423 protein-coding genes, 3 tRNA genes, 2 pseudogenes and 1 riboswitch (2 of these 429 only partly in view) are annotated in these 456345 nt (G+C 68.6%); of the genes and pseudogenes, 254 read left to right on the forward strand and 174 right to left on the reverse strand.

The annotated features are described in order from the left end of the window. From nadE to LC041_RS05200, 3 genes are all read left to right on the forward strand, one after another. Positions 1-534: the 3' portion of an ammonia-dependent NAD(+) synthetase gene (gene nadE / locus LC041_RS05190; protein ID WP_226531896.1), read on the forward strand. Its footprint begins 285 nt before the window's first position; only the last 534 of its 819 coding nucleotides appear in the window; its start codon lies beyond the left edge, outside the window; its stop codon occupies positions 532-534. Positions 535-619: 85 nt separating this feature from the next. Next, positions 620-4090 carry a TM0106 family RecB-like putative nuclease gene (locus LC041_RS05195; RefSeq protein ID WP_226531897.1) on the forward strand — a complete coding sequence of 1157 codons (3471 nt, stop codon included), beginning with the start codon at positions 620-622 and terminating at the stop codon, positions 4088-4090. Then, positions 4087-4866 (forward strand): GNAT family N-acetyltransferase, encoded by a 780-nt coding sequence (locus tag LC041_RS05200; RefSeq protein WP_226531898.1) that lies wholly within the window; start codon positions 4087-4089, stop codon positions 4864-4866. The genes LC041_RS05195 and LC041_RS05200 overlap by 4 nt, the downstream gene beginning before the upstream one ends. Before the next feature lie 45 nt (positions 4867-4911). Here LC041_RS05200 and upp read toward each other — a convergent pair whose 3' ends face one another. Beyond that, the gene (upp, locus tag LC041_RS05205) at positions 4912-5544 is read right to left on the reverse strand and encodes a uracil phosphoribosyltransferase (protein WP_047520553.1); all 633 of its coding nucleotides are present in this window, start codon (positions 5542-5544) and stop codon (positions 4912-4914) included. Positions 5545-5624: 80 nt separating this feature from the next. On the opposite strand from upp, the gene tadA reads away from it, so the two are divergent. After that, positions 5625-6080 (forward strand): tRNA adenosine(34) deaminase TadA, encoded by a 456-nt coding sequence (gene tadA / locus LC041_RS05210; RefSeq protein ID WP_226531899.1) that lies wholly within the window; start codon positions 5625-5627, stop codon positions 6078-6080. Positions 6081-6108: 28 nt separating this feature from the next. Here the strand turns inward: tadA and LC041_RS05215 are convergent, their stop codons facing one another. Further along, positions 6109-7080 carry a cation diffusion facilitator family transporter gene (locus LC041_RS05215; RefSeq protein WP_226531900.1) on the reverse strand — a complete coding sequence of 324 codons (972 nt, stop codon included), beginning with the start codon at positions 7078-7080 and terminating at the stop codon, positions 6109-6111. Between the two features lie 60 nt (positions 7081-7140). On the opposite strand from LC041_RS05215, the gene proC reads away from it, so the two are divergent. Beyond that, complete coding sequence (gene proC, locus LC041_RS05220) at positions 7141-7980, forward strand: pyrroline-5-carboxylate reductase (RefSeq protein ID WP_226531901.1); 840 nt, start codon at positions 7141-7143, stop codon at positions 7978-7980. 43 nt (positions 7981-8023) lie between these two features. Here proC and LC041_RS05225 read toward each other — a convergent pair whose 3' ends face one another. From LC041_RS05225 to LC041_RS05240, 4 genes are all read right to left on the reverse strand, one after another. Then, positions 8024-9616, reverse strand: coding sequence for a hypothetical protein (locus tag LC041_RS05225; protein WP_226531902.1), 1593 nt, complete (start codon positions 9614-9616; stop codon positions 8024-8026). Next, positions 9598-10374 (reverse strand): ABC transporter ATP-binding protein, encoded by a 777-nt coding sequence (locus LC041_RS05230; RefSeq protein ID WP_226531903.1) that lies wholly within the window; start codon positions 10372-10374, stop codon positions 9598-9600. Before LC041_RS05230 ends, LC041_RS05225 begins: the two co-directional genes overlap by 19 nt. A gap of 78 nt (positions 10375-10452) precedes the next feature. Then, complete coding sequence (locus LC041_RS05235) at positions 10453-11124, reverse strand: potassium channel family protein (RefSeq protein WP_021198064.1); 672 nt, start codon at positions 11122-11124, stop codon at positions 10453-10455. Next, a complete protein-coding gene (locus tag LC041_RS05240; RefSeq protein ID WP_226531904.1) occupies positions 11117-12547 on the reverse strand; it encodes a TrkH family potassium uptake protein in 1431 nt (476 codons plus the stop codon). Before LC041_RS05240 ends, LC041_RS05235 begins: the two co-directional genes overlap by 8 nt. A 106-nt stretch (positions 12548-12653) precedes the next feature. Between LC041_RS05240 and LC041_RS05245 the strand changes: the two genes are divergently transcribed. The 10 genes from LC041_RS05245 to LC041_RS05290 all read left to right on the forward strand — a co-directional run bounded on the left by LC041_RS05245 (position 12654) and on the right by LC041_RS05290 (position 17978). Then, the gene (locus LC041_RS05245) at positions 12654-13070 is read left to right on the forward strand and encodes an ArsR/SmtB family transcription factor (RefSeq protein WP_226531905.1); all 417 of its coding nucleotides are present in this window, start codon (positions 12654-12656) and stop codon (positions 13068-13070) included. A gap of 404 nt (positions 13071-13474) precedes the next feature. Continuing rightward, entirely contained in the window at positions 13475-13666 is a 192-nt protein-coding gene (locus LC041_RS05250) for a helix-turn-helix domain-containing protein (RefSeq protein ID WP_047520567.1), read from the forward strand. 123 nt (positions 13667-13789) lie between these two features. Further along, the gene (locus tag LC041_RS05255; RefSeq protein WP_003792170.1) at positions 13790-13888 is read left to right on the forward strand and encodes a 30S ribosomal protein bS22; all 99 of its coding nucleotides are present in this window, start codon (positions 13790-13792) and stop codon (positions 13886-13888) included. 78 nt (positions 13889-13966) lie between these two features. Next, entirely contained in the window at positions 13967-14269 is a 303-nt protein-coding gene (locus LC041_RS05260; RefSeq protein ID WP_226531906.1) for a rhodanese-like domain-containing protein, read from the forward strand. Continuing rightward, positions 14266-14562: a glutaredoxin family protein gene (locus LC041_RS05265; protein WP_226531907.1), complete on the forward strand. Its 297-nt coding sequence runs from the start codon at positions 14266-14268 to the stop codon at positions 14560-14562. The genes LC041_RS05260 and LC041_RS05265 overlap by 4 nt, the downstream gene beginning before the upstream one ends. Beyond that, positions 14559-14861 (forward strand): Dabb family protein, encoded by a 303-nt coding sequence (locus LC041_RS05270; protein WP_226531908.1) that lies wholly within the window; start codon positions 14559-14561, stop codon positions 14859-14861. The genes LC041_RS05265 and LC041_RS05270 overlap by 4 nt, the downstream gene beginning before the upstream one ends. Positions 14862-15157: 296 nt before the next feature. Further along, the gene (locus LC041_RS05275) at positions 15158-15355 is read left to right on the forward strand and encodes a hypothetical protein (protein ID WP_226531909.1); all 198 of its coding nucleotides are present in this window, start codon (positions 15158-15160) and stop codon (positions 15353-15355) included. Positions 15356-15581: 226 nt separating this feature from the next. Then, positions 15582-16394 carry a basic amino acid ABC transporter substrate-binding protein gene (locus LC041_RS05280; protein WP_226531910.1) on the forward strand — a complete coding sequence of 271 codons (813 nt, stop codon included), beginning with the start codon at positions 15582-15584 and terminating at the stop codon, positions 16392-16394. A 34-nt stretch (positions 16395-16428) separates the two neighbouring features. Continuing rightward, positions 16429-17226: an amino acid ABC transporter permease gene (locus LC041_RS05285; RefSeq protein WP_226531911.1), complete on the forward strand. Its 798-nt coding sequence runs from the start codon at positions 16429-16431 to the stop codon at positions 17224-17226. Next, complete coding sequence (locus tag LC041_RS05290; RefSeq protein ID WP_226531912.1) at positions 17223-17978, forward strand: amino acid ABC transporter ATP-binding protein; 756 nt, start codon at positions 17223-17225, stop codon at positions 17976-17978. The genes LC041_RS05285 and LC041_RS05290 overlap by 4 nt, the downstream gene beginning before the upstream one ends. A 138-nt stretch (positions 17979-18116) precedes the next feature. On the opposite strand, the gene LC041_RS05295 is transcribed toward LC041_RS05290, so the two are convergent. The 6 genes from LC041_RS05295 to LC041_RS05320 form a co-directional block, all read right to left on the reverse strand. Continuing rightward, positions 18117-18296, reverse strand: coding sequence for a YegP family protein (locus LC041_RS05295; RefSeq protein WP_226531913.1), 180 nt, complete (start codon positions 18294-18296; stop codon positions 18117-18119). An 86-nt stretch (positions 18297-18382) separates the two neighbouring features. Further along, a complete protein-coding gene (locus tag LC041_RS05300) occupies positions 18383-19474 on the reverse strand; it encodes an ABC transporter ATP-binding protein (RefSeq protein WP_226531914.1) in 1092 nt (363 codons plus the stop codon). Then, the gene (locus LC041_RS05305) at positions 19471-20265 is read right to left on the reverse strand and encodes an ABC transporter permease (RefSeq protein ID WP_226531915.1); all 795 of its coding nucleotides are present in this window, start codon (positions 20263-20265) and stop codon (positions 19471-19473) included. Before LC041_RS05305 ends, LC041_RS05300 begins: the two co-directional genes overlap by 4 nt. Further along, positions 20262-21164 (reverse strand): ABC transporter permease, encoded by a 903-nt coding sequence (locus LC041_RS05310; RefSeq protein ID WP_374197654.1) that lies wholly within the window; start codon positions 21162-21164, stop codon positions 20262-20264. Before LC041_RS05310 ends, LC041_RS05305 begins: the two co-directional genes overlap by 4 nt. A gap of 32 nt (positions 21165-21196) precedes the next feature. Continuing rightward, positions 21197-22336, reverse strand: a complete 1140-nt coding sequence (locus tag LC041_RS05315) for an ABC transporter substrate-binding protein (protein ID WP_226531916.1) — start codon at positions 22334-22336, stop codon at positions 21197-21199. A gap of 135 nt (positions 22337-22471) precedes the next feature. Beyond that, positions 22472-22987 carry a GNAT family N-acetyltransferase gene (locus tag LC041_RS05320; protein ID WP_226531917.1) on the reverse strand — a complete coding sequence of 172 codons (516 nt, stop codon included), beginning with the start codon at positions 22985-22987 and terminating at the stop codon, positions 22472-22474. A 66-nt stretch (positions 22988-23053) separates the two neighbouring features. Between LC041_RS05320 and LC041_RS05325 the strand changes: the two genes are divergently transcribed. Further along, positions 23054-23884, forward strand: a complete 831-nt coding sequence (locus tag LC041_RS05325) for a sulfite exporter TauE/SafE family protein (protein ID WP_226531918.1) — start codon at positions 23054-23056, stop codon at positions 23882-23884. Positions 23885-23994: 110 nt separating this feature from the next. Here the strand turns inward: LC041_RS05325 and aspS are convergent, their stop codons facing one another. Beyond that, entirely contained in the window at positions 23995-25776 is a 1782-nt protein-coding gene (gene aspS, locus LC041_RS05330; protein WP_226531919.1) for an aspartate--tRNA ligase, read from the reverse strand. Between the two features lie 143 nt (positions 25777-25919). Between aspS and LC041_RS05335 the strand changes: the two genes are divergently transcribed. Both LC041_RS05335 and LC041_RS05340 read left to right on the forward strand, forming a co-directional pair. Next, positions 25920-26294 (forward strand): DUF5684 domain-containing protein, encoded by a 375-nt coding sequence (locus LC041_RS05335; RefSeq protein ID WP_226531920.1) that lies wholly within the window; start codon positions 25920-25922, stop codon positions 26292-26294. A 1-nt stretch (position 26295) separates the two neighbouring features. Then, positions 26296-26925, forward strand: a complete 630-nt coding sequence (locus LC041_RS05340; RefSeq protein WP_226531921.1) for a histidine phosphatase family protein — start codon at positions 26296-26298, stop codon at positions 26923-26925. Between the two features lie 73 nt (positions 26926-26998). Here the strand turns inward: LC041_RS05340 and LC041_RS05345 are convergent, their stop codons facing one another. After that, positions 26999-27904: an NAD(P)/FAD-dependent oxidoreductase gene (locus LC041_RS05345; RefSeq protein ID WP_226531922.1), complete on the reverse strand. Its 906-nt coding sequence runs from the start codon at positions 27902-27904 to the stop codon at positions 26999-27001. 54 nt (positions 27905-27958) lie between these two features. Here LC041_RS05345 and LC041_RS05350 point away from each other — a divergent pair, with 54 nt between their 5' ends. The 5 genes from LC041_RS05350 to ccsB all read left to right on the forward strand — a co-directional run bounded on the left by LC041_RS05350 (position 27959) and on the right by ccsB (position 32675). After that, complete coding sequence (locus tag LC041_RS05350) at positions 27959-28363, forward strand: MerR family transcriptional regulator (RefSeq protein ID WP_226531923.1); 405 nt, start codon at positions 27959-27961, stop codon at positions 28361-28363. 64 nt (positions 28364-28427) lie between these two features. Then, the gene (locus LC041_RS05355; protein WP_226531924.1) at positions 28428-29078 is read left to right on the forward strand and encodes a TlpA family protein disulfide reductase; all 651 of its coding nucleotides are present in this window, start codon (positions 28428-28430) and stop codon (positions 29076-29078) included. 16 nt (positions 29079-29094) lie between these two features. Continuing rightward, on the forward strand, positions 29095-29877 hold the full coding sequence (locus tag LC041_RS05360; RefSeq protein ID WP_226531925.1) for a cytochrome c biogenesis CcdA family protein: 783 nt from the start codon (positions 29095-29097) through the stop codon (positions 29875-29877). Positions 29878-29929: 52 nt separating this feature from the next. Continuing rightward, positions 29930-31696 carry a cytochrome c biogenesis protein ResB gene (gene resB, locus LC041_RS05365; RefSeq protein WP_226531926.1) on the forward strand — a complete coding sequence of 589 codons (1767 nt, stop codon included), beginning with the start codon at positions 29930-29932 and terminating at the stop codon, positions 31694-31696. 4 nt (positions 31697-31700) lie between these two features. Beyond that, entirely contained in the window at positions 31701-32675 is a 975-nt protein-coding gene (gene ccsB, locus LC041_RS05370; RefSeq protein WP_226531927.1) for a c-type cytochrome biogenesis protein CcsB, read from the forward strand. A gap of 367 nt (positions 32676-33042) precedes the next feature. Here ccsB and LC041_RS05375 read toward each other — a convergent pair whose 3' ends face one another. Then, complete coding sequence (locus LC041_RS05375; protein ID WP_226531928.1) at positions 33043-35016, reverse strand: YhgE/Pip domain-containing protein; 1974 nt, start codon at positions 35014-35016, stop codon at positions 33043-33045. Continuing rightward, the gene (locus LC041_RS05380; protein WP_226531929.1) at positions 35013-37868 is read right to left on the reverse strand and encodes an efflux RND transporter permease subunit; all 2856 of its coding nucleotides are present in this window, start codon (positions 37866-37868) and stop codon (positions 35013-35015) included. Before LC041_RS05380 ends, LC041_RS05375 begins: the two co-directional genes overlap by 4 nt. A 131-nt stretch (positions 37869-37999) precedes the next feature. Here LC041_RS05380 and LC041_RS05385 point away from each other — a divergent pair, with 131 nt between their 5' ends. Then, complete coding sequence (locus LC041_RS05385) at positions 38000-38623, forward strand: TetR/AcrR family transcriptional regulator (protein WP_226531930.1); 624 nt, start codon at positions 38000-38002, stop codon at positions 38621-38623. 166 nt (positions 38624-38789) lie between these two features. Here LC041_RS05385 and LC041_RS05390 read toward each other — a convergent pair whose 3' ends face one another. After that, a complete protein-coding gene (locus LC041_RS05390; protein ID WP_226531931.1) occupies positions 38790-39773 on the reverse strand; it encodes an o-succinylbenzoate synthase in 984 nt (327 codons plus the stop codon). Between the two features lie 132 nt (positions 39774-39905). Between LC041_RS05390 and LC041_RS05395 the strand changes: the two genes are divergently transcribed. From LC041_RS05395 to LC041_RS05445, 11 genes are all read left to right on the forward strand, one after another. Then, positions 39906-40238, forward strand: a complete 333-nt coding sequence (locus LC041_RS05395) for a PadR family transcriptional regulator (RefSeq protein WP_226531932.1) — start codon at positions 39906-39908, stop codon at positions 40236-40238. Between the two features lies 1 nt (position 40239). Beyond that, complete coding sequence (locus LC041_RS05400; protein ID WP_226531933.1) at positions 40240-41238, forward strand: permease prefix domain 1-containing protein; 999 nt, start codon at positions 40240-40242, stop codon at positions 41236-41238. Positions 41239-41285: 47 nt separating this feature from the next. Further along, the gene (locus LC041_RS05405; protein ID WP_226531934.1) at positions 41286-42206 is read left to right on the forward strand and encodes a 1,4-dihydroxy-2-naphthoyl-CoA synthase; all 921 of its coding nucleotides are present in this window, start codon (positions 41286-41288) and stop codon (positions 42204-42206) included. Between the two features lie 13 nt (positions 42207-42219). Further along, positions 42220-43380 carry an AMP-binding protein gene (locus LC041_RS05410; protein ID WP_226531935.1) on the forward strand — a complete coding sequence of 387 codons (1161 nt, stop codon included), beginning with the start codon at positions 42220-42222 and terminating at the stop codon, positions 43378-43380. Between the two features lie 36 nt (positions 43381-43416). Beyond that, entirely contained in the window at positions 43417-44208 is a 792-nt protein-coding gene (locus LC041_RS05415) for a class I SAM-dependent methyltransferase (protein WP_226531936.1), read from the forward strand. Positions 44209-44268: 60 nt separating this feature from the next. After that, complete coding sequence (locus LC041_RS05420) at positions 44269-45447, forward strand: sensor histidine kinase (RefSeq protein ID WP_226531937.1); 1179 nt, start codon at positions 44269-44271, stop codon at positions 45445-45447. Next, positions 45444-46079: a response regulator gene (locus tag LC041_RS05425; RefSeq protein ID WP_226531938.1), complete on the forward strand. Its 636-nt coding sequence runs from the start codon at positions 45444-45446 to the stop codon at positions 46077-46079. The genes LC041_RS05420 and LC041_RS05425 overlap by 4 nt, the downstream gene beginning before the upstream one ends. A gap of 118 nt (positions 46080-46197) precedes the next feature. After that, the gene (locus LC041_RS05430; RefSeq protein WP_226531939.1) at positions 46198-46959 is read left to right on the forward strand and encodes an ABC transporter ATP-binding protein; all 762 of its coding nucleotides are present in this window, start codon (positions 46198-46200) and stop codon (positions 46957-46959) included. Then, positions 46956-48416: an ABC transporter permease gene (locus LC041_RS05435; RefSeq protein WP_226531940.1), complete on the forward strand. Its 1461-nt coding sequence runs from the start codon at positions 46956-46958 to the stop codon at positions 48414-48416. Before LC041_RS05430 ends, LC041_RS05435 begins: the two co-directional genes overlap by 4 nt. Before the next feature lie 18 nt (positions 48417-48434). Next, complete coding sequence (locus tag LC041_RS05440; RefSeq protein ID WP_226531941.1) at positions 48435-49094, forward strand: 2-phosphosulfolactate phosphatase; 660 nt, start codon at positions 48435-48437, stop codon at positions 49092-49094. A 64-nt stretch (positions 49095-49158) separates the two neighbouring features. Next, a complete protein-coding gene (locus LC041_RS05445; protein ID WP_226531942.1) occupies positions 49159-49581 on the forward strand; it encodes a DUF3054 domain-containing protein in 423 nt (140 codons plus the stop codon). A 7-nt stretch (positions 49582-49588) separates the two neighbouring features. Here LC041_RS05445 and LC041_RS05450 read toward each other — a convergent pair whose 3' ends face one another. From LC041_RS05450 to LC041_RS05465, 4 genes are all read right to left on the reverse strand, one after another. After that, a complete protein-coding gene (locus tag LC041_RS05450; RefSeq protein ID WP_226531943.1) occupies positions 49589-50077 on the reverse strand; it encodes a SprT-like domain-containing protein in 489 nt (162 codons plus the stop codon). A 46-nt stretch (positions 50078-50123) separates the two neighbouring features. Continuing rightward, positions 50124-50651, reverse strand: a complete 528-nt coding sequence (locus LC041_RS05455) for a hypothetical protein (RefSeq protein WP_226531944.1) — start codon at positions 50649-50651, stop codon at positions 50124-50126. Between the two features lie 113 nt (positions 50652-50764). After that, complete coding sequence (locus tag LC041_RS05460) at positions 50765-51625, reverse strand: spermidine synthase (protein ID WP_226531945.1); 861 nt, start codon at positions 51623-51625, stop codon at positions 50765-50767. A gap of 29 nt (positions 51626-51654) precedes the next feature. Next, positions 51655-52911 carry an LCP family protein gene (locus LC041_RS05465; RefSeq protein WP_226531946.1) on the reverse strand — a complete coding sequence of 419 codons (1257 nt, stop codon included), beginning with the start codon at positions 52909-52911 and terminating at the stop codon, positions 51655-51657. 149 nt (positions 52912-53060) lie between these two features. On the opposite strand from LC041_RS05465, the gene LC041_RS05470 reads away from it, so the two are divergent. Genes LC041_RS05470 through LC041_RS05490 form a run of 5 tightly spaced genes read left to right on the forward strand, consistent with a single transcriptional unit; the run spans position 53061 to position 58555 of the window. After that, complete coding sequence (locus tag LC041_RS05470; protein ID WP_226531947.1) at positions 53061-54347, forward strand: sugar ABC transporter substrate-binding protein; 1287 nt, start codon at positions 53061-53063, stop codon at positions 54345-54347. 15 nt (positions 54348-54362) lie between these two features. Further along, the gene (locus LC041_RS05475; protein ID WP_226531948.1) at positions 54363-55337 is read left to right on the forward strand and encodes a carbohydrate ABC transporter permease; all 975 of its coding nucleotides are present in this window, start codon (positions 54363-54365) and stop codon (positions 55335-55337) included. Continuing rightward, positions 55334-56167, forward strand: a complete 834-nt coding sequence (locus LC041_RS05480; protein ID WP_226531949.1) for a carbohydrate ABC transporter permease — start codon at positions 55334-55336, stop codon at positions 56165-56167. The genes LC041_RS05475 and LC041_RS05480 overlap by 4 nt, the downstream gene beginning before the upstream one ends. After that, positions 56164-57675: a glycoside hydrolase family 3 N-terminal domain-containing protein gene (locus tag LC041_RS05485; protein WP_226531950.1), complete on the forward strand. Its 1512-nt coding sequence runs from the start codon at positions 56164-56166 to the stop codon at positions 57673-57675. Before LC041_RS05480 ends, LC041_RS05485 begins: the two co-directional genes overlap by 4 nt. A gap of 13 nt (positions 57676-57688) precedes the next feature. Next, on the forward strand, positions 57689-58555 hold the full coding sequence (locus LC041_RS05490; RefSeq protein ID WP_226531951.1) for a MurR/RpiR family transcriptional regulator: 867 nt from the start codon (positions 57689-57691) through the stop codon (positions 58553-58555). A gap of 27 nt (positions 58556-58582) precedes the next feature. Here LC041_RS05490 and LC041_RS05495 read toward each other — a convergent pair whose 3' ends face one another. Beyond that, on the reverse strand, positions 58583-59503 hold the full coding sequence (locus LC041_RS05495; RefSeq protein ID WP_226531952.1) for a sugar kinase: 921 nt from the start codon (positions 59501-59503) through the stop codon (positions 58583-58585). Between the two features lie 163 nt (positions 59504-59666). Between LC041_RS05495 and LC041_RS05500 the strand changes: the two genes are divergently transcribed. The 8 genes from LC041_RS05500 to LC041_RS05535 all read left to right on the forward strand — a co-directional run bounded on the left by LC041_RS05500 (position 59667) and on the right by LC041_RS05535 (position 74326). Then, positions 59667-61340 (forward strand): ABC transporter substrate-binding protein, encoded by a 1674-nt coding sequence (locus tag LC041_RS05500; protein WP_226531953.1) that lies wholly within the window; start codon positions 59667-59669, stop codon positions 61338-61340. Positions 61341-61426: 86 nt separating this feature from the next. Beyond that, positions 61427-62431, forward strand: coding sequence for an ABC transporter permease (locus LC041_RS05505; protein ID WP_226531954.1), 1005 nt, complete (start codon positions 61427-61429; stop codon positions 62429-62431). A gap of 34 nt (positions 62432-62465) precedes the next feature. Then, positions 62466-63431, forward strand: coding sequence for an ABC transporter permease (locus LC041_RS05510; protein ID WP_226531955.1), 966 nt, complete (start codon positions 62466-62468; stop codon positions 63429-63431). Further along, complete coding sequence (locus LC041_RS05515) at positions 63428-65134, forward strand: ABC transporter ATP-binding protein (protein WP_226531956.1); 1707 nt, start codon at positions 63428-63430, stop codon at positions 65132-65134. The genes LC041_RS05510 and LC041_RS05515 overlap by 4 nt, the downstream gene beginning before the upstream one ends. Before the next feature lie 441 nt (positions 65135-65575). After that, the gene (gene rpoB, locus LC041_RS05520) at positions 65576-69079 is read left to right on the forward strand and encodes a DNA-directed RNA polymerase subunit beta (protein WP_226531957.1); all 3504 of its coding nucleotides are present in this window, start codon (positions 65576-65578) and stop codon (positions 69077-69079) included. An 81-nt stretch (positions 69080-69160) separates the two neighbouring features. Then, positions 69161-73036 carry a DNA-directed RNA polymerase subunit beta' gene (gene rpoC, locus LC041_RS05525; RefSeq protein ID WP_226531958.1) on the forward strand — a complete coding sequence of 1292 codons (3876 nt, stop codon included), beginning with the start codon at positions 69161-69163 and terminating at the stop codon, positions 73034-73036. A gap of 189 nt (positions 73037-73225) precedes the next feature. Beyond that, the gene (locus LC041_RS05530; RefSeq protein WP_226531959.1) at positions 73226-74155 is read left to right on the forward strand and encodes a PfkB family carbohydrate kinase; all 930 of its coding nucleotides are present in this window, start codon (positions 73226-73228) and stop codon (positions 74153-74155) included. An 86-nt stretch (positions 74156-74241) separates the two neighbouring features. Beyond that, positions 74242-74326, forward strand: a tRNA-Tyr gene (locus LC041_RS05535). A gap of 653 nt (positions 74327-74979) precedes the next feature. Here LC041_RS05535 and LC041_RS05540 read toward each other — a convergent pair. Together LC041_RS05540 and LC041_RS05545 are read right to left on the reverse strand one after the other, a co-directional pair. Further along, on the reverse strand, positions 74980-77400 hold the full coding sequence (locus LC041_RS05540) for a hypothetical protein (RefSeq protein WP_226531960.1): 2421 nt from the start codon (positions 77398-77400) through the stop codon (positions 74980-74982). Continuing rightward, positions 77397-78764 carry a hypothetical protein gene (locus tag LC041_RS05545; RefSeq protein ID WP_226531961.1) on the reverse strand — a complete coding sequence of 456 codons (1368 nt, stop codon included), beginning with the start codon at positions 78762-78764 and terminating at the stop codon, positions 77397-77399. The genes LC041_RS05540 and LC041_RS05545 overlap by 4 nt, the downstream gene beginning before the upstream one ends. 180 nt (positions 78765-78944) lie before the next feature. Between LC041_RS05545 and LC041_RS05550 the strand changes: the two genes are divergently transcribed. The 3 genes from LC041_RS05550 to LC041_RS05560 all read left to right on the forward strand — a co-directional run bounded on the left by LC041_RS05550 (position 78945) and on the right by LC041_RS05560 (position 83312). Continuing rightward, positions 78945-80197, forward strand: a protein-coding gene (locus LC041_RS05550; RefSeq protein ID WP_226531962.1) for an IS3 family transposase whose coding sequence is annotated in 2 segments (ribosomal slippage) — positions 78945-79227 and positions 79227-80197 — 1254 coding nt in all. Because the reading frame shifts where the segments join, the coding sequence is not laid out codon by codon here. Between the two features lie 668 nt (positions 80198-80865). Then, the gene (locus LC041_RS05555; RefSeq protein WP_226531963.1) at positions 80866-81867 is read left to right on the forward strand and encodes a hypothetical protein; all 1002 of its coding nucleotides are present in this window, start codon (positions 80866-80868) and stop codon (positions 81865-81867) included. A 314-nt stretch (positions 81868-82181) separates the two neighbouring features. Beyond that, positions 82182-83312: a toll/interleukin-1 receptor domain-containing protein gene (locus tag LC041_RS05560; RefSeq protein WP_226531964.1), complete on the forward strand. Its 1131-nt coding sequence runs from the start codon at positions 82182-82184 to the stop codon at positions 83310-83312. 82 nt (positions 83313-83394) lie between these two features. Here LC041_RS05560 and LC041_RS05565 read toward each other — a convergent pair whose 3' ends face one another. Together LC041_RS05565 and LC041_RS05570 are read right to left on the reverse strand one after the other, a co-directional pair. Next, on the reverse strand, positions 83395-84567 hold the full coding sequence (locus tag LC041_RS05565) for an ATP-binding protein (protein WP_226531965.1): 1173 nt from the start codon (positions 84565-84567) through the stop codon (positions 83395-83397). Positions 84568-84955: 388 nt separating this feature from the next. After that, a complete protein-coding gene (locus tag LC041_RS05570) occupies positions 84956-86209 on the reverse strand; it encodes a RusA family crossover junction endodeoxyribonuclease (RefSeq protein ID WP_226531966.1) in 1254 nt (417 codons plus the stop codon). Between the two features lie 57 nt (positions 86210-86266). Here LC041_RS05570 and LC041_RS05575 point away from each other — a divergent pair, with 57 nt between their 5' ends. The 3 genes from LC041_RS05575 (at position 86267) to LC041_RS05585 (ending at position 89647) form a co-directional block, all read left to right on the forward strand. Beyond that, the gene (locus LC041_RS05575; protein ID WP_226531967.1) at positions 86267-87043 is read left to right on the forward strand and encodes a hypothetical protein; all 777 of its coding nucleotides are present in this window, start codon (positions 86267-86269) and stop codon (positions 87041-87043) included. A 684-nt stretch (positions 87044-87727) separates the two neighbouring features. Further along, the gene (locus LC041_RS05580; RefSeq protein ID WP_226531968.1) at positions 87728-88411 is read left to right on the forward strand and encodes a hypothetical protein; all 684 of its coding nucleotides are present in this window, start codon (positions 87728-87730) and stop codon (positions 88409-88411) included. A 6-nt stretch (positions 88412-88417) separates the two neighbouring features. Then, positions 88418-89647, forward strand: coding sequence for a hypothetical protein (locus tag LC041_RS05585; RefSeq protein ID WP_226531969.1), 1230 nt, complete (start codon positions 88418-88420; stop codon positions 89645-89647). Here LC041_RS05585 and LC041_RS17430 read toward each other — a convergent pair. Both LC041_RS17430 and LC041_RS05595 read right to left on the reverse strand, forming a co-directional pair. Then, entirely contained in the window at positions 89556-89825 is a 270-nt protein-coding gene (locus LC041_RS17430) for a glycoside hydrolase family 30 beta sandwich domain-containing protein (RefSeq protein WP_226532584.1), read from the reverse strand. The genes LC041_RS05585 and LC041_RS17430 overlap by 92 nt on opposite strands. A 156-nt stretch (positions 89826-89981) precedes the next feature. After that, a complete protein-coding gene (locus tag LC041_RS05595; RefSeq protein ID WP_226531970.1) occupies positions 89982-90242 on the reverse strand; it encodes a hypothetical protein in 261 nt (86 codons plus the stop codon). Positions 90243-92047: 1805 nt separating this feature from the next. Between LC041_RS05595 and LC041_RS05600 the strand changes: the two genes are divergently transcribed. Beyond that, the gene (locus tag LC041_RS05600) at positions 92048-92419 is read left to right on the forward strand and encodes a hypothetical protein (RefSeq protein WP_226531971.1); all 372 of its coding nucleotides are present in this window, start codon (positions 92048-92050) and stop codon (positions 92417-92419) included. 58 nt (positions 92420-92477) lie between these two features. Here the strand turns inward: LC041_RS05600 and LC041_RS05605 are convergent, their stop codons facing one another. Continuing rightward, positions 92478-92789: an MmyB family transcriptional regulator gene (locus LC041_RS05605; RefSeq protein ID WP_226531972.1), complete on the reverse strand. Its 312-nt coding sequence runs from the start codon at positions 92787-92789 to the stop codon at positions 92478-92480. On the opposite strand from LC041_RS05605, the gene LC041_RS05610 reads away from it, so the two are divergent. Then, positions 92697-93113 carry a DUF2255 family protein gene (locus tag LC041_RS05610; protein ID WP_226531973.1) on the forward strand — a complete coding sequence of 139 codons (417 nt, stop codon included), beginning with the start codon at positions 92697-92699 and terminating at the stop codon, positions 93111-93113. The genes LC041_RS05605 and LC041_RS05610 overlap by 93 nt on opposite strands. Before the next feature lie 229 nt (positions 93114-93342). Here the strand turns inward: LC041_RS05610 and LC041_RS05615 are convergent, their stop codons facing one another. After that, positions 93343-95649: an arylsulfatase gene (locus tag LC041_RS05615; protein WP_226531974.1), complete on the reverse strand. Its 2307-nt coding sequence runs from the start codon at positions 95647-95649 to the stop codon at positions 93343-93345. Positions 95650-95764: 115 nt separating this feature from the next. Here LC041_RS05615 and LC041_RS05620 point away from each other — a divergent pair, with 115 nt between their 5' ends. The 13 genes from LC041_RS05620 to LC041_RS05680 all read left to right on the forward strand — a co-directional run bounded on the left by LC041_RS05620 (position 95765) and on the right by LC041_RS05680 (position 106501). Further along, entirely contained in the window at positions 95765-96100 is a 336-nt protein-coding gene (locus LC041_RS05620) for a hypothetical protein (protein ID WP_226531975.1), read from the forward strand. Positions 96101-96241: 141 nt separating this feature from the next. Next, positions 96242-97363, forward strand: coding sequence for a LacI family DNA-binding transcriptional regulator (locus LC041_RS05625; protein WP_226531976.1), 1122 nt, complete (start codon positions 96242-96244; stop codon positions 97361-97363). A gap of 9 nt (positions 97364-97372) precedes the next feature. Then, positions 97373-98665, forward strand: a complete 1293-nt coding sequence (locus tag LC041_RS05630) for a sugar ABC transporter substrate-binding protein (RefSeq protein WP_226531977.1) — start codon at positions 97373-97375, stop codon at positions 98663-98665. 82 nt (positions 98666-98747) lie between these two features. Further along, positions 98748-99689: a carbohydrate ABC transporter permease gene (locus tag LC041_RS05635; RefSeq protein ID WP_226531978.1), complete on the forward strand. Its 942-nt coding sequence runs from the start codon at positions 98748-98750 to the stop codon at positions 99687-99689. Next, the gene (locus LC041_RS05640; RefSeq protein ID WP_374197655.1) at positions 99689-100639 is read left to right on the forward strand and encodes a carbohydrate ABC transporter permease; all 951 of its coding nucleotides are present in this window, start codon (positions 99689-99691) and stop codon (positions 100637-100639) included. Before LC041_RS05635 ends, LC041_RS05640 begins: the two co-directional genes overlap by 1 nt. A gap of 11 nt (positions 100640-100650) precedes the next feature. Next, complete coding sequence (locus LC041_RS05645) at positions 100651-101619, forward strand: glycosyl hydrolase family 32 (protein WP_226532586.1); 969 nt, start codon at positions 100651-100653, stop codon at positions 101617-101619. Between the two features lie 9 nt (positions 101620-101628). Beyond that, positions 101629-102120, forward strand: a complete 492-nt coding sequence (locus LC041_RS05650; protein WP_226531979.1) for an FBP domain-containing protein — start codon at positions 101629-101631, stop codon at positions 102118-102120. 46 nt (positions 102121-102166) lie between these two features. Further along, positions 102167-102967 carry an enoyl-CoA hydratase/isomerase family protein gene (locus LC041_RS05655; protein WP_226531980.1) on the forward strand — a complete coding sequence of 267 codons (801 nt, stop codon included), beginning with the start codon at positions 102167-102169 and terminating at the stop codon, positions 102965-102967. 115 nt (positions 102968-103082) lie between these two features. After that, positions 103083-104081 carry a hypothetical protein gene (locus LC041_RS05660; RefSeq protein WP_226532604.1) on the forward strand — a complete coding sequence of 333 codons (999 nt, stop codon included), beginning with the start codon at positions 103083-103085 and terminating at the stop codon, positions 104079-104081. Beyond that, positions 104078-104872 (forward strand): inositol monophosphatase family protein, encoded by a 795-nt coding sequence (locus LC041_RS05665; RefSeq protein WP_226531981.1) that lies wholly within the window; start codon positions 104078-104080, stop codon positions 104870-104872. Before LC041_RS05660 ends, LC041_RS05665 begins: the two co-directional genes overlap by 4 nt. Positions 104873-104993: 121 nt before the next feature. Further along, positions 104994-106253: a M23 family metallopeptidase gene (locus LC041_RS05670; protein WP_226531982.1), complete on the forward strand. Its 1260-nt coding sequence runs from the start codon at positions 104994-104996 to the stop codon at positions 106251-106253. Positions 106254-106321: 68 nt separating this feature from the next. Next, a tRNA-Thr gene (locus LC041_RS05675) sits at positions 106322-106393 on the forward strand. Between the two features lie 34 nt (positions 106394-106427). Further along, a tRNA-Met gene (locus LC041_RS05680) sits at positions 106428-106501 on the forward strand. Between the two features lie 195 nt (positions 106502-106696). Here LC041_RS05680 and LC041_RS05685 read toward each other — a convergent pair. Then, positions 106697-107233: a hypothetical protein gene (locus LC041_RS05685; protein WP_226531983.1), complete on the reverse strand. Its 537-nt coding sequence runs from the start codon at positions 107231-107233 to the stop codon at positions 106697-106699. 269 nt (positions 107234-107502) lie between these two features. Between LC041_RS05685 and LC041_RS05690 the strand changes: the two genes are divergently transcribed. Next, entirely contained in the window at positions 107503-107838 is a 336-nt protein-coding gene (locus LC041_RS05690; RefSeq protein ID WP_226531984.1) for an L-rhamnose mutarotase, read from the forward strand. A 21-nt stretch (positions 107839-107859) separates the two neighbouring features. Here the strand turns inward: LC041_RS05690 and LC041_RS05695 are convergent, their stop codons facing one another. Beyond that, positions 107860-108168: a hypothetical protein gene (locus LC041_RS05695; RefSeq protein WP_226531985.1), complete on the reverse strand. Its 309-nt coding sequence runs from the start codon at positions 108166-108168 to the stop codon at positions 107860-107862. A 186-nt stretch (positions 108169-108354) separates the two neighbouring features. On the opposite strand from LC041_RS05695, the gene LC041_RS05700 reads away from it, so the two are divergent. From LC041_RS05700 to LC041_RS05740, 9 genes are all read left to right on the forward strand, one after another. Beyond that, positions 108355-108798 carry an Asp23/Gls24 family envelope stress response protein gene (locus LC041_RS05700; RefSeq protein WP_226531986.1) on the forward strand — a complete coding sequence of 148 codons (444 nt, stop codon included), beginning with the start codon at positions 108355-108357 and terminating at the stop codon, positions 108796-108798. Then, positions 108795-108986: a DUF2273 domain-containing protein gene (locus tag LC041_RS05705; protein WP_226531987.1), complete on the forward strand. Its 192-nt coding sequence runs from the start codon at positions 108795-108797 to the stop codon at positions 108984-108986. The genes LC041_RS05700 and LC041_RS05705 overlap by 4 nt, the downstream gene beginning before the upstream one ends. Next, positions 108983-109324, forward strand: coding sequence for a hypothetical protein (locus LC041_RS05710; protein ID WP_226531988.1), 342 nt, complete (start codon positions 108983-108985; stop codon positions 109322-109324). Before LC041_RS05705 ends, LC041_RS05710 begins: the two co-directional genes overlap by 4 nt. Then, the gene (locus LC041_RS05715; RefSeq protein ID WP_226531989.1) at positions 109321-109887 is read left to right on the forward strand and encodes a DUF6286 domain-containing protein; all 567 of its coding nucleotides are present in this window, start codon (positions 109321-109323) and stop codon (positions 109885-109887) included. Before LC041_RS05710 ends, LC041_RS05715 begins: the two co-directional genes overlap by 4 nt. Continuing rightward, positions 109884-110501 (forward strand): hypothetical protein, encoded by a 618-nt coding sequence (locus tag LC041_RS05720; RefSeq protein WP_226531990.1) that lies wholly within the window; start codon positions 109884-109886, stop codon positions 110499-110501. Before LC041_RS05715 ends, LC041_RS05720 begins: the two co-directional genes overlap by 4 nt. Positions 110502-110590: 89 nt before the next feature. Then, positions 110591-110764, forward strand: coding sequence for a CsbD family protein (locus LC041_RS05725; RefSeq protein ID WP_226531991.1), 174 nt, complete (start codon positions 110591-110593; stop codon positions 110762-110764). Positions 110765-110888: 124 nt separating this feature from the next. Then, on the forward strand, positions 110889-111455 hold the full coding sequence (locus LC041_RS05730) for an RNA polymerase sigma factor (protein ID WP_226531992.1): 567 nt from the start codon (positions 110889-110891) through the stop codon (positions 111453-111455). Then, positions 111452-112072 (forward strand): hypothetical protein, encoded by a 621-nt coding sequence (locus LC041_RS05735; RefSeq protein WP_226531993.1) that lies wholly within the window; start codon positions 111452-111454, stop codon positions 112070-112072. Before LC041_RS05730 ends, LC041_RS05735 begins: the two co-directional genes overlap by 4 nt. Further along, complete coding sequence (locus LC041_RS05740; RefSeq protein WP_226531994.1) at positions 112069-112428, forward strand: hypothetical protein; 360 nt, start codon at positions 112069-112071, stop codon at positions 112426-112428. Before LC041_RS05735 ends, LC041_RS05740 begins: the two co-directional genes overlap by 4 nt. Positions 112429-112480: 52 nt before the next feature. On the opposite strand, the gene LC041_RS05745 is transcribed toward LC041_RS05740, so the two are convergent. Then, the gene (locus LC041_RS05745) at positions 112481-113326 is read right to left on the reverse strand and encodes an SDR family oxidoreductase (RefSeq protein ID WP_226531995.1); all 846 of its coding nucleotides are present in this window, start codon (positions 113324-113326) and stop codon (positions 112481-112483) included. A gap of 93 nt (positions 113327-113419) precedes the next feature. On the opposite strand from LC041_RS05745, the gene LC041_RS05750 reads away from it, so the two are divergent. From LC041_RS05750 to truA, 4 genes are all read left to right on the forward strand, one after another. Next, positions 113420-113788 carry a winged helix-turn-helix transcriptional regulator gene (locus LC041_RS05750; RefSeq protein WP_226531996.1) on the forward strand — a complete coding sequence of 123 codons (369 nt, stop codon included), beginning with the start codon at positions 113420-113422 and terminating at the stop codon, positions 113786-113788. Between the two features lie 130 nt (positions 113789-113918). Then, positions 113919-114566 (forward strand): hypothetical protein, encoded by a 648-nt coding sequence (locus tag LC041_RS05755; RefSeq protein WP_226531997.1) that lies wholly within the window; start codon positions 113919-113921, stop codon positions 114564-114566. 73 nt (positions 114567-114639) lie between these two features. Beyond that, positions 114640-116178 (forward strand): APC family permease, encoded by a 1539-nt coding sequence (locus LC041_RS05760; RefSeq protein ID WP_226531998.1) that lies wholly within the window; start codon positions 114640-114642, stop codon positions 116176-116178. Between the two features lie 92 nt (positions 116179-116270). Next, positions 116271-117125, forward strand: a complete 855-nt coding sequence (gene truA / locus LC041_RS05765) for a tRNA pseudouridine(38-40) synthase TruA (RefSeq protein WP_226531999.1) — start codon at positions 116271-116273, stop codon at positions 117123-117125. A gap of 79 nt (positions 117126-117204) precedes the next feature. Here truA and LC041_RS05770 read toward each other — a convergent pair whose 3' ends face one another. Further along, positions 117205-117492: a WXG100 family type VII secretion target gene (locus LC041_RS05770; RefSeq protein WP_226532000.1), complete on the reverse strand. Its 288-nt coding sequence runs from the start codon at positions 117490-117492 to the stop codon at positions 117205-117207. Between the two features lie 229 nt (positions 117493-117721). Here LC041_RS05770 and LC041_RS05775 point away from each other — a divergent pair, with 229 nt between their 5' ends. From LC041_RS05775 to glmM, 4 genes are all read left to right on the forward strand, one after another. Continuing rightward, positions 117722-118390, forward strand: a complete 669-nt coding sequence (locus tag LC041_RS05775; protein WP_226532001.1) for an endonuclease/exonuclease/phosphatase family protein — start codon at positions 117722-117724, stop codon at positions 118388-118390. Between the two features lie 204 nt (positions 118391-118594). After that, complete coding sequence (gene rplM / locus LC041_RS05780; protein ID WP_045263678.1) at positions 118595-119041, forward strand: 50S ribosomal protein L13; 447 nt, start codon at positions 118595-118597, stop codon at positions 119039-119041. 27 nt (positions 119042-119068) lie between these two features. Next, positions 119069-119554: a 30S ribosomal protein S9 gene (gene rpsI / locus LC041_RS05785; protein ID WP_226532002.1), complete on the forward strand. Its 486-nt coding sequence runs from the start codon at positions 119069-119071 to the stop codon at positions 119552-119554. Between the two features lie 14 nt (positions 119555-119568). Continuing rightward, a complete protein-coding gene (glmM, locus tag LC041_RS05790) occupies positions 119569-120927 on the forward strand; it encodes a phosphoglucosamine mutase (RefSeq protein ID WP_226532003.1) in 1359 nt (452 codons plus the stop codon). Positions 120928-121005: 78 nt separating this feature from the next. Here glmM and LC041_RS05795 read toward each other — a convergent pair whose 3' ends face one another. Both LC041_RS05795 and LC041_RS05800 read right to left on the reverse strand, forming a co-directional pair. Then, a complete protein-coding gene (locus LC041_RS05795; protein ID WP_226532004.1) occupies positions 121006-122457 on the reverse strand; it encodes a hypothetical protein in 1452 nt (483 codons plus the stop codon). Next, the gene (locus tag LC041_RS05800) at positions 122454-123239 is read right to left on the reverse strand and encodes a glycosyltransferase family 2 protein (protein ID WP_226532005.1); all 786 of its coding nucleotides are present in this window, start codon (positions 123237-123239) and stop codon (positions 122454-122456) included. Before LC041_RS05800 ends, LC041_RS05795 begins: the two co-directional genes overlap by 4 nt. A gap of 54 nt (positions 123240-123293) precedes the next feature. On the opposite strand from LC041_RS05800, the gene LC041_RS05805 reads away from it, so the two are divergent. Then, entirely contained in the window at positions 123294-123737 is a 444-nt protein-coding gene (locus LC041_RS05805) for a GtrA family protein (RefSeq protein ID WP_226532006.1), read from the forward strand. Between the two features lie 19 nt (positions 123738-123756). Here the strand turns inward: LC041_RS05805 and LC041_RS17310 are convergent, their stop codons facing one another. Together LC041_RS17310 and LC041_RS05815 are read right to left on the reverse strand one after the other, a co-directional pair. Next, positions 123757-125217 (reverse strand): polysaccharide biosynthesis tyrosine autokinase, encoded by a 1461-nt coding sequence (locus tag LC041_RS17310; RefSeq protein ID WP_226532007.1) that lies wholly within the window; start codon positions 125215-125217, stop codon positions 123757-123759. Between the two features lie 107 nt (positions 125218-125324). Beyond that, the gene (locus tag LC041_RS05815; protein ID WP_226532008.1) at positions 125325-126674 is read right to left on the reverse strand and encodes a polysaccharide biosynthesis tyrosine autokinase; all 1350 of its coding nucleotides are present in this window, start codon (positions 126672-126674) and stop codon (positions 125325-125327) included. Between the two features lie 69 nt (positions 126675-126743). Here LC041_RS05815 and LC041_RS05820 point away from each other — a divergent pair, with 69 nt between their 5' ends. The 10 genes from LC041_RS05820 (at position 126744) to LC041_RS17320 (ending at position 140227) form a co-directional block, all read left to right on the forward strand. Then, on the forward strand, positions 126744-127934 hold the full coding sequence (locus tag LC041_RS05820; protein ID WP_226532009.1) for a hypothetical protein: 1191 nt from the start codon (positions 126744-126746) through the stop codon (positions 127932-127934). Between the two features lie 73 nt (positions 127935-128007). After that, entirely contained in the window at positions 128008-129882 is a 1875-nt protein-coding gene (locus LC041_RS05825) for a polysaccharide biosynthesis protein (RefSeq protein ID WP_226532010.1), read from the forward strand. 52 nt (positions 129883-129934) lie between these two features. Continuing rightward, a complete protein-coding gene (locus tag LC041_RS05830) occupies positions 129935-131920 on the forward strand; it encodes an NAD-dependent epimerase/dehydratase family protein (protein ID WP_226532011.1) in 1986 nt (661 codons plus the stop codon). 46 nt (positions 131921-131966) lie between these two features. Further along, entirely contained in the window at positions 131967-132902 is a 936-nt protein-coding gene (locus tag LC041_RS05835) for an NAD-dependent epimerase/dehydratase family protein (protein WP_226532012.1), read from the forward strand. Continuing rightward, on the forward strand, positions 132902-134056 hold the full coding sequence (locus LC041_RS05840; RefSeq protein ID WP_226532013.1) for a glycosyltransferase family 4 protein: 1155 nt from the start codon (positions 132902-132904) through the stop codon (positions 134054-134056). The genes LC041_RS05835 and LC041_RS05840 overlap by 1 nt, the downstream gene beginning before the upstream one ends. Then, positions 134053-136389 (forward strand): glycosyltransferase, encoded by a 2337-nt coding sequence (locus LC041_RS05845; protein ID WP_226532014.1) that lies wholly within the window; start codon positions 134053-134055, stop codon positions 136387-136389. Before LC041_RS05840 ends, LC041_RS05845 begins: the two co-directional genes overlap by 4 nt. After that, positions 136379-136996 carry an acyltransferase gene (locus LC041_RS17315; RefSeq protein WP_308012751.1) on the forward strand — a complete coding sequence of 206 codons (618 nt, stop codon included), beginning with the start codon at positions 136379-136381 and terminating at the stop codon, positions 136994-136996. Before LC041_RS05845 ends, LC041_RS17315 begins: the two co-directional genes overlap by 11 nt. Next, entirely contained in the window at positions 136986-138425 is a 1440-nt protein-coding gene (wzy, locus tag LC041_RS05855) for an O-antigen polysaccharide polymerase Wzy (RefSeq protein ID WP_226532015.1), read from the forward strand. Before LC041_RS17315 ends, wzy begins: the two co-directional genes overlap by 11 nt. Then, positions 138418-139677: a lipopolysaccharide biosynthesis protein gene (locus tag LC041_RS05860; protein WP_226532016.1), complete on the forward strand. Its 1260-nt coding sequence runs from the start codon at positions 138418-138420 to the stop codon at positions 139675-139677. Before wzy ends, LC041_RS05860 begins: the two co-directional genes overlap by 8 nt. 97 nt (positions 139678-139774) lie before the next feature. Further along, positions 139775-140227 carry an acyltransferase gene (locus tag LC041_RS17320; RefSeq protein ID WP_308012752.1) on the forward strand — a complete coding sequence of 151 codons (453 nt, stop codon included), beginning with the start codon at positions 139775-139777 and terminating at the stop codon, positions 140225-140227. A 26-nt stretch (positions 140228-140253) separates the two neighbouring features. Here the strand turns inward: LC041_RS17320 and LC041_RS05870 are convergent, their stop codons facing one another. Together LC041_RS05870 and LC041_RS05875 are read right to left on the reverse strand one after the other, a co-directional pair. Then, entirely contained in the window at positions 140254-141525 is a 1272-nt protein-coding gene (locus tag LC041_RS05870; RefSeq protein WP_226532017.1) for a nucleotide sugar dehydrogenase, read from the reverse strand. A gap of 120 nt (positions 141526-141645) precedes the next feature. Further along, positions 141646-143610, reverse strand: coding sequence for a DUF4012 domain-containing protein (locus LC041_RS05875; protein WP_226532018.1), 1965 nt, complete (start codon positions 143608-143610; stop codon positions 141646-141648). Between the two features lie 177 nt (positions 143611-143787). Between LC041_RS05875 and LC041_RS05880 the strand changes: the two genes are divergently transcribed. Both LC041_RS05880 and LC041_RS05885 read left to right on the forward strand, forming a co-directional pair. Beyond that, entirely contained in the window at positions 143788-144678 is an 891-nt protein-coding gene (locus LC041_RS05880) for a nucleotidyltransferase family protein (protein WP_226532019.1), read from the forward strand. Between the two features lie 59 nt (positions 144679-144737). Further along, a complete protein-coding gene (locus LC041_RS05885; RefSeq protein ID WP_226532020.1) occupies positions 144738-145904 on the forward strand; it encodes a PqqD family protein in 1167 nt (388 codons plus the stop codon). A 22-nt stretch (positions 145905-145926) separates the two neighbouring features. Here the strand turns inward: LC041_RS05885 and lepB are convergent, their stop codons facing one another. Next, positions 145927-146607, reverse strand: a complete 681-nt coding sequence (gene lepB / locus LC041_RS05890; protein ID WP_226532021.1) for a signal peptidase I — start codon at positions 146605-146607, stop codon at positions 145927-145929. 47 nt (positions 146608-146654) lie between these two features. Between lepB and LC041_RS05895 the strand changes: the two genes are divergently transcribed. Continuing rightward, on the forward strand, positions 146655-147725 hold the full coding sequence (locus tag LC041_RS05895) for a heparan-alpha-glucosaminide N-acetyltransferase domain-containing protein (RefSeq protein ID WP_226532022.1): 1071 nt from the start codon (positions 146655-146657) through the stop codon (positions 147723-147725). Positions 147726-147731: 6 nt separating this feature from the next. On the opposite strand, the gene LC041_RS05900 is transcribed toward LC041_RS05895, so the two are convergent. The 3 genes from LC041_RS05900 to LC041_RS17325 all read right to left on the reverse strand — a co-directional run bounded on the left by LC041_RS05900 (position 147732) and on the right by LC041_RS17325 (position 150427). After that, positions 147732-148733 carry a MauE/DoxX family redox-associated membrane protein gene (locus tag LC041_RS05900; RefSeq protein WP_226532023.1) on the reverse strand — a complete coding sequence of 334 codons (1002 nt, stop codon included), beginning with the start codon at positions 148731-148733 and terminating at the stop codon, positions 147732-147734. Between the two features lie 94 nt (positions 148734-148827). Further along, positions 148828-149334, reverse strand: a complete 507-nt coding sequence (locus tag LC041_RS05905) for a hypothetical protein (protein ID WP_226532024.1) — start codon at positions 149332-149334, stop codon at positions 148828-148830. 196 nt (positions 149335-149530) lie between these two features. Further along, entirely contained in the window at positions 149531-150427 is an 897-nt protein-coding gene (locus LC041_RS17325; RefSeq protein WP_226532025.1) for an AraC family transcriptional regulator, read from the reverse strand. Between the two features lie 374 nt (positions 150428-150801). Here LC041_RS17325 and LC041_RS05915 point away from each other — a divergent pair, with 374 nt between their 5' ends. Beyond that, on the forward strand, positions 150802-151893 hold the full coding sequence (locus tag LC041_RS05915; RefSeq protein WP_226532026.1) for a hypothetical protein: 1092 nt from the start codon (positions 150802-150804) through the stop codon (positions 151891-151893). 24 nt (positions 151894-151917) lie between these two features. Here LC041_RS05915 and LC041_RS05920 read toward each other — a convergent pair whose 3' ends face one another. The 3 genes from LC041_RS05920 to LC041_RS05930 all read right to left on the reverse strand — a co-directional run bounded on the left by LC041_RS05920 (position 151918) and on the right by LC041_RS05930 (position 155300). Continuing rightward, entirely contained in the window at positions 151918-153375 is a 1458-nt protein-coding gene (locus tag LC041_RS05920) for a polysaccharide biosynthesis tyrosine autokinase (protein ID WP_264188988.1), read from the reverse strand. Between the two features lie 94 nt (positions 153376-153469). After that, positions 153470-154240 (reverse strand): arsenate reductase/protein-tyrosine-phosphatase family protein, encoded by a 771-nt coding sequence (locus tag LC041_RS05925; RefSeq protein ID WP_226532028.1) that lies wholly within the window; start codon positions 154238-154240, stop codon positions 153470-153472. 85 nt (positions 154241-154325) lie between these two features. Further along, complete coding sequence (locus LC041_RS05930) at positions 154326-155300, reverse strand: Ppx/GppA phosphatase family protein (protein WP_226532029.1); 975 nt, start codon at positions 155298-155300, stop codon at positions 154326-154328. A gap of 28 nt (positions 155301-155328) precedes the next feature. Between LC041_RS05930 and coaA the strand changes: the two genes are divergently transcribed. From coaA to LC041_RS05970, 8 genes are all read left to right on the forward strand, one after another. Next, complete coding sequence (gene coaA, locus LC041_RS05935; protein ID WP_226532030.1) at positions 155329-156282, forward strand: type I pantothenate kinase; 954 nt, start codon at positions 155329-155331, stop codon at positions 156280-156282. A gap of 65 nt (positions 156283-156347) precedes the next feature. Beyond that, positions 156348-158195 carry a glutamine--fructose-6-phosphate transaminase (isomerizing) gene (glmS, locus tag LC041_RS05940; RefSeq protein WP_226532031.1) on the forward strand — a complete coding sequence of 616 codons (1848 nt, stop codon included), beginning with the start codon at positions 156348-156350 and terminating at the stop codon, positions 158193-158195. A 94-nt stretch (positions 158196-158289) separates the two neighbouring features. Further along, entirely contained in the window at positions 158290-158649 is a 360-nt protein-coding gene (locus tag LC041_RS05945; protein WP_047524761.1) for a holo-ACP synthase, read from the forward strand. Continuing rightward, positions 158646-159752, forward strand: a complete 1107-nt coding sequence (gene alr / locus LC041_RS05950; RefSeq protein WP_226532033.1) for an alanine racemase — start codon at positions 158646-158648, stop codon at positions 159750-159752. The genes LC041_RS05945 and alr overlap by 4 nt, the downstream gene beginning before the upstream one ends. Next, positions 159749-160231 carry a tRNA (adenosine(37)-N6)-threonylcarbamoyltransferase complex ATPase subunit type 1 TsaE gene (gene tsaE, locus LC041_RS05955; RefSeq protein WP_226532038.1) on the forward strand — a complete coding sequence of 161 codons (483 nt, stop codon included), beginning with the start codon at positions 159749-159751 and terminating at the stop codon, positions 160229-160231. The genes alr and tsaE overlap by 4 nt, the downstream gene beginning before the upstream one ends. After that, positions 160228-161031 carry a response regulator transcription factor gene (locus LC041_RS05960; protein WP_226532040.1) on the forward strand — a complete coding sequence of 268 codons (804 nt, stop codon included), beginning with the start codon at positions 160228-160230 and terminating at the stop codon, positions 161029-161031. Before tsaE ends, LC041_RS05960 begins: the two co-directional genes overlap by 4 nt. Positions 161032-161236: 205 nt before the next feature. Beyond that, complete coding sequence (locus tag LC041_RS05965) at positions 161237-162835, forward strand: sensor histidine kinase (RefSeq protein WP_226532047.1); 1599 nt, start codon at positions 161237-161239, stop codon at positions 162833-162835. Continuing rightward, complete coding sequence (locus LC041_RS05970; protein ID WP_226532049.1) at positions 162832-163983, forward strand: hypothetical protein; 1152 nt, start codon at positions 162832-162834, stop codon at positions 163981-163983. Before LC041_RS05965 ends, LC041_RS05970 begins: the two co-directional genes overlap by 4 nt. Here LC041_RS05970 and csrA read toward each other — a convergent pair. The 15 genes from csrA to LC041_RS06045 form a co-directional block, all read right to left on the reverse strand. Continuing rightward, on the reverse strand, positions 163980-164231 hold the full coding sequence (gene csrA / locus LC041_RS05975; RefSeq protein WP_226532050.1) for a carbon storage regulator CsrA: 252 nt from the start codon (positions 164229-164231) through the stop codon (positions 163980-163982). The two genes, LC041_RS05970 and csrA, sit on opposite strands and share 4 nt — an antisense overlap. A 4-nt stretch (positions 164232-164235) precedes the next feature. After that, a complete protein-coding gene (locus LC041_RS05980; RefSeq protein ID WP_226532052.1) occupies positions 164236-166302 on the reverse strand; it encodes a flagellar biosynthesis protein FlhA in 2067 nt (688 codons plus the stop codon). After that, a complete protein-coding gene (locus tag LC041_RS05985; RefSeq protein WP_226532054.1) occupies positions 166299-167390 on the reverse strand; it encodes an EscU/YscU/HrcU family type III secretion system export apparatus switch protein in 1092 nt (363 codons plus the stop codon). The genes LC041_RS05980 and LC041_RS05985 overlap by 4 nt, the downstream gene beginning before the upstream one ends. Next, the gene (locus LC041_RS05990) at positions 167387-168148 is read right to left on the reverse strand and encodes a flagellar biosynthetic protein FliR (RefSeq protein ID WP_226532056.1); all 762 of its coding nucleotides are present in this window, start codon (positions 168146-168148) and stop codon (positions 167387-167389) included. Before LC041_RS05990 ends, LC041_RS05985 begins: the two co-directional genes overlap by 4 nt. A gap of 4 nt (positions 168149-168152) precedes the next feature. Next, entirely contained in the window at positions 168153-168425 is a 273-nt protein-coding gene (fliQ, locus tag LC041_RS05995; RefSeq protein WP_047524786.1) for a flagellar biosynthesis protein FliQ, read from the reverse strand. Beyond that, a complete protein-coding gene (gene fliP / locus LC041_RS06000) occupies positions 168422-169237 on the reverse strand; it encodes a flagellar type III secretion system pore protein FliP (protein WP_226532057.1) in 816 nt (271 codons plus the stop codon). The genes fliQ and fliP overlap by 4 nt, the downstream gene beginning before the upstream one ends. Next, complete coding sequence (fliO, locus tag LC041_RS06005) at positions 169234-169731, reverse strand: flagellar biosynthetic protein FliO (RefSeq protein WP_308012758.1); 498 nt, start codon at positions 169729-169731, stop codon at positions 169234-169236. Before fliO ends, fliP begins: the two co-directional genes overlap by 4 nt. Continuing rightward, on the reverse strand, positions 169728-170387 hold the full coding sequence (gene fliN, locus LC041_RS06010; protein ID WP_226532059.1) for a flagellar motor switch protein FliN: 660 nt from the start codon (positions 170385-170387) through the stop codon (positions 169728-169730). The genes fliO and fliN overlap by 4 nt, the downstream gene beginning before the upstream one ends. Then, complete coding sequence (locus LC041_RS17330) at positions 170384-171316, reverse strand: flagellar motor switch protein FliM (RefSeq protein ID WP_226532061.1); 933 nt, start codon at positions 171314-171316, stop codon at positions 170384-170386. Before LC041_RS17330 ends, fliN begins: the two co-directional genes overlap by 4 nt. 48 nt (positions 171317-171364) lie before the next feature. Then, a complete protein-coding gene (locus LC041_RS06020; RefSeq protein WP_226532062.1) occupies positions 171365-172174 on the reverse strand; it encodes an OmpA/MotB family protein in 810 nt (269 codons plus the stop codon). Then, the gene (locus LC041_RS06025) at positions 172171-172983 is read right to left on the reverse strand and encodes a motility protein A (RefSeq protein WP_226532063.1); all 813 of its coding nucleotides are present in this window, start codon (positions 172981-172983) and stop codon (positions 172171-172173) included. Before LC041_RS06025 ends, LC041_RS06020 begins: the two co-directional genes overlap by 4 nt. After that, positions 172983-173234 (reverse strand): flagellar FlbD family protein, encoded by a 252-nt coding sequence (locus tag LC041_RS06030; RefSeq protein ID WP_226532064.1) that lies wholly within the window; start codon positions 173232-173234, stop codon positions 172983-172985. Before LC041_RS06030 ends, LC041_RS06025 begins: the two co-directional genes overlap by 1 nt. Positions 173235-173408: 174 nt before the next feature. Then, on the reverse strand, positions 173409-174209 hold the full coding sequence (locus tag LC041_RS06035) for an ABC transporter permease subunit (RefSeq protein WP_226532065.1): 801 nt from the start codon (positions 174207-174209) through the stop codon (positions 173409-173411). After that, positions 174202-175140: an ABC transporter ATP-binding protein gene (locus tag LC041_RS06040; protein WP_226532066.1), complete on the reverse strand. Its 939-nt coding sequence runs from the start codon at positions 175138-175140 to the stop codon at positions 174202-174204. The genes LC041_RS06035 and LC041_RS06040 overlap by 8 nt, the downstream gene beginning before the upstream one ends. A gap of 50 nt (positions 175141-175190) precedes the next feature. Next, positions 175191-175880, reverse strand: coding sequence for a TetR family transcriptional regulator (locus tag LC041_RS06045; protein ID WP_226532067.1), 690 nt, complete (start codon positions 175878-175880; stop codon positions 175191-175193). 78 nt (positions 175881-175958) lie between these two features. On the opposite strand from LC041_RS06045, the gene LC041_RS06050 reads away from it, so the two are divergent. Genes LC041_RS06050 through LC041_RS06060 form a run of 3 tightly spaced genes read left to right on the forward strand, consistent with a single transcriptional unit; the run spans position 175959 to position 178041 of the window. Then, entirely contained in the window at positions 175959-176516 is a 558-nt protein-coding gene (locus tag LC041_RS06050) for a TetR family transcriptional regulator (RefSeq protein WP_226532068.1), read from the forward strand. A gap of 20 nt (positions 176517-176536) precedes the next feature. Then, positions 176537-177277 (forward strand): ABC transporter ATP-binding protein, encoded by a 741-nt coding sequence (locus LC041_RS06055; protein WP_226532069.1) that lies wholly within the window; start codon positions 176537-176539, stop codon positions 177275-177277. Then, on the forward strand, positions 177274-178041 hold the full coding sequence (locus LC041_RS06060) for an ABC transporter permease (protein WP_226532070.1): 768 nt from the start codon (positions 177274-177276) through the stop codon (positions 178039-178041). Before LC041_RS06055 ends, LC041_RS06060 begins: the two co-directional genes overlap by 4 nt. A gap of 32 nt (positions 178042-178073) precedes the next feature. On the opposite strand, the gene nhaA is transcribed toward LC041_RS06060, so the two are convergent. Further along, the gene (gene nhaA, locus LC041_RS06065) at positions 178074-179372 is read right to left on the reverse strand and encodes a Na+/H+ antiporter NhaA (protein WP_226532071.1); all 1299 of its coding nucleotides are present in this window, start codon (positions 179370-179372) and stop codon (positions 178074-178076) included. 216 nt (positions 179373-179588) lie between these two features. Here nhaA and LC041_RS06070 point away from each other — a divergent pair, with 216 nt between their 5' ends. After that, positions 179589-180974 (forward strand): TrkH family potassium uptake protein, encoded by a 1386-nt coding sequence (locus LC041_RS06070; RefSeq protein WP_226532075.1) that lies wholly within the window; start codon positions 179589-179591, stop codon positions 180972-180974. A 24-nt stretch (positions 180975-180998) separates the two neighbouring features. Here the strand turns inward: LC041_RS06070 and LC041_RS06075 are convergent, their stop codons facing one another. Continuing rightward, positions 180999-181385 carry a MerR family transcriptional regulator gene (locus LC041_RS06075; protein WP_226532588.1) on the reverse strand — a complete coding sequence of 129 codons (387 nt, stop codon included), beginning with the start codon at positions 181383-181385 and terminating at the stop codon, positions 180999-181001. Between the two features lie 182 nt (positions 181386-181567). Between LC041_RS06075 and LC041_RS06080 the strand changes: the two genes are divergently transcribed. Next, the gene (locus LC041_RS06080) at positions 181568-183091 is read left to right on the forward strand and encodes a SulP family inorganic anion transporter (RefSeq protein WP_226532077.1); all 1524 of its coding nucleotides are present in this window, start codon (positions 181568-181570) and stop codon (positions 183089-183091) included. Positions 183092-183120: 29 nt separating this feature from the next. Here LC041_RS06080 and LC041_RS06085 read toward each other — a convergent pair whose 3' ends face one another. The 17 genes from LC041_RS06085 to LC041_RS06165 form a co-directional block, all read right to left on the reverse strand. Beyond that, complete coding sequence (locus LC041_RS06085; RefSeq protein WP_226532078.1) at positions 183121-184587, reverse strand: alanine/glycine:cation symporter family protein; 1467 nt, start codon at positions 184585-184587, stop codon at positions 183121-183123. Between the two features lie 60 nt (positions 184588-184647). Beyond that, a complete protein-coding gene (locus tag LC041_RS06090; RefSeq protein ID WP_226532080.1) occupies positions 184648-185808 on the reverse strand; it encodes a flagellar hook protein FlgE in 1161 nt (386 codons plus the stop codon). 31 nt (positions 185809-185839) lie between these two features. Beyond that, positions 185840-186277 carry a flagellar hook assembly protein FlgD gene (locus LC041_RS06095; RefSeq protein WP_226532081.1) on the reverse strand — a complete coding sequence of 146 codons (438 nt, stop codon included), beginning with the start codon at positions 186275-186277 and terminating at the stop codon, positions 185840-185842. A gap of 15 nt (positions 186278-186292) precedes the next feature. Continuing rightward, on the reverse strand, positions 186293-187669 hold the full coding sequence (locus tag LC041_RS06100; protein ID WP_226532083.1) for a flagellar hook-length control protein FliK: 1377 nt from the start codon (positions 187667-187669) through the stop codon (positions 186293-186295). Next, positions 187666-188088, reverse strand: a complete 423-nt coding sequence (locus LC041_RS06105; protein WP_226532084.1) for a hypothetical protein — start codon at positions 188086-188088, stop codon at positions 187666-187668. Before LC041_RS06105 ends, LC041_RS06100 begins: the two co-directional genes overlap by 4 nt. Continuing rightward, positions 188085-189380: a FliI/YscN family ATPase gene (locus LC041_RS06110; RefSeq protein WP_226532085.1), complete on the reverse strand. Its 1296-nt coding sequence runs from the start codon at positions 189378-189380 to the stop codon at positions 188085-188087. The genes LC041_RS06105 and LC041_RS06110 overlap by 4 nt, the downstream gene beginning before the upstream one ends. Beyond that, positions 189377-189982: a FliH/SctL family protein gene (locus LC041_RS06115; RefSeq protein ID WP_226532089.1), complete on the reverse strand. Its 606-nt coding sequence runs from the start codon at positions 189980-189982 to the stop codon at positions 189377-189379. The genes LC041_RS06110 and LC041_RS06115 overlap by 4 nt, the downstream gene beginning before the upstream one ends. After that, positions 189972-190976, reverse strand: a complete 1005-nt coding sequence (gene fliG, locus LC041_RS06120) for a flagellar motor switch protein FliG (protein ID WP_226532090.1) — start codon at positions 190974-190976, stop codon at positions 189972-189974. Before fliG ends, LC041_RS06115 begins: the two co-directional genes overlap by 11 nt. Beyond that, a complete protein-coding gene (gene fliF, locus LC041_RS06125) occupies positions 190973-192598 on the reverse strand; it encodes a flagellar basal-body MS-ring/collar protein FliF (protein ID WP_226532091.1) in 1626 nt (541 codons plus the stop codon). Before fliF ends, fliG begins: the two co-directional genes overlap by 4 nt. Further along, complete coding sequence (fliE, locus tag LC041_RS06130) at positions 192598-192900, reverse strand: flagellar hook-basal body complex protein FliE (protein ID WP_226532092.1); 303 nt, start codon at positions 192898-192900, stop codon at positions 192598-192600. Before fliE ends, fliF begins: the two co-directional genes overlap by 1 nt. Further along, entirely contained in the window at positions 192900-193292 is a 393-nt protein-coding gene (locus LC041_RS06135) for a flagellar basal body rod protein FlgC (protein WP_226532093.1), read from the reverse strand. Before LC041_RS06135 ends, fliE begins: the two co-directional genes overlap by 1 nt. Beyond that, positions 193289-193630 (reverse strand): flagellar basal body rod protein FlgB, encoded by a 342-nt coding sequence (flgB, locus tag LC041_RS06140; protein WP_226532094.1) that lies wholly within the window; start codon positions 193628-193630, stop codon positions 193289-193291. The genes LC041_RS06135 and flgB overlap by 4 nt, the downstream gene beginning before the upstream one ends. 112 nt (positions 193631-193742) lie before the next feature. Next, the gene (locus LC041_RS06145; protein ID WP_226532095.1) at positions 193743-194039 is read right to left on the reverse strand and encodes a hypothetical protein; all 297 of its coding nucleotides are present in this window, start codon (positions 194037-194039) and stop codon (positions 193743-193745) included. Continuing rightward, complete coding sequence (gene fliS, locus LC041_RS06150; RefSeq protein ID WP_226532097.1) at positions 194036-194422, reverse strand: flagellar export chaperone FliS; 387 nt, start codon at positions 194420-194422, stop codon at positions 194036-194038. Before fliS ends, LC041_RS06145 begins: the two co-directional genes overlap by 4 nt. 2 nt (positions 194423-194424) lie before the next feature. Next, entirely contained in the window at positions 194425-195813 is a 1389-nt protein-coding gene (gene fliD / locus LC041_RS06155; protein ID WP_226532100.1) for a flagellar filament capping protein FliD, read from the reverse strand. 75 nt (positions 195814-195888) lie between these two features. After that, positions 195889-196719, reverse strand: coding sequence for a flagellin N-terminal helical domain-containing protein (locus LC041_RS06160; protein WP_226532102.1), 831 nt, complete (start codon positions 196717-196719; stop codon positions 195889-195891). A gap of 109 nt (positions 196720-196828) precedes the next feature. Beyond that, entirely contained in the window at positions 196829-197629 is an 801-nt protein-coding gene (locus tag LC041_RS06165; RefSeq protein ID WP_226532104.1) for a sigma-70 family RNA polymerase sigma factor, read from the reverse strand. A gap of 196 nt (positions 197630-197825) precedes the next feature. Here LC041_RS06165 and LC041_RS06170 point away from each other — a divergent pair, with 196 nt between their 5' ends. The 10 genes from LC041_RS06170 to LC041_RS06215 are packed head-to-tail and all read left to right on the forward strand — an operon-like array spanning position 197826 to position 205972. Next, entirely contained in the window at positions 197826-198308 is a 483-nt protein-coding gene (locus tag LC041_RS06170) for a flagellar protein FlgN (protein WP_226532106.1), read from the forward strand. A 13-nt stretch (positions 198309-198321) separates the two neighbouring features. Continuing rightward, entirely contained in the window at positions 198322-199731 is a 1410-nt protein-coding gene (gene flgK / locus LC041_RS06175; protein ID WP_226532107.1) for a flagellar hook-associated protein FlgK, read from the forward strand. Between the two features lie 13 nt (positions 199732-199744). Next, entirely contained in the window at positions 199745-200626 is an 882-nt protein-coding gene (flgL, locus tag LC041_RS06180; RefSeq protein WP_226532109.1) for a flagellar hook-associated protein FlgL, read from the forward strand. After that, positions 200623-200994 carry a flagellar assembly protein FliW gene (locus LC041_RS06185; RefSeq protein WP_226532111.1) on the forward strand — a complete coding sequence of 124 codons (372 nt, stop codon included), beginning with the start codon at positions 200623-200625 and terminating at the stop codon, positions 200992-200994. Before flgL ends, LC041_RS06185 begins: the two co-directional genes overlap by 4 nt. A gap of 59 nt (positions 200995-201053) precedes the next feature. Continuing rightward, positions 201054-201671, forward strand: a complete 618-nt coding sequence (gene tsaB / locus LC041_RS06190) for a tRNA (adenosine(37)-N6)-threonylcarbamoyltransferase complex dimerization subunit type 1 TsaB (protein WP_226532113.1) — start codon at positions 201054-201056, stop codon at positions 201669-201671. Next, positions 201668-202156: a ribosomal protein S18-alanine N-acetyltransferase gene (gene rimI / locus LC041_RS06195; RefSeq protein ID WP_226532119.1), complete on the forward strand. Its 489-nt coding sequence runs from the start codon at positions 201668-201670 to the stop codon at positions 202154-202156. The genes tsaB and rimI overlap by 4 nt, the downstream gene beginning before the upstream one ends. Then, positions 202153-203220: a tRNA (adenosine(37)-N6)-threonylcarbamoyltransferase complex transferase subunit TsaD gene (gene tsaD / locus LC041_RS06200; protein WP_226532123.1), complete on the forward strand. Its 1068-nt coding sequence runs from the start codon at positions 202153-202155 to the stop codon at positions 203218-203220. The genes rimI and tsaD overlap by 4 nt, the downstream gene beginning before the upstream one ends. Next, positions 203217-203705, forward strand: coding sequence for a hypothetical protein (locus LC041_RS06205; protein ID WP_226532124.1), 489 nt, complete (start codon positions 203217-203219; stop codon positions 203703-203705). Before tsaD ends, LC041_RS06205 begins: the two co-directional genes overlap by 4 nt. Before the next feature lie 4 nt (positions 203706-203709). Beyond that, the gene (locus LC041_RS06210; RefSeq protein WP_226532125.1) at positions 203710-204813 is read left to right on the forward strand and encodes a hypothetical protein; all 1104 of its coding nucleotides are present in this window, start codon (positions 203710-203712) and stop codon (positions 204811-204813) included. After that, positions 204797-205972: a hypothetical protein gene (locus LC041_RS06215; RefSeq protein ID WP_226532126.1), complete on the forward strand. Its 1176-nt coding sequence runs from the start codon at positions 204797-204799 to the stop codon at positions 205970-205972. The genes LC041_RS06210 and LC041_RS06215 overlap by 17 nt, the downstream gene beginning before the upstream one ends. Positions 205973-205979: 7 nt before the next feature. Here the strand turns inward: LC041_RS06215 and LC041_RS06220 are convergent, their stop codons facing one another. Then, the gene (locus LC041_RS06220) at positions 205980-207185 is read right to left on the reverse strand and encodes a class I SAM-dependent methyltransferase (protein ID WP_264189040.1); all 1206 of its coding nucleotides are present in this window, start codon (positions 207183-207185) and stop codon (positions 205980-205982) included. A 159-nt stretch (positions 207186-207344) separates the two neighbouring features. Here LC041_RS06220 and groES point away from each other — a divergent pair, with 159 nt between their 5' ends. From groES to LC041_RS06235, 3 genes are all read left to right on the forward strand, one after another. After that, entirely contained in the window at positions 207345-207641 is a 297-nt protein-coding gene (gene groES, locus LC041_RS06225) for a co-chaperone GroES (RefSeq protein ID WP_226532129.1), read from the forward strand. Between the two features lie 110 nt (positions 207642-207751). Further along, the gene (gene rarD / locus LC041_RS06230; RefSeq protein ID WP_226532131.1) at positions 207752-208684 is read left to right on the forward strand and encodes an EamA family transporter RarD; all 933 of its coding nucleotides are present in this window, start codon (positions 207752-207754) and stop codon (positions 208682-208684) included. Positions 208685-208828: 144 nt separating this feature from the next. Continuing rightward, the gene (locus tag LC041_RS06235; RefSeq protein WP_226532133.1) at positions 208829-210088 is read left to right on the forward strand and encodes an ABC transporter substrate-binding protein; all 1260 of its coding nucleotides are present in this window, start codon (positions 208829-208831) and stop codon (positions 210086-210088) included. Positions 210089-210152: 64 nt separating this feature from the next. Here the strand turns inward: LC041_RS06235 and LC041_RS06240 are convergent, their stop codons facing one another. The 4 genes from LC041_RS06240 to LC041_RS06255 form a co-directional block, all read right to left on the reverse strand. Further along, positions 210153-210926 carry an ABC transporter ATP-binding protein gene (locus LC041_RS06240; protein ID WP_226532135.1) on the reverse strand — a complete coding sequence of 258 codons (774 nt, stop codon included), beginning with the start codon at positions 210924-210926 and terminating at the stop codon, positions 210153-210155. After that, complete coding sequence (locus LC041_RS06245) at positions 210923-211900, reverse strand: ABC transporter ATP-binding protein (protein WP_226532589.1); 978 nt, start codon at positions 211898-211900, stop codon at positions 210923-210925. The genes LC041_RS06240 and LC041_RS06245 overlap by 4 nt, the downstream gene beginning before the upstream one ends. Before the next feature lie 67 nt (positions 211901-211967). Further along, positions 211968-212945, reverse strand: a complete 978-nt coding sequence (locus LC041_RS06250) for a branched-chain amino acid ABC transporter permease (RefSeq protein ID WP_226532136.1) — start codon at positions 212943-212945, stop codon at positions 211968-211970. A gap of 5 nt (positions 212946-212950) precedes the next feature. Next, complete coding sequence (locus tag LC041_RS06255) at positions 212951-214234, reverse strand: branched-chain amino acid ABC transporter permease (RefSeq protein WP_226532590.1); 1284 nt, start codon at positions 214232-214234, stop codon at positions 212951-212953. Positions 214235-214553: 319 nt separating this feature from the next. On the opposite strand from LC041_RS06255, the gene guaB reads away from it, so the two are divergent. Continuing rightward, a complete protein-coding gene (guaB, locus tag LC041_RS06260; RefSeq protein ID WP_226532144.1) occupies positions 214554-216056 on the forward strand; it encodes an IMP dehydrogenase in 1503 nt (500 codons plus the stop codon). Between the two features lie 66 nt (positions 216057-216122). On the opposite strand, the gene LC041_RS06265 is transcribed toward guaB, so the two are convergent. Further along, on the reverse strand, positions 216123-216518 hold the full coding sequence (locus LC041_RS06265) for a DUF4190 domain-containing protein (protein ID WP_226532145.1): 396 nt from the start codon (positions 216516-216518) through the stop codon (positions 216123-216125). Positions 216519-216675: 157 nt separating this feature from the next. Here LC041_RS06265 and LC041_RS06270 point away from each other — a divergent pair, with 157 nt between their 5' ends. The 14 genes from LC041_RS06270 (at position 216676) to LC041_RS06335 (ending at position 234038) form a co-directional block, all read left to right on the forward strand. Further along, the gene (locus LC041_RS06270) at positions 216676-216990 is read left to right on the forward strand and encodes a DUF2277 domain-containing protein (RefSeq protein WP_226532146.1); all 315 of its coding nucleotides are present in this window, start codon (positions 216676-216678) and stop codon (positions 216988-216990) included. A 143-nt stretch (positions 216991-217133) separates the two neighbouring features. Continuing rightward, positions 217134-218177, forward strand: a complete 1044-nt coding sequence (locus LC041_RS06275) for a response regulator (RefSeq protein ID WP_226532148.1) — start codon at positions 217134-217136, stop codon at positions 218175-218177. After that, on the forward strand, positions 218177-219166 hold the full coding sequence (locus LC041_RS06280) for an ATP-grasp domain-containing protein (RefSeq protein ID WP_226532150.1): 990 nt from the start codon (positions 218177-218179) through the stop codon (positions 219164-219166). Before LC041_RS06275 ends, LC041_RS06280 begins: the two co-directional genes overlap by 1 nt. Further along, the gene (locus LC041_RS06285) at positions 219163-219879 is read left to right on the forward strand and encodes a PHP domain-containing protein (RefSeq protein WP_226532152.1); all 717 of its coding nucleotides are present in this window, start codon (positions 219163-219165) and stop codon (positions 219877-219879) included. Before LC041_RS06280 ends, LC041_RS06285 begins: the two co-directional genes overlap by 4 nt. Continuing rightward, positions 219876-221363 carry a glycosyltransferase family 2 protein gene (locus LC041_RS06290; protein WP_226532153.1) on the forward strand — a complete coding sequence of 496 codons (1488 nt, stop codon included), beginning with the start codon at positions 219876-219878 and terminating at the stop codon, positions 221361-221363. The genes LC041_RS06285 and LC041_RS06290 overlap by 4 nt, the downstream gene beginning before the upstream one ends. Further along, positions 221360-221503, forward strand: coding sequence for a hypothetical protein (locus LC041_RS06295; protein ID WP_226532155.1), 144 nt, complete (start codon positions 221360-221362; stop codon positions 221501-221503). The genes LC041_RS06290 and LC041_RS06295 overlap by 4 nt, the downstream gene beginning before the upstream one ends. Continuing rightward, positions 221500-221847, forward strand: a complete 348-nt coding sequence (locus tag LC041_RS06300) for a response regulator (protein ID WP_226532156.1) — start codon at positions 221500-221502, stop codon at positions 221845-221847. Before LC041_RS06295 ends, LC041_RS06300 begins: the two co-directional genes overlap by 4 nt. Next, the gene (locus LC041_RS06305) at positions 221844-223649 is read left to right on the forward strand and encodes an ATP-binding protein (RefSeq protein WP_226532157.1); all 1806 of its coding nucleotides are present in this window, start codon (positions 221844-221846) and stop codon (positions 223647-223649) included. The genes LC041_RS06300 and LC041_RS06305 overlap by 4 nt, the downstream gene beginning before the upstream one ends. A 93-nt stretch (positions 223650-223742) precedes the next feature. Next, positions 223743-225431, forward strand: a complete 1689-nt coding sequence (locus tag LC041_RS06310; protein ID WP_226532159.1) for an ABC-F family ATP-binding cassette domain-containing protein — start codon at positions 223743-223745, stop codon at positions 225429-225431. Positions 225432-225514: 83 nt separating this feature from the next. Continuing rightward, positions 225515-226630: a GuaB3 family IMP dehydrogenase-related protein gene (locus tag LC041_RS06315; RefSeq protein WP_226532591.1), complete on the forward strand. Its 1116-nt coding sequence runs from the start codon at positions 225515-225517 to the stop codon at positions 226628-226630. Positions 226631-226688: 58 nt separating this feature from the next. After that, positions 226689-227447, forward strand: a complete 759-nt coding sequence (locus tag LC041_RS06320) for an SURF1 family protein (protein WP_226532592.1) — start codon at positions 226689-226691, stop codon at positions 227445-227447. Positions 227448-227714: 267 nt separating this feature from the next. Next, on the forward strand, positions 227715-232304 hold the full coding sequence (locus LC041_RS06325; protein WP_226532161.1) for an ExeM/NucH family extracellular endonuclease: 4590 nt from the start codon (positions 227715-227717) through the stop codon (positions 232302-232304). A 181-nt stretch (positions 232305-232485) separates the two neighbouring features. Next, the gene (locus tag LC041_RS06330; RefSeq protein WP_226532163.1) at positions 232486-232767 is read left to right on the forward strand and encodes a helix-turn-helix domain-containing protein; all 282 of its coding nucleotides are present in this window, start codon (positions 232486-232488) and stop codon (positions 232765-232767) included. Continuing rightward, positions 232764-234038, forward strand: a complete 1275-nt coding sequence (locus LC041_RS06335) for a HipA domain-containing protein (protein WP_226532164.1) — start codon at positions 232764-232766, stop codon at positions 234036-234038. Before LC041_RS06330 ends, LC041_RS06335 begins: the two co-directional genes overlap by 4 nt. Before the next feature lie 10 nt (positions 234039-234048). Here the strand turns inward: LC041_RS06335 and LC041_RS06340 are convergent, their stop codons facing one another. Beyond that, positions 234049-234672 (reverse strand): glyoxalase, encoded by a 624-nt coding sequence (locus tag LC041_RS06340; protein WP_226532165.1) that lies wholly within the window; start codon positions 234670-234672, stop codon positions 234049-234051. Positions 234673-234740: 68 nt separating this feature from the next. Beyond that, complete coding sequence (locus LC041_RS06345; protein ID WP_226532167.1) at positions 234741-235547, reverse strand: DeoR/GlpR family DNA-binding transcription regulator; 807 nt, start codon at positions 235545-235547, stop codon at positions 234741-234743. Between the two features lie 229 nt (positions 235548-235776). Here LC041_RS06345 and LC041_RS06350 point away from each other — a divergent pair, with 229 nt between their 5' ends. From LC041_RS06350 to LC041_RS06400, 11 genes are all read left to right on the forward strand, one after another. After that, complete coding sequence (locus LC041_RS06350) at positions 235777-237075, forward strand: ABC transporter substrate-binding protein (protein WP_226532169.1); 1299 nt, start codon at positions 235777-235779, stop codon at positions 237073-237075. Between the two features lie 80 nt (positions 237076-237155). Beyond that, positions 237156-238079 carry a carbohydrate ABC transporter permease gene (locus LC041_RS06355; RefSeq protein WP_226532171.1) on the forward strand — a complete coding sequence of 308 codons (924 nt, stop codon included), beginning with the start codon at positions 237156-237158 and terminating at the stop codon, positions 238077-238079. 2 nt (positions 238080-238081) lie between these two features. Beyond that, positions 238082-238927 carry a carbohydrate ABC transporter permease gene (locus LC041_RS06360; RefSeq protein WP_226532173.1) on the forward strand — a complete coding sequence of 282 codons (846 nt, stop codon included), beginning with the start codon at positions 238082-238084 and terminating at the stop codon, positions 238925-238927. A gap of 49 nt (positions 238928-238976) precedes the next feature. Next, positions 238977-239840 carry a ketose-bisphosphate aldolase gene (locus tag LC041_RS06365; RefSeq protein ID WP_226532174.1) on the forward strand — a complete coding sequence of 288 codons (864 nt, stop codon included), beginning with the start codon at positions 238977-238979 and terminating at the stop codon, positions 239838-239840. A 36-nt stretch (positions 239841-239876) separates the two neighbouring features. Beyond that, a complete protein-coding gene (locus tag LC041_RS06370; protein ID WP_226532177.1) occupies positions 239877-241085 on the forward strand; it encodes an ADP-dependent glucokinase/phosphofructokinase in 1209 nt (402 codons plus the stop codon). Beyond that, a complete protein-coding gene (locus LC041_RS06375) occupies positions 241082-242059 on the forward strand; it encodes a carbohydrate kinase (protein ID WP_226532179.1) in 978 nt (325 codons plus the stop codon). The genes LC041_RS06370 and LC041_RS06375 overlap by 4 nt, the downstream gene beginning before the upstream one ends. A 52-nt stretch (positions 242060-242111) precedes the next feature. Next, positions 242112-242624: a DUF3817 domain-containing protein gene (locus tag LC041_RS06380; protein ID WP_047524182.1), complete on the forward strand. Its 513-nt coding sequence runs from the start codon at positions 242112-242114 to the stop codon at positions 242622-242624. Then, positions 242621-244207, forward strand: a complete 1587-nt coding sequence (gene guaA / locus LC041_RS06385) for a glutamine-hydrolyzing GMP synthase (protein WP_226532181.1) — start codon at positions 242621-242623, stop codon at positions 244205-244207. Before LC041_RS06380 ends, guaA begins: the two co-directional genes overlap by 4 nt. An 8-nt stretch (positions 244208-244215) precedes the next feature. Further along, entirely contained in the window at positions 244216-245604 is a 1389-nt protein-coding gene (locus tag LC041_RS06390; RefSeq protein ID WP_226532183.1) for a glycosyltransferase, read from the forward strand. A 93-nt stretch (positions 245605-245697) separates the two neighbouring features. Then, positions 245698-246123, forward strand: coding sequence for a YciI family protein (locus LC041_RS06395; protein WP_226532185.1), 426 nt, complete (start codon positions 245698-245700; stop codon positions 246121-246123). Between the two features lie 18 nt (positions 246124-246141). Then, positions 246142-247437 (forward strand): RNA polymerase sigma factor, encoded by a 1296-nt coding sequence (locus LC041_RS06400; protein ID WP_226532186.1) that lies wholly within the window; start codon positions 246142-246144, stop codon positions 247435-247437. Positions 247438-247501: 64 nt separating this feature from the next. On the opposite strand, the gene LC041_RS06405 is transcribed toward LC041_RS06400, so the two are convergent. Continuing rightward, entirely contained in the window at positions 247502-248428 is a 927-nt protein-coding gene (locus LC041_RS06405) for a Bax inhibitor-1/YccA family protein (RefSeq protein WP_226532187.1), read from the reverse strand. Between the two features lie 90 nt (positions 248429-248518). On the opposite strand from LC041_RS06405, the gene LC041_RS06410 reads away from it, so the two are divergent. Continuing rightward, positions 248519-249505 (forward strand): glycerophosphodiester phosphodiesterase family protein, encoded by a 987-nt coding sequence (locus LC041_RS06410; protein WP_226532189.1) that lies wholly within the window; start codon positions 248519-248521, stop codon positions 249503-249505. Positions 249506-249535: 30 nt separating this feature from the next. Here LC041_RS06410 and LC041_RS06415 read toward each other — a convergent pair whose 3' ends face one another. Next, entirely contained in the window at positions 249536-249934 is a 399-nt protein-coding gene (locus LC041_RS06415) for a YccF domain-containing protein (protein ID WP_226532190.1), read from the reverse strand. 88 nt (positions 249935-250022) lie between these two features. Between LC041_RS06415 and LC041_RS06420 the strand changes: the two genes are divergently transcribed. The 6 genes from LC041_RS06420 to ligD all read left to right on the forward strand — a co-directional run bounded on the left by LC041_RS06420 (position 250023) and on the right by ligD (position 260181). After that, complete coding sequence (locus LC041_RS06420) at positions 250023-251012, forward strand: ABC transporter ATP-binding protein (protein WP_226532191.1); 990 nt, start codon at positions 250023-250025, stop codon at positions 251010-251012. After that, a complete protein-coding gene (locus LC041_RS06425; RefSeq protein ID WP_226532192.1) occupies positions 251009-252031 on the forward strand; it encodes an ABC transporter permease in 1023 nt (340 codons plus the stop codon). The genes LC041_RS06420 and LC041_RS06425 overlap by 4 nt, the downstream gene beginning before the upstream one ends. 141 nt (positions 252032-252172) lie before the next feature. Then, on the forward strand, positions 252173-255247 hold the full coding sequence (locus tag LC041_RS06430) for a lamin tail domain-containing protein (protein WP_226532193.1): 3075 nt from the start codon (positions 252173-252175) through the stop codon (positions 255245-255247). A gap of 72 nt (positions 255248-255319) precedes the next feature. Further along, positions 255320-257800 (forward strand): ATP-dependent helicase, encoded by a 2481-nt coding sequence (locus LC041_RS06435; RefSeq protein WP_226532196.1) that lies wholly within the window; start codon positions 255320-255322, stop codon positions 257798-257800. Between the two features lie 51 nt (positions 257801-257851). Further along, positions 257852-259039 carry an SseB family protein gene (locus tag LC041_RS06440; protein ID WP_264188990.1) on the forward strand — a complete coding sequence of 396 codons (1188 nt, stop codon included), beginning with the start codon at positions 257852-257854 and terminating at the stop codon, positions 259037-259039. 68 nt (positions 259040-259107) lie between these two features. Next, positions 259108-260181 (forward strand): non-homologous end-joining DNA ligase, encoded by a 1074-nt coding sequence (ligD, locus tag LC041_RS06445; RefSeq protein WP_226532200.1) that lies wholly within the window; start codon positions 259108-259110, stop codon positions 260179-260181. 6 nt (positions 260182-260187) lie between these two features. On the opposite strand, the gene LC041_RS06450 is transcribed toward ligD, so the two are convergent. Further along, positions 260188-261231, reverse strand: coding sequence for an ATP-dependent DNA ligase (locus LC041_RS06450; protein WP_226532201.1), 1044 nt, complete (start codon positions 261229-261231; stop codon positions 260188-260190). A gap of 150 nt (positions 261232-261381) precedes the next feature. Further along, the gene (locus LC041_RS06455; protein ID WP_226532202.1) at positions 261382-262833 is read right to left on the reverse strand and encodes a phytoene desaturase family protein; all 1452 of its coding nucleotides are present in this window, start codon (positions 262831-262833) and stop codon (positions 261382-261384) included. A 72-nt stretch (positions 262834-262905) separates the two neighbouring features. Between LC041_RS06455 and LC041_RS06460 the strand changes: the two genes are divergently transcribed. After that, positions 262906-263394 (forward strand): hypothetical protein, encoded by a 489-nt coding sequence (locus LC041_RS06460; protein ID WP_226532203.1) that lies wholly within the window; start codon positions 262906-262908, stop codon positions 263392-263394. 81 nt (positions 263395-263475) lie between these two features. On the opposite strand, the gene LC041_RS06465 is transcribed toward LC041_RS06460, so the two are convergent. After that, entirely contained in the window at positions 263476-264711 is a 1236-nt protein-coding gene (locus LC041_RS06465; RefSeq protein ID WP_226532204.1) for an acyl-CoA dehydrogenase family protein, read from the reverse strand. A gap of 63 nt (positions 264712-264774) precedes the next feature. Then, complete coding sequence (locus LC041_RS06470) at positions 264775-265437, reverse strand: TetR/AcrR family transcriptional regulator (RefSeq protein ID WP_226532205.1); 663 nt, start codon at positions 265435-265437, stop codon at positions 264775-264777. Positions 265438-265496: 59 nt separating this feature from the next. Here LC041_RS06470 and LC041_RS06475 point away from each other — a divergent pair, with 59 nt between their 5' ends. The 3 genes from LC041_RS06475 (at position 265497) to sucD (ending at position 268053) form a co-directional block, all read left to right on the forward strand. Continuing rightward, on the forward strand, positions 265497-265850 hold the full coding sequence (locus tag LC041_RS06475) for a DUF2510 domain-containing protein (RefSeq protein ID WP_226532206.1): 354 nt from the start codon (positions 265497-265499) through the stop codon (positions 265848-265850). Between the two features lie 115 nt (positions 265851-265965). Continuing rightward, on the forward strand, positions 265966-267132 hold the full coding sequence (gene sucC, locus LC041_RS06480) for an ADP-forming succinate--CoA ligase subunit beta (protein ID WP_226532207.1): 1167 nt from the start codon (positions 265966-265968) through the stop codon (positions 267130-267132). 18 nt (positions 267133-267150) lie between these two features. Next, positions 267151-268053, forward strand: coding sequence for a succinate--CoA ligase subunit alpha (gene sucD, locus LC041_RS06485; RefSeq protein ID WP_226532208.1), 903 nt, complete (start codon positions 267151-267153; stop codon positions 268051-268053). Between the two features lie 95 nt (positions 268054-268148). Here sucD and LC041_RS06490 read toward each other — a convergent pair whose 3' ends face one another. Further along, on the reverse strand, positions 268149-268727 hold the full coding sequence (locus LC041_RS06490) for a TetR/AcrR family transcriptional regulator (protein WP_226532209.1): 579 nt from the start codon (positions 268725-268727) through the stop codon (positions 268149-268151). A gap of 72 nt (positions 268728-268799) precedes the next feature. Between LC041_RS06490 and LC041_RS06495 the strand changes: the two genes are divergently transcribed. Beyond that, positions 268800-269204, forward strand: coding sequence for a VOC family protein (locus tag LC041_RS06495; RefSeq protein ID WP_308012755.1), 405 nt, complete (start codon positions 268800-268802; stop codon positions 269202-269204). Here the strand turns inward: LC041_RS06495 and LC041_RS06500 are convergent. Both LC041_RS06500 and LC041_RS06505 read right to left on the reverse strand, forming a co-directional pair. Then, positions 269195-270133, reverse strand: a complete 939-nt coding sequence (locus LC041_RS06500; protein WP_226532210.1) for a homocysteine S-methyltransferase family protein — start codon at positions 270131-270133, stop codon at positions 269195-269197. The two genes, LC041_RS06495 and LC041_RS06500, sit on opposite strands and share 10 nt — an antisense overlap. 150 nt (positions 270134-270283) lie before the next feature. After that, a complete protein-coding gene (locus LC041_RS06505; protein WP_226532211.1) occupies positions 270284-271759 on the reverse strand; it encodes an NCS2 family permease in 1476 nt (491 codons plus the stop codon). Between the two features lie 90 nt (positions 271760-271849). Between LC041_RS06505 and LC041_RS06510 the strand changes: the two genes are divergently transcribed. From LC041_RS06510 to LC041_RS06545, 8 genes are all read left to right on the forward strand, one after another. Then, a complete protein-coding gene (locus LC041_RS06510; RefSeq protein ID WP_226532212.1) occupies positions 271850-273247 on the forward strand; it encodes a cell division protein PerM in 1398 nt (465 codons plus the stop codon). Positions 273248-273310: 63 nt separating this feature from the next. Next, on the forward strand, positions 273311-273898 hold the full coding sequence (purN, locus tag LC041_RS06515; RefSeq protein ID WP_226532213.1) for a phosphoribosylglycinamide formyltransferase: 588 nt from the start codon (positions 273311-273313) through the stop codon (positions 273896-273898). 35 nt (positions 273899-273933) lie between these two features. Beyond that, positions 273934-275541, forward strand: a complete 1608-nt coding sequence (gene purH, locus LC041_RS06520; protein ID WP_226532214.1) for a bifunctional phosphoribosylaminoimidazolecarboxamide formyltransferase/IMP cyclohydrolase — start codon at positions 273934-273936, stop codon at positions 275539-275541. A 163-nt stretch (positions 275542-275704) separates the two neighbouring features. Then, positions 275705-277225: a DNA-3-methyladenine glycosylase 2 family protein gene (locus LC041_RS06525; RefSeq protein WP_226532215.1), complete on the forward strand. Its 1521-nt coding sequence runs from the start codon at positions 275705-275707 to the stop codon at positions 277223-277225. Then, positions 277222-277719, forward strand: coding sequence for a methylated-DNA--[protein]-cysteine S-methyltransferase (locus LC041_RS06530; RefSeq protein WP_226532216.1), 498 nt, complete (start codon positions 277222-277224; stop codon positions 277717-277719). Before LC041_RS06525 ends, LC041_RS06530 begins: the two co-directional genes overlap by 4 nt. A 314-nt stretch (positions 277720-278033) precedes the next feature. Beyond that, a complete protein-coding gene (locus LC041_RS06535; RefSeq protein ID WP_226532217.1) occupies positions 278034-279965 on the forward strand; it encodes an ABC transporter ATP-binding protein in 1932 nt (643 codons plus the stop codon). After that, positions 279962-281776, forward strand: a complete 1815-nt coding sequence (locus LC041_RS06540) for an ABC transporter ATP-binding protein (protein WP_226532218.1) — start codon at positions 279962-279964, stop codon at positions 281774-281776. The genes LC041_RS06535 and LC041_RS06540 overlap by 4 nt, the downstream gene beginning before the upstream one ends. A gap of 121 nt (positions 281777-281897) precedes the next feature. Then, complete coding sequence (locus tag LC041_RS06545; protein WP_226532219.1) at positions 281898-282713, forward strand: hypothetical protein; 816 nt, start codon at positions 281898-281900, stop codon at positions 282711-282713. A gap of 103 nt (positions 282714-282816) precedes the next feature. On the opposite strand, the gene LC041_RS06550 is transcribed toward LC041_RS06545, so the two are convergent. Continuing rightward, on the reverse strand, positions 282817-283275 hold the full coding sequence (locus LC041_RS06550; RefSeq protein WP_226532220.1) for a GNAT family N-acetyltransferase: 459 nt from the start codon (positions 283273-283275) through the stop codon (positions 282817-282819). Positions 283276-283451: 176 nt separating this feature from the next. Here LC041_RS06550 and LC041_RS06555 point away from each other — a divergent pair, with 176 nt between their 5' ends. Beyond that, on the forward strand, positions 283452-285671 hold the full coding sequence (locus LC041_RS06555) for an NADP-dependent isocitrate dehydrogenase (protein WP_226532594.1): 2220 nt from the start codon (positions 283452-283454) through the stop codon (positions 285669-285671). A gap of 167 nt (positions 285672-285838) precedes the next feature. Here LC041_RS06555 and LC041_RS06560 read toward each other — a convergent pair whose 3' ends face one another. Then, complete coding sequence (locus LC041_RS06560; RefSeq protein ID WP_226532221.1) at positions 285839-287335, reverse strand: L,D-transpeptidase family protein; 1497 nt, start codon at positions 287333-287335, stop codon at positions 285839-285841. A 96-nt stretch (positions 287336-287431) separates the two neighbouring features. Next, positions 287432-287836 carry a RidA family protein gene (locus LC041_RS06565; protein ID WP_028504004.1) on the reverse strand — a complete coding sequence of 135 codons (405 nt, stop codon included), beginning with the start codon at positions 287834-287836 and terminating at the stop codon, positions 287432-287434. Positions 287837-287861: 25 nt separating this feature from the next. Between LC041_RS06565 and LC041_RS06570 the strand changes: the two genes are divergently transcribed. From LC041_RS06570 to nagB, 5 genes are all read left to right on the forward strand, one after another. Then, positions 287862-289079 (forward strand): amino acid deaminase, encoded by a 1218-nt coding sequence (locus LC041_RS06570; RefSeq protein WP_226532222.1) that lies wholly within the window; start codon positions 287862-287864, stop codon positions 289077-289079. Further along, the gene (locus LC041_RS06575) at positions 289070-292336 is read left to right on the forward strand and encodes a family 20 glycosylhydrolase (RefSeq protein ID WP_226532223.1); all 3267 of its coding nucleotides are present in this window, start codon (positions 289070-289072) and stop codon (positions 292334-292336) included. The genes LC041_RS06570 and LC041_RS06575 overlap by 10 nt, the downstream gene beginning before the upstream one ends. 79 nt (positions 292337-292415) lie before the next feature. Continuing rightward, positions 292416-293603: an ROK family transcriptional regulator gene (locus LC041_RS06580; protein WP_226532224.1), complete on the forward strand. Its 1188-nt coding sequence runs from the start codon at positions 292416-292418 to the stop codon at positions 293601-293603. A 37-nt stretch (positions 293604-293640) separates the two neighbouring features. Then, the gene (locus tag LC041_RS06585) at positions 293641-294606 is read left to right on the forward strand and encodes an ROK family protein (protein WP_226532225.1); all 966 of its coding nucleotides are present in this window, start codon (positions 293641-293643) and stop codon (positions 294604-294606) included. Then, the gene (nagB, locus tag LC041_RS06590) at positions 294599-295378 is read left to right on the forward strand and encodes a glucosamine-6-phosphate deaminase (RefSeq protein ID WP_226532227.1); all 780 of its coding nucleotides are present in this window, start codon (positions 294599-294601) and stop codon (positions 295376-295378) included. Before LC041_RS06585 ends, nagB begins: the two co-directional genes overlap by 8 nt. Before the next feature lie 15 nt (positions 295379-295393). On the opposite strand, the gene LC041_RS06595 is transcribed toward nagB, so the two are convergent. From LC041_RS06595 to LC041_RS06620, 6 genes are all read right to left on the reverse strand, one after another. Next, the gene (locus LC041_RS06595; RefSeq protein ID WP_226532228.1) at positions 295394-295801 is read right to left on the reverse strand and encodes an NUDIX hydrolase; all 408 of its coding nucleotides are present in this window, start codon (positions 295799-295801) and stop codon (positions 295394-295396) included. Further along, the gene (locus LC041_RS06600; RefSeq protein ID WP_226532230.1) at positions 295794-297158 is read right to left on the reverse strand and encodes an FAD-binding oxidoreductase; all 1365 of its coding nucleotides are present in this window, start codon (positions 297156-297158) and stop codon (positions 295794-295796) included. The genes LC041_RS06595 and LC041_RS06600 overlap by 8 nt, the downstream gene beginning before the upstream one ends. 10 nt (positions 297159-297168) lie before the next feature. Further along, complete coding sequence (locus LC041_RS06605) at positions 297169-297540, reverse strand: YrdB family protein (protein WP_226532231.1); 372 nt, start codon at positions 297538-297540, stop codon at positions 297169-297171. A gap of 9 nt (positions 297541-297549) precedes the next feature. Beyond that, positions 297550-299565: a sigma-70 family RNA polymerase sigma factor gene (locus LC041_RS06610; protein ID WP_226532233.1), complete on the reverse strand. Its 2016-nt coding sequence runs from the start codon at positions 299563-299565 to the stop codon at positions 297550-297552. 700 nt (positions 299566-300265) lie between these two features. Beyond that, positions 300266-301435 carry an N-acetylglucosamine-6-phosphate deacetylase gene (locus LC041_RS06615; protein WP_226532235.1) on the reverse strand — a complete coding sequence of 390 codons (1170 nt, stop codon included), beginning with the start codon at positions 301433-301435 and terminating at the stop codon, positions 300266-300268. Continuing rightward, a complete protein-coding gene (locus LC041_RS06620) occupies positions 301432-302943 on the reverse strand; it encodes a family 20 glycosylhydrolase (protein ID WP_226532236.1) in 1512 nt (503 codons plus the stop codon). Before LC041_RS06620 ends, LC041_RS06615 begins: the two co-directional genes overlap by 4 nt. Before the next feature lie 105 nt (positions 302944-303048). Then, positions 303049-303133: riboswitch (ZMP/ZTP riboswitch) on the forward strand. A 40-nt stretch (positions 303134-303173) separates the two neighbouring features. Between LC041_RS06620 and glyA the strand changes: the two genes are divergently transcribed. Beyond that, positions 303174-304448 carry a serine hydroxymethyltransferase gene (gene glyA / locus LC041_RS06625; RefSeq protein ID WP_226532237.1) on the forward strand — a complete coding sequence of 425 codons (1275 nt, stop codon included), beginning with the start codon at positions 303174-303176 and terminating at the stop codon, positions 304446-304448. Next, complete coding sequence (locus LC041_RS06630; RefSeq protein WP_226532238.1) at positions 304445-305323, forward strand: bifunctional methylenetetrahydrofolate dehydrogenase/methenyltetrahydrofolate cyclohydrolase; 879 nt, start codon at positions 304445-304447, stop codon at positions 305321-305323. The genes glyA and LC041_RS06630 overlap by 4 nt, the downstream gene beginning before the upstream one ends. Before the next feature lie 26 nt (positions 305324-305349). Here the strand turns inward: LC041_RS06630 and LC041_RS06635 are convergent, their stop codons facing one another. Continuing rightward, complete coding sequence (locus LC041_RS06635) at positions 305350-305907, reverse strand: hypothetical protein (RefSeq protein ID WP_226532239.1); 558 nt, start codon at positions 305905-305907, stop codon at positions 305350-305352. Between the two features lie 83 nt (positions 305908-305990). On the opposite strand from LC041_RS06635, the gene LC041_RS06640 reads away from it, so the two are divergent. From LC041_RS06640 to LC041_RS06665, 6 genes are all read left to right on the forward strand, one after another. Next, a complete protein-coding gene (locus LC041_RS06640) occupies positions 305991-306755 on the forward strand; it encodes a helix-turn-helix transcriptional regulator (RefSeq protein WP_226532243.1) in 765 nt (254 codons plus the stop codon). A gap of 84 nt (positions 306756-306839) precedes the next feature. Beyond that, on the forward strand, positions 306840-307826 hold the full coding sequence (locus LC041_RS06645; protein WP_226532248.1) for an ABC transporter substrate-binding protein: 987 nt from the start codon (positions 306840-306842) through the stop codon (positions 307824-307826). Continuing rightward, a complete protein-coding gene (locus LC041_RS06650; protein WP_226532249.1) occupies positions 307823-308863 on the forward strand; it encodes a FecCD family ABC transporter permease in 1041 nt (346 codons plus the stop codon). Before LC041_RS06645 ends, LC041_RS06650 begins: the two co-directional genes overlap by 4 nt. Then, entirely contained in the window at positions 308860-309882 is a 1023-nt protein-coding gene (locus tag LC041_RS06655; RefSeq protein ID WP_226532250.1) for a FecCD family ABC transporter permease, read from the forward strand. Before LC041_RS06650 ends, LC041_RS06655 begins: the two co-directional genes overlap by 4 nt. Next, positions 309882-310703 carry a siderophore-interacting protein gene (locus LC041_RS06660; RefSeq protein ID WP_226532252.1) on the forward strand — a complete coding sequence of 274 codons (822 nt, stop codon included), beginning with the start codon at positions 309882-309884 and terminating at the stop codon, positions 310701-310703. Before LC041_RS06655 ends, LC041_RS06660 begins: the two co-directional genes overlap by 1 nt. Then, a complete protein-coding gene (locus LC041_RS06665) occupies positions 310700-311488 on the forward strand; it encodes an ABC transporter ATP-binding protein (RefSeq protein WP_226532254.1) in 789 nt (262 codons plus the stop codon). Before LC041_RS06660 ends, LC041_RS06665 begins: the two co-directional genes overlap by 4 nt. A 31-nt stretch (positions 311489-311519) precedes the next feature. On the opposite strand, the gene LC041_RS06670 is transcribed toward LC041_RS06665, so the two are convergent. From LC041_RS06670 to LC041_RS06705, 8 genes are all read right to left on the reverse strand, one after another. Further along, the gene (locus LC041_RS06670) at positions 311520-312242 is read right to left on the reverse strand and encodes a DUF6882 domain-containing protein (protein WP_226532255.1); all 723 of its coding nucleotides are present in this window, start codon (positions 312240-312242) and stop codon (positions 311520-311522) included. A 22-nt stretch (positions 312243-312264) separates the two neighbouring features. Next, positions 312265-313512 carry an MFS transporter gene (locus tag LC041_RS06675; RefSeq protein WP_226532257.1) on the reverse strand — a complete coding sequence of 416 codons (1248 nt, stop codon included), beginning with the start codon at positions 313510-313512 and terminating at the stop codon, positions 312265-312267. Positions 313513-313623: 111 nt separating this feature from the next. Continuing rightward, on the reverse strand, positions 313624-314424 hold the full coding sequence (locus LC041_RS06680) for an HpcH/HpaI aldolase family protein (protein ID WP_226532259.1): 801 nt from the start codon (positions 314422-314424) through the stop codon (positions 313624-313626). After that, positions 314409-315194, reverse strand: a complete 786-nt coding sequence (locus LC041_RS06685; protein ID WP_226532263.1) for a fumarylacetoacetate hydrolase family protein — start codon at positions 315192-315194, stop codon at positions 314409-314411. The genes LC041_RS06680 and LC041_RS06685 overlap by 16 nt, the downstream gene beginning before the upstream one ends. A 9-nt stretch (positions 315195-315203) precedes the next feature. Continuing rightward, positions 315204-316370 (reverse strand): 3,4-dihydroxyphenylacetate 2,3-dioxygenase, encoded by a 1167-nt coding sequence (hpaD, locus tag LC041_RS06690; protein ID WP_226532264.1) that lies wholly within the window; start codon positions 316368-316370, stop codon positions 315204-315206. A 23-nt stretch (positions 316371-316393) separates the two neighbouring features. Next, positions 316394-317893, reverse strand: coding sequence for a 5-carboxymethyl-2-hydroxymuconate semialdehyde dehydrogenase (gene hpaE, locus LC041_RS06695; protein ID WP_226532265.1), 1500 nt, complete (start codon positions 317891-317893; stop codon positions 316394-316396). Beyond that, positions 317890-318576, reverse strand: a complete 687-nt coding sequence (locus LC041_RS06700) for a GntR family transcriptional regulator (RefSeq protein WP_226532267.1) — start codon at positions 318574-318576, stop codon at positions 317890-317892. The genes hpaE and LC041_RS06700 overlap by 4 nt, the downstream gene beginning before the upstream one ends. Next, the gene (locus LC041_RS06705) at positions 318573-320039 is read right to left on the reverse strand and encodes a fumarylacetoacetate hydrolase family protein (protein WP_226532269.1); all 1467 of its coding nucleotides are present in this window, start codon (positions 320037-320039) and stop codon (positions 318573-318575) included. Before LC041_RS06705 ends, LC041_RS06700 begins: the two co-directional genes overlap by 4 nt. A 154-nt stretch (positions 320040-320193) precedes the next feature. Between LC041_RS06705 and LC041_RS06710 the strand changes: the two genes are divergently transcribed. Beyond that, complete coding sequence (locus LC041_RS06710) at positions 320194-321573, forward strand: MFS transporter (RefSeq protein ID WP_226532271.1); 1380 nt, start codon at positions 320194-320196, stop codon at positions 321571-321573. A gap of 111 nt (positions 321574-321684) precedes the next feature. Here LC041_RS06710 and LC041_RS06715 read toward each other — a convergent pair whose 3' ends face one another. After that, entirely contained in the window at positions 321685-322395 is a 711-nt protein-coding gene (locus LC041_RS06715; RefSeq protein WP_226532272.1) for an IclR family transcriptional regulator, read from the reverse strand. 143 nt (positions 322396-322538) lie between these two features. On the opposite strand from LC041_RS06715, the gene LC041_RS06720 reads away from it, so the two are divergent. The 5 genes from LC041_RS06720 to LC041_RS06740 all read left to right on the forward strand — a co-directional run bounded on the left by LC041_RS06720 (position 322539) and on the right by LC041_RS06740 (position 328152). Further along, positions 322539-324410: an FAD-dependent monooxygenase gene (locus tag LC041_RS06720; RefSeq protein ID WP_226532274.1), complete on the forward strand. Its 1872-nt coding sequence runs from the start codon at positions 322539-322541 to the stop codon at positions 324408-324410. Positions 324411-324647: 237 nt separating this feature from the next. Continuing rightward, positions 324648-325622, forward strand: a complete 975-nt coding sequence (locus tag LC041_RS06725) for an ABC transporter ATP-binding protein (RefSeq protein ID WP_226532275.1) — start codon at positions 324648-324650, stop codon at positions 325620-325622. A 1-nt stretch (position 325623) separates the two neighbouring features. After that, positions 325624-326379 (forward strand): ABC transporter permease, encoded by a 756-nt coding sequence (locus LC041_RS06730; protein WP_226532277.1) that lies wholly within the window; start codon positions 325624-325626, stop codon positions 326377-326379. Positions 326380-326407: 28 nt separating this feature from the next. Then, entirely contained in the window at positions 326408-327526 is a 1119-nt protein-coding gene (locus LC041_RS06735; RefSeq protein WP_226532279.1) for a sensor histidine kinase, read from the forward strand. Then, entirely contained in the window at positions 327520-328152 is a 633-nt protein-coding gene (locus tag LC041_RS06740; protein WP_226532595.1) for a response regulator transcription factor, read from the forward strand. Before LC041_RS06735 ends, LC041_RS06740 begins: the two co-directional genes overlap by 7 nt. A 15-nt stretch (positions 328153-328167) precedes the next feature. Here the strand turns inward: LC041_RS06740 and LC041_RS06745 are convergent, their stop codons facing one another. Genes LC041_RS06745 through LC041_RS06755 form a run of 3 tightly spaced genes read right to left on the reverse strand, consistent with a single transcriptional unit; the run spans position 328168 to position 331114 of the window. Then, positions 328168-328557, reverse strand: coding sequence for a VOC family protein (locus tag LC041_RS06745; protein WP_226532280.1), 390 nt, complete (start codon positions 328555-328557; stop codon positions 328168-328170). A gap of 25 nt (positions 328558-328582) precedes the next feature. Then, positions 328583-329437 carry a PhzF family phenazine biosynthesis protein gene (locus LC041_RS06750; RefSeq protein WP_226532282.1) on the reverse strand — a complete coding sequence of 285 codons (855 nt, stop codon included), beginning with the start codon at positions 329435-329437 and terminating at the stop codon, positions 328583-328585. Positions 329438-329464: 27 nt separating this feature from the next. Then, positions 329465-331114, reverse strand: a complete 1650-nt coding sequence (locus tag LC041_RS06755; protein ID WP_226532284.1) for a thiamine pyrophosphate-binding protein — start codon at positions 331112-331114, stop codon at positions 329465-329467. Between the two features lie 163 nt (positions 331115-331277). Here LC041_RS06755 and LC041_RS06760 point away from each other — a divergent pair, with 163 nt between their 5' ends. Next, positions 331278-331787 carry a phosphoribosyltransferase gene (locus tag LC041_RS06760; protein ID WP_226532286.1) on the forward strand — a complete coding sequence of 170 codons (510 nt, stop codon included), beginning with the start codon at positions 331278-331280 and terminating at the stop codon, positions 331785-331787. Positions 331788-331794: 7 nt separating this feature from the next. On the opposite strand, the gene LC041_RS06765 is transcribed toward LC041_RS06760, so the two are convergent. The 7 genes from LC041_RS06765 to paaA form a co-directional block, all read right to left on the reverse strand. Next, positions 331795-333318 carry an ATP-dependent DNA ligase gene (locus LC041_RS06765; RefSeq protein ID WP_226532288.1) on the reverse strand — a complete coding sequence of 508 codons (1524 nt, stop codon included), beginning with the start codon at positions 333316-333318 and terminating at the stop codon, positions 331795-331797. 173 nt (positions 333319-333491) lie between these two features. Next, complete coding sequence (locus LC041_RS06770; RefSeq protein WP_226532290.1) at positions 333492-334262, reverse strand: enoyl-CoA hydratase/isomerase family protein; 771 nt, start codon at positions 334260-334262, stop codon at positions 333492-333494. 12 nt (positions 334263-334274) lie between these two features. Next, complete coding sequence (gene paaE / locus LC041_RS06775; RefSeq protein WP_226532292.1) at positions 334275-335441, reverse strand: 1,2-phenylacetyl-CoA epoxidase subunit PaaE; 1167 nt, start codon at positions 335439-335441, stop codon at positions 334275-334277. Position 335442: 1 nt separating this feature from the next. After that, positions 335443-335937 (reverse strand): 1,2-phenylacetyl-CoA epoxidase subunit PaaD, encoded by a 495-nt coding sequence (gene paaD / locus LC041_RS06780; protein WP_226532294.1) that lies wholly within the window; start codon positions 335935-335937, stop codon positions 335443-335445. Continuing rightward, positions 335931-336782 carry a 1,2-phenylacetyl-CoA epoxidase subunit PaaC gene (gene paaC / locus LC041_RS06785; RefSeq protein WP_226532296.1) on the reverse strand — a complete coding sequence of 284 codons (852 nt, stop codon included), beginning with the start codon at positions 336780-336782 and terminating at the stop codon, positions 335931-335933. The genes paaD and paaC overlap by 7 nt, the downstream gene beginning before the upstream one ends. Then, positions 336779-337084: a 1,2-phenylacetyl-CoA epoxidase subunit PaaB gene (gene paaB, locus LC041_RS06790; protein ID WP_017828375.1), complete on the reverse strand. Its 306-nt coding sequence runs from the start codon at positions 337082-337084 to the stop codon at positions 336779-336781. Before paaB ends, paaC begins: the two co-directional genes overlap by 4 nt. Further along, positions 337084-338058: a 1,2-phenylacetyl-CoA epoxidase subunit PaaA gene (paaA, locus tag LC041_RS06795; RefSeq protein WP_226532298.1), complete on the reverse strand. Its 975-nt coding sequence runs from the start codon at positions 338056-338058 to the stop codon at positions 337084-337086. Before paaA ends, paaB begins: the two co-directional genes overlap by 1 nt. Before the next feature lie 145 nt (positions 338059-338203). Between paaA and LC041_RS06800 the strand changes: the two genes are divergently transcribed. Beyond that, the gene (locus LC041_RS06800) at positions 338204-340324 is read left to right on the forward strand and encodes a RecQ family ATP-dependent DNA helicase (protein WP_226532299.1); all 2121 of its coding nucleotides are present in this window, start codon (positions 338204-338206) and stop codon (positions 340322-340324) included. Positions 340325-340344: 20 nt separating this feature from the next. On the opposite strand, the gene LC041_RS17335 is transcribed toward LC041_RS06800, so the two are convergent. Continuing rightward, a complete protein-coding gene (locus tag LC041_RS17335) occupies positions 340345-341112 on the reverse strand; it encodes an IclR family transcriptional regulator (RefSeq protein ID WP_226532300.1) in 768 nt (255 codons plus the stop codon). 156 nt (positions 341113-341268) lie between these two features. On the opposite strand from LC041_RS17335, the gene dhaK reads away from it, so the two are divergent. The 8 genes and pseudogenes from dhaK (at position 341269) to LC041_RS06840 (ending at position 349419) form a co-directional block, all read left to right on the forward strand. Next, positions 341269-342261 (forward strand): dihydroxyacetone kinase subunit DhaK, encoded by a 993-nt coding sequence (dhaK, locus tag LC041_RS06810; RefSeq protein ID WP_226532301.1) that lies wholly within the window; start codon positions 341269-341271, stop codon positions 342259-342261. After that, positions 342261-342902, forward strand: coding sequence for a dihydroxyacetone kinase subunit DhaL (gene dhaL, locus LC041_RS06815; protein ID WP_226532302.1), 642 nt, complete (start codon positions 342261-342263; stop codon positions 342900-342902). The genes dhaK and dhaL overlap by 1 nt, the downstream gene beginning before the upstream one ends. Next, a pseudogene (locus tag LC041_RS17435) lies at positions 342902-343630 on the forward strand (HPr family phosphocarrier protein); the annotation flags it as partial. The gene dhaL and the pseudogene LC041_RS17435, both read left to right, overlap by 1 nt. 105 nt (positions 343631-343735) lie before the next feature. Continuing rightward, positions 343736-345394, forward strand: a complete 1659-nt coding sequence (gene ptsP / locus LC041_RS06820; RefSeq protein WP_374197658.1) for a phosphoenolpyruvate--protein phosphotransferase — start codon at positions 343736-343738, stop codon at positions 345392-345394. A gap of 146 nt (positions 345395-345540) precedes the next feature. After that, a complete protein-coding gene (locus LC041_RS06825; protein ID WP_226532304.1) occupies positions 345541-346827 on the forward strand; it encodes a hypothetical protein in 1287 nt (428 codons plus the stop codon). A 113-nt stretch (positions 346828-346940) separates the two neighbouring features. Further along, positions 346941-347369 (forward strand): hydroxyphenylacetyl-CoA thioesterase PaaI, encoded by a 429-nt coding sequence (paaI, locus tag LC041_RS06830; protein WP_226532308.1) that lies wholly within the window; start codon positions 346941-346943, stop codon positions 347367-347369. A gap of 12 nt (positions 347370-347381) precedes the next feature. After that, entirely contained in the window at positions 347382-348719 is a 1338-nt protein-coding gene (gene paaK / locus LC041_RS06835) for a phenylacetate--CoA ligase PaaK (protein ID WP_374197656.1), read from the forward strand. Between the two features lie 79 nt (positions 348720-348798). Then, positions 348799-349419 carry a TetR/AcrR family transcriptional regulator gene (locus LC041_RS06840; RefSeq protein ID WP_226532597.1) on the forward strand — a complete coding sequence of 207 codons (621 nt, stop codon included), beginning with the start codon at positions 348799-348801 and terminating at the stop codon, positions 349417-349419. A gap of 109 nt (positions 349420-349528) precedes the next feature. Here LC041_RS06840 and paaZ read toward each other — a convergent pair whose 3' ends face one another. From paaZ to LC041_RS06880, 8 genes are all read right to left on the reverse strand, one after another. Next, positions 349529-351613: a phenylacetic acid degradation bifunctional protein PaaZ gene (paaZ, locus tag LC041_RS06845; protein ID WP_226532309.1), complete on the reverse strand. Its 2085-nt coding sequence runs from the start codon at positions 351611-351613 to the stop codon at positions 349529-349531. A 14-nt stretch (positions 351614-351627) separates the two neighbouring features. Further along, complete coding sequence (locus tag LC041_RS06850) at positions 351628-352494, reverse strand: 3-hydroxyacyl-CoA dehydrogenase family protein (protein ID WP_226532311.1); 867 nt, start codon at positions 352492-352494, stop codon at positions 351628-351630. Then, complete coding sequence (locus tag LC041_RS06855; protein ID WP_226532313.1) at positions 352491-353246, reverse strand: enoyl-CoA hydratase/isomerase family protein; 756 nt, start codon at positions 353244-353246, stop codon at positions 352491-352493. The genes LC041_RS06850 and LC041_RS06855 overlap by 4 nt, the downstream gene beginning before the upstream one ends. Further along, complete coding sequence (locus tag LC041_RS06860; RefSeq protein ID WP_226532315.1) at positions 353246-354433, reverse strand: acetyl-CoA C-acyltransferase; 1188 nt, start codon at positions 354431-354433, stop codon at positions 353246-353248. Before LC041_RS06860 ends, LC041_RS06855 begins: the two co-directional genes overlap by 1 nt. Before the next feature lie 131 nt (positions 354434-354564). Continuing rightward, a complete protein-coding gene (locus LC041_RS06865) occupies positions 354565-355884 on the reverse strand; it encodes an MFS transporter (RefSeq protein ID WP_226532316.1) in 1320 nt (439 codons plus the stop codon). A 134-nt stretch (positions 355885-356018) separates the two neighbouring features. Further along, a complete protein-coding gene (locus tag LC041_RS06870; RefSeq protein ID WP_226532317.1) occupies positions 356019-357416 on the reverse strand; it encodes a dihydrolipoamide acetyltransferase family protein in 1398 nt (465 codons plus the stop codon). Further along, positions 357413-358441: an alpha-ketoacid dehydrogenase subunit beta gene (locus tag LC041_RS06875; RefSeq protein WP_226532318.1), complete on the reverse strand. Its 1029-nt coding sequence runs from the start codon at positions 358439-358441 to the stop codon at positions 357413-357415. Before LC041_RS06875 ends, LC041_RS06870 begins: the two co-directional genes overlap by 4 nt. Beyond that, positions 358438-359556: a thiamine pyrophosphate-dependent enzyme gene (locus LC041_RS06880; protein WP_226532319.1), complete on the reverse strand. Its 1119-nt coding sequence runs from the start codon at positions 359554-359556 to the stop codon at positions 358438-358440. Before LC041_RS06880 ends, LC041_RS06875 begins: the two co-directional genes overlap by 4 nt. 154 nt (positions 359557-359710) lie before the next feature. Between LC041_RS06880 and LC041_RS06885 the strand changes: the two genes are divergently transcribed. The 3 genes from LC041_RS06885 (at position 359711) to LC041_RS06895 (ending at position 363326) form a co-directional block, all read left to right on the forward strand. After that, entirely contained in the window at positions 359711-360148 is a 438-nt protein-coding gene (locus tag LC041_RS06885) for an Lrp/AsnC family transcriptional regulator (protein WP_226532321.1), read from the forward strand. Between the two features lie 271 nt (positions 360149-360419). Beyond that, positions 360420-361859, forward strand: a complete 1440-nt coding sequence (locus tag LC041_RS06890; protein WP_226532323.1) for an aldehyde dehydrogenase family protein — start codon at positions 360420-360422, stop codon at positions 361857-361859. 3 nt (positions 361860-361862) lie between these two features. Further along, the gene (locus tag LC041_RS06895) at positions 361863-363326 is read left to right on the forward strand and encodes a GMC family oxidoreductase (RefSeq protein ID WP_226532325.1); all 1464 of its coding nucleotides are present in this window, start codon (positions 361863-361865) and stop codon (positions 363324-363326) included. A gap of 92 nt (positions 363327-363418) precedes the next feature. Here LC041_RS06895 and LC041_RS06900 read toward each other — a convergent pair whose 3' ends face one another. Beyond that, positions 363419-364030, reverse strand: coding sequence for a TetR/AcrR family transcriptional regulator (locus tag LC041_RS06900; RefSeq protein ID WP_226532326.1), 612 nt, complete (start codon positions 364028-364030; stop codon positions 363419-363421). A 150-nt stretch (positions 364031-364180) separates the two neighbouring features. On the opposite strand from LC041_RS06900, the gene LC041_RS06905 reads away from it, so the two are divergent. The 5 genes from LC041_RS06905 to LC041_RS06925 are packed head-to-tail and all read left to right on the forward strand — an operon-like array spanning position 364181 to position 369907. Further along, positions 364181-365185: an ABC transporter substrate-binding protein gene (locus LC041_RS06905; protein WP_226532327.1), complete on the forward strand. Its 1005-nt coding sequence runs from the start codon at positions 364181-364183 to the stop codon at positions 365183-365185. A 5-nt stretch (positions 365186-365190) separates the two neighbouring features. After that, positions 365191-365970: an ABC transporter permease gene (locus LC041_RS06910; protein ID WP_226532328.1), complete on the forward strand. Its 780-nt coding sequence runs from the start codon at positions 365191-365193 to the stop codon at positions 365968-365970. Next, positions 365970-366806 carry an ABC transporter permease gene (locus LC041_RS06915; protein WP_226532329.1) on the forward strand — a complete coding sequence of 279 codons (837 nt, stop codon included), beginning with the start codon at positions 365970-365972 and terminating at the stop codon, positions 366804-366806. The genes LC041_RS06910 and LC041_RS06915 overlap by 1 nt, the downstream gene beginning before the upstream one ends. Next, entirely contained in the window at positions 366803-367591 is a 789-nt protein-coding gene (locus LC041_RS06920) for an ABC transporter ATP-binding protein (RefSeq protein ID WP_226532330.1), read from the forward strand. Before LC041_RS06915 ends, LC041_RS06920 begins: the two co-directional genes overlap by 4 nt. After that, the gene (locus LC041_RS06925; RefSeq protein ID WP_226532331.1) at positions 367592-369907 is read left to right on the forward strand and encodes an arylsulfatase; all 2316 of its coding nucleotides are present in this window, start codon (positions 367592-367594) and stop codon (positions 369905-369907) included. It abuts the gene before it with no gap. Between the two features lie 42 nt (positions 369908-369949). On the opposite strand, the gene LC041_RS06930 is transcribed toward LC041_RS06925, so the two are convergent. From LC041_RS06930 to LC041_RS06950, 5 genes are read right to left on the reverse strand one after another with little or no spacing between them, the layout of a single operon-like run. Beyond that, the gene (locus LC041_RS06930) at positions 369950-370327 is read right to left on the reverse strand and encodes a DUF202 domain-containing protein (protein ID WP_226532332.1); all 378 of its coding nucleotides are present in this window, start codon (positions 370325-370327) and stop codon (positions 369950-369952) included. A 13-nt stretch (positions 370328-370340) separates the two neighbouring features. Continuing rightward, a complete protein-coding gene (locus tag LC041_RS06935; protein WP_226532333.1) occupies positions 370341-370697 on the reverse strand; it encodes a YidH family protein in 357 nt (118 codons plus the stop codon). 27 nt (positions 370698-370724) lie between these two features. Further along, on the reverse strand, positions 370725-372368 hold the full coding sequence (locus LC041_RS06940) for an amidohydrolase (RefSeq protein ID WP_226532334.1): 1644 nt from the start codon (positions 372366-372368) through the stop codon (positions 370725-370727). Position 372369: 1 nt separating this feature from the next. Continuing rightward, on the reverse strand, positions 372370-373209 hold the full coding sequence (locus LC041_RS06945; protein WP_226532336.1) for a molybdenum cofactor biosynthesis F family protein: 840 nt from the start codon (positions 373207-373209) through the stop codon (positions 372370-372372). A 43-nt stretch (positions 373210-373252) separates the two neighbouring features. After that, positions 373253-374710: an APC family permease gene (locus LC041_RS06950; protein ID WP_226532337.1), complete on the reverse strand. Its 1458-nt coding sequence runs from the start codon at positions 374708-374710 to the stop codon at positions 373253-373255. Between the two features lie 245 nt (positions 374711-374955). On the opposite strand from LC041_RS06950, the gene LC041_RS06955 reads away from it, so the two are divergent. Both LC041_RS06955 and LC041_RS06960 read left to right on the forward strand, forming a co-directional pair. Continuing rightward, the gene (locus LC041_RS06955; protein ID WP_226532338.1) at positions 374956-375702 is read left to right on the forward strand and encodes an SDR family NAD(P)-dependent oxidoreductase; all 747 of its coding nucleotides are present in this window, start codon (positions 374956-374958) and stop codon (positions 375700-375702) included. Positions 375703-375757: 55 nt separating this feature from the next. Further along, a complete protein-coding gene (locus LC041_RS06960) occupies positions 375758-376573 on the forward strand; it encodes an SDR family NAD(P)-dependent oxidoreductase (protein WP_226532340.1) in 816 nt (271 codons plus the stop codon). Between the two features lie 13 nt (positions 376574-376586). On the opposite strand, the gene LC041_RS06965 is transcribed toward LC041_RS06960, so the two are convergent. From LC041_RS06965 to LC041_RS07000, 8 genes are all read right to left on the reverse strand, one after another. Continuing rightward, positions 376587-377237 carry an HAD-IA family hydrolase gene (locus LC041_RS06965; RefSeq protein WP_226532342.1) on the reverse strand — a complete coding sequence of 217 codons (651 nt, stop codon included), beginning with the start codon at positions 377235-377237 and terminating at the stop codon, positions 376587-376589. Between the two features lie 41 nt (positions 377238-377278). After that, on the reverse strand, positions 377279-377971 hold the full coding sequence (locus tag LC041_RS06970; RefSeq protein WP_226532344.1) for an ABC transporter ATP-binding protein: 693 nt from the start codon (positions 377969-377971) through the stop codon (positions 377279-377281). Then, positions 377968-379740, reverse strand: coding sequence for a branched-chain amino acid ABC transporter ATP-binding protein/permease (locus tag LC041_RS06975; RefSeq protein WP_226532346.1), 1773 nt, complete (start codon positions 379738-379740; stop codon positions 377968-377970). The genes LC041_RS06970 and LC041_RS06975 overlap by 4 nt, the downstream gene beginning before the upstream one ends. Next, entirely contained in the window at positions 379727-380587 is an 861-nt protein-coding gene (locus LC041_RS06980) for an ABC transporter permease subunit (RefSeq protein ID WP_226532348.1), read from the reverse strand. The genes LC041_RS06975 and LC041_RS06980 overlap by 14 nt, the downstream gene beginning before the upstream one ends. A 70-nt stretch (positions 380588-380657) precedes the next feature. Then, positions 380658-381830, reverse strand: a complete 1173-nt coding sequence (locus LC041_RS06985) for an ABC transporter substrate-binding protein (protein WP_226532349.1) — start codon at positions 381828-381830, stop codon at positions 380658-380660. Between the two features lie 52 nt (positions 381831-381882). Then, a complete protein-coding gene (locus LC041_RS06990; protein WP_226532350.1) occupies positions 381883-382272 on the reverse strand; it encodes a nuclear transport factor 2 family protein in 390 nt (129 codons plus the stop codon). 24 nt (positions 382273-382296) lie between these two features. Then, positions 382297-383085: a MoaF C-terminal domain-containing protein gene (locus LC041_RS06995; RefSeq protein ID WP_226532352.1), complete on the reverse strand. Its 789-nt coding sequence runs from the start codon at positions 383083-383085 to the stop codon at positions 382297-382299. 239 nt (positions 383086-383324) lie between these two features. Further along, positions 383325-384281 (reverse strand): AraC-like ligand-binding domain-containing protein, encoded by a 957-nt coding sequence (locus LC041_RS07000; RefSeq protein ID WP_226532354.1) that lies wholly within the window; start codon positions 384279-384281, stop codon positions 383325-383327. 102 nt (positions 384282-384383) lie between these two features. Between LC041_RS07000 and LC041_RS07005 the strand changes: the two genes are divergently transcribed. Further along, complete coding sequence (locus tag LC041_RS07005) at positions 384384-385490, forward strand: DUF998 domain-containing protein (protein ID WP_226532356.1); 1107 nt, start codon at positions 384384-384386, stop codon at positions 385488-385490. A 21-nt stretch (positions 385491-385511) separates the two neighbouring features. Here LC041_RS07005 and LC041_RS07010 read toward each other — a convergent pair whose 3' ends face one another. Next, positions 385512-386369 carry a MurR/RpiR family transcriptional regulator gene (locus LC041_RS07010; protein WP_226532358.1) on the reverse strand — a complete coding sequence of 286 codons (858 nt, stop codon included), beginning with the start codon at positions 386367-386369 and terminating at the stop codon, positions 385512-385514. A gap of 134 nt (positions 386370-386503) precedes the next feature. Between LC041_RS07010 and LC041_RS07015 the strand changes: the two genes are divergently transcribed. Continuing rightward, positions 386504-387397, forward strand: a complete 894-nt coding sequence (locus LC041_RS07015) for an N-acetylglucosamine kinase (protein WP_226532359.1) — start codon at positions 386504-386506, stop codon at positions 387395-387397. Beyond that, a complete protein-coding gene (gene murQ, locus LC041_RS07020) occupies positions 387387-388322 on the forward strand; it encodes an N-acetylmuramic acid 6-phosphate etherase (protein ID WP_226532361.1) in 936 nt (311 codons plus the stop codon). The genes LC041_RS07015 and murQ overlap by 11 nt, the downstream gene beginning before the upstream one ends. Before the next feature lie 30 nt (positions 388323-388352). Here the strand turns inward: murQ and LC041_RS07025 are convergent, their stop codons facing one another. After that, positions 388353-390338 (reverse strand): primary-amine oxidase, encoded by a 1986-nt coding sequence (locus LC041_RS07025; RefSeq protein WP_226532363.1) that lies wholly within the window; start codon positions 390336-390338, stop codon positions 388353-388355. A 92-nt stretch (positions 390339-390430) separates the two neighbouring features. Next, entirely contained in the window at positions 390431-391015 is a 585-nt protein-coding gene (locus LC041_RS07030) for a TetR/AcrR family transcriptional regulator (protein WP_226532365.1), read from the reverse strand. A 66-nt stretch (positions 391016-391081) separates the two neighbouring features. On the opposite strand from LC041_RS07030, the gene LC041_RS07035 reads away from it, so the two are divergent. Together LC041_RS07035 and LC041_RS07040 are read left to right on the forward strand one after the other, a co-directional pair. After that, complete coding sequence (locus LC041_RS07035) at positions 391082-391639, forward strand: hypothetical protein (protein ID WP_226532367.1); 558 nt, start codon at positions 391082-391084, stop codon at positions 391637-391639. A 39-nt stretch (positions 391640-391678) separates the two neighbouring features. Next, positions 391679-392344 (forward strand): SDR family oxidoreductase, encoded by a 666-nt coding sequence (locus LC041_RS07040; protein WP_226532368.1) that lies wholly within the window; start codon positions 391679-391681, stop codon positions 392342-392344. 9 nt (positions 392345-392353) lie between these two features. On the opposite strand, the gene LC041_RS07045 is transcribed toward LC041_RS07040, so the two are convergent. From LC041_RS07045 to LC041_RS07070, 6 genes are all read right to left on the reverse strand, one after another. Further along, positions 392354-393574, reverse strand: coding sequence for a multidrug effflux MFS transporter (locus tag LC041_RS07045; protein ID WP_226532369.1), 1221 nt, complete (start codon positions 393572-393574; stop codon positions 392354-392356). After that, on the reverse strand, positions 393571-394554 hold the full coding sequence (locus LC041_RS07050; protein ID WP_226532370.1) for an alpha/beta hydrolase: 984 nt from the start codon (positions 394552-394554) through the stop codon (positions 393571-393573). Before LC041_RS07050 ends, LC041_RS07045 begins: the two co-directional genes overlap by 4 nt. After that, complete coding sequence (locus LC041_RS07055) at positions 394551-395549, reverse strand: alpha/beta hydrolase (RefSeq protein ID WP_226532371.1); 999 nt, start codon at positions 395547-395549, stop codon at positions 394551-394553. Before LC041_RS07055 ends, LC041_RS07050 begins: the two co-directional genes overlap by 4 nt. 35 nt (positions 395550-395584) lie before the next feature. Further along, the gene (locus tag LC041_RS07060; RefSeq protein ID WP_226532372.1) at positions 395585-396547 is read right to left on the reverse strand and encodes an aldo/keto reductase; all 963 of its coding nucleotides are present in this window, start codon (positions 396545-396547) and stop codon (positions 395585-395587) included. A gap of 7 nt (positions 396548-396554) precedes the next feature. Continuing rightward, positions 396555-397655 (reverse strand): zinc-binding dehydrogenase, encoded by a 1101-nt coding sequence (locus LC041_RS07065; protein ID WP_226532373.1) that lies wholly within the window; start codon positions 397653-397655, stop codon positions 396555-396557. Positions 397656-397749: 94 nt separating this feature from the next. Then, on the reverse strand, positions 397750-398484 hold the full coding sequence (locus LC041_RS07070; RefSeq protein WP_226532374.1) for an SDR family NAD(P)-dependent oxidoreductase: 735 nt from the start codon (positions 398482-398484) through the stop codon (positions 397750-397752). Positions 398485-398584: 100 nt separating this feature from the next. Between LC041_RS07070 and LC041_RS07075 the strand changes: the two genes are divergently transcribed. The 9 genes from LC041_RS07075 to LC041_RS07115 all read left to right on the forward strand — a co-directional run bounded on the left by LC041_RS07075 (position 398585) and on the right by LC041_RS07115 (position 408913). Beyond that, positions 398585-399547, forward strand: a complete 963-nt coding sequence (locus tag LC041_RS07075; protein ID WP_226532376.1) for an aldo/keto reductase — start codon at positions 398585-398587, stop codon at positions 399545-399547. Positions 399548-399704: 157 nt separating this feature from the next. Then, positions 399705-401057, forward strand: coding sequence for an HNH endonuclease signature motif containing protein (locus LC041_RS07080; RefSeq protein WP_226532378.1), 1353 nt, complete (start codon positions 399705-399707; stop codon positions 401055-401057). 260 nt (positions 401058-401317) lie between these two features. Then, complete coding sequence (locus LC041_RS07085; protein WP_226532379.1) at positions 401318-402847, forward strand: ABC transporter substrate-binding protein; 1530 nt, start codon at positions 401318-401320, stop codon at positions 402845-402847. A 76-nt stretch (positions 402848-402923) separates the two neighbouring features. Next, complete coding sequence (locus LC041_RS07090) at positions 402924-403865, forward strand: ABC transporter permease (protein WP_226532380.1); 942 nt, start codon at positions 402924-402926, stop codon at positions 403863-403865. Further along, positions 403862-405652 (forward strand): dipeptide/oligopeptide/nickel ABC transporter permease/ATP-binding protein, encoded by a 1791-nt coding sequence (locus tag LC041_RS07095; RefSeq protein WP_226532381.1) that lies wholly within the window; start codon positions 403862-403864, stop codon positions 405650-405652. Before LC041_RS07090 ends, LC041_RS07095 begins: the two co-directional genes overlap by 4 nt. Next, positions 405649-406482, forward strand: coding sequence for an ATP-binding cassette domain-containing protein (locus LC041_RS07100; protein ID WP_226532386.1), 834 nt, complete (start codon positions 405649-405651; stop codon positions 406480-406482). Before LC041_RS07095 ends, LC041_RS07100 begins: the two co-directional genes overlap by 4 nt. A 47-nt stretch (positions 406483-406529) precedes the next feature. Then, positions 406530-407117 (forward strand): TetR/AcrR family transcriptional regulator, encoded by a 588-nt coding sequence (locus LC041_RS07105; RefSeq protein ID WP_226532388.1) that lies wholly within the window; start codon positions 406530-406532, stop codon positions 407115-407117. Positions 407118-407151: 34 nt separating this feature from the next. Then, on the forward strand, positions 407152-407850 hold the full coding sequence (locus tag LC041_RS07110; protein ID WP_226532394.1) for an alpha/beta fold hydrolase: 699 nt from the start codon (positions 407152-407154) through the stop codon (positions 407848-407850). Positions 407851-407923: 73 nt separating this feature from the next. Further along, positions 407924-408913: a methyltransferase family protein gene (locus LC041_RS07115; RefSeq protein ID WP_226532395.1), complete on the forward strand. Its 990-nt coding sequence runs from the start codon at positions 407924-407926 to the stop codon at positions 408911-408913. A gap of 128 nt (positions 408914-409041) precedes the next feature. On the opposite strand, the gene LC041_RS07120 is transcribed toward LC041_RS07115, so the two are convergent. Beyond that, positions 409042-410385, reverse strand: a complete 1344-nt coding sequence (locus tag LC041_RS07120) for an amidohydrolase (RefSeq protein ID WP_226532397.1) — start codon at positions 410383-410385, stop codon at positions 409042-409044. 160 nt (positions 410386-410545) lie between these two features. Between LC041_RS07120 and LC041_RS07125 the strand changes: the two genes are divergently transcribed. Together LC041_RS07125 and LC041_RS07130 are read left to right on the forward strand one after the other, a co-directional pair. Then, positions 410546-411994 (forward strand): glyceraldehyde-3-phosphate dehydrogenase, encoded by a 1449-nt coding sequence (locus tag LC041_RS07125; RefSeq protein WP_226532399.1) that lies wholly within the window; start codon positions 410546-410548, stop codon positions 411992-411994. A 44-nt stretch (positions 411995-412038) separates the two neighbouring features. Beyond that, positions 412039-413094 carry a winged helix DNA-binding domain-containing protein gene (locus tag LC041_RS07130; RefSeq protein ID WP_226532401.1) on the forward strand — a complete coding sequence of 352 codons (1056 nt, stop codon included), beginning with the start codon at positions 412039-412041 and terminating at the stop codon, positions 413092-413094. Here LC041_RS07130 and hisC read toward each other — a convergent pair whose 3' ends face one another. After that, positions 413095-414192, reverse strand: coding sequence for a histidinol-phosphate transaminase (gene hisC / locus LC041_RS07135; RefSeq protein WP_226532403.1), 1098 nt, complete (start codon positions 414190-414192; stop codon positions 413095-413097). Between the two features lie 143 nt (positions 414193-414335). Between hisC and LC041_RS07140 the strand changes: the two genes are divergently transcribed. The 5 genes from LC041_RS07140 to LC041_RS07160 are packed head-to-tail and all read left to right on the forward strand — an operon-like array spanning position 414336 to position 419423. Continuing rightward, complete coding sequence (locus LC041_RS07140) at positions 414336-415304, forward strand: PDR/VanB family oxidoreductase (protein ID WP_226532408.1); 969 nt, start codon at positions 414336-414338, stop codon at positions 415302-415304. Between the two features lie 16 nt (positions 415305-415320). Beyond that, positions 415321-416523, forward strand: a complete 1203-nt coding sequence (locus LC041_RS07145) for an aromatic ring-hydroxylating dioxygenase subunit alpha (RefSeq protein WP_226532409.1) — start codon at positions 415321-415323, stop codon at positions 416521-416523. A 1-nt stretch (position 416524) separates the two neighbouring features. Continuing rightward, positions 416525-417046 (forward strand): hypothetical protein, encoded by a 522-nt coding sequence (locus tag LC041_RS07150; RefSeq protein ID WP_226532410.1) that lies wholly within the window; start codon positions 416525-416527, stop codon positions 417044-417046. Continuing rightward, the gene (locus tag LC041_RS07155) at positions 417043-418236 is read left to right on the forward strand and encodes an amidohydrolase (RefSeq protein ID WP_226532411.1); all 1194 of its coding nucleotides are present in this window, start codon (positions 417043-417045) and stop codon (positions 418234-418236) included. Before LC041_RS07150 ends, LC041_RS07155 begins: the two co-directional genes overlap by 4 nt. Continuing rightward, on the forward strand, positions 418233-419423 hold the full coding sequence (locus LC041_RS07160; RefSeq protein ID WP_226532413.1) for a M20 metallopeptidase family protein: 1191 nt from the start codon (positions 418233-418235) through the stop codon (positions 419421-419423). The genes LC041_RS07155 and LC041_RS07160 overlap by 4 nt, the downstream gene beginning before the upstream one ends. A 69-nt stretch (positions 419424-419492) precedes the next feature. Here the strand turns inward: LC041_RS07160 and LC041_RS07165 are convergent, their stop codons facing one another. Then, the gene (locus LC041_RS07165) at positions 419493-420221 is read right to left on the reverse strand and encodes a FadR/GntR family transcriptional regulator (protein ID WP_226532414.1); all 729 of its coding nucleotides are present in this window, start codon (positions 420219-420221) and stop codon (positions 419493-419495) included. A 156-nt stretch (positions 420222-420377) separates the two neighbouring features. Here LC041_RS07165 and LC041_RS07170 point away from each other — a divergent pair. The 7 genes and pseudogenes from LC041_RS07170 to LC041_RS07200 form a co-directional block, all read left to right on the forward strand. Then, positions 420378-421928 (forward strand): annotated as a pseudogene (locus LC041_RS07170) (thiamine pyrophosphate-binding protein); the annotation flags it as partial. A 118-nt stretch (positions 421929-422046) separates the two neighbouring features. Next, positions 422047-423486: an aldehyde dehydrogenase family protein gene (locus LC041_RS07175; RefSeq protein WP_226532416.1), complete on the forward strand. Its 1440-nt coding sequence runs from the start codon at positions 422047-422049 to the stop codon at positions 423484-423486. A 106-nt stretch (positions 423487-423592) separates the two neighbouring features. Then, positions 423593-425164 carry an ABC transporter substrate-binding protein gene (locus tag LC041_RS07180; protein ID WP_226532417.1) on the forward strand — a complete coding sequence of 524 codons (1572 nt, stop codon included), beginning with the start codon at positions 423593-423595 and terminating at the stop codon, positions 425162-425164. A 7-nt stretch (positions 425165-425171) separates the two neighbouring features. Then, on the forward strand, positions 425172-426185 hold the full coding sequence (locus LC041_RS07185) for an ABC transporter permease (protein WP_226532418.1): 1014 nt from the start codon (positions 425172-425174) through the stop codon (positions 426183-426185). Beyond that, positions 426185-428122, forward strand: a complete 1938-nt coding sequence (locus LC041_RS07190) for a dipeptide/oligopeptide/nickel ABC transporter permease/ATP-binding protein (protein ID WP_226532419.1) — start codon at positions 426185-426187, stop codon at positions 428120-428122. The genes LC041_RS07185 and LC041_RS07190 overlap by 1 nt, the downstream gene beginning before the upstream one ends. After that, on the forward strand, positions 428122-428925 hold the full coding sequence (locus LC041_RS07195; RefSeq protein WP_226532420.1) for an ABC transporter ATP-binding protein: 804 nt from the start codon (positions 428122-428124) through the stop codon (positions 428923-428925). The genes LC041_RS07190 and LC041_RS07195 overlap by 1 nt, the downstream gene beginning before the upstream one ends. Next, entirely contained in the window at positions 428925-430130 is a 1206-nt protein-coding gene (locus LC041_RS07200) for a M20 metallopeptidase family protein (RefSeq protein ID WP_226532421.1), read from the forward strand. The genes LC041_RS07195 and LC041_RS07200 overlap by 1 nt, the downstream gene beginning before the upstream one ends. Before the next feature lie 36 nt (positions 430131-430166). On the opposite strand, the gene LC041_RS07205 is transcribed toward LC041_RS07200, so the two are convergent. From LC041_RS07205 to LC041_RS07215, 3 genes are read right to left on the reverse strand one after another with little or no spacing between them, the layout of a single operon-like run. Next, on the reverse strand, positions 430167-431558 hold the full coding sequence (locus tag LC041_RS07205) for a S10 family serine carboxypeptidase-like protein (protein WP_226532422.1): 1392 nt from the start codon (positions 431556-431558) through the stop codon (positions 430167-430169). After that, positions 431558-433024 carry a S10 family peptidase gene (locus tag LC041_RS07210; protein WP_226532423.1) on the reverse strand — a complete coding sequence of 489 codons (1467 nt, stop codon included), beginning with the start codon at positions 433022-433024 and terminating at the stop codon, positions 431558-431560. The genes LC041_RS07205 and LC041_RS07210 overlap by 1 nt, the downstream gene beginning before the upstream one ends. Before the next feature lie 46 nt (positions 433025-433070). After that, complete coding sequence (locus tag LC041_RS07215) at positions 433071-434513, reverse strand: helix-turn-helix transcriptional regulator (protein ID WP_226532424.1); 1443 nt, start codon at positions 434511-434513, stop codon at positions 433071-433073. Between the two features lie 111 nt (positions 434514-434624). On the opposite strand from LC041_RS07215, the gene LC041_RS07220 reads away from it, so the two are divergent. Continuing rightward, a complete protein-coding gene (locus tag LC041_RS07220) occupies positions 434625-436487 on the forward strand; it encodes a phosphoenolpyruvate carboxykinase (GTP) (RefSeq protein WP_226532425.1) in 1863 nt (620 codons plus the stop codon). A gap of 263 nt (positions 436488-436750) precedes the next feature. On the opposite strand, the gene LC041_RS07225 is transcribed toward LC041_RS07220, so the two are convergent. Together LC041_RS07225 and LC041_RS07230 are read right to left on the reverse strand one after the other, a co-directional pair. Then, positions 436751-438637 (reverse strand): ABC transporter ATP-binding protein, encoded by a 1887-nt coding sequence (locus LC041_RS07225; RefSeq protein ID WP_226532426.1) that lies wholly within the window; start codon positions 438635-438637, stop codon positions 436751-436753. 77 nt (positions 438638-438714) lie between these two features. After that, the gene (locus LC041_RS07230; protein WP_226532427.1) at positions 438715-438921 is read right to left on the reverse strand and encodes an AsnC family protein; all 207 of its coding nucleotides are present in this window, start codon (positions 438919-438921) and stop codon (positions 438715-438717) included. A 73-nt stretch (positions 438922-438994) separates the two neighbouring features. On the opposite strand from LC041_RS07230, the gene LC041_RS07235 reads away from it, so the two are divergent. Beyond that, a complete protein-coding gene (locus LC041_RS07235) occupies positions 438995-440026 on the forward strand; it encodes an LD-carboxypeptidase (RefSeq protein ID WP_226532428.1) in 1032 nt (343 codons plus the stop codon). Here LC041_RS07235 and LC041_RS07240 read toward each other — a convergent pair whose 3' ends face one another. Together LC041_RS07240 and LC041_RS07245 are read right to left on the reverse strand one after the other, a co-directional pair. Next, positions 440027-441487, reverse strand: coding sequence for an MFS transporter (locus tag LC041_RS07240; protein WP_226532429.1), 1461 nt, complete (start codon positions 441485-441487; stop codon positions 440027-440029). A gap of 179 nt (positions 441488-441666) precedes the next feature. After that, positions 441667-442518 carry an IclR family transcriptional regulator gene (locus LC041_RS07245; RefSeq protein WP_226532430.1) on the reverse strand — a complete coding sequence of 284 codons (852 nt, stop codon included), beginning with the start codon at positions 442516-442518 and terminating at the stop codon, positions 441667-441669. A gap of 118 nt (positions 442519-442636) precedes the next feature. Here LC041_RS07245 and LC041_RS07250 point away from each other — a divergent pair, with 118 nt between their 5' ends. The 10 genes from LC041_RS07250 to LC041_RS17340 are packed head-to-tail and all read left to right on the forward strand — an operon-like array spanning position 442637 to position 452806. Further along, on the forward strand, positions 442637-443302 hold the full coding sequence (locus LC041_RS07250; protein ID WP_226532431.1) for an ABC transporter permease: 666 nt from the start codon (positions 442637-442639) through the stop codon (positions 443300-443302). Further along, positions 443295-444332, forward strand: coding sequence for an ABC transporter ATP-binding protein (locus LC041_RS07255; protein ID WP_226532432.1), 1038 nt, complete (start codon positions 443295-443297; stop codon positions 444330-444332). Before LC041_RS07250 ends, LC041_RS07255 begins: the two co-directional genes overlap by 8 nt. A 2-nt stretch (positions 444333-444334) precedes the next feature. Continuing rightward, positions 444335-445126: an ABC transporter permease gene (locus LC041_RS07260; RefSeq protein ID WP_226532433.1), complete on the forward strand. Its 792-nt coding sequence runs from the start codon at positions 444335-444337 to the stop codon at positions 445124-445126. A 32-nt stretch (positions 445127-445158) separates the two neighbouring features. Further along, positions 445159-446100: a glycine betaine ABC transporter substrate-binding protein gene (locus LC041_RS07265; protein WP_226532434.1), complete on the forward strand. Its 942-nt coding sequence runs from the start codon at positions 445159-445161 to the stop codon at positions 446098-446100. Beyond that, a complete protein-coding gene (gene fae / locus LC041_RS07270) occupies positions 446100-446636 on the forward strand; it encodes a formaldehyde-activating enzyme (protein WP_226532435.1) in 537 nt (178 codons plus the stop codon). The genes LC041_RS07265 and fae overlap by 1 nt, the downstream gene beginning before the upstream one ends. After that, the gene (locus tag LC041_RS07275; protein WP_226532436.1) at positions 446633-447586 is read left to right on the forward strand and encodes an NAD(P)-dependent oxidoreductase; all 954 of its coding nucleotides are present in this window, start codon (positions 446633-446635) and stop codon (positions 447584-447586) included. The genes fae and LC041_RS07275 overlap by 4 nt, the downstream gene beginning before the upstream one ends. Beyond that, entirely contained in the window at positions 447583-449055 is a 1473-nt protein-coding gene (locus LC041_RS07280) for an NAD-dependent succinate-semialdehyde dehydrogenase (protein ID WP_226532437.1), read from the forward strand. Before LC041_RS07275 ends, LC041_RS07280 begins: the two co-directional genes overlap by 4 nt. Positions 449056-449081: 26 nt before the next feature. Next, entirely contained in the window at positions 449082-449858 is a 777-nt protein-coding gene (locus tag LC041_RS07285; protein ID WP_226532438.1) for an SDR family oxidoreductase, read from the forward strand. Positions 449859-449900: 42 nt separating this feature from the next. Next, positions 449901-451385 carry an FAD-binding oxidoreductase gene (locus LC041_RS07290; RefSeq protein WP_226532439.1) on the forward strand — a complete coding sequence of 495 codons (1485 nt, stop codon included), beginning with the start codon at positions 449901-449903 and terminating at the stop codon, positions 451383-451385. Beyond that, positions 451382-452806, forward strand: a complete 1425-nt coding sequence (locus LC041_RS17340; protein ID WP_226532440.1) for an FGGY-family carbohydrate kinase — start codon at positions 451382-451384, stop codon at positions 452804-452806. The genes LC041_RS07290 and LC041_RS17340 overlap by 4 nt, the downstream gene beginning before the upstream one ends. Here the strand turns inward: LC041_RS17340 and LC041_RS07300 are convergent. The 5 genes from LC041_RS07300 to ribD form a co-directional block, all read right to left on the reverse strand. Further along, positions 452793-453146 carry a Fe-S protein gene (locus LC041_RS07300; RefSeq protein ID WP_226532441.1) on the reverse strand — a complete coding sequence of 118 codons (354 nt, stop codon included), beginning with the start codon at positions 453144-453146 and terminating at the stop codon, positions 452793-452795. The genes LC041_RS17340 and LC041_RS07300 overlap by 14 nt on opposite strands. 175 nt (positions 453147-453321) lie before the next feature. Further along, a complete protein-coding gene (ribH, locus tag LC041_RS07305; RefSeq protein ID WP_226532442.1) occupies positions 453322-453795 on the reverse strand; it encodes a 6,7-dimethyl-8-ribityllumazine synthase in 474 nt (157 codons plus the stop codon). Beyond that, positions 453792-455060 (reverse strand): GTP cyclohydrolase II, encoded by a 1269-nt coding sequence (ribA, locus tag LC041_RS07310; protein ID WP_226532443.1) that lies wholly within the window; start codon positions 455058-455060, stop codon positions 453792-453794. The genes ribH and ribA overlap by 4 nt, the downstream gene beginning before the upstream one ends. Continuing rightward, on the reverse strand, positions 455057-455686 hold the full coding sequence (locus LC041_RS07315) for a riboflavin synthase (protein ID WP_226532444.1): 630 nt from the start codon (positions 455684-455686) through the stop codon (positions 455057-455059). The genes ribA and LC041_RS07315 overlap by 4 nt, the downstream gene beginning before the upstream one ends. Then, on the reverse strand, positions 455686-456345 hold the 3' portion of the coding sequence (gene ribD, locus LC041_RS07320) for a bifunctional diaminohydroxyphosphoribosylaminopyrimidine deaminase/5-amino-6-(5-phosphoribosylamino)uracil reductase RibD (protein WP_226532445.1). It continues 384 nt past the right edge of the window; 660 of the gene's 1044 nt are visible here — the last part of the coding sequence; the start codon falls outside the window, past its right edge — the gene reads right to left on this strand; it ends in the stop codon at positions 455686-455688. The genes LC041_RS07315 and ribD overlap by 1 nt, the downstream gene beginning before the upstream one ends.

Consider the following 456345-nt stretch of genomic DNA (forward strand, 5'->3'; position numbering starts at 1 on the left):
GACTTCATCGCTCCGGATTCGTCGGTCGAGGTCAACATTCAGAACGGCGTCGATGGTGTCGAGGAGGACATCGAGTTCGCGGTCACGAGTGACATCAGCGACTTCAACCGCGGCAATATCAAGGCGCGCGTGCGCATGGTCACGCAGTACGCGCTCGCCGGACACGACGGCCTCCTCGTGATCGGCACGGATCACGCTGCGGAGGCGGTGACCGGTTTCTTCACGAAGTTCGGCGACGGCGCGGCCGACATCCTCCCGTTGTCCGGGCTCAGCAAGCGGCAGGGGCGCTCGCTTCTGCACTTCCTCGATGCGCCGGACCGACTCGCGTTCAAGGTGCCCACAGCCGACCTGCTCGACGGGCAGCCCGGTCGGGCCGACGAGGAAGAACTCGGGCTCACGTACGAGCAGATCGACGACTTCCTCGAAGGACGGGCTGTCGACGCGGACGTGGCGGGCCGCATCGAGGCGAGGTACCTGGCGACGCAGCACAAGAGGCACCTTCCGGTGGCCCCGGACGACACCTGGTGGCGTTGACCGCAGTCCCTTCCCGGGGGCGTCCCGCTTCGTCCGTGTCGGATGCCGCGGATAGTGTCGAAGCATCCGACAGAACGGGAGCATCGTGCGGATCGACACTCAGGCGCAGCGCGTCATCTGGAGCGCGAGCGACCTCAAGGCGGCCGCCGAATGCGAGTTCGCCTGGTGCCGGGCGATCGACGCGAAACTGGGACGCGTGCCGGCCGTGGAGGAGCCGGAGGACGCGACGCTGAAGCGCGCCGCGGAGCTCGGCGACATCCATGAGCAGAACGTGCTCGCCCGCTACATCGAAGACCTCGGTGACGAGAGCGTGCATCGCGTCGAGAAGGTGTCCTCGGTCGACGCCGAGGCTCTGACCGCGGCGATCGAGGAGACCGTGAGGGCGCTGCGGTCCGATGTCCTGGTCGTCTTCCAGGCGGCATTCGCGACCGAGGAGTTCGTCGGGTTCGCTGATTTCCTGCGCAAAGACGATCAGGGGCGGTGGCGGGTCCAGGACTCCAAGCTGGCACGCAAGGCCCGGGTGACGGCGCTCATGCAGCTTGCGGCATATGCCGATCAACTCGATCGGCTCGGTATCCCTCGCTCCGATGAGGTCGACCTCATCCTCGGCGACGGCACGCTCAGCACGCACGCCGTCGACGATCTCCTCCCGCTGTTCCAGGTGCGACGCGCGCGACTGCGTGCGCTCATCGCCGATCGTCGTGTCGCCGACGGCGCGGCAGGTGCTCCTCTCGCTTGGGGTGATGATCGCGGCGACCTCCAGATCGTGGCCTGCGGTCGGTGCGCGACCTGTGAGGAGCAGGTGCTCGCGCATCGAGACCTCCTCATGGTCGCGAGGATGCGACCGGTGCAGCGGGCGCGGCTGCGGGCGGCCGGCGTCGAGACGATCGACGCCCTCGCCGCCGCCGTCGATGCCCCGGTGGGCATGAACACCGACACGTTCGAGACGCTCCGCGCTCAAGCCCGCCTGCAGCTGCGTGCAGATGCGGACGGCGAGCCGACGTACGACGTGCACTACGCACCGGCGATCCATACGCTCCCGCTGCCGAGCCATGGCGACATCTTCTTCGACTTCGAGGGCGATCCCCTCTACACGGAGCCGGCTGCCGACGGCGAGGCGCATTGGGGGATCGACTACCTCTTCGGCTGGGTCGACAACGCGGACCATTATTCGGCGCTGTGGGCGCACACCTTCGCCGACGAGAAGCGTGCGCTCGAGGCCTTCCTCGACTTCGTCAGCCTGCGCAGGGCGGCGCATCCCGGCATGCACATCTATCACTACGCGCCCTACGAGACGTCTCACCTGGTAGCGATGGCCGCGAGACACGGCGTGCGTGAAGGCGAGGTCGATCGGCTGCTCCGAGAAGGAGTGTTCGTCGACCTCTACCCCCTGGTGCTGCGCACCGTGCGGGTCGGGTCCCGTTCCTACTCGATCAAGAAGCTCGAACCGCTCTATATGGGCGAAGACGTGCGTACCAGCGATGTGCAGAAGGGCGACGACTCGATCGTGCAGTACGTCGCCGCGCGCGAGTTCGCCGCGGCAGGCAATCAGCCCGAGGCGGATGCGGTCCTCGCCGACCTCGCCGACTACAACCGCTATGACTGCGTCTCCACGAGAAGGCTGCGCAATTGGCTCATCGACATCGCACGGCAGAAGGGGGTCGTACCGGCCCCGCCGGACGCCGCCGACGAGGTCATCTACGAACCGTCACCCCGTTCCGTCGCGCTCCTCGCGGACGCGGAGCAGGCCGTGGAGGGTGGCGGCGACGGGCTCGTGCACCGCATCGCGGCCGCGGCCATCGACTACTTCCCGCGAGAGGCGAAGAGCTTCTGGGTCTCGCATTTCCAGCGGCTGCGGGAGCCCGTCACGATGTGGGACGGTACGAGAGATGTCGTGCGGATCGATCGTTCCTCGTCTTCGGTTCGTCGAGACTGGAGCATCGGGGAAGGTCGCAGGGTGATGTCACGCGACATCGAGATCCGGGGAGAGGTGTCACCGGGAACGACACTCGGTGCGGGTTCGCAGCCGTTCGCGCTCTACGAGGTTCCGGCCCCCTTCGACACCGAGGTACCGTCGCGGGCGGTCCATGTGCCGCATGCCGTCACGATTGCCGAAGTGCTCGACGACGGCTATCTCGTCACCGAATCGGCGGTGCAGGGCCAGACCTGGGATGAGCTTCCCCTCGCGCTCACTCCCGCCGCGCCACCGCGGGTCGTGTCACTTCAGGGGGCGATCGACGAGTGGGCCGACTCCGTTCACGCTGCGGCGCCGGGATACCCGCACGATGCCGCGACCGACATCCTGCGCCGTATCCCTCCGCGCACGACGTCGGGGAATGCGCTTCCTCCCGCGGACGATGACGCGATCGATGCGATCGTGCGCGGAGTGCTCGACCTCGATCGCAGCTACCTCGCCGTGCAAGGGCCCCCGGGAACGGGCAAGACCTACACGGGATCTCGCGTGATCGCGCGGCTCGTGAACGAGCACGGCTTCAAAGTCGGCGTGGTCGCACAGTCGCACGCCATCATCGAGACGCTCCTGGAGCGGATCGTGTCCGACGGCGTCCCACCTGCTCACGTGGCGAAAGCGCCGAAGGACCCCGACGCCGAGCCGTCGTACACCGCGATCGCGAAGACCGGCATGGCGTCCTTCCTCGCCGAGCACGCCGGAGAGGGCGCAGTCGTCGGTGGCACGGCATGGGACTTCAGCAATACCCAGCGCGTCGACAGGGCGGGACTCGATCTGCTTGTGATCGACGAAGCCGGACAGTTCTCGCTCGCCTCGACCATAGCCGTCGCCGCGAGCGCGAAACGCCTCCTGCTGCTCGGTGATCCGCAGCAGCTCCCGCAGGTGAGCCAGGGCGCTCATCCCGAGCCGGTGGACACGTCGGCGCTCGGGTGGGTGATGGACGCCGATCCGGTGGTCCGACCGGAGTACGGCTACTTCCTCGCGCGATCGTGGCGCATGCACCCGGCCGTGGCGGCTCCGGTGTCGAAGCTCGCGTACGCCGGACAGCTCGCCTCGGCCCCCGGTACGGAGCTCCGATCGCTCGACGGTGTCGACCCCGGGCTGCACGTGGTTCCACTCCGGCACCGCGGCAACGCCACCCAGTCACCGGAGGAGGCCGCCGAGGTCGTTCGGCTCGTCGACGATCTGATCGGTCGGACGTTCACCGACAACGATCCCGATGCCTCGGCGCGGCCGTTGACGCAGGCCGACATCATCGTCGTCACGCCATACAACGCTCAGCGACAGCTGGTGCTCGATGAGCTCGCCGATGCAGGCTTCCCCGAAGTTCCGGTGGGGACGGTCGACAACTTCCAGGGCAAGGAGGCGGTGGTGTCGATCACCTCGCTGGCTGCCTCGAGCGGTCGGGACGCGCCTCGGGGGCCGGAGTTCCTCCTGCTGCAGAATCGTCTCAACGTCGCGATCTCCCGCGCCCAGGTGGTCGCCTATCTGATCCACTCACCCGCGCTCCTCGACGATCTGCCGCGCACCCCCGAAGGGGTCGCCCGACTCAGCGCCTTCGCTCGTCTGGTGGGTGCGGTCGAGTGAGGGTCCACACCACCGAGGACATCTTGCGGGCCTCCGCTGCCTGGGTATGGTTCCCCCGTGACAGCGATCATGTGAACGAAGAGGTGCAGCTCGTACGGTACCCGGCGCGCTTCGGCGGCGGCGTTCGCGCATCGCAGGTCCGCTCGTCGGTCGATGCCGCTTCGGTGCTCGATCATGCGATCGCACACACCCGCGACTGGGGCGAGGTGCAGCTGACATTCTGGACCAGCCCGTCGGACTCTCCCGATCTCGAAGACGAGCTGCGTCGGCGCGGCGCTGAGCACATCGATACCGTCGCCGTACTCGCGAGCGCCATCGATGAGCTCGTCGTCGATGTCCCCGACCTCGTCACGGCCGAGATCGTGCGCACGCTCGAACAGGTGCGGGAGGTGGACGCGATCACTGTGCCGGTCTGGGAGCAGGAACCACTCGATGAGGACGGAGTCCGCGTCGAGAGGGACGAGGTCGTCGCCGGACTGAACGCCGGCCGCGACGTTCGCGTCCTCGGCAGGCTGAAGGGGCGTGCCGTGAGTACCGGCGGATGCACGATCGTCGATGGCTTCGCGCGGCTGTGGGGCGCGGCGACGCTGCCGGATGCGCGCGGGCAGGGGGTCTATCGGGCGGTCCTCGCCGAGCGCCTGCGCGCCGCCGTCGAGCGGGGCGCGACGACCGCTGTCGTGAAGGGGCGCGTCGCCACCTCCGCGCCGATCCTCCGTCGCGTGGGCTTTCGGCATTACGGCGACGAGCGCGCCTATCGACTCGTTCTCGCGGGCTGAGACCCCGTCCGGGCTGCTGCCGCGTCCGGAGAAGCCCGCGCGCGGTCAGACCGTCCCGTAGAGGCGATCGCCGGCGTCGCCGAGGCCGGGGACGATGTAGCCCTTTTCGTCGAGACGCTCATCGAGCGCGCCGAGCACGAGCGTCACATCACGATCGCCCGCCATCGCCTCGATCGCGGCGACGCCTTCGGGGGTACCGAGCAGGCAGATCGCCGTGACGTCCTTCGCTCCGCGGTCGAACAGGAACTGGATCGCCGCGGCGAGCGATCCACCTGTGGCGAGCATCGGATCGATGGCGAAGCACTGGCGGTCGCTCAGGTCGTCGGGGAGACGCTCGGCATAGGTGGTCGGCTCGAAGGTCGTCTCGTCGCGCACCATCCCGAGGAAACCGACCTCTGCGGTCGGGAGCAGCTTGACCAGACCTTCCAGCATGCCGAGTCCCGCGCGCAGGATCGGCACCACGATGGGACGCGGCTCCGAGATCTTGACGCCCGTGGTCGTCGTCACGGGCGTGGTGATCTCGATCGGGCTGACCTTCACGTTGCGGGTCGCCTCGTACGCGAGCAGCGTCACGAGTTCCTCCGTGAGCTGGCGGAACACCGGCGACGGGGTGCGCGCGTCGCGCAGCACCGAGAGCTTGTGAGTGACGAGAGGGTGGTCGGCGACGTGAACACGCATGGATACAGGGTAATGCGCCGGGGAGCCCGGCACGACATCCGGGCCAGGGGTACCGGGTGCGGCTGTCGTAGGCTCGACGCATGACTGCCGCCGACGACCTCGCGATGCAGCGGGCGCTCGCGCTCGCGGACGAGGCGGCGGCAGCGGCGGAGATCCCGGTCGGAGCGGTGGTCCTCGACGACGAGGGGAGGATCATCGCCGAGGGGCGGAACACCCGCGAGGCCACGAACGATCCGACCGGTCATGCCGAAGTGGAGGCCTTGCGTCGTGCGGCGGCGTCCGTCGGCTCCTGGAACCTCGAGGGGCACACACTCGTGGTCACTCTCGAACCGTGCATCATGTGTGCCGGCGCGATTCTGCAGGCGCGCATCGGCCGTGTGGTCTTCGGCGCGTGGGATGACAAGGCGGGCGCAGCCGGCTCCCTGTACGACGTTCTGCGCGACCGGAGGCTTCCCTACCGTGCAGAGGTGATCGGCGGTGTGCAGGCGGACGCCGCGGCGACGCAGCTGCGCGCCTTCTTCGAACAGCGGCGGTGAGTCCTCGCCGCCCGCACGGACTGCCCGCTCAGTCCGAGGACTTCAGCACGAAGACGTCGGTCGACGGCTCGGGGTCGATCGAGGGGCGGTAGACGTCCGGCTCGATGTAGACGATGCGCGCGACCGGAACGGCGTCGCGGATACGCGCCTCGATCGCGTTGATGTCGTCGGCGGCTTCACGCAGCGGCTTGTCGGCGTTGAGGGCGATCTTCGCGGCGACCATTAGCTCGTCCGGTCCGAGGTAGAGCGTCTTCATGTGGATGATCTTCTCGATCTCGTCGCCCGCGTTGATGGCATCGACGATCCGGTCGTGATCGGCGGCCGTCGCACCTTCGCCGACCAGCAGGCTCTTCGTCTCGACCCCCAGCACGATCGCGATCAGTACCAGCAGCACACCGATCATCACGGTCCCGAGCGCGTCGAACACCGGGTTGCCCGTGAGGAGCGTGAGTCCGACCCCGAGCAACGCGAACGTGAGACCTGTCAGCGCACCGACGTCCTCGAGCAGTACGACCGGGAGCTCGGGAGCCTTCGAACGGCGCACGAACGAGACCCACGACTGGCCCTTCTCCCGCACGATGTTGCTCTCACGCACTGCAGTGCGCAGCGAGAAGGACTCGAGTCCGATGGCGATGAAGAGGACGACCAGGGGCAGCCACCACCAGGTCTTGTCGAGCTCATGGGGGTTGGTCAGTTTCTCGACGCCCTCGTAGATCGCGAAGAGGCCGCCGACGGAGAAGAGGATGATGGAGACGACGAAGGCGTACACGTAGCGCTCCCGGCCGTAGCCAAACGGGTGGGCGCGGTCGGCCTCGCGGCGTGCCTTGCGTCCGCCGAGCATGAGCAGCAGCTGGTTGCCCGAATCGGCGACCGAGTGGATGGCCTCCGCGAGCATCGATGCGGAACCGGACAGTGCCCAGGCGGTGAACTTCGCGAGCGCGATGCCCAGGTTCGCCAGGAACGCCGCGACGATGGCCTTGTTGCCTCCGGATGCACTCATGGAACGAGTCTAGAACCGCCCACCCGAGGATGCGGGGAGTGCCCGCCGTAGGATGACGACATGGCTGACTCGCTTCCTTCCCTCGCTTTCCTCGGTGCCGGCTCGATGGGCGGTGCGATCCTCCGTGGCGTGATCGCCTCGGGCATCCGCATCGACGGAGGGGTCACCGCGACGAACCGCACCGCGGAGAAGGCCGAGGCCTTCGCGGGCCTCGCCGGCGTCACGAGCATCGCGCTCGCAGAGCGCCCGGACGGCAATGCCGAGGCCGCTGCGGGGGCGCGCATCGTCCTCGTCGGCGTGAAGCCGGCGATGGTGCCGGACCTTCTCCGCGAGATCGCTCCGCACCTCGCCGCCGATGCGATCGTGGTGAGCGTCGCCGCCGGCGTCACACTGCAGACCTTCGCCGATGTGCTCGGCCCGGACGCCCGCGTGATCCGGTCGATGCCGAACACCCCGTCGACGGTGCGCAAGGGCGTCACAGGCCTCGCTTCGGGGGCCGCCGCCACCGCGGACGATCTGGCGCTCGTACGTCGTCTGTTCGAAACGGTCGGCGCGGTCGTCGAGGTGCCGGAGTCGCAGATCGACGCGCTGTCGACGATCTCGGGGTCGGGCCCCGCCTACGTGTATCTGCTGATCGAGGAGTTCACGAAGGCGGCCGTGGAGATGGGCTTCGAGGACGCCGACGCCCGCTTGATGGTGGAGCAGACGTTCATCGGCGCGACCGCGCTGCTCGACTCATCGGGTGAGGATCCTGCCGAGCTGCGTCGTCGCGTCACGAGCCCGAAGGGGACGACGGAGCGGGCGGTGGCCGTCTTGCAGGATGCGCACCTCGACCGCACCTTCTCTGCAGCGGCCGCCGCAGCCCTCGCCCGGGCGAAGGAACTCGCCGCGGGAGCCTGAGCCGGGGCCTGGCGGACCGCCCGGGACAACCGCGGCAGACACCTCAGCTCTCGCTGGCGACCTCGGCGAGAACCTCGGGCCAGCGACGGTCGAGGATGCTGCCGCCGAGAACCGTCCCGCCCCACAGGGCGAGTGCGCCGAGCACGACACCGCACGCGAGGCTGACCCAGCCCAGCACGGGATTCCAGATCCCCGCGATCGCGAATCCGAGGGCGGGCGCGCCGACGAACAGCGTGATCGGACCGATGATGATCATCGCGAGAAGGGACTGTACGCCACCCGAGGAGCCGCGGCCGAGCGGGTTGGCCTCGGGGGCGGGAGCGCGCCCCGGGAGAAAGCTGCCCACCCACGCTCCCGCACCGGCCGCGACCGCTGTGAGTCCGAAGGCGGCCCCGAGGCTCCCGGGGAGCAGGTCCATCCGGCCGGCGAGCAGGCAGGTGGCGATGCACAGCACCGCGGTCAGGGGCACGGCGATCAGCCCGAATCCGAGCAGTCGCCCCGCCCGATCCGCGGCGCCGCTCACTCCTCCCAGGATGTGGGCGGCGACCGCGTCGTTGTCGTAGGCGATGGCCATCTGGACGATGGTGCCGGTGAGGAGCGCATTGATCGCCGGGATCAGCGTGAGGGCGGGGCCGAATCCGACGGACTCGTCCTGCAGCCCGTTCATGAGGGCGAGTCCGATGAAGATCGCGGTCAGGAGCAGCATCATCACCACGTTCACGACCTGTCGAGGGTCGCGGCGGAAGTATCGCAGTGTGCGTGCGGCGATCGCACCGGCGGGAGTGGCGGGCAAGACCCGATCGAGGAGCCCGCCGGAGCGCACACGCCCCCCGCCGCTGTTCTGGATCGGAGCGACGAGGCGTGCGGCGAGCAGCCCGCGTGCCGCGAACCAGAGGGCGATGACCGTCGACAGGGCGATGAGGAGGCGGAGCGCGGCGAAGAGGTACTCGCCCTGCGCGATCGATGCGGAGACGCCGAACACCGCGCCGACGGGCGTCCAGCCGACGACGTCGGAGACGGCGGTGAACGCCCCGCCCACGTCGTTCACCTGGAACAGGGCACCCATGCCGATGTTGAGCAGCAAGCCGGAGGAGGCGACGAGCACCACCCCCAGGATCACGACGAGGTCGCGCGTGCCACGACGGGCCAGCCACCCGGCGAGGACCCCGCTCACCACGCGGGCTCCCAGCACGCACGTGACGACGGCGACGGGCGCGAGGATCAGAGCGCTGAGCAGAGCCGGAAGGCTGATCGACCAGCCGAGGAGCATGAGGAGCAGGGCCGTGGTCGTACCGAGGCCGCCGATGGTCGTCCCACCCGCGACGACCATGCCCGGGAGCAACGCGCCGGCGGTGAGGGGGAGCAGGGCGAACCGCTCCGGGGCGAGCGAGTCATCAGCACTCACCAGGATCGACCCGACCCACCACCCGACGATCAACACGGCGCCGGCGAGGACCATGACCGTGACCGCGGCTTCTGGCGCGGCGAAGCGCAGCGCCACGAGCCCCGCCGTCAGCCCCGCGAGCATGCCCAAGGCGATCATCCCGGTGAGGACCAGTGTCACGATCATCCAGGGATTGCGCGAGAGCTGGTGGCCCAGCTGCCGCCAGCGCAGGCCTACGAGGAGCGCAACCACGCGAGCGTCTCCGTTCCGAGATCGTGTGCACCCACCAGCGCCAGGAACCGCTGCTGAAGCGTGAGGCCGGCGCGCACCTCGTCCAGCGTGCCGTGCGCGAGCAGACGGCCCTCCGCGACGATGGCGACCCGGTCGCACATCGACTCGACGAGCTCCATGACGTGGCTGGAGAGCACCACCGTGCCGCCGCCGTCGACGAACGCCCGCAGGATCTGACGGATCGTCTCGCCGGATACGGGGTCGACGGCCTCGAGGGGCTCGTCGAGGATCAGGAGGCGCGGCGCATGGATCAGGGCGCAGGCCAGGCCGATCTTCTTGCGCATGCCCGCCGAGTAGTCCACGACGAGCCGATCGCGCGCGTCGGTGAGGCCGAGGGCGGCGAGGAGCTCTTCGGTGCGCGAGGCGACCTCGGCTTCCGCCATGCCCCGCAGCAGCCCGGTGTAGCGCAGCAGCTCCGCACCCGAGAGCCGGTCGAGCATGCGGATGCCGTCAGGGAGCACACCCATGCGTGCCTTGGCTTCGGCGGGGTTCTGCCACACGTCCGCGCCGAGGACCCACGCGTTCCCGGCGTCCGGACGCAGCAGTCCGGTCGCCATGGCGAGGGTCGTGGTCTTGCCTGCGCCGTTCGGGCCGAGCAGTCCGAGCATCGATCCGGCGGGCACGTCGAGGGAGAGGTTGTCGACGGCGACCTTCGGCCCGAACTGCTTGTGAAGCCCGCGGAGGGCGAGGACGGGCGGGGCCGTGGTGTGGTCGGTCATGCGTTCCATCCCACCACGGTCGGGCCGTCTGCGCGTCCGCCGTGAGGGGGAGTCTTGTAGCCGGGGCGTACCCCGTGATCAGCGGTCGAGTCCGGCGAACCGCTCGATGTCGCTGTTGGTGCCCGACACGATGATGAGGTCGTGGTTGGTGACGATCGTGTTCGCCTCGGCGTAGCGGAACGGCTTGCCGGGGCTCTTCACCCCGACGACGGTGACCTTGTACTTCGAACGGACGCCCGACTCGTTCAGGCCGACGCCGCGGATGAACTTCGGGGGGTACATCTTGGCGAGCACGAAGTCGTCATCGAAGCGGATGAAGTCGAGCATCCGTCCGCTCACCAGGTGCGCCACGCGCTCGCCGGCCTCGCGTTCCGGATAGATGACGTGGTTCGCGCCGACCCGGGCCAGGATCTTGCCGTGGGACTGGGACACGGCCTTCGCCCAGATCTGGGGCACCTTGAGGTCGACGAGGTTGGCGGTGATCAGCACGGACGCCTCGATCGACGAGCCCACGGCGACGACAGCGACCTGGAAGTCCTGCGCGCCGATCTGGCGGAGGGCATCGATGTTCTTCGCGTCGGCCTGCACGGTGTGGGTCACCCTGTCGGACCACTTCTGCACGAGCTCGAGGTTGTCGTCGATCGCGAGCACCTCGCGGTCGAGACGGTCGAGCTCGCCGGCGCAGGCAGCGCCGAAGCGGCCGAGACCGATGACGAGGACGGGAGCGTCGCCCCGGAGGACTTCAACCAACGATCGGCCTTTCCACGGGCAGTGAGTAGTACTGCGTTCGCGATGTCGCGGCGACCGCCGCGGCGAGAGTCACTGTACCAACGCGCCCCATGAAGATGGTCGCGGCCATGACGTAGGAGGCCGAATCGGGCAGATCCGCGGTGAGCCCTGTGGACAGCCCGACGGTGCCGAACGCCGAGATCACATCGAACAGGACGCGGCTGATGTCCTCTTTGGTGAGCTGGGCGATCACGATGGTCGACAGCGCGACGATGGTCGCACCCCATGCGACGACGCTGAGGGCCACGCGCTGCACGTCGCTCGGGATGCGCCGTCCGAACGCCTCGACGGACTGGCGGCCCTTCGCCTCCGACCACACGGCGATCGCGAGGACGGCCAGGGTGGTGACCTTGATCCCGCCTGCCGTCGATGCCGAGCCTCCGCCCACGAACATCAGCATGCTCGCCGCGAGCAGGGAAGAGCCGTTCAGATCGTCCATCTCGATAACGCTGAAGCCCCCCGATCTCGTCATCGCCGAGAGGAAGAACGCCTGGAACGTCGTGTCCGCGGCATCCATCGATCCGAACGTCTTCGGGTTGTCGAACTCCAGGACGATGAACACGGCGGCGGCCAGGAAGAACAAGAGGACCGTGGTGACGAGAGTGAGCTTCGTGTGCAGCGACCAGCGCTTGACATGCCAGACGTGTTTGGCCAGCGAGTAGATGACGGGAAAGCCGATGCTGCCGAGGAACACGCCCACCATGAGCAGGGAGAGCACGAGGTAGTCGTCGGCGAACACGGCGACGCCGCCGTCATTCGGTGCGAACCCGGTGTTGGTGAAGGCCATGGCTGCGAAGTACGGGGCCTCCCAGAGCGCGGCGATCGGGTTGACCTCCGCCATCACGAGGGCCGGGTAGAGGAGGAGGGCGAGCGTGGCCTCGATGATGAGGGCGGACACGGCGACGGTCGTCAGCAGCTGACCGACCTCGCCCAGACGCACCGTCTGGCTCTCGTTGACCACGCCCCCGTGTGCACGCAGTGGGTTCGTGTCGCCGGCCGCCATCAATTTGGCCCGCAGTCCCAGACGCTTGGAGATGAGCATGCCCATGAGGGAGGCGAGGGTGAGCACGCCGAGCGCCCCGATGTTCACACCGAGGAAGACCACGACGTGCCCGAACGGCGACCAGTGGTTCGCCATGTCCACCGTCGAGAGGCCGGTCACGCAGATCGTGGACATCGCGGTGAAGAGCGCGTCGCTCAGCGGTGTGACCGTGCCGGTGGCGGACGCGATCGGCAGTGAGAGCAGCACCGTGAACACGAGGATCAAGAGCGCGAAGACGACGATCGCGAAACGAGAGGGCGAGGAGGTGACGATCTGCTTCGCCCGCCCGGCGACGCCGGACAGGCCCTGCCCCGGGGACGACGCCGAAACGATGCCCGACATCGCAGCCCCCTCATCTTCTCTCTCGGACGTGCCCTGCGGTCGCACGGCTCCGGTCGGCCGAGCCTCCGTCATGGTACTCCGGTCCGGAGCCGACTACCCTGATCACATGACGGACATCTTCGACGTGATCGCAGACGGTACGAGGCGCGACATCCTCCAGCTCCTGCTGCGACACATGTCCGAAGGGGAGACCGGCACGAGCGTCAGCCAGATCGTCGCAGATCTCGGCATCAGCCAGCCCACCGTGTCGAAGCACCTCAAGGTGCTCCGCGATGCCGAACTGGTGTCCGTGCGCGAAGACGGACAGCGTCGTTTCTACAGCCTCGCGGTCAAGCCGCTCGAAGTCGTCGACGACTGGCTCGTTCCGTTCCTGGTCGACGCCTACGGTGACGCGGCCCCGGACATCGACTACCCCGCCGGTCCGCTTCCCGACGGTGCTGCGCACGCCGCCGAGGTCGTCGGGCGCGCGGCGGCATCGGCGAAGCACGCCGTCACGACGGCGTTCAAGCGGCTCGGCGGTTGAGCCCCTTCGACGGGTTGCCGGTCGGGTGCGGCCGACTCGACGGCGCGGTCGTGAGGGATGACTCCCCGTCGCGCGGCGCCGCTGGGAGTCGTGGGGCGTAGCCCGGAAACGCCTCGCCCCTGACGGCCGGGGGGGCATGTCGTCAGGGGCGATCCGCGGATCCCCAGATCCGCGGGGACTCGGCGGTGCCGGCACGAGTCCTGCCCTGACAGTGGCAGTCCCTGCTGAGCGAACGGCGAGCGACGCCTATGCCTCAGCTGGACGATCGCAGCGGAGATCCCTCGTCGGTACCGGCCTCCGTGCGCCCGAACAGCTCGGGAGCGCCCTGATCACATGCGCCACACGGGTTTACAGGTGTCCCAGCTACCCCATAGAGTGTGCACATCGAGAAAGGGGTACGTGGGATGCCCGAGGTTCCAGATGTCCGATTCCTCACGGTGGCCGAGGTCGCCGAAATCATGCGCGTGTCCAAGATGACCGTGTATCGGCTGGTGCACGCCGGGGAACTGCCAGCCGTCCGCTTCGGGCGGAGCTACCGCGTACCGGAATCGGCCGTGGCCGACGCCCTGCAGCGGCCCATCGCCGACGTCGGGTGAGTCGGTTCGAGGCCGCACGGCGCACGCCGTCGGGTTTGCTAGACTGATCCGAGGCATTTTTCCGTGCCCGTACCCGGGTGTCCGATTTCGGGGACACCCAGCCCCTGACTTAGTGAGGTTTCCGTGGGTTCTGTCATCAAGAAGCGCCGCAAGCGCATGGCGAAGAAGAAGCACCGCAAGCTGCTTCGCAAGACTCGCCACCAGCGTCGCAACAAGAAGTAAGCGACCAGACACGAGCGCCTGTCTTCGGACGGGCGCTTTGTGTCTCCGTCCACGGATCCGAACCGCCGAGAGGAAGTCATGAAGTCGATCACCGTCACCGAACTCGCCGAGCGATCCGGTGTCCCGCTCATCGATGTCCGGGAGGTCGACGAGTTCGCCGCGGGCCACGTGCCCGGCGCTGTCAACATCCCCATGTCCGAGATCGGCAATCGGCTCGAAGAACTCCCCGCCGAGGCGTTCGATGTCATCTGCCAGGCGGGCGGCCGTTCGGCACGCGTCGTCGAGGCGCTCGAGTCCCGCGGTTACGACGTGACGAACGTCGAGGGCGGCACCGGTGAGTGGATCTCGCAGGGTCGCGCGGTCGAGGTGCCGTCGGCGTGACCACGCTGACGCTCATCCGCAAGCCCGACTGTCATCTGTGCGAGGTGGCGTCTGACGTGATCGACGCCGTCGTCGCCGAACTGCCTGATGCCGCGGCGGAACAGATCGAGATCGTCGAGGCATCGATCCAGGACGACCCCGCCCTCTACGAGCTGTGGTGGGAGAAGATCCCGGTCGTGCTGATCGACGGTGAGCTGCACGCGCACTGGCGTGTGACGCCGGACCGTCTGCGCGACGCGCTGGAGACGGCTGTCCGCAGCGATGCGAAGTTCGAGTCGGAGGAAGCCCTGTGACCATCCGCCATGTCGTGACGTGGAAGCTCGCCGCGGAAGACGCCTCCGTGCGCCGGGAGCAGGCGGCTGAGGTCGCTCGTCGCCTCAATGCGCTCGACGGCGTGGTGCCGCAGCTGCTGTCGATCTCCGCCGGCGCCAACGTGGCCTACCCGGAGGTGAACTGGGACGTGACACTCGTCGCCGATTTCGCGACGGTCGAGGCGATCGACGAATACCAGGTGCACCCCGCGCACGAAGAGGTCGCGGTCTACATCCGCTCCGTCGTCGCCTCGCGCGTCGCTGTCGACTTCGAGGTCTGAGACCGCGTCGACTGCTTGCAGATGTACGTGGTTTCCACATTGCTGAGCCAGATTCTAGCGTGGGTGCGCTCCGCTCGATACAGTCGTCGCCATGAGCCGCTCAGCGGAGAGCGGCAGTGACGAAAGGAACCCTTCGGATGCGGAAATGGAAGGCAATGCTCGGGGCAGCGGCAATTGTTGCGCTCGTAGTGGGAGCTTCGACCCCTGCACAAGCAGCGGGCTCGGTAGGAACTTACTGTGGAACCTCAGCGACGACGTGCGTACTCACTATCAAGACGCATACGAGTTCTGGCAGCGTGACCATCAACTGGAACAACAGCAACGCCACCTCGACGCTGAAAGTCACGCTTTTCGGGCCGTACAACTATCAGTGCACTCTCGAGGGCGCAGGTTCATCAAAGTCGAAAGTCTGCCCGAGCGTGCCGGGTGGCGACATGAAGCTCACCGTGTACAAGCCCTTGAACAAGTACGCGTACTACGGCGCTGCTTGGTAAGAGGCTCGGTCAAAGACAGTGGCTGCCGCCCGGGTGGCAAGGGTTCAGAGATGCCCCTGTCGCCGGGGGCGCACGGATCCCGGTCGTTGGGAGCACGCCAACGCACCGCAATGCAAACGTGATACACGGCGATGCCGATGTCATTGGTCACGCGACGATCCGCATGTTTAGATGTTCTCCTACCGTCACCGGGCGTCCTCTTCGCCCTCGACTCACAGGAGCCGACATGCCTCGTCGTAACCTCATCGCCGGACTCGCCCTCGTGGCCACCGCCACCTTCGCTCTCGCCGGTTGCGCCACCGGATCGTCCGACGCCGGAGGCGGCGACACTCCGGCAGCGGGTGACGACTATGGCTTGATCGAGGCGGGCACGCTCACCGTCTGCTCCGACATCCCGTACAAGCCCTTCGAGTTCGAGGATGAGAACGGGGAGTACACCGGCTTCGACATCGATCTGCTCACCGCGATCGCGGAGAAGCTGGACCTGAAGATCTCCGTGCAGGATGTCGGCTTCGATGCGTTGCAGTCAGGCACGCTGCTCGCCGCCGGCAACTGCGACGTCGGCGCTTCGGCGATGACGATCACCGAAGAGCGTCAGGCGAACATCGACTTCTCCGACCCCTATTACGACTCGCTGCAGTCGTTGCTGGTGCGCACCGACTCGGGCATCACGTCGATCGACGACCTCGACGGCAAGAACGTGGGTGTGCAGCAGGGCACCACGGGCGAGGCCTACGCCGGTGAGAACGCGCCGGGCGCGCAGCTCGTGCAGTACCCGTCCGATGGCGAGCTGTGGCCGGCGATGCAGGCCGGTCAGATCGACGCGATCCTGCAGGACCAGCCGGTGAACATCGAGCACGAGAAGGCCGACTCCGCGTACAAGATCGTCGAGACCTACGAGACCGACGAGTCGTACGGCTTCGCCTTCGCCAAGGGTGAGAAGGACGCGCTGCTCGAGGCCGTCAACGGAGCGCTGCTGGATCTGCGTGACAGCGGGGAGTATCAGACGATCTACGACGAGTACTTCTCCGCGAAGTAATCGGCGGCGTCAGTAGATCGGGAGGTCCTTGACGATGGCGTTGAGGCGCACGACAAAGAGCAAGCTGTATCGGTATTCCGTCTACGTGGTCCTAATCGCGATCGCCGTCTGGGTGATCGTGGCCACCGACTGGGCACGTATCGCGCAGCTCTACTTCAACCCGGAGATCGCCGCGAAGATGCTGCCGGGGATCATCACGACCGCACTCGTGAACACGCTCTGGTTCACCGCCGTGGCCTTCGTCGGTGGCCTTCTCCTCGGCATCGTGCTCGCGTTGATGAAGCTTTCGGAGATCGGGCCGTTCCGCTGGATCGCGACCTGCTGGATCGAGTTGTTCCGCGGCCTTCCCGCGATCCTCACGATCTTTGCGATCGCGTTCATCGTGCCGATCGGTTTGGGAGTGCCCGGCACGAAGCTCGGCGGCCCGGTGGTCCTCGGACTCATCGGTCTGATTCTGGTCGCCTCGGCGTACATGGCCGAGACGATCCGCGCCGGCATCCAGGCGGTTCCGAAGGGGCAGACGGAGGCGGCGCGTTCGCTGGGCATGTCGCCGATGAAGACGACCTTCTGGATCGTCGTGCCCCAGGGATTCCGGATCATCATCCCGCCGTTGACGAACGAGTTCGTGCTGCTGCTGAAGGACACCTCGTTGCTGTTCGTGGCAGGATCCTTCATCTGGTCGAAGGAGCTCACGAACTTCGCCCGCGACGCGAGCACGCAGAACGCGAACGGAACGCCGCTGATCATGGCGGCGATCCTCTACCTGATCGTGACGATTCCGCTCACGCGCTTCAGCGCGTGGCTGGAGCGACGGATGTCGAGGCAGCGATGATCACCGAACTTATCGATGTCCACGCCCCGGCGATCGACGTGCAGGGGCTCGTGAAATCCTTCGGCGACAACGAGGTGCTCAAGGGCATCGACCTCACCGTCACCAAGGGCGAGGTCGTCTGCGTGATCGGGCCCTCGGGCTCGGGGAAGTCGACGCTGCTGCGCTCGGTGAATCTCCTCGAAGAACCGACAGACGGCAAGGTGCTGATCGAGGGGATCGACATCACCGACCCCGACGTCGACATCGACCGCGTGCGCACGCGGATCGGCATGGTGTTCCAGAGCTTCAACCTGTTCCCGCACCTCGACGTGCTCGGCAACCTCACCATCGCCCAGCAGCGGGTGAAGAAGCGCTCCAAGAAGGAGTCGGAGCAGATCGCCCACGCGATGCTCGAGCGGGTCGGCCTCGCCGAGAAGGCGGACGCCTTCCCCGGACACCTGTCGGGCGGGCAGCAGCAGCGCGTGGCGATCGCACGCGCCCTGTGCATGAACCCCGACATGATGCTGTTCGACGAGCCGACCTCGGCGCTCGACCCCGAGCTGGTCGGCGAGGTGTTGCAGGTCATGCGCTCGCTGGCGGACGAGGGGATGACGATGCTCGTCGTCACGCACGAGATGGGCTTCGCGCGCGAGGTCGGATCCCGCCTGATCTTCATGGACGGTGGGCACATCGTCGAAGAGGGCGATCCGCGCGAGGTGCTCGGCAATCCGCAGCATCCGCGCACGAAGGACTTCCTCTCGCGCGTGCTCTGACTCCGCACCGGCCCCGTCTGGGCGTCGGCACCCCGTCTGTGCGTCGAGACCCCCGGTGACAGACGTCTGCCACCGGGGGTCTCGACGCTGAACGGGGGCGTCGAACTCAGTCGGACGCGAGGGCGGACGGACGCGTGCTCAGCCGGCCTCGACGACCTCGGCCTCGGCGGCGTTCCGGCGGACGGAGTCGATACCGTTCAGGGCGGCGGACTTCGAGGAGTAGCCCTCGCTGGTCGCGATGACCTCGCCGTTGCCGGCCTTCAGGCGGAACCGGTACTCGCCGGACCTGTCGGTGTACAGCTCGAACTTGCCTGCCATGAGGCGTCCTTTCTCTCGGATGAGGGCAGCCCGCCCTCTCGGGCCTCACGCTAGCGTCCGGCGAGCATCCGCGGAAGAGCGGGGGATCAGCCGCGGGGATGAACCGCGACAGGCTCGGGAGCCACCGCGATGCGGACGCGGTCCCCGAACGACGGATGGATCCCGGGGGCGTGCTGCACGCGCACGAGCTCGCCCGACTCGGTGCGCACCAGGGTGCGGCGCATGCTCCCGAGGAAGGTGCTCTCCTCGACCAGGGCATCGGTCGAGGAATCCGCCTCCGATGCGAAGTACACGTTCTCCGGCCGAAGATACACATCGACCGGCCCATCCGCCGGTGACTGCAGGGGGAGTCGCTGTCCCCACACCAGCACGTGGTCGCCCTCGGCGACACCCGAGACCACGCTCGAGAGTCCCACGAAGGCGGCGACCCCCGCCGTGGAGGGCAACGTGTACAGCTGCTCCGGCGTGCCGATCTGCTCGATGCGGCCCGCGCTCATCACGGCGATCCGGTCCGACACGGCGAGTGCCTCCTCCTGGTCGTGCGTGACGAAGACGGTGGTGATGCCGAGTCGTAGCTGGAGGCGGCGGATCTCGTCGCGCAGCTGCACCCGCACCTTCGCGTCGAGCGCCGAGAGCGGCTCGTCGAGCAGCAGCACCTTGGGCTCGGTCACCAGCGCTCGCGCGAGGGCGACACGTTGCTGCTGACCGCCGGAGAGCTGATGCGGGAACCTGTCGGCGAAGTCGCGCAAACCGACCAGTGCGAGCGCGTCGAGGGAGCGCTTCTCCGCCTCCGCTCGGCCGATGCCCCTCCGCCGCAGCCCGAAGGCCGTGTTGTCGGAGACCCGCAGGTGGGGGAACAGCGAGTACGACTGGAAGACCATGCCGATGTCGCGCTTGCTCGTCGGTACCCGCGACACGTCCCCACCGCCGAGCAGCACGGCGCCCGCGTCGGCCCCTTCGAGACCGGCGAGCACCCGCAGCAGGGTCGTCTTGCCGCACCCGGAGGGGCCGAGCAGGGAGACGAACTCGCCGGGAGCGATGTCGAGGTCCACGCCGTGCAGGACCTGTGTGCCGGCGTAGCTCTTCACGATCCCCTGCAGTTCCACGCGGGTGCCCTCTCCGGCACGGGCGAGCAGCAGGTTGTCCTTGGTGCGCGGCAGCGCGTGGTCGACGGTCATGAGCGGGCCTTTCGTGAGCCGCGGGCGATGCGGCCGATGAGGAGGAGCAGGAGGAACACGAACGCCAACGCGAGCAGGGTGAAGATGGCCGGCGCGTACGGATCCTGTTTGTTCACCACGACCATGGCGGTCTGGAACACCTGGCGGTTCAGGAGGGAGGCGATCGTGAACTCCCCGAGCACGACGGCGATCGAGATCAGCGACGCGGCCAGGAGTCCTTGACGGAGGTTCGGAGCGAGCACCTTGAGCACGACGACGGGCCAGCTCGCTCCGAGTGAGCGCGCGGCCTCGGCGAGAGTGCGCAGGTCGGCTGCGTCGATGGAGGCCTGGATCGAGCGGAAGGCGAAGGGCAGCACGGTGATGCCGTATGCGAAGGCCAGCGTCCACGTGCCGGTGCCGAGCGTGCGTCCGATCTGCAGGTAGATCGGGGCCAGTCCGACGACCAGGACGATCGCGGGGATCGAGATCGGCAGGAGCACCGCGAACTCGAACGCCGGCCGCAGTTTCGGGAAGCGCAGGTTCACCAGGATCATGGTCGGTGCCAGCAGGAGCAGCACGATGACCACGGTGACGACGGCGAGCACCAGCGAGTTCCCGAGCCCCGTCCAGATCGGCTTGAGCGTGGCGGCGGTTGCGGGATCGAAGAGTGCGATCCAGCGGGCGAACGACAGCCCGCCCTCGGGGTCGCGCAGCGTGAAGAGGAACGTCGAGACCAGAGGGACGGCGAAGAACGCGCCGACCAGGATGCCGATGATCCAGCGGGTCGCGAGGGACGGGCCGAGCCGGTTCACGATTGCCACCTCGCCGCGCGGCGCTGCACCAACGAGTACAGCGCCATCACGATGCCGACGACCACGATCATGCCGAGCGCGAGGGCACCGGCGAGGTTCTCCCGTCCGAGCACGGTCTCGCTCGTGAGGGCGGTGCGGATCTGGAGCGGCACGATCTGCGCACCCTGGCTCGCGAGGGCGGCGGCCGTGGCGTACGACGAGAACGCGTTCGCGAACAGCAGCAGCAGACTGGCGAGGAACGAGGGAGCGAGCACCGGGATGCCGATGCGCCACCAGAAGCTCGCGCGGGTGCCGCCGAGGGTCAGGTTCGCCTCCGCCCACTGCGGTTTGAGGGCGGCGAGCGCCGGCATGAAAGTGATGACCATCAGGGGGATCTGGAAGAAGAAGTAGGGGAGGATCAGACCCGGCAGCTCGTACAACCAGGTGCCGTTCGCGAAGATGTCGATGCCGAGGGAGTCTCTCAGGAAGACGGTGACCACGCCCTGGATGCCGATCGTCGCGATGAACGCGAAGGCCAGCATGACGCCGCCGAACTGGGCGAGCACTCCGGCAGCGGCGTCCACGGCGGAGCGCGTGCGGCTCTCGGGGCCCATGCCCAGCAGTGCGTAGCAGACGAGTGCTCCGATCACGGCGCCGACTACGGCGGTGAGGAGCGAGAGTCCGGCGGAGTTCGCGAAGGTGCTCACCACGACGGGATCGGCGAGGGCCGCGATGTTCGACCACGTGAAGGTGCCGTCCTTCGTGAAGAAGCCGGAGCCGATGGCGAGCACGGTCGGAACGGCGAGGAACAGCACGACATAGGCGGTGAAGGGGGCGAGTCCGAGCCAGGCGAAGGACGGCGCGGACCGCCGGATCCGCGCGTGGGGCGAGGATCCGGCGGGGAGGGCGGGGGCGGACACCGCAGCATCCGCCCCCGTTTCGGCGAGGGTCGTCACTGGACCGCCGCGGCCCACTTCTCGCCGAGGAGGGTACCGGCGTTCGTGGACTGCTCCTCGGTCGGGACGACGGTCTCCTCCGGGGCCTCGGGGAGCGCAGCAGCGAGGTCGGCGTCGATCGTGCCCGCGTCGGTCATGGCCTCCATGCGCACCGGACGGGCGCCGCCCTTCAGCCACAGGTTCTGAACCTCGTCACTGTAGAGGAACTCCTGCCACAGACGGGCGGCCGCGGGGTGCGGGGCGTCGATGTTGATGGCCTGGTTGTAGTAGCCGGCGTAGCCCGTGCCGTCGAACACGACGACCTTCCAGTCCTCGTTGTCGGCCGAGTGGGAGGCGTTCAGGTAGTCCCAGTCGAAGACGACCGGGGTCTCCCCGCTTACGATGGTCGCTGTGGTGACGTCGACCTTGAGCAGGTTGCCGGCCGCCTGCAGGTCGGAGAAGAAGTCGATGCCCGGCTGGAAGTCGTCGAGTGTGCCGTCGGACTGCACGGTCGCCAGCCCCACGGCCGCGAACGCGGCACCGGCCTGAGTGGGGTCGCCGTTGATCGCCACGGCGCCCTTGTAGTCGGACGAGAGCAGGTCGGAGAGCTCGGCGGGAGCGTCGAACTTCGACGAGTCGTAGCCGATCGACATGTAGCCGCCGTAGTCGCCGACGAAGAGTCCGGTGGGCTCCTTCAGCTCGTCGGGGATGTCGTCCCAGGTCTGCACCTTGTAGGGCGCGAACGTGTCGGTGTTCTGCAGTGCGACGGTCAGGCCGAGGTCGAACACGTCCGGGGCGGTGTCGAGACCCTTGTTGGTCTCCGCCGCCTGAATCTCCTCCGCGCTGGAGACGTCGGGCGAGGTCTCGTTGATCGTGATCTCGGGGTACTTCTCGGCGAACAGATCGATGATCTCGCCGTAGTTCGCCCAGTCGCGCGGAAGGGCGATGACGTTCAGAGAGCCTTCCGCCTTGGCAGCGGCTTCGAGATCGGCGAAGGTTCCGAAGTCGGCCACCGAGGTCGCGGCCGAGGCATCGACATCGGAGTCGCCTCCTCCGGTCGCGTCGGCTGCGCCGGAGCAGGCAGTGAGTGCGAGTGCGGCCGTGGTGGCCAGGGCGATGCCGGCGCCGATGCGCGCGCGACGGGTGATGCGGGGCATGAGTGTCCTCTCGGTGTCCGGCGCTGTGAGCCGGTGTCGGGTTGCGAGAGGACACTATGAGGCGCAGGTTGCCGACCGTCGCGGTGCGGGTGAACGGACGGTGGCGAGGGAGTGGCCGAACAGGGTGGCCGTGCCTCAGCCCTTCGGAACGCTGTACTTGAAGCCGCGGTGCGAGCCGACGTAGCCCAGTCGCTCGTAGAAACGGTGCGCGTCGGTGCGGGCGGCATCGGAGGTGAGCTGCACCATGGTCGCGCCCACCGCGGGGGCGGCGACATCTCCCACCCAGCGCATCACCACGGAACCGATGCCCGACGAGCGAAGGCTGCTGTGCACGCGCACCGCCTCGACGAGCAGACGCCGTGCGCCACGACGCGCCATCCCCGGGATCGAGGTGAGCTGCAGCGTGCCGACGACCTCGCCGTCGAGCTCGACCACGAGAAGGTCGTTCGACGGCTCCGCCAGGATCTCGACGAGTCCCCGTGCGTATGCGGGGCGGTCTTCATCGGAAGCCACGTCGCCGCGCGCGGCACTGATCGGGTCGTCGGCGAGGAGAGCGATCACGGCGTCCGTGTCGTCCACCGTCGCTCGGCGCAGGATCGCGGTTCCGGCACGAGATTCGAACGGATGCGGCAGCGGCAGGGCATCGAGCATGCCCTCAGTCTGCCAGCGCCCGGTGCGGATTCCAGCGCACCGGCTCCTCTCTGGAATCATGGCCGGGTGGATATCGGCGCCGTGCTCGGACTGGAGCAGCTCACCTGGGGGATTCTGCTGCTCGTCGTCATCGCAGCGTTCTGCGCAGGCTGGATCGACGCGGTGGTCGGTGGGGGAGGGCTGCTGCAGCTGCCCGCACTCCTGTTGATCCCCGGCATCTCCCCCGTGCAGGCTCTCGCGACGAACAAACTCGCCTCGGTCTTCGGCACCGCCACGAGCAGCGTCACCTACTACCGGCGCGCGAAGCCCGACATACGCACGGCCCTGCCCATGGCGGCGATCGCTTTCATCGGGTCGTTCGGTGGTGCAGCCGTGGCGACCGTGCTGCCGCCCGCCGCCTTCAAGCCCATCATCGTGATCGCCCTTCTCGTGGTCGCCCTGTTCACCGCGTTCCGTCCCCAGATGGGCGCGGCGACGCAGCTGCGCTTCCACGGCCACAAGCACCACATCATGGCGGGAGTCGCCGGTCTCGGAATCGGCTTCTACGACGGGATGATCGGTCCCGGCACCGGCACCTTCCTCGTGATCACGCTCGTCGCGCTGCTGGGCTATGACTTCCTGCAGGCGAGCGCCAAGGCGAAGATCGTGAACCTCGCCACGAACGCGGGGGCACTGATGCTGTTCATCCCACACGGCGCCGTGCTCTGGGTGCTCGGGGGCATCCTCGCGGTCGCCAACGTCGCGGGCAGCTACCTGGGTTCGCGCATGGCCATCTCCCGCGGCACCACCTTCATCCGCGTGGTGTTCCTCGTCGTCGTGGTCGCCCTGATCGCCAAGCTCGGTGTCGACGTGTGGAACGAGAACCTCATGCCCGCGTTCGCGTCCTTCTCGTCCTGAGGCCCGCGGGAGACCTCACCCCGCATCAGGCAGAAACGCCGGATCAGGCAGTTCCACGAGGAATCTGCCTGATCCGGCGGGTTTGCCTGATCTCGGGGTGGCGACGGGCGTCAGGCCTCGTCGTCCTCCGGCTCGAAGTCGACGCCGGCCTCGGCGCGCTGTGCCGCGGTGATCGGTGCCGGCGCGGCGGTCAGCGGGTCGAAGCCGTTGCCGGACTTGGGGAACGCGATGACTTCACGGATCGACTCGGTCTTGGAGAGGTGCTGCAGCACGCGGTCCATGCCGAGCGCGATTCCGCCGTGGGGCGGCGCTCCGAACTTGAACGCGTCGAGGAGGAAGCCGAACTGCTCGTCCGCCTGCTCGTCGCTGATGCCCATGACTTCGAATACCCGCTTCTGCACGTCTTCGCGGTGGATGCGGATCGAGCCGCCGCCGAGCTCCGAGCCGTTGCACACGATGTCGTACGCGTAGGCGAGAGCCGAACCCGGGTCGGTGTCGAAGGTGTCCTGGAACTCCGGCTTCGGGCCCGTGAACGCGTGGTGCACGGCGGTCCAGGCTCCGGCGCCCACAGCGACGTCGCCCGAGGCCACGGCATCTGCGGCGGGCTCGAACATCGGGGCGTCGACGACCCAGGTGAAGGCGAACTCATCCGGGCTCAGGTAGCCGAGGCGGCGGCCGATCTCGACGCGCGCGGCGCCGAGCAGCGCGCGGCTCTCCTTGGCGGAGCCTGCCGCGAAGAAGACGCAGTCCCCCGTCTCCGCGCCGACGAGGGCGGCGAGTCCGGCCTGTTCCGACTCGGACAGGTTCTTCGCCGCCGGGCCGCCGAGCGTCCCGTCCTCGTTGAACAGCACGTACGCGAGACCACGGGCTCCGCGCTGCTTCGCCCAGTCCTGCCATGCGTCGAGCTGCTTGCGCGGCTGGCTCGCGCCGCCGGGCATCCGCACAGCTCCGACGTACTCCGCCTGGAAGACGCGGAACGGGGTGTCCTTGAAGTACTCGGTCGCGTCGACGAGTTCGAGGCCGAAGCGCAGGTCGGGCTTGTCGGAGCCGTACTTCGCCATGGCGTCGGCATACGTCATCCGGGGGAGAGGGGTCGCGACCTCGACGCCGATCGTCGCCCACATCGCCACGATGAGCGACTCCATGAGGGCGATGACATCTTCCTGGTCGACGAAGCTCATCTCGATGTCGAGCTGCGTGAACTCGGGCTGGCGGTCGGCGCGGAAGTCCTCATCGCGGTAGCAGCGCGCGATCTGGAAGTACTTCTCGACACCACCCACCATCAGCAGCTGCTTGAACAGCTGCGGCGATTGCGGCAGGGCGTACCAGCTGCCGGGACTCAGACGCGCTGGTACCAGGAAGTCGCGGGCGCCCTCGGGCGTCGAACGCGTGAGGGTCGGGGTCTCCACCTCGGTGAAGTCCTCTGCGTGCAGCACATCGCGGATCGCCTTGTAGACGTTCGAGCGCAGACGCAGGTTCGCTGCCTGACCGGGACGACGCAGGTCGAGGTAGCGGTACTTGAGGCGCGCTTCCTCTCCGACCGTCTCCGTGTCGGCGAGCGCGGTCGACACCTGGAAGGGCAGCGCAGCGGACTCGTTGAGCACCTCGACCTCGGTTGCGATGACCTCGATCTCACCGGTCGGCAGGTTCGGGTTCGCGTTGCCCTCGGGGCGCAGCGACACCTCCCCGGTGACCTTCAGCACGAACTCGTTGCGCAGCGGGTGCGCGATCTCCTCGTCGCGGATGACGACCTGGGCGATGCCCGAGGCGTCTCGCAGATCGATGAAAGCGACTCCTCCGTGGTCACGACGGCGATCGACCCAACCCGTGAGGGTGACGGTCTGACCGATGTGCTCGGCTCGCAGAGAGCCTGCCGAGTGGGTGCGAAGCACGGAGTATTCCTTCTGATCTGGGAAATGGGGACCGCGCCCATTCTACGGGGGTGGTCCGCGCGTCTCCGGCCCCGTCAGCGGCGCCGGAGCCGCCGGATCAGTAGGATCGCCACGACACAGCTCTTACACAGAAAGGGAGCACCGTGGACAACAACGGCATCTCCGACCTCTACGCATCGATCTTCTCCGGCACCACGGGGCTGATCGCGCTCGTCTTCTACATCCTCGTCGCCGTCGGACTCTGGAAGGTGTTCACGAAGGCCGGATACCCCGGGATCCTCGCGATCATCCCGATCGTGAACCTCGTCTTCCTGGTGAAGATCGCCGGCATGTCCGGCTGGTTCGCACTGCTGTATCTCATTCCGATCGCGAACCTGGTCCTTGCGATCATCGTGGCGTTCAAGCTCGGCGCGCGCTTCGGCAAGGGCGGAGTGTTCTCGTTCTTCCTGCTGTTCGTCTTCCCGTACATCGGGTACCTGATCCTCGGCTTCGGGGATTCGCGCTACAGCAAGGCGTGACATGACGGCATCCCGGTTGCACCTCGTCCGACACGGTGAGGTGCACAATCCGGCCCGCGTGCTCTACGGTCGGCTGCCCGACTATCACTTGAGCGCGGCGGGCCGGGGGATGGCCGCGGCCGCTGCCGAGCACGTGGCCGGGTTGGCTCGGCCGGTCTCCGCGCTGTACTCCTCTCCGTTGGAGCGCGCGCAGGAGTCCGCCGAGCCTTTCGCCGCGGGGTTCGAGCTCATGCCGGAGATCGACATCCGCCTGATCGAGCCGACGAATGTCTTCGAGGGCACGCAGATGCGTCGTTCCCTCATGAACCCGCTGAACTGGTGGCATCTGCGCCAGCCCGCGCTGCCGAGCTGGGGAGAGCCGTACTCTTCCATCGCGGAGCGGATGCTCAGCGTCATGGATGAAGCGTGGGATGACGCGCCCGACGGCGATGTCGTGATGGTGTCTCATCAGGCACCGATCTGGATCACGCACCTCCGCGTCGCGGGGCTGCCCCTGCGTCATGACCCGCGCACCCGCCGCTGCGCCCTGTCGAGCGTCACCTCGTTCGAAAGAGTCGGCGATGTCTGGCGTGAGGTCGCCTACGCGGAGCCCGCTGCGACCGGCGGTGCCGTGGACGTCGGGGCCGTCTGACCCCCGTTCGAATCGCGCAACGTGCTCCATTCCGGCGACGGAAGCAGCCAGTTGCGCGATTCGAAGGGCGGGATCAGTGCTCGGCAGCCAAGAGCGACTGGATGATGCCGACGGCTGCGAGCTGACCGGCGGCGGCTGCGAGCAGAACGGAAGCCATCGGACCGGGGAGCGAGGCGCGGTGTGCGAGGTCGCCCGCGGCGAAGATCCCGGGGAGTGAGGTGCGGCCGAACTCATCGACCTCGATCGCACCGGACTCGAGCATCCGCAGGCCGAGGTCTGCGGCGAACGGCGCCCGCTGTCGCATCGTGCCGGACGCCACGAAGACGCCGGCCACCACGTCCTCCCCGGAGTCGGTGACGATCCGGACCCCGCCATCGATCCTCTCGACGGACGCCACCGATGCGGCGCTCACCCGCGCTCCTGCCGCTTCGAGCGAGGTCCGTTCGTCGTGGGTGAACTCTTCGGCGAGGGGGAACACCGTGACGTCTCCGACGATGCGCCCGAGCAGTCCGATCAGATGGCCGGCGCGTGGGGCGGCGCCGAGGACGCCGATCGGCTTTCCCGCATGCTCGTGTCCGTCGCAGAAGGGGCAGCTGAAGGCGAGGGTGCCCCACAGGCCCTGCAGCCCGGGTACGACGGGGAGATCGTCGGCGACGCCGGTGGCCAGGACGACCCGCCGGCCCTCGACGGTCGATCCATCGGCGAGCGTCACGGCGAACGCATCTTCGGAGCCGGAGACCCCGGTGGCGGCACCGTCGCGGATCTCGACGTCGGTGTAGGCCGCGAGCTCGTCTCGGGCCCTTGCGCGGAACTCGGAAGGGGGAGTGCCGTCCGCACCGATCATGTTGTGCATGTGCAGCACGGTGCCGTTGCGGTACTCGCCCGAGTCCAGCAACAGGGTGGAGCGGTGCATCCGACCGAGGGTGAGCGCGGCCTGCAGCCCGGCCGGGCCTGCGCCGATCACGATGGCGTCGTACATGGGGATCCTTCCGTGGAGGTTGCTTTCCCGAACAGTCTGTGAGTTCATGTCAACATGAAGTCAAGCGCTGAGCATCCCTGGTCCGTGGGCGATGTCGCCAGCCGGTTCGACCTGCCGACGAACGTGTTGCGGCACTGGGAGTCGGTGGGGCTGCTCACCCCTCCCCGCGACTCCTCCGGGCGGCGGCGATACGGCGAGGATGAGGTCGTGCGCATCGCCGTGATACAGCGCAGCAAAGCTGCGGGGATGAGCCTCGATCAGATCGCGGTGCTGCTCGACGACGGGAGCGCCGGCAGGCACCAGGTGCTGCAGCAGCACCTGGACGACATCGATCGACGCATGGAGGAGATGCGCCGATCGCGGGAGATGACCGAGCACGCGATGGGGTGTCGAGCGCATGACATCGCGACGTGCCCACGGTTCCGAGCCGGCGTCGACGACGTCCTGGCGCGGTTCTGAGGCGCGCTCAGGGAGGGCTCCGTTTCCATCTCGCGCATAGGAACCTCTGCGTAAACTCGGAGTCGTGCCAAGCGATTCGACGCTCCGTCAGATCCGCAGCGGCTGCTCCTCCCGCACCCGGCGCTCGCGTCGTGCGGTCGGTGCCGCGCTCGCTGCGGTGCTCGCCATCGGTCTGAGCGCCTGCGCTCCCGATCCGGTGAGTGAATCGTTCCTGAACGGCGAGAACACCGGCTATGTCGCGGCCGACGGTGCGATCGTCGAGATCCCCGCTGCCGAGCGCGACGAACCCGTGTCGTTCAGTGGCGTCACCGAGTCCGGTGAGAAGTTCGACAGCGCCGACATCGCCGGACAGGTCACGGTGGTCAACTTCTGGTACGCCGGCTGCGCGCCGTGCCGTCTCGAAGCGTCCGACCTGGAAGCCGTCTGGCAGAAGTTCGCCGACGAGGATGTGTCGTTCGTGGGCATCAACACCCGCGACCAGGCCGACACCGCCGTCGCGTTCGCCGAAGAGTACGGCATCACCTACCCGAGTCTGATCGACGTCGACACCGCTGAGGCCAAGTTGGCGTTCGCCAAGGTCGTGCCGATCGCGGCGACACCCACCACACTCGTCCTCGACAAGCAGGGTCGTGTCGCCGCCAAGATCATCGGTCCGATCGACGGCCCGTCGATCCTCTCCACGCTGGTCAAGGACGCGCTCGCGGAGGACTCGTGAGCACCTCGGGAGCGTTGTGAATCCCGACGCGATCATCGGCTCCGGAGCCCTCTGGCTCGCGATTCCGGTCGCGATGCTCGCGGGACTCGTCTCGTTCCTGTCCCCGTGTGTGCTGCCGCTCGTTCCCGGGTACCTCGGGTTCCTGGGCGGTGCTGTCGCGCCCCGGTCCTCCGCGGCGGGCTCAGGGGTGCCGGCGCAGACGACGATCCAGGCGACGGCGACCCGCGGTCGGCTCGTGATGGGCGTGCTGCTGTTCATCCTCGGCTTCACGGTCGTCTTCATCGCCTACACGGTGCTCGGAGGCACGGTCGGTGTCTTCCTCCTGCAGTGGGGTGACCTGATCACCCGGATCCTGGGCGTGGTCATCATCGGAATGGGATTGGTGTTCCTCGGCCTGTTCGGGTTCGCGCAGAAGGAGCTCCGCTTCCACGTCGACTCGAGGGCCGGGACCGTCGGAGCCCCGCTGCTCGGTATCGCGCTCGGCATCGGCTGGGCTCCGTGCATGGGGCCGACGCTCGCCGCCATCATCGCCCTCTCCTTCAACGCCGGAGATCCGGTGCGCGCAGGGTTCCTCGGCCTCGCCTACTCCCTCGGACTCGGCATCCCGTTCCTCCTCGTGGCGCTCGGGTTCGGGTGGGCGACGAAGACGGTCGGGTTCCTCCGCAGGCACATCCGTGTCGTGAACATCGTCGGCGGCGTGATGCTGATTCTGCTCGGCGTCCTGATGGTCACCGGCCTCTGGACCGACATCATGTCCCGATTGACGGCGGTGATCGGCAGTGTCATCCTCCCGCTCTGATCGCCCAGAGAAATCCATCAGCTCCGAGAAGAACCCCCGCACTGAGAAGGCCATGACCGAGAACAAGGGTGCCGTGAACAGCGACTCCAGCGATCCGCTCCGCCCGTCCGACCACGTCGACGGCGACGACACGATCACCCAGCCGCGTCTCGGACTCGTGGGATGGCTGCGGTGGGGCTGGCGCCAGCTGACCTCGATGCGCACGGCTCTCATCCTGCTGCTGGTGCTCGCCATCGCGGCGATCCCGGGCTCGATCTTCCCGCAGCGGATGGCCGACCCCAACGGTGTCACGCAGTGGGAGCGCGAGAACCCCGATCTGTTCCCGGTTCTCGATGCCCTGAAGCTGTTCGACGTGTACCTGTCGCCGTGGTTCTCGGCGATCTACCTGCTGCTGTTCGCCTCGCTCGTCGGCTGTGTGATCCCGCGCATCAAGCACCATGCGAAGGCACTGCGCGCGCGTCCGCCTCGCACCCCCGCTCGCCTGCAGCGCCTCGAGGACTACCGCGCGGTGACGCGCGACCCCGCAGCGGAGTCCGGGACGAAGACCGGCGATGCCGACGCCGAGGCGGCCGCGTCGATCGACGTCGCGACGAAGCAGCTCAAAGCCCTCGGCTACCGTGTGGAGCGCTACGACCGGGGCCGCACGTTCTCGGTGTCCGCCGAACGCGGCTACTGGCGTGAGACCGGCAACCTCCTGTTCCACCTCGCGCTGGTGGGGGTGCTCGTCACGGTCGGAGTCGGCGGCGGCTTCTCGTACACCGGGCAGCGCGTGCTGGTGGAGGGCGAGACGTTCGCCAACACGCTCCTCGACTACGACTCGATGAACCGCGGACGCTTCGTGGGGGACGATGCCTTCGCCCCGTACTCGATGCGCCTCGACTCGTTCGACGTGACGTACCAGCCGTTCGGCGAGCCGGGGTCCGGTCAGGCGGGCGACTTCTCGGCGAATGTGACCGTGCAGGAGAACGGTGAGGTGCGCACCGGTGCGGTCAAGGTGAACGAGCCGCTCGCGGTCGCCGACGACGACGTGTTCCTGCTCGGCAACGGTTATGCGCCGACCGTGACCGTGCGCGACCCCGAGGGCAAAGTCGTCTTCACCGGCAGCACGCCGTTCCTCCCGCAGGACACCAGCATGACGTCGCTCGGTGTGCTCAAAGTGCCAGATGGTCTCGCCGAACAGGTCGGCCTGGTCGGGTTCTTCTATCCGACGACGGGCGTGCTCGACACGGGGGCGTTCTTCTCGGCCTACGGGGATCTGACGAACCCGACGCTCACGCTCGACGTCTACACCGGCGACCTCGGCATCAACGAGGGGGTGCCGCGCTCGGTCTACGTGCTCGACACCACGGGGATGACCAAGCTCACCGGCCGCACCACGAATGTCGAGTCGATCGAACTCACCCCCGGACAGACCGCGCAGCTGCCGAACGGCCTCGGCTCGGTGACGTTCGAGGACGAGTCTCCCGCCGGGGCCACGGACGCGTCGCAGTCGGTGAAGCGCTTCGCCTCGCTGCAGATCCACCGCGACGAGTCCGGCGTCTGGGTTCTCGGCTTTGCGCTGCTCGCCCTCGGTGGTCTCATGATCGCTCTGTTCGTGCCCCGTCGCCGCGTGTGGGTCAAGGCCACCGCGCGCGACGGCGAGATCGCGCTGGAGTACGCCGCACTCGCCCGTGGTGAGGATCCGACTCTCGCCGCCGCCGTGGACGACCTCGTCACCGGCCACGCTCGTCTGCTCGACGCCGCGGGTGGAACGACCGCGCGCCCGACAGAGGCCGCCGAGCCGGAAGCCCCGGCACCCGACACCCGGAAAGTAGACTGACACCATGCTCGAGCTCAACGTGATCTCGCCGGTCCTGCTCTGGACGGCGATCGCGATCTACGCGGCGGCCTTCGTGGCCTATGCCTTCGATCTCGCACGGCGCTCGCAGGCGACGGCCGACGCGCTGACCGTCCGTGAACCGGCGCTCGTGGGAGCCGGCGGGGGGAGCGTTCCGGCATCCGGCGGTGCCCCCGCCGCGGACACCGCCCCGCAACGGTTCGTGATGGCCCGGATCGGCACCTCGCTGACGGTGCTCGGGTTCCTCTTCCAGCTCGCCGCGACCGTCACCCGAGGCATCGCGGCGGGGCGCGTACCGTGGGCCAACCTGTATGAGTTCGCCATGATGGGCACGTTGCTCATCATCGCGGTCTACCTCGTGGTGCTCACCCGCATCGACCTGCGGTTCCTGGGCACCTTCATCACGGGCCTCGTCGTGGTGCTGCTCGGCCTCGGGGCGACGAACTTCTACGTCGATGTCTCTCCGCTGATGGATCCGCTCAAGAGCGTGTGGCTCGTCATCCACGTGTTCGTGGCCTCGCTCGCTACCGCGTTCTTCGCCCTGGCGTTCGCGCTCTCGGTGATCCAGCTCATGCAGTCGCGTCGCGAGAGGCTCCTCAGCGAAGGCGCGACCAAGACCGGTCCCGGCTTCCTCCGGACCTTCCCGAACGCGGTGCGCCTGGAGAGCCTCGCGTACATGTTCACGATCATCGGCTTCATCCTCTGGACCTTCACCCTCATCGCCGGATCGATCTGGGCGTACTACGCCTGGAGCCGGTTCTGGGGCTTCGACGTGAAGGAGACGTGGACCTTCGTGATCTGGGTCCTCTACGCCGGGTACATCCATGCGCGAGCGACCCGTGGCTGGCGCGGCAATCCTTCCGCGTGGCTGGCGATCGTCGGCTTCTCCGCCGTGATCTTCAACTTCACGATCGTGAACGTGTTCTTCAAGGGCCTACACGCTTACTCCGGCCTGAGCTGACCGCCGGCCGCGAGAGCCCGGCCGCGAGAACCCGGCTGCGAGAACCCGGCTGCGAAAACGGAGACCGTCCGCGCTCGGGCCGGCGTGTCTTGACAGGACACGCGGGCCGGGGTGCGGGAGGTCTCCGTTTTGGCGGAAGTGGGGGTGGTGCGGGTCAGCAGGGTCAGCTGCCGAGCGGCAGAACCTCGGCGTGCTCGACACCGTCCTCGTACCAGACCAACTCGGCCTCGAGCGAGGCGCCACATGCGAAAACGGAGACCTTGGCGCGCATCGCCCGGCGCGTCACATGCTGACACGCCGGACCCGGGGCGGATGGTCTCCGTTTTCGCAGGGAAGCAGGGAGCAGGGGCAGGGGCAGGGGCAGGGGTCAGGCGTTGGCGAGGAGGGCCTTGGATGACGTCGTGCGCCGCAGCGTCACGGCGAGTGTCGTCGCCACGAGCGCCAGCACCCCCCAGACGACCAGAGCGGCGACAGCCGAACCATTGGCGGTGATCAGGCCCGCGAAGGCGGGAGCGGTCGGGAGGACCGCCCCGAGCCCCGCCAGCCAGTCGGGCACGGTGGATACCAGCCCTGTGGCGACCGCGAGCACACCCACAACCGCGGAGACCCAGCGCCCCACACCGCCGAACAGCGCGACGAGCGCCTGGTTCACGGCGGCGAACACCACGCCGGCAAGCACGGCGGTGCCCGCGAAGGCCCACCAGGCCGCGGCGTCGTAGCTCGCGACGATCTGCACGATCAACGACACGAGCAGACCCTGTCCTGCCCCGATCAGGGCGGCAGGAGCGAAGGCGCGCAGCGTGAGCACGGCGGACGAGCGGCGAGAGGTGAGGGTGCGTTCCGTGTGGGCACGCATCACGATGAAGGTCGCGAGTGAGCCGAACCACAGCACGACGGCGGCGAGCAGCGGGATGGCGGTCGGACCGAAGATCGTGTTCGTCGACGAGTTCGACGACACCGGGTCCGCGATCACCGAGGCGAGGGACTTCGACTCCGTGTCGCTGAAGGACGGGAGCGAGTCGGAGGCCGTGCGCAGCCCGCCTGCAAGGTCACCCGTGCCGGTCGCCAGGGTGTCGAGCCCGGTGGAGAGCTCGGTGGCGCCGTCGGCGAGGGCGGTCGCGCCGGCTGACAGCTGAGTCGCGCCGGATGCGAGGCCCCGTGCGCCCGTGGCGGAAGCGCCGATGCCCTGGTCCGCGAGCTGGGTGAGTCCGGAAGACAACTGCGTGACGCCGGCGCCCGCCTGGGACATGTTGGATGCCAGGGTGCGGAAGGTACCGGGGAGGGCGGCGACTCCATCGGACACCTCTTCGCTGTTCAGGATGCCGGATGCGGTGCCGGCGTCCTTCGCCACCGTTCCTGCTTCTGCCGCCAGGGCGGAGAGCTGCTGGCATTCCGCTGGGTCCGAGACCGGGGGCGTGCACGCCGCGGTGGCTGCGGCGCCGAGCTTCTGAGCGAGTCCTGCCGATCCGCTCGCGGCAGCCTGCGCCGACGATGACGCGCTCTGGAGCGTGCCGACCAGCAACGTGGAATCCTCGGCTCCGGTCTGAAGCTGAGCGGCGCCGGCCGTCAGCCCCGACCCGATCTGCGCGGCACCCGCAGCAGCGTCCCGTGTCTTACCTGCGATCGTGTCGAGTCCTGTGGCGAGCGACGACGTCCCGGTGCTGAGTTCACCCGCGCCAGAGGCGAGTTCCGTGGCGCCGTCGGGAATCGCGGCTGCTCCGGTCGCGGCATCCCGAGCCCCGGTCGCGAGTTCCGCCGCACCGTCCGCCGCCTCGCCGATCTGGTCGCCGATCGTGGTGAAGCCGACCAGGATGTTCTCGGTCGTGGCCTCGGACAGCATCGTGCCCATGGTCGAGGCAGCGACATCGGCGATCTGCCCGGTGATGAGGTCATCCGCGACGAGGCCGTCGTCGGGTGTTGTCACGGTGATCGTGGCCTGTTCCGCGTTCCCACCGCCGTCCGAGATCGCGGTGCCTGCGGACGTGGCGGCTGCGGAGAACTCCTCGGGGATCGTGATGACGGCCTGGTAGGTACCGTCGGCGAGTCCGTCGGTGGCGTCGTCCTCGTTGGAGATGACCCAGGTGAGGTTCGAGTCCAGGTCGTCCGATCCGTCCACGAGACCTGCGGCGAGCTGTCTTCCGAGCGGGGTCACCTGTCCGTCGATGGTCACCGGATCGTCGAGATTCACGATCGCCGCCGTCATCGCGTCCAGACGCTCGGTCGGGTTCTGCAGAGCGGCTACCAGGATGCCGCCCACCGCGGCAGGCAGCAGCAGGACGCCGAGGATCGTCAGCCAGGTGATGGGTTTGCGCGAGCGGGCGCGCTCGATGGGGAGGGTCATGCGGTCACCTCGGTGGCTTTCGTCGTGTCATCTTCGGGCCGAGGCCCCTCCTCGTCGTCGACGCCCCCGTTCAGTTGTGGTGATTCGAGGGGGTGCCGACGCTCGGAGGGGGTGTCGACGGAGAGGAGGTCGGGGGTGGAACGCCCCGCGTTGGCGAGGAGGTCGCGCGCGACCTCGGGCGCGGTCGTGGTGAGGATCACCGCGGTGGCGGCATCGGCGTCCCGCAGCCGGGCGGCGAGCTGATCACGCGCGGCGAGGGACAGCCGCTCGACGCCGTCGATCACGACCACCGCCGGACGATCGCGCAGCGCCTCGGCGAGCTCGGATGCCGGGAGTCCGGCATCCGTTGCGATCACGGCGCCGACGTGCGCACGCACCCAGGCGGCGCGACCGGGGAGCAGATGCCCCGCCACCCGGAGGCGGCCCGCATCGGGCGTGACTCGTCCGGCGATCGCCAGAGCCAGTACCCGCAAGGCAGCTCCGGAACGCCCGGTCAGCAGCACCGCTCCGCCGGGCCTGACCCGGAGATGCAATCCCTCGATCCCGGCATCCGCGAGAATCAGGTCGTCCGCCGCGACGATCGAGTCGTCTCCCGGCCACGCAGCCAGGTGGCGCTCGCGTTCCACGGCTTCTCCCTCGACGTCGACCCGCGGGAGGACCCTCTCCAGCCAGGCCGGGAGCTCCCAGGCTCGCTCGCCGAGGATCGCCATCAGTGCGGGGATCAGGGTCATGCGCACCAGGAAGGCATCGATCGCGATGCCGGCAGCGAGGCCCAGGGCGATGGGTTTCAGAGACGAGTCGCCCTCGGGCACGAACGCCACGAAGACGGCGAACATGATGAGGCCGGCTGCCGTGACGACCTTCGCCGATCCGGTGAACCCGCTGCGCACGGTGCGCAGTGCGGCGGCGCGTCGTGTCGCGCGGTCGGGGCTCTTCGAATCCGGGTCGTGCACGAAGTCCTCCCGCATGCGCGAGACGAGGAAGACCTGATAGTCCATCGCGAGACCGAACAGCACGCCCATCAGGATGATCGGCATGAAGCTGATGATCGGGCCGACCTTGGCGACGTGCAGGAGGTCGGCGAACCAGCCCCATTCGAACACGGCTCCGACGACGCCGAAAGCGGCCACGATCGAGAGCAGGTATCCGGCCGCGGCGGTGATCGGCACCCACAGCGAGCGGAACACGATGGTCAGCAGGACGAGTGAGAGGCCGATCACGAAGATGCCGAAAGGCAGCAGGGCGTTGCCGAGTTGATCGGAGATGTCGATGCCGACGGCGGTGAAGCCGGTGACCTTGAGGTCGATGCCGAACTCGTCGAGCCATTCGTCGTGGTGGCTGCGCAGTTCACGCACGAGATCGGCGGTTGCCGGGTCGTCCGGGGCCGTCTCCGGGATGATCTGGACGATGCCGGTGTCGGCGGTCTCGTTCGGTGTTGCGAGGGCGACTTCGTTGACGCCGGGAACCTTCGCGACGGCATCTCCGAGGTCTTCCATCAAGGTGAGCGGGTCGGTGGACGTGACGATCGTGCCGGTGAGGATCAGCGGGCCGTTGAACCCGGGGCCGAACTCCTCTGCGACGAGGTCGTAGTTCTGACGCGCTTCCGAGTCCTTCGGCAGCACACCGGCGTTCGGGAGGGCGAGGTTCAGGCTGAGGGCGGGGACGGCCACGATCCCGAGGCCGATCACCACGGCGAGCGAGACCAGGATCGGGTGCTTCGTGACGCCGTTCACCCAGCGCGCGCTGCCCTTGGTGCGGACGGGGCGAGCGGGTGCGTCGTCGGATCCTTCACTCGCGTCCTTCTTCTTCGCCGTGGGTACGCGCTTCGGTCGGCCGACGACCTTGCCCTTCATGAACCCGAGGAGCGCGGGGGTGAGGGTCACCGCGATCGCCACGGCCACGGCCACGGCGACCGAGGCTGCGATGCCCATGGTGGTCAGGAACGGGATACCGGCGAAGCCGAGGCCGATGAGCGCGATGAGCACGGTGACGCCCGCGAACACGACGGCGGAGCCGGCCGTCCCGACGGCGCGCGACGCGGATTCCTCCGGATCGACACCCGCGCGCACCTGATCCTGGTGCCGGGCCATGATGAACAGCGCGTAGTCGATGCCGACCGCCAGCCCGAGCATGAGCGCCAGCAGCGGCGTGGTGGAGGAGACGGTCGCGAAAGCGGTCGCTGTGAAGATACCGGCCATCGAGATGCCGACGCCGAGGATCGCCGTGAGGAGGGGGAGTCCGGCGACGACGAAAGAGCGGAAGGTCACGATCAGGACCAGCAGCGCGATGAGCAGACCGACCGCCTCGGTGAGTGTGACCCCCGGGATCGAGATCGCGAACAGGTCGCCCCCGAGCGACGTCTGTGCGCCATCAGGGAGCTCGGCGTCGAGGTCGCTCACGACGGTTCGCAGCGCGTCTTTCGTCTCGTCCGACACATCGGTGGATTCGCCATCGAACTGCACGCGGACGATCGCGGCGGTGTCGTCGTCGTTGATCATGCCGCTGACCATCTCGTCGTACGGCGAGGTCGCCGCGAGAACGCCGTCCAGATCGGCGAGCTCGTCGACGGCCTCTTCGATGTGGTCGCGGTAGTCGTCATCCGTGATCTGATCGCCGTCCGCGGCCACCACGATGAACTGCGCGTTCGTGCCGCTCACCTGCGGGAACGATCGCGAGAGCTGTTCCAGGCCGGCCTGGGATTCGGTTCCGGGGATGGAGAACGTGTTGTCGGTGCCTGCGCCGAGCACGAGAGCGCCGGCCCCGGCGATGCCCAGCGCGAGGAGCCAGGACACGAGGACTCGCCAGGGGTGCCGGAACGACCAACGTCCGAGTGAGGACAGGAGTGTGGACACGCGTTCCTCCGAAGGGTGCGGGGTGGATACACAGGTGTATCCGATACATAGATGTATCGTAAAGTGACCCGCCCGGCCAAGCCTGTGTGCGGGGTGTGAATCATGCGAGAGTGAAGGGTCAGGAGGTTTCGATGTCGACACCCGCAACCCGCAGTCGCGAGAACACGCGTGCCCGTCTGCTCGAAGCGGCGGCACAGGTCTTCGCCGAGGTCGGGCTCGACGGAGCCTCCGTCGAGGCCGTCTGCGAGCGAGCCGGCTTCACCCGCGGCGCCTTCTACTCGAACTTCGAATCGAAGGACGAGTTGTTCCTCATGCTCGCCGCCAGCGTCTCCGCGGTGCGCGTGAACGCGGTACGGACCCGAGTCGAGGAGCTGACCGCCGCCGGCGCGCTCGTCGAGGGGTGCGACCCGATCGAGCTCGTGCAGCAGATCATGGAGCTCGGAGGAGATGACCGTCTCGGTGTGATGCTGCTCAGCGAGATCCGCATCCGTGCCTTGCGCGATGCGAAGTTCGGCGAGGCGTATCTGGCCCAAGAGCGGGAGATGGTCTCGAGCATCGCCCAGATCGTCGACGACATCGTCTCTGCCGGGCTGCTGCGTCTGCGCCTACCTGCGGAGACCGCCGCGCGCATGCTCATGATCATCTGGGAGGGCATGACCGTGCGCGGGGCCATGGCAGGACTGGATGACGTGCAGCTGCGGCATTCAGGCGGCGAGCAGCTCGGCCGTCTGGTGCAGCTGCTCCTCGAGCCGTAGCCAGCCGGTGCGCCCGCCCCGGGTCCCGGGTCCCGACCGTGCTCGCACCGGTCCCGACCCGTGCTCGCACCGTGCTCGCACTCTTCGGCCGACACGCCAGATGTCGGACCGCGCGGGGCGAAGCGTCCGACATCTGGCGTGTCGGCGGGTAGTTCGTCGCGCGCGTTCAGGGTGAGGCGACGGAGAGCTCGTGGTGGCAGCGAGCGAGTCGGGCGAACCACCACTCGCGACGCTCGTCCGGTGCGGCCAAGCGGGTCAGGGCTTCAGCATCCGCGGTCACGCGTCCGACCGGGATCGAGCCGTCGGCCGGGCGCAGGTCGGCCACGTCGTCGAGGAAGAGTGAGGCCGTTCCGAGCCCGCAGTCGTAGTCCAGTGTCGGGAGGGCGGCGGCGAGCGCGGCACCCTGGGACAAGCCGATCGCCGTGTCCAACGCGCTCGATACCACGCAGGGGAGCCCTGTGGCGGTGACGATCTGGAGTGCGTGGGTGATGCCGCCGAGGGGCTGCGCCTTGATCACGAGCAGGTCGGCGGCGCCGGCACGGGCGACGGCGAGCGGGTCCGAGGACTTGCGCACGCTCTCGTCGGCGGCGACCGGGATGCCCATGTACTTCACGCGTCTGCGGAGATCCGCCAGCTCCGGCACGGTCGCGCACGGCTGCTCCACGTACTCGAGGTCGTATTCGCCCAGCGCGTGCACGGCGTGTTCGGCTTCGTCGACGTTCCAGGCTCCGTTCGCGTCGACCCGGATGCGGCCTTCCGGGCCCATCGTCTCGCGCACGGCGCGCACGCGCGCCACGTCGTCGGCGAGGGTCTGCCCCGGCTCGGCGACCTTGACCTTGGCGGTGCGGCAGCCGGCGAACCGCGACAGCAGCTCAGGCACGCGCGACGCCTCGAGCGCGGGCACCGTGGCGTTCACCCCGATCCTGTCGCGCAACGGCTCCGGCTGTTCACGCCAGGCGAAGTCGATCGCTGCCGCGAGCCATGTAGCGGCCTCCGCGTCTTCGTACTCGACGAAGGGTGAGAATTCGGCCCAGCCCTCCGGTCCCTCGAAGAGGAGCGCCTCCCGCACGTCGACGCCGCGGAAGCGACTGTGCATCGGGAGGGCGACGACCCTGGCCGAGTCGAGCAGGTCTGCGAGCGGCGGGATCATGTGCCCATTCTGCTCCGTGGATCACGCGGAGCAGCGTTCGCCGTTCGGGTGAGTCGTCAGAGATCGGACGAGGCGCGTCGATTCGGAGTGCGCGATTGCCAATAGTGTGTGACGCACAGTATTGTGTTGGCTATGAATGAGACGCTCGACACGCATCTGCAGGAATTGCGGCGAGGCACAGTGGTGCTCGCCTGCCTGCAGCTGCTGCGCACGCCCGGGTACGGCTATTCGCTTCTCGAGCAACTCGAGCGGAGCGGCTTCGCGACCGACGCCAATACGCTCTATCCCCTGCTTCGCCGCCTCGAGAAGCAGGAGTACCTCACAAGCGAGTGGAACACCGACGAGACCCGACCGCGCAAGTTCTACCGCACCTCGGAGTCCGGCGTACGCCTGGCCGACACCCTCACCGACGAATGGCGGTCCCTCACGACCGCGATCACCTCTCTCACCGCGGAGGAGAACTGACATGACCACGACGACCACGCTCACCGAGCGCTACATCAGCGCCACGATCCGCAGTCTCCGCCCTGATGTCCAGGATGACGTCCGTGCCGAGCTCGAGGCCTCCATCGCCGACGCGATCGAGGCGCGGGTGGAGCAGGGCGAAGCGCCCGAAGACGCCGAGCGCGCGGTCCTGGTCGAGCTCGGCGACCCCGGCATACTCGCCGCCGGCTATGCGGACCGGCCGCTGTATCTCATCGGTCCGCGGTTCTACCTGACCTGGTGGCGGCTGCTCAAGCTGCTGCTGATCGTCGTTCCGGTCTGCGTCCTCGGAGCGGTCGCCCTCGGGCAGACCATCTCGGGCGCTCCGGTCGGCGAGATCGTCTCGTCGTCGATCCTCGCCGCGGGGGGAGCGATCCTCCACATCTGCTTCTGGACCACGCTGGTCTTCGTCATCCTCGAGCGCACCAACAGTGCGACGGCGATCGAGAAGTGGGATCTCGACCGGCTCCCGGAACCGGCCGAGAACGGTGCAGCGGGGCGGAACGAGCTGATCGCATCGCTCGTCTTCCTCGGGATCTCCCTCGGTGCGCTCTTCTGGGACCGCTTCCGAGGGTTCGTCATCGTGGATGGCACCGTCGTGCCGATCGTCGACCCGCAGCTGTGGCCGTGGGGGATCAGCATCCTGTTCCTCCTCATCGCCGCGGAGGCCGTGTTCGCCGTCGTGCTGTTCCGCACGGGACGGTGGACGGTGGGCTTGGCCGTGGTGAACACGATCCTCGCTCTGGCGTTCCTCCTCTGGGTCGTCGCCCTGCTGCTCACCAATCAGCTCGTGAACCCGGACTTCCTTGCGCGGATCGCCGCCGCTGGTGGCGAGGGCTTCGCCGCCGGGCAGGCGGAATCCGCCGACGAGGGCGGGGTCTTCCGCATCCTGGCCGTGCTGCTCGGGTTCGGATTCGCGATCGGTGTCGGGTGGGACATCGTCGACGGCTGGGTCAAGACGGTTCGCGCACGCCGCGCCTGACAACACGGAACCCCCCACCAAGTGGGGCGAGGAATAGGCTGGATGCCGTGACCAGTGCATTCGTCTCCGACCTCTTCGACCCGGCCGAATGGGTGCTCGCGCCCGGCGCGGAGGGCTACACCGACATCACTGCGCACGTCTCGCACGACGGCGGGGTCGCACGCATCGCCTTCAACCGGCCGGAGGTCCGCAACGCGTTCCGTCCGCACACCGTGGATGAGCTCTACCGTGCGCTCGACATCGCCCGACAGGATGCGCGTATCGGCGCGGTACTGCTCACGGGCAACGGCCCGAGCCCGAAGGACGGCGGCTGGGCGTTCTGCTCCGGCGGTGACCAGCGCATCCGTGGTCGCGACGGCTACAAGTACTCGGACGCCGAGACGGCGATCGTCGACGGTGCGAGCCGTGCCGCGGTGGGTCGTCTGCACATCCTCGAGGTGCAGCGCCTCATCCGCTTCATGCCGAAGGTCGTCATCGCGGTCGTCCCTGGGTGGGCGGCGGGCGGCGGGCACTCCCTCCACGTGGTCTGCGACCTCACGATCGCATCTGCGGAGGAGGCCCGCTTCAAGCAGACGGACGCTGACGTCGGCAGCTTCGACGCCGGCTACGGCTCCGCCTACATGGCACGCCAGACCGGGCAGAAGTTCGCTCGTGAGGTGTTCTTCCTCGCAGAGGAGTACTCCGCCCAGCGTGCGTACGAGATGGGCGCCGTGAACCGTGTCGTCCCGCACGCCGAACTCGAGCGTGAGGCGCTGAAGATGGCGCGCACCGTGCTCACGAAGTCGCCCACGGCGATCCGCATGCTGAAGTTCGCCTTCAACGCCGTCGACGACGGTCTGGTCGGGCAGCAGGTGTTCGCGGGAGAGGCGACCCGCCTGGCCTACGGCACGGACGAAGCCGTCGAGGGCCGGGATTCGTTCCTCGAGAAGCGCGACCCCGACTGGTCCTCCTATCCCTGGCACTACTGAGCCGGAGAGCAGCATGGTCGCACTGATCCCGACGGATGCCGAAGACCCGGTACAGCTGCGGGATGCCCTCGTACGCGCGTTCGACGGCGGCCCCGCTCTGGGGCTCGGGATGGTGTCCGGAGCGCCCGAAGGCGTGGCCGACGGCATCGCGGCCGTCATCGCGACTTCCGGTTCGAGCGGTATCCCGAAGCGAGTCGCCCTGAGCGGTGAGGCGTTGCGGGCGAGCGCTGAGGCCACGGCGGCGCGGATCGGCAGCGGACGCTGGTTGCTCGCCCTCCCCGCCGGCTACGTCGCGGGGCTGCAGGTGCTCGTTCGCTCGATCCTCGCTGGCACCCAGCCGATGCGGATCGAGGGCCGCTTCTCCCCGAGCTCGTTCGCTCAGGCGACCTTCGAGATGATGCGCCCGTCGCCGTCGCCGTCGTCGGGGATTCCGGACCTGTACACCGCGCTGGTCCCTGCCCAGGTCGCGACCCTGCTCGATGCCGCCGACGACACCGCGGTGTGTGCCGCGCTCATGGCGTATCGCGCGATCCTGGTCGGTGGACAGGCACTCCCCGAGCCCCTCCGTGAGCGGGCGGCGGACCTCGGGGTCCGTCTGGTGCGCACCTACGGCTCGACGGAGACCAGCGGTGGGTGCGTCTACGACGGCGTGCCGCTCGACACCGTGGGGGTGCGCGTGGTCGACGGCGAGCTGCGGCTCGCGGGTCCGATGCTCGCCGAGGGATACCTCGGCGACGGATCGCTGACGGCCCGGACGTTCGTCCACGACGAGCACGGCATCCGCTGGTACCGCACCGGTGATCTCGGCCTCGTGGAGGACGGGATCGTGCGGGTGCACGGCAGGGCGGACAACGTGATCGTCTCGGGCGGGATCAACATCTCGCTCGATCGGGTCGAGCGCATCGTCCGCCGGATCGCGGGACTTCACGAGGCCGTGGTGGTCGGGGTGGAAGACGAGCGCTGGGGCGAGGCCTCGGTGATCGTCGCGGTCCGGGGCGAGGCGCTGCGGCGCAGCGAGTCCGAGCAGCTCGCGCACGCGCGCGACGCCGTCGAAGCGGAACTCGGCAGGCACGCTCGTCCGGCCCGCCTGGTCCTCGTCGATGAGATCGACCTCCTGCCTTCCGGGAAGCCGGACCGGGAGGCGATCCGCCGCGCCGTCGTCGAGTTGCACTGATCGTCGCTCCGTCTGCGCTCTGCCAGACTGATCGGCATGGCCTCGTACACGCATGGACACCACGAATCCGTCCTCCGCTCGCACAACGTGCGCGACATCGCGAACTCCGCGGCCTACCTTCGCCCGCATCTCACCGCTGCGACGCGGCTTCTGGACGTCGGGGCGGGGCCGGGCACCATCACCGCCGACTTCGCCGGGATCGTCGCCCACGTCACCGCCACCGAGATCGATGAGAACGCCCTCTCCCTGTCGCGCGGACTCGCCGCCGAGCGCGGTCTGACGAACCTCGCCTTCTCGATCGAGGATGTGCACTCCCTGGGTTTCCCCGACGACTCTTTCGACGTCGTGCACACGCATCAGGTGCTGCAGCATGTCGGCGACCCGGTGCAGGCACTGCGGGAGATGCGCCGAGTCACCGTTCCGGGAGGGATCGTCGCCGCTCGCGATGCCGACTACGCGGGCTTCATCTGGTTCCCGATCCTGCCCGAACTCGACCGCTGGCTCACGCTGTACCAGACAGCCGCGCGGGCGAACGGCGGGGAGCCCGATGCCGGACGACGGCTGTTGTCCTGGGCGCGCGCCGCGGGCTTCGAGGAGGTCACGGCGACGGCCTCCACGTGGTGCTACGCATCTGCTTCCGAGCGTGCGTGGTGGGGAGGGATGTGGGCCGACCGCATCCTCGAGTCCGCGCTCGCACGGCAGCTCGTCGACAGTCAGCTGGCGACGCGTACTGATCTGGAGCAGATCAGCGACGCCTGGAAGCGCTGGGCCGACGACGGCGACGGGTGGTTCCTGGTGCCCCACGGCGAGATCATCGCGCGAGCCTGACCTCGCGGGATACATCCGACGACGGATGCCCGCTGCCATGCCCTCGCGTAGCGTGGGGGAGTGATCCGCCCGCTCTCCCGCACGGCGCTGACCCTCGACATCGTCGGGGCGGCGCTGCTCTTCCTCGTCTTCGTCCCGATGTCACTCGTGTTCTACGGTCCGGGAACCGGGAACAGCGCGATCGGGGGCGTGGCGGTGGTGGCCGTGGTCTTCGCCGCCGTCCTGATGTTCGGAGGGGTGGCGATCGGGCGGCTCGCCCCCGGGCTCTCCCTCGCCGCAGCCTGGGCCGGTGCGATCCTCCAGATGGTGGCCGGATTCGGTCCGCTGCCGATCGACGTCGCGATCCTGCTCGTGCTCTACGCCACAGCCGCGTGGGGCACGCGGCGTGTGCTCTGGTGGGGTTTCGGGTCCGTGATCGTCGGCGGCGTGATCGCCGCGCTCTACATGGTCGTCGTGAACGGTGTCGCCTTCGGCACCGGAAGCGGCTGGGAGAAGGTGACGACGGGCACGCTGCTGCTGGTCGTCTCGCTCATGGCCCTCGGCTTCGCCTGGGTGTGCGGGCTGCTGTGGCGGGTCGTGCTGCGTGCGCGTCGTACCCGTGCGGCGCAGTTGCAGGCCGAGTCGCTCGCCGTCGAGGAGCAGGAGCGCGTGCGCATCGCGCGGGACATGCACGACGTCGTGGCCCACTCCCTGGCCGTCGTCATCGCCCAGGCGGACGGAGCACGATACGCGGCCGCGGCGAAACCCGAGATGGCGACCGAAGCACTCGGCACCATCGCGCAGACCGCCCGCGGGGCCTTGAGCGATGTGCGGATGCTGCTCACGCAGCTCCGGCACCGGCAGGGCGATGGTCCGCAGCCGACGCTCGCCGACCTCGAAGCCCTGTTCGCGCAGGTCCGCCACGCGGGGATCGAGCCGCGGGTCACGGTCGATCCCATGCCACCGGGAGAACCACCGGGGGCTATCCAACTCGCGGTGTACCGCATCCTGCAGGAGGCGCTCACGAACGCGATCCGGCACGGCGACGGAGCGGTCGACGTCCACCTCGCGTGGCTTGCCGACCGCGTCGAGCTCGAGGTGCGCAACACGGTGCAGCGCGATGCCGCCGTCGGTGTCGGAGGCCACGGCGTGATCGGGATGCGGGAGCGGGCGCAGCTCGTCGGCGGTAGTCTGCAAGCCGAGCGCCGGGGGGCGCAGTTCGTCGTCCATGCCACGCTTCCGATCGGAGCCTCCGAATGATCAGAGTCGTGCTCGTCGACGACCAAGCGCTGTTCCGTGCCGGTATCCGCATGCTCGTCGCCTCGCAGCCCGATCTCGAAGTGGTCGGCGAGGCGGGCGACGGGCAGGAGGCGCTCGAGGTCGTGCGGTCGACGCGGCCCGACGTGGTGCTGATGGACATCCGGATGCCGGTCATGGACGGGCTCACCGCGACGGCCGAGATCCTCGCCCGCCCGGAGCCGCCGCGCATCGTCATGCTCACCACTTTCGACCTCGACGAGGCTGCCGCGCGGGCGATCCGCCAGGGTGCGAGCGGCTTTCTGCTCAAGGATGCCGACCCGGAGTTCCTGCTCGCCGCGATCCGCACGGTGCATTCCGGTTCGAGCGTGATCGCGGCCGCGGCGACCCGTGACCTGTTCGCGCACTTCGCGCAGGCGCCGCGCCCGGTGCCCGCCCAGTACGACACCCTCACCGATCGCGAGAAGGAGATCTTCGCTCTCGCTGCACGAGGGTTGTCGAACGCGGAGATCGCCGGCCGGGAGTTCCTCAGCGAGGCGACCGTGAAGACGCACATCAGCCGCATCCTCACCAAGCTCGCGCTGCGCGATCGGGTGCAACTGGTGGTCTTCGCGTTCGAGCACGGCCTCGCCTGACCACCGCCCTCCGCACCGTCCAGCGGCGATCGTCATCGACCGGATCATCCTTGCGATGTAGGGGGATGATCCGCCCGGGCGATGATCCGCAGGGGACCGTCGAAATAGCGTCGAAGGCATGGAGATCACGACCACCGACATGGGGCTCGCCGCCCGCGTCCAGCACCTGAAGAAGACCTACGGCTCGGGCGAGGGCACCGTCCGCGCGCTCGACGACGTCAGCGTGGGTATCCGGCGCGGACAGTTCACCGCGATCATGGGGCCATCCGGCTCCGGCAAGTCCACCCTCATGCACATCATGGCGGGCCTCGACAGCCCCACGGAGGGACGTGCGTGGATCGGCGACACCGAGATCACCGGACTCGGCGACCTCGACCTCACCATCCTGCGCCGCCGCCGTGTGGGCTTCATCTTCCAGGCCTTCAACCTCGTTCCCACACTCGACGCGCGCGCCAACATCATGCTGCCGTTCGAGCTCGACGGTCGCCGTCCGAGTGCGCTCGAACGCGCCAGGATCGACGGTCTCATCGACACCCTCGGTCTCGCCCCGCGCTTGAGCCACCGGCCCCATCAGCTGTCGGGCGGGCAGCAGCAGCGGGTGGCCATCGCTCGCGCGCTCGCCACCGCGCCCGACCTCGTCTTCGCGGACGAGCCCACCGGAAACCTCGACTCGAAGACCGGGCGCGAGGTGCTGCGCCTGCTCGCCACCGCGAGCCGGGAGCACGGACAGTCGATCGCGATGGTCACCCATGACGCGATCGCCGCGAGCCACGCCGATCGCGTGCTCTACCTCGGCGACGGCCGCATCGTGGCCGATCACCCTCGCCAGACCGCGGAGGAGATCTCCGCGTACATGCTCGCCGCCGAGGTGGCCGCATGAGCGCCGTCGCCGCGGTCGTCCCCGAGACCCGGGCGACGGGACCCCGTCTGGCCTGGTTGCGTGATCGCGGCATGGGGGCCAGCATCCTGGTCGCGGCGCTGTCGGCCGCGTTCGGCGTGCTGCTCGTGGAGATCACCGCGTACATCGGCGCAGTGCTGCAGGCAGACCCCTTCATCGGCGACAGCGGGACGCTCGCCTTCGTCGTCGCGCTCCTGTCAGTGCTGCTGACCGTGGTCGCGATGTATGTCGCCGCGATCGTCACGGCGAACACCTTCTCCACGATCATCGCCGGACGCACCAGGCAGATCGCCCTCCTCCGCCTGATCGGAGCGACGGTGCGCTCGCAGCGGGGCGAGGTCGGGAAACAGGGACTCGTCGTCGGGCTTCTCGGGGCGGCGATCGGTCTTCTCGTCGGCCTCGCGCTCGCGGTGATCGGGGTGCAGATCGGTGGGCAGCTGATCGACAACGCTCCCACCGACTTCTCCCTCGCCCAGCCTTTCGTGGTGCTTCCGGCGATCGGCGTGGCGCTCACCACCTGGGCCGCGGCCTGGGCGGGCTCTCGAAGGGTCCTCTCGGTCACCCCGCTGCAGGCACTCGGCGGCGCCGTGGAGCGCACGCACGAAGAGGTGTCCGGCAGGCAGGGGCGCCACATCGGTGCCTGGATCCTGCTCCTCAGCGGTGCGGCTCTGCTGGCCGGAGGGGTGCTGCTCGGCCTGATGACACCGCTCGGGGTCGTGGTCGCCTTCTTCGGCGGGGTGCTCTCGTTCACCGGTCTGGCACTCGGCTCCGTGCTGTTCATGCCGCCCGTGCTGAGGGTGGTGGGGCGGATGTTCGGGTCGAGCGCCACCGCGCGACTCGCCGCCGAGAACGCGCTGCGGTATCCGGAGCGTTCGTCGCGGATGGCGATCGGCGTGGTAATGGGGGTGACCCTGGTGACGATGTTCGCCGTCGCTCTCGAGTCCGCGAAGCGACTGATGATGAGCCAGGTGACGGGAGAGGTTCCCGACGAGTTCTTCGCCCCGATGGACGCCTTCGCCGCGATCATGATGGTGCTGGTGGCCGTCTCCGCCGTGATCGCCGCGGTCGGACTCGTGAACCTGCTCACGATCGGCGTCGTGCAGCGTCGTCGCGAGCTCGGTCTGCTGCGCTCGATCGGGCTGTCCAACGGGCAGGTTCGACGCATGGTCCTCCTGGAGGCGACGCACATCACCGTCGCGGCCACGCTGACCGGCCTCGTGCTGGGCGTCGTGTACGGCTGGATCGCCGCACAGTCCCTCCTGGGATCCGTGCCGACCCTGCCCGACTTCGTCCCCGCCGGTCTCGTGGCACCGCAGATCCCGTGGGTTCCGGTGGCGATCATCGTCGCCTCCACGGCCGTGCTCACCCTGGTGGCCGCGGCGACGCCCACCCGCCTGGCCACCCGCGTGGCTCCGGTGGAGGCGCTCGCGGCGGACTGACGGCTCTAGGCTGGTCGGATGCCGTCGCCGTTCGATCAGTCCACATATCAGGTCCGTCTCGACTGGGGAGCCGCTGGCCTCGCTCGCCTCGCCCCCACCGACATCGTCGTGGTCGTGGACGTGTTGCGGTTCTCCTCCACGGTCATCGATGCGGTGGCGTCCGGCGCGGAGGTCGCGCTGGCGGAGGCGGTGGGCTGGTCGCGGAACGGCGCGGCCGTGGCCGCTGCCGCAGCGCCGGATGCGACCGTGCTGATCGGCGGCGTTCGCAATGCCTCGGCCGTGGCGCGCGCGGTGCAGACCATCCAGGAGCGGCGACAGGCGCGCACCTCTGTCGCGGTCATCGCTGCGGGAGAGGTCGATACCGAGGGGACGCTGCGGTTCGCGGTCGAGGACCAGCTCGGCGCCGGGGCGATCGTGCTGGCGCTCTCGGATCGTGGCATCGACCACACGGCGCCGGACGCGGCCGTCGCGGCTGAGGGGTTCCGTGCCCTGCGAGGCGCTCTGCGGCACATGATCGGCGCGAGCGGGTCAGGGCGCGAGCTCGCCGGGGGCGTCGAGGCGACCACCCGCATCCAGGCGGCCGGTCTGGCGCCGACCTCGACGACGGACGCTGCCGCGCTCGATGCCGTCGACGTCGTTCCGCTGCTGCACGCAGGGGCGTTCGTCCCGTTCGCCTGACCCCGGCACCGACTCCTGCGGCGAGGGAGCCTCCGGTTCCGCGCGGGGCACGTAGGGTCGTGGCATGAGGTACCTCCCCGCCGTCATCGTCGACACCGTGCTCGTGCTGGTCTTCGCTGCGATCGGCCGGGCCTCGCATGACGAGGACCCCGCCGGGTTCGTGCTCACCGCCTGGCCTTTCCTGGTCGCTCTGCTCCTCGGACATCTCGTCGCGGCCCTGCTCCCCGGCAGACCGCGTCGTCCATGGTCCCTCCTGTGGGGCGTGGTCGTGTGGATCGTGACGGTCGCGGGCGGCATGCTCGTCCGGGTGCTCTCCGGCGACACGGCCGAAGTGCCGTTCATCATCGTCGCGACCCTCGTCCTCGGGGCGTTCCTCGTCGGCTGGCGTGCGATCGCGGCGCTGCTTCGCCGCCGACGAGGGACGACGGCCGATCACGACCTGCCGGACTCGGCCGAGCCCGGTGCGGGGGACGATCCGGCCCCCTGAGCAGCGGTCAGCGCGGCATCTGCGCGGCGAGGCGCACGTCGGACGATATCTCGCGCCGCGTCCATGCGAACAGGTGCCGGGCATCGTAGGTGCGCGAGCAGCGCGCGCACGAAGTGGGTCGTGTCGGTCGACGGTGACGGTAGGTCACGTGGCCAGCGGGGCAGCTCCCCACCCACGGCGCGAGCTCGACCGCGGTCTCGCCGTGGTGCGTCGTGCCGCCGACGTATCCGAGGTCGCGGGCGACGCGCTTCCAGGTCGGTCCGTGCGCCGCCGCGTGGCCGGCGAGGGCGTGCGCGACCTCGTGCAGCAGCACCTGATGGATCTCGTCGTCATCGAACCGCGCGGCCAGATAGCGCGAGACCGTGATGCGCTGCTTCGTGTAGTCGCACTGCCCGGCGCGGCGCTTGGCGTTGTCGAAGCCGAAGGACCAGCCGTCATCGAGATGCAGCGTGATCAGTGCTTCGCCCCAGACGCGCACACGGTCGAGTTCCGCCATGCGATCAGGGTAAGCCATGCGACCGACATCGTGGTCGCGGCAGGTCTCAGCCCGCGATGAGCTGCGATGGACGATGCCGTTCGGCAGCCTCGATCGCGAGCAGCGCCGTCTCGAGTTCGCTGTCCTGCGCACCGGACTCGCGGCGCAGGAAGAGCGACTGCTTGAAGCTCTCCCTGGCGGTCTCGAAGTCCCCGGCGTCGTAGGCGTTCTTTCCGTGGTGCTGATACGCGAAGGCCGCGATCGACAGCCAGCGCTGTCCCTCGGCCTCGGTCGCACAGGTCGCCAGCTCCTGTTCGGCAGCGGTGTGCGCTCCCCGATACTGCAGGATCGTCGCGTGGAGCACGCGTGCGCGGAGCACGTCCCTCCGGGTGCCGGCCATGCGCGCCTGGCGCACGGTCTCGTCGGCCAGCGCGAGCGCCTCATCCAGGCGATCGAGCACCTTCAGCAGCCACACCCGCTCCAGCAGGGCGGGCAGGCTCCGCTGTCCCTCGATCTCCGCGAGACGGGTCGCGCACTCGTCGAGATCGACCATCTCGCGGAGGGTCTCCTGGTCGTATCCCCGGATGAAACTCATTGCTCTCCTTCCGCAGCGTCCCCGTCCAGTCTGCCTTCCGGCCGCGGGGTCCTCCCGGCGGCGCGCCCTGGTCGCCGCAACCGACGTCGCGACCGTGCCGGATCGGCGCGGATTCAGCGCAGGAACAGCGAGGAGTCCGGGCGGGGCGAGGCGACGGCATCCGCATCCGTGACGATGCGGGCGCCCTGGGTGAACGTCTCCACCTCCGCACCCTGCGCGATCTTCGCGGGGTGGGGGCCGGCGGCGAGCATCCGCGGCAACCACTCCGTCGGCAGGGGAGCGGCAGACGCTGCGATCACGAGGTTGCCGAAGCGTCTGCCCTTGAGCACCTGGGTGTCGGCGAGCACGGCGACCTCAGGGAGGACCTCCGCGATCGTCGCCGTCTGGCGTCGGGCGAAGGCGAGCCCGGGACCGTCGGCGACATTGACGAGGAGCACGCCGCCGGGAGCGAGCAGCTCCGCGAGCTCGCGGTAGAACTCGACGCTGGTGAGGTGCGCGGGCGTCTGCGCTCCCGAGTAGACGTCGGAGACGACGAGGTCGCAGTTCGCCCGCAGTGCGTTCGGGAGCTTGGTGACGCCGGCCCGGGCGTCGCCGATCCTGATCCGGATCGATGCGCCCTTCGGCAGCGGGAGGTGTTCCCGGACGAGTTGCGCCAGCGGAGCCTCGAGCTCGATCACCTGCTGGCGGGAGCCGGGGCGAGTCGCTTCGATGTAGCGGGGGATCGTCAGCGCGCCGGCGCCGAGGTGCACGGCGGTCAGCGGACCGGCGGGGAGCTGATCGATCACCGCACCCATGCGCACGATGTACTCGAAGTGCAGATGCGTCGGGTCGTCGAGGTCGACGTGCGACTGGGGGGTGCCATCGACGATCAGCTCGAAGCCCGTCGTGAACTCCGAGGGCATGACACCGGCGATGCCCCCGTGATCGAGGCGGGCCTGCGGGTGCTCGGTGTCGCGCGATCTCGTCCGGCCCATGGGCACGAGCCTACGCTCCGGGGAGGGGCTCAGCGCTGCTTGCCGTTGGCGCACGTCTCCTGCTCGACCGTCTGGCCGGAGATGGCCGGGTCGAGCGTGGCACGCGGCGAGGGTGTCCCGGTGGGGGGTGCCTCAGAGGCCGGTGCCTCCGGGTCCGTTCCCGGGGCCGGGTCGACGAGTTCGACCCCGCCGTTGTTGCTCGCCTTGCCCGTCAGCTGCACCGACTGGCCCGCCTTCAACGCATCCCAGATCGTCGCGGCAGCCTCACGGTTGGGGATGACGCGGTCGGAATCGTCCGGGTCCTCGAACACGGGGTACTGCACGAAGACGAACTCGGAGAACGGCACGTCCTTGATGGAGAGCGCGAGCTGTGCCAGACGCACCGGGTTGGCCAGCTGGTCGCTCGGGTCGATGTTGTCGACGACGGTGTTGGCGAGTCCGAGCACCTTGCCGGGGTCGGTGAGGACCTCGTCGCTCATGATCTTCTTCACCAGGCGCGACATGTACTGTTGCTGGTTCGAGACCCTCGCCATGTCGCTCTCGTCGCCGACACCGTGGCGCGTGCGGATGAACTGGAGGGCTTCGTAGCCGGACACGGTGCGCGGCCCCGGCGCCCAGTCGAGGTCGGTGTGCCGGTCGCGGATGCCGTCGCCGCCGATGCACACCTCGACGCCGCCGATCGCGTCGGTCACCTCCATCACCCCGTCGAAGTCGATCTTCGCGGCGAAGGGGATCTCGATGCCGGTGAGATCGGTCACCGTCTTCGCCACGCAGGAGAGGCCGGCGCGTTGGAAGATCGAGTTGATCTGCGTCTTGCTCGTGGCTGAGGCGACGGACCCGTCGGGCAGCGTGCACTCCGGCGTCTCGATCATGAGGTCGCGGGGGAGCGAGATCGCGGTGACCTTGCGCGGTTCGGCCGACACATGCACCAGCAGGTTCACGTCGTTGAGGACGCCGCCGTCGGCCTCGGAGCAGCGCTCGCCCAGCAGTCCCGTCGAGACCGCGCCGCACTCGTCGGTGCCGATGATGAGCATGCTGAACTCGCCGGGGAAGGCGCTGATCGAGGGAGGCTCGACCTCCGGCGCTCCCTCGAGCGTCACGGCATCCTCGTTGAAGCGGTTGAAGTAGTCGGTCACCACGAACGCGGCGACGGCGACAGCGGAGACGAGGACGACGCCCAGCGTGATGCCGGCGATCTTCAGGAATCCTCTCGCCGGTCCGGGGGAGGGGAGCGTCGCGTGGCGGGCGACCGTCGAGCGGCCCTTGTCAGGAGTGCGGCGAACCATCCGGGGAGCCTACCGGGGGAAGCTGATGTTACGGCCATATGACGATTGTGGGAGCAACTTGCAGGGAATTAGTTAGTCGTGGATACTTTTTCCTAAACCCCGGTGAGTACCCGATGCTTTCCAGGACTTTCAAAGAGGAGATCCCCGCAATGCACAAGCGCATTCTCTCGGCTGTGGCGCTCGGCGCCGTGGCCACGCTCGCCCTCGCCGGCTGCGCCGGCGGCAGCGACACCGGTTCGGCCGACGGTGAGGGCAAGGAACTCACCGTCTGGATCATGAAGGGCACCAACCCCGACGCGACCGCCTTCTATGACGACGTCTCGGCAGCCTTCGAGGAGGAGACCGGTGCGACCGTCAAGATCGAGGAGATCCAGTGGGCCGACGCCCACGATCGCTTCGTGACCTCCATCGCCGGTGGCACGACCCCCGACATCGCGGAGACCGGTACCACCTGGACCGCCGAGTTCGCCGACGCCGGCGCGCTCCTCCCGATCGACGAGTACGTCGACGGTGAGGACGGGCTGCGCGACGACCTGGTCGAAGGCCTCGAGGTCGCCGGCACCTACGGCGACGAGCTCTACGGCATGCCCTGGTACGCCGGAGTGCGCTCGCTCGTCTACCGCGCCGATGTGTTCGAGGAGCTCGGTCTCGAAGCCCCGAAGACGTGGGACGACATCGTCGCCGCAGGTGACGCGATCAAGGCCGCCAAGCCCGACATGCTGCCGTTCCCGGTTCCGGGCGACGCCGAGTTCCAGGTCTACCCCTGGGTCTGGGGCGCCGGCGGCGAGATCGCCACGAAGGACGGCGACACCTGGACGAGCGAGCTCGACAGTGCCGAGTCGCAGGCCGGCATCGAGTTCTACACGGGCCTGGCCACCGAGCACGGCTTCTCCTCCGCAGGTGCCACCACCTGGAAGGAGACCGACCTTCGGGACGCGTTCACGCAGGGCAACGTCGCCATGATGCTCTCGGGCTCCTGGACGCCGAACTCGCTCATCGAGGCGAACCCCGAGCTCGAAGGCAAGATCGGCGCCGCGGTCATCCCGGGCGAAGACGGCGGCATCGCCCCGTCCGTGCTCGGCGGATCGCACCTCTCGATCTTCAACACGACCGAGAACGCCGACCTGGCGTGGGAGTTCGTGAAGCTCGTCACCACCGGTGAGTTCGCCGAGCAGTGGTCGAACGAGACCGGCTACTTCCCGGGCGTGCAGTCCGCGATGGAGGAGGCCCTCGCCTCGACCGACCCGCTCGTCGCACCGTTCGCCGAGCAGATGGTCGACGGCGGCGCATCCGTGCCGGTCACCCCGAACTTCGGCGCCGTGCAGGCGAAGAAGACGACCAACTCCATGATCCAGGCCATCCTCAGCGGGCAGAAGGACGTCGCGACCGCGACGAAGGACGCCGCCGCCGAGATGACCGAACTGCTCAACCAGTAAGGAAGCATCCCTTCCATGTCGATGGTGCAAGCGCCACTGCCGGCCACGAAGGCGGAGTCCACCTCCGCCTCCGTGGCCGGCGGCCGGAAGCGACGCGGTCTCTCGATCGTCGCGGCCCGCCCCTGGCTCCTTCTCGCGCCCGGGCTGGCCATCCTCGCGGTGCTCATGCTCTGGCCGCTCGTCCAGGTGTTCATCTACTCGCTGCAGGACTACGGCCTGCGTGAGATCAACACCGGGGAGAACAACTGGATCGGTCTCGACAACTACGTCGAGGCGCTCACCAACCCGACCCTCTGGACGGTGGTGCTGCCCAACACGGTCGGGTTCGCCGCCGTCGCAGTGTTCGTCACCGTGGCCGTCGGCACCCTCGTCGCCCTGCTCCTCGCGCGCCTCGGCACGACCTGGCGGGTCATCGTGTCCAGCTGCATCATGGTCGCCTGGGCGATGCCCGCGGTGACCGGCACCTACGTCTGGACCTTCATCTTCGATGCCGACCGCGGCATCTTCAACCAGGTCCTCATGGATCTGGGGCTCATGAGCGATCCGGTCAACTGGTTCACGAACCAGTGGTCGTTCTATGCCATCGTGCTCCTCAACGTCGTCCACCACGGCTTCCCGTTCGTGGCGATCACCGTGCTGGCCGGCCTCCTCGGCGTCTCGAAGGAGATGCTCGAAGCCGCAGCGCTCGACGGTGCCGGTGCGTGGCGTCGTTTCTGGAAGATCATCTTCCCGACGCTGAGGCCGGTGTTCTCGGTCGTGATCATCCTCTCGACGATCTGGGACTTCAAAGTGTTCGCCCAGGTGTACCTGATGCCCGGTGGTGGGGGAGGCAACCGTCAGGTGCTGAACCTCGGTGTCTGGTCCTACGTCGAGTCCTTCGGCCAGAACCGCTACGGTTTCGGTGCCGCTCTCGCCGTGCTGCTCACCCTCGTGCTCATCGGCATCACGATCGTCTACATCCGCTCCCTCATGAAGGAGGACGAGCTGTGAACCCGCGTCCGAGACTCCGCTCCCGCATCGGCACCGGCATCGCGGTCGCCGCAGTCCTGATCTTCACGCTGTTCCCCGTGTACTGGATGGTCTCCAGCGCCTTCGACGCCAAGGCGTCCAGTGGCGGGCAGTCGTTGGTCCCCCAGGAGTTCACGTGGGACAACTTCGCCTTCGTGCTCACCGAGGGCGGCTTCGGCACCTACCTGCGCAACTCGGCGATCGTGGCCCTCGTCACGGTTCTCGTCAGCGCGCTCGTGTGTCTGCTCGCCGCTGTCGCGGTCGCGCGGTTCAAGTTCAAGTTCCGCACCATGATCCTGATGATGATCCTCATCGTGCAGATGGTGCCGCTCGAGGCCCTCGTGATCCCGCTGTTCCTGCAGGTCAAGAGCCTCGGCCTGCTGAACAGCATCATCGGTCTGATGGTCGTCTACGTCGCGCTGTCGCTCGCATTCGGCATCTGGATGCTGCGCGGCTTCGTGGCCGCCGTGCCCGTCGAACTCGAGGAGGCGGCGTACATCGACGGCGCGAGCTGGTGGCGGATGTTCCGCTCGGTGCTGCTGCCCCTGGTCATGCCCGGTCTGGTCGCGACGAGCATCTTCAGCTTCATCACCGCGTGGAACGAGTTCATCTTCGCGATGACGATCCTCGGTGCGCAGACCGACCAGTACACGGTCTCGATCGGTCTGAAGTCGTTCTTCGGCCTGTACTCCAACGACTGGGGCAGCATCATGGCGGCCTCGACCATCATCACCGTCCCGGTCATGATCTTCTTCGTCCTCGTGCAGCGCAAGCTCGCCTCGGGCATGGTCGCAGGAGCGGTGAAGGGATGACCGACGAGCTCGAGCGACTCGCGAACGGCGTACTGTGGCCGGGGTTCTTCGGCACGGAAGCACCCGAGTGGTTGCGCGCAGAACTGCGTGACGGTCTGGCCGGTGTCGTGTACTTCGGTCAGAACGTCGGCGAAGGGCTCTCGGCGCTGAGCGCCGAGATCCTCGATGCGAACCCCGATGCCCTCATCGGCATCGACGAGGAAGGCGGCAGCGTCACGCGTCTCGAATCCGCCACGGGTTCGACCATCCCCGGAGCCGCACAGCTCGGCCTTCTCGACGACCTCGTCGCCTCCGAGCGGACGGGCGCCGAACTCGCCCGACGAGTGCGTGCGGTGGGAGCCAACGTGGTGCTCGGTCCGGTCGCCGACGTCAACACCGACCCCCGCAACCCGGTCATCGGCGTGCGGTCCTTCGGCGACGACGAGGCGCTCGTCTCCCGTCACGTGGTCGCGACGATCGACGGCATCCAGGATTCGGCGATCGCCGCGTGCGTCAAGCACTTCCCCGGCCACGGCGACACCCACCTGGACTCGCACCACTCCCTCCCCGAGATCACTCTCGACGTCGAGGAGTTCGAGCGGGTGCACCTCGAGCCGTTCCGCGCGGCGGTCGATGCCGGTGTCGATGCCGTGATGACGGCTCACATCGTCGTCCCGGCGTGGGGCGAGGAACCCGCGACGCTCAACCCCCGTGTGCTCGGAATGCTGCGCGACTGGGGATATGAGGGCGTCATCATCACGGATGCGCTCGACATGGCTGCCATCCGCGAGACCGTCGGACTCGGTGGAGGAGCGGCACGCGCCCTCGCCGCCGGGGCCGATCTCCTCTGTATCGGCAATCCGACCAATCCGGGCGATGCTGCGCTCCCGGATCAGGACGAGCGTGACTTCCACGCGGCCAGGGACGGGATCGTCGCCGCGCTGCGCGACGGCTCGCTCTCCCGTGCGCGAGTGGAGGAGGCGGCCGCTCGCGTCGCCGCGCTCGCGACCAAGCTCCGTGCCGCCGCCGAGCTCCGGCGCGACGACACAGACGATTTCGATGCCGCGGAGATCGTGCGTCGGACGGTGACGGTCTCCGGTGACGCCCCGGAGGCGGCCACGGCGCTCGCGGTCGTCGACGCTCGCCGCCGGTCGACCCTCGCGGTCGACAGCGCCGGATCCTACGTCGCGAACGCGCTCGCCGCCGACGGCGTGCGTGTGCGACTCGATGTGGCGTCCGCCGGGCTCCCGGAGCAGGACCGCGTGCTCGACGAGGTCGCGGCGGCACCGGGGACGACGGTGCTGCTGATCGACAGGCCCGATACGGATGCCGCCCAGCGTTCTCTCGTCGAGAGGGCGGCTGTCCGCGATCCGCGAGCGGTCGTGGTCAACGTGGGTCTTCCGACGCGGAATCCACTTCCCCTGCCCACCATCGAGGTCGCCGCAGCCAGTAGGCTCGGTGCCCAGATGGCAAGGGAAGCACTCCTGGGGCGCTTCGCCGTGCAGCAGAGGTTGAACAGCGCGGGCTGAGACAGGATCCCCCATGGACGATGACGTTCTCACTCGGGTCCGGCGCTCCCTTCCCAAGGTGAGCGCAGCGGAGGCGCGGGTCGCGGAGACGATCCTCGGTGACCCCACGCTCGTCGTGGACCTGGCGATCAACGACCTCGCCCAGCTCTCCCACACGTCCCTGTCGACCGTCGCGCGCTATGCGCAGTCCCTGGGCTACACCGGGTATCGGGAACTCCGGGTCGCTGTCGCGCGTGCCATCACTCTCGCACAGGCGCAGCAGGCGCGCTTCGGCCTGGACACCACGGCGATCGACCGGGAGGACGGACCGACGGCGATCGCGGCCAAACTCGCCGCGCAGGAGATCGACGCGATCGAGAAGACCGCGCTCGCCCTCGACGCCGACGCCCTCGACCGGGTTGCTCGCGCAGTGCTCGAGGCGCGGCACATCGATCTCTTCGGACAGGCGGCATCGTCCTTGACGGCGCAGGACCTGCTGCTGAAGCTGTCGCGCATCGGATGCTCGGTCTCCCATTCGCCGGATCCGCATCTCGCGGTGACCACCGCCGCGCTGCGGACCACGGGTGATGTGGCGATCGCGTTCTCGCACGGCGGGGAGACCGCCGAGACGATCCGGGCGCTCGAGGTCGCGCGGGATGCCGGAGCTCTGGCTGTCGCGGTGACCAGTGTCGCCGATTCGCCGGTGGCACTCGCTGCGGATGTGGTGCTGCTCACGCACGCACGGGAATCGCCGTTCCGGATGGCGGCGATGTCGAGCCGCATCGCTCAGCTCGCCCTGGTCGACGTGCTCTTCGTCCGCGTCGTGCAGCACAGCGGCGAGCCTGTGGCCGTGTCGTTGCAGCGCACGCACGATGCGGTTCCGTCGCGGCATCGCCGCTGAGCCCGGCCGGGTAGACCGAACCCCGTTTCAGTCGACGTGGTCGCGGGTGCTGATCAGCGCACGGGTCGCGATGCGGTGTCCGCGGGCGAGGCTTCCCGTCAACGACAGCCCGGTGAGGACACCGGCGAGGAACCCCGCGGCGAAGGCATCGCCGGCACCGATGGTCTCGACGACGGGGGTTTCGAGCGCTTCGCTCTCGGCGCGCTCGCCGCCGTCGTACGCGATGGCACCCCCGGAGTCGGTGACCAGGAAATACCGGGGCTCAGGGAAGAGGGCGCGGAGCTCCTGCGGGTCACCAGTGCCGAACACGGCCTCGGCGTCGGGACGTGTGCAGAACACGATGTCGGCGCGGCGGGCGAAGTCCGACACGATCGCCCTTCCCTCCGCCTCGCGACCGCGCCAGAGGGCGGGTCGCCAGTTCAGGTCGAAGCTGAGCAGCCTGCCGGGACGTCGGTCGGCGAACACCGCTTCCTGCGCCGCGAGCGCCGATTCGGACAGCGCCGGGGTTATTCCGGAGGTGTGCACGAGTGCCGCCTCGGCGAGAAGAGCGGATGCCCTCGGCTCGGCCAGCGTCTGCGGGGACATCGCCGCGGCGGCGGAGCCTGACCGGTAGTAGTGCATCGTCCCGTCGACGGTGCCGTCGGCTCGGGGAGCGAGTTCCTTCACATACAGTCCGGTCGGTGCGTCGGCGTCGACCTGCACCGCGGAGTCGTCGACGTCGTGAGCGCGCAGTTCCGCAGTGAGGAACCGGCCGAACCCGTCGTCGCCGACCCGCGAGAGGACGGCCGTGCGGATGCCGGCTGAGGCCAGCGCGATCGCAGTGTTCCACTCGGCTCCGGCCAGCGAACGGTGGAAGGTGCGGCAGTCCTCCAGTGGTACGGCGGCGGCGGCGACCAAGGCGACGAGGCCTTCTCCGAAGCAGACGGCGAGCGAGGGGGAGTCGGGCACGATCTGGACACTACCGGATCGACGCCGGTCGCGCCGATATCGGATTGCAACCTGGAAGCGTTTGGTATCTAGGGATCCGCTGGGTACCGTCTAGTCATCACCGTCCCCGAGGCGAAGAGGCCTCGGGACGCGCAACGTAGCGCCCGACAGGGAAGGTCACACAATGCACCAATCAGTCAAGCGTCGGCGAGGACTCATCGCCGCAGCCGGAGCCACGATCGCCGCTCTCGCCCTCGCCGGGTGCGTCGCGAGCGAGCGGGGGGATGATGGCGCCGAGGGCTCAGGCGACGTCGACGGGACATTCGTCTTCGCGGCGTCCTCCGACCCGGCGAGCCTGGACCCCGCATTCGCACAGGATGGCGAGAGCTTCCGCGTCTCGCGTCAGATCTTCGAGGGTCTCGTCGGCACCGAGCCGGGCACGGCGAACCCGGCACCGCTCCTCGCCGAAGAGTGGGAGTCCTCCGAGGACGGCATGTCGCACACGTTCACCCTCAAGGAGGACGTGACCTTCCACGACGGGACGCCGTTCAACGCCGAGGCCGTGTGCGCCAACTTCGACCGCTGGTTCAACTGGACCGGGCTGGCCGCCTCCGAGGCCTTCGGCTACTACTACAACAAGCTCTTCAAGGGATACGCCTCCAACGCGGCGGACGCCGTCTACAAGTCGTGCACCCCGGACGGCGACTACTCGGTCACGATCGACCTGAACAAGCCGTTCGCGGGCTTCGTCGCGTCGCTCTCGCTGCCGTCGTTCGCCATGCAGAGCCCGTCGGCCATGCAGGAGTTCGGAGCAGACGAGGTCGGCGGCTCCGCCGAGGCCCCGCAGCTGTCCGAGTACGCGATGGGGCACCCGGTCGGTACCGGCCCCTACCAGTTCGACGAGTGGGCACCGGGCGAGCAGGTCACGCTCAAGGCCTACGACGGCTACTGGGGCGACGCCGGACAGATCGACGAGATCATCTTCCGCACCATCGATGACCCGACGGCTCGCCGTCAGGCTCTCGAGTCCGGCTCGATCGACGGTTACGACCTCGTGGGCCCTGCCGACACCCAGGCACTCGACGACGACGGATTCACGATGGTCTCGCGCCCGCCGTTCACGATCCTGTACCTCGCGTTCAACCAGGCCGTCCCGGAGCTCCAGGACCCGAAGGTCCGCGAGGCCCTGTCGTATGCGGTCGACAAGGACGCTCTGATCAGCCAGGTACTGCCCGAGGGCACGCAGAAGGCGATCGAGTTCGTCCCCGAGGTCGTCAACGGCTACAACCCGGACGTGACGACGTACGACTACGACCCCGAGAAGGCGAAGTCGCTGCTGGCCGAGGCCGGCTACGACGAGGCGAACCCGCTGAAGCTGACCTTCAACTACCCGGTCAACGTCTCGCGTCCCTACATGCCGGACCCCGAGCAGATCTACACGGTCCTGTCGTCGCAGCTCTCCGAAGTCGGCGTCGAGACCACCCCGGTCTCGGAGGAGTGGGTCGAGTACCTCGACCGCACCACCGGTACGGCGGACCATGGCATCCACCTGCTGGGCTGGACCGGCGACTACAACGACACGGACAACTTCGTCGGCGTCTTCTTCGGCCAGAAGAGCTCCGAGTGGGGCTTCGACAACCCGGAGCTGTTCCAGAAGCTGACGGAGGCGCGCGGCGTCTCCAACCTCGAGGAGCAGACCGCGCTGTACGAGGAGATCAACGAGATGGTCGCCACGTTCATCCCCGGTGTTCCGCTCGCGCACCCGGCGCCGACCCTGGCGTTCGACCCGCGCGTGGAGAGCTACCCGGCCAGCCCGGTCAACGACGAGGTCTTCACCGACATCGTCCTCACCAAGTAGGCCTGACCGCGTGATGCGCCGAACCCCGGTCCCGCGTACTCCGCGGGACCGGGGAACGGCGTACCTTCCGATCGACGGAGATCTTCGTGCTGCGCACCATCGGCAGGCGACTGCTGTTCCTCATCCCCACCCTGTTCGGGCTCAGCATCCTGCTGTTCGCCTGGGTCAGGGCCCTTCCCGGCGGCCCCGCGGTCGCCCTCCTCGGCGAGAAAGCCACACCCGAGGCCGTCGCCAGGGTCAACGAGCTCTACGGCTTCGACGAGCCGATCATCCAGCAGTACTTCACCTGGATCGGTCGCCTCCTGCAGGGCGACTTCGGGACATCCATCCAGACCAACCGTCCGGTGACGGAGGAGTTCCTCCGCCGGTTCCCCGCGACACTGGAGTTGAGCGTCATGGCGCTCATCTTCGCGGTCGGCATCGGTATCCCGCTGGGCTACTGGGCGGCCCGCCGTCACGGGAAGTTCACCGACCACGCGTCGGTCGTGCTGAGCCTGGTCGGCATCACCATCCCGGTGTTCTTCCTGGCGTTCATCCTGAAGTACGTGTTCGCCGTGCAGCTGGGCTGGCTGCCGTCGGACGGACGACAGGATCCACGAATAGACGCCACCCATCCCACCGGGTTCTATGTGTGGGACGGGATCATCACCGGCGAGTTCGACGCCGCGTGGGACGCGATCCTGCATCTGATCCTGCCGGCGCTCGCGCTCGGCACGATCCCCCTCGCGATCATCGTGCGCATCACCAGAGCGAGCGTCCTCGAAGTGCAGAATGCGGACTACGTGCGCACAGGGCGGGCAAAGGGCGTCGGGTCGCCCACGCTGCGAAACCGCTTCATCCTGCGCAACGCCATGCTCCCGGTGATCACCACGATCGGTCTGCAGACCGGACTCCTGATCTCCGGGGCGGTGCTCACCGAGACGGTGTTCGCCTTTCCCGGTATCGGCTCGTTCCTGGCGAGGGCGATCTTCACCAGGGACTTCCCGGTGCTTCAGGGATTCATCATCTTCATCGCGATCGCGTACGCGTTGATCAACCTGGCGGTCGATGTCTCCTACAGCTTCATCGACCCGAGAGTGAGGGTGCAGTGATGTCCCTCTCCATCGTCCGAAAGGAGGCGGTCGCATGAGCATCCCGCTCCCGCCCGCCCAGGGGCCGTCGGCCGAGAGCGGCGGCGGCATCGACACCGTCGCGATCGCGCAGGCCGATCTGAAGAAGAGCTCCGGCGGATTCTGGCAGGACGTGTTCCGCCGCCTCCGCCGCAATCCCACGGCCTGGGTCGGCGCCGTCATCGTGCTGCTGTTCCTGCTCGTCGCCGCCCTCGCCCCGTGGCTCGCTCCCTACCCGGAAACGGCGCTCCCCGGGGCGAAGTACATCACGCCGACCCACATCCCCGGACCGGGGGAGCTGCCGGAGTTCCCGCTCGGGCTCGACCGTTTCGGCGGGGACGTGCTGTCGAAGCTGATCTGGGGAGCGCAGGCGTCACTCCTGATCGGTGTCATCTCCACCGCGATGGGCCTCCTCGGCGGCATGATCCTCGGCCTCCTCGCCGGGACGTTCGGCGGCTGGGTCGATACCCTGATCATGCGTGTCGTCGACATCATCCTCTCCGTGCCGAACCTGCTGCTCGCGGTGTCGATCGCCGCGATCCTCGGGCAGACGCCGTTCGCGGTGATGATCGCCATCGGTGCTTCCCAGGTGCCGATCTTCGCCCGGCTGCTCCGTGCCTCGATGCTGCAGCAGCGTTCGAGCGATTACGTCCTCTCGGCGCAGACGCTCGGCCTCGGCCGCGGCAAGATCACCATGTCGCACGTGCTCCCCAACGCCATCGGCCCGGTGATCGTGCAGGGGACTCTGACGCTCGCGACCGCCGTGATCGATGCGGCGGCGCTGTCGTTCCTCGGACTCGGCGGCGGTGGCCCCGCGACGGCCGAGTGGGGCCGCATGCTCACCTACGCACAGTCCGAACTCGCGATCGCCCCCTGGCTCGCGTTCCTCCCGGGCATCTGCATCGCCGTCACCGCGCTCGGCTTCACCCTGCTCGGTGAGGCGTTGCGCGAGGCGATGGACCCGCGGACGAGGGCACGATGAACGCCGGCGATGAAGGCGCGACGCGCGCCGTGAAGGAGAACCAGATGTCGACCGAGCCGCTGCTGTCGGTCCAAGGACTCGCGGTGGACTTCGCCACCATGGACGGGGTGGTGCACGCCGTCGAGGGCGTCGACCTCGAGATCCGCCCGGGGGAGACCGTCGCGATCGTGGGAGAGTCCGGTTCGGGCAAGTCGACCACCGCGATGGCCATCATCGGACTGCTCGCGGGCGGCGGGAAGGTGGCCTCCGGCAGCATCCGCCTCGACGGGAAGGAGATCGCCCACGCCTCCGAGAACGAGCTGCGCACGATCCGGGGGCGCGACATCGGCCTCGTGCCGCAGGATCCGATGTCCAACCTGAACCCGGTGGCCAAGATCGGCACGCAGGTGGCCGAGACGCTTCTCGCGCACGGTCTCGCGACTCGTCAGGACGTGCAGGCCAAGGTGGTGGAGGCTCTCACGGCTGCTGGTCTCCCTGACCCGGAGCGGCGTGCCAAGCAGTACCCGCATGAGTTCTCGGGCGGCATGCGGCAGCGTGCGCTCATCGCCATCGGACTGGCGTGCAAGCCGCGACTGCTGATCGCCGACGAGCCGACCAGCGCCCTGGACGTGACCGTGCAGCAGACCATCCTCGATCAGATCGGTCAGATGACCCGGGACCTGGGAACCGCGGTGCTGCTCATCACACACGATCTCGGGCTCGCCGCCGAGCGCGCCGAGCGCGTGATCGTGATGCACCGAGGCAAGGTCGTCGAGCAGGGGGCCGCGCGGCAGATCCTGGAGAATCCGCAGCATCCGTACACGCAGTCGCTGGTGAAAGCCGCACCGTCGGTCGCCGCCGCACGGCTGCGGCCGGAGGCCTTCCAGGTGCAGGAGCGCGCCGCGGAGACGGACGCCAGGGCCACGGCCGCTCCCGCCGACAACATCGTCGAGATCGAGAACCTCACCAAGGTGTACCCGGTGCGGGGTCGCGGCGAGGACTTCGTGGCGGTGGACGACGTGTCGCTGGTCATCCCGCGCGGGGAGACGGTCGCGATCGTGGGGGAGTCCGGCTCGGGGAAGACCACGACCGCGCGGATGCTGCTGAAGGTGATCGAGCCCACGAGCGGACTGATCCGCTACGAGGGCAAGGACATCTCGACGCTCTCGCGGGCCGAGACGCGCGAGTTCCGCCAGCAGGTGCAGCCCATCTTCCAGGATCCCTACTCGAGCCTGAACCCGATGTTCACGATCGAGCGTCTGATCGCCGAACCCCTGGAGTTCTACAAGAGGGGAAGCAGTGCCGACCGACGAGGGCGCGTGCGGCAGCTGCTCGACGACGTGGCGCTGCCGCAGTCGATGCTGCGGCGCTACCCGTCCGAGCTGTCGGGCGGGCAGCGGCAGCGCGTCGCGATCGCGCGGGCGCTCGCGCTCTCTCCCGACGTGATCGTCTGCGACGAGCCGGTCTCGGCACTCGACGTGCTGGTGCAGGACCAGATCCTCACCCTGCTCGGCGACCTGCAGCGGGAGTACGGGCTGAGCTATCTGTTCATCTCCCACGACCTGGCTGTGGTGCGGTTGATCAGCGACTACGTCTGCGTCATGAAGGACGGCAGGCTCGTCGAGGCGGCGACGTCGGAGGAGATCTTCACCAACCCGCGCGACCCCTACACGCGGCGGCTGCTGGCCTCGATCCCCGGCAACGAGCTGAACATCGCATCCTGAGCGGCCGCAGCGCTCGCCGTCCGGAGCCGTGAGCGCACGCCACTTCTCCGCCGACGCGCTCTCCGCCGACACGCCAGATGTCGGACGCCGCGCCGCATCCGGTCCGACATCTGGCGTGTCGGCCCCTCCGTTGGGGGCAGGGGGCGGTGCCGGGGCGGGAACGGGAGAGGGGAGGTGCCGGGGAGGTGCCGGGGAGGTGCCGGGGGCCGGGGTGGGAACGGGAGAGGGAGCCTGGAGGTGACCGGATGCTCATACCGCAGCATCTGAGATTGGTCAAGGACTGCGCTTGCCATGTCGCACAATCGTGCGTATAGTTGGTAGTTGCGCTCGCTCCTCCCTGCCCTCATATGGTGGTCGGCATTTCGTTGAGTTCTCGAGCGCACACTCCACCTGACGACAAAGGAATCGAGAAGCCCTGCGGGGCTCACGGAGGTTATTCCCTTGGCTGCTGCTCGCAACGCATCCACATCCACCACCACCAAGAACGGACGCGGAGCTTCCCGTCTTTCGTTCGCCAAGATCTCCGACACGCTGACGGTCCCTGACCTTCTCGCTCTGCAGACCGAGTCCTTCGGTTGGCTGGTCGGCAACGACGCCTGGAAGGCGCGCGTGGCCGAGGCCAAGAAGCAGGGGCGCACGGACGTCAACGAGAACAGCGGTCTGGGCGAGATCTTCGAGGAGATCTCTCCGATCGAGGACCTCGGCGAGACGATGCAGCTGTCGTTCACGAACCCCTACCTCGAGCCCGAGAAGTACTCGATCGAGGAGTGCAAGGAGCGTGGCAAGACTTACGCCGCTCCGCTGTACGTCGAGGCCGAGTTCATGAACCACCTCACGGGTGAGATCAAGACCCAGACGGTCTTCATGGGCGACTTCCCGCTGCAGACCGACAAGGGCACGTTCATCATCAACGGCTCCGAGCGCGTCGTCGTCTCGCAGCTGGTCCGCTCCCCGGGTGTCTACTTCGACAAGACCCCCGACAAGACCAGTGACAAGGACATCGTCTCGGCGCGCGTCATCCCGAGCCGCGGCGCCTGGCTCGAGTTCGAGATCGACAAGCGCGACCAGGTCGGCGTTCGTGTCGACCGCAAGCGCAAGCAGTCGGTCACCGTCTTCCTCAAGGCGCTGGGCATGACCAGCGAGGAGATCCTCGCCGAGTTCGCCGGCTACACCTCGATCGAGGAGACGCTCGCGAAGGACACGATCGTCACGAAGGAAGATGCGCTCCGCGACATCTACCGCAAGCTCCGTCCGGGTGAGCAGGTCGCCGCTGAGGCAGCCCGCGCGCTCCTGGACAACTTCTACTTCAACCCGAAGCGCTACGACCTCGCCAAGGTCGGTCGTTACAAGATCAACCACAAGCTGGGCCTGGACCAGCCGCTGACCTCCTCGGTGCTCACCGTCGAGGACATCGTGGCCACGATCAAGTACCTCGTTCGCCTGCACGCGGGCACCGAAGAGACCTTCACGGGCATCCGTGGTGGCAAGAAGGCCGAGATCCGTCTCGCGACCGACGACATCGACAACTTCGGCAACCGTCGCATCCGCGCGGTCGGCGAGCTGATCCAGAACCAGGTCCGCACCGGTCTGTCCCGCATGGAGCGCGTCGTCCGCGAGCGCATGACCACGCAGGACATCGAGGCGATCACGCCGCAGACCCTGATCAACGTGCGACCCGTCGTCGCCGCGATCAAGGAGTTCTTCGGAACGTCGCAGCTGTCGCAGTTCATGGACCAGAACAACCCTCTCGCTGGTCTGACGAACAAGCGTCGTCTCTCCGCGCTCGGACCCGGTGGTCTCTCGCGTGACCGTGCCGGCGTCGAGGTTCGCGACGTCCACCCCTCGCACTACGGCCGCATGTGCCCGATCGAGACGCCGGAAGGCCCGAACATCGGTCTGATCGGTGCGCTCGCGACCTTCGCGCGCATCAACTCGTTCGGTTTCATCGAGACCCCGTACCGCAAGGTCACAGACGGTGTCGTTACCGAGCAGATCGACTACCTGACCGCGTCCGAAGAGGTCGACTTCAACATCGCGCAGGCCAACGCGCCGCTCGACGCGAAGGGCCGCTTCATCGAGAGCCACGTCCTGGCGCGTCCCAAGGGCGGCAGCGGCGAGGTCGACATGTTCCTGCCGGAGGACATCGGCTACATCGACGTCTCCCCGCGCCAGATGGTGTCGGTCGCGACCTCGCTCGTGCCCTTCCTCGAGCACGACGATGCACAGCGCGCCCTCATGGGGGCCAACATGCAGCGTCAGGCTGTGCCGCTGCTGCGCAGCGACTCGCCGCTCGTGGGAACCGGTATGGAGGGCTATACGGCCATCGACGCCGGTGACGTGCTCACCGCCGAGAAGGCCGGTGTCGTCTCCGAGGTCTCCGCAGACCGCGTCGTCGTCATGCTCGACGAGGGCGGCACGCAGGAGTACCACCTCCGCAAGTTCGACCGCTCGAACCAGGGCACCTCGTACAACCAGAAGGTCGTCGTCAGCGCCGGTGAGCGCGTCGAGGTCGGAGAGGTCATCGCCGATGGCCCCGCCACCGAGAACGGCGAGCTGGCCCTCGGAAAGAACCTCCTCGTCGCGTTCATGACGTGGGAGGGCTACAACTTCGAGGACGCGATCATCCTGAGCCAGGACCTGGTGAAGGACGACACCCTCTCCTCGATCCACATCGAGGAGTACGAGGTCGACGCGCGCGACACCAAGCTCGGCAAGGAGGAGATCACCCGTGACCTCCCCAACGTCAGCCCGGAGCTGCTGAAGGACCTCGACGAGCGCGGCATCATCCGCATCGGTGCCGAGGTCCGCCCCGGCGACATCCTCGTCGGCAAGGTCACCCCGAAGGGTGAGACCGAGCTGTCGGCCGAGGAGCGTCTGCTTCGCGCGATCTTCAACGAGAAGAGCCGCGAGGTCCGCGACACGTCCCTGAAGGTGCCCCACGGTGAGCAGGGAACCATCATCGCGGTCAAGGAGTTCAACGCCGAGGACGGCGACGACGAGCTCGGCTCCGGTGTCAACCGCCGCGTCGTGGTCTACATCGCCCAGAAGCGCAAGATCACCGAGGGTGACAAGCTCGCCGGCCGTCACGGCAACAAGGGTGTCATCGCGAAGATCCTGCCCGTGGAGGACATGCCCTTCATGGCGGACGGCACCCCGGTCGACATCGTCCTGAACCCGCTCGGCATCCCGGGTCGAATGAACTTCGGCCAGGTGCTCGAGACCCACCTCGGGTGGATCGCGAAGCAGGGCTGGAAGGTCGAGGGCACCCCGGAGTGGGCTGTCCGTCTGCCGGAGGAGGCCTTCGAGGCGGCTCCCGGTACGAAGGTCGCCACCCCGGTGTTCGACGGCGCGAGCGAGGAGGAGATCGCCGGTCTCCTCGACGCGACCACCCCGACCCGCGACGGTGTGCGCCTGATCGACTCCAGTGGAAAGGCCCAGATGTTCGACGGCCGCTCCGGCGAGCCGTTCCCGGCCCCCATCTCGGTGGGCTACATGTACATCCTGAAGCTGCACCACCTGGTCGACGACAAGATCCACGCACGTTCCACGGGTCCGTACTCGATGATCACCCAGCAGCCGCTCGGTGGTAAGGCGCAGTTCGGTGGACAGCGCTTCGGTGAGATGGAGGTGTGGGCTCTCGAGGCCTACGGCGCCGCATACGCGCTCCAGGAGCTCCTCACGATCAAGTCCGACGACATCCTCGGCCGCGTCAAGGTCTACGAGGCGATCGTCAAGGGCGAGAACATCCAGGAGCCCGGCATCCCCGAGTCCTTCAAGGTGCTCATGAAGGAGATGCAGTCGCTCTGCCTGAACGTCGAGGTCCTCTCGGCCGATGGCACACTGGTGAACCTCCGCGACACCGACGATGAGGCGTTCCGCGCCGCGGAAGAGCTCGGTATCAACATCTCCAGCCGCTTCGAGGCCGCCTCGATCGACGAGATCTAATCCGCAGGTGTGCCCGGGGACGCAACTCCCGGGCACACCGAAGCAGACTTCTCAAACAGAATTTCCGACACAGGAGAACTAGTGCTCGAGTCCACAACTTTCGACGAGCTTCGCATCGGCCTGGCGACCGCAGACAACATCCGCGCGTGGTCCTACGGCGAGGTCAAGAAGCCCGAAACCATCAACTACCGCACCCTGAAGCCGGAGAAGGATGGTCTCTTCGGAGAGCAGATCTTCGGCCCGTCCCGCGACTGGGAGTGCGCCTGCGGTAAGTACAAGCGCGTCCGCTTCAAGGGCATCGTCTGCGAGCGCTGCGGCGTGGAGGTCACCAAGAGCTCCGTCCGTCGTGAGCGCATGGGTCACATCGAGCTCGCCGCTCCGGTCACCCACATCTGGTACTTCAAGGGCGTGCCCTCGCGCCTCGGTTACCTGCTCGACATGGCGCCGAAGGACCTCGAGAAGGTCATCTACTTCGCCGCCTACATGGTCATCTCGGTCGACGAGGAAGCTCGTCACCGCGACCTGGGCACGCAGGAGAACAACATCCGTCTCGAGCTGAAGACGCTCGGCGACCGCCGCGACGCCAAGATCGCGGAGCGCCTGGCCAAGCTGGAGGAGGAGCTCGCGGCTCTCGAGGCAGAGGGTGCTAAGGCCGACGCCAAGAAGAAGGTCAAGGACGCCGCCGAGAAGGAGATGTCGCTCATCCGCAAGGGCGCAGACGACGCGATCCTGAAGCTGGAGCGCGTGTGGGAGGACTTCCGCACCCTCGAGGTCGGTGCCCTCCGTCCGGAGGACGACGTCTTCCACGAGCTGCAGGACCGTTTCGGCCAGTACTTCGAGGCCTACATGGGAGCAGAGTCGATCCAGCGTCGCCTTGCGTCGTTCGACCTGCAGGCCGAGGCCGAGAACCTGCGTCTGCAGATCTCCGAGGGCAAGGGCCAGCGCAAGATCCGTGCGATCAAGCGCCTCAAGGTCGTCAGCTCGTTCCTCGAGACCGGCATGAGCCCGGCCTCGATGGTCCTCGACGTGGTCCCGGTGATCCCGCCGGAGCTGCGCCCGATGGTCCAGCTCGACGGTGGTCGCTTCGCGACGTCGGACCTGAACGACCTCTACCGCCGTGTGATCAACCGCAACAACCGTCTTCGTCGTCTGATCGACCTCGGTGCCCCCGAGATCATCGTCAACAACGAGAAGCGCATGCTGCAGGAGGCCGTCGACGCCCTGTTCGACAACGGTCGCCGCGGTCGTCCCGTCACCGGTACGGGCAACCGCGCCCTGAAGTCCCTCAGCGACATGCTGAAGGGTAAGCAGGGTCGTTTCCGTCAGAACCTGCTCGGAAAGCGCGTCGACTACTCCGGCCGTTCGGTCATCATCGTCGGCCCGCAGCTGAAGCTGCACCAGTGCGGTCTGCCCAAGCAGATGGCGCTGGAGCTCTTCAAGCCGTTCGTCATCAAGCGCCTGATCGACCTCGGTCACTCGCAGAACATCAAGGCGGCCAAGCGCGCCGTCGAGCGCACCCGTCCCGAGGTCTGGGACGTTCTCGAGGAGATCATCCGCGAGCGTCCGGTGCTGCTCAACCGTGCACCCACCCTGCACCGTCTGGGTATCCAGGCCTTCGAGCCGCAGCTCGTCGAGGGTAAGGCCATCCAGCTGCACCCGCTCGTCTGCGCGGCGTTCAACGCCGACTTCGACGGTGACCAGATGGCCGTGCACCTGCCCCTGTCGGTCGAGGCTCAGGCCGAGGCCCGCGTGCTGATGCTCGCGTCGAACAACATCCTGAAGCCGTCTGACGGCCGTCCGGTCACTCTGCCTTCGCAGGACATGATCATCGGTCTGCACCACCTGACCACGGTCAGGGAGGGTGCGGACGGTGAGGGTCGTGCGTTCGGTTCGGTGGGTGAGGCGATCCTGGCCAAGGACGAGGGCACCCTCGACCTGCAGGCGAAGATCCGCATCCGCATCCCCGGTCTGACCTTCCTCGAGGGCGAAGCTCCCGAGGGCTACGAGCGTCACGGTCTCGTGGACGCTTCGCTGGGTCAGGCGATCTTCAACGACACGCTGCCCAAGGGCTACCCGTTCGTTCGCGAGCAGGCCGACAAGAACAAGCTGTCGCAGATCGTCAACAAGCTGGCCGAGGAGTACCCGAAGGTCGAGACGGCTGCGTCGCTGGACCGCATCAAGGACGCCGGCTTCTACTGGGCCACGCGCTCCGGTGTGACCGTCGCCCTGAGCGACATCCTCACCCCGCCGAGCAAGGGCGAGATCGTCGCCGGCTACGAGAAGCAGGCCGCGAAGGTCCAGTCGCAGTACGAGAAGGGTCTGACGACCGACGCCGAGCGTCGCCAGGAGCTCATCAAGATCTGGACCGAGGCGACCGATGAGGTTCAGGCCGCCATGCGGGCGAACTTCCCGGAGAACAACACCATCAACCGAATGGTGTCCTCTGGTGCTCGTGGTAACTGGCTGCAGATCCGGAACATCGCCGGTATGCGTGGTCTGGTGAATAACCCCAAGGGTGAGATCATCCCGCGTCCGATCATCTCCTCGTACCGCGAGGGTCTGTCGGTGGCGGAGTACTTCATCGCGACGCACGGTACCCGTAAGGGTCTCGCCGACACCGCTCTGCGTACCGCGGACTCGGGTTACCTGACCCGTCGTCTGGTGGATGTCTCGCAGGATGTCATCATCCGCGAAGAGGACTGCGGCACGTCGAAGGGCCTCGAGCTCCCGATCGCCGCTCCGAACTCGCAGGGTGAGCTCGTGCGCGACGCGAACGTCGAGAACTCGGTGTTCGCTCGTACGCTGGCCTCCGACGTCGTGAGCGAGTCGGGCGAGGTGCTCGCCGCCGCCGGTGACGACGTGGGTGATGTGCTGATCGACAAGCTCGTCGGTCTGGGTGTCGAGAGCATCAAGGTGCGCTCGGTCCTGACCTGCGACTCCGCCGTCGGTGTCTGCGCGCAGTGCTACGGCCGTTCGCTCGCGACCGGCAAGACCGTCGACATCGGCGAGGCCGTCGGCATCATCGCGGCCCAGTCGATCGGTGAGCCCGGTACCCAGCTGACGATGCGTACCTTCCACACGGGTGGTTCGGCATCGGCGGATGACATCACGCAGGGTCTTCCGCGTGTGCAGGAGCTCTTCGAGGCGCGTACCCCCAAGGGTGCGTCGCCGATCGCCGAGGCCGATGGTCGCATCACGATCGACGAGACCGACAAGGGCAAGAAGGTCATCCTCACGCCCGACAGCGGCGACGAGCCGGTCGTCTACCCGGTGCTGAAGCGCGCGACGCTTCTCGTCGAGGATGGCCAGCACGTCACGGTCGGTCAGCCCCTGCAGGTCGGCACGCTCGACCCCAAGGAGATCATGCGTGTCATGGGTGCTCGCGAGGTGCAGCGTTACCTCGTCGGCGGCGTCCAGGGCGTGTACCGCTCGCAGGGTGTGCCGATCCACGACAAGCACATCGAGGTCATCGTCCGTCAGATGCTCCGCAAGGTCACCGTCGTCGATCACGCCGACACGACTCTGCTCCCGGGCGAGATGGTTGACCTCAAGCGCTACCAGTCGATCAACCGCGAGGCTGTGTCCGAGGGCAAGCGCCCCGCGTCCGGCCGTCCGGAGCTGATGGGTATCACGAAGGCGTCGCTCGCGACCGAGTCGTGGCTGTCGGCCGCCTCCTTCCAGGAGACGACCCGCGTGCTCACCGAGGCTGCGATGCAGGGCAAGCGCGACCCGCTGGTCGGTCTCAAGGAGAACGTCATCATCGGAAAGCTCATCCCTGCCGGGACCGGTCTCTCGAAGTACCGCGACGTCACGGTCGAGGCCACCGAGGAAGCCAAGAGCGAGCGCTACCCGAACCGGATCTTCGCGTCCGACGGTGCGTACGCCGACGGCGACTTCGGCTACGTCGACTTCGACGCGTTCTCTACGGACGACATCACGCCCGGTACGTACAACTGAGTACTGAGTGAGTGAGAAGGCCCCAGGCGATTCGCCTGGGGCCTTCTTCGTGTCGGTGGGGTGGCCCTTCGAATCGCGCAACTGGTCGCATCTCGGCCCGAGATGCGACCAGTTGCGCGATTCGAAAGGCTGTCAACGGAAGACGCGCTCGACGATGCCCGAGGCGTGGCCACTTGGTAGTGTCGGCGGGTGAGCAACGAGACTACTTCTGCCGGTTCCGTGGTCGTGATCGGCGATGCGCTGATCGACGAGATAAGGGACGACGCCGGCGTACGAGAGCTCGTCGGCGGCGCTGCGCTCAACGTGGCTGTCGGGCTGCGGCGCCTCGGTGTTCCGACGACGCTGATCGCGATGGTGGGCGACGACGAGGCCGGTGGGCACATCCGCGAGTACTTGGCTGACCACGGGGTGCGCCTGATCGCGAGCGTGGCCCCGCTCGGCTCGTCCCGGGCGATCGTGCAGCGGGCGGCTGATGGTGAGCCGCAGTACGTCTTCAACGAAGCCGCACAGCAGCGCAGCATCCGCTACTCCGACGAGGCGCGTCAGGTGATCGCCGATGCCGGTCTGGTCGCGATCAGCTGCTTCCCCTTCGACGTGCCGACCGAGGTCAATGCGCTCGTCGACGCGCTGGGCGATTCGCGCGTGGCGGTCGATCCCAATCCGCGAACGGGCATGCTCAGCGACCGGGAGGAGTTCGTCCGCGGGTTCGAGCGCCTCGCGGCTACGGCGGCCATCGTCAAGGTCGGAGCGGACGATGCGGCGATCCTCTACGACGGTGACCTCGACGCGTTGCGCGTGCGTTTGCGAGGGCTCGGTGCTGCTGCAGTCCTTGCAACGGCGGGTGCCGACGGCGCGACGGTCGATGCGGATGCAGGCATCGTGTCCGCGCCGATCGCGCAGCTCCCAGGAGCCGTGATCGACACCGTCGGCGCGGGCGATGCGACTCTCGCCGCCGTCTCCGAGGGCCTGGTCGACGCTTCTCCGTCAGACGCGGGGGAGTGGCGTGCGCTGCTGCAGCGGGCCATGGACGTCGCCGCCGCGACCTGTCGCGCGGAGGGTGGTCTGCTGCGGACACCGGAGTCTCTCGCGGACGCTGGGCGCGGTGTGAACGGCAGCTGACGGTTCGATTTCTTGCACCCGCTTCGGGCAGGTATGCTTGTCTTTCGTGCCCCCGGTTGGCTGTTCAAGTCGGACGGGTGCGCTCTGGCGAGTTACCCAAGCGGCCAAAGGGATCTGACTGTAAATCAGACTGCTCTGCATTCGGGGGTTCGAATCCCTCACTCGCCACCATGGGCCATTCCCGGATCTCGAGGATTTTGTTCTCGTATCTCAGAAGGCCAGGTCACAAGAAGAAAGCCACCGGAATCCCGGTGGCTTTCTTCGTTTCCATTGAAAATCCGGTCGGCGCCGTCGGTGGCGCCAGGTGATGACAGGATGAGGGGGTGAACGAGCTAACGCTGCGAGACGCTATCGCGATCTGGGACCTCCGTCCCAACGACTGGGCGGGTCCGTACACAACCACGAGGAACGTGCCGTTAAAGTCTCCCGGCGACCTCAGCGACCACGAGGTCGGGGCGCTTCGAGGGATCGACCTGAGTCTCCTCGGCTGTCGCGAGCGCATCCGTCTACTCGACATCATCGCGATCCGTGATTCGGGACGCGAGCGCGCTGAAGCGGCGCCGCGCTGGCGCTACGTGAAGTACATCGACGCCTTCACCATGGTGAGGGCCCCTGTTCGCGGCTCTCGCTCTCATGGTTTTCATCGCATTGTCGTCGGATGTCAGAGCGCTGCAGGACGCTGCCGAGCAGTCGCTGCATGAGTGGAACACGTTCCTTGGTTCGTCCTCGCTTCGGCTGAAGGGAGAGAGGGGTGAGGGGCGACCGCACGATTACCCGTCCCGTTTCGCGGTGACCTCTGACAACGAAGTCCGTCGTCCGCATGTTCACTCCGTCCGTGCGATGTGGCCGCCCAGGTACAGCAGCAGCGCCCGCACGTGAGGTGCCGACTCGTTAAGCGATTCGAAACCGTCTCCGTACATCTCTCTCACCTGGATGAGCAACGAGGCCAGCGGGCGCTCCTTGACCCGCAGCCCCGATGAGCCACCTTCATCAAGCCCCTCGGCCAACGCGAGAAGAAACTCATAGGCGGCATCTCCAGCTTCCCCGCCGATGTTCGACAGCACGAACCACAGGAGGTCGGCGACAGCTCGACTGGCATCCTCATCGGTGGTGTAGTTCAGCTCCCCAGGCTCAGATGCGCGGATGAGGGCTGCTTGGATGACTGGATCGTTGAAGCGGTCGAACACCGCGGGATGGAGTGCGTAACCGTGCCTGCGAGCGGTGATCGTGCGACTCTCGATGTGCGGACTGCGGCGTCGAGACTCATAGAGTAGATGTGCGACGGTGGCGTAGATCTCCGCGTGGGTGGGAACCGCATCGCTGTCGTGAGTCGTCCAGTCGAACGGCCAGAGAGCAAACTTCGCGTTCACCTGCGCAATCACACCGGTCTCGCCTGCGCCCATGAACAGGGTTGACCCGTTCAATAACGCGAGTGCCTCCAAGCGTCGTTCGAGCGCGGCGAGAAGGTGCGCGTCGCTGTTGTTGGCGAGGAGCCACGCGCCGACCGTTCGCAGCGTGGCGTCCTCGCGGCCCCATGGTGTCTTCGACCCAGGAAAACGCGGCTCACGTGGGAGCTTCCACACATAGTTGAGCTTGCTGGTTTCAGAGTCGCTCACGCGCTTAAGAGTTTTCTCCAGCATGTCCCACGTTGTTGAGGATTCCGGGTGCGCCGCCGCGACGAAGTACCGGAGGTGGAACTTGCCGGTGACCTTTCGTAGGTCCCGGCTGACAGACGTGAACTGCCGGCCGGAGCCGAGAACAGCTGCACACACCAAAATGGTCCCGCCGTCGAGATCGTGGAGGCTCGCTGCTCCGGCTTGGCGCCATTCCCGCCAGGTCGCAGGCTCGTCCTTGACGACTTGGAGATTGTTCTCCGATTCGGCCCCGATCAGCTCGTCGGCGAGCATCTGCCCTAGAGCGGTGGAGTCGTCATCCAGGAGCGAGACGACGGCAACGACGTCGCCCTCGGCGGCGTGCTTGGCAGCTGCGATGATCTGCTGCGATACCGGCGAGGTGGAGTCTGTGAAGAGATGCCCTAGTCGGGTAGACACGCCATGTGGCGACGGGCCGGCGGATGTGCCGCGGTCGAAGGTGATGGCATCAAGACCGAGAAGGTCGTCGAAGTAGTTTGAACCGTCGAAATGGGTGATCTCGCTCGGCTTCCGTCCTGGGCCAGATACCCCACGTAGGGGACGTTCTGTGAACGACGGCATACGCAGGTCCAGCTCGCTGGTGGCAGGGAAGAACGAGTCTCCATCGAGGTGAATCTCCCCGCTGCCGATGTTGCAGGCTTGGCAATCGCCGGTGTTGAAAGTCTTGTAGGGAGCGATGCGGGACGCTCGAACGGAGGGGTGGGCCTTCAGGTCCCGGTCACTGAGGTCGCACAGCACGAGCCCTGACTGCCCAGGCCAGTGATCGGCTGAGATGTAGAAGAGCGTGATCACCTGGTCATCGGTGACCTTCTTCTTCGATATCACGCGACGCGCGAGCGACCCACTCGTAGAACCGGATACGAGAACGATGTCCTGCGGCTCTGGTCGAAGGTTGGGCTCCAGGCCGTTGTAGCCACCGAAGGTCTCGATGCGGTGGCGGCCGGTGATGCCCGCGCGACGAAGGAGGTCCGCGTAGGCGTAACCGACAACGGAGATCGCAGCGGTATCGACCCAGATGGTCGAGTCTCCGGTAGGAGCTGCGAGCCTGCGGAGGAGAGCCATCGCCACAAAGTACGCGTGGTGAACACGGGACACTGCCTGGGAGGTCCGGATGAAGTGCTCGGAGTGGCTCCCGCTGGGATGCGTGAAATGGAACCCGGCGGCAGCGGTAGCAAGAGCTTCGGAGTCTCGGAAGAGCTGCCGAAGGCCGTCTTGCACGACGTCGTGCGCGGTGTCTGCCGTGACAGGGTGAGGATGTGTGTCATCACGTAACTGCTCGTGGAAGGTGCCGTGCACATCGATGCTGAAAAAACGGTACTCACGGGGTGCGGAGGCGTCGCCATCGTCTCCGAAGCGTTCAGAGGCGCGCAACGCGGTGACCAGCGGTAGGAGGTCCTCAGGGAACACGAACCACACTTCCGACACCTCATGCCGCGGTCTCAGGTAATCGCGCAGTGGGCCAAGGAATGTGTCGGCGGCGGAGAAACTTAGACCTGTCCAATGGACGGCGATAAACGTGGGGAACCCATCCCGGTCGACTTCGGTGGTGAACAGGTAGCGGTGCTCGTCGACGGCAGTTCGCTTCTCGCTCACGGCGCCACCTCGAAGTCGACGGGGTACGCGATGGTGACAGCTGTTCCCACCCGCGGGCCAACCATGAAGTCCTCGGCGGCGGGGATCCAATCGAGAATCAGGGACGGAGGTGGCGTCGCACCGGGTTTCAACGGTTCGAAGGGGCGGACAATGAAGTTACGGAGCATCTCCACGGTCCCCGTGCGGACGGACATGAAACCGTTGAGGTTCGTCAGGCTCTGCTGCACGCGAGCTAACCCGATGTCGCCAAGATCAACACGACGTCGCTTGAGGTTCTTCGCCAGAGCAGCAGTCAGGTAACGGATCTCGGTCTCCTTCGTCAGGAGATGCCTCTCGTTGAGGCTCTCTGCGACGGAGCGGGCAAGACCAATCCCGCTGTCGATGATGGTGGCGGTGCCGAACACCGCGCGTGTGACGTTGTACCCGGTCTCGCGCTCAGCGAGGCGAGCAGCGTCGCGCACGTAGGCCACAAAGTTGTGGTCGAACGTCGTTGCGGCGGTGATCTCGTTCGGGTCATAACTGTATTCGCGGAAGGTGAACGAACGGCAGTTCGCCCCGGTCCGTCCGCCGGCGAGGTCCGAGGCGTGCCATTCGGTGTTCTGCACGAGTTCGAACAGAATCTCCCCAACCTCGTCCTGGATAGGCTTCGGCTGCTGTCGTACCTTGGTGGCGAGAGATAGAGCGACGCCGCGCACTTGAGGAACGCGCTGCGCAAGGTTGCGGAACTCATCTCCGAACTCTGCAGGGTGGCCGGACGGGTACCGGGTTCGGGTGATGTGCGTGGGGTTGGTCGCAGGTACTGCTTCCTCGGCCAGCTCTGTGAGTGGACCGCGCACGGGCGCAGTTCGTGTCGGCCACAGGTCGTGATACAGGGTGCGCGCGGTTTCCTCGATGCTCGGCTCACCCTCCCATTCCGCGTGCAGTTCGGGGCTGGTGCGGTTAGTGAGAGTCTGTGCCGCGAGCAGGATGCTTGATGTTTCTGAGCCATCTCCGTAATGGGTGGCGAGTATGTTGCGGGCAGCGAGTTGCTCCCTCCCCAGCGCCTTCATCTCGCTCGTGACGTCTTCGCCATCTACGGTGATGCGCTCGGCGAGGTAAAGCGCAAACAGCTCTACGTCCGACAGCGCGTGCTTGCCTTGAGCGCGAGCCACGGCAGCGGGAGTCACCTGCAGTACACGCCCTGTCATGTTCTGACCCCAGGTCAGCACGAGCTGCACCCACATGCTGTATTGCCCAGCGGTGAGGGGGCGGAGTGCGTCGTCCATGGAAAGCGTGGCGTCGGAACCCTCGTCGCTGTCCATCTGCTCATGCCACTCGCGCAGTTCAGCACGGGACGTCCTCGGAGTAAGTCGGAACTGCAGCATGCGGTCTCCTGATCTGCGCATTCGGCCAGCATATTGAGGGCGAGCGTCGAGGCTCAAAGTACACGTTCTCGGGGTTCTATGGCGCTTGCCTACGTGCTCTATGCGCTTAAGGATCGGCAATCCTCACGGTGACTCGCCCCGGCGTGTCCGGAGACATGATTCCTTGGAAGGATCTGTCTCATGGGACGTCCCAGCAAGTACCCGCGCGAGCTTCGTGAGCGCGCTGTCCGTATGGTCGCCGAGCTGCGGCCCGACTATCCGAGCGAGTACGCGGCGATGACCGCGACCGCGCAGATGCTCGGCATCGGCTCGCCAGAGACGATTCGCACCTGGATCCGCCGCAATCAGGTCGACACGGGCGAACGCCCCGGCGTGACCACCGAGGCGTCGGAGGAGATTAAGCGACTAAAGCGCGAGAACGCCGAGCTTCGGCGGGCAAACGAAATATTGAAGGCGGCCTCGGCTTTCTTCGCGGCCGAACTCGACCGGCCACTGAAGCGATAGTCGCGTTCATCGACGCGCATCGGGAGCGATCCGATGGTGGGCTGCGATGGGGTGTCGAGTCGATCTGCGACGTGCTGACCCAGCACGGCGTGAAGATCGCCCCATCGACCTATCACGACGCGCGAGGGCGCGGGCCCTCCCCTCGGGAGGTGTCTGATGAGCGGTGGAAGCCGATCATCCTGGCCACCTGGCAGGGCCACCGGCGGGTGCTCGGCGCCCGCAAGCTCTGGCTGCGGTTGCGTCGCGACGGACACGACATCGCCCGCTGCACGGTAGAACGCCTCATGCGCGACCTCGGCATCACCGGCGTCGTCCGCGGGAAGCGGAAGCGCCCGGTCGATACGGATCTGCGGGAGACCAGACCGGCCGACCTCGTCGACCGACACTTCGCCAGGTTCCGCACGAACCAGCTCTGGGTCGCCGACTTCACCTACGTCTGGACATGGTCCGGATGGGTCTACGTCGCGTTCGTGTTCGACGCGCACTCCCGCCGCATCCTTGGCTGGCGCGCCGCCACCAGCATGGCCACCCCGCTCGTGCTCGACTGCCTCGACATGGCGCTCTGGACACGGAGGCGTGAGGGCATGCTCGGATTCGCCGGGCTCACGCATCACACCGACGCCGGCAGCGTCTACACCTCGATCACCTTCACCAACCGGCTCGTCGACGAGGGAATCGACGCGTCGGTCGGGTCCGTCGGCGACGCATACGATAACTCGCTCGCGGAATCACAGATCGGGCTCTACAAGTCCGAACTCATTCACCATGACGGTCCGTGGCGGGACGTCGTTCAGGTCGAGGCGGCGACCGCGTCGTGGGTGCTGTGGTTCAACACCCACCGCACCCACGGCTCCATCGACGACCTAACGCCCCTCGAGGTGGAGCAGCTCGACTACGCTCGCAACGAACCGGTCGAGAGAGCCGGCTGACACCAGCAATTCGCTCTCCGGACATGCCGGGGCGAGTCAGTGTATCGACTTGCTGTGTCCGGTGTGGGGCTTGAGAATCCGATTGTGAGATCCATCGTCTATGCGACCGGGTCAATGGTGCGGGCCCCAGCCTCTTATACCAGATCGCCGAGCGCTGAAGGCATCTTTCGATGCCATCTGAGGTGTTCGCTGCCACACGTCGAATGACTCGATGGAGCCGAAGTGATTGACGCTGCCGGGGTCCTATCTGTTGAAGTTTGGATGCAGCTCTGGGAGGGGATAGTTCTCGCCCAAACTCGATACGCCGATCCATGAGCCGCCTATGAGACCGAGAAGAAGTGCACGACAATAGGTCGCCAGGGTGAGTTGGCTGTCCCGGCCACCTGCCCTCAAGGACGAGTTCAAGGCAAGTGCATGAGACGAAGCGCGGGCTGCGTGTTCTACGTTGAGAAAGTGGGGGATGGAAACGAGTGGTTGAGCTGAGAGCGATTGTCGGGCCAGCGCCCGGCCCGGGGCATGGCGAGTGCTTCATCTGGTCCCGCGACACTGACCGTCGCGTAATCGCAGTGGATGCCGGCGGTGCGGCCTCGGTTGGCAAACACGCGGGTTCACATAGGCCGAACATCCTCATCCTGAGTCACGACGATCACGACCATATCAACGGGGCTGTGGCGCTCATCGAAGCAGCGCGCGGAGCTCTACAGGAGATGTGGGTACCTGCGGAATGGGCAATCTTGCTCGCCCAAATCGCCAAGACGACACAGGACGCGCTCCTCGATGGTGGGGACACCGTCGTCAGTGTCGACGCTGTCAGTGAGTACATAAGGGCCCAGATCGTGGAGCCCGCCGCCGAGGGTGACGGAGAAACTCCGCGCTTGGACGATGTTCTGAGTGCGGCGAACCGGAACATTGAGTCGTGGAGGGAAGAACCAGGCTCGTCCCAGAAGGGGATTCTGATCCGTGAGCAATCTCGTCGTGCAGGGGGATGGTACGGCGCGAGGAGCATTGAAGAGATAATCAATCGCGTGAAAAAGCGTGCCGGGGCACTGCTCAAGATCTTTAATACGGCGTACGCCAACGGTGTACAGCCGAGGTTCTTCTCCGTCGACCTCGCTCGTTCCGCTGCGGCGCATGGTGGGAGACGACAGTCTGGAATTAACGGGACGGTCACCCTGGTGAACGCGGACGAAGCGCCGCGGGCGCTCGCGGTGGCAGTGCCCGCCGGACTGCCCTACACCTACGCACTCACTCGGCTGACCGTACAAAACCGCCGAGCACTCTCCACACTGCTGTGGAGCGACGTCCTGATGCCGTACGGCGGCGTCGTGATCTGGAGCGATACCGACGGAGACTGGCTCAAGGACCCCGGCCAGGGCGGATTTCGTAAGCTCACGCGAACTCTCGCCGCCTGCTCAGCTCCGCACCACGCCTCGGGGAACACAGCCCACGATGCAGTGTGGGATGAGCTTCGACACGCTCCCGACGATCTGCTCGTTGTGAGCGCCGGTGGCCAATGGAATCAGTCGTATCACAAGGACTACACGGCGTTGCAGACGAGACGGTGCTGCACCCGATGTCGCAACGTGTCCTGGAACTATCAAGAGGTAAGGCTCTCGTCATCCGCCGGTGGGCGAATGGTTCTGCATCAAGCATGCCTAGGGGTTCATTAAGGCTCCGCCCAGCAGGCATCGTACGCTCCACGCCGGGATTCAACCTGACCCGTGCAGTCCACGCAGGAATGTCGCCTGCATCGGTCATCCGACGTTCCGCTCAGCCGTGGCGCGAACTTATACAGTCGCGATGTATAAGCCCGCGCCACAACCGACGCCTGGTCCGGTCGCACAGCGCGATTGTCGAGGAGGCCGCCCATGCTGCACTCGTGGTACCGATGCCTCTCTACTCGAGCTGTCCCTCCGCTACCTCTCAGCGGTAGCCGTCTGAGGAAAGCGTCCGGCACTATCGGGGGGTCTGAAAGGATCGGGTCATGAGCGCTACTCCCGACTTCTTCATCAGCTACAACTCTGCCGACCAGGGGTGGGCGGAGTGGATCGGATGGCAGTTGGAGAAGGCGGGGTACATCGTTGTCATCCAAGCCTGGGACTTCCGGCCGGGGTCGAATTTCGTCCTGGAGATGGACCGCGCCGCGGGTGACGCGAAACGCACCCTGGTCGTGCTCTCCCCACACTTCGTTGCCAGTCGCTTCACACAGCCGGAGTGGGCGGCAGCGTTCGCGAAAGACCCCACGGGCACCCACCGAACGATTGTTCCCGTCCTCATCGCGGAGACAGAGATCCCCGGTGGCCTGTTGGATCAGATCGTGCATATCAACCTCATCGGCCTCGACCCGGACGCGGCTGCCTCGACGCTTATCGCCGGCTTGAACCCCGGACGGAGCAAGCCGTCCAGCGAGCCAGCGTTCCCCGGCGCCGCAACCGGTGTCCCCCGGAGCGCATCAGCTTTTGACCCGGGCCTCGACTGGCGGACGGTGGGGGAGGACCTACGGGCGGATACTCGCGACAGTATCCTCCCTCGCGGATGGCCCACTAGCGGTCCGGCCACCCTAGAGATCTCCCTTATTCCCGTCGAGGGCCAGGCGATGCTCGTCAGCCACCTGCAGACGATTTCGACGGAACTGGTGGGCGTCGGGCGTGATGGTGGCCTGTTCCCGCCGACTGCCGCAGTGGACGCGGGCTATGACTCATCGGTTGCATACGCTCGTGCAGCCGGAAGTCGAGACGGTGATGCGGCGGGGCTCCTCGTTACCCGGGGTGGGCAGCGGACGGCATGGATCACACTGCCCCACGATGGGCTGGGAAGCATCGTCGATGCCGACCAGCTCATACCGCGCGTGTCACAGGTACTGCACCTGTTGATGGTGGTCGAGGCTCCCCTCGCCGAGCGGTACGCGTTTACTGTGACGGTACAGCCGGAAATGATGGTCATCGTCGGAGACTCGTCGACCATAGGCAGGCGGAACTCCGCATCCATGCGGACAGGACGCGGAGCATCCTTCCCCACGTCGATGCCGGATAGTGTGCGCGGCGGTGCCATCTCCACGCACGCGGATGAGCTCGCCGGAGAAGTCGTGGCGCGCGTCCTGACTGCGTTGCGGTAATACTCCGCAGCCGCCCGGACCGGTCATCCGGCGTTCAAACTCGCGGAGCCGGGATTGGACATCCTGGCGAGTGCTGTTGGCGCTATAGGGCGTCGCGGCGGGCAATGAAGCTCGGCATTCCAGGCATGGTGAACGCGACCGCGCCGGGCTCAGGCACGAAGATGATGCCTTTGCGGACGAGCGAGGTGCGGGCGTCCTCGGCGACCGAGTCGGGGAGGTTATGGAGCTCGGGCAGAGCGGACGTGGGAGGCTGCGGGGTGTCACACGCGACCATCGCTCGGAGGTAGTCGCGCTCTTCGAGAGTCGTGCGATCCCACCGAGCCCGGAAGATCCCCTGATCCATCTCTCGGAGCCCGGCAACAAGCGCATGGTTTGCCACGTCGAGATCGATTCGTCTTTCGGTAGCAGCCAGCCACAGCTCTCGGCCGAAAATCTGTAAGAAGAACGGGTAACCTCCCGACTCCGCGAGCACCAACTGCAACGCGGCCTCGTCGATATGGAAGTTGTAGGGCGCGAGCGGTTCGACGATGGCGCGTCGTGCCGCGTCCGGGGACAGAGGACCCACTTCGAGGAACTGGAAGAGGCGTTCCGCGTAGCTGCGTGACCGCGCGAGGAGCGCAGGCAGGGTGGGGAGGCCGGCTCCGACGACATAGAAGGGGATGCCGTTCTGTCCCGCGCGGTTCTGTACCGTGAGGAGTGCGGACAAGAGCTCGTCATCCAGGTCTTGCATCTCGTCGATGAACACGCCGATGGCTGAGTTCGTCTCTCGCAGCGCGTCAGCGAAATCCTCCACGACGATTTCCAAGTCCACCTCGATGTTGCCGGACAGCTTCCGGACGCCAGCGGACTTGCTGAAGCCGAGCGATGCGGCTCCCAGGGTCAGCGAGAAGCTCTCCAGCGTACTCAAGGCGCTCTTGACGGCTTTCGTGTACTTCTTGCCCCGCCGGAACCCTTCGGCCGCGGCGCCCAGCCGTCGTCCCAGCTGCTGCCGAATCGACTGGGTTCCGCTCTCCGACGTCTGTGCTTCCAGGTCAATGCACAACCAGCCGGATGTCGTCGCTTGAGCGCGCATCGCGTTCAAGAGCGTTGTCTTGCCGACGCCACGGTAGCCGTAGAGGACGATGCTGGAGGTCGCGCGGGCGTTGCGGGACTGAGCGACAAGGAGGTCAAACGCCGCGATCTCCGCTTCACGACCGGCGAGAGTCGGGGGCTTCAAACCGGATCCGGGAGTGAAAGGATTGAGTTCGGGGCGCACGCTCGCAGTCTATTGATGACCGCGGACTTTCCTCGAGCCCTTGGTCGCTGACCCACGCGAAGACGCGTCGAGCCCGGTTGCTGCATCTGCTACATCAGCTGATTCCCGCGTCGGCTCTGAGGCGTCGGAGCGTCGAGGGGCCCTCATCGGGCCAGAGCACGCACGCATAGCATCTCCTTCCGTCTGGTCGAGGGTGAAGCGCCAGAACCGCGGGCTCATCACATATCGAAAGTCCGCGGTCGTGATCATGAAGTCACGAAAGACTCGAGCGCCGACTACGTCGGAGAAGAGCCGCTCTCAGGCGACGAGTTCGAGCGGGCCGTCGAGAGTGTCCACGAGGGTCGTACCGACGCCCTAGGGCGCGGGGTCGAACCTGCGGGCTTTGCGGTCACTCCTGTTCGTCTTCGAGGACAAGCTCCAGATGGTCGATAGCGCGGCTCCACCAACTGCCGTAGCGGTCAGCGGACGACAGACCAAAGATGACGGACCCTGGCGGCATGTCCGTCAGATGCGCCGGGTATGCGGCGACTTCGATGAACGGGATGTCGGCGACCGCGTCGTCTGGGTTCACATCGTCAGCGACCCAGCCCGGGAGATCGTGTTGTTGTGGGCGGAGGATCTCGAGAACGTCGGGAAGGATGGTGCGGATCAGGTTGTCGAGATCCTTGCCCCCACGCTGCTCCTCGAACAGGATCATCGTCACCCCACTCCTTGCGCGCATCGGAAACAAGCCCGGGTAGCTCTCTCGCCTATCTCTCAGCGTGGCGCGCAGACGCTCCTGGAACTCATGACTGCCGCCATACGTGGGAAGGACTCCGAGGTTGAACATGTAGGGGCTGTATTGGAGGCGGTCGCGCACTCGGCTCCACACTCCGAAGCGGTCCACCGGCATGTCCGTCAACAGCGACGAGAAGACCATGTCCACGAGGTGCTGCTGGTGGGACTGATTCTCGTAGTCGATTCGATTCGTCACGAGCTGGTGTTGGAGGCGGCCTTCCTCGGAATCGTTGGCGAACATCGACTGGTAGTCCAGAAGCTCGTCAAGCTCCCAATCAAACTCCTGCGGGTCTCGATGGCGGACACCGTGTTCCTTCTCGAACGGATCCCACCTTTCCTCCAAATCGGACACTGCACGCAAGTCTTTGAAGACGTTTGCTCTCGTCTGGGCGGTTATGTACAGGGCGGGCTCCTTGTCGCTGTCGGGCTCCGGCCAATCGAAATCGAATCCGGCATCCCAAGGGTTCTCCGCAGGAGCGTCCACCTTCTTGCGTGACCGCGACCGTGCGACCTTGGCGTACAGCAGCTTCACCTGACGGTCGTCGGAGTACACGTGGCCGCTCAACTCATCGAGGAGCCACTTGCAGATGCTGTCGACGCGCGCACCGTTCCGGGCGGAGCTGAACAACACAATGTCCAAAGCGATAGCCGCCTGAAGTTTCGGCCAGGCGGTGAGCTCGCGGGCCCACCGAGCCCGAACGTCCGACTGGAACGCAGACGCGAGCGCCGCACGTGCCTTCTCCTGTGTTCCCCGCCGTGTCTTCTTCGTCGGTGGTTCCAACGCCAGCGCTACATCCAGGGCCTCGCTGCGGCGTCGATGGAACTGGGTGAATTTCCCCTCGGGCGAATCCCAGAACTCGTGCATTGTCAAACCCCGGAGGCGGAATCCAGATCACCGAGGAACCCGCGCAGGAGAGCTCCCATGTCCGGTGCACGGGTAGGCGACGATGGCGACGGGAGGAGGAGGGGGTCAGCTTCGCCATCAACGCGGACGCTGATGTGTGGGATAGCCGGCCACGTCGCACGTGAGGGCGAGAACAGCCGTCCCGCTTCGAGCGCCTCCACCGCGGTGATACGACTCCTCGAGAATGTCCGAGCCGAGATCTCACGGGCCGTGTCCGCCGACGCGCGAATGATCCGTGTCTTGGCGATGACGCTCACCGACACCGGCCCGGCTTCGCCGTCCGTCTCGCTGAACACAGCTTCGATCTCGGCACCATCAACGAGGAGTGTGATTGTGGACAAGAGCCGTCCGTACCAGGCCGGGATTTCATCGGTCGATCCGATAGCGGCCTGCATCCTCACGTTGCTCCACATCCAATCGTGGAGGTCTTCCGCGACGGCGCGGTCTGAGTCAGCGAGCGAGGTGTTCCACGAGGTGCGCATATGTCTCCGTTCGTCACTTCTCACCGTAGCGACCGGGTACGGGGGGCCTAGGATCGGTGACATGGCTGACTCTCGACCCCGTTACTTCGTCACCTACTACGCCGACGGTGAGTATCTGGACCAGGACGGGTTCGCAGAACTCCCACCTGTCATCGGCCAGGGCGTTGCGACAAATGGACGGTTCTATCGGATTGTCGATGTCTGGAACGTTCGACACAAGCACGAGCCAGTGACGCACGGCATCGCGGTGTTCCTTGAGACAGTAGAGACGCCTGCGGTGTTCAAGAACGTCGAGCCTTCGTTCTACGTCTAGGTGGTGGGTTCCCGTACACCCGCGGCATCATGCTGGGGTTCCGTTAGCCGCCCCGGTGTCGGTTGTGCGGACGCGTCCGAGGCGGCCGGATCTTCCTGTACGCCAGGAGGTCTTCGGGAGTGCAGCCCGCGTCTGGTGCCGCCTCACGGTTGAGTTGAACGTGGAAGCGAACGCCGGGGAAAAACAGCGAGGAAAAGTTCGCGAGAAGAACGACGAGTTGTATCAGGGCAACACGCATAGCTAAGATGGATGCGTAGAGATGGAAACCTTGCTTGCAAGGCACAAACTTCAGACGCACGGACACAGGGTCTGCGACTTATTGGCTGGGTTGCTGGACTGAGGTGTACGACCCTCGAGGTACAGGGTGGCTGGAGGATCTTCGTCAACCGTTTCTTGCGTAGCTTCACTTGAAGCTCAGTAACCATACGCGAGGAGCTTGGCATGACCAATTCGTCGAGAGAGACCGACAACAACCGCACAGACGGATCTGACCCCGTCGCTTCTCCTCCGAAAACTGGGACCCAAGTTCTTCGTACTGATCTTTCTAGCGGGACTGCCGGGGACGCGACTACTGTCGCACCCCGGCAGTTCACCGCGACAGAGGTCTTCGAAGCGCTGGTCGCGACCATCGCGGAGTTCGAATCCGCAGGTAAGAGCGCGACCGCCGCCGGGGTTTCCGCCCGCATGCGTCAGCTTCTTCCCGGGTTCTCGGTCTCAGCGACAGAGTTCAAGACTTTCCGCGACCTCACTCAGGCGGCTGAAGAGGTCGGCGTCATCACCGCCGCACGCACGTCGAGCGACTACGTGCTGAGCCTCGTACGCTCCGACGATTTCCGCGGCGAGACGTTGCTCCCCGACCTATGGCGTGCTATCCAGGACTGGACCGAGGGCGTCAAGTACGCCTTCAATCGAGTCACGCGCAAGACCGAGCCTGTCGGTGCGTCCCTACCCGCTGGCACAGTCGCCGTGCCCTCGGTGGACAAGACCACAAACACCCAATGGAAGCGTGACTTTGCGGCCACGCAGCACGGCGACATCGCGGCCAAGCTCGAGGCGGCCCTGGGCGAAGAGGACCCGGTCGCTGGATTCCTTCGCATCGCCAAAGACAACGACAGCGTCAAGCGGCGGTGGAGAAAGTACCTGCGCTCCCGAGTGCTGGACACGGCCGTCACGTGGGCGACGGCGAACGGCATCCCTCGTTCGGACATCTTCACCACGCCCGTGGCGCCGCCGGCTGCTCAGCCGACCGCGGTCGAAACGTCTAACGATGAGGACGCGCGTCGCCGAGTCCTCGACATCCTCAGCGCGATGCCGCTGCACGAGCTTCTCCGCCTGCCCATCCCGCTTGAATACGCGCTGAAGCGGTAGCGGGCGATGCCCGCGGTAGATCTCCGCGAGCTCGTCAAGGCGCCAATCGAGTTGACGGGCACGTTCGCGGCGCCCTCGAACTCGCATCCGATTCACGATGGCATCAACCAGAATCGGCAGTACACCTCCAACAGTGCCGCGCCTATCGCCCTGCCCCGGGGCGGGCGCGGACTGGAGCGATTGAAAGTGGCCATCCACGACCCCGTATCCGGGATGGATGCCGAGCGTGCCCTCGAGTCGCACGTGAAGCTTCTCACCGAAGCCCCGTTTCATCACATGCTGCCCGGGACGGCGCTTCTCGGCCCGGAAGGGGAGGAGCTAGACCCGCAACTGGCTGCGCGCACGCGTGGCATCCTCTTCACTGCCGTGTTCCGTGACCCTGATGAGACCTTCGAGGACCACATGTTCTCCGCACCTCGCGTCGGAGCGGTGGCGACCCTCACTGTGCTTCCGGACCCCAACGACAAGCGACGAATGGAAGACGCATGGCTACAGGTGCAGTGGGTGCGCTCATCGAGCTCGATGCTCGACGCTCTGTTGCGTGTGTCCGGTCTTCACCTCGACGTGCCCCACGTCCATCGTCGCATCGAGATCCTCATCGCCGAAGATCTGGCTGCCCAACAGCCCAGCCTGCCGGACGAGGTCTCGCGCGTCGCGATGATGCTCGGCGGTAACCCGCAGATCCACGTGGTCGCTCACTCCGACTGGGGTAAGACAGCGACGAAGGTACGGGCTAGCAACCCCTTCGAACTCGTGGTCCTCGGCTCTGGTGTGCATGAGAAGGTCGTGGCCGAGTTCACGAGCCGGCACGGGGAGCAGAACCTCCACCGCGCGAACGTAGATACAGCTGACCGGGCGATCCCGTGGCTGCTGGACTTCCTTCCGCACATCATGGGCGTCACCCCGGCCCTGATGAGCTACCCGCAGACCGAAGCCGCGGCCGGTCGGCCGCGCATGCCCGTGAAGCGGCCGGTGAGGTGCCTGCACCATGGTGACAACCGTTATGTCCTGGATGGGGACAGCGGCGAGTGGTGGACGCGGGACTTCGCCCAGCATGGGTCCGCGGAGAAGACCATCTTCAAGACCTACGAGATGATTAGCGGCGATTTGTTCTGGGCCTCGGACCGCGACGCTCAGGGCGCGGTCATCGCAGACAAACACAAGGGCCCGAAAGGCGACAAGATTCTCCTCCGCGAGACCGGCGCCTGCGGGCATCCCGCCATCCACCTCCACTAGATGCGTGTGGATCGTGTTTTAGGGGCTGGAACTCTGCAGCGAGCAGGAACGTGCTGAACGAGTCTGGCGGCAGAATGGTGGACAGCATACGGTTCCCCACCATGACGTTGAGAGGCGTCTCTTCGCCGGAGTCGTTCTGCATGACGACGACCATCGACCCGTCGGTGTTTCGGAACATAAAGAGGTGGTCGTAGCCGGCCAGGGGCGAGGTGGGGATGAGTAGCGCGCCGGGCCTGACGAAGGCTGCGATGTGCTTGACGACGTAGTGCTCGTGCGTGAACCGGTGAGTGCGCGTCTCCGGGTCGACGACCACCAGAGAGCTCTGCGCCCACCCCTAGCGGCTACTGTCGCCTTCGTCGAGGGCGAGGTTCCAGTACATGTAGGCGTTCGCGCCGTTGCGGAGATAGTGCCGGAGCAGCGACCATGCGTAGCGGGCGTGCGTGGCCCGCGGCTGTTCGCCGAAGATGACGGAGCCGCCCCAGATGATGGCGCTTGTCACCAAACCCGCCGCGACGGCGGCGCTGAACGCCACCACCCCATGGATGATGCCCTTTCGATTCCTCGCCCATCGCCACTCCCCAGTGCTTACGTGCACAGCGAACCTATCGCATGGACGATCTTGGTCATCCCCACATGCTGGCAGACGCTGTGGCCGGATCTGGCCAACCGGAGCTCCACTCCCATTCGGCAACGAGCTCTGGGAATCGATATCGACGATGGCCTCCGGTCTCGATGTCTCCAAGCAGATTATCGACTTCGAGGTGCAGCGAACTCATGCACTCAGCGAAGGCCTCGGAGAGTAGCTGAGCGCTAGAGTGATGTCGAATGCCGTGGCGCGTCAGACGCTGGTTCTGCACCTGAGAGGCGGCAGGAGAACTGGTCACTGGCGCACCCCTGCCAATACGAGACACACAGGTCGGAGTGAGGCGGCGCGTGCAGGGATGCGCTGAGCGAGCGACGCCCACTGTTCGCTACCGACGATGCCTGGCGATGGCTCGCCTCCACGCGTCGCTAGGTCTTCGACCTCTACGCTCCTTAGAAACCTACCGACCCGCGGCCACCCGAATCTTCCAAGCGACGAGGGCCCGCAGTTCCGCGCCAATGCATCTATTCTCGTCGACGATCTGTAGCGGAGGAAATCGCCGACGCGCCACCACACGAGTGAATAGGATCGTGATGTGGCGAACAACGCATCCTCAGTGAAGCATGAAGAGGACCGCGTTCGGGACCTCGGCGAGATTGCGGGATCCGTACCGCACCTCATACCCGTTGTTGGCCTGGTCGTCGACGATTAGGGGGCAGAGGTCTTTCACTCAGCGACTCTGAGCTATCGCCGCGGTGTCGACGCCGCAGCGATCATATGCGCCCACGCTAGTTGCGAACGCGATCTGCTCGCAGACCTCGACCACTGGAGCATTGGCCGCTTTGATGAGCCACCGAAGCGGTTCAACATGTGGGGACTCGGGGCGATCCTGAACCACGTGGAGAAAGACCTTCCACCCGCGCTCCATACACAGCTCACCCAGCTCAATGACCGCCGGAAAATTCTGTACCACTACGGCCACTCAGGCACCGCGTCAGGCATCCACCAAAGCGTTCTGGAGTACGCGTCCGTGCACCAAAACACTGTGGCTCAGGAACTAGTGCGTGAACGTGGCGGACTCGTCGACCCGAAGGCGGTCTACGACGAGTGCAAAGAGAGACTTCTGCGCCTCTGGGCGAAAGAGTCGGTCGCTGCTGCATTCGCCCTGCATTCGTGGCTCTTCACAGGCCCGTCCTCGTGAACCGTTGGTAGGTGCGCCATGCGGGTAGAGAGGTAACGCCCGTAGCGGAGGCAGTGTGATCACCGACTTGATTCCGCTATCCGACGAACGCGGTGAAAACCGTCTATAGCTCAGCACGTCGCGATGCGGCTCCGTGGTCACCGGTATCGACGGGGATCATGGGGTTGGGTGACGGGTCGGGTTTGTCGTCGGGCTACTTCGAGTCGGAGTTCAAGTGAGAGTAGGGGAGACGGAGATCTCTGTGGGAATAGCGAAAGGATGGGGTGGGAAACGCGTAGGAATAGCGATTCGCGCGTCCTGTAGAGAGTAGAGCGAAAAGAGATACGGGATCAGCCCACCATTGTGATGTCCCGCGACGTCCAAGGTCTCCCGACGGGGTTTGGACGATGACCCGACGCCGCGGCACAATTCAGGAATGGCACAACGACGCGCGGTCGCGGCAGCAGGCGCTCTCGTGTGCGTCCTGACCACTGCAGTTCTTTCCGGATGCTCGATCCGGGAAGCGGAAACCCCGGCAACGGCGGCCGCGGAATCGTCCCCGGAGCCGGCCGCATCCCCGCTCCCTGGGCCCGCCCCCGAGCCCACGCCGGTCTGTGTTCGTCCAGGTGGCGACGGCATGATCTCCAACGGCGAGCCGCTCAACGTGGAGCTGTACTCAGCGCTCCATGACTACGGCGCCCGTGACGGAGCTAACGGCACGGTGGAGTACGCCGATGATGGAACCCTCGCCGCCTACGAGGTCGCATCCGGCGACTACGTGGACGCGATACTCGAACGGCTCTGCGTGGGCTTCTACTCGTTGCAGGCTCTCAACGCGGTGCGTCGCGGAAGCGTCCACTCCGTCGACCCGACCAGTCAGGCGTATCTGACCGGTCTCTATGTCGGGGACACACTGAACCTCAGCCCCTACACGATCACGAGCGTCGGAGACGTCAACGGCGAGGTCTTCAGTTACGAAGCGTCCTTCATCGTCCCGCCGCAGAGATGAGCTCCGGGCTCCGGGGAGGACCGAGAACCGGATGCACCAGGACCGGCCGGTGTGGAGGTCAGAAGCCGCCGGCGTCGTCCACGGGCAGCGGGGTGATCTCGGACTTGTGCGTCGCCGCCCAACTGGCGAGGAGACGGAGCTTCTCCTCGGCCGGGCTGCCCTGGTCCGCGGCGTAGATCATGAGCGAGAGGTTCGGGTCGGCGATGAGCTGAGTACCCACCATGTGCAGCGTGATCTCGCCGACCGCGGGGTGCACGGCGAGTTTCACGCCTGCGTCGTGCTTGTGCACGATGGCGTTGGCCCAGCGATCGCGGAAGACCTCGCTCCGCGTGGACAGCTCGACCGGATCGCTGCGACCGACGATCTCCATGTCTCGCCGTTCCGTGAGGACGGCGTCACCTACGGCACCCCGACCTGGATCTGGTCGGTCGTGGTCGACGGCAACCTCTATGTCCGCGCGTGGAATGGGCTTGCCTCCCGGTGGCACCGAGCGGCCGCAACCCAGCACGCCGGGCGCATCACCGCGGCGGGGGAGACGTTCGACGTGCGCTTCGACGCCGCGGACCCCGCCGTCAACGATGCCGTCGACGCCGCATACCGCGCGAAGTACGAGGGCAGTTCCTACTTGCCGCCGATGGTCGCCGCCCGCACGCGTGCGACGACGACGGTCATCACTCCGGCAGAGGAGCACTGAACTCCTCGGCGACGGATACCGGGAGCCTCAGCCCAGTGCCAGCAATGTGGTGTGCGTGGGCCGCGCCGGGGCTCCCGGTACAGCATCGCGGAGCTCTCCACGGTGTGCGGCGCGTGACCGTCACGGCCGAGAACGGGCCCCGCACGGTCACACATGACATCGGGACCTTTCTCGGCCATTCTGAGTTCCTGCCGGGAAGACTCGTTGCGACATGACCGTCGAACCGTGACTATGACGAAGGTTCGAGCTCGATCGTGACCTTCTCGATCCTGCCGGTGAAGACGAACGGGAGCTGATACGTGAAGTCGACAGGAGACCCCACGTCCATGCCGATGTCGAGTCCCTCCGAGAGCGAAAGCTGCGCGGGGATGGACCGCTCCATGCGCCCCTCGGCGACGACCCTGCCATCGACCGAGAGCGACACCGCGCCACCCTTCCCGACTCCACCCCCGTCATACCGGAAGTCCACGACGATCTGCCTCGACCCGGCGGCGAGGGGTTCCTCCGCAGCAAAGGTCGGCCGATCGAGGGCGAGGAAGTTGTAGACGAACGTCGGCTTGCCGTCTCTCAGATACAGCCCGTAGCCGCCCTCGAGGCCGCCATGGGTCACGATCATTCCCTCGGCACCTTCCGTGGGGATATCGACATCGGCCGTGATGCGCCAGGACTTGTTGAGCATCGGCAAGCACGCCGCGTCCGGGAGGCCGATCATGCCGGGGTAGTAGGTGGCGCTCTTTCGGCCACCGGTGAGAGACGGCCGCCCCATCGCTTCGGAGTTGAAGCGCTCGGTCGCGCGCCAATCGAGCGGAAGCACCTGGTACTTCGACGCCTCGGCCCACCACAGATCCTGCAACTGGCGCAGGCGCTCCGGATGCTCGGCAGCGAGATCCTTCGCCTGGGAGAAGTCATCATCGACGTTGTAGAGCTCCCAGACCGCGTCATCCGGATCCCAGTTCTGCCGGTTCGGGTTCCACGGCACGAAGCTCGGCGCAGAGGCCATCCAACCATCGTGGTACAGGCCGCGGTTGGCTCCCAGCTCGAAGTACTGGGTGCGGCGAGTCTCAGGGGCGTCGGCATCGATCAGCGCCCGGGCGAAACTGTGCCCTTCGATGGGCTTCTGCGTGGTGCCGTTCAGCGAATCCGGCGGTGTGATGCCGCACACCTCGTAGAGCGTCGGCACGATGTCGATGACATGCAGGAACTGCTCGCGCAGTCCGCCGCGGTCGGTGATGCGATCCGGCCACGAGATGATCATCGGATTGCGGGTGCCTCCGAAGTGCGACGCCACCTGCTTCGTCCACTGGAACGGCGCGTTCATCGCGTGCGCCCACGAGGAGGGGAAGTGGTTGAAGTGCTTCGGGCCGCCGAGCTCATCGATCGCGAGCAGGTTGTCCTCCCAGTGCTCGCTGATGCCGTTGAAGAACAGGTTCTCGCACAGCGAGCCCTCGAGCCCACCTTCGGCACTGGAGCCGTTGTCGCCTGCGATGTAGATGATGATCGTGTTGTCCGCGTCCGGCAGCTCCTTGACCGCATCGATCACTCGTCCGATGTGGTGATCGACGTGGGCACCGTACGCCGCGAAGACCTCCATCATCCGCGCGTACAGTCGGCGCTGGTCGTCGTTGAGCTCCGCCCAGGATGGCAAGCCCTCCGAGCGCGCTGTGAGCTCGGTATCGGACGGGACGACGCCGAGCGCCTTCTGCCGTTCGAGCGTCTGCTCACGGTAGACGTCCCACCCTTCGTCGAACTGGCCGCGGAACTTCTCGATCCATTCCTGCGGGGCATGGTGCGGCGCGTGCGTCGCCCCGGTGGCGAGATAGAGGAAGTACGGCTTGTCCGGCGCGATCGACTTCGCCCGACGAACCCAGTCGATCGCTTTGTCGGCGAGGTCCTCGGTGAGGTGGTAGTTCGGGTCGCTGGATGCGGGAACGAGGTCGCGGTTCTCGAACAGGACCGGGTTCCAGTGGTTCATGTCGCCCGCGTTGAACCCGTAGAAGTAGTCGAATCCGAGTCCGTTGGCCCAGCGGTCGAACGGGCCCACCGCGCTCGTCTCCCACGGAGGTGTGTTGTGGTTCTTCCCCACCCACGCCGTCATATAGCCGTTCTGGCGCAGGACCTCACCGATCGTGCCGCAGTTCTTGGGCAGCACGCAGGTGTAGCCGTCGTAGCCGGTGGCGATCTCGGTGATGCCCGCGAAGGAGGCAGAGTGATGATTGCGGCCTGTGATGAGGGCCGCGCGCGTCGGGGAGCACAGTGCCGTCGTATGGAACCTGTTGAACGCGATGCCCTCCTCGCGCAGGCGATCCATCGTCGGCGACGGCACACCTCCTCCGAAGGTCGAGAACTGACCGAAGCCCGCGTCGTCCAGGAGCACGAGCACGATATTGGGGGCACCCTCCGGAGGGCTCACGGGCTGCGGGAACGTCGCAGGATCAGAGTCCAGGAAGGTGCGACCGACTTCGCCGGCATACCGGAAGTCGGGGCGAGGGAGAACCTTCGGGGTCGAAGGGGCAGAGAACGCAGACGAGTCAGACATGGAACTCCTTAGTGCGGTGATGCGGAGCATTCCAGCAGGGTCGGGTCGATCGTGTCTACCGCGTATCACCGAATACGGGTGACACCGAGGTCGCTTCTCGGCCACACTGAGTGCCATGGGATCAGCGTTGACCACCATCGGACTTCCCGTCGCCCTCGGCATCATCATGCTGGGGCTCGGGCTCAGCCTCACCCTCGCCGACTTCGCCCGGGGGCTGAAGCAGCCCAAGGCGGTGATCATCGCCCTGCTGTGTCAGCTCGTACTGCTGCCGGCCATCTGCTTCGGCCTCGTGCTTGCGTTCCAGCTGCAGCCGATCCTCGCCGTCGGCATGATGATGTTGGCGGCATCGCCGGGCGGCACTACGGTGCTGTTCTGCCTGATCAGCCTCACGATCGGGTTCCTGATCCGCGAACGGAAATCGGACCTCGCGCCCGTGGCCCCCTCGGCCTAGTCATTCCGGGCGCCACCGTGCGTCGCCGCGCCACAGGAGGGGCTTGACCTTCGACGCGAGCGTGGTTTAGCATCTGATAAATCGATTTAACAGTGGCCCAAAATGATGTGGGTCGCCACACGACGGAGTGAGGTGAGAACGATGGGCCGAGCGCGGATCTCGGATGTCGCCGCTGCTGCCGGTGTCTCCGTCACGACTGTGTCGCTCGTGCTGAACAATGCCGAGTCGCGCATCTCGGAGCAGACCCGCATCCGTGTCCGTGAGGCGGCGGAAGCCGTCGGGTACGCGCCCAGCGCCGTCGCCCGCGGGTTGCGCACGCAGCGCACACGCATCGTGGGACTCCTGTCGGACCAGATCGCGACGACCCCGTTCGCCGGCCGCATGCTCGCCGGAGCACAGGACGCCGCGCGCGAGCACGATCACCTCGTGCTCTTCATCGACACCGGGGGCGACGCCGACATCGAGGCGGACGCCCTCCGCGCTCTCGCGGCGCAGCAGGTCGACGGCATGATCTACGCCTGCATGTGGCATCGGGCTGTCGATGTTCCCGCCGGGCTTCCCCGCGGATCGGTTCTGCTCGACTGCTACCCCGAGGATGGCGGCTTCCGCAGCGTCGTACCCGATGACCGCGTGGGGGGTGCCGCTGCGGTACGGGAGCTCCTCGCGGCAGGTCACCGCCGCATCGCCTATCTCGACACCGACGACCCGGAGCCCATCGCGTCGCGACTGCGTCACGAGGGCTACCTCGAGGCGCTCGCCGAGGCAGGAGTCGAGGCCGACCCCGCACTCCACGTGACCGGCGAGACGTCGGCGCAGGGTGGACGCGCGGCAGCCGGTGGACTGCTCGATCTGCCCGAAGGCCAGCGTCCGACCGCCATCTTCTGCTTCAACGACCGCATGGCGATCGGGGTCTACGCCGCGGCACACCATCGCGGCCTCGAGATCCCGCGTGACCTCTCGGTCGTCGGCTACGACGATCAGCAATTGGTCGCGGCGGAAATGGATCCGCCTCTCACCACCATCGCACTGCCCCACTACGAGATGGGGCGTTGGGCGATGGAGGTCGCGCTCGGCGTTCGCGCGGAGGGGGACGAGGACGCCTCTTACCGAATGAACTGTCCCGTCATCCGACGGGATTCCGTGGGCCCGCCGCCGGCGCATGTCGGCAAACAGAACCGACGACGGGCTTCACACTCAACCGAAGGGCCGCACTCGGCGGCTCCCGATCAGGTGCTCGACGTGGGCGTCGGGCACCAAGAATAGGAAACCACAATGACGCGCAGAACGTCGCCGATCTCCGTGGCGGCCGGGTTGGTGACAGCCCTCGCCCTCGCAGGATGCGGACAGGCAGGTCAAGGCAACACGACCGGAGAAGACGGTCGCACGCAGCTCACGATGTGGACGCACTCCGCCGGCAACGCCGCGGAGCTCGCCGTCTACGAGAAGATCATCACCGATTTCAACGCCTCGCAGGACGAGTACGAAGTCGTACACGAGTCGTTCCCGCAGGGGGCGTACAACGACGCGATCGTCGCCGCGGCGGCCTCGGGAGACCTCCCGTGCCTTCTCGACCTCGACGGCCCGATCATGCCCAACTGGGCATGGGCGCAGTACCTCCAGCCGTTGAACATCTCCACCGACATCACCGACAGCCTCCTCCCGACGGCCGTCGGTGTCTGGGACGGTGAGATCTACTCGGCCGGCTACTGGGACGCGGCGCTGTCGATCTTCGCACGCAAGTCGGTTCTCGATGCCAACGGCATCCGCATCCCCTCGACCGATCAGCCGTGGACGGCATCCGAGTTCGATGCCGCACTGTCGACGCTGCAGGATGCCGGCTACGACACCCCGATCGACATCGGCGCGGAAGACACCGGCGAGTGGTGGCCGTACGCATACTCGCCGCTGCTGCAGAGCTTCGGCGGCGACCTGATCGACCGCGACACGATGCTCACCGCCGACGGCGCACTGAACGGCGACGATGCTGTGGCGTGGGGCACCTGGTTCCAGAACCTCTTCGCCGAGGGCTACGCGAGCAACGCGGGCACGATCGGCAACCAGGAGTTCGTCGACGACGAGGTCGCCCTCAGCTACACCGGGGTGTGGAACGCGCTGGAATCCGTCGAGGCGATCGGCGACGACCTGCTGATCCTGCCGCCGCCCGACTTCGGAAACGGGCCGAAGATCGGCGGAGGGTCGTGGCAGTGGGCGATCTCGTCGAGCTGCAACGACGCCGAAGGCGCGAGGCAGTACCTCGAGTTCAGCTTCAACGACGAGTACATCACCGAGTTCGCCGACAACCAGATCGTCATCCCCGCGACGGAGGCCGCCGCTCAGGCGTCGGAGTACTTCGGCGACGACGGCGTGCTGCGCCCGTTCGTCGAACTGTCGCAGAAGTACGCCGTGCTTCGGCCGGAGACTCCCGCCTACGCCGTGATCTCGACCACGTTCGAGACGGCGGCGAAGAACATCATGAGCGGCGCCGATGTCACGGCGACCCTCGACCAGGCCGTCGCGGACATCGATGCCAACATCGCGTCCAACGACGGGTACGGATTCCAGTAGACGGTGACGGCGAAGGTGGGAGCGCGGGCGACCGCGGTCCCACCCCGCCGTGCTGTCCACCCCGATCCTGAAAGACGTATCGATGACCGTCACACCTCCGACGGCGGAGGCCGAGACCCCTCGGCGCTCCCTTCGTTCCTTCCGCTCCAGCCGCGGGCGCGAGACGTGGGCAGGGCTCGGCATGGTCGCGCCGGCCGCGCTCCTGCTCACGCTCTTCCTGATCATCCCGGTGGTCCTCGCGTTCACCCTCTCCTTCACGAACGCGAGGCTCATCTCGCCCAACCCGCCGCGCTTCGTCGGGTTCGACAACTTCATCCGAGCGTTCACCGCCGACCCGCTCTTCGTGCAATCGATCGGCAACACGGCGATCTTCGCGCTCGTCGTCGTGCCCGTGCAGGCCGGACTCGGTCTCGCGCTCGCGGTGCTGGTGAACCGAAAGCTCCGCGGCACGACGTTCTTCCGCGTCGTGTTCTTCGTTCCCGTCGTGACGTCGATCGTCGTCGTCTCGATCCTGTGGAAGTTCCTCTACCAGGATGATGGGCTCATCAACTCGATGATCGATGCCGTCACCTTCGGGTTGTGGAGCGGAAACGACTGGCTCAACGATCCCTCGACGGCGCTCGGGGCGATCATCGTCATGTCGATCTGGCAGGCCGTCGGATTCCACATGATCATCTGGCTGTCCGGGCTGCAGACGATTCCCGAGGAGCTCTACGAAGCGGCCCGCATGGATGGTGCCAGCCCCTGGCGCCAGTTCACGAGCGTCACCTGGCCGGGGCTGCGCCCGACGATGGTGTTCGTGCTCGTCACCATCACGATCGCCGCTCTCGGGCTTTTCGTCCAGATCGATGTGATGACGCAGGGCGGCCCGCAGGGTGCGACCTCGACGGTCGTCTACCACGCGGTGCGCAAGGGCTTCGGTCAGCAGGAGATCGGTTACGCGGCCGCGATCTCGCTCATCTTCTTCGTGGCCGTGCTCATCATCGCGCTCATCCAGCGTCGCATCACCCGGGAGAAGGACTGATGACCGCCACCGTGGACAACCACACCGGGACGAGGCGCGCTCCCTCGCGCTCCGCTCGCGTCTCGAAGTCGACTGCGGCGAGCCGCCGATGGGGCACGACCGCGACCTACATCGCGATGTCCGTGCTCGCCGTGATCTTCCTCTTCCCGCTCGTGTTCATGTTCGTGTCGAGTCTCAAGCCCGACGCGCAGATCCTGCAGGATCTCGACTCGCCGCTCGCCTTCCTTCCCGTCGGAGACATCAGTCTCGACAACTACTTCGGTGTATTCGATCGGGTGCCGGTCGCGCAGTTCATGTTCAACTCGGTGCTCGTCACCGTGCTGACCGTCGGGCTTGGACTCATCGTCAACTCGATGGCAGGGTTCGCGCTTTCACGGCTCGCGTGGCGCGGCCGGCTCGTCGTGCTCGCCGTCATCATCGCGACGCTCATCGTGCCTTTCGAGACGATCGCCGTCCCGATGGTCTACTGGGTCGCCCAGTTGCCCACGCTCGTGTTCGAAGGCGGCGTGCTCAAGTACGACTTCGGCTGGTTGAACACCTACGAGGTGCAGATCGTCCCGTTCATCGCGAACGCGTTCTCCATCTTCCTGTTCACGCAGTACTTCTCCACGATCCCGAAGTCGCTCGACGAGGCGGCGCGGATCGACGGGGCGAGCTGGTTCATGATCTATCGCCGCATCATCGTGCCGCTGTCGGGGCCGGCGTTCGCCACGGTCGCGATCCTGACCTTCCTGCCCGCGTGGAACCAGTATCTGTGGCCGCTCATGGTCGTCCAACGAGAGAATCTGCGTCCCGTCATGGTCGGCATGCAGTACTTCTTCCAACTCAACACCGCCTGGGGTGAGGTCATGGCATACACGTCGTTGATCACCGTCCCCGTGCTCATCGTCTTCCTGATCTTCCAGCGCGCGTTCGTCAGCTCGATCGCCGCGAGCGGAGTGAAGGGGTGAAAGGAAACACCGTGTTCGACCTTCCCGACTCCTGGGTATGGGACTACTGGTTCGCCGACGACGGTGAGCGGTACCACCTCTTCTTCCTCTATGCCTCGCGCGCGCTGCACGACCCCGAACGGCGCCACTACCGTGCGTCGATCGGGCACGCGACCTCGACCGACCTCGTCGAGTGGACGCGTGGGCCCGACGCGCTCGTGCGCGGTGACGCACCCGCCTTCGACGACCTCGCCACCTGGACGGGTTCGACGGTGAGGCATCCGGACGGTACGTGGTTCCTCTTCTACACCGGCGCCAGCCTGAGCGACGGGGGCAAGAACATCCAGTCGATCGGGTACGCCACGTCGGATGACCTCGTCACGTGGCACAAGGCGCCCCATCCTGTGCTGAACGCCCGGGCGCCCTGGTACGAGACGATCGACAGCGGGGCCTGGCACGATGAGGCCTTCCGCGATCCGTGGGTCTTCCCCGACCCCGACGGTGTCGGGTGGCACATGTATGTCACGGCACGCGCCCCCCACGGCCCCGTCGAGGGCAGGGGAGTGATCGGCCACGCGTGGTCGGCCGACCTTCGCGAGTGGGAGCTGCGGGAGCCGTTGAGCGTGCCCTCCGACAACGGGTTCGGGCAGCTGGAGGTCGTGCAGGTCGAGGTCGTCGACGGTCGCCCCGTCCTCCTGTTCTCCTGCCTGGCGGAGCATTCGATGCCGTCGCGACGGCCCGTCGCGGGAGGCACGTGGGCGGTCGCCGCCGACAGCGTCCTCGGCCCCTTCGACATCTCTCGTGCCGAAGCCGTGACCGGCGACGACCTCTACGTGGGCAGGCTCCTGCGCCGCCGCGACGATGGCCAGTGGTTGCTCTTCGCCTTCCGCAACCGTGGTGCCGACGGGCGCTTCGTCGGGGGAATCACAGATCCGATGCCGGTCGAATGGGTCGAGGGGCGTCTTGCCGTGCGTGAGCCCGTGGCCGGCAGCCGTTCGTAGACTGGGGCGATGCGACCGCTCACCGAAGCCGACGTCCGCGCAACGTTCGTCAACGCGGACCCGGAGGAGCTGCGGATCATGGAGATGCCGCACGATTTCCTGCTCGTCGATTGGGACTACCTCGACTTCTTCGCGTGGTCGGATCCGAACGCCAGCCGTCGCGGCTACGTCCTGATCCCGTTGGAGGAGAGGGTCGTGGGGATCGTGCTCCGGGCCACCGAGCCAGGACGAGGGCACGCAGGCATGTGCGACATCTGCCACACGATGCAGCCCGGCAACCAGGTCTCCCTGTTCTCCGCGCGTCGCTCGGGCCAGGCCGGGCGTCGGGGTGACTCGGTCGGCGTCTACCTGTGCGCCGACCTCTCCTGCCACGAGAACGTGCGCCTCGCGCATCCGCTGGCGCCGAACGAGGTCAGGGCACCGGGGCAGGCCGATCTGCGGCTGGACGGCACGCGCCGCCGCATGGAGCGCTTCGTCTCGCAGGTCTGGCAGCGCATCTGATCGCGGCTACGCTGGACCCACACGTCCTGTGCTCGAAGGAGACGCCATGAGTGATGCCATCCTGTTCGCCGTCGAAGAGGGGATGGCCAGGCTCACGCTGAACCGCCCCGCCCGCCTCAACGCGTTCAATGCCGACCTCGCGCACGCCTGGAAGGATGCGACGGCCGAGGCGACATCGCGGGCCGACGTGAAGGCGATCCTGATCGATGCGTCGGGCCCCGCCTTCTGTGCAGGAGGAGACGTGATCGACATGGCGACGTCCATGGGGGCATCCGGTGCGGAGATCACCGCGCTCGCCGAGGTCATCAACTCCGGCATCCGCTCCCTCACGGAGTCGACGGTTCCCGTCGTCGCCGCCGCGCACGGCACGACGGCGGGCGGCGGTCTCGGCATCCTGCTCTCCAGCGACTACGCGGTGGTCGGCTCGCGGTCGAAGCTCGGCAGCCTGTACGCCAACATCGGCCTGACTCCCGACCTCTCCGTGTCGGCTCAGCTCGCACGCGCGATCGGCCAGAGGCGCGCCCTGCAACTGGTGCTGCAGGATCGTCTGCTCTCGGCCTCCGAAGCGCTCGACTGGGGGCTCGTCGCCGAGGTCGTCGAGGGAGAGGACTCCGCGGCCGAGGCCGCCCTGGTCCGGGCGCGAGGCGAGGAGATCGCCCGCTTCTGGCTGGCCGGAGCCGCCGACGCGTACGGTCAGGCGAAACGACTGGTCCGTTCCCAGCCCGAGCGCTCCTTCGCCGAGCAGCTGAGCGAGGAGGCCCGGTCGATCGGCGCAGCGCTGGAGACTCCGGACGCACAGGCGCGGGTGTCTGCCTTCGCCGCCGCATCCGCCAAGAAGGGCGGCTGACTTCTTCTGCTCCGCCGCAGCACGGAGGCGACTTTCCCCAACCCGTGCGGTGCCCGCGGCATCCGTCGGTGGCCGTGGCAGGATGAAGGCATCGCCGCTCGACGAGAGGATCGCCATGTCCCAGCCGGACATCACCACCCCGCAGCCGCAGGGTGAGAAGAAGAACATGTCGCTGCTGATCCGAGGCTCCCTGTGGATCGCGATCGGCGCCCTGATCGCTGCCGCGCTGGTGTGCGTGGTCTGGGTGCTCATCGGCGATCAGGACGGCTTGATCGGCCGAGCGTTCCTCACGATCCTCCTGTTGGCGGCCTTCGCAGGGATCGCGATCGCCGAAGCAGGACTCGCGCCGAACCGTCCTGACTGGCTTCAGCTGGCCAGCATGGTGAGCTGGATCGTCGCGCTGCTCGTCGGCGCCGTCAAGATCTGGCTCCCCGAAGACGGCATGTACTTCGGAGCCGAGCGCTTCTTCCAACTGCTGCTCGTGATCGGCATCCTGCAGCTCGCGCTCGTGCACGTGCGACTGTTCACACCGGCCGCCCAGCGCTACGTCACCACGTTCACGCGCGTCATCTACATCGTCACGATCACTTTCCTCGCCGGGCTCGTCGGCATGCTCGTGTTCTTCCTCGCCTTCCCCAACACCTTCGAGTACGGCGCCCTCTACTGGCGGATCGTCGTCGCGCTCACGATCCTCGTCGCCGTCGGCACCACGCTCATCCCGCTCCTGAACGCGCTCTTCGCGCCGAAGAAGGCACCCGCCGCGCCGGGCGTCGGGGCTGCGCCGTCCTGGCCGACCTATGCCGACGGCATCACGCCGCTGCCGGTGCTGCCCGACTCGTCGCCCGATTGGACGGCCTACTACACCGGGTACCCGACAGTCACCGCGCAACAGTCGCTCCCGGCGGCTCCGGCGGCGAGCTTCCCCGTCGTACCGCAGCCGGTCGAGCAGGCGTACGCGAACCCCGCGCCACCGCAGCCGGCCCCCGGTGTGCACACGCTGCCGCCCACGCCCGGAGCTGTGGAGCAGCCCCCGGCACCGAGACAGGAACCCTCCGCGTTCCCTCCGCCTCCGCCCGCGCCGCAACCGCCCGCACCGCAGCAGCCCGCACCATGACCCTCGTCGGAGACCTCGGCGAGCTCGCGACGGAGATCGCGCGCGAAGCGGGGGAGCTCGCGCACAGGCGGCGGCAAGAGGGCGTGCGCCTGGCGGCGACCAAGTCGACGCTCGCCGACATCGTGACGGAAGCCGACCGTGAGGTCGAAGCGCTCATCCGCCAACGTCTGCGCGCCGCCCGTGCCGAGGACGGCTTCCTCGGCGAGGAGTCAGGAGCCGAAGCCGGGACGAGCGGGATCACCTGGGTCGTCGACCCGATCGACGGCACCGTGAACTACGCGTACGGCATCCCGGCCTACAACGTCAGCATCGCCGCCGTCCGGGGGGAGCCCGACCCGGAATCCTGGGAAGCCCTCGCCGCCGCGGTCAACGCACCCGCGCTCGGTGAGATCTTCACCGCGGCACGGGGGCATGGGGCGTGGTCCGAGGGCGCTCGGCTCGCGGTCACACAGGAGACCCCGGCCGGAGCGCTTCTGGGGACCGGGTTCGGCTACGACCCGGCAACCCACGAGGGCGACCTCGCCACGGTGGCGCGGGTGATGCCGATGGCGCGTGACGTCCGTCGTATGGGAGCGGCCGCTCTCGACCTCGCGTATGTCGCTGCGGGTCGACTCGACGGATACTTCGAGCGCGGCTTGCGCCCGTGGGACCATGCCGCCGGTGCGCTCCTGGTCTCGGAGGCGGGTGGAGTCGTGTCACGCATCGAGGTCGACTCTCCGCGGCCGATGATCATCGCGGGTGGCCGCGACGTGCACGACCGACTGCTCGCGATCCTGGACACCGAAAAGTGAATGATCCATGGCTTTCCCAGGGTGGCCAGGGTAGTGTTTTATCCGATCGTTATTCTCACCACCCGAAGGTGAGAGTCTGAGTTTGCGCCCCCGAGCTGACGCACGACCCGAGAGAAACGCTTTGCCCTTCGAAAATCCTGAGGCTACCCCTGCGCCCACGCGCCGGTCGAGCCGACTCCGCAACGCGGCCTCCGAGGCCTCTGCGGCGGGAACGACGGGACCCCTCTCCACGGCGGATGCCACGGCCGTCGCCCTCGCCGCTGTCGCTCCTCTTTCTCGTCGCGCTGCTCGCCAGCGTCAGGCGGCCGGCGCGGACGTCGCCGAAGCGCCGGCTGAGCCGTTCATCGCCGAGACCCCCGCTCCGATCATCGCTGATGTCCCGGCATCACCGGTCGTCGTCGACACCGCCGACGAGCCCGTCGAGGCTGCAGAGCCCCTCACGGTCGCAACTCCGGTCGAGTCGACGGAATCCATCGCAGACGCCGCGCCCGAAGATGACATCGACGAGTTCGAGCGCGCCTCGCGCGCCTTCCGCACCGGCTCGGTCCCCGTCGTACCCGCCTCCGTCCGGACGTCGGAGCCGGCGCCGTCGGAGCCGGAGGGGGCCGGTGTCCCCGCGCACGTCGCCCCGCGCCGCCCGCGCAACATCCGCAAGATCGTCACCGTCGGTGCGACCGTCGGTGTGATGAGCCTCGCCGGGCTCCTCGCCGTCTCCATGACGCTTCCCGCCGAGGCTGTGGCCGCGGTGCAGGGGCGTACCGCGATGGCGCCCACCTCGCTGGTTTCGGCCGCGGCATCCGACGCGAAGGAGTCCGCCGCCGCAGAGATTCAGGCGTTCGTCGCGCCGGGCGCGGTCGAGAACGAGCCCCTCGCTCGTTCGGACGACTTCAGCACGGTCTCGCTGGTCGAGGTCGCCGCTGAGCAGGGCATCAACTACTCGGGCGAGGTGTTCACGAACGACCCGGATGCCGCCATCCAGTGGCCGTTCCTCGTCGGGGTCGGCATGAGCTACGGCTATGGCATGCGCAGCGGGCGTCTGCACGAGGGCATCGACTTCGTTCCCGGTGACGGCGCCCCCATCCAGGCGATCGCCGACGGCACGGTCCGTATCGCGACCGAGCAGGGTGCCGCCTACGGCGTCACGGTCTACATCGACCACGTCATCGACGGTCAGGTCATCACGAGCCACTACTCGCACATGCAGTACGGATCTCTGCAGGTCAAGGCCGGCGACACCGTGAAGGTCGGCGATATCGTCGGCAAGACCGGCAACACCGGACGCTCCTACGGAGCCCATCTGCACTTCGAGCTCATCGTCAACGGCTCGACCATCGATCCGATGCCGTGGCTCAAGGCGAACGCCGGTCGCACCTCGTATTGACCCGGCTCGATTTCATGGGGACGCCACAGTGATGGTATTCTCGTACGGTTGCCCCGCGCGGGCAGCACGCCCCGATAGCTCAGTGGCAGAGCACTTCCATGGTAAGGAAGGGGTCGTCAGTTCAATCCTGACTCGGGGCTCGCAGCATTCCTCCCACACGGACGGATGCCGTGCGGCAGGGTAGCTCAGTTGGTGAGAGCGCACGACTCATAATCGTGAGGTCGCGGGTTCAAGCCCCGCTCCTGCTACAGATTCAAACCCCCGGACTTCCGGGGGTTTTGTCGTATCCGGGTGAGTCCGGGAGGTTGTGCCGCTTGAGGGGTCGAGAATGCATCGCGCTGGCCAGATGCGGACCCGCCGAGGTACGATTGAAGCACGGCGGGCATTAGCCCTCGGAGCCTGGCAGTCTTCCGGACGGTATGACGAGCCAGGCTCACGTGTTTCTACAGTCGGGTGACCCGAGACTCGACGATCGCCTCGACGCGACGGATCCAGTCGCCGCCGTTCGAGTAGCACCAGGCGACGGCATCACTCACCCAGAGCAGCGGATGTTCGTGCGGAGCGACATGCCGATACTGCATCTCCGATGATCCACCATGGCGGATGGCTTCCGCGATCAGTCGGCGGTCGGCGCGTTCGAGGGACTCGTCTCGTTCGATGATCAGCTGTGCCACACCAACGCGGGCGGCCTCCTCAGTGAGTGCGCCAAGGGATAACGGCCGCGCTTCTTTGTCCGACCGCTGCTTGACGACCCACACGGACACGCGCACGCCGAGAGTGCACATTCGGGAGAGGATCTGGCGTCGTCGACTATCGCTCTCACTCTTGAAATGGATGCGTCGCTGACCCGGCTTGAGGAGACTGCGCAGTGCCCGTTCGGATGCCTCAACGTCGCGGACTGCGGAGGCAGTAGCAACGACGTAGTACCCGCGGGCCTTCGACTCGTCGACGTAGACACGATCGGCAGAGCGGAAGATCACCGTTCAACCGTAGACCGCACTTCGGACGCATCGATTTGGTCGTGTGAGTTTCGTGGCCCGGCTGCTGATTCAAGTGTCGCGCTGTGAGAACTTTCTATCCTCTTTCAAGGCCGGCCTAGCGGCCGGTTGCGCCGTCGGGACTTCCGGGGGGGTTTTGTCGTATCCGCTTCCGCTCCCTAGCCGTCGACACGCATAAACATCCGACCTTTCTTGACACGGCTCCCGGCGCGCGGTCATCATGTCCTGTGAACGTCGTCACGAGGAGAAGTATGCGCGTCGCCCTGCATTCAGTGATCGCCGAGGGAGCAATCGAGGATTACCGGACCCATCACGCCCGGGTCCCCGAATCCCTCCGCGAACTCTTCGGCACCGCGGGCATCCACGACTGGACCATCTGGCGCTCGGGGCGCAACCTCTTCCACCTCGTCGATTGCGACGACTTCGAGGCGGCGATGCGTATCGTCAACGCTTCGCCGGCGAACGATGCCTGGCAGGCTGACATCGGGCGGTTCGTCGAGGGCTTCCACGGCCCGGATGGTGAAGAGGCGTTCGCACCCATCGAACAGGTCTGGGCGCTCTCGGAGCAGCGCGCAACCGGCGGCTGAGCAGACCAGGGCGGTCGCGTGTCACCGGGAGGAGTCCCGACCGGGGCCCGACCGCCGTGGCGGGAGATGCGGGATCTGGATCGGTCGCGTCGCACGTGACGCGTCCTGGAACCGTCGCACCGCGTGCAGGACCTCCTCCGCGGACGAGTAGCGCAACGCGAGCGGAAGATCGCGCCGCCACAGGACCTCGACCTCGGTCGGAGCGTCTTCGAAGATCGTGCAGACGACACGGCGATGGTCGTCTGCCGGGTAGTGCAGATCGTGGATCGCCCAGTCCGTCGTGCTGACCTGCACCAGGCTGAACCTTCGGTCCGGATCGTGCTCCATCATGCTCCTAGCTGTCCCCACCGTGAAGCATGCGCGATCGGCGCTCGGAGCGGGAGCCCCTTGACAGACGCCCGAGACTTCTTCGGATCATTTTGTGACGTTCGTCGGCCGATATCCGTCCTAGTGGTGTCGCTGACCTGCGGCCCGCGCTCTGCAACGGAGGCGGACACATGGATGAAGGAGCTCAAGATGGCGAACGTGACTGGTGGCGCCCAGCCCAAGGCTCAGGCCGTCGCACCGCAGCCGGGGATTGCTGCGGGAAAGACGACGATCGAGGATGCGGTGGTGGCGAAGATCGCCGGGATCGCCGCCCGCGAGGTGGCGGGTGTCCATGCGCTCGGCGGGGGTGCCGCCCGCATGGTCGGCGCGATCCGTGACGCCCTCAACACGACCGACCTCTCTCAGGGGATCAGCGTCGAGGTCGGTGAGACGCAGGTCGCCGTCGACGTGACGATCGTCGCGGAGTACCCGGTCTCGCTGCAGAAGGTGGCGGACGAGGTTCGTGCGGCCATCCACCGAGCGATGGTGGAACTGGTGGGCATGGAAGTCGCCGAGGTCAACGTGACCGTCAACGACGTGCACATCCCCTCCGACGACGAGGACGAGGGCACGCAGGAGGCGCGAGTCCAGTGAGTGCCTCGGTGATCGGCGCGGCGGCCGCCGCAGTGCTGGCGCTCACCTGGGTGGTCCTGGGGTTCTGGGCGTTCCTGCTCGTGGCGCTGGCGATGCTGCTCGGAGCGGTCGCCGGCCGCATCATCGACGGTCGGCTCGACGTCCGCGCGCTCGCCGAGGTCTTCCGGGGCCGGCGTTCCTCGTCATGACCGACGGGGTGGTACCTCCGGCACCGGAGGACGCCGTCGCGGGGACGACGACGATCACGGCCCGCGCGCTGCAACGACTCGCCGTCGGCATCGTGCACGACGCCGCCCGGGTGTCCACCGGAGACGTCGGGGTGCAGCTGTCCGATCGGCGTGGCGCAGTGCGGATCGCGGTCACCGTCCCGGTCACTCCGGGGCAGGCGCGGAATGTGATCGACAGCGGGGAAGAGCTTCGGCGGGACCTGATCGAGAAGATGCGGATGCTGGCCGCCCGAGAGGTCAGCACCGTGGACATCCAGTATTCCGGCGTCCGACGCAGCACGGAGAAGAGGGTGAGATGACGAACGAACAGGCGACATACCGGCGGGTGCTCCGCCGGGAGACGCACGCGCCTCGCACCGTTCCGGCTGCGGTGGTCGCAGTGGTCGGGGTCGTGTCGGCCCTCGCCTTCCTCACGGGCGGAGCGTGGTGGCTTGTCGACGCCGCCTTCCGCGACAGGGTCGCTCGAGAGCTCGATGCGCTCGCCGCAGGAGCGACGGCGCAAGCGGCGCCCCTCGCGTCGGGCGCTGTCCTCGTGCTTCTCGCTTTCGTGCTCCTCGCGCTCGCCGTGCTGCCGGGCCGTCGCCGCCGTCGTGCACGCACGACTGAGCGAACGGCCCTCCTCGTGGACGACGGCGTGATCGCCGACTCGGTCGCGGAGGCTGTGGCTCGGCGCGCCGGAGTCGATCGCGCACGCGTCGCCGTGACCGTCGGCAGGCGGGACGTCACCGTCAGGATCACGCCGACCAGTGGGGTCCCCGTCGATCGGTTCGGAGCCGAGAGGGCAGCGAAGGATGTTCTCTCGGGAATCGGATTCCCTGCGATTCCCCGCGTCAGCGTGGACGAGCACGGGGTGATCGCATGAACCTCACGAACCGCCTGGCCAATCGACTGCTCCTCTTCGTCGCAGGCATGTTCCTGCTGGCGATGGGTGTCGTCGCGCTCGCCGCGGGGATGCTCCTCGGCGGGCAAGCGCCCGGATGGCTTCAGCAGCGGGCATCCGCGGTGCCCGCTGCGGTGGAAGCGGCTGCAGGGTGGACGTGGCAGATCCCGGGCGTCGGGTCGGTCTCCGCTCTCCTGCTGCTCACGGCGGCAACGGCGGTGCTCCTGATCGTCGCCCTCATCGCGTTCCTCGCCACGCGGAGACGCGGGAGGTCGAAGGCCGTGCTCGAGGTCGACGTCGCGGGTGGGCGGACGACAGTCGATCGGAACGTGGCCGAGGAGGTGCTGACGGCGCCGCTGATCCGCCGCCACGACGTGCTCTCAGCCCGTACGGCTGCCTACCGCGTCGGAAGGAGGCATGCCGTCGCTTTGGCGATCACCGTGCGGCCTGGTGCCCCCCTCGGTGTGATCATCGCCGCGACCGAGAAGGCCGTTCGGGAGTGGGACGAGCTCCTGGGCGCGCGCATCCCGATCCTGGTGCACCTGTCCGATCGCCGGTGGCGTGATGCCTTCCGGTCGCCGACGAGGGTGCAGTAGGCCGTGCGATCGCCGAAGAGACCACCACGCGGAGGTACCGCGTGAGGATCCGACCTCGAGACCCGAGGTCGCTGAGGAAAGGAGACGCCATGGGCGCAGAAGACAAGATCAAGGCCGCTGCGGAGAAGGTCGCCGGGAAGGCGAAGGAGACCGTCGGCAAGGTAATCGACGACGACAAGCTCGTTGCCGAGGGCAAAGCCGAGCAGGCCAAGGGGAGCGTCCGCGACGCAGCAGAGGACGTCAAGGACGCCTTCAAGAAGTGACGGGAGCGGGGGAGAGGCTCGCGCGGGCCTCTCCCCGATCTCTCCCAGACGGGTGCGAAATGATCCGATCTGATCGGGTGTCCGCTCCGAATCTCTTGGAGGAGCGGATCGAGGGGTGGGGTGAATGGAAGACGAACGCTTTCGCAGAGCGCTCGAGCACGCGGACGATGCGATCGTCGCCGGTCGCGCGATGGACGGAGACGTCGAGGCATTCGCGGTGCTCGTGCGTCGGTACTCGCCGATGATGCGGGCGTACACGCAGCGGATGCTGAACGCCTCGGCCGATGTGGACGACATCGTGCAGGAGACGTTCGTGACCGCCTGGCAGCGATTCGGTGAACTCGAGGACCCGGCGAAGGTGAAGAGCTGGCTGATGAGGATCGTGAGTCGGAAGGCGGTCGACCGCATACGCGCGATCCGGCCGGCGGTCGACATCGATTCGATCGACCGACCGGCGCCGCTGCACGCCTCACCGTCTGCGGTGGTCGAGGTGCGAGCGGGCGTCGCGGCTCTGGGGGCGGCCCTGCGGGAACTCCCCGATGCTCAGCGAGAGTCCTGGATCCTCCGGGAGATCGGCGGCTACTCCTACGAGGAGATCGCGGAAGAGCTCGACATTCCGGTCTCCACGTCAAGGGGGCTGCTTGCAAGAGCCCGCAGATTCATGATCGTACGGATGGAGGAGTGGCGATGACCGACGACAGAGAGACGCCGAAGGCCCGCAGGCTCAGCCTGGCACCGACCGATCTCGACGGGCACACACTCGACGAGCTCACCGACTACCTCGAGGCGGGAAGGCAGCCCGCCGATCGCTCGATCGATGAGTCGCCCGGCTGCCAGCTGGCGCTGGACGCACTGGAGCGCCTGCAGGGGCTCGGTGCCGAGCTGATCGCCGTGGAGACCGCGGCCGAACCGGAAGTCGACCAGAACTGGGTGGACCGCATCCTCAGCGGTATCGCGATCGACGCCCGTGCGGGCCGACGCATCCCGTTCGCATCCGCCGCCCCGTCGGCGGACCTCGGGATCACCGAGGGTGCGGTGCGCGGTCTCATCCGCACGGCGGAGAAGGTGGTGCCCGGACTGCTCATCGGGCGCTGCCGACTCGAGGGTGATGTCACGATCCCGAACGCACCCATCCGTGTCGAGGTCGACGCGAGCGCGGTGCACGGGCAGTCGATACCGCTGGCGGCCGAGCAGCTGAGGACCGAGATCGACCGCGGTCTCCGCGTCCACACCGAGTTGAACATCGTCGCGATCGACATCGCGATCCGAGACATCCGGGAGGTGTCGTCATGGACCGAGGAGGGATGATGACGCCAGAGGCACGCGCGCAGCTCGCGACGTCGATCGAGGAGACGGTGCGCGCGACCCCGGGTGTCCGGAGCGTCTATCGGTCCGGATCGCTGATCTCCAACCTGCTTCGTGTCGGGGCGGCGGCGCTGGGGGTCCGCAAGGACGACGAGCCGATCGTCGCGGTCGTCCCGTCGGGCGACGGCGTCGCGGTCGAGGCGTCCATCGGCGTCGACGAGGACACGCCTGCGGGCGAGACGCTGCGTGCCGTCCATGCCGCCGTCGATGCGCTGCTCGCCGCACACGGTGTGGGGAGCGACAGCATCACCCTCACTGTGGTGCACGTCCAGTCCCGAGAGGCGACAGAGCGGCCATGAGGCGTCCGAGTGTCGCTCCCGGCGAGAGCGGCACTCGGAAGCGCGGCGCCGCTCAGGCGACCGCGCGCAGACCCTCGAGGAGCGGAGTGGTCGGGCGGCCGATCAGGCGGGCGAGTGTGCCGTCGGTGTGGGCGAGCGCGCCACCCTTGATCCCGGCGTCGAGCGCGGCGACGAATCCGGCCGTGTCCTCGTCGAGGCCGGCCTCACGGAGCGCCGCGACCTGATCGTCGAACGAGATCGGGACGTAGGACACCGCGCGTCCGGTGATCTCGGCGGCGGCCGCAGCGAGATCGGAGTACGTCCATGCGACATCGCCGCCCAGCTCGTAGACCTCTCCGATGTGGCCGTCTTCGAGTGCCACGACGGCGGCAGCCTCCGCGAAGTCCTTGCGGCTGGCCGAAGCGACTCGTCCGTCTCCGGCACCTGCGGCGAGCACACCGGTCTCGGCGGCCCGTGCGAGGTCGGCCGCGTAGTTCTCGGTGTACCAGTTGTTCCGGAGGATCACCGCGGGCAGTCCCGCCGCGGCGATGAGTTCCTCCGTCGCCTTGTGCTCCGGTGCCAGGACCAGATCACTCGAGGTCGCCTTCGGGGCGCTCGTGTAGACGAACTTGGTGACACCGGCGGCCTTCGCCGCGTCGATGACCGCTCGGTGCTGGGGCACGCGCTGGCCGACTTCGGATCCGGAGACCAGGATGACCGTGTCCGCACCGTCGACGGCGGCGGTCACGGACGCGGCGTCCGTGTAGTCGAGGTGCACGGTGCGTACGCGCGGATCGGCGACCTTCGCCGTGTCGCGGGCACCGGCGATGATCGACTGCGGGTCCGCGCCGCGCTGGAGAAGGCTGTCGATGATGAGGCGGCCGAGGTTGCCGGTCGCGCCGGTGACGAGGATGGTCATGGGAGTCCTTTCGTTGATGACACCTTCGACAACCGCGGGGCGGCCTTTCCGCATTCCGATCTGCAGGTACCCACTTTGAAGTAAGGTACCCACATGACGGTAAGTTTCGCTCAGATCAAGGAATCGACGCCCTTCGCCTTTGATCAGAACTGCGGCACACGTGTCGTCCTCGACCACATCATGAGCAAGTGGGGCGTCCTGGTGCTGTCGTGTCTGTCCGATGGCACCCACCGCTGGGGCGCACTGCGTCGTGAGGTCGACGGCATCAGCGAGAAGATGCTCGCCTCGACGTTGCGCACCCTCGCCGACGACGGACTCGTGCACAGGGAATCGCTGCCGACCGTGCCACCGCACGTCGAGTACAGCCTGACGCCGCTCGGGCGCGACCTGATGGAGCGGATGCTGCCGCTGATGGAGTGGGTCGCCGCCCATGCCGACGGCATGCTCGGGCGCTCGGGGTGATACGCAGTCAAAACCCGCAGTTCTAGGGGTCGCCCACCGTGGGAATCGAGTGCTTTGCTGGCAGCACCCGTGGCCATCGGCTGGCGATAACTTCTCCGTTCGGGGCGCTTGGTCAACTGCGAGGAACCCGATGGACAGCGCATTCGAGACCCCCAGGTCACCGGACCGGCGAAGTGCGATCGTGGGGGCGGCCTGGTCGCTTCCCGTCATCGCGGCGGCGATCTCCACGCCGCTCCTGGCGGCCAGCGTGATCGCCCCGTGCCCGGTCGTTGCGGAAGCAGACTGGGGAGGGTGGGTGAATCAGGGCCAAGGGCTCGTAGCGCCGGGCGGTTCGAACGGGACGAACGGGTGGTTCCGGTCAATGGCCGGGGTATCGGGGTTCGTTTCGATACAAGACAGCATTGCTGTCGCGCCCTCGTCGAATACCCCGCTCGCCTACGTCATCACCGATGTAATGATCCCCGTGACGCCAGGGACCACGTACTCCTTCGCGTTGCAGGGCGTGGGGCGGTGGGGCAACGGTGTGAACAACGCGAACACGCGGTTCCAACAGGTCCAGATCAACATCGACGGTGTCCTGCAGTGGCAGGGCGATACCCGCACGAACCTGCTTCCGAGCCTCGGCCCGCAGGAAATCGGATTCAGCTATGTGGCGCCGGCGGCAACGACCATGATCACGTTGACCTATCGCTTCCTCATTCCGCCTCGGCCGCGCGGCGATGCCCTCGGCGCCAATGACGACATCGCGCTATCGAATCCGATCATCACGTGTGCGTAGGCCAAGACGACGAGCCAGGGACTGCGCGCGCAGACTCTTGACCCGGCCTCTCTCACAGCCCTAGGTTCACATCATGTCGACAACGCCGATTCACCTGGAACGACCCGATGGCAAGGGTCTCGCTGCGGGAACGCTGGGCTTGTGGGGATCGACCGTCATCGGTCTCGCCTCCACCGCCCCCGTCTACTCGCTCGTCGCGACGCTCGGATTCGTCGTGCTCGCGGTGGGAGCACAGGCTCCGATCGCCTTCATCATCGCGTTCGTGCCGATGCTTCTGATCGCCTTCGCGTACCGCGAGCTCAACAACGCGGTGCCCGATTGCGGCACCACCTTCACCTGGGGCACCAAAGCCTTCGGGCCGTGGGTCGGCTGGATGGGCGGCTGGGGCGTCGCGGTCGCCGGCATGGTCGTCCTGGCCAACCTGGCCCAGATCGCCTCGGTCTACTTCTGGTCGCTGATCGGTCAGGACCTGGAGAACAACGACTGGCGGGTGGTCCTCGTCGCCGTCGCGTTCATCGCCGCCATGACATGGGTCAGCTGGCGCGGCGTCGAGATCGGCGAGCGCATTCAGAACATCCTGCTCGGCATCCAGTACCTGGCGCTGGCCATCTTCGTCGTCACGGCGCTGTGGCAGTTCTTCGCCGGCACGGCCCCGAACCCGACGCCGTTCGACTGGGACTGGCTGAATCCTTTCGCCTTCACCGATTGGTCGGGTTTCACCGAGGCGATCCTGCTCGCCCTCTTCATCTACTGGGGGTGGGACACCTGCCTCGCGCTGAACGAAGAGACCAAGGACCCGAAGCGCATTCCCGGTCGCGCCGCACTGCTCACGACGGTCATCCTTCTCTTCACGTACGTCGCGGTCACGATCGCCGCGATGATGTACGCCGGACTGGGGGAAGACGGTACGGGGCTCGGCAACGAGGCGAACGCGGACGACTTCTTCCTCGCGATCAAGGACGGCCTCCTCGGGCCGTTCGGGTGGGTCCTGGTGGTGTCGGTGATCATCTCGGCGGTCTCGTCGACGCAGACCACCATCCTGCCGACGGCCCGCGGCACGCTCGCGATGGGGGTCTACCGTGCGCTTCCCGCAAAGTTCAAGGATGTGCACCCGACCTACAAGACGCCGTCGTTCTCGACGATCGTCATGGGCGTGGTCGCCTCCCTCTACTACATCGGCATGACGCTGATCAGCGACAACATCCTGCAGGACTCGATCCTGTCGCTCGGCCTCGCGATCGCCTTCTACTACGCCATCACCGGGTTCGCCAGCGTGTGGTACTTCCGCAAGGACCTGACCGCCTCGCCGCGGGAGTTCTTCTTCAAGGGGCTCTTCCCCCTCCTCGGCGGGCTCATGCTGACCTGGGCGTTCGTGCAGTCCGCGATCGACATGTGGGACGTGGATTACGGCTACACCGTGCTGTTCGGCATCGGCGGCACGTTCGTGATCGGCGTCGGCTCGCTCGCGTTCGGCCTGGTGCTGATGTTCGTCTGGTATCTGTTCCCCCGGTCCAAGAGGTTCTTCCGTGGCGAGAGCCTCAACCGCGACACCGAGGTGATGGTTCCCGATGAGCCTGCCGTGACGATCCGATCGATCGACGGGGGCATCTGACACGGACAGACCTACCCGCGACGAGAAGGCGATCCTGGTCGAGCTCTGAGCGGTGCCCGGTGGGTTCTGGGCGCTTGTCCTAGGCTTGCTGCGTGCGCATCCGGCTCGACATCGCCTACGACGGCACCCACTTCCGCGGGTGGGCGAAGCAGCCGACGCTCCGCACCGTGCAGGGGACGCTCGAGGCCGCGCTGGCCAGGATCGTCGGCTCCGACGTGCAGTTCGTCGTCGCCGGACGCACCGACGCCGGCGTGCACGCGAGCGGTCAGGTGGCGCACGTCGACCTCGACGAGAAGCAGTGGTCACGCATCGAGTCCCGTCAGGGGCGCGCGCCGCTGGAGCCCGCTGAGACCATCGCGGGTCGCATGCGGGGCGTGCTCGGTGCGTACTCGGATGTGACGGTCACGCGCACGTCCATCGCCCCGGAGGGGTTCGATGCGCGCTTCTCGGCCGTCTGGCGACGATACCGCTACCGTCTCGCCGACGCGGTGGCGGGGTTCGATCCCCTGCGTCGCCTGGACACGACGACGATCCGCGGTCGTCTCGACGAGCAGGCCATGGACGCCGCTGCGCGCACGCTCATCGGCCTGCACGACTTCGCGGCGTATTGCAAGCCTCGCGCGGAGGCGACGACCATCCGCACGCTGCTCGACTACCGGTGGGAGCGCGACGCCGAGGGCGTGCTCGTCGCCGAGGTCAAGGCCGACGCGTTCTGTCACAGCATGGTGCGGGCGCTCGTCGGCGCCTGCGCGGCCGTGGGGGAGGGGCGCCTCGACGTCGACGACCTCGTGACGCTGCGCGATCGCCTCACCAGGACCAGCGAGTTCAAGGTCCTGGCCGCGCGCGGACTCATCCTCACGGAGGTCGGGTACCCCGCTGACGATCTGCTTGCCACCCGAGCCGAGCAGACGCGGGCGCGTCGCGACGGGACGAGCGGCAGCGACTGACGCACGGCGGCACGCCCCGTGAACGACGGAAGAGGGCCGACCGTCCTGGTCGACCCTCTCCACGAAACCCTGCTGTGTGTCAGCTGCCGGCGAGCTGCTGATCCAGATCCTGGATCGCCCGCATCATGCCCAGCAGTGACTCCGACATGTCATTGATACCGTCCACCGCGGTCTTCAAACCCGTCGTCAACTCCGTGTACCCCTCACCGAACTTCCCCGACGCATGCTGCGTCTTGAAGTCCTCACCCAGAAGAGTGTCCACCTGACCCTTCAACGTATCCAACTGCCCCTGAATGTCATCACGAGCCTGCGACAGCGAACCCGCCACCTGCTCCATCTCCGCATAAGACGCACCGAAATCGGCCATCGCCCACACCTCCGCAAATCAAAGAACCGGACCCCTCCGGCCCGAACACCACCACCCTACGGGCCCACCACCAACACCGTCGATGGGCACAACTCCCCATCACGAGAGGCGCGCATCGACGCGATCCCGTACGCAGGCTCTTCGAGCGCATTGCCCGTCGCGGTGCCACAGCACCACCTTCGGCGATCCGGAGCAGGGGCACAGCAGGGGCGAGTAGCGTGGAACGGTCATGAAGGTCATCTCGTACAACCTCCGCAAGCACCGCGCCGCCGTCGAGCTCGCCGCGCTGGTGCGCGAGCACGACCCCGACATCCTGTGCCTGCAGGAGTGCGACGTGGCAGACCTTCCAGACCGCATCGGCGATCTCGTGCTCGCGGACGCCACGCAGGGCAATCGGCTGGGCATCGCTCTCTTCTACCGCGCGAGCACCTACCATCTGCAGTCCATCCGGATGCTCGGGTTGAAGAAGTCGCTGCATGATCGCATCGCCAAGCCCGCGCACGAGCGCGTGCTCGGGGCGAGACTGCGCGACATCGACGACGGCCGGGACTTCATCGTGGCCTCGTTCCACGCCGCGCCGCTGACCGCGTTGAACTCGCTGCGTCGTCACCAGATCCGTGCCGCGCTCACCGAGCTCGCCTCGCTGGGCGAGGGTCTGCCCCAGCTGATGGTCGGGGACTACAACTACCCGGTCTTCAAGGAGAACCTCGGTCAGGCCGTCCGCAACCACGGCTACGCCCTGTCGCTCAGCGATGACCACACCTACACGCGCTATCGGGTCTTCCGCGGGCACTACGACTTCGCGACGTCGACCGGATTCGAGATCGAGCGCATCACCACACTGCCCCAGGGGGCGAGCGACCACCGGCCGATCCTCGTGACCGTCAAGCCCGACTGAGCAGTGCGGTTTGGGCATACCGCACCACGTGGCGTATGATTTCCCTTTGGTGCCTTTGCCCGCGTGCGGGAGAGGGCATCGTCCGAACGTGAGCCCTCCACTGGCGTGTTCCCCTCTCTGCCCGCTCGATGAGCCTGAGAGGAAGAACCACCCCGGAGTGGGATTCACGAACTTCTCCGTTCGACACAAGAAAGCAGCACTATCGTGACGCGCACTTACACCCCCAAGGCTGGCGAAGTCCAGCGCGATTGGGTCGTCATCGACGCCACCGACGTCGTTCTCGGCCGCCTCGCCTCGCACGCCGCCACTCTTCTGCGTGGCAAGCACAAGCCGACCTTCGCCAACCACATCGACTCGGGTGACTTCGTCATCATCGTGAACGCCGACAAGGTCGCGCTCACCGGTCAGAAGCTCCAGAAGAAGCTGGCTTACCGTCACTCCGGTTACCCGGGTGGCCTGAAGTCGGTCACCTACGCCGAGCTCCTCGAGAAGAACCCGGTCCGCGCCGTGGAGAAGGCCATCCGTGGCATGCTCCCGAAGAACAGCATCGGGCGCCAGCAGCTGTCCAAGCTCAAGGTGTACGTCGGTGCAGAGCACCCGCACGCCGCGCAGCAGCCGACGCCGTACACCCTCGACCAGGTCGCCCAGTAAGCGCCGTAAAGACTTAAGGACATACTCGTGGCTGACATCCAGGACACCACCGAAACCCCCCAGAACTTCTCGACGTCGACTCCGGAGACCGAGACGGTCGAGGCGGCTCCCCGCCCCGTCCTCAGCGTCCCCGGTGCCGCTGTGGGCCGTCGCAAGCAGGCCATCGCCCGCGTGCGCCTCGTCCCCGGTTCGGGCACCATCACGGTCAACGGCCGTACGCTCGAGGACTACTTCCCGAACAAGCTGCACCAGCAGCTGATCAACGACCCGTTCACCGCGCTCAACCTCGCCGGTGCGTACGACGTCATCGCCCGTATCTCGGGTGGCGGCGACTCGGGCCAGGCCGGTGCGCTGCGCCTCGGCATCGCCCGCGCCCTGAACGAGATCGACGCGGAGAACAACCGCCCGACCCTGAAGAAGGCCGGCTTCCTCTCGCGCGACGCTCGCGTCAAGGAGCGCAAGAAGGCCGGTCTCAAGAAGGCCCGCAAGGCGCCTCAGTACTCGAAGCGTTAAGGTCCACTGCTCCGATGCCGATCTTTGGCACGGACGGCGTGCGAGGACTCGCCAATGGCATCCTCACCGCCGACCTGGCGCTCACCCTGGCCCAGGCGACTGCTGTCGTCCTGGGCCAGGGCCGTACTGCGGAGGCTCGCAAGGCCGAGGGCAAGCGACTCACCGCAGTGGTCGCCCGGGACCCCCGGGTCTCCGGACACTTTCTGACCGCGGCCGTCTCCGCAGGTCTCGCCTCTTCGGGGGTCGACGTGCTCGAGGCGGGGGTCATCCCCACGCCCGCGCTCGCGTTCCTGGTGGCCGATCGTGACGCCGATTTCGGTGTCATGATCTCCGCATCGCACAACGCGGCGCCCGACAACGGCATCAAGATCTTCGCGCGGGGCGGGCGCAAGCTGCCCGACGTCGTCGAACAGCGCATCGAAGAGGCCATGCACGGGGAGATGCTGCGTCCCACGGGCGCGGGCGTCGGCCGCATCGACCGGTTCTCGGATGCCGAGGACCGCTACGTCGTTCACCTGCTCGGCTCGCTGCCGAATCGCCTCGAAGGCATCCACGTCGTGCTCGACTGCGCTCACGGTGCGGCCTCCGGAGTGTCTCCCGAGACGTTCCGCGATGCGGGAGCCGAAGTCACCGTCATCGGCGCGGATCCCGACGGGTTGAACATCAACGAAGGTGTCGGCTCGACCCACCTCGACAACCTCGCCGAGGCCGTCGTGCGCCTGGGCGCCGACATCGGCATCGCCCATGACGGAGATGCCGACCGCTGCCTGGCCGTCGATGCCGATGGCAAGGTCATCGACGGGGACCAGATCATGGCGATTCTCGCGCTGTCGATGAAGGAGCGCGGTCACCTCACCGACGACACGCTCGTCGCGACCGTGATGAGCAACCTCGGACTGCACGTCGCGATGCGTGAGCATGGGATCACCGTCCGGCAGACCGCTGTCGGCGACCGTTACGTGCTCGAGGACATGAACGAGGGCGGCTACGCGCTCGGCGGTGAGCAGTCCGGCCACGTGATCATGAGCGAGTACGCGACCACGGGCGACGGTCTCCTCACGGGGCTGCACCTGGTGGCCGAGATGGCGCGGCAGAAGAAGACGATCGCCGAGCTCGCGTCGGTGATGACCGTCTACCCGCAGGTGCTCATCAATGTGCGCGATGTCGACAAGGACCGTGTCTCCGAGGACGAGGTCGTGCAGCAGGCCGTGCGCGACATCGAGATCGAGCTGGGGGACACCGGTCGCGTGCTATTGCGCAAGTCCGGCACCGAGCCGCTCGTCCGCGTCATGGTCGAGGCGGCCGACGCCGAATCGGTACACGCTTACGCAGGGCGCCTCGCTGAGGTCGTCCAGGAGCGTCTCGCGCTCTGAGCCCTGAATTCCCTCGGATCCGGCCGGTCGCTGCTTTCAGCGCCCGGCCGGTTCTTCGTTCGCTGTGAGGGCCTTGCTCTAGGGTGCCGCGCAGATCCGGTAGAGGTCGCTGGCGACGAGAGTCTCCGTCGAGCACTCGAGACCGGTGAGCCGGGGAACGCCCGCCATCGCCGGTGCGTCGAAGAGGCCGACGTGCGCGCCGGTGAGCACGATCGGAGGGACCGCCGCACCCCACGGCTGCGCGGCGAGCCACTCGACATCGTTCTCGGTGACCCAGGCGCTCAGGGGTGCCACGGCCGCCCGCTGACGGTCCAGCGTGAGCGTTCGCGGTTCGAACGACGACGCGACGTGTGCGGCAGCGCCTCCGGCGACGACCACGGTCAGGAGCGCAACCGCGACGACCCCGATGACGCGCACGGCGCCGCGCCGAGGGAAGCGCGCCACGGACCAGACGGCGACCGCGGCGATGACAGGGAAGAAGGCGTAGACGGCGGGAGCGGGGTGCCGTACCCACAGCGGCAGCCGCGATGCGGTGGCCCACCACCCGATGAAGGCGAGTGCGCCGACGAGCGCCGCGAGGGCGTACGCGATCACGACGCGCTCGGCCTCCGTCGCCGTGCGCCACCTCCGGAGGATGCCCACGACGGCGAGCACGACGGCGAGGAGGGCACCGAGCGTCGCGAGCACCGGTGGCAGGGACCAGGACCCCGCGAGGGTGTCGAGCTTCTGCAGCACGGTGGTCGCCGCATCGCCTTGCCCGCCGCTGCGGACGAAGTACACGAGGGCGCGCAGGTGCTCCACGTAGCCCGAGAACCCGAGCGAGACCAGCGCGGTCATCTCGACGAGCAGCGTCGGCGCGGCGACCACCAACAGCGGCAGCCATGATCGCCGCAGTGTCTCCCGAACGCGTGCCCACCCCGCGCCGTCCGAGAGCGCCCACAGGGCGACCGCGAAGGCCGGGAGGGCGAGGAGCGCGATGAACTTCGCCTGGATCGCGAGCCCGAGGAGGAGACCGGCCAGCCACGCCCGGCGGGGGAGCACGATGAGCGCCCACACGATGAGGGCCGCGGCCGGGATCTCGCCGAGGAGGTCGGCCGGTCCTTGGATGGGCGATACGCCGGCACCGGCGGTGAATGCGAGGGGCACGGACACGGCGAGCAGCGCGGCCCAGCGACCGCCGATCCGTCGTCCGAGAACCGCGAGGCCGGCGAGGAGCGCCACCCAGAAAGCCAGGGGGACCAGTCGTGCCGCCAGCACCGGGTCCATTCCGGTCGCGAGGAGCGCAGCGACGGGCAGGAGCACGACCGGTCCGGTCGAGATGCGGGGGTCGAACGGGGTGATGGTCGAGCCGGAAAGGGCTCCATCGCTCGAGTATCCGAGTCCGTCGAGCAGGTTGCGAGGGACGGTGAGGTTGAACGCCTCGTCCTCCCAGAACGGCCACACCACGAGGCTGTGCCAGGCGACGATGACATGCCCGCCCAGCAGGGCGACCGCGGCCACCCAGAACACGATGGTGCGTGCGCGGGTCATCGCGCGACGGCCTCCGGTCGTTGAATGGAGCGCAGAGGAGCCGACGGACGCAGGGAGAGCGTCCACGCCTCGACGAGCGCGATGCGGACGAACCGGCGCAGGCGCTTCGGCGGGAGAGCGACGGTGCCGCCGCGTCCCCACATCGTCCCGGTGGTCGAAGCGCCTCGGCGGGGGATGCTCTCGACCCGCAGATAGCGCACGGTGAACCCTGCGCGAGCCTCCGCGAGCGAGAAGTGCACGTGCGGCACCGTGGCGTCGGCGGGCGTGGCTTCGACCAGGGCCCGCAGCGCCGACGTGCGGTAGGCCCGCAGCGGCGTGTTCACATCGGGGATTCGGCGCCCGGCCGCCAGCGCGATCAGAAGGCCCACGGACCCAGTGAGAACCTTGCGATACCAGGGGTCCGTGCGACCGTCGCGGACGCCGTGGACGACATCCGCGTTCTCGCCGTCGAGTGCGGCGATCAGCCGCGGGAAGTCGCGGCCGTGGAACTGCCCATCGCCGTCCACGTGCACGAGCACGTCGGGGTCTGCGGCGAGACCGGCACGATAGGCCGCCAGAGCGGTAGGACCGTGCCCGCGGTTGAGGGGCTGCACCTCGACCGCGACGTCCTCGACGTCCTCGAAGACGGCCGCGGTCCCATCGGTGGAGCGGTCGTCCGCGATGTGGAAGGTGACGCGGTCGACCACCGGGGACAACGCCTCCCGGATCTCGTCGATGAAGCTCTGGATGCCCTCGGCCTCGTTGTAGGCGGGCATGACGACGGCGAGATGGCGGAGGGTCACGGGATCCTTGGGGTGGCGGGCTGCGCGGGGAACAGCAAGTAGCCTAGTTGAGCTATGGATCTTCCCACCCGACTGCGTCGGCTCGCCGGCGTCGGCAGCCGCTTCCTGGTCGTGGGCGCGGTGAGCACGCTCATCGAGGTCGGTGTCTTCAACCTCTTGGTGTTCGTATGGGGCTGGGATGTCGTCGCCGCGAAGATCGCGGCCTCGTTGGTCGCGCTCATCAACGCCTACATCGGCAACAGGGAGTGGACCTTCCGCCACCGTGATCGCCGCGGACGGGTCGCCGAGGTCGTGCTCTTCCTCGCCACGAACGTCGTGTGCACCGCCATCGGCGCGGCACTCGTCTGGGTGGGAGTCGAGATCTTCACGGTCGTGCTCGACCGTCAGCCGGGCGCGGTCGCCGTCAACGTCGTGAACCTGACGAGCATCGTGATCGTGGTCATGCTGCGCTTCGTGCTCTACCACGGCATCGTCTTCCGGGTCTCGCCCCCGAAGTAGCGGGGCGCGGGCGAACCGGTCAGGCTCGTGCCTTGACGCGCTTGCCGGCGGTCTTCGGCTTCTTGGCGCGCTTCGTCCGCTTCTTCTGGTGCGGCGAGGAGCCGCTGTCGGCGTCATGGGTCGATCCGTAGGTGTAGGCGCCGTAGCCGTAGCTGTCGGGGCCCTTCGTGGGGAGCATCGTGACGACGATGCCGAGCATCGGCACACCGGCGTTCTCGAGAGCGCGGAGCGCGCCTGACAGTTCCTGCTTCTTCGTCTTGCCGGAGGCCGCGGCGAGGATGACTCCGCGGGTCTTACTGCCCACCACGGCCGCATCGGTCACCAAGAGCAGCGGTGGTGCGTCGATGAGGACGTAGTCGAAGTAGTCGCCGAGCGACTTCAGAACCTGATCCATCGCGGCCGAGCCCAGCAGCTCGCTCGGATTCGGCGGCACCTGGCCGCTGGGCAGCACGTAGAGGTCCGTGGCGCCCCACTTCCGAAGCACGTCCGCGACGTCCACGCGGCCGATGAGGACGTCGGTCAGTCCGACCCCGCCTTCGATGCCCAGGTAGTCGGCCACGCGTGGCAGACGCAGGTCGCCGTCGAGCAGCGCGACGCGCGCGCCGGTCTCGGCGAGGGCGATGGCGAGGTTGGCGGTGGTCGTCGACTTGCCTTCGCCCGGGCCCGCGCTGGAGACAACGAAGATCCGCGGACCGGAGTCGAGGTTCAGGAACTGCAGGTTGGTGCGCAGGCTGCGGAAGGACTCCGCGCGTGGACTGCGCGGATCGGCGTGCACGATCAGCGGGCGCTTCGGGGCGTCCGGATCGAAGGCGATGCCACCCAGTACCGGACCGTCGGTCAGTGTCTCGATGTCGTGGAGCGTGTGGATGCGGTTGTCGAGCACGGTCCGCAGCATCGCGATCGCGGCACCCAGCGCGAGGCCCACGACACCGCCGAGGACGATCAGCAGGCGGACGTTGGGGCTGGTCGGCGTGGACGAGGCGACGGCGGGCTCGGTGACCGTGATCCGCACCGGGCTGACGGCGTCTTCGCTCGTGGGCTGCTCGAGCGTCTTCTGCACCGCGTCCTGGAAACTCGCCGCGACGGCGTTGGCGATGGCCGCAGCCTGCTCGGGATCGCCGTCGGTCACGCTGACGTCGATCAGCACCGTGTTGAGGGGCGTGGTGGCCGTGACGCGACTGCTCAGCCCCGCGACGGAGTCATCGAGATCGAGCTCCTCGATCACCGGCTCCAGCACCAGCGCCGTGTCGACGACGTCGACGTAGCTCGTCACCATCTGCCGCGCGAACGTCGTCCCCTGGACGAGGTCGCCGGTGGCGGCGCCCTCGGTGCGGACGGACACGTACAGCTGCGTGGAAGCGACGTATTTCGGCTGCTGGAGCGCGGCATAGCCGGCGCCGCCGGCGAAACCGAGGATCAGCAGGACCAGGATCAGGATCCAGTTCCTGTGCAGCACACGCACATAGTCGCGAAGTTCCACGCGGCGATTCCCCCTGTTGCAGAGCGACGTCGGCCGAGGGGGCGAGCCGCGAAATGGTATCCCGATATTCTTTCACAGCGGCGGCCGAGGGCCGGCGTTGCCGACGATCAGCGCGTCTGCGCGGTGGCGGCGCCGTGCGTCGTCGTCGACGACGGGGGCATCGGTACCTTCGTGAGCACGGTGCCGAGCACCCTCGCTCCGACCGACTCGATGCTCTTCGCCGCGTCCGTCAGATGGTTCGCCTGTGAGGAGCCGGAGGCGGCGATCAGCAGAGCACCGGTGGTGACGCGAGCGATCACCGCCGCATCCGTGACGAGCAGCAGCGGCGGCGCGTCGATGATGATGATGTCGAAGGCCGCAGTCAGGGTCTCGACCAGGTGCTCCATCGCCGGTGCGCCGAGCAGCTCGGCCGGGTTCGGCGGGACCGTGCCCGACGGCAGGACGAACAGGGCGCTGCGCCCCCAGCGCTGGAGGACGTCGCTGACCCCGACCCGTCCGGCGAGGACGTCACTGAGCCCGATGCCCCCTTCGATGCCGAAGTATTCGGCGACACGGGGTAGGCGTAGATCGCCGTCGACCAAGGCCACTCGTTGTCCTGCATCCGCGAAAGCCAGAGCGAGGTTCGCGGCCGTCGTCGATTTCCCCTCGCCCGGGCCTGAGCTGGAGACGACGAAGACGCCCTTCCCTCCCATCGTGAAGAACCCGACGTTGGTCCGCAGGCTGCGGAAGGCCTCTGCCCTGAGTCCGTGGGGGGCCGCGCTGATCGCGAGCGGGTGGTCACCGGTGTCGGCGTCGAGGGGGATCTGCCCGAGCACGGGAACGGGGACGGCGGCCTCGACGTCGGTGGCGACCCGCACCCGCCGGTCGAGGGTCGCGCGCAGGAGCGCCACGCCCACACCGGCGGCCAGGCCGAGCACGCCGCCGAGGGCGAGCGACAGCCGCAGGTTCGGGGCGACGGGTGTCGTCGGCACCTGGGCGGGTTCCAGGGTGACGACGCGGATCGTGAAGGCGGCGGCCTGCTCGCGCTTCTCGAGCGTGTCCGTGACGACGGTGGCGAAGCTCTCGGCGACGGCGTTGGTGATGCGCGCCGCCTGACCGGGGTTGCGATCGTCGACCGTGATCGTGATGATCGCGCTGTTCAGCGCGGCGGAGGCGCGGATGGCTACCGGCGCCGCAGCGAGTCCCAGATCCTCGACGACGGGTTCCAGCACGAGCGAGCTCGTGATGACCGCGCGGTACGTCTCCACCGCCTGCTTGGCGTAGCCGGTGGCGAGAGCGCGTTCGGCGGGTGTGGCGGTGTCGGCGACCTGCGCGGTGATCATCACCTCGGTCGAAGCCTGGTAGCGCGTAGGAGTGAGCATCGCGATGAGGGCGCCCGTGGACAGACCGATCAGAACGCCGGCGACGATCACCACGATCTGCCGGCGGAGCACCCGAAGGTAGTCGTGGACGTCCATGGCTCTCCAGCGTGGTCGGTGCGATCGACGGTATCGTCTCCTGAGACTACCGATTCCCCTGAAGGTGACATGAGTGCCCTGAGCGATCTCTTCCCGGACGGCCCGCGCGCGGGCGACGCCGGAGCAGCGGTGCTCGACGACCACCACACCGCCCAGCGGCTGCGGCAGATCATCGGCGAACCGCGGGAGGCCGAAGTCGCGACGCGTCCCCTCGCCGACCGGAGCGAGCTGATCGACATGGTCGAGGCGGCCAGGCGCACAGCGGTTCCGGTCGCGGCAGGCGCGGACGCGCCCGGGCGTGCGAGCCGCCGACCACGACGGAGGTTCGATGCGGTGACATTGACCGCCGCTGCGGTCGCAGTCGTGGCCGTCGCGACGGCGACTGTCGTCGGAGGGATCCAGATGGCCAGCGCCAGCCCGGCATCGAGCGCGCTGGAATCCTTGGAAGCCGACGAGGCCGTGGCGCAGAACGCGTACCAGTCGCTGAAGATCGCGCGGGACCGCCTCGTCTCCGACCTCGACGCGCAGACCGTCGACGCCGCACAGCTGCGCGCTGCACTGGTCGAGACGGCCACGGCGCCGGACCCGGCGGGCCGTGCGGACGATGCTCCCCTCTCCGTGACGGATGCGGATGCGCTCGCCGCCGCACTCGCTGCGCTGGACGCTTACGTGTCGGGACTCGCGGCGATCACCGTTGCGGAGTTGCCGGCCGAGTATGCGCGCGGGCAGATCGACGAGGATTCTCTCGTGCAGGTCGGCGGTGCGATCGACGGGGTGCAGGAGCGACTGGTCGCATTGGATGAGGCGACGGCGGAGGCCCGCGCGCTGCGCGGTCAGCTCGATGCCCTGCGACCCGCCGCGTCGCGCGCCGTGGACGCGTACGCCGCGTCCTTCGTCACCGCTGCTGATGCAGCCGTCGGCCGATACCCCGATGGTGAGGAGGCGCTGCGCACGGCAGTGTCCGATGCGGCCGCCAGGGTCGTCTCGGCGGACCTGTGGTCGGCCGAGGGGCGGTCGGCGCTCACGGCCTATCGGGACGCGTTCGTGTCGCTCGTCGCGGATCAGCTGCGGTTCGAGATCGAGCGGGAGAACAGGGAGAACGCGCAGCAGTCGTGGCCACAGCAGAACGGCACGCAGGATCCGGGGCAGGACGGATCGACGGGCCAGAACCCGGTGGATCCTGCCGACCCCGTCGATCCTGTCGATCCTCCGGATCCGGTCGATCCGGAGACACCGCCGGAGGACGGCGGAACCCCGTAGTGGAGAAACCTGCTCGTTCCCTGTGAGAGCATATCTCCAGGGGAGTGAAGAAAGCCGGAGGGGGCATCAGATCGTGAATCAGCAGGATGGATTCATCGACGTGTCCACCGGCGGCATTCCGATAGCGGCTGAGGTTTCGGTCCAGCAGCGCCGTCGGCGCCTGCTGTCGGCCGTGGTCGATGGACTCGCGTGGAGCTTCGGTGTCTCCCTCGCCATCGCCCTGCGCTTCGAGTTCGTCATGGATGCGCAGGGGTGGATCTCGACGGCCGTGCTCGCCGTCACCGCAGGCATTATCCAGATCGTCGTCGGGTACGCCACCACGCTGTACCGGGGCCGGTTCAGCTACGGTTCCTTCGACGAGGTCCGTGCAGTCGCGCTGATCGTCGTGCTCGAGGCGATCTTCCTGTCCCTGATCGTGATCCCGGTCGGCCCGTTCGTCGGCATCCCGCGCGGCACGCTGCTGCTCGCCTTCCCCTTCGTGCTCCTGTTGATGTTCGGCGTGCGCTACCTGGCGCGGCTCCTCATCGAGCGCGCCCGCAAGCCCGGCGAGGACGCCGAACCCGCGCTGATCATCGGAGCCGGGTTCCTCGCCGACAAGCTGCTCGCCAACATCACCACCGATCCGAGCTCGCCCATCCGCGCCGTCGGACTGCTCGACGACGATCCGGCCAAGCGAAACCTGCGGCTGCGCGGCGTCGCCGTCGTCGGAACGACCCGCGACCTGGCGGATGCCGCACGGCGCACCGGTGCGCGGCTCGCGGTCATCGCGATCCCGAGTGCCGACAGCTCGCTGCTGCGCGCGCTCAGCGACCGTGCCGAGGCCGCGGGCCTGCGCGTCGCCGTGACGCCCACCCTCGCCACCCTGGCGTCGGGGGAGCAGGCGGTCACCGATGTGCGCGACATCAGCATCGAGGATCTGATCGGTCGCCACCCCGTGGACACCAACGTCGAGCTGATCGCCGGCTACGTCACCGGGCGACGCGTGCTCGTGACCGGTGCTGGCGGCTCCATCGGCTCGGAGCTGTGCCGGCAGCTGGCGAAGTACGGTCCGAATGAACTGATCATGCTCGACCGCGACGAGACCGGGCTGCAGGTCGCGCAGCTCGGCACCGCCGGACACGGGCTGCTCGACACGAACGACGTCGTGCTCGCCGACATCCGTGACGTCCCCACGCTCGATCGGGTGTTCGACGAGCGGAGGCCCGAGGTGGTCTTCCACGCGGCAGCCCTCAAGCACCTGCCGATGCTCGAGCAGTATCCGGACGAGGCATGGAAGACGAACGTGCTCGGCACGCTGAACGTGATCAACGCCGCGCGGCGCGTGGGCGTCACGACCTTCGTGAACATCTCCACGGACAAGGCCGCCAACCCGACCAGCGTGCTCGGGCACTCCAAGCGCGTGGCGGAGAAGCTCACCGCCTGGGCGGGGGAGGACACCGGGATGCGGTACCTCTCCGTGCGGTTCGGCAACGTCATCGGCAGTCGTGGGTCGATGCTTCCGACGTTCCAGCGCCTGATCGCGGAAGGGCGACCGATCACGGTCACGCACCCCGAGGCGACGCGCTACTTCATGACCATCCCCGAAGCCTGCCAGCTGGTGGTCCAGGCCGGTGGCATCGGACGCACGGGGGAGGTGCTGATCCTCGACATGGGTCAGCCGGTCTCGATCCTCGAGGTCGCCAAGCGCATGATCGCGATGTCGGGCAAGAGTGTCGAGATCGTCTTCACCGGACTCCGTCGCGGCGAGAAGCTGCATGAGGAGCTCGTCGGTTCGCGCGAGAACCTGGAGCGCCCCTTCCACCCGAAGGTCTCGCACACGAGAGCGGACGTCATCACGCCGGAGCGGCTGGACGAGGCAGGGTGGCTGGATCGGATGTACGCGAGCCCGCGGGACAACGACACGACCGTCATCGAGCCCATCCGCATGAAGAGGGCGGCGGACGCATGAGTGAGCCGCAGGGACCGGAGCACGTCGGCACCCGAGGAATGAGCGGGAGCGAGTGACTCCGTTCGTCTGGATCGCCGCGACGGTATCGTGCACAGTCAGCCTGGTAGCTGTCATCGGGCTCCGCCCGCTGTTGCGCCGGTACGCCGTCGTCGACACGCCCACTGATCGGTCGTCTCACACGCAGACGACTCTCCGCGGCGGAGGAATCGCCCCGATGCTGGGGGTGTTCGTAGGCACGCTCGTCGCTGTGCTCGCGCCGGACGGCCTCGCGGCGAGCGTGATGATCGCCGTCGTCGCCGGATCACTCCTTTCAGCGGTGCTGGGCCTGATCGAGGATGTGCGCGGGCTCAGAGTCCCCGTCCGAGCGTTCGGACAACTCATCGCCGGCGTGGCCGTCAGCCTCCCGCTCGCTCTGATATTCGAGCAGCCGTGGTGGCTCGCCGTCGGAGCAGCAATCGCCATCGCCGCATTCATCAACATCGCCAACTTCATGGATGGAATCAACGGCATCTCCGGCGTGCACGCCATCCTGATCGGCGGAGCCTATGCCATCGTCGGTGCGCTTGCCGGCCTGCCATGGGCGACCGCGCTCGGTCTGATCGTCGCCGGTGCATTCCTCGGGTTCCTTCCTTGGAACATCACGAAACCGGGACTGTTCCTCGGCGACGTCGGCAGCTATCTCCTCGGCGCCGTCATCTGCGCGATCGGCATCGCGATCTGGTGGGCCGGTGTCCAGCCGGTCGTCGCAGTCGCTCCTCTCTCGATCTATCTCGCCGACACGCTCTTCACGCTCGGCAGGCGCGCATCGCGGGGCGAGGCCATCCTGCAGTCGCACCGTTCCCACCTCTATCAGCGCCTCACCGACACGGGCCTCGGTCACGCGGCGGCGACGGGCATCGTCGGCTGCTTCACCCTTCTCACGAGTGCGGTCGGCGTCGCCGCAGTGGCAGGGGTCATCGCCGAATGGCTCGCGTGGGTCCTGCTCATCCTGCTCTGCGCGCTCTACATCGCACTACCGCGTTTGCGCGGAAGTCGCATCGCACCGCCGACGTCCATGGCGGTCCCCGCGATCGCCGCGCCGGAACCGGCCGTGATGCGCCCCGACCACGCACCGCGCGTGTGGGCGGTGACCGGCTCGACCGGATTCGTCGGCGGGGCGGTCGTCGCGCGCCTGCGTCGGGACGGCGTGGAGGTGCGCACCGTGCAGGCGCCGCGCCTGCGGTTGCCCGTCGAGGTGGACTCGCCGAGCGCCATCGCAGACCACGCAGCGCACAGCGAGACGCGCGTGGAACTCGCGGCGCAGCTTGAGGGAGTCGACGTGGTGATCAACGCCGCCGGGCTCGCCACTCCGGGCGCGCCGCCCACTGCGGAACTCTACGGAGCCAACGCGCTCCTCCCTGCGGTGGTGCTCCAGGCCGCAACCGACGCGTCGGTGCAGCGCGTGATCCATCTCAGTTCAGCGGCGGTGCAGGGCCACCGCCCTGTGATAGACGAGAGCATCGAGGCACAGCCGTTCTCACCGTACTCGCGCTCCAAGGCCCTCGGCGAACGCGCTTTCTTCAGTGTGCCGAGGGCGGATGACGTCGACGCAGTGGTCATCCGGGCGACGAGCGTGCAGGGGCCCGGCAGGGCGACGACGGACTCCCTCCGCCGCGTCGCGCGATCAGCACTCGCCTCGGTCGCCGGCGACGGCAGCCGGTCCACCGTCGTGAGCAGCATCGACGGGTTGGTCGACTTCATCGTCGATGTCTCGACGTCCACGAGTGTCGTCGGGCCGATCATGCTGCAGCCGTGGGAAGGCCTGTCGACCGCCGACGTCCTCCGCGAAGCCCGCGGCTCCGAGCCGCGGCACCTGCCGCCCTGGTTATGCCATATGGTGCTCGGCTCCGCGCGACTGGTCGGGCGTGTGGTGCCGGAGGTCGCCGGCATCGAACGCCGGGTGGCCCTGATGTGGTTCGGACAGGCGCAATCCTCGGCCTTCGCTGCGGAGTTCTCCGCGGACTCGGACAGGCTGCGGCGGATTCTCCGCGGGACCTGACGCCGATTACGCTCGAATCGATACACACACGACGGAAAGAGGACGCATGACCGTGCTGATCACGGGGGGCGCCGGCTTCATCGGCTCCAACCTCGCTCGCCACATCAACCGGGTGTCGCCCGACACCGAGGTCCGGGTCTTCGACGACCTGAGCACGGGTCGCAGAGACAACCTGGAGGGCGTCCGCGCGGAGTTCGTCGAAGGATCGCTGACCGATGTCGACGCCGTCGTCGCCGCCGCCGACGGCGTGACGGCGATCGCGCACCTGGGCGCGCTGGGCAGCGTCCCCCGCTCGGTCGACAACCCGCTCGGCAGCCACGACGCCAACCTCACCGGCACGCTGAACCTGCTCGAGGCCGCCCGCTCGCACGGAGCCTACGTGACCTTCGCCTCGTCCAGCTCTGTGTACGGCGCCAACACGACGCTGCCGAAGTCGGAGTTCGACTGGACGCGCCCGATGAGTCCTTACGCTGTCACGAAGCTCGGTGCCGAGGCATACGTGCTCGCATACAGCCACTCCTACGGACTGCCGACGCTGGCCTTCCGCTTCTTCAACGTGTACGGTCCCTACCAGCCGGCCGACCATGCCTACGCCGCGGTCATCCCTCGGTTCCTCGACGCGGCGCTCAGCGGTAGGCCGGCGGTGATTCATGGCGATGGTCAGCAATCGCGCGACTTCACCCACGTCGACACCGTGTGCCAGACGCTGTGGTCGGCCATCGAGCGCCGTCTCGACCTCCCCGACCCGGTGAATCTCGCCTTCGGCACGCGCACGACTCTGCTGGAGCTGCTCGACGTGATGGAAGACGAACTCGGGCAACCGATCGCGCGCACCCACGTCGAGCCGCGAGCCGGCGATGTCAGGGCCTCGCAGTCCGATGGCGTGCGTCTGCGGGAGTTCTTCCCCGACGTGGCTTCCACGCCCCTCCGGGAAGGGATCGCGTCGACCGTCGACTGGTTCCGCCGAACGACCGCGCCCTGATGCCGAAATCCATCGTTCTGGCGACGACCGTCGATGTCTCACTCGGATTGCTCAAGGGCTATCCGTCCTTCCTGGTGGCACAGGGGTGGGATGTTCACGTCGTCTCCTCGGGGGGAGAGCGCCTCGCGGCGCTCGGCGAGCTCGACGGGGTGACCGTGCACGCGATCCCGATGCGCCGCGCTCCTTCGCCCTTCGCCGACGCCGCCGCGCTGCTGGCCTGGGTGCGGCTGCTTCGGAAGCTCAGCCCGGACGCCGTCTCGCTCGGCACCCCGAAAGCGAGCCTGCTCGGGCTCGTCGCGGCGAGGATGCGGCGTGTTCCCGTGCGGCAGTACATCCTCCGTGGGCTCCGTCTGCACACGACGCGCGGCCTGCTGCGGAGGATCCTCTGGTTGAGCGAGCGCGCCGCGATCGCGATGTCGACCGACGTGGTGGCGGTGAGTCGAAGTCTGCGCGATGAGGCGGTGGACCTCGGCCTCGACCGCCGCGGCAGGATGAGCGTCGTCGGGGAGGGGAGCTCGAACGGCATCGACCTGGAGCAGTTCGACGCCGGGCGGTTCACCACTGCGGAGACCGAGCAGCGTGCGGCGTCGCTGGCGCTGCGACCGGGAGTGCCGACGATCGGGTTCGTCGGCAGGCTCACCAGGGACAAAGGCATCGACACCTTGCTGAAGGCCGTCGAACGCGTCCAGGTCGCCACTCCGGTCGATCTGCTCCTCATCGGCGGGTTCGACGATGAGGAGGCGGAGTCGTGGATTGACGGTGCCCGCTCACGCGGCGTGCACGTGACGGTGGTCGACCATGTGGCCGACCCGGCCCCGTACATCGCCATGTTCGATGTCGCATGCATCCCCTCGCTGCGGGAGGGATTCTGCAATGCGGCGGCCGAAGCATCGGCGATGGGTGTCCCCGTCGTGGGAACGCGGGTCACCGGAATGGTTGATCCCATCCTCGACGGCGAGACGGGTCTGCTTTCCGCACCGGGCGACGATCGGGCGCTGGCGGCGCACTTGTCCGCGCTGCTGACGGACCCGGAGAGGGCGGCGGACCTCGGGCGCGCAGGCGCCGTCTTCATCCGCGACAACTACGAACGCTCCTCCGTGCAGAGCCGCTACGAGGCACGGCTGGCCGCCTCGACGACAGGGACGGATTCATGACGACCGCGCAGGATTCACCCGGAGGGCGATCGTCCACCTCCTCGTCGCGGCCGATCATGCAGGTCTTCTCTGCGCTCGATCGTGGGGGAGCGGAGCTGCGGACGATCGACATCCTGCGTGCAAGCGGGACGTCCGTGCAGTTCCTCGCGGCATCCGGACGTGTGGGTGCTCTCGACGAAACGCTCGAGCGCGAGGGGCACACGATCCACCGGCTGCGCGTGCGCGGACCGGTCAGCGCTGTCAAGGCCGCGCGCTTGATTCGGCGTCAGGGTATCGAGGTGGTGCACGCGCACCTCGGCGGCGCATCGGGAATGATCCTCGTCGCGGCGTGGGCCGGTGGTGCGCGCGTGCGCATCGCGCACAGCAGGAGTGATGGGGTTGGGGGGCGATCTACCCCGCTCAAGCGCACCTATCTCGCACTCTCGCGTGCGCTCGTCCGCGTCTTCGCGACCGACATCGTCGGTGTGAGCCCGTCGGCGCTGGAGGGCTCAGGACTCCTCCGGGGAAAGTGGCGGACCAGGGCGACCGTGATTCCCAATGGCCTCGATGCCGCCGCACTCCGCCTGCGTGCGGAGCAGGGGAGGGGCGATCGTGAAGAGGCCGAGGGGACGCTGGTGGTCGCCAGCGTCGCTCGCGCCGAGCCGGCGAAGAACCGGATGCGCGCGATCCGCGTGTGGAGCGAGCTGGCTCGCGGGACGACGACCACCCTGCGACTCATCGGAGGGTTGCACCCATCCGAACGCGAGGAAGCCGACCGGGTGGCGCTCTTCGACCACGTCGCTGCCACCGGCTCACGCATCGAGTTCGTCGGTGAGACCGTTCAGGTCGCCGAGGAGATCGGTGCGTCCGACGTTCTCCTGGTCACATCGATGCGCGAAGGGCTGCCCGGCGTGGTGCTGGAGTCACTGGCGTGCGGGACCCCGGTCGTGAGCACCGACCTGCCCGGGGTCCAGTGGATCGCGGGACAGGTGGCGGGCGTGAGCATGCTGTCCCTCGATGCGAAAGACCGGGCCTGGGCCGCTGCTCTCGAGGCTGCCCCGCGCGATCGTGACGCGATCGCCCGTTCGTTCGCCGACAGCCGGTTCCAGCTCGATACGGCGACCGCAGCGCACCTCGCCCTCTGGCGGATGTCCGGCTCTCGGCCCTTCCCCCGCGTGCTGAAGTTCTTCAGCCTCGTCAAGTTGCACCGCGACGAGTCCGGCGCGTACCGCGCCCTCACGCCGCTGATGTCCAACGAAGAGTGGGCTCCGTTCCTCGAGGTGTTCGACCGGGTGGAGATCTTCACCAGGGTCGAGGAGTCGGTGGTGAGCGGAGACGGCTATCTTCTCGACGACGAGCGCATCCGTGTGACTCCTCTGCCGTTCTACGACGGCTGGCGATCCTATTTCCGGCAGGCGCGTCGTATCCGCACGGCTATTGATGCGGCGACCCGGGACAACGGGGCCGCCTACGGCGTGTGGGCCCCCAACCAGATCGTGGCGCACGTGGCTCGGCGCGCGAAGGCGAAAGACGCCGAGCTGCTGGTCCGTCTGATCGGCGACCCGGAGGACGTGCTGACCGCCATCGTCCCCCGGCCGTTCGGCGCCGTGCTCGGGCGGTTCTCCCGCGCATCCACGGCGGCAGCCGTCCGCAAGGCGACGGCGGTGGTCTACGTCACGCTGCGCGCTCTCCAAGCGAAGTACCCTGCCGCGACCGGAACGGCGGTCCTCGCGCGCACGAACCTCAGACTGTCGCCGGAGATCCTCGAGATCGAGAAGAAGGAATACGCCGACTTCCTCGCCGGTGGACCCGTGTCGGTCATCGCCGTCGGCAGCCAGCAGCAGAACTACAAGGGACACGACCTGCTGATCGACGCGGTTGCCGCCCTCCGACGCAGCGGCAGGGAGGTGAACTTGACCCTGGTCGGGCAGGGCGCGTTGCACTCCAGGCTGGTCGATCAGGCGGAGCTGGCGGGCGTGCCGGTCAACTTCGTGCCCAGGGCCGGGAGCACTGTCGATGTCGCGCGATTGGTCGTGAGTCACGATATCCTCGTGATGCCCTCGAGGACCGAGGGGATGCCGAAGGCGCTTCTGGAAGCGATGTCGGTCGGGGTCTTCACCCTCGGCTCGAGTGTGGGAGGCATGGTGGAAGTGCTCGACTCGTCGTTCCGGTTTGAGCCCGATGACACCGAGGCACTCGCGAAGCGCCTCGGTCACTTCATCGACCACCGCGAGGACGTTCCCGCCGCGGTCGAGAAGCAGCGGGCGGCATTCGAGAAGATCTGGCACGAGCACTCCGGTGCCGAGGTCATGCAGCGGTTCCTCACAGGGTGGTCGGGTCATCGTGACGCATGAGAGACACACCGAAAGCGCCGCCTCTCCGCTCCGTGGCGCACGCCGCGGGAGAGATCTGTACCAACAGGCGCTACCGCTGATCCGCGCACTCGACCGAGTCGTCTCCGCGCTCCCCCGCGGCATGCGTCTCCGACTCATCAACTTCCGGCCGACATCGGATGGCAAGATCGCCCGACTGGTGCGCTTCGTGGCGCTGCGCACGGTTGCTGCATCGTGCGGCGATCTCGTGGACGTGCATCGCGACTGCGATTTGCTCGGCGTGAGCACGCTGCATCTCGGTTCGCGGGTCAGCATCCATCCGAAGTGCTACATCGATGCCTCCGGGAGCATCACCATCGGCGACGACGTCTCCATCGCCCACCACGCGACCATCCTGTCGACGACCCACACCTGGGCGGACGCCGATCTCCCGATCAGGGATCAGCCGCTGACCGCGGCCCCGACCCGGATCGCGTCGAACGTGTGGATCGGGGCGGGTGCTCGCATCATGGCAGGCGTGACGATCGAGGAGCGGGTCATCGTCGCAGCCGGTGCAGTGGTGACGCGCGATGTGCCGTCCGGCGTCATCGTCGGGGGAGTGCCAGCGAGGGTGATCCGTGCGATCTGAGACGTCCACGGTCGACAGCGCGGTCGACACGCCAACCGCCGAGGTGTTCGTGCTCGCCGGCGCCGACCGATCGCGTGCCACCCGGTTCCTGTTCGTCTGGGTCGCGATCCTGGTCTTCCTGTTCGTGCAGTCGGAGCTGGCTTCCCCCGAGCGGAATGTGCTCGCCGTCGAAGCTGTCGTGATCTTCGCGTTCGGGGTGTATTGCCTGAGCCGGAGCATGGCGGCAGGGTTCTGGTCTCCCGCCGCGCTGTTCCTCCTGGTGCTCGCGATCTTCCATATCAGCCTCGTGGTGCACATGCTCACCGGAGTCGACCCGGAGCTGCCCAGGCTCGCGGACTACGCCTGGTTCGACGGACCGGCTGGGGCCGCGGCGCTGCATCTCACCTCGATCGGGATGGCTGCGTATACCGCGGCTGCGCTGCTGCGGGTGGCACTGCACCACGACCGGGTGCGCGTAGCTCGCGACGACGACGACCGATTGGCCGCACGCTTCGCGGGAATCGGTGCCTTCGTGCTGCTCGTGGGTGTGCTGGGCTGGTTCTGGATCGCGAGCAGCACCGTGGGATTCGGTGGCATCACGGGGTCGTACCAGAGCTTCCTCGCCGCGACGCAGGCCACTGACATCCACTTGACCTATCCGTTGATCGCTGTGGGGCTGGGCCTTGCCGTGATGACACCGCTCCGCGCGCTTCAGAAGGTGGCGCTCGTGCTGTTCGCGGTGTTCGCCGTGTTCGGCTTCTTCCTCGGTTTGCGCGGTGAAGTGCTCTTCCCGCTCGCGGTCGCCGTCTCGATCATGGCGACCAGGCGGAAGATGCCCAACTTCGCCCTCGTCGCCATCGGCGGACTCCTGCTGCTGACGCTGATCAACGCGGCGAAGCAGATTCGGCAGGCGGGTCTCGGGGAATCCGGCTTCAGCTTGCAGGACGCGACTCCGCTTGCGGCGCTGTCTGAGCTCGGCCAGACGATGCGGGTGGTCGCTACTGTCGTGAACTGGCACGAGTTCGGCGGCGAGCCGTTCCGCGGTGGCGACACCTACACCGTCGCGGTCTCGCGACTCGCCGAACAGCTGTTCCTCTCGGAGCGCCCGTCAGCCGCCACCGACTTCCGTCTGTTCAATGTGGAGATCTCCACGCGGGCGGGCAACATCGGCGGATCAATGATCGGTGAGGCGTATCACAACCTCGATGTCGGGGGAGTCGCGCTGGTACTCGCGCTCGCCGGGCTGCTGTTCGCGAGCTTCTCCCTGGGCCGCAGGTCTCCGCTGGAGCTCGCGCTCTACGTCGTGATCGCGGTGCCGCTCTACAACCACATCCGCAACTCCTTCGTGCCCGTCATCCCCAGCATCGCCGTCGGCGTCATCCTGGTGCTGGTGATATATGCCACCCGTCGGATGACGGTGTCGAGGAGCAGGGCCGGCGCGCGTGCGTAGGGTGCTGCGACTGATCCGCGCCGGGGTTGGCAGCAGAGCCGGCCGCACCACCGCGTGGTCGTTCACGAACGTGGCTCTGGCGACGGTGGTTGGGGTCCTCACCGCGCGGATGCTCGGCGTCGACCTTCGAGGTGTACTCGGCATCTTCGTTTCGGTCGCAGGACTCGCCGTGCTCGTCGGCACGCTGGGAACGAACGTGGCGATCCGCAGACTGCTGCCGCGCAACGAGGTCGGGCCGAAGCAGTACATTCGGGTCAGCGCCCTGCTGTTCGTGTGCCACCTCGTTCTGCTCTACGCGATCGTGTGGGGACTCAGCGTGTGGGTCGATGCGACCTTCGCCGAGCCGTTCGTGGCCGCGGCCTTCCTCGCCTACGGCGGCGCGTACTTCTGGTCGAACCAGCTGCTGGACCTGATGAACGCCTCAGGGCTGATGTCGAGATCGGCGGCGACGAACGCGTTCGGCACGGCGGTGTGCGTGGCGGCCCTGGTGGTCGCAGCGCTCAGCGGGGCGGGCTTCGAGGGCATCGTTCTCTGCTACTTCGTGTCGATGGTCGGGCAGATCGGGATCGGACTGTTCATCCTCCGCCATTCGTTCGAGCGCGAGTCGCAGCCGGGCGGGGGCGGTCGCCTGCTCCGGCTGGGGCCGAAGCTGCTAGGTCTCAACCTCGGACAGGCAATCGCGTATCGTGCCGATACTGCGCTCATCGGTGCGCTCGGCTCGGCGAGCGCGGCGGGCATCTACGCGGTCGCGACGACACCGGCCTCGGTGCTGACCATGCCGGCGACGGCGCTCAGCCAGGTGATGATGCACGACGTTGCCGCAGGCAAGGTCTCGTTCCGCGGCGTCGTCCGCCGCGTGCTGCTGATGATGGCAGGACTCGCTGTGCTCGTCCTCGTCGGCTGGGCGCTCGCCGATCTGCTCATCGGCATCCTCTATGGGGCGGCGTTCGCCGAAGCCGCGGGCGTGCTGAGAGTGCTGTTGCTCGCTCAGCTGCTCCTCGTGCCGTTCATCGTCCTTTCGCGCGTGGTCGTGGCCTGCGGGGCCACCTGGTCCGCCAGCGTGCCCGGTATCGTCGGGGCCGTCGCATTGATCTTCATCGGAGTGTTGTTGATTCCCGACCTCGGGGCGTTCGGTGGTGCCTGGGCGAGCGTCTGCGCGTACAGCATGATGTCGATAGTGAGCTTCTTCCAGGCGTATCGGCGTCGCGAGAAGCTCGTGCGTCCGAGGTCAGAGGACGACGGAGCAGCGTGAGGGGAGCGGGAGACCGATGGTGAGAAGGTTCAGCAGGTCGGTGCTGAGATGGTGGCAGTTTCGTCGAGACCCGATCCGGGCCGCGCGCAGAATCGGGGTGACGGTCGGGTCGCGGTGCCGTTTCCTCGGCGTCTCGGCGTCCACTTTCGGATCGGAGCCCTACCTGATCTCGATCGGCGACCACGTCACGATCACCGGTGAGACCCGTTTCATCACGCACGACGGCGGCGTGTGGGTGCTCAGGGATGCGCACCCCGACCTGGATGTGGTCGCTCCCATCACCGTCGGCGACAACGTCTTCATCGGGCTTCGTGTCACGATCCTCCCCGGAGTGACCATCGGCGACAACGTCGTGATCGCGGCAGGCAGCGTGGTGACGCGATCGTTCGACGGCGACGTCGTGATCGGGGGAGTGCCGGCGCGTGTGCTGCGCCCTCTCGACGAGTACGAGAAGACCGCGGTCGCGACGGGGATCCGTGTCAAGGGACTGAACCCGGAAGAGAAGCGAGCCGCACTGATGGAGCGCTTCTCCACCGAGCGCGCGGACTGAGGTCCTCTGCGCACAACGGATGCTCTCTAGAGCAGCGACACGTTCTCGGTGCGGCGCACCCGGTTCCGGGTGTCGAGCACGCTCGTTCCGGAGTCGGCGACCACGTCGTAGTCGAAGTCATCGTGGTCGGTGACGACGATCACCACATCCTGCTCCGAGATGAGCAGTTCACTGAACTCGGCGCGTGCGACGCTCATCGGCCAGTTCGCCGCCGAGACGTGCGGGTCGACGGCGGTGAGGTCGGCTCCGTACCGGTTCAGGAGCTCGATGATGCGGATGGACGGCGATTCGCGGCTGTCGCCGGAGTTCTTCTTGTAGGCGATGCCGAGTAGCAGCACCTTGGCGCCGTTCAGGGCCTTCTGATCGTTGTTCAGCAGCTCGATGGTGCGCTGGACGACATAATCGGGCTGGTGCTCGTTGAGGTCGTTCGCGAGCTCGACGAAACGAAAGCTCTGGCCGAGCGTGCGGCGCACTTGCCAGGAGAGGTAGCTCGGATCGACGGGCAGGCAGTGCCCGCCCACGCCGGGTCCCGGCGTGAACTTCATGAACCCGAACGGTTTGGTGGCCGCTGCGTCGATGGCCTCCCACACGTTGACGCCGAGCTGATTCGCGAAGATCGCGAGCTCGTTCACGAGCGCGATGTTGACGTGCCGGAACGTGTTCTCCAGGAGTTTCGTCAGCTCAGCCTCCTTCGGCGTCGTCACCGGGACGGTGCGCTCGACGAGCGAGGAGTAGAAGCCATCGACGTGCTCCAGTGACGTCGCGTCGATGCCGGAGACGACCTTGGGCGTGTTGACGAAGGAGTAGACCTTGTTGCCCGGGTCGATGCGCTCCGGGCTGTATCCGGCGTAGAAGTCGACGCCGGCACGGAGACCGGACCCCGATTCCAGGATCGGCACGAGCAACTCCTCCGTGGTGCCGGGGTAGGTCGTCGACTCCAGGATGATCGTGGCCCCGGGTGAGAGGTGCGCAGCCAGCGAGGCGCCGGCACTCTCGATGAACGTGAGGTCGGGCAGCGTTTCGCGCAACGGGGTGGGAACCGTGATCACCGCGATGCCGAAGCCGTCGATGCCGTTGTAATCCGAGGCGACGCTGTAGCGGCCGGAGGCCAGCGCGGCCTGCAACTGCGCATCGGGGATGTCCTCCACGTACGACGTTCCCGCGGCGAGAGAGGAGACGCGGGACTTGTCCAGATCCACCCCGATCACCGTGTAGCCGACTTCGACGGCTCGCATGGCGAGCGGAAGACCCACGTAACCCTGGCCGACGACGACGACGGGACGAGAATCAGTATTCATGTGGGGGTTCCTGTTGGTCTGTTCGGGATTCGGCGGGGATCCGGATCGTCGCCGATCGTCAGCGACCTCGGGCCGCTACCAGCTTGGCACATCGGTTGACGGTGAGACGACCGGCCGGGCTCAGCTGCTCGCGCACTCCGTCGAATGCGATATGGCGGTCTCCCTCGTCATGGGCGTGTGCCAGACGTCGATCGCCGCGTCGGGATCGCTCTCGGAGGCGAACGCGAAAGCAAGCGTGTGCGCCTCGGCGAGATGGTGGAAGACCTCGACCTTGTACGCCGGTCGCCCGAGATGCTGGCCCGACGCGAATGCCGACACCGGTTCACCGTCGAGCGTGAGCGACTGCAGAGTGGAACCCTGGGGTCCGTAGATGACGACATAGCTGCTGATATCGCCCTCGGGGTAGTTCACGCCGAGGATGTGATCCGGAAGGCGTGCTGCTTCGGTCTCATCCAGCGACGAGGTCAGGGTGACGGCACCCGCCACGACGCCGGGCGCGCGACAGGTCTCCACACCCATATCCAGGTAGTACGACTTCTTCGATCCCGTGTTGTCGTTGACGAAAACGCCGACGGTGGTGGCCTCGTCGCTGTCCGCAGGCATGACGCCGGCCATCCGCGATCCCGCCATCAGCTCGGTCTCGTGCGGGTCGCGACTGAAGTACAGGAGTCGTCCCTCGGCACCTGCGCGATCGAGTGCGGCGACGAACTTGTCCGGCGCGAACGCCCCGCTCACGATCTTCGCGAAGATCCCGGCTGCGGCTGCGCCGAAGAACACGTTCTGCTCGTCGGGGTTGTAGCGGAAATAGACCTCGTTCAGCAGCAGCGGAACCGCGTTGTCTGCGGTGAGCGTCTCACCGTCGGGGAGCGCGACGGGACCCGTCGCTTCGAGCAGGTATGCCAGCGCCACGGGGTCCAGCGAGATCACGGCGTCGAAGTCGGCGCCGTAGTACTCCTTCCACCAGCCTTCGGCGATCGAGACCGCCTCGGGGTAGTCGGGGACCATCGTCAGATCGGGCGTGAAGCGGCCGATCTTGTCGCCGTAGATGGCGACGGATTCCTCGGACAGGGGGATGATCGGGTCCTGTCGATTCTGCAGGAAGTCGCGGCTCTGAGATTCGCCGCTGATCCCGATGGCACCGTTGTCGGTGCGAACGGTGAGGAAGACGGCGGGGTTACCGCCGAGGCTGCGGGCCTCCGAGTTGCCCTGGAACATCAGCAGGTACTCGCGGGGTCCGCTGCCGCCCAGCGCGTTCGGCAAGATCGAGACGATGTCACGGGCCGGAGCGATGAGCGGCTGGATACCTTCGACGGCGTCGGTGAGCTGCGTCACACCGGAGGCGACCTCGCCGATGAGCCCGGTGCGGTCGATCTGGCCCAGGGAGGCTGTCGACGCGGCCAAGCCCCCGTCGATGGTCTCGAGGAGAGGGCCGAGCGCGGTCACGGCCGCCAGGTCGATGCGACCGTCCACGGGTCGGAACGCGTCGAGGCTCACCGTGCTCGCCGGTGCGACCACGTCCTGCGCCAGACTGTCCGTTGTCTCTGCGACGATCCGGATGGCCCGGAAGTTGTTGCCGAGGACGGGCACCGCCTCGGCGATCGCCCACATCCGCCCGTCGGTCTTCCCGACGGCCGCCTTCGTCTCGGAGGAGAGGTTCGCGCTCGCCGTCGCCGCGGTGTCCGCATCTCCCGCGAAGATCGCCTTTCGCACTGCTGTCACCTCGGTGATCGCTTGCTGGAGGTGGCCCCGGACCGACATCGCCCGGTCGTACAGCGTCTTCGCCGTGAAGGCTCCTGCGGCGGCGATCGCGAGGACGCAGATGATGATGATCGCCCAGGTCCATCGACGGCGTCGTGGCGATCTCTTCCGGCGGCCTCCGTCACGGTGACCGGAACCATCCCGACTCGATCCGGGTCCTGGCGACTCACTCTGACCCGCCGGGGAGGCCTCGGAAGCCGAGGAGTCTTCGGCATCCGCCGGCGTCTCGAAGAGGTGGGCGAGAGTCGGCTCCTCGCCGTCGGCGGGTGCCGTCGCCCGGAGTTCGCGAGCTTCTCGTCGACTCTTCGGGCGCGGAGCATCAACCATGCCTCCATTGAATCACCCCTCGTGGGGGCACTTGTCCGAGCCGCCGTGCCGCTCTCCGTCGCCCTCGGCCGGCGGCCACCGTTGCACGGAAGTATGAGAGAGTCTTCCCATGGTCGTTCTCGCCGAACTTTCGCTCGGCGCGGGAATCGTTCGACGCTCGGCGATTGCGGGTCGGCGTTGACCGTTCTGGTGTCGCATGTCGCCGCCGTGACCCTCGCACACGCGCTGGTTGCCGAACTCACCACGCGCAGCGGAATGCGTGCGCTGATCATCAAGGGGCCCGTGGCGATCACGCAAGGGCTCCGCGCTCCCCGGGGGTCCGCCGACGCCGATGTGCTGGTGTCGCCGCAGGATTTCGCCCAGTTCTGCGACGAGCTGACCGCGCACGGCTGGCACCCTCCTCTGTATCGGGAGGCCCCGCGAGTGATGTCGATCCATTCGAAGACGTTCATGCACGACGACTGGCCGTGTGCGATCGACGTGCACCACTATTTCCCCGGGCTGTTCGGGCCCCCGGACGAGGTATTCGATCGGCTCTGGATGACCCGCGAGGTTGTGATGATGGGCCACCGGCCGGCTGTTGTGCCGTCGAGGGCCGGTATGTCGATCTTCGTCGCACTGCACGCGCTGCGCGCGCCGAGCGATCCCCGCAGTGCTGGCGATCTCGATGTTCTGGGCTCGGTGATGGCGCAGGAGTTCCGGCCAGGCGATCAGGCCGAGTTCCTGGAGGTTGCACGGATCGGGCGGGCCCAGTGGGTGCTTTCACCACTGCTGGAGGTGCTCGGCTGGGAGTGGTCGGATGACGCCACAGAGTCCGAGAAGGCGATCTGGCGTGACAATCAGCTGGACGCCTTGAGCAAATCCGCGCTGGTGTGGGAGCGGGAGTTCCGTAGCGCTCTCACGGGCGGGGCGCTTCGCCGCATCGTGCAGGCGATCTGGGTGCCGAGGGCCGCGATGCCACGACCCCGTGAAGACACGCTGCCGACGGTCCGGCAACACTGGCGTTACCAGATCGAGCGCTGGAAGCGGGGGGTCAAGATCGCGCGCGCGCGCAGGACCGATCGGTGACAGGCGCCCCGGGGCGCGGCCGTCGCCTCGTCGTGGCAGGCGCTCGCTAGGCTGGCGCAATGACAGACGCGGTGCTGATCGACGCCCTCGCCGACGATGTCGCTGTCGATCGGCCGGAGTTGTGGCACGTGCGTGCAGACGGCATCGCCGGTCCGAACGGCCGCGTCGTGGTGTTCGTCGCGGAGGACGGCGAGGACGTCACGAAAGCGGTCGAGCACGTGTCGCGACGGTTCGCCTCTCTCGGCGGCGACATGCTCGGCATCGACAGCCAATGCGGTGTCCGCACCCAGAGCGGCATGACCGTCACCGGATCCGAACCCCCCGGCGAAGCGGCATCAACCACCGAGGGGGATGAACCTGCCCAGCGGTTGCGCCTGTGCGGAGTGGTCGTGCTCACGAGAACCGACGACGGGCCGACATCGCCGAATGCGAGGCGCCTGACCATCGATCATGCGCTGCCGGCCCTCATCGCGCAGAGTTCCCAGCTGAGGAGCATGCGTGCGCCGCTGCGCGGGATCGCCTCTCTCCTCGAGGCGATCGGCGGCGTCGTCGGTGTGGCTTCCGGTGACCTGGTCGCGATCGATGAGGAGGTTGATGCTCTGATGCGCGCGCGGCCGCCGCATCGGGTTCCTGGTCACGTCGCTCCCGTCGACAGGGTGGCGGCCGCCGAGGTGGACCGCCAGGGCGCTCGGCTCTTCCGCGCGGCGACCCTTGACGCGATCGCGCTTTCGGGCGACCGGATCGCAGTCCTCCGAAAGCAAGGCGATGGGGAGGAGCTCCGCATCCTCGGCGCATCCGCGGCCGCGGTGTGGCGTGCTGCCGGCGGTCTCTCCTTGGCCGACGTCGTCGACGCTGTCGATTCGATGCAGGGGCCTTCACGTGATGACGTAGCCGACAGGAGTCCGACCGAGGTGGCGACGGATCTCCTCGCGCAAGGGCTCCTCGCCGACCATCCGTCCTGGGCGATCAGCGACGGTGCGGCCTGGACGTCGGCCCACGGGCGGACCACGGTTGTCGACCTCTGGGCCGCTCGTTCGCGGTTGCTCGTCCTCGAGGGGTCGGCGCACTGGGTCTGGGTGATCCTCGCGGAGCGGTCGCCTCTCTCGGAGGAGGAACTGATCCGCGAGTGCGCGCGTCTCTTCCAGGTCTCCGAAGACACCGTCGCGGAGGACGTGGTGGGCCTGCTCGCTCAACTTCGGCTCGAAGGCCTTCTCGACCTGCTCTGAGCACTGCCTACCGCTCGGCTCGTTAAGGCCCGCCCCACCGATTGACGGGCCACAGGATCGGGCCCGCCTGGCCGAACAGGTCGTCCCTGGTCATCCACCGCGCGCAGCTCTCGTCGGCATCGGGGTTCCCGCGGCAGGGATAGACGGAGTCGGCGGAGTTCGCTCGGTTGTCGCCGAGCACGAGGTAGGAGTCGTCCGGCACGGTGAGGGTGGGGAAGCAGCGCGAGGAGATCGTGGCGGTGTCGCAATCGAGCGTGCCGGGGGCGAACGGCAGGTCGTGCGCCACATAGGGCTCATGGATGGCGACGCCGTCGACGAGCACGGAGCCACGGGCGTCGCAACACCCCACAGTCTGTCCCGGTTCCGCGATCACACGCTTGACGAGGACGTAGGGCCGCAGACCGGTGGTCTCCCCGATGCCGTTGAAGAAGGCGGCGAGGGGATTCTCGCTGACTGCGGGTCTGTTCCATCCGTCTCCCGGGCGGAACGCGACGATGTCGCCGGCGGTGGGCTCGGCTGCGACGTAGGCGAGGCGATTGACGACCAATCGGTCGCCCGGCTGAAGGGTCGGCGACATGGAGTTCGACGACGGCTGCCCGACGAACGCGAAGACGAGAAGTGCGAGCGCCAGGGCCACGGCCAGGTGGAACCATACGCTGTGGAGGGTGCGACGGCGCGGTCGTTCCCTGCTGTTCGTCGTCATCGCTTCTCCGGTCGCGCAGTCGGGGGCACACCCAATAGTGTCAGGGAATGGGTCGAGAAGCCGAGGTCGACGTGCTGCCAGCCGTGTCTTCGACGAGACAGCCCGGATACGTGCGGCTCGTCGTCCCCGACGTGCTCCGCGGCATCGCGATCGTCGCCATGCTGATCGCTCACGCGGCTCCTTTCGTGCCCGAGCGGCCCGCTGCCGTCAGCTTCGTCACGGCCATGTTCAGCGAGCTCGCGTCGCCCCTGTTCGCGCTCGTGATGGGGATGTCGGCGCAGCTCGTGTGGCAACGGTCGCCGCGGGTGCCGGTGACGTTGCTGCAGCAGGTGATCCGCGGTCTGTTCCTCGTTGCGCTCGGCGTGTGGATGGCCACGTGGGGTTCGTGGGTGGCGGTCGTGCTCGCGCACCTGGGGGTCCTCTTGATCGTCGGGGCTCCGCTGCTGCTCGCGCGCACCCCCTGGGTGATCGCGATCACAGCGGCGGTGCTGATCGCGAGCGACCCGCTCGTACGCCTCGCACGGGGGTGGGAATGGGCGCACGGCGCCGCTGTCCCGCTCCGGGACGTGCTGGACTGGGCCATCATGAGCCCGCACTATCGCCTGATCAATCTGCTGCCGTTCTTCCTCATCGGCGGACTGCTCATCCGGCACGGGCTGCGCCGTGACCGTCTTCTCGTCGTCACCGTCGCCGTGGCGGTGGTCTCTTACCTGGCGTGGGGAGTCGTCTCCCGCACGGATGTCGTCCAGAGCGAGTCCGGTTACTACCTCGACACCCTCAAGGATGTGGGCCTCGTGTTCGCCGTGTACGTCCTCGTCGTCCTGGCCGCGACGGCGCGACGCGAGGGGGCGAAGCGCTTCTGGCATCCGATCTTCGTGCCGCTGATCGCCTGCGGCCAGGTGGCGCTTTCGCTCTACCTGCTCCACGTCGGAATCATCGCGCTGTATGCGCGCGCCTATGGCCGCCCGACGGAGAACTTCTGGCCGGGGTGGCTGCTGATCGTGCCGGGGATGGTCCTCGTCGGCTGGCTCTGGTGGCGCTTCGTCGGTACCGGTCCCGTCGAGTGGGTCATGGGGTGGCTCACGGGGCGACGCAAGCCGCTCCTGCGCCACCGGTGACTCCGATCAGGCGGGTGCCGCGTCGCGCAGTGCCCGGATGCTCTCGATGAGCACCCCGATCTCCGCGCTGCCCATGGCCAGTGGGCCCGCCCTGGTGCCGTCCGTGCCGATGAGCGCACCCACGGGGGTCGCCGGGCCGATGCCGAGGACGGCCCCGACGGAGCTGCCGATGTCGAGAGCGAAGCGCGCAGAAGCCGGGACGGCGTGTGCCGGTTCCGTGCCGATGAGTCCCCTCGCGATCCCCTGTACGACATAGACGTCCACGACGGCACCCAGCGCTCCGTGGGCGGCCTCCAAGGACGCCAGCGCGGTCGCACACGCATGACAGCCGGGTGCGACGAACACGAGAAGCCTGGCTCGGGTGGTGGGAACGAGCACGTCGACGATCTCGCCGGTCTCTGGGATGAGCAGCGCGCCCGAGCCGTGGGAAGACGCCGCCGGTGCAGAGAGCGGCTCTACGGGGCGTGCGTTCGAGGCCCGGGCGATCGCCCAGACGGCGGAGGCGATCAGCGCGCTCGCGCCCAGTGCACTCAGCGCCACGGCCGCTGACGAGCCTCCGAGAAGGGCAGCCGATAGCCCGACCCGGCCGGATGCGGCGGCATCGACCAGCGCTGCGGCGAGGACGGACGCGGCGACGACCGTGACGAGCAGGTTCCGCACGATGAGCCGTGGCCCGATCGGGGAGGGGAGCCAGTCGCCGAAGCATCCGCAGTCATCCGTCGCTCCGAGTTGGTCTGCGCGGATGACGGCGACGAGAAGCCCCGCGGTCAGCACGAGCGCGCCCCCGGCGATGCCGACGAAGAGCCAGCCGGTGGTGAGCAGCAGGCCGATGGCGATGAGCGCCTCGGCGACGATGAGCACGATGGCGGCGGCATCCGGATGCCGGACCGTGATGCGCAGGGCCGCGAACGCTCCGCGGCCGCGATCGGCGGCGCGCAGCTTGCCGATGGTGCTCAGGGCGAAGACCGCGGCGAGGAACGCCGCCAGCGGCGCGAGGAAGGCGCTCATGAGGTCATTCTCCTGGATCGGAAGAGCGGCCGAACCCCGCGTGGGATCCGGCCGCTCTCGCTGTGACGCTATCCGACGTCGATGCTGCGGGCGATCACGTGGCCGAGCAGAGGACCAGCGTGGAGTTGACGCCACCTGCGGTCTTCGCTCCCGTGCCCACGTAGCCGGCCGGGACGGCGGCGGTGGCGCTGAGCGTGAACGCGACCGAGATCGAGAGCGTCGTGCGGAAGTCGATCGTCGCGCCGGCGGCGAGCGGGGCGGTCAGCGTGATCTGGCGGCTGGTGGCGGAGAGGACTGAGACATCCGCCGTGCCCCCGGTGACGCTGAAGACGCCGATGTTGGCCACTCCCGAGCCGGTGACGGTGACGGTCGTGCCGACGGGCAGCGGGGTCGAGGGGCCTGCGGTGAGCGTGAAGCCGGGGCCGAGGACGCCGAGCACGCCACAGGTCCCGTTGAGAGCGAATGCGCCGACCTCGATGTCGCCGGAAGCGGCGGCGAGCGGCGTGGCCACGGCGGCGGCGATGACGGGAACCGACCATGCCGCGCCCTTGACGAGCGTGCGGCGCGAGACGCCCTTGTTCTTCTGGATTTCCTCGGTCACGAAAGTGCCCTCCCTGTTCGATGCAGATGCGGTTTCCCGCGGTGTCGTGACGAGGCGACACGATTTTCTGCATCCCCCAGGAGCCCCGTCGTGGACCTCAAGCTAGGGCGATGGAGAGGGGAGCGATGGGGGTTTCGGTGAACTTCGCGCTCCGTGCGCGCAACCTGCGCGACGTGTGCTTTTCGACGGTGAGGAGCTATGCCCGGCGCGTGGCCCGCAGCGCGCGTGGAGTCGCCTGATACGCATCGTCGAGCGCTCGCCGCATGCTCATCGGGGAGTGGAATCCGGCGCGCTGGGCGATCTGATCGATGCTCAGCACGTCGTAGCGGCTGTCCACCAGCAGGGAGTGGGCGAGGCGGGCTCGCTGTCGGCGGATCTCGGCCGCGACGCTGTTCCCGGACTCCGAGAAGACGAGCTGGAGCTGCCGCAGCGACGACTGCACCTCGTGCGCGACCTGGGCCGGGTTGAGTGCCGGATCACCGCACTGCTGAGCGATCACCGCGATCGCCCTTTCTCGCAGCACGGCATGGGGCGAACCCTGGCCACTGACACCGCCGATCCGATCCAGGAGCACGGCACCGCTCATCTCCATCACGAGTTGCTCGATGGCGTACTGCTCGATCGCGGATGCCTTGTCGTCGGTGTCCAGGAGACAGTCGAGGAACTGCTGCATCGACGTGTCCAACAGTCGGCGTTCCGCGTACACGGTGGCATCGGGCGGCAGCGACGGCACGAACGACGCGACCGCCGCCCGGGGGACGAGCGCCGCGACGAACCGCCAGCCGCCTGCCCAGCGCAGGCGGCGCGTGAAGCCGTGCGCAGCGATGACCAGGCCGTCCGTCGCCTGGACCCAGGGCTCGCCGTCGAGCCGCGACCACAGTGCGTGCGCCTGCACGAAGGCGAACACCGCATGATCGGGGTAAGCGGAGACGGTGTCGACATGGAGTTCGGAGGTTCCGCCGTTCGTGCTGAGCAGGACGACCTCACCGGAGGTGCGCTGCCGGGAACGCAGGCCCGGCCGGTCTCCGATGCGCCGCACCCCGTGCGCGGCGAGCGTCCGATCGTCGATGACCTGAGCGGAAGAATGTGTCACGGGACGTCACTCCTCGGGGTGTCAGCGTGCGGCACCATTGCCTCTGTGACCGACCGTTTCCTGCGCGGCCGATCACCGCCTCGTGCGTCGGTCTCCTCCCCGACGCGTCGATACAGCAGTGAATTGAATACAGGTTCAATGATCACGGGCCTCCTGTCAACACAGATCGCGAATTCGTGTGGCGAGACGACACGAAACCCATCTGCATCCCCCAGGAGCCTCACCTTGCGAGCCACCGTAGAGGCCTCGTCCCGGCTTGTCCGGTGAACGACGCAAAAGCGCGCACTGCGCGTTATTCCTGCGCGTTCTGTGCTTTTCCGAACCGGTTGTGCCGCGGTGGCCCCGTCGGTGAGATCGTGGATAGGCTTGCCGTCATGCCCGATCGCTTCTTCGTCAACGCGGTCGGCGCCGTCGTCGAGGTCGACGTCTCGCGACGCTCGGCAGGCTTCCGTGCCCTGGCCTTCGAGGCCTGGGCCGATGCGCGGATCGAGGCGGCAGACACCCCCGACGCCACCGCCGTGGTCCCCGCGGAAACCGGCGACGCCGAAGCACTGTCCGCGCTCTCGACCGACGTGACGATGAAGGCCCTGGCGCACCGCCGGCACGATCCCGTCTGGATGCTGCACGCTGCCGGGCTCGCTGCGCGCGACGGTCGCGTCGTCGTGCTGAGTGCGGCCTCGGGGACGGGTAAGACGACCGCTGCGCGCCATCTGTCACGGCGCTACGCCTACGTGAGCGACGAGACCATCGGCATCGACGATGCGGGCCGGGTCGTTCCCTATCGGAAACCGTTGTCGATCATCCAGCGTCGCGATGCGCCGAAGGCCCAGATCGCGCTCTCCAGTCTCGACGGAGGCCGGGCGCTCCCCGACGACCTCCGCGTCGCGAAGATCGTCGTGCTCGATCGGTCGGACGACGGACCGGAGGAACCCGAGGTCGATCCGCTCGACATCGCGGAAGCGCTGGCGCTCTTGGGGCCGCAGACGAGCTATCTCGCCGACGGCCCGGCGCCGCTGCGACGGATCGCCGCGCTGCTGGCAGCGACCGGCGGTGCCGTGCGCGTGCGCTACCGCGAGGTCGACCGCATCGACGAGGTCGTCGACGACCTCCTGCGCACGCCTTTGCAGCCGGTCGCTGCCGTCGTCGCCGAATCGACCTCGCCGGTCGTCGGCGCCCCGCAGCCCGACGGTCTCGCGCGGGCGGAGATCATCGACGCACTGGCTCTGGAAGGTCGGACGGTGCTGCTGCAGCGCACACCGACCGGCGGGAAGGTTCAGGTGCTCGACGGCATCGGCCCCGACATCTGGGCGGCCGCAGACGGACAGCCGCTCGACGGCATCGTGCGAGCAGTCGTGGCCGCGCACGGGGAGCCCACAGGAGAGGACGCGCACACGATCGTGGAGCGCGCGGTGCAGCGCCTGCTCGCCGACGGGATCCTCAGAGCGGCCGAGGCGCCGCGGTCCTGAGAGCGGAACCGCCGTGGGGTCGGGTCAGCCCCCGGAACCCCGGCGACGCACTCCGGGTTCGGGAGCGGTGACGGGCTCCGCCGTGCCATCGTCCTTGGTGTAGCGGTCGTAGGCGCCGTAGTACTCGCGGCCGTAGTACGCCGACTCCGCGCCCTTGCGGGGCACGCGGTTCAGCACCACGCCCAGCACCCGACCCGTGGTGCGGGTGATGTTGGCGATCGCGCGCTGCAGCATGTCGAAGGTCGTCTTCCCCGAGGACACGACGATCAGCACGCCGTCGGCACCCGCAGCCAGCACCGCCGCATCCGTCACCGGCAGCACCGGCGGGGAGTCGAGGATGACGATCGCGGACTTGCTGATCTCGGCGAGGAAGTCGCGCATGCGCTGCGACCCGAGCAGTTCGCTCGGGTTCGGCGGAATCCGACCGGCGCCGACCACGGCCAGGGGCACATCGCGCGACGGGCGATGCGCCACGTCCTGCAGTTCCGCCCGCCCCGCGAGCACATCGGTGAGGCCGACCTCGTGTGACATGCCGAAGATGTCGGCGATCACCGGACGTCGCAGGTCGCAGTCGATCAGGATCGCCCACTGGCCGGCCGCAGCCAGGCTCGAGGCGAGGTTCACCGACACCGTCGACTTTCCGTCACCCGGCACCGAGCTGGTGACCACGATGACGCGCGGCGGGTTGTCGACATCGATGAACTGGAGGTTCGTGCGCAGCTCGCGCATCGACTCGGTCGTGTGGTGGGACACGCCGTGCTGGGACTCGAGGGAGAAGTCGATCACCTGACGCTCGTCCGCCATCGACTTCTCGAGGGGGAGCGTGCCGATCACGGCGACGCCCGTCTCGCGCTCGATGTCGCGCGGGTGGCGCACGCGGCGATCGACGGTGTGCCGCACGAAGGCGTAGAGGAGACCGAGGGCGAGCCCGGCGAGAGCACCGATGACGACGTTCAGACGCGTGTTCGGCGACGACGGGGCGCTGGGGAGGCGAGCCGAGTCGCCGACGATCAGGGAGATCGCGGCGGGGGTGGTCTCGGTGCCGCCCTCGAGCTTCTCGATCTCGATCGCCATGCCGTCGAGCCACGCCTGAGCGAGCGCCTGTGCCGACTCCGGCGTGGGGCCCGTGGCGGTCACCTTGAGGGCAGTCGTGTCGATCGGGTTGGTCACGGTGACGCGGTTCACCAGCACATCGGGCGAGGCGTCGATGCCGAGCTCGTCGATCGCATGCTCGGCGACCGCGCGCCACGATCCGAGGTTGAGGTATGACTTGACCCTGCTCTGCGCGAGCTGGTTGCCCACGAGTGCGGCCCCGCTCGTCCCGTCGCCGCCCACCGCCGTCACGATGCCGGTCGTGTCCGCTGAGTACACCTTCGGCTGCAGCGCGCTCCACCCGAAGGCCGCGACGGCGCCGACGAGCGTGGCGACGACGATGACGATCCAGTGCGCGCGCAGGATGCGCACGTAGTCTCTCAGTTCCAACTCTTCATCCCCTCGCACATCCCGCGGGGAGCTCGGGATGCAGACATGATGATGAGCATACGGTGAACACCCGCTCCCGGTGGTCGCACGCGGGTCAGGTCAGGGCATCGTGCACGATGCGTTCCACCTCGATCAGTGCGGGGGTCAGCTCCGCTGCCGATCGGGCGTACGTCTCGCGGGACCGCCGGTAGGGGTCGATCACGTCGTCCTCTTCACCGGAGGCAGGGGTGATGCCGCGCTGGTCGTTGACCGCCTGCAGCACGGCCGCGAACCGCTCGCGCGGGGCGTCGCCGGCGGCCTCTGCCGCGGCCTGCGCTTGCGCGCTCGGCAGCGTCGACGCGAGGCGTGCGAACTCCCGGACCGTGAACGTGCGACGAAGCCGATTCGGCATCATCTTCACCACGTGCGAGCGATGCTCCCTCGCCATGGTCAGGATGAGGTCGGCGTCGGCGAGGAGCGGCTCGACCAGGTAGCGGGCCCGATGGGCGGCAGCCACGTCGGCGTCGACGCCCTCCTGGACCGCGAGTTCGAGCGCGGGCTCCGGCATGCCGTGGCCGACCAACGCGTGGGTGCCCGCGCTGTGGACTCTCACGCCCAGAGGCTCGAGTTCGGCTCGGAGCAGCACCTCGGCCAGCGGCGATCGGCAGATGTTGCCGGTGCACACCGTGAGGATCGTCAGTCGCGACGACGGTTCCGTCTCGTTCGTCGAGCCCAGGAGCTCGGCAAGGGGAACGGGGGAACCGGCGGGGGACTGTGCAGAAGAAGACGAGGAAGGGGGAACGGCGTCGGCGTCGGAGCGTCCGCGCTCGCGCCACTCCCGGCGGCTCATCCCGGCTGGTGGGCCCTCTGCAGACTGCGCGTTCACGCCACCAGCCTAGAGCTCCGGGACGGCGGCCGCCCCGTGAACGGAAGATCTGCCAGTGGGGGCGCTGACGGTGGGAGGCGAGTCGTCAGGGGAGCCGCGGCGGCTCCTCGATGCTCTCCGCGTCGATCGCGGTTCCGTTCAGATGCTCGATGTAGCGCAGCAGCACTCCTTCGCGCAGCGCCCACGGCGACACCTCGAGTTCGTCCAGCTCGAGCGCGGTCATCGCCACGTGCAGGGAGACGGCAGCAGCGACGATCTGGAAGGTCCGGTCCGGGGTGATCCCCGGCAGCTCCTGCCTGGCCGACGCGGGCAGGCGCGCGAGCCGGGGGATCCATGAGCCGAGCGATGTGCGCGGGAGCAGCATCCGTTCGCTTCCCGACCACCCCGGCACCGGATAGCCGACCAAGCGGGCGAGCGACCGGATCGCCTTCGAGGAACCGACGACGTGGTCGGGTCGGGGGAGGCCGGTGAATCGCGGCAGCACGGTCGCGATGGTCGCTTCCGCGTGGGCGCGCAGTCGTTCGACGTCCGCCTCGCCAGGAGGGTCGTTCGGGAGGTACTGCACGGTCATGCGCCCGGCGCCGAGGGGCACGGACGCGGCGGCGTCGGGCATCTCCTCCGCGCCGGCCGCGATCTCCAGAGAGCCGCCGCCGATGTCGAGCAGCAGCAGCTGTCCGGCCGACCAGCCGAACCAGCGCCGCACGGCGAGGAAGGTCAGCTCCGCCTCGGTCTCCCCGTCGAGCACCTGCAGGGGCTGCCCCAGAGCGGCCTCGATGCGGGCGATGACCGCCGCGCCGTTGCGGGCATCGCGCACCGCACTGGTCGCTGTGGCCAGCAGCGCGTCGACGCGCTCGGCCTCGGCGACGCGTCGAGCCTGGGCGACCGCGGCCTCGAGCGCCTGCACCCCCTCCTCCGAGATCGCGCCGTCGGGTGTGAGGTAGCGCATGAGGCGCAGCACCGTCCTGTCACTCGTGGTCGCGAGCGGACGTCCACCGGGGCGGACGTCGGCCGCCAGCATGTGAACGGTATTGGATCCGATGTCGAGGACTCCCAGGCGCACGGAAAGAGACTACTCGCGCCCGGATACGATGTACTGCGTGACCACCGTCGACCCCACGCTGCCGCTGTCGCCCTACCGGGAGATCGGGCGCGCGGAATGGGCACGTCTCGCCGCAGGGCTCGATCAGCCTCTCACCGAGACCGAGGTCGTCGAGCTCCGCGGTATCGGGGACCGGCTGTCGCTCACCGAGGTCCGCGAGGTGTACCTGCCCCTGAGCCGTCTGCTGAGTCTCTACGCGACCGCGACCAAGCGCCTCGGCGCCGCCACCTCGTCGTTCCTGCAGGAGGACGACACGACGACGCCCTTCGTGGTGGGCGTGGCCGGCTCTGTGGCGGTCGGCAAGTCCACGATCGCCCGTCTGCTGCGCGAGCTCATGAGCCGGTGGCCCGGAACCCCGCGTGTGGAGCTGGTGACCACCGACGGCTTCCTGTACCCCAACGCCGAGCTCGAGCGCCGCGGGATCATGGACCGCAAGGGCTTTCCGGAATCGTATGACCGACGCGCGCTGATCGAGTTCCTGACCGAGGTGAAGAGCGGGGCCGCCGAAGTGCGCGCACCGTTCTACTCCCACATGCGCTACGACATCGTCCCCGACGCGAACGTCGTGGTGCGCCGTCCCGATGTCGTGATCGTCGAGGGGCTGAACGTGCTGCAGCCGCCCCCTGCCCCGAACGACGTCGCGGTGAGCGATCTGTTCGACTTCTCGATCTTCGTCGACGCCGAGACCTCGCACATCGAGAAGTGGTACGTCGATCGCTTCCTCGCTCTGCGGCAGGCGGCGTTCAGCAACCCCTCGTCCTATTTCAACGTGTTCGCGCATCTCACCGACGAGGAGGCGATCACGACGGCCCTCGGGTACTGGAACGAGATCAACATGCCCAACCTCGTCGAGAACGTGATGCCGACCCGGCACCGGGCGCGGCTGGTGCTGCGCAAGGGCGCCGACCACGACGTCGAGAGCGTGCTGCTGCGCAAGCTCTGACGCGGGTGTCCCGACCGCAATATTGTTCGGACGACTCGCAAAAATCCCGGCTTACTCTTGTTCGCATGTGTGGAATCGTCGGATACGTGGGCCCGCGCCCCAGCCAGGACATCCTTCTTGCCGGCCTCGCCCGCCTCGAGTACCGCGGCTATGACTCCGCGGGCGTCGCCGTGATCGACGGCGACGGATCCCTCGGCATGCGGAAGAAGGCGGGCAAGCTCGCGAAGCTGCGCGACTCGCTCGCCGACGCGCCGCTCCCCGACGGGTCGACCGGTATCGGCCACACCCGCTGGGCGACGCATGGCGGACCGACCGATGTCAACGCCCACCCCCACCTGGCGGACGACGACAGGCTCGCCGTCATCCACAACGGCATCATCGAGAACTTCTCGGCCCTGCGTGAAGAGCTGCTCGCCGACGGGGTGGCGTTCCGCAGCGAGACCGACACCGAGGTCGCAGCCGCCCTCCTCGGGCGTGAGTACGCCGCCAACGGCGGCGACCTCCAGCTCGCCTTCCGCAACGTCGTCAACCGACTCGAGGGGGCGTTCACTCTTCTCGCGATGCACCAGGACCACCCGGGGCTCGTCGTCGGCGCCCGCCGCAACTCGCCGCTCGTGATCGGTCTCGGCGAGGGGGAGAACTTCCTCGGCTCCGACGTGGCCGCCTTCATCGAGCACACGCGCAAGGCGCTAGCGATCGGCCAGGACCAGATCGTCTCGATCACCCCCGACTCCATCAGCGTCATCGACTTCGCGGGCACACCCGTCGAGCCCGAGCCCTTCGACGTCTCCTGGGACGCCGCCGCCGCCGAGAAGGGCGGATGGTCGAGCTTCATGGCCAAGGAGGTGTCCGAGCAGCCCGAAGCCGTGGCGAACACGATCCGCGGCCGCATCCAGGACGGCCAGGTCGTCATCCCCGAGCTCGACGGCCTCGACGACCTCTTCACCGGGATCAACCGCGTCATCATCACCGCGTGCGGCACCGCGTCGTATGCGGCCCTCGTCGGCAAGTACGCGATCGAGCAGTGGGCGCGGGTCGCCGTCGACGTCGAGCTCGCGCACGAGTTCCGCTACCGCGACCCGGTGATCGGTGCCGACACCCTCGTCGTGTCGATCAGCCAGTCGGGCGAGACCATGGACACGCTGATGGCCGTGAAGTACGCCCGTGAGCGCGGCGCCCGCACCCTCTCGATCTGCAACACCCAGGGCGCGACCATCCCGCGCGAGTCGGACGCGGTCGTCTACACCCACGCCGGCCCCGAGGTCGCGGTCGCCTCGACCAAGGCGTTCTCGGCGCAGATCACCGCTCTGCTGCTGCTCGGCCTGCACATGGGGCGCGTGCGCGGCGCCGTCGCCGATGCCTCGACCGACGTCGCGGAACTCACCGAGCTGCCCGCGAAGATCGCCGAGGTCCTCGAGAGGGAGCAGGAGCACGTCACCCAGCTCGCCGGGTGGATGGCCGACACCCGGTCGGTGCTGTTCCTCGGTCGTCACGTCGGCTTCCCGATCGCTCTCGAAGGCGCGCTCAAGCTCAAGGAGATCTCCTACATCCACGCGGAAGGCTTCGCCGCGGGCGAGCTCAAGCACGGTCCGATCGCGCTGATCGAGCCGGGGCAGCCGGTGTTCGTGCTGGTGCCGTCCCCGCGTCACTCGGCGCTCGTGCATTCGAAGGTCGTCTCCAACATCCAGGAGATCCGTGCCCGCGGTGCCCGGGTGATCGTGGTGGCCGAGGAAGGCGACGCGGCCGTGCTGCCGTTCGCCGACGAGGTCATCCACATCCCGCTCGCCGGCGCGATGTTCGAGCCGCTGCTCTCGGTCGTGCCGCTGCAGATCTTCGCGATGGCGCTCGCCACCGCGAAGGGCCTGGACGTCGACCAGCCCCGGAACCTCGCGAAGTCGGTCACGGTCGAATAGGACCGGCTTCGAATCGCGCAAATGGCTCCGTTTCCCGGTGAAACGGAGCCATTTGCGCGATTCGAACCGGATGCATGCTCGGTAGGCTGAACGGATGATCATCGGCACAGGCATCGACCTCGTGGACATTCCGCGGTTCGAGCGCACGATGACCCGGACGCCCCGCCTCCTGGAGCGGCTCTTCGCCCCCTCCGAGCGTCCGCTGCGCCTTCCCTCACTGGCCGCACGGTATGCCGCCAAAGAGGCGCTGATCAAGGCGCTCGGCGGCTCGGACGGCGTGCACTGGACCGAGATCGAGATCGCCTCGGAGGCGTCGGGCCGCCCGCACTTCGTCCTCTCCGGATCGACCGCCGCTGTCGTCGAGGAACGAGGCATCCGCACCTTGCATCTGACCCTCACCCACGACGCGGGCCTCGCTGCTGCGTTCGTCGTCGCCGAAGGAGCGCCGCTGTGACCGTCCCGTTCCGCGAGGCGACCGTCGACCTCGATGCCGTCGCCGACAACGTCCGGCACTTCCGCCGGCTCACCGGTGTCGACGTGATCGCGGTCGTCAAGGCCGGAGCCTACGGGCACGGTGCGGCCGCGACCGCTGTCGCAGCGCTCTCCGCCGGGGCGACACGCCTCGGCGTCGCCGAGATCCCCGAAGCCCTCGAACTGCGCAGGCAGGGCGTCCGTGCGCCGATCATGGCATGGCTGCATGCGCCGGGCGAGCGATTCGAGCACGCGGCCGCGCAGGATGTGGAGATCGGTGTCTCCTCCTTCGATCAGCTCGAGGCCGCGGCTGCTGCGGCCGCCGTCGACCGTCCGGTCGGAGTGCACCTGAAGTTCGAGACCGGGCTCTCGCGCAACGGCATCGCCCCGGCCGACTGGGGGCGGGTGCTGGCGGAGGCCGCACGCCTGGAGCGGATCGGGCGGCTGCGCATCGTCGGACTCTTCAGCCACCTCTCCAACACCTCCGCGGAGGACGACCGGGCCGCGCTGGCGAAGTTCGAGGAGGGCGTCGCCGCGGCTTCCTCGTTCGGGATCCACCCCGAGATCAGGCACATCGCCGCCACCGCCGCAGCGATCGATCTGCCCGAGACGCGGCTCGATGCCGTCCGGATCGGCATCGGGCTCTTCGGCCTCTCACCGTTCGACGACCGCAGCTCCGCCGAGCTCGGCCTGCGTCCGGCGATGACCCTGCGCGGAGCGATCGCAGCGGTCCGCCGGGTGCCGGCGGGCACGGGCGTCTCCTACGGTTACGCGCACCGCACCGATCGAGACACCACGCTGGTGCTCGTGCCCCTCGGCTACGCCGACGGCGTGCCCCGGAACGCTTCGGGCAGGCTCCCGGTCTCCATCGGCGGACGGCGTTTCGTCAACGTCGGGAGGATCGCGATGGATCAGTTCGTCGTCGACGTCGGCGATACGCCCGTCTCCGTGGGGGACGAAGTGGTGCTGTTCGGCGATCCCACCCTGGGCGTGCCCTCGGCGGCGGACTGGGCGGCTGCGGCCGGCACGATCAACTACGAGATCGTCACGCGCATCGGACCCCGCGTGCCCCGGAGGGCATCGTGAGCGTGGACCCCGCATTCCTCGGTCGACGGGAGATCGCGACGTCCGAGGAGATGGAGCAGCTCGGCTTCCGGATCGGCGAACAGCTGGAGGCGGGGGATCTGCTCATCCTGACCGGGCCGCTGGGCGCGGGGAAGACGACGTTCACCCGTGGTCTCGCCGAAGGGCTCGGCGTGCGCGGCCCCGTGCAGAGCCCGACCTTCGTGATCGCGCGTACGCACCCTTCACTGGTCGGGCGTGCGCCGCTCGTGCACGTCGACGCGTACCGACTCGGATCGGCTGCAGAGCTCGAAGACCTCGACCTGGATCTCGAGCGCTCGGTGGTCGTGATCGAGTGGGGGAGGGGGATGGCCGAGGAACTCGCGGACTCGTGGTGGGACATCGAACTCGAACGGCCGGTCGGCGCCTCCGACCTCGACCCGTCGGAGCTCGACGCGGACGCCCCACGGATCGTCACCGTCGTGCGCGAGGGAATCTCATGAGTGCGTCATCGGCCTCCCCCCTCGTCGCCGTGATCATCGACGACGACCCGGGGGTCCGCTCCCTCCTGGACGAGGTGTTCCTCGCGGCTGGATTCGAGACCTTCCTCGCAGAGTCGGGTCCGGAAGGAATCGCGGCCGTCGAGCAGCACCATCCGGTGATCACCACCCTCGACATCAATCTGCCGGGGATCGACGGATTCGAGGTCGCGCGCCGCATCCGGCAGGTCAGCGACACCTTCGTCATCATGCTCTCGGCGCTGTCGGACGAGTCCGATGTGGTCCTCGGCCTGACCTCCGGCGCGGACGAGTACCTGGTGAAACCGTTCCGGCCCCGCGAGCTTCGTGCGCGCATCCAGGCCCTCCTGCGGCGGCCGCACCCCGCGGGCCCACCCCCGACGCCCGAGCCGCGCCCCGTGGCCGGACACGAGCCGTCGTCCGACGGCGCGACGGTGCTGACCTGGCGGGGCCTGGTGCATCGCGATCTCAGCCTCGATCTGGACACGCGTCTGGTGCTCGTCGGTCAGAAGCGGATCGATCTCACCCCCACGGAGTTCGACCTGCTCGCGGCGATCCTCGAGGCGAACATCCGCGTGTGCAGCAAGGCGGAACTCGCTCGCGGACTGCGCGGGGCACCACCGGGGTCGAACGACTATGTCAGCGAGCCTGACAAACGGGCCATCGAGACGCACATCGCGAATCTGCGGCGAAAGCTCGGTGACAGCTCGGCGAGACCGCGCTACATCGAGACCGTGCGCGGAGTCGGGTATCGTCTGACTCGCGCCGATGACACAGCGGACTGACCGGGGCGGGGCCGCGGCTCCCCAGCCGCAGCCCCGATGCCTGCGAGTCCCCACTCGCGTGGCCCCGGCGTCTGCGTTGTTCCCCAGTCGCAGTATCGGCCCCACTCAGAATGCTAGGGGTGCGGGGCCGCCTGAAGAGCGGGCTTGACGGATCTTTGAGTAATCTTGCGGGAAACCTGAGCTTCGAGCGGAAAGGCGAGCGTCGATGATCCGCACCGTGTCGATCTGGCGCTGGCAACTGGTCTTCACCGGCAGCGTGGTCGCGATCGTCGTGATGATCACGGCCTTCAAACCCCAGACCTTCGGCAACGCCTTGGTCGTCGCGGGGGCCGTGCTCGTCCTCGTCACGAGCGTGCTCACGCTGATCGTGCCGTGGCACCGTCTGCCGCGCTCCGCCGCCGCCGTCGTGCCCCTCCTGGATGCGCTCGCGATCGGGTTCACCACCAGTGCGCCGGATCTCCGTCTGGGGTTCCTGTGGGTCTTCCCGGTCGTCTGGCTGGCCACGTACTTCACCCTCCCGTGGGTGTTCGGCGGCATCGTCTTCATGGGCGCCACGCTCGTGCTGTTCGCCGAGCAGCGCGGCTCGCCGGCGGACATCCTGCTGCGCCTGCTGACCCTCGTCATCACCCTGGGGTTCCTCGGCGTGACGGTGCGCATCGGCGCGCAGCGCTCGCGGGCCGCGCGTCGGCTTCTGCAACGTCGCTCCGAGCAGGTCAATCGTGCGGCGGAACGGGCGGAGGCGAATCAGCGGCGGGTGATCCAGATCGTCGACGCCCTGAGCGTCGCCCTCGTCGTCGTCACGGCGGGAGGGCGGATCCTGCAGATGAACGACGCCTACCGTGCGCTCTACGGCCGCGATCGTTTCGGCGCGGAGCTCTCCACGGCCGCGGTCGAGTACGACGCCCGACGGGGTGTCGCACTGCCTCCCTCGCGCACCTCGCTCGCCCGCGCCGCCGCCGGAGAGAAGCTCGACGCCGAGCGCGTGTGGCTGTTCGACGGCGCCGGGCACTGGCGGGCGCTCGAGGTGAGCACGGAGCCGATGGCCGGCGTCGGCGGAGGCGAGGCGATCACCCTGGTCGTGATCGACGACGTGACCGCTCGGCTCGAGGTCGACGAGGAACGTCGGGCCTTCAACGCCATGATCTCGCACGAGTTGCGCAATCCCCTCACGGCGATCATCGGCCACGTCGACCTGCTCCGTGAACGCGAAGACCTCCCCGGGCGAGTTCCGGCGCAGCTGGAGATCATCGCGAACTCGGGAGAGCGCATGCAGGATCTGGTCGCGAGCATCCTCCGGCAGACGAGTCGCACCGCTCAGGATCCGTTCGAATCCGTGGATCTGCGCGAGATCGTCGAATCGGCGGCGGCATCGTACGCACCCGTCATCGCGGGCAACAGGCAGACGCTCCGGGTCGAGGGCGCCGCGAGCCTCGTCATCTCCGGTGATGCCTTCCGGCTGCGTCAGGTGGTCGACAATCTGCTGAGCAACGCCGCGAAGTACACCCCCGCGGGCGGAAGCATCGACGTCGAGCTGAGCGTCGCGACGAACGGTCAGGCTGTGGTCACCATCGTCGACGACGGATTCGGTATCGCCGCAGATGACGTGGCCCGCGTGTTCGAGCCCTACTTCCGCACCGATGACGCCGTGCGCGCCGGTATCAGCGGTACCGGGCTCGGCATGGGTATCGTGCGGGAGATCATCGCCGCACACGAAGGCAGCATCGACCTCGCCAGTGAGGTCGGTGTCGGCACCCGAGTGACTCTGCGCTTTCCGCAGCGTCGAGTGATGGAGGCTCAGGCATGACCCCGCTCGTTCCCGTCAACGTCGACATCACGACCAGCATGGTCGCGGTGGTCACGGTGCTCACCGCCATCGTGATCGGTCTCGGCACCCTCGCGCGCCCGAGCAGGGCGACCGTCACCTGGGGAGCGGCGTTCGGTCTGGGGATGCTCGGTGCCTACCTCTGGCTCGCCGGGCAGCAGATGACGGAGACCAGGGTCCTGCTCGCCGCGGCCTCTGCTCTGCTGCTCTGCTTCGAGCCCCTCGTGTGGGTCGGACTGCGGATGCACTTCCGGCGCCGCGAACGGTGGTGGCTGGTCGTCCCCTACCTCGTGATCGCGCCCACGCTGCTGGTGACGACTGCCGACACCCCGTGGTACCTGCCGTCGTTCCACCTCGTCTTCCTGGGCAGCGCCGTCTTCGGCGGGCTCGTGGCCTACGAGCTGCTGCGCGACCGGCCGGCGGCCAGGGACATCGTGCTCCCGCTGGCGCTCGCCTCCTGCGGACTCGTGGTGGTCGCGGTCGTGAGCACCTTCTCGGCACTGCTGTCGGGTGGCGTGTCGGTCGGTGCGCAACTGAGCGCCCTGCGCGGCATGAACGCCGTCGGGACCGTGGTGGTGAGCACCTGTGCCGCATTCACCCTCGTCCTGATGGTGCGCGTGGAGGCGAAGAAGAGCGATGCCGGCGATTTCATGGAGCGCGCACGTCGTCGGCTCCGCAAGGCCGAGGCGCAGAACGATCTCCCGTGGTCGGTGCTCGATATCCGACTCGACGACCCCACCGATCTCCGAGAGGCATCGACGGGTGCCGCGTTCGCGTTCATCGTCGACCGATTCCACCATGACATCCAGGAGGCCCTGCCCGCGTCGGCCGACGCCGACCGGGTGGAGGACGGTCGGGCGATCGTCGTGATCCGTGGCGGCGACGAGTCGGTACGTCACCACCTGCGCGGGATCTTGACGCGCATCTCGATGATCGACCGGGAGACGACGACCGGGATCCGATCGTCCGCGAGCATCGGCTGGGCGACCGCTTCGGTGGTCGGTTTCGACTTCGACATGCTCACGGCTACCGCGGGGCAGGCGGCCGCGCGAGCCCGTGCCGCAGGCGGCGATCAGTGGAAGCGCGCCGACGAGACGGATCTGGAGCGGGCCGCGTCCATCGTCGGCTAGGAGGTTCGGGACTCCCGACCCCTGGCGAGCGCGGTCGCGATCGCGCCCTCCGCCTCCGCCCCGGTCTCGGCCGCGGCCGAGACGTTCTCGGCGACGACCGCTTCGATGATCTCGGTGCGCTGGATGCGTGTCTCGCGCGGGGCCTTCACACCGATGCGCACACTGTCGCCCTTGATCTCGAGCAGCGTGATCTCGATGTCGCCGTCGATGCGCACGCTCTCACCGATCCGCCTCGTCAAAACCAGCATTCGTTCAGCCTACTGCCGCGGAGACGGCGCCGACCGCGGCCGAGGGCGCGGGGGCATCGCGAACCACGCCGACGGTCTCGATCGTGAGCGCGGCGGCCGTCGCTTCGGTGTACGAGAGCACCGGAAGGCCGTCGGTCTGCGCGGAGACGAGCCGCCGCACCGCCGGTCGCAGCGTCGGCGCGCATACCAGCACCGGTTCGCCACCCTCGCGTACCGACGCGACCGCCTGCTTCACCGACTCCACCACGGCCTCCATCCGCTGCGGGTCGAAGACGATCTGGCTGCCCTCGTCGCCGGTCCGCAGGCTCTCGAGCATCGCCTGCTCGAGAAGCGGGTTGATCATGACCACGCGCAGGACGCCGCCGTCCGCGAACCGCGCCGCGATCGCCGGGCCGAGAGCAGCTCGTGCGGCTTCGATCAGGCCCTCCGGATCGGTCGAGGTCCTCGCCCGCAGCGCGAGCGCTTCGTAGATGCGGCTGAGGTCGTTGATCGGAACCCGTTCGGCGAGGAGTCCCTGGAGTACGCGCTGCACCTCCGCGAGGGACAGCAACGCCGGGGTGAGCTCCTCGACCGCCGCGGGGGAGGCCTGTTTGAGCGCGTCCGTGAGCTGGCGCACGTCCTCGCGACTGAGCAGCCGCGCTGCGTGGGCGTGGATCACGCTGGAGAGATGCGTGATGATCACGCTCGCGCGGTCGACCACGGTCGCTCCCGAGAACTCGGCGCTGTGGCGCATCTCGAGGGGGATCCACTTGCCGTCGAGCCCGAACACCGGGTCGAGGGTCGCTGCACCGGGAAGCGATTCCAGGCCCTGCCCGAGCGCGAGCACGGAGCCGGCCGGCGCGGTGCCCCTCCCGGTCTCGACCCCGGCGATGCGGATGACGTAGGTGGCCTGCGGCAGCTCGATGCTGTCCCTGGTGCGCACCGGCGGGGCGATCAGGCCCAGATCGAGGGCGATCCGCCGGCGGAGGGCCTTCACCCGCGCCAGGAGATCGTCGGGTCCTCCGGTGACCAGATCGACGATGTCGGGGGAGAGCAGGATCTCGAGCGGGTGCACGCGCATCTTCTCGATCAGCTCCTCCGGTTGATCCGCGGGAGCCGGCGCAGGGGTCTGCGCCGCGATGGCCTCGTCGCGCTTCTGCGTCGCCTTGATGCGCTGCGCGATCAGCAGCAGAAGGGCGCCGATCGCCACGAACGGCAGCATCGGCATGTGCGGGATCAGCGACAGGACGATCGCGGCGCAACCGGCGATGATGAGCGCGTTGCGGGACTGGCCGAGCTGTGCGGACGCGGCGGTGCCCATCTCCGCCTCGGCCGTCGAGCGGGTCACGATCATGCCGGTGGAGACCGCCATCAGCAGCGCGGGGATCTGGGTGACGAGCCCGTCGCCGATGGTGAGGAGGCTGTACGTGCTCACGGCCCCGTCGATCGTCATGCCGTGCTGGACGATCCCGATCGCGATGCCGCCGACCACGTTGATGATGATGATGACGAGCCCGGCGATCGCGTCGCCCTTGACGAACTTGGAGGCACCGTCCATGGCGCCGTAGAAGTCGGCCTCGGCGGCGACCTCCGCGCGACGTTCCCGGGCTTCGGCGTCGGTGATGAGTCCCGCATTGAGGTCGGCGTCGATCGCCATCTGCTTGCCCGGCATGGCGTCGAGCGTGAACCTCGCCCCGACTTCGGCCACGCGCTCCGCTCCCTTGGTCACCACGACGAACTGGATGACGACGAGGATCAGGAAGACCACGGCGCCGATGATGAGGGAGCCACCCACAGCGATCGCGCCGAACGCCTCGATCACCTGGCCGGCGTAGGCCTCGCCGAGCACCAAGCGCGTGGAGGCGACGTTGAGCCCCAGCCGGAACAGCGTCGCGACGAGCAGCAGCGAGGGGAACACCGAGAAGTCCAGGGGCTTCTTGACGAACATCGACGTGAGCAGGATCACGAGCGCGAACATGATGTTCAGGATGATGAGGATGTCGAGCAGGAACGGCGGCACCGGAACGACCAGCAGCATGATGATGCCGACGACGCCGACGGGCACCATCAGCTTGAGGAAGAGCTGTCTCATACGGTCCTCCGATAGGGAAGGGAATGGATGCCACGAGCGGCCCCGCGCCGCCGCAGGGCGTCGACGAACACGAGCACTCGGGCGACGGCGTTGTACAGGTCCTCGGGGATCTCCTGGCCCAGATCGCACGCAGCGTGCAGGGCGCGCGCGAGCGAGACCTCGCGCACCATCGGGACACCGGTCCGCGTCGCCTCGTCGCGGATGCGCTCCGCGACGACGCCGCTTCCCTTCGCGACGACCTTGGGCGCAGCGCGTCCGACCTCGTACCGGAGCGCGACGGCGACGTGCGTGGGGTTGACGAGGACCACATCGGATCCCGCGACCGCGGAGATCATGCGGTTCCGGCTGATGGCCAGCTGTCGGGAGCGGCGTTGCTGACGGATCAGGGGGTCGCCCTCGGAGTTCTTGTTCTCGTCGCGCACCTCGCGTTTGGTCATGCGAGTGTGCTTGCGGTTGCGTCGCATCACGACGAACATGTCGATCGCGGCCAGCACCAGCCCGACCGCGATGGCGGTCTGCAGCAGGGCCGCCGTTCCTTCGCTCGCGGTGCCGAGCAGGCGTGAGATCGAGTGGGCGCCGCTGGCGGTCAGCACGGGCATCAGGCTCGCGACCACGAGCCACAGGGCGATGCCGATGGCCGCGGTCTTCATCAGGGCTTTCGCACCCTCCCAGAGAGCCTGCATGCCGAACACGCGGCGGATCCCGGTGACGACGTTGAACTGTTCGAAGCGTCCGGTCAGCGGCTTCAGGTGCACCCCGCCCTGGATCACCGCGCCGATCAGCGTGACGATCGCGACGGCGGCCAGCATCACGGCGATCGTCGGCAGCACGGATGCGAGGCCACGCTCGAGTGCCGCGAGCGCTGCGTCCGGCGTCGGAGCGTCGACCAGGGACGTCAGCGTGAGCAGCTGCTCGGTGCCGGCCGATGCCCCGAGGGCGATGGCGGCCGGCATGGTGACGGCGGCGGCGCCGATGCCCAGCCACGCGGTGAGATCCTGGCTGCGCGAGAGACGCCCCTTCTTGCGAGCCTCGCTGAGATGCTTGTCGGTCGCCTTCTCGCTGCGCTCGCCGCTGTCCGTGCCGCTCACTCCTGCACCCCCTGCATCATCTTGAGGGCCTGGACGGCGAGGGCATCCACGATCCCGGGCAGGACTGCATACACCGCTCCGGCCAGCAGGAGCGTCAACAGGATCTTCACCGGGAAGCCCATCGCGAAAGCGTTCAGGGCGGGCGCCACGCGCGTGATCAGGCCCAGCCCGACGTCGGCGAGGAAGAGCACGAGGACGAGCGGTCCGGCGATCTGCACGGCCGCGAGCACCATCTGCGAGACGCCGTCGACCAGGAGCTCGGCGGGACCGGCGACCTCGAACACCCCGTCGATCGGAACGGCGTCGAAACTGCGCGCGAGCCCGGCGAGGATCAGCTGATAGCCGCCGGAGGCGAACAGCAGCGTCAGCGCGGTCAGGTGGAACAGGCGCGTGAACTGGGCGCCGTTCACGAGGGAGTGCGGGTCGAAGGCCTGGGCGAGCTGGAATCCGCCGAACACGTCGATCAGGCTGCCGGCGGCCTGGAGTGCCGAGAAGCACAGCAGCACCAGGAAGCCCAGGAGCGCGCCGGTGAGCAGTTGCAGCACCAGCGCGCCGAGGAAGGGGCCGGTGTCGAGGTTCTCGTACCCGGGTGAGACCGCCGTGCCCACGGCGAGCGAAAGGCCGATCGCGAGCATCGCCTTCACACGCACCGGGATCGCTCCGTAGGAGAAGGGCGGGGCGATCATGATGAACGCGGTGATGCGGACCGCGGCGAGCATCGTCGCCTCCAGCCATGCGAAATCGATGGGGATGAACACCGCGTCATCCGCTCAGGAGCGAGGGGATGCGGGCGAACATCTCGGTGGTGAAGGCGATCATCTCCGCGATCATCCAGTTCCCGGCGATCAGCAGGGCTATCCCGACCGCCACGATCTTCGGCACGAACGACAGCGTCACCTCCTGCACCTGGGTGATGGATTGCAGGAGCGAGATCGCGAAACCCACCACGAGGGCGGTCACCAGCACCGGAGCAGCGAGCTTCGCGGCGATGATCAGCCCCTGGGTGCCGATGTCGATCACGGCTTCGGGGCTCATCCGACACCTCCGTAGCTCTCCAGGAGGGCGCGGATGATGAGCCCCCACCCGTCGACCAGGATGAACAGCAGGATCTTGAACGGCAGCGAGATCATGACGGGCGGCAGCATCATCATGCCCATCGACATCAACGCCGCGGCGACGACGAGGTCGATCACGAGGAACGGTACGAAGATGACGAAGCCGATGATGAACGCGGCGCGCAGCTCGGAGATCATGAATGCCGGGATGAGCGTGTACATCGGCACGCTCGTCGGGTCCTCGGGATTGGGCTGACCCGCCATCCGGGTCATGAGGGCGAGGTCCTCTTCGCGCGTGAACCGCAGCATCCACTCCTGCAGCGGCAGCTGGCCGACGTCGATGGCCTGGGTGAACGTGAACGTGCCGTCTATGTACGGCTGCACGGCGACGGCGTTGATCTCGGTCAGCACCGGCCACATGATGAACAGCGACAGGAACAGGGACAGCCCGGCCAGCACCTGGTTCGGGGGGATGGTGGGCAGGGACAGGGCGTTGCGTGTCATCGCGAGCACGACGAAGATCTTGGTGAACGACGACATCATCAACAGCAGGGCGGGCGCCACCGAGAGCAGCGTGATGCCGAGCAGCGTCAGGATCGAACCCGAGGGCGAACCGTCGACACCGTTGATGTCGATCGTGACGCCGTCGCCCGGATCGTCGGGTGTCACGGCCGCGTGCGCCGGGGAGCCGGTGGCCAGCGTCAGCACGACCACCACGGCGAAGGCGGCGGCGACGAGCAGCGCGACTCGTCGCAGCGCGCGGCCGTCGGCGGTCCCACCGGGCATGCTCATCGTGTGCGCCGGATGGCCTCGGCGGTCTGCCGCCAGGTTTCGGGCGAGAGGATGGAGCCGCGAAGCGGATCGTTCCGATGGCGGATGCGCCGCTGCGGCACCGGCTCCGTGGCCGCGGTCGTGCTCTCGGTCCGGGCGGTCGCGGCGAGGATGCGGTCGAACTCGGCGGCGTCGGAGGCTGCTTCCGACGTCGCGGCCGACCACGCCGGCGTTGCCGCGTCGTCGGGCACGGCTGCGGCCTTGACGGGCAGACGGTCGACCACGTTGACGCCGTGTTCGGTGACACCCAGCACGTAGCGGGCGTCTTCGGTCTGGACCACGACGATCTGCGCCTTCGGCCCCACTCCCTGGCGGCCCAGCACCGTGATGGCCTCACCGTCGCGTCGCCGGGCGGCGGTGCGGGATACCCGACGCTGCAGGAACCAGAGCAGCCCGAGCACCGCTGCGAGCGACAGCGCGACCCGCAGCGCGAGCAGGAGGTCGTCCAGGGTCAGGCCTCGACGTTCTCGAGGATGCGGGTGATCCGCACCGCGTAGTCCTGATCGACGACCACGACCTCGCCGTGCGCAATGATGCGGCCGTTGAGCTTGACGTCGGCGGGGGCACCGGCGGAGCGATCGAGTTCGACGACACGCCCCGGCTCGAGGTCGAGGACGTCGCGCACGGCCATCCTGGTGCGCCCGATCTCGACCGTCAGCTCCATCTCGACCCCGGCGATGCGGTGCAATCGGCGCGACGAGCTCGACGTACCGGCCGGAGTGCGCGTGACGATCACGGCGAGGCGCCCGATCGTCCGTTCGGTCCCGTCCTGCAGATCGAAGAGCTGGGCGGCGGGGTCCGCGAAGAGGGCGGAGGCGTCGCCGATGGTGGCGTCACCGAGCGCGCCGGCACCCAGCGCGCTGGCCGCGGCCTCGAGGGCATCGCGCAGTCGTTCGGTCAGAGGGGCACCGCCGAGACCGTCGACTAGGGCCTCGGAATCGAGCAGCTGCACCGCCAGCTGCGCGCTCGCCTCACCGACGAACTGCACGATCACGGCATCGCCGGTATCGCCCGACACCTGGGAGGCACGCGCGGAGGTCGCGGTGGCGGTCGGCAGTTTCGCCGCGAACGCGGCAGCGACGGCGGACTCATAGGTGGTGGTGCTGGTCACGCGGGCTCCTCGGCGATGGCGGGATCGGGGGCGGTGGTGGCGACGACGCAGGCCAAGCGCGCTCCGGCGCTGCCGACGGCCGCAGTGGCGACGGTCTGATCGCCCACGGCGAGGATCATCGGCCGGTCCGCGGAGTGCGGGAAGGAGACGATGTCTCCGACGGCGAGATCGAGCACGTCGCGGGGAAGCACGGCGCGGGGTGCGAGCCTGAGTGCCACGTCGACGGGGGAGACCTCGACCTGACGGCGGACCATTCCCGGCGCCGCCGACCGGTCTGCATCCGAGGTGCGCACCGTGAAGCCGGCGAGGACCGAGGCGGGCAGCATGACGCTCGCCGGGACGGCCCGGCCGGCCAATCGCATCGAGAACCGCGCGACGATCACCGGTTCCCCCGAGGCCGCGACCTGCGCGAACTGGGAGCTGTACTGAATCCCGCTCACCGTGATCCCGGCGGGCAGCAGCCCGTCCAGGGCGCCGGTGAGGTGATCGAGAGCATCGACGATCAGGGAGCGGATCAGCGCCTGCTCGATCGGGGTGAACGTGCGGTCTTCCGAGGTGTGGGACGAGCGCCCGCCGACCATCTGCACGATCCAGGTGGTGGCGGCGGAGGTCGGCAGCTGCACGATGAGGCGTTCGTCCGAGTCGGGCAGCGCGCACACGATCAGGGTGGTCGTCGTCGGGAGCGACTGCGCGTACTCGCCGTACGTCAGCATGCCGACATGCTCGACGGCGATGGTGGCGCGGACGTGGATCTTCGCCGACAGCTGGGTCGACCACTGCCGGGAGAACGTCTCGAAGGCCAGTTCCAGGGTGCGGGTGTGCTCGCGCGAGAGGGTCGCCGAACGGCCGAAGTCGTACACCTCGACTTCGGCGGCCTTCGTCGCCGTCGCTGCGCGCGCTTCGGAGCGCACGCTGTCCTGGATCACCACGAACCCGACTATCGGGCGGTGATCTGCGTGCGTTAGGAGAGGACGAGGTCAGGAGGACGGCTGCGCCGCCTGCGCTTCGGGCAGGAGGGCACGCACCTCCTCGTTCGCATCGGACAGGACGACGATGTCGACCCGTCTGTTCTGGGCCAGTGCTTCGCTGCTGTTGCCGGCGGCGACCGGGCGGGTATCACCGAACCCGACCGACTTCAGATGGCTCGGCGGCAGCCCCGACGACTCGACCAGATGCCGCAGAACCTGGGTGGATCGTCCGGCCGACAGCTCCCAGTTCGTGGGGTAGGGGGCCACGGAGCCGCGGACATCGGCATGGCCCTCGACCGAGATCTCGTTCGGTGCGGTGACCAGCACCGAGCCGAGCGCGTCGAGGACCAGTACGGCCGTCGGGCTGAGCGCGGTGCTGTTCGTGGTGAAGAAGGTCTCCGCGCTGACGAGGCCGATCGTGAGTCCGCGCTCGTCGATCGTGAAGGTGACGTCTGCTTCGAGGCCGTTGTCTGCGAGGACACGGCGCAGCCGCTCCCGGAGCGCGGAGAGCTCGCTGAACTCCGTCTGCGCGGCGGCCAGGTCGACATCGGCGAAATCGTCGCCGTCCTCGTCGACCAGTTCCGGCGGGACCACGACGCCCGTGACCGCATCGATGTCGTCGGACGGTTCCTGGCCGAACCCGGTCGCGAGGGAGGCGCTGAGGGCCTCGAACTTCTCCTGGTCGACGGTCGACATCGCGAACAGCACGATGAACATGCACATGAGCACGGTGACCATGTCGAGATACGAGGCCATCCAGCGCTCGTCCGGTCCGCTGTGCTCCTCCTGCGGCACCCGCCGGCGGGCGCGCACGCTCATGGCGAGGGCTCCGTCTCCTCTGCGGCGCGCGTGCGGGTGCGCGACCGAGCCGATCGCGCCGAGGGGCGCTCGGCGACGAGTGCGCGCAGGCGTTCCCCGACGAACTGCGGCGGAGCGCCGGCCTGGATCGCGAGCATCCCCTCCATCAGGACGGTCATGCGCTCCAGCTCGAGCTCACCGAGTCGCTGGAGTCGTCCGCCGATGGGGAGCCAGATGAAGTTCGCGGACAGCAGGCCCCACAGCGTCGCCACGAATGCGGCTGCGATCATCGGGCCGAGCGTGTCCGGCTTGTCGAGCTTCTCGAGCACGTGGGTCAGCGAGACGACGGTGCCGATGATGCCGACGGTCGGCGCGAAGCCACCGAGGGTCATGTAGAAACGCGAGGCGGTGCGGTTGCGGGCGGCGGTCGAGGTGAGTTCGTCCTCCAGCAGGGTCCGCAGGTCTTCGGCATCCGTGCCGTCGGCGATGCTCTGCAGTGCCTGGCGGAGGAAGGGATCCTTCTCCTCGTCCAGCCCCTGTTCGAGGGCGAGCAGCCCTTCCGCGCGTGCCTTCTCGGCGTATCCGATGACCGTGTCGATCGTGCTCGCGGCGGTTCGACGCTCGCCGCGGAAGGCGCGGGGGAGGGACTTGAGCGCGTGCAGGGCGTCACGCAGGGTGCCGCTGGCGAGACCGACCGCGATCGTCGCCCCGAACACGAGCACCATGGGGGCCGGCAGCAGCAGGGAGCCGACGGTCGCGCCCTCGATGTTGATCATGGCGACCAGGGCGCCGAAGGCGAGGACCAGTCCGAGGATGAGCGACGGATCCATCAGAGCTCCGCCTCGGTGGGGGCGTCGACGGCGGGCGTCTTCGCATCCGCGGCGATCATGGCCGCGGCTGTCGCGAGCACTCGGGCACGGAACCGGGCGATCTGAGCGATCACGTCGTCCATCGTCTCGGTGACGACGAAGGTCGCCCCGTCGACCATGATGAGCGTCGTGTCCGGCGTGGCCTGGACACGTTCGATCAGGTCGGGATTCACCGCGAACCGCGAACGGTTCAGGCGCGTGAGGACGATCATGGGCTCCATCCTGGAAAGATCCGTCCGCGTTCCAGGGAACGCGGACCCGACGGCCCGTCCTGGGCTGTCGGGGGTGACTGTCGGACGGAGTGCGCCGGGCGTTAGCCGGGGAGGAGCCGCGACGTGTGCAGGTGTGCGCGCGCAGACGGCGCGAAGGGCGTCGCGCGCCGCCGCTCAGCCGATCACGTCACGCCGCCGCAACGCCCCTGCGCTCCCCGCGATCAACACGAGAGTCAGCACCCACAGGGCGATCGCCCCACTCGGGTTCAGCCCTTCTGCGAGCGGAGGCTGGTGGAAGGCCCAGGAGTAGGGGGAGACCGTCCGGAGCCACTCCGCCTCCTCGACCTGGTTCGCGATGGCGTTGAAGGCGTATCCCGCGACCGCGATCCCCGCCCCCGCCGCCACCGCCCACGAACGGCGACCGACCAGAGCGCCCACGAAGAGCGCGGTGCTCCCCGCGAGCGCGGTGAGCCCGACGAAGACGACCGTGGCATCGACGATGTGGATCGGCGTGATGTCGAGTGCGGCGGAATCGTTGAGCAGCGCGACGACGACGCCTGCGAAGACACCCAACCAGGTGAGTCTGACCAGGATGGCGGCGGCGGACTCCAGCGCGTACCTCACCCGCCCGACGCCGTGGGCGAGGTCGAGTTCGAGTCGGCCGGACTCCTCCGCGCCCGCGACGGCGCTCGCGCCCCAGGACGTGGCGGCGATGGTCAGCAGCAGGAAGCCGATGAGCCCGTAGAACGTGCCCTGTGCGTATCCCGCACCGGTGCCGATCTGGTCGTAGCCGAGCGCTCCCACCAGCTCCGGCGGGAGGCTGTCGATGATCTGCTGCATCTGGCCGTTGCCGCCGATGCTGGGGAAGAGCGGCAGGTACATGAACAGCACCGCGGCGACGCCGATCGTCCAGCCCAGGGTTCCGCGCCAGCCTTCGCGCAGCGAACGCCGGAAGACGGGGAGCACGTCACGCATCGCGGCCACCTTCCTCCGAGTGCGAGGGTTCACCGTAGAGCCTCAGCACGGACTCCTCCAGGTCCGGCTCCTCGATCGCCAGGTCGAGCACGCGGTGACCGGCGAGCGCCTTGACCAGCGGATCGATGTCGCCCTCGACCGTGGCGCTCACCCGCACGGCCTCTGTCGTGCTGCGGACCTCGAGGTCGGTGATCTGCGGCAGCGCGCCGAGCTGCTCGCGGATCGTCGATTCTTCCGTCGAGGCGAGGCCGGCCCGCACCCGCCGGACGGCCCCCAGTCGCAACGACGCCACATCGCCTTCCGCGACGACCTTCCCCTGGCTGAGGACCGCGACGACATCGGCGGTCTGCTGGATCTCGCTGAGCACGTGAGAGCTCAGCAGCACGGTCTGGCCCCGGTCCCTCGCATCGGTGACGAGGTGGAGGAACTCCCTCTGCACGAGCGGGTCGAGTCCGCTGGTCGGCTCGTCCAGCACGAGAAGTGGCGGCTCGTGCATGAACGCCTGGACGATACCGAGCTTCTGCTTGTTGCCCTTCGAGAGCGCGTGCACCGGCCGGCTCAGGTCGAGGTCGAGTCGGTCCGCGAGCTCGCCGATCGCGCCGGACCTCACGGGGCCTGACACCTCGGCGTAGAAGTCGAGCATGCGACGTCCCGTCACCCGCCCGTCGAGTCGGAGCTCACCGGGGATGAACCCGATACGTCGTCGAAGGGCGGGGCCGCCCCGCCGAGGGTCTTCCCCCAGGACCCGGATGGTCCCTTCGGTGGGACGGATGATGTCGAGGATCATGCGCAGCGTGGTCGTCTTGCCCGCGCCGTTGGGGCCGATGAGTCCGAACACGGTGCCGGGCTCGACGCTCAGGTCGAGGGAGTCGACGGCCGTGTGCCGGCCGTATCGCTTGCGGAGGCTTGTCAGTTCGATGGCAGGGGACATTTCCCTGCTCCTTTCGGATGGGTGGAGACGAATCGGGTTCGGGTGGCGCCTCAGCGCGGCGGATCCGGGTCCTGATTCGGGTCGTGCTCTCCCTTGTCGGACCGAGGACCGCTGCGCCTGGACAGCGCCTCCTTCGCGGCCACGAGCAGCCGATCATCGGCGTAGAGGCCGTGCGTGTACAGCTCCAGGACCGGGATGGTCGAGCGTTCCAGCAGGGAGGTGGTCAGCGTCGTCTCGCCGAAGGCCCGGGCGAGTTGTCGTCGCAGGATGACGGGGCCCAGCCCGTAGAGCGTCATGTACACGGCCGTCGCTTCGAGGTCGGACTGCGGGCGCATCGTGCCGTCGGCGATCTGCTCGCGCAGCATCTCCCTGGTGCTGGAGAGGAACGAGTCGAAGAGCCTGTCGGATGCTGCGGAGTCGTCGACGAGCATCCGAGCGAGGTAGTCCAGACCGGTGTTGCGCTCCTCCAGCGAGTCCAGGGCCTGCCGCATCAGCCGGGAGGCGTCGGCACCGGTCATCCCCTCGCGCTCGGCGACGAACTCGGTCACGACGTGAGTGTCGCACACCTCCCTCAGTCCCTCCTTGCTGCCGAAGTGATGGAGGATGAGCGCCGGGCTCACACCGGCGTCCTGAGCGATCTGCCGCACGCTCGTGCTCGCGAAACCCTGCTGGCCGAACCTCGAGATCGCGGCATCGCGAATGCGCGCCCGTGTCGTGAGGTCTTCGGATGCTGAACGCATAGTCAGGATGCTAAACGGTTGTTCAGTCGTGCGCAAGAGGCATTGCAGCGAGCGATGTTAGTGACTAACATCACTCGCATGGCCAGCACCGTCTCCACCGCCGCGCGGCTGCGGGCATCCGCACTGCGATTGTTCTCCGAACACGGGTTCGACGACGTCACGGTCGAACAGATCGCCCGTGACGCCGGGGTGTCGCACATGACCTTCTTCCGGCATTTCCCGACGAAGGAGGACGCGCTCCTCGACGATCCCTACGACCCGTTCATCGCAGATGCGGTGGCGACACAACCCGCCGATCTGCCCGCGATGGAGCGGGTGCGAAGAGGCCTGCTGGGCGCCTGGGCGTCCGTGCCGGCGGCGACTCCGGAGGAGACACGCTCCCGGGTGGCGATCATGGCGGGACACCCCCGTCTGCGTGCCAGGGCGTGGCAGAACACGCAGCAGACGGAATCGCTCATCGTGGAGGCGCTCACGGCACAGGGGACGCCGAGACGCGAGGCGGTCGTCGCCGCCGGTGCCTGTCTGGGGGCGGTGATGGCGGCGCTTCTGGAGTGGGGGACGGACTCGTCCGATGAGCCCCTCGGGCAGGCGATCGTCGAAGCGCTCGGCCTGCTCGCCGCCGAGACGAAGCCATGACCCCGAGGAGGATGCATCCGGTGATCCTCGCCGCTCAGCGGGTGCACAAGCGCTACGGGGACGAAGTCGCTCTGCGCGACGTGAGCCTCGAGGTGCGGGCGGGCAGCATCCACGCGCTCGTGGGTCTGAACGGCGCGGGAAAGACCACGCTCATGCGATCGATGCTGGCCATGATCCGGCCGGATGCCGGGCAGGTGAGCATCCGATGCGGAGACGACATGGTCCCGGGGGATCGCCTGCCGCGAATGGACTGGCGCCACGTCGGCCACATGATCGAGACGCCCTTCACCTACGCCGAACTCACCGTCACGGAGACGGTCGTCGCCGCGGCCCGTCTGCACGGGATGGGGCGTACGGAGGCGCCGACAGCGGCGCGCGCCATGATCGAGCAGCTCGAACTCGGTCATTGGGCGCACCGGAGAACGCACTCCCTGTCGCTCGGCAACAGGCAGCGCCTGGGGCTGGCCGGCGCACTCGTGCATCGGCCCCGGCTGCTGATCCTCGATGAGCCTGCCAACGGACTCGACCCGGCAGGGGTACACGTCGTTCGAGGGATGCTGCAGCAGGCCGCGGCAGGCGGTGCCGCGGTCCTGATCTCGAGCCATCACCTCGACGAGATGGCCCGCATCGCCGACACCATCAGCGTGATGCACCGCGGAGCGCTGATCGGAACACTTCCGCCGCGCGGAATCGACATCGAACGGCAGTTCTTCGACATGGTCGCAGCCCACGACGGCCTCGACAGGGGAGGTGCGACATGAGGGCAGCGCTCGCCGTGGAATGGATCAAGTTCCGCAGGGCGACGACGGTGCGGGTCACGACCGTCCTCGTCGCCATCCTCGTCCCCGCGATGAGCGCGGGTTTCCTCGCCGTGGTGCGTTCCGATTCGGACGGCGCGCTCGCGATCAAGGCGGCGGCGCTCCTCACCGACGTGGGGTGGGCGGGCATCACCGGCTTCTCGGCCCAGATCATGTCGGTGGGAGCGCTGCTCGCCGTCGGCGTCGTCGTCGCCTGGGTGTTCGGGCGGGAGTTCACCGACCGGACCTTCGGGGCGCTCTTCGCCGCTCCGACGTCTCCCGGGGCTCTCGCCTCCGCCAAGATGCTCATCACGATGGCGTGGGGCGTCCTCGTGTCGTGCGTCGCCGCGGTGCTCACCCTCGCAGCCGGTGCGCTGATCGGTCTCGGCCTCCCCGATGCCGAGGCCGGGACGGGTGCTGTGCGGATCGCCGTCGTCGGAGTCCTCACCGTGGTGCTCACGCTGCCGCTGGCCGTGGTCGCCAGTGCCGCCCGGGGCTATCTCCCTGCGATCTCCGCACTGCTCGCGCTGGTCGTGTTCACGCAGGTCGTGGTCGCGCTGGGCGCCGGAGCGTGGTTCCCGTATGCCGCGCCCGGCATGTGGGCCGGGCTGGGCGGTGCGAGCCTCGCCGAGACGGTCACACCGCTCCAACTGCTCCTCGCGCTGCCGATCGGTGCGGTCTCAGCCGCCGCTACCTGGCGATGGTGGCAGACGGCCGAGGTGCGGTGATGCCACGGATCATCATGATGGAGGTCGCGAGATCAGGACTGAGCCTCGGCAGCCTCGAGCCGGCGGTAGCGGCGGTTGCGGGTGCCGAGGAGCACGGAGGCGGCGACGGCCGCGACGACGGACGCCGTGAGGATGGCGACCTTGGCATGGTCGTGGTGCTCGCTTCCGGCGGCGAAGCTCAGCTCGGCGACCAGGAGTGAGACCGTGAAGCCGATTCCGGCGAGGAGTCCGACACCGACGAGGTCTATCCACCGGAGCGACGGGTCGAGATTGATACGCCGGATCCTGGTGATGATCCAGGTCGCCGCCGTGATGCCGAGTGGCTTTCCGAGCACGAGGGCCAGGACGATGCCGACCACGACGGGGTCCGTGAAAGCGGAGACGAAGCCCTCGCCTCCGCCGATCGCCACTCCGGCGGAGAAGAACGCGAACACCGGTACCGCGAACCCCGCCGAGAGCGGACGGAAGCGGTGCTCGAACACCTCGGCGAGACCCGGGCCGGCGTCGGGGCCCCGGTCGGCCTTCTTGTGGAGCACCGGGATTGTGAAGCCGAGCAGCACACCCGCGATGGTCGCGTGGATGCCGGACGCGTGGACCAGCGCCCACGCGACCACGCCGATCGGCAGGAGGATCAGCCAGGCCGCAGTGGGGCGCAGATGGAAGAAGTCGCGATACCGCTGGGCGATCACGCCGTAGACCGCGATCACGACGAGAGCGAGCACCAGCGGGAGGATGTCGATCGTCTCGGTGTAGAACAGCGCGATGATGCCTATCGCGATCAGGTCGTCCACCACAGCCAGGGTGAGCAGGAAGATCCGCAGCGCGCTCGGCAGATGGGATCCGATGATGGCGAGCACGGCCACGGCGAAAGCGATGTCGGTCGCGGTCGGGATCGCCCATCCGTGAGCCGCCTCCGCCGAGCCCGCCACGACGGCGAGATAGATCACCGCAGGCACGATCACGCCACCCACCGCGGCGACGATCGGAACCACGGCGGTGCTGAACCGGCGCAGGTCACCGGCCACGAACTCGCGCTTGAGTTCGAGGCCGACCAGGAAGAAGAAGATCGCGAGCAGACCGTCGGCGGCCCAGGCGCCGAGGCTCAGGCGCAGATGCCAGGGTTCGTAGCCGATCTCGAAGTCGCGCAGCGCGAAGTACGACTCGGCCCAGGGGGAGTTCGCCCAGAGCAGCGCGATCGCTGCGAGCGACACGAGGAGAATGCCGCCGACGGTTTCCTTGCGCAGGATCTCACCGATACGGCGGGACTCGTCGCGGGAGGAGGAGGGGAAGACGGCTCGGACTTTGGCGAGGCGTGAAGAAGGCTTGACCATGCGGGAGCTTTCGGGTCGATGAGCGTGTGTTCGTCGACCAGGCTTCCCGACACTCCGTCTCCCAGCCTACCCGAACGGTGAAAGCCGCTGCGCGCACCTGGACCCTTCGCGGGATGCTCGGCCCGTGTCGCCGCCCGCGTCGGGGTCCGACCGCTGCTGTACTGTGAGTGGTCGGTGCGCCGGGAGTCGGTACGGCGACCCGACAAGGAGCCCGTGGTGACCACCAGTCAGCCGAACGTCCGGACCGCGCGATTGTGGATGCCGATCCGCTGGATCGCCGACTTCCCCCGTCGTTCGCCGGCTCGTGCGTCGATCGCCGTGTTCGTGCTCGCGGCGATGCTCTTCACGGTACTGCTGCGCCTCCCGGTCGCGGCGGCCGATGGTGTCGCCGCAGCGTGGGAGGATGCGACGTTCACGGCCTCCTCCGCCGTGACAGTGACCGGACTGACCTCCGTCGACACCGGGACGTCCTGGTCGCTCTTCGGACACATCGTGATCCTGCTCGCCATCCAGACCGGCGGCCTCGGTATCGTGACCGTCGCGCTGCTGCTCACCCAGGCTGTCACGCGCAGGCTGGGGCTCGGCGGGCGCGTCTTCGCGCAGCAGGTGATGGGTGCGACGCCCCTGGGTGACGTCAAGCGGCTTCTCAAGATCGTGGTACTGACCACTTTCCTCATCGAGGGTGCCCTGTGCGCGCTCCTGCTGCCGGCCTTCATCGTCGAGGATGGATGGGTTCGGGGCCCGTGGCATGCCCTGTTCTACAGCATCTCCGCTTTCAACAATGCGGGGTTCGTCCTCGATCCCGGTGGTCTCGCGGTCTACAGCCACAACGTCTGGATCATGGGGGTGCTCATGGTCGGTGTGATCGCGGGCAGCCTGGGCTTCCCCGTGTACCTCGCCGTCATCGCTCATCTGTGGGGGCGCGGACGGTGGTCGCTGCACACGAAGCTGACCGTCACGACGACCCTCGTCCTCTTCCTGGTCGGCGCGGTCAGCTGGGGCGCGAGCGAGTGGGACAACTCCGCGACCATCGGCACACTGAGTCCGCTCGACCGGATCCTCCATGCGCTGTTCGCGTCGACGATGATGCGCTCCGGGGGGTTCGCGATCGTCGACACGGAGCAGTCCACCTCGACGACCCTCCTTCTCACAGATGCCCTCATGTTCGTCGGCGGCGGGTCGATCTCGACCGCCGGTGGTATCAAGGTCACGACGCTCGCTGTGCTGTTCCTCGCCATCGTCGCCGAGGCCCGAGGCACCAGGGATATCGCGATCTTCGAGCGACGGCTCCCCGAGAGCGTTCTCCGCGTCGCGATCTCCGTCACCTTCCTCGGGGCGTCCCTCGTCCTCGCGGGGACGGTGCTCCTCACTCTCACGAACCGGGCGCCGCTGGATCACATCCTGTTCGAAGTCATCTCCGCGTTCGCGACCTGTGGGCTCTCGGTCGGGCTGTCCGCCGATCTCGACCCCTTCGGCAAGTTCGTCCTGTCCGCGCTGATGCTTGCGGGACGCGTCGGCCCCATCGGTCTCGCCGCCGCACTCGCCGTACGACAGCGCACCGAGCACTTCACCTACCCCACCGACCGTCCTATCCTCGGGTAGTCGCCGACCGAGGCATGCGCGGCGTCATCCGGCGCGACGGGGCGGGTCGCCCTCCGCCGAGAACTGCGCGAGCTGGGCGAGGAACTCGTCCGCCATCCCCACCTGGTTCGCGAGTCGTTCGCGGCGGGCCGTCGCTTCCTCTCGAAGCGCGCCGAGACGTTCCTGGAGATCGTCGCGGTCCGGCTCGTCGGCGAGCGCGTCGACCACGTCCAGGACCGCCCGCATCTCATCCAGCGTGTAGCCGAGCGGCTTCATCCGTCGGACGATCATGAGGCGACCGACGTCTTTCGGGGTGTAGAGCCGGAAGCCGCCGTCTGTGCGACCGGTCGGGATCACCAGCCCGACATCCTCGTAGTGACGGAGTGTGCGGAAGGACAGGGACGTCTGCTCGGCGACCTCGCCGATGCGCATCGTCTCTTCGTGCTCCACGGATCGGCGTCCTTCCCCTGACTCGACAGCAAACCTCACGTTACGTTAGAGTCTGCGTGCGCGCATTTCTGCGCATCCCCCATTCTTCCGTGCCGAGCTCCGTGGTGCATGCGCACGGTCCGTGCGCGCCCTCCGCTCCTTCGCACGCCCATCCAGGAGAGCACATGACCGCTGTCGTCCCCGCCCCGGAACGCCCGTCCCGCTATCGCATCGAGCCCACCGTCATGCAGGCGCTGCGGAATCCGCGTCTGCTCACCCGGGAGGTCCTCGCCGGGCTCGTCGTCGCGCTCGCACTGATCCCCGAGGCGATCGCCTTCTCGATCATCGCCGGAGTCGACCCGCGGGTCGGCCTCTTCTCCTCGTTCGTGATGGCCGTCGCCATCTCGTTCCTCGGAGGACGCCCCGCGATGATCACCGCGGCCACGGGGGCCGTCGCCCTGGTGATCGCTCCGGTCGCCCGGGAGTACGGGATGGACTACTTCATCGCCACCGTGCTCCTCGGCGGAGTCATCCAGATCGTCCTCGCCCTCCTCGGCGTGGCCAAGCTCATGCGGTTCATCCCCCGCTCCGTGATGGTGGGCTTCGTGAACGCGCTGGCGATCCTCATCTTCACCGCGCAGCTGCCCCAGCTCTGGGACGTGCCGTGGCTGGTGTACCCGCTCGTCGCCGTCGGCCTCGCCATCCTGTTCCTCATGCCGCGCATCACGAAGGTCGTGCCCGCCCCGCTGGTCACGATCGTGCTGCTCACGGGCGCCGTCGTGGTCTTCGGATGGAGCGTGCCGAACGTGGGCGACCAGGGCGAGCTTCCGCAGAGCCTGCCCGAGCTGTTCATCCCGAACGTCCCCTTCACCCTCGAAACGCTCGGGATCATCGGCCCGTTCGCTCTCGCCATGGCAGTCGTCGGCCTGCTCGAGACGCTCATGACGGCCAAGCTGGTCGACGACATCACCGACACGCACTCGCGGAAGACCCGTGAGGCCTGGGGACTGGGCGTCGCGAACGTGCTCTCCGGAGCCTTCGGCGGGATGGGCGGATGCGCCATGATCGGCCAGACCATGATCAACGTGAAGGCGTCCGGCGCGCGCACGCGCATCTCGACGTTCCTCGCCGGTGTCTTCCTGCTCATCCTCGTGCTCGCCCTCGGCGACGTGGTGGCGGTGATCCCGATGGCGGCCCTCGTCGCCGTGATGATCCTCGTCTCGATCTCGACCTTCGACTGGCACAGCATCCGTCCGTCGACCCTGCGCCGCATGCCGAAGAGCGAGACCGCCGTGATGCTGATCACCGTCGCTGCGACGGTCTGGACCCACAACCTCGCGATCGGTGTGGTCCTCGGAGTGCTCACGGCGATGATCATGTTCGCCCGGCGGGTCGCGCACTTCGTCACGGTGACCCGTACGGTCGCACCGTCGGAGTCGGGCGACGTCGCGCACTACGAGGTCGTCGGGGAACTGTTCTTCGCGTCGAGCAACGACCTCACGACGCAGTTCGAGTACGCGGACGATCCCGAGCACGTGGTCATCGACATGACGCGCTCCCACATCTGGGACGCTTCGACGGTGGCCGCGCTCGATGCGGTGGTCACCAAGTACGAGCGCCTCGGGAAGACGGCCGACATCCAGGGGCTCAACGACACCGCAGCCGCGTTCCGTCGCCGTCTGAGCGGCAACCTCGGCGCCGGGCACTGAGCGCAGGCGCCCCTCTCCCGCTCGGTGCCTCAGCGCCGACGGGCTCGGGGCAGGTCGATCGGACCCGTCACCGAGAGCTCGTTCTCCCAGACCTCGATCCCGCGCACCCCGGGCAGTCGTGCCTGGGTGAAGACCGGGTCCAGTCCCTCGCGTCGTTGCTGCGTGTAGTCCTTGAGGAGCTTGAAGGCGACGCCGGAGAGCAGAGCGATCGCAACGAGGTTCACGATCGCCATGAAGCCCATCGCGCCGTCGGCGAAGTTCCAGACGACGTCGGCCGAGACGAGCGCGCCGGCGAAGACGGCCGCGATAGCGAAGAGACGGTAGCCGAGCAGCACCCCGGAATTCGAGGTGATGAACTCGATGTTGGTCTGTCCGTAGTAGTAGTTGCCGAGGATGGAGCTGAACGCGAGCAGGAAGATGATCACGATCAGGAGGATGTTCGACCAGCTTCCGAGGGCGCTGACGATCGCGCCCTGCGTCAGATCGATGCCGCGTTCGGCGTTCGCGAGGTCCGGGACCGAGACGAGGATGATGAACGCGGTGATCGAGCACACCAGGAAGGTGTCGAAGTAGACGCCCAGCGTCTGCACGAGGCCCTGCTTGACCGGGTGCGTCACGGCTGCACTCGCGCCCGCGTTCGGCGCTGAGCCGAGGCCCGCCTCGTTGGAGAACATTCCGCGCTTGACGCCGGTGAGGATGATGTAGCCGAGCGCGGCCCCGACGATCTCGTTCGGTCCGAAGGCCTGGGTGAAGATCAGGGAGAAGACCTCGGGGAGCCGTTCGATGTGCATCGCCACGATCACCAGTCCGAGCAGCAGGTACAGCAGCGCCATGACCGGCACCAGCGTCTGGGTGACCGACGCGATCCGGCGCACGCCGCCGAAGATGACCAGACCCATGAGCAGGGCGAGAGCCGCGCCGATGGCGACGGGCAACCAGGCGGCGGAGTCGTCGCCGAAGCTGCCCGAGATCGTCGCCTGGATCGTGTTCGCCTGCAAGGAGCTGAAGGCGATGGGGAAGCAGATGATGAGGATGACCGCGAACAGCACGCCCATCCAGCGCGCACCGAGCCCGCGCTGCATGTAGTACGCAGGTCCGCCGAGGAAACCGTCCTTGTCGCGTGTCTTGTACAACTGGGCCAAGGACGACTCGATGAACGCGGATGCTCCGCCGATGAAGGCCATCAGCCACATCCAGAAGACCGCCCCGGGGCCACCGATCGCGATCGCGGTTCCCACCCCGGCGATGTTGCCGACACCCACCCGCGAAGCCGCCGAGATGGTGAAGGCCTGGAACGCGGAGACCGATTGCGGCTCACCGGTGTCGGTGCGTGGCGTCCGATCCTTCAGAGTGCGGAACATCTCCGGGATCAACCGGAACTGCACGACGCCGGAGCGCACCGTGAAGTACAGGCCGAGGAGGACCACGATCGGCAGGACGAGCCACGTCCACAGGTTGTCGCCCCAGGTCAGCAGCCACTCATTCACAGCATCCATCCGCACAGTATGGCAGGACGGAGGCTCGTGACGTCACGAGCCTCCGCGGATACCCGCCGCTCAGCGCTTGAGGTTGGTGAGCTCCTGCAGCACCTCATCGCTGGTGGTGATGATGCGGGCGTTCGCCTGGAAGCCGCGCTGGGCGACGATGAGGTTGGTGAACTCCTGCGACAGATCGACGTTCGACATCTCGAGCGCACCGCTGATGATGCCGCCCAGCCCCTCGGTCCCTGCCTCTCCCAGCGTCGGCTCGCCGGAGTTGCCGCTGGGGCGGAACTGCGAGGATCCGGCCTTCTCGAGACCACCCGGGTTGACGAAGCCGGCCAGCGCGACGCGGGCGAGCACCTCGGTGTCGCCGTTGCTGAAGGTGCCGACGAGGCTGCCGTCGTTCAGGAGCGCGTACGAGCTCAGCGTGCCGGCCGGCTTGCCGTTCTGCTCCTTGATCGCGACGTCGCTGACGTCGGCGAATCCGGTGACCGCCGAGAGGTCGACCGTGACGCCGCCCGAGACGATGGAGGACGCGGCGGCCTGCGTGCCGTCGGTGAAAGCGAGGGAAGTGGTCGCGCCGCCCGGCTCGGTGACGTCCCAGCCCGTCGCGGTGCGGGTGAAGGTGAGACGCAGCGACGTGGCCGTGCCCTCGGCGTCGTAGGTCTTGATGTCGCGCACCAACTGCTCGCCGACGGCGGCACCGGAGGGCAGGTTGCCGGTGACGCGGGCGGTGGTGGTGGCGGTGGCGGGGCTCAGGGCTCCGACGGGAAGACGGATGTCGCCGGTGCCCTGACCGGGGACGATCACGCCGTTCTGCGCTGTCCACCCCTGGACGAGCGCGCCGTCGGCCGAGACCAGCTTGCCGCTCGCATCGAACGAGAAGCCGCCGTTGCGGGTGTACAGGGTCTCGCCGCCCGCGCGCACGACGAAGAAGCCGTCGCCCGCGATCATGAGGTTGGTCGGCACTCCCGTGGGCTGCGGGGCGCCGGAGGCGAAGTTCGTGCTGATTCCCGCGACCTGCACGCCGAGGCCGACCTGAGCGGGGTTCTGACCGCCGGAGGCCTGCTGCGGCATCATCGAGTTGCGGACGAGCTGGGAGAGCGAATCCTGGAACTGCACGGCCGAGGCCTTGAAGCCCGTCGTGTTGACGTTGGCGATGTTGTTGCCCGTGACGTCGAGCATGGTCTGGTGCGAGCGCAGACCCGAGATTCCGGCGAAGAGGGAGCGGAGCATGATGATGCCTTTCTGGGATGTGCGGGGCTGGTCAGGACTGCGGACGGGGAACGAGGGAGACGCCGGAGACGGCATCGAGCGGGATGGACGCTTCGCCGATGGTCACGAGCGGAACGGCCCCGGCATACGACACGGACGTGACGATGCCCTTCTGGGTGACACCGTCTTCGTCGACGTACTGCGCCTCGTGGCCGATCAGCGCGGCGGCCGTCTGGCGCATGCTGAGCGCGAAGTTCTCGGTCGACGTGGCCGAGAGCGCCGTGAGCTGCTCCATCGAGGCCAGCTGAGTGGTCTGCGAGATCATCTCGTTGGTGTTCATGGGGGAGCTCGGGTCCTGGTTGGTCAACTGCGTCACCAGCAGCTTCAGGAAGACCTCGGAATCGAGCGTCTTCTTGCGCTCCGTCGCGGGCGTGGTGCTGCCCGTCTGCACCCCGGAGGAGGGGAGGGTGCCGGAAATCGGGTCGGTCATGGTATTCCTCTCGGATCAGGCGAAGACGTCGATGCCGCCGTGCGGCGAGCTGAGGGGGAGGGGGCCGGGGTGGCTGGGCAGAGGAGCATGCGGCTCCCGGTTCGCCCGGGCTTCGGTGGCGTCCCGATCGGGTGTGACATCGCCGCGGGAGTGACCGCCTCCTGCACCCGGTGCGTTGCCGTTCGGTGTGCTTCCGGTCGGCGTGCCCTGCGGGTTCGCCGATCCGGGCCCGTCCTCCCCGGTCGACAGCATCAGCGTCGCGTGCGGGGCGGCGGCGGCCAGGTCTCGCCGGAGGTCGGCGAGAATCACTCGCAGAGCCTCGCGTCCGAGATCGTTCGGGGCGTGCAGTTCGATGTGGATGGAGCCTCCGGAGATGTGTGCCCGCACGGTCACGGGGCCGAGATTCTCCGGGGACACCGTGAGGGTCAGGCTGTGTTCGCCGTCTGCGGCCTGCGTGAGTGAGACCACCGGTGCGGCGAGCTGCGGGAGCAGGACGGGGCGGGCGATCGCCGCGGCCGCTGCCGGTGTGGTGGGGGCACTCGTGGGGAGGGCCGACGGGGAGCCCGTGGATGCCGGCGCGACGGCTTCGTCGGCCGAGAGCGCGGAAGCGGGCGTCGGAGAGGCCGCTTCCGCAGGCGCAGGCGAGGCGGAGAGGCGGGAGGCCTCCGCTGCCGGCGTCTCCGGGTTCGGGGCGGGGAACGCCTTCGTGTCCGCCGTCGGCGCCGGGGCCGTCGTGGGCGAGGGAGCGAGCCCCCCGGGCGCCTTTACCGAAGCAGACGTGCCGCCGTCGACGCTCGCCCGGCCGGATGCCGTCGCCGCCACGGCTCCACTGGTGTTCGTCGCCCCCTCGGGGTCGGCGGCCGGAATCGCCGCAGTGAGAGGGACGGACGGCGTCGAGACGCGCGAAGACGATGCGGCGGCCGGAGCGGCCGAATCTCCCGTGACGTCGACGATCTGCGGGAGAGCAGGCGTTTCTGCGCTCGTCGGCGCCGCGCCGCTCCGCCCGATCGGAACGGTCGTGCTCGCGCTCGCAGAGGCTTCGGAGACTCCGGTGGCGGCGCTCCCGGCCCGGGCCGCAGCAGCCTCCGAATCCGCGGCGGCGTCCAGCGCCGCGTCCGGCACGAGCCCCACACCCCGGGGAAGGGCGAGCGCACCCGGGAGCGGTGCGGCCGATGCGGAATCGGAGGGCGTGGTCTCCGGAGAAGCCTCGTCGTCCGCGGTGCCGTCCGCTGCCGCGTCCATCGGCAGGGCCTGCCCGCACGGGATGCGTGAGGCATCGTGGATCACGTCGGCGAACGCTGCGGCTCCGGCCGTCGCGGTGCGCGCGGGCGATGCACCGCTCGGACGGGCGGCACGCGGGTCGAGGATCTCGATCATGCCGAGAGCTGTCATGGCTGCCCCTCCGTCGTGGTCCGCGCGCCGATCTCGTCCAACTCGGCCTGCTCGGCGTGCAGCGCGGCCGTCCGGGCCTTCTCGGCATGCGCTGCGGCGAGGCGGTCCAGTCCGCGCATCGCCCTCCGCGCCTCGGCGTGCTCCGCACGGGCGTCCGACACCGTCTGCTGCTGCAGCTCGGACAGCGTCGTCAGGTCCGCGAGCAGCGTCCGTCCGGCCACGCGCGCCGCGGCGAGGGCGGCGAGGGAGCGGACGTCGACGGCCTCGTTCCCGATGCCCGCCAGGTGCGCGCGCAGCGACCGGTCGCGGGCCTCGGTGTGCTGTGCGTCGATCACCGCGCGTGAGAGCCGCTGCGCAGCGGCGCGCTCCTGGATCTCGCGCACACGCAGCAGACCCGCCAAGGAGAAGGAACGGCTCATGCGACAGCTCCGAAGGTCGAGACGAGCTCCTCCAGCCGACGCCACGACTCGTCGATTGCGCTCGTCTCGTCGAGGGACTGGGTGAGGAAGGCGGAGATCGCCCGCTCATGGGCGATCGCGGCGTCGATGCGGACGTCCGCGCCCGCCTGGTAGGCGCCGATGTCGATCAGATCGTTCGCCCGTCGACGTGCGGCGAGTACCGCACGCAGGGTCGCCGCATCCGACCGTTGTCCGGCGGCGGTGATCTTGCCAGCCACGCGGGACACGGATCCGAGGACGTCGATCGCAGGATGGTGCCCGGACAGCGCGAGCGCTCGATCCAGCACGACATGTCCGTCGAGGATCGAGCGCACGGCGTCCGCGATCGGTTCGTTGTGGTCGTCGCCGTCCACGAGCACGGTGTAGATCCCGGTGATCGAACCACCCCGGTCGGTGCCCGCACGCTCGAGGAGGCCGGCGAGGAGCGAGAAGGTCGACGGCGGATACCCCCGGGTGGCGGGGGGCTCGCCCGCGGAGAGACCGATCTCGCGCTGCGCCATCGCGACGCGGGTGAGGGAGTCCATCATGAGGATCGCGTGCGCGCCGTCGTCGCGGAAGGCCTCGGCGATCCTCGTCGCCGTGTAGGCGGCACGGATACGCGCCATGGCCGGTTGGTCGGACGTCGAGACGACGACCACCGAGCGGGCGAGGCCCTCGGCGCCCAGATCATCCTCGATGAACTCGCGTACCTCGCGACCGCGCTCGCCCACGAGGGCGATCACCGTCACCTCGGCGTCGGTGCCGCGCGCGATCATCGACAGCAGCGAGGACTTGCCCACGCCGGACCCCGCGAAAAGTCCGACGCGCTGCCCCCGGCCCACACTGACGAGGGTGTCGAGTGCGCGCACCCCGAGCGGAAGCGGGGAGTCGATCCGATCGCGGCCCATGATCGACGGCGGGGCGTGGTCCAGGCTCACTTCGGTCGCACCCCGCAGTGGACCCTTCCCGTCGATCGGGCGGCCGAGTCCGTCCAGAACGCGTCCGAGCAGGGGCATTCCGGTCGGCACGCGCAGCGGGCCTCCGCGGCTGCGGACCGATGCCCCCACCGTGAGTCCGGCGACGGCACCCAGCGGCATGCACCGCAACCCGCCCTCGCCGACCGCGACCACCTCGGCGTCCACGCCGTCGAGGGCCATCACATCGCCGACGGCGCCCTCGACGCCGCGCACCTGCACGCTCAGCCCGCGTACCTGCGAGACCACGCCGACGCGTTCGGGTCGCACGGCCTCGCGCACCGCGCCCCAGGCCGTCACGTCGCGGCCTCGGCGAGTGCGTGACGAGCGCGATCGAGCGCGCTTCCCACCCGGGCATCGATGCGGCCGTGGTCGAGGATCGCGACCGCGTCGCCTCGGCCGAGCGTCTCGTCGGCGACCAGCCTGAGCCCCGCCACGGGGTCGTCCGTGCCATCGAGGGTGCGGAGGTCGTCGGGGTGCAGGCGCACTTCGCGGATCTCTTCGGGGTCGCCGACCGCGAGGGCACGACGCGCTGCCGCGGCGGCGGAGGCGCCGGCATCCGAGAGTTCCCCGAGAAGGATGAGCTCCGCCAGCTCGATCGCGCACCGCAGCACCTGGTCCTGCGCGGCGGAGGTCAGCTCCTGCTCCCGCTCGCCGAGGGAGCGGGCCGCGGCCTGGAGCGCGGACACGGCGTCCCGGACGCGGCGGGCGGACGCCTCTTCCGCAGCGGCATGCTCGGCGGCGGCGACGCGCTGTGCGGATGCGGCCTCCGCGAGCCCGGCGCGGTACCCCTCCGCATGACCGTCCGCGTAGCCGCGTAGCCGCGCCCGCGCGTGCTCCGAGCCGTCCTCACGTCCGTCGAGACGCGGGAACAGCACGGGCGAGAACGCGTCAGTAGACATACTCGTCCTCGTCGGCGCGCTGCACCGTGATGTCGCCGGCCGCTTCGAGCGCGCGGATGGTTCGCACGATCTCCGCCCTCGCCTCCTCGACCTGCGACATCCGCACGGGGCCGAGCGTGCGCGCCTCCTCGTCGAGGTTCTCGCGGTTGCGCTCCGAGACGTTGCGACGGATCAGGTCCGCGATCCCTTGGTTGGCGCCCTTCAGGGCGAGGGCGAGGGAGCGGATGTCCATGCCACGCAGCACGCGCTGCGTGTCCCGATCGTCGAGCTTGACGATGTCGGCGAAGGTGAACATGCGCGAACGGATGTCCTCCGCGAGCGCGCTGTCGCGATCTTCGATGCTCGCCAGCAGCGCCTTCTCGACGGTCGCTCCCGAGCGGGCGATGATCTCGACGAGTGGCTCGACGCCGCCGAGGGTCTCGGGCGCATCGCGGCTCGCGAAGGTCCCGGTGCGGGACTTCAGCGCCTCGGCCACGATCGCGATCGCCTCCTGAGACGCGGTCCCCATGGTCGCGATGGCGTGTGCCACATCGGTGCGGGTCGGGTCGGGGAGAGCCGCCAGCACAGCGGCGGCGCGCTCGGTGGGCAGATGCGCGAGCACGAGGGCCACGGTCTGCGGGAGTTCGCCGTCGAGCAGCGTCGCCAGCTGGGCGGGATCGACGGAGCCCAGGAAATCGAAGGACGAGTTCATCGCCGTCGAGCCGACCCTGCCGAGGACGGCTGCCGCGCGCTCTGCGCCGAACGAGGCCTCCAGCAGACCGGCGGCGATGTCCCGACCTCCGCGCGCGGGTGGGAGGTGCCCGCTCGCGATGCGGTGGAACTGACCGAGAGCCTGCGCGGTGGTGGCGGCGTCCAGGTCCTGGAGGCCGATGATCTCGGCCGCGACGGCTTCCGCCTCCGACTCCGAGAGGTGCTTCATGACCTCGATCGCCTGGGCACGATCGAGGTTCATCAGGACGACGGCCGCGGTCTGCCGATCGGTCAGCCCGCTCATACGTGCTGCCTGTCGTCGATGAGGGTGCGCAGCAGCTCGGCCGTCCGCTTCGGGTCCTGTCGGGTGAGGGAGTCGATCTCGGCCCGGCGACGCTCGAGACTGACCTGCGCGGGCTCCGGATCGGGCTCGGGCTCGGGGTCCGGGGTCGTCTCCAGGAAGGCGAGCGGGGTCGTGGCCGCCTGGTCGATCGCTGCCGTGGCCGCGCCCGCGCCGATCGCGGACAGGGGAGCGGGCCGGTCGCCGAAGAGCTGGTCGAACTCGGTCGCCGAGTTCGCGCGGCGGCGCATGCGCACGAGAGCGGCGATGACCGCGAGCAGCAGCGGCAGCGCGATCGCCGCCGCGATGATCAGCGTGTTCAGCAGGACGGCCTGGCGCTCGGCGGCCTCCGACTCCTTGGCGGCCTGCAGCGCGGCCTGCGCTGCCTCGGAACTGGTCTGGGTGAACGAGACGAGTTCGACGGCGATCGAGTCGCCGCGCTCGGTGTCGATCCCGGCGGCTGTCTCGACCAGGTCGCTCAGCTGCGCGGTGCTCAGGTCGCCGCCAGCTCCCGCATCGACCGCGACGGAGACCGACTGACGAAGCAGGGAGCCCGCGGGGGTGGAGGTGCTCTGCGTGCTCTTGTTGACCGCGTTGGTCCTCGATGTCTCCGTGGACTCGGAGGTGCCGTCACCGCCGGTGGAAGGCACGGCGATGTTGTCGGGGCCGAGCACTCCGGCATTCGAGCTGGACCCGTCCTGCCGGTCCGTCCTGGTCTGCTCGGTGAGCGGGGGAGCACCCTCTGCCGGGGTGTAGGTCTCTTCGACGCGCTCGTTGACGGAGTGGTCGATCTCGGCGACGACGGTCACCTTGGCGTTGCCCGGCCCGACGACGGTGTCGAGCATCTGCTGCACGTTCGCCGTGACCCGCGCTTCGTAGTCGCTGGCCTGCTGGTCGACGCCTCCGGTGGTCCCGACTCCTGCGGCCGAAAGCGTCTGTCCGCTCTGGTCCACGACGGCGACGTTCTCCGGCTTCATGCCGCTGACGGCCGCGGAGGTCAGGTGCACGATGGCCTCGACCTGCTTCGAGGTCAGCGTCGCATTGCCGGACGTCTCCACGAACACCGAGGCCGTGGCGTCGACGGTCTCCGAGACGAACACGCTCTCCTCCGGGATGGCGAGCTGCACCGAGGCGGCCGTCACCCCTTCGATGGACGAGATGGTGGCGGCGAGCTCGCCTTCGATGGCGCGCTTATAAGTCACGGACTGCTGGAACTCGGAGGTCGTCACACCCATGTCGTCGAGCAGCGAGTAGCCGCCCGAGCTCGTGCCCGGAAGGCCGGCGGATGCGGCGGCGAGCCGTTGGTCGTAGACGTCCTTCTCGGGAACGAGCACGGTCGCTCCGCCATCCGCCAGCTCGTACGGCACGGACGACGACCGCAGCTGCTCGACCACGGCGTTCGCATCGGAAGCGCTCATGCCGGAGAAGAGCGGGGTGTAGGTGGGACGGGTGAGCCAGCTGGAGAGCGCGACGATACCGAGGGCGAGCACGGCGACGCCGATGATCGCGATCGTGCGCTGCGCGAGCGAGAAGCCCGCGATCACGCGTCCGATCCGCTGGAACACGGTGGTGACGGCCTGGGGCATCAGGCTTGCATCCGCATGATCTCGTTGAATGCGTCGACGCCCTTGTTGCGCACGGCGGCGACGAGCTCGAGGGTGACCGAGGCGCGGGAGGAGGCGATCATCGCGGCGTGGATGTCGTCGAGATCACCGGTGACCGCGGCGACTTTGAGGGCGTCGGACTCGGACTGCAGGGAGCGCAGCTCGTCGATCGCGCCGGTGACGCTGCTCGCGAAGGCCGTGTCATCCGTGTTCTTCGCGGGCACGATCGGCGGGGCGAGGGTGAAGTTCGAGGAGATGCCCTCGATGCCGGCGAGCGGATCCATCAGGTGCGTCCGATCTGCAGGGCTGCTTCGTAGGCGTTGCGCGCACGATCGACGATCCCGGCGCTGGCCTGATAGCCGCGCTGGGCGAGGATCAGCTGGCTCATCTGATCGCCGAGATCGATGTCGGGGTAGCGGACGTAGCCGTCGGCATCGGCGAGCGGGTGGTCGGGCTGATGGACGACCCGCCCCACGGCGCTGCCCTGCACGGTGCCGGCGACGTACACGCCGGGCGATTGGTCGCTCGGCTGGGCGAGGATGTACCGCGCCCGGAAGGCCGCGCCGTCGGTCGAGGTGGCGGTGTTGATGTTCGCGATGTTGTCGCTGATGGCGTCGAGCCACTTGCGGTGCACGGTCAGGCCGGTGCTCGCGATCCCGATCGCATCGAAGGTCATGAGGTCCTCATCGCCGTGCGCATCGAAGCGAACGAGCCGTTCACGGCCTGCGTGGCGAACTGGTAGCGCAGCATCGTGTCGACGCTGGAGAGGGTCTCGGTGTCGAGGTTGACGTTGTTGCCGTTCAGCCGGGTCGGCTCGAGCGAGGTGCCGACCGTCGCGCCGACGCGACCGTCCCCGGCATCGACCGAGCGGGCGAGAGCCTCTTCGAACTGCACGCGCTTGGCGTGGTAGTTCGGGGTGTTGATGTTGGCGATGTTGTCGGCGATGGCACGCTGACGCAGCGCAAGGCCGTCGAGCGCACTCGTCAGCGCGGTGATGGTCACAGAATCGAACACGAACCGGCTCCCCGTGTGTAGCTGGTGTGGCCGATCCCTGGCCGAGTCTTGCGAGCTATCCGTGCTCTCCCTGGTCTATCGGCAGCTTCGTGCGCCGCGTTAGGGAGCGGTCTCAGCCGTCCGCATCGAGGTAGGCGGGATCCTCGGTGCGCCGAGCACCCGGGATGCGGCTCACCGCGCCGAGGTGCTGTCGGAGGTCGTCGAGGTCGGTGCGGGTGCGCTCCATGGCGGTGCGCTGCAGTTCGACGACGTGCCGAGCGCGATCCGCGAGCGCGGGGGGAAGCGGCACCGTCGGCGGGGCCCAGGGCGCGAGGTCCGCCGCGTCCGCGGTGCCGGGAGCGGCCGCGAGGATCCGTTCGGCGTCGTGCTCGAGTCGATCGAGCAGCGCGGTCCATTCGTCGATGCTCACGTCCGGCTCTCCGCCACGGCGCGGGCCGCTTCGTGCCAGGCATCGCGCAGGGGGGCGACGATGCCATGGCAGGCGCGGGTGCGCTCGGGGTCGCGGCCGATGTTGGCCCCGATGAGCGTCTGCGAGAGGTAGACGTAGACCGAACGCAGACCGGCGCTGCCGTTCCAGTCGTCGGTGAGCGAGGACGACAGCTCCGAGACGATCGCCTGCGCGTGCTGCAGCTGCGCGTTCGCCTCGGTCCAGTCCTCGGTCCGCTGGGCGGTCTCGCCGCGCTCGATGTCCAGCAGCAGCCGGTCGTAGAGCATGGTCACCAGGCGCTCCGGGGGCGCCGACAGCACGGCATCCTCGCGGTAGCGCTGTTGGGCGCGCAGGGCGGCGTTCATGCTCACTTCCCCGCGTTCGAACTCGAGCCCGGGAGGGCGGCGATCTGCGACGAGAGGTACGTCGACTGCGACTGCAGCTGCGACAGCATGACCTCGAGTCGCGCGTACGTGCGCTCCAGGGAGGCCTTGCGCTGCGCGAGCCGCACGTCCCAGCGTTCCATCTGCTCGCCGAGGCCCTTGACCTCGCTCTCCTGTCCGGTGATGCGAGAGGTGAGCAGTCCGTCGTACTTGTCGGAGTAGACCTTGGCGGTGTCCTGCACGCGCGATGCGACGTCGGAGAAGAGCCCGGCCACGGCATCCGGATCCTTCGCGAGCGCCTCGGCGAACTTCTCCTCATCGAAGCTCAGGACGCCGTACATGTCGGTCGAGATGCCGATGGACGAGGGGGAGACGCCGTCGACGGGGTGCTGCACGGCATCGGCGAGTGCATTGCGCAACCCGCGGACGGTGCTGTCGCCCGTGAAGACGCCGAGGGTGGTCTTGTCTCCCGGCTTCGCGGCGACGGTCGTCTTCGAGCCGTTGTCGATGCGGGTCAGGATGTCCTTGACCACGGCGATGAAGTCTGCGGACGCCTTCGTCCGCGCTTCGGTGTCGACGGCGACGCCGATCGTGACGGGATCGGCCGAACTGGCTGTGACGGTCACGTCCACACCGTCGAACAGGTCGGTGAACGTGTTGCTCGACGAGGTCAGCACCTGTTCGGCGCTGGTCCCAGCCCACAGGCGCAGACGGGCGTCGGCGCCGGTGGCGATGACGGCGGCTCCCGCCTCGGTGGAGAGGTCGGAGGCGGTGCCGCCCTCGACCGCGGCGATGTCACCGCGGTACGCGCGGAACTGTCCTGCTTCTCCCGAGTCGGCGGCGCGCAGCTGCAGGCGGTGCATCACGTTCCCGTCAGCATCGCGCCCGGCAGGAACGGCGGCGGCGACGATGCCGGCCCCGGCGTCGTTGATCGCCTGGGCGACGTCCTGCATCGACGCGGAGTCTGCGGTGACCTGCACGCGCTCGCCCTTCGCGTTCTCGAGCGTCATGACGGGGGGATCGGTGGGCCAGCCGGGCGAGGCGGCGGAGACGATCGTGTGATTCGTGGCGACCCGGTCCACGACGATGTCGGCGGAGAGGGGAGCAGCACCCGCGCGGGTGGCGACGGTGACCGAGGATGAGGAGGAGGCGGTGGTGAAGCGGGCGAGTCCGTCGGGAACCGCGGCCTTCTCTGCGGCGGTCGCGAGGCTCTGGAGGGCCGTGTTCAGGGTCTGCAGCTGGGAGACGATGCCGTTCTTGTCATCCATCTTCGCCTTGAGCAGCGAGCGCGGGATGGCGTGCACGTCCATCAGCGCCTTGATGACCTCCGTGGTCTTCAGGCCGGAGACGAGACCGTCGAGCGAGAGGGACATGATCGCCTTTGCAGGTCGGGAGCGGACAGTGTCCGGGCGACGGGCGGATCCGCCGCCCGGACACTACGGCGTGGTTCAGCGCAGGAGCTGGAGAACGCCCTGGTTGGACTGGTTCGCCTGGGCCAGCATGGCCGTGCCCGCCTGCGACAGGATGTTCGCCGACGTGAACTTGACCATCTCGGACGCCATGTCGGTGTCGCGGATCCGGCTCTCGGCGGCGGCGAGGTTCTCCGCCGACACGTTGAGGCTGTTGATGGTCGACTCGAAGCGGTTCTGCAGCGCACCGTAGCCGGCACGCGCGGTCGAGACCGCCTGGATCTCGGTGTCGATGTCAGCGAGCGCGGCACCGTAGGTGGCTGCGTCGGTCATCGTCGCCGCGTATCCCTTGATGTCGGCGCCGAGGCTGGCGAAGTCGGTCAGAGCGACCGAGATCTGGTCCTCGGCGGCGACCGCGCCCGCACCGACCTGGAACGTCAGCGTCGCGCCGCCCGAGAGCAGCTTGATGCCGTTGAAGTTCGTGCTCTCGGCGATCCGGGTGAGCTCGTCGCCGAGGGCGCCGATCTCGGTCTGGATCGCTTCGCGCGACTTCGCGTTGTTCGAGTCGTTCGCGCCCTGAGCCGTCAGGTCGCGCACGCGCTGAAGGATCGAGTGGACTTCGGTCAGGGCGCCTTCTGCGGTCTGGATGACCGAGATGCCGTCCTGGGCGTTGCGCGCCGCGACGTTCAGGCCGTTGACCTGCGAACGCAGACCCTCGGAGATCGCCAGGCCCGCAGCGTCGTCCGCCGCGCGGTTGATCCGCAGACCGCTCGACAGCTTCTCGAGCGACTTCGACAGGTCGTTCTGCGTGTTGGACAGGTTGCGGTAGGCGTTGAGCGCCGACACGTTGGTGTTGATCTGCATACCCATAAGGGTTCTCCTCCGTGAATGTTGTTGTACGGGTGACCGTCCGTGGTCTCCCGCCCACACCTATCGGCGGAGGTGGCGCGCCCGTTAGCCGGGTGGCGACGAGCGCGGGTCAGGCCGGGGCGGCTTCTCGGAAGATGTCCGCGATCCGCGGGCTGCTCGCATCGGCGATCCGTGCGAAGTAGGCGTCGCGGGCGCCGGCGGACACGCGCGTGGTCGCCGTCGGCACCGCGCCCTCGGCGAAGTACCGATCCAGAGCGTCGCGGAGGAGCCGGATGGCCTCCGAGCGCTGCTGCGACACCGCGGAGTGGGTCACCCCCAGTTCCTCGGCGATCTCCTTCACCGGACGCTCGTCGAAGTAGACGGCCCGCACGATCCGGCGCATCCGCTCGGGGAGCGCCGCGACCGCCTGTTCGAGGATGTCGCGGCGTTCGCCGACGAGGGCGGACTCTTCGGGCAGCGGGATCTCCGCGGCGACGTCACGGGCCGCGGGATCCTCCAGGGTGGTCACGGTCCGTGCGGCATCGCCGAGTGCTTCCACGACGACGTCCTTCGCGACGCCCATGGCTGTGGCGACCTCGGCTGCGGTCGCGGTCCTTCCGAGACCCGCGGTGAGCGTCTCCCGGACGGCGATCGTCTCCTTGATGCGCTTGCGGATGCCGCGCGACGCCCAGTCCATGGAACGCATCTCGTCGGCGAAGGCGCCGAGGATGCGGCGACGAGCGTAAGCGCCGAAGGGGACGCCCAGAGCAGGATCGAACGCCTCGGCGGCGGTCACGAGCGCGAGAGCGCCGACGGCCGCAAGCTCGTCACGGGGGATGTGGGTGGCACGGGAGTGGGTCTCGGCGGCGAGGTATCCGACCAGGGGGAGATTGCTCTCGATGAGGAGATTGCGCTCAGCGCGCGACGACATGGGGGATGATCCACCTCTCTGGATGCACTCCGGAAGCTCCGAGGAGATGGATAGATGCACATATCACATAATTCGAGATTTGTACATGGGGAGAACTACCCACCGCCGTTCCACATAGTAACCTTAGGGGCGCGGCAGCCGATAGTGACCTTTGGCCGCGTTATGAGGCGTGGCGATCACTGGGGAAAAGGGGATCATGGGAGCCAACGAACTATCGATACAGCTGTGGCGCGAGCGTGAACTGCTCGAGATGCTGCTCTTCAAGCTCGACGAGCAGCAGTTACTGCTCGCTGCCGGACGATCTCAATGGATACAGTTTGCCGCGCGTGAGATCGATCAGGTACTCGACAGGCTTCGCGGGGCAGGGCTCGCGCGCGCCGTCGAGGTCGCGTCCGTCGCAGAGGAGTGGGGGGCTCCTGAAGGTGCGACGATCCGCGAGCTGATCGCCCACGCGCCGGAGGGCGCATGGCAGGAGGTCTTCGCGGATCACATGCGGGCGCTGACCAAGCTCGCCGCCGAGGTCGAGCAGATGCGCGACGCCAACGCGGAGCAGCTCAGCGGAGTGCTCCGCGCGACGCAGGAGACGATCGCGGCATTGGGGCACGACACCGGGGAGTACACGACGACAGGTGACCGCGCCCGCGACGACGCCGCGCGCATCATCGACACCGAGATGTGACCGGAAGGGGATCATGTCGACCTTCAGTGGATTGAACACCGCGGCCAGCGGCCTGGCGGCGGCCCGTCGCGGCATGGACGTGGTCGGGCAGAACATCGCCAACCAGAAGACCGAGGGGTACACGCGCCAGCGTGTCCAGACCTCGGCCATCGCCGCCGTCGCTCAGTCCGGTCGGTTCAGCGTCGGCGCCCAGCCCGGGCATGGCGTCTCGATCGACGGCGTGGCCCGGCTCGGCGATGCCTTGCTCGACGCGCGCGTCCGCGATTCCCTCGCCGCGTCCGGCTTCTGGTCCACCCGCGCCGTCGCCGCCACGACGATCGAGGCGTCCCTCGCCGAACCGACCGAGAACGGGCTCGCGGCCCGACTGTCGAAGTTCTGGTCGGGCTGGCAGGACCTCGCGAACACCCCCGAGTCGGGGGCCGCGGCCTCCAGCGTGCTGGAATCCGCGAAGGAGCTCGCCGCGCAGATCGCGGGCGGGTATCGGACGGTCGCCGCACAGTGGAACGATGCCCGCGCCGCGGCCGACCGGACGATCACCCAGGTGAACGCGGCGGCGGACCAGATCGCCGTGCTCAACGGCGAGATCCGTGATGCCCTGGCCTCCGGGCGCTCGGCGAACGAGCTGATGGACCAGCGCAGCGTGCTCGCGCAGAACGTCGCCCGTATGTCGGGTGCCGCCGCCACCCTCGAGCCCGACGGTACGATGACCGTGCGCATCGGCGGCAACGCCCTCGTCGCAGGGTCTGACGCGCGCCATCTCGTCCTGGACGGACCGGCCACCATCGACGCCGGCCAGCGCTTCACGGTCTCCTGGGCGTCCGCTCCCGGTCTGCCGGCCTCGATCGACGGCGGTGAGCTCGGCGGTTCGCTCGCCGTCCTCGCGCCGGCCGCGGATGGCGGAATGCTCGCGCAGCTCGCTTCGACCTACGACGCGGTCGCGACGCGGCTGGCGGAAGCACTGAACACCCAGCATCGCGCCGGGGTCACGTCGTCCGGACAGCCCGGAGGCGACTTCTTCACGATTCCCCCGACCGGTTCCGCAGCACTCGGGCTGAGCGTCGCCGTCGCGGCGCCGTCGGACCTGGCACTCGCCGCCCCGGGCGCCGGTGCCTGGGACGCGAGCAACGCCGACCTGATCTCCCAGATCGGGCGGAGCGCGACCTCGCCCGATGCCCTCTGGTCCGATCACGTCACGCGCTTCGGCGTGGCGACGGCGGCCGACGTGCAGCGCGCGAAGGTCTCCGATGCGGCGGCGGTCGCGGCGGTCGGCGCTCAGCAGTCGGTCGCCGCCGTCGACGGGGACGAGGAGACCATCAGCCTGCTCACCTACCAGACCGCCTATCAGGCGGCGGCCCGTGTGATGACGGCGGTGGATGAGGCGCTCGACGTGCTCATCAACCGCACGGGTCTCGTCGGACGCTGATCGAAGGAGCATCATGATCTCTCGAGTGACATCCTCGGCCATGACGCAGACGGCCATGCGGCAGTTGCAATCCAACCTCTCCGAGCTCGCACGTCTGCAGGAACAGGCCACCTCGCAGCGTGCCTTCGCCGCGCCGTCCGACGATCCGGCTGCAGCTGCCACCGCCCTCGCGCTGCACGCGGAGCAGCGGCGAAACGAGCAGTACGCGCGCAACATCGACGACGGACTCGCCTGGGTCACGGCGGCGGACGGCGCGATCACCGCGAGCACTTCGTTGCTGGGGAGGGTCCGCGACCTGACCGCGCAGGGAGCGAACGACGGCGCGCTCGACGCGACGGCCAAGGAAGCGCTGGCCGTGGAACTCGAAGGCATCCGCGAGGAGCTGTTCGCACAGGCCAACACCCGCCTGCTCGGACGCTCGGTGTTCGCCGGGACGTCGGACACGGCGGCGTTCGCCGCCGATTACACCCACAGCGGAGTGGCTGGCGCGGAGGTGACCCGGCGGGTCTCCGACGGTGCCTCGGTCCGCGTCGACACCGATGGCGCTGCCGTCTTCGGCACCGGCGGCGACTCGGTGTTCGCGCTGGTGGACGAGATCGTCGCCGATCTCCGCTCCGGCGTCAACGTCGGCCCTCGGCTTGCGGAGATCGATGCTCGGCGCACGGCCATGCTCGGCGTCCAGGGGTCGGTGGGAACCCGTCAATCTCAGATCGAACGCGCCAAGGAGGCGGCAGTGCAGAATTCCGTGTCCCTCGAGTCCCGCCGCACGGCGGTCGAGGACGTCGATTCGATCGAAGTGCTCGTGCGCCTCCAGGCGCAGGAGCTCGTATATCGCTCCGCACTCGCGGTGAACGCGCGGGTGCTCCAGCCGTCGCTCATGGACTTCCTCCGATGACCGCGGCGCTCACCTTCCTCGCCCCGCCTCCCGGACTCGCCCCTCACGTCGAGTTCGCCCTGGCCCCGGTCGACGGTGCCGACGGGCTGTTCGCGATGCGTGCCGTGGAGGACGCGGAGCTGCGGCTCTACCTCGTCGATCCGCGGACGGTGCTGAGCGAGTACGCGCCGATCCTGACGGACGAGCAGGCCGATGCACTCGCTCTCCGCGAAGCCGAAGACGCCTTGATCCTCGTGGTCGCCCACCCGTCGGCGGAGGGCGTGAGCGTGAACCTGCTCGCGCCGGTGATCGTCAACCGCACGACGGGGGCCGCGTCGCAGGTGATCCTCGAGGACCAGGACTACCCGTTGCGCGCGCCCCTGGGCTGAGCCGTGTTCCCTGCCGGTCCAGGCCGTTTTCCCAGCGGAACCACGGCTAATCTGGAAGGGTGATCCTCGCCGTCGACACCTCCCTGGGCACCGCCGTGTCCCTCATCGATGCCGACGGGGCCCGGCTCGCCGAGGCGAGTGCAGCGGACCCGCTCGGCCATGCCGAGATCATCGGCGACCTGCTGGTCGAGGTGCTCGGACAGGGCGGAGCCGGAGCGGTGACTCACGTCGTCGCAGGCATGGGACCCGGACCGTTCACCGGACTGCGGATCGGCATCGCCGCGGCACGAGCCTTCGCGCTCGGGCGCGGCATCCCCGTGATCCCGGTGCCCAGCCATTTCGCGGCCGCGCTCACCGCGACCGAGACCGAGACGGGGCCGTTCGCCGTCGTCACCGATGCGCGCCGACGCGAGGTCGCGATCACGGTCTTCGATGGGATCGACGCCGACGGGATCCCGCACGTCGTCGCCGAGACGGTCCTGGTGCGCGCGGCGGACGCCGACGCACACCTCGACGGCATCCGACGCATCGACGTCGCGACGCTCTCCGCGCGGGACCTCGCCCGTGTGGGGGCTCGCGCACTGGCCGCCGGCCGCACGCTGACGGACGATGAGCCGCTCTACCTGCGGAACCCGGACGTGACGCTGCCAGGCGCTCCGAAGAAGGTGGGGACGTGACCCTCCGCGATGCCGTGTCCGAAGACCTCGACGCGATCATGATGATCGAGAACCGCTCCTTCCCGACCGATGCCTGGAGCCGGGAGACCATGGCGTCCGAGCTCGCCGGCCCGCACGGCCGGTACCTGGTCGACGAGCACGAGGGCCGTGTGATCGGATACGGCGGAGTGCGTGCCCTGCGCGGGAGCGCCGATGCCGACATCCAGACGATCGCTTTGCTCAGCGAGTACCGAGGCCAGGGCCGCGGCCGGGCCCTCCTTCGTGCGCTGCTCGCCACCGCTGCGCAACGCGGTGCCCGCGAGGTGTTCCTCGAGGTCAGGGCCGACAATCCGGCGGCGGAGGGCCTGTATCTCGCCGAAGGGTTCGCGGAGATCGGCCGCCGTCCCCGCTACTATCAGCCGGATGATGTGGACGCGATCGTGATGCGCCTGGAGCTGCGCCGCCACCCGGTGACACGGGACGGGTCCGAGGAGGCCACGGCATGAGCGAGCCTCTGGTCCTCGGCATCGAGACGAGCTGCGACGAGACGGGTATCGGGATCGTCCGCGGGCGCACCCTGCTGTCGAACACGATCGCGTCGAGCATGGACGAGCACGCCCGTTACGGCGGCGTCGTGCCCGAGGTCGCGGCCAGGGCGCATCTGGAGGCACTGCAACCGGCCATCGATGCGGCGCTCGCCGAAGCGGGGGTGGGTCTCGACGAGCTCGACGCGGTCGCCGTCACGAGCGGACCCGGACTCGCGGGCGCCCTGATGGTGGGAGTGGGGGCGGCGAAGGGTCTCGCCGTCTCGCTCGACAAGCCGTTGTACGCCGTCAATCATCTCGTCGGCCACATCGCCGCCGACATCCTCACCGGCGGTTCCGCGCCGCTCGAGTATCCGACGGTCGCCCTGCTGGTGTCCGGTGGCCACACGTCGCTCCTGCACGTGCGCGACCTCACGACGGATGTCGAGCTGCTCGGCGAGACCATGGACGACGCCGCAGGCGAAGCGTTCGACAAAGTCGCCCGGCTCCTCTCTCTGCCCTACCCGGGCGGACCCGAGATCGACCGCGCGGCGGTCGACGGCGATCCGGACGCCATCCGCTTCCCCCGTGGCCTCTCGCGCGCCTCCGACCTGGCGAAGCATCGCTATGACTTCTCGTTCTCCGGTCTGAAGACGGCCGTGGCCCGCTGGGTGGAGCGCTGCGAGGCGGACGGCGTCGAGGTACCGGTGGCAGACGTGGCCGCGAGCTTCCGCGAAGCCGTCGTCGATGTGCTCGTGACCAAGGCGCTCGCCGCCTGCGCAGACCTCGGGGTGCCGCGACTGCTCCTCGGGGGCGGGGTGATCGCGAACCGGCGCCTGCGCGAGGTCGCGCTCCGGCGCGCTGCCGACGCAGGCGTCACCGTGCGGATCCCACCCCTCTCGCTGTGCACCGACAACGGCGCCATGATCGCGGCACTCGCCGCAGAGCTGATCTCCTCCGGGCGTCGGCCGTCGCGCCTGACGTTCGGCGCGGACTCGACGCTTCCCGTGACCGAGATCCAGATCGCGGAGGGGGCGTCGGCATGAGCGACACGTCGGGCCCTGCCGAGGCGAAGGCCGCACCCACCCCGCCGACGCGCATCGAGAGCCCGAGCGAGGAAGTCGAGCAGCATCCGGCTGCGGCCGCGCGGCTTCCCGGCGCTCGCCGGGAGGGGTACGCCAAGTTCCCGACCGGTCCCGTCGGTATCGAACCCGTGGTCGTGAGCGGTCCCGACATCGACGCACGAGACGACGTGGAGTGGGAGCCGTCGACCGACGCCGCGCCTATCGACGACACGCGACTCGCCCCGTGGGCGCTGCTGGCGGCGATCGTCGCGCTCGGAGCCTCCTTCTTCGTCGGCTGGGGGATCCCGGTCGCGATCGTCGCGGTCATCGCCGCGGCCATGTCGCTGCGTCGCCCCGTGGAAAGCCGCGCGATCGCGCGGTGGGCGCTCGTGCTGGGGCTCTGCGCGACCGTCTACAGCCTGGGCTGGCTGGTCTGGGCGGGCATGCAGTTCGAGCGGCTCGGGTGATCGGGTGCTCGACGCCGAGGAGTCGGAGGAGCTGCGCTCCCTGCACGCACGGGCCTACGGGCGCGATGCCGCACTGACGGACGCTGAGGCGACACGACTGCGCGAACTCGAGGACCGCCGACGGGTCCCGGCCGTCGAGCCCGAGCACGTCGAGGAACCCGTGCAGGTCGAGGAGGGGGAGGTCCTCGAGCCGTCGACGAGTGACCGCGTGGACGATTCCCCGTCGGAGATGCGCGTCCTGGCGGCCGGGACCGAGCCGACCGCGGAGGCATCGGCATCGGCGGGATCATCGCTGCGGTCGTTGCTCGCTGTGGCGCGGTCGCACTGGCGACCGGTCGCACTCGCCACCGTGGCGGTGCTCCTGATCGGATTGGGGGCGGGGTGGCTCGCCTTCGGCCGCGCCGACAGCGCACCGGTCGCGCTGACCCCCGAGCAGCAGCAATGGGAAGATGACCTCGTCGCCGGCGGCGACTACGACCCCGGCTCGATCCGCGCGCTCGGGGTGGAGCAGGGAGCGGTCATCTGGACCGCGACCAAGGACGGCCGGGAGCGCACCTGCCTGATCCTGAGCACGGGCGATGTGACCCTGCCGAACTGCAACGAGACGGAATCCGTCACGGCGGAAGGGATCTACGGCTCGATCACGGTGCGGACCGACGAAGATCTGCAGAGGCAGGTCAGCGCCCAGATGCTCTTCACCGCGTCGGGTGAGCCTGCGGTCGCGGTGAGCTCCTACGACTACGACTCGCTGCAGACCGGGATCACGTATGCGAATGAGAAGGAGTCGCAGACCGCCGACCGGCTGGTGCGCGAGGGGTACGACATGCATTCCCTCTGGGTCGTCGGCTACGACGGAGACGTTCCGCTCTGGACGGCCGTGCAGCGCGACTCGCAGAGCTCCTGCCTGATCTACGACGGATCCACGGATGATTCCCCGGAGGCGTGCCTCGATCCCGAGACGATGCAGGAGCAGGGGTCGAGTCTCGTCCTCAACCGCGTCGACCCCGACTCCGGTGCCGTCACGCACTTCGAGCTGGCCTCGAGCACGGGGCCCGGCTACCTCGTCATCACCCGCGAAAGGGATGCCACCGGTGCAGCCGAGGACTGACGCCGAGGAGCTTCGGGCACTGCAGCAGCGGGCCTACGGCCGCGGGGCGCAGCTGACGGAGCGGGAGGCCGAGCGCCTGCGCGCGCTCGAGGAGGCGCGTCGCAGTCCGATCGGGTCTGCGCCGCCGGATGATGACGTGGCTGCCGAAGAAGATTCCCCGGCGGAGGGCGGGAGTCCCGCGGAAGAAGCGCCTGCGCCTGCCCTCATCGAGCCTTCCGTGCCGGTCGCACCTGCCGTCAGCGACGAACCCGGGCCGCGCCGGGGTGCGGTGCGCGTACACCTCGTGTCCATGATCGTGGCGGTCGCTGTCGTGCTCGCGATCGGCGTCGGAGCCGGCTGGGCTCTGTTCTCGCCGAGGATCGCGGGCATTCCGCTGACGGGCGAACAGCAGCAGCGCCGCGCGGAGCTCTCGGCCTCGACGTTCGATCCGGGCTCCGTCCGTGCCATCGCCGGGTCGGACGACGCCCTGGTCTGGTATGCGACCAGGGACGACGGCGCCCTGAGCTGCATGATCCTCGATGTGAGCGGTCGCGCGCAGACGGACTGCCTTCCGGGCGAGGAGGTCGGCAACGGCTTGACCGCGGTTCTCCCCGTGGAGGCGGACGGGACGATCGGCGAGGACTCTTCCGGCGACGGGGCCTTCGGCGTGGAGACGGTCATCGCCACGTTGCGCCTGTCGGTCGACGGTGAGCCGATGGCGGGGATCCAGCGCTGGGGCGGACCGTCCTCGCTGGCAGCTCAATTCCCGCACGAGGTGCGCGATCGCGCCGAGGAGCTCGTGGCGGACGGGTTCGGCTTCGGGCTCTCGCTGATCAGCATGTTCCGGGGAGAGCCGGTCTGGCTCGCCGACCGGCTCTCGGCGCAGGGGACGACGGACAGGTGCCTGATCGTGGATGCGGGTGGGCCTGTGGCGTGCGCGCCCTTCGAGACCGCAGTGGCGAGCGGTCTCGCCACGCAGGTCGTGGACGGCGGCTCCGGCGATGGCAGGCAGACGATCACGGCGCTCGAACTGAGGTTCACGGGCCAGCAGTACGCGTATCTCGATATCACCGAGGGCGTCCCCGCGGCCACCGTCACGCCGGGGGAGTCGTTCTTCGTCGAAGCGCCGCCCGGAGACCCGATCGAGATCGCACCGCCGGGCGCGGGCACAGGCGGCTGAAAGCGCGTCAGCCCGCGGCGGAGACCCGGTCGGCGAGGATCGCCACGCGTCGATCACCGATGCGAGCGAGGATCAGCGTCGCCTCCTGGTCGCCGCGCAGCGTGAGCTTCTTCCGGAAGGCAGCCGGGTCGATGTCGACCCCGCGCTTCTTGATCTCGAGTCGGCCGATGCCGTGTGCCTTGAGCGCGGTGCTGATCGCTTTGGGGTTCGCCGGCAGCGTCTCGCGCACGCGGAAGGACTGCACGAAGGGGCTCGTCAGCGCGGCATCGGATGTCAGGTAGGCGATGTGCTCATCCAGCATCCCGGCGTCCAGGCTCCTGGCGACGTCGCCGATCAGACGCGCACGGATGACGGCGCCGTCGGGTTCGTGCAGGAAGGCGCCGAGCTCACGGACCGGTTCGTCGACGGCATCTGCGGCTGCGGTGAGCTCGTGCGAGCGGTCGTCGCGGATGACGAGGGCCGCGCGGCGAACGCCTTCACGGGCGAGGGCGCCGCTCCACACCACGAGTTCGACCACGCTGCCGTCGGCGCTCACCCACTGCGACTCGGCATCGGTCGGCAGCGCGTCGCGGTCGTGCGCCGGACCGAGCTTGATACCCGTGGGCAGACGGCGGGAGACGTCGAATGCCCAGTCGAGGGAGGGCGAGTAGTCATCGGCCGACACCCGCCTCGTCTCACTGTGCCCTGAGGTGCGCCGGGCGGGATCCATCCAGATCGCCCGGTCGTCCGTAGCCGTCATCGCCTCGAGGGCGTTCTCGGCGGTGTCGTGGCGCACCGCCGCGCCGTCACCGAACGGGGCGAGGTTGAAGGCCGCGATCGCGGCGGTGACCTCATCGGCGTCGACGGCCAGGACGTCGAGCCCGGCCCCGGTGAAGGCCAGGGCATCGCCGCCGATCCCGCAGCCGAGGTCGGCGACCGCCGTGAACCCGGCGCTGCGGATCCGCTGAGCGTGGCGGGCCGCGACCCCGAGCCTGGTCGCCTGCTCCAGGCCCGCCCGGGTGAAGAGCATGCGTCCGGCGAAAGGTCCGAACTTGGCGGCGGCCCGGGATCGTAGGTGAGCCTGTCCGACCACCGCGGAGACCAGGTCGGGGGAGTGCCCGGCGGCACGCAGTCGCGAGACCGCATGCGCGACGTCTGCGCTCGATGCGACCGTCCCGACCGCATCGAGGAGTTCGAGACCGGCGGGGGTCAGCAGGGCGCGCAGCTCGGACATCTCCACGCCCTCAGCCTAATTCCCCGCCACGCGGGGAGCGGGTGTGCTGGCACTCGCATTGCGTGAGTGCCAGCACACCGCCTACACTGGCATTAGCACTCTCGGGTTGAGAGTGCGAACAAGTCTTTCGTGTCAGCGTCAAGAAAGAAGAGGTAGACCGTGTCGGTTTCCATCAAGCCGCTCGAGGACCGGATCGTCATCAAGCAGGTCGAGGCCGAGCAGACCACCGCGAGTGGCCTGGTCATCCCCGACACCGCCAAGGAGAAGCCCCAGGAGGGCGAGGTCGTGGCGGTCGGCCCCGGCCGTGTCGATGACAACGGCAACCGTGTTCCGATCGACGTCGCCGTCGGCGACCGCGTGCTCTACAGCAAGTACGGCGGCACCGAGGTGAAGTTCGGCGCAGACGAGTTCCTCGTCCTGTCCGCTCGCGACGTCCTGGCGGTCGTCGTCCGCTGATCTGCGGAACCCGATCCGGTCCCTCCGCGGGGCAGGGTCGAGGTCCTCGAAGGGGCCCGGATGCATCGGCATCCGGGCCCCTTCCGCATTCCCGGCGCTAGTGTTGTGCGGTGACCCCTGAGACGACCCGCGCCACCCGGACCGCGGGGGTCGCCTACGCCGGAGCCGCCTACCTGCTCTGGGGCGTGCTTCCTCTCTACTTCCTCCTGCTCGCACCGACCGGGCCGTGGGAGGTCGTCGCGTGGCGGGTGCTCCTGTCGTTCGTGTTCTGCCTCCTGCTGCTCACCGTCACCCGAGGGTGGAGCGCGTTCGGGGGGATCCTCCGGCAACCTCGGCTGCTCGGCTGGACGGCGCTCGCCGGACTGCTGATCTACGTCAACTGGCAGGTGTTCCTCATCGGAACCCTCAGCGACAACGTGATCGAGACGAGCCTGGGCTACTTCATCAACCCGATCACCACGGTGCTGCTCGGCGTCTTCGTGCTGAAGGAGCGCATCCGCAGGCTGCAGTGGGCAGCGATCGCCATCGCGGCGGCCGCCGTCGTCGTGATCATCGTGGCCTACCGTGCCTTCCCGTGGATCGCGCTCTCACTGACGGCGTCCTTCGGCATCTACGGGCTCATCAAGAAGAAGATCGGCCCGGCGGTCGATGCCGTCAGCGGACTCACCCTCGAGTCGTTCTGGCTGATCCCGATCGCCGTCGCGCAGCTGATCGTGGTGTCGCTGACGCCGGCGGGAATCACGATGGGGACGAACGGAGGAGTGCACGCCGTGCTGCTGGCCTTCGCGGGCGTCGCGACGGCGGTACCGCTGCTGCTGTTCGCAGCGGGAACCCGGCGCATCAACCTCACGGTGATCGGCATGATCCAGTTCATCACCCCGGTGCTGCAGTTCCTCATCGGCGCCGTCGTCCTCAACGAGCCGATGCCGCCGGAGCGCTGGGCGGGATTCATCCTCGTCTGGATCGCCATCGCCGTGTTCCTGGTCGATCTGATGCTCGCTGGACGCCGTGGACGCCGGATCGCCGCGACCGAGCTCGTCTGAACCCGAGTCTCTTCTCGCCCCGAACCCGGTGTCGGATCGTTAACGCACCGAGATACTTGCGATCCCTGCACGCGGGTATCACGGCCTAGTGTTAGAGCACCCGCTTGTGGTCACAATCCACGTTCAGTTACGCAAGGGAGCATCATGAACGCACTGAAGGGCTCGCGCACCGCGAAGGTCTTCGCCGGGATCGCCTTGATCAGCGCATCCGCCATCGTCGTCGCCGGCTGCAGCAGCACGCCGAACGCCGAGCCGAGCGAGGGCGGTGAGAAGGCGGCCGTCGATCTGACGCTCAAGCTCGGCTCGCTGCTTCCGCAGACCGGATCGCTGGCGTTCCTCGGCCCGCCCATGGAGTCCGGTGTCGGACTCGCCGTCCAGGAGGTCAACGAAGCCGCCGCCGGCATCACGATCGACCTGACGGCCGAGGACGAGGGTGACACGGACACCAAGGCGTACGAGACCTCGATCACCAAGCTGCAGGGCGCCGGCGTCTCCGCCATCGTCGGAGCAGCGGCATCCGGTGTCTCCAAGCTCATCCTCGACGGCAACGTCAGCGCGGGCATCCTCCAGATCTCGGCGTCGAACACCTCGCCGGACTTCACCGACTGGGACGACAACGGCCTGTACTTCCGTACCGCGCCCAGCGACCTGCTCCAGGGTGAGGTCCTCGGCAACCTGATCGCCGAGGACGGTGCGAAGACGCTCGGCATCATCTACCAGAACGACGCCTACGGCACGGGCCTGAACGACGCGATCACCACGACGTTCGAGGGCACCGGCGGCGAGGTCGTCGAGTCGGTGTCGTTCAACGTCGGTGACGCCCAGTTCGACGCGCAGGTCGAGTCGATCAAGGCGCAGAACCCCGACGCGGTCGCGATCGTGTCGTTCGACCAGTTCAAGACCATCGCGCCGCTGCTGGTGAACGCCGGCATCACGGCCGACAAGTTCTACATGGTGGACGGCAACCTGTCCGACTACGGCAGCGAGATCCCGGTCTCGCTCGAGGGGGCGCAGGGCACGAAGGCCGGCCCCGCACTCGAGGACGACTTCACCGATCGCCTCCAGGCGTACTGGACCGGTGAGGGCAACGCCGAGGTCAAGGACTTCACCTACGCCGCCGAGGCGTACGATGCGGTGATCCTCGTCGCGCTGGCCTCGCTGGCCGCGGGATCGACGGAAGGCGCGGACATCGCGGCGAAGATGCAGGAGGTGTCCGGCGGGTCGGGCGACGGCGAGAAGTGCACGAGCTTCGCCGATTGCGCCAAGATCATCAACGACGGCGGCACGGCCGACTACGACGGCTACTCCGGCGAGGTCACGTTCGATGAGGCCGGCGACCCGCAGGGCGCCACGATCGGCATCTACAAGTACAACGCCGAGAACACCATCGAGCGCACCAACTGATCGCACGATCACAGACGAAGGCCCCGGATCCGATCCGGGGCCTTTGTCGTTGCGACTCTGCGGCTCAGGCCGCATCGGTGCCGAGCGTACCGAGGTAGAGACCGATCACCTTCGGATCGTTCAGGAGATTCCTTCCCGTGCCCTCGTAGGCGTCCTTGCCCTGATCGAGCACGTAGCCCCGGTCGCAGATCTGCAGGCAGCGCCGAGCGTTCTGCTCCACCATGATGGTCGTGACGCCCGCCTTGTTGATGTCGGAGACGCGGATGAACGCATCGTCCTGTCGCACGGGGGAGAGTCCGGCGGACGGCTCGTCGAGCAGCAGCACCGACGGGTCCATCATCAACGCGCGCGACATGGCGACCATCTGCCGCTCACCGCCGGAGAGCGAGCCGGCCCGCTGCTTGAGGCGCTTGCCCAGCTCGGCGAAGATGCCGGTGACGAACTCGAGCCGCTCGGCGTAGATCTTGGGGTTCTGATAGAGCCCCATCTGCAGGTTCTCCTCGATGGACAGCGAGGGGAAGACGTTGTTCGTCTGGGGCACGAACGCCACGCCTCGGCGCACGAGCTTGTCGGCCTTCAGCCCGACGATGCTCTCGCCCTTGACCGTGATGTTGCCGCTGCGCACGTTGACGAGTCCGAAGATCGCCTTCAACAGCGTCGACTTGCCCGCTCCGTTCGGGCCGATGATGCCGATCAGCTCTCCCTGGCGGGCGACGAGGTTCGCCCCGTTGAGGATGTTCACGCCGGGGAGATAGCCGGCATGGACATCGGTCAGCTCGACGACGACGTCGTTCTGAGACGCGCCCTGTGGTGCTTCGATCGGCGTTCCTGCACTCATGAGGTGCCCTTCCCCTCGTTGTCGTCGTCGTCGGTTGCGGGGTCCGTCACCTCGGCCTCGGCCTCCGCCTCCGCCTCGATCTCCTCGCGCAGCCTCCCGGCCGCGGCGTCGGGCAGCACCGGGATGCGTCCCGTGACGGCGCCCAGGTCGACGTCCTGATGTGCGCCGAGGTACGCATCGACCACGGCAGGGTTCTCCATGACCTCGTCGGGCGGCCCCTCCGCGACGACGCGGCCCTCGGCCATCACGATCACCCAGTCCGCGATGTGGCGCACCATGTGCATGTCGTGCTCGACGAACAGCACGGTCATGCCCTCCTCCTTCAAATCGAGGATGTGATCGAGGAGCGACTGAGTCAGAGCCGGGTTGACGCCCGCCATGGGCTCGTCGAGCATCACCAGCGTCGGGTCGCTCATCAGGGCCCTGGCCATCTCGAGGAGCTTGCGCTGACCGCCCGAGAGCGCTGCGGCGAAGTCCTTCTCTTTGGCATCGAGCTTGAAGCGCGTCAGAAGATCGCGCGCCTTGGCCTCGATCTCGGTGTCCTGAGCGCGCCAGAGGAACGGGAACAAGCTGGACCAGAAGCCCTCGCCACGCTGATGCGGAGCGCCGAGCTTCATGTTCTCGAGCACGGTGAGCAGCGACAGCGACTTGGTGAGCTGGAACGTACGGACCTGCCCCATCCGGGCCACCTTGAAGGAGGGGACCCCTGAGAGGCTCGTGCCGTCGAACGACCAGGTGCCGCTGTTGGGTTTGTCGAAGCCGCAGAGCAGGTTGAAGAGAGTCGTCTTTCCTGCGCCGTTCGGACCGATCAGAGCGGTGATGGCGCCTCGGGGCACTTCGAGGTGGTCGACGTCGACGGCGGTCAGGCCACCGAAGCGGCGCTGCACGGCATCGACGACGAGGATCGGATCGACCTTCGCGACGCCGGGCTTGACCTCGCCCTTGGTCAGACCGGTCGTCTTCGGACGTCGGATGCTCCCCGTGGACGGGGCTGCGGTCGCCGCGCCCTCCGTCGAGTCGGGAACCTGTTCCGGGGTCAGTTCATTTGACAAAGGTCATCTCCCTCTTGTCTCCGAGGATGCCCTGCGGGCGGAAGATCACGAGCAGCATCAGGGCGATGCCGACGAAGACGAAGACGAGGGTCGACGCCTGGCTGTCGGTCATCGGCAGCAGCCCGGATTTAGCCATCGACGGGAGCAGGTTGGCCATGAAGGCGAACACCACCCAGAAGAGCACCGCACCGAGCGTGGGCCCGAACACCGTGGCCGCGCCTCCTAGAAGGAGGATCGTCCACAGGAAGAAGGTCAGCGACGTCGAGTAGCTGCCGGGGACGACCGCGGAGGGGAGGACGAAGACGATCCCACCTGCGGCGCCGATCACCCCACCCACGACGAGCGCCTGCATCTTGTACGCGAAGACGTTCTTGCCGAGCGAGCGCACGGCGTCCTCGTCTTCGCGGATGCCCTTGAGCACGCGGCCCCACGGGCTTCGCATCAGCGCCCACACCAGCAGAATGGCCACGGCGAGGACGATCACGCCGAAGACGCGGTTCCACAGGTCGTTCGCGCTGTACGTCCACGGACCGAACCCGTAGGTCCCGGGCGGGATGGGGTTCGCGTCACGGAACCCGCCGCTGTACTGTGCGAGACCGTCCGCGCTGTTGGTCCACTCGTCGAACAGCTGCGTCGTGAACAGGAGACGGACGATCTCGCCGGCGGCGATCGTCGCGATCGCGAGATAGTCGGCACGCAGCCGCAGCGTCGGGATGCCCAGGATGACGGCGAAGAACGCGCCGCCGAGCAGACCGATCAGCATGCCGATCCACCAGGGCAGCCCGAAGCTGAGGACTGAGATGGCGTATCCGTAGCCGCCGATCGCCATGAACGCGGCCATGCCGAAGTTGAGCAGCCCGGCGTATCCGAAGTGGACGGCGAGGCCCGTCGCCGCGAGCGCATAGGCGATGGTGACGGGGCTGAAGAGGTAGACGGCCGTGTTCGAGAAGATGCTTCCGAAGTCCATGATGATCAGCCCAGCCTTTCCTTGCGTCCCAGCAGCCCCTGCGGTCTCACGAGGAGGATGACGATGAGCACCACCAAGGCGCTCGCATACTTGAGATCGGACGGGATCCAGAGCGTCGAGACCTCGACGGCGATGCCGACGATGAGCGAGCCGACGAGCGCGCCGAACGCCGTGCCGAGACCCCCGAGCGTGATCGCGGCGAAGATCAGCAGCAGCATCTGCATGCCCATGTCCCACTTCACGCCGGGGCGGAAGTAGGCCCAGAGGATGCCGGAGATGGCGGCCAGGGTACCGGCGAGGATCCACACGTAGCGGATGACCTTGTCGACGTCGATGCCGGATGCGGCGGCCAGTTGCGGGTTGTCGGAGATCGCTCGGGTGGCCTTGCCGATGCGGGTGCGCGTCAGGAAGAAGGCGACGGCGAGGATCACGACGATGCTCACCCCCATCGCGATCATGTCGATGTACGACAACGAGATCGGACCGAGCTGGATCGGGGTGGGGCTGGCTCCGGGGAGCTGGTAGGTCCCTCCGCCGATGATGTACTGGAACGCGTAGCGCAGCGCCAGCGAGAGTCCGATGCTGACGATCATCAGCTGGACGACGCCGAGGCCGCGTCGTCGGAGCGGGCGCCAGATCCCGGCGTCCAAGGCCCAACCGAAGAGGCCACCGCCGATGACGGCCGCGGCGATGCCGAGCGCGAAAGGAAGATGCCAGAACGTCGTCGTGACGAGGGCGACGAGGCCACCCCACGTCACCATCTCCGCGTGCGCGAAGTTCGACAGGCGCGTGGTGCCGTAGATGAGAGCAGCACCCATCGAGGCGAGCGCAAGCAGCAATCCGAAGTTGACGCCGCCGACGAGTCGGGAGAGCAGTTGATCGACGAAGGAGACGGTGACTCGCTGTCCCTCGCCGAGGAACAGGTTCATGATCTTGGTCCCGGTGAGTCCGAACTCGACCTCGAAGGAGGCCGTCGTACCGGCGATCGGCTGGGTGCCCTCCGGGAGCTGACTCGCATCGACGATCACGCCGTCGGGGAGCGTCGACTCGTCGACGGTGAGGGTGTAGGTCTCCTTCTCCGGCACGTACAGACGCCACTTGCCGTCTGCGTCCGTCTCGGTCTCGCCTTCGAAGCCGTTGCCCTCGATCGACATCACCACGCCCTCGACGGGCTCATCGTCGAAGGTGACGACGCCGGCGAAGTAGAAGTCGGTGACCTCCTGTCCGTCGTCGGTCGTCTCGGCCGAGGCTGTTGAGGGGGGCAGGAACAGGACGGCGCTGAGCGCCATGAGGATACCGAGGAAGGCGACCAGCCAGGGGCGCTTTCGATGCACGGCGAGTGTTGTGGGTCCCACGCAACCTCCACTTTGAGTGCTGTGTCTCCGCGATCTCGGGTTGGTCCGCGGAGATGGACGACGCACTTGAGCGTAATGCGCGATCGGCGATTCGCCTACGGTCGGGGCCAACGGTCCGGTAACGACGGGGATCTGGGAATGTTCTCGGGCGTGTCTCGCTTAGAATCTTCATACGGGCCGCTGCCCCGCGAACGGCCGACGTCGACCACCCCCTCGCACTCGGACTTGCGCGACACGCGCAGAAGGAGAATCCATGGAACAGCACGATCCCTTCGGCTTCGTCGGACTGACGTACGATGACGTGCTGCTCCTGCCCGGGCACACCGACGTGATCCCCAGCGAGGCTGACACGTCGTCGCGGATCACGCGTCGCATCTCGGTGGCCACCCCGCTGTTGTCGAGCGCGATGGACACCGTGACGGAGTCGCGTATGGCGATCGCGATGGCGCGCGAGGGCGGCATCGGCATCCTCCACCGCAACCTCTCCATCGCGGATCAGGCCGCACACGTCGACCGCGTCAAGCGCAGCGAGTCGGGCATGATCACCGACCCCATCACGACCACGCAGGACGCCACGGTCGAAGAGGTCGACAACCTGTGCGCGAAGTACCGCATCTCGGGTCTGCCCGTGGTCGACGACGAGGGCAGGCTGGTCGGTATCATCACGAACCGCGACATGCGCTTCGTCTCCGGCTTCGAGCGTCAGAGCACCTTCGTCAAAGACGTCATGACGCGGGAGAACCTCGTCACGGCCCCGGTCGGCGTCGCTGCAGGCGAGGTCATCGCCCTGTTCGCGAAGCACCGTGTCGAGAAGCTGCCGCTGATCGACGACGACGGCAAGCTCGCAGGTCTGATCACCATCAAGGACTTCGACAAGAGCGAGAAGTACCCGCTCGCGACCAAGGACGACCACGGGCGCCTCCGCGTCGGTGCGGCCATCGGCTTCTTCGGAGATGCGTGGGAGCGCGCCGAGGCACTGCGCGATGCGGGAGTCGACGTGCTGGTCGTCGACACTGCCAACGGACAGTCCCAGGGCGTCATCGACCTCGTCCGCCGGCTGAAGGCCGACGCGTCGTTCGAGCACATCGACGTCATCGGGGGGAACGTCGCGACCCGTGAAGGCGCGCAGGCTCTGGTCGACGCCGGCGTCGACGCGGTCAAGGTCGGCGTCGGGCCCGGTTCGATCTGCACCACGCGCGTCGTCGCGGGGGTCGGTGTGCCCCAGGTCACCGCGGTCTACGAGGCGTCGCTCGCCGCTCGTCCCGCCGGCGTCCCGGTGATCGCCGACGGCGGTCTGCAGTACTCGGGAGACATCGCGAAGGCCCTCGTCGCCGGTGCCGATGCCGTGATGCTCGGTTCGCTCCTGGCCGGCACCGACGAGTCGCCCGGCGAGATCGTCTTCCAGTCCGGCAAGCAGTTCAAGCAGTATCGCGGCATGGGCTCGCTGGGCGCGATGCAGACACGAGGCAAGCAGACGTCGTACTCCAAGGACCGGTATTTCCAGGCCGACGTCCCGAGTGACGACAAGCTGATCCCCGAGGGCATCGAAGGGCAGGTCCCGTACCGCGGACCGCTCGCAGCCGTGGCCTACCAGCTCGTCGGCGGGCTGCGGCAGTCGATGTTCTACGTGGGCGCTCGCACCATCGAGGAGCTCAAGACGCGGGGCAAGTTCGTCCGCATCACCTCCGCTGGGCTCAAGGAGTCGCACCCGCACGACGTGCAGATCGTGGTCGAGGCGCCGAACTACAAGAAGTAGTCGTCGTACGCGGAGAGGGCCGGATGCCGCGGCATCCGGTCCTCTCCGTCTTCGGTGCGCCCGCGATCAGCCGCAGGTGTAGGTGACCCCGCCGACCTCCCAGACGCCGGGGCCGAGGTCGGCGCACATGCCGATGAGCCCCGCGAACACGGTGACGACGAGGATGATCGCGATGATCTCGAGGATCGTGATGATCGCGCCCACGACGATGCCGGCGATGGCGAGGCCCTTGGGCTGCCCTGCCTTGCCGAGCTTCACCGCGGCCACGATGCTGATGACCAGACCGACCGGTGCCATCAGGAACGCGAGGACCAGTCCGACGATCGACAGCACCCGCCCCGGTGGGGTCGGCGTGGGCTGGGGGTAGGCAGGAGCGGGAGCGGCCGGATAGCCCGCACCCGGGGCTGCCGGAGCGCCTGAGCCGGGGGTCGGCTGCTCGGGGTACGGAGGGGGATTCGTCATGTGGTGTCCTGTCTCTGGGGGTACGAGGAACATGCCCGGTGGCTCCGGACGCCCCGAGCGTAGCGAGGCGTCGATGTTCGCGCCATCCCCTCGCCGGTGGCAGCGGAGGGCGTCATGCCTCTTCCGCCGTTCGATGGAGGGGGCGTAGCGTGCGGGTATGTGCCGAAACATCGTCCCGCTGAACAACCTCGAGCCTGCCGCGACCGACGACGAATGCCACGACGCAGCCCTGCAGTTCGTCCGCAAGATCGCCGGAACGACGGCGCCGTCCCGCGCCAATCGAGCCGTGTTCGATCGTGCCGTCGCTGAGATCGCGCAGGCGACCAGGGTGCTCCTGGACGAGCTCGTCACCACGGCGCCGCCGAAGAATCGCGACGAGGAGGCGGCCAAGCGCCGTGCCCGGTCCGCAGAGCGCTACGAGGCGATCCGGGTCTATCAGCAGGAGAAGCGCGCAGCCCGTGCGGCCTCGTGAACGCGAAGCCGCAGGGAACACCGTCGCGTATGCCAGAATCGACATGCCCCGCTCGACTTTCCCGGCGGTTCCGGTGATGAAGGCACCGAGATCGCAGACCGATCCCCATCGGTCAGGGAACTTCCCCAAGGAGAGCTGTATCCATGCCTGAGGTTTCTCCTCGTGTTCTCGTCGTCGATGACGATCCGGACGTCGCCCTGCTCGTCAAGACCGTCCTCGAGCGACGGGCGGGCTGCACCGTCGACGTCGCGGAAGACGGCCAGGCGGCCGTCGAACGTGTCAGAGCGCAGCGCCCGGATGTCGTCGTCACCGACATCGAGATGCCGGGGCTGAGCGGGCTCGAGCTGCTGGCCGAGCTCCGCCGCACGGTCCCCACCGTGCCGGTGTTGGTGATGACGGCTCACGTCTCCGTCGAGTACGCGGTCTCCGCGCTGCGCGCGCAGGCGGACGAGTTCCTGACGAAACCGCTCGACAACGTCAAGCTGGTCGAGTCCGTCACCCGGCTGATCGAGGAGGGGCGTCGGCGCCGGGAGGATGCACGTCTACCGGAACGGGTGCTCGCGATCGGCGCGCACCCCGACGATGTCGAGATCGGCGTCGGTGGACTCCTGGCCGCGCACGCCAGGGCAGGGGATGAGATCACCATTCTCACCCTCTCCCGCGGCGCCAGAGGCGGTGACGCCGACAGCCGACAGAACGAGTCACTGGCGGCAGCCGAGATGCTCGGTGCCCGGCTCTTCCTCAAGGACCTCGTCGACACGGAGATCTCGGGCGGAGGTTCGACGGTGCGTCTCATCGAAGAGGTGGTCCGGGAGATCGAGCCCACGATCGTCTACACGCACTCCGGTCACGACCGGCACCAGGACCACCGAGCCGTGAGCGAGGCCACGATCGTGGCCACTCGGCGTGTCGGCACGGTCGCCTGCTATCAGAGCCCGTCGTCGACGATCGACTTCCGCCCGACCCGGTTCGTGCGGATCGATCAGTACCTGGACGAGAAGCTCCGGCTGTTGGAGAGCTTCCACTCGCAGACCGCGAGTCGGGACTACCTCGAACCCGAGTTCGTCACGGCCACCGCACGATACTGGTCGCGGTTCGGGGGCGGAACGGCCGTCGAACCGCTCGAGGTGGTGCGTGAGACGGCGGAGTTCATCGGAGCCCACGAACTCAGCCGACGGGAGAGCTGATGACCACGCGCGTACTGGTGACCGGCGCAGGAGGACCGGCCGGTGTGGCCGTGATCCGATCCCTGCTCCGCCGCCCGGACCTGACCGTTTTCGCCGCCGACATGGACGGCTGGGCGAGCGGCATCTATCTGGTACCGGCCGAGCAGCGTCGTCTCGTCCCGCCCGGCCGCGATGACGACTTCGTGCCGGCCATCGCCCGCATGGTTGCGGAAGATGATCTCGATCTCGTGATCTCGACCGTCGATGTCGAGCTCATCGCCCTCGCCCAGCGGCGGCACGAATTGGCCCCGGCCGTGCTCGCCGCTCCCTCGGCGGACACGCTGAACACGGCGCTCGACAAGCTGCTCCTCGCGCAGCGCTGCGCGCCCACCGGACTCACTCCGCGCACGGTTCTCGCCGGTCCCGACGCGCTGGCGGTCGACTGGGAGTACCCGGTCTTCGCCAAGCCCCGGCAGGGAGCGGGGAGCCGTGGCGTGCGCCTGGTTCCCGACCGTGCCGCACTCGAGGCGCTCCCGATCGACGAGGCTCTCATCGTGCAGGACTTCCTCCCGGGGGAGGAGTACTCGGTCGATGTGATCGCGGATGCCGCGGGCACCGTCGTCGCCGCGGTGCCGCGTACACGCGCGCGGGTGGACTCCGGTGTCGCCATCGCGGGGCGGACGGTGCTCGACCCCGAACTCGAAGAGGCTGCGGCGGCGATCGCGCGGGCGATCGGTCTCGTCGGGGTCGCCAACGTGCAGCTGCGCCGCGACCGCGACGGCCGCGCCGTGCTGCTCGAGGTCAACCCGCGATTCCCCGGGGCGCTGCCGTTGACGATCGCCGCGGGCGTCGACATCCCGTCGCTCGTCGCCGACCTCTTCCTCGGCCGGGAGCTGCCCGTTCGGGTGCCGTTCCGCGAGGTCGCATCCGTGCGGTTCCTGGAAGACGTGATCGTCGAGGTCGATGATGTGCTGGTCTCCGACCATGCGGGGCACCAGGAGGAGCTGTGAGCCTCATCGAGCTCCGGGGCGACCACCACGTCCACTCGACGTTCTCGGACGACGCCGTCTCCACGCTCGCGGAGAACGTGGCGGCGGCCGCGGCGGTGGGCTTGACCACCATCCGCCTGGTCGACCATGTGCGTCGCTCCACCAGCTGGGTGCCGGACTACCTCGCGGCCGTTCGCGCCTTGGAGGTACCGGACGGGCTGACCGTGCTCACCGGCGTCGAGGCGAAGATCCTCGACGCCGCGGGCGAACTCGACATCCCCGCGCTTCCCGAGGGGATCGACCGGATCCTCATCGCCGACCACCAGTTCCCCGGCACTGACGGCCCGCTCGGGCCGTCAGCGGTGACGGAGCGGATGGCTGCGGGCTGGGCGGCTGCGGATGTGCTCGATCAGCTCGTGGAATCCCTCGTGGCGACCATGCGCCGATACCCGGGCAACCAACTCGCGCACTGCTTCTCCATCCTCCCGAAGATCGGTCTCTCAGAAGACGATCTCGGAGCGGAGCGCGTCGACGCGTGGGCGCGCGCGGCGGCCGACACCGACACGCTCGTCGAGGTCAACGAGAAGTGGGGTTGCCCCGGCGTCCCCGCACTCCTGGCGCTGCGGCGCGCGGGAGGCACGATCGTGGCCTCCACAGACAGTCACGTGGCGTCGGACGTCGGTCGCTACGAGAGGGTGATCCCGCTGCTCGACGCGGTGGAGGTCTCAGGATGACCGATCTGACCTGGCTGCAGACGATCGTCGTGATCGTCCTCCTGCTCTGCGTGCTGGTCGGAACGCTCCCGGTGGTCAACACCGGGCTGCAGTTCCTGGTGCTGCCGCTGCACGCCTTCCGAAACCACTACGACAAGGCGGCTCCGTACCACCCGAACATCGCGGTGATCATCCCGGCATGGAACGAGGGGCTCGTCATCGGAGCCGCGATCGAGCGGCTGCTCCAGCTGGAGTACCCCGGCGAGCGATTGAGGGTCTTCGTCGTCGATGACGCATCCACGGACGACACTCCCGCGATCGTCGCCGCGAAGGCCGCGGCCCATCCCGGACGCGTCGTGCATCTGCGACGCGAGCAGGGCGGTCAGGGAAAGGCGCACACCCTCAATCACGGTCTCGACGTCGCGCTCGCGGACGAGTGGACCGAGGCCGTGCTGATCATGGATGCGGACGTGATCTTCGCCCGCGACTCGCTGCGCAAGCTCAGCAGGCATCTCGCGGATGAGAAGGTCGGTGCGGTCACCGCCTACATCGCCGAAGGCAGCCGCGACCGCAATTACCTCACGCGTTTCATCGCGATCGAGTACGTGATCGGTCAGCTCTCGGCCCGTCGGGTACAGAACGTCGGAGGCGCGATCGCCTGCCTGGCCGGCGGCGCGCAGCTGCACTCGCGGGCCAACCTCGAGGCGATCGGCGGACGGATCCCGACCGGTACGCTGGCCGAAGACACCATGACCACCTTCGAGAGCCAGCTCAAGGGCCGGAGGATGGTCTTCGAGCCGCATGCCGTCGTGCTCGCCGAGGAGCCGCGGACGATCGACAGTCTGTGGAAGCAACGGCTGCGGTGGGCGCGTGGCAACGTGCAGCTCACCTCGATCTACAAGAAGCTCTGGTTCCGCCCGAGCCGCGAGCACAATCTCGGCAGTTTCGGGTTCGGGCTCGCGTGGTTCACGATCCTGCTGCTTCCGGCGTTCATGATCCTGGCAGCGGCAGGCATGCTCGCACTGCTCCTCCTGCACAGCGACATCGCCGAGTTCGTGTTCCGCTTCATGTGGATCTCGGCGGCCTGCATCTACCTGTTCTCGATCCTGTACTCCGTGCAGCTCGATCCACGCACCGGCAGACATTCCTGGCGCGAGGCGATCATGTTCCCCGGACTCGGTGCCCTGCTGCTGATGGCCATCGCCCTGTTCCCGTGGCTGTTCCTGGAGCTGCTGCAGGTGCTCGGCCAGAGCGCCACCCCGCAGACGCTGTTCACCTGGGCGGTGATCTTCTATCTGTGGGGGCCGATCTCCATGCTGGGGATCTGGCTCGCCCGCGCCGTGGAGCCCCTTCCCGCGGGCCGGTTCTTCGCCGGTCTGCTGCTCTACGTCTGCGGCTACGGATCCCTGCTCTGCGCCATCACCGTGGATTCGTACATCAAAGAATGGCGTCGCGCCGACGCCTCCTGGATCAAGACCGAGAAGATCGGACGTGTGGACTCATGACCGCAGCACCGTCACGCGACACCGAAGCGGAGGAGATCGCCGCGGATGCCCGCCGCGAGCGGCGACTGGTCCCGCAGGCGATCCTCTCCCTCCTCGTCGTCGTCGCCGTCGTCATCGTGCGAGAGCTGTTCCTTCGATGACCGGGAGGCCGCTGGCCCTCGTCGTGGAGGACGCCCCCGATCAGGTCGCATTGCTGCGCCGCTACCTCGACCGCGAGGGCTTCGACGTGTTCGTCGCCCGCGACGCCGAGTCGGCGATCGCCGCGTTCGACGAGATCGATCCCGTCCTGGCGGTGCTCGATCTGCTCCTGCCCGGGATCTCGGGACAGGAGTGCGCGCGTCTCGTCCAGGACCGCTTCCCCCGCTGCTTCCTCGTGATCAGCTCCGTGCTCGACGCGGCGGACTACCCGCCGGCGGATGCCGCCCTGCCGAAGCCCATCACGGGTGCCGACCTGCACGCCATCGTCGAGCGGGTCGAGCGATGAGGGCGACGCCGCTCGACCGCGCGGAGAACCGGTGGTACCGGATCTTCGACAACCCGAGCCCGTTGCTCAAGCAGGCGCCGACGGTGATCGCGACCGTCGTCGCTGGGCTGCTCACCTGGTGGGTACCGGACTTGCCGGTCACCCATGTCGCGTCGGCCGTGGGGGGTGTCGCCCTGGTTCTCGGGGCGACGGTCCTCGCCGGGGTGCTCACGGCGCGGGGGATGTACGACGGATGGGCCGTGCTGCTCATCCCGATCCTCGACATCGTCGGTCTCGGCCTCTTCCGCACCGGCACCGGCGGCCCTGGCGCTCTCTTCTCCGCTCTCATCCTGCTCCCCGTCGTCTGGTTGGCGGCGGCTCCCGGCATCCGCTGGGTCTTCGTGGTCGCGGGACTCACCTGCGTCGCGCTGCTGATGCCGTACCTCACCGATCCGCCTCACACCTCGACGGAGTGGCTCCGCGGCGTGGTGGCGCCCCTGGTGTTCGCCGCCGTCGCAGCGGTCATCAACCAGCTCGCCCGACAGCAGCGTCTGCGCATCGAGCAGGCGGAGGAGCTGGTGGCGGAGCGCACCAAGGCGCTCTCGGAGAACGTCGCGATGATCGTGCAGCTGCGGGACAAGGAGCGCCAGTATCGCGAGCTCCTGGATTCGTTCGAGAGCGTCTGGTCGTCCATCACCGCGCAGGCCGTGATCGCGACGACACGCGCGGGCATCGTGACGGCGTGGAACCCCGGGGCCGAGCGTCTGCTGGGGCTCTCGACCAGCGAAGCGCTCCGAGACGTGCGAGTCGACCGGTTCTTCCCCGCGACGGTCCTGTCGATGCTGGCGGCCGAGCACGCCGACCGGCTGCCGGCGGCAGGTGACGGTGCGTCGGCGTACGGAGAGATCTCCCCGGGGATCCAGGCGTTGTTCGCGCAGGCCGATGCCGGGCTCCCGGTCGACGGCGACGTCGAGGTGAGGACTGCCGGGGGAACGACGGTGCCCGCCCGCGTGACCGTGAGTCCCCACAAGGACGGCGCAGGTGCGCAGCAGGGATACCTGTTCGTGCTCACCGACGAGACCAGGGCGGTCGAGGTCGCCCGCATGAAGGACGAGTTCGTCGGCATGATCTCGCACGAGCTGCGCACGCCGCTCAGCGCGATCATCGGCTTCCTCGATCTGCTCCAGAACGACCCCGGCCAGCCGCTCACCAGTGACCAGCAGGAGTTCGTCTCCATCATCGAGCGCAACGCGCAGCGCCTGCTCAACCTCGTCGGCGACCTCCTCTTCACCGCGCAGGTGGAATCCGGTCGGTTCCCGCTCGATCGCGCGGACGCGGACGTCGCCGAGCTGGTCCGCTCGGCTGTGGCGTCGGCCGGCCCGCTCGCGCAGCGCGCAGGTATCGAGCTCTATGCCGAGGTCGGCCCCGACCCGGTCCGCCTCGTGGTCGACGCCGGAAGGATCGGGCAGGCGCTCGACAATCTCCTCTCCAACGCCATCAAGTTCACGCCCAGCGGTGGCAGGGTCACGGCGCGGGTGCGGGCGGTCGACGCAGGAGTGGAGCTCTCGGTCAGGGACACCGGGGTCGGGATCCCCGAGAACGAGCAGGGGATGCTGTTCACCCGTTTCTTCCGCGCATCGACCGCGACACGCAACGCGGTACCCGGGGTCGGGCTCGGGCTCACGATCACGCGGGCCATCGTCCTGGCGCACGGCGGCACGATGGACGTCACGAGTCAGGAGGGTGTCGGTACCGAGTTCCGCTTCGTCCTCCCCACCGCCCCTCGCACCGAAGTGCTCAAGACCCTGAGCCAGGTCGACTGACCGCAGCGGCTGCATCGTCGCCGGGTTCGAGTCCCGCTTCCCTGATAGCCTGGTCGGCTCGGCACACGCGGGGCGGAAGGACGGACACGCACCGTGGGCTACATCGATGTCTCCGGAGTCTCATTGACACTCCCCGACGGCAGGCCGCTTCTCGACGAGGTGACGTTCCGCGTCGGGTCGGGTTCGACCAGCGCGCTCATCGGCCCGAACGGCGCGGGCAAGACGACGCTGCTGCGCATCATCCGCGGGGATCAGCCGGCCGACGACGGGGTCGTGACGATCGAGGGCGGGCTGGGCGTCATGGACCAGTTCGTCGGCCACGGCGAAGCCGGGGAGACGGTCCACCAGCTGCTCGTGCGCGTCGCCCCCGTGCGCATCCGCACCGCGGCCGAGACGCTCGAAGCGGCGGAGAACGCACTGATCGACCGCGATGAGCATGACACGCAGATGGCATACGCGTCGGCGATCGCCGAGTACGCCGACGCCGGAGGGTATGAGCAGGAGACGGTCTGGGATCAGTGCACGATCGCGGCGCTCGGCTTACCGTTCGAGAGGGCGCGATTCCGTGACCTCACCACATTGTCCGGGGGTGAGCAGAAGCGGCTCGCACTCGAGGCGCTGCTGCGAGGCCCCGACGAGGTGCTGCTGCTCGACGAACCGGACAATTACCTCGACGTGCCCACGAAGCGCTGGCTGGAGGAGCAACTGCGGCTCACCCCGAAGACCGTGCTGCTCGTGTCGCACGACCGGGAGCTTCTGGCACGTGCCGTCGATCGGTTGATCACGCTCGAGCCCGGTGGTGCGGGAGCCGCGGCCTGGGTGCACGGCGGCGGATTCGGGACCTATCAGCAGGCTCGGGCCGACCGGATGGATCGGCTCGACGAACTGCGTCGGCGCTGGGACGAGCAGCACGAGAAGCTGCGCACCCTCGTCGCGAACCTCAAGGTGAAGGCATCGGCGAACGACGGGTTCGCGTCGCGCTACCAGGCGGCGCAGACCCGACTTCGCAGGTTCGAAGAGGCCGGCCCTCCCGAGGAGCGTCCGCCCGCGCAGGACTTCGACATGCGCCTGCGCGGTGCGCGCACCGGCAAGCGCGCCGTGGTGGCTCAGCGCCTCGAGCTGACGGGGCTCATGCGGCCGTTCGAGGCGGAGATCTGGTACGGCGACCGCGTCGCCGTGCTCGGCTCGAACGGATCGGGCAAGTCGCACTTCCTGCGGCTGCTCGCGCGCGGCGGCAGCGACCCCGACGCCACGCTCGGTCACGTCACCTCGACGGGGGAGCAGTTGAGCGCTGTCGCGCACACCGGTTCGGCGACGCTCGGCGCGAGAGTCGTTCCCGGTCTGTTCGCGCAGACGCATGCGCATCCGGAGTTCGTCGGGCGGACGCTCCTGGAGATCCTGCACCGGGGTGACGATCGCCGGGCGGGGATGCCCCGGGATGCCGCGAGTTCGGCCCTCGACCGCTACGGACTCGTACGGCAGGCTCAGCAGACCTTCGACTCGCTGTCGGGCGGGCAGCAGGCGCGGTTCCAGGTGCTGCTGCTCGAACTCTCCGGAGCGACGCTGCTGCTCCTGGACGAGCCGACCGACAACCTGGACCTGGAGTCCGCCGAGGCCTTGGAGTCGGCGCTGACGCGATTCGAGGGCACCGTGCTGGCCGTCACGCACGATCGATGGTTCGCGCGGTCGTTCGACCGGTTCCTGGTGTTCGGGTCGGGCGGCGACGTGTACGAGTCCGATGAGCCGGTCTGGGATGAGCGCCGCGTCGCCCGCGCGCGCTGACGATCGGTGCGAGTGCGGGCGAGGCGGTGCCGGGGCTTCCGCCCGAGCAGACCTCTGCGCCCGGGTAGGCTGGACGGGTGACCATGGAGATCGAGCTCGGCCGAGGAAAGCGCGCACGTCGCGCGTACACGTTCGACGACATCGCGGTGGTGCCATCACGGCGCACGCGCAATCCGGAGGACGTGTCGACCGCATGGACGATCGACGCCTTCGGCTTCGACATCCCGGTGCTCGGGGCGCCGATGGACTCGGTCGTGAGCCCGCGGACGGCGATCATGCTCGGACAGCTCGGCGGCCTCGGCGTCCTCGATCTCGAGGGTCTGTGGACGCGCTATGAGGACCCGGAGCCGCTGCTGGCGGAGATCGCCGGACTCGACCAGGGCGAGGCCACCGTCCGGATGCAGCAGCTGTACGCGGAGCCGATCAAGCCCGAGCTCATCACCCGTCGACTCGCCGAGATCCGTGAGTCCGGAGTCACGGTCGCCGGCTCCCTGACGCCGCAGCGCACGCAGGAGTACTACGACACGGTCGCCGCAGCGGGGGTCGATCTGTTCGTGATCCGCGGCACCACCGTGTCCGCCGAGCACGTCTCGAGCGTGGCGGAGCCCCTCAACCTCAAGAAGTTCATCTACGATCTCGACGTCCCGGTGATCGTCGGTGGAGCGGCGACCTACACCGCGGCCCTTCACCTCATGCGCACCGGCGCGGCCGGTGTGCTCGTCGGCTTCGGCGGAGGGGCGGCGTCCACGACGCGTGCCACCCTCGGGATCCACGCGCCGATGGCGACCGCGGTCTCGGATGTCGCCGCTGCCCGCCGTGACTACCTCGATGAGTCCGGGGGCCGCTACGTCCACGTGATCGCCGATGGCGGCGTCGGCACCTCCGGTGACATCGTCAAGGCGCTCGCCATGGGCGCGGACGCGGTCATGCTCGGGGTCGCGCTCGCTCGGGCCACGGATGCGCCCGGTCGCGGCTTCCACTGGGGTCCCGAAGCCCACCACTCGAAGCTGCCGCGAGGCCGCCGCGTCGAGGTCGGTGGAATCGGCACGCTCGAGGAGATCCTCTACGGCCCGGCCCCCGTCGCCGACGGCACCGCGAACCTCATCGGCGCGCTGCGCAAGTCGATGGCGACCACGGGGTACTCCGACCTCAAGGAGTTCCAGCGGGTCGAGGTCGTGCTCGCGCCGTACGAGGCCTGAGGCCCAGCGCTCGATCGTGACGACTCCTGCTCTCTTCCCCCCGACCCTCCGCGAGGTCATGCTCCGGGGGCGCTGGATCGGGGTGCTGCTGCTCTGCCTCGTCGTCGCGGGGGTGTTCGCCTGGCTCGGTCAATGGCAGCTGGAGCGCGCGATCGACACCGATCCGCCACCGGCCGGCGCGACCGAGCAGGTGCAGCAGCTCACCGATGTCGTCGAGCCGGGCGAGTACCTCCCGGAGCCGCTCGTGGGCCAGCGTGTCGAGACCGCGGGGAGGTGGATCCCCGAGGACTTCATCGTCGTGTCGAGCCGTTTCAACGATGGCGTCCAGGGGTACTGGGTGACCGGACAGCTGCGGGTCGCCGAGCGCGCGTCGATCGCCGTCGCGATCGGGTGGGCTCCGGACGAGGAGACCGCGGAAGCGGCCGTGCGCGAACTCGAAGCCGGCGCCGACGGGTCGGAGGTCGAGGTGAGCGGTCGGGTCATCTCGGACGAAGGCCCCCGGGTCCCTCCGCACTCCGCTCCCGAGCAGCTGGATCGGATGTCGCCCGCCGCCCTCCTCAGCCGTTGGCACGAAATCGAGCAGCTCGACGTGTACCGCCCCTATCTCGCCTCGACCACGGCGTCTGCGGGGCTGGTCGACATCTCGTCGCCCGCGCCCGAGGAGATGTCGCCGGTCAACTGGCTGAACGTCTTCTACGCGGTCGAGTGGGCCATCTTCGCGGGTTTCGCCTTCTACCTCTGGTACCGCCTGGCGAAAGACGCCTGGGAGCGCGAGGTCGAGGAGTTCGAAGACGCGCTCGGTCGGGAAACCACCTGATCATCGCGCGCATCCGCGCGCGCAGCCGTGCGCAATTGTGCGCTCCCGGGCGGCGATAGGGACCTTCGTCAGGGGTCCCTCGGGCCATCCGGTGAGCGCTCGGTGACGAATCGGGAAACTCCGTTGAGGATGTCCTGACCGCTCCGTATGCTCGCACCATGTGAGCGCGCTGGGAGTTTCCCCTGTGTGCCGTGACAGTCCTGAGAAGTGTCGAACCCGACCGAGGAGACAGCACCGATGATGTCCGCCCCAGACGAGAGGAACCGCATGGTTCCCGTCTCGCACCGTAGAAGTCGGGGGCGCATCGGCGCTCTCGCCGTGACCTGCGTCGCCGCGCTGAGCTTCGGCTCGCTGGCCGCCGTCCCCGCCGCAGCCGACACCACGGGCACGGGGGTGGTGATCAACGAGGCGTACCTCTCCGGGGGCAGCGCGGGGGCGGCCTTTAAGAACAAGTTCGTCGAGTTGTACAACCCGACGTCCGCCGCGATCGCCCTCGACGGGATGTCGTTGCAGTACCGTTCCGCCAGCGGAACAGGTGCGTTCAACGGTGTCGCCGCCCTCACCGGGGAGATCCCGGCGGGCGGCTACTACCTGGTGCAGGGCAACAGCAACGGCGCGAACGGTGCCGAGCTCCCCGCGCCGGATGCCGTCACCACGCTCACGCCGAGCGGGACCAACGGCACCCTCGCCCTCGTCGAAGGCACGGCCGCCGTCACTCTCACGCCGGGTTCGACGGTGGGGGTGGACGGTGTGGTCGATCTGCTCGGCTACGGCACGTCGAACACGTTCGAGACGAAGGCGGCCACGTCGCCGGCAGGGAACACCGACGTCAAGTCGTTCAACCGCACGGACGGGATCGACACCGACGACAACAGCGCGGATTTCGCGCTCTCGGCCACGATCACCCCGCAGAACTCCGGTGGCACCGACCCCGGGACCGATCCGGGCGAGGATCCCATCGCCGCCACGATCGCCGAGGTCCAGGGCACGACCGACGTCTCGCCGTTGAACGGTGAGACGGTGAAGGTCGAGGGCGTCGTCACGGCCGACTACCGCACGGGCGGCTACAAGGGCATCGTCATCCAGACCGAGGGCTCCGGCGGCGCGACGGACGCCACGCCGGGCGCGTCCGACGGTGTGTTCGTCTTCCTCAACGCGCTGTCCCCGACACTCGGGATCGGAGACCTGGTCTCGGTCACGGGTGCGGTGAGCGAGTACTTCGGACAGACTCAGATCACCCCGGCCGCTGCGGGCGACATCGCGGTGCTGACCGCGGGAGTCGGCGTCCCCGCCGTCACACCGCTTCCGGACTCCGTACGCGGTGCCGATCGGGAGCAGTACGAGAACATGTACGTGGCCCCGGAGGGAAGCTACCGCCTGGCCTCCAGCCACCAGCTGTACAACTACGGAACCCTCTGGCTGAACGCCGGTGAAGATCTCGCCGTCAAGAGCACCGAGACCACGCGTCCCGGTGACGAGGCTGCCGCGATCGCGGCGGCGAACCGTGCGAACCGCATCCTGCTCGACGACGGCTGGTCCATCCAGGTGTCCAACAGCGGGCACCCCGGCGAGCAGCCGTACTTCACGAAGGACACCGTCGTGCGCAACGGCGACGTCGTGGACTTCGGTGACAACGGCTACGTGCTCCAGTGGGGCTTCGACGACTGGCGTCTGCAGCCGGTCGTGCCGATCGACGACTCCTCCTCGGCCGATCTCAAGGTCGGGTTCGAGGCGACGAACCCGCGCACCGCGTCGGCGCCCGAGGTGGGCGGCGACGTCCAGGTCGCGTCCTTCAACGTCTACAACTACTTCACGACGCTCAAGAGCGAGGACTCGAACGCCCGGGGAGCGGCGAGCGCTGCCCAGTTCGCGATCCAGAAGTCCAAGATCGTCGCGGCCATCAACGGCCTGGATGCCGAGATCGTCTCCCTCATGGAGATCGAGAACTCCGTGAAGCTGGGCAAGCCCATCGACTCGGCGCTCGAGGACCTGGTCGCCGGCCTCAACGAGGACGCGGGCGCCGAGGTGTGGGACTACGTGCCCACGCCCGAGGCGCTCAACGATGCAGCCACCACCGACTACATCACGAACGCCATCATCTACAAGAAGGATGCCGTCACGACGGTGGGTGACAGCGCCACCGTGACCGATGAGAGCGTGTGGGGCAACGCCCGCGAGCCCATCGCCCAGGCCTTCGACATCGACGGACGTGTGGTCACGGTCATGGCCAACCACCTGAAGTCGAAGTCGCCGCCCCAGGGCGCCGGCGCCGAGCCGGCCGATGGCCAGGGCTTCTTCAACGCCGACCGGGTGAAGCAGGCGCAGGCCATCCTCGCCTTCACGGAGGACCTCGAGGAGACGACCGGCAGCGGCGACATGCTGCTGATCGGTGACTTCAACGCCTACAGCGAGGAAGACCCGATCGACGTGTTCACCTCGCAGGGGTGGAGCGACCTCGTTGCCGACACGGCATCGGGACAGTACACCTACACGTTCGACGGTGAGCTCGGTTCCCTCGACCACGTGATCGCTTCGCCGTCGCTGGCCTCGTCGATCACGGGTGCCGGCGTGTGGGGCATCAACTCTCCGGAGTGGAGCGACCGCGGCTACGCGTTCGGAGCCACCGAGGAAGGCACGCCGTATCGCTCCAGCGACCACGACCCCATCATCGTCGGCGTCTCCGCGGAGATCCCGCCGGTGAGCATCGACGTCGTCACGGTCAACGACTTCCACGGACGGATCGAAGCCGACGGCGCCGCCGCAGGAGCCGCGGTGCTGGCGGGTGCCGTGAAGCAGTTCCGTGAGGAGAACCCGAACACGATCTTCGCCGGTGCCGGCGACCTGATCGGCGCCTCGACGTTCACCTCGTTCATCAACGACGACAACCCGACGATCGACGCCCTCAACGCGGCCGGTCTCGACGTCAGCGCCGCGGGCAACCACGAGTTCGACCAGGGCTGGGAGGACCTGCGCGACCGCGTGCAGGACCGCGCGGACTGGGAGTACATCGCGTCGAACGTGTTCGTCACCGAGACCGGCGAGCCGGCCCTTGCCCCCGCATGGGTCAAGGAACTCGACGGTGTGAAGGTCGGCTTCATCGGAGCCGTCACTGAAGACCTCGACTCGCTCGTCTCGCCGGAGGGCATCGCGGACCTCGAAGTCCGGAGCATCGCCGATTCCGTGAACGCGGTGGCCGACGACCTGCGTGACGGCGACGAGTCCAACGGTGAGGCGGATGTCATCATCCTGCTCGTGCATGAGGGCGCTTCCAGCGTCGAGCTGTCGAGCATCACGCCGGATTCGCCGCTCGGCGAGATCGTGTACGGGGTCGATGAAGACGTGGACGCCATCGTGTCGGCCCACACCCACCTCGCCTACAACCACGTGATCGACGGACGCCCGGTCGTCTCCGCGGGGCAGTACGGCGAGAACCTCGGCCTGATGAACATCCAGGTCGACGCCACCACGAAGGACCTGATCTCGATCACCAACGAGATCAAGCCGTTGACCGCGGGAGGCGCGCCTCTCTACCCGGCGGTGCCCGAGGTCCAGACGATCGTCGACAAGGCGAAGGCCGAGGCCGACGTGCTGGGCGCCGTCAAGGTCGGCGACATCACCGCGGACTTCAACCGCGCACGTCAGACCAACGGCTCGGAGAACCGCGGTGGAGAGTCCACCATCGGCAACTTCGTCGCCGACGTGCAGCAGTCGTCCACCGGGGCCGACCTGGCTCTCATGAACCCGGGCGGTATCCGCGCGAACCTCACGTACGCGTCCTCCGGAGCATCCGATCCCGACGGCAACGTCACCTATCGAGAAGCGGCGACCGTCCAGCCGTTCGCCAACACCCTCGTGACGCTCACACTGACGGGTGCGCAGCTGAAGAGCGTGCTCGAGGAGCAGTGGCAGCCGGTGGGTTCGGCACGTCCGTTCCTGAAGCTCGGGGTGTCGAAGGGGCTGGTCTACACGTACGACCCCGCAGCGGCACAGGGTTCGCGGATCACCTCGATGACGCTCAACGGCACGCCGGTGGATCCGGCAGCGGGCTACACGGTCGCCGCCAACTCGTTCCTCGCTGCGGGGGGAGACAACTTCTCCACCTTCAAGGAGGGCGCGGACAAGCGCGACACCGGCAAGATCGACCTGCAGTCGATGGTCGACTGGTTCGACGCGAACAAGACCGCCAGCCCTGACTACGCCCAGCGCGCGGTCGGCGTGTCGGTCAGCCCGGCGGATGCCGACGGGTACCGCGCCGGCGACCAGGTCACGGTATCGCTCTCCTCGCTGGCGTTCAGCGCGGGCGAGCCGGCTCCGGGAGAGGTGTCGCTGTCGTTGGGCGACACCGTCCTGGCGGCGGGTGCGGTGGACCCGACGATCGTCGACACCACGGATGAGGGCGGTCGTGCCGCTCTGACCTTCACGGTTCCGTCGGGTGTCTTCGGCGAGCAGGTCCTGACCGTCTCGGTCGCCGGGACGGGAACGACCGTGACGGTGCCGTTCACGATCGCCGGCGAGGAGGAGTTCGCAGGCACGATCGCCCTGGGGTCGTCCAAGGTGTCGGCGGGCAAGTCCCTCAAGGTCACCGGCCAGGGGTATGAGCCCGGTGAGACGGTGACGATCGAGTTGCGCCCGAAGAAGGGCAAGCCGGTCGAGGTCGGAACGGTCCAGGTGTCCGCGGACGGCACGTTCAGCACGCAGGTGACGGTGCCGAAGAGTGCTCCCTCGGGCAAGTACACCGTCGCGGCTTCTCAGGCCGATGGTGACGAGGCGACCGCCACGGTCAAGGTCAACCGTGCCGGCGGCATCATCGGTGCGATCCTCGACTGGCTCTGGGAACTCCTCACCCGATGGTTCTGATCCACTAGCGGGTGACACGCACGAAGGCCGTCGGGAGCGATCCCGACGGCCTTCGTCGGCTTTTCGCCCGGTTGCGTGTTCCAGACCACAGGCCGAGAAGTGCGTTTAAACACACGACGCCTCGTGTTACTTTTATGACACAGAGGCGATAGTTTGTTTAAACGCACACTATGGAGGCGTCATGGAGAGTCAACCATTCCGCTCAGCGCGACAGCTCGGGGCCGTTCTGAGAACCGCGCGTCTGCGCCAAGGCTGGAGTCAGACGGAGCTCGCTGAGCGGGCGGACGTCGACAGGCCGTGGCTGGTGAAGCTGGAGACCGGGCGCCTCGAGAACCCGACGCTTCGCCGCGTTCTGCACGTGGTGGAGTCGCTCGGACTGCAGCTGAGCGTCCAGGAGCCCGCAGAGGAGGACTCTTCGTTCGATCTGAGTACGTTGTGGAGCGAGGAGGGGGACGGGAGATGAACGCCGCATCCTCTGCGCAGGGCGATCTGGTCGCGTTCGTCGATGGTCAGCGCACCGGCTTGTTCACTCAAAACGCGCACGGCGCGATCAGCTTCACGTATGACGACGACTTGTCGCCCCTGGCGACGCCGCTCTCGATCTCGATGCCCCTCGTGGCCGGTGCGGAGTACGGCAACCGGATAGCACGACCATTTCTGCAAGGGCTGTTGAGCGATAACCCCGCAACTCTGGAGGCCATCGCTGCCGCGCACCACACGAGTCCCCGGAACCCGATGGGTCTCCTCCGACATATCGGACGTGACACGGCCGGTGCACTTCAGCTGTTGCCTCCGGGGGAAGCATCCGACGACGCTGCGGCGCGCACGGGTGACGTGCACTACGTCGACGACCTCGGCGAACTCGTCGCGTCCGTCGTCGACTCCGCAGGGGATTGGTCCGAGAGGTACGACGAGTTCCGTTGGAGTCTCGCCGGAGCTCAACCGAAACTCGCGCTGTACCGCTCAGATGACGGCCGATGGGGTGTGCCGCGGGATTCGACGCCGACCACCCACATACTCAAGCCTGCAGCGCGTGGTGGCCGCCACGACATCAACGAGTTCCTGACGATGAGAGCCGGGCGTCGTCTGGGGCTGCGGGTCGCCGACCACGGGCTCATGGTCACGGATCGCGGCGACTTCGTCTTCGTCGCGAAGCGCTATGACCGTGTCCAAGCCGGCGGTCGGCTCCACCGGCTCCACCAGGAGGATTTTGCGCAGGCGCTCAGCGTCGACCCCGCGCTCAAGTACCAATCCGACGGCGGCCCCGGGCTGGAGAAGTTCGCTCGCGTTGTGCGGGCGTTCGCGCCGTCCGAGCAGCGGCGCGCGGCGAACGAGCTGTTCGAAGCACTCGTCTTCACCTGCGCCGCGGCGAACACCGATGCACATGCCAAGAACTACTCCGTCATCCACGCGGGGACGCAGATGAGGTTGGCGCCGCTCTACGATCTCGGAAGCAATGCGCTCTACAGAGGGGATCAGCCGATGCCCTCAGCGGTGTCGATCGGAGGCGAACGCGTGATGGCACGCATCGGGATGACGCACTGGTTGAAAGCGGCCAAGACACTCGGAGTCGAGGCGCAGACGGCGGGGGATGCTGTCGAACGCATCCGCGGCGGGGTCGCCGCCGCCTTCGCGTCCGCGCGCGCCGATCTCCTGGCGGACGACGACGGACTGGCCTACGCCGATCGGCTCGTCGAGGCCGTCGAGGAGCGCGCTCGCCATCACGGGTGGTGAACGCGTCGTCTCAGGCGGTCACCGTGACCGGAGCCCACACGAACCCGTCGGGGTCCACGGCGGCGCCGAGCGCACCGTTGACCGTGAGCCGATGCGAGCCCGACCCTCCCGCCGGAACACCCGCATCCTTGGCGAGCGAGGCATGCCGGTACAGGCCGAGGCCGATCGGACTCGCACCCGTATCGAACTGCACGTAGCTGCGGCCGAAGCTCTTCGCGACCGGGACTCCTCGGTCTGTGTAGAAGTTCTTCGACACGACCACATCCGCCGCGCCGAGCAGGAGGATCATCTCGTCGACGGTGCGGCTCGGGGGAGCGGTGTCCTTCTTCGCGGACGTCGCGACCTTCCAGATCGCGCCGTCCGGCGCCTGGATGGTGCCGCCGACGCCCCAGAGGGACTTCGCGACGGGCTTGATCAGGGTGGCGCCGGCGGCGACTGCCGCGTCGACGAGGGCATGGACGTTCGCCGGCCGCGACACGACGAGCGACAGCGTGTACCCGCGGAAGCCGGAACTCTCGGCGTCCGCGGTGCGGAAGTGCAGGCGATCGCCGAGGCCGAATGCCTGTGCGTAGAAGGAACGGGCGGCGTCCACGTCCGGGACGTCCAGGGTGAGGGAATCGATCGTGGTGTTCATGCAGGAGACGCTACGGAGGCTCGGCGCGGGCCGCTTCTCGAATCCTGATCGATGTGCGGACGTGGACGTCAGGGAGTCAGCACCTGCACGTCGGCCTGCGCGAGTGCGGCAGCGATGCGCGGGGGCGGAGGAGCGTCGGTGATCAGGTAATCCGCCCGCTCGAGCAGTGCGATCTGGGCGAAGAAGCGCCGTCCGAGCTTGGTGGAGTCGGCGAGGATCGCAGTGCGCTCGGCGCGCTGGATCATCTCCGACATCATCGCGGCATCTCCGAGGTTCGAGGTCGAGTAGCCCGCCTCGTCGACGGCACCGACCGCGATGAGCGCGAGATCGCAGCGGATGTCGACCTCCGGGCCACCGGGCGTCATCGTGAAGGTCACCGGTCCGGTCGTGGCCTGGGTGATCGAGCGCACGGCTCCGCCGAAGACGTAGAGATCGCGGAACGCTGAGGGAGAGAGTTCGCCGGGGATGCGCAGATTGTTCGTCGCGATCGTCAGGTCGTGGTGGTTGCGCAGAGCGCGGGCGACGGCGAGGGTCGTGGTGCCGGCATTCAGCATCACGACCGAGCCGTCCTCGACGAGACCGGCGGCGACACGGGCGATGCGCTCCTTCTCCTCGGTCTGCATGCGCAGTCGCACGTCCAGGGCCCGATCCTTGAGCTGTCCGTTCGCAGCACTGACCGCCCCGCCATGGGTGCGGATCAGTACGCCTTCACGATCGAGTTGATCGAGGTCGCGCCGGATCGTGTCGATCGAGACCGCGAAGTGCTCGGCCAGATCGCTCACCGTCACCTGGCCGGTCTGTTCGACGTACGTCGCGAGATCCGCCTTCCGTCCGGCGGGCAGTCGGCGTCGCTGTCCGGTTGCTGATGCGTCCATGCAGACATCTTTAGCACAGGAACGCGAAGAACGCGGCAGACTCATGCACAAAACGGCAGATAGATGGCCACGGGTCCTTCGGCCTGGAGCGACTCTCCGACACGGAATCCCGGCGATTACAGGAAATCTGATGCTTGACGTTTCGGCAGATCACGGCATAACATGGCTCAAAACCGCATGAACAAGCATTGAAGCGCGTGATGCGGCATTATCTCAACGAGGAGAAGCGATGAGCACAGTGGGACGCGGGCAGCGACGGACCCGAAAGATCGTCGGCGCCGGAACAGCGGCGGTTACCCTTCTGGCCCTGGCGGGTTGCGCGCCCGGCACGGACGGCGACAGCGGCGGGGATGGCGGGGACGTCACGATCGAATTCGCGCAGTGGTGGGAGCCGGAGCTGCCCGACGGCGAGTTCCGAGCACTCATCGACCAGTTCGAGGAGGAGAACCCCGGCATCACGGTCGAGCTGGTCAGCGGCCCGTACGCGTCGACCAAGGAGCAGTTGTTCGCGGGAGCGGCCTCCGGCACCATGCCCGACGTCGTCGGCCTCGACGGCGCGTGGGTGAACGACTTCGCCTCCCAGGGCGTCATCGCCGACCTGAGCGCGCTCATGCAGGAGTACGACTACGACGACAGCGAGCTGGCGAGCCAGATCCAGGTCGATGGCAGCACCTACATGATCCCGGTCGTCAACTTCGTCTACCCGATGTTCACCAACGACGACCTGCTCGCCCAGGCAGGCGTGAGCGCACCACCGTCCACGCGCACCGAGTTCGCAGACGCGGCGTCGAAGGTGGCGGCTCTCGGCGGCGACGTCTCGGGCTGGGTGCTGCCGCTGTCGCTGGAGTCGCCGAACGGCGTGCAGAACGACGTCATGTCGTGGGTGTGGGCCTCGGGGGGTTCGATGCTCAAGGACGGGCAGCCCGACCTCACGAACGACGACGTCACCTCCGCCGTCGAGTACATCGGCGGACTGTGGGACGACGGCGTCATCGCTTCGGGCTCCTTCACGATGAAGGAGCAGGACAAGGTGGAGGAGTTCACCAACGGTCGCGCGGGCATGATGATCGACTCGCTCGCGCACATCAACCTGATCCGTGAGACGAACCCCGACCTGAAGTTCTCGATCTCGGCGATTCCCGCCGAAGACGGCTACGACGGCGAACGCGGGATTCCCTACGCCTCGTGGGGCATCGGGGTGGCGGAGAACTCCGAGCACAAGGAAGCGGCGTTCAAACTGGTGTCGTTCCTGATGAGCGAGCAGACCAACTCCGAGCTCTCCACGATGGCCAAGGCCTTCCCCGGGAACTCGACCTCGGTCCCGGACTTCGTCAACGACGATGAGCTCTTCAAGACGGCGTTCGACATCTACCAGGCGGGATACCCGGCGAACGAGTTCACGGGGCTCCCGGTCGCCGAGGATCTGATGCGCCAGTTCGGGGAGCAGCTCCAGGCCGCGCTCGATGGGCAGCAGTCGATCCCCGACGCGCTCAAGAACGCGCAGGCCTCCTGGGAAGCGGAGTTCTGAGCACCCGCCTCCCCGCCTGAACGGGGTGCCGCATCGCGGGCGCGATGCGGCACCCGACCAACCAAGGAGCTCGTGTTTCCATGAGTCTGAGAACGTCCGACGACACCGAGGTGATCGTCACCGGAGTAGCCCTCTCGCGGCGGCGACGGCAACTGCGCAAGACCACAGAGTCCTACGCCTTCCTCTCGCCGACGGTCATCCTGCTGTTCGTACTGATGATCGTGCCGATCGTGATGGTGATCGGCTACTCGTTCCAGGACAACGTGATCCTGAACAAGTCACCCGAGTTCGTAGGCATCGCGAACTACGTCGAGGTCCTCTCCGACCCGCGCTTCTGGAAGGCGACGGGCAACACCATCCTCTTCACGGTCACGAGCGTCGCCGCCCACCTCGTGCTCGGGCTCGCCTTCGCGATGATGCTCAACAGTCCGCTGCTCGGGCGGGTCTCGCGGTCGCTCTTCCGGGCTCTGTATGTTCTTCCCTGGCTGTTCACCGTCGCCGTCATCGCCGTCCTGTGGCGCATGCTCCTCGCACCCAACGGCGTGGTCAACTTCTTGCTCAACACCGACATCGAGTGGCTGGCCTCGCCGCAGCTCGCGCTGGGCACGATCATCTTCATCAACATCTGGGCCGGCTACCCGTTCTTCATGGTCAGCCTCCTGGCAGGGTTGCAGGGAGTCCCCGCCGATCTGCACGAAGCCGCACGCGTGGACGGCGCCAGCGCGGTGCAGCGCTTCTGGAACGTCACGATCCCGCAGCTGCGGCCCATCATCGTCAGCCTGGTGCTGCTCGACCTGATCTGGACCTCGCAGCAGTTCGCCCTCATCTGGATGACCACGGGCGGTGGCCCGATCGACGTCACCGAGGTGCTCAGCACCTTCACCTACAAGCTGGCCTTCGCCAAGTACGACTTCTCGCTCGCGTCGACCTCTGCCGTGCTGGTCCTGCTCATGTCGATGGTGCTCGCCGTGTTCTACGTCCGTCACCAGAAAGCGAGGGACTGACCATGGCTCTCACCGCTCGCACCCAGCGCCGGGTCGGCAAGACCGGCCTCATGATCGGCCTCCTCATCGGTGCGGTCTTCGCCGCGGGGCCGGTGCTGTGGATGCTGTCCAGCTCGTTCAAGTCGAACACGCAGATCTTCGAGCTGCCGCCGCGTCTGCTCACCGACACGTTCTCCTTCGACGCGTACGTCGCCATCTTCACGAACCCGGAGACGATGCGGTTCTTCCTGAACAGCTACATCGTCGCGGGTTCGGTCACCGTCCTCACGCTGATCGTCGCGATCCAGGCCGCCTACGCGTTCAGCCGCTTCGAGTTCCGGGGCAAGCGCATCCTGAACGTGGTGATCGTGAGCGTGCAGGCCGTGCCGCCGATCACCCTGCTGATCCCGTACTTCGGGCTGATGGTCGCCCTCGGCCTCTACAACTCCTACGCCGGCCTGATCCTCACCTACATGGTCTTCACGCTGCCCTACGCGATCATCATGATGACGGGGTACTTCAACACGCTGCCGAAGGAGCTCGACGAGGCCGTGCGGGTCGACGGCGCCGGATCCATGACCGCCCTCTGGCGCATCCTCGTGCCGATCTCGGTCCCGGGAATCGTCTCCGTCGGCATCTACACGTTCATGATCGCGTGGAACGAGTACCTGTTCGCGCTGACGCTCACGCGCACCATCGACATGCGCACGGTACCCATCGGCATCCAGCTCCTCATGGGGCAGCACTCCTACGAGTGGAACCAGATCATGGCCATGAGCGTGCTCGGCTCGATCCCCGTGCTCATCCTCTTCCTCTTCTTCCAGCGGTACTTCATCAGCGGCCTCACGGCCGGCTCCGTGAAGAGCTGACACCCGTCCCGTACCCGGGGCTCCGACCACCACGAAACAGGAGATTCACGTGCTCTACACCGGCAAATCCATCCTCGATGTCGCGAACGCGAACAACTTCGCCATCCCGGCGTTCAACATCAGCGACTGGGCGATGTTCAACGGCATCATGGACATCAGCGAGGACAAGGCCGCTCCGGTCATCATCGCCATCCACCCGGACGAGGTCGCGCACATCACGACCGACCTCATCGCCGCGATGCACTCCCGCGCGCATCGGTCGAGCGTGCCCGTCGCGATCCACTGGGACCACGGCGGCAGCTACGAGCAGATGATCACCGCGATCAAGGCCGGCTTCACGTCGGTCATGATCGACGCGTCGCTGCTCCCCTTCGAGGAGAACGTCGCGCTGACGCGCAAGGTCGTCGAGGCGGCACACGCCGTCGGCATCCAGGTCGAGGGTGAACTGGGCACGATCGGCGCGAACGACAGCTACGGAGAGTCCGGTGCTGCGGAGATCATCTACACCAACCCGGCCGACGCCGTGCGCTTCGTGGAGGAGACCGGCGTCGACAGCCTCGCCATCGCGATCGGCACCTCGCACGGCCTGTACCCCGCAGAGAAGAACCCCGAGCTGCGTCATGACCTCCTGCAGGAGATCAAGGCCGCCGTCGGGATCCCGCTGGTGCTGCACGGCGGTTCGGCCAACCCTGATGCCGAGCTGCGACGCGCGGTCGAGCTGGGCATCAACAAGATCAACATCTCCAGCGACATCAAGGTCTCGTACCACAACCGCATGCGCGAGATCCTCGGCACCGATGAGCGTCTGCGCGAGCCCAACGCGATCCAGCCCGAGCCGATCGCGGCGCTCAAGGCCACGGCGGCTGAGAAGATCGAGCTGTTCGGGGCAGACGGCAAGGCCGACCTGTACTGACCGGGCGACGGACCTCGAAGGGCGGACGAGCGACGGATGAGCGCAGTCGTTGACAGCAAGCTCGTGCTCGGGCTCGGCGGCACGGTCGACTACGAGCTGCGGTGGGACTCCGCCGTGTTCGACCGGCTCGCCCGCGTGCACGGCGTGCGTCGGCACGAACTGACCGCAGCGAACGCGATCGTCGACGAAAGGTCGCTGCTCGTCGCGATCCTGGCGCTCGTCGCGGCGGGCACGGGCGCTGAGCGCTTCGTCGCGTCGTCCGACGTCATCGAGGCGTTCAGCGCGCACTTCGACTACGACGTGACGCTGGGCGGCACCGGCGTGCGCGCGGGCCTGGTGCTCGACAGCCTGGGGATCCCGAGCCTGCAGCACCTGGTCAGCATCGACGACAACGTGCGCAGGCTGCTGCCCCCGGGGGTGTCGTACGTGTGCTCTGCGCCGGGCGACACCCTCGATCCGCATCTCATCGTGCAGTACCCGGTGGGGGCGCGGGTGCGTCTGATCGACGCCGAGATCCTCGCACCGTCCGCGAACCGGCTCATCTTCGCCAACGACCCTCCCAATCGCGACATGCATCTCGCGGCCGAACTCGGAGAGGAGCTGGCGACGGCCTCCGTCTTCCTCGTCTCGGGGTTCAACACGATGCAGGACCGTGTTCTGCTGGAGCGCCGCCTCGACGAGCTCGTCCACGCCATGGAGAGCCTGCCCGACGACGCGCTCGTGTTCTACGAGGACGCCGGTTTCTACACGCGCGCGTTCTCCGAGACCGTCCGCGCGCGGCTGCTGCCGCGGATCGACGTGTACAGCATGAACGAGGACGAGTTGCAGGAGTACCTCGGGCGCACGGTCGACCTGCTCGATCCGGCAGCCGTGATCCGGGCGCTCGACGAGATCAGGGCCGTCATCCCGGTGCCCGCGCTCGTTCTGCATTCCCGCTACTGGGCGATGGCGGTCGGGCCCGCGGCCGAACGCCATCGCGCGGCTCTGGAGAGCGCCGTCAGGGCCGCGGCGACACGTTACCGGCTCGGCGACGGTTTCACGGCGGCTCAGGCCGAAGAGACCTCCGCGCTCGCACGGCACGAGCGCGGTGCGGCGCTGGTCGCAGCAGTCGAGCACGCGAGAGCCGAGGTCGTCGGGGTGCCCGCCTTTGCGCTCGACGTCGAACATCCGACGACGATCGGTCTCGGAGACACGTTCGTCGGCGGCTTCCTCGCGGTGCATGCCCGAGGGGAGCGGTTCGAATGAGGCCCATCGAACTTCCGGCGAACCGGCCGGCCGAGCGCTTCTACCGCGGTGGTGCGCGGATCTCCGCCTTCCGAGGCGACGCGGCCTCCGCGTCGCGTGAGCCCGAAGACTGGGTCGGTTCGACGACGACCGTGCGCGGCGAGAGCGCGCTCGGGCTCACGCGACTCCCCGACGGGACGCTGCTGCGCGATGCGATCGCGGCGGATCCGGTCGCGTGGCTCGGCGCAGCGCACGCGCAACGCTGGGGCGCCGACGCGCGCCTCCTGGTCAAACTCCTCGACGCGGGTCAGAGACTGCCCGTGCACGCTCACCCGCACGACGACTTCGCCGCCGCGCACCTTGGTCGCGCGCACGGCAAGGCGGAGGCGTGGTACATCCTCGAGGGCGGGACGGTGCACGTCGGACTCCGTGAGGACGTGAAGGTGGCGGTGCTCGCCGACCTCGTGTCCCGGCAAGACGTCGCGGCGCTCCTGGGGTTGCTGCATGAGGTCGTGGTCGCACCGGGCGATGTCGTCTGGGTGCCGCCGGGGGAGTTGCACGCGATCGGCGAGGGTGTGCTGCTGCTCGAACTCCAGCAGCCCGAGGACCTCTCGATCCTTCTCGAATGGGAAGGCTTCGCCCTCGACGGCGCGGCAGACGGACACCTCGGGATCGGCTTCGATCTCGCACTGAGCGCGGTGACGACGACGGCGCGCAGCACGACGCAGCTGGCCACCCTCGTGCATGCCGCCCCGGGGTCGGGGTCGGTGTTCCCGCGTGCCGCCGACGAGTACTTCCGCCTGCAGCGGCTGCCGCTGCACGGAGCGGCCGTGCTCGAACCCGGCTTCGCGATCGTGGTCGTCGTCGATGGCGTCGTCGACATCGCCGGCAGCACCCATCCCGCGGGGGCGACGATCCTGGTCCCCGCCGCGGCGGGACGGGTCGAGGTGAGCGGCGCCGGGGAACTGCTGATCGCGCGCCCGCCCGCGGCGTGAAGGCGATCCGGTGACGACTCGGGTCCTCATCGACGCCGACTAGACTGGAGGCATGCCCGAACCGAAAGTCGCCAGCTTTCCGGCGATCCGCGGTGCGCTGAAGTTCTACCAGATCGCGTCGATCATCACAGGAGTCATGCTGCTCCTGCTGCTGACCGAGATGGTGCTGAAGTACACGCCGATCCACCTCGAGCTGTTCCTGGGCGGCTCCGGAGGCCCGCTCTGGTTCGCCGGCGTGCTCGCCGGGCCCGACTGCCAGTGGTGGTCGCTCTTCGCCCCGATGACCAACTCCTGCGAGATGACCTCACTGGGCGACGGGTTCAACCTGTCGCTGTTCATCCTCGTGGCGCACGGCTGGTTCTATGTCGTCTACCTGTTCGCATGCTTCCGCATGTGGAGCCTGATGCGCTGGCGCTTCCCGCGCTTCATCATGCTCGCTCTCGGCGGCGTCGTGCCGCTGCTGTCGTTCTTCATGGAGGCGGTCGTCGCCCGTGAGGTCAAGACCTATCTCGCCACCAGAGAGGCCGCCGAGGCCTCCGCCCCCGCCCCGGAAGGTGTCCGTTGACCGAACAGTCCGAGACCCAGCAGCGTCCTGCGCTCGTCGTCGACTTCGGCGCGCAGTACGCGCAGCTGATCGCCCGCCGCGTCCGTGAGGCGGGTGTCTACAGCGAGATCGTGCCGCACACCGCCACGGCCGCGGAGATCGCCGCCAAGAACCCGGTCGCCATCATCCTCTCCGGTGGGCCCTCGTCCGTGTACGAGGAGGGTGCTCCGCGCCTCGACCCCGCGGTCTTCGAGCTCGGTGTCCCGACTCTCGGCATCTGCTACGGCTTCCAGTACATGGCGCAGACCCTGGGCGGCGAGGTCGCCAACACCGGTCTGCGCGAATACGGCGCCACCGATGCCGTCGTCACGGGCGACGGCGGAACCCTGCTGGGCGGTCAGCCTGCGGAGCAGAACGTCTGGATGAGTCACGGCGACCAGGTCGCCAAGGCTCCCGAGGGCTTCGACGTGCTCGCGACCACCGAGGCGACCAAGGTCGCCGCGTTCGCGCACGAGGAGCGCGGCTTCTACGGTGTGCAGTGGCACCCCGAGGTCAAGCACTCCGACCACGGCCAGCGTGTGCTCGAGAACTTCCTCCACAAGGGGGCGGGCCTCGCCTCCGACTGGAACAGCGGCAACGTGATCGCCGAGCAGGTCGAGCGCATCCGCGAGCAGGTCGGCGATGCCCGCGTGATCTCCGCGCTCTCGGGCGGCGTCGACTCGGCGGTCTCCACCGCCCTCGTGCACAAGGCGATCGGGGACCAGCTCACCGCGGTCTTCGTCGACCACGGCCTCCTCCGCAAGGGGGAGCGCGAACAGGTCGAGAAGGACTACGTCGAGTCGACGGGTGTGCGGCTGATCACGGTCGACGCGGCGGAGACGTTCCTCGGACACCTGAAGGGCGTGACCGACCCCGAGGAGAAGCGCAAGATCATCGGACGCGAGTTCATCCGTGCGTTCGAGAAGGTGCAGCTCGACCTCGTCGCCGAGGCCAAGGCATCGGGCGGTGCTCCGGTGAAGTTCCTCGTGCAGGGCACCCTCTACCCCGACGTCGTCGAGTCCGGCGGCGGAGCGGGCACCGCGAACATCAAGTCGCACCACAACGTGGGCGGCCTCCCCGACGACCTCGACTTCGAGCTGATCGAGCCGTTGCGCGCGCTGTTCAAGGACGAGGTCCGGGCGATCGGCCGCGAACTCGGCATCCCCGAGGCGATCGTGGGGCGCCAGCCGTTTCCGGGGCCCGGTCTCGGTATCCGGATCATCGGTGAGGTCACCGCTGACCGTCTCGAGATTCTGCGTGAGGCCGACGCCATCGCCCGTGAGGAGCTGACGAAGGCAGGACTCGACCAGGAGATCTGGCAGTGCCCGGTCGTGCTTCTCGCCGACGTGCGGTCGGTGGGCGTGCAGGGCGACGGTCGCACGTACGGCCATCCGATCGTGCTGCGCCCGGTGTCGAGCGAAGACGCCATGACGGCCGACTGGACGCGCCTGCCCTATGACGTGCTGTCGAAGATCTCGAACCGCATCACGAACGGCGTCCGTGACGTCAACCGCGTCGTGCTCGACGTCACGTCGAAGCCGCCGGGGACGATCGAGTGGGAGTAGGGGGCTCCGTGCTCCCCGAGGCGGCGTCGGCACTCCCCGACGCCGAGTACCTGGTGCTGTCGAGCCGGTTGATCCCGGGGCTGGACGGCGGGTACACGATCGCCACGCTCGCGCGCGCTCGGCAGCTCGCCGGGGCCGGAGTGGCCGACGGGGCGGGACCCCAGCTGCTGACTTTCGATCCCGGGACCACCGCAGATCACGCCGCGCATCGGCGTACGTTCGTCGAGAACGGCGCGCTCGGGGATCCGGCGCGCCTGCGAAACCTGTTCGATGAAGCGGTGGACCTCCGCGGGGGAGCGGCAGGATGGTTGCGGGCAGCGGCCGACTCCGCGGTCGCTGCCGACCCGGGAGTCGAGTACCGGGTTCTCCGGGACGACGAAGACTGTCCCTTCGTCGCGCTCCCGGTGATCCCCGGCAACCCGGACTGGCACCTGACGGACGAGCCGGTGCTGGTGTTCGACACCACAGGCGAGGTGGCCGGAGCCCTGCACGGATTCCGCGGTCTGTACCGGGCCTGGCTCGACCACGTCACCGCTGCCTTCGGCGATCGGCCCGTCGTCGTGATCTGCGAGTCCCGCCAGCTCGGTGAGCTCATCGCGGACTGGTCCGATCCGCGGGTGCGCATCGTGCACACGATCCACACGATGCACGTCGAAGCGCCGTATACCCCGGACTCGTCCATGAACACGCTCTGGACGCGCTGGTTCCGGCTCGCCGACCGATTCGACGCCGTGATCTGGCCGACGACGACCCAGCGCGACGATGTGGTCGCGCGGTTCGGGGACTCGGCTTTCCACACGGTCGTCCCGAACCCGATCGCGCCTGTCTCTCCGCGCTCGGATCTGCGGGAGGACGGCCTCGTCGTCGTGCTCGGGCGTCTCGCTCCCGGCAAGCGCGTCGACCACGCGATCCGCGCCTTCCTCGCCGCCGACGTTCCGGATGCGCGGATGGAGATCTGGGGCGGCGGACCGGAGCAGGAGCGTCTGCAGGCGCTGATCGATGAGCTCGGCGCGGGGGATCGCATCGTGCTCGCCGGGTACTCCGACGACCCGGGGACGGTGCTCGACCGGGCGTCCGTCCTGGTCACGTCCACGGCTTTCGAAGGCCAGCCGCTCGGCGTGGTCGAGGCGCTGCTGCACGCGACGCCCGTCATCTCCTACGACGTGCGCTACGGCATCCGTGACGTGCTGCAACAGGGTGGCGGGATCCTGGTGCCGAGCGGCGACATCGATGCGCTCGGTGATGCGGTGCGCGCGCTCCTGACCGACTCCGAGCGTCTCGCGGCGTTGCGCGCGGAGGCGCCTTCGGTCGCCGCGGCCTGGAGCCCCGAATCGTCCCTCGACGCACTCACCGCCGCGATCGGAGCCGCGGTCGCCGCTCCGCCCCGTCGCGCCTGACGAAAAGTGGCGGGGGATGTCGATCCGGGGTATTCCCGTTCGACGTCAGAGGTGAGAGGGTCGAGAGGCGGCTCTGCGAACAAGGAGAACATCATGAAGTTCATGCTCATCATGCGTGCGAACGACGAGGCCGTCGAGGCATACAAGGAGATGCCGTTCGAACAGGTCATCGAGGCCATGGGCACCTACAACGAGTCGATGATGAAGGCCGGTGTGCTCGTCGCGGGGGAGGGGCTGACCGACGCTGCCGAGGGTTTCGTGGTGGATTTCAGCGCGGAGAAGCCCCTGATCACCGACGGCCCCTACGGCGAGACGAAGGAGCTCTTCAACGGGTTCTGGATCATCGAGGTGTCGTCGCGCGAAGAGGCTGCGGAGTGGGCGAGCCGTGCGCCCCTGGGTGCGGGTTCGTTCCTCGAGGTGCGTCGCGTCACAGGCGTCGAGGACTTCCCGGCCGACAACGAGTGGATCGAGAAGGAAGCCAGCTGGCGCGAAGAGCAGGCCAGACGCGCCCAGCGGTGACGGCAGGGATACGCGGCGATGGACGCCTCCGCAGGCGGGAAGCCTCCGCGTTCCGCCCCCGAAGACGGGGCGGTGGAACGCGCGGTCGCTGCTGTCTGGCGCATCGAATCCGCCCGCATCGTCGGCACGCTCACGCGCACGGTCGGCGACTTCGGGCTCGCAGAGGACCTCGCTCAAGAGGCACTGGTCGATGCGCTGAGACAGTGGCCGGTGGAGGGAGTCCCGCGTAATCCCGGGGCCTGGCTCACCGCGGTCGCGAAGCGCAAAGCGATCGACGGATGGCGCCGTGCGGAGCGCCTGGACGCCAGGGTCGCGGCACTCGCGCACGACCTGGAGCAGGATCGGGCCGCCGCGCCCGAGCTGCTGTGGGATCCGGATGCGGTCGACGACGACGTTCTGCGGCTGGTGTTCATCGCGTGCCACCCCGTGCTCTCGAAGGAGGCGCAGGTCGCGCTGACGCTGCGGGTCGTGGGCGGGCTGTCGAGCGAAGAGATCGCGCGGGCGTTCCTCGTGCCGACGGCGACCGTGCAGCAGCGGATCGTGCGGGCGAAGAAGACGTTGAGCGCCGCCAACGCTCCCTTCGAGATACCGCCGCGTGAAGAGCGGGCGGAGCGGCTCGGGGCGGTCCTCGGCGTGCTGTACCTGATCTTCAACGAGGCGCACGCCGCGAGCACCGGTCCGGACTGGATGCGACCGGAGCTGAGCGATGAGGCGATCCGCTTGGGCCGGGTGCTCGCGGCGCTGATGCCGCGAGAGCCCGAGGTACACGGTCTGCTCGCACTGATGGAGCTCACCGCGGCCCGGTTCGGAGCGCGCGTGGATCGAAACGGCGATCCGGTGCTGTTGGCCGACCAGGACCGGCGCCGGTGGGATCGCGGACGCATCACCCGCGGTCGTGCCTCGCTCGCGACGGCTGATGCTGTCGGGCGCGGACGCGGCGCGTACTGTCTCCAGGCGGCGATCGCCGAGTGTCACGCCGTGGCTGCGAGCGTGGAAGACACGGACTGGGACCGGATCGTGCTGCTCTACGAGGCGCTCGGCCGGATCGCCCCCTCGCCGGTCGTCGAACTCAACCGCGCGGCTGCGGTCGCGATGGCCACGGGCCCGGCCTCCGCGCTCAGGATCATCGATCAGCTGTCATCGTCCGGAGCGTTGCGCGGCTATCACCTGCTTCCCGCCACCCGAGGTGAGCTGCTGCGACGGCTCGGACGCGAAGAAGAAGCGCGGAGCGAGTTCGCGGTGGCCGCAGGTCTCGCCGGCAACGATCGCGAGAGGTCGCTGCTGGAGCGGAAGGCGAGCGGAGCGGCGACCTGAGCCGTCGTGGAGACGCGAAGTGGCCCGCCTCCCTGGGGAGACGGGCCACTTCGAGGAACAGCGGTCAGTTGTTGCCGCGGACGATGGCGATGATGCGCAGGATCTCGACGTAGAGCCAGACCACGGTGACCATGATGCCGAAGGCTCCGAGCCAGCCGTACTTGCGCGGTGCGCCGTTGCGGACGCCCTGCTGGATCTGGTCGAAGTCGAGCACCAGCGAGTACGCCGCCATGATCACGACGAGGACGCCGATGATGACGCCGAGCGGGATGCCCATGATGGTGGCGCTCAGCATGCCGAACGCCTGGTCCTGCGGCAGCACACCGGTCCACATCAGGACCACGTTGAGCAGCGAGAAGACCAGGTAGCCGATCATCGCGATCATGAAGATCTTGGTCGCCTTCTTCGAAGCGCGGATCTTGCCGCTCGCGAAGAGCGCCAGCGTCACGCCGACGACCGAGACGGTGGCGAGCGTCGCCTGGAAGACGATGCCGGGGTAGATGACCTCGAAGAACGCCGAGATACCACCGATGAAGAGGCCTTCGAGGGCGGCATAGGCGAAGATCAGCGCGGGGCGCACCTTCTTGCGCGAGGTGAACGTGATCACCATGGCGAGCACGAAGCCGCCGAGCGCGCCGAGGATCCAGGGGAGCATGTTCGGCTGGAAGGTGCTCTGCGGGTTGTAGGCCGGGACATCGACCCCGCCGAGCGTCCAGACCCAGCCGATGGCCGCGGTGACGAGCAGGATGCCGAACAGACCCGCGGTCTTCCAGACCGTGTCCTCGACCGACATGCGATCGGTCTCGATGGCTCCGGCGGGCGGCGCGGCGTACATGCCCTCGAGCTGTGCGTTGGCAGCGGCGTCCATCGCCCCGTGCTGGAGCGAGGCACTCTGTGCGCCCTGAGCAGCCTGAGGTCCGCCCGGGTAGGTCGCGACGTTGCGCGGATCCTGCTGCTGGAAAGCAGGGTTGTTGAAAGCGAAGTTGCTCATTGGTGGGCCTCACTCCAAAGGTGGGTAGTAGGTCTCTTGCCTCTACGATACTCGGGAGGCACCCCTCCCGGGGTGTTCTACGCTGAGAGCGTGCCCAGGAAATCACCCGTCGTCATCGGGCATCGCGGTGCGCCCGGCTACCGCCCGGAGCACAGCCGCTCCTCCTACGAACTCGCGCTCGCGATGGGGGTGGATGCCGTCGAGCCCGATGTCGTCGCCACGAAGGACGGTGTTCTGGTCGTCCGGCACGAGAACGAGATCTCCGGGACGACCGATGTCGGAGCGCATCCGGAGTTCGCGGACCGCAAGAAGACCAAGCGCGTCGACGGGCAGGCGCTGACCGGGTGGTTCACGGAGGACTTCACGTGGGCCGAGCTGTCGACCCTGCGTGGCCGTGAGCGGCTGCCCGACGTGCGGGCGTCGAGCGCGAGCTTCGACGGCTCCCAGGCGATCCTCCGTCTCCGCGACGTGCTCGACCTCGTGCGGGAAGGGTCTGTCGAGCACGGCCGCGAGATCGGTGTCGTGCTGGAGGTCAAACACGCCACGTACTTCGCGAGCATCGGCCTTGCGCTCGCGCCCCTCATCGAGCAGGAACTGCGCGCGGCGGGATGGGCCGACGGCGAGCTGCCTCTCGTGATCGAGTCCTTCGAGTCGACCGTGCTCGGGGAGATCCGCGAACGGGGTATCGCCGCGACCTACATCTATCTGATCGAGGCGGCGGGGCGGCCGTACGACCGCCTGGCGGTCGAGGGCACGAAGGCGCTGACCTACCGGGCGACCGTCACCTCGAAGGGACTCGACGGCCTCGTCGGTCTCGTCGACGGCATCAGCGTGAGCAAGAAACTGCTGCTCGATCGTGGCAACACCATCGTCTCCGACGCCCATCAACGCGGTCTTCTCGTGTACACCTGGACCTGCCGTCCCGAGAATGCCTTCCTGGCAGCGGAGTTCCGCGGTGCGGGCGGCCGTGGCGCGTACGGCGACTACGAGGCGGAGTGGGATGTCCTCGCGCGGCAGGGTATCGACGGGGTGTTCGTCGACCACCCCGACCTCGGCGTCGCCTTCTTCCGCGGCTGATCCACGGGGCTCGACGCTCGGAGTCGTGGCTCAGAGCGTGCGGTCGAAGGCGCCGCGACGGGTCGAGACGATCTCCTTGCCCAGCGGCATGAGTGAGATCGGAACCATCTTGAAGTCGGCGATGCCCATCGGGATGCCGATGATCGTGACGCACAGCAGGATGCCGGAGACGATGTGACCGATGGCGAGCCACCAGCCGGCCAGGATCACCCAGAGGACGTTGCCGAGGAACGACCCGACGCCCGCGGTCGGCTTGCTGACGACCTCACGTCCGAACGGCCAGATCGCGTAGGCCGCGATGCGGAACGAGGCGATCGCCCAGGGGATCGTGATGATCGGGATGCACAGCAGGATGCCGGCCAGGACGTACCCGAGGAACAGTGCCCAGCCGGCCAGGATGATCCAGATGATGTTGAGGATCGTGCGCATGAGCTGATTGTGTCACTCGCGCGACGTGCTGACTGAGCATCCGCCGCGAGCTCCGGGTGCTCGGTGTTCCAGATGCCAGACTGACCGCATGACCGGAATCGTGGTGCAAGACGTCAGCAGAGCATTCGGGACGGTGCAGGCGGTGCGAGCGGCCTCCCTCCGCGCGGACCCCGGCAGGGTGACCGGACTCGTGGGGCCGAACGGGGCGGGAAAGACGACTCTGCTGCTGATGCTCTCCTCGCTCCTCGCCCCCGACACCGGGACGATCAGCATCGGGGGCGTCGATCCCGCGATCGATCCGCTCGCCGCGCGACGCATGCTCGGCTGGATGCCCGATTCGCTGGGAGCCTGGCCGTCGCTCACCGCCCGCGAGACCCTCGTCACCACCGCCCGCCTGTACGGCATCGAGAAGCCGGACGCGCAGGCCCGCGCCGAACAGCTGCTCGCACTCGTCGGACTCGCCCAGCTGGCCGACTCACCCGCCAAGGTGCTGTCCCGCGGGCAGAAGCAGAAGCTGGGCCTCGCCCGCGCGCTCGTGCACGACCCGCAGGTGCTGCTCCTCGACGAGCCGGCATCCGGACTCGACCCGGAAGCGCGCGTGCAGCTTCGCGGTCTGCTGCGTCGTTTCGCCGCGGAGGGGCGCACCGTGCTGATCTCGAGCCACATCCTCTCCGAGCTGGAGGAGGTCGTCGATGACGCGGTGTTCCTCGTCGCGGGGTCCGTGGTGGAGGCTGCGCCCGCCCAGAGCACAGTGCGACCGTGGCGGGTCCGGCTGGCCGGAGCGACGCCCGAACGGATGAACGCCGACACCTGGCAGGTGGCCTCGAACCTGGGGCTCGCTCCGGAGTCGCTCGTCAGCGACCGCGGCGCGGTGCTGGTCGGGTTCGCCGGTGAGGACGCTGCGGCCCAGTCGCTGCGCCGGCTCGTGGATGCGGGCCTTGCGGTGTCGGAGTTCGCCCCCGCGCAGAGCGACCTGGAGCACACGTTCCTGAATCTGCCGCAGGCGCCGATGCCACCAGCCGCACCGCCGGCACCACCCGCGCCCCCGGCGCCGACCGGAACGGAGGCGGGAGCATGAGCCTCGCGAACATCGGGATCATCGCCCGCCTCGAACTGACCCAGCGCCTGCGGAGTGTGGGGTGGTACGTCCTGCTGGGGGTGTTCGCCCTCATCCTGCTCGGGGTCACCGGGCTCGCGTTCGCCGTGTACTCCTGGGGCGACTTCATCGGCGCAGGCGTCTCCTCGATCGTCGTCAACATCGTCCTTCTGCTCGTGGTGCTGGTGTCGCCGACGCTCAGCGGCAACGCCATCAACGGCGACCGCGATGCCGCCACTCTCGGCGCGATCCAGGTGACCGCGGCCTCGACCGGCGACATCATGCTCGGCAAGCTCCTCGCCGCGGTCGCGACCGGCGGCGCGTTCCTCCTCGTCGCCGTCCCGTTCCTCGCCCTGTCGCTGCTCGGTGGGGGAACGAACCCCCTCGTCCTGCTCGTCTCGCTGCTCGTGCTCGCCGCGGAGATCATCGTGGTCGCCGCGATCGGCGTCGGGCTGAGCGGACTCATCGCGCGCCCGCTCTTCTCGGTCGCGGCGACGTACCTCGTGGTCGCCGCCCTCGTGTTCGGCACGCTCATCGCCTTCGGGCTGGGCGGGATGGCGGTGCGCAGCGAGGGGACCAGCTACTCGCGACCGTACGACGCGAACGGCAACGTCGACTGCGACGAATGGCAGGTCAGCACCATGTACGAGGTTCCCCGGTTCGACCTGGTGTGGTGGGCGCTCGCGGCGAACCCGTTCGTGGTGCTCGCGGATGCGACGCCGACCGAGTTCTCCCCGTCGGGATATCCGGTCGACCTGTTCGGCCAGATCAAGTACGGCGTGCGCGGGGCGCAGCAGTCGCCGCTCGAGCAGCGCTGGGACGACTGTGACCGGGACGGCGGCGGCTATCCCACACCGCAGGAGGTGATCGAGTCGTCGGTGCCGAGCTGGTTCGTGGGTCTCGGGGTGCAGGTCGTGATCGCCGGCTCGCTGTTCGCCGGCGCATGGGCGCGCACACGGACGCCTGCCCGGCGCCTCCCGCCGGGTACCCGCATCGCCTGACACCGGCACGGCGTGACGCCGGGGATGGCGGTCGTGGCAGATCGCCATCCCCCGTTCACCTGCTGTGCACCCGGGGGATTCTCCGCGGCCACGCGGGGTCGGTGGTCTGTTCGGGTACCCGACTGAGCCCCAGGAGTCTCCATGCCCCGCCTGCACCGTGCAGCGGCGGTCACGGCGGTGTGCGCCCTCAGCGCAGCCGCCCTGCTCGCCACCCCCGCCACCGCGATCGGTTCGACCGCTCCCCGTCTCGTCCTGAACGAGATCGTCTACGACGACGCGGCGACCGGCCTCGCCGACCAGGTCGAGATCTACAACGCCGGCACCGACACCGTCGACCTCGACGGGTGGACGATCGCCGATGAGAAGCGCGACAGTTTCGGGGCCGCGCCGGAGGGCGCTTCGCTCGCGCCGGGTGAGTTCCTGGTACTGGTGAAGGACGTCGACTTCGACTTCGGACTCGGCAAGGGCGACGAGGTCGTGCTCTTCGACCCGAGCAGCACCGAGGTCGATTCCTACGCCTACGAGAACACCGCGCCGCTGTCCGTGTGGGCGCGCTGTCCTGACGGCACGGGCGCATGGGCGCCGGCGACGACGGTGACTCCCGGCGCTCCGAATGACTGCGCGGTCGCTCCCATCGCGGGCTCGATCGTCATCAACGAAGTCGACTCGCAGCCCGCCGACTGGGTGGAGTTCCACAACCCCGGAACCGAGGCGCTCGACATCTCGGGCTACGAGATCCGGGACAACTCCGACGACCACCGGTGGCAGTTCCTGCCGGGAACGCAGATCGCGGCGGGTCAGTTCCTCGTCGTCGAAGAGGGCACGATCGGGCTCTCCGGAGGCGTCGAGGTCGCCTTCCGGGAGCCGATCGGCATCGGCAGCGCCGACCGCATCCGCCTCTACGACGCCTCGGGTGCGTTGATCGACGACACGCTCCCATGGCAGGGGCATGCGGCGATCGACGGCGACCTCGCCGCCGCCACCCTCGCTCGCTGCCCCGACGGCGTCGGCTCCTTCGTGCTCGCGTACTCGACCCCCGGTGCCGCGAACTCGTGTGTCATGCCCGAGATCGTGATCAACGAGATCGAGTCGAACGGCGACGCCACCGACTGGGTCGAGGTCGTGAACACGGGCAGCACCGCGGTCGACCTCTCCGGGTGGACCGTCATGGACAGCGATCCGACCGGACACGCGGACGAGACAACGCCACTCCCCGCCGGCACGATGCTGCAGCCCGGGGGCTACTTCGTCTTCGACCAGCCGGCGAACTTCGTGTTCGGGCTCGGCAACGGCGACACCGTGACGATCCGTGATGCGAACGGCAACACGGTCGACGAGCACGTCTACGTCGCGCATGCCGCAGGCGTCCTCGCCCGCTGTGCGGACGGCACCGGCGACTTCGTCGACATCGCGGTCTCGACCAAGGGGCTCCGCAACGCCTGCGGCAACCCGGTGCGCATCAACGAGGTCGAATCAGACGGCGGCTCGCCGGACGATTGGGTGGAGCTCGTGAATCCGACGAGCACCGAGCTCGACGTGTCGGGTGTCGTGGTGAAGGACGACGATGACTCCCATGCGTATGCGATCCCGGCGGGGACCCGCATCGGTGCAGGGGAGTACCTCGTGATCGAGCGGGCGCAGCTCGGGTTCGGTCTCGGTGCCGGCGACGCGGTGCGTCTGTTCGACGGCGGCCTGCTCATCGACGAGACCACGTGGGGTGAGGATCACGCCGCCACCACCTGGGGGCGCTGCCCCGACACGACCGGGACGTTCGCCGTCACTGCGGAGTCCACCAAGGGCGCACCGAATGTGTGCGCCGGCGAGGTCGCCGTGTCACCGTGGCCGGGTTCCGCCGAGGTGCGCGTGGTGGACAGCATCCCGACGTTCCTCGAGGACAGCTCCGGGCTCGACGTGCAGGAGACCGCCGACGGTGCGTTCCTGTGGGCGGTCGACAACGGCGAGGGGCGTATCTGGAAGCTCGAGGCGCATGCCGACGGTTCGGTCGAGATGGTCGACGGCTGGGAAGCGGGCAAGCGCGTGCGCTTCCAGAGGGACGCTGCGAATCCGGGTGCCGCGGGTCCCGACACCGAGGGCATCACGGTCGACGGAGACGGCTTCGTGTATGTGGCATCCGAACGCGACAACAGTGCGAAGGGCGTCAATCAGAACGTCGTGCTCAAGGTCGATCCCGAGGCCTCGAACGGCGACCTCCTCGCGCAGCAGGAGTGGGATCTCACCATGCTGCTCCCTGCCGTGGGGGCGAACCTCGGTATGGAGGCCGTGCAGTGGGTTCCCGATACCGCCCTCGCCGGGAAGCTCTTCGACGACGTGTCGGGCGCGGCGTATGACCCGGACGACTACGCAGGTCACGGCGACGGGCTGTTCTTCGTCGCGGTCGAGGACAACGGCCACGTCTACGCCTTCGCGCTCGCATCCGACGGTTCGGCGACGCTGGTGTCGGAGATGGCTCCCGGCCTTCCCGGGGTCATGGCGCTCGACTACGACACCGTGCGCAACACCCTGTGGGCCATGTGCGACGACGGCTGCCAGGGACGTTCGGCCGAGATCACGCTGAACGGCACCGCACAGCCGGACATCGCGCACTATGCCCGTGCCGTCGGTCTGCCCGACATCAACAACGAGGGCTTCGCGACCGCACCGGCCTCGTTGTCGGTCGACGGGCAGCGCCCGGTGTGGTGGTTCGCCGACGGCTTCGCCTCCGAGGCGCTGCGCACCGGCACGCTCCCGGGTGCCGGCGGTGGTACGCCCGGCGGCGAGACCCCGCCGCTCCCGGGGACGGATCTCACGGACGACAACCGCAACGGGCTGACGGTGAACCCGTCGGTCGCGACTCGTGGGCAGGAGGTCACGATCTCGGTCGGTTCCGCGGGCGCGGGCACGGACGTGGCGGTGTGGATGTACTCCGAGCCGATGCGTATCGCCTCGGGAACGCTCACGACCGCGGGGGCCATCACGGCGACCATCCCGGCCGACGCTCCCCTCGGCGCCCACCGGATCGCCGTGTTCGATGCGAGCGGTGGACTCCTCGGCTGGGCGGACCTCCGTGTCGCGGCGGGCGCAGGGGCAGGGGCAGCGGCAGCGGCGGGTGGACTGGCGACGACCGGCTCCGAGCTCCCTCTCGCCGCCGTCGCGTTGGCGCTGATGCTCCTCACGGCCGGCGCGGTGGCAGTCCGCCGCCGGAGACGCGACGCCTGAGCACGCCGGCACGGGGTGCGTCCCGGCACCCCGTGCCGTGGTGTCGGTGCCGACGCCTAGACTCATAAGGCCATGACCGAAGCTCCTCTCATCGTCCCCGGATCCGCCGGCCCCCGCACCTCCGAGGCGGAGGGACAGGACGAACTCCTCGCCGGCCTGAACCCGCAACAGCTCGAGGCCGTCACCTATCGCGGTCCTGCCCTGCTCATCGTCGCGGGAGCGGGGTCGGGCAAGACGAGCGTGCTCACGCGACGTATCGCCTCGCTGTTGCGCTCACGCGAAGCCTGGCCGAGCCAGATCCTCGCGATCACCTTCACGAACAAGGCAGCCGGCGAGATGCGCGAGCGCGTCGAAGGGCTGATCGGCGACGCCGCCCGGGGCATGTGGATCTCGACGTTCCACTCCGCCTGCGTCCGCATCCTCCGCCGCGAAGCCCAGCAGTTCGGCTACACGAAGTCTTTCACGATCTACGACTCCGGCGACTCGCGCGCTCTGCTCAAGCGACTGGTCAAGGAGCACGAGGCGGACGCCTACGGACTGACCCCCGCCTCGGTGCAGTCGCGCATCTCGAAGCTCAAGAACGAGCTGTCCGACGCCGAGTCCTATGCGCGCCAGGCCAACATGAGCGATCCCGCCGAGCGCGTGTTCGTCGAGGTGTTCGCCGACTACCAGCGGCAGCTGCAGAAGGCCAACGCCTTCGATTTCGACGACCTCATCGGTCAGACGGTGTACCTGTTCCGCGCGTTCCCGCAGGTCGCCGACACCTACCGTCGTCGCTTCCGGCACATCCTGGTCGACGAGTATCAGGACACCAACCACGCGCAGTATGCGCTGATCCATGAGTTGACCAGGCCCGTGTCGGGCGCCGGCGGAGCATCTCCCGAACCGTATGCCTCGAACGGCATGATGATCTTCGAGCCCGATCCCGCGCCCGCTGCGGATGCCGGTGAGTCCGGTGCCTCGCTCACGGTGGTCGGCGACTCCGACCAGTCGATCTACGCCTTCCGCGGCGCTGACATCCGCAACATCAGCGAGTTCGAACGCGATTTCCCCGGTGCCCGCGTCGTGCTTCTCGAGCAGAACTACCGTTCGACGCAGAACATCCTCTCCGCCGCGAACGCCGTGATCGGCAACAACTTCGACCGCAAAGACAAGAAGCTCTGGAGCGACAAGGGCGACGGCGATCCGATCATCGGCTTCACCGGCTACTCGCAGCACGACGAAGCCCAGTTCGTCGCCGACGAGGTCGAGGCCCTGCACCGTGCGGGCATGCCCTACTCCGAGATAGCGGTGTTCTACCGCACCAACTCCCAGTCCCGTGCGCTGGAGGAGATCTTCATCCGCTCGGCGGTGCCGTACAAGATCATGGGCGGCACGAAGTTCTACGACCGCGCCGAGATCAAGGACGCGCTCGCCTATCTCGTCGCGGTGGCGAATCCGGCCGACGAGATGTCGGTGCGCCGCATCCTGAACAAGCCGCGCCGAGGCATCGGCGACGTGACCGAGACGGCGATCGCTCGCTTCGCCGAAGAGCAGGGCATCAGCTTCCGTGACGCGCTGTCGATGCCGGCTCAGCTCGGCGTCGGACCGAAGATCCAGTCGGCGATCGGACAGCTCGATGCGGTACTGGCCGAAGCCAGTGCGATCCTGACCCCGGCCAGCGGCGAGCTCCCACCGCCCACGGCCGTCGCCGACGGACTGAGCCTGCTGTTGGGCAAGAGCGGCTACCTCGACGCCCTGCGCGCGAGTCGTGATCCGCAGGACGAGGCGCGCGTCGAGAACCTCGACGAGTTCGTGGCGGTGGCCCGCGACTTCGCACGCAACAACCCCGAAGGCACGATCGTCGACTTCCTCACCGAAGTGGCCTTGGTGTCGGACGCCGATGACCTCGACGACGAATCCGGTTCGGTCTCGCTCATGACGATGCACACGGCGAAGGGTCTCGAGTACGACGCCGTGTTCGTCACGGGCGTCGAAGAAGACCTGATCCCGCATCGCATCTCGGCCGGGGAGCCGGGCGGACCGCAGGAGGAGCGTCGGCTCTTCTACGTCGGCATCACACGAGCGCGCAAGCGGCTGCACCTGTCGCTCGCGATGACCAGGGCCCAGTTCGGCGAAGTGACCGTCGCGATGCCCAGTCGCTTCTTGCAGGAGATCCCCTCGGGACTCATCGACTGGCGTCAGTCACCCGGCGACGTGAACTCGCGCGGGGGGATGCAGTCCCGCGCCCTCAACGCGCGACGCCAGGGCGGATTCGGCGGTTCGGGCTCCGGATCGGGCGATCGCTTCGCCGTCAAGGCGCTTCCCGGTCGAGATTCCCTCAAGCCGCTGTCGACGGCGATGGACAAGTTCCCCAATCGCGTCACGGCCAAGATGCGCGACAACGGCGATCTCGAGCTCGCCGCCGGTGACCGCATCCGTCACGTCGACTTCGGCGAGGGGCGGGTCGATGCGGTGACGGGCGAGGGCGCGAAGCGCATCGCTCATGTGCGATTCGACGCGTCAGGGCAGAAGAAGCTCCTCATCAAGGTCGCACCGATCGAGAAGATCTGACCTCCGGTCCCCGGCGAAACACTGACCGGATTGCCGGTTAGGCTGGCTGATATGGCCCTCTTCTCCCGCCGCAAGAAGTCCGGTGACGATGCCGTCGCCCCCACCGCCGACGCCGTCGAGACGGAAGCAGGGGCGCTCGACTCCGACGCCGTGGTCGCCGACGAAGCCTCGGCTGACGCCGGTGCCGTCGACGCCGGTGCCGTCGACGCCGGTGCCGTCGACGCCGGTGCCGTCGACGCCCCCTCGATCGGCATCTCCGTGCAGGCCTTCCGCGGCGTCGGCGCCGAGGCCGGTCCGGAGGTGGCGCTGCCCAGCGCCGAGACGGCGCCCGCGGCGGCCCCTGCTGCGCCTCGCGCACCGCAGGCCCCGACGGCGCCACAGGAAGAGCCCCAGGAACGACGTCTGCCCCTTGCGTCGCCGCTGCCGCCGGAGCAGACCGAGACCGTCGCCGGGATGAAGGACAACGTCCTGCTCCGGGAGGCGCTCACCGAGATCGAAGCGGGGGCGACCAACGAGCAGCTGTTGGGCGTGATGCGCCAGGCGCTCCAGGGACACCTCTACATCCGCGTGAACGGTGACGCCCGCGCGCAGATCAGCGAGGGCAAGCCCCTCTCCGTCGCCGTCGTCCGCGACAACGACGACCGCCAGTTCATGCTCGCTTTCAGCTCGGCGTCCGCCGTCCGCGACTCCGTGCAGCTCGAGCCGGACCCGGCTGCGACCTCCGCCGTCGCGCAGCCCGTGACGTCGGTGCTGCAGCAGGTCGTGGCGGGGGACTTCGCAGGGCTCATCGTCGACAACGCGTCCGCCCCTCACCGCGTGGTCTTCCCGACCGAGTTGCTGCAGAAGACGCTCGACCAGGCCGACGTCGACATGACCGTGAAGTCGATCCTGGCAGCGCCCCGTGCCCAGGATTCGGCTGTCAAGGTCGGAGAGGCCCTGGCGACCAAGCGCATGTGGGTGGCGGTCAACGACGGCTCCGGCAGCGGCCAGGTCGGCATCGCCGAGGCCCGGACCCCCGACGGGCGACGGTTCCTTCAGCTCTTCTCGCACCCGCTCGAGGTCATCGCGCTCGGCCGGGGTGACCGTCCGCTCCCGTTCGAGCCGACGCAGCTCGCGAAGGTCCTCACGAGTCACTCCGAGATGGGTGGCGTGATCGTCGACCCCGCGGGCCCGTCGATCATCGTCGAGCGGGATGCCCTCACGCCGGTCCTGGTGCTCGCGGTCGACCTCGGCGACTGACCGGCACCGTCGCTCCTGCGGGCGGGCGCGGGGTTCCGTCCGGCTGAGCATCGCTCTAGGGTCGGAGCATGGCCTCAGAACGTGTGACCCTGACCGTGGTCGACTCGGACGGAGAGCGGGAGGTCGCGCTCTCCAGTCCCAACAGGGTGGTGTGGCCGGACCTCGGGATCACGAAGGCCGAGCTCGCCGACTACGTGCAGCAAGTCTCGGTGCCCTTCCTCGCGGCGAACGGGAACCGGCCGGTGTCGCTGGAGCGCTTCCGTGACGGCGTCGGTCCCTCGGGCGGCCCGAAGGCGGAGGGATTCTTCTCGAAGAACCCGCCCAAGGGCACTCCGGACTACGTCGATGCGGTGACCGTGACCTACAACAGCGGACGCCGGCATCCGCAGATCGTGCTGAACCGCTCGAGCGCGATCGTCTGGGCGGTCCAGATGAACACGATCGTGTTCCACCCCTGGGCATCGCTCGCGACCGACGCCGACGACCCGGTCGAGCTGCGCATCGACCTGGACCCGCAGCCGGGGACGGATTTCGCGGACGCGGTGACGGCCGCGCACACGCTACGTGAAGTGCTGCGTGAGGCGGGCCTGGAGGCGTTCGCCAAGACCAGCGGCAACCGCGGACTGCACGTGTTCGCGCCGATCGAGCCGACCCATGAGTTCCTCGATGTGCGTCATGCCGTGATCGCGGCGGGGCGTGAACTGGAGCGTCGGATGCCGGATCAGGTCACGACGAACTGGTGGAAGGAGGAGCGCGGGGAGCGGATCTTCGTCGACTTCAACCAGGCGAACCGCGACCGCACGATGGCCGGTGCCTACAGCCCTCGCGCGCTGCCGGGAGCGACGGTGTCGACGCCGGTGGCCTGGGAGGAACTCGACGGGCTGGATCCGCGGACGTTCACGGTGCGCACGATTCCGCAGCGCCTGGATGAGATCGGCGATCCCTGGGTGACCATGCAGGAGACAGCGGGCCGGATCGACACCCTGCTGGCCTGGTGGGAGCGGGACAAGGAGAACGGGCTGGGGGAGCTGCCGTTTCCCCCGGAGTTCCCGAAGATGCCGGGAGAGCCGCCTCGCGTGCAGCCCAGCAAGAAGGTCGCGGCCAACTGGGAGGACGACGGCACTCCTGCCGAGAAGGGGTGAGCGCGTTCAGCGGAGGACGTCGGCGAGGTCGTAGCCTGCGACGGTGTCGAGCTGGTCGTATGTGCACGAGCGGGCGTCGCGATCCGGCCGCCAGCGCTCGAACTGCACGGTGTGACGGAAGCGGGCACCTTCGAGCTGGTCGTAGCGCACCTCGAGCACACGCTCCGGGCGCAGCCGGACGAACGAGACATCCGTTCCACCGCTGAATCGCGAGCGCTCACCCTCCGCGGTCACCGCTTCGCCCGCGTCGTCACGTTCCACCAGGGGGGCGAGTTCCTCGACGAGCTCGTGCCGTCGCACGTCGGTCCAGGCCGCGACGCCACCGACCTGACGGAGCACACCGTCGTCTCCGTACAGTCCCACCAGCAGTGAACCGACCCCCGAACCCGACTTGTGGACGCGGTAGCCGAGTGCGACCACGTCGGCGGTGCGCGCGTGCTTGACCTTGAACAGCGTGCGCTTGCCCGGGGCGTAGGGCTGCGCGAGCGGCTTGGCGACGACCCCGTCGAGGCCTGCGCCTTCGAACTCCGCGAGCCAGCGGACGGCCGCATCGTGATCCCTCGTCGTCCTGGTGAGGTGAAGCGGATGCTCCACGGATGCCAGGAGCGCCTCGAGGCGCGTCCGCCGGGACTCGAAGGGCTCGGTGAGGAGGTCGTCGTCGCCGGCGGCGAGCAGGTCGAAGGCGATGAACATCGCCGGGGTCGAGGCCGCGAGCGTGGCGACACGGGAGGCTGCGGGGTGGATGCGCTGACTCAGCGCCTCCCAGTCCAGGCGCTGGGATCCCGGCGCGCCGGTGGCGACGACGATCTCGCCGTCGAGCAGGCACGGACCGGGGAGCAGCTCGGGGATGGCCTCGACCAGCTCCGGGAAGTAGCGCGTGAGAGGCTTCGCTCCGCGTGAGCCGATCTCGACGGTCTCGCCGTCCCAGGCGATGAGCCCGCGGAAGCCGTCCCATTTCGGCTCGTACAGGAGTCCGCCCTGAACCTTCTCCGGAGGAGGAACCGTGGGGACCGCCTTGGCGAGCATCGGCGCGGGGATCTCGTAGCGCATGCTCCCATCCTGGTCCTCGGCGGTGCGGGGCGGAAGAGTGGGGTGGGTGTTCACGTCTCCGCAGAAACCGATGATGATTGCGGCGGTTCCCCCATGATTCTCAGGGCTACGGGGGCAGCGCGTCCCGTTCTTGAGGAGTCGTGAACGTGCTCAGTCGAACAGATCGGACAGTGTCGCGGTCGAGCCGGCGTCGTGCAGCGCCGTGCGGGCGGCATGCCAACCGGCCATGCCGTTGACGGACGGGCCCGGAGGAGTCGAGGCGGAGGCCAGGTAGACGCCCGGCATCGGGGTACGCCACGGGGCAGGGGAGAGTATCGGTCGACGAAGGGCCTGACGCATGTCGAACATCCCGCCGGAGATGTCGCCGCCGATCTCCGCGGGATTGATCGCCTCGCGCGACGACGCCGGCACCGCGTGGTGGGCGAGGACGAGGTCGCGGAACCCCGGGGCGAACCGTTCGACCTGCGCGGTGATGAGCTCCGTGGGATCGAGGTCGGAGCTCGGCGGCACGTGGATGTACGCCCAGAGCACGGCCTTGCCCGTGGGCGCACGGGAGTCGTCGAGCACGGACGGCTGCACGGCGAGGACGAAAGGACGCTCGCTGACCCTTCCGGCCGCGACCGCGTTCTCGCTCGCCCACACCTCGGCTCTGGTGCCGCCGAGGTGCACGGTAGCAGCCTGTCCGACCTCGGGGTTCGTCCAGGGAACGGGGCCGTCCAGGGCGAAGTCGACCTTCGCCGCACCGGGCCCGTAGCGATAGGTGCCGATGGCCCGGGCATAGCTCGGCGGAACGTCGGAGTGCGTGAGGGCGAGTCGGGGAGATGTGTTCAGGATCAGCAGGTCGCCCCGCCGCGGGTCGCCCCAGTCCAGCCTCTCGAGGTCCGTGACCCGCGCACCGGTCTCGACGGCCCCACCGTGCGCCTCGAGGTCGGCGACCAGGGCATCGGCGATCCGTTGCGCACCACCGCGTGGAAGAGGCCAGCCTCCGGCGTGCCCCAGGGCAGCCAGCAGGAGGCCGGCCGCGGCCCCCGCGAGGGAGGGGAGCGGCGCGTTGCCGTGAGCGACGGCCCCCGCCAGGAGCGCAGCAGCCTCTTCCGTGCGGAAAGAGGAAGCGGCCAGCGGAGTGCCCTGTTCGAGCATCCGGATCGCATAGCGCAGGGCGGTCAACGGATCCCGGGGGACTCGGAGCAGCTGATCGCCCGTGAAGTCCACGACGCCGTCGATGTGCGCGGTCAACGGCCGGATGCGGGTGCGCCAGGCATCGCCGTCCGCCCCGAGCGCGGTCGCCGTCCGGTCGAGGTCGCGCCAGGCGATCGCCGCCCTTCCGCCGTCGAGCGGGTGCGCATAGGAGGCCTCGGGGCGGAGCCACTCCAGACGCCGTTCGAGACCGAATGCCTGGAAGAAGGGTGAGGCCAGGGCGGTCGGGTGCACGGTGGAGCAGACGTCGTGCCGGAACCCCGCAAGCGTCGACTCGGCCGTGCGGAGGCCGCCCCCGACCGTGTCGGCCGCTTCGAGCACCTGCACCGCGTACCCGGCGCGCGCGAGGGTCACCGCGGCGGCGAGCCCGTTGGGACCGGAACCGATGATCGTCGCCCGCGCCATTCCGCCAGTCTGGCACGCCGCCACCGCCGACACGGTCGAGAACTCCTCTCCCGGCGTGCGATCCTGGAGGAGATGAAAGAAGTTCAGGGGCCGACCCCCGCAGGCACCTCCCGTCCCTACCGCTCCCTCCCCGAAGCGCTGCGCGCGCACCGGATCGACCCGTCGAACCATGCGTTCATCACGGCCATCGTCGAGGCGATCGGGATCAGCTCGTTCATCGACCGCGGGCGCTACATCGAGGCGATCCGTCGCGGCGAGGGCGCATCCCTGCACATCGGTCGCACGTACACGAACGGCTTCACGGAAGATGAGCGGATCGTGGTGGGCGCGGCGCCTCTTCGCCTGCAGCCGAGCGAGGGGCGCGCGCCGTACTTCTACGTGAGCCACCCGAGCGAGTTCATCCCGCTCTCGCCGGCGCGCGCCGCCAAGCGCACGACGACTCCACGCGTCGCGGCGCCCCGCGCCGAGAAGGCACCGAAGCCGGTCGAGGAACGCGACTACGGCGTGTGCGACGAGTGCTTCATGGTGAAGACCCCGTCCGGCGGCTGCGGCTGCGGCTGAGCGTGACGCCGCTTCGAATCGCGCAAAGGGCTCCGAAATCGGCGTCAAACGGGCAACTTGCGCGATTCGAAAGCTGGGGCCTCAGGCGAACGCACTCATCCCGGTGATGTCGCGGCCGAGCAGCAGTGCCTGGACGCTCTCGGTTCCCTCGTACGTGTGGATGGCCTCGATGTCGGCCATGTGCTGCATGACACCGTTCTCGAGCAGGATGCCGTTACCGCCGAGCAGGTCGCGAGCGGTCGATGCGATGCGTCGCGCGGCACGGGTGTTGTGGAACTTCGCGAGCGAGGCCTGGGTCGGGCGCAGCTCGCCCGCCGTCTCGAGGTCGGCCATCCGCCGGCAGTACAACTGCATGGCGGTGAGGTCCTCGAGCATGTGGGTGAGCCGCTCCTGCACCATCTGGAACTTCGCGAGCGGCTTCCCGAACTGCACCCGCTGCATGGCGTAGGCCAGCGCCGCCTCGTAGCAGGCCGTCGCATGTCCGAGCGCGGACCACGCGACACCCGAGCGGGTCGCGTACAGCACGGTCGATGCGTCCTTGAAGCTCGTGGTCCCCGGCAGGACGGCATCCAGCGGCACCCGAACGTCGTCGAGGACGATGTGCGCCTGGTGGATCGCGCGCAGCGAGGCCTTGCCCCGGATCACACTGCCCGTGTACCCGGGGGTCTCCTGCTCGACGAGGAAACAGCGCACGGCGCCGTGTTCGGCGGCGCCCTCGTCGTCGACGCGTGCCCACACGAACGTGATCCCGCCGGAGGCGCCGTTGCCGATCCACTTCTTCGTGCCGCGGATGACCCAGGTGTCGCCGTCGCGGCGGGCCACCGTCTCGAGCGAGACCGAGTCGGAGCCGTGGTCGGGTTCGGTCAGCGCGAACGAGCCGAGCACAGAGCCGTCGGCGAGTGCCGTGAGCCATCGGTCCTGCTGGGCGGGGGAGCCGAACAGGGCGAGGGTCCGCAGCGCGAGGCCGCCCTGCACCGCGAGGATCGTGCCCAGCGATCCGTCGCCGCGCGAGATCTCCATGTTCACGAGGCCGGCGGCGAGCGGGGACAGGCGCGTGAGTGCGGGGTGCTGGATGCCGTCGACCACGAGGTCCATCTCGCCCATCCGGCGAGCGGCGTCGAGCGGGTACTCCGCGCGATCCCACGCGTCCGCCATCTGCGCAGCGACCTCGTCGGTGTAGGACTTCGCCCGATCCCACGCCTCGCGGTCGGCGGTGGGGATGTCGGCGAAGACGGCGTAGTAGTCGCTGTCTCGACGTCCGGTGATGTCGTAGGACGAGACACGCTCGCCGGGGAACGGTGCGGCTTCGATGCTCATGGGGCTCCTTCGTGGACCTGAGTATCGTACTCCTCGACACTCGGTTTCACGACCCTCGGGCGCTCAGTCCAGCTGAGATTGGAGCCTGCGACTGACCTCGGCGATCGGCATGGATCGCGGGAACACCGCGACGACCATGTCGTCCGGCGCGTCGGCCGCTTCATCGCCCGCGACGCCGTAGCGGCGCCGGACGTCGGCCAGAGCCGTCTGCAACGTCGCGAGCGGTACCTTCTTGCGGCCGCGCAGCAGCTGTCGCAGGACGTGGTTGTGCACGGCCGTCACGAGGGCGGCGAATCCGACGGCGTCGAGGGGATCGACGCCGGGGAGGGCCCCGCGCAGGTATTCGTCGAACAGTCGTTCGTAGCGGAAGACGGTGATGATCTCGCGCTCACGCAGTACCGGCACCTGGCGCACGATCTGGTAGCGGCGGCGTGCGAGCTCCGGATCGTGCGCGAAATGCGCGAAGACCGATTCGGAGGCGGCGCACACTGCAGCCCACGGGTCGTCGTGCCCCGCGTCGAGGAACTCCCTGAGGTGCTCGAGGAGTACCTCGTGATCGGCGAAGACGACGTCTTCCTTGCCGCCGAACTGACGGAAGAAGGTCGATCGGGAAACCCCCGCAGCCTTGGCGATCTGCTCCACCGACGTCTGATCGAACCCCTGGGCGCTGAAGAGTTCGAGCGCTGCGGCGACGACGCCCGTGCGCAGTTCTGCGGATTCGTGCATGGCGAAAGCCTAGACCTCGGCGGCCGCCGGCGTCGGTGGACGAGCGTCATAATGAGGGCGTGAGTGAACGTGGGAGAGCGGCCGGATGGTTCCAGACACGGCGCCGCGGCACCCGTCGCTGGTGGGACGGCACGCGCTGGACCGAGCGCATCTCGGTGCGCGGAAGGGAGACGACCCTCGCGGAGCACAGCAGGGCTGTGCGCAGACAGCTGATCCTGACCGAGCTCCTGCTGGTGGCCGTCCTCGTCGGCTCGATCCTCATCGCCTTGTGGAGCGCGCTCCCGGTGGTCGTGATCCGCCCGGTGATCGTCGCCACGGGCACGGCGCTGGTGCTCGTTCCCCTCGTGATCTCGCGGCAGCTCCGCCTGGTCGCGCTGCCGGAGCGTCGGCCGGGCGTGCCGACGCTCCGATGATCGTCCGAGCGGCCGGTGCCGCAGGTGGGCACAGGCGGAGGTAGTAGGCTGGGGGACTGGTCGATGTCTCGACATCGAGAGAATTACCAGACAGCAGCCCAGTGAAGGAACCACAGTGGATCTGTACGAGTACCAGGCACGAGACGTTTTCGAGAAGTACGGAGTGCCGGTCCTCGCCGGCATCGTCGCGGACACCCCGGAAGAGGTGAGGGCGGCAGCCGAGAAGATCGGTGGCGTCGTCGTCGTCAAGGCCCAGGTGAAGACCGGTGGCCGCGGCAAGGCGGGCGGCGTCAAGGTCGCCAAGACGCCCGACGAGGCGTACGAGGCAGCGAAGGCCATTCTCGGCCTCGACATCAAGGGCCACGTCGTCAAGCGCGTCATGGTCGCACAGGGTGCGCGCATCGCTGAGGAGTACTACTTCTCCGTGCTGCTCGATCGTGCCAACCGCTCGTACCTGAGCCTCTGCTCGGTCGAGGGCGGCATGGAGATCGAAGAGCTCGCCGTCGAGCGCCCGGAGGCACTCGCACGCGTCGAGGTCAACCCGCTCACGGGCATCGACAAGGCGAAGGCGGTGGAGATCGCTCGCGCCGCGAAGTTCCCCGAGGACCTCGTCGAGAAGGTCTCCGACGTCTTCGTGAAGCTCTACGACGTCTACAAGGGCGAGGACGCCACGCTCGTCGAGGTCAACCCGCTGGTGCGTACCGAAGAGGGCGACATCATCGCGCTCGACGGCAAGGTGACCCTCGACGACAACGCCTCCGAGATCCGCCACCCCGAGCACGAGGCGCTCGAGGACAAGGACGCCGCCGACCCGCTCGAGGCCAAGGCCAAGGCGTCCGGCCTCAACTACGTGAAGCTCGACGGCGAGGTCGGCATCATCGGCAACGGTGCAGGACTGGTCATGTCGACGCTCGACGTGGTCGCCTACGCCGGTGAGGACCACAACGGCGTGAAGCCCGCCAACTTCCTCGACATCGGTGGTGGCGCCTCGGCCGAGGTCATGGCTGCCGGTCTCGACGTGATCCTCGGCGACCCGCAGGTCAAGAGCGTGTTCGTCAACGTGTTCGGCGGCATCACGGCGTGCGACGCCGTCGCCAACGGCATCAAGGGTGCGCTCGAGACGCTGGGCGCCACGGCCTCCAAGCCGCTCGTCGTGCGCCTCGACGGCAACCGCGTCGACGAGGGGCGTGCGATCCTCGCCGAGTACGCGCACCCGCTTGTCACCCTGGCCGCAACCATGGACGAGGGCGCCGACAAGGCCGCCGAGCTCGCCAACGCCTGAGACTGAAGGACGAGAAGAATGTCGATCTACCTCAACAAGGACTCCAAGGTCATCGTCCAGGGCATCACCGGCGGTGAGGGCACCAAGCACACCGCGCTGATGCTCAAGGCCGGCACCCAGGTCGTCGGTGGCGTCAACGCCCGCAAGGCCGGCACCACGGTCTCGCACACCGACAAGGACGGCAACGCCGTCGAGCTGCCCGTCTTCGCCTCGGTCGCCGAAGCCATGAAGGAGACCGGCGCCGACGTGTCGATCGCCTTCGTGCCCGGTGCCTTCACCAAGGACGCGATGATCGAGGCCATCGATGCCGAGATCCCTCTGCTCGTGGTCATCACCGAAGGCGTCCCCGTCGGCGACTCCGCCGAGGCCTGGGCCTACGCGCAGAGCAAGGGCAACAAGACCCGCATCATCGGCCCGAACTGCCCCGGCATCATCACCCCGGGCGAAGCGCTCGTGGGCATCACGCCGGCGAACATCACGGGCAAGGGGCCGATCGGCCTCGTGTCGAAGTCGGGCACCCTGACCTACCAGATGATGTTCGAGCTGCGCGACCTGGGCTTCTCCACCGCCATCGGCATCGGCGGCGACCCGGTCATCGGCACCACCCACATCGATGCGCTCGCCGCGTTCGAGGCCGACCCCGGGACCAAGGCGATCGTCATGATCGGTGAGATCGGCGGCGACGCCGAGGAGCGCGCGGCCGACTACATCAAGGCGAACGTCACGAAGCCGGTCGTCGGCTATGTGGCAGGCTTCACGGCTCCCGAGGGGAAGACCATGGGTCACGCCGGCGCGATCGTCTCCGGCTCGGCGGGTACCGCGCAGGCGAAGAAGGAGGCCCTCGAGGCCGCCGGTGTCAAGGTCGGCAAGACGCCGTCCGAGACCGCTGACCTGATGCGCGCGATCATCGAGGCGCTCTGATCTGAGCTACGCTTGATCTGAAGGCCCCGGGCTCCACCCCGGGGCCTTCGTCTTGCCCGGGGAGGGTGCTCGGTCGGGAGAGCGCCGTCCGGGGCTCAGATCTGCAGAGCCACGGCGTCCAGGACACGGTCGAGGGCCGCGTGCGCCTTCGACCGGGCATCCTCCTCATCCGGGCGGGCGGCGAGCCAGAGGGCCAGTTCGTTCATCGCCCCGGAGAGAGCGGCCGTGAGCGGGTCCAGAAGCGCGGGGGAGACGCCGGCCTCCCGCAGACCGGTGCGCAGCTCCTGTTCTGGTCCTTCCGCGTCGAGCCGGCGCCACTCCTCCCCGCCGAGCACGGCGGGCCCGTCGACGAGCAGGATACGCGCCGTGGCGTGATGGGTGATCGCGTCGAGGAACGCGTGACTGCCGTCGTGCAGCGCCGTGCGCGGGTCGCTCTCCACTGTCGCGGCCACGATGGCCCCGGCGATCCGCTGCTGCTGTGCGGCGGCGACGGCGGTGAACAGGCCGGGCTTCGACGAGTAGTGGTGGTAGACCGCGCCCCGGGTCACCTGCGCGGCCTGGGCGATCTCGTCGACCGAGGCGGCCGCGTAGCCCTGTTCGGCGAAGTGCGTCGCGGCGGCGTCGAGGATTCGCCGTGCGGTCTCGGCGGCGTCTGCGGCAGAAGCTCGAGGCATGGGGTTCCTTTACGTGCGATGTGTATGTATCCTAGCCGAACCGATACAAACACACTGCATGTAAAAGAGGGCATGATGGAGATCACGAGCTTCTATCCGGTGCTGATGGTGGACGACGTCGCGGCAGCGGCACGGTTCTACCGCGAGGAACTCGGGTTCGAGACGACGTTCGCTGCTGACTGGTATGTGAGCCTGCGCTACGACGGCGGCGAGCTCGCCATCCTCGACCGGGCGCATGAGACGATTCCGGAGGGCTTCCGCGAGCCGGTACGCGGACTGCTGCTCAACGTGGAGGTCCCGGACGCGGCTGTCGAGCACGCGCGCCTGGTGGGGGAAAGGGGGCTTCCCGAACGCCTGACGCTGCGCGATGAGGCGTTCGGGCAGCGGCACTTCATCGTGGAGGCGCCGGGAGGCGTGCTCATCGACGTGATCGAGCCGATCGCGCCGTCGCCGGAGTTCGCCGCGGCCTATGCCTGAGGGACTGCCCCCGGATCCAGGCGCGCCCACATCTCGGCCACGTGCACGGCATCCGTGCCACAGCATCCACCGATCACCCGGAGCGCGGGGAGACGAGCGGCGAGTTCCGCCGTCCGGGTCGCGAGGTCGACCGGATCGCCCTGGTCCAGGGTCTCCGATTCGTCGAGTTCCGCATGGGAGAGGCGCGAGGCGTTCGGACGGATCCCGATCACGCGATCGACGACCGACGGATCGAGCGCGCGGGACAGATGGTCCGGATGCGCGCAGTTGAGCAGGTAGCCGTCCGGCGATGCCTCGGCGTCGACGAGCTCGATGGTCTCGGCGAGCGATCGTCCGGATGCCAGTCTCCCGTCGGTCTCCACCGTGAACGCGATCTCCACCGGGACCTCCGCCTCCCGCGCGGCGCGGACGATACCGATCGCTTCTGCGGCATCCGTGAGCGTGTACGCGGCGACGGCGTCGACGCCGGCCGCAGCGAGGGTTCTCACCTGCGCGCGGTGGTAGGCGAGCGCCTCGTCCGCGCCGGTGTCGTCGTCCCAGGCGCCGGAGCGATAGCCGTCGCCGCGCGGGCCGATCATGCCGATCAGCGCCACGGCCGGCAGGTCCGTGCACTCGGTCGCGACGTCGCGCAGCACGTCCACAGCGGTGGTATTGGCGCGATCCAGGTCCTGCGCAGAGAACCCGAGCCGGGTGCCCCAGTCGCTGCTCGCTCGCCAGGTCGCCGACTCCAGGCGCAATCCGGCGGAATGTCGTCGTGCGATGTCGACGTAGCCGCGGTAGTAGTCGCGCAGCAGTTCGATGCCGTGAGCGTTCTCCACGAGGACGAAGGCGGCGAAATCGGGCAGGTCGACGTCGTGGTGGAAGATGAGGTCGGTCTCGAGTCCGCCGTCGGTGACGAAGCGGACCCCGGCCGCGGATGATGCGGACATGAGGTCACTCCCTGCAGGATGCCTCCGGTCTACCAGAGCGCCGGGCGCCGCGCCATGGCTTCTGCGACGGCGCGCTGCGACCGTGGTGCAGGAAGGGCGGAAGACGCAGAGGGGGCGGATGCCACAGCATCCGCCCCCTCTGCATCTTCGTCAGATCCCGACGCCGAAGAGCGCCTCGATGGGGCCTCGCGCGAAGAAGATCAGGAACCCGGCGCCGACGACCCAGAGCAGCGGGCTGATCGTCTTCGCCTTTCCGGAGAACGCGTGGATGAGCACCCAGCTGACGAAGCCCGCGCCGATGCCGTTGGCGATCGAGTAGGTGAGCGGCATCACCGAGACCGTGAGGAAGACGGGGAGCAGCACGCGGAAGTCCGAGAAGTCGATGTGTCGGATCTGCGCCATCATCATGGCACCGACGATGATCAGGGCCGCGGCGGCGATCTCGGTCGGGACGATCGAGGTCAGCGGGGTCAGGAACATCGCGATGAGGAACACCACGCCGGTCACCACGTTCGCAAGGCCGGTGCGTGCGCCCTCGCCGATCCCCGCACCGGATTCGATGAAGACGGTGCTGGAGGACGACGACGTCGCACCACCGGCGATCGCTCCCACGCCCTCGACCACGAGCGCCGACTTGATGCGCGGGAAGTCACCCTTGTCGTCGGCGAGGTTCGCTTCCTTCGCGAGGCCCGTCATGGTGCCCATCGCGTCGAAGAAGTTCGTGAAGAGCAGCGTGAAGACGATCATCACGATCGCGACGAGGCTCACCTTGCTCAGGTCGAAGCCGAAGTCGACGGCGCCGATCAGGCTCAGGTCGGGGACGCCGATCGGTGATCCGTCGAGGGCCGGCACGGTGAGACCCCAGCCGCCCGGGTTGATCACGTTGCCTTCATCGTCGAAACCACGCGGTCCGATGTGCCAGACCGCCTCGACGATCACGGCGAGCACGGTGCCGCCGATGAGGCCGATCAGCATGCCGCCCTTGATCTTGAGGGCGACGAGGATGCCGGTGAGCAGCAGCGTGATGACGAAGAGCAGGCTCGGCACCGTCGCGACCGAGCCGTTGACACCGAGTCCGACCGGGGGAGACGACGCACCGGTGGCGGTGACGAAGCCGGAATTGACGAAGCCGATGAAGGCGATGAACAGGCCGATGCCGACGGTGATCGCGATCTTCAGCTGGAAGGGCACGGCGTCGAAGATCGCCTTTCGCAGGCCGGTCGCGGCGAGCAGCACGATCACGACACCGTTGATCATCACGAGCGCCATGGCTTCGGGCCAGGTCACCTGACCCACGACCGAGAACGCCACGAACGCGTTGATGCCCAGTCCCGCGGCGAACCCGAACGGCAGTCGCGTGACCAGACCGAACAGGATCGTCATCACCCCGGCGGTCAGCGCGGTCGCTGCCCCCACGGCGTTGAACTCGAGCACGTTGCCGGCGACGTCCGGCTTGCCGGAGAGGATGATCGGGTTCAGGATCACGATGTAGGCCATCGTGACGAAGGTCACCAGACCCCCTCGGATCTCGGTGCCGATCGTGGATCCGCGCTTGCTGATCTCGAAGAAGCGGTCCACGGCGTTCTTGGGTTCAGTGGATGCCGGGGCGGGCGGGGCAGTTGTCATCGGGAAACCTCCGGAGAAACGCTATCGTGTCGCCGACCTCACGCGCGCCCCGGGGGCTTCGTCGGCAACTCGTCGTAGTCTCGAATCGCTATGCAACGCCTCCTCGTCGCGCTCCTCGCCGCCTTCGACGCCGCCATCGCCGCTGCGGTCGGTCTCGTCGCGCTGCTCGCGCCGCTGACGCTGCTGTGGACGCTCGCCTTCGGCGTCACCGCGGACTGGGGCGCGCTCTGGCCGCTCACCGGAACGCTCTGGCAGTTCGGCCACGGAGTGCCGCTCGATGTCACGATTCCGGATGCGCTCCTCGTGGCTCTCGCCATCCCCTCGGAGGCCGCGCGCTTCGCGGTGTCGATCACGCCGCTGGCCTTCCTGATCTTCACGCTTCTCTTCGCCGCGCGCTCGGGAGGAAGAGCGGCGAAGGCAGGCGCATGGCTGCTGGGGCCACTGACCGGCACCGCGGTCTTCGCCGTCATCTCCACCGGCGTCGCACTGACGACCCGATTGGAAGCGGCCGAGACCTCGCTGCCGCTGGGCATCGTCCTCCCCACGGCGGTCTACCTCGTGGGCGCGCTCTGCGGAGCCGTGCGCATCGCCTGGGAAGACGGCGACGGCGGCATCCTCGACCGTCTGCACGACCTGATCGACGCTCGCGAGGACTGGGCACCGGTTCCTGCCGCGATCGTACGGGGCACGGCCATCGCGCTCGTCGCCGTGGCCGGAGCTTCCGCCTTGGCGCTCGCCGTCACGACCCTGCTCCGCGGCGGCGAGGTGGTGGCGCTGTTCCAGGCCGCCAGGGTCGACGCGCTCGGCGCGACCGTGCTGACGCTCGCGCAACTCGCCTATCTGCCGACGCTGATCGTGTGGTCGGCTTCCTGGCTGGCCGGTCCCGGCTTCGCGGTGGGATTCGGGACGGCGGTGTCTCCCGCCGGCACGCAGCTCGGTGTGGTGCCCGGGATCCCGGTGTTCGGCCTGCTGCCCGAGAACAGCTCGATCTGGATGCTGATCGTCGTGCTCATCCCCGTCGCCGCCGGAGCCTTCGCGGGCTGGGCGGTGCGCTCTCGCCTCGTGTGGGAGGGCACGCCGTTGCGCATGCCGCAGCGCGCGGTGATCGCATTCGGTATCGCCGCGGTCACCGCGGGGATCGCGGGGCTGGCCGCTGACCTGGCGAACGGGTCGATGGGGCCGGGCAAGTTGGCGGTGGTGGGACCGGCGGTGGTCCCGTTCATGCTCGCCCTCGGTGCGGAAGTCCTCGTCGGCGCCGCGATACTGCTGCTCTCGCCGCGGCACCGCGACGAGCTCGCGGAAGAGCGGACCGACCGGTGGATCGCCGAGATGACCGCGTACGATCCGGCGCCCACATCGGTGGGCGTCGAGGGGGGCTCCGCCGCGGGCCCATGGACCGGCCCACCCGAGCTCGACGACACGGCACCGCTCGACGACCTCAAGCGATTCGAACGGCCGAGGGACGAGCCAGCGGAGCAGCGCGACTGAAGGGCCCGTTTCGGGCGCGGGCGCCGGGAGAGACCCGGTCGCGCGCCCCGGTAGACTGGGCGCGTGCTCATGGTCGCCGTTCTCATCTCGGGCACCGGCTCGAACCTTCGCGCCCTCCTCGAGGCCGCTCGTCATCCCGATTTTCCTGCCAGGATCATCGTCGTGGGTGCCGACCGCGAAGCAGACGGGCTGGCCCACGCCGAGGAGTTCGGCATCCCCAGCTTCACGGTGCCGTGGCACGAGCACGAGAGTCGTGAGGCCTGGGGCGAGGAACTCGCCCGGCAACTGGACGTCTGGAAGCCGGACCTCATCGTGCTCAGCGGCCTCATGCGTCTGCTGCCGCCGACACTCGTCGCCCGGTACTCGCCGAACCTCATCAACACCCACCCCGCGTACCTGCCGGAGTTCCCCGGCGCACACGGTGTCCGGGACGCGCTCGCCGCGGGAGTTCCCGAGACCGGCGCGAGCGTGATCGTGGTGGATGACGGGGTGGACACCGGCCCGATCCTGGCCCAGGAGCGCGTGCCGATCCTCGCCGACGACACCGAGCACAGCCTCCACGAGCGCATCAAACCCGTCGAACGTCGACTGCTCATCGACGTCGTCCGAGGCATCGCCACCGGCGACCTCGCCCTGACATCTTCCTCCTGACCTCCACCCGACGCCCCCGCACGAAGGAGCCCATCATGGCCGGCCCCCGCCACGACCCCACGCTCTACCGCGACCGCGACACCGTGCCGATCCGGCGCGCGCTCGTCTCGGTGAGCGACAAGACCGACCTGCTCGTTCTCGCCGAGGCGCTCGCCGGCGCGGGTATCGAGATCGTGTCGACCGGATCGACCGCCGCGACCATCCGTGACGCCGGCTTCGCCGTGACAGACGTGGCTGCCGTCACCGGTGTCGCCGAGATGCTCGACGGCCGGGTGAAGACGCTTCACCCGAAGGTCCATGGCGGCCTGCTCGCGGACCTCCGCCTCGAGGAGCACGAGCGTCAGCTCGAGGAGCTCGACATCGCGCCGTTCGAGCTCGTCGTGGTGAACCTGTATCCGTTCGTCGAGACCGTGGCCTCGGGCGCGATCGGCGACGACGTCGTCGAGCAGATCGACATCGGCGGCCCCGCCATGGTGCGCGCCGCGGCGAAGAACCATGCCAACGTCGCGATCGTCGTCTCGCCGCAGTCCTACCCCGCGATCATCTCGGCGATCGAGGCCGGAGGCACCTCCGTCGCCCAGCGGCGGGAGCTCGCCGCCCGCGCGTTCGCTCACACCGCGGCCTACGACACCGCCGTCGCCCAGTGGTTCGCCGAGGGGACGCTCACCGACCCGGGCGACCTTCCCGCGCATCTCACCATCCAGGCTGAGCGCCTCGCGACCCTCCGCTACGGCGAGAACTCGCACCAGCGCGGCGCGATCTACACCCGCGCCGGTGGCCACGGCATCGCGCAGGCCACGCAGTTGCAGGGCAAGGAGATGTCGTACAACAACTACGTCGATGCGGATGCCGCGCTGCGCGCCGCCTACGACATGATCAAGCCCGCCGTCGCGATCATCAAGCACGCCAACCCCTGCGGCATCGCGACGACCGCCCCCAACGCCCTCGACCCGATCGCCAGCGCCCACCTGCGTGCGCACGAGTGCGACCCGGTCTCGGCGTACGGCGGAGTGATCGCCGCGAACGGCACGGTGACCCTCAAGATGGCCGAGAACCTCAAGGACATCTTCACCGAGGTCATCGTCGCGCCGTCGTTCGAGCCGGCCGCTTTGGAGGTCTTCAAGGCGAAGAAGAACCTGCGCCTGTTGCAGCTGCCACAGGACTGGCGCCAGGAGCGGATGGATGTGCGTCTCGTCTCGGGCGGGCTGCTTCTCCAGGACGCTGACCGCTTCCCCGACGACATCGGATCGGTCGCGAAGAACTGGGAGCTCGTGTCGGGTGAGCGTCCGAGCGAGGCGGAGATGGAGAATCTGATCTTCGCGTGGAAGGCCTGCCGCGCGGTGAAGTCGAACGCCATCGTGCTCGCGAAGGACAACGCCACGGTGGGCGTCGGCATGGGGCAGGTCAACCGTGTCGACTCGTGCCGCCTCGCCGTCGAGCGTGCGGGCGATCGGGCTGCCGGTTCGGTCGCTTCCTCCGACGCGTTCTTCCCGTTCGCCGATGGTGCTCAGGTGCTGATCGACGCCGGCGTCACCGCCATCGTGCAGCCGGGCGGATCGGTGCGTGACGAGGAGGTCATCGACGCCGCGCGCAAGGCTGGCGTCACGATGTTCTTCACCGGAGAGCGCCACTTCTTCCACTGAGCAGCTGTCTCCCGCCGAGACCCCCCTTCCCTGCCGACACCCCCGCCTGCCGACGTGTGCAGGCGGGGGTCTCGGCGTTGCGCGGGGGTCTCGGCATCAGAGCGCGCACCGCCATGTCCGATTTCCGCCAGTCGAGGTCGCTGGGACGTGACAGGGTGGAGGCATGAGCTTCCCCGTGACCGACTTCGACGAGCGCTACCGTGCGATCAGCGCGCGGGACACCCGTTTCGACGGGCAGTTCGTCACGGCCGTGCGCTCGACCGGGATCTACTGTCGCCCGAGCTGTCCTGCGCGCACGCCCCGACCGCAGAACGTGACGTTCTATCCGACCAGTGCAGCCGCGCACGAAGCGGGCTATCGGGCGTGCAAGCGCTGCCTGCCGGAGGCCGCTCCCGGGTCTCCGGCCTGGAACCTCCGCGGGGACACCGCGGCGCGGGCGATGCGGCTGATCTCCGACGGCGTCGTGGAACGGGAGGGCGTCCCCGGACTGGCCGCGCGTCTTGGATACTCGAGCCGGCATCTCACCCGTCTGCTCACCGCCGAGCTCGGAGCCGGACCCCTCGCTCTCGCCAGGGCCCATCGGGCGCACACGGCACGGATGCTCCTGGTCGGCACCGACATGCCGGTCTCCGACGTCGCCTTCTCGGCGGGCTTCGCCAGCATCCGGCAATGCAACGAGACGATCCGTGACGTGTTCGGCCTCACACCGGGGGAGCTCCGCGCCAGACGGCGCACACCCGCCACGGCGGCACCGGGAACCATCGATCTCGTGCTGCCGTACCGTGGTCCGCTCGACGCGGGTGGCATCTTCGCGTGGATGGCGGCGCGCGCGGTGCCCGGCGTCGAAACTGTCGGCGAGGCGTCGTTCTCGCGGCATCTGCGCATGGCAGGAGGCGCGGCCTGGTTCGAAGTGCGACAGGACGGCCGGTCGGGATTGCATCTGCGTGCTCGGGTGGCCCGACTCGGCGACCTGGCTCCGCTGGTCTCGACCGTGCGACGCATCTTCGACCTCGACGCCGACCCTCTGGCGATCGACGAGGCACTGTCCACGCATCCCGAAGTCGCCCCCCTCGTGACCCGGACGCCGGGAATCCGGGTTCCCGGATCGGCTGACCCGCACGAGATGCTCATCCGCGCCATGGTCGGGCAGCAGATCACCGTGGTCGCCGCCCGCACGGCTCTGACGGCGCTGACCGAGGCACTGGGGGAGCGGACCGATGACGGACTGCTGTTCCCGACGATGGCGGCCATCGCTGAACACGGCGCAGCGGTGCTCCGCGGTCCGGCCGCGCGTATCCGGGCCATCACGGGCGCCGCTGCCGCTCTCGCCGACGGCTCGCTCACCCTCACCGTCGGTGACGACGGCCCGCGGCAGCGCGAACGTCTCCTGGCGATGCCCGGCATCGGACCCTGGACCGCCGACTACGTGCGCATGAGGGTGCTCGGCGACCCCGACATCCTTCTTCCGGGTGATGTCGCGCTGCGCGCAGGCGCGGCGGCCTCCGGCATTCCCGGAGAGGCGCGGGCTCTCACCGCCTGGGCGGAGCGTGCGGCTCCCTGGCGCAGCTACCTCAGCGCACACCTCTGGCGCGCCGCGCCGGTGCGCCCCTCAGCATCCCGGCACACGGCCTCCGGGCCGCGTGCCGCTCGCACGGAGCACTCGACCTCGAAGGAGACCTCATGACCGCCGTCATCCAGACCATCGACACCCCGGACGGGGCCTTCACGATCCTCGCAGACGACCGGCAGCGCGTGCTCGCCTCCGGGTGGACCTCCGATGTCGAGGCGATCCTCGGTCGCCTCCCGGCGGCGAACCGTCCCGTGGACCTCCGGGAAGGCGAGACCGCTGCCGCCGCCGCTGTTCGGTCCTACTACGGCGGCGACCTGTCGGCGATCGACGCGGTGCCGGTCGCGCAGACCGGCACCGGACTCCAGCTCGCCGGCTGGTCGGCCCTGCGCTCGATCGAGCCCGGCGCGCCACTCACCTACACGGGCTTCGCCGCCCGGCTCGGCAACCCGAACGCCGTCCGCGCTGCGGCCTCGATCTGCGCGCGAAATGCCCCTGCGCTCTTCGTGCCGTGCCATCGTGTGCTGCGCACGGACGGAAGCCTCGGCGGATTCGCCTGGGGTCTGCGCGTGAAGGAGAGCCTGCTGGCGCGGGAGTCGACGGGCGACTGAGCCGACCGCGGTCGCTGAATCGTCCCGATTCGTCGAACCTCCCTCGACGAATCGGGAATGACTCTTGCTTTCAGCTGGTTCACAGCAATAGGCTGGTGGGCTGTCGCGCCGACCGGACGACACCGCCGAGCCCTGAGGAGGACACCATGACATCGATCGCCACCGCGCGGATCGCAGCTCTCGGCTCGAACCCGGCACGGCCGCTCCTCTAGCGCCGCCCCGCCCCTCCCGCACCGGATGCCGGACTCCAGGAGTCCGCTCTCGCATCCGACCCCTTTCGCACTCGCTTTCCCTACGAAACTCATCTGAGAGACATGTCCTCCTCGCCTTCCGCGCAGAACTCCTCGCCGTCCTCCCCTCTTTCCACCCCGGCCGCACTGTGGCGCCTGAAGCCCTTCGTGAAGCCCGTCATCTGGCGGCTCGCCGGCGGTGCGGCCAGCGCCCTCATCGCCGCGCTCATCGCGCTGATGATCCCGATCGTCCTCGAACAGATCATCTCCGGTCCGGTCCGGTCCGGCGAGATCAGCGCGATCGTCTGGGGCGCAGCGGCCGTCTTCGCGCTCGCGCTCGGCGAGGCGCTGATGGTCTGGCTGCGTCGCCAGTTCGTGCTCAATCCCTCGACCGAGGTCGAGTACAAGATGCGCACGGAGCTCTACTCGCGCCTGCAGACCCTTCCGGTGTCGTTCCACGACCGCTGGGGCTCCGGCCAGCTGCTCAGCCGCATGATGCAGGACATCGGTCTCATCCGTCGTTGGCTCGCCTTCGGGCTGGTCCTGCTCGTCGTCAACGTGCTCACGATCATCATCGGTTCGATCCTGCTTTTCCGGTGGCACTGGCTGCTCGGCACGATCTTCCTGGTGACCGCGATCCCGCTGTGGATCCGCGGCTACCTGTTCGAGAAGCGCTACGGCGCCCTGACCCGTCGCAGCCAGGATCAGGCCGGCGATCTCGCGACCAGTGTCGAGGAGAGCGTGCACGGCATCCGCGTCCTGAAGGCGTTCGGGCGCGGAAAGCACGCGCTCAGCCGCTTCAGCCGCCAGGCCGAGACGCTGCGCGAGACCGAGATGAGCAAGGCCGGCGCGATCGCGTCCATCTGGTTCTGGCTCGACCTCATGCCGCAGATCGCGTTCGGTCTCAGCCTGATGTCCGGTATCTGGCTGATCTCCCAGGGGCAGATCGACGAGGCTCAGCTGTTCGCCTTCTTCGCGATGGCGGTCGTGCTGCGCTGGCCCATCGAGTCGATCGGCTTCCTGTTCTCGTTCATGCTCGATGCCCGCACGGCCACCGATCGCGTGTTCGACATCTTCTCCGAGACCAACACCATCACCGATCCGGAGAACCCGGTGCACATCACGCAGCCGCGCGGAGAGCTCGCCTTCGAGAACGCGCACTTCCGCTACCAGGATGCGGGTTCGCACGAGCGGGATCTGCTCGACGGCATCGATCTGGTGCTGCGTCCGGGCGAGACCATGGCGCTGGTCGGGCTCACCGGCAGCGGAAAGACCACGCTCACCACGCTTCCGACGCGTCTGTACGACGTGACAGGGGGGAGGGTCACGCTTGACGGCGTGGATGTGCGCGACCTCCCGCTCTCGGAGCTCCGTCAGCACATCGCCATGGCGTTCGAGGACGCGACGCTGTTCTCGGCGACCGTCCGGGAGAACGTGCTGCTCGGGCGCGCCGAACTCGACGTGCACAGCGAGGAGGGTGAGCGCGTGCTGCGCGAAGCCCTGGAGGTCGCTCAGGCATCGTTCGTCGATGCGCTCCCGGAGGGCGTCGAGACCGTGATCGGCGAGGAGGGACTCAGTCTCTCGGGCGGTCAGCGTCAGCGGCTCGCCCTCGCCCGCGCGGTGGCGGCGAAGCCGAAGGTGCTCGTGCTCGACGACCCGCTGTCGGCGCTCGACGTCGACACCGAGGCGCTGGTCGAGGAGGCGCTCCGGCACGTCCTCGCCGACACGACGGCGATGATCGTCGCGCACCGTCCGTCGACGGTGGCTCTCGCGGATCGGGTCGCGCTCCTCGAGGGCGGGCGCGTGACAGCGGTCGGCACCCACTCCGAGCTTCTGAAGACGAGTCGGCACTACCGGCACGTCATCTCCAGCCTGGAGGCGGAGGAGGCTGCGCGGACCGGAGCGATCCCGATCATCCGCGACGAGCAGCTGGCGGTCGCCGAAGAGGTGCGTGAGGGGCTCGCGAAGCAGGCCGCGGACGAAGACCCGATCATCGAGAAGGAGGTGCAGCGATGAGCTCCGCCATCACCGGAACCCAGAACGAGGACCGTTCCGCGTACACCCGCGAAGAGAGCAGGCAGATCCGTCGTCGGTCCCTCCGACTGCTCGGTTCTCTGGTGCGCCCGTTGAAGCTGCAGATCGTGCTGGCCGCCGTGGTGCTGATCATCTCGACCGCGCTGCAGGTCGCCGGCCCCATCCTGATCAGCATCGGGCTCGACCGTGCGCTCCCGGCCGCGGTGAAGCAGGCCGACTGGATGCCGACCTTCCTGATCGGCGGCGTGTACCTGCTCGCCGGAGCGCTGGCCGCCGTGATGATCGCCTGGTATGTGATCATCGCCGCCAAGCTCACGCAGGCGGTGCTGCTCGACCTGCGCAAGCGCATCTTCCTGCACACCCAGCGCCTGAGCCTGGAGTTCCACGAGTCCTACACGTCCGGCCGGATCATCTCGCGCCAGACCAGTGATCTCGACTCGATCAAGGAACTCCTCGACGGCGGACTGAACGAGCTCGTCTCGGGCGTGCTCTTCGGTATCTTCACCTTCATCGCCCTCTGCATCTGGGACTGGCAGTCGGGACTGATCCTCGCCATCGGCGGCGTGCCGCTGTTCTACTTGATGCGCTGGTTCTACTCCCGCTCGCAGCTCGTCTACCGCGAGTCGCGCGTGATCAGCGCGAAGGTGATCGTGCAGTTCGTCGAGACGATGACCGGTATCCGCGCCGTGAAGGCATTCCGCAAGGAGCCGCGCAACGATGAGGCGTTCCAGGAGATCGCGGGAGACTACCGCGACGTGAACCGTCGGTCGATGCTGCTGTTCGGGACGTTCGAGCCCGGGCTGATGGGGGTCGCCGCACTGGTTCTCGGCATCGTCGTGCTGTGGGGTGGAATCCGTGTCTCCGAGGGAGCGCTCACGGTCGGCGTGCTGTTGTCGGCGGTGCTCTACGTGCGCAACTTCTTCGCTCCGATGCAGGAGATCGCGATGTTCCTGAACTCCTACCAGTCGGCCACGGCCGCGCTGGAGAAGGTGTCGGGTGTGCTCGAAGAGGTGCCGACCGTGCCCGATCCCGAGAAGCCGGTCGATCTCTGGGAGTCGCGCGGTCACATCCGGTTCGACGAGGTGACCTTCGGCTACAACGGCGAGAAGACGATCCTCCCGAACTTCTCCCTCGACATCCCGGCCGGGGAGACGATCGCCCTGGTGGGCACGACGGGTGCGGGCAAGTCCACGCTCGCCAAGTTGATCTCACGGTTCTACGACCCTTCGGAGGGACGCGTCACGCTCGACGGCGTCGACCTGCGCTCGCTGCACCCGAAGGATCTCCGTCGCGCGATCGTGATGGTCACGCAGGAGGCCTACCTGTTCAGCGGCACGGTCGCCGACAACATCGCCCTCGGCAAGCCCGATGCCTCGCTCGAGGAGATCCGTGCGGCTGCCAAGGCCGTCGGCGCCGACGAGTTCATCTCGTCGCTGCCGGACGGGTACGGCACCGACGTGAACAAGCGCGGCGGACGGGTCTCCGCGGGCCAGCGGCAGTTGATCTCGTTCGCGCGGGCCTTCCTCGCCGACCCGGCGGTGCTGATCCTCGATGAGGCGACGGCATCACTGGACATCCCGTCCGAGCGTCTCATCCAGGACGCTCTGCAGACCCTGCTCAAAGACCGCACCGCGATCATCATCGCCCACCGCCTCTCGACGGTCGCGATCGCCGACCGGGTGCTGGTGATGGAGCACGGGAAGATCATCGAGGACGACAGCCCCGACGCGCTGATCGGAGGCACGGGCAAGTTCGCCCAGCTGCACGCCGCGTGGCAGGGCACACTGGTCTGATGACGACGTCACTCCCTCCGCTGCGGACGTGGGCATCCCCCGCGTCCGCAGCGGGGGGAGCGCATCGCGGGACCCTCGTGCGAGCGGTTCGGCGGGAGCGCAGGCTCGGTAGCATCGAGTCATGGACCCGTTGCTGCTCGCCGCCGAGTGGTGGTGGATCGCGCCGACCGCGGTCGCCGCAGGAACGGTCGGATGGATCGGCCTGCGCAGGCGGAGCACCGTGAGCGGGCGGCGCCTCGAGGTCGATGCCGCGCGTCACGACCTCCGGATGGCGCAGGCAGCTCTCGTCGAACGGCGTGCGGCGCTCAAGGTCGCCCGCGCCGATCATGCCAGGGTCGTGGCGGAGCGGGCCGCGAGACGGGCTTCCCCCGATCAGGTGGCGAGCTCCCGCCGCATGCTGCGTGACGTCGAGCGCGACACCAAAGCGTGTGCCGCCGATGTCAAGGCCAAACAGGCCAGGCTCCAGGCGGCACGGGCGGCTGTACCCGCGGCGTCGGCTCCTCGTCCTCTCGACCGGTTGCGTTCCGCGCACGATGCGGTGGTCGCTCGATGGATGCTCTACGAGACCGACCCCGCGCGCCAGATCGCCTATCCCGAGATGACAGACGTGAAGCAGCCGGCGACGGTCGCGTATCTGCGTGCGTCAGAACGGGCGAGCGAGCTCCGGCGCGGGCTGGGGGATCGGCCGACGCCCGCCGAGTTCGCCGCCTACCGTGATGCGGTGGCGGCCCTCGCGAGTGCCTTCGAGGTCGCCGAGCACACCGCTCGGGTGAAGGCGGGGGAGGTGCCGGCGGCACCCGCCTGGCAGGACGCGGCTCAGGACGCCATCGCTCGATCGACCGAGGCGATCGAGCGCGCCGCGGCCTCCGCGGCCTCCGCTCTGACCCACTGGGCATCACGAGGGCGCCGCGGGGATCCGCCCCGCGACGATCGCTGATGGCGCGAGGCACAGGCGGCCCTGAGCGGGGCGTGGGAGCGATCCCGTGCCGAGGGCGACGAGGTCTCGATGGGGGAGGGGATTCGAGACCCCGCCGCCGGTCTTAGGGCGTGACCCGGATCTCGGCGATGACCTCGCCGTAGGCGGTCTCCCCGACGGGGGTGAATCCGACGCGGTGGAAGAAGGTCTCCGGGCCGCCCTCTCCGGCCTCGTAGATCACGTTGACGTGATCGACGCCACGAGCACGGGCTTCTTCGATGAGCGACTCGACGGCATACCGGCCGACGCCGCGTCCCTGATCGTCGGCGTCCACGTTGATGCGCCACAGCACCGAGCGGAAATGCTCCTCCGGCGCTTCGGCGTCGAAGTTCGCGCTGACGAAGCCGACGACCTCGTTGCGGTCGAGGATCACCCGCTGCCAGGACGTCTTCGGATTGATGACCGTGGCCGCGATCCCGTACGAGACGGGAGCGAGGAACTGCTCCTGTCCGGGCTTGAGCGACAGGTTGTTCACGGCGACGATCGTCGCAGCGGAGAGTTCGACCATGCGCAGTTCGGACATGCACCCAGGCTAACCCCTCCGGACCGGACGCACACGTCTCGGGGAACATTTCACCGAGGCGTGGGCTCCCGTCTGCTCTCGGAGCGCGTCCCCGGCGGCGGCTCGGCCACACGGTCAGAGCCACTCAGGTATCTTGGTGTCGAGACAAATTGACTATGAGAGCGGAGAACCACCTGGTGACCGACGACGCCATCATCTACACCCACACTGACGAAGCGCCGGCGCTCGCTACCGCCTCGTTCCTGCCGATCATCCAGGCATACACCGGCCAGGCGGGCATCGAGGTCGAGACTCGTGACATCTCGCTGGCGGGTCGCATCCTCGCCGCCTTCCCGCAGAAGCTCTCGCCGGAGCAGCAGGTCGGCGATGCGCTCGCGGAGCTGGGCGGACTCGCCACGCTCCCCGAAGCGAACATCATCAAGCTTCCGAACATCTCGGCGTCCATCCCGCAGCTCAAGGGCGCGATCGCCGAGCTGCAGGCACAGGGCTACGACATCCCGGACTTCCCGGACGAGCCGGCGTCGCTCGAGGAGAAGGACGTCCGGGCCCGGTACGACCGCATCAAGGGGTCCGCCGTGAACCCGGTGCTGCGTGAGGGCAACAGCGACCGCCGTGCGCCTCTCGCGGTGAAGAACTACGCCAAGAAGCACCCCCACCGCAACAAGCCGTTCGCCGCGGGATCGAAGACCCGCGTCGCGACCCTCGGTCACGACGACTTCAAACACAACGAGCGTTCCTGGGTCGCAGCCCACGATGACGTGCTCAGCTTCCGTCACACGGCCGAGGACGGCACGGTCACGGTGCTCAAGGAGGGCCTGAAGGTCCTGCCGCGCGAGATCATCGATGCCACGTTCCTCTCGGCCAAGGAGCTCGACGCGTTCCTCGCCGAAACCCTGGCGGCGGCGAAGGCCGATGACGTGCTGTACTCGGTCCACCTCAAGGCCACCATGATGAAGGTCAGCGACCCGATCATCTTCGGCCACGTCGTGCGAGCCTTCTTCGCCGACGTGTTCGCGCAGTACGGCGATCAGCTCGCCGCTGCCGGGCTCAGCGCGAACGACGGCCTCGGATCGATCCTCGGCGGACTCGCGAATGTCGCCGGGGGTGAAGAGATCGCCGCGGCGTTCGACAAGGCCATCGCAGAGGGGCCGCGCCTGTCGTACGTGAACTCCGACAAGGGGATCACCAACCTGCACGTCCCGAGCGACGTGATCGTGGACGCGTCGATGCCGGCTCTCGTCCGCAACGGCGGCAAGCTGTGGGGCAAGGACGGGGAAGAGGCGGACACGCTCGCCGTCATCCCCGACTCCTCCTACGCCAGCGTCTACCAGGCCGTGATCGACGACGTGATCGCCAACGGCCCGCTCGACCCCGCGACGATCGGCACCGTTCCCAACGTGGGTCTGATGGCGCAGGCGGCCGAGGAATACGGCAGCCACGACAAGACCTTCGAGATCGCGGCGGACGGCATCGTCCAGGTGCTCGACAGCGAGGGCACCGTCGTCATCGAGCACACGGTTAGCAGGGGGGACATCTGGCGCGCGACGCAGACCAAGCACATCCCGGTGATGGACTGGGTCCGACTCGCGGTCACGCGTGCCCGCGCCACCGGCGCTCCCGCCGTGTTCTGGCTCGACGCGAACCGCTCGCACGACGCGCAGATCATCGCCAAGGTGCACCAGGGTCTCGCGACGCTCGACACCAAGGGGCTCACCATCACGATCCTCGCGCCCGAGGAGGCCACGCGCTACACGCTCGCCCGCATGCGCCACGGTCTGGACACCATCTCGGTGACGGGCAACGTGCTGCGTGATTACCTGACCGACCTGTTCCCGATCCTCGAGGTCGGCACGAGCGCCAAGATGCTCTCGATCGTGCCGCTGCTCGCCGGCGGCGGCCTGTTCGAGACGGGGGCGGGAGGGTCCGCGCCCAAGCACGTGCAGCAGCTGGTGGAGGAGAACTACCTGCGCTGGGACTCGCTGGGTGAGTTCTTCGCGCTGGCGGCCTCGCTCGAGCACTTCGCCGACCGCACGGGCAACGAGAAGGCACGGGTGCTGGCCGAGACGCTCGACGCCGCGACCGGTACCTTCCTCGAGGAGGACCGTTCACCCGGACGCGCGCTCGGAACGATCGACAATCGCGGAAGCCACTTCTACCTGGGCCTGTACTGGGCGCAGGAGCTCGCGAAGCAGACGAAGGACGCCGAACTCGCTGCGGCCTTCGCTCCGATCGCTGCGACGCTCACCGAGAACGAGGAGAAGATCGTCTCCGAGCTCAACGCGGTGCAGGGCGCGCGGGTCGAGATCGGCGGCTACTACCGTCCGGATGACGCACTCGTCTCCGCTGTCATGCGTCCCTCCGCGACGCTGAACGGCATCGTCGACGCACTGCGCTGAGGCAGGAGAAGGGGCGGATGCTACGGCATCCGCCCCTTTCGTGTTCCGGTCGGTTTCGGTCTGCGCACTGCGCACCGGCCGAAACCCAGACGACAGTCTCACCGCACGGCGAGCCCGTCACAGACACGCCGACGGGGAGCCATCCGCTCTCCGTTTTGGCACGCGGATCAGTAGTAGACGGAGATCTCGAGGCCCTCGGGGGACCAGTCGTAGACGTACTTGGCGAGATCGATCGGCAGATTCACGCAGCCGTGGCTCATCCGCTGACCGAAGTTGTTGTGCCAGTAGGTGCCGTGGAAACCGATGTTGGGGGCGAACCACGTGATCCACGGCACGTCCTTCGTGCAGTAGGGCGCGCCTTCGAAGCAGCCCATGTCCTGCATCGCCGTGTGCGCGAACACCCGGAAGTTGCCCGTCGGGGTCAGGGTGCCCGGCAGACCGGTGGAGACGGCCCAGGACTTCACGACTTCGTTGTTCTCGAAGAGGTAGGCGCGCTGCTGGCTCAGATTGATCTCGATGCGACGGAAGAGGTTCACCGTCTCGAAGGCGGTCTCTTTGACGGAGAGCTCGTACACGCCGTCGCCTGCGGCGAGCTGCTGAGCGAACGCCTCGGCGACGCCGGAGGTGTCGTCGAGCGCGCGGCCCGCGGCCCCCTCCCGCTCGGCGCGGAGCACGGTGCCGCCGGAGTCGACGATGTTCGTGGCGTTGACCGGGGCACGGTCGACGAGTCCGGGAAGCGTGTCGACCGTTGCCTGGATGGTGGTGGGATCGGCCTCGATGCGCAGCTGGCCGTCGTCGTCGAGCACGGTGAGCCAACTGGCCGCGACGGCCGGCGCGACCGGGACGGTGCGTTCGTCGCCGACGTAGAAGCCGATGGTCGAGAGCATCGTGTTCAGCGAGGCGGCCGTGGCGGTCGCGTCGTCATCCGAGACAGCGGGCAGGGCTTCTGCGGGACCGCCCGGGTACTCGAACGTCGTGCTCCCACCGGCCACCGCATCGGCGAACGCGGCGTTGAGGTCATCGACATCGATCCCCGTGCCCGCCTCGGACGGGGTGATGACGTAGGTGCCACCGGCCGCGTCGAACACGACCCCGGCGTCGACCGGGTCGTCGAAGCTCGTCGGGACCGCGCTGCGCAGCGCTGCCGAAGCCGTGGCGGCGTCGAGTGTGATCTCGCCGGGAACGGGATCACCCATCCAGGTGCCGAGATTCCAGAGCGGACGTTCCGCGAACGCGGTGTCGGCGAGCGCTGTGGCGTCCACCGTGGCGCCGAGGTCCGTGCCGGTGAGCACGGCGCCCTCGCCCTGCCCCGTGAGGGTGACTTCGGTCTGTGCGATCTGCGTGCTGATGGCTTCGGCCGCAGCACCGGGGGTCATCCATCCGACCGGGATCCCGGCGACGGTGGTACCCGGTGCGATGAGCACGAGGGACGCGGCCCCGGCGCCCAGCGCGATGGTGCCGAGACCGATGCCGATCCAGAGGCCGAGGTGACGCTTCTTGGAGGCGGGCTCGATGGGAGCCCAGGCCAGCGGCTGCTCACCGGTGGTGGGCGGTGCCGTGTCGGTCTGAGCGTCCGCCGGGGTGAGCACGGCGGTCGGGGCGGAGTCGTCGCCGTGCGTCTCGGCCGCGCCCGGTGCAGAAATCAGATCGGTCACGAACTTCACCCCCCGGTTCTCAAACGTGTCCTGGGGATCAATGGTACGGGATGGGAGGTAACGGGGAGGCAACGGTCGTGATATGGTCACCCCCCGCTCCTCGGCTCAGTCGATGATGGCGATGCCGTCGATCTCGACGAGCATCTCCTCCCGCGGCAGCCCGGTGAAGACGGTGGTGCGCGAGGGGAGCACCCCGTTCGTGGTGTGCGCGGTCACGAAGGCGCCGTAGGCGTCGTTCATGATCGGGAAGTCCTCGCGCTTGGTGAGGTAGACGCGCAGCATCACGACGTCGTCGAAGGTCGCGCCGGATGCCTCCACGATCGCCTTGACGTTCTCGAGGGTGCGCGTGGTCTGGGCGGCGACGTCACCCGGGAAGAGGTACTCGTTCGTCTGCGGGTCGACGGGGCCCTGCCCGGAGACCTGCACGAACGGACCCTTGCGGATCCCCTGGGAGAAGGTGTGTGCGGGGGCGGGGGCGGCGTCGGTGGAAACTCGGATCTTCGCGGTCATGCCGCCAGCCTAGTAGCCTTGTTAGATGCCTCTACAAATTCCGGATCCCGTCATCGGCGCCTGGACGAAGGGCTTCCCGGCACGTGCCGCGGGACTCCGTCTCTCGGAGGTGCCCGGCGCCGGCCTGCGCCTCTCCGATCTGGTCACCCCGGTGCTCACGGTGCACGAGGACGCGCTGGCGCACAACGAGGAGACGGTCTTCACCTGGGCGAAGGAACAGGGGGTGCGGCTCGCCCCCCACGGCAAGACCACGATGGCGCCGGCGCTCTGGCAGCGGCTCCTGGAGGCGGGTGCGTGGGGCATCTCGGTCGCCACGCCGTGGCAGGCCGAGGTGGCGGTCGACGCGGGCGTCCCGACCGTTCTGATCGCCAACGCCGTCACCGATCTCGCCGCCGTGCAGCGCCTCAGCGACCTGCTCGCCGCCGACGAGGGCCTGCGTGTCCTGTGCTGGGCCGACTCGCTCGCCGGTGTCGAGATCCTGGCTTCGGGGATGCGCGATGCGGCACGTCCGCTGGACGTCCTCGTCGAGCTGGGCGGCGCCCGGGGGCGCACGGGGGCGCGGACCGTGGTGGAGGGAGAGCGGATCGCCCACGCGATCTCGGATGCCCCAGGCCTTCGGCTCGCCGGTGTCACCGGTTATGAGGGACCGTTCGGACCGGATCGCAGCGACGCGTCGATCGAGGCCGTCGACGCCTACCTGGAGACCCTGGTCTCGTTGCACGCGCGGTTGGAGTACCCCGACGGCCTGCGGCCGGTGCTCAGTGCGGGCGGCAGCGCTTTTCCCGACCGTGCCGCGGCCGTGCTCGCGACCGCGGGAGCCACGGCTGACGTCGTCCTGCGTTCCGGCGCGTTCCAGATCCACGACGACGGCTTCTATTCGCGGATGTCCCCGTTCGGCCCCGTGACCGGCACCGCCCCGCTCCGCTCCGCGATGCACGCCTGGTCTCGCGTCGTCTCGCAGCCGGAGGACGGCCTCGCCCTTCTCGATGCCGGGCGGCGTGATGTGCCGTTCGACCTCGATCTGCCTGTGCCGCAGTCCGTCGAGGGCGATATCACCGCGTTGAACGATCAGCACGCCTTCCTTCGGATCGCGGACGGTGCCGCGGTCGCCGTCGGCGATGTCGTGCGGCTCGGCCTCTCGCACCCGTGCACGGCGTTCGACAAGTGGCGGGTGGTCGCGGTCATCGACGACCCGGACGCGGCCGACCCTCGCGTGATCGGAGCGGTCGCGACATGCTTCTGAGTGCGGAGAAGTCCGCGGTCGGGCTGGTGCGGGTGTATCGCGCGGCGACAGTCGTCGATGGGACCGGCGCCCCCCGCTTCGTCGCCGATGTAGCGGTCGAGGGGACGAGGGTCGTCGGTGTCCTCCCGGCCGCGGAGCCGGACGACGTTCTCGAACTTCCGCAGGGGGCGATCGAGATCGATGCGAACGGTCTCGTGCTCGCGCCCGGCTTCATCGACATGCACGCCCACAGCGAGCTCGCGGTGCTGAGCGGCGTCGCCCACGACGCGAAGATCCGCCAGGGGGTGACGACCGAGGTCCTCGGTCAGGACGGCCTCGGCTATGCACCGCTCGACGACGCCACCGCCGCCGTCATCCCCGGCCAGATCGCCGGGTGGAACGGGATGCCCGCCGACAGCCCCTGGCGCACCATGGACGACCTCCTCTCCGCGATCGACGCGGCGACGGTGGCGAATGCCGCCGTCCTCGTTCCGCAGGGGAATCTCCGGATGATGGTGGTCGGGCATGAGAATCGCCCGGCGACCGCCGCGGAGCTCACCGCGATGACGGAGCTGCTGGGTGCGGCCCTGGACGCCGGCGCCTTCGGGATGTCGAGCGGCCTCACCTATACGCCGGGGATGTACGCCGACGTGGCCGAACTCGAGGCACTGTGCCGGGTCGTCGCCGAGCGCGGCGGATACTGGGCGCCGCACACCCGCAGCTACGGCGGGGGAGCACTAGACGCCTACCGCGAGGCGCTGGACATCGGCCGTCGCACCGGCTGCCCCGTGCATCTCACACACGCCACCATGAACTTCGCCCCGAACCGGGGGCGAGCGGCGGAACTGCTGGCGTTGATCGACGGAGCCATCGCCGACGGCGTCGATGTGACCCTGGACACCTACCCCTACCTGCCCGGTGCGACGACGCTCGCGGCTCTGCTGCCGAGCAGGCTGGCAGCGACGGGCGATCTGCTGCGTGCCATCTCCGACCTCGACCTCGCCGGCCGCGAAGCCGTGCGTGTGGAGCTGGAGGACATCGGCTGCGACGGCTTCCACGGCGAGACGGCGGACTGGACCCAGATCCAGATCTCCGGCACGGCCAACCCCGCGCTCGCAGATCTCGTCGGCCGAACCGTCGCCGAGATCGCCGAGACGACCGGACGACGGGCCGTCGATGTCGTGCTCGACACCGTGCTCGAAGATGCCGGTGCCACGGGGATCCTGATGCACATCGGCGATGAGAACAACGTCCGCACGATCATGCGTCATCCGCAGCACTCGGGGGGAAGCGACGGGATCCTGATCGGTGCCAGACCGCATCCGCGCGGCCGTGGCACCTTCCCGCGTTATCTCGGGCACTACGTGCGTGAGCTCGGCGTGCTCACGCTGGAGGAGGCTGTCCGTCACCTTTCCGGGACACCGGCGCGGCGGCTCGGCCTCGACCGCGGCGATGCGCCGCGGGGCGTCATCCGCTCGGGCGCGATCGCCGACCTGGTGCTGTTCGACCCGGACTCGATCGCCGCGGGCGCGACCTTCGACAGCCCGTTCACCGCTCCGCAGGGCATCGTCGAGGTGCTGGTCGGCGGCGTGGCCGTGGTCTCCGACGGCGAGGTCACGGGGGCGACGCCGGGGCGGGCGCTGCGGATGCCGCCGGCTGCGCATCGATCGACGCTGCCCCGGGTCGCGGCGCACATCGACCACGCGGAGCCCGGCTTCGCCTGGTCGAGCGGGACACCGATCATCGGGTCACCGGAGGTCGCCGCCGCGGTCGCCCGGCTCGGCGGCGGGGGGCACGACGACGCTGCCGCCCCCATCCGGCTGCTCATCGACGCCGACCTCGGCGCGGAGGCGGCGTCGAGTGGCTGCATCGCCGACGAGGCCTTCCGTGTGCGGGTGAACGCCGAAGGGATCGAGGTGCGGGGAGCGAGTGCTGCCGGCGTGTTCCGGGGCGCCACGGTGCTGCGACAACTCCGCGATCCCGATGCGGAATCGGCGCGGATCCCGGCCGGCGTGTGGGAGGGGTCGCCCGCATACGGCTGGCGCGGGGTCATGCTCGATGTGGCTCGCCACTTCCGTCCGGTGGACGAGGTGCGTCGGGTGATCGACCTCCTCGCCGATCACCACCTCAACGTGCTGCATCTGCACCTCACCGATGACCAGGGATGGCGCTTCGAGGTTCCGGGCTACCCGCTGCTCACCGAGGTCGGCTCGCGCCGCGGAGCGACGCAACGCGGTCACGGTCCGCTCGCGACGGTCGAACCGGGCGTGCATGAGGGGTTCTACACGACCACCGAACTGCGCGACCTCGTCGCCCACGCGGCTGATCGCTTCGTGACGCTCGTGCCCGAGGTCGAGCTGCCCGGTCATGTCCAGGCCGCGCTCGCCGCCTACCCGCGACTCGGCAACGTCGATGTCGCTGAACCCGCCGTCTCCGCGTGGGAGCGCTTCGGCGTCAACCCCCGCACGCTCGCGCCGACGGAGGCCGCGCTGGAGTTCGGGCGCGCGGCGATCGATGCGCTGTGCGAGGTGTTCACGTCGGAGTGGATCGGGATCGGCGGCGATGAGGTCCCGGTGACCGAGTGGGCGGAGAGTCCCGCGGCCGCCGCGCGGATGGCCGAGCTCGGACTCGCGACCCCGTACGACGTGCAGCCGTGGTTCACGGCGCACTTCGTCGCTCACGTCCGGGCCAGGGGGCGCACAGCGCTCGCGTGGGACGAGGTGCTCGAGGGTGAGGTCCCGCAAGGGGTGCGGATCCTCGCCTGGCGGGGCCCGGTGGCGATGCGCGCCGCCCTGTCGCGCGGGATCCCCGTGGTGGCCTGCCCCGACCTCGAGGCGTACCTTGACTACCCCCAGTCGGAGTCGGAGGAGGAGCCGATCAGGGTGGGGCCGCCGCTGACGATAGAACGTGCGTACACGCTTCGGGTCGAAGAGGGCGCGGTCGGCGGCCAGGCCAACGTCTGGAGCGAGCATCTGCCCACGCGCGACCGTGTCGACTTCGCGATGTTCCCGCGGCTCTCGGCGATCGCCGAGAGGCTCTGGGAGGGTGGGGAGCCGGCACCGTACGCCGACTTCGCACGGCGGCTCCCGACGCACCTGCGCCGTCTGCGCGCCGCGGGGGTGCGGTATCGTCCCCTGGATGGGCCCACGCCCGACCAGCGTCGCCCCGGAGTGCCCGGCAAGCCCCTCACGATCGAGGCCAGGGAGGGGATCGTCGCCGGCCTGGTCGCCCGTCTCAGGGAGCGCACGGAGAGCGCTCCCGTCGAGCATCGAAAGTAATGTAACGTTTCGGTAACCCTCCCCGCGCGTCTGCGGGGAGAGGTTGCACAAATTTTGTTCGTAAGGTCTACTAACAAACATGTCCGTTTCGGATGAACAGCGCCCCGCCTCGCCGGTGGAGTACCTCGGCGCGAACACGCATGCCTTCGGCCCGGGGCGCCACCTGCGGTCGCGCTCGAAAGTGCTTCCGGAACACGCGCGCGGCCACAACCGCGCCTTGGTCCTGCAGACGCTGTACCACGCCGGAGCCATGAGCCGCGCTGACCTGTCTCGCGAGACGGGACTGACCAGGGTGACCATCTCCGACCTCGTCGCCGAGTTCATCGCAGACGGCATCGTCATCGAGATGGGCGTCCGCGAGGCCGTGGGTCCCGGCAAGCCACCGATCCTCATCGACATCGACCGCTTCGGGCACCAGATCCTCGGTCTCGATCTCTCCGGTCCCAGTGCCTTCACCGGTGCCGTCCTGAGCCTCGACGGCGACGTGCTCGAGCGCCGTGAGGTGCCGCGCCCGGAGTCGCCCGATGGTGAAGCCGCCTACTCCGCGCTGCGTGAGCTCGCCCGCACGCTCATCGCCGCCTCCACTCAGCCGTTGCTGGGCGTGGGGATCGGCACCCCCGGCGTGGTGCGGCCGGACGGGGTCGTGTTGAGCTCGCCGAACCTCGGCTGGACGAACTTCCCGCTGGAGGCGAAGCTCGGCGTCGATCTCGACCTTCCCGTCCTCGCCAGGAACGATGCCAACGCGGCGGTGCTGGCCGAGTACACCTTCGGTGAGGCCAAAGCCGACTTCATGCTCATCAAGATCGGACGCGGCGTCGGCGCCGGTCTCATCACGGGCAGCCAGCCGCTGCTCGGCAGCCGCTTCGCCGCGGGCGAGATCGGACACGTCGTCGTCGGCACCGACGGCGGACCGCGGTGCGCCTGCGGCAAGGACGGCTGCCTCGAGGCCTGGCTGAGCGTCAGCCGCCTTGGTGCTGCGATCGCGGCCGATCCCGGCTCCCGTGACGAGATCCTCCGCGATGCCGGGACGCGCATGGCGATCGCCATCGCCCCCATCGTCGCCGCGCTGGATCTGTCCGAGGTCGTCCTGTCCGGACCAGCCGATCTGCTCGACGGCATCCTGATCGACGCCGCTATCGAGACCCTCCACGCACGCACCCTCGAGGGCGTGTTCGAAGACGTCAGCGTGCGACTGACGCACCAGGAGGACATCGTCCTGCGCGGTGCTGCGGTGATGGTGCTCTCCGGGCAGCTGGGAGTGTCGTGAGGTCCACCGACACCGACACCGCGGGGAACTGCATCCGATGAAGGGTGCAGCAGCCGCCGACCGAGCCGGTCGGCAGATTCGAGTGGGCCTGGATGTCGGCGGCACCAAGATCGACGCGGTGGCCGTCGACGCTTCCGGCGACATCATCGGTCGCCTCCGCCGACCGACCGGATGGGGCGAGGACGCGGTCGTCGAGAGCATCGTGGCCTCGGTCACCGCTCTCGCCGACGAGGCCGGCGTTCCGATCTCGCGCATCGGCTCCGTCGGCATCGGCATCCCGGGACTGGTGGACGCCGAAGCGGGGCGCGTCCTCCACGCGGTCAACCTCGGCGTCGAGTCGCTCGACCTCGCGGATCGCGCCGAGCGCGCCCTCGGGGTGCCTTTCCGCGTCGAGAACGACGTGAAGGCGGCTGCTCTCGGGGCCGCTGTGCTCAGCGGGGTCACCGGGTCGATGGCGTATCTGAACCTCGGTACCGGCGTGGCGGCCGGGATCGTGCTCGACGGGCGCATCTGGCGTGGTGCCCGGGGCACGGCCGGTGAAGTCGGACACATCTCGGTCGATCCGCGCGGGCGGCTCTGCGGGTGCGGGCAGCGCGGCTGCGTCGAGACCTTCTGCGGTGGCGGCGCTCTCGCCAAGGCCTGGGGGCGACCGGGGGCGCTGCCGATCAGGGATATCTTCGACGCGGCCGACGCGGGCGACCCCCTGGCGAGCGCCCTTCGCGACGATCTGTACCACGGCGCTGCGGCCGCGGTGCGTGTGCTCGTGCTCTCGGCGGATGTCGAGACCGTCATCATCGGGGGCGGACTCACCGCGCTCGGTGACCGTCTCGAGACCGGTGTCCGCGCGGCGCTCCACGCGGGCGCGGAAGCGTCACCGTTCATGCGGTCGCTCCGCTTGGATGAGAGAATCGAACTGCTCCCTGCGGGATCCCCCGCTGCCGCTTTCGGCGCCGCTCTGGTCGGCGCCTCCATCACCGAGAAGGAGATCGTCCCGCATGGCTGAGGTCGTCATCGTCGAGAACGCCGAGGCCGCCGGCGCATTGGTCGCCACCGAGATCGTGGAGTTGATCGAGCGTCGTGCCGATGCCGTCCTCGGTCTCGCAACGGGGTCGACTCCGCTGCCCGTGTACCAGGCCCTGCGCACCCAGCTCGCGGGCCGTGATCTCTCGCAGGTGCGAGGTTTCGCCCTGGACGAGTATGTCGGTATCGATCCCGCGCACCCGGAGAGCTACCGGTCGGTCATCTCGCGCGAGGTCGTCGAGCCGCTCGGTCTCGATCCGGAGCGGATCCATGTGCCCAACGGTGCGCTTGCGACGATCCAGCACGCCGGGGACGACTACGAGGCTGCGATCGACGCGGCCGGTGGCGTCGACCTCCAGATCCTCGGGATCGGCACCGACGGACACATCGGCTTCAACGAGCCGGGCTCCTCGTTCGCCTCGCGTACGCGTGTGAAGACCCTCACCGAGCAGACGCGTGAAGACAACGCCCGCTTCTTCGACTCGATCGACGATGTCCCGATGCACTGCATCACGCAGGGGCTCGGCACCATCTTGAAGGCGCGCCACCTCGTCCTGCTCGCGTTCGGCGAGGGGAAGGCCGACGCGGTCGCCCGCGCGGTCGAGGGACCGCTCAGCGCGCTCCTCCCGGGGTCCGCGATCCAGCTGCACCCGCACGCGACGGTCGTCGTCGACGAGGCCGCCGCGTCTCGCCTCGCTCTGGCCGACTACTACCGCTACACCTTCGCCAACAAGCCGGACTGGCAGGGCATCTGACGCCGGAGGAGGCCGTCAGCCGGCGAGCGAGGGCCAGGCGATCGGCAGCAGGTGCTCGATGCTCAGCGGCGCCAGCGGAAGTGTCGCGACGTCGGTGGGGGTGATCCAGCGCAACTCGGCGAGCTCCGCCTGTGCCGCGACGGACCCGGGGTCGATGGAGGCGGCGAAGGCCTCGGCCACGACACGGTGACCGGGCTCGTTCGCGGCCGCGGAGATGAAGGTGCCCAGAGGACGAAGGTCGGACTCGTCGAGCAGCACCCCCAATTCCTCGTGCAGCTCGCGGATCAGGGTCTGTGCCGCCGTCTCGCCGCGTTCGGGCTTGCCACCCGGCTGCATGAACCGGGTCGTCCCCTGTTTGCGCACGACCAGGACTCGGCCCTCGTCGTCAGCGATCACGGCGGCGCTCACGTGGATGTCAGGCATCGGGGGTGAAGACCTTCCCGGGGTTGAGGAGACCGAGCGGATCGAACACCGCGGCGATCTGACGCTGGAGCTGCCACTGGTCGTCGCCCAGCTCCTCGGCGAGCCAGCGGCGTTTGAGGACCCCGATGCCGTGCTCACCGGTCAGGGTTCCGCCCAGCCGGATCGCTGCGCGGAACAACTCGTCGGCCGCTGCCCAGACCTCCGGTGGAGCGTCTGGGCCGTCGAAGACGAAGTTCGGGTGCAGGTTCCCGTCGCCGGCGTGCGCCACGGTCGGGATCGCCAGTGCGTACTCCCTCTCGATCCGCGCGATCTCGTCGAACATCGCGGGCATCGCGCTGCGTGGCACCGAGACGTCCTCGATGAGCGTGGTGCCCAGCGACGCCATCGCGGCGTGCATGGATCGACGGATCGCGAGCAGCCGTTCCCCTTCGGCGCGATCGCGCGAGACGAGCGTCGTCCCCTCGTGGGTGCGGAGGATCTCGGCGATCGTCTCAGCTTCGGCGACGGCGGCGGGGCCGTCGGTCTGGATGGTCAACTGGGCTGCCCCGGGCGTGGGGGAGGGGAGCGAGAGCAACGCGTGCACGGCCCCGAGACTGGCGGCGTCCATCAGCTCCATGATCGCCGGTTGCACGCCGGCGGCGGTCACCGCGGCTGAGGCCGCCGCGGCGGCACGGACGCCGGGGAAGGTGGCGGTGACGGTGCAGGTCTCGCCCGGCACGATCCTGCGCAGTTTCAAGGTCGCTCCGACCACGACACCCAGTGTGCCTTCGGAGCCCACGACCAGCGCGGTGAGGTCGAGGCCCGTCACTCCCTTGACGCTGCGATGCCCGAGATGCAGCAGCCTGCCGTCGGCGAGCACGAGGTCGACGCCGAGCACGGCATCGCGTACGACACCGTACTTGGCGCACAGCAGGCCGCCCGCACCGGTGGCGATGTTGCCGCCGACCGTGGAGATGTCGCGGCTCGCGGGGTCCGGCGCCCACCAGAGCCCGTGCCGTGCGAGCTCGGCGTTGAGGTCCGCGTTGAGGATACCCGGCTCGACGACGGCGAGCAGGTCGTCGGGGCGCACCTCATGGATCGCGGTCATGCGTCGCAGGGACAGCACGATCTCGCCGCTGCCGGCGTTGGCCGCACCGGCGAGGCCGGTCCCGGCGCCGCGGATGACGACCGGCGTGCGAGTGGTCGTGGCGATGCGCATCGTCTTCTGGACATCCTCGACGCATTCGGCGTGAACGATGGCGAGGGGGCGTCCGGCGGACGCGTGACCCGAGCGATCGGCTCTGGCCTCTTCGAGCGAGTCCTCGTCGGTGTCGATGAGCCCGCCGAGCGACTCCCGCAGAAGCGTCAGGACACTCACGACGACACCCTCACGACAGTGAGCGCCGACCGCTGAGGACCCCGGCGACCACGGCCACGAGCGCGAAGGCCGTGCCGATCAGGGCCTGTCCCATCGACCACCAGGCGATCGTCACTCCGACGTAGATGAGCAGCTCGACCGCGGCGCGAAGGAACGGGTGCACGCGCAGGACCGGCCGTGGCGAGAGGAACAGTGCCCAGATCAGGACCACGATGACGGGTGCGCCGATCCCGATGATGATGTTCCACGGGAGGTCCCAGCTGGCGAAGCCCCACAGCGCGAGAGAAGCCACGGCGACGACGAGGACGACGGCGCGGACGATGTCGAGGGCGGAGAGGTTCGGGCGGTCGACACCGGGGACAGGGGCGGAATCCGAGGGCATGGATCCAGTCTATTCGCCGACGGGCGCGTCCTCGGTCGGAGCCGTGGCGCCATCTGCGGCCGCGGTGTCGGGCTCCTGCGAATCCTCTGCGGTGTCGGGCGCGGCGGCCTCCGGAGCCGTCTCCGGTGCCGTGGTCGCCGCAGGTTCGACCTCTGCGGGATCGGTCTCCTGCGGGGTGGACTCCGCGGGGCCCTGGTCCTCAGATGAGGGATCCGCGGGCGCCGTATCGTTCGAAGGCTCTTCTGCCGGTGTCTCTTCTGCCGGGGGTTGCTCGGTGTCGGATGTCTCTTCTGCCGGGGGGTCTTCGGTGTTGGGGTCTTCGGTGTTGGGGTCTTCGGTGTTCGGGTCCTCGGGGTCCGGAACCTCCCAGTCGCCCAGGAACCTGATCCCGATGTAGCCGCCCTCGCGGGTGAAGTCCAGGAGCGTGAGGTCGATCGATCCCGCCGGGTACCCCGAGGGCAGCGTGTGATGGACGGTGACCTTCGTCGCCTCGGGATCGGCGTTCTGTGCGGCTGAGGGCGAGAACACGAGTGTTCCCTGGCCGAACTCATCGAGGACGATGGTGTCGCCGCCCTCCGCGCTGTCGTCGAGGAGGCCGACGACGGTCGCGCCCGGCGCTCCGATGATGATCACGGGATAGTCCCCGACCTCGGGGTCCGCGGGGTCCACCGGAGGTACGGGGTCGACCGGCGGTGCGGGGTCGACCGGCTCGGGAGGCGTCACCGGTGTCACCGGCGTCACGGGAGATGTCTCGACCGGCGGAGCCTCGTCCGCGGCCGGCGTCTTTCTCTCCTCCACGGGCGGGGCGGGTGCGGGCGGCGAGGCGACCGGCTCGTCGATCACGACGGGCTCTTCGAGCGTCATCGACGCATCCGGTCCGACATCGGAGGTGATCGACGACGGGTCGGTGTCCCCGGCGCTGGGCAGGGACGTCTCCGGATTCGCTCCGGCGAGCCCGGGGAGGATCGTCGCCGCAGTCACGACCCCGGCCACGACCAGGGCCGCGGAACCCGCTCCCACGAGCGCGCCCATCCCGGTGAACACTCCGCCGGAGGCACCCGCACCTCCGGCGCCGGCGCCACCACCGGAACCGGCACCGCTGCCGGACCCCGCGCCACCGCCCGAAGCGGCGGAGCCGGTTGTGACGGCCCCGGCCCCTCCGTCGCCGCCGAAGACGGCACCCGGAATGCTGGATGGCATCGCAGCGAGCGCGACGATGGGAGTGCCTGCGCCCTGCAAGGTCGCGAGGTAGCCCGAGGCTCCGGCGACCCCCAGCACGAGAGGAAGCAGGACGAGGGCGAGGCGCTGGGAGACGTCTTTGGCCTCTGCGGCGACGATCATGCAACGTGCGCAGTCGTCGAGGTGCAGCTCGAGTCTCTTGTGATCGCGCGTGCTGAGGTTGCCGCGCGAGTAGGCGCCCAGATGTTCGATGGCCCATCGGCAGTCGGAACCGTCGGCAGCACTGCGCAGGTGCGCCTGGATCCACGCCTCGCGGAGCCCTTCGCGGGCACGGAAGGCCAGCTGCGACACGGCACCGGACTTCATCCCGAGGAGGTGGCCGACTTCCTGCGGCTTCATCTGCTCGATCTCGGTGTACCAGAGCACTTCCTGCCAGCGCGTCGGGAGGCTGCGGAACGCCTGGGCGGTGAGGCTCCGGTCGAGCGCCTCGTTCGCCGCCTGGTCGGTGGTCTCGGGATCGACGACGGTGTCGAGTTCGTCGATCGTGGTCTCGCGTCGCGCCCGTCCCCAGCCGGCCGCGGTGTTGCGGATGCTCGTGAACAGGTAGGCGCGGAACGAGCCGTTCGGTCCGCCACCCTTGACGATCGCCTGGTAGATGCGTGTGTACGCTTCTTGCACCAGGTCGTCCGGGTCGATCGAGGACGTGATGGATCGGGCGACCGCGATGCCCGAGGGGTAGTGGCGTCGCCAGAGTTCCCCGAACGCCCCCGTGTCGCCTGAACGGGCGCGGAGGATCAGGTCGGCATCGCCGATCAGTTCGTCGTGGCTCGAGGTCTCTTCGTGCACAATCATCCATCTGTCGCGGGGCGCGATTACGCCTCTACAGGGGAAGACGCGGGGAGGCGCCGCTCATTACGCGACTTTCCCATCCTCTCGCGAATCTCTCAGGGAAGCCACCTTTTCCCATGAAGTACGCAGAATCCCGGGGCGCGCGGCGGATGATTCGGCCGGCCTCCGAGCGCCGAGCCACTGTTCTTCGAAGAATTTCGGAAACACGCGTAATGATTCCGGGGCGCGGACGTCTCATCCATAGGACAGCCGAATAGGACTCCGGGGGCGGAGTCCAGGCGCTGCAGGTGAGCTGTGCTCGCGTGCGGCAGGGCGGGCCGGGGCCTCGGGGGAGGTATCCCGCCCGTCCGTGTCAAGACGGAGCGGGGCCGCCGTTCGGGGGAACGGCGGCCTCCCGCCCGCGTCGGATGAGCGATGGAAGGAATTTCTCGAAGAATTTCACGAAGTCGCGTAATGAATCGATGAGACGGTCGTCTCATCACTGAGAGACAGCCAAGACGAACTCCTCCGGGGGGCGGAGTTCAGGCACTGGTGCGAGGGGCAAATGCACCGGTGGGCCGGTCGGGACCCTCGGGGGAGGAGATCCCGGCCGCCCGTCTCCGGAGGGGACGGGGCCGCCGATCTGGGGAACGGCGGCCCCCCGTCCCGCACAGGCACGACCGGAGCACAGAGCCGTGCGTCGCGCGCGACACAGGACCTAGGGGAGCCGGGGTCCCGACCAGACGCCCGCGACGCGCAGCTCCGCGTCCAACAGCACGATGTCGCCGAGCATTCCGGGGCGCAGGCCGCCGAGCAGAGCGCCGCGTCCGATCGCCCTCGCCGGGGTCTCGGTGAGCGCCCGCACGGCTTCTTCGAGGGGCACCCCGGCAGCGACTGCGCGCTGCAGCGCCACGTCCTGGGTGAGCGTGGAGCCGGCGATCGAGCCCGTGTCGTCCGCCCTGGCCACGCCATCCTTCACCGTCACACCGACCGCTCCGAGGTCGTAGTGGCCATCCGCGCTTCCTGCCGCAGCCATCGCATCGGTGATCAGCGCCACCCGACCAGGGGCCGCGTCGAACACGAGCTTGACGACGTGCGGATCGAGATGCACGTCGTCGGCGATCGCCTCCAGCACCACGCGGTGATCCGCCGCCGCGGCCAGCACCGGGCCCGGCGCGCGATGGTGGATGCCCGGCATCGCGTTGAAGGCGTGGGTGAGGATCGACGCGCCGGCCTCGAACGCGGCGACCGCCGTCGTGGCATCCGCGTCGGTGTGGCCCACCGCGGCCGCCGCGCCGGCGGCCACGATCTGCCTGACCGCGTCGAGTCCGCCGGGGAGCTCGGGCGCGATCGTCACCTGGCGGACCGTGCCTCGTCCCGCGTCCAGCAGACGGGCGACGTCCGCGGCGACCGGATGGCGCAGCAGCGTCGGCTCGTGAGCGCCGTGGTGACCGGGATCGAGGAACGGGCCCTCGAGATGCGACCCGAGGATATCGGCGTCCGTCTCGGTCAGATCGGCGATCGTCGCGACGCTCCGGGCGAGCGAATCCACCGACGCCGTCACGAGGGAAACCACGGCACGGGTGGTGCCGTGCGCGCGGTGCAGGTCGCGACCGATCCGGATGGCGTCGACGCCGTCGTCGAACGACGCTCCCGCTCCGCCGTGCCCGTGGATGTCCACGAAGCCCGGGGTGAGCAGCGCCCCGGCGCCGGCGATGGACGAGGCGTCGACGATCACATCCGCCGGTGTCCAGTCCGAACCGGTGCCGCGGATCGCGACGGTGCCGTCCTCGATCCGGACCCAGGCGTCTTCGGTGATGGTGCCGCCGTCGACGACGCGCGCCGAATGGATGACCAGCGAGCCGGTCGCGGAGGAGTGGGTGCTCAACGTTCGCTCCAGGGGATTTCTTCTGCAGGGTGGAAGTCGATCCCCTCAGCCTTCCACAGCGGTGCGAGTGCTCCGACACGGACGCGGAAGGAGTCCCAGGTGCGCGCCGGGCCCTCCTGCGGCGACCAGGCTACCTCGGCCTGGGCGGCGGCACGGGGGAAGACGAGCTGCTGCACCTCGTCGAGGGTGCGGGTGGTCTCAGACCAGAGCGGGGCTTCGACGCCGAGGATCGCCGCCTCCGGCACATCCAGGACGGCTGTCGGCTCCCACTCATACGCCGAGCGGACGTCGATGATGGCGGCCCAGGTGAGGCCGAGCGGGAAGTCCTCGGAGTACTTCATGTCGAGGTACGTGACGTTCGCCGCCGACATGATCAGCGCGCCCCCGCGCTCGACGAAGTGGGCGGCCTCTTCGGCGTGTGCGCCCTCGGGCGTGGTCTTGCCCCAGTACTGCCCGACGGTCCCCTCGGCGATCCGCGCGGCGGAGCCCATCTCGTGCCAGGCCACCGGGGTCTTGCCTGCTTCGACGACGATCGCGGTGGCACGCTCGGCGAACAGGTCGAAGTCTGCCTGCGGGGTACCGAGGGACTCGTCGCCTCCGACGTGGATGTAGGGCCCCGGAGTCATCTCGGCGAGCTCGCGGACGACGTCGCGCACGAAGTCGTAGGTGCGCTCCTCGTGGATGCGGACGCTCGAGTGCCCGACGCCCCAGCCCAGGTAGGTCTCGCCCGCGACGGGCAGCGGCTGGCCGAGGCGTGCGGACTCCGCGATCAGCGTGTCGTTCAGCACCGGTGCCTCGACGAGTTCGGGGTAGGCGACGCCGATCGCATGAGTGTGGCCCGGCAGGTCGATCTCGGGGATCACGATCATGTGATGCGCGGCGGCGTGGGCGACGATCTCGCGGTAGTCGTCCTTCGTGTAGAAGCCGCCGGGATCGCCGTTCGCGGAGGTGCCTGCCGAAAGCTCGGTCAGCAGCGGCCAGGAATCGATGTGCACGCGCCACCCCTGGTCGTCGGTCAGGTGCAGATGCAGGTGGTTGAACTTGAGAGCGCTCGCGCTGTCGATGAACTTCTTCACGTCGTCGACACCGAAGAAGTGCCGGGCGACATCGAGCATGACGCCGCGTCGGGCGAAGCGGGGGGAGTCGGCGACGTCGGCGCCGAGCAGTGCCCAGCCGGAGTCGTCCTGGCGCAGCAGCTGCAGCAGCGTCTGGACGCCGTAGAAGAGCCCGGCTTCGTCGGCGCCGACGATGACGGCACGATCGCCGATCTCGAGTGTGTAGCCCTCGGCGGCCGAGGAGGTGGGATCGACGAGGAGCTCGATCTCGGCGGACGCGTCGTGGACGAGAGGGAGACGGATTCCGGTGCGACGCTCGATCGCTTCGATCAGCTGGACGGCGGCGGGGGAGGAGCCGAGCACACGCGTCGTCGCGGTGAGCGGCATCCGTCCTTCCCGTGCGACGGCGGAGACGGGCGCGGGGACGAGCGGAAGCGTATGAGGAAGGACCATGAACAAAACCTACCGGTCGCCGCAGTAGGAGGGAATGGGGGATCGAAACGATTCTGCGGAGCCGATGACCCGACCGCGTGCGTCGGCTCCGGCATCGGCTATGCTCGTAACCGTCGCGACTGGCGTCTGGGTGGACTACCACCGGGGAGCGACTGACCACGGAACTCGACCGCGCGCCTGGGCCGATAGGAACACCCCTTTCGAATCCGTCGTCAAAGGAGCACGTCATCATGACCGACCGTTACTTCAACGCCCCCCTCGCCGAAGTCGATCCCGAGATCGCTCAGGTCCTCGACCGTGAGCTGAAGCGCCAGCAGACCTTCCTCGAGATGATCGCGTCCGAGAACTTCGTGCCGGTCTCGGTGCTGCAGTCGCAGGGCTCGGTGCTCACGAACAAGTACGCCGAGGGCTACCCCGGCCGTCGGTACTACGGCGGCTGTGAAGAGGTCGACGTCGCCGAGTCCCTCGCGATCGAGCGGGCGAAGAGCCTGTTCGGCGCCGAGTTCGCGAACGTGCAGCCGCACTCCGGTGCCTCCGCCAACGCCGCCGTCCTGCATGCCATCGCCCGCCCCGGCGACACCCTGCTCGGCCTCTCCCTCGACCAGGGCGGCCACCTGACGCACGGCATGAAGATCAACTTCTCGGGTCGTCTCTACGACATCGTCGCCTACGGCGTGGACCCGGAGACCTCGACGATCGACATGGCGGAGGTGCGCCGTCTCGCGATCGAGCACCGCCCGAAGGTCATCATCGCCGGCTGGTCCGCCTACCCGCGCACGATGGACTTCGCGGCGTTCCGCGAGATCGCCGACGAGGTCGGGGCGCTGCTCTGGGTCGACATGGCGCACTTCGCGGGGCTGGTCGCCGCGGGCCTGCACCCGAACCCGGTGCCCCACGCGCACGTCGTCTCGTCGACCGTGCACAAGACGATCGGCGGGCCGCGCTCGGGCTTCATCCTCACCAACGACGCCGACATCGCCAAGAAGATCAACTCCGCCGTGTTCCCGGGCCAGCAGGGTGGGCCGCTCATGCACGTGATCGCCGCCAAGGCGACCGCGTTCAAGCTCGCAGGCACCCCCGAGTTCAAGGAGCGCCAGGAGCGCGTGCTGCGCGGTGCCGCTCTCATCGCCGAGCGCCTGTCGAAGCAGGACCTGAAGGACGCCGGCATCGCCGTGCGCTCGGGTGGCACGGATGTGCACCTGGTGCTGGTCGACCTGCGTGACGCCGAGATCGACGGCAAGCAGGCCGAAGACCTCCTGCACGACATCCACATCACCGTGAACCGCAACGCGGTCCCGAACGACCCGCGCCCGCCGATGGTCACCTCGGGTCTGCGCATCGGCACGCCCGCCCTCGCGACCCGTGGTTTCGGGGACGCCGAGTTCACCGAGGTCGCCGACATCATCGCGCTCGCGCTGCTCCCCGGCGCGGATGTGGAGGCGTTGCGTGCCCGGGTCGACGCGCTCGCCGCAGCGTTCCCGCTCTACCCGGACCTGCAGCAGTGACCGCGAAGATCCTGGATGGGAAGGCCGCATCGGCTGCCATCCGTGCCGAGCTCACCGAGCGGGTGGCCGCGCTCAAGGCGAAGGGGATCACGCCGGGGATCGCGACGGTGCTGGTCGGGGCCGACCCCGCCTCCCAGCTCTATGTGGGAATGAAGCACCGGCAGTCCGAGGGCATCGGGATGAACTCGATCCAGCGTGAACTCCCGGCAGATGCCACGCAGGCCGAGGTCGAGGCGCTGATCGACGAGCTCAACGCGGACCCCGCCTGCCACGGGTACATCGTGCAGCTTCCTCTTCCGAAGCACCTCGACACGGACGCCGTCCTCGAACGGATCGACCCGGCGAAGGATGCGGACGGCCTGCACCCGACCAACCTCGGGCGTCTCGTGCTCAACGTCAACGGCCCGATCCACACACCGCTGCCGTGCACCCCGCGCGGCGTGATCGAGCTGCTGCTCCGCAACGACTACGACCTCAAGGGCAAGCACGTGGTCGTGGTCGGCCGCGGGGTCACGATCGGCCGATCGATCGGACTTCTGCTCACCCGCCGTGACCTGAACGCCACGGTCACGCTCACGCACACCGGCACGGTCGACATGCCGCGCTACCTGCGGGAGGCCGATGTCATCGTCGCGGCCGCGGGGGTCAAGCACCTCGTCCGCCCCGAAGACGTCAAGCCCGGAGCGGCAGTGCTCGACGTCGGGGTGACGCGCGAGGCCGATCCCGAGACGGGGAAGAGCATGGTGTTCGGTGACGTGGCGCCCGGCGTCGCAGACGTCGCCGGATACCTCTCCCCGAATCCCGGCGGCGTGGGTCCGATGACGGTCGCGTTGCTCATGACGAACGTGGTCGAGGCCGCAGAACGTCTCGTCTGACGCGGGTGAGCCCGCTTCGTGCGATGTCAGCCGAGTTCGTCGAGCATCCGCCGCTGTTCCGGCGTCAGGCCGTCACGGAGCTCTTCCTGTGCGGCCGCCGTCTCCGGCGACGCCGAGGTGTCTGCGGTGTGGGCGGGGGTCGACCTGCTGCGGCCGGTCACCTTCGCCTGCACGGAGTCATAGACCTCCCCGGCCTTGGCGCGCATCCTGTCATCGACCCGGTCGTAGATCACCCAGCCGACGAGGAGCGCCACCGGCGGCAGCACGAAACCCCAGAATCCCGAGGCCCGCACGCCGCTCAGCCACACCGTGAGCACCCAGATGATGAGCTCGACGAGGTACACGAGCGCGTACTGCACGACCTTCTCGCCGGCCCTCGTGCGCTCGGCGGCGGACTTCGCCGCCGACCTGCGGAACGCGCCGGCCAGGAGAGGCTTGACGAAGAGAGCGGCGAGAGTCAAGACGACGGATGCCCAGAGGGCGTGGAGACCGACGGAGACACCGGGGAGCAGCACGCCGATCAGCAGCAGCACAGCGACGTCGAACACGTAGAGCGCGGCGAACCGGACGAGTACCGTTTTCATCCGATCAGACTCCCACACTCGACCGCTCGGGCACACGGAACCGTGTGCGGCCGGGTGAACCGGAGCCGCTCGAGGCACACGTCATGACACTCGACACCGATCCGCTCCTGGACTCGATCGACATCTTGACGACCGAAGACGGAGCTCGCTGGCCGGCCCACTCGCACGACGATCATGAGCTGCTCTCGGCGATCACCCGTTCGGTGACGGTCGTCACCCCCGATGCCGTGTACATCGCGCAGCGGGGGACGAGCATCTGGATACCGGCGGGCGTCGTCCACGAGGTCACCGCGGCACCGGGCAACAGCATGCGCTGCACCTGGTTCGAGCCGGAAGCGGGTGTCGAGCTCACCCGTCGCGTCGTGGTGACCAGGGTCGTGCCACTGCTCGACCAGGTGCTCGCCGAGCTGGTGCGCTACACGGATCCTGCGCGGCGTGCACGAGCCGAGGCCTTCGCGCTCGACCTGCTCGCGGACTCACGGGAAGCCGAGGCGGGACTGCCCACCCCGAGCAGCTCGTGGCTGCGCGCCGTCGCGGACGCGCTGATCGCGGATCCGGCCGACCGCCGGACGGTCGACGCATGGGCGGCGGCGTCGGCGGTGAGCGTGCGCACGTTCACGAGGCAGTTCGCCGCCGAGACGGGGATGGCGTTCTCGCGGTGGCGCGCCGAGCTGCGACTGCAGATCGCGATGTCGATGCTGTCAGACGGGTCCGAGGTGGGGCGTGCTGCTCGCGCCGTGGGCTTCGAGTCTCTCGCCGCGTTCTCCGCAGCCTTTCGGCGACGGACGGGCGTCTCTCCGCGTGACTTCGTGCGCTCTCACGGGTTCGTGACCGATTCGCGCGCATAGTCGACCGATCCGCGCAAGTCTTGGCATCGAATCGGGCACTTCAGCCGGACATAATTAGGTAACCCTTGCCTAATTGGAGAACCCGTGCGCCTATCATCGCGTCTGCGAATCAGTCTCGCAGCAGTTGCCATCGTCCCGCTCCTCGTCGTCACCGCCTGCTCTTCCGATCCGTCGCCCGACGGCTCGGCGAGCGACGGAGACACTCTGGTGGTCGACTCCGTCTACGGGAAGGTCACCGTCCCCGCCGACCCGGAGCGCGTCGCCGCGATCTCGTACGACACCCCCTGGCAGGTCATGTCGCTGGACATCCCCGTCGTGGCCGCGATCGACTACAGCCAGTGGATCGACGGGTACACCGACGAGCAGCAGGCCTACATCGCCGACGCAGCGAAGGTCGGAACCTACGGCGAGGTCAACTTCGAGGCGCTCGCCGGCGCGACGCCCGACGTGATCGTCGGAGACGCCTACGAAGTCGACGAGGCCACCTTCGAGCGTCTCAGCGAGATCGCCCCCACCGTGATCGTCGGCGGAGACGAGCGCGGCGATTGGCAGACGATCACCGAGGATCTGGCCTCCGCGCTCGGAGCCCACGACACCTGGGCGGAGGCGAAGGCATCGTACGAGGCCCGTCGCGACGAGGTGAAGGAGCAGTACGCGGACGTGATCGCCGCGAACACCTGGGCCAACTTCTCCCTCGGCGATGAGCCCGGCCAGTTCTCGATCCAGCTGCCGACAGGATCCACCGGCAACCTGATCGTCAACGAGATGGGTCTCGCGTACGGCGACGGCATCCCGGCAGCGGGGGAGGGCGGTGCCGGCTACGTGTCCTTCCCGCTGGAGCGGATCGGGGAGGTTCTCGACGGCGTCACCGTGGGGCTCACGTACGAGAACCCCGACGGCACGAAGATGCCCGCGATCCAGGACGTGATCGACAGCAGCCTTTTCCAGCAGCTCGAGATCGCCGAGACCGGCAACGTGTTCGGGCTCGTCGCGAACGTCACCGACTACCGCAGCGCCGAGGAGTGGATCGACGAGCTCACCGCCAAGGTGCTCGAACCGCTCTCGCAGTGACGAGCATCACCGTGGGGGGACGACACCGCAGACGTCGTCCCCCCGACGCGATCGTGCTGCCGATCGTGCTGGCCCTCCTGGTCGCCGTGGTGGCGGTGAGCATCGCGGTCGGTCCGCGTTCGCTCTCCCCGGACGAATTGCTCCGCGCATTCACGACACCGACGGGCACCGAAGCCGATCTGATCGTGCGGGACGTGCGTCTGCCGCGCACGTTCATCGGCATCGCCGCGGGGAGCGCCCTCGCGGTCGCGGGCGTGATCATGCAGACGCTGACGCGCAATCCCCTGGCCGAACCCGGCCTTCTCGGCGTCAACGCCGGGGCCTCGTTCGCGGTCGCCATCGCCATCGTGGTGCTCGGCATCGGCGACTTCGCCTCGACGATGTGGTTCGCTTTCCTCGGAGCGGCCATCGCCAGTGCGGTCGTCGCTCTCCTCGGCGGGGTCGGGCGCGCAGCCTCCATAGGCCGCCTCGCGCTCACGGGCGTGGCGGTCGCCGCGGTGCTCTCCGCGGCGACATCTGCGCTGAGCCTGATCGATCCCGCGTCCTACCAGGCAATGCGCCTGTGGGGAGCGGGAGCGCTCGGCGGACGTTCTCTCGAGGCGGCGCTGCTCACGCTGGCCGTCGTGGCGGGGGGACTCGTGCTCGTGGCCGTCCTCGCCCCGGGAATCGGCCTGCTCGCCCTCGGAGAGGACACCGCCAGAGCGCTGGGCGGACACGTCGGCGTCATCCGCCTGGGAAGCTTCATCGTGATCGCCGTGCTGTGCGGCGCGGCGACGGCGGCTGCCGGACCCATCGCCTTCGTCGGGCTCCTGGTCCCGCACGCCCTGCGCGCAGTGTTCGGCCCCGACACCCGACGGCTGCTCGTCTACAGCGTTCTCGCCGGACCCATCCTGCTGCTGGTGGCCGACCTCCTCGGCGGCATGATCATCGCGCCGCGAACCATCCCCGTCGGCGTGATGACCGCTTTCCTGGGCGCTCCGCTGCTCGTCGCCCTCGTGCTGTCCCGCCGCGTCCAGGCCGATGGAGCGCCCTCGTGACGGGCGCATCGATCGTGGCCCCACCGGCCGCGATGCGCTCGCGCACGGTCGTGATCTGGACGGTCTCCGCTCTCGCCCTCGCCGGCATCGGTCTCGCGGGGCTGATGCTCGGGGACGCGCCGATCTCTGCGGCGGACGCGCTGAGCGCGCTCGTGGGTGGTGGAGATCCGGGAACGCGGCTCATCGTGGTCGGCTGGCGGCTGCCGCGGGTCGTCCTCGGCGCGGCGATCGGCGCAGCGCTCGCCCTCTCCGGGGCTCTGTTCCAAGTGCTCACGCGCAACCCTCTCGGCAGTCCGGACATCCTCGGCTTCTCGGCGGGTGCCTATACCGGGGCGCTGATCGTGATCGTCGGCGGATCCGTGAGCACCGTCGCGCTCACGGCGGGCGCGATCGGCGGCGGCATCCTCGCCGCGGCCCTGGTGTTCGCGCTCGCCGCCTGGCGCGGCGCGAGCGGAACCAGGCTGATCATCGTCGGTATCGCGTTGACGGCCCTGCTCGGGGCCGTCAACACCATGATCGAGATCGCCGCCGATGACGTCGTCGCTCGCAGCGCCGCGATCTGGGGAGCCGGCTCGCTGAACGGGATCGACGGCAGATGGCTGCCGGTGATCCTCGGCGCTCTCGCCCTCGGCGGTGTGGCTGTCGCCGTGCTCCGACCGGCTCTCGCCCTGTATGAGCTGGGCGAGGACCGCGCGGTGTCGCTCGGGGTCACGCCGTCCCGATTGCGGCTTCTCGCCATGATCGCGGGCGTCGTGCTGCTCGCCGTGACGATCGCAGCGGCGGGGCCGATCGCATTCATCGCCCTCGCCGCCCCCCAGATCGCCCGACGACTCTGGAGGAGCGGTCCGATGCCGTTCGCAGCCGCGGCGATGACCGGTGCCGTGCTGCTCATGGTCAGCGATCTGCTCGCGATGCGACTGTTCGCACCCGTCGTCCTGCCCACCGGACTCGTCACGATCGGGATCGGCGGGCTCTATCTCGCGTGGATGCTCTCCGGAGCGAATCGAAGGAGGCGCTGATGCGCACCGATGTCCCCCTGTACACGGCCGAGGTGGTGTCGCGCGCAGTGATCACCCCGAACATGCTGCGGATAAGCCTCGGCGGTGCGCGCACCGCCGAGGGGGTTCCCTTCGAGTCCAGTGGGCGATCGGACGAGTTCTTCGGCCTCTGGTTGCGGGACTCGGAGGGCCGGGAGGTCAAGCGCTACTACACGGTGCGGGCCTGGGATCGGGCGAGCGGTCGCCTGGACATCGACTTCGTCGTGCACGCGCACGGCCCGGCGACCGGCTGGGCGCGAGAGGCCGTGGTCGGCGATCAGGTCGCCTTCGACGCCCCGCGCGGCCACTACGCGCCGCCGACGGGCGTGGAACGGGTGCTCCTCGTCGGAGACGCGACCGCGCTCCCGGCGATCGGGCGGATCCTCGAGGAGCGCGCACCCCACGACGCTCCGGTGTCGGCGATCCTCACGGTGGACGACCCGGTCGACCGGCAGCGCCTGCCGTTCCGGGAAGGAGACGAGGTGCGGTGGGTACCGGCGCAGGAGATGCTCGCCGAAACGGTGACCGCCACAGCGGCTTTCGATGCGTCGAGCTACCTCTGGTTCTCCGGGGAGTCCTCCCTGATGCGCCAGATCAGACGGCACGTCAGGCACACGCTCGGATGGCCGCGGTCGCGGTACATGACCATGGGCTACTGGCGTCGTGACGAGGAGCGCTGGGCGGCGGAGTTCGCACGCCACCCCGGATTGGAGCAACGCATCGCCGCGATCTGGGACAACGGCGGCGACGATGAGACGCAGCGGGACATGGTCGACGATCTGCTGGCGAGGAACGGACTGTGACGGACGACATCTTCGACGTCCGCGGACTCACCGCCGGACACCCGCACGCGCGCCCGGTATCGGTGGATCTCGACCTGACCATCGCACGCGGCTCCTTCGTCGCCATCATCGGGCCGAACGCCTGCGGGAAATCGACTCTCCTGCGAACCATCGCCCGCCTTCTCCCACCTCTCGCCGGTGCGGTGCTGCTCGATGGCCGTGACATCCGCACGCGTGGCGCGAAGGAGCTGGCACGAGAGGTGGGCCTGCTCAGTCAGTCCGCCGAAGCGCCGGACGGTATGCGGGTCGTCGACCTCGTCGCCCGCGGTCGCTACCCGCACCGCCGTCCCTTCGCGAGTTGGAGCGAGGCCGATGAGCACGCCGTCCGCCACGCCATGGAGCGCACCTCGGTCACCGCGCTCGCGGACCGACCGGTGGACGAGCTGTCGGGAGGGCAGCGTCAGCGCGTGTGGCTGGCCATGGCGCTCGCGCAGGAGACCGAGGTGCTGCTGCTCGATGAGCCGACGACCTTCCTCGACATCACGCACCAGCTCGACATGCTCGACCTCTTCCGGGCGATCAACCGCGACCACGGGACGACGGTCGTGGCCGTGCTGCACGATCTCAACCAGGCTGCTCGGTATGCGGACCGCATCGTGGCGATGCGAGACGGCATCATCGTCCGCACCGGTGCCCCCGCCGAGGTGCTGACACCGGAGGTGATGACGCAGGTCTTCGACCTCGAATGCACGGTGATCGACGATCCGGAGACGGCGACACCGATGGTGGTGCCCCGACGGCGATGACCTGCCGACGGGCCGCGACGGCGCGCGGGTGTCAGGCCTGTGCGTTGAGCGTGCTCTCGATGCCGCTGATGCGGGCCTGCTCGTCGAAGCGGAACGTCGCCGTCCCCGAGGCATCCGTCACGATCGCGCCCGAGAAGGACTCGTCGGTCCAGGTGAGGGTCCAGCCCGCGAGCCGCGCGAGGTCCCACACCGCCGTGCGGGCGTCGGAGAGGTCCAGTCCCGAGAGCACGCGAGGCAGCGCGACGACGGCGACCGCGACCGTGAGCGGTGCCAGGGGTGCGTCGAGCAGGAACACCGCCCGGGTGCCGTTGCCGACGGGTGCCGAGTAGTACGGTGAGCGCCCGGTGAGCTCGACCGCGGCGCCTCCGATCGTGTGCGCGGCCTGCGCGATCCACTCGTCGTCGCCCGAGGCCTCGGCGGGGAACGGTACCTCCGGCGTGGTCAGCTCGATGATGCCGTGTTCGGTCCCGTAGGCGTGCAGCTGCGTCGCGACTCCCTGCGGGTCACCACTGGGATGGGCCCACGCCCACAGCAGCGAGCGGGGCCCCGGCGCGATCGTGGCGATCAGGTGTGCGCGTGTGACGAGCTGACGCGAGGGGTCGTCGTTCGCGGTGAAGGTGAGCGTTCCCTGCGCCATGTCCGCGTCCCAGCGGTGCTCGCCGAGGGCATCGGCGGCGGCGGAGAGCGCGTCCTGACGGAGGGCGACGAACAGAGCGGCACGGTCGGCGAGGGGCTGGAGGGCGACGTAGGTCATGCCGACAGTCTCGTCGGAGATGCTATGAATCCGCTAGTTCGGAGGAGGGCTTGGTGACCGCCTCCGGCCGCCCCATCCGCCACACGCTCGGCACCATCAGGGTGAGCAGCGCGACGGACGCGTAGACGATGCCCGAGGTCACCAGCACGGTCTCAGGATCCGCATGCGCGATCAGCCAGCCGTAGATCAGCGTGCCGACGGGCATCACGACGAAGCTGCCGAGCATGTCGTAGCTGGCGACACGGGAGAGCTTCTCGCCCGGGACGTTCTCCATCAGCGCGAGGTTCCATCCGGTGCTGAAGATCTCCGCGCCGGCGCCCGCGATGAACGCGGCCATCGCGAGCAGGACCACGGCGGGATGGACGCCCAGTATCGTCACCGGGATCGCGAACGCGGCGATGCCGATCATGCCGTAGCGCAGCGGCCTCCGCAGCGGGAACCACATCAGCAGCAGCGTCATCAGCAGCACGCCGACGCCCTCGGCGCTGAGCACCCATCCCCAGCCCGTGATACCGAGGAGGTCGTTGTTCTTCGCGATGTAGGGGCCGACGACACCCCAGGCGCCGATGTGGATCGCGTTCATCACCATGAAGGCCAGCACGACCGTCCACAACCAGGAGCGGCTCCAGAACTCCTGCCACCCGATCCTGAGATCGTGGAGCATCCCGGTGCCGCCGGCGTGCGACGGCGGCGGCAGCCTCACGAGAGCGAGCACGGGGATCGCGATCGTCCAGCCCGCGGCCTGGACCACCATCGCCCAGGCGGGGCCGGCGGTGGCCACGAGGATCCCGGCGAGGACCGGACCGCCGATCGTGACGGCGGATCGGACGAACGACAGCATCGCGTTCGCCTGCTGCAGGTGCTCCGGGGTGGTGAGCTGCGGGATGATGCCCTGCATCGCGGGGAGGACGAAAGCGGTCGATGCGCCGTTGACGATCGAGAGCAGGATGAGCAGCGGGATCGTCGCGTTGCCGGTGAACAGGAGCACCGCGATCGTGCCGATGGACAGGATGTCCACCACGTAGCAGGCCTGGATGATCAGGGCACGCGGCAGGCGGTCGGCGATGACGCCGCCGAACAGCACGAAGACGATGTTGCTGACGGTGAAGGCGGTGAGGACGAAGGACAGGGAGCGGGCATCGTTGTCGATCTCCAGCACGGCGAACGCGAGGGCGATCGACGACATCGAGCCGGTGATCATCGTGATCGCGCGCGCCAGGAAGAACCAGCGGAAGTTCCGGTCCTGCATCGCGGCGAGGCCGCGGATCATCTCACCGGCTCGCTCGTGCGCATCCGATCATCTTGCCACGGCGGACACCTTCGAATCGCGCAAATGGTCCCATCCAGGCCGCCGGAGCAGCCGGTTGCGCGATTCGAAGTGTCAGTAGCTGGCGCGGGTGATGCCGTCCGCGCGGATGAAGCGTGCGGCGAGGGCCTCGGAGGCGCGGGCGAGCAGCGCCACGTCCGCGCCGACGGCCACGAAGTCGGCGCCCGCGGCGAGGTAGGCGTCCGCCGCGGCGGGGTCGAAGGCGTTCACACCCACCGGCTTCCCGGCTGCCGTGACGGCGTCGAAGACGGTCTTCACCGCAGCCGTGACATCGGGGTGGGTCTGCTGACCGAGCAGGCCCATCGACGCGGAGAGGTCGGAGGGGCCGACGAACACCGCATCGACACCGTCGACCGCGGCGATCTCGGCCGCGGCTTCGACTCCTGCGCTCGTCTCGATCTGGACCGTGAGAGAGGTGTGCTGCGCGGACTCCTGGAGGTAGCGGTCGATGCGGTTCCACCGCGCGCTGCGTGCGAGCGCACTGCCCACGCCGCGGACTCCCGCCGGAGGGTAGCGGGTGGCGGCGACCGCTGTCCGCGCCTCGTCGGCGGACGACACCATCGGGACGATCAGGTTCTGCGCGCCGAGGTCGAGGACCTGCTTGATCGCGACGACGTCGTTGGAGGGGACGCGCACCACCGGCGTGATGGGGTAGGCGGCGGCCGCCTGGAGCTGCTGGAGCACCGACTCGAGCGTGTTCGCCGAGTGCTCCATGTCGATCAGCAGCCAGTCGAGTCCCGACCCCGCGGCGACCTCCGCGAGGAGCGGGCTGCCCGAGCACACCCACATTCCGGCGAGGGGACGGTCGGAGGCGGTGAGCTTCTCGCGGAACGACGGTTCTAGACGAAGCGGCATGTGATGGTTCCCATCGGTCCGTAGTCGCACAGCACCTCGTCGCCGCGCGACACCCACATCGGGCGTGTGAACGATCCTGCCAGGATGATCTCGCCCGCCTCCAATCGCGCGCCGTGCTGATGGAACTTGTTCGCGAGCCAGGCGACTCCCGTGGCCGGGTGGCCCAGCACGCCCGCCGCCACTCCGGTCTCCTCGATCTCGCCGTTGCGGGAGAGCACCCCGGGGACCCACCGGAGGTCGATCTCATCTGGCCGCTTGTGCACCGTGCCGAGAACCATCGCCCCGTAGGCGGCGTTGTCGCTGATCGTGTCGACGATCGTGCGGCCCTCGAGCTCGATGTGCGAGTTCAGCACCTCGAGTGCGGGGACGGCGTAGTCGATCGCCTCGAGGGCATCCTCGAGGGTGCAGTCGGGGCCTTCGAGCGGCTTCTTCAACACGAACGCGAGTTCGACCTCGATCCGCACGTTCGAGAAATGATCGACCGGGATCTCCGCGCCCGACTCGTGGACGGTGTCGTCGAACATCACGCCGTAGTCCGGCTCGGTGATGCCCGTCGCCTGCTGCATGGCCTTCGACGTCAACCCGATCTTGCGCCCCACGAGGCGGCGGCCCGCAGCGATCTGCGTGTCGCGCCAGACACCCTGGATCGCGTAGGAGTCCTCGACCGTGGCCTCCGGGTACCGTGCCGTGATCCGGGGGATCACAGCGTGGGTGCGGTCGGCCTCGGCCAGCTCCGCGGCGATCCGAGTGATCGTCTCCTCTGACAGCATCCGTGCCCCCTAGAGCTGGTGGCCCAGCTTGTACTCGCCCTGCTTGTACTCCGGCATCGACTTCTCTCCCTCGTCGGCACGCGTGTAGGAGAAGCCGTCGGCGCCGATCGTGACCGCCATCTCGCTGGAGTCGGTGCGGGCCACCACGGGCTGCGGGTTGCCGTCGAGGTCGAGTACGAGCGAGGCGTCGGTGTACCACGACGGCACGACCGGGGTGCCCCACCAGTCGCGGCGCTGGTTGTCGTGCACGTCCCACGTGACGACGGGGTTGTCGGGATCGCCCGTGTAGTAGTCCTGCGTGTAGATCTCGACGCGGTGCCCGTCGGGGTCGCGCAGGTACAGGTAGAACGCATTCGAGACGCCGTGACGACCAGGACCGCGCTCGATCGCGTCGGACCGGCGTAGAGCGCCGAGCTTGTCGCAGATCGCGAGGATGTTGTGCTTCTCGTGCGTGGCGAAGGCGACGTGGTGCATCCGGGGGCCGTCACCGCCGGTCGCTGCGGTGTCGTGCACGGTCGGCTTGCGGCGCATCCACGCGGCGTAGACGGTGCCCTCCTCGTCCTGGATGTCCTCCGTGACCCGGAATCCGAGGTCCTGGTAGTGGCGCACAGCGCGAGGCACGTCGGGGGTGACCTGGTTGAAGTGATCCAGACGGACGAGCTCACCGGGGGTGTGCAGGTCGTAGCGCCAGGAGAGACGCTCGACGTGCTCGGTGGCGTAGAAGAACTCGTACGGGAAGCCGAGCGGGTCGACGACACGGACGGAGTCGCCGATGCCCTTCACGAAGCCGTGCTCGTTGCGGCGGACGTCGCAGCCCAGCTCGGAGTAGAACGCGACGGCGCGGTCGAGGTCCTCCGGAGTGCGCACCCGGTAGGAGAAGGCCGCCACGGCGGCGATCGGGCCCTTGCGGAGAACGAGGTTGTGGTGGATGAACTCCTCGGTCGAGCGGAGATAGATCGCCTCGTCGTCCTCCTCGGTCACGTACAGGCCGAGGATGTCGACGTAGAACTGGCGTGAGGCGGCCAGGTCGGTCACGACGATCTCCATGTACGCGCAGCGCAGGATGTCCGGCGGAGTGCTCTTCGGCGTCGCGACGGGGTTGTCGCTCTGGATCGGCGCCTCCTGGCTCACGTAGTAGCCGGAGGAGGTCAGGGTCTTGGCGGTCTTGTCGGTCATGTCAGCGTCCTTGCTCAGGGATTTCAGTTCTTGCCGAAGGTCGGGTTGTGCGAGTGGGCCGCGAGCGTGATGTGCACGCTCTGCTGATCGGTGTAGAAGTCGATCGAGCGGTAGCCGCCCTCGTGGCCGAGGCCCGAGGCCTTCACACCGCCGAACGGGGTACGGAGGTCGCGTACGTTGTTGCTGTTCAGCCACACCATGCCCGCCTCGACCGACTGCGCGAAGTTGTGCGCGCGCTTGAGATCGTTGGTCCAGATGTAGGCGGCGAGCCCGTACTTGGTGTTGTTCGCGAGCGACAGCGCCTCGTCGTCGGAGTCGAACGGCGTGATCGCGACGACCGGCCCGAAGATCTCCTCCTGGAAGATGCGCGCGTCGGGGGACACGTCGGCGAACACGGTCGGTGCGACGAAGTTGCCCTCCTCGAATCCTTCGGGGCGTCCGCCACCGGCGACCAGGCGGCCCTCGGTCTTGCCGATCTCGACGTAGCTCATCACCTTGTCGTAGTGCTCGGGGTGCACGAGGGCCCCGACCTCGGTCGCGGGGTCGTGCGGGTAGCCGACCTTGACGCGCTGCGCCTGTGCGGCGTAGCGCTCGACGAACTCCTCGTAGATCGACCGCTCGACGAGAATGCGCGACCCCGCGGTGCAGCGCTCGCCGTTGAGGGAGAACACACCGAAGATCGTGGCGTCGACGGCGGCTTCGAGGTCGGCGTCGGCGAAGACCACGGCCGGCGACTTGCCGCCGAGCTCCATCGACAGGCCTTTGAGGAACGGCGCGGCGTTGCCGAAGATGATCTGTCCGGTGCGGCTCTCACCCGTGAAGGAGATCAGGGGAACGTCGGGGTGCTTGACCAGCGCGTCACCCGCGTCCTCACCCAGGCCGTTCACCAGGTTGAAGACGCCCTGCGGGAGGCCGGCTTCTTCGAAGATGCCGGCCCACAGCGAGGCGGACAGCGGTGTGAACTCGGCCGGCTTGAGCACGACGGTGTTGCCGGTCGCGAGCGCGGGGCCGAGCTTCCAGGACTCGAGCATGAAGGGAGTGTTCCACGGCGTGATGAGGCCCGCGACGCCGATCGGCTTGCGGTTGACGTAGTTCATCTGGCGACCGGGCACCTTGAACGCATCATCGGACTGCGCCACGATGAGGTCAGCGAAGAAGCGGAAGTTCTCGGCGGCGCGACGCGCCTGGCCCAGAGCCTGAGTGATCGGGAGGCCGGAGTCGTAGGATTCGAGTTCGGCCAGACGGGCGTCTCGGGACTCGACGATGTCGGCGATCCTGTGCAGCACGCGCGAGCGCTCGCGGGGGAGCATCCGCGGCCAGGGGCCCTCGTCGAACGCGCGCTTGGCCGCGGCGACCGCGAGCTCGATGTCGGCCTTCTTGCCCGCGGCGGCGGTGGTGTAGGTCTCGTTCGTGACCGGGTCGAGGACGTCGAACGTGTCGCCGTCGACCGAGTCGACGAACGCGCCGTCGATGTAGTGCTGGATGTGGTCGGGGAGGTCGGCGGGGATGCGCGAATCGGTCATGACGGTTCTCCTGTCGCGTGAGCGGTACGGGTGTGCAGTGCATCGAGGAACGCGTCCCTCGTGCGCCAACGGTGGTTGCGGGCGGCGAGCTCGATCTCGAGCGGGTCGGCCCCTTCGCGGATGAGTTCGAGGATCTGCGTGTGCTCGTCGACCGAGTGGTGGGCGCGCCCCGGGACATAGGCGAAAGTGGTGTCGCGGATGCCGGAGAGTCGGGCCCAGCCCCGATGGACGAGGTCGAGCAGATGCGGGTTCGGACACGGGGTGAACAGCACCGAGTGGAACTGGCGGTTCAACTCCGTGAAGCTGTGTGCGTCGAAGTGGTCGAGCAGTCGCGTCATGCGCTCGTTCACTTCCGCGGCCTCGGCGAGGGCGTCGGCGTCGAGCAGGGGAGCGGAGAGCGCTGTGGCCGCGCCCTCGACGAGCCCGAGGGTCTGCATGGTGTGCGCGTACTCGCTCTCGTCGACGAGCGTCACCCTCGCGCCGACGTTGCGCTCGAACGTGACGAGCCCCTCCGCCTCGAGACGGCGGATCGCCTCCCGGACCGGGACCACGCTCATGTCGAGCTCCTCGGCGATCGCGCCGAGCACCAGGCGGTACCCGGGCCCGAAAGTGTGCGCGGAGATGCGGGAGCGGATCCAGACGTAGGCCTGCTCCGACTTGCTGGCGCTGGCGACCGTGGTCATCGCGGGTCCCGGTCGGCGACGGCGGCGTCATAGCGGGCACGCCACTCCGCGTTGAGGGGGAACAGCCCGTCGACCGGGTGCCCGGCGGCGACCTGCTCGGCGATCCAGGCGTCCTCGATCTCCTGGGCCACCGCATCCGCGGCGACCTCTTCGGCCAGGGCGGGGGGAATGACGATCACGCCGTCGCTGTCGCCGACGATGATGTCGCCCGGCTGCACGGTCGCGCCGCCGCAGGAGATCGTCACATCCACGTCCCACGGCACGTGCTTGCGTCCGAGGACCGAGGGGTGCGCGCCCTGGGAGAACACCGGCAGGCCGATCTCGGCCACGGCATCGAAGTCGCGGACCCCGCCGTCGGTGACCACGCCGGCCGCCCCTCGAGTCTTCGCGCGGAGCGCGAGGATGTCGCCGAGGGTGCCCGTCGTGGCGTCGCCTCGCGCCTCGATGACGATGACCTCGTCTTCCTCGACAGCGTCGAAGGCGCGTTTCTGGGCGTTGTACCCGCCGCCGTGCGCAGCGAAGAGATCTTCGCGGAACGGCACGAACCGCAGCGTCTTCGCGGTGCCGACGACCTTGCGACCCGGGAGGTTGACCGACACCCCGTCGATGAAGCAGGAGTGGTGACCACGCTTGCGGAGCTGAGCCGAGAGCCCGGCGGTCGGGGCTTCCAGCAGCAGCGTGCGCAGTTCGGGGGACAGGCGGGTGCTCTGGATCGGCGCGAGACCCGCCTCCGCGCGCGAGCCCCAGGCTTCGGTGCGCTGCAGGTCGTCCACCGCGGGCAGCGACCCGAGGTCGCCGTCGAAGGGGACATCGCCTTGAGTCACGGTGGTGAGGAGCCGGCCCGACGTCGGGGCGCCGGGAGCGGTGGGGGCGTCCACCTCGACCTCGACGACATCGCCGGGGACGATGACCGAGGAACCGGCGGGTGTGCCGGTGAGGATCACGTCGCCGGGATCGAGGGTGAAGTGCTGGGAGAGGTCGGCCACGAGCTGCGCGAGGGGGAAGATGAGTCCCGCCGTCGTGTCGTCCTGGCGGAGCTCGCCGTTGACCCAGGTGCGCACGCGGAGGGCTTCGGGGTCGACCGAGCGGGCGTCGATCACGTCCGGGCCGAGCGGGGTGTAGCCGTCGCCGCCCTTGGAGCGGACGTTCGAGCCCTTGTCGTTCGCGCGGAGGTCGTACAGGCCGAGGTCGTTCGCGGCGGTGACGCCGCCGACGTGGGACCAGGCCTCGTCCAGCGGGACCCTGCGCGCGGAGGTGCCGATCACGAGGGCGATCTCCCCTTCGAACGCGAGCAACTCCGTGCCGGCGGGGCGTTCGACGGTGCCTCCGGAGGGAGCGACGGAACTCGTCGGCTTGAAGAAGTAGGAGGGGGAGGCGGGTCGTCGGCCGCGCTGATCGGCACGGGAGGCGTAGCTCAAATGGATCGCGATGATCTTGCCGGGGCGGTCGATGGGTTCCGTCACGGGGGCGCCTCCTCGCGCTCGTCTGCGTTGTCGTGCGGGACGCCTTGTGCGTCGTATTCGAAATCATATATCATCGGTTCACCCCTCGGCAAGCATTTGGATCCGTTCCGCTGCGCGCCGTGACAATGCGGTCACAACCAGAAGGAGACACCCCATGAGCGGGCAGTCACAGGATGGGTTCACGCCCACCGGAACCATCGCGACATCGGCGGATCGGCGCCGCGTCGTCTTCGCCACCGTCGTCGGGACCACCGTCGAGTGGTACGACTTCTTCATCTACGCCACAGCGGTCGGGCTCGTGTTCGGGCAGCTGTTCTTCGAGCCGCTGGGGGCGAACAGCGCGCTGGTCGCGTTCGCCACCGTCGGCGTCAGCTTCCTCTTCCGCCCGCTCGGCGCGTTCCTCGCCGGCCACTACGGCGACAAGCTCGGGCGCAAGGCCGTCCTCATGTGGACGCTGATCCTGATGGGCGCGGCGACCGCCCTCATCGGACTCCTGCCCACGTACGAGACGATCGGGATCACGGCTCCGATCCTGCTGGTGCTGCTCCGCATCATCCAGGGCATCTCCGCGGGCGGTGAATGGGGCGGCGCGGTGCTGATGGCCGTCGAGCACGCCCCGCGCAAGAGGCGCGGCATCTTCGGTGCGTCACCGCAGATCGGCGTCCCCCTCGGTCTGCTTCTCGCCTCGGGCGTGATGGCGCTGATGACCGTGATCGCCCCCGGTGAGCAGTTCATCGCCTGGGGATGGCGTGTGCCGTTCCTGCTCAGCGTGGTGCTGATCCTCGTCGGCTACTACGTGCGTCGCAAGGTCGAGGAGAGCCCGGTCTTCACCGAACTCGCCGCGCGCAAGGAGAAGGCGCAGATGCCGATCGCTCAGCTCTTCCGCAAGCACCTGCTCCTCGTGATCGTCGCCGCGCTCGTCTTCGCGGGCAACAACGCGGTCGGCTACATGACCACCGGTGGGTACATCCAGGGGTACGCCACGAACCCCGAGGGTCCCATCGGCCTCGAGCGCGGACCCGTCCTCTGGGCTGTCGCGGGCTCCGCGGTCACCTGGCTGCTCACGACCCTCATCGCCGGATGGCTCTCCGACCGCATCGGCCGTCGCACGACCTACGTCGCCGGCTGGGTGCTGCAACTGATCGGCGTGTTCACGCTGTTCCCGCTCGTGAACACCGGCGAGATCGGTCTGCTGTTCGCCGGTCTCGCGATTCTGACCATCGGCCTCGGCTTCACCTACGGCCCGCAGGCGGCGCTGTACGCCGAACTGTTCCCGGCGAGCATCCGCTTCTCGGGAGTGTCGATCTCGTACGCGATCGGTGCGATCGCCGGAGGGGCCTTCGCGCCGACGATCGCCACGGCCATCGTGAGTGCGACCGGTTCGACGGACGCCGTCACGTGGTACCTCGCCGGGATGACCGTTCTCGGACTGATCGCCACGCTCCTGCTTCGCGATCGCTCCGGCATCCCGCTCGGCCCGGATCATGAGGAGGAGCAGTCCGTCAGCCCGATCTACGGGCTCGCGAAGGCCTGACCCTCCCACCCCTTCGCCCCCCTTCGCGCTGCGGGGTCGAAAACGCACCTCTACCCACGCGTAGAGGTGCGTTTTTGATCCCGCACACGCTGGTGTGGGCGGGAGGGGAGGTCAGCCTGCGAGCGAGTCGCGGATGGCTGCGGCAGAACGCTGGAGGCGTGCGGCGATCGCGGCGTCGTCGAGCGCGGTCGCCACGTGCACGACGGCGATCGCAGCGGGGCGCTGACCCCGCAGGGCGAGCGGTACCGCCACCGACTGCACGGTGGGGATGACTTCGTCGTGGCTGGTCGCGAAGCCGCGGGCCCTGGTCGTCTCGACGTCCGAAGGGAGTGAGGACGGGGCGCCGGCCGGCCACTCGTTCCGCGGAAGCTGCGCCAGGATGGCCTTGCCGGGTGCGCCCACGGTCACCGGATGCCGGGCGCCGGGGCGCTGTGCGACGCTGGCGACCGCATGGCGGGGCTCGACGCTCGCCAGCGTGATGCACTCTCCGCCGTCGAGCACGGCGAGGAAGCACGTCATGCCCAGCTCGTTGGCGATCGCGGTGATCTCGGGGAGTGCTTCGGCCTGGAGGTCGTGTGCGACGCCGGCTGCGAGCGCTGCCATCCGGGCACCGAGACCAACAGCCCCTGCGGCGTCGCGCGTCACCAGGCGGTGGTCTTCCAGCGTGCGCACCAGGCGGTAGGCGATGGAGCGGTGCACGCCGAGACGCGTGGAGATCTCGTCGATCGTGAGCGAACCCCGTGCGTCGGCCAGGACCTCGAGGATACGGATGCCGCGGCTCAGAGTCTGCGAGGCGGGGGAGCTCGTCGTGGTCTCGGGCATGCGGGTGCTCCCTTGCGATGTACGGCGCCGCGGGCTACGCTGTGTTCAATAGTAGAACAGCTTGTTCGAATATAGAACAATCTGTGTGACGGCGCAAGACCCCAGGCAAGACCGACGAAGAAGTCCGGAAGGAATCGACGACGATGCAGTTCCACCACCACGGATACGTCTCCGCTGACCCGCGCGTGCAGGACGCCGCCGGAATCGGCGCCGACCGGCCCACCGACATCCCGGATGAGATCGACGTCCTCATCGTCGGCTCCGGCCCCGCGGGTATGCTGCTCGCCGCTCAGATGTCGCAGTACCCCGGCATCGCCACGCGCATCATCGAGAAGCGCGACGGACGTCTCCCGCTCGGCCAGGCGGACGGAATCCAACCGCGCAGCGTCGAGACGTTCCAGGCGTTCGGCTTCGCCGAGCGGATCATCGCCGAGGCGTACAACATCGGGTGGATGAACTTCTGGGGTCCGAACCCGGAGAAGCGCGACGAGATCGTCCGCACCTCTCGCACGTCCGACTATGCCTACGACATCTGCGAGTTCCCCCACCTGATCGTCAATCAGGCGCGGGTGCTCGACTACTTCGCCGAGTCCGCTGCGCACGGACCGGGCAGGATCGTCCCCGACTACGGCGTGGAGTTCACCGGGCTCACCGTCCATGACGAGGGTGCGTACCCGGTCGAAGTGGGCATCCGCTACGTCGTGGGAGAGCGCGCAGGCGAGGAGCGGACGATCCGCGCTCGGTTCGTCGTCGGCTGCGACGGCGCTCGCAGCGGGGTGCGCCAGGCGATCGGGCGCACGCACGTGGGAGCGTCCGCCGCGCATGCCTGGGGCGTGATGGATGTCCTCGTCAACACCGACTTCCCGGACTGGCGCACCAAGTGCGCGATCAACTCCGAAGCGGGCAACATCCTGCACATCCCGCGTGAAGGCGGCTACCTCTCACGCATGTACATCGATCTCGGTGAAGTCGCCGACGACGATGACCATCGGGTGCGGCAGACGCCGATCGAGGAGATCATCCGCAGAGCCAACGAGATCCTGCACCCGTACACGCTGGACGTGCGTGAGGTCGCCTGGCACAGCGTGTACGAGGTCGGCCACCGGGTCACCGACGGCTTCGACGACGTGTTCGACGAATCGGGACGCACGCCGAGGGTGTTCCTGACCGGTGACGCCTGCCACACCCACAGCGCCAAAGCCGGCCAGGGCATGAACGTCTCGATGCAGGACGGGTTCAACCTCGGGTGGAAGCTCGGCTCGGTCCTCACCGGCCGCGCCCCCGAGACGCTGCTCGCGACGTACGGCGCGGAACGACGACCGGTGGCACAGCAGCTCATCGACTTCGACCGGGAGTGGTCGAGCCTGATGGCACGCAAGCCGGAGGAGATCTCCGACCCCAACGAACTGGCGACCTACTACCTCGCCACGGCCGAGTTCCCGTCCGGGTTCATGACGCAGTACACCTCGTCCATGATCACCGGGGCAGGCACCCATCAGGCCCTGGCAGCCGGCTATCCGCTGGGCAAGCGCTTCAAGTCGGCCGAGGTCGTGCGGGTCGGCGACGGCAACGTCATCCATCTGGGGCACCACGCGAAGGCCGACGGCCGCTGGCGCGTCTACGCGTTCGGTGACCGCACCGGCGACGCGCTTGCCGCCTGGGCGGAGAAAGCCGAGCCGCTGTTCGCCCGCTTCACCCCGGCCGATGCCGACGTCGACGCGGTCTTCGACATCAAGGCGGTCTACCAGCAGCCGTTTGAAGAGGTCGAGGTCACCTCTGCTCCCGCGCTGTTCCAGCCGAAGACCGGACCGCTCGGGCTCACGGACTGGGAGAAGGTCTATGCGGCGGGCCCCAGCAAGTGGTGCGAGACCGACATCTTCGAGGCGCGGGAGCTGTCGCGCGAAGGGGCGGTGGTCGTCGTGCGACCCGACCAGTATGTGGCGGCCATCCTCCCGCTCGACGACACGGCCGAGCTGGCGGGTTTCCTCGAAGGCGCGTTTCTTCCCGCGCGCTGAGCCGGCCGGGCCTCTCATCCTGAAGGAGAACGCGCGAGAAGAAGGAGCGTTTCGCCGCCCAACTGCTCCTTCATTCCGTGAGTTCTCCTGCATTCCGCGGGAGCGGGAGCGGGGGACAGCAACGGGGAACGCGACCGGATGAAGGAGCAGAGCGGGCGTGGCGACATGACACGTGTCACGTCGAGGAGATGACACCGCCCTCCGGCAGCCGCTGCAGCGAGGGGCGAGGCTGGAGGCATGAACAACTCCGCTGTGGACGAGTCGGCGACGCGGGTCACCGCGCGACCGGCATCCGAGGCCCCGAACGATGATCCCGTGGTGCTCGAACTGAGCGCCGTGAAGCGACACTTCGGCGTGGGTGACCGCCGCGTGCAGGCCGTCGACGGGGTGGACCTGTCGATCCGGCGCGGTGAGGTGGTCGCACTGCTCGGCCCCAACGGTGCAGGCAAGACGACGACACTCGACATGCTGCTCGGACTCACCGAGCCCAGCAGCGGTACCGTGCGGGTGCTCGGTGTCACGCCCGAACGCGCGACGTCGAGCGGGGCGATCGGAGCGGTGCTGCAGACCGGCGGCCTGCTCGGCGACCTGACCGTCGGGGAGACCGTGCGCCTCATCGCCTCGTTGCACGGATCGGACGCGCTGGCGCGGGTTCCCGAGGTCATGGCGCGCGCCGATCTGGCTCACCTCTCGCGTCGCCGTGTCGCGAAGTGCTCCGGTGGCGAGCAGCAGCGCGTGAAGTTCGCGCTCGCGATGGTCTCCGACCCCGACATCCTCGTGCTCGACGAGCCCACGGCGGGCATGGACGTCACCGCTCGTCGTCATTTCTGGGACGTGATGCGGGCGGATGCGGATGCCGGGCGCACGATCATCTTCGCCACCCACTACCTCGAGGAGGCGGAGCAGTTCGCGCGCCGGACGGTGGTGATGCACCGCGGCACCGTGGTCGCCGACGCGCCCACCACTCTGCTGCGCGCAAGCCTCGGCGAGCGCACCGTCTCGGCGACGGTCGCCGGGTCCTCGACGGCACTCGTCGCGACGCTGACGACCACGGAGGGCATCGCGGACGTGCGTCTGGACGGTGATCGGGTGAGCCTTCGTGCGGCGGACTCCGACGCGGTCGCCCGCCTCCTCCTCGACCACGGCGCTCACGATCTCGAGATCGCCGCTCCCACCCTCGAAACCGCCTTCACGGCGCTCACGGAGAACTGACATGCTCGTCTCACCCACCATGCTGCGCATCGAAGGCGTCCGCCAGCTGCGCAATCCCTACACGCTCGCGTTCACCCTGGCCATGCCGGTCGCGATGTACCTGCTGTTCGGCGCCGGGATGGGCTACGGCTCCCTCTCGGCAGGCAACGGCAACGTCTCGTTCTACGTGATGACCTCGATGGCAGCGTACGGTACCGCCGTGGCGATGAGCTCGCTCACCTCCCTTGCCGCGACTGAAGCGAAGCAGGGCTGGGGGCGGCAACTGGCGATGACCCCGCTCACCACCGCCGGCTACGCGCTGACGAAGCTGCTCACCGCCGTCTCCTTCGCGACGTTGGCGTTGCTGGCGGTCTTCGCCGCAGGCATGATGACGGGAGCGCAGGTGGAAGATGCCTGGCGCTGGGTCGCGACCGCCGGCATCATCCTCGGGATCGGCCTGATCTACGGGCTGTTCGGACTCGGGGTCGGTCTGTTCTTCAGCTCGGACTCCGCGGCGGCGCTCGCCTCCATCTCGATGACGTTCTTCGCCTTCTTCGGCAACGTCTTCATGCCGCTCGACGGTGTGATGCTCGACATCGCTCGATTCACTCCTCTCTACGGTTTCGTCGCGCTGAGCCGCTGGCCGCTGACGGAAGGCGTGCTCACCACAGGGCAGACCGACGAGTTGTGGATGCTGTTCCTCAACGTCGCCGTCTGGCTGGCGCTGTTCGTCCTGCTGGTGACGATGGGGATCAAGCGCTCGCGGGCGCGCCAGTAGCGGCGCGCACCGACAGTAGGTTGGACGGATGACGCAGCACTCGACACGCATGGCCGGCCGTGCCGCAGGGAAGGACCCCTGGGCGCGGTTCGGCTGGCTGATGGCCGTGGTCTGGCTGGTCTTCCTGGTCTATCCGGTGATCGCGCTCGTGCGCTCCGAGGCGGCACCGGTGTGGGTGGTGGTCGGCTGGGTGGCCCTTGTCGCCTTCGTCGTGCTCTACGTCACCGGCTTCATGCACGGCATGCGAGGAGGCGGGGGATTGGGGCGTCCGCCGTCGAGACGACAGTGGGCGACCTTCGCGGCACTGATCGGTTGCGCGCTGACCTCCATCCCCGCGGAGGGCGGCTCGGCTCTGAGCTTCCTGCCGTTCATCATGTCGTTCGCCTCGTACGGGCTGACCCGCCTCGTGCACTGGATCACGACGATCGTTGCGGTGGTGGTCACCGCGCTCAGCGTCTTCCTCATCCCTGGCGGCTCCACCTACTTGTCGGTGCTCGCGATCGTGGTGCTGCTCGGTGTCGTGAACACGGTGTCGACCTGGCTCATCATCCGCTCGCAGGAGGCGGAGCGTCTGGGACTCGAGCTGGCGACCAGCGAAGGACGCGAAGCCGTCGCCCGCGACGTGCACGATCTGATCGGCCACTCGCTGACGGTCGTCGGGCTCAAGGCACAACTGGTGCGGCGGTTGATCGACTCCGATCCCGACCGGGCGAAGGCCGAGCTCGCCGACATCGAGCGACTCACCGCCGAAGCGATCGCCGGGGTGCGCTCGACGGTGGCCGGAGCGCGTGCGACGACGCTCGTGGATCAGCTCGCGTCGTCACGGGACTCCTTCCGTGCCGCCGACATCGAGGTGCGGGTCGACGGTGAGCCCGGCGCTCTGTCTCCCGTTCAGGCCCTCACCGCGAGCTGGATCCTGCGGGAGGCGACCACCAACGCGCTCCGGCATTCGCAGGCACGTCGGGTGCAGGTGCTGTTCGCGCCGGGACGGATGATCGTGGAGGACGACGGGGTGGGCGTGAGCGGTGACGAGGGCAACGGCATCCACGGCATGCGGGAGCGCGCGGCGGCTGGAGGAGCGGGGTTCCTCATCGGTCCGGCGGGTTCGTCCGGCGAGCCGGGCACTCGCGTGGAGGTGACCTGGTGAACGCGTCGCACGACGGCAGCACGATCCGCCTGCTGATCGCCGACGACCAGGCGCTGGTGCGCGGTGCCCTCGGAGCCCTGCTCGACCTGGAGCCCGATCTCGCGGTGGTCGGCATGGCCTCCGAGGGTGCCGAGGCGGTCCGGCTCGTGGCAGAGCTGCGGCCGGATGTGTGCCTGATGGACATCCAGATGCCGGGGATGGACGGCGTGGAGGCGACCAGACGCATCCGTGAGGCGAGTTCCGGGACGCGGGTTCTCGTCGTCACGACGTTCGCGCGGCCGGGCTATCTGCGTTCGGCGTTGGACGCCGGCGCGAGTGGCTTCATCGTGAAGGACACTCCCGCCGAACAGCTCGCGGAGGCCGTGCGTCGGGTGCACGCGGGGCTTCGCGTGCTCGATCCCGTGCTCGCGGCGGACAGCCTGTTCGACGGGGCGAACCCGCTGAGCGACAGAGAGCGGCAGGTGCTCAGGCTCGCGGCGGACGGCCGATCGGCCGCGGCGATTGCTGCGGAGGTGTTCCTCTCGGCGGGCACCGTGCGCAACCACTTGTCCGCTGCGATCGGGAAGACGGGCGCAGCGAATCGTGCACAGGCGGTGCGGATCGCCCTCGACAAGGGGTGGATCTGACGATCCGGGTCGCAGCTAGCGTTCCGCGACCACCTCGATCTTGAAGCCGGACGCGTTTTCGAGCCATCCGGCGTAGTGCTGGTCTCCGCCCGCGTGAGGGTAGCGGTCTGCGTAGAGCGGGTGCCAACCGCGGTCGGCTGCCTCAGCCATGATCGCGTCCACATCGCTCCGGTCGCCACCCTGGAACGCGAGGTGGTTGAGTCCCGCGCGTCGGCGGTCGTGCACCGCAGCGGAGAGGTTCGGCGAGGTCGTGAGCGTGAGGTAGGCGTCCCCGCCGGTCCAGGTTTCCCCCTCGGTCCACGCGTCCGCCCTCGTGAAACCGAGCCTGGAGAGGATCCAGCCCCACTCCGACCGAACGGCATCGAGGTCGGCGATCCACAGCTCGACGTGATGGAATCCCGGCATCTTCCGAGTCTGTCAGAGTGCCGGATCATCCGATGCGGGTGGCGCCTCCGGAGACGACGATGCCACCGCTGCTCGGGATCGTGACCAGGAGCTCGCTGGGACGCCCGACGTGCGCGCCCTGGCGGATGCGCGTCACCGACAGGGGGACGCCCTGGTGCCGCAGATACGCTCCCGTCGCTGCCGCCGCGGATCCGGTCGCCGGGTCCTCCGTGATGCGGCCGACCGGGAACAGGTTCCTCGCCTCGATCTCGGCGGGGTCGTCGGCATGGAGCACCGTCACCGTCCCGAGCCAGCCCTGGTCGCGCATCAGGCCGGCGACGTCGGCGGGGGCGAAGCGGAACTGATGGAACAGCTCCGGGTCGGCCACGAAGACGATCGGATGCCAGTTGCCCGCGAACGCTTCCTGCACCGGGAACCGCGGATCCAGGTCGGAGGGGAGGAGGCCGAGAAGCCCGAGCAGCCGGTCGCGTACGCCGACGTCGAGATCTCGCACCTCCGGTTCCACGCTCGTGAAGGACACGGTGACGGTGCCGTTCGCATCCACTTCCGAGCGAAGCGTCACCGGGCCTGCCGCGGTGTCGAAGACCACGGTTCCCGGCCCATCCCGTTCGGCGAGGGCGACAGCGGTCGCGACGGTCGCGTGACCGCAGAAGGGCACTTCCGCCGCCGGAGACCAGTACCGAACCCGGACCCGAGGTGCGCCTTCGTGCGAGCCGCCGCCCACCAGGAAGGCCGTCTCGGAGAACCCGACGTCGGCGGCGATCCGCTGCATCGCGTCGTCGTCGAGGGCGGACGCGTCGAGGACGACGCCGGCGGGGTTTCCTCCGCCGGGCGCAGCCGCGAAGGCGCTGTAGCGCAGGATCTGCGTGTGATCGGGCATGGCGAGGAGCCTACTGGACCGCCGCAGTCAGGAGTTCACGCGGATGATCTCCTGCTGGTACGGTGCGATGACGTCGCCGGAGATGCGCAGGTCGAGGAGCAGGAACCGGCGCGATGACGGATCTTCGGCAGCCCACGTCGCGAGTCGATCGAGGTCGGCGAGCGTGCGCACGACCACACCTTCCGCGCCGACGGCCGCTCCGAACGCTGCGAAGTCCACCTCGGGAATGCGCATCGGTCCCTCCGCGAGTCCCTTGAGGCCGTAGAGGTTCACCTCGGCCCCGTACGCGGCGTCGTTCCACACGACTGCCATACCCCGGCCCCCGGCGGCGCGGACCGCGGACTCCAGGTCGGCGATCGCCATCAGCCCGCCGCCGTCCCCGGAGGTCAGCACCACGGTCGACTCGCGCCGCGCCAGAGCGGCCCCGACGACGCTCGGCCAGCCCTGACCGATCGACTGGAACGCGGTGCCGACCATCATCATGCGGTCGGGGGCCGCGACCGGCCAGTACATGTTCGCCCAGCCGATGAAGTGCCCGCCGTCGGAGACCACGATGCGGTCGTCGGGGAGCAGCTCGGCGATACGGCGGGCGGCGGAGCGCGGGTCGAGGCGTCCGTCGGGGGCGAGCTCGTCGCCGTCATCGTAGGTGCGGGCGGCGGCGACATCGACGCTCTCCCGCCAGGGCGTCGCAGTCTCGGTCCTGCCGATGCGGTCCACGAGTGCTTCGGCAGCGACGAGCGCGTCCGCGCGGACGAAGCCGCCCACATGCGCGTGCGTCGCCGCGGGCGCGATGTCGATCTGGAACACCCGCGTGCCGGGAGCGAACAGCTCGCCGAACCGCATCGTGAACTGGTTCAGCGAGGCGCCGAACACCACGGCGACGTCGGCGGTGCGGATGAGTTCCATGGCACCGTCCGCGCCGAAGCCGCCGGTCACACCGAGGTCGTACTGCGAGTCGGGGAACACTCCGCGGCCGAGGGCTGACGACGCAGTCAGGGCGCCGGTCGCCGCGGCGAGCTTGCCGAGCGCCGAACTCGCCCCCGCGAGCCAGGCACCGCGGCCGGCGAGCAGGAACGGGCGTTCAGCACCGGCCAGGGCCGTCGCGATCTCGTCGAGCATCCCGTCGGCGAACTCCCCGCGGGGGGCGAGAGGGGCGGGGACGCGCGGTGACGGCGCGGGCGGCACCTCTCCGGCATCGAGGGAGGCCACGTCGTACGGGATCGCCAGGACGACGGGGACCCGATACGTGAGGGCGTGCTCGATCGCGATCACGGTGGTCGCGGCGGCATCCGCACGACCGACGGTATAGGTGCGCGCACCGACCGCCGATGCGAGCGCGATCTGATCGACGTCCCACGGGCGAGGCCCCGAGGTGGGTTCATCGCCGACCACGAGAACGAGCGGCACGTGCGCCTGTACCGACTCGGCGAGGGCCGTGAGCGTGTTGGTGAAACCGGCGCCGTACGTCGACGTGCCGGCCGCGATCCGTCCGGAAGCGCGGAAGTGGGCATCGGCGGCGACCACGGCGCCCTGCTCGTGGCGGACGGCGGTGAACGTCGCCTCCGTCTGCTTCTCGAGGGCATCGAGGAAGTAGGCGTTGCCGTTCCCCATCACGCCGAAGACGGCGTCGATGTGCTGGGCGAGGGTGAGGGCGACGTGCGCGGACACGGTGGGCATGCGGAAGCCTTTCGAGACAGGGACGGAGGAACTGCGGGATCCGTATGTGTCTCGCCTCCGCGTCGTCGTGGAGTGCTTCGTGCCTCTTTTTCAGGCACCGGCGTGGCCGGACCCGCCCATTCTACCGGCGCAGCGGTGCAGGCCGATGCGGGAGAATGCTCAGATGACAGATGCATCGATCGAGCGCGAGACGCTCACCTGGGACGGCTTCGGAGCGGCGACGCGTGATCTGGCACGGGTCATCCTCGCCAGCGGCTTCGAGCCGGAGGTGGTCGTGGCGATCGCGCGGGGCGGTCTGCTCCCGGCCGGTGCCATCGCCTACGGTCTCGGCGCGAAGAACTGTGGTGCGATCAATGTCGAGTTCTATACGGGCATCGGCACGGTGCTCGATGCGCCCGAGGTGCTTCCTCCGGAGCTCGACATGGCGTACCTCGACGGACGCCGGGTGCTGCTCGTGGACGACGTCGCCGACTCGGGGCGCACGCTCGCGCTCGCCGTGCAACTGCTGAAGGACAAGGGCGCCGACGTGCGGTCCGTCACGATCTACACCAAGCCGTCGACCATCATCCAGCCCGACTTCGCCTGGAAGGACACCGACCTCTGGATCAACTTCCCGTGGTCGTTCCGCGGCACCGTGCGTGAAGAGGACCTCGGGCTGACCCCCTCTGCCTGACCGCGCGTCACCCGCGCAACAGTGCGCGAAGCTGCTGGATCGTGTCGGCCTCACCCGGCGTCTTGTCGTCTCGGTACCCCTTCACCCGTGCGAAGCGCAGGGCGAGACCACCCGGATAGCGCGGGGACCGTTGCACACCGTCGATCGCTATCTCCACGACGATCTCCGGACGCACGAACACCGTCGACGCCGTGCGGTGCGTCTCGTGCTCGGGGAAGTGCTCGGTCTGCCACCTCAGCAGTTCGTCGGTGAGCCCCTTGAACGTCTTTCCGACCATGACGAAGCCGCCGGGGTCGCCGAACTCGCCGTCCGGATCGCGGGCGCCCAGGTGCAGGTTCGAGAGCCAACCGCGGCGCCGGCCGGACCCCCACTCCGCGCCGAGGACCACCAGCTCGAAGGTCAGCACGGGTTTGACCTTGACCCAGGACTTGCCGCGGCGACCGGCCGCGTAGGGGGCGTCGATCGCTTTGACCACGACCCCCTCGTGGCCCGCGGCGAGGGCTTCGTGGGAGAGCCGCTCGGCGGCAGCCGGGTCGGCGGTGACGAGTCCGGGCATCCGCCAGTCGCCGGCCACGCGTTCCAGCTCGGACAGCCGCACGGAGAGCGGCTCGTCGAGCAGGTCGCGCCCGTCCACGTGCAGCACGTCGAAGAACCACGGCCGCAGCACGAGGTCCCGCGAGAGTTCGGCTCCGAACCGCGACATGGTTTCCTGGAAGGGGCGCGGCCCTCCGTCTTCATCGAGCGAGAGCGTCTCACCGTCGAGGATGACATCGTTCACCGGAAGCGCACGCACGATCTCGACGAGCTCCGGGACGCGGTGGGTGATGTCGGCCAGGCTCCGGGTGTAGACGCCGACGTCGTCCCCATGGCGGTGCACCTGGATGCGGGCACCGTCGAGCTTGTACTCGACTGACGCCATCCCCGTGATCTCCAGCGCGGCGGACGGGGTTGCCGCTGTCGCCGCCAGCATCGGGAGCACGGGCCGCCCGACCTGCAGTCCGACGGCTTCGAGGTCGTCTGCGGTTCCGGTGAGGGCGATGCGGGCGGTCTCCCCGAGGTCGCCCGAGAGCATCGCCGCGCGGCGCACGACGGCGGCCGGGCGGTCGGAGGCCCGCGCGATCGCATCGAGGAGCACTCCGGAGAGTGCACCGGTGCGCAGTTCGCCGAGCATCGCGCGGACCAGGAAGTCCCATTCGGACGCCGTGGCACGCTCTGCCAGGTCGACGAGAACGCCGGTGCGCGCGGCGGCCGAACCGGAACCGGAAGTCGCGGCGAGAGTGTCGAGTGCGGCATCGACGTCTCCGACCGACAGGGTCGGGCTGTCGGCGTGCGTGATGTCGAGAGCCGTGAGTCCGCGCCATCCGACGCCGAGCCGGCCCTGCCGCGGCGAGGCGAGGAGGAGGCCCATCAGCGCGGGGAGCTCGGATGGATCCGCGCGCCCCAGTAGGACGGCGAGGGCGTCGATCTTGGCGAGCCTGGACGACGTCGCGGCGACCGCTTCGGTCGTAGCGACGACCTCGGAGAGCATCATGGCGGCATTCTCGCACCGGCGACCGACGTCCGGCACCGGGTTGCGCACGGGGCGTCACCTCGAATCAGGCCGTCACCTCGAATCAGGCTTTGTCTGAGTGGAACGGCCTGATGTGGCGGAGTTGCCTGATTCGGCGCACTCGGCCCGGGGAGCGGCAGGTGCGTCCGGCGCGCTCAGCGCCCGTGGAACTCCGGCTTCCGCTTCTCCTGGAAGGCGGCGAACCCCTCGCGGTAGTCGGAGGTGTCGCAGAGCGCGGCCTGTGCGGCGTTCTCGATGCCGACCGCGTCCCACAGGGTGAGGCGCTCGTCGCGGATGCGGGCGATCAGGTCCTTGCTCGCGAGGAAGGCTGCGGTGGCGCCACGGGCTGCCGCGGACACAGCGTCGGCCGTCGCCTGCACGACCTCGTCATCGGGGAAGACACGCGAGAAGAGGCCGGAAGCCACGGCCTCAGCTCCGCTCATCAGACGGCCGGTGTAGATCAGGTCGAGCGTCTTATGGGCTCCGAGCCGGTCGAGGAACAGTGCGTGGCCGCCGGAGTCCAGCGTCGCCCCGAGCGCCGCGAACGGGGAGCCGATCTTCGCTGATTCGGCCACGTACACGACGTCGGTCGCGATCAGGAGCCCGAGCCCCACGCCGAGGCAGGCGCCGTGAGCGACTGCGAACGTCGGCGCGGGGAACCGGGACATCCGCTGCAGCAGCGGCGTCACGAGGCCCCCGAGGTAGCCGAGCACGTCGTCGTCCCGGGGATCGACCCCGGAGATGTCGCGACCGGCGCAGAAGGCGCGTCCCTCACCGCGGAGCACGAGCGCTCGCACGCCCGCGGCTTCCGCCTCGACATATGCCGCCTCCACGTCCGCGAGCGCCCGTTCGTCGAGTGCATTCAGCTTCGACGGGGCGTTCAGCACGATCGTGGCGATGTCATCGGCGATGGCGAGGTCGATCATGGATCCTCCAGGTCAGACGTCGTAGTCCACGACCACGCGGTCGCTGGTGGGGTGGGACTGGCAGGTGAGCACGAATCCGCGCTCGAGCTCGTCCGGCTCCAGCGCGTAGTTCTCGGTCATGGTCACGCTGCCCTCGATCACCCGCGCTCGACAGGTGCCGCAGACCCCGCCGGCGCAGGCGAAGGGGGCGTCGGGGCGCACGCGCAGCGCCGCGTTCAGCACGGACTCGTGGGCGTCGACCGGGCTCTCGACCGTGGAGGAGACCCCGTCGAGGGTGACTTCGATGCGCACGGTCTTCTCGCCCTTGCGCACCTCGACCGGGCGCGCGGCGCGTCGGGGCTCGTCACCCGTCGTGAACAACTCGAACCGGATGTGGGAGCGGTCGACCCCGACGTCGGCCAGCACTTCGCGACAGAGGTCGACCAGGGCCAGCGGTCCGCACAGGAACCACTCGTCGACGGTCGACGGAGGGATGAGCGTGCCGAGGATCGTGCGGAGCTTCTCCTCGTCGATCCGCCCGGAGAGCACCGGCGCCGCGCGCTGTTCGCGGGACAGCACATGGTGCAGCACGAGTCGGGTCGGGTAGCGGTCCTTGAGGTCGGCGAGGTCTTCCAGGAACATCACGTCGAGTGTGGCTCGGTTCGTGTAGAGCAGGGTGAAGCGCGACGTGTCCGACCGGGACAGCACGGTGTGCGCGAGCGCCATGAGCGGTGTGATGCCGGAACCGGCGGCGATTCCCACCACATGACGGTCGTCGAGGTGGTCGAGCGCCGAGGTGAAGGTGCCCTGGGGACTCATCACCTCGATCTCGAACCCGGGGTGCAGGCCGGTCTGCGCCCAGGTCGAGAAGAGCCCGCCTTCGTCGCGCTTCACGGCGACGCTCAGTCGGGTGTCCTGTCCGTCGTCCCGATGTTCCGGCGCACGGCACAGAGAATACGAGCGCCGCACCTCGGCGCCGTCGAGCGTGGTGCGCAGCGCCACGTACTGACCGGGAAGGTGGTCGTACTCGTCGGCAAGAGCCGCGGGCACGGTGAACGTCACCTCGACGGAGTCGTCGGTGAGCGCACGCACGTCCTCGACGACGAGGGTGTGGAATCGGGCGCGCTTGCGCGGAGCAGCGGCCTCGCGGGGCGCGGCCGTACGAGGCGCGGGTGACGGGGCGGAGGTGAAGAGCGACATCTCAGTGCACCTTGAAGTGGTCGAAGGGTTCGAGGCAGGCGCGGCACTCGAACAGCGCTTTGCACGAGGTCGAGCCGAAGTGGGAGACTTCGCGGGTGTCGAGTGAGCCGCATCGGGGGCAGCGCACGCTCAACGCGACCCGGATGGGGCCGGTCGACACGGCGGCACGACCGGACGGCGGGGCGATCCCGTATTCCGCGAGCTTGGTCTTGCCGGCCTCCGTCATCCAGTCCGTCGTCCAGGCGGGGGAGAGGACCAGGCGCACCTCGACCTCGGCGAAGCCGGCAGCCGTGAGGGCGAGCACCACGTCGTCGCGGATCGTGTCCACCGCGGGGCAACCGCTGTAGGTCGGGGTGATGTCGACGTGCACACGGGTTCCATCGGCCTCGACCGCACGGAGCACGCCGAGGTCCTCGATCGTGAGGACGGGCACCTCGGGGTCGGGCACGGCGGCGGCGATGCGCCAGGCGGCCTGCGTCGGAGTGAGGGTCACCATGTCGCCCCCGGATGCCGTCGTGCGAGAACCTGCATCTCGGCGAGGATGTGACCGAGAGGGGTGGCGTGGGCTCCCTGCCTCCCGCCGGCCGATGACGACATGACCGCGGGGACCGACAGCTCCGCCTCGGCGAAGACGGTGTCGACCACGCCGTCGAAACCGGCGCGGAGAGCCGACGGACGCACGGCGGCAGCGCCGAGGCGGTCGATGAGGTCGTCGTCGCGGAACAGCTCATCGACATAGGGCCAGACGTCTCCGAGCGCCCGGATGATCCTGGTGCGCGACTCCTCCGTGCCGCCGGCGAGGCGCAGGACCCACTGCACCGCGTGATCGCGGTGGTAGTCGACCTCTTTGAGGGACTTCTCGGCGATCGCCGCGAAGGTCTCGTCGCTGCTGGCGCGTAGCGCGGAGTAGAGCTCGAACATGAAGGTGGCGACGACGAACTGCCGTGCGATCGTCTGGGCGAAGTCGCCGTTGGGCTGCTCCACGATCCATGCACAGCGGAACTCGGACTCGTCGCGGAAGAAGGCGAGATCGTCTTCGCTGCGGCCGTCGTACGACCCCGCGTAGTGGAGGAACGACCGCGCGTGGCCGAGGAGATCGAGGGCGATGTTGCCCAGGGCCACATCCTCCTCCAGCTCCGGTGCTCGGGAGATCCAGGCACCGAGCTGCTGCGACAGGATGAGCGCATCGTCGCCGAGGCGGAGCGCGTACTCGGCGATATCGGCGGATGCGGCGACCGCCCCCGTGCCGGAGAGCTCCTGCGACAGGCGGAGCTCATCGACCGAGACGTCGCCGTGGACGTCGATGTCCTCGTGCGCGGTTTCCGAGTACGGGGCGCTCACAGGTGCGGCACTCCCTCGGAAGCCGTGTAGTACACGGCGTGCCGGTAGTTCTTGCCGGCGGGGCTCTCGAAGTAGGCGCCCTTGGCGTCGGGGTCGCTCGTCGTGATCGCGTCCGCCGGTGCGACCCAGATCGAGACGCCCTCACCGCGGCGCGTGTAGAGATCGCGGGCGTTGCGGATCGCCATCTCGGCGTCCGGCGCGTGGAGCGACCCGACGTGCACGTGGCTCAGTCCGCGGTTCGCCCGGACGAACACCTCCCACAGCGGCCAGGGCTCCCGTTCGTCCGCCCCCGGCGTCGCCATCATGCCACCGCCTTCGTCTTCCGTGCCTGCTTGCGTGCGTACTCCGCCGCGGCCTCGCGAACCCACGCGCCCTCTTCGTGCGCGGTACGTCGCCGTTCGAGGCGCTCGGCGTTGCACGGGCCGTTGCCGCGCACGACCTCGAAGAACTCGTCCCAATCGATCTCGCCGATCACGTACTGGCCGGTCTCCTCGTCGAAGCGCAGGTCGGGGTCGGGCAGGGTCACCCCGAGGATCTCGGCCTGGGGCACGAGCATCCCGACGAAGCGCTGGCGCAGCTCGTCGTTGGAGAAGCGCTTGATCTTCCACTTCATCGACTGCGCCGAGTTGGGGGACTGGTCGTCGGGCGGTCCGAACATCGCCAGGCTCGGCCAGTACCAGCGGTTCACGGCGTCCTGGGCCATCTCACGCTGCTCCTCGGACCCCTGCATCAGAGTGAGCAGGATCTCGAAGCCCTGCCGCTGGTGGAAGGACTCCTCCTTGCACACCCGCACCATCGCGCGGCCGTAGGGGCCGTACGACGCGCGGCACAGCGGCACCTGGTTGCAGATCGCGGCACCGTCGACGAGCCAGCCGATCGCGCCCATGTCGGCCCAGGTCGGGGTGGGGTAGTTGAAGATCGAGGAGTACTTCGCCTTGCCGGTGATGAGCTGATCCATCATCTCGTCCCGCGTGGTGCCCAGGGTCTGCGCGGCGGAATACAGGTAGAGACCGTGGCCGGCTTCGTCCTGGACCTTCGCCATCAGGATGGCCTTGCGCTTCAGGCTCGGGGCGCGCGTGATCCAGTTGCCCTCGGGCTGCATGCCGATGATCTCGGAGTGCGCATGCTGGGAGATCTGCCTGACCAGGGTCTTGCGGTAGGCGTCGGGCATCCAGTCGCGCGGCTCGATGCGCTGCTCGTTCGCGATGAGTTCGTCGAAGAGACGCTCCTCGTCGGAGGGCTCGCTCACCAGGGACAGGTCTGCGGGACTGGTCATCGTCGACTCCTCGGCGTCAGGTCATCTTTACTGACCGATCGTTAGGTAATTCTGGCACACCGAAGCACCGGATTCAAGACGGTGTGCAGCGCGTGCTGTCGAGGAGGAGTCCGACGTGTCGGCGGGGTGGGGCAGAGTGGAGGGCATGTCCTATCCCGTCTCCGCCACCCGCGAGGCCGCACTCGCCGCACTGCGCGAACTCGTCGGCCGCCCCGATGCCGACTTCCACGACGGGCAGTACGAAGCGATCGAGGCGCTGGTCGAGGGTCGCCGCCGGGCGCTCGTGGTGCAGCGCACGGGGTGGGGGAAGTCGGCGGTGTACTTCGTCGCGACGCTACTGCTGCGCAGACAGGGAGCCGGGCCGACCGTGCTCGTCTCGCCGCTGCTGGCACTCATGCGCGATCAGATCGCCGCCGCTGAACGAGCCGGTGTCCGGGCCGTCGCGATCAACTCCACGAACGCCCATGAATGGGCCGAGGTGCTCGCGCAGCTCGACCGCGACGAGGTCGACGTGCTGCTGGTCTCTCCCGAGCGGCTCAACAATCCCGCTTTCCGGGAGCAGCAGCTTCCGGCCCTGGTTCGTCGCATCGGCATGCTCGTGGTCGACGAGGCGCATTGCATCAGCGACTGGGGGCACGACTTCCGTCCCGACTACCGACGCCTGCGGGACCTGATCGCGCAGATGCCCGCCGATGTGCCCGTGCTCGCGACGACGGCCACGGCGAACAGTCGCGTCGTCGCCGATGTCGCCGAGCAGCTCGGTGTCCTGCAGCCCTCCGGGGAAGCAGCCGCCGAACCGGTGCTCACGATTCGCGGACCGCTCGCGCGCACGTCGTTGCGGTTGGGGGTGCTGCGCCTGCGTGATTCGACGAGCCGTCTCGCCTGGCTGCTGAGTCACCTCGACGACCTCCCCGGCTCCGGCATCATCTACACGCTCACGGTCGCAGCTGCGGTCGACACCGCTCGTCTGCTGCGTGAGCGCGGTCACGATGTGCGCGCCTACACAGGCCAGACCGACACCGAGGAGCGCGCGGAGTCCGAAGGGCTGCTCAAGCGCAACGAGGTCAAGGCACTGGTCGCCACGAGCGCGCTGGGGATGGGGTTCGACAAGCCGGATCTGGGTTTCGTGCTGCACCTCGGTGCTCCGTCTTCGCCCGTCGCGTACTACCAGCAGGTCGGTCGTGCCGGTCGTGCGAGCGAGAGTGCGGACGTGCTGCTGCTGCCCGGGGCCGAGGACCGCGACATCTGGCACTACTTCGCCACGGCGTCGATGCCGGACCGTGAGCGTGCGGAGCGGGTCATCGGCGCCCTCGGCGACACCCCGATCTCGACACCGGCGCTCGAGGCGATGGTCGACATCCGCCGCACTCCTCTCGAGCTGTTGCTCAAGGTGCTCGACGTCGACGGTGCGGTCCGGCGTGTGCAGGGCGGGTGGGTCGCGACCGGCGAGCCCTGGAACTACGACGCGGAGCGCTACGAGCGGATCGCCGCCGAGCGGATCGCAGAGCAGCAGCACATGATCGAGTACGAGCAGACCGACGGGTGCCGCATGGAGTTCCTGCAGCGGGCGTTGGACGATGACACGGCTGCGCCCTGCGGGCGGTGCGACAACTGCGCAGGCGGATGGTTCCCGCGTGAGGTCGGGGAGTCCGCGAGCTCGCACGCCGCGGAATCCCTCGACCGGGTGGGGGTTCCGATCGAGCCCCGTCGTGCCTGGCCGACCGGCGCCGACCGGCTCGAGGTGCCGGTCAAGGGGCGGATCCCCGTCGACGAGCAGGCGAGCGAGGGCCGGGCGCTGGCGCGACTCACCGATCTGGGGTGGGGAGGTACCCTGCGTGAGATCTTCGCCGCGGGCGCTTCCGACGCCGAGGTGACCCCGCAGCTGCTGCAGGCGTGCATCCGCGTGCTCGCGGGGTGGGGGTGGGCGGAGCGGCCGGTGGCCGTCGTGGCCACGCCCTCGCGCTCGCACCCGCTGACGGTCGACTCGCTTGCGCGCGGTCTCGCCCAGGTCGGGCGCCTGCCGTACCTCGGTGCCCTCGAGCCCATCGGCGGCGGTCCCTCGGGCGGACCGGGCGGGAACAGTGTCTTCCGTCTCGCCGGACTCTGGGATCGCTTGAGTGCTCAGCATCTCGAGGTGCCGTCGGGGCCGGTGCTGCTCGTGGATGATCTGGTGGACAGCCGGTGGACGATGACGGTCGCGGCCCGTGTGCTCCGGCAGGCCGGTGCGACCGAGGTGCTGCCCTTCGCGCTGGCGCTGCGCGGCTGACGTGGGCCCGTCGGCGGCTGTCAGTCGTCGGCCGGTGCGACGCGCGGCGGCCAGCTGGTGGCGCCGAGCTCGCGTGAGATGTTGCGGGCCGTCTCCCTGAGGGCGTTGAGGATCGCATCTGAGGCCGGGGTCTGCGACGTCGGAAGCACCACGGCGACGGCCGCGACGATGTCGTTCGAGGCGTCGGCGACGGGGGCGGCGAGGGAGGACTCCCCGAGCACGGCTTCGTCGAATTCGCCGGCGGTCCCGCGTTCGGCGATCGACGGCAGCTCCAACGTCAAGCGCGCCACGTCCGTGATGGTGTCGCCGGTGAGGCTGCGCAGCGGCTGTTCGAAGACGCTCTGCTGGAAGCCCTGATCGTAGGCGAGCAGGACCTTGCCCATCGCCGAGGCGTGCGCGGGAATCGCGACCCCGGTCTCCAGCATCTGCTGGCTGTCGTCGGGGCGCAGGTTGTGGTGGATGACGAGCACGTCGGTGAAGTGCGGGGCGCCCAGTCGCACCGAGAGGTTGGTGCGACGTGCGAGCTCCTGCGTCCATCGCATCGCCCGCGCACGCACATCGAGGGTGTCGAGGTAGACGTTGCTCAGGCGCAGGAGGGTCGGGCCGAGCATGTATCGCTGGCCGCCGCGTTCCTTCGCGACGAGCCCATGCGCACGCAGCGACTTGACGATCCCGTGCACCGTCGATGGCGGCAGGCCGAGCGCCGCGGACAGGTCGGTGATGCCGAGATGGCGTGCTCCCTGGAGCAGTTCGAGGATCTTCGCCGCGCGGTCGATCGCCTGGATCACGGGAGTCCTCCTTCCGGTGCGTCGTCGAGCCGGTGTCGGTCGAGCCGGCCTTCACGAATGATCTTGACAACCCGACTGGCTCCGAGCATATTCGACATTAACGAATTCCTTTCGGATTTTGCGCACCAGACCCCAAGGATCAAAGGAGATCGAGTGATGAAGAAGCTCATCAACGCCCCGCAAGATGTTCTCGTCGAATCTCTGAGAGGTGTCGCGCTCGCTCATCCCGAGCTCTCCGTCGACCTCGAGAACCACGTGATCACTCGGGCGACGCCCAAGGCGCAGGGCAAGGTCGCGATCGTCTCGGGCGGTGGCTCCGGGCACGAGCCGCTGCACGGCGGTTTCGTCGGGACGGGGATGCTGGATGCCGCCGTCGCCGGAGAGGTCTTCACCTCCCCGACCCCGGACCGTGTCCAGGTGGCCACCAAGGCCGTGGATCGTGGGGCCGGCGTGCTCCACATCGTGAAGAACTACACCGGCGATGTGCTGAACTTCGAGATGGCGGCCGAGCTCGCCTCGATGGAGGGGATCGAGGTCGGCAGCATCACCGTGGACGACGACGTCGCGGTGCAGGACTCCCTGTACACGGCGGGGCGTCGCGGTGTCGGTCTGACGGTGCTGCTCGAGAAGCTCGTGGGCGCCGCCGCGGAGGAGGGCCGCGATCTCGCCGCCGCCGTGGCGCTGGCAGAGAAGATCAACGGACAGGGCCGCTCGATGGGCATGGCGCTCACCAGCTGCACCGTGCCCGCGGCGGGCAAGCCCACCTTCGACCTGCCCGACGACCAGATGGAGATCGGCATCGGCATCCACGGCGAGCCGGGTCGTCACCGTGAACCGCTGGCTCCCGCAGCGGACATCGCGAAGCAGCTCGTCGAGCCGATCCTCGCCGACCTCGACGCCAGCGGTCCGTCGATCGTGATGCTCAACGGCATGGGGGCGACGCCTCTCATCGAGCTGTACCTCATGTACGGCGAGGTGGCGGCGATCCTCGAGAAGTCCGGGGTGAAGATCGCCAGGAACCTCGTCGGCAACTACATCACCTCGCTCGACATGGCGGGTTGCTCGGTCACCGTGCTCAAGGCGGACGACGAGCTGCTGCGTCTGTGGGACGCGCCCGTGAACACCCCGGGTCTGCGGTGGGGCGCCTGATGGCCGCTGTCGACACCGCCGTCCTCGCCGACTGGGTCGCCCGGTTCGGCACGGTCGTCACCGACAAGCGCGACTGGCTCACCGAACTCGACTCGGCCATCGGCGACGCGGATCACGGCGCGAACATGGCCCGAGGGATGAGCGCCGTCGGCGAGAAGCTCGCTGCGGGCGCACCCGGAACGATCGACGAGCTGCTGAAGACCGTCGGCATGACCCTGGTGAGCTCGGTCGGCGGGGCCAGCGGACCGCTCTACGGGACCTTCTTCCTGCGGATGGGGATGACGGCCGGAGCGGTGTCCGAGCTCGACGGTCCGGCCCTGGCGGCCGCGCTGCGTGCAGGGCTCGACGGCATCGTCGCGCGCGGTAAGGCGGAAGCGGGGGACAAGACGATGTTCGACGCGATGGCACCGGCCGTCGACGCGATGGACGCAGCGCTCGCCGAGGGCTCGACCGTCGCGGCTGCCGTCACCGCCGCCGCGGAAGCCGCGGAACAGGGGCGTGACGCCACGTTGCCGCTCGTCGCACGCAAGGGGCGCGCGAGCTACCTCGGGGAGCGCAGCGCAGGCCACCTCGACCCCGGGGCGGCTTCCACCGCGATCCTCTTCGACACGCTCGCCGCGGCGGTCGCGGGCAGCGCCTGATGATCGGTATCGTCGCCGTCTCCCACAGCGCACGGCTCGGGGAGGCGGCACTGGAGCTTGCCCTGCAGATGGTCCAGGGACCGGCAGTGCGCGTGCGGGTCGCCGCCGGTGCGGGCGTGGACGGCGAGGGCGTGCCGGTCCTCGGAACGGATGCCGTGGCCGTGGCCGCCGCGATCGATGAGCTCGCCGCCGACTGCGACGGAGTCCTGATCCTGATGGACCTCGGCTCGGCGGTGCTGAGCGCCGAACTCGCGCTCGAACTGCGCACGAGCGACGTGCCCGTCCGGCTCGCTCCCGCGCCGTTCGTGGAGGGACTGCTCGCCGCGGTCGTCTCCGCCGCGGCGGGGAGCGACCTGGATACGGTGGCCGCAGAGGCGTCCGCCGCGCTCGGGGCGAAGACCGGCCAGCTCGGCGTCACGGACGGTGACGGACCGGCGGCTGCTCCGGAGTCGTCGGACGCCGTGCCGTCCGCAGAGGGCGAGGACGTCGGGGAGGCGCTCGTGCGCCGCGTGCGGGTCCGCAATCCGCAGGGACTCCACGCGCGTCCTGCTGCTCTGATCGCCGAGGCCTCCGCAGGGGCGGAGGTGCGTCTGCGACGTCTTCCCGACGGGCCCGATGCTTCGGCCGCGAGTCTTTCTCGCCTGCTGGTCCTCGGGGCGCGGCAGGGCGACGAGATCGAACTGACCGTGCGGGGCGCGCAGTCCGCCACCGTGCTCGACCGACTGACGGCGCTGTTCCACGACGGGTTCGGCGAGGGAACGGAGGCGGCACCACCCGCACCCGCCTCGGCCGCCCTGACGGAGAGTCCCGCCGATGACGAGGCGTCGCCTGTCGTGATCGCCCCCGGAGCCGTGCTGCGAGGACGCGGGGTGAGCCCCGGTCGGGTAGCGGCACCCGTCGTCCATCTCGCGCCGCCCGTGGCGGAGCCCGACGCGGCCACCGTCGTCGCGGCGGACGAGCGTGATGCCGAAGTCTCGGCGATCGAATGGGCGGCCGTGGCCGTGGCCGATCAGCTGCGGACCCGCACGGCGCAGGCGACCGGGGAGGCGCGGGCGATCCTCGACGCGTCGCGACTGCTCGCGTCCGATCCGGAGCTGGTCTCCGAGGCGACCGCACTGGTTCGAGCGAAGGGCCGAAGCGCCGCACGCGCCGTGTGGGAGACCGGCCTGGCGCACGAGAAGGGCCTCGCAGCACTGGGCGGTCGGATGGCGGAGCGGGCGGCGGACATCCGCGACGTCCGCGACAGGATCATCGCCGAGATCCTCCAAGTCGACATGCCGGGAGTGCCGGAGCGTGAGGAACCGTTCGTGCTGGTCGCGACCGATCTGTCTCCTGCCGACACGGCGACCCTGGGTGAGGGGCGCTGCGTCGGCCTGGTCACCGAGCAGGGGGGCCCGACCTCCCATACGGCGATCATCGCCCGCTCGCTCGGGCTTCCCGCCGTGGTCGGCGTGGTCGGCGCCGTCGGCATCCCCGTCGGCGCGACGCTTCTCGTCGACGGCGGACGCGGCACGGTCGAGGTCGATCCGCCGCAGTCACGGGTCACGGAAGCGGCGGCTGCCGACGCGGTGGAGTTCGACGGGACCGGGCGGCTCGCCGACGGTCACCACCTCCCGCTGCTCGCGAACGTCGGCGGGGCCGCAGACGCCGTGAACGCGGCGGCGGCCCATGCGGAGGGCGTGGGGCTGTTCCGCACGGAGTTCTGCTTCCTGGACAGGGACGATGCCCCATCGGTGGACGAGCAGACGGCTGCGTACCGGGGTGTGCTCGCTGCGTTCTCCGGCCGCAAGGTGGTCGTGCGGACGTTGGATGCCGGGAGCGACAAGCCCCTCCCGTTCGCGAACGCCGATGACGAGGACAACCCGGCGCTGGGTGTGCGCGGGCTGCGGATCGCGCGTCGTCGCCCGGAGCTCCTCGACGACCAGCTGCGGGCGCTCGCCCGGGCTGCGCGGGCGGAAGCGGCGCACGTCGAGGTGATGGCACCGATGGTCGCGACGGTCGAAGAGGCGCGGGAGTTCGCCGAGCAGGCTCGCGCCGCGGGGATCGAGCGTGCGGGCATCATGATCGAGACCCCCGCGGCCGCGTTGCTCGCCGCGGAGCTGTTCGAGGTGGTCGACTTCGTGAGCCTGGGCACGAACGACCTGGCCCAGTACACACTCGCCGCGGACCGGCTGCTGAGCGACCTCGGAGACCTGAACGACCCGTGGCAGCCCGCCGTCCTGCGCCTGATCGGCATCGTCGGGGAGGCGGGGAGGGCCGCCGGGAAACCCGTCGGGGTGTGCGGGGAGGCCGCGGGCGACCCCGCGCTCGCTCCGGTGCTCGTGGGGCTGGGTGCCACGTCGTTGTCGATGACTCCCCGCTCGCTCGGCCGCGTTGCCGCGGCTCTCTCCGAGATGAGCGAGGACGAGTGCCGGCGCGCGGCGAAGGCGGTGCTCGCCGCTGCCACCGTGGCGGAGGCGCGCGCGGTGGCGGGCCACGCCGAAGACGCGTGATCGCCGCGTGCATGTCCGGTGCGGCATGTTCTTCATCTCATTCCGATCTCGACATGCCGGACACTCCGTGCGGGGCGGCGACTCCTCCGTAGGCTCGGCATTCACGGGGGTGTCGGAGCCGACGCCGAAGACGAATCGGAGGGGACATGTCGCTGAAGCGGTCGGTCGGAAAGAGCGTGATCGGTGCTCTGGCGGTGAGTGCCGTGGTGGCGCTCGCCGGCTGCGCACCCACACCTCAGGCGACGCCGAGGCCTAGTGCCTCTCCCGTCGCTCCGACGCCCGATCCCTATGCGGGTCCGATCTCCTTCGTCGGAGACGAGCTGGACTGGTTCCTGCTGAGTGCCGACGAGATCGCGGCCATGCTCCCCGACGTCGGAGAGGTGAGCCCGGCCGTCTCCTCGCTGATCCAGGTCTCCGACGGAGGTGGGTACGAGCCGGTGCCTGCTATCTGCAGCGCGCTGGCAGCGGAGACGTCGCTCGGATCCATCGGCGCGCGCTCCGTCACGTGGAGCAACGCCGCTCCCGAGGGACGCGACGGTTGGCTCAACGTCCTCCAATTCGCCGATGAAGAGTCCGCGAAAGTCAGGATGGATCAGTACGTCGACGCCGCGGCGCAGTGCGGCGAATTCGAGTTCGGCGGACCTTCCACTTTCGCATCCTCGACCGCAGAGGGCGAGGGCGAGGTCCGGGCTGTCGCCGGATCTCTGATCCTCACCTATCCGACAGGTGGTGGGCACAGCCTCTACAAGGGCTACGCCTCGGCTGGGAACGTCATCGTCGAGGTGTGGCAGCCGTTCACGGGTGAGCCGGTGTTCGATACCGCAGCCGCCGCGGCGCTGCTGCGCGACCGCGCAGCCGAGGCTCGGGGGATGCTGATCGACGAGCTGACAGCGAATCCTCCTGCGCCCGTCGAGACGCCCGCGGCCGATGCGGCCGCGCCGTGGAGCGAATGGCAGATCACGCCGGTGGGCGTCGGGCCGGTGCGGCTGGGCGTCGAACTCGACGAGGCCATCGGGACGGTCCCCGGAGCCCGCATCCAGGAACCCGGGTGGGAGGGTGGACCGACACGACTGATCGCCGCGGATGAGTCCGCGTCGCTCCTGCTCGAGACTCAGGAAGGGGGGACTCTGCTCGCGGCCGTCACGGTCGGTATCGCGAACATCGCAGGCGATCGCGCCGATGACGGAGCAGTACTTCCGTCCGCCGACGGAGTGAGGGTCGGCGATCCGGTGTCCGCCGCGGTCGCTGCATTCCCGCAGGGCACGGCTCTTCGTATCGTGTCGTCGGGGGAGTATTTCTACGAGTGGTCGACCCGCGAGGGCGTGACGCTGCGGTTCCGTCTCGATCGTGACTCGGTCGGCGACGATGGCGCCGTGATCACCGGGATCACGCTGGAGGATGCCACCCTGCGCACCGCGCTGATCTTCGGCTGAGGCGCTTCCGACGATCGATCTTCGCACCGGGCTTCATTACTAACCGATCGTTCAGTTAGTATGGGCCCGTCGGGGCACCGCTGCCGCGGCATCACGCGACGAGGAGGTCGACGATGACGGAAGCGATGACGCACGCCACCGGGGCGGTGCCGGCGAGCCGCGCGATGATGGAGCGCGATCGTGCCTCGGCCTCGCTCGGGCTCGTCGTCGAGCGCGACGACCCCGGTCACGCTGTGGTCTCCATGCGCGTGCGCGACGACATGACGAACGGGTTCCACATCACGCACGGCGGCTTCGTGTTCGCCCTGGCCGACACCGCCTTCGCGATCGCCTGCAATGAGGACGACCGGGTCACGGTCGCCGCGGGTGCCGACATCTCCTTCCTGAAATCCACCGTCTCCGGGCAGACGCTGACGGCGACGGCCGTCCGCCGCACCCGCACCGGCCGCTCCGGCATCTACGACGTGACGGTGACCGACGAACTCGGCGACACGGTCGCGGAGTTCCGCGGTCGCTCGCGCACCACCAACCAGACCTTCTGAACCTCCGAGCCGATGGAGTCTCCCGTGTCGACGACGACCGCAGCATCCTCCCGCATCCACCCGCCCTCAGCCGACGAGCTCGACGCCGAGGAGCGCATGAGCCGGGCGGAGATCGAGCACCTGCAGCTCACTCGCCTGCAGCAGACCGTGCGCCACGCGTACGCGAATGTGCCTCTGTACACGCGCAAGTTCGATGACGCCGGAGTGCATCCCGAGGACATCCGCACGCTCGCCGATGTCGAACGGCTGCCGTTCACGACCAAGGACGATCTGCGCGAGACGTACCCGTTCGGCATGTTCGCCGTCCCGATGGAGGAGGTCGCGAGGATCCACGCGTCGAGCGGCACCACCGGACGACCGACCGTCGTCGGCTACACTCGCGGTGACCTCGATCGATGGGGGTCGCTGGTCGCGCGTTCCCTGCGCGCCAGTGGCATCCGCCGGGGGATGAAGGTCCACAACGCCTACGGCTACGGCCTCTTCACCGGCGGGCTGGGGGCGCACGCGGGCATCGAGGCGCTCGGAGCCACGGTCATCCCGATGTCCGGCGGTCAGACAGCGCGACAGGTGCAGCTCATCCGCGACTTCGAACCGGACGCGATCCTCTGCACGCCGAGCTACCTGCTGACGATCGCAGACGCGATGGTCGCTCAGGGTGTCGACCCGCGCTCGACCTCCCTGCGCGTCGCGGTGCTCGGAGCAGAGCCGTGGACGAACGAGATGCGGCAGGAGCTGGAGCTGCGACTCGGCATCGACGCCCTCGACATCTACGGGCTCAGTGAAGTCATGGGACCGGGTGTGGGCAACGAGTGCCTGGAGACCAAGGACGGCCCGCACCTGTGGGAAGACCACTTCCTGCCGGAGGTCATCGACGCCGAGACCCGGGCCGCGCTTCCCGACGGAGAGCTGGGAGAACTCGTGTTCACCTCGCTCACCAAGGAGGCGTTCCCGGTCATCCGCTACCGCACCCGCGATCTCACCCGACTCCTGCCCGGCACCGCCCGCCCGGGGATGAGGCGCATGGAGAAGGTCACGGGCCGCAACGACGACATGATCATCCTGAGGGGCGTGAACCTCTTCCCGACGCAGATCGAGGAGCTGGTGCTCGGCATCGAACAGCTGACCCCGCACTTCATCCTCGAGCTGTCGAAGGAAGGCCGCATGGACACGATGACCGTGCGCATCGAGAGGCACCCCGAGCTTTCGGTCGAGACCTGCACCAGTGCGGCGGAGGTGCTGGCGCAGCGCATCAAGGTGTTCGTCGGGTCCACGGTCGCCGTCCGACTCGAGGAACCGGGCGCGCTGCCGCGGAGCGAGGGCAAGTACAAGCGCGTCTACGACCTGCGCTGACCCGGGGGAGCGGAGGGTGAGAACGCCTCGCGGTCACCGCTCCCGTCCCACGGCATGATCGGATGCGAGACTGTGCATGATGTCAGAGATGCAGAGCACACGTCGAGGCCGCCCGGGATACGACCAGCAGGGCATCCTCGCGGTCGCCGTCGCCGCCTTCAACGAGCACGGGTACGACGCCACCTCGATCGGCATGCTCGCGGAGCGGCTCGGACTGTCGAAGTCGGCGATCTACCACCACTTCGGCTCCAAGGATCAGATCCTCGACCTCGCCCTCGATGCGGCGCTCAGCGGACTCGAAGCCGTCGTCGAGGACCCTCTGTCGGAACCCGCGGCGGCATCCACCGCCGATGGGCACGCGGTCGCGCGATTGGAGCATGTGCTGCGCGGCGCGGTCCACGTGCTCGTCGAGCAGTTGCCCACGGTCACGCTGCTGCTGCGCGTGCGAGGAAACACCGAGGTCGAGCGTCGGGCGCTGACACGGCGTCGTGCCTTCGACCGGCGCATCACGGCCCTCGTGTCGGAGGCGCAGTCCGAGGGTGCTCTGCGATCCGATGTCGATGCGAGCGTCGTAGCCCGCCTGGTCTTCGGCATGATCAACTCGATCGTCGAGTGGTATCGCCCGGGAGGGCAGGAAGGCGCTGATCGCCTCGCCGACGACGTCGTCGCCGTCGCGCTGGACGGACTTCGCCGCCGCTGAGCCCCGCGCTGCTCGCGACACACCGACACCCCGTCCTACCGTCCGGGCCCCGCCCAGGCGACGTCTGTCAGACGGGGCCTGGACGGCAGGCGGGGGCGTCGGCGCTCTCTCAGGCAGTCTCCACCGGCTCCTTCGCGACGAGGGTGAGCACGTCGTAGGTGGCGACGATCTCATCGCGCTGGTTCTTCAGCACCGAATCCCAGCGCACTTCGCCGTACTCGTCGGTCTCGCGCGGAGTGATCTGCTTGGCGGTGAGTTCGACACGGATCTCGTCGCCCGGGGAGACCGGCGTCACGAACCGCAGGTTCTCCAGCCCGGAGTTCGCGAGCACGGGTCCGGGCGCCGGGTCGACGAAGAGCCCCGCCGCCCACGACACGAGCAGGTACCCGTGGGCGACGCGACCGGGGAAGAACGGATTCGCCGCCGCCGAGGTCTCGTCCATGTGCGCGTAGAAGGTGTCACCCGTGAAGGCCGCGAAGGTCTCGATGTCGTCGAGGGTCACGGTGCGGGAACCGCTCACGACCTGGTCCCCGATGCTCAGCTCGGCCAAGGACTTGCGGAACGGGTGCATCGCGCCGCTCTCCTGGTAGGGACGCGCATCCGCCCCCTGATGCCACACCCCGGTCAGGGCCGTCATCATGGTGGGCGAGCCCTGCACGGCGGTGCGCTGCATGTGATGCAGGACCGCGCGGATGCCGCCGAGCTCCTCGCCGCCGCCGGCCCGCCCGGGGCCGCCGTGGACGAGGGTCGGGAGCGGTGAGCCGTGGCCCGTCGAACTGCGGGCATCGTCGCGGTCGAGGAACAGGACGCGACCGTTGTAGGCGGCCATCCCGGACGCGAGGGCGACGGCGACCTCGGGGTCGTGCGTCGCGACGCTGGTCACCAGCGAGCCGCCACCGCGGGCGACCAGAGCACTCGCCTCGTCGAGGGTGCGATAGCCGAGAATGCTCGAGACCGGGCCGAACGCTTCGATCTCGTTGACGGCGGCGCTCTCTGGATCAGTGAAGCGCAGCAGCATCGGCGCGACGAAGGCCCCGTCCGGGGCCGGTCCCTGGCTGCCGTCGTCGTGACGCACGTCGGGTGCGTCGGTCGACCCGACCACCAGTTCACCGCCGCCGTCCTGCAGCCGGGCCACCTGGCGGAGAACCTCGTCCCGCTGTGCGGTTGAGGCCAACGGCCCCATCGTCACGCCCTCGGCACGCGGATCGCCGAGGACGACGCGCTCGGACAGTCGGGCCTGCACGGCGCGGATGACGTCGTCGACGACCTCGGCCGGCACGATCGCGCGACGGATCGCGGTGCACTTCTGTCCGGCCTTCGTGGTCATCTCGGCGACGAGTTGCTTGACGTAGGCATCGAACTCGGGCGTCCCGGACACCGCGTCCGTTCCCAGGATCGAGGCGTTGATCGAGTCGGTCTCGCTCGTGAAGCGCACGCCCCCGGTCTGCACGGCATCGTGGGCGCGCAGACGCTCGGCGGTCGAGGCCGACCCGGTGAAAGCGACGAGGTCTCCCAACCGGAGCGTGTCGAAGAGCCCGGGGACACCACCGGAGACGAGTTGCAGCGAGCCTTCGGGCAGGAGGTCCGATTCGACCATAATCCGCACCATGGCCTCTGCGAGATACCCGGTCGGGGTGGCCGGCTTCACGACGGTGGGCACGCCAGCGAGGAACGCGGGGGCGAACTTCTCCAGCGCTCCCCAGACCGGGAAGTTGAATGCGTTGATCTGGACCGCGACGCCGGGGAGCCGGGTGTAGATGTGTCGGCCGAGGAAGGAGCCGTCCTTGGAGAGATTCTCGACGCCGCCGTCGACGTAGACCTTCGCGTTCGGCAGTTCCCGGCGGCCCTTGCTGGAGTACGCGAACAACACCCCGATCCCGCCGTCGATGTCGACCCAGGAGTCCTGCCGGGTGGCGCCGGTGCGGCTCGAGATCTCGTACAGCTCCTCCTTGCGCGCCGTGAGGGCGAGTGCGAGTTGCTTGAGGCGCACGGCGCGCTGATGGAAGGTGAGCTCGCCCAGCGAGGCCTGTCCTGCCCGGCGGGCATACGCGAGCGCCGCTTCGAGGTCGATGCCCTCGGTCGAGACGCGGGCGATGACCCGACCTGTCGATGCGTCGCGCACCTCGGTCGCTTCGGCATCGGCGCCGGGCGTCCACCAGGCTCCCTGGAGATAGCTGGGGAGGATCTCGGTCATGTCTGTTCCCTTCATCAGGCGTCCCATTCGTAGAAGCCGCGCCCGCTCTTGCGGCCCAGGTGTCCGTCAGCGACGAGGCGCCGCAGCAGGGCCGGTGGCTCGAAGCGCTCGCCGAGGTGGGCGGCGAGGTACTCGGCGATGCCGAGCCGGACATCGAGTCCGACCATGTCGGTCAGGCGCAACGGGCCGACGGGATGCTTGTAGCCCAGCGTCATCGCGGCGTCGATGTCGTCGGCGGAGGCGACTCCCTCTTCCAGCATCCGGATCGCCTCGAGCCCGATGGCCACGCCGAGTCTCGACGACGCGAAGCCGGGCGCGTCAGCCACCACGATCGGGGTCTTGCCGAGTGCGCGGATCCAGCCGCGGGCGGAGTCCGCCACTGCGGGAGGTGTCATCGCGCCGCGGACGATCTCGACCAGGGTCGAGGCCGGCACCGGATTGAAGAAGTGCATGCCGAGGAACCGGGCCGGGCGGTCCAGCGTCGCCGCGAGCTCATCGATCGAGATGGAGGAGGTGTTGGAGGCGAGTGCGGTCTCGGGGCCGATCACGGCCTCGACGCGGGTGAGCGCATCGATCTTGAGCGCGAGATCCTCGGGCACGGCTTCCACGACGAGGTCGCAGGGAGCGAACAGCGCGGTGTCCGTCCCGGCCTCGAAGCGCGCCCGATAGGCGTCGTCGGCCTCTTTCGCGGTGCCGCGGGAGATGGACGCGTCGACGGACGCCAGCACGCGCGCGGCGGCGGAGTCGGCGGAGACCTCATCGCGCTCGATCACGGTCACCCGGGAACCTGCGAGGAGGAACGCGTGGGCGATCCCGGCGCCCATGCGCCCGCCGCCGAGCACCCCCACGTGGACGGGAGCGCTGCTGCTGCTCTCGGTCATCGGTCTCTCCGTTCCAGGAAGTCGGTCATCCGTCGGAACTTCTCCGGGCTCTCGAAGAGCTCGGCCTGGGCCTCCAGGTCGACGGCGGGATGGCGGTCGCGGGGAGCGCGGAACACCCGCTTCGTCGCGATGGTCGCTGCGGGGTCGTTGCGGCCGATCCGGTCGGCGACCGCTTCGGCCGCGGTCAGCAGCTCGGCACTCTCGTGAATCGCCGAGACAAGGCCGATGCGCAGAGCCTCCTCCGCCTTCACGGTGCGTCCGGTGAGGAGCAGCTCGATCGCTCTGGCGTCGCCGACGATCTCCTTCAGCCTCCAGCTCGCGCCGGCTGCGGCGATGATGCCGAGGCCCGTCTCCGGATTGCCGATCGCGAGGGCGGGCGTCGCGATCCGGATGTCTGCGGCATAGGCGAGTTCGGCGCCGCCCCCCAGCGCGTAGCCGTCGATCGCCGCGATGACCGGCATCGGCAGCTCCGCGATGCGCACGAAGGCGTTCGCGTTGATGCCGCGCAGCGCATCGGGAGCCCGGCGGTCGCGCAGCTGGGCGATGTCGGCGCCCGCGGCGAACACGCCGTCTGCCCCGGTGAGGATCAGGGTCCGCGGCGACTCCTCGAGCTCGGCGCACAGGAGGTGCAGCGCGTCGATGGTCGCCTGGTCGATCGCGTTCCGCTTGTGCGGACGGTGGAGTGTGGCGATCACCCGGTCAGGGCGACGCTCGATGAGAAGCGGCGCTTCGGCGTCGGCTTCGTGGGGCATCAGACCTTCTCCAGGATCATGGCGGCGCCCTGGCCCACGCCGACGCACATCGTCGCGAGTCCGTGCCGAGAGCCCTCGCGCTCCATGCGTCCGAGCAGGGTGAGCAGCAGCCGGGAACCGGAGGATCCGAGCGGGTGACCGAGGGCGATGGCGCCACCGTCGGCATTGACCCGCGCCTCGTCGAGTCCGAGCCGACGGACGCATGCGATCGACTGCGTCGCGAAGGCCTCGTTGAGTTCGATCGATCCGATGTCGTCGATCGACAGGCCGGAGCGGTGAAGCGCCTTCTGCGTCGCCGGAACCGGGCCGAGGCCCATGACCTCGGGGGCGAGCCCGGCGCTCGTGCCGACGACGATCCGGGCGCGCGGTACGAGACCGTATCTCTCGATCGCGGCCGCGCTGGCCACCACGACAGCCGAGGCTCCATCGTTGAGCGCACTCGAATTGCCGGCGGTCACGACCGTGCCCCCGGCGACGACGGGGCGCAACCGCGCGAGAGCCTCGAGGGTGGTCTCCGGGCGCGGCCCCTCGTCGACCAGAACCTCGCCGGTGCCGACCGGGACGCCGACGATCTCGGGCGCGAACCGCCCGGCGGCGATCGCAGCGCTGGCGCGCTGCTGTGAGCGCAGGGCGAACGCATCCGCCTCGTCGCGGGTGATCCCGTCGACGCGGGCGACCTCCTCCGCGGTCTCGGGCATGGTGAAGGTCGCCTTGTCGCGCGCCTGGAGTCGGGGGTTCGGGAAGCGCCAGCCGATCGAGGTGTCGAACGCCGCGCCCGGCTTGGACCAGGCCTTCTCCGGCTTGGCCTGCACCCAGGGCGCCCGTGTCATGGATTCGACGCCGCCCGCGACGATGATGTCGGCGTCGCCGGCGCGGATCGCCTGCGCGGCCATCGTGACGGCGGACATCCCCGAGGCGCACAGCCTGTTCACCGTGATGCCGGGGACCGTGTCGGGGAGTCCGGCGAGCAGCACCGCCATCCTCGCGACGTTGCGGTTGTCCTCACCGGCCTGATTCGCCGCACCGAGGATCACCTCGTCGATCTCGATCGCGGCGTTGATGCCGGCTCGACGCACGGCTTCAGCGACCACGATCGCTGCGAGGTCGTCGGGGCGGACGGACGCGAGAGCGCCCCCGTATCGCCCGACGGGGGTGCGAGCACCTCCGACGAGGAATGCCTCGGTCATGCGGATCTCCTGACTGCGTCGTCTCGGTGCTGGCCGTGCCCATACGATCGGTCAGCGAATTACTGACCGATCGTATGGTAATTATGGCACAGGCGCAGAGTCCACCGCGATGCCGGCGGGCCGGTGCGCGTTCAGACCGACAGGTCGACGCCCTTGGTCTCCTTCACCAGGGACACCCCGATGAGCGAGATCACCGATGCGACGGCGATGTAGACGCCGATCGTCCACGCCGCCTGGAACTGGTTCAACAGCGCCTCGGCGATCATCGGAGCGAACGCTCCGCCGAGGATGGCTCCGAGCGCATACCCGATCGAGACACCCGAGTACCGCACGTTCGCCGGGAACATCTCGGCGTACAGCGCCGCCTGCGGGCCGTAGGAGAGACCGAGTGCGAACGTCATCACGAAGAGCGCCACGAAATACCAGAGGATGTTCGCGGTGTCGATCAGGAACCACATCGGCACCGCCCACAGGGCGAGCGCGACGTAGCCGATCTGGAACGTGCGGATGCGACCGAGTCGATCGGAGAGGTGCCCGCCCCAGAGCGTGAAGATCAGCCAGCCGAACGAGGCGAGCGTCGTCGCCAGCAGCACCGGGGGACGATCCATGCCGAGCGCCGTGACCGCATAGGTGGCGAAGAACGCGATCAGCAGATACCCGGCGGCGTTGTTCGCGATGAAGATGACGGCGGTGAGGATGACCTGCTTGGTGTTCTGGCGGAACAGCCGGCCGAGCGGGGCGGAGGCCTCCTTGCGGCGACGCACCAGGTCCTCGAAGATCGGGCTCTCATCGACGGCGCGGCGGATGACGTAGCCGACCCCGATCAGCACGATCGACAGCAGGAACGGGATGCGCCAGCCCCACTCGAGGAACGCCTCGGGCGACATCGAGCTCGTGAGCACCCACAGTGTGAACGTCGCGAGGATCATGCCGACCGGCACGCCGATCTGCGGGAAGGCGCCGAACAGGCCTCGACGCCCGCGCGGGGCGTGTTCCACGGCCATCAGCGCCGCGCCGCCCCACTCGCCGCCCGCGGAGAAGCCCTGCAGGATGCGGAGCAGGATCAGCAGGATGGGAGCTGCGACCCCGATCGCGGCGTAGGTGGGGAGGACGCCGATCAGCGAGGTCGACAGTCCCATCATGATGAGCGTGAAGACGAGCATCTTCTTGCGGCCCAGCTTGTCGCCGAGGTGTCCCGCGACGATGGCGCCCAAGGGCCGGAAGAGGAAGGAGATGCCGATCGTGGCGAAGGAGAGCACCTGGGCGAAGCCCGGACTCTCCTCGGCGATCGGTGCGAGGAACAGGGGGGCGAGCACCAGTCCAGCGGCCTGGGCGTAGATGAAGAAGTCGTACCACTCGATCGAGGTTCCGACGAGGGTGCCGGCGAGTACCCGTCGCTCCTCGGCGGGCATCCGCGCCTTCTGGATGTCTTCGGACACTGCTGATGTCATGCGAACTCCGTTGTTCTGCGAGTCGAGCTCGACGGCCGGGTGCCGACGAGTATTCATGACCGAATGGTCGGTCAGTTAATCGCCGAGCGTATCGCATCGCGGGGCTCGCCGCGTCGGTGCGCCGGAAATCCGGCTCAGACCCTCCCGAACGCGCGCAGTGGATGTTCCACGAGCTCCGTCACTCGCCGGAGGAACCCCGCCGCGTACCCGCCGTCGCACACGCGGTGGTCGAACGCGAGCGAGAGCTGGGCGATGCGCCGCGCGACGATCGCGCCCTCCACGACCCACGGCCGCTCGATGATCCGGCCGATGCCGAGGATCGCGACGTCCGGGTGGTTGATGATCGCGGCCGAGCCGTCGACGCCGAGGCCGCCGTAGTTGTTGAGGGTGAAGGTCGAACCGCGCAGACGCTCCGGCGGCATCGATCCGGCTCTGGCCGTGGTGGCGAGCTCTCGCAGAGCGGTGTCCAGCTGCTCCACGGTCAGCGTGTGCGCGCGGGGCACGACCGGGACGAGCAGGCCGCGCTCGGTGTCGGCGGCGATTCCGAGGTTCACGCCGTCGAACGAGATCACCTCCTCGCCGTTCTCGCTGAGCCGCGAGGCCAGCACGGGGAAGTCCTCGAGCGCCAGCAGGACGAAGCGCGCGAGCAGAGCCGTCACCGACGGGGCTCTTCCTCCCTCCGGTGCCATCCGGGCGCGGAGGTCCCACAGCTCCGTCGCATCGACATCGACCCAGACCGTCGCCTCGGGGATCTCGGACCTGCTGCGGCTCAGCTTCGCGCTGACGGCTCGGCGCAGGGCGGACATCCGCTCGCGTGACACCACGCCCAACCCGTCCACGCTCTCGCCGGTCCCGGTGGCCGCGCGATGATGCGCTGCGGCACCGTCGACCGCGTTCTCGACGGCCGCCTGCAGCACATCGGCGCGTGTGATCGCCCCGTCCGGGCCCGTCGCGGTGATCGTGTGGACGTCGAGTCCCAGATCGCGTGCGAGTCGGCGCACGATCGGAGAGCGCACGGCGACGGGGCGGTGTGCGCTCGGGGGCGGGGCCACAGCGCTCTCGGGGGCGGGGGAGGGGGGAGCGGTGGCCCTGGCGGCGGCCGCGGCCGGGCGGCGGCGCCCCGTGGCTGCAGGTGCGGTGGTCCCGTAGCCGATCAGTACGTTCCCCGAGCCGGCGCGCTCCTCCTCGCGGTACGCCTCGTGCTCGATCTCCGACGGCGCGTCGCTCTGCGCTTCGCCCGAGGCGCTGGGCGGCTGCGGCGCGGCCGCCGGGTCGACGACTTCGAGCACCGGGGCACCGACCTCGATCGTGTCGCCGACAGTGCCGTGCAGGGCAGTCACGACGCCGGCGAACGGCGACGGCAACTCGACGACGCTCTTCGCCGTCTCCACCTCGGCGATGGGCTGGTCGGTGACGATCGTGTCGCCGACCGCGACGAGCCACTGCACCAGCCCCGCCTCGGTCAGCCCCTCGCCCAGGTCGGGAAGACGGAACACCTGACCGGTCCGCACGGCTTTCGTCGGCGTGCTCATGCCTCGTCCTCCCAGTGCAGCGTGTCGATCGCGTCGAGCACGCGGTCGACGTCGGGCAGATACCAGTGCTCGAACTTCGGAGGCGCATAGGGGGTGTCGAAGCCGGTGACCCGGCGCACGGGTGCCGCGAGGTACTCGAAGCAGCGCTCGAACACGCGCGCCTGGATCTCGGATGCGACGCTCACGTAGCCCGGGGCTTCGGCGATGACGACGGCCCTACCCGTGGACTTCACGGCCGCCGTGACCGTCGCGTCGTCGAACGGCGAGAGAGAGCGGACATCGACGACCTGCACGCTGCGTCCTTCCGCGGCGGCGACGTCGGCGACCTCCAGCGCGAGGGGGACCGAGGATCCGTAGGCGAGGAGCGTCACATCCGTGCCGTCCCGGGCGACACGGGCGGTGCCGAGCTCGACGGTCTGCGCGGTGTCGACCTCGCCCTTGGACCAGTACAGCTTCTTCGGCTCCAGGAAGATCACGGGGTCAGGGGAGGAGATGGCCGCACGCAGCAGCGAGTACGCATCCTGCGGCGTCGAGGGGCTGACGACCGTGAGGCCGGGGGTGTGCGCGTAGTACGCCTCGGAGGAATCGCAGTGGTGCTCGACGCCGCCGATGCCGCCGCCGAACGGGATGCGGATCACCAGGGGCATCCGCAAGCCGCCACGCGTGCGGTTCCCGAGCTTGGCGACGTGGCTGACGATCTGCTCGAATGCGGGTAGCGCGAAGGCGTCGAACTGCAACTCGACGACCGGCCGCAGGCCGTTCATCGCCATGCCGACGGCGGTGCCCACGATGCCGGATTCGGCGAGCGGGGTGTCGAAGCAGCGATCCTCGCCGAAGCGGTCAGTGAGGCCGTCGGTGATGCGGAAGACGCCGCCGAGCGCCCCCACGTCCTCGCCGAAGACCACGACGTCCGGATCGGACTCGATCGCATCGGCGAGAGCACGGTTGAGGGCAGCGGCCATCGTCATCGTGGCCGTCGTCCCGACGTCGTTTCGCGTCGTGGTGTCGTCCTGCGCGATGGTCATCGGTGATCTCCGTTCGTCGCGGTGCCAGCGTCGGCGAGTCGTGAACGTTCGATCTCGTCGCGCAGCAGGTGCCACTGCTCGTCCAGCTGCGACGAGCGGGTCGCGGTCACATGGCGGAACAGGTCTTCGGGATCGAGATCGGCGTCGGTGTTCAGAGCGGTGCGCATGGCTGCTGCGATCTCCTCCGCGCCGGCCGCGAAGCGCTCCTCGGCGTCCGCGTCGAGGTCGCCCGTGGCGGTGAGGTGCGCCCGCAACCGGGCGAGCGGGTCGCGGGCGACCCAGGCCTGCACTTCCTCGCGCTCGCGGTAGCGGGTGTCGTCGTCGGCATTGGTGTGCGCCTGCATCCGGTAGGTGTGGGCCTCGACCAGCGAGGGGCCTCCACCCGTGCGGGCGCGCTCCACGGCCTCGCCGAGCACGGCCAGCACGGCGGCGACGTCGTTGCCATCGACGCGCCGCCCCGGCATCCCGTAGCCGATCGCCTTGTGCGCGAGGGAAGGAGCGGCGGTCTGCCGCGAGAGCGGGACGGAGATGGCGAACTCGTTGTTCTGCACGAAGAACACGACGGGGACGTGGAAGACGGCCGCGAAGTTCATGGCTTCGTGGAAGTCGCCCTCGCTCGTCGCCCCGTCGCCGCAGAGGGCGAGCACCACCGTGTCCTCGCCGCGGTGCTTCGCAGCCTGCGCGAAGCCGACGGCGTGCAGGAGCTGGGTCGCCAACGGAGTCGCCTGGGGTGCGACTCGGTGGGCGCGGACGTCGTACCCCGAGTGCCAGTCGCCCTTGAGGAGCACCAGCGCGTCGGCGGGCTCGACACCGCGGGCGATGACGGCGACCGAATCGCGATACGTCGGGAAGAGCCAGTCGTCGTCCCCGAGGACCATCGCGGCGGCGACCTGGCATGCCTCCTGGCCCTGCGAGGAGGGATAGACGGCCAGACGGCCCTGGCGTACGAGCGCACCGGCCTGATCGTTGATCCGTCGTCCCTCGACGAGCCCCCGGTAGGCGGCCAGCAGCGTCTCGCCGTCGGGCATCCGGTACTGCGCGTCTGCGACGGGCGTGCCGTTCTCATCGATCAGTTGCACCGCGGTGTCTTGCGGGAGCAGGTCGGTGTGCTGCATTCGCTCGCCCTCCTTGCCGAACTCGTTGGAGAAAGCATGCCTCCGTGCGCGACAGTCATCCAAGATCATTCGTCGAATCCTGGATGAAAGCGCATCGAATGGTGCATTCTTGATCGAAGTGTCAGTATTCTCTGGCCGTCGGAAGGGGGGGCACATGATCACGTTGGACGACACGGATCGAGCGATCCTCGAGGAGCTGCGTCGCGACGCGCGCTCCTCGATGACCGCGATCGCGGACGCCGTGCACATCTCTCGCGCCGGCGCGCACGCGCGGATCAAACGCCTCACGGACGCCGGGGTCATCATCGGGTACGCGGTGCGCACCGACCCCGTCCTTCTCGGGCACCACGCGAGCGCGTACGTCACCCTCGCCATCGAGCAGGCGACCTGGCAGGCGGTGAGCGAACGGCTGCGCGCGATCCCGGAGATCGAGCACATGGCGTTGGTCGGCGGCGACTTCGACGTGATCCTGCTCGTGCGGGCGAACGACGCGCGCGACCTGCGCCGCATCGTGCTGGAGGACATCCAGGCGATCCCGTCGATCCGCTCGACCAGGACCACGCTGATCTTCGAGGACTACCCGCGCGCCTGAGTCCCGCCCCTGCCACCCCGCCCCGCCACCCCGCCCTGCCACCTGGAGTGAAGGAGAACTCACGTTTCGAAGGACCGCATTCGGTGGATGCTCTTTCGAGACGAGAGTTCTCCTTCGTCATGAGAGCCGCTCCGGGGCACGGCTTCCTTCGCACTCGGACATCTGCGGCGCGCTCCGCGACAAGTGCCGGGAGGAACGCCGGTCGAGAATGAGGGAACGACCAGCTTCTCGACCGTCGCTGGCCCGCGTCACGCTCGAAGGAGAGTCCCCGATGTCCGATTCCGCCGCTTCCGCAGCCGCCGCGCTGCTCGACCGCATCCAGGCACCGGAAGGCGCAGGCAGGGAGATCCCGGATGCCGCGACCAGGGAGGTCATCGGCCGCGCCCCTGTCGCCACCGTCGACGACCTCGATGCCGCGATCGCTCGTGCCAAGGCGGCCCAGCCGGCGTGGGAGGCGCTCGGTCACGAGGAGCGCAGTGCGCTGCTCCTCGCCGCGGCCGATGCCATCGACGCCAACGCCGAAGGTCTCGCCTACCTGCTCTCCCGGGAGCAGGGAAAGCCGCTCAACGGCCCGAACGCCCGCTTCGAGCTCGGCGCCTGCTCCGCCTGGCTGCGCACCAACGCGACCACCGCGCTCGAGCCGCAGGTGCTGGTGGACGACGAGACCCTGCATGCAGAGCTCGTGTACAAGGCGGCCGGCGTCGTCGGTGCCATCGGTCCGTGGAACTGGCCCCTCATGATCACCGTCTGGCAGATCGGACCTTCGCTGCGGATGGGCAACACCGTCGTGGCGAAGCCGAGCGAATACACGCCCCTGAGCGTGCTCGCGATGATCGCGGTGATGAACGAGGTGCTGCCCGCCGATGTCCTGATCGGTGTCTCCGGTGATCGCGAGGTCGGTGCCCGGCTCGCCTCACACCCCGACATCGCCAAGATCATGTTCACGGGCTCGACCGCCACCGGCCGCCGCATCATCGAGAGCTCCGCCGGCAACCTGGCGCGTCTGACGCTCGAACTCGGCGGCAACGACGCCGGCATCGTCCTCCCCGGCACCGACCCGGCGGCGATCGCGGAGGACCTCTTCTGGGGTGCGTTCATCAACACGGGGCAGACCTGTGCCGCGATGAAGCGTCTGTACGTGCACGACTCGGTCTACGACGAGGTCGTCGCAGCTCTCGCCGCCATCGCCGGATCCGTGCCGATGGGGAACGGCCTCGACGAGAACAACGTCCTCGGGCCGCTGCAGAACCGCGCACAGTTCGACATCGTCAGCCGCCTGGTCGAGGATGCGAAGAGCCGCGGTGCCCGTATCGTCACCGGCGGCGAGTCCGCCCCCGAGCTGGGCGAGCTCTTCTACCGCCCCACCATCGTCGCCGACATCGACAACGACGCGGCGCTCGTGCAGGAGGAGCAGTTCGGTCCCGCACTCCCGGTCATCCGCTACACCGACGTGGACGAGGCCTTCGCCTGGGCGAACTCGCTGGACGTGGGACTCGGCGCCTCGGTCTGGTCCAGCGACCCGGAGGCGGCGCGTGAGGCGGCCTCGCGCATGCAGTCCGGCACGGTCTGGATCAACTCGCACGGTGGACTGCACCCGATGGTGCCGTTCGGCGGGGTGAAGAGCTCGGGCTACGGGCTGGAGTTCGGCGTCGAGGGGCTCAAATCCGTCGCCGTGACCCAGGTCGTCTCGGGGCCGGGCCGGAAGGGCTGACCCGTGCGCTCTGCCATCGTCGTCGGAGCGGGGACCTCCGGAGCCATCGTCGCGCGTCGTCTCGCAGACGCCGGCGTCGCGGTGACCCTGGTCGAAGCCGGCGGGTACGACACGAACCCGGCCATCCACGACCCTTCTCGGGCAGGGGAGCTGTGGCACTCCGCCGAGGACTGGGACTACTACACCGTCCCCCAGGAACACGCGGGCGGCCGCCGACTGCACCTGCCGCGCGGCAAGGTCACCGGCGGATCGCACGCCTTGAACGCGATGATCTGGGTGCGCGGGGCGGCGTCCGACTACGACGCCTGGGAACGCAGCGGTGCGACCGGCTGGAGCTGGGCCGACGTCGAACCCGTCTACGACGCGATCGAGAACGACCTGCTCCCTGTGACCGACGACTATGCGCTGTCGCCCATCCAGGCCTCCATCATCGACGCCGCGGTGCAGGAAGGGCTCCCGCACAACCCAAACTACAACGGCGGGACGCTCGACGGGGTCTCGCAGGAGCAGGTGACCATGCGCGACGGGCGCCGGGTCAACACCTGGACGGCCTATGCGCAGCCCGTCGCCGATCGGATGACGATCCTCACCGGCCGCGAGGTGCACTCGGTGATCGTCCGCGACGGCAGGGCGGTCGGTGTGCAGCTGGGGGAGGGGGACGCTTCCGAGGAGGTCCTCGCCGATGAGGTGGTCCTCGCGGCCGGTGCGATCGGCTCGCCCGTGATCCTGCTGCGTTCGGGGATCGGTCCAGCGGCCGACCTCACCGCGCTCGGGATTCCGGTCGTGCAGGACTCGCCCGGAGTCGGACGGAACCTGCACGACCATCTGCTGTCACCGGTGATCTTCACGACGGGGCGTCCGGTCGGGCCCCCGCAGCCAGGGGTGTCCGTCACCCAGACCCACCTCTTCTGGCGCAGTCGCGACGATCTCGCCGAGCCCGACACGCAGCCGATCCACTTCTCCGTCCCGATGTGGGGGGAGCTCGAACCGCGGGGCGATGACGGGTTCACGCTGATGGCGGGGCTGGTGACACCGCACAGCCGTGGTGCCCTCCGGCTCACCGGCCCCGGACTCGCCGATCTGCCGGACATCGATCTGGCGGCGCTGGAGGATGAGCGCGATGTGGCGTCCCTCGCCGCCTCCGTGCGTCAGGCACGCCGGATCGGAGCGCGCCCCGCGCTCGCCGAGGACTGGGGCGCGGTCGAGGTCTACCCCGGTCCCGAGGTGTCGGACGACGGTGTCGAGGACTGGGTGCGACGCACCGCGATCACCTACCACCACCAGGTCGGCACGTGTCGCATGGGGACCGATGCCGAGGCCGTGGTCGATCCGCAGTTGCGCGTCCACGGCGTCGCGGGATTGCGCGTGATCGATGCGTCGGTCATGCCGACCGTGCCCACCGGCAACACCAACGCCCCCGCCGCGATGATCGGAGAGCGCGGCGCTCACTTCCTCCTGGAGGGCTGAGGGCGATGTCGAGACCCCCGTTCGTCGTCGAGACCCCCGGTCGCGGTCGTCCGCACCACGGGGTGCCGACGATGAGCGGGGGCGTCGACCGCTCAGCTCGAGTGCGGCACAGCCGGGCGGCGGAGGGTGGTCAGCAGGGCGTCGAGTCCGTCGTTCAGCCGGCCGTCGCCCGCCGAGTCCGGCATCAGCACCGAGACCATCTGCCAGCCCGCATTGCGCGCGGCGATCTCGTTGACCGCGGTCTCGATGTCGATGTCGTCGGCGAGCTCGCCGTCGTCACGCGCCTCCGCCAGACACTGACGGAACAGGTCGCGCCAGTGCAGGTTGTTCACCCGGTGGATGCGGGTGACCTCGTCATCCTGCGATGCGTGGTCCCAGAAGGCGATCACCACCTTGGCGTACAGCGGGCCGTTCGGGCTGTAGGGGAGGATCTCGCGGCACATCCGCTCGAGCGCCTCCAGTCCGCGCACGCCTTCGATGCGGGCGTGGATGCGGTCGTTCGCGAGCGTGTACAGGCGCAGGAACGCGGCGGTGAGGATGCTCCTCTTGTCGGGGAAGTATCGCGCGATCGCGCCGTGGGCATAGCCCGCTTCCGTGGCGATCTCCCGCATCGTGAGGCTGTCGAACCCCACCCGGATGATCACCTGCGTCGCAGCGTCCGCGATGTGCGTGCGCCGCTCCTCATGGTCGACGATCTTCGGCATGCTGTTTCCCCCTCGCAACTCACACTATCCGCTTGCCATTTTTAGTCACCAACTGGTGACTAATGTAACCCGATCGTGATCAATCAAAAGCAAAGCAAGACTACGATCTTTAAAATCACCAACTGGTGACTAACTCGCAGAGGAATTCTCATGAACGTCACACGTCTCGCACGTCGGGCATCCGGAGTCGCCGTGGCGGCCGGCGTGCTCGCTCTCGCCGCCTGCACGTCTGCACCCGCCTCCTCGCCCTCGGGCGGCGACGGAGAGCTGACGACGCTCAAAGTGGCGACGATCGGCCTCGTCTCCGACGGCGCCCTGATCGTCGGCCAGGAGCAGGGGTTCTTCGAGGAGGAGGGGATCGCACTCGAGACCTCGGTCGTGGCGAATCCGCCTGCCGGCCTCGCGGCGGCCCAGAGCGGACAGGTCGATGTGGCGTATGCGCCGAGCATCCCGCTGCTCAACGCGCTCTCCAGCGGCGTCCCGTTGAAGGTCATCGCCCCCGCAGACGGTTTCGTGGGCGGGGCCGCGGAGGGGGAGGACCCCGCCTCGATCGATGACACCGGACTGTATGCGTCCGCCGCGAGCGGCATCACCTCCGTCGCCGATCTGGAAGGCGCGACCATCGCGGTGCCCGCGCGCAAGGCGCAGCTCGAGGTCGTCATCTCCGACACGCTCGATCGCGAAGGCGTCGACCCCGCCTCGGTCGAGTGGGTCGTGCTCGACTTCACCTCGGCCGTGGCCGCGCTCCAGAGCGGGAACGTGGATGCGGCGGGTCTGGTCAGCCCGTTCACGGGCGAGGCGGACGCCGCCGGAGCCGTCTTCCTCGCCGCCCCGTCGGTCGGATTCTTCGAAGAAGGTGCCGTCGGACTCTGGACCGCGGGTGACAGCACGATCGCCGCGAAGGCGGATGCGATCGCCGGGTTCCAGCGTGCGGTGGCGAAGAGCAACGCCTATGCGAACGAGCACCCGGAAGAAGCGATCCAGGCCGGCATCGACGCCACCGGCTCGACCCTGAGCGTCGACGACGTGAAGCTGCCCTTCTGGCCCGCCGAGGTCGCATCGATCGACCTCGACCGGGTCAACGAGAAGCTCGTCGCCCTCGGCTACCTGCCTGCGCCGGTCGATCTCGAAGGCGTCATCGTCGGCGTGGAGTGAACACCATGATCCGTTCCACGCTCCTTCCTCCGCTGATCGGGGCCGTCGGCGTCCTCTCGGCGCTGGCCCTCTGGGAGTGGTCGGCGACGACGGGGCCGCTCGCAGGGTCACCGCTCCCCGCGGCGACCGAGGCGATCGGTGCGGCCGTGCGCCTGCTCGGGACCTCGGCCACCTGGACAGCCGTCGGCGACACCCTGACGATGGCATTGACCGGGCTGCTGCTCGCCATCGTCATCGGTGTCGTGCTCGGGGTCGCCATCGGCACCTCCCCGCTGGCGATGCACGCGACCCGCGTGCCGCTGGAGTTCCTCAAGCCCATCCCGCCGATCGTCATCCTGCCGATCGTCGTGCTGGTACTCGGCCCGACGCAGGCCATGGGGATCTTCCTGGTGTTCTTCGGGTGCTTCATCGCGATCGCCGTCCAGGCCTCCGCCGGCGTCTTCGACACCGACCCCGTCGCACGGGCGACGGGGCGGTCCTACGGCATGGGACGCGCCGAGATCCTGGGGCGCATCGTGCTGCCGAGTGCACTGCCCTACATCGGCACCGCGATCCGCGTCGCCGCGCCGACCTCGCTCGTCGTCGCCGTCGTCGCGGGACTCCTCGGCGGCGGCCCCGGACTCGGACAGAGCCTGCTGCTCTCGCAGATCTCCGGCAACCAGGCCCAGCTCTTCGCCTACGTGCTCATCCTCGGCACGCTCGGCCTGGTCGTCCAGGGGCTCAGCCAGTGGGGCGAGCGGCGACTGCTGCACTGGCATCCGCAATACCGGAAGCAGGTCCTCTGATGACGCTCACCACCTCGATCCAGACCCCTGCACGTCTCGCGCGCCGCCGCGGGCAGGGCACGCTTCCCCGCGGCGTCCTCGTGGGGGCAGAGATCGCCGTCCCCGTCCTGCTGCTGGCGCTGTGGTGGTTCGTCTCCGCCGCGTCCACCAACGCCTTCTTCCCGCCGCTCCAGGTGATCCTGCAGCGGCTGTGGCAGCTGGTGCAGACACCCGCCTTCCTGGTGGACGTCGCCTCCTCGGTCGGGAACCTCGTGGTCTCCTTCCTGCTGGCGACCGTGATCGGTGTCCTGCTCGGTCTGGTGCTCGGCCTCATCCGTCCGCTGAGCTGGCTGGTGGAGCCGACCATCCACTTCTTCCGCGCGATTCCGCCCGTGGCGCTCGTGCCGATCTTCGTGTCGCTCATCGGATTCGGCAACGAGACGCGGATCCTGTCGATCACCCTCGCCGCCGTCTTCCCCATCCTCATCTCGACGATCGACGGTGTGCGCGCCGGCGAGCCGACGCTCGAGATGGTGAGCCGCGTCTATCGGCTGAGCGGCCCGGAGCGGCTGTTCTCCGTGGTGCTGCCGTCTGCGAGCCCGCGCATCCTCTCCGGGATGCAGGTCAGTCTCATCACCGCGTTCGTGGTCATGATCGCCAGCGAGATGCTGGGATCCTCCACCGGGCTCGGCGCCGCGACCCTGCTCGCCCAGCAGTCCTTCGCGATCCCCGACATGTGGGCGGGCATCCTCGTCCTCGGGGTCATCGGCTATGCGGCCACCGCCGTGTTCACCCTCTTCCGGCGCCGCGTGCTGCGCTGGTACATCGCCTCCCAGCAACAGGAGAAGAACGCATGACCACCATCGAACAGGCCCCCGTCCGCCTCAGCGTGCGCGGCCTCGCGAAGTCCTACCCGACGAAGAACGGCCTCGTCCCCGTGATCGCCGACCTCACCTTCGATGTCCGCGTCGGGGAGGTGTGCTGCATCGTCGGGCCATCCGGCATCGGCAAGACCACGTTGCTGAAGTGCCTCACCGGGCTGCAGAGCATCACCGCGGGCAGCGCTGCGATCGACGGGAATGTCATCGAGGGACCGCCCGAGGAGATGGCTCTCGTGTTCCAGGAGTACACCCGGTCGCTGATGCCCTGGCTCACGGTCGAGAAGAACGTGCGGTTGCCGCTCAAGCACCTGCGCCTGTCCGCTGCGGAACGCGAGGAGCGGGTGGCGTCGGCACTCACCGCCGTCGGGCTCGCGGGAGCCGAGTCCAAGTTCCCGTGGCAGCTGTCCGGCGGGATGCAGCAGCGCGTGGCGATAGCGCGCGCGATCGCCTATCGGCCCGAGGTGCTCGTGATGGACGAGCCCTTCGCGTCGGTCGATGCGCAGACCCGGTTCGAGCTGGAGGACCTCTGCCTGCGCATCCGCGAGCAGTTCGGCATGACGATCGTGGTCGTGACGCACGACATCGACGAGGCGGTGTACCTGTCGGACCGGGTCGTGGTGCTCGGGGAGCGTCCGGCGAAGGTGACCGAGATCGTCGAGATCGACTTCGGGGCGCCGCGGGACCAGCTGACCACGCGTGCGCTCCCGGCGTTCGCGGAGCTGCGCACCGAGATCTTCGGGCTGATCCGGAAGGCGGGCTAGATGTCGATGCCGATGGATGCGCGCGGCTATGAGCACTTCGCGGGGCACGCCGCGGAGTTCACCTCCGATTCCGAGCCCTGGTGGCCGCAGCCGCAGCGCCCGGGCGCGAAGGCCCCCAACGTGATCGTGATGCTGATCGACGATCTCGGTTTCAGTGACCTCGGACCGTTCGGCAGCGAGATCGAGACGCCGCGCATCGACGGCCTCGCCGACGACGGGTGGGTGTTCACCAACTACCGCACCGCGCCGATGTGCTCGCCCGCGAGGGCGGCGCTGCTCACCGGACTGAATCCGCACCGGGCGGGCTTCGGCTTCGTCGCGCACATCGACCCCGGCTATCCGGGGTTCAGCTGCGAGCTCCCGGAGGACGCCCCGACCCTGGCGGAGTCGCTGCGTGCCGGGGGCTACGCGACGTTCATGGTCGGGAAGTGGCACCTCACGCTCGAATCGCGCCTTCACGACGGTGCCGACCGCAGCACCTGGCCGCTGCAGCGCGGATTCGATCGGTACTTCGGGAGCATGGACGGCTTCACGTCGCTGCACCATCCGCATCGTCTGGTGCAGGACAACTCGGTCGTCGACCTCCGCGAGTACCCCGAGGGTTTCTTCCTCACCGACGAGCTGACGGACCGTGCCATCGGCATGATCGACGACCTGCGGGTGAACGATCCGGACAAACCGTTCTTCCTGTACTACGCGCACACCGCCGTGCATGGGCCGATTCAGGCGAAGGACGTCGATATCGAGAAGTACCGAGGCCGCTACGAGGCCGGATGGAACGTCCTGCGGGCCGAGCGGTTCGCCCGTCAACGCGAGCGCGGCATCGTCCCCGACCACGCGGAGCTCCCCGGGGACGCGATCGCCGACGGCGACCAGATCCCCGCGTGGGATGACCTCTCCGCCGAGGAGAGACGGCTGTTCGCGCGACACATGGAGGTCTACGCCGCGGCCGTGGACGAGATCGATCAGAGTGTGGGGCGACTGCTCGATCGGCTCGACCGCAGCGGCGAGCGCGGGAACACGATCGTCGTGATCGCCAGCGACAACGGCGGGACGGCCGAGGGCGGACCGACCGGCACGCGGAGCTACTTCGCCCAGTTCGGCGCGCACGGTGCGATGCCCGAGGGGTGGATCACCGACGTGCCGCGCCCGGTGGAGGACCTCGGTGGTCCGCAGGTGTTCGGTCAGTACCCGACCGGATGGGCGCGGGTCTCGAACACGCCGTTCCGCTCGTTCAAGGCCACGACGTACGAAGGCGGCGTCCACGCCCCGCTGATCATCTCGTGGCCGGACGCCCCGATGGCGGGAGGCCTTCGCGACCAGTTCGTCTTCGTCTCGGACCTCGCACCGACCCTCCTGGAACTGTGCGGTGTGCCGGCCCTGGCTCAGCGGCGCGGGCGTCCGGCGCTCGAGATGGACGGCGGGAGCGTCGTCGACGTGCTCGCCCGCCCCACGGCGCCGGGCCGCGAGGCCCAGTACTTCGAGTGCGTCGGGCGACGGGCGCTCGTCGATGGACGGTGGAAGGCCCTCTCGACCGTTCCTCCGACGAAGGACGAGGGCCCCGCGGGTGGCGTCTGGGAGCTCTACGACCTTGCGGCCGACCCCACCGAGACCGAGGACGTCGCCGCCGATCACCCGGAACGCGTCGCGGCGATGGCGGCGCGCTGGCAGGCGGAGGCCTGGCGCAACACCGTGTTCCCCCTCGACGATGAAGGTGCGCTGTTCCGCCTGCGACCCGACACCGAGGAACCGTTCTCCGCGGCGATCGACCTGGTGCCCTTCCGTCCTCCGCTGGAGCGGTTCCGTTCGGCGAAGCTCACCGTACTGCGCTCGTTCGCGGTCGAGGTCGATCTCACGACGGAGACCGACGTGGCGGGGGTGATCGTGGCCCACGGGGATCAGGGCGGAGGCTATCTGCTGGCGATCGACCGCGGGGCGCCCCTCGTCGTCTACAACGCCTACGGCGCGATGCACCGTGCCCGCGGGGCGCAGCTGTCGCCGGGGGAGCACCGGCTCGTGCTGCGTGTCGACGAGCACCCCGGGCTGCGCTGGCGACTGACGGTCGAGGTGGACGGGGAACGCGTGGCGGCGATCGGCAGCGTGCCGATGCTCATCGGCATGTCCCCGTTCACGGGCATCAGCGTGGGCTACGACTTCGGCGGACCCGTCGACTGGGAGCTGCACGAGCAGCATCGCACGTTCCCGTTCCGGGGCGGTGGACTGCACCGCGTGCGCTACCTCCCCGGTGCGCGCTCGCCTCAGGACCCGACGGTGTTGCGCGCGGTCGGACGGGCGGTCCTGGCGGTCGCCGACTGATCCGGTGAGCGGCTGATGTCGGTGTCTGAGGGGTCGCCGATGTCAGCCGCCCACCCGCAGCGCGATCGCGACGAGCGCGAGGGCGACGACGCCGAAGCCCGTGCCGAACACCGCGAGCACGACGAGCAGCCCGCCACCCGGGGGCGCACCCGATGCCGCGCCGGTCAGCACGGCGGTGACCCGCCGTTGGCGGCGACGTGCGGCGAACCAGAGCAGGCACGCGGCACCCAGTCCGATCGCGCCGGGAACGAATCCCCAGCCCCCGGCGCCGCTGGGCAGGACCAACGGGAAGATCCGCAGCGAGATCAGGGAGCCGACCGCGATCGCGAGAGCCGTGCGGCGCCAGGCCAGCTCCGTGCGCTCCGGCTGCAGACCAGGGTCGTACAGACGGTCGGGCTCGGCGGCCGGACGTCTCCTCATGGTCGGGGCTCTGTCAGCGCCACAGGACGCCGGCCAGCACGAGCAGTCCGACCAGGACGACGACCACGGCGAGGAGGACGGCGGAGAACGCCCCGGGGAGCGGTCGCGATCGGCGCAGCGCCCGCTCCGCCCGCATCCACTCCCACCAGGCGAGCGGTGCGACCGCGGTCCCCGCGACCATGAGCAGCAGCGACGCGGCGAGTCGGAACCCGGGGTGGAGGTCGAGGCCGAGGACCTCGAGCGCGACTCCTCCCGCGATCAGGGCCAGGCCGGTCCGCGTCCACGCCAGGAACGTGCGTTCGTTGGCGAGCGAGAAACGAGGATCGGGTTCCTCTCCGACGGAGTACACGGATGCCGGGAACCGCTTCATCGCCTCATCGTATCCGCGTGGCATGCGTCAGTCGCCGTGGACGCGGCGGCCGGCGAACCAGGTCGATACCACCGCGGTGTGCACGATCTCGTCCGCCGGGCCGGCGATGGCGTCGCGGGCGAGCACGACGAAGTCCGCCGATTTCCCCGGCGTCAGCGAACCGGTCTCGGCGTCGAGCCCCATCGCGGCCGCGGCGTTGATCGTGAAGACCTCCAGCGCCTCCTCGGGGGTGATGGCCTGCTCGGGCCAGAGGGTGCCCGGGGCTCGTCCGAGCGGGTCGGCTCGTGTCACGAGACCCTGCAGACCCTCCAGCGTGTTCGGCGAATCGCTCACGGGCCAGTCCGAGCCGCCGGCGACCCGGGCTCCTGCGTCGATCAGCGCCCGGTTCGGCTGGGAGTGCTCCGCGCGCTCTCCGAGCACCTCGGTCAGCGCCTGCGGGATGACTCCCGGGTACCAGATGAACGGCGAGATGTCGGCCGAGACATCGAGGGACTTCAGGCGGGGGATGTCCGAGTCCGCCAGGAACTGGCCGTGCGCGATCTGCACCGGGGTGGTGAAGCCCTCGGCGCGCAACTGCTCCGTGGCGTCGAGCACGAGGCGGGCGGAGCCGTCACCGGTGCAGTGCACCTTGGCCCCGAGGCCGCGCTGTGCCACGGAGCGCAGCCACCCCGTGAGCTCATCGAGCGTCATGGTGGTCTCGCCGTGGAAGTGTGCGCCGTGCGCGGCATCCTCCAGATAGGGCTCCAGGAACGACGCCGTGCGGGCCGGCGGGACACCGTCGAGGAAGATCTTCACGAAATCGGGACGGTGGTGCGCGGTGCGGAACTCCTCGCCGCGGTCGAGCAGCGGTTCGCCGATCGGGTCGAAGCCGAAGATCTCGTCGTTGATCAGCAGGGAGGAGACGACCCAGGCGTCGAGCTCGTCCTCCCGGTCGAGGTCGGCCAGCGCGCCGAGGATCTCGACCGACACCCCGGCGTCCTGAAAGGCCGTGACGCCGAAGGAGTTGAGGATCTCGATTCCGCGGCGTGACGCGGCCGCGTGCTGCGCGGGGGTGAGTCCGCCGCTGCGGTCGTAGGCCTCCTGCACCGGGATGCCCGCTGCTTCGAACAGCACACCGGTCGGTGTTCCGTCATCCGGGTCGAGAAGCGCCGAACCGGACGGGGGCAGACGATCCGCGGTGATCCCGGCGAGTTCGAGTGCGCGGCTGTTCGCCCAGCGGTTGTGGCGGGAGTCTTCCATCAGCATGACGGGACGCCCTCCGCTGGCTTCGTCGAGACGGAGTCGGCTCGCGGTGTTCGCGAGGGCCGGCAGCAGGGTGGTGGCCACGGCACCGCCCACGATCCAGGCGTCTTCGGGGAGCTCGGCGGCTTTCGCCCTGACCCGGTCGAGGATCTCGTCCAGCGTCAGCGAGGGAGCCAGCGACAGCTCGAACAGTTCGGTGCGGCCGGCGAGGGCATGGTGGTTGTGCACATCGACGAAGCCGGGGTACACGGCCGCGTCGCCGACCTCGAGCGACTGCGTCCGGCGTCCGCGGAACGCTTCGATGTCGGCACGGGATCCGACCGCGAGGATCCGCCCGTCGCGCACGGCGAAGGCCTCGACGGTGGGGTTCGCTCGATCGGCGGTGCGGATCACGGAGCCGGTGACGATGAGGTCGGCGACGTCGGTCATGTCAACGGTCTCCGAACGTCGCGGGCTCGAGCTCCGGAGTGTGCAGGGTGGTCGAGAGCAGACGCCCGTGCGCGCCGAAGGTGAAGTGCGTGGGCACCTCGCCGCTCTCGTCGAGGCCGAAGAGCACACCGTGGGAGCGGATCGCGTTGACGTCGCGGTGATCGGCGATCGTCACCGAGGCGCACGGGATCACCTTCTCGCGCCAGGCGAACACGTAGATGCCGGGGCGCACCTCCCACACGCTGTTCTCGTCGGTGTCGGCCAGTCCGCGCTCGGGGCCGGCGAGGCACTGCCACGAGTACCACCGCGGCGAGAGGTAGACGTGCTCGTACGCGTGCTCCGTGCTGTAGACCCACTCCACGCGGCGTCCGATGAGTGTCGTCGTCGGGGCGGGTTCGGTGCCGGAGACCTCGATGCCCTCGATCACTCCCGGCGCGAAGTGGTGCTGCACCCGGGTGCGTCCCTTCTCAGGGGCGGGGAGGATGTCGGAGATCACAGCCAGTGCGCGGCCATCGCGCAGGTCGAGGATCAGCGAGACGGCCTCGTTCGGCAGGTAGCGGTGGTGGAACTGCACGAAGTAGAGGTCGCGATCGACCTCGAACGCCTCGTAGTCATCGGTGTCGGAGGCCGCCTCCGTCGGGTCATCCGCCCCCGGTCGGTAGTCCCAGGTCACGGTGTCATCGGCGAAACGGTGCACGATCCGCGTGCCTCGGCCGTCGACGACCGTGATCTCGCGGCCGCTCAGCGCAGTGCTGTGCGGAGCCTTGTTGGCATCGAAGCCGGGGGCGAGGCCCTCCAGCGGCAGCCAGGTGGAGGTGTCGGCGGGGTTCAGGGTCGTCATGGTGTCGTTCGTTCCTTCGGTCGGGGAGGGGTGCGGGGAGGGGTCAGCGGTCGCTGAACTTCTCCAGGTCGGTGGCGAGGCCCTCGTACACGGCGGGCCGGGACCGCTTGAGATAGGCGCCGTAGACGATGCCGCCGATGAGGGCGACCACCAGGAGCAGCGGCATCAGTCGGATGGCCAGTTCCTCGGACCCGGCCACGATGTCGAAGTTCACGACGGCGAGGATCGAGATCGCGGCGATGCCGAGGAAGCCGATGCCGGGGGCGATGAACGTGCTCCACCAGCGCGGGTCGCGGTGTCTGCGGAAATACACCACGATCGAGATGGCCGCCAGTCCCTGCAGGATGAGCACGCTCAGGGTGCCGAAGCCCAGCATCGCGGGGACGAGGGTGACGATCGGGTCCGCGCCGGCGAGCGCGAAGATGATCGCGACGATGCCGGCGAACGACGCCTGCACGATCCCTGCGAGCTGCGGGGCACCGTTCGCACGCGTGCGGGCCAGCGCCCGGGGGAGGATCCTGGCGCGCCCGAGGGAGTAGAGGTAGCGGGTCGCGGAGTTGTGGAAGGCCAGCATCGCCGCGAACAGGCTGACCAGCAGCAGGATCATCATCACGGTCGTGAGGGGGCTGCCGAGATACTGCTGCGAGAGCGAGAAGATCAGGTCGCCGGTGGGCAGATGCTCGAGAGCGGTGGCCTGCGCCTGCGCGACGCCCGTGGCGCTCACCACGGCCCACGTGGTGACTCCGAGGATGACGCCGATCGCGATGATCGAGGTGTAGGTGGCGCGCGGGATGGTGCGCAGCGGCTGCTTCGCCTCTTCGCTGAACAGCGCCGTCGCCTCGAACCCGAGGAATCCCGTTGCCGCGAGCAGCAGGCCGATCGGCAGCGACCCGGAGAAGACGGCTTCGGGGCTGAACGCCGCCACGTCGTACCCGGTCTGCACGAGCACCGAGATGTCGAACACGACCAGCATCAGCACTTCCAGCACCAGGCACACACCCAGCACCTTGGAGCTGAAGTCGACGCCGATCCGGGCGAGCACGAAGCACACCACGATCGACAGGAGGCCCCAGATCAGCCAGTTCACGTCGAGTCCGGTGAGGTCGCGGATGATCGTCTGCATGAAGAAGCCGCTCGTGCCTATCGTGCCGACGACGAAGAAGTTGTACCCGAGCGTCGCGATCAGTCCGGCGATCAGTCCTCCGGTGCGCCCGAGCCCCTTCACCACGAAGGCGTAGAAGCCGCCCGCATTGACCAGCTGCTTCGACATCTGGGCATAGCCGATGGCGAAGAGCAGCAGGATCGCTGCGACGAGGAAGAACGACATCGGCGTGCCGCCGCCGTTGCCGAGGGCGATGGCCAGCGAGGCGACGACCACGATGCCGGTCAGCGGGGCGACCGCGGCGAGGACGAGGAAGACGATGCCGGCGACGCCGAGGGCGCCGGGGCGGAGGGAAGTGTGGTTCTGCGTCGTCGTGGACGTAGATGTCGGTTCTGCCACGTCGGCTCCTTTGCTGGGTGACGGCCGTGCGGACACGGCATCGACGACGAGGGGAATCGTCGATAGAGCGAGTCTGCTCGCGCCGCCGCCGCTGCGCTTGACCCTGAGCGAAAGACGGTGGTGTCACCGTGCACAGCCCGTGGACGGAGGTTCGCACGGACGGAGAGAGGGGAGCAGGATGACCGAGACGACACCGCCGTCTTCTCGCTGCACCACCGGGTGCCGGGCGGCGCCTGAAGGGCGACATGGATCTGCAGCTGCGCGGCACGACCGCCCTCATCACCGGGGCGGCCGGTGGGATCGGCCGTGCGACCGCGCTCGCGCTCTCCGCCGAGGGAGTCCGGGTCGCACTCCTCGACCGGGACGCAGCTGCGCTCCAGGACGTGGCGGAGCACTGCCGGGATGCGGTGCTCCTCGAGGCCGATGTCACCGACGAGGAGCAGGTGCAGGCCGCTGTACGCTCCGGCGTCGCGGCGCTGGGCCGACTCGACGCCGTCGTCTGCTGCGCCGGGGTGTCCGGGCCGGTGGGCTCGTCTCTCGAAGACACCGCGCTCCACGCCTGGAACCGGGTGCTCGCCGTCAACGTGACCGGTGCGTTCCTGGTGCTCAAGCACGCGCTGCCCGCGTTGCGCGAGGCGGCGGCCGCGTCCGTCGTGCTCCTCGCGAGCGATTCGGCCTTCGTCGCGTCACCCGGGATGGTGCCCTACTGCACGTCGAAGGCGGCGCTGCTGCAGTTCGGCCGTGCGCTCTCGGTGGACCTCGCCGACACCCGCATCCGGGTCAACGCCGTCGCGCCGTCGATCGTCGACACCCCGATGAGTCGGGGCGACCTCGGCGCCGACGCGTTCGATGAGCCGGACTTCCCGGTGCAGAGCGCCGCGGAGGTCGCCGCCCACGTGGCCTACCTCGTGTCGCCCAGGGCCGGGGCCGTCAACGGCACCAGCATCCTCAGCGACTTCGGGTACGCCGCCCGTTCGGGATTCCCCGCCTGACGCGACCGCATCGGGCAGCCACCGCGCACGCGCGCGACAACACACAGGAGCACACATGGGACTCGTGGTCGGATCGAGCGTCTCCGGACGCGTCGTCGTCATCACCGGGGGCGGTACGGGCATCGGCGCCGCCATCGCCGAACGATACGCGGCTGAGGGCGCGCACGTCGTGGTCGTCGGACGCCGTCCGGAGCCGCTGCACGAGGTCGAGCGCGCGGTAGGAGCCCTGCCGATCATCGCCGACGCAGCCGACACGGACTCCGCCAAGGCCGCCGTGGCCGAGGTGCTGGCGCGGTTCGGCCGCATCGACGTGCTGGTCGCGAACGCCGGGGGCCACGGCTTCTCCCCGGTGGGCGAGACCGACGACGAGAGCTGGGACGCGGCGATCCGCGCCAACCTCACGACGGCCTTCACGATGGCGAGGGAGGCGCTTCCCGCGTTGATCGAGGCGAAGGGACAGATCGTGATCGTCTCGTCGCTCGCCGGGCTGTTCGCCGGCCCGTCGGTGGCCGGCTACACCGTCGGCAAGCACGCCCTGGTCGGGCTCACCCGCACGCTCGCTCGTGACTACGGTCGCCACGGCGTCCGCGTGAACGCGATCTGCCCCGGCTGGGTGCAGACGCCGATGGCCGACGAGGAGATGGACGAGTTCGCCTCGCACGCCGGGCTCGACTCCCGAGAGGAGGCCTACGCCACGGTCACCGCCGACGTGCCGCTGCGTCGACCGGCGCGTCCTGCGGAGATCGCATCGGTCGTGCGGTTCCTCGGCTCGGGGGAGTCGTCGTACATCACCGGGGCGGTGATCGTCGCCGACGGGGGCTCCCACGTGGTCGATGTGCCGACCATCGCCTTCGATCACGCGGGGATGTGACCCCGGGGAGCAGTCACGCGATGGTGAGGTCGAAGCCCTGGGCGGTCGGGACGACGGTCACCGCGGTGAGGTCGTCCACCCGGTAGGTGGGCCCGTGAGCGGCAGCGTGGTGGCCCACTCCGATCACCCGCATGCCTGCGGCGAGACCCGCTTGGATCCCCGCGCCGGAGTCTTCGAACACGACGCAGTCGGCGGGGTCGACTCCGAGCAGCTCCGCCGCGCGGAGAAAGCCCTCGGGGTCGGGCTTCGACGCCGTGACGTTCTCGGCGGTCACAGCGAGCTCGGGGATCGTGAGCCCGGCTTCTCCCATGCGCGCGGTCATCAGGGCCACGTTCGCGGAGGTGACGATCGCGTGCGGGTGGGGGCGCAGCGCCTCGAGCAGGGCTTCGGCGCCGGCGATCCGGACCACGCCGTCCACGTCGTCGGCCTCGGTCGCCAGCATCATGTCGTTCTCTCGGAGGTTGATCTCGTGGTCGCGCTCCGGCAGCATGATCGCCATGCTCTGGTGCCCCTGTCGGCCGTGGACCACGCTGAGGACGGTCTCCGGGGCGATCCCGTGCGGCTCCGCCCACGCGAGCCACAGCCGCTCCACCACCGCGGTCGAGTCGACGAGGGTGCCGTCCATGTCGAGGAGGGCGGCGCGGGCGGAAAAGGTCTGGGTCACCTCTTCAGGCTAACCCCCGGCACCGTTCCGCGAGCACACGGTCAGCCGCCGAGGTAGGCGCGGTGCAGCAGCTCCGGGTCGGCCTGCAGGGCGTCCGAGGTGCCCTGGAACGAGACCCGGCCGCCGGCCACGACCACGGCCTCCCGGGCGAGACCGAGCGCGAGCTGGGTGAACTGCTCGACCAGCAGCACACCCACGCCGGATTCGGCGATCGACTTCACGATCGGCATCAGCCGCATGAACACCACGGGCGCGAGGCCGAGCGACATCTCGTCGATGAGCAGGATGCGCGGTTTCGCGGCGAACGCCCGCGCGAGCACCACCATCTGCTGCTCGCCACCGGACAGCAGCGCGGTCGGTGCGTCGATGCGCTTCTGGAGCTCGGGGAACGGCGCGAGTGCGGCGTCGAGCTCGCCGGGGGTGCGTGCGGTGAGGGAGATGTTCTCGCGCACGGTCAGCGAGGGGAACACGGCGCGCCCCTGTTCGATGTGGACGATCCCTCGGCGGGCCCTCGTGACGCGCGACAGCTTGTCGATCGGCTCACCGTCGAGGGACATCGTGCCTGCGGAGTGCGCGGTGACCCCGGACACCGACTCGATGAGGCTGGTCTTGCCCGCGCCGTTGGGGCCGACGAGTGCGAGCACCTCGCCACCGGTGACGCGCAGCGAGACATCGGAGATGACGGGACCGGCACCGCGACGGACGGTCACTCCATCGAGGACGAGTTCACTCATTTCAGCAGCTCCGTCTCTCCCATGTACGCCTTGACGACGTCGGGGTTCGCGAGGACCTCGGCCTGCGGTCCGCTCGCCAGCACACGGCCGAAGTCCAGCACCGTGAGCGTCGGGCAGACGGAGCGGACGAGATCGAGATCGTGTTCGATGATGATCAGCGCGACGCCGTAGCGGGCCGGCAGTTCCCGCAACCGCGCCGCGAGCGCCAGGTGCTCTTCGTGGGAAAGCCCGGCGGCGGGTTCGTCCAGGATCAGCAGCCGGGGCCGCGAGGCCAGGTTCGCGGCGACCTCCACGAGCCTCCGGGTGCCGACGTCGACGCTCGACAGTCGGGCCCGTGCGGGCGGGCAGCCGAAGAACTCGAGCACCTCGTCGATGTCCGCAGCCGCGAGTCGGCGTCGCGCCACGAATCTCACATAGGCACCGACCGTGAGCGACGGAGGCACCCTGTCCTGCTGGAACGTCCGGCGAAGGCCCAGGCGTGCGCGCCGGGTGGGGGACAGGCCGGCGAGGTCGCGGTCCCCGAGCAGCACCCGACCGCCGTGTTTCGGGAGGAAGCCGCTGATCGCATCGACGAAGGTCGACTTCCCGGCACCGTTCGGTCCGATGAGCCCCATGATCGACGCGGGTGGAACCTGGAGGGAGACGTCGTCCAGAGCCTTGAGAGCCCCGAATTGCACGGTCAGACCTTCGACGCTCAGCACGGGCGAGCCGTCGAGCAACGCTTCGTCGACCGTGGCGGTGGTCGTGGTGGTGATCGCCGTGGCATCGGGCCCGGCGTCCGGAGGAAGGGCCGAGAGCGCGGCCGCAGCCGTTCTGCGGTCCGCACGACGCCAGATCAGGTTCCGGATGCCCTGTCCCAGGTTCGTTCCGCTGGTGAGCGCCTGCACGCCGAGCACGCCGAAGACGACGAAGCCCCAATCCTGGGGGACGCCCCAGCGCTTGAGGAGTTCGGGAACCAGCACCCAGAGGATGCCGCCGAAGATCGCCATGTCGATCAGATGGGCTCCCGACATGATCGCGAGGACGTAGAGCGCGAGCGACTGCAGCGGGGTGAAGCTCGATGCGAACGGAAGCTGCACCTGACCGGCGAGCAGCCCGCCGGAGACGCCGCCGAGTGCGGCCGAGACCGCGAACGCGGTGAGCTTCGCGGTCTGCACGCTCTGCCCTGCGGCGGCCGTGCCTCGCTCGGAGAAGGCGACGGCCTTCCAGCTCGATCCCCAGCGTCCGCGCTGCAGGAAGAACGCGCCGAGCGCGCAGACCGCGAGGACGATGATGGAGAGGAAGAAGAACTGGCGGTCGTTCGAGAACATCTCCGGCCGTTCGATCGCGATCCCGTCGGCCGAGCCGGGGAACTGGATCTGCACGAGGGTCACGCCGGCTGCCGCAGCGAACCCCAGCGTCACGACGGCGAGGTTCACACCACGCAATCGCAGCGCCGGGAGACCGACGAGGATCCCGACGAGGCCGGCCGCGATGCCACCGAGGATGAGCCAGACGATGAACCCGCCGGGCGCCTGCAGGACGTTCAGCAACGAGACGATCCACGCGCCGACGGCGGCGAAGGTGAGCTGGCACAGTGCGATCATCCCGGCCGAGCCGGTGACGATGCCGAGACCGAGGATGGCGATCGCGGCCGTGACGGCGCTGATCGCGAGGAAGACGAAGTAACCCGGCAGCACGGCACTGAGGATCGCGCCCACGCCGATGCCGGCGAGGGCGACCGCGAACGGCCAGGTGATCCGGAACCAGGGACGGTCAGCGAGCGGCATCCCACACCTCCTTGCGCTGCGTCCAGAGCAACAGGACGACGATGAACAGGAATGGGAGGAAGTTGCGCACGAGCGCCACTTCGTCGATCTGGGCGACGAGGCCGCCGAGGACGCCCAGCACGATGCCGCCGACGACGGCGAGGTCGAGTCGGCGGAAGCCACCCAGCAGCGCGGCCGCCGCGGCGGGGACGATGAGCATCGCCAGGCTGGTCGCGTCGTTGGACTGCGACGGGGCGACGATGATGATCGCGATCGCGCTGATGACACCCGTGACGAACCAGACGGCGATCGACAACGGGCGGGAGCGGATGCCGAGGAGCTCGGCGGTGGTCGGGCGCTCCGAGAGCGCACGCAGCTGGGTGCCGACCCTCGTGCGGCGCAGGACGACGCGGACCACGACGGCCGTGACGATCGCCATCGCCACGGTCGCGACCGTGACCTGGCTGATGACGACGCCGCCGAACGAGAACGCCGGGCCGGCGATGATCGGCGTGAACGGCTGAGGCTTGTTGCCGAACAGGATGAACGACATCGAGATCAGCAGGAGGAGCGGACCCACAGTCATCGCCGAGCGCGTGGTGGTGGATGCCTCGGAGAGCCAGGTGGCCGCGATGAATCCGATCGCCGCGGCCAGGAGTCCGGCGACCAGCACGCCGAGGACGGATCCCAGCCAGATCGGCAGGCCGAGCTCGCGCACGAACCACACTGCGGTGAAGGCGCCGAACATCCCGGTCGCGGCCTGGGCGAAGTTCACCACCCGGACCAGGCGTGACATCAACGTCAGGCACACGCCGAGCACGGCGTAGAGGCCGCCGGCGGCGAGACCGGCGATGGCGCCTTGCAGCATGAGGCGTCCTTTCAGTTCCGAGGTGTCGGGCCTGCCGCCGGGAATGCGCCCGGCGGCAGGCAAGGGGCGGCTACTCGCCGATGCGGAGCCAGTCGTCGGCGACCTTCTCCCAGGCGTTCGTGCCGGACTCGAGGACGATGGGCCAACCCGCGGTGTTCTGCGTGCCGAACGCATACGGCGTGCCGACCATCGGGTTCTCGATCGGGTCCATGCCCTTGAGCGCCTCGGAGACGGTTTCGCGAGTGATGTCACCGTCCATGCCTTCGAGTACTTCGATGAAGTACTTCGCGGCGAGGTAGCCACCCTGGCTGAACGAGGTGAGCGGGATGTCGTTGGCCTCCATCAGCTCGCGCCAGTCGGCGTTGATCTCGTTGTCGTCGGTGAACGGGTAGAACTCGGCCGGCACGTAGATGCCCGCACCGGCGTTGTCGATCGCGTCGGCGAAGTTCTCGCTGTAGACGCTGGTGAGGTACAGCCAGGTCACGTCATCCCACCCCTGGGCGTTCGCGGCCTTGACCTGTCCGATCGCATCGGGTTCCACCGGGTTGATCGCCAGCGCCTTGCAGCCCTGGTCGCGCGCCTTGACGATGTAGGGCGTGTAGTCCGACGCGCCGTACGGGACGGTGTCGTCGACGTACTTCGGCTCCTTGCCGGTGATCTCGGTCCACTTGTCGATCGCGGCCTGGTAGGTGGGGCGGGTGGAGCCGGCGATCTCGAGCAGGATGCAGATGTCGTCCATCCCCAGCACCTCGGAGCCGTACTGCAGCGTGAGGGTCATGTCGTTGAAGGGGCCGACGTTCGCCGGAGAGATGTTGTCACTGGCGAAACAGCCCGTGTCCACCCCGATGCCCGGCATCGACAGGATGCCCTCCTGCTCGTAGTACTTGGCGTTGATCTCGCACTCGATGAGACTGGCGGAGCCGACGAGCGCGACCGCGCCGTCGCTGCCGACCAGTTCCCGGGCGGAGGCGGTGGCCGTGGCCGGATCGCCCTTGTCGTCCAGCATCTTGTAGTCGATCAGGCGGCCGTCGAGCCCGCCCGCGTCGTTGAAGGCGTCGAACACGGCGGCGGCCGCCTGCGACGCCTCCGGGAATGTCGCCGGGCCGCTGATGGTGTTGACGGAGCCGACGACGATCGGGTCGCCACCGCCGCCGCCCGCGCCGCCGTCTCCACCGGCGCAGCCGGCGAGGGTGAGGGCGGCCACGGCGAGGAGCGCCGCAGTGCCGGATGCTCGTTTGTTCATGTGCTTCCTGCCTCTCGTGTTCGGGTCGTGCTGTGTGCGTTCGGTGTTGTGCTCAGGTGCGCAGCGCGCGGTTCACGAGCTCCGTGTCGGTGAACTGCTCGAAGGCGACGACCTCGCCGTCGGCCACCCGCCACACATGGGCGACGCGGGCGGCGAAGAACCGTCCGGTCTGCCTGTACGTGCCGGAATAGGTGCCGATCCCCACGACCACGTCACCGCCGTCGACGACTTCGTCGATCGCGACGGTGTAGTCGTCCCATTCCTCCTGGATACGGCCGAAGACGTTCCGGGCCACGGCGTCCGGACCGATGTAGGTGCCGGCGTAGGGGAACCCGGCGGCCTCCGTCCAGCGGATGTCGGCGGCGAACGGCGCGAGCATGCCGTCGAGGTCGCCGCGGTCGTTGGCGGCGTAGTGCTGACGGATCAGGTCGGCGTTGCTCATGGGGTCTCCTCGGATGCCGGACGGTCAGACGGGCTGCGCGTCGGGGTACGCGACCGAGCCCAGCGGGTAGATGTGGCCGCCGCCGCGGGAGTGCTCGGCGTCGCCCTCACCGTTGAGCCCGAGGAAGACCCCGGTCGTCATCAGCTGATACCCGAGGTCGTGCAGCCACACGCTCGCGACGGCGATGCGGAACTCGCGGAAGCAGAACAGGTACAGGCCGTCGGCGAACTTCCACACGGTCGACAGGTCCATGTCTCCGTGGCCGCGCTGCACTCCCTCCAAGCACTGCCACGCGTAGCGCTGGCTGGAGATGTAGACGTGCTCGTACAGGTGGTGCGGGCTGTAGCGGTAGACGTTGCGCTTGCCGATGAGGTCGCGGCTCGGGCCGGGGGTCTCGCCGCTGACCGGGAGCCCGTCGATCGTCGCGGCCCAGAAGTCCTGGCCGACCTGGGGTGTTCCCTCGACGGGCTCGGCGGCGATGCGGGAGCGGATGACGGTGGCCCGATTCGTCGCGGTCGAGAAGACGACGGTGACGGCCTCGCGCGGGCGGCTCTGCATCGGGATGTTGACGAACACGACGTCCTCGCGGACCCGCACGGCATCGTAGGGATCGGTTCCGGCCGCCTCGACCCCGGCCCAGGAGACGGTGTCGTCGGCGAACCTCAGGGTCAGCGTCGAGGCGTCGTCGAGCGTGAGGGCGAGGTCGGTTCCGGCGAGCGACGTGTTCGGCAGCCGGAACGTGTCGATGCCCGCGGCGAACTCGTCGTAGGTGCGCCACTGGTCGAGGGCGGGGTCGGCGGAGGTGTCGGTCATCGGGATCCTGACGTCGCACGCGGCGGGGCCGCATCGCCCCGGGCACCGCGTCATCGCGGTGCGCTTGCCTCATGCTGTGTCCGCGCCCGTCATCCCCTCAAGGCCGCAGCCGCCATCGCGCGCCGAGAGTCAACCGGCGTGCCCTCCGGGGCAAGTCACGTGCGGGATCGAAAACGTGCGCGGCGGCGCTCGCCGAGGAGCGTTTTCGATCCCGCACGGGGACCGAGCCGGAGGGGACCTCAGTGTCCCGCGCGGTACTCGCTGGGGGAGACGCCGAAGGTCGACTTGAACGCCCGGCTGAAGTGCGCGGCGTCCACGAACCCCCATCGGGCGGCGATCGCCGCGACCGGACGGTCGGCCAGCATGGGGTCGAGCAGATCCCGGCGGCACTGTTCGAGGCGGCGGGTGCGGATCCAGGTCGAGACGGTCACACCCTGCTCCTGGAAGAGCCCGTGCAGGTGCCGGGTCGAGATGAAGTGCGCGGCGGCGATCGACGCGGGGCCGAGGTCCGTCGACGCGAGGTTCCGGTCGATGTGCGCACGGATGCGCTGTACGAGCGCGCGGTGCGGGTCGGCCGAGACCTGATCGAGTCCCAGCTCGCGCGTGAACACGGTGGTCACCAGGTCGAGCCCGCTGTGCGCCAGGCGCGCGCCGGTCGTGCCCGCGAGCTGGTCCAGGTTGCCGGCGAGCTGCGTCAGATAGGGCACGACCATGCCCCCGAGTCCTTCGTGGCCCGAGATCCGCACCGCCGTGAGCTGTCCGACCATGTCGGCCGGAAGGCTGATGAGGTGCTTCGGGAACATCACGACCATGGTGCGGAAGTCCTCGTCGAACACCAGGGAGTACGGGCGGTCCGTGTCGTACACGGCGAGATCTCCCGCCTGCAGCACGGCCTCCCGGTCGTCCTGGATCAGCAGGCCGGTGCCCGCGAGCATCAGGCTGACCTTGAAGTACGAGCGGTCACCGCGGGCGATGAGTTCGGGCGTGCGCTCGACGATATGCGAGGTCGCGCGCACGTCGTTCACGTGCACCTCGTCCACGGAGGCGCCGCGGATCACGCCGCGGAAGTGGTCGGGGCCCGCAGTCGTGACCTGCAAGGGGACGAACGATTCGGAGACGGCGGCGCGGAAATCGCTGATATTGCGCGCGACGAGCGTGGAAACCGATTCTGCGGTGGCGACGGGGGCACCGTTCATGACTGATCACCTCGGGATGGTGGAACGACGACGTTGTATACGATCCGTTCCGCGATGGTATCACCGGCTCAGCCCGAGTGGGCGACTTCTAGGATGTGGACCGTGAACGAAAGACCGATGAGGGTGCTCGCCGACCGTGTGATGCAGGTGCTGCGACAGGTCCGCGGGCCCGATACCGCCGATGCGGTGTTCGAGGCCACGGCCCTCATCGTGGGCAGCGCGTTCCTCGTGGTCGGGTTCCTGGTGGCGCTGCCGGTGTTCTGGGGTCACGAGCTGGCGATCAGCGGTTCCGGATCGATCGGTGTCTTCGCCGCCTTCGGGGGTGCGCTCGCCGCGTCGATCGCCTTCGCGCTCGGACGCCTGGCCGTGCGTCCGGAGGAGGTCGACCCCGGAGCCGCGCGCGACGGCTTCAGCGTTCCGGGTGATCGGCTGCGCTGGTACGACCTGGCCGCGATCGCTTTCGCGCACGCGGCGATCGCCTACCTCGGATGGCTCGGTGTCGCGGAACTCCTGGAGCGGAGCTTCACGGACGCCCCGGTCTACGCATTCCCGGGTGCCGTGCTGGTGGCCGTGGCGTTCGCGCTCACCGGGTACGTGTCGTTCCTCAGCGCGGTCGCCCTCACCCCGATGGTGCTCTCCCTCGTCCTCGCGGTGTTCCTCGTCGTGGGGGCGTTCGCGAGCATGCTGGCGTCGAGCGACGTGCACTGGTGGCGCGACAACCTCTCGGCGCTGGGCATGAGCAGCAACAGCTCCTCGATCGCGTTCAACACGACGTTGGTCATCGCCGGGATCATGGTGACGACGATCTCGCGGTACGCGACGGCGGGTCTGCCTGCGCAGGACCAGGTGGATCGCCGCGGCCGGTTCATGGTGAGAGGGGGTTTGATCCTGCTCGGGATCCTGCTCGCCTGTGTCGGGCTCTTCCCCGTCGACGAGTTCTTCCTGTTGCACAACACGGTGGCGACCGGGATGTGCGTGGTGTTCGCGGTCGTCGTGGTGGGTCTGCCGTGGTTCCTCCGCACGATCCCGCGGGTCTTCGTGGGGCTGGGGTGGGCCTACGTGCTCGTGATCGTCCTGCTCGCCTCGTTCTTCGCGGTCGGCTACTACAACCTCACCGCCGTCGAACTGATCGCCGCAGTGCTGATCTTCAGCTGGATCATCGTGTTCCTCCGTACTGCCGGCTCGATCGGCGGATCCGCGAGCGCCTGAGCAGACGGTGGGCGAGGGGCCTCAGTCGCGCAGTGCCCGCGTCGCCTCCCGGGTGCGGTGCAGGGCGTCGACGGTCTCTGTGAACCGCCGCTTCGCCACGCCGATGAACAGGCAGTCGACGAGGGCGAGCTGCGCGATACGGCTGACCATCGCTCCGGCACGGAAGGTCGACTCCCGTACCTCGGTGAACAGTGCGTGGTCGGCCGCGCGCGCGAGCGGGGAGTCCTTCGCCGAGGTCACCGCCACTGTGGCCGAGCCGTTGGCGCGGGCGGTCTCGAGGAAGCGGACGGTCTCGATCGTCGAACCGGCGTGCGAGAAGCCGATCGCCACCGTGGGGGCGGACTGCAGCACGCTGACGGCGACCGCCTCGTGCGAGTCGGAGAGCACGTGAGCGTTGCGTCCGACACGCAGCAGCTTGTGCGCGAGGTCCTCGGCCACGAACTGGCTCGCCCCGATGCCGTAGAGGAGGATGCGGTCGGCGCCGTCGATCGCATCGATGGCCGCTTCGAGCACGTCGAAGTCGAGCTTCGCGACGGTCTCCTCGATGGCCAGGAGCTCGAGTGCTGCGAGCTTCGAGACCGCCTCCTCCAGGGTGTCCTCATCGGAGATCTCCGAGCCGAAGGCGCCGCGGGCCGAGAACTGGGCGGCTTCCTTGCCGAGCTCGGTCGCCAGAGCCATGCGCAGCGGGGCGTAGCCGCTGAATCCGATCGCCCGGCAGAAGCGCACCACGGAGGCGACCGAGGTCCGGCACTCGTCCGCCAGCTCGTTGATGGTCTTGTCGATGACGATCGAAGGGTTCTCTCGGACCACCGTCGCGATGCGCGCGAGTGACGGCGGCAGGGTCGAGGCGGCGGCTTCGATCGTCGACTGGATGCTCAATCAGTCCTCCGGGGGTGTGGGATTCTCAGTATGTCGTGACGGGGCCCACGACGAGGGTGGTAAATTCTTTTCAGAGAGTCTATGTCGCATGTAGTCTCTTTTCGTTGCGTCCCCACCGAACCCGAGGAGAGCCGATGACCGCGCAGACGACCGCATCCGTCGACCTCGGCAAGTCGCGGTGCCGCGTCATCATCCACGACGCTACGCGCATCGAGCGCTCGGGGACGGGAGCGCCCGGGCTCGCCGCGGCGGGCGGAGTGGACGCCGCTCTCGATGCCATCCTCCCGCTGCTCGCCGAGGCGCCGGGCCTCGGCAGGATCGGGGTCGGTGCCGCCGGGGGCTGGCTCGCGCCGGAAGCCGCTCAGATGCTCGCGGTGCGCCTGGCTGAGGCCACCGCCGCACGCGTCGCCGTCGCCTCCGACGTCGTCACCGCCCACGCCGGTGCGCTCGAGGGGAGGCAGGGGGTGCTCCTGATCGCCGGAACCGGCGCCGCAGCGCTGGGGATCGACGCCGACGGCGCGCGGCTCGTCGACGGCTGGGGTCCCGAGCTCGGAGATCTCGGCAGCGGATCATGGCTCGGCCGTGAAGGTCTTCGGGCCGTGCTGCGTGCGGACGACGGGCTCGCCCCGGAGACGGCGCTCACCGCGGCGCTCGCGGAGCGGGTCGGCGCTGCATCCGACATCCAGGGCTGGCTCGCCCGGAGTGCGCCGTTGGCGCGCCATCTCGCGACGCTGGCGCCTCTGGTGCTCGATGCGGCGGAAGCGGAGGACCCCGTCGCCGTGGGCATCGTGACGGAGGGTGTCCGACTGCTCACGGCGACGGCCGTCGCCGCCTCGGCCGTGGCGACCGACGTGGTGGTGCACGGAGGCCTCGCCGAGCACTCCTGGTTCCGCGCCGCCCTCGGATCCTCCCTCCTCGCCGCCGGTCGCCGTGTCGTGCCGGCCGCGGGCGACGCCCTCGACGGTGCGCAGCTGCTCGCGCGCCGCACCGATCTCCTCCACGAAAGGTTCGTGCACCGTGCCGAATGACACCCCTCGCCTCACCGCTCTCCTCTCGGTGCTGGAGAACCTCGACACCGAGGCCTCCACGACCGAGCGCGGTGACCTGGACCTTCTCGGCACCGCAGAACTCGTGCGGAGGATGAACGCCGAGGACCGCCGCGTGGCCGAGGCCGTCGCCGAGCGAGCCGAGGAGATCGCCGCCGCGGTCGACGGCATCACCGCACGGTTCCGGCGCGGGGGACGACTCATCTACATCGGAGCCGGTACCGCGGGGCGCATCGGCGTGCTCGACGCGAGCGAGTGTCCGCCCACGTTCGGTACCGACCCCTCGCTGGTCGTCGGTCTGATCGCCGGCGGGGAGTCCGCGATCCGTTCCGCCGTCGAGAACGCCGAGGACGATGCCGAAGCGGCGAGCCTCTCCCTGCGCGGCCTCGACCTGTCGGAGAGCGACACCGTCGTGGGCATCTCCGCCTCCGGACGCACGCCCTACGTGGTCGGCGGCCTGGAGTACGCCCGCAGCATCGGAGCGCTCACGGTCGCGATCGCCTCCAACGCCGCGTCCGAGATCGGTGCCGTCGCGGAGATCGCGGTGGAGGTCGTCACCGGGCCCGAGTTCATCTCCGGCTCCACGCGGCTCAAGTCAGGGACCGCGCAGAAGCTCGTGGTGAACATGCTCACGACGCTCTCGATGATCAACCTCGGCAAGACCTACCGCGGCGTGATGGTCGACCTGCTCGCGACCAACGAGAAGCTGCGCGCGCGGTCGATCCGCACGGTCTCGCAACTCGCCGGTGTCGGGATCGACGAAGCCGCGGCCGCCCTGGAAGCGGCGGACGGCTCCGTCAAGCTCGCCCTGCTGATGCTCGCCAGCGGTGCGTCTGCGCAGACAGCGGCATCGGCCCTCGAAGGTGCCGGCGGCATCCTTCGCGACGCCATCGCCGCTCTGGCCTGACCTCCGTCCGCTCGGGCGCTGCCGCCGGGGTCAGTGCCCGCAGGTGCAGGTTTCCTCGCCGCAGCAGCTGCCGGACGAGACCGCATGCGCCTGTGAGGATTCGGGCACATCCATCGCGGGGTTCTGGTCGAGGAAGCCGTTGGGCCTGAACCGGAACCCGGCGGTGTCGACGGGCATGATCGGCCAGTCTTCCGTTCGCGGGAAGTGGGTGAGACCGAAGGTGTGCCACAGCACCATGTCCTCGCCGTCGATCGACCGGTCGCCCGCCGTGTACGCGGGGAGTCCGGCACCGCCCTGGTGCGCGTTGGGGTACCGGCCGGCCGGCCAGATCTGCCCCTGCTCGTAGCGCGTCGCCCAGAGATGCTTGGTCGCGAACGCGGCGCGCGCGGCGACCGAGGACTCCGGATCGGCCATGAGAAGCGCGGTGGGCTCCGGGACGAGGTGATACGCGGTCGGCCGCCCGACGTGATTCGTCCGCGACGTGCTCTGCACCTCCCAGACGCGCGCGACGGAGGTGTCCGCGTCGCGCTGCGCGGCGGACTCGGTCGTCAGCGTGGTCTCGGACCAGCTGAACGCATTGCCGAACGGGTTGCCCGGCCCCATCGGCACGCGCTGCGCGTCGACCTCGACGAGCCTGTTCCGGTCGCCGTCGATCGCCACGTCGAGCCGCGCGCAGAAGAGGTGCTGGTGCACGGGGGCGAAGACGCCGGGAGCGAGCTCGGTCGCGTGCCTCTGCCGGACACCGGGCTCGCCGCCGCCCACGAACACGATGCCGGTGGCCTTGGCGACGACCTCGATCGAACCGTCCAGGCCGAAGTACCAGTAGAAGCCGTAGTCGTAGTTGCCGATCGTGGAGAAGTACGACACCACGAACCGGCGGGACCGGCGCACGTCGGCGCGGCCTGCGAGGTCGGTGTGCTTCCAGAGGATCCCGTCGTCCTCCTCGTGCATGCAGACCACGTTCGGGATGCGCACCGGGTTGCCGTGGTCGTCGGCCACGTAGCCGTCGAGGTAGCGGATCACGCCGAGGCAGTCGCAGCCGAGTTCGAGGTGGTTGGCGTTCTTGCCGAGCAGGTACTCGCCCGCATCGAAGTAGCTGATCCAGAACCGTCCGGGAGCCGTGTCGCCGTAGGGGACCACCATCTCGGGAACGCTGGCGCGGCTGAGGACCGAGCGGTCCTGGAACGTGACGTCGTGCAGCACGAGTCCCTCGCGGGCGTTGAAGTCGACGCGCATCGCCCAGCCCTCCCACTCGACGAGCGAGCCGGTCACGGTGAAGCTCGGTCCCTCCGGCTGCGTGATCTCGATGGGCTTGAGCGAGGTGCGCGCTGCGCCCTGCACCTCGGGGTAGTAGTTGCCGTGGCCCGCGGGAACGGGCACATCTGCGTGGTCCTCGACGCGGATGACGCTGTTCGAGGTGAGGTCGATGTGCACGACGAGGCCCTCGACGGGGTGCGCCCACGGTGAGTCCTGCTCGTCGTACTTGAGGAACGTGAGCGAGCGGATCACGCGGCGACCGACTTCATCGGCGCGGCCGGTGTAGCCCGGGGCGAGCGGTCCGCAGAAGGCGAGATCCATGTGCTCGGCGAGGCCGCGTCGCGTCATCGCCGCCTGCCATTCGGGGGAGGCCTTCGCGATAGCCTCGGCGCGCTCGTACTCCTCGAACAGGTACTGCGGCTGGCCGTAGGGCGGCACATCGTTCGGCACGCGTTCGGTGCGCACGACTTCGCTGCGGGTGATGGAGACGATGGCCTCGGTCGCCACGCCGGTCGCCGTGTCGAGCAGCGTCACGTCGACGCGGCGGTCGATGGGGGAGCCGGGGCTCCACGCGGCGAGCTCCTGCCTCGTGGGCTCATCGGGCAGCAGCATCGGGACGCGGGTGGTCCCGGTCAGGAGTCCGGCCGCATCGAGGACGGCTCGAGCGGCGGCGATCTCCTCCCCCGAAAGCGGATCGTGCGGGTGCGGGGCGGCGATCTTCTCGAGGGAGACGGGCTGCGGTGCGTGGTGGGACATCATCGACCTCACTATTTTCGAGCAGATGCTCAATAAACGGGTTGCGACGATGATACGACGGCGCACCGGAGGTCCACAACCACCGCTTCCTGGGCTCAGGCGCGCCAGGGGGCGAGGACGCCGTCCAGGACGGCGAGATGCGCCGCCGCGGGCTGGGGTTCGGTGACCTCGACGATCTGCTGCCCGTACGTGATCGAGCGCAGCAGCGCCATCACGGCCTCGGTGGGGGTGTCGGCGCGCAATTCGCCGTCGTCCACGGCTTCGGTGAGGGCGAGTCGGATGCTGTCCTGCCACGTCGCGAGGGTCGGGGCGCCGGCGTCCGGAGTCGGTGCGAGGGCTGCCAGGCGCCCCCAGAAGCCGACGACCACGTGTGCTTCCGTGCGGGTGTCGTCGTCCAGCGGAAGGACCTCGCGCATCAGCGCGTGCAGCCGGGACAGGCCCCGGAGGCCCTCGGTGGCGGCGGCGATGCGCGTGTCGGTGCGGCGCGTCACCTCGGCGGCGGCGGCACGCACGACCTCGTCGAATCCGTCGAAGTAGTGCCAGAGTGAGCCGGTCGCGACGCCGAGTTCTTTGGCGACGGCGCGCGAGGAGACGCTCTCGTGCCCGTCGCGGGCGGCGACGGCGAGCAGCGCCTCGGCTATCTGCCGGCGGCGCTCATCATGGTCGACGATGCGGGGCACGTGCCCATCTTGTCGCATCGGTGCCGGGTCTAGCGTTATTGAGCGATCGATCAATATACTGCCCGGGTGGAGATCCTCCTTCCCGCAGCACCGTGGCTGATGGCCGTGGCGGCGATCGTCGCTGCGATCGCCTGCATCGGTGCGTGGCGTGCGGTGCCGTGGCAGGGACGGCAGGCGGCCCTGATCATGGCGGCCGCGATGCTGGCGCTCGCGGTCTCGCCCGGCGACGCGCTCGTGGGACTCCTGCTCGGGGCGGTGCTGCTGGTCTCGTCGATGCTCGGAACGATGGGCGTTCGCGGCACTCCTGCGGCCGCTGCCTGCTGCCATCGCGCACTCGGATCGCTCGTGATGGCCGTCTGCGCGTTCCAGAGCGCGTCGACGGGCGGGGTGCCGTCGGCAGGCGCAGGCGCAGGCGCGGAGATCGCGGCATCGGGACACGGTGGGCACGGGATGAACGGCGTCCTCTCCGTCGTGATGCTGGTCGGGGTGGCCGGGGTCGTCGTGTGGACCGTCGTCGTGGAGTGGTTCGTGCCCTCGGTGCATCGCGGCAGGACGGCGCGGTTGCTGGCCGCGGAGTCGTGGGCCATGGCAGCGGGCGTCGCGGTCATGTGCCTGGGGTTCTGAACGCAGCGGGACGCGTGTGCGTTCCGGTACGGTGGCCGGATGCCCCTCGCTCTGATCACCGGCGCTGCGCGGGCGAACAGCATCGCCGCCGGCATCGTTCCTCGTCTGCGTGCGGCCGGATGGACGGTCGTGACCAGCGATCTCCACGACGCCGACCACCTCGCCGACCTCTCGACCCCCGACGGCCCCGGCGCGCTCGTGGACGCGGTGGTCGCCGCCCACGGGCCCATCACCGCGCTCATCCTGAGCCACGCCCACGATGTCGAGTCCGGCATCCTCGACACCACCGCGGCGAGTTTCGACACGCACGTCGCCGTGAACGCGCGGGCGAGTCTGCTGCTGATCGCCGCCTTCGCGCGCCAGGTCGGCGACGACGGGGGAGCGATCCTTGCGCTCACCAGTGACCACGTCACCGGGAACCTGCCCTACGGCGCATCGAAGGGCGCGCTCGACCGGCTCGTGATCTCGGCGGCGCGTGAGCTCGGTCCTCGCGGGATCTCCGCGAACGTGCTGAACCCGGGACCGATCGACACCGGCTGGATGGACGACGGGACGCGGACCTCGCTCGGGGCGATGACCCCTCTGGGGCGGTTGGGACGCCCGGCGGATGTCGCGGCGGTCGTGGAGTTCCTCGTGTCGGATGAGGGGCGCTGGATCTCCGGTCAGCTGCTCCAGTCGGACGGCGCGTTCTCGGCGCGCTACTGAGGGCTCTCCTCACTGAGGCGCTGCGGCGGGCCGCACGAACGCCCAGGCCGCGACCGCGGCGCCAGCCGCTGCGAGGGTCATGGTGACGGCCATCGTGACCGCGTTCGTACCGCCCACTCCGGCGGCGAGGGGCGCCACCACGGGCCCGAACAGGAACGTCGCCATGCCCAGCAGCGCGGAGGCCGTGCCGGCGCGGCTGCCGTGGTGCGCGAGGGCCAGGGTCTGACCGTTCGGGCCGCCCGCGCCCGAGCAGAGCATGAAGCCGATGAGCGCCGCGATCACTCCGTAGACCCCGGTGCCGGTCAGCGTCAGCACGAGGAAGGTCGTCGTGGCGAGCAGCGTCGCCGTGATGCCGCCCAGATACACGCGCAGCGGTCCCCACCGCCGCACGACGAGCCGGCTGGTCTGGCTGCCGACGATGCTCGCCAGCGCCCCGGCCGCGAACGCGAGGCTGAACGTCTGCGGCGTGAGACCGAACTGATCCTGCAGGACGAAGGAGGACATCGACAGGTAGGTGAAGAACGCGACGCCGCCCCCCGCGGCCGCGCACAGCACCGCGATGAAGAGCCGGTCCCGGACGACGGCACCCGCATGACTCCGCAGCACCACGAGGCCGCCGCCGTGGCGCTGCGCGGTGGGCAGCGTCTCGGGCAGGGCGAACACGACGATGAGGAGCAGCACGACTCCGACCGCGCTGAGCACCCCGAAGATGCCCCGCCAGTCCATGATGCGGGCGAGCTGTCCGCCCACGACCGGAGCGATGATCGGCGCGGTGCCGGAGACGAGGAACAGCAGCGACAGCATCCGTGACAGCTCGACGCCTTCGAACTGGTCTCGTGCGATGGCCAGGCAGATCACGATGCCTGCCGAGCCCGCGAGTCCCTGCAGGAAACGGGCGATCAGCAGCAGCTCGATGTTCGGGGCGAGGGCGCACACCAGCGACAGCACCGCGAAGGCCGAGACGCCGACCATCAACGGCAGCCGTCGTCCGAGTCGATCGCTCAGCGGCCCCGCGACGAGCTGCCCGAGGCCGAGACCGATCATGCACGCCGACATGGTGACCTGTGCCAGAGCCTCCGTCGTGCCCAGAGACGCGGCGAGCTGCGGCAGCTGCGGCAGATACAGGTCCATCGACAACGGCCCGAATGCCTCCAGCATCCCGAGCACCAGCATCGCCCGCAGTGCGCTCATACGCGGTCGAGCCGGTTCCTCGGGAACGGGGAGACTCATCCGCCGAGGCGCAGGATGCGGCGCAGCCAGCTCTCCCGCGCGGCGACGGCGGCCTTCGAGACCTCGGCCTCCGGCGAGAACCCAGAGAAGCCGTGATAGCCGCCGGCCCAGACGTGCAGCTCCGCCTGTCCGCCGGTCGCCCAGATGCGCAGGGCGTAGTCGACGGCTTCGTCGCGGAACGTCTCGGCCGCACCCACCTCGATGAATGCGGGTGCGAGGCCGGCGAGGTTCGTGGCGCGGGCGGGCGCCGTGTACGCGGAGACGCGATCGGTGAACCGGTCTTCCCCGGCGATGGCATCCCACGCGGTGTCGTTGTTGTTGCGGTCCCACGCGCCGAAGCCGTCGTACTGACGACTGGATGCGGTCTCGTTGCGATCGTCGAGCATCGGACAGCCGAGCAACTGGCCGGCCAGGCGCGGACCGCCGCGATCCCGGGCGATCAGGGCGACGGCAGCCGAGAGGCCCCCACCCGCGCTCATCCCCGAGGCGATGATGCGGTCGGGATCGATGCCGAGTTCCTCCGCGTTGGCGGCCATCCACTCCAGTGCCGCATAGCAGTCCTCCGCCTGCGCGGGACCGGGATGCTCGGGCGCCAGCCGGTACTCGACGGCGACACCGACGACGCCGTGCCGCTCGGCGAGATCGATGAGCTCCGCGGTACCGAAGAACCGGGTGCCGAGCACCATCCCGCCGCCGTGGATCGACAGGACGGCGGGTGCGGGCACGGAAGCCGCGCGGGCCGGCCGGACGATCGTGATCTCGATGTCCGGCGCCCCGAGCGGTCCGGGGATGACCCGGTCCTCCCAGACGACCTCCCGCCCCGCGGCCTGTGCCGCCAGGGGCGGGATGATCGTCGCGAAGTGGGCGCGGTTGGCGTGGATCGTGTCGGCGCGCAGCGGGATGATCTCCACCATCCCGACGAAAGCGTCGAGGCCGGCGACGAGCTCCGGGTCGTACGGGACCGGCAACGGCGCGGTCATCGGTCCGCCCGCCAGATGCGACGCAGCCACGAGGCACGAGCGGCGAGAGCGGCGCGGGAGATCTCGGCCTCGGGCATGTACATGTCGAAGCCGTGTGCTCCGCCGCCCCAGACATGCAGCTCGGCCTGTCCTCCGGTCGCCCAGATGCGCAGGGCGTACTCGGTGTCCTCGTCGCGGAAGGCCTCGGCCTCGCCCACCTCGATGAAGGCCGGCGGGAGCCCCGACACATCGGCCGCGCGGCTGGGGGCGGCGTAGGCGGGAGCGTCAGGATCGAAGGCGAGGTCGTCGCCCAGCACGCACGACCACGCCAGCAGGTTCAGCTCGCGCTGCCAGGTGCCGATGCCGTCGTACTGGCGGCTCGCGATCGTGGTGTTGGTGTTGTCGATCATCGGGCACAGCAGCAGCTGCCCGGCCATGACCGGCCCCTGCCGGTCGCGCGCCATCAGGGCGACGGCGGCCGTCAGCCCGCCGCCCGCACTGCCGCCTCCGACGACGAGCCGCTCCGGGTCGATGCCGAGTTCGGCCGCGTGCTCGTGCACCCACACGAAGGCCGCGTAGCAGTCCTCGACGCCCGCGGGGTAGGGGTCCTCGGGAGCGAGGCGGTACTCGACGTTGACCGCGATGACCCGGTGCTCGTCGACGATGTCGACCACACGGCCGGTCTCCCAGGAGCGGTGGCCGACGATCATGCCGCCGCCGTGGATGTTGACGAATCCGGGGAGCACGTCGCCGCGCGTGCCGGTCGGGCGGAACACCGTGATCTCCAGGTCTGGTGCTCCGGGAGGGCCGGGTATGACACGGTCCTCCCACTCGATGTCGCGCCCGGCGATCACGGCGTCGTTGTCGGGGAACATCCGGTCGACGCCCTCGCGCGGAAGGGCGTCGCGGGTGAGGGCCGGCTGCGGGTTCTTCGCGAGCTCGTCGAGGACGGCCTGCACCTCGGGATCGAAGGGTACCGGGGTGACGGTCGGGTGTCCGGCGGCGGTGGCGGTCATGGTTCTCCTTGAGGATGGAAGAAGGAAGCAGCGGGTCAGGGGCCTTCGGGGGCGACGACCCCGCGATCGGCCCAGAACGGCTCGACCAGACGGCGCAGCTCATCGCCGCCGACCCGGTCGACCAGGGCTGCGGCGTCGAGGTTGGCGCGCAGCTGTTCCACGCTCGACGCACCGAACAGCGTGGTGGTGAGCGCCGGATGGGTGAGGGTGAACGCGATTCCGAGTTGCGCCGGTGAGACGTCGAGCGACGAGGCGAGTGCGGTGAAGGCGGGCACATCCGTGATGATCCGCTCGCGGATGTCGCCCGGGTCGCGGCCGATCTGCCGGTCGCCGTTGATCTTGCCGGCGAGCACACCGCCTTCGAGGCAGTCGGAGGCCTGCAGCGTGAGCCCCTGCTCCCACAACCGGGCGAAGGGGGCTCCGTCCGGGATCGAGCGCCGGGAGACGCTGTACTTCAACTGGGCGATCTGCGGTCCGGCGACTCCCTCTGCCGCGGCGAGGTCGATCAGGGACTGGATGCTCGACGCCGACCAGTTGTTCACGCCCCAGGTGCGGATGAGGCCCGCCTCGGTGAGTCGGGCGAGGTCGAGCACGAGGTCGCGGAGGTCGAGGTCGTCGCGGCGCAGGTCTCCCAGGATCACGAGGTCTGCGTGCTCCACGCCGACTCGCATCAGCGCGTTCTCGAGCTGGGGGCGAAATCCGTCGGCTCCGAACGCTTCGAGCCACAGCTTCGACGAGAGCAGCCAGTCGTCGCGTCGGAGGCCCGCAGCGCGCACCATCGCCGAGAAGATCACGTCGGTGAACACCGGCGGGGCGCCCGGGGCGGAGTACACGCCGACATCGAAGAGGTTCACGCCGCGATCCACGGCCTCACGGAGCATCGCGACCGCGTCGGCGAAGTCCATCCGGTCGTAGGTGTGCCAGGAGCCGAGCGAGAACAGCGCGGCGTCGATGCCGCTGCGGCCGATTTCGCGGCGGGGCAGGAGGGGAGTGGTCATGGAGTCCTCACAGTCTCGGGTCGATGACGGCTTTGACCTCATCGAGGTGGTGCATGTGGGCGATCTTCGAGGAGGCCTCGGCGAGGCCGACCGGGGTGCTGAAGAGGTCGTCCCAGGGGAAGCGATCGGCGAACGCGGTGAAGAAGTCGATCGCCCGGGAGTAGTCGGAGATGTCGCCGTTGAGTGAGCCGACCACCGTGAGCTCCTTGCCCATGATCGTGCTGAGCGGAAACCCGTCGCCCGCCGGGCCCGTGGAACCGACGATCGTGACCGTGCCGCGCTGGGCTGCCATCGCGATCGCGTCGGGTCCCACGCTCGGCGCGCCGGCGAAGTCGAACACGTGGTCGGCGCCGCGCCCTCCCGTGAGCGCCAGGACCTGATCTACCACCGGCCCGTCGCGGAAGTCGACGACGGCGTCGGCGCCGAAGCGCCCCGCGAGTTCCAGCCGCGACGCGGGGGCGCCCACCGTGATGACCTGGCCCGCGCCGGAGATCTTCGCGACGGCGGTGGCGAAGATGCCGAGCGCTCCGGCGCCCTGCACGACCACGGTCGAGCCGGGGCGGATGCGCCCTGCCCGCTCGAACGCCCGCAACACGGTCTTGGCCGCGCATCCGGCCATCGAGGCCCAAGTGTCCTTGACGGATGACGGGAGCAGCAGCTTGGCCGCCCTCGGGGTCACGTAGGCGTACTCCGAGAGTCCTGCCGTGGCGAAGGGAGGCACGTCGGATCGTTGTAGGAAGCCGTACCCGCGACGGGTGCAGGCCACGGGCTCGCGCAGCACCACGCAGCCGTAGCACTCGCCGCAGGTTGACTCGGACCAGCCGATGCGGTCGCCGGGGGCGAGGGGCTGGCCCAGGGCGTCCTTCGTGTCGGCGCCCGTGGCCACGATCTCCCCGACCATCTCGTGCCCGAGCACCATCGGGAGCATGCCGGGGAAGGTCATCCGGCCCTCCCAGATCTCGATGTCGGTGCCGCACAGCGTGGTGCAGGCGATGCGCACGAGCGCCGCGCCCGGTTCGATCTCGGCGGGGAGCGGCAGCTCCTGCAGGGTGAGCGGCTCGCCGTGCGCGGTGAGCACAGCGGCCGTGGTGCGGGTGGGGAGGGGCATGCGGTTCTCCAGTCGCGGGCGGGTGGCGGTGGGGCGGGTGGCGGATCGAAAAGGGGCCTCGGAGGGAGCGGGAGGGAGTGAAATCGATCCCGCGTCAGATCAGGAGCTGTCCGCCGTCGACGGGGACGGAGACGCCGGTGATGTGGCTGGCGGCGTCGCTCGCGAGGAACAGGACGAGCGGGGAGATCTGGTCGACCTCGGCGATGGAGCCGAGCGGGATGCGGGCCTCCCATGCCGCACGGGCTTGCGGGTTCGAGGCGAAGTCCGCGGTGAGAGGGGTGAGTACGGGCCCGGGGGCGACCGCGTTGACCCGGACGCCTGAAGCGGCGAGCTCGATCGCTGCGGTGCGGGTGAGGGCGTCGACCGCGGCCTTCGTTGCCTCGTAGTGCCCCAGACCCGGAGTGGGCTGTCGTGCGCCGATGGACGAGATGTTGACGATCGCGCCGCGGCCCGCGTCGGCGAGCAGCGCGCCGAACACCCGGAGCATGAGGAAGGTGCCGCGCACGTTGACCTGCAGGGCCGCGTCGACGACATCGACCGGGACTTCCCGCAGGGTGCCGCCGCCGGCCACGATGCCCGCGTTGTTGACCAGGACATCGATGCCGCCGTCGGCACGGAGCCGTTCGGCGGCGGCGAGGACGGAGGACTCCTCGCCGATGTCGAGGGTGAGCGCGGTGGCGCCGATCTCGGCGGCGACCGCCGAGGCGGCTTCCGCGTTCACGTCGCCGATGAAGACCTCGTCTCCCTGGGCGCGGAACGCGGTAGCGATGCCGCGGCCGAGGCCGGACGCGCCACCGGTGACCAGGATGCGGCGGGGGGATGCGGTCATGTTCGTCCTCACTGACGGCTGTTCTGACGGGATGCCTCCGTTATATTCTACAAACATAGAAAAACACAACCCCGTGTCCTGAGACGGCGAAGGAGTCTTCATGCTCGAAACGACATATCCCCGGAAGCCTCTGGATCCCCGCGGCGAGCCGGTGCCTCCGTTGGCGCTCGGATCGTGGAACACCTGGGATCGGATGGCGCCCGACGATGCGGTCGCGGTGATCCGTCGGGCGGTCGAGCTGGACGCCGGATTCTTCGACGTCGCGTACTACAACATGGGTCCGCACGCCGAGAACTCGAAGACCGACATCCTCTTCGGGCAGGCTCTGAGGGCCAGCGGCGTCGACCGCGATGACATCATGCTGTGCGGCAAGCTCTGGCTATGGGACTGGCCGAATCAGGGATTCCGGGCCCAGCTCGTCGAGTCGCTGGAGCGCGCCGGTCTCGACCGGTTCGACACCCTCGTCGTGGGCGACTACCTCGACGCTCCGGACCTGCCGCGCCTCGTCGCCGACGTGAACGAGCTGATCGCCGCGGGGCTGGTGGGCTCCTGGGGGATCAACAACTGGCGGATCGAGGACACGCGAGAGGCGCTCGCCGCTGCCGCCGAGCAGGGTGCGGCTGGTCCGGTGTTCGCGCAGCTGAAGTACGGGATCGCGCGCCGATCGATGGCGGAGGGGGGTGCCTATGGGTCGCTGTTCGCGGACGGGACCTTGACGCTCCAGGCCTCTGACGTGTTCGAGGGCGGCATTCTCGCCATCGGACGCACGCCCCAGCGGAAGATCGGTGCCGACGTGGGTGGTATCCGCGAGCAGATCGCCGCCGTGTATCCCGAGGTCGCGCGGGTCGCGGGAGAGTTCGGGGTGACGCCGGCCGCGCTCGGAGTCGCCTTCTGTCTGTCGAACCCCGCTACCGCGAACGTGCTGTTCGGTGCCTCACGTCTCGCGCAGCTCGAGGAGAATCATGCAGCGCTCGCCCTTGCGAGCGAGCACGGGGCCGAGGTGCGGGCTGCGCTCGCCGGATGCTGGGTCGACCGGGAAGTGCGGGCCGACGGGGCGTGGTGAGGAGGGCCGGGGGTTCTGGGGGATGCACGCTGCAACAGGAGGCGCGCCGCTCGCGTCGGACGGGCCGTTGACGACCCCGGCCGCAACCCTTGCGATATTCCGATATCTGATCGAACAAAACTTCTAATGTCACTCCGTTCTTCGGTAGAATCGGGTCATGTCGAAGTTGGCCGTGTTGCACGAGGCGATGTCCCGTCTCGATGCGGCGTGGGCTGACGCCGACGATTCGGAGGAGTTGTCGCGAGAACAGCTCATCGCGGTCGGTGTATCGCTCGGGGTGCTCCAGCGGCGGCTGGATGCCGTGCACGTCGAGGTGGCCGCGTGCATCGCCCGCGAGTCTCGTCCGGAGCTGGGGGCCGAGAGCCTCGCGAAGCAGCAGGGGTTCCGGAATCCGGCGACGCTGATCGCGGCGACCGTCGGGGTGTCGCGAGGTGATGCGACGCGGCTCGTGAAGGTCGGAGAAGCAGTCGCGCCGCGTGCTGACCTGCTCGGTGCGCCTCTGCCCGCGAGGTATCCGGTCGTGCGGGAGTCGCTCGGCGCAGGGCTGCTCAGTGCCCAGGCCGCGGCCGTCATCATCGCGCTCTTGGATCGATGCCGGGTCGCAGTGGGCGTGCTTCGAGTCGCTGAGGCCGAGCGCGTCCTGGTCGACCAGGCGGTCGGGCTTTCGTTGGACGAGGTGCGCAAGCTGGTCGTGCGGGCGGAGGCGTGGTTGGACCCGGACGGAGTGGAGCCGCGACTGGAGGAGCAGCGTTCCCGTCGATCCCTCATCATCCACGAGCGTGAGGGGATGGTGCATCTGAACGCGGTCCTCGACGTCGAGACGGCCGCCCCTGTCATGACCGCGATCCGCGGCTACGTGACGGCTGCGTTCGCCGCACGGAAAGATGCGGCCGTGCCCGACGCGCCCGACGCCGACCGTCGCACCGTGCCGATGCTGCAGGCTGATGCGCTCGCTGTGTTCGCTGCCCACGTGCTCGGCTGCGAAGCGAGGGTGCCGCTGGCTGGTGCGACGATCGTGGTGAGAATGGGCCTCGATGACCTCGAGGCCGACGCCGGCTTGGCAGTGATCGATGGGATCGAGCAGCCGATCAGCATCGGGGCCGCGCGACGGATGGCAGCCGGTGGAGGTGTGATTCCATGCGTGCTCGGTGCTGCGAGCGAAGTGCTCGACTGGGGGCGGGAGAAGCGCCTGTTCACCAGGGCGCAACGGTTGGCGTTGGTGGAGAGGGATGGTGGCTGTGCCATGTGCGGGTTGCCGCCGGAGATGACGAAGGCGCATCACATCCGGTGGTGGAGCCGTGACCGTGGGCCGACGGATCTGTCGAACGGGGTGCTGTTGTGCGAGACCTGCCATCACCGCGTGCATGACAACGGGTGGGAGATTCGCATCGATGGGGGCGGTTCGGTGGGGCGGGTATGGTTCATCCCGCCGGACTCGGTCGATCCCGAGCGCCGTCCGCGTCTGGGCGGGAGGGCGCGCTACGACTGGTTGCCTGAGCTGGTTGCCTGAGCTGGTTGCCTGAGTGGGCTCCGCTCTCGGAGGGCTCGCGCCGATCGCTGAGACCCCATGCCGCGATGCCTGCGCGCTCGGACAAGCCGGGTGCACCCCGAGGCATGAAGCGGCGCTGTATGGCGAGGAAATGCCCTTGCGCTCTTTTTCCACGCATGTAGACTAACCAGCACGACACATCGAAGTGACGTCGGATACGGCTTCCGGTCAGCGGCACCTCGACCCTTCTTCACCACCCCCTGCACCCGAGAGAAGGAACCATGAAACGAATGCCCCTCGCGCTCGCCGCGGCCGTCGCCGCGACCCTCGCGCTCACCAGCTGCAGCGGCGGCGCCACCCCCTCGCCGTCCGACGGCAGCGGGGTCGACAGCCCCGACGCCCTCAACATCGGGAACTTCCTCGACGTCACGTCGTGGGACCCCTCGCTCGCCGACATCGGCTTCGACGGTCCGTACCTCTCCGCCGTCTACGACGCCCTGATCGCCCTCGACGCCGACGGCGATCCGATCCCCTCACTCGCCACGGAGTGGACCGTCGCCGACGACGACCTCAGCATCGACCTCGACATCCGCACGGACGCCGTGTTCAGCGACGGCACGCCGGTCGATGTCGACGCCGTGATCACGAGCCTCGAGTACCTCAAGGCGGGTGCGCGCTCCGGCGAGGCCTACGTCAACGTCGCTTCCTTCGAGAAGGTCGACGACGACACCGTCCGCATCGCCCTCACGCAGCGCGACGACACGATCCTGTACTTCATGGGCCTCGGACGCAGCTACGTCGCCTCCCCGGCCGCCATCGAAGCGGGCACCTTGGGCAGCGAGCCCATCGGCTCAGGCCCCTACGTGCTCGACAGTACGACGAGCGTCGCCGGTGCGGAGTACCACTTCACCAAGACCGCAGACCACTGGGACGCCGACGCGTATCCCTTCTCCGAGCTCGCGATATTCCCGATCACCGACGCCACGGCGCGCCACAATGCCATGCTCAGCGGCCAGATCAACGTGCAGTACGGCGATGTCGCCAACCTCGAGCAGGCGGAGCAGCAGGGCTGGAACACCGCAGAACGCGTGTCCGGGTGGGCGGGGCTCGTCATCACCGATCACACCGGCGTCAAGAGTGAGCCGCTCGGCAAGCTCGAGGTGCGTCAGGCTCTGAACTACGCCTTCGATGGTGCCGCGATCCTGGGCGCCGTCGGCAGCGGAGCGGGCGTCGCCACCAACCAGGTGTTCCCCGACGGCGGACCCATCAACGATCCCTCCCTCAACGACACCTACGCCGTCAACATAGACAAGGCCAAGCAGCTGCTGGCCGACGCCGGCTACCCCGACGGCTTCGCGATCTCGATGCCGATGTCGCCCATCTTCGAGATGTGGAAACCCTCGGCCGAACAGGCGCTCAACGAGCTCGGCGTGAAGGTCACGTGGGACAACATGCAGATGCCGGACTACCAGTTGAACGCCCCGAACTATCCGATGTTCATCTCGTTCCTCGCCATGGACGGCAATGACGTCGCCACCGTCGCCCGCCAGGTGACCAGCGTGCAGTGGTTCAACCCCGCGCCCGACTACGCCGAGAACGAGGTCATCGCTCCGCTCGTGGAGAAGGTGCAGACCGAGCGCGGCGACGCGCAGACCGACGCCGTCAAGGAGCTCAACAAGGCCCTCGTCGACCAGGCGTGGTGGTCGGTCTGGTACCAGGCGAACAACATCTACTACACGGCGCCCGGCATTCAGCTGCAGCCCGTCGTGGGGATGATGTTCCCGACGCTCCGCTACATCACCCAGGGCTGATGCCCGCCGGGGCGGCCGCGACACCGGCCGCCCCGGCATCCTTTCCCCCTCCGACCCCATCCTCCGAGAGGCCCCCATGTTCCTGTTCACGGCGAAGCGGGTGCTGTCCGGCATCCTCCTGCTCGTCGCGGTCTCGATCGGCACCTTCTTCCTGGCCCATCTCGCCATCAGTGACCCGACCGCCTCGCTTCTCGGTACCACGGCGAGTCCGGCCCAGCAGGAGGCGCTCGCCGAGAAGATCGGCCTCGACCGTCCGCTCCTCGTGCAGTTCTGGGACTGGCTCTCGCATGCGGTGCTCCTCGACTTCGGCGTCTCCTGGCGCAACTTCCAACCCGTCAGCGAACAACTCGCCATCAAGGTCCCCGTGACCCTGTCGGTGGTGACGTTCGCGACGCTGATCACCGCGATCGTCGGTGTCACGTTCGGGATGATCACCGGGCTGCGCCCCGGCACCTGGTTCGACCGCGTCATCAAGGGCATCTCGGTCGTGCTCTTCGCGCTCCCCGGCTTCTGGGTGAGCCTCGTGCTGGTGATGTGGCTCGCGGTGCAGCTGAAGTGGTTCCCGGCCGTCGGCTACGTGCCGCCGACGCAATCGGTGGACGGATGGCTGCGCTCCATCACCCTCCCGGCGATCTCGCTCGCCCTCGGTGGCATCGTCGCCGTCGCCGAGCAGCTGCGCAACGCCGTGATCGCGCAGAGCCGACAGGACTGGGTGCGCACGCTCCGCAGCCGGGGTCTCTCCGCCGCTCGCGTCAACCTGCACATCCTCCGCAACGCCTCGCCCGCCGCTCTCACCGTCATCGCGTTGATGTTCGTCGGGCTGCTCTCCGGCGCGATCGTGGTCGAGCAGATCTTCAGCCTCCCCGGTCTCGGGCAGCTCACGAACCAGTCCTCGCAGAACGGCGACATCCCGATGCTCCTCGGCATCACGGTCATCTCGATCGTCTTCGTCGTCCTCATCAATCTCCTGCTCGACCTCGTGCTCGGCTGGATCAACCCGAAGGTGCGCGTCGCATGACCACCACAGACATCCGGGTCGCCTTCGACCGCGCGGCGCAGAAGCGACGCTCGAGCCTCTACCGTCGCTTCCTCCGCCACCCCGGCGGCTACGTCCCGCTGGCGATCTTCCTGCTCATCGTGCTCGTCGGAGTCTTCGCGCCACTGCTCGCCCCGATGGACCCGAACTTCGTCGATCTCGCCGCGGCCAAGGCCCCTCCCGGGCCCGAGCACCTCCTCGGCGGCGACTCGACGGGGCGCGACATCCTGAGTCGACTCATCTACGGCACGCGGACCACCCTGTGGGGCGCGCTCATCACGATCGTCACCGCGCTCGTGATCGGTGTACCGTCCGGTGTCGCGGCCGGGTACTTCGGCGGCACGTTCGACCGCATCGCCACCTGGATCAGCGACGCCCTCCAGTCGATCCCCGGAATGATCATCCTGCTGGTGGTCGCCGCAGGCAGCCGCAACAACTTCGAGCTGCTGATGGCGACCGTCGGTGTGTTCATGGTTCCCGGGTACTTCCGCATCGCGCGCTCGCAGACCCTCGCCGTCCGCGGCGAACCCTACATCGATGCCGCCCGCGTCTCCGGACTGTCGGACGGCCGCATCATCTTCCGTCACGTCATCAAGGCCGTGTACCCGCCGGTCATCATCCAGACGGCGCTCACCGCAGGTATCGCGATGGGCATGCAGGCGGGCCTCCAGTTCCTCGGCATCGGCGACTCCAACGTGCCCAGTTGGGGTGCGATGATGCTCGAGGGCTTCCGCCTGATGCTCACCTACCCCCTCATGCTGCTGTGGCCTTCGGCCGCTCTCGGCCTCACGATCGCGGTGCTCGCGATCATGGGCTCCACGCTCGCCGAGCTGGTGCAGGTGCGCACACCGCGCGTCTCCCGTCGGTCTGCCGCCGCGACGGCCATCAGTGCGACACCGCACGCCCCGGCGACCGGAAACGCCCAGCACACGGCGGAGGAATCCGCGCTGCGCGTCGAGAACCTCCGGGTCGTGCACGCCACGCCGACCGGTGAGACCGAGGTCGTGCACGGCGTCACCCTCGACGTGGCGCCCGGCGAGGTCGTCGGCATCGTGGGGGAGTCGGGATCGGGCAAGTCCCAGACCGTGTTCTCGGTGCTCGACCTGCTGCCCTCCACGGGGCGCGCGATCGCCGACGCCGTCTGGGTGGGCGGCACCGACGTGACGGCGGCGACGCCGAAGCAGCGACACGCTCTGCTCGGCCGTGAGATCGGCTACGTGCCCCAGGAGCCGATGAGCAACCTCGACCCGTCGTACACGATCGGCCATCAGCTCATCGAGCCGCTGCGTCGAACCCACGGGCTCCGCAAGGCGGAGGCCAGGGAGCGCGCACGGGCGATGCTCGTGCGCGTCGGCCTCACCGATCCGGACCGGGTCATGCGCAGCTACCCGCACCAGGTCTCGGGCGGCATGGCGCAGCGCGTCCTCATTGCCGGGGCGATCGCGGGAAAGCCGTCCCTGCTGGTGGCGGACGAGCCGACCACGGCGCTCGACGTGACGGTGCAGGCGGAGGTGCTCGAGCTCCTGCGCGAGCTGCAGGCCGAGTACGGCATGGCCCTGCTGATCGTCACGCACAACTTCGGCGTCGTGGCCGACATCTGCGACCGCGTGATCGTGATGCGTGGCGGTGATGTCGTCGAGTCCGGACCCGTCGACTCGCTGTTCGCGTCGCCCGCCGAGGAGTACACGCGCGAACTGATCGCCGCTTCCCTGGACGATGCGCAGGGTCGCGCCGAACTCGACCGCGCCGGATCGGAGGTGACCGCATGAGCGCCCTGCTCGAAGTGAAGGACCTGGTCGTGGAGTACGGCCGTGGTCGGCACGCGTTCCGCGCGCTGCACGGTGTCTCCCTCGACATCGCGCCGGGCGAGTGCCTGGGCCTGGTCGGGGAGTCCGGCTCGGGGAAGTCGACGCTCGGCAAGGCGATCCTCGGCCTCGCACCGGTCAGCGGCGGGAGCATCCGCTTCGACGGCAAGGAGATCAGCAGGCTCGGCGGCCGCGCGCGCCGCGCGCTCGCGGACGACGTACAGGTCGTCTTCCAGGACCCGTACGGATCGCTGAACCCCGCGATGACGATCGGCGACATCCTCGCCGAACCGCTGTTGACCACCGGGATCGGCGCGAGAGCCGCCGAGGCGAAGGTGCGCGAGATGCTCGACCGCGTGCGCCTGCCGGAATCTGCCATGGATCGCTATCCGAGTGAGTTCTCCGGTGGTCAGCGTCAGCGCATCGCCATCGCGCGCGCCCTCGTCCGCGGACCGCGCCTCATCGTGTGCGATGAGCCCGTCAGCGCCCTCGACCTCACCACGCAGGCGACGATTCTCGACCTGTTCATCGAGCTCCAGCGCGACACCGGCGTCGCCTATCTCTTCGTCTCGCACGACCTCGGCGTCGTGCGCCGCGTCTGTCACCGCGTGGCGGTCATGTACCACGGCGAACTGGTCGAGGTCGGGGAGGGAGAGCAGGTCACCCGTGCCCCGCAGCATCCGTACTCCGAGCGGCTGCGCCTCGCCTCGCCGGTCGCCGATCCGGTGGCGCAACGTCAGCGACGTGCCCAGTGGCTGGCTCTGCGGGAGGTGCGCGATGCGGCGGTACGGTAGCTCCAGGCCCGATCACTCCACGCCTCGGAATCGGCCGGAAGGACCTCATGCCGAAGATCATCGATCACGACCAGCGCCGACGAGACATCGTCGAAGTCGCCAAGAGCATCATCTTGAAGGGTGGCTTCGAGGCCGCGACCATGCGCAGCATCGCGGCCGAGGCGGGCTTCGCGAACGGTGCGCTGAAGCACTACTTCCCGGGCAAGGAGAGCATCGTCGCGGCGACGTTCGAGACGATCCTGCAGCAGATGTCCGAGGGTGTGCAGGCCGCAGGGGAGGAGCCCACCTCCGCGGAGGCCGCGCTCCGGGGCTTCCTGGAGGCGACGATCCCTCGCGACCAGGAGCAGATCGCCGCGGGGCGGGTGCTGCTCGCGCTATGGGAGTACGCCATGGCCAACGATGCGCTCGCCGAGCTGTACCGCGGACACCTGGCCTCCTGGCGGACCTCCCTCATCGAGCGGATGGAGGCGGCGCGCGACGAGGGGTCGATTCGCGATCAGGATTACGGACCGCTCGCGAACGAGTACATCTCGGCGGCGGTCGGTGCGACCGTGATCAACCTCATGTACCCCGACGGCGAGCGGATCGCCGACTACGAGACCTATATCGACCAGTTCCTGGCACGCCTGCGCTGAGCGCCGCGCGCCGGGCCCGAGAGGACGGCGCGTCATGACCTCATCCCTGTTCGTCGAGCGGCACCCGGGTGCCGGGCGTCCCGTCGCGTTCCTGCACGGTCTCGCGTCACGCGGGGCGCAGGACTGGCCGGATGACGAGTGGGCCGGCGTCTTCGGCGACCGTCCTCGCGTCGTGGTCGACCTCCCGGCGCACGGCGGGAGTCCGGCGCTCGGCGCGGCACCCACCTCCGTGGTGGTGAAGGCACTCGCCTCAGCCGTCGGCAGCGCCGAGATCGACCTGGTCGGATACTCGCTGGGGGCCCGCCTGGCGTGGGATCTGGCGACGCATCCGGGCGTCTCCGTGCGCCGCCTGGTGCTCGGAGGGCTCAGCGCGGGAGAGCCGTTCGCGCAGGTCGATCTCGCCGCAGCGCGCACCGCGGTCGACGGCGGGGCCATGCCGACGGATCCTCTCACGAGCATGATCGTGCACATGGTGTCGTCGCCGGGCAACCGTCCGCGCGACCTGATCGACGTGATCGAGGGCCTCGCGGCAGAGCCGTTCGACCCGCGGCCGGGGGGTATCGCCGTGCCCGTCCTGCTGCTGGGCGGCACGGGCGACCCGATGGCGGCCGGCATCGACGACCTCGCGCGGATGCTCCCGGATGCCCGTGCACAGCGTGTGCCCGGCGATCACCTCACCGCCCTGCACACGGCGGAGTTCCGTGCTGCGGTGCGGGACTTCCTGGCGGACTGAGACACGACCTCGCTCGGGCCCACCCCTGTCCTTTAAATCCAACGTTCGTAGAAATATAATGAAAGGCCAACACATGACCGAAACGCCCACCGCGGATGCCGCCCGGATCCTCGACATCGCCACCGGGTACATGGCATCGAAGCAGCTCTTCCATGCCAGTCGTATCGGCCTGTTCCGTGCCGTCGACGGCGGAGCGGACACGTTCGCGGCAATCGCCGAGACGTGCGGGGTGAGCGAGCGCATCGCCCGTCTGCTCGCCGATGCGATGGCAGCCAAGGGGCTCCTGACGCGCGCGGACGGACGCTACGCCCTCGCCCCGGATGCGGCCGCCTACCTGACCGGAGCCGATGCGGCGATCGACCTCGCGCCGTTCCTGACCTTCCTCGATGAGATCAGCTACCCGCACTGGCTCCAGTTCGCGCGCACGGTCGACACCACCGAGCCCGGCGACCTGCAGATGGACGACGCCCGCTGGGCGACGTTCATGGCCGGCGTCATGACGTACAACCGCCTGCACGCGCAGGAGTTCGGCCGGCACATCGACCTGACCGGCGCCACCCAGGCGCTCGACTTCGGCGGCCTCTCCGCCGAGTTCGCGCTCTCGGTGATGGCGCGCAATCCCGAACTGCGGACGACGTTCCTGTACGCGCCCGGCTTCGAGGACGGGATCGCCGAGGCCGTCGAAGCGGCCGGGGTCGCCGATCGGGCCGTCGTGGAGGTCGCAGACACCGCCACGGCCGAACCGGAGGGCGCCTACGATGCGATCTTCGCGAACCACGTCATCCACCGCTTCGGGGCCGAGGAGAACGCCAGGATCTTCCGCAACCTGCGGGCGGCGGCGGCGCCGGGGGCGACCCTGACCGTGCTCGACTTCTTCCTCGATGACGATTCGGCGCAGCGCGGGATCGATGCCCTGCATGCGGGGGAGTACCTCGTGATCGATGGGACCGTCGTGTACCCGGAGGCCCAGGTGCGCGAGTGGCTGAGCGACGCCGGCTGGGCAGTGCGCGAGAAGGTCGCGCTGCCGGGAAGTCCGCGGGTGCTCGTGGCGACCGCGGTGTGAGGCCGCCCCGGCGTCGGGGGTCCGCTGCCGGGGAGATGGACTGGTCCGAGGGGGATCAGAGGCGGGCGGCATGCGTGAACATGCCGCCCGCCGTTTTCGTGCGCACCGGCGTTCGGTCGCGCGAGAGGTCAGCCGCGGGTGAACACCGTGCGGCCGTCGACCATCGTGCGCTCGACCTCGAGGGAGGAGAACGGGCGGCCGGGAGTCAGTGGATCCTCATCGAGGATCGTCAGGTCAGCGACCTTCCCGACTTCGAGCGATCCCTTCCAAGCGGAAGCGCCGTCCTGTCTCGCGGCATCCACGGTCATGGAGCGCACCAGGCGGCGGCGGGACGGCGCGTCGTCCGTGAAGCCGGCATCGGAGAGCAGGCCGAGCGAGGCGTCGAGGCCGAGCCGCCAGTCCGGGCTCGCGATCGGCGAGTCGCTCGTCACCGTCGTGAGCGCGCCGGAGGTGAGCATCGCGGCCAGCGGCCAGGCGGTGGCCAGACGTGCTTCGCCGAGCTGGAGCGCTGCCCAGGAGTGCGTGTGCGCGGCGATCAGCGGCTGCACGGCGAAGCCGGCGTCGACTCCGCGCATCCGGGCGATCTGCTCGGGCGTGGCCAGGTCTCCGTGGACGACGTAGTGGGGCGCGGACGGCCGGGGCGCGTCGGAGAGGCGTTCCAGGACGGCGAGGAACTCCGCGATCGATCGGTCACCGGTCGCGTGCACGGCGATCTGCAGGCCGCGGGATGCGGCGAGCTCCACCATCCGCTGGAACGCGGAGAGCGGATCGTTCCCTCCCCGTGTGAGCAGGGCGCCCGTGCTGCCGTCCGTGTAGGGCTCCTCGACCCAGGCGGTGGCCATCGGTGGGATGCCGTCGGCGAAGATCTTCACCCCGGGGATCGCGAGCCACCGCGGGTCGTGGATCGGGGCCGGGGTGCGGATGCCGCGTTCGAAGTCGTCCAGGGTGCTCTCGCCGTCGATCGTGCCGAACAGCCGTAGCAGGGTCACTCGTGAGGTCTGGGCGCCTTCGCGGTGCAGCTCGCCGTAGGTGTCGAGCATGGCCGTGCCGAAGCAGCCGGTCTCGCCCGCGTCTTCTCCCGGACCGATCCCGGGCTCGGTGTAGCTCGTGATGCCGCGTTCGGCGAGGAGGCGCCAGGCACGCAGGAGAGCGGCGCGCCGCTCGTCCGCGCTCGATACCAGACGCCCGGACGGCTGCTCCTCGGCGGGCGTGTCGGAGAAGAACAGGTGCGGCCAGCGTGCGCCCAGCCACGCGGCGTGCAGGTGGGCGTCGTTGATGCCGGGGATGGCCGTGCGCCCGTCGAGCTCCAGAGTGGAGCGTGCTCTGAGCGATGCGACGGCTTCGTCCACCGCGACGATCATGCCGTCGCGCACGGCGAGGGCGTGGGCGACCGTATCCCGCCCGTCGAGGGTGTGGATGCGGCCGCCGCGGATGATCAGGTCGGCGTCGTCGCCGGGAAGTGTCTCGCTCATTATTCCACCAGTGTAGACGTAAAACTCGACCCGCGGTGAGACGGGGAAGACCCGGATTCGGCGCGCGGTTCCGGGGCTTGTACGCTGGAGCCATCCCCCGATCACCCGGCAACCCGCGCGCCGGTGACCTCGGTGCGCGCTCACACATGCAAGGACGCAGATGAACGATTCCGCGGCACACCGCGAAGACTGGACCGCGAGCGAAGAACTGGCGGAGCGGATGATCCCGCTCATCGGGGCGCTTCGACGCGAGCACGACGTGGTCACCTCCCTCCACGGACACCGCCTGCTCGGCCTGTCGGCGACCGGGCTCGTCGAGGTGCATGAGCGCGTGGCACAGCTCGGACATGAGCGCCTCCCGATCGAAGACAGCCTGGCCGTGCTGGAGGCGATCCACGCGCTCGCCCCCGGCGCGTCGTCGCTCGATGTCGCGCGCCTCGTGGCCGGCCATGCGGAAAGCGGTGAGCCTCTGGAGGCGTATCTTGCCGACGTGCTCGCGCCGGCGATGGGCGCCGTCGCCGCCGAACCCACCGATGTCGTGCTCTACGGCTTCGGGCGCATCGGCCGGCTGCTCGCCCGCATCCTCATCGCGCACACGGGCGGCGGCAGCGGTCTGCGCCTGCGTGCGATCGTGGTGCGTCGCGGCTCCGAGAACGACCTCGTCAAGCGGGCATCCCTGCTGCTGCGCGACTCCGTGCACGGCCGCTTCGCCGGTTCCGTCACGGTCGACGAAGACGCGGAGCAGATCGTCGCGAACGGCACCCGTATCCAGGTCATCTACTCCGACGACCCGGCGACGATCGACTACACCGCCCACGGGATCCATGACGCGATCGTCGTCGACAACACCGGCCGCTGGCGCGACGAGGCCGGTCTCTCGCAGCACCTGAGGTCGAAGGGCGTCGCCCGCGTCCTGCTCACCGCTCCGGGCAAGAGCCCGCTCAAGAACATCGTGCACGGGATCAACGACGACACGATCGTCGACTCCGACCGCATCGTCTCCGCCGCCTCCTGCACGACCAACGCCATCACCCCGGTGCTCGCCGCGATCGACGAGGCGTACGGCGTCGTGAAGGGACACGTCGAGACGGTGCACTCGTTCACGAACGATCAGAACCTGATCGACAACTTCCACAAGGGCGATCGACGCGGGCGTTCGGCGGTGCTCAACATGGTCATCACCGAGACCGGTGCGGCGAAGGCCGTCGCGAAGGCGCTCCCGCAGCTCGAGGGCAAGCTCACGGGCAGTTCGATCCGCGTCCCCACCCCCGATGTCTCGCTCGCGGTGCTGCACCTGACGATCGAGCGTCCGGCGACCAAGGACCAGGTCAACGACTACCTGCGCCGGGTCTCCCTGCATTCGAAGCTGCGTCAGCAGATCGACTACGTCGAGAGTCCGGACGTGGTCTCCACGGACTTCGTCGGGTCGCACCGTGCGGGCATCGTCGACGGCCTCGCGACGATCGCCGACGAGGACACCCTCATCCTCTACGTCTGGTACGACAACGAGTTCGGGTACTCCTGCCAGGTGATCCGGGTGCTCGAGGTCATGGCGGGCTCGCATCCGATCGTGCTCCCCGAGCGTCGTGAGGTGACGCTGCAGAGCTGAAGCCTCGCGCGCACGGCGTCGGAGGCGCCCGGCAAGATGGGGTCATGAAGACAGCGACCCTGCTCGCCGAGCGCCTCCGCTCGCATCGCCTCACCGCACCGACGCGGACGATCTCCGAGGCGGCGCACCACATGCTGGCGGTGCAGAGTCAGGACTTCACCGCCGGTCGGTGGGCGCTCGCCGCGCGCACCCGGGGAGAGATGATCCTGCCTGACGTGGATCGCGCGTTCGATCGCGGTGATCTCGTGCGGGGCTGGGCCATGCGCGGCACGCTGCACACGGTTCCGGCACGCGACCTCGGCTGGATGCTGGAGGTCACCGCCGAACGCCAGCGGCAGCAGGCGGCCACGCGTCATCGCCAGCTCGGCATCGACGATGACATGATCGCGGCGACGGTGGGGGCCGTGACGCCGGCGCTGCGTGACGGCGGCCGCACCCGTGCCGAGCTGTTCGAGATCCTCGAGGGGATCGGCATCGACCCGGCGGGCCAACGCGGGATCCACCTGCTCTTCACCCTCACCATCGACGGTCTCCTCTGTCAGGGTCCTGTCGCCCCGCGGGCCGGAGTGACGCGTGAACAGCGTTTCGTTCTCGTCGAGGAGCACATCCGCGACCGCGCGCACCCCGACGACCCGCTCGCCGAGCTGTTCGTGCGCTACATCGACGGACACGGCCCGGCCGGCGTCGCGGACTTCGCCTGGTGGTCCGGACTCACGCTGGGGCAGTCCCGTGAGGCGGCTGCACGGGCGGCCGAGCGCGTCGTCGAGGTCGGGGAGGGGCTGTTCACCTCTCGAACGCGCCCGCGACGGACGACGGATGCGCCCGCCGTCCACGCTCTCGGCGCGTTCGACGAGTACTACATCTCCTACGCCGACCGCACGGTCGTGTGCGCTCCGGAGCGCCTGGCCGCGGTCGGCCCAGGAAAGAACGGCATGGTGCGCGCGACGCTGATCGAGCAGGGTCGTGTGATCGGAACCTGGTCGCACGCCACGGCGATGCGCGACGCGCCGCCCGAGTTCTTCGACGATCCGGTCGATCCCGAGGCCGTGACTGCCGCTCTGGGGCGATTCGAGCGATTCCTGGGCGACGGAGACCGCTGATCAGACGGTGACCTCCGAGATCGCGAGGGCCGCGATCTCGGAGGCCAGCACGATGAGGCGATCATTCGCTTCCTTCTCCGCGACAGTCACTCGCAGCCCCTCCCCGGCGAACGGGCGCACCAGCAGTCCGTGGCTCTCGAGAAGCTCGGCGGCCGGGGTGGTCGCCTCCCCGAGCGGCAACCATACGAAGTTCCCCTTGCTTTCCGGCAGCGTGAACCCGGCATCCGTGAATGCTGCGACCACGCGCTCGCGCTCTGCCACGAGGGCGGAGACGCGCTCCTCCAGCTCCGCCTCGGCGGCCAGCGAAGCGACGGCAGCGGTCTGGGCGAGGTTCGTGACGCCGAACGGGATGGCGACCTTGCGCAGCGCGATGCCCAGCTGCTCGGGCGCGATGGCGTAGCCGACGCGCATGCCGGCCAGTCCGTAGGCCTTCGAGAACGTGTGGGCGACGGCCACGTTCGGGTAGCGGCGGAAATACTCGATCCCGACGGGTGAGTCGGAGCGGTCGTTGAACTGTACATACGCCTCATCGATCACCACGACGATGTGTGCAGGCACCCGCGACAGGAACAGGTCCAGCTCGGCATCGCCGACGGTCGTGCCGGTGGGATTGTTCGGGTTGCACACCAGGATCAGGCGGGTGCGGTCGGTGACGGCAGCGAGCATGGCATCGAGATCGTGCCGGTGGTCGGCGGTGAGGGGCACCATGACCGGGACGGCGCCTGCCGCTCTGGCGAGCATCGGGTACGCCTCGAACGAGCGCCACGCGAAGAGCACCTCGTCGCCCTCACCGGCGGTGGCCCGCATCAGTTGCGACACGACCTCGACCGACCCGCTGCCGAGCACGATGTTGACGGGCTCGACGCCGAAGCGCGCGCACAGCTCGGACGTGAGGGCGGTCGCCGCCGTCTCGGGGTAGCGGTTGACGTGGGTGAGCTCGTCGGCCATCGCCGAGACCACGGACGGGAGCGGGGGATAGGGGTTCTCGTTCGACGAGACCTTGTACACCGGCAGCGTCGTCTCGGTCTTCGGGGCAGCCTTCCCCGGCTTGTAGCCGGGGATCGCGTCGAGGTCCCCCCGCAGTCTCAGCTCCGACATCCGATAGCCCTTCTCTCCTGTGCGCCTCTGCGACCGTGTCCGTTTGACAGGTTCGAGCGGACTTCATACTATCGCAATTGAATATAAAGAATGTTGTCAATCCGATTTCCGTGATCGGATGCGACGGAAGGAGCGGCGCGACGGTGCCCCACACAGCGGTCGATTCCCTGGATCAGCGCCTCAGCCTGCGCGTGCGAGCGATGCGCCAGGAAGCTCGGGACGTGCTGTCCCTGGAACTCGACGACCCCACCGGCGCCGAATTGCCGGCGTGGGAGCCGGGCGCGCACATCGACCTCCGCTTCGCGAATGGTGTCGAACGCCAGTACTCGCTGTGCTCCGACCCCGATGACCGCACCGCCTGGCGCATCGCGGTGCTCGCCGAGAGCCCCAGCCGCGGCGGCTCCCGCTACGTGCATCAGACGCTGCGCGTCGGCGACCCCGTCACGGCCTCCGTCCCCATCAATCATTTCGAACTCGCGCCCGCCGCAGACTACGTGTTCGTTGCCGGGGGCATCGGGATCACGCCGATCCTGCCGATGCTCGACGAAGCCACTCGGCGGGGAACCCCATGGCGACTGGCATATCTCGGCTCGATCGGGGAGCGCATGGCGTTCCTCCCGGCAGTGCACCACGCGGGTGGGGACGCGGTCGTGGTCCGCGGCGACTTCGAGGATCGGCTCGACCTGGCCGCCTGGATCGGTGCGCCGTCGGCGGAGACCGGCGTGTACGCGTGCGGTCCGGAGCGCATGCTCGACGCGCTGGAGGAGCTGAGCGCCGACTGGCCGCACGGCGCACTGCACATCGAGCGTTTCCAGGCGAAGACCTTCGGCGAGTCGCAGGGCGCCGAGTCGTTCGAGGTGGTCGCTCGTCGGTCCGACCTCGTCGTCACGGTCGACCGCGGCTGCAGCATCCTCGAGATGCTCGAGAACGCCGGCATCGGCGTGCCCAGCTCCTGCCTGGAGGGCGTGTGCGGCACGTGCGAGACCGGCGTCGTCGACGGAGCGCCGGAGCATCGTGACTCGATCCTGACCCCCGACGAGCGCGAGAGCAACGAGACGATGATGATCTGCGTCTCCCGTTCGCTCGGTGACCGCCTCGTCCTCGACATCTGACAACGAACGGAGCGACATGGACACCGGAACCGCATACGGACTGCGCCTCGGGCAGCCGCTGAACGAGCTCGCGCAGGTGGGCCCTGGCACCCCCTACGGCGAGGTGCTGCGCCGCTACTGGCATCCCGTCGCGAAGGTCGAGGACGCGACGACGCGCCCGATCTCCCTGCGCGTGCTGGGCGAGGAGCTGGTGCTCTTCCGCACGAGGAAGGGTAAGGCGGGCCTGCTGCACCCGCGCTGCATCCACCGCGGCGCCTCGCTGTTCTACGGCGGCGTCGAGGAGGAGGGTATCCGCTGCTGCTACCACGGCTGGGTCTTCGACACCGAGGGGCACTGCCTGGAGCAGCCGTGCGAGCCGGATCTGGGGCTGCACCGCGACCGCGTGCGCCAGCCGTGGTATCCGGTCGAAGAGCAGTACGGTCTGATCTGGGCTTACATGGGACCGCCCGAGAAGAAGCCTGTGCTGCCTCGCTATGACACGCTCGAGGAGTTGGCCGCCGACGAGCAGCTCATCGTGAACGACCAGGGCGTCGGAGGCGGAGGGCCCGCGCAGCTCGACTTCAACTGGCTGCAGCACTGGGAGAACGTGATGGACCCGTTCCACGTGCCGATCCTGCACGCCCGGTTCAGCGGCAACCAGTTCACGCCGGAGATGGCGCTGATCCCCGAGGTCGAGTACGAGTACACGCCGCTGGGCGTGCGCAGCATCCAGATGCGCGAACTCGGCGACGGGCGGCAGCTGCGTCGTGTGACCGAGGTCATCTTCCCGAATCTGCGCGTGGTCGCGAGCCCCAAGCTCGCCTCCGGTCAGACGAACATGATCGGTTGGGTGGTGCCGATGGATGACACCAACTTCCGCATCTTCACGGTCGCGCGCGACAGCGACCCCGACTTCCTCGCCAAGCTGCGCTCGACCCACGAAGGCAAGCCGTGGAAGGAGCTCACCGACCTCGAGCACCAGCGCCTCCCCGGCGACTACGAGGCGCAGAAGTCGCAGGGACCGATCTCGCTGCACTCCGAGGACCATCTGACCACGACCGACCAGGGCATCGCCATGATCCGTCGCATGATGGCCAAGCAGCATCGAGCCGTGGCGGGCGGCGGCGACCCCGTGGGCGTGTTCTTCGACGAGTCTGAGCGCCTGATCCGCATCGAGGGCGGCAACTACTTCGAGGGCGCGCCCGACGCGCCGTTGCTCGCCGACGCGGTGGACGACTGACATGGCCAAGTACACGGCGCGGCCGCCCCGCGGGGACCGGCCGGTCCTCGTGCTGGGTATCAGCGACGTGGTCGTGATCGAGGGCGAGCCGGCTGTGTCGGTGAGCACCTATCACCTGTCGGCGTGGGGGCGGTGGGTGCGCGACGTCGCCATCCCCGACGACGCTGCGCAACGTCTGCACGAACTCGCGGAGCACTTCGACATCGTCTGGGCATCGGAATGGGGCCACAACGCGCACACCGCGTTCCGCGCGCCGCTCGATCTGCCCGAGGAGCCCTGGCCGTTCCTGCCCGTGCAGTTCGACAAGCTCGAGCACATCCGGCGCTATGCAGGAGAGCTGCCGTGGGTCTGGGTGGACGACCCGCTCGTCGACCTGAGCGGTCAGCCACCGGAGTGCGACGATGGCATCGTCGTGCGAGTGGATCCGGCCACCGGCATCCTCGGCGTGGACGTCGACGACCTGCTGGCGAAGACGCGGGAGCTGGTCGAGCGCCGCGCGAGAGAAGACGAGGAGAACGCATGACGGATGCCGTAGCGATCGTCGGAGGACGGGTCGTCACAGGCCTGGGCGAGGAGATCGACGGGGGCACGGTGGTGCTGTCCGGCGGGCGCATCGCTGCCGTCGGGGCGGGACTCGCGGTGCCGGACGGTGCCAGGGTGATCGACGCCTCGGGATGCTGGGTGCTGCCCGGCCTGATCGACCCGCACAGTCACATCGGCGCACACGAGGAGGCCAATGGCCCCGCGGGGTTCGACGGCAGCGAGGTGTCGTCGCCGGTGACCGCGGGGGTGCGGGCGATCGACGCCATCAACATCGAGGACATGGCCTTCCGCGACGCGCTCGCCGGGGGAATCACCGCCGTGGTCGTCAAGCCCGGATCCGGCAACCCGATCGGGGGGCAGAGTGTGGCCGTCAAGACGGCCGGTGGGCGGTCGGTCGACGAGCAGGTCATCCGCGCGTCGCTGGGGATGAAGTCGGCGCTCGGCGAGAACCCCAAGCAGGCCTACGGCGAGCGCAAGCAGTTGCCGTCGACGAGGCTCGGCATCGCCCTCGTCATCCGCCAAGCGCTGCAGGACGCTCAGGAGTACGCCATCCGCCGGGACAGGGCTCGCGCCGAGGGGACGCCGTTCGCCGTGGATCTCGGAAAGCAGGCGCTCGCCGAGGCGCTTGACGGGACGCTCACGTGGGAGCAGCACGCGCATCGGCACGACGACATCGCTACCGCGCTTCGCATCGCCGAGGAGTTCGGGCTGCGTCTCGTGGTCAACCACGGCACCGAGGCGCACAAGCTCGCCGACATCCTCGCGGAGCGCGACGTGCCCGTCATCTACGGACCGATCCTGTCGAGTCGCTCCAAGGTGGAGGTGCGCGAGGCCGACCCCGCGAACCTCGCCGCGCTCGCCGCGGCCGGCGTGCGGGTGGCACTCACCACGGACCATCCGGTGGTTCCGATCGGGATGCTCGCGATGCAGGCTGCCGTGGCGGTGCGGGCAGGGCTGCCCCGGGAGACGGCACTGGCCGCGATGACGTCGTCCGCCGCAGCAATCGCCGGCATCGATGACCGGGTCGGCGCGCTGGAGCCCGGCCGAGACGCGGATGTGGTTCTGTGGAGCGGAGACCCGCTCGATGTCGCCTCGACCGTGCGGGAGGTGCTCATCGACGGACGCACGGTGTTCACAGCGGCCGCGATGGCGCGAGAGGGGAACGGATGACGCTGCGCGAAGATGCCGCACGATTGCAGCCGGAGCTGGTGGAGTTGCGTCGTCGGCTCCATCGCATCCCGGAGCCGGGCTTCGATCTGCCTCTCACGCAGCGCGCCGTGCTCGAAGCGATCGACGGTCTGGGGCTGGAGATCACGACCGGGTCCGATCTGAGCTCGGTCACCGCGGTCCTGCGTGGGGGAGGGGACGGGCCGTCGGTGCTGCTGCGCGGGGACATGGACGCGCTCGCGATCGCCGAGGAGACCGGCCTCGACTACGCCTCGACCAATGGCGCGATGCACGCGTGCGGGCACGACCTGCACGTCGCCGGGCTCGTGGGGGCCGCACACCTCCTCGCCGCTCGGCGCGACCGCATCGCCGGTTCCGTGGTGTTCATGTTCCAGCCCGGCGAGGAAGCCGGTGGCGGTGCTCCGCTCATGATCCGCGACGGCGTGCTCGACGCCGCGGGGAGGCGCGTGGAGGCCGCCTACGGTATCCATGTGGGCCCGGGGGAGCGCGGCACGTTCCAGCTCAAGGCCGGCACCATCATGGCCGGGGCCAACGTGCTGCGTGTTCGGGTCCATGGTCGAGGTGGGCACGGGTCCCGACCGCAGCAGGCCGTGGATCCGGTGCCGGTCGTCGCCGAGCTGATCCTCGCGCTGCAAGCCTGGGTCACACGCCGCATCGATGTGTTCGATCCGGTCGTGCTGTCGGTCACGACGCTCTATGCGGGCGAGATCGTGAACGTGATCCCGGAGAGCGCCGGTTTCGCCGCGACGCTGCGCACGCTGTCGGAGGCGTCGATCGCGCAGGCGCAGGCGGAGCTTCCGCCGCTGATCGAGCGGATAGCCGTCGCTCACGGGTGTGAAGCCGACGTCGAGGTGATCGTCGGCTATCCGGTCACGGTCAACACGGCGGAGGAGACCGCGGCGGCCACGGCGGTACTGCGCGCGGAGTTCGGCGATGATCGTGTGGAGGAGCTGGCTGCGCCCTGGATGGCATCGGAGGACTTCTCGTTCGTGCTCAGGGAAGTACCGGGAGCGTTCTTCTTCCTGCAGGCGACGCCACCCGACATCGACCCAGCCGACATCCCCATGAATCACTCGCCGCACGCGCAGTTCGATGACGCGGTGCTCGGTGATCAGGCGGTCGCGCTCGCGGCGCTGGCCTGGCAACACGTGGGAGTCGGGGACGCCTAGCGGGTCGGTGCGAGATCGATAACGCGCCTTCGGGGACCGGCCGAGGGGCGTTATCGATCCCGCACCGACTCAGCGGCCGAGGGTGCGATGGTCGAGGACGGCCTCACGGCCGGCTCTCAGATCACCGGAGCGGATCGCATCGATCAGAGCCTCGTGGATGTGGAGGCGCTCGTCGGTGTCTTGGCGGAAGCCGGGCACGGCCAGGGCGTCCTCGGCCGACGCGCCCGCGGTCTCGCCCTCGATGTAGTCGACGAGGTTCAGGTAGAAGGTGCGCAGCACCGCGTTGGGGGAGATCTCGGCGATGCGGCGGTGCAGTCGCCAGTTGCCGTGGAGCCCCTCGATCGGGTCGTGCCAGTGCTCTGCGAGATCCGCCATGACGGCCTCGAGCTCGGCGATGTCGTCGTCGGTACGGTGCGTCACGGCATCGTGCATGACGGCTTCATCGAGAGCGTCGAGTACTTTGATGACGTCGTTCACGGGAGCGCCGGTCTGGCGGAGCCGCAGCACGCTGTGGGCGAGGCGGATGAGCGGCGACTGATCGGCGACGAAGATTCCACCGCCGGGCCCGGGGCGCAGGTCGACCGAGCCGCGGGCGCGGAGCACACGCAGCGCCTCTCCGAGTGTCGCGGGAGCGACGCCGAACTGCTCGCACAGTTCCTGGCGGGTGCCGATGCGATGCCCGGGCGGGAGCTCCTCGTCCTTGATCATCGCCTCGACCTCGGTGACCACGCGGTCAGCGACGGACTGCGCAGGCGCGACGCGTTGGAACGTGCGCGCTTCATCCTGTGTGGTGGCCACGGAGATCCTTCGGTCGAGGTATGGGGGAGCGGATGATTCACATCCTAAAGAGGAGGCGATTCGCCGGGGCGCTGCCACCCGGGCGATTCTCTATTTGCAGTAATTGAATGTATCTAATACAGTCATTCAAGCACAGCTGCTCATGAGAGGAAACAGATGACCGACCCCACTGGTGGCGATCTGCTCGCAGACTCCCTGATCAACCAGGGCGTCTCGCGGATCTTCGGCATTCCGGGCGTCCAGCTCGACGCCGCCGCAGACGCCCTCTACGCCCGCACCGACAAGGTCGATTTCATCTGCGCCCGCAACGAGCAGGCGACGACCTACATGGCGGACGGCTACGCGCGCAGCACGGGGGATGTCGGCGTGGCGATGGTCGTGCCCGGGCCAGGCGTGCTCAACGCGCTCTCCGGGGTCGCGACCGGCTACTCGGCCAACTCGCCCATGCTCCTCATCGCCGGTCAGATCGACTCCAGGGCGATCGGCCGCGGACTGGGCGCTCTGCACGAGATCCCCGACCAGACCGGCATCCTCGAACGGCTGACGAAGTGGACCGGCACGGCCCGCTCGGCGGAGGAGATCCCCGGGCTGGTGCGCGAGGCGTTCGTGCAGCTGCGCAGCGGGCGCCCGCGCCCCGTCGCGATCGAGGTGCCGCCGGACGTGCTGGCCGCCACTTCGCGCGCTGCCGCCGCCGAGCTTGTCGCCGCCGCGCCTCTCGTGCCGGATGAGCAGCAGATCCGCGACGCAGCGGCCCGCCTGCTCGCAGCCAAGCGGCCGATGATCGTGGTCGGCGGCGGGGTGCTGGCCGCGAACGCATCCGTTGCGCTTCAGGCGCTCGCCGAGGCGATCGAAGCGCCGGTCCTGATGACAGAGAACGGGCGAGGCGCGCTCGACGCCCGCCACCGCCTCGCCTTCGACTCCCTGGCCCTTCGCGCGTTCCGTGAAGAAGCCGACCTCGTCTTGGCCGTCGGTACGCGTTTCGTATCGACGTTCGGCACCCAGGTCGACACGAACGGCGCGCCCGTCATCCTCCTCAACGCCGAAGCGGCCGACCTCGAAGGTCCTCGCGCTGCGGTTCAGACCCTGCACGCCGACGCGCGCCTGGGGCTCGCGGCACTGGCGGCCGAGGTCGGATCGCCGTCACGCGAGTCCCGAGAGGGCGAGTTCGCCCGTGTGCGCACCTGGCTCGCCGAGCAGTTCGACGACATCGCCCCGCAGCGTGAGTACCTCGCGGCGATCCGCGGTGCGCTGCCCGACGACGGCGTGTTCGTCAGCGAGTTCACGCAGGTCGGCTATGCCGCCAGTGCCTGCTACCCGGCCTACCAGCCGCGCACGTACATCGGTCCCGGCTACCAGGGCACGCTGGGCTACGGCTTCGCCACGGCGCTGGGTGTCAAGGCCGCCGACCCCTCCCGCGCGGTCGTCTCCGTGAACGGCGACGGCGGTTTCTCCTGGACCCTCCAGGAGCTTTCGACGGCCAAGCGCTACGGCCTCGGGCTGGTGACGATCGTGTTCCATGACGGCTTCTACGGCAACGTCCGCCGCATCCAGAAGAACCGCTACGGTGCGCGCTACTTCGCGAGCGACCTCACCAACCCCGACTACGGCAAGCTCGCCGACGCGTACGGCATCCGCTCCGCGCAGGCCTACACGCCGCACGAACTCGCCGGCGTGCTCGCCGATGCCGTCCCGGCCAACGAGCCGATCCTGATCGACGTGCCCGTCGGCGAGTTCCCGTCGCCGTGGCATCTGATCCACGAGGGCGTTCCCCGTCCGCAGCCGCTCGCTCCCGACGCCCACCTCGTCCAGCGGGCAGGGGTCTGACATGGTCATCGGGCACGACATCGCCGGCATCAGAGAAGATGCCGAAGGGCAGGCTTCGATCGATGTCGTCAGCCCGGCCGACGGCACCGTGATCGGCGCCGTCGTGGCAGGCGGCCCCGCTGACGTCGATCGTGCGGTGGCTGCGGCCGCGGACGCGTTCGGCAGCTGGACGACCACGCCGATGCCTCAGCGCATCGTTCACATCGAGGCGCTCGCCGAGGGGTTGGCGCGCCACCGTGAGCTTCTCGCTGAGACGTTGAGCGCGGAGATGGGCTCGCCGATCGCGTTCGCGCGTTCCGCTCAGGTCGGGGTCGCGATCGCCGATCTCGCGCGCCTGGTCGAGGCTGCACGTGCGCACGTCGAGCGCGAGGCGGTCTCGAACTCCCTCGTCGTGGCGGAGCCGGTGGGTGTGGTCGCCGCGATCACGCCCTGGAACTTCCCGCTGCACCAGATCATGCTCAAGGTGGGGGCCGCGATCCTCGCCGGCTGCACGGTGGTACTCAAGCCCAGCGAGGTCGCGCCGCTGAACGCCGCGATCATCGGAGACATCCTCCGTGAGATCGGGCTTCCGGCCGGAGTCGTCAACATCGTCCATGGGGATGGTGCCGGGGTGGGTGCGCCGCTCGTCGCGCACCCGGGTGTCGACATGGTGACCTTCACCGGCTCGCGCCAGGTGGGCGAACATGTCGCACGCGCTGCTGCGGCGACGATCAAGAAGGTGGCTCTCGAACTCGGCGGCAAGTCGGCCGCGATCGTGCTCGACGACGCTCCGCTGGAGGACTCGGTGCGCGGCGTTCTCGCCTCCTGCTTCGCGAACGCCGGGCAGACCTGTGCTGCGCAGACCAGGGTGCTCGTCCCGGAGGCGCTGGTCGGGTCGTGGCGACGGATGGCCGTCGAGGTCGCTGCGGCCTGGGCGCCCGGTGACCCGCTCGACGAGGCGACGGCCACCGGGCCGCTCGCCTCCTCGCTGCAGCGGGAACGCGTGCGTGCGCACATCGCCACCGCGATCGGCGAGGGCGCGAACGTGCTGGTCGGTGGTCTCGATATCGTCGAACCGACGGCCGGCGGGGCCTACGTGCAGCCCACGATCTTCACCGATGTGACCCCGGACATGCGGATCTTCCACGAAGAGGTCTTCGGCCCGGTGCTCACGATCACCTCGTACGCCACGGTCGATGAGGCTGTCGACCTGGCGAACGACAGCGTGTACGGCCTGTCGGGAGGCGTGTGGTCGAGTGACCCTCGACGCGCGCTCGACGTCGCGCTGCGCATGCGCACGGGGACCGTCGGCATCAACGGCGCAGGTCTCGACGTGGGAGCTCCGTTCGGGGGCTACAAGCAGTCGGGCGTCGGCCGGGAGTGCGGCGTCCACGGGTTCGAGGAGTTTCTCGAACTCAAGTCGGTCATGGGCGCCGCTGCCCTCGTCGACGACTTCTCGTGACCGGTAACAAATCCGAAACACCGCCGACACGAGGCAATAAAGAGCAATTCATAACATTCAATTAGATGGAACCCGCCCGAGGTGGTTCCGTGGAGAGAGGACACCCATGAGACGCAGCACCGTAGCCGCGGCCGTCGGCGTGACGGCACTCGCCCTGACCGGCTGCGCCGGCGGCGGCGGAGAAGGCAGTGGTGGTGGAGCAGTGGACAACGCCACCATCGCCATCGCCGCAGATCCCGGTTCGCTCAACCCGATCACCAACGCCACCCAGGCAGGTCAAGAGGTCTCGGCGTACCTGTACGAGACGCTCATGTCCTTCGCGCACGGCAAGGATGCCGAGGGGCTGCTCGCCGAGAGCTGGACGGAGTCGACGACCGAGGTGTCCTTCGTGCTGAAGGAGGGGATCCTCTGCGCCGACGGCGCTGAGCTCACGGCATCAGACGTGAAGGCTTCCTTCGACTACGCGGCCGACCCGGAGACGGCCTCACCCTACTCGGGTGTGTACTTCCCCGCCGAGGGACTGACCGTCGAGGCGGACGACTCCTCGCGCACCGTGACGTTCACGAGCGAGCAGCCGCAGAGCTTCCTGCTCAGCAACATCGGGCAGATGCCCGTCGTGTGCGCGGCCGGTGTCGACGATCCCGCCTCGCTCGACGCCACGCCTGTCGGTACCGGCATCTACACGCTCGAAGACTCCTCGCCCGGACAGACGTACACGCTTGCCCTGCGCGACGACTACACGTGGGGCCCTGGCGATGTCACCAGTGACACCGCCGGACTGCCCAAGACGGTGACACTCGAGGTCGTCGACACCGAGCCGACCAGGGCGAACATGCTCCTGTCGTCCGAGGTCAACGTCGCTGAGGTCGGCGGCACCGATCGCGACCGGCTCGAAACCGGTGAGCTGTTCACGATCGATGTTCCCGCCCGTCCCGGCCTGATGTTCTTCAACCAGGCCGAGGGGCGGCCCACCAATGACCTGCTCGTGCGAGAGGGGATCGCCGGCGGTATCGACCGCGAAGAGGTCGCATCGGTCTCCACCGGAGGACGCGGCGAACTCATGACCTCGCTCGTCTCGTCGTTCACCGCGGTGTGCGCGGGCGCCGATGCGACGACGTCGCTGATCGGCTTCGACGCCGATGCGGCGGCCGCGACACTCGACGAGGCAGGCTGGACGGTCGGCTCCGACGGCGTGCGTGAGAAGGACGGAGCGAAGCTCGCGCTGACCTTCGTCTATCCGTCGACGGAGGCGCAGTCGGTCGTCGCCGGCATCGAGCTCATCCAGCAGCAGCTGGCGGAGATCGGCGTGGACGTCACCCCGAGCCCGTCGTCGTCGTACACCGACGTCATCTTCCAGGGAGGCGACTGGGACCTGATCTGGGCCCCGATCTCGACCACCCTTCCCTCCACCTGGGCGGGCATCCTCGCCGGGGACTTCCCCCCGAACGGAGGCAACTGGACGTACAACACGAACCAGGAGTTCTTCGACCTGACGGCCGAAGCGCAACAGCTCGCCGGCGAGGAGAGCTGCGACGCCTGGACGGCGGCACAGGCGTCGGCGATCGGTAACCTCGAGGTGATGCCGTTCGCGGAGTCCACCAGCACGCTCTACGGCGCGGGCGTGGAGTTCGAGGTCACCACCAACGGACTGCTGATCCCGACGAGCCTCCGAGGCTAGGAGCCGCATGCTGGACCACGCGTCCGCCAGGACGGACACCGTGGCGGTGTTTCTTCGGAAACGCCGCCACGGCAACCCCTGGCTGAGATTTCTCCTCCGCCGCACACTCCGGATGCTGGTGGCGATGTTCGTGATCATCGCGGTCGCGTTCTTCGTCCTCCGTGCATCCGGCGGTGACCCCGTTCGCGCCGCCCTCGGCGCGACGGCCGACGAGGCCGTGGTCCAGGCGCGGCGCGATCAGCTGGGCCTCAACGACCCGTTGCTCGTGCAGTTCTGGAATTACCTCACGGGCATCCTTCACGGTGACCTCGGCTCCTCGCTCATCACGGGCCGGTCGGTGTCGGAGCTCGTGCAGAACCGGTTGCCCGCCACCCTCGAGCTCGCCGGTATCTCGTTCGTGATCGTGCTGCTGGTGGCCGTGCCCGTGGGGCTGGGCATCGCGATCCTCACGCAGGGCAACCGGCGTCGCGGCGTCGAGGTGTCGTTCACGGGCATCACCGGTCTCATCGCCGCAATCCCCGAGTACCTGCTCGGGGTCGCACTCGTCGTGATCTTCGCCGTCACGCTGCACTGGTTCCCCGTCGCCGGTCGAACCGGGCCCGCGTCGTACGTGCTCCCGGTGCTGGCGATGACGGTCGCGTCGTGGGCATCGCTGTCTCGCATCGCCCGTGTCGAAGCGCTCAACACGCTTTCGGATGACTACGTGCGCACGGCGAGGTCGAAGCGCATCCCGGCCTCCTGGGTCTACTTTCGCCACGCCCTGCCCAACATGCTTACCGCGACGCTGACCATCGGCGGCACGCTGCTGTCCACGATGGTCGCATCGAGCGTGCTGGTCGAGAAGGTGTTCAACTGGCCCGGCCTCGGCTCCGCCTTCGTCGATGCCATCGCCACGAAGGACTACGGCATCGTGCAGGGCCTCGCTCTCGTCTACGCGGCGATCATCCTCGTCATCACGCTCGCGGTCGACATCGTGCTGTCGCTGCTCGACCGGCGGACCACTCTTCTGGAGACGACCTGATGCGCTCGATCCTGACCTTCCTGCGCAATCCGCTCGGCGCCATCAGCGCCGTGATGGTGCTCGTGCTGCTGTTCCTCGCGCTGTTCGCTCCGGAGATCTGGGGGGCGCAGGCGTCGCAGACCGATACGTCGGCGCTCCTGCAGGGGCCCAGCGATGCGCACCCGCTCGGCACGGACGGCCTGGGCCGCGACCTTCTGCTCCGCACCCTCGTCGCGACCCGTCTCTCGCTCGGCATGGCATTGATCGCCACCGTGATCGGTCTCGTGTTCGGGCTGCTGCTCGGCGCCCTGCCCTCGGTGCTCGGCCCCCGCGTGCAACGCGTGTTCAGCTCGATCATCAGCACCTGGCTGGCCTTCCCGGTTCTCCTGGTGGCGATGCTGACCGTGATCCTGCTCGGGCCCAGCTCGTCGTCCGCCGTCATCGCGCTGGGGCTGACGATGGTGCCGTCGTTCGCTCGCCTCGCCCAGACGCTCTCCTCCCGTGTCGGCGGCTCGGAGTATCTTGCCGCCGCTCGGATGATGGGGGTCTCGCGCGGGCGCCAGTTCACGCGATACGTCCTGCCGAACATCGCCGAACCCATCATCGTCAACGTCACCCTTTCGATCGGTGGCGGACTGCTCGCGCTGTCGAGCCTGAGCTTCCTCGGCGTGGGCGTGCAGCCGCCGGACTACGACTGGGGTCGCATGCTCAGCGAGGCGTTCGATCAGGTGTACACCAACCCGACTGCGGTCGTCGGACCCGGTGTCGCCGTGGTGTTCGCGGGTGTCGCCTTCGGCACATTGGGGGAGTCGTTGGCGGCGCACTTGCGCAGCCACGGCAAGGGGAGTGCGCTCTCTCGCCGCAAGCTGGGGTCGGCGCCGCGCGTCGAGCCCCGCGAGCGCAGGGATCACGACGATTCCCTGCTCGTGGTCGACGGTCTGTCGGTCTCGTTCCCGTCGCCGACCGGATGGGTGCGTCCTGTGCAGGATGTGTCGTTCTCGGTCGCTCCGGGGGAGATCGTCGGGGTGGTCGGCGAATCGGGCAGTGGGAAGTCCGTCGCGCTGATGGCGGTCGCGCAGTTGTCCGCTGCGGGAGCCGCCGTCACCGCGCAGCAGCTGCGTTTCGACGGCGACGACGTACTCGACCTGCCGCCGGCCGTGGCGAAGAAGCGACTCGGCACGAAGATCGGCGTCGTGTTCCAGGACTCGCTCACTGCCCTCAACCCCGCGCTGCGCGTCGGTACGCAGCTCGCGGAGATCCCTCGCTTCCACGCCAAGGATGCGCGGCGCAGCGCGCACGACAAGGCCGTCGCGGCGCTCAAGGACGTCGCGATCGATGAACCTGAGCGGCGCGCACGGCAATTCCCGCACGAGTACTCCGGCGGAATGCGACAGCGCGCGCTCATCGCGATGTCGCAGATCGGGAAGCCGCGCCTCATCATCGCCGACGAGCCCACGACGGCACTCGACGTCACGGTCCAGCGGCGTGTGCTCGCCCTGCTGCGTCGGGAGTGCGAGGAGACGGGAGCCGCAGCGATCGTCGTCTCCCACGATATCGCCGTGCTCGCCGAGCTCTGCCAGCGCATCCTCGTGATGTACGCCGGCCGGATCGTCGAGGATGTCGATGTGCGGCTGCTCGCCACACCCGAGAAGCTCGCGCACCCGTACACGCGAGCGCTCGCGGAGTCGCTACCCGACCTCGACACCGACCGCACAGAGCCGCTGGCGACGATTCCCGGTGAACCGCCCGACCTCTCGCTGCCCTTGGTGGGCTGCGGCTTCGCCCCCCGCTGCCCGTTCGCGACCGAGCACTGCCGAGCTGTCACGCCGGAGCCGGTCGCCCACGGTCACGGCGGCCGGGTCGCGTGCTGGCATCCGCAGGACGGTGTCCCGATCGAGGGCATCCTCGGGGAGCCGGTCGTGCTCTCCGCAACGCAGAGCACGCAGGAGGTGCGCTGATGGCCGAACTCGTCGTCGACGAGCTCGTCGTGACCTTCGGGCACGGAGACTCATCGTTCAACGCGGTGGACGGCGTCTCCCTCACGGTTCCGCACGGCAGCATCGTGGGGCTCGTGGGCGAGTCGGGATCGGGGAAGTCGACCATCGCGCGCGTGATCGCCGGGTTGCAGCCTGCGACCGCCGGCCGTCTGCTGCTCGACGGGGAGGAACTCCGTCCTGCGGTCGGACGGCAGCGTCTCGCCCGTGCGCGTGACGTCCAGATGATCTTCCAGGACCCGTATTCGTCGCTCAATCCGCGCATGACCATCGGCGCCACGCTCGATGAGGCGCTGGCCCTGCACGGTACGGGGTCGGCACGCGACCGTGCGGCAGGGGTGAAGGAGCTCCTGAGCCTCGTCCGGCTCAAGCCCGGCACGGTGGAGCAATACCCCGCACAGCTGTCGGGCGGCATGCGGCAGCGCGTCGCGATCGCGCGGTGCCTGGCGGTGAAGCCGCGGCTGATCATCGCCGATGAGATCACCTCGGCACTCGACGCCTCGGTGCAGGGCGCAGTATTGAACCTGGTGCGCGACCTGCAGCGGGAACTGGAGCTCTCCGTGCTGTTCATCACGCACAACCTCGCGGCGGTTCGCTACATCGCCGACACGACGGCCGTGATGCGCAAGGGGCGAATCGTGGAGCACGGGGACGCGGATGCGATCGTCTCGAATCCGCAGCACGCGTACACCCAGGCGCTCGTGGGCGCGATCCCGCGCATCCAGAACGCCGGTACCGACCATCTCCTGCACACGATCGGAGCCTGATGACCCTGCTGCACCCGACGACGAGTCTGCTCGACGACGCGCGCGCCCTGCTCCCAGGGCTCGTCGAGCTGCGCCGAGCGATCCACGCCGATCCCGAGCTCGGACTCGAGTTGCCGCGAACGCAGCGACGCGTGCTCGACGCCATCGAGCCGCTGGGCGTGGAACTCGTGCTCGGGGAGGGGTTGAGCTCGATCGCCGCCGTGATCCGTGGCGCCCACCCCGGCCCGACCGTGCTGCTGCGCGCCGACATGGACGCTCTGCCCCTCGCTGAGGAGACCGGTCTCGACTATGCCGCGACGGGGGAGCGGATGCACGCGTGCGGCCACGACCTGCACGTCGCAGGGCTCGTCGGCGCCGCACAACTCCTGGCCGCGCGCAGAGACGAGCTGCACGGCGATGTGCTGCTGATGTTCCAGCCCGGCGAGGAGCTCGGCGACGGCGCGAAGCGGATGCTCGCGGAGGGGCTGCTGGATGCGACCGGCTCCCGACCGGTCGCGGCGTTCGGCATCCACGTCGTCCCCGGTGAGTTCGGGGTGTTCTCCACCCGGCCCGGCGCCCTGATGGCGGGCGCGATCGAGGTGGAGGTCACGGTGGCAGGCGCGGGCGGGCATGCCTCGGCGCCGCATCTGACGCGCGACCCGGTCCCGGTGGCCGCCGAGCTCGTCACGGCGCTGCAGGCGTTCGTCACACGACGTTTCGACGTGTTCGACCCGGTGGTGCTCAGCGTGACGCAGCTGCATGCCGGCGGGCCCGCACGCAACATCATCTCCGACACCGCGACCCTGGTCGCGTCGGTCCGCGTGCTCTCGCACGACAACAGCGCCCGCGTGCAGGCCGAGATCCCCGCTCTGGTGCGGCAGATCGCCGAGGCGCACGGGTGCACGGCCGACGTCGACGTGACGTTGCTGTGCGCGCCGACCGTGAACGACCCCCAGGCGGTCGAGCACGTGCGCGCGACGCTCGTCGGTCTCTTCGGCGAGGAGAGGATCTGGGAGACCGAACACCCCGTGATGGGCTCGGAGGACTTCTCCTACGTTCTCGAGCAGGTGCCGGGCGCGTTCCTGTTCCTGCGGGCCACACCCGTCGACCTCGATCTCGAGAACGCGTCGCCGAACCACTCGCCGACGGTCGTCTTCGACGACGCGGTGCTGGCAGATCAGGCCGCAGCCCTCGCCGCCTTCGCACTCGGTCGGCTCGGGGCCTGATCCGAGGTCGGCCGCCCGCGGGTGCGGCGGCCGGCCTCAGGAGTTCAAGAACGTCCTCAGGTCGGCGTTCAGCTGCGCCGCGACCTCGGGGTCGCTGTACATCATGTGGCCTGCGCGGTAGGTGTGCGACGTGGTGCGCTCGCGCGGCAGGTCGAAGTGCCGCAGCAGGTGGTCCGCCGCACCGACGGTCGTGAGGGCGTCGTAGACACCGGTACCGATGAACAGCCGCGCCCGTGGGTTCTGCTTCATCCACCGAGACAGGCGCGCAGGGTACGGGTAGGTGTGGAAGGGCGACGGCTGCCCGTAGGTGGGGAACGCGGCACCGCCCTGCTCCTCCCAGTCCCATTCGCGTCCGGCGTCGGGGTCGACGAACCTGTAGGGCTCATCCGAGGCGTGCGCGAACATCTCGCGCATCACCTGCGCGAGCCCGGTGACGTAGCGTGGCGACAGAGCGACGTCGGCGGGGTCGGCGTCGAGCTCGCCGATGCGGCGGTCCGCCGCGGCTGCGCGGTACCGGCTGTCGGTGACGCCGAGCACCTGCCCTGTGAGCAGCCGCGCACGGAAGTCGCTCTTGCTGATCCACAGCCGGTCGCGGACGAGTTCGTCCGCCGGGATACCGATCATCGCGGAGAGTCGCGCGGCGACCGCGGCGCGTTCGGCGGCGGGCAATTGGTCGCCTTGCAGCATGGCCACGGCGAGGTCACCGTGCGCGTAGTCCAGCGCCGCCGCGATCGCGTCCTCGACACAGGAGTGCTCGCGCGATCCGACGCCGTGGTACCAGGCGACCGCCGCCTTGTAGGGGAGATTGGCGAGCGCGCCGACGATGCTCCCGGGACGATCCTGTGTCTCCTGGATGTTCACGGCCTGCCCCAGCAGGGCGATGCCGCTGAGCGGCGCGGTGTCCATGCCGTGCGGGTTCGTCGCCAGGAACGCTGCACGCAGCGTTCCGTAGCTCTCGCCGAGGAAGAACGTCGAAGCGTCCCAACGACCGTGTCGGTCCCGCCAGGCGCCGATGGCGGTGGCGATGGCGTCCGCATCGTCCTCCACGGTGCGGAAGGCGGAGCGGTCGGCGCCTTCCGCAACAGTGCCGAAGCCGGTACCGGGGGCGTCGAGGAACACGAGATCCGCGACGTCGAGGATCGTCGACGGACTCTCCTCGATGCCGTACGGCGGCAGCCCGTCGTCATCCAGGTCGACGGGGATCCGCACCCGCCACGGTCCGATACCGCTCAGATGCAGGTACATCGAGGAGACGCCAGGGCCGCCGTTCGTGAGGAAGAGCACGGGACGGTCGGGAGCATCGACCGTGTAGCTGAACGCCGACAGCGTGCCCTGCGCGGTGCCGGCGGACCGGCGAAGTGGCAGCTCTTCGAGTCGGGCCGTGTACTCGAGGGCTCCGATGCGGCCGGTGGCCTCCCCGGTCGGCATCAGCGCGTTGTCGCGTCGCGGTAGAAGTCGTCGAGGTCGCTCTTCATGCGCACGACCGCCGCCTCGTCGACGAACGTCATGTGACCGGACTCGTAGAACGTGAAGCGGATGTTCTCGCGCAGTGAGGGGGCCAGGTAGAGGTGGGCCACGTCGACCTCCGGCCCGAAGAACGGCGTCGCGAGGTCGTAGTAGCCGCCCATCACGAAGACCTGCAGGTTGGGGTTGCGGCGCACGGCGGCGGAGAGGTCGAGCGAGACGTCGGGTACGAGCTGCGGCGCGTCGATCCCCGGTGCCTTGTGCTTCCAGTCCCAGGCCCGCGAGATGGGCATGTTGTGCAGGTGTCGGTAGTGGAGCTCGCTGGTGTAGCCGATGTCGTCGACGAGGTGCATGCGGTAGGTCGACAGGTGTGCGCTGTTGACGCCGGCCGTCGCGGCGTCGTCGGTCGCGGGGTCGTGGGATCCGCCGCCGACGACGTACTGGTGCTCCGCCGTGAAGCGGGTGTCGAAGCGGCCGATCACGCGCCCTTCGTCCGCGAGCAGCGCGTAGCGATACTGCTCCATGCCGATGCGGAAGTGGTTCTTCTTCAGCAGATCGGCGTCGAGCCCGACGAGCGCGCTCATGCGCTCGGCGATCGCGTCTTCCTCATCGGACGGCAGCTGGTCTCCGCGCAGCAGGGCGGCGGCGAACGGGCCCTGGGCGAACTCGCGTGCCTCGGCGAGGAAGGGCTCGAGTGCGGCATGTTCCGTGCGGGCCTTGCCGTGGTACCAGGCCGTGGCGGCGAACGAGGGCAGCAGATTGATGTACTCGCGCGGGCCGCCGAGGTTGCTCTCCCCCCAGTTCAGCACGGTCGACAGCAGTATCACACCGTTGAAGTCGAGCCCCTGGTTCTGCAGCCGGTGCACCAGCGAGGCCGCGCGCGTCGTGCCGTACGACTCACCGAAGAGGAAGCGCGGGGCGTTCCAGTTGTTCGTGATCGTGAGCCAGCGGGTGATCGCCTTGGCGAACGCGTCGACGTCCTGGTCGACGCCCCACACCTGGGCGGGCGGGGTGTCGCCCAGCAGGCGCGAGTACCCCGTGCCTGGGGCGTCGATGAACACGAGATCGGACTCGGAGAGCAGCGTGTGCGGGTTGTCGCCCGATACGTAGGGCGCAGGCGGCGTCGCGCTCGGCGTGTTCGTGGGGGTGCGCTTGACGCCGAAGCCGCCGATGTTGAGCCAGAGGCTGGCGGAGCCAGGGCCGCCGTTGAACAGGAAAGTCACCGGCCGAGGAGAAGCGCCCTCCTCGCGATCGGCGACGTATGACGTGTAGAACATGCTGGCGAGCGGGGTGTGACCGTCGTCGCGCACGACGACGGTTCCCGCCCCGGCCGTGTAATCGATGGTGCGTCCGCCGACCGTGATGCGGTGGCGGCGTGAGGTGAACGTCTCGGTCGTCGCGGTGTCGTCGGCGGGGGTCTGCTCGGTCACGGGGCTCCCTCGGATGAGTTCAATGAGTGAATTGAATATATCTTAATCACTCACCTGCATGCCGCGCGAGGAAGCTGTACACCTCGTTGTCGTCCACACCAGGGAATGCGCCGCGGGGGAGCGGCGAGAACATGTGCGTGTGCACGCGTGCGCTCGGCCAGGCCCGCCCGCTCCAGCGCTCGCTCAGCTCGGGCGACGGGCGACGACAGCACGACTCATCCGGGCAGGTGGAGGCCGCGCGGTCGTTCGTCTCCCGTCCGCGCCACCATCGGGCATCGTCGAACGGCACTCCGACGGTCACCGAGAACTCGCCGTCGGTCGAGGACCCGGTCTGGGTCGAACACCAGAACGTGCCGGAGGGCGTGTCGGTGTACTGGTGGTGCTCCACCGTGCGGTTCTGCTGGGTGAACGCCGCGCGCGCCTGGAACTTGCGGCATACCCGCTGCCCTTCCACCGCGCCGGTCACATCCATCGGCAGCGGCAGATCGTCGTTCTCGTACACCCGGGTGATGGCCCCCGTCGAATCGACGCGCAGGAAGTGCAGCGACATCCCGAGGTGCTGCGTCAACAGATTGGTCATCCGCATGCCGGCCGCCTCGTGGGTCACGCCGAAACCGTCGCGGAAGTCCTCGACGGCGAGGTTGCGGTCCTTCTTCGCCTGCTGCAGGAAGGCGACGGCGGCGGTCTCTGGCATCAGGCAGCAGGCGGCGAAGTAGTTGATCTCCAGGCGCTGCTGGAGGAAATCCGCGTAATCGGTCGGCGGCGTGTGCCCGAGCAGTCGGTGCGCCATCGCCTGCAGTGCCATCGAGCGCAGACCGTGGCCGCCGGGGATGGAAGCCGGCGGCAGGTAGATGCGTCCGTTCTCGAGATCCGTGACCGAGCGCGTCGAGTGAGGGAGGTCGTTGGCGTAGATCAGCTCGAACCCGAGCTTCTCGGCCATGATGCTCACGGTGCGGTGGGTGAGCGCGCCCTGCACGTGACCGGCCGCCTTGAGGTGCTTCTCGGCGAGCTTCTCGATCTCGGGGAGGTAGTTGTTCTGCGCGCGCATCCGCAGCCGTAGCTCGGTGTTCGCGCGACGCGCCTCCTCCGGGGTCGCGATCGCCTCGCGCTCACGACGCTCCAGCTCCCGGTGCAGGCCGAGGACCGACTCGATCGTCTCATCGCTCATGCCCTTTGTCACCCGTACGGGCGCGACGCCGAGCTGACGGAAGACGGGGCTCTCCTGCGCGCGCTCGAGCTCGATCTCGAGGGCGGCACGGCGGTTCGGCGGCTCGCCGGAGATCAGGTCGGTGACCTCGGTGCTCGTGGCCTGCGCGATCGCCTGAAGGAGGGACAGCTTGGGCTCGCGCTTGCCGTTCTCGATCAGGCTCAGCTGCGAGCCGGCGACGCCGACGAGCGCGCCGAGCTCGTCGAGCGTGAAGCCGTTCTCCAGCCGGTGGTGGCGGATGCGATGGCCGAGAGTCGTGAGGTGGATGCCAGAGGACGCCATTCCTTGAGTCTAGCGAAAGAATCACGATTCTTACCGTTCGATTCGCCCGAAAGTTGCGTCTGAATCAGAAGATGATGGATGCAACGCCCATACTTCGAAGGAGCAGATGTCATGGCCATCGCCGAAGTCTTCACCCCCCGCACGTCTCCCGTCGCCGCGACGCGTACGTTCGGTGCGGCCCCGACGTATGACACTCCTGCCATGGCCGAGCTGGCAGCCTGGGTCGAGGAGATCCGCGAACTCACCCAGCCAGACGCCGTGCACTGGGTCGATGGCTCGCGCGCCGAGAACGACCGCCTCCTGCGCGACCTCGTCGACGAGGGCAAGCTGATCAAGCTCAACCCCGAATGGCGTCCCGGCTCCTACCTCGCGCGCTCGCACCCCAGCGACGTCGCCCGTACCGAGGGACGCACCTTCATCGCCTCCGAGCACGAGGAGGATGCGGGCCCCACGAACAACTGGGCCGACCCGGTCGAGATGCACGCGAAGATGACCGAGATCTTCGAGGGATCGATGCGCGGGCGCACGATGTACGTCGTGCCGTTCTCGCTGGGACGCGTCGGGGGACCCCTCTCGCACATCGGCGTCCAGATCACCGACAGCGCCTACGCCGTCGCCTCGATCGGCATCATGACCCGCGTCGGCGACGCCGTGACCCGTCAGATCGCCGAGGGCGCCCCGTGGGTCAAGACGGTGCACTCGGTCGGCGCGCCCCTCGCTCCCGGTGAGCAGGACGTCGAATGGCCGTGCAACGACGACAAGTACATCGTCCACTTCCCGGAGACGCTCGAGGTCTACTCCTACGGCTCGGGCTACGGCGGCAACGCGATCCTGGCCAAGAAGTGCTTCGCCCTCCGCATCGCCTCGGTCATCGCCCGCGATGAGGGATGGCTCGCCGAGCACATGCTGCTGATCCGCGTGATCGATCCGCAGGGCAAGGCCTACCACGTCGCTGCCGCGTTCCCCTCCGCGTGCGGCAAGACGAACCTCGCCATGCTGCGGCCCACCATCCCCGGGTGGCGGGTCGAGACCCTCGGCGACGACATCGCCTGGATCCGTCCGGGAGAAGACGGCCGCATGTGGGCGATCAACCCCGAGGCCGGCTTCTTCGGGGTCGCGCCAGGCACCGGTGAGTCGACCAACGTCACGGCCGTCGAGACGCTGTGGGGAAACACGATCTTCACCAACGTCGCGCTCCGCCCCGATGGGGATGTGTGGTGGGAGGGGCTCACCGACGCGCCGCCCGCGAACCTGATCGACTGGGAGGGCAACGACTGGACGCCCGAATCCGGTCGCCCCGCAGCGCACCCCAACTCCCGCTTCACGGTGTCGGCGGCGCAGTGCCCGCAGATCTCCGAGGACTGGGAACAGGCCGTCCCGCTGGACGTCATCCTGTTCGGCGGACGTCGGGCGAGCAACGTGCCGCTCGTGGTCGAAGCCACCGATTGGACGCACGGCGTCTTCCTCGGCTCGAACATCTCGTCGGAGCGCACCGCCGCCGCGGAGGGCACGGTCGGGGAGCTGCGGCGCGACCCCTTCGCGATGCTCCCGTTCTGCGGCTACAACATGGCCGACTACTTCGGGCACTGGCTGAAGGTCGGCCGCGGCCTGCGCTTCGACCGCGCGCCGCGCATCTTCCAGGTGAACTGGTTCCGTCGCGGGGAGGACGGCCGCTTCCTGTGGCCCGGGTTCGGCGACAACTCCCGCGTCGTGGACTGGATCATCCGCCGCATCGCGGGTGACGTCCCGGCGGTCGACAGCCCGATCGGACGCCTCCCGCGCGTGGAGGACCTCAACCTCGACGGCCTCGACATCCCGGATGCAGACCTCGAGGAACTGTTCTCCGTCGACGCTGAGGCCTGGAAGACCGAGGCCGACCTGACGGAGGCGTTCTACGACACCTTCGGCGACAAGGTCCCCGCGGCGCTCCGCGCCGAGCTGGCCTCGCTGCGCTACCGCCTCGACAAGGCGTAGCCCCAGACCGGTGCCGGTTCGGGGGAGCCGGCACCCTCAGGGCCTCGTGCCCTGCAGACCCGCGAAGGCGGGACATCAGAGACGAACCCATGGCTGAGTGGTCTCCGACGTCCCGCCTTCGTGTTGACACCCCTCCTGCGCGCCGACACCCCTCCTGCGCGCCGACACCCCTCCCGATCGTCGCCAACAAGCGGGGGCGTGGACGGTGGGCGGGGGCGTGGATGCCGGACGGGGACAGAGACCGGATGGGGACGAGGTGTCCGTCAGGCGAGAAGCTGGTGTCGGGCGAGGTCGCGGTAGAGAGGCGTCGATTCCACGAGCTCCGCATGCGTCCCCTGGCCGACAACCACACCGTCTTGCAGCACCACGATGAGGTCGCTGTCCACCACCGTCGACAGGCGGTGCGCGATCACGATGAGAGTGCGGTCCGTGGACACGGCGTCGATGGCCTCGCGCATCCGCTGCTCGTTCACGCCGTCGAGCGATGACGTCGACTCGTCGAGCAACAGGATCGGGGCGTCCGTGAGCAGTGCGCGGGCGATCGCGAGGCGCTGACGCTCGCCACCCGACAGCATCACGCCGTCCTCGCCCACGGGTGCCTCGATACCGAGTGGATTGCGCTCGAGCACATCGCCCAGGTTCACGGCGCGCAGTACGCGTTCGCAGTCGGCGTCGGTCGCTTCGGGGGATGCGAGTCGCAGGTTCTCCGCGAGCGTGCCCGCGAGCGTCGGTGCGTCCTGCTCGACGTAGCCGAAGTGGGCGCGCAGCTCGTCTCGCGGGTAGGTGCGAGCGTCGTGGCCGTGCACGCGGATCGACCCCCCGGTCGGATCGTAGAAGCGCTCGATCAGCGACAGGATCGTGCTCTTGCCGGCGCCGCTGGGGCCGACCAAGGCGACGCGGGAGCCGTGGGGTACGGCGAACGACACCCCGCGGAGCACTTCGTGGTCCTGCGGAGCAGCAGCGGTGTCTTCAGCGGATTCCAGGTGCGCATCCGCGAGCAGAGACCGTGCCTCCTTCGCGGCAGCCTGCCGGGCGGCGACGACGTTCGCCGGGTAGTGGAAGCGCACGTCGCGGAACTCGATCGCCGGTGCATCCGGTGCTGCGGCCGCGTGGGGCAGTGACGCGGCGATCTTCTCGTCGTCCTGCGACTCGGTGGGCAGATCGAGCACTTCCTGGATGCGGCCGAGTGCACCGAGGGCCTGGTTCACCGAGGTGATCGCCCCGAAGGTGGTCGCCAGCGGCATCACGAGCAGGAAGAGGAACATGATGAACGAGATCAGCGAGGCGATCGTGATGGCGCCGGCGGCGACGCGGAACCCGCCAACGCCGAGGACCACCAGGAGTGACAGCTGCAGAGCGATGCCGGAGACCGGGACGACGAGCGAGGAGATCTTGGCGATGCGCACGCCGATGCCGTAGGTCTCGGAGGCGAGCTTCGTCACGGTCTCCGCTTCGCGTTCCGTCGCGCCCGAAGCCCGGATGGTGCGGATCGAGCCGATCGCCCTCTCCACGCCGGACGCCAGCTCACCGACCTTCATCTGCTGCGCGGTCGAGGCCGTGCGAATCCGGCCGCTCAGCAGCACGACGACCGTCACCGACAGGCCGATCACGAGGACGATCATCAGCAGCAGCACGGGGTCGATCACGAGCATCGCGATCAGGGCGCCCAGGAACAGGACGGCGCTGCCGACGGCGTCTGCGAGTCCCTGAGTGAGGACGGCGTAGAGCAGAGTCGTGTCGGTGCCCACGCGCGAGACGAGATCGCCTGTGCGGCGGGCGTCGAACTCCGACGTCGGCAGATGCAGGATGCGTGCGATGAGCTTGCGGCGGCTCGAGTACACGACCGCCGTCCCCGTGCGCTGCAGCAGATAGTGCTGGAAGCCGGAGATGATCGACGACACGATCACGAAGCCGACCAGCAGCCATACGAGGATCCCGATCCCGGTGTCGGACTGTACCGCTTCGATGACCTGGCCCACGAGCAGAGGTTGCACGAGCGAGGTCGCCGCACCGACGACGCTGAGCACCGCGACCACGATCAGTGTGCGCTTGTGCTCGAACAGGAAGGGGAGGAGCTGGCGGAAGGTGGCGCGCGGGCCTTCAGTGCGCGCGCCACGTCCGCGGCGGCGTGCTGTCGCCGAACCGGACATGCGGGACCTCTATCTGGAGATGGTACTTCGACCGTACTTCGTGCGTGGGGGAATCCTATGGAGGGGCTGTATGTGGATCAGGTGCGCCCGAATCTCCGATGCGCGGCCTGCTTGCTCACGCCGAGAGCGCTGGCGATCGCCTGCCACGAGTACCCGAGGTTCCGCGCGCGGCGCACGTTCGCCTCCTCGGCGCGGGCTATCTCCGTGCGCAGCTCGGCGAGTCTGTGCAGGGCGGCCAGGGGCTCGCTTCCGTCGTCCTGCGCGATCGCGGTCGGCGTTGTCATGATGACCTCCTGCGTCAATGATCATTGACGAGCCGGCGATTGTCAATCTCTGTTGACGTGTCAGACTGTGCAGATGCTGTCCGCACCCCGCCTCATCCCGGGAGACCGCGTCGCGATTCTCTCACCCTCCTTCGCGGCACCCGCGGTCGCACCGGACCTGCACGCGCAGGCGATGCGTCGGCTCGAGGAGCTCACAGGGCTGATCCCGGTCGAGTACCCGACCACACGCGAGCTCGGAGCAAGCGCGCAGGCGCGCGCCGCGGACGTGAATGCGGCATTCGCCGACCCGACCATCCGCGCGGTCCTCGCCACGATCGGCGGAGACGACCAGCTGCTCGTCGTCCCGCACCTCGACCCGGCACTGCCGGTGGCCGACCCGAAGCCGTTCGTCGGGTACAGCGACAACACCAACATCCACAACTGGCTCTGGGGACTCGGGGTGCAGAGCTACTACGGCGGATCGACCGCCGTGCACCTCGGGCCGGGGCCGCACCTCGACGACATCCACCTGCGTTCGTTGCGCGCCCTGCTCCTGGCCGGGGGCGTGCTCGAGATCACCGAGCCCGGGGAGTCGGAAGACGTCGGGCGACGGTGGCACGACCCTCGCGCGCTCGTGGAGTTCGGCGACCGCGTCCCGACGGAACCGTGGACCTGGTCAGGGCCTGCGTCGCGAGTCGAAGGCGTGACCTGGGGCGGCTGTCTCGAGGTCATCGACGGCCTCGCCTTCGCCGGCCGCTTGCCGCGCGCAGCAGACCTCGAGGGAGCCGTGCTGCTGCTCGAGACCAGCGAGGAGCGTCCGTCCTCAGGCTGGGTGGCCCGGTGGCTGCGGGGGCTGGGGGAGCGCGGCATCCTCGCGGCCGTCGCGGCGGTGGTCGTCGCCCGCCCGCCCGTGAGCGACTTCGAGTTCCACCCGTCTCCCGCGGAGGCGGCTGCGCTCCGTGCGGCGCAGCGGGACGCGGTGATCGGCGTCGTGAGCCACTACAACCCCGAAGCCGTCGTCTGCGTCGGCCCGCCGTTCGGGCATACCCGCCCGCAGTGGATCCTGCCCTACGGCGGGACGGTGATCGTGGACGGCGCTGCGCGCACGATCACCGCCGCGTACTGATCAGAGTTCGACGGCGGCGGCGACGCCGAGGTCGCCGTCGTAGTCGTGGTCCTTCGTCTCCGGGCTCAGGATCAGGGCGATGAACGTCAGCACGCCCATGGCAGACAGGTACAGACCCACCAGCCACGGGGCGCCGTCGCCGAGCGCCCACAGCCACAGCGCGATCAGCGGGGCCAGTGCGGCGCCGAGGATGGACGAGACGTTGTACGCGATCGCCGAACCCGTGTAGCGCACGTTGGTCGGGAAGAGCTCCGGCAGCAGGGCGCCCATCGGTCCGAAGGTCGCCCCCATCAGCAGGAACCCGAACACGAGGAAGGCCTGGGCGAGCGCACCGGTGAACTTCGGGTCGACGGCGGGAAGCAGGAAGGTGTTGAAGGTGAAGCCGAAGACGATGATCGCCCCGGTCACCCACAGCAGCAGCTTCCGGCGCCCCACAGCGTCGGCGATCGGGCCGGACAGCAGTGTGAAGATGCCGAAGAACACCACGCCGATGATCTGCATCAGCACGAAGTCGGTGTACCCGAAGCCCAGCCCCGGATAGAACTGCGCCGCGAACGCGGTCGGGTCGAAGGGTGCGCCGGTCGCCTCCGCTGCCGCCTTCGCCGCGGCCGAGGCGGTCTCCAGCGACGCGGGCTTGGTGCCGTACGCGAGCGTGAAGTTCGTCATCAGGTAGAAGAGCACATACGTCGCCAGCATGATGAACGTGCCGAGGATGAGCTGCTTCCAGTGGTGACGGAACACGGTCGCGAGCGGCAGCTTGCGGATCGCGCCCTTCGTCTCGGCCTTCTTGAACGTGTCGGACTCGACGAGCTTGAGTCGCACCCACAGGCCGATGATGACCATGACCGCGGAGAACAGGAACGGGATCCGCCAGCCCCACGCCAGGAAAGCCTCGGACTTCAGGGCCGGGTTCTCGGAGTGCGGCAGCAGCCAGTTGATCGTGAGGAAGAGGAAGTTGGCGATGATGAAGCCGAGCGGTGCGCCCAGCTGCGGGAAGGTTCCGTACCAGGCGCGCTTGCCCTTCGGGGCGTTCTCCGTTGCCACCAGCGCCGCGCCGGACCACTCGCCGCCGAGTGCGAAGCCCTGCGCGAGGCGCAGGATCAGCAGCAGGAGCGCCGCCCACCACCCGATCTGCTGGAACGTCGGCAGCAGGCCGATCGCGAAGGTCGCGATCCCCATCGTCAGCAGCGATGCCACCAGGGTGGCCTTGCGGCCGAACTTGTCGCCGAAGTGTCCGAAGACCACCGCGCCGATCGGGCGGGCGACCATCGCCGCGCCGAACACCGCGAACGAGGACAGGAGCGAGGTGGTGTCGTTGCCCGTGGGAAAGAACAGCACCGGGAAGACGAGCACAGCTGCCGTGGCATACGCGTAGAAGTCGTAGAACTCGATCGTGGTGCCGACCAGGCTCGCGGTGATGACGCGCGAGCGTGGATTCGCGGGCGCAGTGGCAGTACTCATGAAGCTCCTCCGATCAGGCCCCGCGCAGCGAGGACCCGGGCGATTTTACGCCTTCCTGAGTATTCCCTGTACGTACCGTGACGCTTCGAGTCGCGCAAATGGCGCCAGATCCTCCCCGGATGCAGCCAGATGCGCGATTCGAAGGCTGTACCTCCGTGTCGCCACCCGCTGCACGGGCCTCAACTCGCGCCGAGACGTGCCGAGAGTTCACGTGCGGCGCGGGAGACGAGATCCCCAAGCGCATCGAGGCGGGGCCCGATGCGGACCTTCGGTGCGCTCACGTTCACTGCAGCGACGATCCGGCCCGTGAAGTCGACGATGGGAGCCGAGGCTGCGACGACGCCGAATTCGAGCTCCTCATCGGACAGCGCGTACCCCCGCTCGCGAATCCGTGCGAGCTCGGCATGCAGGCTGTCGAGGTCGGCCACCGGCGAGTTGCCAGGAGGAGGCGTATCGAGCACGGGGAAGCCTGAGGGATCCGCTTGATCGAAACGCCCGACGAGCGGCTGGTCCTGGCCGTGGTCGTCGTACCAGCGCGCGAGCGATTCGTCGTCCCAGTCGCTCAACAGCGCGCGGCCGGAGGGGGTGCGCCACGCGGCTGTCGTCGTGCCGGCCCACCCCGTCGTGCGCACGTCGTGCGGGCTCAGCTCGCTGAGCAGGGTCAGAACGTTGCCCCCTCGCAAGACGCAGAGATGGCTTGTCTCGCGCGTCGATTGCACGAGGCGGCGGAGGATGCTGCGCGACGCATGCACGAGCGTTGAGGTGGCGGTGTGCGCGGCGAGAGCGTACAGCCGTGGACCGAGTAGATACCGCAGCGTCTCTTCATCACGCTCCACGAGTCCCGTCTCGGCGAGCGTCGCGAGCGTCCGCGACACGACGGCTTTGTCGCGTCCGGTCGCGTGGGCGACCTGCGAGACGCCGAGTCCGCCGGCTCGCAGGGCGTCGTCGCCGCCAAGGAGCTCGAGGATCTCTATATCGCGTCCGAGGCCGGAGGTGTTGCGCCGGGGGCGCGAAGAAGTCGTCGTGGTCACGCCAGCGAGTCTAGACCATGATGTTGCCATAGTCACAACTCTGTTTGACGAAATGGTTACACGCGCTACGGTGTTTCTCACACCCGGTACCGGCCTCAGCGACGAGACAGGAGCCCCCTTGTCCGGATTCAATTGGGAAGACCTCATGGCCTTCCTCACACGTCGTGCGGACGACATCCTCGAACTCACCCGCGATCACCTCGTCGTCGTCCTGATCTCGGTCGCACTGGCAGCGATCATCGGGGTCGGTCTCGGCATCCTGGTGCGTGACCGGCGCATCGCCCGCACCAGCGTCCTCACGGCGGCGGCCGTCGCCATCACGATCCCCTCACTCGCCCTTCTCGCTCTCCTGAGCCCGGTGCTCGGTCTCGGCTGGCTTCCGACCGTCGTCGCGCTGGTCTTCTACTCCCTGCTCCCCGTAGTCCGAAACACGGTCGTGGGGCTGCGCGAAGTGCCCGTCTCGGTGCTCGAGTCGGCGCGAGGCATGGGTCTGGGCGCGACGCGCATCCTGTTCACCGTCCAGCTCCCGATCGCCTGGCCGGTCATCATGACCGGCATCCGCATCGCCGCACAGCTCACGGTCGGCATCGCGGCGATCGCCGCCTACGTCGCCGGCCCCGGGCTCGGCGAGTACATCTTCAAGGGGCTGAGCTCGCTCGGCTCGAAGAACGCGCTCAACTATGCGCTCACCGGCACCGTCGCCGTGATCCTGCTCGCTCTCCTCCTCGACGGCATCCTCGTGCTCATCGCCCGCCTCACCACCTCAAGGGGTCTCCGTGCCTGACATCACCACGAACACCGGCGTTCTCTCCTCGCTCGCGGCCCAGCAGGGCGGAGTCGACATCGTGCTCGACCACATCACCAAGCAGTACCCGGGGCAGCAGTCGCCTGCTGTCGAAGACTTCTCGATGCGTGTGCAACCGGGCGAGCTGATCATGTTCGTCGGTCCCAGCGGCTGCGGCAAGACGACGACCATGAAGATGATCAACCGCATCATCGAGCCGACATCGGGCTCCATCCGCATCAACGGCGACGATGTACTGTCTCTCGACGGCAACGAGCTTCGTCGGCACATCGGCTATGTCATCCAGCAGATCGGCCTGTTTCCGCACTTCACGATCGCCGAGAACATCGCGATCGTGCCGAAGCTCCTCGGGTGGTCGAAGTCGCGGATCGCCGACCGCGTCGATGAGCTGCTGCGCACCGTGCAGCTCGACCCCGGCACGTTCGCACAGCGCTATCCGCGGCAGTTGTCGGGCGGTCAGCAGCAGCGGGTCGGCGTCGCCAGAGCGCTCGCCGCTGACCCGCCCGTCATGCTCATGGATGAGCCCTTCGGAGCCACCGATCCGATCACGCGCGAGAAGCTGCAGGCGGAGTTCCTCCGGCTCCAGGCCGAGATCGGCAAGACGATCATCTTCGTCACGCACGACTTCGAAGAGGCGATCCGGATGGGCGATCGCATCGCCGTGCTCAGCGAGCGGAGTCGGATCGAGCAATTCGACACCCCGGCTCGCATCCTCGCGGAACCTGCCAACGACTACGTGCGCTCGTTCATCGGCGAGGGGGCTGCACTCAAACGCCTCGCTCTCATCCCCGTCAGCGATGCCCGGATCGGGTCTGCAGACGCGACCGCGCCGGCAGCGACCGTCGGCGAGCAGGCCTCCCTCCGTGAGGCACTCGACACGCTCGTCGTCACAGGCGCACCACGGGTCAACGTGACGCGTGGCGGGGAGGTCGTCGGCTCGATCGATCAGGCGGCGATCTCCGCTGCGCTCGGCCTCGAGGGTCCCGCCCGTCGACACGAGGAGGCCTGATCATGACCGGCCCACAGGTGGTCCCCTCCGCGACCACGGTGCTGCAGACCCAGAGCGTCCGGCGCCGAGGGATGCCTGTGCTGCTGCGCCGGATGATGCCGCTGATCGTCGTCGCCGCCGTGCTCCTGCTCACCTACGCCTGGGTGGCCGGTCTGGAGCTCGATTCGATCGAGCAGCGCACGCTCAACGCCGACTACATCACGTCGCGGATCGGGGAGCATCTCCTGCTCTCGATCATCGCATCGGTGCTTGTCGCTGTGACCGCCATCCCGGCGGGGATCGCGGTGAGTCGATCGCGCTCGAAGGTGTTCCGCGGCATCGTGATCGGCATCGCCAACATCGGGCAGGCGACTCCGGCCATCGGCGTCGTGATCCTGCTCGCGATCGTCTGGCAGACGGGCTTCACCACCGCCCTCCTCGCCCTCGTCATCTATTCGTTCCTGCCTGTGCTGCAGAACACGATCGCCGGGCTCGCGCAGGTCGACCCGAACATCCGCGAATCGGCGAGGGGGATGGGGATGACGCCCGCTCAAGTGCTCCGCCGGGTCGAGCTCCCACTCGCGTCACCGGTCATCCTCGCCGGCCTTCGCACCGCCCTCGTCTTTGCGGTCGGAGTGGCCACCGTCGCGACGTTCATCAACGCCGGTGGCCTCGGCGACATGATCATCAACGGACTCAAACTGCAGCGGTACCCCGTTCTCGTCGTCGGGGCGGTCCTCGTCGCCGCGATCGCCGTGCTCATCGACTGGGCGGCCGGTGTGGTGGAAGACATCGTGCGCCCCAAGGGCCTCTGAAAACCCTCGCTCCCTTCCCGAAAGGAAACGCAATGAAATCCCGTACCATCGCATCCGTCTCGCTTGCGGCGCTCGCCGCCGGCGCGCTGGTCCTCACCGGTTGCTCCTCCAGCTCCACAGGAGGTGCCGGTGCCCAGGGTGACGAGCTCGACGGTCTCACCGGAGAGATCGGCTCCAAGGACTTCTCCGAGCAGTACATCCTCGCCTACATGACGGCTGAGCTGCTCAACGCGCATGGCGCCGACGTCGAGGCCAACACCAAGCTCGTCGGCTCCGCCAACGTGCGCCAGGCGCTCGAGAACGATCAGTTCCTCGGATACTGGGAGTACACCGGCACCTCCTGGATCACTTACAACGGCAACACCACGCCGGTGCAGGGGGCTGAAGCGCAGTTCGAGGCGGTCAAAGCGGCCGACGCGGAGAACGGCATCGCGTGGCTCGACCCCGCCCCGTTCAACAACACCTATGCCTTCGCGATCCGTCAGAGCGCGGCGGACGAGCTCGGCGTCGAGTCGCTGAGCGACGTCGTGGGCCTGCCCAGCGCCGACCAGACGTTCTGCATCGAGAGCGAGTTCTCGACGCGCGACGACGGCTGGCCCGGACTGAAGGAGGCCTACGGCTTCGACGCGCCGGACGCGAACGTCACGATGCTCGACACGGGTGTCATCTACACCGCGACCCAGAAGGGCGATGACTGCAACTTCGGCGAGGTGTTCCAGACCGACGGTCGCATCCCGGCGCTCGACCTGGTCGTCATGGCCGACGACAAGGAGTTCTTCCCGAGCTACCAGGGTGGCTTCACGCTCAAGCAGACCACGCTCGACGAGTACCCGGCGATCGCCGATGTGCTGGCGAAGCTGAGCCCCCTGCTGACCACCGAGGTCATGCAGGAGCTCAACGCCAAGGCCGACGTCGACGGTGAGGACCCCGAAGACATCGCCATCGACTGGCTCGAGGAGCAGGGGCTCATCTGATGGCATCGACCCTTCAGCTCGGCGAGAGCTTCGTCGGCGACGGCGCGAACGCGGCGCACATCAACACGGTGCTCGGACATCGCGAGGGCCCGGCGGGGACGGCGTGGGCAACGGCCCTCGCCGGCCCCAGCCACGGGCACGTCCCCTTCGTAGCGGTGCTTCGCCCATCCCTCCCGGTCAAGCCGATGACACTGTTCGTCACCAAGGCCGCCCCGGCGAGCGACGAGCACGGGCTCCTGATCTGGGGGCCCGCGCAGGCGGGCGTCGCGGCCGGTGTCGCGGACGCCGTCGCCGACGGTGTGATCGCCCGTGAGGCCGCGGACACGCACGCGCTCATCGCGGCGGTGTGGGTGAATCCTGCGGCCGACGACCCCGACGCGGTCTACCGGAACAACCGCGAAGCGACCCGAACCGCGCTCGCCAACGGGGCCGCCCGGCTCCCCGACCTCGACGAGGTGCTGGCAGCCCGTCACGAGCCGCGCAATCCCTTCTTCACTCCCTCCGTCTCGATCTCGAAGGACACGCACGACCGATGAGTTCCCCCACTCCTGTGCTCGACCCCACCCACGTCGATACCCGGCCCACCGTCGGGTTCATCGGCCTCGGCAACATGGGCTCCGGCATGACCCGCAATCTTCAGGCTGCCGGCTTCCCGCTCGTGGTCACCGACCTCCGGCGTGAGTCGGCGGCGGAGTTGATCGACCGAGGCGCGCGCTGGGCGGACACGCCTCGGGACGTCGCATCGTCCAGCGACCTGGTGATCACGATGCTGCCGACGCCGAAGCACGTCGAGGCTGTGGCCACGGGGTCGGACGGACTGGTTGCCGGACTTGCGGACGGCGGCACCTGGATCGACATGTCCACCTCGGTGCCCGACGTGCTCGACGCCGTTCGCGCGGCGACCACCGGACGCGACCTGCACCTGCTCGACGCCCCCGTCAGCGGGATGTCTGTGGGGGCCGCGAACGGCATGCTGCAGATCTTCGTGGGAGGCGCGACGGAGGACGTCGAGCGCCTGCGCCCCGTCTTCGAAGCTATGGGAGATCCGGAGCGGATCCTCCATGTGGGAGGACCCGGCGCGGGCTACGCGGTGAAGCTCATGATCAATCAGCTGTGGTTCTCGCATCTCGTCGCCACCGCCGAGGTGCTGTCGGTCGGTGTCGCGGCAGGGGTCGATCTCGGCGTCCTGCGTGATGCGCTCATCGCCAGTCCGGCGAACAGCACATTCGTCTCGCGTGATGTGCTCTCCATCCTCGACCACGGGGACTACGACGAAGGCTTCGCCATCGCTCTCGCGTGCAAGGACCTGGGGCTCTCGGTCGATCTGGCCCGCTCGGTGGGCATGCCCGTGGAGCTGTCCTCGCTCGTCGAGCAGATCTTCCGCCGCGCCCGTGCGAGCTACGGCGACCGTGCGGGCGAGATGACACCGGTTCGCCTGTACGAAGACCTCCTCGGCCGCGATCTGCGTCGGGAGGTGGCCGCATGAGCGCCCTTCGGGAGAGCGAGGTCATCGCTTCCGTCCCCACCGGTCTGCTGATCGGCGGGGAGTGGCGTTCCGCCGGATCCGGTCGCACCTTCGAGGTCCACGACCCGTCGAACGGCGAGGTGCTTGCCGAGGTCGCCGATGCGACCCCGGAGGACGGCATGGCCGCACTCGATGCGGCGGCGGCGGCCCAAGCCGGCTGGGCGGATACCGCGCCCCGTGTCCGTGGTGAGATCCTGCGCCGTGCCTTCGAGCTCGTGACCGCCCGCGCCGAGGACTTCGCGCTGGTCATGACGCTCGAGATGGGGAAGCCCCTCGCCGAGTCACGGGCCGAGGTGGCGTATGGTGCCGAGTTCCTGCGCTGGTTCTCGGAGGAGGCACCGCGCATCTCCGGGCGCTACGCGACCGCGCCGGACGGTCGGAACCGGCTGCTGGTCGCCAAGCGGCCGGTCGGACCGAGCCTGCTCATCACTCCCTGGAACTTCCCGCTCGCGATGGCGACGCGCAAAGTCGCTCCCGCGCTCGCGGCAGGCTGCACCGCGGTGCTCAAGCCGGCCGCGCTCACCCCTCTCACGGCGCTGCTCTTCGCCGAGATGCTGCGCGAGGCCGGTGTGCCGGACGGGGTCGTGAACGTCATTCCGACGAGCCGCGCCGGCGCGGTCACAGGGCCGCTCCTCACCGATCCGCGACTGCGCAAGCTCTCGTTCACCGGGTCGACCGAGGTCGGACGCCGCTTGATCGCCGATGCTGCGCATCAAGTGCTGCGTGTGTCGATGGAGCTCGGCGGCAACGCGCCATTCCTCGTCTTCGAGGACGCTGATATCGATGCGGCCGTGGAGGGCGCGCTCCTGGCGAAATTGCGCAACGGCGGCGAGGCGTGCGTCGCGGCGAACCGATTCCTGGTCCACGAGAGTGTGGCGGACGACTTCACCTCGCGCCTGGTCGAGCGCATGGCCGGCTATGTGAACACGCGCGGCACCGATCCGGCCTCGACGCTCGGCCCCCTCGTTGACGAGTCGACCCGCGAAAAGGTCGCAGAGCTGGTCTCCGGAGCGATCGAAGACGGTGCACGAGTCGCGCTCGGCGGCAGTGTTCCCTCGGGTCGTGGGTACTTCTATCCCGCGACCGTGCTCGTCGACGTACCGCACGACGCCCGCATCCTGCGGGAGGAGATCTTCGGGCCGGTGGCACCGATCACGACCTTCCACGACGAGGACGAAGCGGTGCGCCTCGCGAATGCGAGCGAGTACGGACTGGTGTGCTTCGCGTACACGCGTGACCTGAACCGAGGCCTCCGCCTCGCCGAACGGCTCGAGACCGGGATGTTCGGTCTGAACACTGGTCTCGTCTCGAATCCGGCAGCGCCCTTCGGTGGCGTCAAGCAGTCGGGAATCGGGCGCGAAGGCGGGCTCGAGGGCATCGACGAGTATCTCGAGACCACCTACATCGGCATCGCCGACCCCTTCGCCTGAACGACGCATTCCCTGAAGGAGCCCTTGTGCACATCACCGATTTCTCCCTCGATCACTTCTCCCTGCGGGGCAGGAGCGCGATCGTGACGGGAGGCAACACCGGCCTCGGCCAGGCGTTCACGCTCGCGCTCGCCAAGGCGGGAGCGGATGTCTTCATCCCGACGCTGTTCGATGACGGCGGCGAGACGGCGACACTGCTCACCGAGGTGGGGGCGGGCCACCGCGAGATGCGGGTCGACATCACCGAGGGCGGTGCACCGGCGCGGGTCGTCGAGGCCTGTGTCGACGCCTTCGGTGGCGTCGACATCCTGGTCAACTCCGCCGGGATCAGCCGCATCGCCGATGTCACCGCGTTCGGACGGGAGCAATGGGATCCGATGGTCGCCGTCAATCTCACCGCGGCATTCGAGATGTCGCACGAGGCCGCCAAGCGGATGATTCCGCAGGGCTCGGGCAAGATCATCAACATCGCGTCGCTCTTCGCCTTCCTCGGCGGTCTCGGCTCGCCTGCATACGCGGCGACCAAGCACGGCATCGCCGGTCTCACCAAGGCGTATGCGGACGAACTCGGGGGCCATGGCATCCAGGTCAATGCGATCGCGCCCGGCTATTTCAACACCCCCATCACCGAGGAGTCCCGCTCCGACCCGGGGGCGAACCAGCGCATCGTCGACCACACACCCGCGGGGAGGTGGGGGGACGTCGCCGACCTGATGGGGGCGACGGTCTTCCTCGCGAGCCCCGCTTCCGACTTCGTCAACGGGCACGTGCTGTCCGTCGACGGCGGCTATCTGGTGCGCTGACCGCGGCGCTCGAAACCTCACAACGAACAGGACACATTCCCCATGGTTGCTTCACGATCAGCGCTCTCCCGCGAGGAGATCGTCGCCCGGCTGCAGGAGATCCTCGGAACGGACCAGGTCGAGACCGACACGCAGGCGCTGCGCGAGGCGAGCGTCGACCGTTTCAAGAAGTTCACGTCGGTGCACGGGATCTACGACGGACCGATCCCCGCGGCCATCGCTTACGCCCGCTCGACCGCGGAGGTGTCGGCGATCCTCGCGTTCGCGCAGGAGAACGTCATCAACATCGTCCCGCGGACGGGACGCACCGCGACCGAGGGCGGGCTGGAGACGATCGTTGAGGACTCGATCGTGCTCGACGGCTCGCGCATGGACGCCATCGTCGAGATCGATCCCGTCGACATGATGGTGACCGCGCAATGCGGTGTGCCCTTGCAACTGCTCGAGGACACCCTGCGGGCACGAGGTCTCACCACAGGGCATTCACCGCAGTCCAAGCCGCTCGCGCAGATGGGCGGGCTGGTCGCCACGCGGTCGATCGGACAGTTCTCCACTCTGTACGGCGGAATCGAGGACATGGTGGTGGGGCTCGAGGCGGTGCTGCCGGGTGGCGAGGTCGTGCGCGTCAAGAACGTCCCGCGCCGGGCCGCCGGGCCCGACATCCGGCACATCCTGATCGGCAACGAGGGCGCCCTGGCCGTTATCACCGAAGTGACCGTCAAGGTGTTCACCTACCAGCCCGAGAACAACCGATTCCTCGGCTACCTCGTCGATTCGCTGCCCGCAGGGGTCGCCGGTCTCCGGGAGATCATCGTCGCCGGCTATCGCCCGTCGGTGGCGCGAGCCTACTCGGAGGAGGATGCGGCCCAGCATTTCGCGCACTTCGCTGAGGGAAAGGCTGTGGTCGTCGTCGTGGCGGAGGGGCCGCAGGGCATCGCCGACGCCACTGCCGCGGGGATCGAGGAGATCTTCTCCGGTATCCCGCATGAGAAGGTCGATCCCGGAGTCATCGAGAACTGGTTCGACAACCTCAACTGGGGGCAGGACAAGATCGACGCGGAGAAACGCGAGATGCTCGAGAAGGCGCACCTCGGCTACACCACGGAGGTGTCGATCGACTGGTCGGGCGTGGAAGAGCTCTTCGACTCGGTGATGCGGCGCGCGCGCACGGAGTTCCCGCGCGCGGCGGATCTCACGATGCTCGGCGCGCACTCCTCCCACAGCTATCAGACGGGAACGAATCTCTACTTCGTGTACGACTACGACATCGCCTGCGCGCCGCGCGAGGAGATCACGGAGTATCACGAGCCGCTCAACGCGATCGTCGTCGAGGAAGCCCTGCGCCTGGGCGGGTCGATGGTGCATCACCACGGCATCGGCAAGTACCGCACCCCGTGGACGCACGAGGAGCACGGCAGCGCCTATCCGTTGCTGCGATTGCTGAAGGACGGCCTCGACCCGCGCGGGATCATGAATCGCGGAACCATCTACCCGTTGGACGACGAGGAAGCGGGGCAGCTGAGGTGAAGGCCCCGGCGGCCGGCTACGTCGTCGCGATCGACAACGGCTCCCAGAGCACCAAGGTGATCATCGTCGACGACCGGGGTGTCGTGCATGCGAGTGCCAGGGTCGCCCTCCAGCCGTACTCGACGCCGTCGCCCGGGCGCTGGGAGCATCCGGGCGACGACCTCTGGGACTCGATCATCGCGGCCACGCGCACCGCGATGGAGGAGTTCTCCGGTGACCCGGCGGAGATCCGTGGCATCGGACTCTGCACGATCCGCTTCTGCCGCGCGGTGCTGCGCGCCGACGGGACCCTGGCCCAGCCTGTCATCAGCTGGATGGATGAGCGGTTGCCGCGGCCGTACGAGAAGGAGGTCGACGATGCGGTGTACGTCACGACATCCTCGGGCTACATCGGGCACCGGCTCACGGGGGAGAGGCGAGATGCCGCAGGGAACGTCCAGGGCATGTGGCCGGTCGACACGGCCCGCTGGGCGTGGAGCGATTCCCCGGAAGACTACCTCCGCACCGGCCTGGATCCTTCGATGCTCTTCGATCTCGTGCTCCCGGGGGAGGTCTTGGGGGCGCTGACCGAGGACGCTGCGACGCTTACGGGACTCCCTGCGGGGATCCCGGTGATCGCGACCTCGAACGACAAGGCCGTCGAGGCGCTCGGGGCCGGCCTGCGCGATGAGGAAGATGCGCTGCTCTCCCTCGGCACCTATGTCGCGACCATGACGCCCGGGTCACGCCCGCTACCGGACGAGCCGGATGTCTGGACGAACTTCGCGTCGGAACCCGGCGGTTTCCTGTACGAGAGCAGGGGTGTGCGTCGTGGGATGTGGACGGTGAGCTGGTTTCGCGACCTTCTCTCCGATGCTGATGCCACCACCACGGAGGACGAACTCAACCGCGGGGCCGATGCCGTGCCCGTTGGCGCCGGGGGCCTCGTCGTCGCGCTCGACTGGCTTGCACCTGCCGACCAACCCTGGCGGCGGGGCGCGCTGGTCGGCTTCGACGGCACGCAGGGAAGGTTCCACATCCACCGTGCCATCCTCGAGGCTCTTGCGATCGAGACGGAGGCGGCGGACTCGCGCGCGAGGACGGCGCTGGGGCGGCCGCGACGACGCCTCCTCGTGACGGGCGGGGGGAGTGCTTCGGCGCTCATGTTGCGCATCCTCGCCGCGGTCTACGGGGTACCCGTGCGGGTGCCCGCTCTCCGCGATGCGGCAGGGATGGGGGCGGCGATCTGCGCCGCAGTGGGCACCGGGATGCACCCGACGTGGGAGGCTGCGGTAGCCTCGATGGTTGCCACGGAGGTCGAGGTCGAGGCCGATGCCGAGGAGATCCTGGCCTATGCCGAGGTGAAGAGGACCTACGCGCGGGTGCTACCCCGCGCGAGACAGCTCTTCGCCGACGGCGAGAGTCCGGTCAGCGCCAGATGACGGCGAGACCCGCGTTCACGAGGGCCAGGATGCCGATCAGCCAGAACACGGCGGGCGGCACCGTCGCGTCGCGCTTCTGGCGAGCGGAGCCGATGCCGAGCAGGGCTCCGATGATCAGCAGCACGACCAGCTTGACGCCGATCTTGACGTAGTTGAGGTCGTACTCGATACCCCACGGTGCGGCGAGTGCGAGACCCGCGACACCGGCGATGGCGAGACCGTAGTCCATGATCTTCGTGATCTGGCGCTTGCCCCCGAACGCCTGCGCCGCCCAGGCGCCGAAGAGCACGGCGAATCCGATGAGGTGGACGAACAGCACGATGTGGCGGAGAGTCTCCATGCCCTCACCGTACGAGTGCGACGCCGTTCTGCGCTAGCAAGGGCAGGCTGACCTCAGCGCACCGGAGGCGGCGCGTGCGCCCGTGTACACCTGTCGGGAGGATTCACGGATGTCGGGAGAAAACGGCAGTCCCGCCCTCCGCCCGGGCATTCTCCCGACGGGCGTGACAGCTGCCTCAGCCGCGCAGCTCGCGTGTCACGAGGGCGGTGCGCAGGGCGGCGTCGGCCGCTTCGGCGCCCTTGTCCTCCTTGGATCCCGCAAGGCCCGCGCGGTCCACCCCCTGCTGTTCGTCGTCGAGGGTCAGCACCCCGAATCCCACCGGCTTGCCGGCGTCGAGCGCGACGCGGGTGAGGCCGTCGGTGGTCGCGGCCGACACGTACTCGAAGTGCGGGGTTCCGCCGCGGATGATGACTCCGAGCGCGACGACCGCGTCTGCGCCACCCGCGAAGGCAGCCTGCGCAGCGATGGCGAGCTCGAAGGATCCGGGCACCCGCACCAGTCGGTGCGTGGCCTGTGCGGCGTCCAGCACGCGCTCGGCGCCGGCGATCAGGCCGTTCGAGATCGTCTCGTGCCAGGTGCCGGCGACGATGACGACGTTCAGTCCACGCCCGTCGATGTCACCGGTCTCGGGTGCTCCAGCGCCGCTCATTTCTCATCCTCTCCCTTGGCGAGAGCTTCTGCGAGCTCCGCTTCGCCGATGATGTGACCCATCCGGTCACGCTTGGTCTCCAGGTACTGGTGGTTGTTGGGGCCGACGCCGACGATCAGCGGCACCTGTTCGACGACGTCGAGGCCGAGTTCGCGCAGCTGCGCGACCTTGTCGGTGTTGTTCGTCAACAGACGCACCTTCGACACTCCCAGGTCGGCGAGGATCCCGGCGGCTGCGGCGTAGTCACGGGCGTCGGCGGGCAGGCCCAGCGCGAGGTTGGCATCGACCGTGTCGAGCCCCTCTTCTTGAAGACTGTACGCGCGCAGCTTGTTGATGAGCCCGATCCCGCGTCCCTCGTGCCCACGCATGTAGATGACGACGCCGCTCTCCTTCTCGATCGCATCGAGGGCGGAGTCGAGCTGCGGACCGCACTCGCACTTCAGCGATCCGAAGGCCTCACCTGTCAGGCACTCCGAGTGCACCCGCACGAGCGCGGTCTCGCCGAGCTCACCGGACACGACCGCGATGTGGTCGGTGCCGGTGATGCGGTCCTTGTAAGCAAGGAACCGGAAGCTGCCGTGGGTCGTCGGCACCGTGGCATCGGCGCGCAGGCTCACGCGGCGACCGCGGTGCGCGCCGGGCGTCGCGCCCTCGGGGTCGATCTCGTTGAGGTGCTCGATGAGCTGCTCGATCGTGATCACCGGCACTCCGTCACGAGCGCCGAGCTCGATCAGGCCCGGCAGACGCATCATGCTGCCGTCTTCCGCGACGACCTCGGCGATCGCACCGACGGGGCGCAGTCCCGCCAGCTTCATCAGCTCGACAGCGGCCTCGGTGTGACCGCTGCGCTCGCGCACGCCGCCGTCCACGGCGCGGAGCGGGAGGACATGTCCCGGGCGGATGATGCTGGTCGCCGTCGAGTCCGGATCGGACAGCACGTTCAGGGTGTGCGCCCGGTCGTGCGCGCTGATGCCGGTGGTCACGCCCTGGGCGGCGTCGACGCTCACGGTGTAGGCCGTCGAGCGGGCGTCCTCGCTGGCGGCCACCATCGGCGGCAGATTCAGATGATCGGCGAGATCGGCAGGCATCGGAGCACAGATGAATCCGGACGACCAGCGCACGGTCCAGGCCACCCATTCCGGGGTCGCGAGCTCCGCAGAGAGGATGACATCCCCTTCGTTCTCGCGATTCTCGTCGTCGGCGACGAGGACGGGGCGGCCGGCGCGCAGCGCATCCAGGGCCTCGGCGATCGTGGAAAGGCTCATCGCGAGCCTCCTTCCGGTGCGGCGCGGAACGCGAGCAGGCGCTCGACGTGCCGGGCGAGGACGTCGGTCTCCAGGTTCACGCGGTCGCCGACGGCGCGCAGGCCCAGGGTCGTCGCGGTCAGGGTCTCCGGGATCAGCGAGATCTCGAACCAGGGGGAGGGGGCGGCAGGAGCGCTGACGGCGCTCACCGTCAGCGAGGTGCCGTCGACCGAGATCGACCCCTTGTCGACGACCAGCGGGGCGAGGTCGGTGGGGAGGCTGATGCGCAGCACGCTCCACTCGGCCCCCGGTCGCACTTCGAGCACGTCGCCGGTGCCGTCGACATGGCCTTGCACGATGTGACCGCCGAGCCGCGCGCCGACGGGCATGGCCTTCTCGATGTTCACCCGGGTGCCGACCGTCACCGACCCGATCGCCGAGACATCGAGCGTCTGCTTCATCACGTCGGTGTCGAACGCGTCGGCCGTCGAGCCGACCACGGTCAGGCACACTCCCGAGACCGCGATCGACTCGCCGTGCACCGCATCCGCGGCGGCACGGGGCGCGCGCACGGTCAGGCGCCAGCCGTCTCCGGACGGTGCGATCGCCGTGATCTCGCCCATCTCCTCGATGATTCCGGTGAACATCAGGCGGCTCCTTCAGGTTGCAGGTCGGTGTCTTCCACGGGGTGCGCGATCGCGAGGAGATCGTCCCCGAGCGGCACCCACTCGTCGATCACGAGGCGCCGGGCCTCGGCGATGGATCCGACCCCGATGTCGGTCAGCGCGAGTCGTCGGCCGCCGAGCAGCACGGGCGCGACGTAGGCGAGGACACGGTCGGCGAACCCTGCCGCGATGAAAGCGCTGGCGAGGGTCGGACCGCCTTCGACGAACAGGCTCTGCACACCTCGGGAGTGCAGCTCTGTCATGACCGCGCGCAGGTCGTGGGTGTCGAGGAACAGCGGCGTCCGGGGGTGCCGACGCAGCGCGGCATCGGCCGGAGTGGCCCGCGCGCCGATGACCACCGGGACCGGCTGGTGCGGCAGCAGGGCGTCGCCGTCGCGGGCCGTGAGAGCGGGGTCGTCGGCGAGCACGGTGCCGGTGCCGACGGCGATGGCGTCGGCTTCCGCGCGACGTCGGTGCACGTCGGTACGCGCGGCCGCACCCGTGATCCATCTGCTCGAGCCGTCGTCCGCAGCGGCGCGCCCGTCCAGGCTCTGCGCCCACTTGACCGTGACGTGCGGGCGGCCGAGCCGCTGCGCCGTGAGCCATCCGTCGATGATGGCGTGGGCGGCCTCCGCCTGTTC

The sequence above is a fragment of the Microbacterium paraoxydans genome, assembly GCF_020524545.1.
GTDB classification, from domain to species: domain Bacteria; phylum Actinomycetota; class Actinomycetes; order Actinomycetales; family Microbacteriaceae; genus Microbacterium; species Microbacterium paraoxydans_C.

What these genes read in the sequence shown, in the direction of transcription:
- LC041_RS06700 (WP_226532267.1), bottom strand. Translation starts at nt 318,576, where the DNA reads ATGACCACGGTCGCCAGCGCCAGCAAGTCGGAGCAGGCCTACGTCTGG.
- LC041_RS05805 (WP_226532006.1), top strand. Translation starts at nt 123,294, where the DNA reads ATGGATCTTCCCACCCGACTGCGTCGGCTCGCCGGCGTCGGCAGCCGC.
- LC041_RS06305 (WP_226532157.1), top strand. Translation starts at nt 221,844, where the DNA reads ATGAGGGCGACGCCGCTCGACCGCGCGGAGAACCGGTGGTACCGGATC.
- fliQ (WP_047524786.1), bottom strand. Translation starts at nt 168,425, where the DNA reads ATGAGCCCCGAAGCCGTGATCGACATCGGCACCCAGGGGCTGATCATC.
- LC041_RS06100 (WP_226532083.1), bottom strand. Translation starts at nt 187,669, where the DNA reads ATGACAGCTCTCGGCATGATCGAGATCCTCGACCCGCGTGCCGCCCGT.
- glmM (WP_226532003.1), top strand. Translation starts at nt 119,569, where the DNA reads ATGCCGATCTTTGGCACGGACGGCGTGCGAGGACTCGCCAATGGCATC.
- LC041_RS06250 (WP_226532136.1), bottom strand. Translation starts at nt 212,945, where the DNA reads ATGGACTTCGGAAGCATCTTCTCGAACACGGCCGTCTACCTCTTCAGC.
- LC041_RS06040 (WP_226532066.1), bottom strand. Translation starts at nt 175,140, where the DNA reads ATGTCCCCTGCCATCGAACTGACAAGCCTCCGCAAGCGATACGGCCGG.
- LC041_RS05740 (WP_226531994.1), top strand. Translation starts at nt 112,069, where the DNA reads ATGATGACGCCAGAGGCACGCGCGCAGCTCGCGACGTCGATCGAGGAG.
- fliG (WP_226532090.1), bottom strand. Translation starts at nt 190,976, where the DNA reads ATGAGCGGGCTGACCGATCGGCAGACCGCGGCCGTCGTCCTGATGAAC.
- LC041_RS06495 (WP_308012755.1), top strand. Translation starts at nt 268,800, where the DNA reads ATGATGGAGATCACGAGCTTCTATCCGGTGCTGATGGTGGACGACGTC.
- LC041_RS05375 (WP_226531928.1), bottom strand. Translation starts at nt 35,016, where the DNA reads ATGACCCTCCCCATCGAGCGCGCCCGCTCGCGCAAACCCATCACCTGG.
- LC041_RS06595 (WP_226532228.1), bottom strand. Translation starts at nt 295,801, where the DNA reads ATGCCTGACATCCACGTGAGCGCCGCCGTGATCGCTGACGACGAGGGC.
- LC041_RS06885 (WP_226532321.1), top strand. Translation starts at nt 359,711, where the DNA reads ATGATCACGTTGGACGACACGGATCGAGCGATCCTCGAGGAGCTGCGT.
- LC041_RS06930 (WP_226532332.1), bottom strand. Translation starts at nt 370,327, where the DNA reads ATGAGGAGACGTCCGGCCGCCGAGCCCGACCGTCTGTACGACCCTGGT.
- LC041_RS06760 (WP_226532286.1), top strand. Translation starts at nt 331,278, where the DNA reads ATGACAGATGCATCGATCGAGCGCGAGACGCTCACCTGGGACGGCTTC.
- LC041_RS06020 (WP_226532062.1), bottom strand. Translation starts at nt 172,174, where the DNA reads ATGAGCGTGCGCGCCCGCCGGCGGGTGCCGCAGGAGGAGCACAGCGGA.
- LC041_RS07315 (WP_226532444.1), bottom strand. Translation starts at nt 455,686, where the DNA reads ATGTTCACCGGAATCATCGAGGAGATGGGCGAGATCACGGCGATCGCA.
- LC041_RS06575 (WP_226532223.1), top strand. Translation starts at nt 289,070, where the DNA reads ATGCTTCTGAGTGCGGAGAAGTCCGCGGTCGGGCTGGTGCGGGTGTAT.
- LC041_RS07105 (WP_226532388.1), top strand. Translation starts at nt 406,530, where the DNA reads ATGCCGAAGATCATCGATCACGACCAGCGCCGACGAGACATCGTCGAA.
- LC041_RS07100 (WP_226532386.1), top strand. Translation starts at nt 405,649, where the DNA reads ATGAGCGCCCTGCTCGAAGTGAAGGACCTGGTCGTGGAGTACGGCCGT.
- LC041_RS06585 (WP_226532225.1), top strand. Translation starts at nt 293,641, where the DNA reads ATGAAGGGTGCAGCAGCCGCCGACCGAGCCGGTCGGCAGATTCGAGTG.
- LC041_RS07045 (WP_226532369.1), bottom strand. Translation starts at nt 393,574, where the DNA reads ATGAGTCTCCCCGTTCCCGAGGAACCGGCTCGACCGCGTATGAGCGCA.
- paaD (WP_226532294.1), bottom strand. Translation starts at nt 335,937, where the DNA reads ATGGTGACCCTCACTCCGACGCAGGCCGCCTGGCGCATCGCCGCCGCC.
- LC041_RS06235 (WP_226532133.1), top strand. Translation starts at nt 208,829, where the DNA reads ATGAACGCACTGAAGGGCTCGCGCACCGCGAAGGTCTTCGCCGGGATC.
- LC041_RS06370 (WP_226532177.1), top strand. Translation starts at nt 239,877, where the DNA reads ATGAGCGCAGTCGTTGACAGCAAGCTCGTGCTCGGGCTCGGCGGCACG.
- LC041_RS06440 (WP_264188990.1), top strand. Translation starts at nt 257,852, where the DNA reads ATGGCCCTCTTCTCCCGCCGCAAGAAGTCCGGTGACGATGCCGTCGCC.
- LC041_RS05390 (WP_226531931.1), bottom strand. Translation starts at nt 39,773, where the DNA reads ATGATCCCGCCGCTCGCAGACCTGCTCGACTCGGCCAGGGTCGTCGCC.
- LC041_RS07060 (WP_226532372.1), bottom strand. Translation starts at nt 396,547, where the DNA reads ATGACCACTCCCCTCCTGCCCCGCCGCGAAATCGGCCGCAGCGGCATC.
- LC041_RS06860 (WP_226532315.1), bottom strand. Translation starts at nt 354,433, where the DNA reads ATGACCGAGGCATTCCTCGTCGGAGGTGCTCGCACCCCCGTCGGGCGA.
- LC041_RS05450 (WP_226531943.1), bottom strand. Translation starts at nt 50,077, where the DNA reads ATGGCGGAACTCGACCGTGTGCGCGTCTGGGGCGAAGCACTGATCACG.
- LC041_RS06350 (WP_226532169.1), top strand. Translation starts at nt 235,777, where the DNA reads ATGAGCACAGTGGGACGCGGGCAGCGACGGACCCGAAAGATCGTCGGC.
- LC041_RS06945 (WP_226532336.1), bottom strand. Translation starts at nt 373,209, where the DNA reads ATGACGACCCTGAACCCCGCCGACACCTCCACCTGGCTGCCGCTGGAG.
- LC041_RS06640 (WP_226532243.1), top strand. Translation starts at nt 305,991, where the DNA reads ATGACACTCGACACCGATCCGCTCCTGGACTCGATCGACATCTTGACG.
- LC041_RS07015 (WP_226532359.1), top strand. Translation starts at nt 386,504, where the DNA reads ATGACCGCGCAGACGACCGCATCCGTCGACCTCGGCAAGTCGCGGTGC.
- LC041_RS06570 (WP_226532222.1), top strand. Translation starts at nt 287,862, where the DNA reads ATGCCTCTACAAATTCCGGATCCCGTCATCGGCGCCTGGACGAAGGGC.
- fae (WP_226532435.1), top strand. Translation starts at nt 446,100, where the DNA reads ATGGCATCGACCCTTCAGCTCGGCGAGAGCTTCGTCGGCGACGGCGCG.
- LC041_RS05835 (WP_226532012.1), top strand. Translation starts at nt 131,967, where the DNA reads ATGACCGTGCTGATCACGGGGGGCGCCGGCTTCATCGGCTCCAACCTC.
- guaB (WP_226532144.1), top strand. Translation starts at nt 214,554, where the DNA reads ATGGAACAGCACGATCCCTTCGGCTTCGTCGGACTGACGTACGATGAC.
- LC041_RS05585 (WP_226531969.1), top strand. Translation starts at nt 88,418, where the DNA reads ATGCCCGCGGTAGATCTCCGCGAGCTCGTCAAGGCGCCAATCGAGTTG.
- LC041_RS06985 (WP_226532349.1), bottom strand. Translation starts at nt 381,830, where the DNA reads ATGAACAAACGAGCATCCGGCACTGCGGCGCTCCTCGCCGTGGCCGCC.
- LC041_RS07075 (WP_226532376.1), top strand. Translation starts at nt 398,585, where the DNA reads ATGCTCGAAACGACATATCCCCGGAAGCCTCTGGATCCCCGCGGCGAG.
- fliE (WP_226532092.1), bottom strand. Translation starts at nt 192,900, where the DNA reads ATGGATCCGCTCGCCGGCATCGAGGGCATCTCCTCGAACTTCACCCTC.
- LC041_RS06165 (WP_226532104.1), bottom strand. Translation starts at nt 197,629, where the DNA reads ATGTCGTCGCGCGCTGAGCGCAATCTCCTCATCGAGAGCAATCTCCCC.
- LC041_RS07150 (WP_226532410.1), top strand. Translation starts at nt 416,525, where the DNA reads ATGGCCAAGTACACGGCGCGGCCGCCCCGCGGGGACCGGCCGGTCCTC.
- LC041_RS06980 (WP_226532348.1), bottom strand. Translation starts at nt 380,587, where the DNA reads ATGCTGCAAGGCGCCATCGCCGGTCTCGCCGCCGGCGGCCTCTACGCC.
- paaB (WP_017828375.1), bottom strand. Translation starts at nt 337,084, where the DNA reads ATGGCGACGCCGGGGGCGGACGAACGGGAGCCCTGGCCGCTGTGGGAG.
- LC041_RS06890 (WP_226532323.1), top strand. Translation starts at nt 360,420, where the DNA reads ATGTCCGATTCCGCCGCTTCCGCAGCCGCCGCGCTGCTCGACCGCATC.
- LC041_RS05885 (WP_226532020.1), top strand. Translation starts at nt 144,738, where the DNA reads ATGACAGACGCGGTGCTGATCGACGCCCTCGCCGACGATGTCGCTGTC.
- LC041_RS06605 (WP_226532231.1), bottom strand. Translation starts at nt 297,540, where the DNA reads ATGCCCTCGGATTCCGCCCCTGTCCCCGGTGTCGACCGCCCGAACCTC.
- paaA (WP_226532298.1), bottom strand. Translation starts at nt 338,058, where the DNA reads ATGACCAGTCCCGCAGACCTGTCCCTGGTGAGCGAGCCCTCCGACGAG.
- LC041_RS06940 (WP_226532334.1), bottom strand. Translation starts at nt 372,368, where the DNA reads ATGACCGACGTCGCCGACCTCATCGTCACCGGCTCCGTGATCCGCACC.
- lepB (WP_226532021.1), bottom strand. Translation starts at nt 146,607, where the DNA reads ATGACGACGAACAGCAGGGAACGACCGCGCCGTCGCACCCTCCACAGC.
- ribA (WP_226532443.1), bottom strand. Translation starts at nt 455,060, where the DNA reads ATGAGCCTTTCCACGATCGCCGAGGCCCTGGATGCGCTGCGCGCCGGC.
- LC041_RS07290 (WP_226532439.1), top strand. Translation starts at nt 449,901, where the DNA reads ATGGTTGCTTCACGATCAGCGCTCTCCCGCGAGGAGATCGTCGCCCGG.
- LC041_RS05320 (WP_226531917.1), bottom strand. Translation starts at nt 22,987, where the DNA reads ATGCTCGATGCCCTGCCGCTGCCGCATCCGTTCGAATCTCGTGCCGGA.
- ligD (WP_226532200.1), top strand. Translation starts at nt 259,108, where the DNA reads ATGGCCTCAGAACGTGTGACCCTGACCGTGGTCGACTCGGACGGAGAG.
- LC041_RS06290 (WP_226532153.1), top strand. Translation starts at nt 219,876, where the DNA reads ATGACCGATCTGACCTGGCTGCAGACGATCGTCGTGATCGTCCTCCTG.
- hpaD (WP_226532264.1), bottom strand. Translation starts at nt 316,370, where the DNA reads ATGACCGACAAGACCGCCAAGACCCTGACCTCCTCCGGCTACTACGTG.
- LC041_RS07120 (WP_226532397.1), bottom strand. Translation starts at nt 410,385, where the DNA reads ATGAGCGAGACACTTCCCGGCGACGACGCCGACCTGATCATCCGCGGC.
- LC041_RS05690 (WP_226531984.1), top strand. Translation starts at nt 107,503, where the DNA reads ATGCGCGTCGCCCTGCATTCAGTGATCGCCGAGGGAGCAATCGAGGAT.
- LC041_RS06360 (WP_226532173.1), top strand. Translation starts at nt 238,082, where the DNA reads ATGGCTCTCACCGCTCGCACCCAGCGCCGGGTCGGCAAGACCGGCCTC.
- LC041_RS07125 (WP_226532399.1), top strand. Translation starts at nt 410,546, where the DNA reads ATGAACGATTCCGCGGCACACCGCGAAGACTGGACCGCGAGCGAAGAA.
- LC041_RS06745 (WP_226532280.1), bottom strand. Translation starts at nt 328,557, where the DNA reads ATGCCGGGATTCCATCACGTCGAGCTGTGGATCGCCGACCTCGATGCC.
- LC041_RS06280 (WP_226532150.1), top strand. Translation starts at nt 218,177, where the DNA reads ATGACCACGCGCGTACTGGTGACCGGCGCAGGAGGACCGGCCGGTGTG.
- paaI (WP_226532308.1), top strand. Translation starts at nt 346,941, where the DNA reads ATGACGGAAGCGATGACGCACGCCACCGGGGCGGTGCCGGCGAGCCGC.
- LC041_RS05580 (WP_226531968.1), top strand. Translation starts at nt 87,728, where the DNA reads ATGCGTCAGCTTCTTCCCGGGTTCTCGGTCTCAGCGACAGAGTTCAAG.
- LC041_RS07145 (WP_226532409.1), top strand. Translation starts at nt 415,321, where the DNA reads ATGGACACCGGAACCGCATACGGACTGCGCCTCGGGCAGCCGCTGAAC.
- LC041_RS05250 (WP_047520567.1), top strand. Translation starts at nt 13,475, where the DNA reads ATGCCCGAGGTTCCAGATGTCCGATTCCTCACGGTGGCCGAGGTCGCC.
- LC041_RS06880 (WP_226532319.1), bottom strand. Translation starts at nt 359,556, where the DNA reads ATGCAGCACACCGACCTGCTCCCGCAAGACACCGCGGTGCAACTGATC.
- LC041_RS07110 (WP_226532394.1), top strand. Translation starts at nt 407,152, where the DNA reads ATGACCTCATCCCTGTTCGTCGAGCGGCACCCGGGTGCCGGGCGTCCC.
- LC041_RS05425 (WP_226531938.1), top strand. Translation starts at nt 45,444, where the DNA reads ATGATCAGAGTCGTGCTCGTCGACGACCAAGCGCTGTTCCGTGCCGGT.
- LC041_RS06425 (WP_226532192.1), top strand. Translation starts at nt 251,009, where the DNA reads ATGAGCCTCGCGAACATCGGGATCATCGCCCGCCTCGAACTGACCCAG.
- LC041_RS07070 (WP_226532374.1), bottom strand. Translation starts at nt 398,484, where the DNA reads ATGACCGCATCCCCCCGCCGCATCCTGGTCACCGGTGGCGCGTCCGGC.
- LC041_RS06075 (WP_226532588.1), bottom strand. Translation starts at nt 181,385, where the DNA reads ATGCGCATCGGCGAGGTCGCCGAGCAGACGTCCCTGTCCTTCCGCACA.
- LC041_RS05715 (WP_226531989.1), top strand. Translation starts at nt 109,321, where the DNA reads ATGACGAACGAACAGGCGACATACCGGCGGGTGCTCCGCCGGGAGACG.
- LC041_RS06870 (WP_226532317.1), bottom strand. Translation starts at nt 357,416, where the DNA reads ATGAGCACGCCGACGAAAGCCGTGCGGACCGGTCAGGTGTTCCGTCTT.
- LC041_RS06680 (WP_226532259.1), bottom strand. Translation starts at nt 314,424, where the DNA reads ATGCCGCTTCGTCTAGAACCGTCGTTCCGCGAGAAGCTCACCGCCTCC.
- LC041_RS06490 (WP_226532209.1), bottom strand. Translation starts at nt 268,727, where the DNA reads ATGCCTCGAGCTTCTGCCGCAGACGCCGCCGAGACCGCACGGCGAATC.
- LC041_RS05945 (WP_047524761.1), top strand. Translation starts at nt 158,290, where the DNA reads ATGATCATCGGCACAGGCATCGACCTCGTGGACATTCCGCGGTTCGAG.
- LC041_RS05490 (WP_226531951.1), top strand. Translation starts at nt 57,689, where the DNA reads ATGGACGATGACGTTCTCACTCGGGTCCGGCGCTCCCTTCCCAAGGTG.
- LC041_RS05440 (WP_226531941.1), top strand. Translation starts at nt 48,435, where the DNA reads ATGCCGTCGCCGTTCGATCAGTCCACATATCAGGTCCGTCTCGACTGG.
- LC041_RS06525 (WP_226532215.1), top strand. Translation starts at nt 275,705, where the DNA reads ATGAGCTTCCCCGTGACCGACTTCGACGAGCGCTACCGTGCGATCAGC.
- LC041_RS05625 (WP_226531976.1), top strand. Translation starts at nt 96,242, where the DNA reads ATGGGCCGAGCGCGGATCTCGGATGTCGCCGCTGCTGCCGGTGTCTCC.
- LC041_RS05635 (WP_226531978.1), top strand. Translation starts at nt 98,748, where the DNA reads ATGACCGTCACACCTCCGACGGCGGAGGCCGAGACCCCTCGGCGCTCC.
- LC041_RS05340 (WP_226531921.1), top strand. Translation starts at nt 26,296, where the DNA reads ATGACGGCATCCCGGTTGCACCTCGTCCGACACGGTGAGGTGCACAAT.
- hpaE (WP_226532265.1), bottom strand. Translation starts at nt 317,893, where the DNA reads ATGACCGATTCGCGCATCCCCGCCGACCTCCCCGACCACATCCAGCAC.
- ccsB (WP_226531927.1), top strand. Translation starts at nt 31,701, where the DNA reads ATGCTCGAGCTCAACGTGATCTCGCCGGTCCTGCTCTGGACGGCGATC.
- LC041_RS07085 (WP_226532379.1), top strand. Translation starts at nt 401,318, where the DNA reads ATGAAACGAATGCCCCTCGCGCTCGCCGCGGCCGTCGCCGCGACCCTC.
- LC041_RS06265 (WP_226532145.1), bottom strand. Translation starts at nt 216,518, where the DNA reads ATGACGAATCCCCCTCCGTACCCCGAGCAGCCGACCCCCGGCTCAGGC.
- LC041_RS06045 (WP_226532067.1), bottom strand. Translation starts at nt 175,880, where the DNA reads ATGCGTTCAGCATCCGAAGACCTCACGACACGGGCGCGCATTCGCGAT.
- LC041_RS06955 (WP_226532338.1), top strand. Translation starts at nt 374,956, where the DNA reads ATGGATCTGCAGCTGCGCGGCACGACCGCCCTCATCACCGGGGCGGCC.
- LC041_RS06720 (WP_226532274.1), top strand. Translation starts at nt 322,539, where the DNA reads ATGCAGTTCCACCACCACGGATACGTCTCCGCTGACCCGCGCGTGCAG.
- flgK (WP_226532107.1), top strand. Translation starts at nt 198,322, where the DNA reads ATGTCGACCTTCAGTGGATTGAACACCGCGGCCAGCGGCCTGGCGGCG.
- upp (WP_047520553.1), bottom strand. Translation starts at nt 5,544, where the DNA reads ATGCGTGTTCACGTCGCCGACCACCCTCTCGTCACTCACAAGCTCTCG.
- LC041_RS07175 (WP_226532416.1), top strand. Translation starts at nt 422,047, where the DNA reads ATGGTCATCGGGCACGACATCGCCGGCATCAGAGAAGATGCCGAAGGG.
- LC041_RS06770 (WP_226532290.1), bottom strand. Translation starts at nt 334,262, where the DNA reads ATGATCGACCTCGCCATCGCCGATGACATCGCCACGATCGTGCTGAAC.
- LC041_RS05900 (WP_226532023.1), bottom strand. Translation starts at nt 148,733, where the DNA reads ATGAGCGCCTTCCTCGCGCCGCTGGCGGCGTTCCTCGCCGCGGTCTTC.
- LC041_RS06450 (WP_226532201.1), bottom strand. Translation starts at nt 261,231, where the DNA reads ATGCGCTACGAGATCCCCGCGCCGATGCTCGCCAAGGCGGTCCCCACG.
- LC041_RS06925 (WP_226532331.1), top strand. Translation starts at nt 367,592, where the DNA reads ATGTCGATGCCGATGGATGCGCGCGGCTATGAGCACTTCGCGGGGCAC.
- LC041_RS06530 (WP_226532216.1), top strand. Translation starts at nt 277,222, where the DNA reads ATGACCGCCGTCATCCAGACCATCGACACCCCGGACGGGGCCTTCACG.
- LC041_RS06510 (WP_226532212.1), top strand. Translation starts at nt 271,850, where the DNA reads ATGCAACGCCTCCTCGTCGCGCTCCTCGCCGCCTTCGACGCCGCCATC.
- LC041_RS07080 (WP_226532378.1), top strand. Translation starts at nt 399,705, where the DNA reads ATGTCGAAGTTGGCCGTGTTGCACGAGGCGATGTCCCGTCTCGATGCG.
- LC041_RS06345 (WP_226532167.1), bottom strand. Translation starts at nt 235,547, where the DNA reads ATGGACGCATCAGCAACCGGACAGCGACGCCGACTGCCCGCCGGACGG.
- LC041_RS06505 (WP_226532211.1), bottom strand. Translation starts at nt 271,759, where the DNA reads ATGACAACTGCCCCGCCCGCCCCGGCATCCACTGAACCCAAGAACGCC.
- LC041_RS06580 (WP_226532224.1), top strand. Translation starts at nt 292,416, where the DNA reads ATGTCCGTTTCGGATGAACAGCGCCCCGCCTCGCCGGTGGAGTACCTC.
- LC041_RS05605 (WP_226531972.1), bottom strand. Translation starts at nt 92,789, where the DNA reads ATGGAGATCGTCGGTCGCAGCGATCCGGTCGAGCTGTCCACGCGGAGC.
- LC041_RS05570 (WP_226531966.1), bottom strand. Translation starts at nt 86,209, where the DNA reads ATGCACGAGTTCTGGGATTCGCCCGAGGGGAAATTCACCCAGTTCCAT.
- LC041_RS06635 (WP_226532239.1), bottom strand. Translation starts at nt 305,907, where the DNA reads ATGAAAACGGTACTCGTCCGGTTCGCCGCGCTCTACGTGTTCGACGTC.
- LC041_RS07275 (WP_226532436.1), top strand. Translation starts at nt 446,633, where the DNA reads ATGAGTTCCCCCACTCCTGTGCTCGACCCCACCCACGTCGATACCCGG.
- LC041_RS07065 (WP_226532373.1), bottom strand. Translation starts at nt 397,655, where the DNA reads ATGCCCCTCCCCACCCGCACCACGGCCGCTGTGCTCACCGCGCACGGC.
- LC041_RS06420 (WP_226532191.1), top strand. Translation starts at nt 250,023, where the DNA reads ATGACCGGAATCGTGGTGCAAGACGTCAGCAGAGCATTCGGGACGGTG.
- LC041_RS05385 (WP_226531930.1), top strand. Translation starts at nt 38,000, where the DNA reads ATGTCGACACCCGCAACCCGCAGTCGCGAGAACACGCGTGCCCGTCTG.
- LC041_RS06405 (WP_226532187.1), bottom strand. Translation starts at nt 248,428, where the DNA reads ATGAGCAACTTCGCTTTCAACAACCCTGCTTTCCAGCAGCAGGATCCG.
- LC041_RS06090 (WP_226532080.1), bottom strand. Translation starts at nt 185,808, where the DNA reads ATGCTCCGCTCCCTCTTCGCCGGAATCTCGGGTCTGCGCTCGCACCAG.
- fliS (WP_226532097.1), bottom strand. Translation starts at nt 194,422, where the DNA reads ATGAACGCCGCCCTGCGCGCCCAACAGCGCTACCGCGAGGATGCCGTG.
- LC041_RS06750 (WP_226532282.1), bottom strand. Translation starts at nt 329,437, where the DNA reads ATGCCCGATCACACGCAGATCCTGCGCTACAGCGCCTTCGCGGCTGCG.
- LC041_RS06115 (WP_226532089.1), bottom strand. Translation starts at nt 189,982, where the DNA reads ATGTCTACTGACGCGTTCTCGCCCGTGCTGTTCCCGCGTCTCGACGGA.
- LC041_RS05485 (WP_226531950.1), top strand. Translation starts at nt 56,164, where the DNA reads ATGACCGACGAGCTCGAGCGACTCGCGAACGGCGTACTGTGGCCGGGG.
- LC041_RS05435 (WP_226531940.1), top strand. Translation starts at nt 46,956, where the DNA reads ATGAGCGCCGTCGCCGCGGTCGTCCCCGAGACCCGGGCGACGGGACCC.
- LC041_RS05695 (WP_226531985.1), bottom strand. Translation starts at nt 108,168, where the DNA reads ATGATGGAGCACGATCCGGACCGAAGGTTCAGCCTGGTGCAGGTCAGC.
- LC041_RS06670 (WP_226532255.1), bottom strand. Translation starts at nt 312,242, where the DNA reads ATGACCTACGTCGCCCTCCAGCCCCTCGCCGACCGTGCCGCTCTGTTC.
- LC041_RS06620 (WP_226532236.1), bottom strand. Translation starts at nt 302,943, where the DNA reads ATGGTCCTTCCTCATACGCTTCCGCTCGTCCCCGCGCCCGTCTCCGCC.
- LC041_RS06205 (WP_226532124.1), top strand. Translation starts at nt 203,217, where the DNA reads ATGAGCGACACGTCGGGCCCTGCCGAGGCGAAGGCCGCACCCACCCCG.
- LC041_RS05280 (WP_226531910.1), top strand. Translation starts at nt 15,582, where the DNA reads ATGCCTCGTCGTAACCTCATCGCCGGACTCGCCCTCGTGGCCACCGCC.
- LC041_RS06470 (WP_226532205.1), bottom strand. Translation starts at nt 265,437, where the DNA reads ATGCACGAATCCGCAGAACTGCGCACGGGCGTCGTCGCCGCAGCGCTC.
- LC041_RS05510 (WP_226531955.1), top strand. Translation starts at nt 62,466, where the DNA reads ATGAGCATCCCGCTCCCGCCCGCCCAGGGGCCGTCGGCCGAGAGCGGC.
- LC041_RS05965 (WP_226532047.1), top strand. Translation starts at nt 161,237, where the DNA reads ATGATCCGCACCGTGTCGATCTGGCGCTGGCAACTGGTCTTCACCGGC.
- LC041_RS05640 (WP_374197655.1), top strand. Translation starts at nt 99,689, where the DNA reads ATGACCGCCACCGTGGACAACCACACCGGGACGAGGCGCGCTCCCTCG.
- LC041_RS05915 (WP_226532026.1), top strand. Translation starts at nt 150,802, where the DNA reads ATGCCCGATCGCTTCTTCGTCAACGCGGTCGGCGCCGTCGTCGAGGTC.
- LC041_RS06710 (WP_226532271.1), top strand. Translation starts at nt 320,194, where the DNA reads ATGAGCGGGCAGTCACAGGATGGGTTCACGCCCACCGGAACCATCGCG.
- LC041_RS05315 (WP_226531916.1), bottom strand. Translation starts at nt 22,336, where the DNA reads ATGCCCCGCATCACCCGTCGCGCGCGCATCGGCGCCGGCATCGCCCTG.
- LC041_RS06025 (WP_226532063.1), bottom strand. Translation starts at nt 172,983, where the DNA reads ATGGATCCGTCGCTCATCCTCGGACTGGTCCTCGCCTTCGGCGCCCTG.
- LC041_RS07095 (WP_226532381.1), top strand. Translation starts at nt 403,862, where the DNA reads ATGACCACCACAGACATCCGGGTCGCCTTCGACCGCGCGGCGCAGAAG.
- nhaA (WP_226532071.1), bottom strand. Translation starts at nt 179,372, where the DNA reads ATGGTCAAGCCTTCTTCACGCCTCGCCAAAGTCCGAGCCGTCTTCCCC.
- LC041_RS06320 (WP_226532592.1), top strand. Translation starts at nt 226,689, where the DNA reads ATGCTCCGGGGGCGCTGGATCGGGGTGCTGCTGCTCTGCCTCGTCGTC.
- LC041_RS06735 (WP_226532279.1), top strand. Translation starts at nt 326,408, where the DNA reads ATGACGCAGCACTCGACACGCATGGCCGGCCGTGCCGCAGGGAAGGAC.
- LC041_RS07300 (WP_226532441.1), bottom strand. Translation starts at nt 453,146, where the DNA reads ATGGAGACTCTCCGCCACATCGTGCTGTTCGTCCACCTCATCGGATTC.
- LC041_RS07220 (WP_226532425.1), top strand. Translation starts at nt 434,625, where the DNA reads ATGGCCATCGCCGAAGTCTTCACCCCCCGCACGTCTCCCGTCGCCGCG.
- LC041_RS05745 (WP_226531995.1), bottom strand. Translation starts at nt 113,326, where the DNA reads ATGACCATCCTCGTCACCGGCGCGACCGGCAACCTCGGCCGCCTCATC.
- LC041_RS06800 (WP_226532299.1), top strand. Translation starts at nt 338,204, where the DNA reads ATGTCCTATCCCGTCTCCGCCACCCGCGAGGCCGCACTCGCCGCACTG.
- LC041_RS05230 (WP_226531903.1), bottom strand. Translation starts at nt 10,374, where the DNA reads ATGACCGACCACACCACGGCCCCGCCCGTCCTCGCCCTCCGCGGGCTT.
- LC041_RS05730 (WP_226531992.1), top strand. Translation starts at nt 110,889, where the DNA reads ATGGAAGACGAACGCTTTCGCAGAGCGCTCGAGCACGCGGACGATGCG.
- LC041_RS05415 (WP_226531936.1), top strand. Translation starts at nt 43,417, where the DNA reads ATGGCCTCGTACACGCATGGACACCACGAATCCGTCCTCCGCTCGCAC.
- LC041_RS06160 (WP_226532102.1), bottom strand. Translation starts at nt 196,719, where the DNA reads ATGGGTATGCAGATCAACACCAACGTGTCGGCGCTCAACGCCTACCGC.
- LC041_RS06135 (WP_226532093.1), bottom strand. Translation starts at nt 193,292, where the DNA reads ATGACCTTCGATGCGATCGGGATCGCGAGCACCGGCCTGACCGTGCAC.
- flgL (WP_226532109.1), top strand. Translation starts at nt 199,745, where the DNA reads ATGATCTCTCGAGTGACATCCTCGGCCATGACGCAGACGGCCATGCGG.
- LC041_RS07185 (WP_226532418.1), top strand. Translation starts at nt 425,172, where the DNA reads ATGCTGGACCACGCGTCCGCCAGGACGGACACCGTGGCGGTGTTTCTT.
- LC041_RS05755 (WP_226531997.1), top strand. Translation starts at nt 113,919, where the DNA reads ATGGACAGCGCATTCGAGACCCCCAGGTCACCGGACCGGCGAAGTGCG.
- LC041_RS06050 (WP_226532068.1), top strand. Translation starts at nt 175,959, where the DNA reads ATGGCCAGCACCGTCTCCACCGCCGCGCGGCTGCGGGCATCCGCACTG.
- LC041_RS07230 (WP_226532427.1), bottom strand. Translation starts at nt 438,921, where the DNA reads ATGACAACGCCGACCGCGATCGCGCAGGACGACGGAAGCGAGCCCCTG.
- LC041_RS05395 (WP_226531932.1), top strand. Translation starts at nt 39,906, where the DNA reads ATGAATGAGACGCTCGACACGCATCTGCAGGAATTGCGGCGAGGCACA.
- LC041_RS05500 (WP_226531953.1), top strand. Translation starts at nt 59,667, where the DNA reads ATGCACCAATCAGTCAAGCGTCGGCGAGGACTCATCGCCGCAGCCGGA.
- tsaD (WP_226532123.1), top strand. Translation starts at nt 202,153, where the DNA reads ATGAGCGAGCCTCTGGTCCTCGGCATCGAGACGAGCTGCGACGAGACG.
- LC041_RS06535 (WP_226532217.1), top strand. Translation starts at nt 278,034, where the DNA reads ATGTCCTCCTCGCCTTCCGCGCAGAACTCCTCGCCGTCCTCCCCTCTT.
- paaZ (WP_226532309.1), bottom strand. Translation starts at nt 351,613, where the DNA reads ATGACCGAGATCCTCCCCAGCTATCTCCAGGGAGCCTGGTGGACGCCC.
- LC041_RS06765 (WP_226532288.1), bottom strand. Translation starts at nt 333,318, where the DNA reads ATGATGCTCTCCGAGGTCGTCGCTACGACCGAAGCGGTCGCCGCGACG.
- LC041_RS06910 (WP_226532328.1), top strand. Translation starts at nt 365,191, where the DNA reads ATGATCCGTTCCACGCTCCTTCCTCCGCTGATCGGGGCCGTCGGCGTC.
- LC041_RS06300 (WP_226532156.1), top strand. Translation starts at nt 221,500, where the DNA reads ATGACCGGGAGGCCGCTGGCCCTCGTCGTGGAGGACGCCCCCGATCAG.
- LC041_RS06240 (WP_226532135.1), bottom strand. Translation starts at nt 210,926, where the DNA reads ATGAGTGCAGGAACGCCGATCGAAGCACCACAGGGCGCGTCTCAGAAC.
- LC041_RS06685 (WP_226532263.1), bottom strand. Translation starts at nt 315,194, where the DNA reads ATGCTGTCAGAGGAGACGATCACTCGGATCGCCGCGGAGCTGGCCGAG.
- LC041_RS05350 (WP_226531923.1), top strand. Translation starts at nt 27,959, where the DNA reads ATGAAGTCAAGCGCTGAGCATCCCTGGTCCGTGGGCGATGTCGCCAGC.
- LC041_RS06840 (WP_226532597.1), top strand. Translation starts at nt 348,799, where the DNA reads ATGTCAGAGATGCAGAGCACACGTCGAGGCCGCCCGGGATACGACCAG.
- LC041_RS05795 (WP_226532004.1), bottom strand. Translation starts at nt 122,457, where the DNA reads ATGACCCGCGCACGCACCATCGTGTTCTGGGTGGCCGCGGTCGCCCTG.
- LC041_RS05410 (WP_226531935.1), top strand. Translation starts at nt 42,220, where the DNA reads ATGGTCGCACTGATCCCGACGGATGCCGAAGACCCGGTACAGCTGCGG.
- LC041_RS05295 (WP_226531913.1), bottom strand. Translation starts at nt 18,296, where the DNA reads ATGGCAGGCAAGTTCGAGCTGTACACCGACAGGTCCGGCGAGTACCGG.
- sucD (WP_226532208.1), top strand. Translation starts at nt 267,151, where the DNA reads ATGTCGATCTACCTCAACAAGGACTCCAAGGTCATCGTCCAGGGCATC.
- LC041_RS06905 (WP_226532327.1), top strand. Translation starts at nt 364,181, where the DNA reads ATGAACGTCACACGTCTCGCACGTCGGGCATCCGGAGTCGCCGTGGCG.
- LC041_RS06865 (WP_226532316.1), bottom strand. Translation starts at nt 355,884, where the DNA reads ATGACATCAGCAGTGTCCGAAGACATCCAGAAGGCGCGGATGCCCGCC.
- LC041_RS05710 (WP_226531988.1), top strand. Translation starts at nt 108,983, where the DNA reads ATGACCGACGGGGTGGTACCTCCGGCACCGGAGGACGCCGTCGCGGGG.
- LC041_RS05475 (WP_226531948.1), top strand. Translation starts at nt 54,363, where the DNA reads ATGTCGATGGTGCAAGCGCCACTGCCGGCCACGAAGGCGGAGTCCACC.
- LC041_RS07280 (WP_226532437.1), top strand. Translation starts at nt 447,583, where the DNA reads ATGAGCGCCCTTCGGGAGAGCGAGGTCATCGCTTCCGTCCCCACCGGT.
- LC041_RS05400 (WP_226531933.1), top strand. Translation starts at nt 40,240, where the DNA reads ATGACCACGACGACCACGCTCACCGAGCGCTACATCAGCGCCACGATC.
- LC041_RS05545 (WP_226531961.1), bottom strand. Translation starts at nt 78,764, where the DNA reads ATGCTGCAGTTCCGACTTACTCCGAGGACGTCCCGTGCTGAACTGCGC.
- LC041_RS06275 (WP_226532148.1), top strand. Translation starts at nt 217,134, where the DNA reads ATGCCTGAGGTTTCTCCTCGTGTTCTCGTCGTCGATGACGATCCGGAC.
- LC041_RS06380 (WP_047524182.1), top strand. Translation starts at nt 242,112, where the DNA reads ATGCCCGAACCGAAAGTCGCCAGCTTTCCGGCGATCCGCGGTGCGCTG.
- LC041_RS05575 (WP_226531967.1), top strand. Translation starts at nt 86,267, where the DNA reads ATGTCCGGTGCACGGGTAGGCGACGATGGCGACGGGAGGAGGAGGGGG.
- LC041_RS06900 (WP_226532326.1), bottom strand. Translation starts at nt 364,030, where the DNA reads ATGCCGAAGATCGTCGACCATGAGGAGCGGCGCACGCACATCGCGGAC.
- LC041_RS05720 (WP_226531990.1), top strand. Translation starts at nt 109,884, where the DNA reads ATGAACCTCACGAACCGCCTGGCCAATCGACTGCTCCTCTTCGTCGCA.
- LC041_RS06400 (WP_226532186.1), top strand. Translation starts at nt 246,142, where the DNA reads ATGGACGCCTCCGCAGGCGGGAAGCCTCCGCGTTCCGCCCCCGAAGAC.
- LC041_RS05470 (WP_226531947.1), top strand. Translation starts at nt 53,061, where the DNA reads ATGCACAAGCGCATTCTCTCGGCTGTGGCGCTCGGCGCCGTGGCCACG.
- LC041_RS05300 (WP_226531914.1), bottom strand. Translation starts at nt 19,474, where the DNA reads ATGACCGTCGACCACGCGCTGCCGCGCACCAAGGACAACCTGCTGCTC.
- coaA (WP_226532030.1), top strand. Translation starts at nt 155,329, where the DNA reads ATGTACTGCGTGACCACCGTCGACCCCACGCTGCCGCTGTCGCCCTAC.
- LC041_RS05600 (WP_226531971.1), top strand. Translation starts at nt 92,048, where the DNA reads ATGATCTCCAACGGCGAGCCGCTCAACGTGGAGCTGTACTCAGCGCTC.
- LC041_RS06935 (WP_226532333.1), bottom strand. Translation starts at nt 370,697, where the DNA reads ATGAAGCGGTTCCCGGCATCCGTGTACTCCGTCGGAGAGGAACCCGAT.
- LC041_RS05665 (WP_226531981.1), top strand. Translation starts at nt 104,078, where the DNA reads ATGACCCTCGTCGGAGACCTCGGCGAGCTCGCGACGGAGATCGCGCGC.
- LC041_RS05215 (WP_226531900.1), bottom strand. Translation starts at nt 7,080, where the DNA reads ATGAGTGCATCCGGAGGCAACAAGGCCATCGTCGCGGCGTTCCTGGCG.
- LC041_RS05870 (WP_226532017.1), bottom strand. Translation starts at nt 141,525, where the DNA reads ATGAATACTGATTCTCGTCCCGTCGTCGTCGTCGGCCAGGGTTACGTG.
- LC041_RS06325 (WP_226532161.1), top strand. Translation starts at nt 227,715, where the DNA reads ATGGTTCCCGTCTCGCACCGTAGAAGTCGGGGGCGCATCGGCGCTCTC.
- LC041_RS05260 (WP_226531906.1), top strand. Translation starts at nt 13,967, where the DNA reads ATGAAGTCGATCACCGTCACCGAACTCGCCGAGCGATCCGGTGTCCCG.
- LC041_RS06095 (WP_226532081.1), bottom strand. Translation starts at nt 186,277, where the DNA reads ATGACCGACCCGATTTCCGGCACCCTCCCCTCCTCCGGGGTGCAGACG.
- LC041_RS05245 (WP_226531905.1), top strand. Translation starts at nt 12,654, where the DNA reads ATGACGGACATCTTCGACGTGATCGCAGACGGTACGAGGCGCGACATC.
- LC041_RS06960 (WP_226532340.1), top strand. Translation starts at nt 375,758, where the DNA reads ATGGGACTCGTGGTCGGATCGAGCGTCTCCGGACGCGTCGTCGTCATC.
- LC041_RS06875 (WP_226532318.1), bottom strand. Translation starts at nt 358,441, where the DNA reads ATGACCATCGCGCAGGACGACACCACGACGCGAAACGACGTCGGGACG.
- LC041_RS06465 (WP_226532204.1), bottom strand. Translation starts at nt 264,711, where the DNA reads ATGAGCATCGAAGCCGCACCGTTCCCCGGCGAGCGTGTCTCGTCCTAC.
- LC041_RS05895 (WP_226532022.1), top strand. Translation starts at nt 146,655, where the DNA reads ATGGGTCGAGAAGCCGAGGTCGACGTGCTGCCAGCCGTGTCTTCGACG.
- LC041_RS06990 (WP_226532350.1), bottom strand. Translation starts at nt 382,272, where the DNA reads ATGAGCAACGCCGACCTGATCCGTCAGCACTACGCCGCCAACGACCGC.
- LC041_RS06080 (WP_226532077.1), top strand. Translation starts at nt 181,568, where the DNA reads ATGACCGCTGTCGTCCCCGCCCCGGAACGCCCGTCCCGCTATCGCATC.
- LC041_RS05615 (WP_226531974.1), bottom strand. Translation starts at nt 95,649, where the DNA reads ATGTCTGACTCGTCTGCGTTCTCTGCCCCTTCGACCCCGAAGGTTCTC.
- LC041_RS07155 (WP_226532411.1), top strand. Translation starts at nt 417,043, where the DNA reads ATGACGGATGCCGTAGCGATCGTCGGAGGACGGGTCGTCACAGGCCTG.
- LC041_RS05465 (WP_226531946.1), bottom strand. Translation starts at nt 52,911, where the DNA reads ATGGTTCGCCGCACTCCTGACAAGGGCCGCTCGACGGTCGCCCGCCAC.
- LC041_RS07205 (WP_226532422.1), bottom strand. Translation starts at nt 431,558, where the DNA reads ATGCCGACCGGGGAGGCCACCGGCCGCATCGGAGCCCTCGAGTACACG.
- LC041_RS05840 (WP_226532013.1), top strand. Translation starts at nt 132,902, where the DNA reads ATGCCGAAATCCATCGTTCTGGCGACGACCGTCGATGTCTCACTCGGA.
- LC041_RS05240 (WP_226531904.1), bottom strand. Translation starts at nt 12,547, where the DNA reads ATGTCGGGCATCGTTTCGGCGTCGTCCCCGGGGCAGGGCCTGTCCGGC.
- LC041_RS05660 (WP_226532604.1), top strand. Translation starts at nt 103,083, where the DNA reads ATGTCCCAGCCGGACATCACCACCCCGCAGCCGCAGGGTGAGAAGAAG.
- LC041_RS06105 (WP_226532084.1), bottom strand. Translation starts at nt 188,088, where the DNA reads ATGAGCCGTTCCTTCTCCTTGGCGGGTCTGCTGCGTGTGCGCGAGATC.
- LC041_RS06185 (WP_226532111.1), top strand. Translation starts at nt 200,623, where the DNA reads ATGACCGCGGCGCTCACCTTCCTCGCCCCGCCTCCCGGACTCGCCCCT.
- LC041_RS06915 (WP_226532329.1), top strand. Translation starts at nt 365,970, where the DNA reads ATGACGCTCACCACCTCGATCCAGACCCCTGCACGTCTCGCGCGCCGC.
- LC041_RS07240 (WP_226532429.1), bottom strand. Translation starts at nt 441,487, where the DNA reads ATGAGTACTGCCACTGCGCCCGCGAATCCACGCTCGCGCGTCATCACC.
- LC041_RS06730 (WP_226532277.1), top strand. Translation starts at nt 325,624, where the DNA reads ATGCTCGTCTCACCCACCATGCTGCGCATCGAAGGCGTCCGCCAGCTG.
- LC041_RS05775 (WP_226532001.1), top strand. Translation starts at nt 117,722, where the DNA reads ATGAAGGTCATCTCGTACAACCTCCGCAAGCACCGCGCCGCCGTCGAG.
- LC041_RS05655 (WP_226531980.1), top strand. Translation starts at nt 102,167, where the DNA reads ATGAGTGATGCCATCCTGTTCGCCGTCGAAGAGGGGATGGCCAGGCTC.
- LC041_RS07180 (WP_226532417.1), top strand. Translation starts at nt 423,593, where the DNA reads ATGAGACGCAGCACCGTAGCCGCGGCCGTCGGCGTGACGGCACTCGCC.
- LC041_RS05845 (WP_226532014.1), top strand. Translation starts at nt 134,053, where the DNA reads ATGACGACCGCGCAGGATTCACCCGGAGGGCGATCGTCCACCTCCTCG.
- LC041_RS05345 (WP_226531922.1), bottom strand. Translation starts at nt 27,904, where the DNA reads ATGTACGACGCCATCGTGATCGGCGCAGGCCCGGCCGGGCTGCAGGCC.
- LC041_RS06395 (WP_226532185.1), top strand. Translation starts at nt 245,698, where the DNA reads ATGAAGTTCATGCTCATCATGCGTGCGAACGACGAGGCCGTCGAGGCA.
- LC041_RS05980 (WP_226532052.1), bottom strand. Translation starts at nt 166,302, where the DNA reads ATGAGACAGCTCTTCCTCAAGCTGATGGTGCCCGTCGGCGTCGTCGGC.
- csrA (WP_226532050.1), bottom strand. Translation starts at nt 164,231, where the DNA reads ATGCTGGTTTTGACGAGGCGGATCGGTGAGAGCGTGCGCATCGACGGC.
- ribH (WP_226532442.1), bottom strand. Translation starts at nt 453,795, where the DNA reads ATGAGCGGCGCTGGAGCACCCGAGACCGGTGACATCGACGGGCGTGGA.
- LC041_RS06920 (WP_226532330.1), top strand. Translation starts at nt 366,803, where the DNA reads ATGACCACCATCGAACAGGCCCCCGTCCGCCTCAGCGTGCGCGGCCTC.
- LC041_RS06060 (WP_226532070.1), top strand. Translation starts at nt 177,274, where the DNA reads ATGAGGGCAGCGCTCGCCGTGGAATGGATCAAGTTCCGCAGGGCGACG.
- LC041_RS06455 (WP_226532202.1), bottom strand. Translation starts at nt 262,833, where the DNA reads ATGGCGCGGGCGACGATCATCGGTTCCGGTCCCAACGGGCTCGCCGCC.
- paaE (WP_226532292.1), bottom strand. Translation starts at nt 335,441, where the DNA reads ATGTCGCTCTTCACCTCCGCCCCGTCACCCGCGCCTCGTACGGCCGCG.
- LC041_RS06315 (WP_226532591.1), top strand. Translation starts at nt 225,515, where the DNA reads ATGGAGATCGAGCTCGGCCGAGGAAAGCGCGCACGTCGCGCGTACACG.
- hisC (WP_226532403.1), bottom strand. Translation starts at nt 414,192, where the DNA reads ATGTCGGAGCTGAGACTGCGGGGGGACCTCGACGCGATCCCCGGCTAC.
- LC041_RS07055 (WP_226532371.1), bottom strand. Translation starts at nt 395,549, where the DNA reads ATGACCGCCACCGCCGCCGGACACCCGACCGTCACCCCGGTACCCTTC.
- fliP (WP_226532057.1), bottom strand. Translation starts at nt 169,237, where the DNA reads ATGAGCATGCCCGGTGGGACCGCCGACGGCCGCGCGCTGCGACGAGTC.
- LC041_RS06550 (WP_226532220.1), bottom strand. Translation starts at nt 283,275, where the DNA reads ATGTCCGAACTGCGCATGGTCGAACTCTCCGCTGCGACGATCGTCGCC.
- LC041_RS07265 (WP_226532434.1), top strand. Translation starts at nt 445,159, where the DNA reads ATGAAATCCCGTACCATCGCATCCGTCTCGCTTGCGGCGCTCGCCGCC.
- nagB (WP_226532227.1), top strand. Translation starts at nt 294,599, where the DNA reads ATGGCTGAGGTCGTCATCGTCGAGAACGCCGAGGCCGCCGGCGCATTG.
- LC041_RS06030 (WP_226532064.1), bottom strand. Translation starts at nt 173,234, where the DNA reads ATGATCGTCCTCACGCGCCTGAACCGTTCGCGGTTCGCGGTGAATCCC.
- paaK (WP_374197656.1), top strand. Translation starts at nt 347,382, where the DNA reads ATGGAGTCTCCCGTGTCGACGACGACCGCAGCATCCTCCCGCATCCAC.
- LC041_RS06415 (WP_226532190.1), bottom strand. Translation starts at nt 249,934, where the DNA reads ATGCGCACGATCCTCAACATCATCTGGATCATCCTGGCCGGCTGGGCA.
- LC041_RS07235 (WP_226532428.1), top strand. Translation starts at nt 438,995, where the DNA reads ATGCTGTCCGCACCCCGCCTCATCCCGGGAGACCGCGTCGCGATTCTC.
- LC041_RS06295 (WP_226532155.1), top strand. Translation starts at nt 221,360, where the DNA reads ATGACCGCAGCACCGTCACGCGACACCGAAGCGGAGGAGATCGCCGCG.
- LC041_RS05515 (WP_226531956.1), top strand. Translation starts at nt 63,428, where the DNA reads ATGAACGCCGGCGATGAAGGCGCGACGCGCGCCGTGAAGGAGAACCAG.
- proC (WP_226531901.1), top strand. Translation starts at nt 7,141, where the DNA reads ATGGCTGACTCGCTTCCTTCCCTCGCTTTCCTCGGTGCCGGCTCGATG.
- LC041_RS07000 (WP_226532354.1), bottom strand. Translation starts at nt 384,281, where the DNA reads ATGAACGGTGCCCCCGTCGCCACCGCAGAATCGGTTTCCACGCTCGTC.
- purH (WP_226532214.1), top strand. Translation starts at nt 273,934, where the DNA reads ATGGCCGGCCCCCGCCACGACCCCACGCTCTACCGCGACCGCGACACC.
- LC041_RS07200 (WP_226532421.1), top strand. Translation starts at nt 428,925, where the DNA reads ATGACCCTGCTGCACCCGACGACGAGTCTGCTCGACGACGCGCGCGCC.
- LC041_RS05445 (WP_226531942.1), top strand. Translation starts at nt 49,159, where the DNA reads ATGAGGTACCTCCCCGCCGTCATCGTCGACACCGTGCTCGTGCTGGTC.
- LC041_RS07195 (WP_226532420.1), top strand. Translation starts at nt 428,122, where the DNA reads ATGGCCGAACTCGTCGTCGACGAGCTCGTCGTGACCTTCGGGCACGGA.
- LC041_RS06340 (WP_226532165.1), bottom strand. Translation starts at nt 234,672, where the DNA reads ATGAACACCACGATCGATTCCCTCACCCTGGACGTCCCGGACGTGGAC.
- LC041_RS06270 (WP_226532146.1), top strand. Translation starts at nt 216,676, where the DNA reads ATGTGCCGAAACATCGTCCCGCTGAACAACCTCGAGCCTGCCGCGACC.
- LC041_RS06660 (WP_226532252.1), top strand. Translation starts at nt 309,882, where the DNA reads ATGCGCACCGATGTCCCCCTGTACACGGCCGAGGTGGTGTCGCGCGCA.
- LC041_RS06675 (WP_226532257.1), bottom strand. Translation starts at nt 313,512, where the DNA reads ATGATCCGCGGCCTCGCCGCGATGCAGGACCGGAACTTCCGCTGGTTC.
- LC041_RS06035 (WP_226532065.1), bottom strand. Translation starts at nt 174,209, where the DNA reads ATGCGTGACGTGCTCCCCGTCTTCCGGCGTTCGCTGCGCGAAGGCTGG.
- LC041_RS06330 (WP_226532163.1), top strand. Translation starts at nt 232,486, where the DNA reads ATGGAGAGTCAACCATTCCGCTCAGCGCGACAGCTCGGGGCCGTTCTG.
- LC041_RS06825 (WP_226532304.1), top strand. Translation starts at nt 345,541, where the DNA reads ATGTCGCTGAAGCGGTCGGTCGGAAAGAGCGTGATCGGTGCTCTGGCG.
- LC041_RS05700 (WP_226531986.1), top strand. Translation starts at nt 108,355, where the DNA reads ATGGCGAACGTGACTGGTGGCGCCCAGCCCAAGGCTCAGGCCGTCGCA.
- LC041_RS05650 (WP_226531979.1), top strand. Translation starts at nt 101,629, where the DNA reads ATGCGACCGCTCACCGAAGCCGACGTCCGCGCAACGTTCGTCAACGCG.
- LC041_RS06220 (WP_264189040.1), bottom strand. Translation starts at nt 207,185, where the DNA reads ATGTCCGAGCTGCGCGCCCTGCTGACCCCCGCCGGTCTCGAACTCCTC.
- LC041_RS07115 (WP_226532395.1), top strand. Translation starts at nt 407,924, where the DNA reads ATGACCGAAACGCCCACCGCGGATGCCGCCCGGATCCTCGACATCGCC.
- fliF (WP_226532091.1), bottom strand. Translation starts at nt 192,598, where the DNA reads ATGCCCCAGGCCGTCACCACCGTGTTCCAGCGGATCGGACGCGTGATC.
- LC041_RS07260 (WP_226532433.1), top strand. Translation starts at nt 444,335, where the DNA reads ATGACCGGCCCACAGGTGGTCCCCTCCGCGACCACGGTGCTGCAGACC.
- LC041_RS06995 (WP_226532352.1), bottom strand. Translation starts at nt 383,085, where the DNA reads ATGACCGACACCTCCGCCGACCCCGCCCTCGACCAGTGGCGCACCTAC.
- LC041_RS05560 (WP_226531964.1), top strand. Translation starts at nt 82,182, where the DNA reads ATGAGCGCTACTCCCGACTTCTTCATCAGCTACAACTCTGCCGACCAG.
- glyA (WP_226532237.1), top strand. Translation starts at nt 303,174, where the DNA reads ATGACCGACCGTTACTTCAACGCCCCCCTCGCCGAAGTCGATCCCGAG.
- tadA (WP_226531899.1), top strand. Translation starts at nt 5,625, where the DNA reads ATGACTGCCGCCGACGACCTCGCGATGCAGCGGGCGCTCGCGCTCGCG.
- LC041_RS17430 (WP_226532584.1), bottom strand. Translation starts at nt 89,825, where the DNA reads ATGTTCCGAAACACCGACGGGTCGATGGTCGTCGTCATGCAGAACGAC.
- LC041_RS05960 (WP_226532040.1), top strand. Translation starts at nt 160,228, where the DNA reads ATGAGTGCGTCATCGGCCTCCCCCCTCGTCGCCGTGATCATCGACGAC.
- LC041_RS07225 (WP_226532426.1), bottom strand. Translation starts at nt 438,637, where the DNA reads ATGTCCGGTTCGGCGACAGCACGCCGCCGCGGACGTGGCGCGCGCACT.
- LC041_RS07090 (WP_226532380.1), top strand. Translation starts at nt 402,924, where the DNA reads ATGTTCCTGTTCACGGCGAAGCGGGTGCTGTCCGGCATCCTCCTGCTC.
- LC041_RS05285 (WP_226531911.1), top strand. Translation starts at nt 16,429, where the DNA reads ATGGCGTTGAGGCGCACGACAAAGAGCAAGCTGTATCGGTATTCCGTC.
- glmS (WP_226532031.1), top strand. Translation starts at nt 156,348, where the DNA reads ATGTGTGGAATCGTCGGATACGTGGGCCCGCGCCCCAGCCAGGACATC.
- dhaL (WP_226532302.1), top strand. Translation starts at nt 342,261, where the DNA reads ATGGCCGCTGTCGACACCGCCGTCCTCGCCGACTGGGTCGCCCGGTTC.
- LC041_RS05735 (WP_226531993.1), top strand. Translation starts at nt 111,452, where the DNA reads ATGACCGACGACAGAGAGACGCCGAAGGCCCGCAGGCTCAGCCTGGCA.
- LC041_RS06725 (WP_226532275.1), top strand. Translation starts at nt 324,648, where the DNA reads ATGAACAACTCCGCTGTGGACGAGTCGGCGACGCGGGTCACCGCGCGA.
- LC041_RS06540 (WP_226532218.1), top strand. Translation starts at nt 279,962, where the DNA reads ATGAGCTCCGCCATCACCGGAACCCAGAACGAGGACCGTTCCGCGTAC.
- LC041_RS06565 (WP_028504004.1), bottom strand. Translation starts at nt 287,836, where the DNA reads ATGACCGCGAAGATCCGAGTTTCCACCGACGCCGCCCCCGCCCCCGCA.
- LC041_RS05815 (WP_226532008.1), bottom strand. Translation starts at nt 126,674, where the DNA reads ATGGACGTCCACGACTACCTTCGGGTGCTCCGCCGGCAGATCGTGGTG.
- LC041_RS06970 (WP_226532344.1), bottom strand. Translation starts at nt 377,971, where the DNA reads ATGAGTGAACTCGTCCTCGATGGAGTGACCGTCCGTCGCGGTGCCGGT.
- LC041_RS05290 (WP_226531912.1), top strand. Translation starts at nt 17,223, where the DNA reads ATGATCACCGAACTTATCGATGTCCACGCCCCGGCGATCGACGTGCAG.
- LC041_RS06335 (WP_226532164.1), top strand. Translation starts at nt 232,764, where the DNA reads ATGAACGCCGCATCCTCTGCGCAGGGCGATCTGGTCGCGTTCGTCGAT.
- LC041_RS06850 (WP_226532311.1), bottom strand. Translation starts at nt 352,494, where the DNA reads ATGACCGAGAGCAGCAGCAGCGCTCCCGTCCACGTGGGGGTGCTCGGC.
- LC041_RS06500 (WP_226532210.1), bottom strand. Translation starts at nt 270,133, where the DNA reads ATGTCCGCATCATCCGCGGCCGGGGTCCGCTTCGTCACCGACGGCGGA.
- LC041_RS07050 (WP_226532370.1), bottom strand. Translation starts at nt 394,554, where the DNA reads ATGACCGCGCCGTTGCCGGTCCCGTACGACCCGGAGCTCGTCGCCGGC.
- LC041_RS05460 (WP_226531945.1), bottom strand. Translation starts at nt 51,625, where the DNA reads ATGGGCCGGACGAGATCGCGCGACACCGAGCACCCGCAGGCCCGCCTC.
- LC041_RS06975 (WP_226532346.1), bottom strand. Translation starts at nt 379,740, where the DNA reads ATGCCGCTCGCTGACCGTCCCTGGTTCCGGATCACCTGGCCGTTCGCG.
- LC041_RS07215 (WP_226532424.1), bottom strand. Translation starts at nt 434,513, where the DNA reads ATGGCGTCCTCTGGCATCCACCTCACGACTCTCGGCCATCGCATCCGC.
- LC041_RS06255 (WP_226532590.1), bottom strand. Translation starts at nt 214,234, where the DNA reads ATGGCGCTCAGCGCCGTCCTGTTCCTGCCCCCCTCAACAGCCTCGGCC.
- LC041_RS05875 (WP_226532018.1), bottom strand. Translation starts at nt 143,610, where the DNA reads ATGGTTGATGCTCCGCGCCCGAAGAGTCGACGAGAAGCTCGCGAACTC.
- LC041_RS05970 (WP_226532049.1), top strand. Translation starts at nt 162,832, where the DNA reads ATGACCCCGCTCGTTCCCGTCAACGTCGACATCACGACCAGCATGGTC.
- fliD (WP_226532100.1), bottom strand. Translation starts at nt 195,813, where the DNA reads ATGTCCCTCTCGCTCGACGGTCTCGTCTCCGGCCTGAAGACCACGGAG.
- dhaK (WP_226532301.1), top strand. Translation starts at nt 341,269, where the DNA reads ATGAAGAAGCTCATCAACGCCCCGCAAGATGTTCTCGTCGAATCTCTG.
- resB (WP_226531926.1), top strand. Translation starts at nt 29,930, where the DNA reads ATGACCGAGAACAAGGGTGCCGTGAACAGCGACTCCAGCGATCCGCTC.
- LC041_RS06435 (WP_226532196.1), top strand. Translation starts at nt 255,320, where the DNA reads ATGACCGAAGCTCCTCTCATCGTCCCCGGATCCGCCGGCCCCCGCACC.
- LC041_RS05770 (WP_226532000.1), bottom strand. Translation starts at nt 117,492, where the DNA reads ATGGCCGATTTCGGTGCGTCTTATGCGGAGATGGAGCAGGTGGCGGGT.
- LC041_RS06170 (WP_226532106.1), top strand. Translation starts at nt 197,826, where the DNA reads ATGGGAGCCAACGAACTATCGATACAGCTGTGGCGCGAGCGTGAACTG.
- LC041_RS06430 (WP_226532193.1), top strand. Translation starts at nt 252,173, where the DNA reads ATGCCCCGCCTGCACCGTGCAGCGGCGGTCACGGCGGTGTGCGCCCTC.
- LC041_RS06085 (WP_226532078.1), bottom strand. Translation starts at nt 184,587, where the DNA reads ATGGATGCTGTGAATGAGTGGCTGCTGACCTGGGGCGACAACCTGTGG.
- LC041_RS07160 (WP_226532413.1), top strand. Translation starts at nt 418,233, where the DNA reads ATGACGCTGCGCGAAGATGCCGCACGATTGCAGCCGGAGCTGGTGGAG.
- LC041_RS07040 (WP_226532368.1), top strand. Translation starts at nt 391,679, where the DNA reads ATGCCCCTCGCTCTGATCACCGGCGCTGCGCGGGCGAACAGCATCGCC.
- LC041_RS05725 (WP_226531991.1), top strand. Translation starts at nt 110,591, where the DNA reads ATGGGCGCAGAAGACAAGATCAAGGCCGCTGCGGAGAAGGTCGCCGGG.
- LC041_RS06375 (WP_226532179.1), top strand. Translation starts at nt 241,082, where the DNA reads ATGAGGCCCATCGAACTTCCGGCGAACCGGCCGGCCGAGCGCTTCTAC.
- LC041_RS06755 (WP_226532284.1), bottom strand. Translation starts at nt 331,114, where the DNA reads ATGCCCACCGTGTCCGCGCACGTCGCCCTCACCCTCGCCCAGCACATC.
- LC041_RS07190 (WP_226532419.1), top strand. Translation starts at nt 426,185, where the DNA reads ATGCGCTCGATCCTGACCTTCCTGCGCAATCCGCTCGGCGCCATCAGC.
- LC041_RS06855 (WP_226532313.1), bottom strand. Translation starts at nt 353,246, where the DNA reads ATGCCCCACGAAGCCGACGCCGAAGCGCCGCTTCTCATCGAGCGTCGC.
- LC041_RS05430 (WP_226531939.1), top strand. Translation starts at nt 46,198, where the DNA reads ATGGAGATCACGACCACCGACATGGGGCTCGCCGCCCGCGTCCAGCAC.
- LC041_RS06460 (WP_226532203.1), top strand. Translation starts at nt 262,906, where the DNA reads ATGAAAGAAGTTCAGGGGCCGACCCCCGCAGGCACCTCCCGTCCCTAC.
- LC041_RS06545 (WP_226532219.1), top strand. Translation starts at nt 281,898, where the DNA reads ATGGACCCGTTGCTGCTCGCCGCCGAGTGGTGGTGGATCGCGCCGACC.
- LC041_RS05455 (WP_226531944.1), bottom strand. Translation starts at nt 50,651, where the DNA reads ATGAGTTTCATCCGGGGATACGACCAGGAGACCCTCCGCGAGATGGTC.
- LC041_RS07025 (WP_226532363.1), bottom strand. Translation starts at nt 390,338, where the DNA reads ATGATGTCCCACCACGCACCGCAGCCCGTCTCCCTCGAGAAGATCGCC.
- LC041_RS05630 (WP_226531977.1), top strand. Translation starts at nt 97,373, where the DNA reads ATGACGCGCAGAACGTCGCCGATCTCCGTGGCGGCCGGGTTGGTGACA.
- LC041_RS07130 (WP_226532401.1), top strand. Translation starts at nt 412,039, where the DNA reads ATGAAGACAGCGACCCTGCTCGCCGAGCGCCTCCGCTCGCATCGCCTC.
- LC041_RS05750 (WP_226531996.1), top strand. Translation starts at nt 113,420, where the DNA reads ATGACGGTAAGTTTCGCTCAGATCAAGGAATCGACGCCCTTCGCCTTT.
- LC041_RS05820 (WP_226532009.1), top strand. Translation starts at nt 126,744, where the DNA reads ATGAGTGCCCTGAGCGATCTCTTCCCGGACGGCCCGCGCGCGGGCGAC.
- LC041_RS06355 (WP_226532171.1), top strand. Translation starts at nt 237,156, where the DNA reads ATGAGTCTGAGAACGTCCGACGACACCGAGGTGATCGTCACCGGAGTA.
- LC041_RS05620 (WP_226531975.1), top strand. Translation starts at nt 95,765, where the DNA reads ATGGGATCAGCGTTGACCACCATCGGACTTCCCGTCGCCCTCGGCATC.
- LC041_RS05760 (WP_226531998.1), top strand. Translation starts at nt 114,640, where the DNA reads ATGTCGACAACGCCGATTCACCTGGAACGACCCGATGGCAAGGGTCTC.
- LC041_RS06715 (WP_226532272.1), bottom strand. Translation starts at nt 322,395, where the DNA reads ATGCCCGAGACCACGACGAGCTCCCCCGCCTCGCAGACTCTGAGCCGC.